Source organism: Nocardioides pantholopis (genome assembly GCF_003710085.1).
Classification (GTDB): domain Bacteria; phylum Actinomycetota; class Actinomycetes; order Propionibacteriales; family Nocardioidaceae; genus Nocardioides; species Nocardioides pantholopis.
In genome coordinates this window covers 3287218-3739890 of record NZ_CP033324.1, presented here as the reverse complement: position 1 = coordinate 3739890, position 452673 = coordinate 3287218, and the positions used below count along the sequence as shown (strand labels likewise).

Below are 452673 nucleotides of genomic sequence, written 5' to 3'. Positions count from 1 at the left end.
GCACGCTGACCCGGCAGCGCGGCCTGGTCGAGGCGATGATCTTCTGGTTCGACATGATGTGGAACCGGGCCGCACCGGTGCCGGCGCTGGACAGCGACGACGTCCGCTCCGACCTGCGCCGGTTCCTGCTCCAGCAGCTCGCCTCCGGCGCCCAGGACGAGCAGATCGCCCGCCGGCTCGGGGTGAGCCTGCGCACCGTGCGGCGGCGGGTCGCCGACATCATGGAGGAGCTCGCCGTGGACACCCGCTTCCAGGCCGGTGTGGAGGCCGTCCGCCGGGGCTGGCTCTAGGCCGGCCGCCGGCTGGGAGCAGCGGAGCAGGGGGTCAGCGGATCAGGGCAGCACCATGCGGTACGCCGCCGGCTCCAGCCGCCAGGTCCGGGACCGCTCCGGGCCGTAGATCTCCCCGTCGGCGGCGCAGTAGAACTGCTCGCCGCTGATCGAGACCTGCTTGCCGCGCAGGTCCAGCACGTCGGTGCGCTCGGTGTGCTTGCCGCGCAGCAGCTGCGCGACGTACCCGAACCGGGCCACCGGGCCGGTCGCCAGCGAGATCATCACGTCGAGCAGGCCGTCCTCGGCGTCGGCGTCGGGGACCAGCGGGGTGCCGCCGCCGACCCGGCTGCCGTTGCCGACGGCGACCATCAGCACCGGCTGGTCGTAGTCGCAGACCAGCTCGCCGTCGACCTCGATGCGCAGCCGGACGTACGGCGGCCGGAACGACGAGAGCGCCGCTCCGATCGGGTAGCCGAGCTTGCCGAGGTTGACCTTGCCCACCCCGACCTGGTGCAGCCGGCCCTTCCAGCGGGCGCCGCGGCGGCTGGCCTGGGCGCCGGCGCCGGCGTGCACGCTGTTGACGACGACCTCGCCGACCTCGTCCAGGATCAGGTCCAGCGGGCGGACGTCGCCGTCGAGGATCACCCGCGCGGCGTCCTCGAGGTCGAGCGGGATGCCGTTGCCGCGGGCGAAGTCGTTGCCGGTGCCGAGCGGCAGCAGGGCGAGGACCGCGCCGGCCAGGTCGTTGCGCCGGTGCAGGGCCGAGACCACCGCGTGCAGGCTGCCGTCGCCGCCGGCGACCACGATCCTGCGGGACCCGGCGCGGGTCAGGGCGCCGTCGAGCTCTCCGGGGTTCGCGGTCTCCTGCACCTCCACCGAGGTGTGCTCCCGCAGCAGCGACAGAGCGCGCCCGAGGGTCTCCTCGTCCGCCGTGCCGGCATCGGCGTTCTTGATCACCAGGAGCGGGTCCACGGCGAGACCCTAGCCTGCGCGGGGGCGTCCCGGGCCTTCGTCGAATCCGGCTCGCGCCGAGCATTTTGGTAACGTGGCGCCGCAAGAGCCCGGTGCGTGTCGACTCGGCCGGGTCCGCTGCATGTGCGGCACCTTGCATTCCTGCAACCAAAAGGACGAGGGGTACCTCATGCCTGCAGTGGTCGTGCTCGGAGCCCAGTGGGGCGACGAGGGCAAGGGCAAGGCGACCGACCAGCTCGCCACCACCGATCCCATCGACTACGTCGTGCGCACCTCCGGCGGTCACAACGCCGGTCACACGATCGTCGTCAACGGCGAGAAGTACGCCACCCACCTGCTGCCCAGCGGCATCCTCACCCCCGGCGCGACCTCGGTCATCGCCAACGGCGTCGTGGTCTCCCCCGAGGCCCTGTTCCGGGAGCTCGACGGGCTGCTCGAGCGCGGTGTCGAGATCGGCGGGCTCGTGGTGAGCGCCAACGCCCACGTGATCGCGTCCTACCACTCCACGATCGACAAGGTCACCGAGCGGTTCCTCGGCAAGAACCTGATCGGCACCACCGGCCGCGGGATCGGGCCGGCGTACTCCGACAAGGTCGGGCGGATCGGGATCCGGATCGCTGATCTCTTCGACGAGGGCATCCTGCGCCAGAAGGTCGACGCGGCCCTCGACGTGCGCAACCACCTGCTCACCAAGATCTACAACCGCCGCGCCATCGACGCCGACGCGGTGGTCGAGGAGCTGCTCTCCTACGCCGAGCGGCTCCAGCCGATGGTGGCCGACACCTCGCTGCTGCTGAACCAGGCGCTGGACCGCGGCGAGACGGTGCTCTTCGAGGGCGCGCAGGCCACGATGCTCGACGTCGACCACGGCACCTACCCGTTCGTGACCAGCAGCAACCCGGTCGCCGGCGGCGTGTGCGTCGGCTCGGGCGTCGGCCCGACCCGCATCGACCGGGTGATCGGCGTGATCAAGGCGTACACCACCCGGGTCGGCTCCGGCCCGTTCCCCACCGAGCTCTTCGACGACGACGGCCTGCGCCTGCAGCAGCTCGGCGGCGAGATCGGGGTCTCGACCGGCCGGACCCGCCGCTGCGGCTGGTACGACGCGGTCGTGGCCCGCTACGCCGGCCGGGTCAACGGCCTGACCGACCTGTTCCTCACCAAGCTCGACATCCTCGGCGCCTGGGACCGGATCCCGGTCTGCGTGGCCTACGAGGTCGACGGGCAGCGGGTCGAGGAGATGCCGATGACCCAGACCGAGTTCCACCATGCCAAGCCGGTCTACGAGTACTTCGACGGGTGGGGCACCGACATCTCGGGGTGCCGCTCGTTCGCGGACCTGCCGAAGAACGCCCAGACCTACGTCGAGGCGCTCGAGCAGCTCTCCGGCACCAAGATCTGGGGCGTCGGGGTGGGCCCGGGCCGCGAGCAGACCATCGTCGTCCACGACTGATCGGGCGGACCGTCCGCCGTGCTCCCCCCGATAGGCTCTCGGCACGTGACGAACTCCCTGTCCTGTCTCGTGATCGGGACGGGTGGCCGCGAGCACGCCCTCGCGCTGGCCCTGGCCCGCGACCCGGCCGTGCACGCGGTGCACGCCGCCCCGGGCAACCCCGGGATCGGGGCCGTCGCCACGCGGCACGACGTCGACCCGATGGACCCGGCCGCGGTCGCGGACCTGGCCCGTCGCCTGGGCGTCGACCTGGTGGTCGTCGGCCCGGAGGCGCCGCTGGTGGCCGGGGTCGCCGACGCCGTGGTCGCGGCGGGGATCGCCTGCTTCGGCCCGTCCCGGGCGGCCGCCCGCCTGGAGGGGTCCAAGGCCTTCTCCAAGGAGGTCATGGCGGCGGCCCAGGTGCCGACCGCCCGGTCCCGCACCTGCGAGGACGCCGAGCAGGTCGCGGCCGCGCTGGACGAGCTCGGCGCGCCGTACGTCGTCAAGGACGACGCGCTGGCGGCCGGCAAGGGGGTCGTGGTCACCACCGACCGGGACGCCGCGCTCGCGCACGCCGCCGGGTGCGGCCGGGTCGTGGTTGAGGAGTTCCTGGACGGACCCGAGGTCTCGCTGTTCGCGATCTGCGACGGCACCACCGCCCACCCGCTCCAGCCCGCGCAGGACTTCAAGCGGATCTTCGACGGCGGCCGGGGCCCGAACACCGGCGGCATGGGCTCCTACACGCCGCTGACCTGGGCGCCGGCCGACCTCGCCGAGGTGGTCATCGAGTCCGTCGTCCAGCCGACCCTCGACGAGATGGCGCGCCGCGGCGCGCCGTTCCGGGGCTGCCTGTACGTCGGGCTGGCGCTGACCGCCGCCGGGCCGCGGGTCATCGAGTTCAACGTCCGGTTCGGCGACCCCGACATCCAGCCCGTGCTCGCGGTGCTCGACTCCCCGCTCGGGGAGCTGCTGCTCGCCGCGGCCCAGGGCCGGCTCGACGAGGTGCCCGCCCCGCGCTTCCGCGACGAGGCCGCCGTCAGCGTGGTGCTGGCCTCCGCCGGCTACCCCGAGACCTCCTCGAGCGGCGACGTGATCACCGGCGCCGACGCCGCCGACGCGGAGCCGGGCGTCGACGTGATCCACGCCGGCACCGCGCTGGCCGGCGACGAGCTGGTCACCGCCGGCGGCCGGGTGCTCGCCGTCCGGGCCACCGGCCCCGACGTCGCCGCCGCCCGCGCCGCGGCGTACGCCGCCGCCGACCGGATCGCGTTCGAGGGCCTCCAGCGCCGCTCGGACATCGCCGCCGAACCCCTGGGCGTCGTCGAGGGCGCCGCCGTCGCCGCCGTCAAGGAGTCCTGATGACCGTCCCCAACGTGCTCGCCACCCGCTACGCCGGGGCCGATCTCGCCCAGATCTGGTCGCCCGAGCACAAGATCGTGCTCGAGCGGCAGCTGTGGGTCGCGGTGCTCCGCGCCCAGCGCGACCTCGGCATCGAGGTCCCCGACGGCGTCATCGAGGCCTACCAGGCCGTCGTCGACCGGGGCGAGCAGGGCGTCGACCTCGCCTCGATCGCGGCCCGGGAGCGGGTCACCCGCCACGACGTGAAGGCGCGCATCGAGGAGTTCTGCGCGCTCGCCGGGCACGAGCACATCCACAAGGGCATGACCTCGCGGGACCTGACCGAGAACGTCGAGCAGCTCCAGGTCCGCCAGTCCCTCGCGCTGGTCCGCGACCGGGCGGTCGCCGCGGCGGCGCGCCTGGGCCGGCTGGCCGCCGAGCACCGCGCCACGGTGATGGCCGGGCGCAGCCACAACGTCGCCGCGCAGGCGACCACGCTCGGCAAGCGGTTCGCGACCGTCGCCGACGAGCTGCTGATCGGGATCGAGCGGGTCGAGGACCTGCTCGGCCGCTACCCGCTGCGCGGCATCAAGGGCCCGATGGGCACCGCCCAGGACATGCTCGACCTGCTCGACGGGGACGCCGCCAAGCTGGCCGACCTCGAGCAGCGGGTCGCGGCGCACCTGGGCTTCGACCGAGTGCTGACCTCGGTCGGCCAGGTCTACCCGCGCTCGCTCGACTACGACGCGGTCACCGCGCTGGCCCAGCTCGTCGCCGCTCCGTCGAACCTGGCGACCACGATCCGGCTGATGGCCGGCAACGAGGTCGTCACCGAGGGGTTCAAGGAGGGCCAGGTCGGCTCCTCGGCGATGCCGCACAAGATGAACAGCCGCTCCTGCGAGCGGGTCAACGGGCTCGCGGTGGTGCTGCGCGGCTACGTCTCGATGGTCGGCGAGCTCGCCGGCGACCAGTGGAACGAGGGCGACGTCTCGGACTCCGTGGTCCGCCGGGTGGCGCTGCCGGACGCGTTCTTCGCCGCCGACGGGCTGTTCCAGACGTTCCTCACCGTGCTCGACGAGTTCGGCGCGTTCCCGGCCGTGATCCAGCGCGAGCTGGACCGCTACCTGCCGTTCCTGGCCACCACCAAGGTGCTGATGGCGGCGGTCCGCAACGGCGTGGGCCGCGAGGCCGCGCACGAGGCGATCAAGGAGGCAGCCGTCGGCACCGCGCTCGACATGCGCCGCGGCCAGGCCGAGAACGACGTCTTCGCCCGCCTCGCCGCCGACCCCCGCCTCGGCCTGACCGCCGACCAGCTCGCCTCGCTGGTGGCGGACCCGATCACGTTCACCGGCGCCGCCGTCGACCAGGTCGACGAGGTGGTGCGCCGGGTCGAGGCCCTCGCGGCCCGGCACCCGGACGCCGCGGCGTACGTCCCGGGCGAGATCCTCTGACCGGCTGGCCTGGACTGTCCGCGCTGAGCGAGCCCGACCCCCGCCGGTCCCGAGGTCACCGCCCCCAGGTGACGGCGTCGCGGACCTGCAGCGGTACGCCGGCGCGCAGTTCCGGGTCAGGCACCGCGCCCAGGGCGTCGTTGACGGTGGAGAACGCCGCGCGCAGCGCCACGAAGGTGGTGATCGCGAAGACCTGCCGGTCGGTCCAGCCGGCGGCCCGCAGCTCCTCGACGTCGGCGGCGGTGGTGGCGTTGGGGTCCCGGGCGACGGTGCGCGCCCAGGTCGCCATCGCGTGCTCGGCGGGGCTCAGCCCGTCGTCGGACCCGCGGAGCACGGCCGCGGCGAGGTCGGGGTCCGTGACGGTCGCGAGCTTCCCGCCCCAGGCCAGCGAGCAGTAGGAGTCGCCGACCGTGGCGGCGCCGGATACCACCAGGATCGCGCGCTGGCGCAGGGTCAGCCCGCCGGCCTCGACCAGCTCCTCGAGCAGCGCGAACAGCTGCTGATGCGCAGGCGGGTGGTGCGCCCAGAGGTGGGAGAGGTCCATGACGTACCCGTACGAGGACCGATCGTCGTCGTAGAGCGCCCGGGCGTCGGCGGTTTCCGGGGCGTCGCCGAGGAAGGCCATGAGTCACTCGACACCCGGCGGGCGGCGAGCGTCAAGAGCTCGCTCAGGCGCGCACGCGCGCGTCGCGGAGCGCCACCGCGAGGGCGAGGCCGAGCAGCACCAGCGAGCAGATCAGCGCGGCCCGGAGCGCGACGGCGGGGCCGTGGTCCAGGCCGATGCTGTAGGCAGTCATCAGGGCCGCGGCCCCGAACGCGGTGCCGATGCGCTGCCCGGTCTGGAGCGCCCCGCCGGCCGCGCCGCCCATCGCGGGCGGGACCCCCTCGAGGGTGAGTGTGAAGTTCGGCGAGATGACCCCGCCGCCGCCGAGCCCGGCCAGCAGCAGGGTCGGGACCAGCACGGCCACCAGCGCCGTGCCCTCGCGGCCCGGCGCGAGCAGCGTGACGAGCAGGGTGCCGGTGATCATCACCGACAGCGCCAGCACCGTGATCCGCCGGCCCAGGCGGGTCACCAGCCGTCCGGAGAGCGGTGCGGTGAACGCCGCGCCGACGGCGAACGGCGTGGTGAGGGCACCCGCGGCGAGCGGCGAGAGCCCGAGCTGCTCCTGCAGGTGCACCGAGAGCACCAGGAAGATCCCGGTGAACCCGGTGAAGTAGAGGGTGCCCACGACCAGGCCGCCGGCGTACCCGGAGACCCGGCGCAGCAGGCCGACGTCGAGCAGCGGAGGCCGGCCCTGGGCGCGCAGCCGGCGCTCCCAGGCCACGAAGGCCCAGCCCAGCGGCGGCGCGAGGACCAGCAGCAGCAACGGCAGCCGGGCCCCGCCCTCCGCGCTGACCAGCGGGTAGAGCACGCACAGCACCGCCCCGCCGAGGAGCACCGCGCCGGGGATGTCGATCCAGGGGCGCTCGTCGGCCCCCGGGGGCTTCCCGGGGGCCAGCCGCAGGATCGCGACCATCGCGACCAGCCCGATCGGGATGTTGACCAGGAACAGCCAGCGCCAGCCGTCCTGCTCCCCGGCCAGCGCGATGATCGCGCCACCGAGGATCGGCCCGCACGCGGAGGCCGTCGCCACCGTGAACCCGAACAGGCCGAAGGCGCGGCCCCGCTCGGGGCCGCGGAAGAGGTCCTGGATGAGTCCGGAGTTCTGCGGCGTGAGCAGCCCCGCGGAGGCGCCCTGGACCAGCCGGGCCGCCACGACCGTCTCGATGTTCGGCGCGAACCCGACAGCGGCGCTGGACGCCACGAAGCCGGCCAGCCCGATCGCCATCATCCGCTTGCGTCCGTAGGCGTCCCCGAGCCGGCCGCCGGCCACCAGGGTCAGCCCGAAGGCCAGCGCGTAGCCCGAGATCACCCACTGCACGGTGGCGGTGGAGGCCTCGAGCCCGGCCCGCAGGGACGGGATCGCGACGTTCACGATCGTCACGTCGAGCAGCGACATGAACCCGACCACGAGACTGACGCCGAGGATGCGCCAGCGGCGGGGGTCGGGCTCGAACCCGTCCTGGGGCGGCGCGGAGGCCGGCGTCTGCTTCGTCATCGTCGAGAACAGTGCCCCGTCGGCCCGCACGTCACGCTGTGTCGTCACGGGTCGTCACGGGTGGCCGCGGGTCGGACGCCCCGCCCTCAGACCAGCGCGCGCCCGTCGTGGGTGGCGAGCCGGGCGGCCACCGCCGCCAGGTCGGCCCTCCAGACGTCCTCCGGCCCGGGCGGGAGGACCTCGTCCCAGTCGACCGAGAAGCTGCCGCGCAGGCTGGTCAGCCGCTCGGTGCGTGCGTGGAACCAGGTGTGCAGGTGCTCGCACCCGTCGCCCCAGCGGCTGACGTGCACCCGGCCGACGTGCGGGAGCCGCTCCATGATCCGGGCCAGCCAGACGCTGATCCGGCCGTGCTCGCCGGCCATCGCGTCGTCGAGGTCGGGCAGGTCGAGATGCTCCAGCGGCTCCAGCACCAGCACCAGCGGCAGCCCGGAGCGCTGCGGCAGGTGCTTGACCCGCCAGTTGTCGTTCACCCAGATCGTGCCGGGCTGGTCGCCGCACAGCGGGCAGGACCGGCCGTCCTCGCCGGCCCGGGCCGGCTCGTCCTGCGGCCCCGCGAGGTGGCGTACGGCGAGCCGCCCGTCGACGACCGTCCACGGGAAGGTGGGCCACTCGGCGACGTCGGGGAGGGGCAGCGGCTCGGCGGCGGCGACGCGGCGGTGCACCTCTTCTGCGGACTCGGCCATGTCCGGACCCTGTCACGCGCGGGCGGCGAGGTGAAGCCCCCCTAGGCTGGCCCCGTGGTCGACCTGAACATCCCCGACGCCCCGACGATCCCGGGCGCCCGCCACCTCCACTCCGGGAAGGTGCGCGACCTCTACGAGATCGAGGGCGGCGAGCACGCCGGCCGGCTGCTGATGGTGGCCAGCGACCGGATCTCGGCCTACGACTTCGTGCTGTCCTCCACGATCCCGGACAAGGGCGAGATCCTGACCCGGATGTCGCTGTGGTGGTTCGACCGGCTCGACGACCTGGTGCCGCACCACGTGATCTCCACCGACGTCCCCGACGCGGTGCGCGGCCGGGCGGTGATCTGCGAGCGCCTGGAGATGTACGCCGTGGAGTGCGTGGCCCGCGGCTACCTCACCGGCTCCGGCCTCGCCGACTACCGCGCCACCGGCGAGGTCTGCGGCGTCCACCTGCCCGCGGGGCTGGAGGACGGCAGCCGGCTGCCGGAGCCGATCTTCACCCCGGCCAGCAAGGCCGCGGTCGGCGACCACGACGAGAACGTCTCCTACGCGGCCGTCGCGGCCAGCGTCGGCGAGGACACGGCGGCGGCGCTGCGCGAGCTCACGCTGGCTGTCTACGAGCGGGCCGAGGGCATCGCCCGCGAGCGCGGGATCGTGCTGGCCGACACCAAGCTCGAGTTCGGCGCCCGCCCCGACGGCGTGATGGTGCTCGCCGACGAGGTGCTCACCCCGGACTCCTCGCGCTTCTGGCCGGCCGACCAGTGGCGGCCGGGCCGCACCCAGCCCTCCTACGACAAGCAGATCGTGCGCAACTGGCTGACCTCCGCGGAGTCCGGCTGGGACCGCAGCTCGGGGGCGGCGCCGCCCCCGCTGCCCCCGAGGTCGTCGAGCGCACCCGGTCGCGCTACGTCGAGGCCTACGAGCTGCTCACCGGGGAACGGTTCTAGGGTGCTGCACCTGCCGGTCCCGCCGGAGGCGGCCTTCGACTACCTGGTCGAGCCGCGGAACCGGCCGGCCTGGCAGTCCAGCCTGGTCCGGGTGGCCGAGGTCGACGGCGGGCCGCGGGTCGGCCAGACCTGGGTGGACGTGACCGGCCTCGGCCTGCGACCGCGGATGCGGACCACGGTCCTGGACCGCCCGCACCGCTGGACCGAGCAGGGCACCTGGCGCCGGTTCCGTGCCGACCTCACCCTCGAGTTCGCCCCGGCTCCCGGAGGCTGCGTGGTGGAGGCCTCGATGACGGTCCGGGCCAGCGGGCCCGGACGGCTGGTGGCGCTCCTCCTCGCCCGGGTCGCGCCGTACGCCGTGCGGGCGGACCTGCGTCGTGCCGCCCGCCGGTTGGCGGGCTGAGCGAGTTGAGCGAGGTCGCCCCCGTCGGGACGGACGCAGCCAGACCAGTGACAGCACGACCAGGGCGGCGCCGGCGATCGCGTCGAGCAGGTAGTGGTTGGCGGTGACCACGACGGTCGCGGTCGTCAGCACCGGGTGCAGCAGCCAGACCCACCGCCACCGGCTGGAGCCGCGCACCACCAGGACGATGGCCAGCAGCAGCGCCCAGCCGACGTGCAGGCTCGGCATCGCGGCGTACTCGTTGGCCAGGCCGGAGAGCGGGGAGCCGTCGTACACGCTCGCCCCCGAGCGCTGACCGGTGTCGACCATGCCGGAGGCCGCGAGCAGCCGGGGCGGCGTCACCGGCAGCACGATGTGGACGACCATGGCGACCCCGGTGACCGCCACCAGCGCGTGCTTGGCCCAGCGGTAGCCGGTGCGGTCGTGGACGAAGAGCCAGACCAGCACGCCGATCGTCACCGGGAAGTGCAGCAGGTAGTAGCGGTCGGCCAGGCCGACGAGGTGGTGCACCTGGAGGGCCTGCGCCTGGAGGAATGCCTCGTTGGGCAGGGACAGGGCCGCCTGCAGGTCGAGCACGGCCCGGGCGTTGTCGTCGGCGGGGGCCACCCGGCCGGTCGCGACCAGCCGGCCGAGGTTGTAGGCGCCGAACAGGACGAGGACCGAGACCAGCTCCAGGAGGGCAGGCACCAGCCGCCGGGCCGTCGTCCGTGGTCCGGCGCCCGGGGAGCTGCAGCCGGCGGTCATGCTCATGGTGACAACCGTCGCTGGCGGACGTGGTCGGCCGCAACGGGAATGACCCCGGTCGGTCCCCGAGACGTTCCCCCGAGCCTGGCGGGAGGGCGGCTGCGCGACGTGGTGACCGACCAGTAGGTTGTGGCTCACACCCGTCGTGATGGAGGCCACGTTGAGCTACAACCTGTCGACCCTGCTCGAGGAGAGCGCCCAGAAGTACCCCGATCGCGAGGCGATCGTCATCAACGACACCCGGCTGACCTACGCCACCGTCGACACGTTCGCGAACATGTGCGCGAACCTGCTGGTGGCGCGCGGGATCAAGCCGGGCGACAAGGTGGCCCTGAGCTGCCCGAACCTGCCGTTCTTCACGGTCGTCTACTTCGGCATCCTCAAGGCCGGAGCCACCGTGGTGCCGCTCAACGTCCTGCTCAAGGGCCGCGAGATCGCCTACCACCTCCAGGACTCCGACGCGAAGGCCTACTTCTGCTTCGAGGGCACCGAGGACCTCCCGATGGGCGCCAACGGCCACGAGGGGTTCTCGGCCACCGACGGCTGCGAGCACTTCTTCGTCATCACCGCCGACCTCGCCGCCCCGTCGCCGATCGAGGGCGTGGAGACGATGGCCGGCGCGATGATGGCCCACCCCGGGGAGTTCGAGACCGTCGCGACCGACGAGGACGACACAGCTGTCATCCTCTACACCTCCGGCACCACCGGGCAGCCCAAGGGCGCCGAGCTGCGGCACCGCAACATGCGCGACAACGCGCTCAGCGGCGAGCAGCTCTTCGGTGCGAGCGCCGAGCGCCCCGACACCTCCCTGTGCGTGCTGCCGCTGTTCCACTCCTTCGGCCAGACCGTGTGCCAGAACGGCGTCTTCGCCTACGGCGGGACCGTCGTGATGCAGCCGCGCTTCGAGCCGCACGCCGCCCTGGAGCTGATGCTGAAGGAGAGGATCACCTCGTTCGCCGGCGTCCCGACGATGTACTGGGGCCTGCTCGGCGCGCTCGGGGCCGGGGTCGACGTCACGCCGATCGCCGAGAACCTCCGGGTCGCCGTGGCCGGCGGCTCCGCGCTGCCGGTCGAGGTGCACCGCGAGTTCCAGTCCAAGTTCGGGGTGACGATCCTCGAGGGCTACGGCCTCTCGGAGACCTCGCCGGTCGCCTCGTTCAGCAAGTACGGCGAGCCGGTGCGGCCGGGCTCGATCGGGGTCCCGATCCCCGGCGTCGAGATGAAGCTGATCGACCCGGAGTGGAACGAGATCACGGCCGGCACCGACGAGATCGGCGAGATCGCGATCAAGGGCCACAACGTGATGAAGGGCTACTACAACCGCCCCGAAGCCACCGCCGAGGCGATCCGCGACGACTGGTTCCGCACCGGCGACCTGGCCCGCAAGGACGAGGACGGCTGGTACTACATCGTCGACCGGGCCAAGGAGATGATCATCCGCGGTGGGTTCAACGTCTATCCCCGCGAGATCGAGGAGGTGCTCCTCACCCACCCCGAGGTGTCGCTGTGCGCGGTGATCGGGGTGCCGAACGAGAGCCACGGCGAGGAGATCAAGGCAGTCGTCATCCGGACCGAGGGCTCCTCGCTCACCGAGGACGAGCTGATCGGCTGGGCCAAGGAGCAGATGGCCAACTACAAGTACCCGCGCCTCGTGGAGTTCCGCGACAGCCTGCCGATGACCGCGACCGGGAAGATCCTCAAGCGCGAGCTGTCCTGACGGACCGCTCGCAGGACGGGAGGCCCGGACCCCTCGCTCAGGCGAACGGGTCCGGGCGCCCGCCCGGCAGCTGGCTGAGCAGCTCGCGGGCCTGGGCGGCCACCTTGTGCTCGACGAGCACCTCGTAGCGGGTCGCGACGACCTCGGTGACCGAGGAGAAGTCGCGCTGGCCGCGGGTCGCGGCGTACCCGACCAGGGCCCAGATGACGCCGAACAGTGCGCCGAAGAGCATCGTCGAGGCCACGATCACAATCGTGTTCTCGGCGGTGAACAGCGTGAAGATCACGCCGATGAACAGGCCGAACCACAGGCCCGAGAGCACCCCGCTGAGCGCGACCTTCCCGGTGGTGAGCCGGCCCGTGATCCGCTCGATCCGCTTCAGGTCGGTGCCGACGATCATGCACTGCTCCACCGGGAACTTGCGGTCGGAGAGGAAGTCGACAGCGCGCTGGGCCGCGGAGTACTCGTCGTAGACGGCGAGGGACTGGGGGAACTGCAGCCGCAGCGGCGAGGTGGCGCGGGCGCCGCCCGCTGCGGGGGTGGGCATGCTCATGGGGCCAGTGTGCCCGAGGCCGCAACCGCGCCCGGTGACCAGCGGCGCAGGTCACGTCCGGTTCCACGACGCGGTGACCTAGACTGGCCGCGCACCCCATCACTGCGCGAAGGAGCCCCTCCGTGGCCCGTGTCGTCGTCGACGTCATGCCCAAGCCCGAGATCCTCGACCCGCAGGGGAAGGCGGTGCTGGGCGCGCTGCCCCGCCTCGGCTTCGCCGGGGTCACGGACGTCCGTCAGGGCAAGCGCTTCGAGCTCGAGGTCGACGGCGAGGTGACCGACGAGGTCCTCGCCCGCGTCCACGAGATGGCCGAGACGCTGCTGTCGAACCCAGTCATCGAGAACTTCACGGTCCGCGTCGAGGACTCCTCCGGCGCCGAGGTGCTCGCGTGAAGGTCGGGGTCGTCACCTTCCCCGGCTCGCTGGACGACGCCGACGCCCAGCGGGCGGTCCGGATCGGCGGCCACGAGGCCGTCGCGCTGTGGCACGGCGACCACGACCTGCGCGGCGTGGACGCGATCGTGCTGCCTGGCGGCTTCTCCTACGGCGACTACCTGCGCTGCGGCGCGATCTCGCGGTTCTCCCCGGTGATGGCCGAGGTCGTGGCCGCCGCCGAGCGCGGCATGCCGGTCCTCGGGATCTGCAACGGCTTCCAGGTGCTCTGCGAGTCCCACCTGCTGCCGGGGGCGCTGATCCGCAATCAGCGCCAGAAGTTCCTCTGCCTCGACCAGCCGCTGCGCATCGAGAACAACAGCACCCCGTGGACCGCGGCGTACGCCGAGGGCCAGGAGGTCGTGATCGCGCTGAAGAACGGCGAGGGCTCGTTCGTCGCCGACGCCGAGACCCTGGACCGCCTCGAGGGCGAGGGCCAGGTCGTGGCCCGCTACCGGGGCGAGAACCCCAACGGGTCGCTGCGCGACATCGCGGGCATCTGCAACGAGCGCGGCAACGTCGTGGGCCTGATGCCGCACCCCGAGCACTCCGTCGAGGACCTCACCGGCACCGGCACCGACGGCCTCGGCTTCTTCACCTCACTCGCCTTGAACGTCCTGGAGGCGTCCGCATGAGTCCCACCCGTCTCTACCGCACCGTCGCCACCGCCGAGGCGATCACCTGGGCGGTGCTGCTGATCGGCATGTTCCTCAAGTACGTCACCGACACCACCGAGCTCGGCGTCCGCGTCGGCGGCATGGTCCACGGCGCGGTCTTCATCGCCTACTGCCTCACGACGGTCCTGGTCGCGATCGACCAGCGCTGGTCCGCCGGCAAGGTCGTCGCCGGCCTCGCCTCCGCGGTGCCGCCGTTCGTCACGATCCCGTTCGAGCGGTACGCCGAGCGGCGCGGGATGCTGGGCTCGTCCTGGCGGCTGGCGCAGGCCGCGCCCGCCGGGGTGCTGGAGAAGCTCGCGGCCTGGCTGATCCGCAAGCCGGCCCAGGGCGTCGCGACCGGCGTCGCCGCCGTCGCCGTGCTCTTCGCGGTGGCGCTGGTCGCCGGCCCGCCGGTCGGCTGAGGCCGCTTCCGCCGGCTGGCTAGAGCCAGCCGTTGTCCTCCGCGATCAGCACCGCCTCGGTGCGGTTGGCGGCGCCGGTCTTGCCGATGGCCGCGGAGAGGTGGTTGCGCACCGTGCCGCCCGACAGCGAGAGCCGCCGGGCCATCGTCGCGACCGAGGATCCGCCGCGCGCGGCCCGGAGCACCTCGGTCTCGCGCTCGCTGAGCGGGGACGCGCCGGTCACGATGCTGTCGGCGGCCAGCGTGGGGTCCACGACCCGCAGGCCGGCGTGCACCCGGCGTACGGCGTCGGCCAGCCGGGCCGCCGGGGTGTCCTTGACGACGAAGCCGGAGGCGCCGGCCCGCAGCGCCCGGTGCAGGTAGCCCGGCCGCCCGAAGGTCGTCACGACCAGCACCCGGGTCCCCGGGGCGGCGTCGCGGACCAGCGCGGTGGCGGCGATGCCGTCCAGGCCGGGCATCTCGACGTCGACCAGCGCGACGTCGGGCCGGTGTGCGAGCACGGCGGGCAGGACCGCGTCGCCGCTGCCCACCTCGGCCACCACCTCCAGGTCCGGCTCGAGGGAGAGCAGTGCCGCGAGCGCGCCGCGCACGAGGGCCTGGTCGTCGGCCAGCAGCAGCCGGATCACGCGCGGCTCACCTCCAGGGCGAACCCCGGGTCCAGCCGGCGGACGGTGACGGTAGCGCCGACCGCCGCGGCCCGCTCGCGCATGCCGGTGAGCCCGTGCCCCCGGCCGGGCTCGTCGCCGGCGCCGGTGCCGTCGTCGTGGACCGCGATCGAGGTCGGCCCGAGCCGGACGTCGCAGGTGCTCGCCCGGGAGTGCCGCACGACGTTCGTGACCCCCTCGCGCAGCGTCCACGCGAACAGCTCGCGCAGGTCGGCCGGCACCTCCTCGACCGAGCCCGGCAGCCGCGCCTGGATCCCGGCCGCCTCCAGCGCGGCGCGGGCCCGGACCAGCTCCCCGGGCAGCGTCAGGTCGCGGTAGCCGCCCACGGCGCGGCGTACGTCGCTGAGAGCGTCGCGGCTGAGCCACTCCAGATCGGCGAGCTCGGCGCGGGCGCGCTCGGGGTCGACGTCGAGCAGCCGGCCGGCGAGCTCAGCCTTCACCGTGATCACCGTGAGCGAGTGCCCGAGGATGTCGTGGAGGTCCCGGGCGAAGCGGGTGCGCTCGTTCTCCACCGCCAGCCGGGCGTTCTCCTGCTCGGCGCGCACCTGGGCGGCGTTGGCCCGCAGCACGGTGCGCAGCCCGAGGAGCGAGATCGACGCCGCCAGCACCGCGAAGACCAGGCCGGACTGGCTGCCCCAGCCCTCGGCGTCGGCCAGGCCGAGCGCCCCGGCGACCAGCACCGCGACCACCGGCGCCGCGGCCCGCAGCGGCAGCACCATCACGGCGCTGACCGCGATGAAGACGATGGTGCTCAGGGCCGGCTCGCCGAGGCAGGCGACGGCCACGACCGCGAGCCCGAGCAGGCCGCCGAGGTGCGCGACGGCCGTGCGCGGCGGCGGGTTGGTGATCAGCCGGGACCGGTCGGAGCGGATCTGCAGCCACAGCGTCAGGTAGGCGCCGGCGAAGACCAGCGTCGCCAGCAGGCCGACGACCCCAGCCGGCTCGTCGCGCCGGGCCCACCCCTCGAGCACGGAGTCGACCAGGAAGATCAGCCAGATCGAGGCGAACACCGGACCGAGCCGGTCCAGCCGCGTGGGCCGGTCCGGCTCGGTCTGAGGCATGGAGGCGAGGGTAGTCACGGCCGGCCTCACACCCGCCCGGTGTCTCGGCCCAGGCACCAGGCGGCGCCGGCGACGAAGACCACCAGCCAGGCGACGGCGTTGACGACCGCGCCGGTCCCGAGGTCGCCGGTCAACGGCCAGCGGCTGATCTCGGCCACCCCGAACATCGGGGTCCACTCGGCGACCCGGTGGATGGTCGAGCCGGTCTCCATCGGGATGAACACGTTGCCCAGGAAGCCGAGCAGCGCCAGCCCGGGGCCGAGCACCTGCATGGCGCTCTCGCCCGGGACCAGGTAGCCGACGAACACCCCGAGTGCCGCGAAGACCAGCGTGCAGGCCAGCGTCAGCAGCCCGCAGGCCAGCCACACGTCCAGCGGCATCTCCGGCTTGCCCTGGGCCAGGCCGACCAGGTTGACCACGGTGATCGCCACCGCCCCGAGCACCAGCGCCAGCACCGCCTTCGTCAGCACGTGGACCGCCGGGTGCAGCGGGGTCAGCCGCAGCTGGCGCGACCACCCGAGGGCCCGTTCGGCGGCGACCGAGGCACCACCGGACGCGGCGGTCAGCGCGGCGCCGTACAGGGCCATCGAGACCATGATGTAGGCGGCGACGTTGCCGTTGCCGACCGAGTCCTCGGCGTTCTCCTGGCCGCCGAAGGAGAGGAACAGGGCGGCGGGGAAGGCCATCGCGAACAGCAGCGTGCGTCGGTTGCGCAGCATCCGCCGCAGCTCGATGCGCAGCACCACGGTGCTGAAGCCGCCGAGCCGGGGAGCCCGTCGCGCGGTGGGGTCGAGGTCGGTGTCGACGTTGATGGTGCTCACTGGTCGCCTCCCGTCAGCGCCACGAACGCGTCCTCGAGGCCCTGGGCGGTGATCTCCAGGTCGCGGGCGTCGGTTCGGGTGAGCAGGTGCCGGGCCAGGCCGTCGCTGTCCGTGGCGCGCAGCAGCACGCTCTCGCCCTGGATCTCGACGTCCTCGACGCCCGGGAGGGCGGCGTACGCCGCGGCGTCCGGGTGGTGGGTGGCGAACCGCAGGGTCCGCCCGGTGGCGAGCGCCCGCACCTCGGCGCTGCTGCCGTCGGCCACCACGCGGCCGCGGCTGACCAGCACGATCCGGTCGGCGTACCGGTCGGCCTCCTCGAGGTAGTGGGTCGCGAAGACCACTGTGCGGCCCCGCGCGGCGTCGCGGCGCAGCGCGGACCAGAACCTCCGCCGACCCTCGACGTCCATGCCGGTGGTGGGCTCGTCGAGGAGCAGCAGCGCGGGGTCGGGCAGCAGCGCCAGCGCGAACCGCAGGCGCTGCTGCTCACCGCCGGAGCAGCTGCCGACCCGCCGGTTCGCCAGGTCGGTGATGCCGGCCGCGTCGAGCGCCTCGTCGACCGGCCGCGCCCGGGAGAACAGGCTCGCGGTGAAGGCGACGGTCTCGCGGACCGTGAGGTCGGGCAGCAGGCCGCCCGTCTGCATGACCGCCGAGACCAGACCCCGGACGACGGCCGCCCGGGGCTCCATCCCGAGCACCTCGACGGTGCCCGACGTGGCGCGGGTCAGGCCCAGGAGCATGTCGATCGTCGTGGTCTTGCCGGCGCCGTTGGGCCCCAGGAAGGCCACGACCTCACCGGGGGCGATCTCCAGGTCGAGGCCACGGACCGCCTGGACGGAGCCGAAGTGCCGGGTCACGCCGGCGAGACGGACGGCCGGGACGCCGGTGGCGGCGCGGCCGGGTGGGCTGAGGGTGTCATGAAGAGGCATGCCTCGAGCCTGGCGGTCCGCCGGCCCGCCCGCCTCGGCCGAGGATCACGAGTCCGCCATGACGGATGTCATGGCGCGCTGCCATGGCCCGCCGTCATGGCCCGCCGTCGGGGCCCGGCCGCTCAGCGCTTGCGGTAGCCCTGCTCCAGGAGCTTCCAGCTGCCGGCCGAGACGACGCCGGTGCGCGGCAGCCGCACCTTGGCCTGCCACGCCTTCAGCGCGGTGGTGGTGCTGGGTCCGAAGACGCCGTTCACGGGCAGCTTGGCCTTGCCGGCGGCGTTCAGGGCCCGCTGCACCCGGCGTACCTCGGGGCCGGCGGAGCCGACCTTGAGGACCTGGCGGGGGCCGGCCACCAGGAGCGCTGTCCAGTGCCGGCGGGAGAAGCCGTCGACGACCGGGAGGCCCTGCCGGGCCGACCAGCTGCGCACCGAGGCGAGCAGGCGCCGGTTGAAGACGCCGTTGATCCGCCCGGTGTAGCCGCCCTTCTCCTTCATCAGGCACTGCAGCGCCCGGACCCGCGTCGGGTCCGGCTTCGCTCCGGTCTTCGGCGGCTTCAGGGAGCCGTAGGAGGGGAAGTCGACACGCACCCCGCAGTGGCTCTCGGCGGGCGCCACAGAGCCGCGCCCGAGGTCGAGGTAGTTGCTGTCGATGTTGATGCGGACGCCGCCCCAGGTCTCGTCGTGGCCGCCGCGGTACTGCTTGACCCGACCGCCGGGCCGCCACCCGTCCTCGCGCAGGTAGGAGGACGAGGTGTTGGCCTTGCCGTCCCAGCGGGCGACCCAGATCATGTCCGGGACGGTGTACCGCGCGTCCTTGGTGGCCCGGATCGTGTCCAGCTGCTTGATCCCGGACCCGGCGCTGGAGTAGACGCCGGAGACGTAGCCGAGCGTGTGCAGCTGGTTGGTCCAGCCGGTCAGGAACGCCATCGCCGACTCACGGCAGTGCGTGTTGGCGTTGTCGTAGCCCTCGAGGTCGTACCAGAGCGTGCTGCCGGGGACGATGCCCAGCGCGGCAGCGGCCTCGACGGCCGACGTGGCCTCGTTGCGGCCCATGGTGCGCGCCTTGGTGTAGCGGCCGTTCGCGCCGGGAGCGGGGTTGATCCGGACGTCGTCCTGGTAGCGCGGGAACCGCGGTTGGCAGGAGGCCTGCGGGCCGAGCGTGATCGGCAGCAGCCGCCAGCCGCGCCGCAGCTGGGTGCTGATCCAGGCGGGGGTCAGGTTCGGCTGGTTGCGGCAGGCCCGGGACTTGCCCGAGATGTAGATGCCGACGGCGAGGAACGGCGAGTAGTTCAGCCAGCGGTTCATCGCCTTCTGCGAGGGGGCGAGGCACTGGTCGAAGCCGTAGCCGGTGAAGTTCCCCGGGGTCACCGGGTTGCCGCTGCGGCGGGCGCTCGCTGCCGACGCCGCGGCGGAGGCTGCCGCGGGCGCCGCGACGGGGGGCGCAGCGGGGGCTGCGGTCGCGGCGCCCGGGCCGGTGGTCAGCCCCAGCGTGGAGCCGACGAGGACCGCCGCGAGAAGGGTGGCGAGCAGGCCGCGAAGGTGCGGGGCCGGGCGGGGCATGGGGGGCTCCAGGAGGGACGGGGAAGGCCGGCTCGCGGTGGCGAGCCTGGCCACCCTAACCACAACAGTCACACTGGTAACACCCGTTCGAGCGAACTACAACGTCGTAGTTCTCCGGGACGTTTCCGCAGGTCGGGACGGGGCAGGGTGGCCACGGGCCGAGGTGCCGCATGGTCCCGACCGGGAGGCCACGGACCCGGCGGGGAGGGGACGCTCGGTGAGCGCGAGAACAGGGGCTGGTCCGACCGGAGCGGGAGCGTGCACGTCCTGCGGGGCTCCGCTGGCCGAGGGGATGCGGTTCTGCGGCGCCTGTGGCCGGCCCGTGGCGCCGTCCTCGCCGCCCCCGTCGAGCCTGCCCCCGTCGAGCCTGCCCCCGTCGAGCCTGCCCCCGTCGAGCCCGCCCCCGTTGAGCCCGCCGCCGGCTGCACCTCCCTCGAGCCCGCCGCCGGCTGGCCCGCCCACGAGCCCGCCCCCGGCTGGCCCGCCGCCTGCCCGGCCGCCGGCACCGCCCACCTGGGCGCCGGCCGGGCCGCCGCCCGCCGGCCCGCCCGCGCCGCCCCCGGCGTGGGTCCCGCCCGCGGGGACCGGCCCGACCGGTCCCGTCGAGCCGTCGGGGTCGCAGGGCACGCACCGACGCAGCAGGGGGCGGCTCGTCGTCGTCGGTGCGGTGGTGGCGGCGCTGATCCTGGTCGGGGGCGGCGTGGGCGGGTTCCTGCTGCTCCGCGACGACGACGCGGGCAGCAGCGCCGGCGGTGGCGAGAAGAGTGACGGCGGCGGCACGGACGAGGCCGGTGACGAGGCCGGTGACGAGAGTGGTGAGGAGGGCGGGGACGGCTCGCAGCTGCGCGCGGCTCCCGAGAGCGAGCCCAGCGAGCAGTGGACGTGGAGCTCGGAGGCCGAGCCCCGGTCGGTGCTGGTGCTGGACGCCCTCACGGTCGTCGGCACCGAGGACGAGGCCGTCGTGGCCTTGGACGAGGAGGGCGAGGAGCTGTGGCGCGCGGAGGGCGTCGGCGGCTATCCCGCCGGGCATCCCGGCGACCGCGACGACCTGCTGGTCGTCAGCAGGTACGCCGTGGAGGACGTCGAGGCGCTGACCACTGTCATCTCCGTCGAGGACGGCACCGAGGTGTGGTCCCGGCCCGGAGCGGTGCCGTGGGACATCGGGGCCTCCGACGGGCTCCTGCTCCACGACGAGAAGAGCTCGTCCTTCGTCCAGGTCGACGCCGGCACCGGTGAGGAGCGCTGGTCGACGGAGGGCGACTACGTCCAGCCCGACGAGGAGAGCCTCTACCTCCTCCGTGAGGGCGAGCTGGCGAAGCTGGACCGTGAGAACGGCACCGAGCTGTGGTCGGCCGACGCGCCGATCGTCGGGCCCGAGCTGTATCCGACCATGGCGATCACCGAGGCGATGGTCGTGATCGGGCTCCAGGACGCGACGGCGTACGACGTGGAGACCGGGGAGGAGCTGTGGGAGGCGCCCGGCGGTGCGGACGGCGTCCAGCTGGGCCGGTTCGACTCGGAGCGGATCTACCTCGGTCCGGTGGACTACGCAGTCGAGCCCGAGTCGGTCCCGCAGCTCGAGGTGCGCGGCGCCGACGGCGAGGCCCAGGAGCTGGTCATCGACGAGCCGGACCCCTTCTTCTACGGGCTCGTGGTGGAGGTGGACGGCGAGGAGCGGTTCCTCTCGATGACGTCGGGTCAGCTCCTCGACGCCGACCTGGCCGAGGTCGACCGCTTCGAGGACCCGCTCGGGATCGCCGACGGCGGCGTCTACACCGGCGCCGTGGACGAGCTGTCCTTCCACCGCTGGGGCGAGGAGGAGCCCGAGTGGACCGCCGCTGTGGAGGGCATGGACCCCGAGCGGACGACCGGAACCGGGAGCCTGCGGTTCGTCGACGGCGGCTTCGTGGTGATCGGCCGCGACCGGGACGTGACCCTGTACCGCTGAGAACCGCTGAGTGCCGCCGGAGGGCGGGCGGGGGGTCGCCGGTGGGCGGCCCCCTGCTCACGGGCAAGACTCGCTAGATTGTGCGCGTGCTGGACACCGTCGAGATCGCTGCCGAGGACCCCGCCCGCGAGCAGCCCTGGGCCGACCTGGGCCTGAAGGAGGACGAGTACGCCCGGATCCACGAGATCCTCGGGCGCCGTCCGACCAGCTCGGAGCTGGCGATGTACTCGGTGATGTGGAGCGAGCACTGCTCCTACAAGTCCTCCAAGGTCCACCTCAAGCAGTTCGGCGAGCTCTCCCAGGAGACCCGCGCCGGCAAGATGCTCGCCGGCATCGGCGAGAACGCCGGAGTCATCGACATCGGCCAGGGCTACGCGGTGACCTTCAAGGTCGAGAGCCACAACCACCCGTCCTACGTCGAGCCCTACCAGGGCGCGGCCACCGGCATCGGCGGCATCGTGCGCGACATCCTGGCGATGGGCGCCCGGCCGGTCGCGGTCATGGACCCGCTGCGCTTCGGTCCGCTCGACGCCCCCGACACGGCCCGGGTGCTGCCCGGGATCGTGGCCGGCGTCGGTGGCTACGGCAACTGCCTGGGTCTGCCGAACATCGGCGGCGAGGCCGTCTTCGACGCGAGCTACGCCGGCAACCCGCTGGTCAACGCGCTGTGCGTCGGCGTGCTCCGGCACGAGGACCTGCACCTGGCCAAGGCGTCCGGCGTCGGCAACCAGGTGATCCTGTACGGCGCCCGCACCGGCGGCGACGGGATCGGCGGCGTCTCGGTGCTGGCCAGCGAGACCTTCGACGCCGCAGCGGACGGCGCCTCCGGCGGGCCCGCCAAGCGGCCCAGCGTCCAGGTCGGCGACCCGTTCATGGAGAAGCTGCTCATCGAGTGCACGCTGGAGATCTTCGCCGCCGACCTGGTCGCCGGCATCCAGGACCTCGGCGGCGCCGGGCTCTCCTGCGCGACCTCCGAGCTGGCCAGTGCCGGCGACGGCGGCATGCACGTCGAGCTCGACCGGGTCCCGCTGCGCGACTCCACGCTCGCGCCGGAGGAGATCCTGATGAGCGAGTCCCAGGAGCGGATGATGGCGGTCGTCGAGCCCGACGACGTGGCCGCGTTCCTGGCGATCTGCGCCAAGTGGGACGTCGAGGCGGTCGTGGTCGGCGAGGTCACCGACACCGGCCGGCTCCAGATCGACTGGCACGGCGAGCGCGTCGTCGACGTGCCCCCGCGCTCGGTCGCCCACGACGGCCCGACGTACGAGCGTCCGTTCGCGCGCCCGGCCTCCCAGGACGTGCTCCAGGCCGACGGCGCCGAGGCGCTGCCCCGCCCGACCAGCGGCGCCGAGCTGCGCGAGACGCTGCTGCGCCTGGTCGCCTCGCCGAACCTGTGCGACAAGTCCTGGATCACCGACCAGTACGACCGCTACGTGCGCGGCAACACCGTGCTGGCCCAGCCCTCGGACAGCGGGATGATCCGGGTGGACGAGGAGACCAACCTCGGCGTCGCGGTCTCCACCGACTGCAACGGCCGCTTCGCGGCCCTCGACCCGTACGCCGGGGCGCAGCTGGCGCTGGCGGAGTCCTACCGCAACGTGGCCACCGGCGGCGCCACCCCGCTGGCGATCTCGGACTGCCTCAACTTCGGCAGCCCCGAGGACCCCGCCGTGATGTGGCAGTTCGCCGAGGCCTGCCGCGGCCTCAAGGACGGCTGCGCGGAGCTCGGGATCCCGGTCACCGGCGGCAACGTCAGCCTCTACAACCAGACCGGCGAGACCGCGATCCTGCCGACCCCGGTGGTCGCGGTCCTCGGCGTGATCGAGGACGTCACCACCCGCACCCCGTCCGCCTGGTCGGCGGCGGGGGAGAAGATCTTCCTGCTCGGCCGTACCCGTGAGGAGCTCTCCGGCTCCGAGTGGGCGCACGTCGTGCACGGCCACCTCGGCGGCCTCCCGCCGCAGGTCGACCTGGCCGCCGAGCGCGCGCTGGCCGAGCTGCTGAGCGAGGGCGTCGGGCTGCTGACCAGCGCCCACGACCTCGCCGACGGCGGTCTGGCCCAGGCGCTCGCCGAGGCGGCGATGCGGAACCTGGTGGGCGCCACCGTGACGCTCGCCGGCGACCCGTTCGTCGAGCTGTTCTCGGAGTCGGCAGCTCGGGTCCTGGTCACGGTCCCGGCCGGGGCCGAGCAGCGGCTGCTCGACCTCGCCGCGTCCCACGGCGTCCCGGTCACCGAGCTGGGCGAGACCGGCGGCGACGTACTCGAGGTCGTCGGCGAGTTCCGCGCCCCCCTGCTGGAGCTGCGCGCGGCCTGGTCGGCGACGCTGCCGGACGCGCTTGGCTGACGACCTGGTCGTCACCCGGTCGTGGGCGGTGCCCGCGGCCGAGCTGGCCGAACGGTTCTCCCGGTCCTCCGGCCCCGGCGGCCAGGGCGTGAACACCGCCGACAGCCGGGTCGAGCTCTCCTTCGACGTGGCTCGGGCCGCGTCGGTGCCCGAGCGCCTGCGGGCCCGGCTGCTGGACCGGCTCGCGGGCCGGCTGATCGACGGGGTGCTCACGGTCGCGGCCAGCGAGCACCGCACCCAGCTCGCCAACCGGCGAGCCGCCCGCGAGCGCCTCGCCCAGCTGCTGCGCGAGGCCGCGGCGCCGCCGCCCGCCGCGCGGCGCCCCACCCGGCCGACCCGCGGCTCCAAGGAGCGCCGGCTCAGCGCCAAGAAGCGCCGCGGCGACACCAAGCGGGGCCGACAGGGCCGCTACGACTGACGCGCCCGGCGTCCGGGCGAGCGCCCGGGGGGCAGGATGAGCCCATGCAGCGCATCGAGTACGGCCCGGACCCGAGCCAGTTCGGCGAGCTCACCTGGCCGCCCGGCGCACCGCGGGGGGTGGTGGTCGTGGTCCACGGCGGGTTCTGGAAGGCCGCCTACGACCTGGCCCTGGGCCGGCCCCTCGCCGCGGACCTGGCCGACCGCGACTGGGTCGTCTGGAACGTGGAGTACCGCCGGGTCGGCAACGGCGGCGGCGCCCCGCAGACCCTCCAGGACCTGACGGCGGCCCTGGAGCGGCTGCGGGACCCGGAGCTGGACCTCGACCTCTCCACGGTGGTCGGCCTCGGTCACTCCGCCGGCGGCCACCTCGCCACCTGGGCCGGGGGCGGCGGCGTGCTCACCCAGGTGATCTCCCAGGCCGGGGTCCTCGACCTGGAGTCCGCGCACCGGGACCGGCTGGGCGACGGGGCGGTCGAGGCCTTCCTGGGCCATCCGCCCGGCCCGGCCGACGCGGCGTACGACCCGATCGCGCTGGCGCCCCTGGACATCCCGGTCTGGTGCGTGCACGGCCGTGCGGACGACGTCGTGCCGCTGTCGCAGTCCGAGGAGTACGTCGACCGGGTGCAGGCGGCGGGCGGCCGGGCCGAACTGGTCGTGGTCGAGGGCGACCACGACGCGGTGATCGACACCGGCTCGGCGGCGTGGGACCGGACCGTCTCGATCCTCGACCTCGTCGGCTGAGGCCGGGGCGGCCTCAGCCGGCCCGGCGCATCGCGCGGACCCCGACGACCAGCCCGACGACGGCGACCACCGCGCTGGCGAGCAGGCCCGCCCCGATGGTGTCCGCCTCGTAGACCCCGGCGAACGTCTCCCGGGTCGCCGCGACGACGTACGTCAGCGGGTTCAGGTCCGAGAGCACCTGCAGCCAGCCCGGCGCCCCCTCGAGCGGGAGCAGCACCCCGGCGAGCAGCAGCAGCGGGAAGATCGCGGTCTGCTGCACGGTCCAGAACATCCAGTCCTGCTCCCTGCTCGCCAGCGCCAGCGCGAAGGACAGCGCGCCGATCCCGACGCTGAAGGCGGTGAGCACGGCGACCCCGATCAGCATCCCGCCCAGGTGCAGGTCGAAGGAGAACGGGGTGACCACGGCCAGGATGATCGCGGTCTGCATCAGCACCGGGACGACCTCTTTCAGCGACCGGCCGACGATCAGCGAGGAGCGCGACAGCGGCGAGACCAGCAGCCGCTCGTGGGCGCCGCTCTGGATCTCCGCCATCAGGTTCGACCCCGTGAACGACGCGCTCATCAGCGCTGTCATCGCGACGATGCCGGGGACGAACCACTGCAGCGCCGAGCCGGTCTCGACCTCGGGCAGCAGCGGCGCGAACAGGGCCAGGAAGACCAGCGGCTGGACCATCGCGAACAGCACCGAGGCCGGCTCGCGCAGCACCGGTCGGAGCTCGCGGACCATCACCAGCCAGGTGTCGGTCCAGAAGCCCGGGGCTCGGGTGGGCCGCGGCTGCGCCGGGACCGGGATGTCCAGGGTGGCGGGGGTGCCGGGGGTGCCGGGGGTGTCGTGGACGGTGCTCATGCTGCTGCTCCTTCGCCGGGCTGGGTGGTGGTGTCGGGGGAGGTCCGGGACTCGCGCAGGCTGCGCCCGGTGAGGTCGAGGAAGACGTCGTCGAGGGTCGGGCCGACCACCTCCAGCGAGGCGACCGGTGTGCCGGCCGCGGCCAGGTCGGTGACCAGCGAGGCGGCCAGCTCGCGGCCGTGGGCGACGCGCAGTCGCACCTGGTCGCCGTCGGTCTCGACGCTCGCCCCCGGGACGCGTGCGGCCCGCTCGGCGGCGGCCGCGGCCGCGGTCGCCGACTCGAGGCGGAGCGAGACCAGGTCGCCGAGGGCCGATTTGAGCCGGGTCGCGGTGTCGTCGGCGATCACCAGCCCGTGGTCGATCACGACCACCCGGTCGGCGATCGAGTCGGCCTCCTCGAGGTAGTGCGTGGTGAGCACGATCGTGGTGCCGTGCTCGCGCCGCAGCCGCAGCACCTGCTCCTGCAGGTTCGCCCGGTTCTGCGGGTCCAGCCCGGTCGACGGCTCGTCGAGGAACATCAGCCCCGGTGAGTGCACGAGGCCGATCGCGACGTCCAGGCGGCGGCGCTGGCCGCCGGAGAGGGTCGAGACCGGCCGCCCGGCGTGCTCGGCGAGGTCGAAGGCGTCGAGCAGCTGCTCGGCACGCTCGTGGGCGTCGCGGCGCGAGAGCCCGAAGGCCCGGCCCTGGCTGACCATCTCGTCGCGGCCGCGCTGGAGGTGCCCGGCGCCGTTGCCCTGGCCGACGTACCCGATCGAGCGGCGCACCTCGCGGTGCTGGCGGACCACGTCGTACCCGGCGACCTCGGCGGTGCCGGAGGTGGGCGCGAGCAGCGTGGTGAGCATCCGCAGGGTCGTGGACTTGCCGGCGCCGTTCGGCCCGAGGAACGCGACGAGCTCGCCCGGCTGGACCTCCAGGTCGAGGCCGCGCACGGCCTCGATCGTGTTCTTGCCGCGGGTGAAGTGGCGGGTCAGGCCGCGGGTCCTGATCACTGGTGTCTGGCTCATGGATCCAGCGTCCCGGTGCTTCCGGCCAGTTTCTGTCCGCTGGAGGAACTAGGTTCGGCACGTGTCCACCAGCGCCCGGATGCTCCGGCTCCTCTCCCTGCTCCAGACCCACCGGTTCTGGGCCGGCGGGGAGCTCGCCGGGCGCCTCGAGGTCAGCGAGCGCACGCTGCGCCGCGACATCGACCGGCTGCGCGGTCTCGGGTACGCCGTGGACTCGGTGCGCGGCGTCGCCGGGGGCTACCAGCTCCGCGCCGGAGGCTCGCTGCCCCCGCTGCTGCTCGAGGACGAGGAGGCGGTCGCGATCGCCGTCGGCCTGCGTCAGGCGACCCACGGGCCGGTGGCCGGGGTGGAGGAGTCGGCGGTCCAGGCCCTGACGAAGGTGATCGCGCTGATGCCGCCGCGGCTGCGCGGCCGGGTCCAGGCGCTGCGCTCGCAGACCGACGCCCCCGGGCCGTGGGCGGGCGGCCCGGTGGTCGAGCCCGGGGTGCTGACCACGCTGGCCCAGGCCTGCCGCGACGACGAGGCGCTGCACTTCACCTACACCGCGCCGGCGGCCGAGCCGGTCGAGCGCCGGGTCGAGCCGCACCGGCTGGTGGCGCTGGGGCGCCGCTGGTACCTCGTCGCGCACGACCGGGACCGGCAGGACTGGCGCTCGTTCCGGGTGGACCGGGTCTCCGCGCCGCGGGCGACCGGTCAGCGGTTCCGGCCCCGGGAGGTCCCCGGCGGCGACGCGCTGGCCTTCGTCCAGTCCGGGATCCGCCGGATGCCGCAGCGCTACGCCGTCCGGGTGCGGGTGGCGGCGCCGGCAGCGGTGCTCGCCGCCGCGGTAGGGCACTGGGGCGAGGTCGTCGCGGACGGCGAGGGGTGCCGGCTGGAGATGAACGTCGACGACCTGCGCTGGCCGGTCATGGTGCTGGCCCAGGTCGGTGCCGACTTCACAGTGGAGGAGCCGGCCGAGCTGGCCGAGGCGTGCGCCCGCACCGCCGAGCTGTTCGCCCGCGCCGCCGGCGAGGTCCCCGGCTGAGGGGCCGGCCGGGCTCGTCGGGCCGATCGGGGTTGGGAACCGCCGCAGGTGGGGAGGTTCACCCTGCCGCGCGCACCAAGGAGGGCTACGCATGGGCGATCTCGAGGTGGACATCGATGGGCTGGAGGGTCTCGTGACCTCTCTGGCCGGAGTTCGAGACGGACTGGACCAGACCAGGTCCGTCGTGAACGGCAGTGCTTCCGCGATGGGCTCCGAGGACGTCGCCGGCGCGCTCGACGACTTCGAGAACCACTGGGACGACGGCCGCGGGCGGGTCAAGGAGAACATCGAGGCGATCGTCGGCGCCGTCGAGGAGTCCGCCCAGGCCTACCGCCAGACCGACACCGACCTGCGGGAGGCCCTCCAGGAGGAGGAGACCTCGACCACCGCGGTGCAGGCCCGATGAGCGGGCCCGCCGTCGCCGGCCTCGAGGGCCGGCTGGGCTACGTGATCTCGGTGCCGCAGAGCTGGTACGAGCTCGAGCTGCGCCCGGGAGTCCGCGACCAGGCCATCCCCCGGCTCGTGGAGGAGCGGGTCCGCGGCAACGAGCAGCTGTGGGCCCAGCGGCGGGGGATCGAGAAGCTGCTGCTCGAGCACGCGGCCCGCGCCTGGGACTCCGGCGCGACGTACGCCGCCGGGTTCAGCCTGCCGACCGAGGAGGGCCCGGTGACGGGGTCGCTGACGGTCACCCTGGTCGAGGACCCGGCCGGCGAGGTGGTCCTCGCGCCGGAGGAGCGCTTCCGCCAGGTGCCCCGCACCGGCGACCTGTTGGCGCCGTACGCCCACACCAGCATGGTCGACATCCCGAGGATCGGGGCCTGCCCACGCAGCAGCGGCATCGACGACGCCCCGGCGCCCGACGGCGGCCTGATCCGCCACGTCTTCATGGTCACCGCCGTGCCGGTGCCCGAGCACCGCCGCACGTTCCTGATCTCGGCGAGCTCGCCGGTGCTGGCCTTGGCCGACGCCCTGCTCGACCTGTTCGACGCGGTCACCTCGACGTTCCGCGTCGTCCCCCTCGACGAACCCAGCCCCACGACTCCGCAGGAGGAGCTAGTCGATGTCCAGGCCGACTGACTGGTACGACGTCTTCGGCTTCGGGGACCCGACGCCCGGCGAGCCCTGGGAGATCCGCCAGGTCGCCCGCCGCTGGTCCGACGTCGCCGACGACGCGGAGTACGCCGAGACGACGCTGCGCGGGCTGCTCGGCGACGACGCGGCCGTGACCTGGATCGGCCAGGCCGGCGACAACTTCCGGACCCGGTCCAGCGACCTGCCCGACCAGCTGCGCAAGGTCAAGGACTCCTACCGGCTCGCCTCGGAGGCGATGTACTGGTGGGCCGGCCGGCTCGAGCACCACCAGTCCGGCGCCGACACCCAGCTCCAGCGCGGCCGTGAGGCGAAGTCCGACCTGGCCTCGGCCCAGTCGAAGCTGTCCAGCGCCGAGGGCCAGGTCGACGGCGCCCGCAACGACCCCGGTCTCACCGGCCTCACGCCCACCCCCGAGCAGGTCCAGGCCGCCCAGGACCGGATGCGGGCCGCCGACGCGGCGCGCTCGGCCGCGCAGGGCCTGGTCGACAACGCCCAGGCGCGCCTGGACGCGGCGAAGGCCCTGGCCGCGGACGCCGGCGAGGCGCGCCGCAGCGACGGCCGCGAGGCCGCCAGCCGGGTGCGTTCCGCCGCGGACGCGGGCCTGGCGCCCCGCTCGCGCTGGGAGCGCTTCAAGGACGGGCTCGCCGACGCCTGGTCGGTGCTGGTCACGATCGCGAAGGTCGTCGTGGCAGTGCTGGGCGTGATCGTGCTCTTCATCGGCGGACCGCTCGCCTGGGTGGTGCTGGCGGCCGCGCTGATCGTGCTCGCCGACACGCTGATGAAGTACGCCAACGGCGAGGGCAGCCTGTGGGACGTCGCGTTCGCCGCGCTGGACTGCATCCCCGGGTTCAAGGGCCTGACCACGCTCGCGGCGCTCTCCACGGCGTTCAAGAGCGGCGGCCTGCTGGCCGCCGGCGCCCACCTGGCCGGTGCTGTCAAGACCGCCGTCGTCGGGCTGGCGCAGACGGCGGCGATCCTGCGCCGGGGCTTCGTGCCCGGGGTCCAGGGCGCCGTGCGCATCCTCGGCAGCGAGGGCGCGCTTGCCCTTCCGCAGCTGCGGACCACGGTCATGGACATCGCCCACGGCTTCGTCTCGATCGACAACCAGATCTCGGGGGTGGCGGCCCGAGCCCGCGAGTGGCAGGGCTCGGGGGCCTTCCCCGGCATCGACGACTACCGCAACGTCACGCTCGAAACCGGTACCACGATCGAGGTCGGCTTCCCCGGCATCAGCAACTACGCCGCCCCAGGCGGCAACGCCGCGGCCCACGGCAACTCGGCTCCCGACGTGTGGGAGGGCCTCCAGGTCGGCCCGAACGTCCACGACTACCGCGGCTCGGTCGTCGAGATCCAGGTCAACAACCCGGTGCCGGCCGCGACCGGGGAGACCCTCGCGAACCCGCAGTACGGCGCGGGCGGCACCCAGCAGTACTTCCTCGACATCAAGGAGGGACTGAGCAGCGGCGACCTCTCGATCATCGACGCCAGCGGCAACCCGATCGACCTCACCGGCGTGCCGGCAGGTGAGATCAACAGCGAGCTGGCCAAGCTCGACGCCGCGGGAAACCTCGGGAAGATCAACCTCACCGACGCTGACAACCCGCGACCCGACATCACCTACCAGGACGAGGTCCGTCACAACCCGGACCGGTTCCGGGCGCCCGACCTCGGTCAGCTCAACATCGACGTCCAGCTCCAGCAGAGCCTCGGGTCCATCGCCCGGGTCTTCCAGGGCAGCGGGTACTACGGTGGTCCCCGATGAGCGAGCCGACGCCGACCTTCGCCAGCAAGTGGGCCTTCCTGCTCGGGCACGCCCTGATCGGCTTCGACCCCGCGCGCCAGCAGTTCTACTCCCTCCTGGGGGAGGACGGCCGGCCGCTGCTGGCGATGTGGACCGAGGCGGACACTGCGCGCGCCGCGCTGCCCGACGGCTTCCGGCTCCTCCAGACCGACGTGCGGTCGCGACTGGCCGAGCTGCCGGAGGGGGTCGGCGTGGCCGTCGACCCGGACACCCCGGCCGGCCTGGTGCTCGCGCCCGAGTACGCCGCGTCGCTGAAGCCGCTGACCGAGCCGTTCCCGGCGGGGACGCACTCGGCGTTCAAGCAGTGGCCACTGCTTCCGGACGCACTGCGCGAGGCGCTGGCCGCCGCGGCCGGGCGCTACGCGTTCGTCGACCGGGTCTGGGCACTGATCTACAACATCGACGACAGCCCGTGGATCGGGCTCCTCGTCTACCGCACCGACGGCGGTGAGGAGGCCCACGAGTCGATCGTGGACGCCCTCGACGGTGCCCTGAGCGCCACCGCGAGCCTCGAGGAGCTGGCGGTTCCGCTGGTGCGGATCGTCTCCCTCGGGGACCTCGACCCGGCAGTGGTCGCGGAGCTCGAGGCGCAGCCGCCGGTCTTCCGCCGGTGACGGCGCCGTGAGCGACGACCTGGCCGCACTGCGCCTGGTGGCGCCGGTCGTCGCCGCGGAGCGGGCCGCGGGGCGCGAGGTGCGGCTGACCGTCGAGGACCGGGAGCTGCGGGGCGACCCGGCCCACGCCCGGCTGACCGGGGGCCTGGGCCGCGGCGAGGTGGAGGCCGCGTGGGACGTCGGCCCACTGCTCGCCTGGTACGCCGAGCCCGGCGGCTGGCGGCTCGAGGACCGGGTCTCGCGGGTATGGGTCGACGGCGGCGCGCCCGACGACGACGCCCCGCGCCCGGCGTACGCCGAGCGGCGGCGGGTCGGCTGGCTCGCCGACCAGGGCCCGCTCGACTGGGGCGGCCTGGACCCCTCCTGCGACGCCGAGCTGGCGCGGCTGGGAGCCCCGGAGTGGCCGGCGCCGGGCGGCAGCGTCTTCCACCTCGGGCGCCGGCGCGCGCTCACCGCAGCGCCGGCCGGTGGGGTGCTCGACCGGCTCCGCGAGGTCCTGGGGGCGGCGCTGCCGGTGGCAGCGTCGGGCGCCGCGGTGGACGACATCGAGGCCGCCCTGCCGGGCTGGCTGCGGGAGCGCTGCGCACCGCACTGGTGGACTCCGCAGGCGGCCGCCGAGCGGGACGCCCTGCGTGACCTGCGCGGCCGACCCCGCCGAGCCGCGGGCTGGCGACTGCGCTGGACCGCCACGGAGGTCGCCCGCCACCTGCTCCCCGAGGAGCGGGCCTGGCGCTTCCTCGGTGCCCGGGTGGTCGACGAGCGCACGCTCGACCTGGCCTGGATCCAGCCCCGGGCCGGCGGCACCCTCGACGTCACCCGGTTCCTGCTCGACGCCTGCGGCGCCGAGGAGTGCGCCCGGGTCCCGGCGGGCGGATAGGTCGGCGGACCGGCCGACTAGGCTCCGGGCCGTGCCCGCCCGACTCCGCCCGGCCGATCCCGCCGCCGTCGCCGCCGCCCTGGACCGGGTCCGCTCCGGGGACCCGGACCGGGCCGACCTGCGGCTGCTGGTCAAGCACTTCATGGCAGTGCTCGAGGACCTGGCGCCGGGGAAGTCGGTGGAGGTCCGGGTGCCGCCGTACGCCGCGGTGCAGGTGATCCCGGGGGTGCGGCACACCCGGGGCACCCCGCCGGCGGTCGTCGAGACCGACGCCGCGACCTGGATCGCGCTGGCGACCGGCGAGCTCACCTGGACCGAGGCCGAGCAGGCCGGCCGGCTGCGGGCCAGCGGCGAGCGCGCCGACCTCACGCCGTACCTGCCGCTGCACGACCCGGGGCCGACCTCCTAGGTTGGGGGCATGAGCAACGACATCCGCGCCCAGGTCCAGCAGCTCCTCCCGGCCCTGCGCCGGGACCTCGAGGACCTGGTCCGCATCGAGTCGGTCAGCGCCGACCCCGCCCGGGCCGGCGAGGTGCAGCGCAGCGCCGAGGCGGTCGCCGAGCTGTTCCGCGCCGAGCGCTTCGACTCCGTCGAGATCGTCAGCGCCCGCGAGGACGGCGGCGCGCCGGCCGTGATCGCCCACAAGGCCGGCCCCGAGGGCGCCCCGACCGTGCTCCTCTACGCCCACCACGACGTGCAGCCCGAGAACGACCACGCCGACTGGGACAGTCCGCCGTTCGAGCCCACCGAGCGCGGCGAGCGCCTCTACGGCCGCGGTGCGGCCGACGACAAGGCCGGCATCGCCGCCCACCTCGGCGCGCTGCGGGTCTTCGGCGACGACCTGCCGGTGAGCGTCACGATGTTCATCGAGGGCGAGGAGGAGATGGGCTCCGAGAGCCTGCCGGACCTGCTCCGGGCCCACCGCGACCGGCTCTCCGCCGACGTCATCGTGATCGCCGACTCCGGCAACTGGGACATCGGCGAACCGGCCCTGACCACCAGCCTGCGCGGCCTGGTCCGCGCCGACGTGGAGGTCCGCACCCTCACCCACGCCGTGCACTCCGGCATGTGGGGCGGCCTGGTCCCCGACGCGCTGATGACGCTGAGCCGGCTGATCGCCAGCCTGCACGACGACGAGGGCAACGTCGCGGTCGCCGGCCTGCACGCCGGCCCCGCCGCCGACGTGGAGTACCCCGAGGCGCGGCTGCGCGCGGAGTCGGGCGTCAACCCGGGCGTGGAGTGGATCGGGAGCGGACCCGTCGTCGAGCGGCTGTGGACCAAGCCGGCGCTCAGCATCACCGGCCTGGACGCGCCCAAGGTGGCCGGCGCCAGCAACACCCTGATCCCCGCGGCCCGGGCCCGGATCTCGATGCGCATCGCCCCCGGCGACACGACCCAGAACGCCGTCGAGTGCCTGCGCCGCCACTGCGAGCAGCACGTCCCGTGGGGCGCGCAGCTGCAGTTCACGGTGGTGGACACCGGCGAGGCGACCGCGATCGACGCCACCGGCCCGGCGTACGACGCGGCGCGCGCGGCGTTCGCCGAGGCCTGGGACGGCACCGCTCCCGTCGACATGGGCGTGGGCGGCTCGATCCCGTTCATCGCCGAGTTCCTCGAGGCGTTCCCGCAGGCCAGCGTGCTGGTCACCGGCGTCGAGGACCCCGACACCCGCGCCCACGGGGCCAACGAGGGCCTGCACCTCGCGGAGTTCGAGCGGGTCGTCCTCGCCGAGGCGCTGCTGCTGCGCAACCTCGGCGCCTGACGCAGGGGCCGATCGAGGCGCGGCCGAGGGCCGGGCTCAGGCCGCGGGCAGGAAGACCCGGAAGCAGCTGCCGCGGCCGAGCTCGGACTCGACCTCGATCCGGCCGCCGTGGCGCTCCACGATGCGCCGCACGATGGCCAGGCCCAGCCCGGTGCCCGGGCGGGCGACGGCCTCGGGGTTGGTGGAGCGGAAGAACTCGCGGAACAGCCGCTGCTGGTCGTCGGCGGAGATGCCCAGGCCGTCGTCGGCGCAGGTCAGCACCACCTCGTCGCCCTGCCGGGCCAGCGTGATGCGGATCGACCCGCCCTCGGGGGTGTACTTCACCGCGTTGCTGACCAGGTTGGACACCACGCGGTCCAGCTCCACGGCGTCGCCCAGCGCGTGCAGGGGCTGCTCGGGCGGCGCCACCTCGACCTTCAGGCCGCCGCGGGCCGCCGAGACGGCGACCATGTCCACGACGTCGTCGACGATCGAGCGCATGTCGACGGCGCGCGCCAGGAGCGGGTTGCCCGGATCGCCCACCTTCGACAGCAGCAGCAGGTCGTCCACCACGCGGCCCAGGCGCCGGGCACCTCGCTCCATCGCGGACAGCGAGGTGCGCACCGGGCGCTCCAGCTCGACCGACTCCAGGATCTCCAGGTGCCCCAGGATCGAGGTGAGCGGGTTCTTCAGCTCGTGGGACACCGTCGCGATCAGCTGGCTCTTGTAGGTGTCGAGCTCCTGCAGCTGCTCCACCAGCCGGTGCTCGCGCTCGAACGCCCGGGCGTTGAGGATCGCGCTGCCGAGGTCGCGCCCGATGTCGAGCGCCGCCGACGCCTCGGTCTCGCTCCACACGGTCGCCTTCGGCGCCCGGGTGAGGACCAGGTTGCCGAGGCACTCGTCGCCGACGCCGATCGGCACGAAGAGCAGGGAGCCGATCTCGATGCTGTCGAGGAACGCGAAGATCTGCTCGCCCTCGGCCTCGGTGACGCCGTGGGCGAAGGAGCGCCCGCGGGTGACGATCTGGGGCGCCTGGGCGTGCCAGGCCGCCCGCGCGGCCCGCTCCGCGATCCTCACGATCTCGGCGGGGAGCTCGATCTCCGAGCCGTTGTTGGCGTGCACCTTGCCGTGCCCCAGGCCGTCCTCGTCGACCGTCTGGATCCACATCCCGGCCGCGCGGAACCCCTCGACCAGGGCGGGCTGGGCGACCTCCAGGATGCGAGGCAGCGAGCGCTGCACCGACGCCCGCCGGACCACCAGCCGGGCCGCCTCGGCGAGACGTACCTGGTCGGCGAGCTCCTCGCGCTCCAGGATCGTGAGCACCGCCCGCCCGGTCTGCGCGGCGTACCGGTTCAGCAGCCGGCGCTGCGCGGGGCTGGGCCGCCTGCCGTCCTCGGGCAGGTCGATGGTCAGGGTTCCGCGGAGCACGCCCTCGGTGTCGTAGAGCAGCGCGACGAGCAGGTCGAGCGGGTGCCAGGCGTCCGGCTCGTCGAGGGGCACGATGTCGGGGACCCAGCCCCACTGGCCGTCCTCGAGCTGCATGCGCTCGTGGGGCACGAACGTCAGCAGGCCCCAGTCGTCGCCCTTGGCGACCTCGTCCATCAGCTCGTCGATGGCGGTCCGGTGGCCCTTGAGCGTGCGTCGGGCGTCCTCGTTGCCGGCGACGGCGGTGACGTGCAGGTAGCCGTCGTCCCGGGCGACGCTGATCGCGGCGACACCGAAGCCGGCGGTCTCGGTGACTCCCTCGGCGATCAGCTGCAGGGAGTCCCGGGACAGGTCGATCCAGCGCGACGTGCCTGCGGGTGCGTGCCCCGGCTGCGTGGTGTCGGTCATGATCCTGGGGGGAGACGGAGGAAAGAGAGCGGGACAAGGGACCTTAACTTTGGTTGCCCCTTCAACGGAGCGGAACGCAGAAGGTCACTCCCCGGTTCTCGCGGGACGGCTCGGACCGGTCCAGCAGAGGTCGGCGGATCGGCACCAGCGCGCCGGGACCGTAGACTGACGGCCGTGCCCTTCCTCAGCAGCAGTGGCAGCGCGCGCGCCTCGGGCCGCCGCGGTGGCGACGGCAGACTCACCACGGCTTTGGACCCCCAGGACCAGGGACCTCAGGACGCCTGCGGGGTCTTCGGCGTCTGGGCGCCCGGCGAGGACATCGCGAAGCTGACCTACTTCGGCCTCTACGCCCTGCAGCACCGCGGTCAGGAGTCGGCCGGCATCGCTGTCAGCAACGGCCGCCAGATCCTGGTCTACAAGGACATGGGCCTGGTCTCGCAGGTCTTCGACGAGACCACGCTGGCCTCGCTCAAGGGTCACCTCGCGATCGGGCACTCGCGCTACTCCACGACCGGCGCGAGCACCTGGCAGAACGCCCAGCCGACGTTCCGCCCCACCGCGGACGGCTCCATCGCGCTGGGTCACAACGGCAACCTGATCAACACCCACGAGCTGCGCGAGATGGTCGCGGCGCTGCCGCTCCCGGAGGAGGAGCTGGACCTGCAGCGCCCCCAGGAGGCCTCGACCAACGACACCGGCCTGGTCACCGCGCTGCTGGCCCACCACCCCGACACCACGCTGGAGGAGCGGGCGCTCGAGGTGCTGCCGCAGCTGCGCGGCGCGTTCTGCTTCGTGTGGATGAACGAGAACACCCTGTACGCCGCCCGCGACCCGCAGGGGATCCGGCCGCTGGTCCTGGGCCGCCTCGAGCGCGGCTGGGTGGTCGCCTCCGAGGACGCCGCCCTGGCCACCATCGGCGCCAGCGTGGTCCGCGAGGTCGAGCCCGGCGAGATGATCGTCATCGACGAGAACGGCCTGCGCTCGCACCGGTTCGCCGAGCCGGACCGCAAGGGCTGCGTCTTCGAGTACGTCTACCTGGCCCGCCCCGACGCCACCATCAGCGGTCGCAGCGTCCACGAGTCCCGGGTCGAGATGGGCCGTCAGCTGGCGCGGGAGTACCCCGTCGAGGCCGACCTGGTCATCCCGGTGCCGGAGTCCGGGACCCCCGCCGCGGCCGGGTACGCCGAGGAGAGCGGCATCCCGTTCGGCCAGGGGTTCGTGAAGAACGCCTACGTCGGGCGCACGTTCATCCAGCCCAGCCAGACCCTGCGCCAGCTCGGCATCCGGCTGAAGTTGAACGCGCTGGACCACATGATCCGCGGCAAGCGGATCGTCGTGGTCGACGACTCGATCGTGCGCGGCAACACCCAGCGCGCCCAGGTGCGGATGCTGCGGGAGGCCGGCGCCCTCGAGGTGCACGTGCGGATCTCCAGCCCGCCGGTGAAGTGGCCGTGCTTCTACGGCATCGACTTCGCCACCCGGGCCGAGCTGATCGCCAACGGGCTCACCCCCGAGGAGATCGCCGCGAGCGTCGGCGCCGACAGCCTCGGCTACATCTCCCTGGAGGGGATGATCGAGGCCACCGACCAGCCCGCACAGCGGCTGTGCCAGGCCTGCTTCACCGGCGAGTACCCGGTGGCGCTGCCCGACGAGAGCCTGCTCGGCAAGCATCTGCTGGAGACCAGCCTCCAGTCGCCCACCGTGGGCAAGGCACTGCCCGTGCTGAACAACCCGTGAGGACCGTGCCCGTGACCGAACCATCCGCCGCGGTGCCGGGCGAGAACGCCTACGCCGCCGCCGGCGTGGACATCCACGCTGCCGACCGCGCCATCGACCTGATGAAGGGGTGGGTCGAGAAGGCCCGCCGTCCGGAGATGATCGGCGGGCTGGGCGGCTTCGCCGGCCTCTTCGACGCCTCGGCGCTGACGACGTACAAGCGACCGCTGCTCGCGACCTCCACCGACGGCGTCGGCACCAAGGTCGCGATCGCCCAGGCCATGGACGTCCACGACACGATCGGGTTCGACCTGGTCGGGATGGTCGTCGACGACCTGGTCGTGTGCGGCGCCGAGCCGCTGTTCATGACCGACTACATCGCGACCGGCCGGGTCGTCCCGGAGCGGATCGCGGCCATCGTCAAGGGCATCGCCGAGGCCTGCATCGAGGCCGGCTGCGCCCTGGTGGGCGGCGAGACCGCCGAGCACCCCGGGCTGCTGGGCCCCGACGAGTACGACGTGGCCGGGGCCACCACCGGTGTCGTCGAGGCCGACGACCTGCTCGGCCCCGCGCGGGTCCGGCCCGGCGACGTCGTGATCGCGATGGCCGCCAGCGGCCTGCACTCCAACGGCTACTCGCTGGTGCGCCACGTGCTGCTGGAGCAGGCCGGCTGGGCGCTGGACCGCAACGTCCCCGAGCTCGGCAAGGCGCTCGGCGAGGAGCTGCTGACCCCGACCCGGATCTACGCCAAGGCCTGCCTGGCGCTGGCCCGGGAGACCGACACCCACGCGATGTCGCACGTCACCGGCGGCGGCCTGGCCGCCAACCTGGAGCGGGTCCTGCCGGCCGAGGTGGTCGCCCGGATCGACCGCCGGACCTGGTCTCCGCAGCCGATCTTCGACCTGGTCCGCCAGGTCGGCGCGATCTCCCAGGCCGACCTGGAGATGACCCTGAACTGCGGCGTCGGGATGGTGGCGCTCACCCCGCCCGACGACGTCGACCGGGCGATCGCGTTGCTCGAGGAGCACGGCGTGCGCGCCTGGGTCGCCGGTGAGGTCGCGATGTCCGAGACCGACGGCGGCCGGGCCCTGCTCAGCGGCCAGCACCCCGGCTGGGACTGACCGGACGCGCTTCTCCGGGTGTCGGGCGACACCCGGGGCGAGGCGATGTGCGGGAACACCCCGGCAACAGGTAGCGTTGCGCCCACGAGATATTTTTTCTGAGGACAGCCCGGGTGCCAGTGTGCCCCGGCCGAGCGTGCGAGGGGGCTGACCCTATGGGGCGCGGCCGAGCAAAGGCCAAGCAGACGAAGGTCGCCCGCGACCTGAAGTACCGCACTCACGAGACGGACTTCGGGAAACTGGCCCAGGAGCTGCACGGCGATTCCGACAACGACCAGCCCCGCGAGGACCCCGACGAGTGGTCGGACTACGCCGAGCCTCGTCGTGACTGACCCGGGGTGCCGCCCGGCCTGACCGGCGGGCCTCCTCAGGGCACCCAGATCCCACGCAGTCGGCCGACGTCGCGCATCCGCGTCTCGGCGAGCCGGTCCGCGGCGGTCGCCGACGGGATCGCGTCGCGGGCCGCCACCTCGAGCACCTCGCGGGTCGTGGCGGCGATTCCCTCAGCGCGCTGCTGGGCGCGCTCGAAGGAGAAGCCGGCCGGATCGAGCTCGTCGGCGACCTGGATCAGGCCGCCGGCGTTGACGCAGTAGTCGGGCGCGTAGACGATCCCGCGGTCCGCCAGCGACTTCTCGATCCCCGGGTGGGCGAGCTGGTTGTTGGCAGCACCGCAGACCACGCGGGCGCTCAGGACCTCGAGCACGTCGTCATCGACCGCGCCGCCGAGCGCGCAGGGCGCGTAGACGTCCAGGGGCGCGGCGACCAGCTCCGCCGTCGAGGCGACCACGTCCACCTCCGGGTGCTCCGCACGGACCCGGGCCAGGGCCGCGTCGGACACGTCGGTCACCACGACCGAGGCGTCCTGCTCGACCAGGTGCCGCACCAGGTGCCGGCCGACCTTGCCCACGCCCGCCACGCCGACCCGGCGCCCGGCCAGGGACTCCTCGCCCCAGGCGAATTCCGCGGCGGCCTGCATCCCGCGGAACACGCCGTACGCCGTGAGCACCGAGCTGTCCCCGGCGCCCCCGTGCGCGACGGTGCGGCCGCTGACGAACCGGGTCTCCCGCGCGATCAGGTCCATGTCGGCCGAGCAGGTGCCGACGTCGCACGCGGTGCGGTAGCGGCCGCCGAGCGTCTCCACGAACCGGCCGTACGCGCGCAGCAGGGCCTCGGACCGGTCGGTCTCGGGGTTCCCCAGGATGACGGCCTTGCCGCCGCCGAGGTCGAGCCCGGCCAGCGCGGCCTTGTAGGACATGCCGCGGGCGAGGTCGAGGACGTCGCGCAGCGCGGCGCCGGTGCTGGGGTAGCTGTAGAACCGGGTGCCGCCGAGGGCTGGTCCGAGGGCGGTGGAGTGCACCGCGATGATCGCGCGGAGCCCTGTGGCGGGGTCGTTGGCGAAGACGACCTGCTCGTGCTGGGCGGCGAGCTCGAAGACGTCGTGGGGGTCGGTCATCGGTGCCGTCCGTTCTGGAGAGGCCACGGGGGTGGTGTGGCGTCGTCGCGATCCGCGGGGTGGTGCGGGTCACATCCACCCTAGGCCAGCGGCGGGCCCCCGGGGCCCTCGGCCCGCAGCACCACGACGTCGCCGTGGGTGCCGTAGCCGGGCAGCGGGCCGGCGGCGGGGGTGGCGTCGAAGCCCACCATCAGCCAGGCGCCGTCGACCTCGACCTCGACGAGCGTGGGCCACGGGATGTTGGTGAGGTACGGCGCGTCCAGCGTCCCCAGCGGCCGGAGGTCCAGGTCGTGCACGGGGTAGGCCCGCCGGCGCTTGTCGCTGGCCAGCACCCGCCAGCCGTCCGCGACCCGCAGCAGCGTGGTGCCCTCACACTCGCGGGGTGCGGCGTCGGCGGCGCGCAGCGAGAGGTCCGCGAGGGTGGGGCCGGCGGCGAGGGCGGGATGGAAGCGGAAGTAGCGCCGGGCGCTGACGTAGCCGACCAGCCAGCCGTCGTCGGTCCGGGCCAGGTGCGGGTCCCACACCGCGACCGAGCGCAGCCCGTCGGTCGGCAGCGGCAGCTCGCGGGTGTCCAGGACGTGCCGGCCGGTGGTCAGGTCGGCGCTCGACTCCGCCAGCGTGACCCGGACCGGCCGGCGGCGGTCGAAGTCGCCCCAGGTGCTGGTCGCGACCAGCCACCGGTCGCCGTCGCGCAGCAGGTGGGTGGCGTGGTCGCCGTACACACCAGGACGGTCGGGGCGCCGGAAGAACAGGTCGGCGCGGTGCGCCAGCGCGAGCGTGCCCGGGTCCAGCGACCAGACCGAGGTGTGCGCGGTGTCGAAGAACCCGGGGCCGGCGCTGGTGGCGGTGAGCAGCACCGGGCCGTCGGGGCCGTCGGGGCGGTACGCCGTGCCGTCGGCGTTGCTGACCACCCGCAGGTCGCGCAGGCCGAGCTGGCCGAACCCGCGCAGCGGGCCCCCGGCGGTGGCCGCCAGGCCCGCGAGCCAGGCCTCGTCGTGGGTGTCGACCCGGTCGCGCAGGTCGACCCGGCCGCGGGCGAGCCAGCGCTGCGAGCCGCCCTCCTCCTCGCGGGTCAGCAGCGTGAGGTGGGTGCCGGTCAGGGCCAGGGCGGCCGCGGTGACGCGGCCGGTGGTCCGTCCGTGCCGACGGCTGCGGTGCCGCGTCGTGCGCCCGCCCGCGGCGACGACCAGCCCGGTCGAGCCGGAGTCCCACCAGCCGCGCAGCTCGGTGCCGCCGCTGGCCAGGGCGAGCTCGACCCGGTCGCCGGCGACCGGCTGCTCCACGGCGACGTACGGGGCGAGCACGGGGCCGGGCAGGTCGCGGCCCACCTCGACGGGGCGACGGCGCGCCACGACCTCGAAGCGGCTGGCGATCGGGTCGCTCACGCGCGGACGTCCTCCACGCGGGCCATCATCCCGGACGGCTCGGGTACGTTCGGCGTCGAGCCGGTCCGCCGGCCGTCGATCCCACCCCGAGCCCGGAGGCCCCGCATGCCCGACTCCCGTGACCAGCGACGCGGCCGCCGCCGCGTCTCGGCCACCGTCGCCCGGGGCCGGGAGCGGATCGCCGACCTGGTCCAGCACCGCTATCCGACGGTCGCGGTGACCGGCATGACGGGCGTCGGCAAGTCCGAGCTGGTCGACCACCTGTGCGGGCGGGAGAGCGAGGACGGGGTCCCCGAGTCCGGGTCCGCGGTCCTGGAGCGCCGGGTGCGCCGGGGGCGGCGGCTGCGCGGGTTCCGCTTCCGGGTGGTGCCCGGTGAGAACGCCGCGACCCGGCTGGGCGCCCTCGACGAGGTCTTCCACGACGACCCGGTCGACGGGGTGCTGCACGTGGTGGCGAACGGCCTGGCCACGGGCCGCCGGCCGGCCGGCACGACCGGCGCCCTCCAGGTGGACCGCGAGGAGCAGCTCGCCCGGGAGCTGGAGGACTGGACGGTCACCGCGCACCGGATCGCGGCGATGGCGGTGCGCCGCAACCGCCCCACCTGGCTGGTGGTCGTGGTGACCAAGGCGGACCTGTTCGCGGACTCCGTGGAGGAGGTCGTGCGCTCCTACTCCCCGGGCAGCGGGACGCCGTTCGGGGACCGCCTCGACGAGCTCCGGGCGCTCGCGGGTGCCGCGAAGCTCTCCATCGACGTGCTGCCTGCGTGCAGCCACCTGGAGTCCGACGCCATCACCCCGGCGCAGCGCGACGCCTACCTGGCCGCCCTCGAGGCGCGGATGGGGCAGCTCGCCGGGCACGTCTGAGGCGGGCGGCTCCGACTCGTTTCGCGGGTCCCGGCGCGGGTACGTGACCCAGGACACAGCGGCGCCGACGCCGGGACGCCCCCGGCGGGGACCCGCCAGGGAGCCGGCATGACCACTACCCAGGACCCGCAGGCCGGGGGGCCGCGCCGTACCGACGTGGACCGGGCGTTCCTCGACAACGCCACCTATCGCAGCCTCGGCGAGCAGCACCTCTCACCGAGGGAGGAGCGCTTCGAGAAGACCCGCCGCACCGTCGGGCTGGTGCTCGCGCCGGTCGTCACGGTGGCCTTCCTGCTGGTGCCGACCACGCTGGAGGACACCCAGCACACGCTGGCGGCCGTCCTGCTCGGCGTGATCGTGCTGTGGATCACCGAGCCGGTGCCGATCCCCGTCGGCGGCTTCATCGGGGTGGCCGCGATCGTGGTGCTGGGCGTGGCGCCGGCCGACGAGGCGCTGGCCCCGTTCGGCTCCTCGACCGTGTTCACGTTCATCGGGGCGTTCATCCTGGCCCAGGCGATGCTCAAGCACGGGGTGGCCAAGCGGTTCGCGATGTTCGTCCTGGACCTGCCCGGGGTGGGGCGCTCGACGTTCCGCGTGGTCATCGCGTTCGGCGCGATCACCGCGCTGCTCTCGGCGTTCGTCTCGAACACCGCGACCGTCGCGATGCTGCTGCCGACGGCGATCGGCATCCTGTCGGTGGTCGCGAAGCTGATGCAGGCCAACGGCAACGTGGCCGAGGACTTCGACCCGCTGCGGCTGCGGATCGGGGCCGCGCTGATGCTGATGCTCGCCTACGGCGCCAGCGTCGGCGGCCTGCTCACCCCGGTCGGCTCGCCGCCGAACCTGATCGGCCGGGGCCTGATCGAGGAGGCCACCGGCGAGCGGATCTCGTTCCTGGACTGGATGATGATGGCGGCGCCGATCTGCGCGCTGATGTTCGTCGCGCTCGCGGTCGTGATCCTGTTGCTGAACCGCCCCGAGATCCGGCGCCTGGAGGGCGTGGAGGAGTACGTCGACGCGGAGCGCGCCAAGCTGGGGCGGATGACGCTCGCGGAGCGCAACACCCTGGTCGCGTTCGCGGTCACGGTCACGCTGTGGATCGCCCCCGGCGTCGTCGCGCTGGTCGCCGGCACCGAGTCCAGCGCCTACACGACCGTGAGCGACCGCCTCGACGAGGGGATCGTCGCGATCCTCGGCGCCTCGCTGCTGTTCCTGCTGCCGACCAAGTGGGCGGACCGCGAGTTCACGCTGCGGTGGAGCGACGCGGCCCGGATCGACTGGGGCACGGTGGTGCTCTTCGGCACCGGCATCATCTTCGGGTCGCTGCTGGAGTCCTCCGGCCTCGCCGAGACGATCGGCAACGGCGCCTCGGACCGGCTCGGCCTGACCAGCGTCTTCTGGATCACCGCGTTCGCCGTGGTGCTGGCGATCGTGGTCTCCGAGACGACGAGCAACACCGCCTCGGCCGCGGTCGTCGTCCCGATCATCATCCCGATCGCGATGGCGGCCGGCGTGAACCCGTTCGTCCCGGCCCTCGCGGCGACGTTCGCGGCGTCGTTCGGCTTCATGCTCCCGGTCTCCACGCCCCAGAACGCAGTCGTCTACGGCTCCGGGGCCGTGCCCATCACGAAGATGATCCGCACCGGCTCGGCGTTCGACGTGCTCGGCGCGGTGCTGATCGTGCTGATCCTGCCGCTGATGGTCGGCGCGCTGGGGCTGGGCGAGTAGCCCGCATCAACCCGCATCGACCCGTATCAACCAGCTGCGCAGGGGTACCGCCGCCGCCCGGCACCACCCCTGCGAGGAAAGGAGCACACCATGGCCACGGGAGAGACCGGCTTCGACGACGTCACCTTCGACCTCATCTCGCTGCAGTACCACTCGCTGAAGGCGGGCCACGACTACGGGCAGTACGTCCGCGACGCCGAGAACGCCGGCCAGCAGGAGATCGCGGCGTTCTTCCGCGACGTGATGGCCCAGGACTCCGAGCGTGCGCACCGTTGCCACCAGTTCCTGGCGCAGCTCGGCGGCACCGACAACACCTCGCCGCAGGGCGGCGCCGGCTGAGCTCCAGGCCGGCGTCCGCTGACCCAGGGGCGGTGCGGCGACCCCCCGAGCTGGTCGTGGTCGGAGCGATGAAGTGCGGGACCAGCGCGCTGCACGGCTACCTCGACGCGCACCCCGAGATCGCGATGGCCCCGGAGAAGGAGGTCAACTTCTTCTTCGGGCCCGCCGAGCGGCCCGACACGGACCCGGACACCTGGTGGGTGGACGGGCAGTGGCACCGCGGGACGGCCTGGTACGTCGGCCGGTTCGACCCGGCCGCGCCGCTGCGCGGGGAGGCGTCCCCGGGCTACACCGACCCCGCCCACCCGGAGGTCCCGGCCCGGATGGCCCGGGTCGCGCCGCACGCGCGGCTGGTCTACCTGGTCCGGGACCCGGTGGACCGGGCGGTGTCCCAGTGGCGCCACCACCAGCGTGACGGCACCGAGCCGCGCGCGCTCGCCACGGCGGTGCTGGACCCCGCCAGCCAGTACCTCGACCGCAGCCGCTACCACGCCCGGATCGCCGGGTTCCTGGCCCACTTCGAGCGCGACCAGCTGCTCGTGGTCGCGCAGGAGGACCTCCTCCGGGACCGGCGGGCCACGCTGCGGCGGGTCTTCGAGCACGTCGGGGCGGACCCGGCGTACTGGGACGCCCGGCTCCACGCGGGCCCCCGCGAGCCGCGGACCGGCCCGGTCCCCGACGCGCTGCGGGCCGCCGTGTGGGCCGAGGTCGGCGCTGACGCCGACCGCCTCGCCGAGCTGGTCGGCGCGGACCTGCTGCGTCGCTGAGTGTCGCTGAGTGTCGCTCAGTCGCCGCGGAGGACCCGGTCCAGGACCCGGTCCCACGCCGCCAGGAACCGGGGCAGGCCGTAGTGACGCAGCGCATGGGTCCGGGCCGCCGACCCGCACCCGCGCGCCAGGTCCGGGTCCGCGAGGAACCGCGCCACCGCCGCGGGCAGCTCCTCGCGGCGGGTCGTCAGCACCCCGGCGGACGGCGGCACCGCGGTGACCGCCTCGGTGGTGGCCAGGGCGACCACCGGCATGCCCAGGTGCATCGCCTCGATCAGCGAGAGGCCCAGCGAGGTCCAGCGGGTGGTGTGCACGTAGACCCGGCGCCGGGCCAGCTCCGCGTGCATCCGCTCCTGGGGCAGGTCCTCGTAGGTCCGCAGCCGCTCGGGGCCCAGTCCGAGCTCGGCGCCGAGCTTCTCGACGTTCATCCCGAACACGTCCACGCCGCCGGCGGCCGTCAGCCCGGGGACCAGGTCCGTGCCCACGAACCGGCCGCGGCGCACCGGGTCGTTCACGACGACAGCCGCGCGGGCCACCTCCCCGGTGTAGCGGTGCCCGGGGTCGACGACCCCGTGGTCGACCACCAGCGTCGGCGCACTCCCGCAGTCCCAGAAGAGGTCGTTGAACGCGGTGACGTGCACGACCGGGACGGCGTCCTGGCCGGCCATCGGGTGCCGGGTGAGCGGAACGTCGCCGACCGGCGTGTTGTGCTCGACGTACACCGCCGGGACGTCGCGCCCGGGCCGGCGCCCGGTCCACTCCTCGGCGAGCCGCTTCTCGTGCGGCCGCTGCAGCACGACGAGGTCGAGCGCGGTCTCGCGCAGCTGCTCGATCGGCACCTCGCGCACGCTGGCCGGCCAGTCCCAGGTGCGGGCCCGGCCCAGGCCGTCCGGGCCGCGGTCGGCGGTCACCGGCAGCAGGTACTCGTGGGGGCCCTGGACGAACGAGGTGGTCCAGGAGCCGTGCACGTGCCAGAGCAGAATTCGCATCAGCCCACCGCCGCCGGCCCCCGGCCCAGTGACCAACCCAGCGACCGGCCCAGCGCCCGGCCCAGCGACCGGCCCAGCGCCCGGTCGGCGTCGACCCCGATCACTGGGTGGCCCAGCGCGGCGAGGCAGGCGGCGTGGGCCGCGCCGAGGTAGCCGGTGCCCAGGACGGAGATCAGCACGGCGGCTGGTGACCGGGCGGCCCCTCTTCATGCATGCTGGCGAGATCGCAATGTGATGTTTGCCACACCAGGTACGGGACACCGGCGCGGCGCTGTCCCCCGTCCGCCCAGGAGGCTCGGTGAAGGTACTCGGCGTCAACGCGCTCTTCCACGACCCGGCCGCGGCGCTCGTCATCGACGGGACGGTCGTGGCCGCGGCCGAGGAGGAGCGGTTCAGCCGGCGCAAGCACGGCCACCGCCCGGTCCCGTTCGCCGCCTGGGAGCTCCCGGAGCAGGCGGCGCGGTGGTGCCTGGAGCACGCCGGCCTGGACGTCGGTGACCTCGACGCCGTCACCTACTCCTTCGACCCGGCGCTGGCGGAGCCGGCCGAGGGGCTGGGCCTCTTCGACCCCTGGGACCACCTGCGCCGTACCTACGCCCGCGAGGCGCCCGGCTTCCTCGCCACCGCGCTGCCCGGGCTGGATCCGGCCCAGGTGCGGTTCGTGCCGCACCACGTCGCGCACGCGGGCTCGGCCGCCCTGGCCGCGCCGTGCGCGGACGCCGACGTGCTGGTGCTGGACGGCCGCGGCGAGTGCGGCAGCTCCCTGGCCGGGACCTACGCGGGGGGCGAGCTGACGGTGCACGCCGCGCAGCGGCTCCCGCACTCGCTGGGGCTGCTCTACGAGGACCTCACCGACCACCTCGGGTTCCTGCGCTCCAGCGACGAGTTCAAGGTGATGGCCCTCGCCTCCTACGGCTCGCCGCGGTTCCTCGACGAGATCCGGCCGCTGGTCCGCCCGGACGGCCACGGCGGCTTCGTCACCGAGCGGGTCGACTGGCAGTCGCTGGCGAAGCGGCTGGCGCCGGGGGAGGAGTGGAGCCAGGACCACGCCGACCTCGCCGCGACCGTCCAGGTCCGCCTCGAGGAGGTGCTGCTGGAGCTGGCGCGCTGGCTGCGGGAGCGCTCCGGCGGGTCCCGGCTGACCCTCGCCGGCGGGGTGGCGCTCAACTGCGTGGCCAACACCCGGCTGCACGCCGAGAGCGGGTACGACGAGGTGTGGGTGCAGCCGGCGGCCGGGGACGCCGGCACCGCCCTGGGTGGGGCCCTGCACGTCGCGGCCGGCGTCGGCGACCGGATCGAGCCGATGCCCGGCGCCGACCTCGGACGCGGTTGGGACGACGAGGAGATCGGCGCCCGGCTGCGCACCGCCCAGGTCCCCCACGAGCGGGTCGACGACCCCGCCCGGCTGGCCGCCGAGACCGCCGCGTGCCTCGCCGCCGACGGCGTCGTCGCCTGGTTCCAAGGCCGCAGCGAGTTCGGCCCGCGGGCCCTCGGTCACCGCTCGCTGCTGGCGAACCCCGCGCACGCGGTGAACCTGGAGCGGCTCAACGACGTCAAGGGCCGCGAGCAGTTCCGCCCGGTCGCGCCGATGGTGCTGGCCGAGCGGGCCGCGGAGATCTTCTCCCGCGGCCCGCTGCCCTCGCCGTACATGCTCTTCGTCCACGACGTCGCGCCGGCGTGGCGCGACCGGATCCCGGCCGTCGTCCACGTCGACGGCACCGCGCGGGTGCAGACCGTGGACCGCGAGCAGGAGCCGCTGATGGCGCGGGTCCTGGAGGAGTTCGACCGCCGCACCGGGCTCCCGGTCGTCGTCAACACCAGCCTGAACACCGCGGGCCGGCCGATGGTCGACGACCCCCGCGACGCGCTGGAGTGCTTCGGGTCGGCGCCGGTCTCGATGCTGGTGATCGGCTCGTTCCTGGTCCGGAGACCGGGGTGGTGAGCACGACACTCGTCGTCCCCACCCTCGGCCGGCCCAGTCTGGAGGCGCTGCTGGACGCGCTCGCGGAGCAGGACCGATGGCTGGCGGCTCCGGTGCTGCTCGTCGACGACCGGCCGACCGGCCCGCCGCTGGACCTGCTCCGTCGCGGGCTCGACCTGCGGGTGCTGCGCTCCCACGGCCGCGGCCCGGCCCGGGCCCGCAACCTGGGCTGGCGCCACGCCCGCACCCCGTGGGTCTCGTTCCTCGACGACGACGTGCTGCCCGGACGGTCCTGGTACGCCGACCTCGACGCCGACCTCCAGCGCGCCGAGGCGGCCGCGGCGGTCGGCTCCACCGCCCGGGTCCAGGTGCCGCTGCCGCTCGGGCGCCGTCCCACCGATTGGGAGCGTGGGACCGCCGGCCTCGAGACCGCGCGCTGGATCACCGCGGACCTGAGCTACCGGCGCGACGCGCTGGCCCGGGTCGGGGGCTTCGACGAGCGGTTCCCACGGACGTTCCGGGAGGACGCCGACCTGGCCCTGCGGGTGCTGGCCACCCACGGTGAGGCCGCGATCGTCGACGGCGCCAGGTCAGTGGTCCACCCGGTCCGTCCCAGCGACGACTGGGCGAGCCTGCGTCAGCAGGCCGGCAACGCCGACGACGCGCTGATGCTGGCCCGCCACGGCAGCGGCTGGCACGCCCGGGCCGGCGCGCCCCGCGGCCGGCTGCGCCGGCACACCGCGGTGGTCGCGGCCGGGGCCGCCGCCCTGGCGGGCCTGGTCGCCCGGCGCCGACGCCTCACGGTGGCGGGCACCGTGGGCTGGCTGGTCGGGACCGGCGAGCTGGCGCTCGCACGGGTGCTGCCCGGGCCCCGCACCGCCGACGAGGTACGCCGGATGGTGCTGACCAGCGTGGCCATCCCGCCGGCGGCCGTCTACCACCGGCTGCGCGGGGAGCTGCGGCACCGCACCGCCGGGCCGTGGCGGGGAGCGCCGGACCTGGTGCTGCTCGACCGCGACGGGACCCTCGTGCAGGACGTCCCCTACAACGCCGACCCCGACGAGGTGCGCCCGATGGCCGGCGCGGCCGCGGCCCTGGCCCGGCTGCGCGCGGAGGGGATCCGCACCGGCGTGGTCACCAACCAGTCCGGGGTGGCCCGCGGGCTGATCGCGGCCGAGGAGCTGCAGGCCGTCAACGACCGCGTCGAGGAGCTCCTGGGCCCCTTCGACGGCTGGTACGTCTGCTGCCACGGCCCCGAGGAAGGCTGCGGCTGCCGCAAACCGGAGCCGGGGCTGGTCTCCCAGGCCTGCGCCGAGCACGGCGTCGACCCCGGGTGCTGCGTCGTGGTCGGGGACATCGGGTCCGACCTGGGCGCCGCCCGGGCCGCGGGCGCGTCCGGCGTCCTGGTGCCGACCCCCGCGACCCGGGCGGACGAGGTGGCCGCGGCGCCGCGCGTGGCGCCGACGCTCGGGGCGGCGGTCGACCTGGTGCTCGGAGGCCGCTGGTGACGCACACGCTCGCGGTGCGCCTCGACAGCCTCGGTGACGTGCTCGTCACCGGGCCGGCCCTCCGCGCCCTGGCGGCCACCTCCGAGCGGCTGACGCTGCTGTGCGGTCCCCGCGGCCGGCCCGCGGCCGAGCTGCTGCCCGGCGTCGACGAGGTGCTCGCCTGGGAGGCAGGGTGGATCGACCCGGAGCCGCAGCCGGTGCGGGCCGCCGACGTCCTGGGGCTGGCCGCCGACCTGGAGCGGCGCCGGATCGACCGGGCAGTGGTCTTCACCTCCTTCCACCAGTCGCCGCTCCCGACGGCCCTGGTGCTGCGGCTGGCGGCGGTGCCGTGGGTGGGCGCGATCAGCGAGGACTACCCGGGCTCGCTGCTGGACCTGCGCCACCGCGTCGACGACGACCTGCCCGAGCCGGAGCGGGCCCTCGCGCTGGCGAGCGCCGCCGGCGGCGCGCTGCTCCCGACCGACGACGGCCGGCTGGCGGTCCGGCCCGACGTCGTGGCCGCCGAGCCGCCGCTGCGACCCGGCTACGTGGTGCTGCACCCGGGCACGTCGGTGCCGGCGCGCGCCTGGCCGCCCGAGCACTTCCGCGAGCTGTGCGCCGCGCTGACCGGCCGCGGGACCCCGGTGGTCGTGACCGGGGCCCCCGACGAGGCCGCGCTCACGGCGTACGTGGCCAGTGGCTCCGTCGGCGTTGTTGATGGCGCCTCCGCCGGCGTGGTCGACCTCGGCGGGGCCACCGATCTGGCCGGGCTCGCGGCGGTGCTGGCCCGGGCCGCCGCCGTGGTGGTCGGCAACACCGGCCCGGCCCACCTGGCGGCGGCGGTCGGCGCCCCCGTGGTCTCGCTGTTCGCGCCGACCGTGCCCGCGCGGCGCTGGGCGCCGTACGGCGTGCGGCGGGTGCTCGGCGACCAGCGGGCGCCCTGCCGCGACACCCGGGCCACCCGGTGCCCCGTGCCGGGGCATCCCTGCCTGTCCGGCGTGGCGCCGCAGGACGTCCTGCGGGCGCTCGACGACCTCTGCGGACGCTCCGACCGGGAGCCTGCCGCGGGAAGGAGCATCCCTTGACGTCAGGCCTGAAGATCGCCCTGGTCTCCGAGCACGCCGATCCGCTGGCCGCGCTCGGGGGCGCCGACGCCGGCGGCCAGAACGTCCACGTCGCCGCCCTGGCGGCCGGCCTGGCCCGCCGCGGCCACGAGGTCGTCGTCCACACCCGGCGCACCGACCCGGACGCGCCCGCCACGGTGCGGGCCCCGGGCGGCTACCTCGTCGACCGGGTCACGGCGGGCCCGGCGGCCGAGCTGGCCAAGGACGAGCTGCTGCCGTACGTGCCGAGGCTGGGGGAGGGGCTCGCCGAGCGCTGGGCCGCGGACCCGGTGGACGTGGTCCATGCCCACTTCTGGATGAGCGGGTTGGCCGCGCTGCGCGGCGTCGCGGGGGCGGGCGTCCCGGTCGTGCAGACGTTCCACGCGCTGGGGTCGGTCAAGCGGCGCCACCAGGGCGAGGCCGACACCAGCCCGCCCGAGCGGATCGAGCAGGAGGCGCGGCTGTGCGCCGAGGTGGACCGGGTGATCGCGACCTGCACCGACGAGGTCGGCGAGCTGGAGCGGCTCGGGCTGGCGCCCGGGAGGGCCAGCGTGATCCCGTGCGGCGTCGACACCCGGCAGTTCCGGCCGGGCCCCGGCCGGGTCTCGCCGCAGGGCCGGCACCGGGTGCTGGTGATCGGCCGGATGGTGCCCCGCAAGGGCGTCGACACCGTCATCGAGGCCGTCGCGGACCTCCCGGAGGTGGAGCTGGTGATCGCCGGCGGCCCGCCCCCGGCCAGGCTCGCGGAGGACCCGCACCTGCGGGCGCTGTGCGCGCTGGCGCAGCGGGCGGGCGTGGCCCACCGGACCCGGTTCCTCGGCGGGGTGGCGCAGCGCGACGTCGCCGCGCTGATCCGGGGCTGCTCCGTGGTCGCCACGGTGCCCTGGTACGAGCCCTTCGGCATCACGCCCCTGGAGGCCATGGCCTGCGGCCGTCCGGTCGTGGGCTCGGCCGTCGGTGGGCTCCTGGACACCGTCGTCCCGGGCCGGACCGGCGAGCTGGTCCCGCCGCGCGACCCGGTCGCCCTCGCGGCCGCCCTGCGCGAGCTGCTCGCCGACCCCGCCCGCCGCGCGGCGTACGGCGAGGAGGGGCGCCGCCGCGCCGTGGCGCACTACGACTGGGACCAGGTCGTCCGCCGCACCGAGGAGGTCTACCGGGGCCTCGCCCGCCCCGTCCCCGCCCGCCAGGACCGCAGCAGCGAGGAGGTCGCCCGATGACCACGAGTCCGCACCCGCCAGCCCCGACCGACGCCACCCCCTGCGACCACGCCCACGTCGCCGAGCTGCGCGAGGCGCTCGACGCCTTCGACGGCTGTGTCGGCGTCGCCGACCTCTGGGGCCGCGACCTCGCCGCGGTGCTCGCCCGCGGAGGCCGGCTGCTCGCCGCCGGCAACGGCGGGAGCGCGGCCCAGGCCCAGCACCTGACCGCCGAGCTCGTGGGCCGCTACCGCAAGGACCGGGCCCCGTTCTCGGCCATCTGCCTGAGCTCGGAGACCTCCAGTCTCACCGCGATCTGCAACGACTATCCCGCCGAGGAGCTCTTCGCCCGCCAGGTCGAGGCGCACGGGCGGCCCGGGGACGTGCTGGTGCTGATGTCGACGAGCGGGCGCAGCCCGAACCTGGTCGCCGCGGCCGAGCGCGGCCGCCGCTCGGGCCTGCAGGTGTGGGCGCTGACCGGTCCGGCGCCGAACCCGCTGGCCGACGCGGCGACGCGGGCCTGCTCGGTGGACGCTCGCTACACCGCCACGGTCCAGGAGCTGCACCTGGTGGCGCTGCACCTGGTGTGCGCCTCCTTCGACCGCGAGCTGGAGGCCTGAGGTGGGCGCCCCCGTCGTCGTGGTCGGCGACGCGCTCCTGGACGCCGACCTCAGGGGCCGGGCCGGCCGGCTCGCCCCGGACGCGCCGGTGCCTGTCGTCGACCGGATCTCCGAGGTGCTCCGCCCCGGCGGGGCCGCCCTGGCCGCGGCGCTGGCCGCCGCCGACGGCCATGACGTGGTGCTGGTGAGCGCGGTCGTGGCCGACGAGGACGGCCAGCGGCTCGCGGACCTGGTCGCCGGCAGCGGCGTCCGGCTGGTCCCGGTGCCGCGGGTGGGCAGCACCCCGATCAAGCGCCGGGTGCTGGCGGGCGGGCAGCCGGTGGTGCGGCTCGACAGCGGCACCGACGGCCGGATCGGCGAGCTGCCCGACGAGGTCGGTCTCGCGCTCGCCGGCGCCGGCGCCGTGCTCGTCTCCGACTACGGCCGCGGGCTGGTCGAGGTGCCCGCGGTCCGGGCCGCGCTGGAGCGCGCCGCGATCCGGGCCCCGCTGGTCTGGGACCCCCACCCGTGCGGGCCGGCGCCGGTCGCCGGAGCCCGCGTGGTCACGCCGAACGCCGCCGAGGCCGCCGCGCTGGTCCCGGAGCCGACCGGCGAGAGCCTGGCAGCGGTGGCCGCCCGGGCGGCGGCGCTGGTGGCGCGCTGGCGCGCCCACGCCGTCGCGGTGACGCTCGGCAGCCGCGGCGCGCTGCTCTCCCAGGGCGGGTCCTCCCCGTCGGTGATCCCGGCCCCGCCGGTGCGGGCGGCTGATCCCTGCGGCGCCGGGGACCGCTTCGCCGCCGCGATCGCCGGCGCGCTGGCCTCCGGGGCGGTCACGCTCGAGGCCGTGCACGCGGCGGTGGCCGCCGCCTCGGCGTACGTCGCGGCGGGCGGGGCCGCGGGCCTGGCCCGCGAGGACCGCCCGGCCCCCGGAGAGCCGGCCGACCCGGTGGAGCGGGTCCGGGCCGCCGGGGGGACGGTCGTGGCCACCGGCGGCTGCTTCGACCTGATCCATGCCGGGCACGTCGCGACGCTGGAGGCGGCGCGCTCGCTCGGCGACTGCCTGGTGGTCTGCCTCAACTCCGACGACTCCGTGCGCCGCCTCAAGGGGCCGCAGCGCCCGCTCGTGCCCGCTGTCGACCGGGCCCGGGTGCTCGGCGCCCTCGCCCCGGTGGACGCGGTCGTGGTCTTCGAGGAGGACACCCCGGTGGAGGTGCTGCGCCGGATCCGTCCCGACATGTGGGCGAAGGGCGGCGACTACGCGGGAGCCGAGCTGCCGGAGGCGGCGCTGCTGCGCGAGTGGGGCGGGCAGTCGGTGGTGCTGCCCTACCTCGACGGGCGCTCCACGACCGGGCTGGTGTCGGCGGCCGCGGAGCGGAGCCCGCTCCGCCCGGCGCCGTGAGGCCGCGGGCGCTGGTCCTGCGGGCGCTGGGACTGGGTGACTTCCTCGCCGGCGTCCCGGCCCTGCGGGCGCTGCGCCGCGCGCTGGCCGACCACGAGACGGTGCTGGCCGCCCCCTCCGCGCTCGCCCCCCTGGTCACGCTGAGCGGTGCGGTGGACCGGCTGCTGCCGACCGGCGAGCTGGAGTCGGTGCCGTGGTCGGGTCCCCCGCCCCAGATCGCCGTCGACCTGCACGGCAACGGCCCGGCCAGCAAGGCGGTGCTGCAGGCCCTGCGACCGGGGCGGCTGGTCGCCTTCGGGGGCCCGGGCGCGGACGGGGCGTCCGTGCCCGGTCCGGCGTGGGATGTCGACGAGCACGAGCGGGACCGGTGGTGCCGGCTCGTCGCCGACGCCTTCGGGCGGAACGCCGACCCCGAGGACCTGCTGCTGCCGGTGCCGCTGGTGCCCGTCCCGGCGCGCGGCGCCGTCGTCGTGCACCCGGGGGCCGCGTCGGGTGCCCGCCGCTGGCCCGCTGCCCGGTACGCCGCGGTGGCGCAGTGGGCCCTCGCCGCCGGTGCCCGGGTCGTGGTCACCGGCGGCGACGCCGAGCGACCGCTGGCACTGCAGGTCTGCCGGCTCGCCGGCCTGCCGGAGACCGCCTGCCTGGCCGGGCGCACCAACCTGTGCGAGCTGGCCGCCCTGGTCGCCTCCGCCCGCCTGGTGGTGTGCGGCGACACCGGGATGGCCCACCTCGCCTCGGCCTACCGGACGCCGTCGGTCGTGCTGTTCGGCCCGACTCCGCCGCAGCGCTGGGGTCCGCCCGCGGACGGCCCGCACGACGCGGTCTGGCTCGGCACCGCGCCCGGGGACCCGCACGCCGGCCGGGTGGACCCGGCGCTGCTGCGGGTCACCGTGCCCGACGTCGTCCGCCGGGCCTCGCTCCGGTCGGGACTTCCGCTCGGGAGCTGAGCTCCCCGCGCATCCAGGCGACGGTGCGCGCGAGACCGTCCGCCACCGGCACTCGCGGCTCCCAGCCCAGCAGCTCCCGGCACCGGGTCAGGTCGGGCCGGCGGCGCCGCGGGTCGTCCTCGGGCAGGTCGACGAACCGGATCGCCGAGCCGGACCCGACCACCGCGCGGACGGCCTCGGCGAGGTCGAGCACGGTGACCTCGTCCTCGCTGCCGAGGTTCAGCGGGCCCGGCTGGCCGGAGGCGAACAGGCACACCAGGCCGTCGACGGTGTCGGAGACGTAGCACAGCGAGCGGGTCTGACTGCCGTCGCCGGCGACCGTGAGCGGGCGCCCGGCCAGCGCCTGGTCGACGAAGGTGGGCACCATCCGTCCGTCGTCGGTGCTCATCCGCGGCCCGTAGGTGTTGAAGATCCGGGCGATCGCGGTGTCGGTGCCGCGGGCGCGCCGGTAGGCGGCGGTGAGCGCCTCGGCGTACCGCTTCGCCTCGTCGTACACGCTGCGCGGGCCGACCGGGTTCACGTGCCCCCAGTAGTCCTCGCTCTGGGGGTGCTGCTCGGGGTCCCCGTAGACCTCCGAGGTCGAGGCGAGCAGGAACCGGGCGTCGTGCCGGTCGGCGAGCTCGAGGGCGTGTCGGGTGCCTTCGCTGCCGACCCGCAGCGTCTCCAGCGGGTGGCGCAGGTAGTGCGCGGGGGACGCCGGCGAGGCCAGGTGCAGGATCCCGTCGACCGGGCCCTCGACGGGCAGGCCGGCGCACAGGTCCGCGTGCACCAGCTCGAACCCGGGGTGGCCGCGCAGGCCCGCGACGTTCTCGGGGCGGCCGGTGACGAAGGAGTCCACGCAGACCACCGACGCGCCGTCGGCGACGAGCCGCTCGCAGAGCCAGGAGCCGACGAACCCGGCGCCGCCGGTCACCACGATCCGGCTGCCCGCCACGTCGGTCCGTCCGCTCACGGCGCGGGGTACCCCTCCGCTCCCGGCGTACGCCTCGAGGCCCGCCGGCCGGGCGCCGGGGCACGAATGGCGCGACCGGCGACGGGGAATCGGAAGGGATGGGCTCACGATTCCACGCCGGCGCAGCGGCCGACCGGACTGCCGGGAGCCCGGTGGCGCCGCTCGACGACGACGACCTGCTCGACCTGCGGGAGGAGGGTCCCGGCCGGCGGACGCCCCGCGAGCAGATCGCCAGGCTCCTGCACCAGCAGTCGCTCCAGCAGGTCCAGCACGAGCGCCTGCTCAGCCGGCTTCCGGTCCCGGTGCTGATCACCGACCGGTACGGCGCCGTCCGCGCCGTCAACGCGGCCGCGGCCGTGCTGGCCGGCCGGCACCCGGCCCAGCTGGAGGGCAGGGCGGTCTTCGCGTTCTTCTCCGCCGAGGACCGCACGGGGCTCCAGGAGCTGCTGGCCGGGGTCGGCGCGGAGCCGTCCGGCACCCGGCGGGCCGGGCGGCTCCTGACCCGGTCCGGGCATGCCGTCGCGGTGACCGTCTCGCTCACGCCGCTGGACGTCGCGGAGGGCACGGTGAGCTGGCTGCTGGTGACCTCCGACCACGCCAGCGGCGTCGACGAGGCGCAGCCGCTCTCGGAGGGGCTGCGGCGCCTGGCCGCGATCGAGGCCGAGGGCCGCACTGCGGCAGAGCTGGTCCAGGAGGCGGCCCTGGCCTGCGGTGACGTGCTCGGCCCGCTCGTGGACGTGACCATCCAGCTCGGCCCTCCCGAGCGGCCCGACCTGGTCGCGTCGACGTCGCAGGTGGCGCAGGCGATGGACGGTGCGCAGCTGCTGGCCGGGGAGGGGCCGGCGGCCACGGCCTTCCGCGAGGGCGAGCTGGTCTGGGTCGAGGACGTGCACCGCGACACCCGCTGGCCCGCGCTGGCCGACGCCGCTCCCGCTCCGGTCGGCGGCGTCGTCGCGGTGCCGATGGTGGGGGAGGACCGCGTGCGCGGGGTCCTGAGCGCCTACCGGCTCGAGGCCGGGGTGGACGGGCGCCTGCTGGAGCTGGCCGAGCTGCTCGCGATCACGGTGCGGGGCCTGCTGCAGGAGCTCGACCTGGAGGAGGAGCTGCGCCGCGCCGCCGACGACCTGCAGCGGGCGCTGACCTCGCGCTCGGACATCGACCAGGCGAAGGGCATCGTGATGGCTCAGCAGGGGTGTGGGCCCGAGGAGGCCTTCGACCACCTCGTCGCCCTGGCCAGCTCCGAGCACGTCAAGCTCCGCGAGGTCGCCCGGCTGATGGTCCGGCGGTTCGCCGGCGGCACCGCCTGAGCGTCGGTCAGCGGCGCCGCGGCGTCAGCCGACCGGCTCGTCGATCTGGCCCCGCAGCTCCAGCAGGATCCGCTTGAGCAGCCGGGACACCTGCATCTGCGTGACCCCGAGGTCCCGGCCGATCTCCTCCTGGGTGCGGTCCTCGAAGAAGCGCAGGTAGAGGATCCGGCGGTCGCGCTCGGAGAGGTTCCGGAGCACGGGCCGCAGCACCGTGCGCGCCTCGGCGGCGCCGACGGACTGGTCCTCGCCGAGGAGCTCGCCGATCGAGGTCGGCGAGCTGGTCGTGGCCGGCCGGTCCAGGGAGATCGGCTGGAAGCAGCCGAACGCGCCCGTGGCCTGGTCGTAGTCCTCGCGGGAGACGCCCAGGTCGGCCCGGACCTCGTCGTGGGTGGGATCGCGGCCGAGCTCCTGCGCGAGCCGCTCGATCGCATGGTTCACGCGGCCCTGGAGCTCCTGGACCCGCCGGGTCGGCCGGATCGCCCAGCCGTGGTCGCGGAAGTGCCGCTGGATCTCGCCCCGGATCGTCGGGACCGCATAGGTGAGCAGGTCCTCGGCGCGGTCGGCGTCGTAGCGGAACACGGCCCGGGTCAGGCCGAGGTAGGCCACCTGGTGGAGGTCGTCGAGCGAGACCCCGCGGTTGCGGTAGCGCGAGGCCACGGACTCCGCGACCCCGCGGTTGAGGACGATGACCTCGTCCAGCAGCTCGCGTCGTCGGACCTCGTCGGAGCAGCCGGCAACCTCCCGCAGCAGCGCCGCCGTCCGGGTGGAGCGCTCGGCGCGGCCGAGCGCGCGCTCGTTCTGGGGAGTGCGGGCGGTCTGGACGGCCGTCACCGCCGAACCACCGACTCGGTCGTCGGGGGCGGTGTCTGGATCAGGGGTGCGGCGCCGGGGACGGCGGCCGGAGGGAAGTGGCTGTCGGCGGAGGTGCCGGGAGCATCGTCGGTCACGAAGGGTCCTCGGGGGCCGGTCCGGCGCCGTGGCTCAGCACCGGACCTCGACTGTGTCACCGACTGGTCTAGCCCTCAACACCCCCAGGGGTGGGACCGGAAAAGCAGATCGCCCCCGCCGGGAACCGGTGGGGGCGATCACGCAGGCCAGGGACCTGCGGTGCTCGTGGGCAGGGGCGGGGTCGAACCGCCGACCTTCCACTTTTCAGGCGGACGCTCGTACCAACTGAGCTACCTGCCCGAGCGAGTCGAAACCATACAGGAGTCGATCGCGGCGGGCCGAATTCCGGGTCCCGGGCCGTGGGTGGCGGGTTGGGGAGCCGATCGGCCTGCCCCTATGCTGCTGCCCAGTCCGGCCCCCATCGTCTAGCGGCCCAGGACCCCGCCCTTTCACGGCGGTAGCACGGGTTCGAATCCCGTTGGGGGTACTGCGTGCTCCGGAGGGCTCAGCACTCGTCGAGGTGCCAGAACCCCTGCTCGCGCACCCACGGCTGGCGCCGGTGGGCCGGGGCGTTGCCGGTGAACCGGTAGGTCAGCGTGGCGCTCTCGCCGGCGACCTTGGCGTCGTAGCTCGAGATCGGCTGCGGGCTGCCGTACTTCTGGCCGGCCGCGATCGCCTCGTCGCCGAAGGCCACCATGTCGACGGTGTCCTTGCAGCGCTCGGAGAGCAGGTCGAAGGCGGCCGGGGCGTCGCCGGTGAGGAACGCGTCGGCGTACGCCTGGGCGGCGACGCGCAGCGCGGGGTCGGAGGCGGGAGTCTCGGCGGGAGCAGGGGGGCTGGGCGCCGGGGTGCCGCTGGGCGCAGTCGGCTCCGACGGGCCGGACGGTGTCGAGGACGTCGCCGGGGCCGGCGCCGAGGTGCTGGGCGTCGGGGCGGGGGGTGTGGTGGTGCTCGGGGTGGGGGTGCTCGAGACGGTGGGCGTCGGGTCCGCTGCGCTGTCGCCACCCGTGTCGCCGTCGCTGTCGCCGCCGCACGCGGTCAGGACGGTCGCCAGGACGAGGGCGGCCAGGGCGGGGGCGGCCAGGGCGGGGGTGGGGAGGGCCAGCAGGCGGGGACGGCGCATGGCGTCATCCTGCCAAGGAGGCCGGTCCGGGCGGTGCTGCCACACTGGCCGCGTGGACGGTCCTCTCGACGTGGTGCGCTCCCTGGCCCTGTTCGTCGCTGCCGCGGTCGCGGAGATCGGTGGCGCCTGGCTGATCTGGCAGGGCGTGCGCGAGCACCGGGGCTGGATCTGGATCGGCGCGGGCGTGGTCGCGCTCGGGGTCTACGGGTTCGTGGCCACCCTCCAGCCCGACGCCAGCTTCGGACGGATCCTGGCGGCGTACGGCGGAGTCTTCGTCGCCGGCTCGCTGGCCTGGGGGATGGCTCTGGACGGGTTCCGTCCGGACCGGTACGACGTCGCCGGGGCCCTGGTGTGCCTGGTCGGTGTCGCGGTGATCATGTACGCGCCGCGGTCCGCCTGACCTGGCCGCAAGCATGCTCCCGGGAGTCGCCGGGACCCTCGATTGGGACTGCGGGCCATCGGTAAGTTACTGTTCCATCGCTCGGCCGCACAGCGGTTCGTAGCACTGGCCCCGTAGCGCAGTTGGTTAGCGCGCCGCCCTGTCACGGCGGAGGCCGCGGGTTCGAGTCCCGTCGGGGTCGCAGCAGAGACGAAACGAGACGCCCCGGATCCTTTGATCCGGGGCGTTTCGTGCGTCCGGGCCGGGTGCGGGAGGATGGCCGGCGTGCCGATCGAGATGGACCCCGTGCGCTTCGACCGGCTCGTCGACGCCGCGCTCGACGAGATCCCCGACGAGCTGGCCCGCCTGGTCCGCAATGTCGTGGTGCTGGTCGAGGAGTCCCCGCCCCCGGGCGAGCCCGCCGACCTGCTCGGCCTCTACGAGGGGGTCGCGCTGACCGAGCGGGACAGCACGGTGCTGGGCGGGCTCCCGGACCGGATCTTCATCTTCCGGGGACCGCTGCTCGACCTGTGCTCCTCGGAGGAGGAGCTGGTCGAGGAGGTGCGGATCACCGTCGTGCACGAGGTCGCCCACCACTTCGGGATCGACGACGATCGGCTGCACGAGCTCGGCTACGGCTGACCGGCTCCGGCTGACGGGCTCCGGCTGACGGGGAGGCGCGGGTCAGGACACGCTGCTGTGACGGCCGGGCGCCGAGCCCGGAGGGGCCGACCGGGCGTCGTCCGGCTGGGCCGCGCCGTGGCCGGCCAGGCCGTCGTCCCCGTGACGCCCGGCCCGCTCGGCCTGGTCGGCCTGGCTGGGCGGCTCGCGGTGTTCGGGCGCGACGGCGCTCCACGGCCGCGGCGGCTCGCCGCGGCCCTGGCGCACGAACTCGCCGAGGTACCACTGTTGGAAGGTGCGCTGCTCCTCGGTCCGGGCCAGGGACAGCAGCCGCTGCTGGCGGCAGAACTCGTCGGCGAGGTCGATCATGTCGATGAAGCGCGCCATGGTGCGGGTGTCGTTGCGCGAGACCGTGACCTCCAGGCCGGCGCTCGCCTTCTCGCCGGCGGCCGGCTCGTCGAACCCGCCGAGGCCGACCCCGTCGCGCAGGTGCCGGTCGAGGGCGGAGAACAGCTCGGAGAGGTCCTGGGCCAGCGGGTAGTCGTTCTGGTGGGCCAGCGCCAGCAGCCGGACCTCGCGGCGCAGCTCGCGGAAGTGCCGCTGGAACCCGGCGTACAGGTCCAGCGGGATGTCGTGGACCACGACCGTGACCGGGTCCTCGGGGGGCTCGACCGGGGCCTGCTCGTCGCCGGTGATGACCCCTGGCACGCCGGCGTCCTCGGCGAAGGCGGCCGCCGGGGCGAACCAGACGGTCTTGCCGTCCTCCTCGATCTCCGCGCCCCAGGCGTCGGCGCAGCGGGCCACGATGCTCAGGCCGCGGCCGAAGGTGAGCAGGAAGTCGTCCTCGTCCTCGGGCTCCACCGGGAGCACCGGTCGGTCCCGGGAGCCGTCGCGGACCTCGACCCGGGGGTGCTCGGCGGTGCCTCGCACGCGCACCTGGATCGGCGGCGCACCGTGGAGGAGCGCGTTGGTGACCAGCTCGGAGACCCCGAGCTCGGCGCACTCGAGCAGGTCGTCGCGGCCGATGTCCTCGAAGGTGCGTACCACCCACCGGCGCGCGTCCTGAACCCCTCGGGGACCAGTGCCCAACAGCAGGGCAGGCCGGTTCAACGGCACGGGCAGGGCTCCTGGATCAGGGCGGGACGGGAACGTCCGACATTCTTGTGCCGTTTACCCTCGAAGTGCGGGAGACAAACACCGGTGTCGCGAAGTTTGTTCAGTGCGCTCCCGGGCCCGACCCGCGCGACGCGGTCCGGGGTGTGTGAGCCACCAGACGGGGCACTTGATTAGCGGTACCTGGGCGAGGAGCGAGACAATTGCCGCTCCGGGATCCGTCCTCGAACTCGATGTAGGAAGGCTCGTCATGGCAGCCAGCTCCCAGGCACGTGACCAGGACCAACGCCACCAGGTGGTGGTGATCGGCTCCGGGTTCGGTGGCCTGTTCGGGACCAAGGCGCTGCGCCGGTCCGACGTGGACGTCACAGTGGTCGCCAAGACGACCCACCACCTCTTCCAGCCGCTGCTCTACCAGGTCGCGACCGGGATCCTCTCCGAAGGTGAGATCGCGCCCCCGACCCGCGAGGTCATCTCCGGGCAGGAGAACGCCCAGGTGCTCCTGGGCGAGGTCACCGACATCGACCTGGAGAAGCGGCTGGTCACCTCGCACGTCCTGGGCCGGGAGACCGTCTCGCCGTACGACTCCCTGATCGTGGCGGCGGGCGCGGGCCAGTCGTACTTCGGCAACGACCAGTTCGCCGAGTTCGCCCCCGGCATGAAGAGCATCGACGACGCGCTGGAGCTGCGCGGGCGGATCTTCGGCGCCTTCGAGCTCGCGGAGCTGGCCGCCGGCCGCGGCGAGCCGGTCGACCACCTGCTGACGTTCGTGGTCGTCGGTGCCGGCCCGACCGGTGTGGAGATGGCCGGCCAGATCGCGGAGCTCGCGCACCGCACGCTCAAGCGCGACTTCCGCGCCATCAACACCCACCAGGCCCGGGTCGTCCTCGTCGACGCCGCCCCCCAGGTGCTTCCGCCGTTCGGCTCCAAGCTCGGCGCCAAGGCCAAGCGCGAGCTGGAGAAGCTCGGCGTCGAGGTGATCCTCGGCGCGATGGTCACCGACGTCGACGAGCGCGGCCTGCAGATGAAGTTCAAGGACGACCGGATCGAGCGCATCGAGTCGGTCACCAAGATCTGGGCGGCCGGAGTCCAGGCCAGCCCGCTGGGCCGGACCCTCGCCGAGCAGTCCGGTGCGCCGCTGGACCGCGCCGGGCGGATCGGCGTGAACCCCGACCTGACCCTCCCCGGCCACCCCGAGGTGTTCGTCGTCGGCGACATGATCGCCCTGGACAACCTCCCGGGCGTCGCGCAGGTCGCGATCCAGGGGGCGAAGTACGCCGCGCAGGAGATCGACAACCGGCTCGAGGGCAAGCCCTCCCAGGGTCCGTTCAAGTACTTCGACAAGGGCTCGATGGCGATCATCAGCCGGTTCCGCGCCGTCGCGATGGTCGGCAAGCTGCGGGTCAGCGGGGTGCTCGCCTGGCTGATGTGGCTGCTGGTCCACCTCGTCTACCTGACCGGCTTCAAGAACCGGGTGACCGCGGTGCTGCGCTGGGCGGTCTCGTTCATCGGCCGGGGCCGTTCGGAGCGGACCACCACCGAGCAGCAGATCTTCGCGCGCAGCGCGCTGGCCCGCCTCGAGGGCGGCACCTCCGACCTGGTCTCCGAGCCCGGCGCGTACGACAGCGCCCAGGCGGCCGCGGACCAGGAGCGGCGCGCGCAGCTGGAGGCCCAGGCCGCCGAGGAGGCCCGGCTCACCGACGCCGGCGAGCGCGGCACCCGGCCCCCCGAGCGGGTCTGACCCGGAGCGGCGGCTACTCGAAGTACTGCGGGGCGGGCTTCTCTGCCGGGCGCTCGCGGGCCCAGCGCGGCAGGATGAAGACACCCTCGCCCTCGACCGTCACCCCGTCGGGACCGATCAGGTGGCCGCGGGCCCAGGTCTTCACACCCTCGCTCCGGTCGATCCAGGCCTCGCCGCGCAGGTCGCCCAGCGGGGTCGGCTTCCGGTAGCGCACGGTGAGGGTGCCGGTCATGCCGGGCCGGCCGCCGGACCCGGCTGCCTGGCCGAGGAGCTGGTCGAGGATCAGCGCCGAGACCCCGCCGTGCACGAGCGTCGGCGGCCCCTCGTAGGCCGCGCCGAGCCGGAAGTCCGACCAGACCCGGCCGCGACCGTCGTGCTCGATGCGCAGCGGGGGAGCGACCGGGTTGCGCACCCCGATCACGGCGTTGCCCCACGCCCGGTTGTTGCCGTCGGGGCGCAGCCGGACGCCGTAGGAGCCGTCCAGCTGGCGGCGGCGCAGCCGGGCCGTGATCGCCTCGATCTCCGCCTGCGCCGCCCGGACCTCGGCCTCGTCGGCCTCGGTGCGGATCGTGGCGTCGACCAGCTCCCGGACGGCGTGGGTGAACGGGGCGTAGAGCCGTTCCTCGCGCTCGACCTCGGCGGCAGGGATGTCCTCGGGGAGGTAACCGTTCACGCGGCGATGGTAGGGCCGGGTCGCTGGGGGCCGCTGGGCACGTCGACGGAGGGTCGGCGCCGATATGGTGGTGAGTCCGCCCCGCACCTGCTTTGATGAGCGACGGTTGGTCTGGTACGCCGGAACCAGCGAGCCGCCGCCCCCAGCCCGGTCCAGGAGCCAGCCAGTTGTCCCACCAGTCAGTTCACCCTGCGTGGTCCCACACCCCGGCGTACGCGCCGGCGGACCTGACCAACTGCGACCGTGAGCCGATCCACGTGCCGGGCGCGATCCAGCCGCACGGCGTGCTGCTCGCCACCGACGCCGAGGGGCGCCGGGTGGCGATGGCCTCCGACAACGCGGCCGGCCTGCTGGGCGGGGACCTGGCGCAGATCCTCGGGGCCGACCTCGCCGACGTGCTCGGCGACCGGGTCGCGGCGGCGGTGCGCGCGGCGTTCGACGGGCCGGGCGGCGACACGCTGCGGCTGAGCCTGCCGGAGGCGCCGGGCGGGGCCGCGCCGCTGACCGGGTCGGTCGACGTCAACATCCACCGGTCCGGCGACCGGTGGATCGTCGAGCTCGAGCCCGGCCTGGACGTGGCCGTCGCGATGCCGTCGTACCGCCTGGCGCGCGGCGCCATGCAGCGGCTGGCGCGCACGGAGAGCGTGCTGGAGCTGACCGGGCGGCTCGCCGAGGAGATCGCCTCGCTGACCGGCTTCGACCGGGTGATGGTCTACCGCTTCGACGAGCAGTGGAACGGCGAGGTCGTGGCTGAGCGGCGCCGCCCGGACCTCAACGCGTTCCTCGGGCTGCACTACCCCGCGACCGACATCCCGGCGCAGGCCCGCCGGCTCTACACGGTGAACTGGACCCGGCTGATCGCGGACGTGGACTACCGGCCGGTCGCGCTGACCCCGGTCCTGGACCCGGCGACCGGCGCGCCGCTGGACCTGTCCCACTCGGTGCTGCGCAGCGTGTCCCCGATCCACCTCGAGTACCTCGGCAACATGGGCGTGACTGCGTCGATGTCGGTCTCGCTGGTCGTCGAGGGCGAGCTGTGGGGGCTCATCGCCTGTCACCACTACTCGGGGCCGCACCGCCCCGGGCACGACGTCCGGGCCGCGTCGGAGTTCCTGGGCCAGTCCGCCTCGCAGCTGATCGCCGAGCGCCAGCGCGCCGACGCACGGGCCGCGCGGGCGGTGACCGACCGCCGGTTGGCCGGGGTGATGGCGCGGACCACCGCCAGCGGGGTCGCGACCCTGCAGGGCCTGCTCGACGACCCCGAGCTGCTGGACCTGATGGACGCCGGCGGGGTGGCGCTCTGCTTCGACGACGTCGTGGTGACCCGCGGCGCCGTGCCCGACGACGAGGCGGTACGCCGGATCGCGGCGCTGCTGCGCCGGGGCGACAACCTGGCCAGCTCCAGCGACCACCTCGCCGACCTCGACCCCGGCCTCGCGGACGTCAGCGAGACCGCGGCCGGTGCGCTCGTGATGGGCTCCGCGCCGGACCGCTGGCTGGCCTGGCTGCGCCCGGAGCTGCGCCAGGTCGTCGACTGGGGCGGGGATCCCACCAACAAGCTGCTCGCCCAGACCGAGGACGAGGAGGTGCGGCTGAGCCCGCGGAAGTCCTTCGAGAAGTGGCAGCAGGTCGTCCAGGGCCGCAGCGCCCCGTGGGCGCTGTGGCACACCGAGGCGGCCGAGACCCTCTCGGCCCACCTCGCCAGCCTGCTCTACCTGCACTCGCGCGAGCAGATCGACATGGCCGAGTCGCTGCAGCGCAGCGTGATCCCGACCGACGCGCCGCAGGTGGCCGGGCTGGAGACGGTGGCGCGCTACCTCCCGGCGTCGACCTTCCAGCTCGGCGGGGACTGGTGGGACGCGTTCCCGCTGGACGCGGACCGCTACGCCTTCGTGGTCGGGGACGTGGCCGGTCACGGGGTGGCCGCGGCCACGACGATGACCCAGGTGCGCTCCGCGCTGCGCGCCCACCTCGTCGCCGGCGAGTCACCGGGCTCCGCCCTGGACCGCACCGACCGCTTCATGGACAGCCTGCACGAGCACCTGATCGCCACCGTGATCGTCGGCACCGTCGAGCCGGCGACGGGGCGCGTGGTGCTGGCCGCGGCCGGCCACCCACCGCCGTTCCTGTTCCTCGGGGCGCGGGCCGAGGAGCTGCGGGTCTCGACCCGTCCGCTGCTCGGTCTCGGGGTCGAGTCCGGGCGGGAGACCGAGCTGGTGCTCGAGCCCGGCGCCACGCTGATGCTCTACACCGACGGCCTGATCGAGCGGCGCGGCGAGAGCCTCACCGACTCCCTGGCCCGGCTCGGCCGGCTGAGCGCCCCCGGGCCCGGTCGCGAGGAGCTCGAGCGCTGGGCGGACCAGGTGCTGCGCGTCGCGCCCGGCCGCCGCGACGACGACACCACGTTGCTGGCCTTCCGGCTCGATCGGGACGGCTGAGCGCCGCGACGCCCCCCCTGCTGAGCCCCCGCAGAGCCCCCCGCCGAGCGCCCGCCGACCCCTCGCCGACCCCTCGCCGACCCCCGCAGAGCCCGGCAGGACGCCGTGAAAGAGTGACGCCATGAGCGCGCTGATCGGGTCCCGGACCGGGTGGTGGCGCGATCGGGGCGTGTGGGCCGGGCTGCTCGCGGTCGTCCTCGTCGTCGGTCTCGACGCCGTCTCGGACGTGCAGCTGACCGGCGGCTACACGATCGGCGCCTTCGTCGCCTCGATCCTGACCACCTCCCGGCGCACCGCCGGGGTGGCGGTGGTCGCGATCGTGACCGCGCTCACCACCCGGCTGTGGGTGCCGGAGTTCGACCTCACCGACTGGGCGGTGCGGGTGCTGGTCTGCCTGGTGCTGGGCGGGCTCGCCGTGACGTCCGCGGAGCTGCGCGACCGGCGGGAGGCCCGGCTGCGCCGGCTCACCGTGATCGCCGAGACCGCCCAGCGGGCAGTGCTCGGCGCCACGCCCTCGGCGGTCGGCTCCGTGGGGTTCGCGTCGCGCTACCTCTCCGCCTCCGCGGAGGCCTCGGTCGGCGGCGACCTCTACGAGATCGCCTCGACGCCCTTCGGCATCCGGGTCATCGTCGGCGACGTGCGCGGGAAGGGGCTGCCCGCCGTGCAGACGGCGGCGTCGGTGCTCGCGGCGTTCCGCCAGGCCGCCTTCACCGAGCCGGACCCGGCCGCGCTGGCGCGTGCCATCGACGCGGCCGTCTCGCGGCTGATCGACGAGGAGGAGTTCATCACCGCGATCATCGCGGAGTTCCGCGATGACACGCTGACCCTGGCCAACTGCGGTCACCACCCGCCGCTGCTGCTCGACCGCGGACAGGCCCGGCTGCTGGACACCGGGGAGCCGACGCCGCCGCTGGGACTCCAGCCCGAGCCGGAGCTGGTCCAGCACCCGTGGCCGACGCCGGCGCGGATCCTGCTCTACACCGACGGGCTGGTGGAGGCCCGGGACGCGAGTGGGAGGTTCTTCGACCTGGACACGATCACCCGGGTGCTGCGGGATCGCCCGCTCGCCGACGCTCTCGACGACGTCGTGGAGCGGCTGCGGGACTTCGCCGGCGGCGGGCTCAGCGACGACGTCGCGCTGGTGCTGGCCGAGAACCGGACCTGAGGGTCCGGTCCTCGGCCCGGCCGTGGCTCAGCGGCGCGTCTCGTCCGGGATGATCGCGACCGCGCAGCGGGCCCGCTCCAGCACCGACGGGGCGACAGAGCCGTAGAGGAACGACGTGACCGGGTCGGCGTCGTGCCAGCCCACCACGACCAGGTCCATCTCCTCGGCGCCGGTGGCGAGCGCCTCGTCCACGAGGCCCCGCGCGAGCTCGAGGTGCACCTCGACGTCGGGGTAGCGCTCCGACATCCCGGCCACCGACTGCGAGAGCAGCACTCGCAGGTCCTCGACGGTCCGGTCCTCGGCGACCACGTGGTGGGGGGAGGTCGCGGCGAGCACGTCCCAGAAGCAGTGCATGACGGTCAGCGGCAGCCCGCGCGTCGCGGCGTGGCGGTAGGCGAACTCCAGGGCCGGCAGCGAGCGCTCGGTGCCGTCCGCGCCGACCAGCACGCCGCGGCGTACCACCTCGGGGCGCTCGGGGCGCAGCACGACGACCGGGCAGACCGCGTGCTTGGCGACCGCGACGCTGACCGAGCCGAGCAGCAGGCTGCGCAGCGGTCCGCGGCCGCGGGATCCGACCACGAGCAGGCTGGCGCGGTGCGCGGCGGCCAGGAGCAGGTCGCGCGGGTCGCCCATCCGGACCACGTCGACGACCTCCAGGCCCGGGTGCAGGTCGGCGGCGGACGTCGCGGTCGTGGCTGCCTGGGCCCGGGCCTCGCGGAGCATCTGGGCCTCGAGGCCGCCCGGGTCGACGCCGCCCGCGAGCATCATCGTGCGCGTTGTCGGCGTCATCGGCTCGACCGCGTGGACCACGGCGAGCCGGCGCCCCTCCAGGACCGCCTGCCGGGCCGCCCAGGTCAAGGCCTCCTGGCCCTGCTCGGAGTCGTCCAGCCCGACCACGATGCTGCCGGGGTGGATCACGTCCAGGTTGATGTCAGTGGTGTCGGTGGTGGTCATGACCCCATTGTCGCGGGCCCGCGCGGAGCCCGCCACGGCCCGCCGTCCCCGAACCGGTGGGACCTTCGGCCCGGTGGCTACCGGGCCTCGGTGAGGAGGCCGGCCGGCTCGCCGAGGTCGACGTGCCGGTCCAGCAGGTCGAGCCCGACGCTGTCGTGGGTGATCCACACCAGGCTGCGGCGGCGCGGGCCGGTGAGCAGCTCGGTGGCGAGCTCGGTGGCGGTCGCGTGGTCGAGGTGGGCCGTCGGCTCGTCGAGCACCAGCACCGGGTGGTCGGCGAGCATGGAGCGGGCGATCGCGATCCGGGCCCGCTCGCCGCCCGAGACCTGGGCGTGGCCGTCGCCGAGCCAGGTGTCCAGCCCGGCGGGCAGCGCGTCCAGCCAGGCGCCCAGCCGGGCCCGGCGCAGGGCGTCCTCGACGTCGGCGTCGCTCGCGTCCGGCCGGGCGAGCCGGACGTTCTCCACGAGCGTGGTCGCGAACACGTGCGGGTCGTCGTCGACCAGCCCGACCACGCGGCGTACGTCGTCGGGGTCGAGCTCGACGCTGGCTGTGCCGCCGAGCCGGACCGTGCCCGAGACCGGGTCGAGGAACCGCAGCAGCAGGGCCGCCAGTGTGGACTTGCCGGACCCCGACGGCCCGACGACGCCCACCCGGTCGCCGGCGTCGACGCGCAGCGAGAGGTCCTGCAGGGCCGGGGGCGCGGCCGGGTCGGCCGACCAGCTCGCGCTGACGCCGGCGACGTCGAGGTCGCTCGCGGCGGGCAGCGGCCGGGCCACGGTGGTGCGGACGGCCGGCTCGGTGCGCTCCAGGGCGGTCAGGCGCTCGGAGGCGGCGCGGGTCCGGGCGGCGAGGACCCCGGCGTCGGCGACGGTGGTGAGCGTGTCGGCCAGCGCCAGCGGGAGCAGCACCAGCAGGGCCAGGACCGGGCCGGAGACGGCGCCGTCGGCGAGAGCGGGTGCGCCCAGCCGGGCCATCACCGCGACCCCGGCGCCGCAGACCAGCAGCACGACGGCCCGGGCAGCTCCGAGCCAGGCGCCGGCGCGGACCGAGTCGCGGCCGAGCCGGTCGCTGAGGGCCGCCACCCGAGACACCGCGGACTCCTCGGCCTGCCACATCACCAGCTCCGGGGCCACCTGGGCGACCTCGACCGCGGCTGCGGAGAGGTCCGCGCGGTGCGCCACCGCCGCCCGCTCCGCGGACCGTCCGCCGAGCCGGGCGAGGCCGAGGGCGAGGCCGCCGCCGAGCACGCAGGTCGCGGCCACGACCGCGCCGGCGACCGGCAGCAGCAGGGCCGCGGCCAGCGTCGCGAGCACGGCGACCAGGGCCGCGGAGCGCAGCGGGAGCCGCACCCGCAGCGCGTCGTCGACCACGCTGTCGACGTCGTCGACCACCGAGGCGAGCAGGTCGCCGCGACGGCGGCCCAGCCGGGCCGGTACCAGCGGGACGACGGCGTCGTACACCTCGACGCGGCGGCGGGCGAGCAGCCGCAGCGCGACGTCGTGGGAGCGCAGCCGCTCGACGTAGCGCAGCGCCGGACGGGCCAGCCCGAAGGTCCGGACGCCCACGATCGCGACCATCAGCGTGAGGACCGGCGGGTGGGTGGAGGACTGCACGATCAGCCAGCCGGCGGTCGCGGTCAGCGCCACCCCGGCCAGCGAGGCCAGCGCCCCGAGAACCGCGCTGATCCCGAGCCCGAGGCGGTCGGCGGGCGTGTCATCGGTCCGGCCGGCGTCCGCGGGGGAGCGGTGAGCTGGCCACGCTTTCGGGGCCTCGGACGGTGGCAGGCTCACCGCTGCCGGGGCCGGGGCCGGGGCGGGGGCCGCTGCCGCGGCCGGAGCGGCCAGCTCGATCACGGAGTCGGCCAGGGCGACCAGCGCGGGGCGGTGTGCGACGACGACGACCGCCCGGTCGCGGCCGAGCTCGACGACGGTGTCGGCGATGACCCGCTCGGTCAGCTCGTCGAGGTGCGCGGTCGGCTCGTCGAGCAGCACCCACGGCCGGTCGGCGAGCACGACCCGGGCCAGCGCCAGCCGGGCGCGCTCGCCGGCCGACAGGCCGGCGCCGTCCTCGCCCAGGGCGCTGTCCAGGCCGGCGGGCAGGTCCCGGACCCGCTCCTCGAGGGCGACCCGGCGCAGCGCGGACCAGAGCGCGTCGGCGGTGGCGTCCGGGGCGGCCAGGCGCAGGTTGTCGGCGATCGAGCCCGCGACGAACACCGGCCGCTGGGACACCCAGGCGACCTGCTCACGCCAGGCGGGGCCGGCGACCTCGGTGCCGTCGAGCAGGACCAGCCCGGCGGTGCGGGGCACCAGCCCCGCGACGGCGCCCAGCAATGTGGACTTGCCGCACCCCGACGGGCCGGTGACGACAGTGACGCCCCGAGCGGGCAGGACGGCGTCCACCCCGTCGAGCGCGGGGACGGTGCGGCCCGGGTGCACCACGGTGAGCCCGGCGAGGACCAGGCCGTCCCCGGTCCGGGGCGGGGCGACCGGCCGGTCGGCCGGCTCCTGCGGCGTACCGGTGACCAGCTCGTGGACCTGCTCGAACGTCGCGACGCCCTCGGCGGCGGCGTGGAACTCCGCGCCCACCCGGCGCAGCGGCCAGTACGCCTCGGGGGCGAGCAGCAGCACCAGCAGGGCGGTGTCCAGGTCCAGCCCGCCGCCGGCGAGCCGGATGCCGACGGTGACCGCGACCAGCGCGACCGAGAGGGTCGCCACCAGCTCCAGGACGGCGGAGGAGGCGAAGGCCAGCCGCAGGGTCTGCATGCTGGCCCGGCGGTAGCGGTCGGTGACCCGCGCGATCGTGTCCGACTGGGCCCGGGCCCGGCGGTAGGCGACCAGGGTGGGCAGCCCGCGGACCACGTCGAGGAAGTGCCCCGACAGCGACGCCATCGCCCGCCACTGCTCCTCGGCGCGATCGCGGGTCGCGAGGCCGACCAGGGCGCCGAAGACCGGCACCAGCGGCAGCGTCAGCAGCACGATCAGCGCGCTGAGCCAGTCCAGCCAGGCCATCGCGGCCAGCGTCAGCACCGGCAGCGCCCCGGCCAGCACCACGGCCGGCAGGTAGCGGGTCAGGTACGGCTCCGCGGCCGAGACCCCGCGGGTCAGCAGCACCGCGTCGGCCGAGCGGACCTCGCGGCGGCGCAGCACCGCCCGCACGACCTGGCGACGCAGGGACGTGCCGACCTGGGCGGCCGCCCGGGCGGCCAGCACGTCGCCGGCCCAGCCGGTGAGCGCCCGGGCCGCGAAGACGGCAGCGACCGCGACCGCCCACCCGCCCAGGTCCTCCCGGCGTACCGCTGCCACCACCAGGCCGGTCACCGCCCAGGCCTGGGCGATGATCAGCAGCGCGCCGAGCACCCCGGCCGCGAGCACGCTGGCCAGCGGGCGCCAGGCCGGCGCCAGCTGGGCCCGCAGCCGCGGGTCGGTGGGCCTCATCGGTCGCCGGCCAGGACCGGCTCGGGGATGTGGTGGACCGAGATCCGCTTGCGGAAGACCCAGTAGGTCCAGGCCTGGTAGGCCAGCACCAGCGGCGTGAAGATCGCGGCGACCCACGTCATGATTCCCAGCGTGTACGCCGTGGCGGCGGCGTTCGTGGTGGTCAGGCTCGTCCCGCCGGTCAGCGTCGAGGGCATCACGTCGGGGAACAGGGCCAGGAAGAGCCCGGCGATGCCGAGCCCGATCGCGACGAACGTGCCGAGGAAGGCCCAGCCCTCGCGGGCCGCCTGGGCGGCGCCGATGCCGGCGAGCAGTGCGACCGCGGCGACCGCGAAGGCCACGGCCGAGGCGGCCGAGCCGCTGCTGAGCTGGGTCCAGCCGAGGAACGCCACGGCCACGACCGCGGCGGCGGCGCCGAGCCGGATCGCGAGGTTCCGGGCGGCGTGCCGGATCGGGCCGTCGGTCTTGAGCGCGATGAACAGCGCGCCGTGGGTGAGGAAGAGCAGCAGCGTCATCGCGCCGCCGAGCAGCGCGTAGGGGTTGAGCAGGTTGAAGAAGCCGCCGACGTACTCCAGGTCGCTGTCGATCGGCACCCCGCGCACGATGTTCGCGAACGCGACGCCCCACAGGATCGAGGGGACCAGCGAGCCGACGAAGATCACCGCGTCCCAGCGGGCCTTCCAGGTCGCGTCCTCGCGCTTGTGGCGGTACTCGAAGGCCAGGCCGCGCACGATCAGCGCCACCAGGATCAGCAGCAGCGGCAGGTAGAAGCCGCTGAAGAGCGTGGCGTACCACTCCGGGAAGGCCGCGAACGTCGCGCCGCCGGCGACCAGCAGCCAGACCTCGTTGCCGTCCCAGACCGGGCCGATGGTGTTGATCAGGACGCGGCGCTCCCGCTCGGAGCGCCCCAGCACCGGCAGCAGCATGCCGACGCCGAAGTCGAAGCCCTCGAGGACGAAGTAGCCCATCCACAGGATCGCGATCAGCGCGAACCAGACGGTGGTGAGTTCCATGAGTCGGTGTCTCCTGTGCGGATCAGTAGGCGAAGGCGAACGGCTTGTCCGCGTCGTCGTCGGTGCGGACCCGGGGCAGCTCGTCCTCGGCGATCGGGTCGGCCCCATGGCGGATGGCGCTGAGCAGCAGCCGGACCTCGATCACCGCGAGCAGGCCGTAGACGGAGGTCAGCGTGATCAGCGAGATCAGCATCTCGGTGGCGCTGACGCCGGGGGAGACCGACCGGGCGGTGGTCATCAGCCCGAAGACCGCCCACGGCTGGCGGCCCATCTCGGTGAAGATCCAGCCCATCGAGTTCGCGAACAGCGGCATGAACGGCAGCAGCGTGACCGCTGTGAACAGCAGCCGGCCCTGCGGCGACCGGCTGCGGCGGGTGGCCCACAGCACCCACGCCGCGACGGCCATGGCCGCGAAGCCGAGCCCCATCATGAACCGGAAGGTCCAGTAGGTGATCGGGATGTTCGGGGTGTAGTCCCCGGCGGAGTAGTACGCCGCGCCCGGGTCCTCGCCGTAGGTCTCCTGGTACTGCTCGCGCAGCTGGTTGATGCCCTTGACCTCACCGTCGAAGGTGCCGGTCGCGAGGAACGAGAGCAGGTTCGGGATCGTGATCGCGAACTTCTCCTCCTTCCCGTCGGGCGTGCCGATCGTGAAGACCGAGAACGACGCGGGCTCCTCGGTCTCGTAGAGCGCCTCGGCCGCGGCCATCTTCATGGGCTGGACCTCGGTCATCACCTTGCCCTGGAAGTCGCCGACGATGACGACGCCGAGACCGGAGACCAGCGTCAGCGCCGCCCCGGTGCGCACCGCCTTGCGCCACATCGTGGCGTCCTCGCTGCCGGGCGGCTGGCGGCGCAGGTGCCAGAAGGCGATGCCGACGACGAAGGCGGCGGCGGTCATGTACGCCGCGAGCAGCACGTGGGGGAAGGTCACCAGCTGGACCTTGTTGAACATGATCGCCGCGAAGTCGGTCATCTCGGCGCGGCCGGTGTCGGGGTTGAACAGGAAGCCGACCGGGTTCTGCATCCAGGAGTTCGCGGCGAGGATGAAGTACGCCGAGAACAGCGTGCCGAGGTGCACCAGCCACATGCAGGTGACGTGCAGCTTCCCGGAGAGCCGGTCCCAGCCGAAGATCCACAGGCCCAGGAACGTCGACTCGAGGAAGAACGCCAGCAGCCCCTCGATGGCCAGCGGGGCGCCGAAGACGTCGCCGACGAAGCGGGAGTAGTCGCTCCAGTTCATGCCGAACTGGAACTCCTGGACGATGCCGGTCACGACCCCGATCGCGAAGTTGATCAGGAACAGCTTCCCGAAGAACTTCGTGAGCCGCAGGTACATCGGGTTGCGGGTGCGCAGCCACGCGGTCTCGTAGCCGGCGACCATCGCCGAGAGTCCGATGCTGATCGGGACGAACATGAAGTGGTAGACGGTCGTGATGGCGAACTGCCACCGTGCGATGTCCAGCGGGTCCACGAGGGCTCCTCGAGCGAGATCTGGGATGTTCCCCGATCCTGCGGCCCGGGCCACCCCCGCCGGCACGGTCTGGCGTCCCCACCTGCGGGGGACCTTCGTCCCGAGGGGCTGCTCAGCCGAGGAGTACGTCGGCCACCGGGCGCCGCCCGGTGGCGGGGAGGGTGCTGCGCGCGATCTCCTGCCAGCCGACCCGGACCAGCAGCAGCGGGCGCCCGCGGCCGGCCAGCACGTCGTGCTCCAGCGCGGAGCGGGTCCGCTCGACCTCGACGACCTGGCTGAGCGGCACCACCGCGAGTCCGTCGCGGACCGCGCGCAGCCACAGCGCGCTGAGCGCCTCGCCGGCCCGTAGCCAGGCGGGGGCGGCGTCGGTCTCGGCGGTCAGGACGAGCAGCCCGTCGGAGCCGCCGAGGCCACCGAGGCCATCAGTGCCGGTGCCAGCGCCGGCGTGCCGCTCGTCGGCGCCCTGCAGCTCCAACGCCTCGGCGACCAGCATGCCGACCCGGAACCGGTTCGCGGTGTCCAGGACCGGCACGCCGCGCATGCCCCAGGCGCCCGCGACCGCCGCCAGGTGCTCCAGCCGTCCGGCAGGGACCGGCCACGCGGTGAACCGTCGCCGGTCGGTGCGGCGCTCGCGGAGCGCCTGCAGGTCGGCGCCGGCCTCGGCCGACGGCGGGGCCGGGACCAGGTCGAGCCGGGCCAGCAGGTTCGGGTCGGCCGGGTCGGGCCGGCGGGTCACGGCCGGCGCCCAGCCCAGGCCGCGGGCGGCCACCTGGGCGTGGTGCAGCGCGGCGCCACAACTGAGGACGAGGTTGCGACCCACCGGGTCGGTGGGGTGCTGCCGGGTCCGGTCGGCGTACAGGTCCAGGGTGGGCGCGTCCGCAGTGCCGCCGACCCGCCACCGCCAGGGCTGGCTGTTGTGCACGCTGGGGGCGCGGCAGGCCAGCTCGACGACGTCGACCGGGGGGCGGCGGGCCCGGGAGCGGCCCGCGGGCGGGACGGCGGTGCTGGTCATCCGGGGCTCCTCTCGACCGTGCGTGCTGGGTTCCCCACCCTCGCCCGTAGGGACCCGGTGCGACAGGGGCGTAGGTCCCGGGATCCTGCGGGCCCGGGCCGACCCGGTGGCGCGGTCGAACCCTCCGGGCGGGGTAGGTTGCGGGCCATGGCAGAGCCCACCAGCCGCCCCGCGCCGCAGTCGGCGCCCGCGACCACGTCCGGGTCGGGACCGATCCGGGTCTACCTGCTCGACGACCACGAGGTGGTGCGCCGCGGGATCAAGGACCTCCTCGAGAGCGAGGGCGACATCGAGGTCGTCGGCGAGTCCGGGCTGGCCGCGGAGGCCACCGCCCGGATCCCGGCGCTGCGCCCGGACGTCGCGATCCTCGACGGCCGGCTCCCCGACGGCTCGGGCATCGACGTGTGCCGCGACGTGCGCTCGGTGGACCCTTCGATCGCGGCGCTGATCCTCACGTCGTACGACGACGACGAGGCGCTGTTCGCGGCGATCATGGCCGGCGCGGCCGGCTACCTGCTCAAGCAGGTGCGCGGCAACGACCTGATCGAGACCGTGCGCCGGGTGGCGGAGGGCCAGTCGATGCTGGACCCGGCGGTGACCGCCCAGGTGCTGGAGCGGCTGCGCAACGGGCCGCCGAAGGACGCGACCCTGGAGCGGCTGACCGGGCAGGAGCAGAAGATCCTCGACCTGATCGCGCAGGGGCTGACCAACCGCCAGATCGCCGAGCAGATGTTCCTGGCCGAGAAGACTGTCAAGAACTACGTCTCCTCGCTGCTGGCCAAGCTCGGGCTGGAGAGCCGCACCCAGGCCGCGATCTACGCCAACAAGCGCCGGCAGCACTGAGCCGCGGCGCCGGCAGCACTGAGCCGCGGCGCCGGCAGCACTGAGCCGCGGCGCCGGACGGCTCAGCGCGGCAGCAGCCGTCGCCCGGTGACCGCGGTGGGCCGGATCTGCACCCACACCGGGCGCAGCCCCTCGACCCACGGCTCCAGCTCGGGGAGGTCGCGGGCGGCCTCGCCGGGCCAGGTGAGGTGCGCGGTGCCCCGCACCAGCACGCTCCAACCGGCCCGGGTGACGTCGTCGATGTCGTCGACCTGGAAGGCCACCGGGCTCTCGTCGGCCTCGCGGGCCAGCGACGAGTACGCCGTGGTGCGCAGCCACACGGCGCCGTTCCCGACGGCGTGGTTGACCGGGTGGATGGTCTGACCCTCCGGCCCGCCCCAGCCGACCCGGCCGGTCTCGCGGCCGCCCATCAGCTCCCAGCACTCCTCGGTGTCGAGCTCGAGGATCCGGCCGCCACCCCAGGGCATCTCGGGTTTCATGGTGCCTCCGCCTGTCCGCTGGTCCGCTGGGTCCGTGCGCTCCATGGTGCCCCCGATCCGGTTGCCCGGCCACCGGCCCGACGTCCCGGCCGGCCGGGACCTCGGTCCCGGGTGTTGCTAGCGTGAGCCGCGCCCGGCCCGGAAGGAGCCTGCCGTGACCACGAACCCCTCCGGTCTCGGAGACGCCAGCTTCGACCAGTTGCTGCGCGAGGTGCTGAGCCGGGTCGACGGTGTCCTCGACGAGCAGGAGCGGCTGCGGCTGCTGCTGGACGCGGTGGTCACGATGGCCGCAGACCTGTCGGTGGACGGCGTGCTGGCGCGGATCGTCGAGGTGGCCTGCGACCTGGTCGGGGCGAAGTACGCCGCGCTCGGGGTGCTCGGCGGCGGGCCGGGCAAGCGGCTGCGCACGTTCATCCACCACGGCCTCTCGGGCGAGCAGGTCACCGAGATCGGCGACCTGCCGACCGGGCACGGCCTGCTGGGGATCATCATCGACCGGCCCGAGCCGCTGCGGCTGCACGACATCGCGGCGCACCCGGCGTCGTACGGCTTCCCGGCCCACCACCCGCCGATGAGCTCGTTCCTGGGCGTGCCGGTGCGGATCCGGGACCGGGTCTTCGGCAACCTCTACCTGACCGAGAAGGTCGGGGGCGTCGACTTCACCGAGCAGGACGAGGAGGTCGTGGTCGCGCTCGCGGCCGCGGCCGGCGTGGTGATCGAGAACGCGCGCCTCTACGAGGAGGCCTCGCGGCGGCAGCGCTGGCTGGAGGCGACAGCGGAGATCACGGCGCTGCTGGCGGGCCGGGCCCACGGCCTGGACGCGCTCCAGGCGGTCGCGGACCGGGCCCGCGAGGTGTCGGGCGCGGACGTCGCCTGGGTGGCGACCGGCGACGAGGACGACCTGGCCCTCCAGGTGGTCTCGGGGACGGACCCGTCCGACGTGCCGGCCCGCGAGCTGGCCGGCGTACACACCTGCGAGGCGGTGCGGACCGGGGCGGCGGTCTCGGTGCCCGGGCTCGGCGGCGGCGACCGGTTCGGGCCGGCGCTGATCGTGCCGCTGCGCAGCTCCGGCGGCGTGGAGGGCGCGCTGGGCCTGGCCTGGACCCCGGAGCGCGCGGACCTGCACCACGAGGTGGACGCCGCGCTGCCGGCGAGCTTCGCCGAGCAGGCGACGCTGGCGCTCCAGGTGGCCCGGGCCCGCGCCGACCAGGAGCGGCTGATGGTCTTCGAGGACCGGGACCGGATCGCCCGGGACCTGCACGACGTCGTCATCCAGCGGCTCTTCGCGGTCGGCCTGGGGCTGCAGACGTCGGCCCGCCAGGCCGGCAGCCCCGAGCTGGCCGGGCGGCTGGAGTCCTCGGTCGACGAGCTCGACGCGACGATCAAGGAGATCCGGCGCACGATCTTCGCGCTGGGCTCCCTGGAGACGGCCTCCGACATCCAGGCCGAGGTGAGCCGGATGGTGGACCGCGCGGCCGGGACCCTGAAGTTCCGACCCTCGCTGCGGTTCACCGGGCCGGTCCGGACCCTGGTGCCCGACGAGCTGGCGCCGCACCTGCTCGCGGTGCTCGGCGAGGCGCTCTCCAACACCAGCCGGCACGCGGAGGCCACGGCCGTGGAGGTCTCGCTCACCGCTGGCGAGGAGATCGTGCTCTGCGTCGCCGACGACGGCCGCGGCCTGCCCGCCGACCTGCACGAGAGCGGCCTGGGCAACATGCGCCGCCGCGCCGAGCAGCTCGGCGGCCGCTGCGAGATCGTCAGCGCTCCCGGCGCCGGCACCCGGCTGACCTGGGCGGTCCCGGTGCGGGGGTGAGGGGCGGGGCGAAGTCCCCGGTTAACCGGGGAAAACCGGAACTTCTCGGGGGAAATGTCGGCCCAGAAGTTCCAGTTCTGCCCCAGAAGTCCAGGGTTGCGCCGGAGCTCTCAGGTCGTCCGGCGGTACGCCGACGACACCGGACGGACGCCCACCACGATCGGGGGCGCCCAGCCGGTCCGCGCTGGCCCCGCTGTCGGTGGTCGAGGCGGCGCCCGGTTCAAGGTCGGGAAGTCGCACCTTCCCGCGCGCAGCCGCCACGCCGGAGCGGAAAGAGGCGGTAGGCCCCGTGGGACTCGAACCCACAACCAAGAGATTAAAAGTCTCCTGCTCTGCCAATTGAGCTAGGGGCCCCGGACATGCGGAGCTCCATCCGATCAATCCACGGGAGAGCATCCACCTCCAAGGTGCCTGAGCACCTTCTCATGAAGGCGGTGGCCCATGGGACGCGGGAGAACCGTCGGGACAGGAGGCCCCATGGGCACGCCACGCACACGTCACCGGTCGCCGAAGCGGCGGTTTGGGATCCGGCGCGCCGTGGCCCGCATCACCCGGGTGATCGAGTTCGCCGCCCCCTCGCGCTCACAGGTCCAGACCTCGTCTGACGATCGGACATCTCCTTAACGCTCGGGAAACGATCTGTGCCTACGGTCACCTGGGTCTCGGGACCCATCGATCCGACCGACTAAGGATGCAGATGACCTTGACCAGAACTGCCGGGCACTCCCGGTGGCGCAGGACCGCCGCTCGGGCCGTGCCGATCGTGCTGATGGCGAGCGGGCTCGGCGCGACGGCGGCGCCGTCGTACGCCGATCCCGTCGCCCCCGTCGACGGCCCGCAGACTGCCGGGGACGCCATTTTCCCGCACGTCGGCAACGGTGGGTACGACGCGCTGCACTACGACGTGGACATCGCCTGGAACGCCACCGGCGTCGTCGGCTCCATGATGACCGGCAACTTCGGGTCCGCCTCGACCACCATGGTCGCCGCGACGACCGGCGCGCCGCTACGCTCGTTCTCCCTGGACTTCGAGGGCCTGGAGATCGACTCGGTCACCGTCGACGGCCAGCCCGCGACGTTCGAGCGGGTCCAGGACAACGCCGCGATCAAGTTCAAGCTGATCATCACCCCTGCGACGCCGGTCGAGGGCGAGTTCACCACCGTCGTGAAGTACCACGGCAACCCGAAGGTCCACGTCGACCCCGACGACTCGTGGGAGGGCTGGGCCCCGACGACCGACGGCGCCATCTTCATGGGCCAGCCCGTCGGCTCGATGGCGGGCTACCCGAACAACAACACGCCCGGCGACAAGGCGACGTACACCTTCTCCCTCGACATCCCCTCGACGCTGACCAGCGCGACCGGCACCGGCCCCGCCGCCGCGGTCAGCAACGGCGAGCTGGTCTCGAGGACCCCCAGCGTCAACGGTCGGCGGACCACCTGGGAGTGGGTCCAGGAGAAGCAGATGGCCAGCGAGCTGGCCCTGATCTCCATCGGCAGGTACGACGTGATGGAGTCGCAGGTGACCCTGGCCAGCGGCAGGGTCATCCCCGAGTGGTCCTTCATGGACGCCGCGCTGTCGGACGCCAACAAGACGACCATCCGCAACCGCCGCACCCAGATCGGCCCGATCATCAACCGCCTGGAGTCGATCTTCGGCCCCTACCCGGGCAACAGCACCGGCGTCGTCATCGACACCGTGCCCTCGGGCATCAACTACGCGCTCGAGACCCAGGACCGCTCGTTCTTCCCGAGCGCCGGCTCGGTCAACGGCAACACGCTGATCCACGAGCTCGCCCACCAGTGGTACGGCGACAACGTCTCGCCCGGCCTGTGGACCGACATCTGGATCAACGAGGGCATGGGCACGTGGGCGCCCACCTGGCACAACAGCGTGCTCGCCCCGGCGACGCCCAACCCGGCCGCCGTCGAGACGACGTACTACAACAGCTGGAACGGCACGGCGCCGACCAGCGCCAACTGGCGGACGCCGCCCGGGGCGCAGACCGACCCGTCGGACCTCTACGGCTACCAGACCTACACGCGCGGCGCGCAGTTCTGGGAGGCGCTGCGCACGGTGCTGCGTGACCGCGACTTCTTCGCCGTCATGAAGGAGTGGCAGACGACGTACGCCGGGCAGAGCCCGCGCGGTGACCGGCTCAAGGACCTCGCCGAGGAGATCTCGGGCCACGACCTCGACGCGTTCTGGCAGGACTGGATCTACGACGCCGACAAGCCCGCCTGGCCGGCCAAGTACGACGTGTCCCTGACCTCCACGCCCGGCCAGGGCACCCAGGCCTCCGGCACCGCGATGACCTACACGCTCAGCGCCGCCAACACCGGCCGGGTCGCGCTCACCGACGGTGTCGTCACCGTCGACATCACCGCGCTCACCGACGACGCCACCCTCGGCACCCTGCCGGCAGGTGTCACCCGCAGCGGCAACACGCTGACCTGGACGGTGCCCACGACGGCCACCGGCACGACCGCCACCGTCGAGATCCCGGTGACGATCACCGGCAGCGCCACCTCGCCGCGTGAGACGATCTTCGCCACCGCAGATGCTGCCTCCCTCGGCGGCGCCTGCGCCGTCTGCGGAGCGCTCGAGACCGCGCCTCGGCCGGTCGTCGCCGGCACGCCCGCCGTCGGTGCGCCGCTCACCGCGGATACCACCGACTGGCCCGCGGGCACCACGGTCGCCGCCTACCAGTGGGCGGTCGGCGGCCTGCCCGTCGCCGGTGCCACCGAGGCGACGTACATCCCGACCGCGGCCGACGTGCGCAAGATCGTGACCGTCGCCGTGACCGGCACGGCCCCGGGCTTCGCCCCCACCCGCCGGATCAGCATCCCGACCGCGGGGGTCGTCCCCGGCACCCAGACCGGCACGCCCACGCCGTCGCTGAGCGCGACGCCGCAGGTCGGCGTCCAGGTCTCCGCGGTCACCGGTGACTGGGACGCGGGCACGACGCTGAGCTACCAGTGGAAGGTCGCGGGTGCCGACGTCGGCATGGAGTCGTCGTACACGCCCGTGGTCGCGGACGCCGGGCGCGCCCTCACCGTCGCCGTCACCGGCACCAGGGACGGCTACGCCCAGGTGACGCGCACCAGCGTCGCCGTCGACGTCGCCCCCGGCGCGCCGGTCCTGACGCCGGCCCCGGTGCTCGACGGGGCTCCCGTCGTCGGCGCCCCGGTCACGGTCGCGCCCGGGACGTGGGACGCGGGCACCACGCTCTCCTACCGGTGGGCGCTCGACGGCAACGGACTGGAGGGCGTCGGCGGGACCAGCTTCACCCCGCGGGCCGTCGACCTGGGCAAGACGCTGGTCGTGACGGTCACCGGCACCCGCACCGGCTACGCCACGGTGAGCCGCGCGAGCGAGCCGGTCGTCATCGCCGGCGGCACGCTCGAGACCGCGCCGATGCCGACCATCGACGGCACGCCCGCCGTCGGGACGGTCCTCACCGCCGTCCCCGGCCCCTGGGACGACGGCGTGACGCTGTCCTACCGCTGGCTCGTCGGTGACGTGGAGGTCGGTGTGGGGGCCACCTACACCCCGACCGCCGCCGACCTCGGCAAGCCGGTCGCCGTCGCCGTGACCGGCAGCAAGCCCGGGTACGACGCCGTCACCCTGATGGCCGAGACCCCCGGGGTCGCCGCCGGCACGCTCGCCGCCACTCCCGTGCCGACCGTGTCGGGCGCTGCCCGCTTCGGCAGCACGCTGGCCGCCGCGACCGGCCGCTGGGACGACGGCGTCACGCCGGCCTACCAGTGGCTGCGCAACGGCCGGCCGATCGCCGGCGCCACCGCGGCGTCGTACCGCCTCGGAATCAGCGACCTCGGCGCCCGGATCACCGTCGCGGTGACCGGCACCAAGGCGGGCTACACGGCCGTCACCCGGACCAGCGCCGCCACCGCCACCGTCGCCCGCGCGACCCTCGGGTCGGGCACGGTCAAGGTCTCCGGCAAGGCCCGGGTCGGGAAGGTCCTCAAGGCCCGCGCGACCGGCTTCGGCAACGGCGTGAAGGTCAACTACGCCTGGTACGCCGGGTCGAAGCGGATCGGCAGCAAGGCCACGGTCAAGCTCGGCCGGTCCACCGCGGGCAAGAAGGTGACAGTCAAGGTCACCGTCACCAAGGTCGGCCACGTCACCGCCACGGTGACGAGCAGGGCGACCGCGAAGGTGAAGCGGAAGTAGCAGCAAGGGACCGACGTCCCCGGGCCGGTCTGCCTCAGCAGGCCGTACGTCGCGGCTCGACCGCGACCAGCCCGGGGACGTCGGTCGTCTCCGCGGCCGGCACCTCCATCAGGTCGGAGTTCCGGGAGACGGCCGCGTTCTCGATCCTCCGTCGCCGTTCCCGATGGAGCGGGCCCGTCGGGCGCGCCAGGCTCAATTGAGTGACTCTCCCCATGTCCCAGGGGCCCGCGAGGTGGGGACTTCGATCCGATGAGCTCCCGTCCAGCGGCAGGCCGGCTCCCCGTCGTACGGGCAGGAGCGGTCCTCCCGCTGGGACCTCAGCGGGGCTTGACCGCCTTGGAGACCGCGCTCGGCGGGCTCCAGCCCGCGCCGCTCCTGGCCCGGACGGCCAGCTTGTACGTCCCGGCCTTCAGCTTCAGCTTCAGGGTCCGCTTGCTCGCCGGCACGCTCTTGCGAGCGGCGACGACCAGCTTGCCGCCCTTGACCCGGTAGACGGTCACCTCGTAGGTCGTGATCGCGCTCGACCCGGTCGCGGCGGGAGCTGACCACGACACCGACACGGTCTTCGGGCCGCGCTTGGGGCCGCGCTTGACCGAGGTCACCCGGGGGGCCGACGGCGCCTTGGCCACGGGGACCGGGGCGGGCCCGGGCGTCGGCGTCGGGGAGGGCGTGGGTGTGGGGGTGGGCGTCGGCGTGGGTGTGGGCGTGGGTGTGGGCGTGGGGTCCGGCGTGGGCGTGGGGTCCGGCGTCGGGGTCGGGTCCGGTGTCGGCGTGGGGTCGGGGGTCGGGGTGGGCTCGGGGGACCCCTCCACCACCGTCAGGTCGCAGACCGCGGGCGGCCCGGTCCGGCCGTTGCGCAGGTGGGCGGTGACCTCGATCTGCCACTGGCCGGGCGTGACCGACTGGCCGTCGACAGCGGTCTGGAAGTAGTGCTGCCACTCCGACCAGACGGTCCACGTCGACTCGGGGAGCTTGCGGGCCCGGACGCTCCAGGTGTTGACGTTCGTCTCCGGCCACTCCCACTGCCAGGTGAGCGGACCGGCGGCGACGGTGGACGTCGGGGGGCAGGTGATGGTGGTGGGGATGAAGTCCACCCGCGCCAGCCCGGTCAGGTACGACGGACCGCCGGGGTTGACCGCCGTCACGCTCACCCAGTGCGGCTCGATGGAGAGGCCGGTCAGGACGATGGAGGGCTGGTCGGCGTCCGCGGTCAGCGCGACGGTGGTCTGGTCCTGGCAGACGTTGGTCCCGCGGGTCGCCCCGTCGCCGAACCGAACGCCGCCCGGGAGGTAGCTGGAGCCGACCTGGTCCACGCAGACGTCGTACCACTGGATCGCGTCGTGGTCAGGGTCGTGGGCAGGGAGCTTCGGGACCACGGGGTCCCACGAGACGCGCAGCGAGCCCGCGCCGGGTGTCTTGTCGAGGACCGTCCACTGGATCCTGTTGCCGTCGACCCCTCCCGGGTCGGGGGAGATCGGCGGCATCTCGAAGGAGGTGTCGCTCGGCCTGGCGAAGACTGTCGAGTCGCTCCACTCGTTCATGGCCTCGATCAGCAGGTGCCGCGGGCCGGTCCGCACCCCGGTGAAGGTGTACGACGTGGCGCCCGGCCCCAGCACCACCTCCACGGGGTTCTCGATGCGTCCGTCGGTCAGGGCGAGTTCGACGCGCTGGATGGGCGCGCCCCCGTCGAAGGGCGTCTGCCAGTCGACGGTCACCGTCCGGGCGTCGCGATCGGTGGTCATGGTCGGCGTGATCCGCGACGGCGGGCCCGCCAGGAGCGCGTCGAACTCGAGGGGCGCACCGGCGCCCTTGTCGTTGACCGCGACGATCCGGTAGCTGACGAGTTCGCCGGCGACCGGGTTGAAGCAGGTCTCGACCGAGTCGCTGCCCCCGCTCGACGGGAAGTCGAACATCCGGTACCACTCTCCGGCGTTGGGGTCGAACGACCACAGCTCGTAGCGGAGCACCGGCGAGCCGCCGTTCGAGGCCGGCGCGGACCAGCTCACTCGGATGCCGCGCGGGCCGAAGCTGCAGCGGATGTTCTCGGTGTCGACCTGGACATCGGTCACCTGGCTGGGCGCGGTGGTGGGGTTCCACGTCGACGTGGCAGCGGGACCGGTGCCGTGGGTGTTGGTCGCCCGCACGCCGACGGTGACGTTGCGGTCGGCCGCGCCGACGAAGACGTACGACGTCGCCTCGGGGTTGACGTCGACCGGCTCCAGCCCGTTGAGGGTGAGCCGGTAGCCGGTGAGGGGCGAGCCGCCGTCGCTCACCGGCGCCGTCCAGGTGGCGACCAGGTCGGCGCCCGCGTCCGTGAGGGTGAGGCCGCTCGGCCGGGCCGGCGGGACCTGCGGGGTGCTGCAGCCCTCGACCTGAAGCCGGTAGGCGCCCAGGTTGCCGTACGGCGAGAAGTCGAAGTCGCTCTCCGCGCTGGTGAGGCCGAAGTCGGCGCCGACCCGCAGCAGCCACGGCCCGCCCTCGGGCAGGGCGACGGAGGCGTCGAGCCCGCCGGCGTCGGAGGCGAGGTGGGGGCCCTCGTCGTACCAGGCCCGGTCGTCGAGGGTGGGGACCTTCGTGATGAGGGGGTTGTCGGTCAGCATCACCGACCCGCCGAGGGCGGTGGGCCGGGCGAGCTTGAGCTGGAGGTCGAGGTTGGCCCCGACCTCCGCGTTGAGGGCCGCCACGCGGGCGCTGCTCGTGCAGTCGTCCACGAGGTAGACGTCGCCGTCACCCATGCCGTTGACGTAGCCGGTCTGACCGGTGACCTGCAGCGGGGCGTCCCAGCCGTCGCCGCCCTCGTCGGTGCGGTAGCCGGCAATGGCGCCGATCACCGCCAGGTCGTCCTGGGAGTTGGTCGCGCCGTCATAGCCGTCGGACCACTGGCTGATCGGGGCGCCATAGGCCGATCCCATGATCGGCGCCCAGGTGCCGTGGCCGGTGTAGTACTCGTCGGAGCCGTGGCTGTCGTGCCAGAGTCCGAAGGTGTGGCCGACCTCGTGGGAGGCGGCCTCGGCGATGGCCTTGGGCGACTGGGAGTTGAGCTCGGCGAAGACCCAGGCCGGCTCGACGACGGTGGAGGGCCGGTCGATCTCGCCCAACCATGCCACGCCGCCGCAGCCCTCGGGGCAGACGTACGCCGGCGCCTGGGTGCTGTCGGTGACCACCAGGCGGGTCCCGAACTCGGGGTCACCGGCGGCGTCGGTGTGCAGCGCGTCCTCGCCGGGGTCGGCGGTGGTCACGTCGACGTCGAAGGGGGCGTAGTCCTCGGCCACGCGCGCCCAGATCTCCTGGACGGCGGCCCGCTCGGGGGCGGAGAAGCCGGGGCCGTCGCCCATCGGGTCCCAGCCCTCGTAGATGCCGGCGGGCAGCGAGTCCTGCTGGGCCCACCGGCTCTCGGCGGGGACGTCGACGCCGTCGAAGTCGAGGTAGATCACGTGCCGCGAGCCCGGCATGCTGTGCAGCTCGAAGGTGTCGTCGAGCGGGGCGGCCGCGGGCGCGATCTCGGCGCGGGCGAACGACGGCCCGGGGTGCGCCTCCTCCTTGACGAAGAGCCGGCCGGACGGGTCCACCCACAGGGTCGGGTCGGTGCGCAGGGTGGTGCGCAGCTGACCTGGGCGCAGGTCGTGGGCGGCGGCGACGTCCGCCAGGTCCTCGCCGAGCTGGCGTACGGCGCTCGCGCCGTGGGCGGGCTCGGTCAGCGAGGTCTCCGGGAGGACGTCCATCTCGACGGGCTCGCGTGGCGTGGGGTCGTCGGAGTCGGTCGGGACCGGGCGCTCCTCCAGAGCCGGCGCGGCGGGCGCGGCGGCGGCCGCCGCCGGGGACGTGGACCGGGCCGCCTCCGCGGGCTCGCCGAGCGAGGGGGAGGTGGTCAGCAGCAGGAGCCCGGTCAGCCCGAGAGCGATCACGCGGAGGGGGAGCACTGCGCAAGGCTAGGTATCCGCGCACCCCAGCGCCGCCGAACGGCGAAACTGGGGTTGTGGGCCACGACCGATGGTGCTACACGGGGTCGTCGGGGGTTGCGTCTCCGTCAGCCGGCTGAGCGCCCGACCAGCACGGCGGCCTCCTCGACGGTGTCGACCAGGTGCACGTGCTCCTCGATGGCCCGGCCCCGCGCGAGTGCCTGCAGGAGGGGCCAGGCGGGCAGGGTGCGGGTCCAGTGCTCGACGCCGACCAGGATCATGGGCGCCACGGCCGACTCGTCGGCGTAGTAGTTCTCGCAGGCGTCCTGGAAGACCTCCTGGACCGTCCCGGCCGCGCCGGGGAGGAAGACGATCCCGCGGTCGCAGACCTCCAGCAGGATGGCCTCGCGCACCGCGTTGCGGAAGTACTTGGCCACCGCCGTGGCGAACAGGTTCGGCGGCTCGTGGCCGTAGTGCCAGGTCGGGATGCCGAGCGACTCGCGGCCTCCGCCGAACCGGTCGGCGACCGCGCGGGCGGCCTGCGCCCACGCCGTCACCGAGGGCCGGTACGACGCCACCGCGGCGAGCTCGTCCAGGGCGGCGGCCAGGTCGTCCGCGGGCCGGCCGGCCAGCCGCGCCCCCAGGTTGGCCGCCTCCATGGCGCCCGGGCCGCCGCCGGTCGCCACCACGTGGGTCGCGCCGAGCAGGTGGCCCAGCCGCGCGGCCTCGGCGTACTCCGGGTGGCCGCGGAGCGCGGCGTGCCCGCCCATCACCCCGACCAGGTGCCGGCCGGCGACCCAGGACTGCAGGGCCTGGTCGACGGCGTGGTCGTGGAGCGCCTTCGCGAGCTCGTCCTCGGCGTCGCCGGGCCGTTGCGCCCAGGCGTAGGCGCGGGCGTCCAGCGAGCCGTCGTACGTCCCGCCCGCCGCGAGGGTGTCGTAGAGCTCGCCGGGGGAGTAGAGGCGCCCGCGGTGCACGTCGACGGGGACGTCGGGGATGGCCGGAAGCACCAGCGCGCCGGCCCGGTCGAGCTCCTCGCCCGTGCCGGGGGCGAACGAGCAGCCGAGGAACGACGCCCCCTCGACGACGCACGCGCGCAACTGGTCGCCGCGCTCGGTGAGGTCGAGCCCCCGGACCCGCCAGCCGCTCAGATGGCGCGCGCCCGCGGCCAGCCTCCGGTCGAGCTCCTCGAGGGACTCGATGTGGACGATCCGGCCGCGGGTGCGCTTCACCGCAGCAGGCTAGAACGCGTGGGCCGCCACCCCCGCGACGAGGTCCTGCTCGGGAATGTCCCCGGGTCAGGTTCACGACTCAGGTCCATCGGCAGTGCTGATCTTCGCGGTGGCCTCCGCGATGTCGCGGCGCAAGGCCGCGCTGGTGGCCGGGTCGCCTGCAGTACACCGGCGAGGGGGCCTGCGGGAGCCCGAGGACGGCCTCCTGGCCACCGACCTCGGCTGAGGCCCGGGCCGCCCGCTGCGGCCAGGAGACGGCGTACTTCTGGGGCGAAACTGGAACTTCTGGGGCAACATTTCGGCCGAGAAGTTCCGGTTTCCCCGGTTAACCGGGGACTTCGCCCGGCGCCCCCACCCGGCGCCGAGCACGCCGGGACGCGCGGGGTCTGTCCGCCGGTGGCTCCGGATCGGCCTGACCCGGCTGCTGGGCTCGCTGGCTGCTGCGCAGCGGCTGAGCGGAGCCCCGCCAACCGCTCCCTGTGACTCGGGCCACAGTCGGGTCTTGACAGCCCTCGGGCGGCGGAGGAACGTGCGGCGAACCAACCAGGCCGTCCATCTCGCGCCAGCCGGGCTCCCGGTGCCTCGCTGACCTCGCGGCCCTGCAGCAGGGAGTCAGCCCGTGGCCACAGGAACGACCGTCAGCATCCTTCCGTGCGGCGCGATGACCGCCGACCTCACCTGGCTGCTGCTGGCGCCGGGGCGGGCGATCCGCACCCGCCAGAACAAGCACCTGCCGGCCGAGTGGACCGACGTCCCGAGCCACTGCGTGCTCGTCGACACCCCCGAGGGCAAGCTGCTGTGGGACACCAGCTGTCCGCGGGACTGGGAGGAGCGCTGGGAGCCGACCGGCCTCCAGGACTTCTTTCCCTACGACAAGGTCTCCGAGGACGAGTACCTCGACTCCCGGCTCGGGCAGCTCGGCCTGGCGCCGGGCGACATCGACGTCGTGGCCTTCTCCCACCTGCACTTCGACCACGCCGGCAACGCCCAGCTGTTCAAGGAGACCGACGCCCGGTTGGTCTGCAGCGACGTCGAGAAGGACTTCGCCTTCGGCTTCGAAGGCGCGTTCACCGGCGCGCACCTCAAGGCCGACTACGAGGACCTGGAGTTCGAGACCGTCTCCGGCGACGTGGAGTTCCTGCCCGGGGTGAGCTTCATCCAGACCCCGGGCCACACCCCCGGCAGCATGTCGATGCGCGTCGACCTCCCCGAGAGCGGGACGATGATCTTCACCGCGGACGCGATCTACATGGGCGACAGCTTCGGCCCACCGTCGGTCCCCGCGGCCATCGTCAACAACCTCGAGCAGTGGTACTCCTCGGTCGAGAAGCTGCGCGGGATCGCCGAGGAGTCCGACGCGACGCTGGTCTTCGGCCACGACCCGGCGCAGATCACCGAGCTGCGCGTGGCGCCGACCGGGAGCTACCGATGAGCGCGGACCAGATCGCGGAGCACAGCCAGGAGCTGGCCGAGGAGACGATCTTCACCTGGGGCGCGCCGCCGCTGAAGTTCGGCGCCGGGGCGGTCGACGAGATCGGCTTCGAGATGACCCAGTACGACGTACGCCGGGTCCTGATCATCACCGACGCCACCGTCAACGGCACCGGGATCCCCGCCCGGATCGCCGACTCCCTCTCCGCGCAGGGCATCGAGTCGGAGATCTTCGACGGCGTCCACGTGGAGCCGACCGACGACAGCATGGACAAGGCGGCCGGGTACGCCCGCGAGCAGGGGCCCTGGGACGGCTTCGTCGCCGTCGGCGGCGGTTCCGCGATCGACACCGCCAAGGCCGTCAACCTGATGACCACCGACGGTGGCGAGCTGATGGACTACCTCAACAAGCCGATCGGACGGGCGACCGCGCCGCGTGGCCAGCTCAAGCCGCTCATCGCGGTCCCGACCACGGCCGGGACCGGGTCCGAGAGCACCGCGATGTGCGTGCTCGACGTGCTGTCGATGAAGGTGAAGACCGGCATCAGCCACTGGCGCCTGCGCCCCACACTCGCGGTGATCGACCCGCTGGTGACCCTCTCCCTGCCGCCGGAGGTCACCGCGGCGGCCGGGATGGACATCGTCTGCCACGCGCTGGAGTCCTACACCGCCCGCTGGTACCAGACCTTCGACCGCAAGCGGCCCGAGGAGCGGGTGACCTACTGCGGGTCCAACCCGATCTCCGACCTGTGGTGCGAGCGCTCGATGACGCTGCTGGCGCAGTCGTTCCGGACCGCCGTCCGCGACGGGGACGACCTCGGGGCCCGCTCGAACATGATGATGGCGGCCACCTTCGCCGGCATGGGCTTCGGCAACTCCGGCGTGCACGTCCCGCACGCCAACGCCTACCCGATCGCCGGCATGGTCAAGGACTACCGCCCGGCCGGCTACCCCCAGGACGAGCCGATGGTGCCGCACGGCCAGTCGGTCTCCCTGACCGCTCCGGAGGCGTTCCGCTTCAGCTTCGAGAGCGCCCCCGACCGCCACCTGCGGGCCGCCTCGCTGCTGGACCCGGGGCACGACAAGCTCGACGACGCCACCGAGCAGCTGCCGGCAGTGATCACCAGCCTGATGCGCGACATCGGGATCCCCAACGGCATCGGCGGCGTCGGCTACACCGAGGACGACATCCCCGACCTGGTCCCGGGGACCATGAAGCAGCAGCGGCTGCTCGCCACCTGCCCGCGGCCGGTCACCGAGGACGACATCGCCGCGATCTTCGCCCGCTCGATCGAGAACTGGTAGCCCGCCCGTGCCGACCTACGACTACCGGTGCCCCGACGGCCATCGCTTCGAGCGGCTGGTCCCGATCACCGACCGGGACGCGCAGCGCTGCCCGGCGTGCGGCGCGGGCGGCACGAGGCTGCCCGCGGCGGCGGCGATCGGGGGAGTCGCCGACGCCGGGCCGTCGCGCGAGCAGATGCCGCAGACCTGGAAGGGCACCGGCGGCGCGAACCGCGAGTACGTCGGTCACCTGCGCCGGCAGTGGGACGGCCGGCAGAAGCTCGAGGAGAAGTACCCCGAGCTCGCCGGCGACCGGCGGCCGGTGGTGGCCCACGAGGGTCGCTACCACGACGCGCCGCTGCGGGCCGGCGACACCCCGCTCGGCGCTCCGACGCCGACGAGCGAGGACTGAACCCGTTATGAGGGGGACGTCGTGAGGGAGTCGGGCGCGGACCCGCGGCCCTGCCTGATCGACGGCGTGGCGGTGCCGACGCCGGACGCGATCGACGTGCTCGACCCGTCGACGGGCCGGCTGCTGGACCGGGTCGCCCGCGGCGGCGCGGCCGAGATCGACCAGGCGGTCACGGCGGCCCGGGCGGCGTACGCCGGCTGGCGGGGCCGCAGCGCGGAGTCCCGGGCGGGGGTGCTGCGGCGTACCGGCGAGCTGATCCGCCGCGACCTCGATGACCTGGCCGACCTGGAGAGCCACGACACCGGCAAGCCGCTGGCCCAGGCCCGCGCCGACACGGGCGTCGCGGCCCGCTACTTCGAGTACTACGCCTCGGTCGTGGAGGCGTTCTTCGGCCACACCCTGCCCGACCTGGACGGCTACCTGGCCTGGACCCGGCACGAGCCGTACGGCGTCACCGGCCACATCATCCCGTGGAACTACCCGCTCCAGATCGGCGCGCGCACGATGGCGCCGGCGCTCGCGGTCGGCAACTGCCTGGTGGTCAAGCCGGCCGAGGAGGCACCGCTCAGCGTGCTGCGGATCGGCGAGCTGGCCCTCGAGGCCGGTCTTCCGCCCGGCGTGCTGAACGTCGTCCCCGGGCTCGGCGCCGAGGCCGGTGCCGCGCTCGCGGCCCACCCCGGGATCGACCACCTCTCGTTCATCGGTTCGGTGCCGGTCGGCGAGGAGGTCGCCGCCGCGGCGGCCCGCAACATCGTGCCGGTCGCCCTCGAGCTCGGCGGCAAGTCCCCGCACGTCGTCCTCCCCGACGCCGACCTGGACCTGGTGGTGCCGACGGTGGTGCGGGCCCTGCTGCAGAACGCCGGGCAGACCTGCTCGGCCGGATCGCGGCTGCTGGTCCACGCCGAGGTGCACGAGGAGCTGATGGGCCGCCTGGAGGCCGCCCTCGCGGCGGTCCGGATCGGGCCGGGGCCCGCGGACCTCGACCTGGGACCACTGATCTCGGCGCGCCAGCTGGCCCGGGTGACCGGGATGGTCGAGGCCGCCGCCGGCACCGCCGGGCCGCGGATCGGTGGCCCCGGGCGGGTGCCCACCCCCGCGGAGGGCTTCTTCTTCCCCCCGACCGTCTTCGACCGGGTGGACCCCGCCGCGGAGATCGCCCGCGAGGAGGTGTTCGGACCGGTGCTGGCCACCTCGGTGTTCAAGGACGCCGACGAGGCGGTCGCGCTGGCCAACGGGACGGCGTACGGCCTGATCGCGGCGGTGTGGACCACCGACCTGGACACCGCCCACCACCTGGTCGCCGAGCTGCGCGCGGGCCAGGTCTACGTCAACGCGTACGGCGCTGGCGGTGGCGTGGAGCTGCCGTTCGGCGGGTTCGGGAAGTCCGGCTACGGCCGGGAGAAGGGCTTCGAGGCGCTCGCCGAGATGTGCCAGACCAAGACCGTCGTGATGCGGGTGCCGCCGCGGGGCGGGGGGCCGAGATGAGCGCCGCCGCCGAGCGGCCGTGGCTGGCGCTGTACCGGGAGGGCACCCCACCCGGGATCGTCCCCGACCACCCCACGATGCTCGACGCCTTCCGGGCCACGGTCGGACGGCACCCGGAGGCGGTCGCGATCCGCTACTTCGACGGCGCGCTGACCTTCGCCGAGCTGGACGCCCGCTCCGACGCCCTGGCCTCGGCCCTGGTCGAGCGGGGCTTCGAGACCGGGGACCGGCTCGCCGTCTACCTGCAGAACGACCCGGCGCTCGCGGTCGGCTACCTCGCGGCCTGGAAGGCGGGCGGCGCCGCGGTCGCGGTCAACCCGATGAACAAGCACGGCGAGCTGGCCTACCTGCTCGAGGACTCCGGTGCGACCGCGCTGCTCTGCCTCGAGGAGCTCCACGAGACGGTCGCGGCGCAGGTGCTGGAGGGGGACGCCCACCGGGTGCGCACGGTGATCACCTGCTCGCCGCGCGAGGACCAGACCCGCGACGACCCCCGGGTCCTCGCCGTCCCCGGGTCCCCTCGCCCCGCGGGGACGCTCGACCTCGGCGAGCTGCTCGCCGAGCACGCCGGGCGTACGCCGACGCGGCCCGCGCCGGCGCCCGCCGACGTCGCGGTGCTGACCTACACCTCCGGCACCACCGGGCGCCCCAAGGGGGCGATGAACACCCAGGCGAACCTGGCCTTCAACGCCCAGACCTACCGGGACTGGATCGACCTGGGCACCGACGACGTGGTGCTCGGGGTCGCGCCGCTGTTCCACATCACCGGGATGGTCGGGCACCTGTGCGTGGCGCTGTTGACCGGCTGCCCGCTGGTGCTGACCCACCGCTTCGAGCCGCAGGTGGTCCTGGACGCGATCCGCGAGCACCGGCCCACGTTCACGGTCGGCGCGATCACCGTGTTCATCGCGCTCGCCGGCGCCGAGGGATCCACCCGGGAGGACTGGTCCTCGCTGCGCGCGGTCTACTCGGGCGGGGCGCCGATCGCCCCCGCGGTGACCGACCGGTTCGAGGAGCAGACCGGGCTCTACATCCACAACATCTACGGGCTCACCGAGACCACCAGCCCCTCGCACGCAGTACCCCTGGGCCGGCGGGCGCCGGTCGACCCGACCTCCGGTGCGCTGTCGATCGGGGTGCCGATCTTCGACACGACGGTCCGGATCCTCGCCCCGGACGGCAGCGAGGCCCCGGTGGGGCAGACCGGGGAGATCGCCACCTCGGGGCCGGGCGTCGTCCCGGGCTACTGGAGGCGCCCCGATGCCACCGCCGAGTCGCTGCCGGGCGGTGAGCTGCGCACCGGCGACGTCGGGTTCATGGACGCCGATGGCTGGTTCTACCTGGTCGACCGGCTCAAGGACATGATCAACGCGGCCGGCTACAAGGTCTGGCCGCGCGAGGTCGAGGACGTGCTCTACGGCCATCCGGCGGTCCGCGAGGCGGCCGTCGTCGGGGTCCCCGACGAGTACCGCGGCGAGAGCGTCAAGGCGTACGTCGCGCTCCAGCCCGGCGCCACGCTGAGGGCCGAGGAGCTCGTGGACTGGGCCCGCGAGCGGCTGGCGGCCTACAAGTATCCGCGCTCGGTGGAGTTCCTCGAGGAGCTGCCGAAGACGACCACCGGCAAGATCCTGCGCCGCACCCTGCGCGACGGCGCCGGCTGAGCCGGCGGGCCGGCCGGGTGGTTCGATGCGGGGCGACCCGGCCACCGTGGAACCGGGGAGGGTCGAGCGGACAAGTAGGGGTGTGACCACCGACAGCGAGATCGTGCGGAACTCGATAGACGACCCACCAGCGTTCGCCACGATCTTCGACCGCCACGCACCGGCCATCCACCGTTTCGCCGCGCGCCGGACCAGCGAGTCGGTCGCCGACGACGTGGTGGCCCAGACCTTCCTCGTGGCCTTCGAGAGGCGCCGGCACTACGACCTCGGGCGCGACAGCGCCGCTCCGTGGCTCTACGGCATCGCGACGCGGGTGCTGCACCGGCACCGCCGGGACGAGGTCCGGATGCTGCGCGCGCTCTCGCAGCTGCCCGACGAGCGCCACGGGGCAGACCCGAGCGGCTCGGTGGAGGACCGGGTCGACGCCCAGCGGGCCGTCGCCGATCTCGCCCACGTCCTGCGCTCGCTCTCCACGCCCCAGCGCGACGCCCTGCTGCTCTTCGCCTGGGCCGACCTGACCTACGAGCAGATCGCCGACGCCCTGGAGGTCCCGATCGGGACGGTGCGCTCGCGCCTGAGCCGCGCCCGTGCCGCGTTCCGCACGACCAGCACCACCCACCCGCTGCACACCACCGCCACCCGGAGGCCCTGATGACCGACCTCGACCTGCTGCGACGCGTCCGCCAGGACGTCACCGAGCCGACCGCGGCGACGCTGGCACCCGCACGTGCCACGCTGCTCGCCCGGGCGACCGGCGGGCGGCCGCGCCCCCGGCGGACGAGGGCGGCGCTGGTCGCCGCGGCCGCGGTGGCTGCGGTGGCCGTCACGAGCCTGGTGGTGCTCACCAACCCGGTCACCACCCCGCCGGCGGCCGCCGCCCAGCTGCTGCACCGGGCCGCCGACCGGGCCGGCGACGGCCCCGCGCCCGGGCCGGGCCAGTACCTGGCCGTCGAGACCCGGGAGGACACGCTCGGCTACGTCCAGGACGACCGGGCCGACGACGGGAGCGTCATCGGCGCCTATCGCTCCGCGTCGGTGTCGACGACGTACGTGCCCCGGGATCGGGACGGCACCTGGGTGCGCCGCTACTGGGCCGAGGAGCCCACCGAGTTCTACGGCGCAGCGGCGGTCCGGCGCGCGGCCGCCCGGGACTTCGCGACCCAGGCCCAGGCCGAGGACCCCGGCCTGGAGCGCGCGGACGGCGGCCGGTTCGGCAACGGCGAGCTCGGCGGCGGCAGCGGGGGCCTCGAGGCCTCGGACATCGAGACGCTGCCGCGCGACCCCCGCCGGCTGCTGGCCCGGCTCCAGGACGCGGGTGGCGTCGGCGACAGCCCCCAGTGGGCGGCCATCCAGAGCGCCAGCACGCTCCTGCGGACCGGGCTGGTGCCGGTCGGCCTGCGCCGGGCGCTCTACCAGGCGCTGGCTCTCCTCCCCGAGGTGCAGATCCTCGACGACACGCTCACGATGAGCGGGCGTCGCGGCACCGCGGTCGGGGTTCAGGTCGACGGCTACACCTGGAGCATCGTCCTGGACCCCGACTCCGGGGACTTCCTCGGTGAGGTGCAGACCCAGCTCGAGGCGACGGGCGCGGTGCCCGCCGGGACCGTCGCCTACCGGACCGCGGTGTCGGTCTCCGTCGTGGAGGACATCCCCGAGCCCTGAGGCGTCATCGGGTGCCGTGCCTGCGCGACGGCGCCGGCTGACGTACCGCTGGCTACGCGGCTCCGGCGGGGGCGTCCGGGACCGCCGCCGTCCGGACCTCCGGAACGGCCGCGACGGCGGCGGCAGCCGCGGCGGCGGGGAGGGCCGAGCGCAGGCCCCACTCGAAGAGCACCAGCGCGAACGCGGCGACCACGACCATGTCGACGCCCGGGGGCAGCCACTCGCGGCCGCCTCCGAACCTCCCCGCGTAGGTCAGCACCAGCAGCCCGACGTAGTAGGGGCCGAGCCAGGCGAGCGAGCGCAGCGCCAGCGAGCGGGCCAGCTCCGGATCGCGCACCACGCGCCACCCCAGGATCACCACGCCGACGCCGATCGGGATGGTCAGCTTGATCATCGTGTCCCAGCCGGTCCAGTAGATGATCAGGCTGACGACGACGAAGGCGATCCGCGCCAGCGCTCCCACCGCGGGCAGCCGGAACGGACGCACCCGGTCCGGGACCTGGCGGCGCAGCGCGACGACGGTGACCGGGCCCAGGCACATCGACAGCACGATGGCGCCGGAGTTGAAGGAGAGCAGCTCCGACCAGCCGTCGCGGAAGGCGAGCAGCAGCACCAGCCCGACCCCGAGGTTCAGCACCATCGCCCGCAGCGGGACGCCGTGGCGCGAGAAGACCGCGACCGGGCGCGGGAACAGCCCGCTCTCGGCGACCGCCACCGCGAGCCTGCCGGTCGATGCCGTGGAGACCAGTCCCGCGCCGAACGGCCCGAGCACGGCGTCGGCCACGACCAGCTTGGCGAGCGTGGCCATCCCGAGACCCGCGAGCACGGCGGCGAGCGGGCCGTTCGCCCCGCCCGGGTCGAGCCCGGCCCAGCCCCGGTCGAGCTCCGCCGGGTCGACCGCCCCGATGAAGCCGAGCTGCAGGACTGTGAAGAGCGCGGCGCAGATGAGGATGCCCCCGACGAGTGCCACCGGGATGGTCCGCTGGGGTCGGCGTACCTCGCCGGCGAGGTCCAGTGCGTGCCGGAAGCCCAGGAACGCGAAGGTGACCCCGCCGGTGGTGATCGCGCTCAGCACCCCGGTGACCCCCTCCGGGGCGAATCCCTCCTCGCGGACCGGGGCTGCGGAGAAGCGGGTCAGCAGCGCGACCGCTATCGCCGCCAGGATGACGAGCTTCACCCAGGTCAGCGCGGTGTTGACCCGGGTGAAGAGCGCGACCCCGAACGCGTTGAACACCGTGAAGGCGACGAGCAAGATGGCGGCCGCCGCGACGCCGCCCACGCTCAGCGGGCTCTCCCCGTTCGCGGAGGTCCCGGCGACGAAGAGCCAGTCGAAGGCCGGCTCGGTGCTGGCGTACTCGAGCATGGCCTGGGTCTCGATGGGTGCGGCCGTCACGTAGCCCACCCAGGCCACCCAGCCGACCGCGATCCCGACCGCCGGCCCGTGGCTGAAGGCGGGCAGCCTTCCGAGACCTCCGACGACCGGCAGCATGGCGGCGACCTCGGCGAAGACCAGGGCGACGGTGACCAGCATCAGGCTCGCGATCGGCCACGCGAGGATCGCGGCGGGGCCGGCCTGGCGGGCCGCGAAGAGCGGGGCGAACAGCACGCCGGAGCCGACCACGCCACCGACCGCGACGAAGGTCAGCCCGAGCGTGCCCACCGAGCGATCGGGTGCCTGTGAACCGCCCATCACCAGTCCACGGTTCCGGCGCGGGGTCGTCGGTCTGCGCGGCGCGGCCGCCTAGCGGACCGCGGTCTTCCCGACGGCCTTGGCGACGACGACCTGGTACTTCGTGTAGTGGAAGCGGCCGTTGCCGTAGACGACCCGGCCGGTGCAGCTGATGAGGACCAGTCGGTGTGCTCCGGTCGTCGAGAAGAACCGCCGCGGCAGCCTCCGGGTCCGGTCGTACGTCGTCGTGCCCGTCACCCGGTACCGGAAGGTCTGGCCGCCGCTCGCGACGGCGACGGCCTGGCCTCGGGAGGCCCGGCGCAGGCCCCACAGGGCGCCGGGGCTGTCCCGGCGGTCGGACACGTGGCCGGCGATGACGGCGGTGCCGATCCGGTCGCCGTACCCGGCGGACCTGCGCAGCCAGCTGGTCACGTCGACGTCCGCGGGGAGCCCCATCCGGCCCCGCTTCACGGTGGCGGGGACGACCGTCGCGTTGAGTCCGATGCCGGGGGCACGGACGACGGTGGGCGCGGCCCGGCCGGACTCGCGGCCCGGCAGCGTGCCGGAGAACCCGCCGGCGATGACCGGGGGCCGGTAGCGGGGCTTCGCGACGGTCGTCGTCTCCGAGGCGAGGCCGCACCGGCTGGACGCGGCGCCGTTCGCCGCGGTCCGCTCCGTGGTCACCCGCCAGGTGTAGACGCCGGGCTCACCGACGCGCACGGCCGGGGTCCGGCTCCACCCGGCCGGGGCCCGCCAGGTGACGGTGCGCGCCAGGTTCGCCGGCCGGCAGCTGGCGGCCGCGCGGGACCGGAAGGGTCCGTAGAGGCGGGCGGTCGCCGGGACCGTCGTGCCCGGAGCGAGCCGGGTGACGCGGACCCGGTCGTGGAACCGCTCGCCGGGCCGGACGCGCTGGTCCGAGGTGCGGGTGCGCAGGCGCGGCTCGGTGCGAGCAGGTGGCTGCACGCCGACGACGGCGCCGTCGGGCTCGGAGGACGTCGGGGAGCGGGCGGGGTCGGTGCCGGTCGCGCGGGCGGTGTTGCGCAGCTGCGCTCCGGCCAGGTCGGCCGCGGTCACGGTGTAGACGCTCGTGCAGGTGACGCTGGCGCCGGGGGCCAGGCTGTCCGCCTCCGGTGGGCAGGTCGGCGCGGGCAGGCTGCCGGAGCCGGTGAAGGTCTCCTCGTCGATGGTGATCTCGCTGATAGGGACGTTGCCGGTGTTCGTGACGCGGAACAGGTAGGTCACCTGCTGGCCGGCGGCGGTCACCGTGCTCGGGCTCGCCGTCTTCACGAGCTCGAGCGCCGGCTCCTCACTGCTCTCCACGGACACGGAGTCGGTGTTGTTGGTCAGGTCGGGGTCGTACGGGAGGCCGTCCGACCGGTCGGAGGTGGCGGTGTTGGTGAGCGTGCCGATCTGGGTGGCCCGGGCGGTGATCCGCAGGACCGCCTGGTCGCCGGTGGCGGGGAGGTCGACGGGCGCGAGGTCGCCGATCTCCCAGACCCCGGTGTCGGGGTCGTAGGTCCCGACGGTCGTCGTGCTGCTGACGTAGGTGAGCCCGGGGGGCAGCAGGTCGTCGACCGTGACGTCCTCGGCGGTGTCCGGGCCGAGGTTGCGCACCCCGATGGCGAACTCGACGGTGTCGCCGAGCACCGGGGTGGGATCATCGACGGTCTTGTTGACGGCGATGTCCGCGGCGGGGACGAACAGCTCGGCGTTGTCGATGTTGTTGTCGGGGTTCGGGTCGTCGACCCGCGACTGCTGGATGACGACCAGGTTGCGGTTGTGCCCCGTCGCCTGGGTGCTGACGAGCACCGAGACGGTCAGCGTCGCCGTCTCGCCCGACTCCAGCCGCGGGATCGTCCAGGTGCGGGTCTCCTCGTCGAAGGTGCCGTTGTCGACGGTGTGTCCGGTGATGGTGGCCGGGACCAGGGCCGGGTCGTTGAGGATGGTGTCGTCGGTGGCGTTGGGGCCGTTGTTGGTGACGGCGACGGTGTAGGTCACCGTGTCACCGGGCTGGGCCGTCGGCGGGTCGACGCTCTTGCTCACCTCGAGGTCGGCGAGCTCGACGAAGGTCGCGTTCGCAGAGGCGGAGTTGTTCGTCTCGTCGATGTCGCGCTGGTCCAGGTTGAGCAGGCTGATCGTGTTGGTGCGCTGGCCGACGACGGTGCCGGTGGCCCGGATCGTGAGCGTGACAGTGCTCCCGACCGGGAGGGAGGCGACGGTCCAGGTGCCGGTGTCGGCGTCGAAGGTGCCGTCGCCGGTGGCGGAGACGAGCGTCAGCCCGTCCTCGAGGAGATCGGCGAAGACGAGGTTCGTGGCCGTGGTGGCCGGTTGTCCGGAGACCGCGTTGTTGGTGGCGGTGACGGTGAACACCGCGTCCTGGCCGAGCGGGATCTCCGAGGCGGACCCGCCACCGGCAGCCGCGACGGACTTGGTGACGCCGACGTCGACCGCCGGGGCCAGGGTGGTCACTGTCGCGGTGGACTCGTTGTCGGCCGGGGTCGGGTCGTCGAGGAGTGGCGCGTCCACCGTGACGAGGTTGACCTTGGTCCCGGCCGTGTCGAGCCGCGCGGTGACGGTGAGGGTGGCGGAGCCGCCCGAGGCCAGGGTGCCGACGTTCCATCGGGCCCCCGGGACGTCGACGGTGCCCTGGGAGGGCGTGCTCTCCAGGACGGTCACCCCCTCCGGGCCGGTGTCGGTGACGTAGACGCCGGTGACCGGGTCGGGGCCGCGGTTGAGGACCGTGACCGTGTAGGTGACCGTGTCCCCGACGACCGCCTCCTCCGGGGAGACGCCCTTGACGATGGCGAGGTCGGCGGCCGGGATCCGCACGTCGACGGTCGCCGACGCGGAGTCGTTCGCGCTGTTGATGTCGACGGGGGAGACGGTGGCGAGGCTGGCCACGTTGGTGAACGTCCCGGCGGCGGTGGTGTCGAGGACGAAGTCGTACGTGGCGGTCCCGTCGACGGCGAGCGAGCCGATGGTCCATGTGTCGGTGGCCGGGTCGTAGGTGCCGGTGCCACCGGAGTCCGCAGGACGGTAGTCCAGCCCCGGCGGCAGGGTGTCGGTCACGGTGATGCCGGTGCCGGGGAGCGGGCCGTTGTTGGTGACGGTGACCCGGAACGTGACGGTCTGCCCCGCCGCGACCTCCTGGAGGCCGATCACCTCCTTGGTCACGGCCAGGTCGAGGCTGGCGGGGTTGAGCGTCACCGTGGCGGTGTTGTTGGCCGCGTTGGTGTCGAGCTGGTCGAGCCTGGTCAGGCTGGCGGTGTTCGACACCACGCCGTTGGTGTCCACGCGGGCGGTCAGGGTCAGCGTCACGGCGTTCCCGACGGCCAGCGCCGGGATCGACCAGCGCCCGGAGGCGTCGGTGTAGGTGGACCCCTGCGGCCCGCCGGTGCTGGACGTCAGCAGGGTGAGCCGGCCGGCGGGAAGCAGGTCGGTGATGACGACGTCGGTGGCGGCCGCGGGCCCGTTGTTGGTCGCGGTGACGGTGAAGGTGACGGTGGCGCCGACGTCGGGGGTGGGGTCGTCGACGGTCTTGGTGACGGCGATGTCGGTGTTCACCGCGAGCGCGGCCTGGGCCTCGGGCGACTCGACCTCCTGGCCGGCCGGGGTCTCGCCCGTGGCGACGGCGGTGTTGACGATGCTGCCGGAGGCGTCGGCCTGGCTGGTGTCCACGGTGTAGGTGCCGGTGCAGGTGGTCGAGGCACCCGGGGCCAGCACGTTCTCCCCGCACAGCAGGTCCGCGGAGGAGACGCGGTCGTCGGTGACGGCGATGTTCGTCACCGTGGACCCGCCGATGTTCGTCACCGTGTAGAGGTACTCGACCTGCTGGCCGGCGGCGTACGGCGGGTCGGTCTCCACGGTCTTGGTCAGGTCGAGGCTGGAGACCAGCGGGACGGTGACCGTGGCCTCCGGGGAGGTCACCTGGTCGCCGTCGGGCCGCTGGGCGGTCGCCGTGGCGGTGTTGACGACCTCGCCGGCGGCGACGTCGTCCGCGGTGACGGTGTAGGTGCCCCGGCACACAGTGGTCGACCCGGGCGCCGGGGCTGGGGTCAGTGTGGTGGCGTCGCAGGTGATCGGACCGGTGATCGTGTCGTCGGCGATCGCCAGTGTCGACAACGTCTCCGTCCCGGCGTTGGTGACGGTGTACTGGTAGGGGATGACCGTGCCGGCGGTGATGACGGCGGGCAGGGTGCCGGCGCTGCGGTCGACCTGCTTCTCCAGCTGCAGCTCGGCGAGCGGGTTGACCGACCGGACCACTGCGTTGCGGATCAGGTGGACGTCGGTCACGCCGCCGGTGGAGCCCGAGAGCCCGAACTTGTAGGTGCTCGGCAGGTCCGGGGGAGCGGGAACGTCGAGCTCGGTGATCCACGGGTCGTTGGGGTTGCTGGGGTTGTACCGGACCTGGACGATCACGCGCGGGTCCGGGGCGGGGGTGACCGTGACGTTCACCTGGCGCCAGGACCCGGCGAGGGTCCGGGCCCGCAGCGTCCCGGTGCCGCCGTTGAGCGTGGTGCCCGGGTCGTTCGGGTCCGCGGGGTCAGCGGGCGTGGTCGAGGCGAGGTAGCAGTAGCCGGTGAGGCCCTCCCCGGGGCCGCGCAGCGTGATCACGTTGGGGGCCACCGCGCCCTCGGCGGTCGAGGACGAGCGCTCGTTCTCGGGGCAGCCCGTCCCGCGGCTCTCGCCGTCGTCGAAGTAGTTGCCGTAGGCGTCCAGCCCGACTCCGAGCACGCCCCCCTCGACGCCCGGCTCGGGGACGCCGCCCTCGGCGGTGCGCTGTGCGTACCCCAGGCTGCCGCCGGGCGCGCCGGTGCGGGTCAGGTCGGTGGAGCCGTCCACGAGGAAGAACCCGATGCCGTCGGCCCCGGTGCCGCCGTACTGGAACTGGTCGAAGGTGATGGTCACCCCGGCGGTGGCCGGGATCGGCCGGTTGTACAGCGCGCTGCCCGCGGTCTGGGTGCTGGCGTCGGTCAGCTGCAGATAGCCGGGGGTGGCGCCGAGCGCCGGCACCGGGCCGGTCCGGTGGGTGGCGCAGGTCGGGATCTGCGCCGCGCCCGCCGGCGGAGCCGTCCGGGCTCCGGTCAGGCAGGTGTCGCCCTGGACCGTCCAGGACGGATCCGCGACCGAGGTGCCGGTGAACGTCTCCGAGACGATCGTGGTCCCGCCCGTCGGCGGGTCGGCGTACGCCGCGGTGCGTGCCGCGTCGGGGACGACCGAGAGCGTGGCCGCCGTCAGGGCGCAGACGGTCGCGGCAACGATCTTGCGAAGAGTTGGCATGGCGTCTACCTCCCGAGCAGGGACACGCCTTCTACTGTCGGTCGCCGCCCGGCCGCCCGGCCTCCCCCGATTCGGGCCAGCGCCGGCCCGCGCCACTGTCCGGGCAGGCCGCCGGCGCTCCATCCACCTCTGGCCACCTCTGGCTAGGCTCGCGCTGGCACCGAGCAGGGGAGGACGTGGATGAGCCGGACGCCATCGGCGAAGGACGAGGCCCGCAGGCTGGCGGAGTACCGCTGGCTGAGCTTCGACGTCGTCGGCACCCTGATCGACTTCGAGCGCGGGATCCTGGACTGCCTCCAGGAGATCGCCCGGACCGAGGGCGTCGCCCTCAGCGACGAGCACGCCCTGGCGCGGTTCGCGGCCGCCGAGGACGAGCAGCAGCGGCTGACCCCGGAGCTGCCGTTCACCCAGATGCTGGAGCCGATCTACCAGCGCCTGGCCGGGGAGGTGGGCCTGCCCGCCACCGAGGAGTACGCCGCGGCGCTGCGCGACTCGATCCGCCGCTGGCCGGCGTTCCCCGACGCCCCCGCAGCGCTGGCGCGGCTCGGTCAGCACTACCGCCTGGTGGCGCTGACCAACGCCGACAACTGGGCGCTGGCGCAGTTGGCGGCCACGCTCGGCGACCCGTTCGACGACACGGTCACCGCCGAGGACGTCGGGGTCAACAAGCCCGATCCCCAGGTCTTCACCTACTGCGCCGACCGGCAGCGGGTCCAGGGCTACGGGCGTCAGGACTGGCTGCACGTGGCCCAGAGCCAGTACCACGACCTCACCACGGCCAGCTGGCTCGGCGTCGCGACCTGCTGGATCGAGCGCCGTGCCGGCCAGGACGGCTTCGGTGCGACCCCGGCCCCGCAGCAGGTCGTCACCCCCGACCACCGGTTCACGTCGCTGGCCGAGCTGGCCGAGGCCGTCGAGCGGTCCTGACAGCACCAGCCACCCGGCCCGGGGCTTACAGGACCGTCACCTGCCGGGGACGCACAGCAGCACGAACGCCGCGGCCGCGGCCACCGTGCGTACGTCGTGCCAGCGCACCCAGGCCGACTCGAACGCATCGCGGGACCCGCCCCGGGCCAGGGCCTCGTTGAGCGGGATGTTGACCGCGAACGTGATCACGAGCGCGACCACCGCGGCCACGGCCGCCGCGATCGTCACCGGGTCGCGACGCAGGGCGGCCAGCAGCACGGCGAGCGCCGGGGCGCCCAGGAACAGCGCCAGGAAGACCGGGTTGACGATGACGACGTTGATCCGGTTCATCACCCGCACGAAGGTCTCGTCGGACACACCCCGCAGGGACGGCATCACCGCCACCACGAAGGCCAGGTAGGTGCCGGCGAGCAGGCCGCTGAGGGCCCGCCCGCCGGCCAGCAGCACGCTGTCCATGCCGTCAGCCATGACTGTCATCGCACCTGTCAGCCACGGGCCGTCGGCACGAGCGCGTCCGCAGCGAACGCCGCGAAGTCCCGCGGGTCGCGGCCGAGGACGTCGCGGACACCGGGGTCCAGGTGGGCGTTGCGGCCGTCGAGCACCTCGTCGAACAGGGCGGCCAGCCCCGCGGCGTCGTCGGCCTCGAGGCCGGCGGCCACCAGCGCCGCGGCGTACTCCTCGGCCGGCAGCTCCCGGAAGTCGACCGGCCGTCCGGACGCGTCGGCGATCTCCGCAGCGATGTCGGCGAACCGGATCAGCCGCGGGCCGGTGAGCTCGTGGACCCGGCCCACGTGCGCCGGGTCCAGGAGCGCGGCCACCGCGACGTCAGCGACGTCCTCGACGTCCACGAAGGGCTCGGGCGCCGTGCTCTCCACCATCGTGAGCGAGCCCGTGTCGAGCTCCTCGGCCCAGAACGACTCGGTGAAGTTCTGGAAGAAGAACGACGAGCGCAGGATCGTCCAGTCCGGGCCCGCGCCCACGAGCGCTGCCTCCGAGCGCCGGGCGCCCTCCTCGCCCCGTCCGGAGAGGAGCACCAGTCGGGTGCACCCGAGGTCGACGGCGCGCCGGGCGAACGCGCCGACGATCTCGTCGGCACCGGGGAGGCCGAGGTCGGGCTGGAAGCAGACGTAGGCGGCGGTGCAGCCGTCGAGAGCGGCGTCCCAGGTCGTGGCGTCGTGCCAGTCGAACCTCGGCTCGCTGTGGCGGGACACGGCGCGGACGGGCCGGCCGAGCGTGGTCAGGCGGTGGGCGACGCGGCTACCGGTCTTGCCGGTGCCGCCAGTGATGAGAGTGGTCATGGCTCCACCGTGGCCGCCTCGGTGGACGATCAGAATGCTTGTGACGCGCACGATCATGTGCGAACGTCTCTTCATGGACGCCGTCAGTGCACTGTTCGACGGTCCGCGCGCTCAGCGGGCCTTCGCGCTGAAGGCGGTCTTCGAGGGCACCTGGTCGCTGACCGTCGAGGACCGGGCGCCGCTGACGGTGGTCGTGATGGCGCGTGGCCGAGCGACGTTCACCCGCGGGCGGGAGTCGACCGAGGTCGGCGTGGGGGACGTCGTGGTGGTCCGCGGCCCGGCGCCGTACACCGTCGCCGACTCCGCCTCGACCCCCGCCGACATCCGGATCCTCCCGGGCCAGGTCTGTGTCGACCCGCACGGCCGGCTGCTGGCCGAGGACCTCCGGCTGGGGGTGCGGACCTGGGGCAACAGTCGCACCGCCGACGCGACGGTGATGCTGATCGGCACCTACGAGCAGGAGACGTCGGTGGGGTCCCTGGTGCTGTCCCGGCTGCCCGAGCAGCTGGTCCTGCACGACCTGGACCCCCGGCTGGTCGAGCTCTTCGCCACCGAGCTCGTCGGCGACGAGCCCGGCCAGTCCGCCGTGCTCGACCGGCTGCTGGACCTGCTGGTGGTGCGCTGCGCCCGCGCGGCGCTCGCCGAGCCGTCCGGCACCGCGGCCGACCCCCTGGTCGGGCGGGTGCTGCGGGCCATGGAGGAGCACCCGGAGCGGCCCTGGACCGTGGCGTCCCTCGCCGACCACGTAGGCCTCTCGCGGGCGGCGCTGGCGCGCCGCTTCACGGCACGGATGGGGGAGCCGCCGTTGACCTACCTCACCCGGTGGCGCCTGGCCCTGGCCGCCGACCTGCTCGCCGGCACCGACCAGACGATCGCCGCCATCGCCGCCCGGGTCGGCTACGGCACGCCGTTCGCGCTCAGTGCCGCCTTCAAGCGGGTCCACGGGGAGTCCCCGCGCGACTACCGCCGCCGCCAGGCCGCCTGAGGGATGCCGGAATGACGGCGCCCGAGCGCCGATCCGGAACCGCTCAGGCCGCGCCCTGGCTGCGCCAGTAGGAGTTCAGGGCCCCGTTGGTCTTGACGAACCACACGATCGGGCCGACCAGGATGAACGAGCCCGGGAAGTACCACAGACCGGTGGTGCCGGAGACCGGCGCGGGCTGGTTGCGGCGGCGGTAGAGGTTGCCGACCTCGCCCGCGGTCACGTACGGCATCACGATGCTGACCAGGAGCGCCAGCAGCAGGGCGACGCCCCCGCCGAGGCCGGTGCCGGTGTGTTCCTTCATCTCCTGGTGGACCTTGTAGAACCAGACGATCGAGTAGATGCCCAGGGTGCAGATGGCCAGCGCGATGCAGGTGCCGGTGCTGCGGACCTGACCGATCGGGCCGGCACCGCCCTGATACGGCCCGGGTGCGTACGCCGGCGCGGCCTGCGCCGGTGCGTAGGCCGGCGCCGGCGCGTAGCCGGGGGGCGGTGACGTCGGCGGGCCGACCGGCGGCCCGACCGGCGGCCCGACCGGCGGGGCGGTGGGCGGGGCGGTGGGCGGCCTCTCGGCGCTGCCACCGGGCGGGGGCATGGTCTGATCGGTCATCGGCGTGCTTCCTGGTGGCGAGGGCGCGCACGCGGGTCCGCCTGCACGCGCTCGACCGCGGCGTCCACGGCGAGCCCGCCGACCGTACAAGCGGGATCCGGGTGTGGTACGGCTTTCGCCGACACCCGCTCCGCCGGTCTACAGCTGTCCGCCTAGAAGCGGAAGTCGTCGGGCGCGTCCTCGCCCACCCGGCCGTCGACCGCCTCGCGCAGCAGGTCCGCGTGGCCGACGTGGCGGGCGTACTCCTCGATCAGATCCAGGATCACGGCGCGGACCGTGGGGGTCTGGCCGTCCGGCCAGGTGAAGGACGCCGGCCCGTCGAGGCCGCGCTCCTCGATCACCGCGGTGACCACGCCGCGGGAGCGATCGACCGCGGCCTGCCACAGCCCGTGCACCGCCTGGGGGCCGTCCAGCGCGCCAGTGGTCCACTCCCAGTCCGGGTCGGCGTCGAAGTCGGCCGTCTCCCAGGGGTCGCCGTACTCGCCGCCGGCGAGCTTGACCGCCAGCCAGTCGGTCTCCACCAGGGCCAGGTGCTTGACCAGGCCGCCGAGCGTCATCGAGCTGGCGGCCGTGGTCGCCCGCAGGCCGGCCTCGTCGACCCCCGAGGTCTTCCAGGCGAACGTGCGCCGGTTGCGCTCGAGGACGGCGAGCAGGGACTCGGCCTCGGTGCGGGCCTGTGCCGGGGAGGGCGGTCCGGGGCTCTCGCTCATGGCAGCCACGGTAGTCACGTCCGTGCCACCCGGACAGGGCAGAATTCGGCCATGAGCGGGCTGGTGCTGCGGACGCTGAGGGCCGAGGACGAGACGGAGGCGGTGCGGGCCCACGAGGAGCTCGCCGCCGACCACTTCGAGTTCCTGAGCGGTTGGGAGCCGGGCCTGCCCTGGGCGGACCTGCTGGCGTCGTACGCCGCCGAGCGTCGCGGCGTGGACCTGCCGCCGGGCCGGGTGCCCGCGTCGTTCCTGGTCGCCGAGGTCGGCGGGGAGCTGGTCGGCCGGGTCTCGATCCGCCACGACCTCAACGACTGGCTGCTGCGGTACGGCGGCCACATCGGGTACGGCGTGCGTCCCGCGCACCGCCGCCGCGGGTACGCCACCGAGATCCTGTGCCAGTCCCTCGAGGTCGCTCGGGCCGTCGGGGTGGAGAAGGCGCTGCTGACCTGCGACGACGACAACCTCGCGTCCGCGGCGACCATCGAGCGCTGCGGTGGCGTGCTCGAGGACGTGGTCCCGGTCGAGGGTGGGAAGCCGAAGCGGCGCTACTGGATCGGCTGACCCGGGCCGCATGCCGGCGCCGCCGATCGGCTACCGCCCCTACGCACCAGATCCCCGACGAAGGAGTGCGTAGTGAAGGCCGTGACCTGGCAGGGCGTGCACGACATGCGCGTCATCGACGTTCCCGATCCCCGGATCGAGGAGCCGACCGACGCGATCATCAAGGTCACCTCGAGCGGACTGTGCGGCTCCGACCTGCACCTGTACGAGACCCTCGCGCCGTTCATGGAGCCCGGCGACGTCGTCGGCCACGAGCCGATGGGCATCGTCCAGGAGATCGGCAGCGAGGTCACCAACCTCAAGGTCGGCGACCGGGTGGTCGTCCCCTTCAACGTCTCGTGCGGCTCCTGCTGGATGTGCGAGCGCCAGCTGTTCAGCCAGTGCGAGACCACGCAGAACCACGAGCACGGCACCGGCGCCAGCTTCTTCGGCTACAGCAAGCTCTACGGCCAGGTGCCCGGCGGCCAGGCGGAGTACCTGCGGGTGCCGTTCGCGAACTTCCTGCCGGTCAAGGTGCCCGAGGGCCCCTCCGACGACCGGTTCCTGTTCCTCTCCGACGTACTGCCCACCGCCTGGCAGGCGCTGCAGTACGCCGACGTCCCCGACGGCGGCACCCTCCTGGTGATGGGCGCCGGCCCGATCGGCGACATGACCGCCCGGATGGCCATCCGTGCCGGCCACCGGGTGATCAGCGTGGACCGGGTCCCGGAGCGGCTGGCCCGGGTCGCGGCGTTCGGCGCCGAGGTCGTCAACCTGGACGAGGCCAACCAGGTCGGCGGGGTCGCGGAGGTGGTCCGCGAGGCCACCGGCGGTCGCGGCCCGGACTCGGTCGTCGACGCCGTCGGCATGGAGGCCCACGGCTCGCCGGCCGCGGGGCTCGTGCAGAAGATCACCGGGATGCTGCCCGACGCGATCTCCGAGCCGCTGATGAAGAATGCCGGCATCGACCGCCTCGCCGCGCTGCACACCGCCATCGAGGCCGTCCGCCGGGGCGGCACCATCTCGATCTCCGGCGTGTACGGCGGGGCCGCGGACCCGATGCCGATGATGCAGCTCTTCGACAAGCAGGTGCAGCTGCGGATGGGCCAGGCCAACGTGCGCCGCTGGACCGACGAGCTGCTCGGCATGGTCAGCCAGGACGAGGACATCTTCGGGGTGGAGTCGTTCGCGACCCATCACCTCCCGCTCTCCGAGGCGCCGCGGGCCTACGAGCACTTCCAGAAGAAGCAGGAAGGCATGGTCAAGGTCGTCTTCCAGCCCTGACGGGTGCCCGGGTTGGCTGGGCTCGGCCGGTCTGGCGGGTCTGGCGGCTCCGGCGGCTCCGCTGGGTTTGGCGGTGAGCTGGCCACGGTTTACCTGCCTGGTTCGGTTGATTGGTTCGGTGGCTGGCTCACCGCTGGCGGGGGCGGCTGGGTCTGGCGGTGAGCTGGCCACGGTTTACCTGCCCGATTCGGTGGCTGGCTCACCGCTGACCCCGCAGACACCAGCTCGCTGACACCAGCCCCGACACCAGCCCGCAGACACCAGTCACCAACCCGAGCCGGCCACGCAGACGCGGCCGACCCCGCCCGCGGGATCCGCTCAGGACACGGGAGCGGCCGCCCGCTCGGCCTCCGAGCGCAGGATGCAGAACTCGTTGCCCTCCGGGTCGGCGAGCACCACCCACCCGGTTCCCGGGCCGTACTTCCCGCGCAGGTCGGCGACCTCGGTGGCGCCCAGACCCAGCAGCTGCACCAACTGGTCGTCGCGGGTCCCGGACCGGGGGGCCAGGTCGAGGTGGAGGCGGTTCTTGCCGGACTTCTCGTCCGGGACCTCGATGAACAGCAGCCGGTGGCCGCTCTCGGGGTCCACGATCATGCACTCCTCGTGTCCCGGCAGGTTCGGGTCACCGGCGACGTCGACGTACCCGAGCACCTGCTTCCACCACTCGGAGAGCTCGTAGGCGTTGCGGCAGTCGATGGTCGTGTGGGAGACGAAGGCGGTCATCTCGGCAGCGTCCCACAGGGCTGCGGGTCCTGAGGACGGCCGACAGGGACCGGAAGTCGGGGACGCGAAGCATCGGTCTTCGCCTGCGGCGTGTCCAGCGCGACACGCCGGGTCGGGGGTGGCCCCGGTCACGAATTGGCGCCGAATCGGGGCATTCCCCTTCTGAGGTCACATGCGTCGCTCTAGTCTCATGCGACTCAGATCCCCCTGCCCTGGAGACCCCCGTGCACCTGCGAGCCCTGCTCGGGACGCTGCTCGTCCTCACGCTGCTGGCGCCCGGACCGGTCGCGGGCTTCGCCCTTCGGTCGGGCGACGGGAGCCAGGCCCGTGCCGCCTCGATCGAGGACGGGGCGCCGCTGCGAGTCACGTTCGTCGGGGACTCGATGACCCAGGGCCAGTCCGGCTCGACGACGTGGCGCTACTGGCTGTGGCGCGAGTTCTCCGACCAGCGGGTCGCCGCCACGTTCGTCGGCCCGCAGACCGGCCTGTCCAAGGGCGGCGGGGCCAACCTGTACAACCACACCGACCACGGCTTCCAGAAGTTCCACGCCGCCCAGGCCGGCACCCGGTTCGCCTACCACCTCGGCCGGGTGCGCGAGCTCGTCGAGAGCCAGGCCCCCGACGTGGTGGTGCTGCAGCTCGGCTTCAACGATGCAGCCGTCCACGACGCGGCCCGGATCGCCGCCGACACCGGCCTCTACCTGGAGCGGCTCTTCGAGGCCGACCCGGACGTGCGGGTCGTGCTCGGCGAGATTCCTCCGGGGGCCCGGCCGTTCGTGGCCCAGCCGCAGACCCGCAACGCCCGCACCGCGCTCGCCAACCGGATGGTCGCCGAGGAGTGGGGCGACGACGAGCGGGTCGCGATCGCCCACACCCGGACCACGACCTGGCAGCCGTGGAGCCCGGCCCGGCACACCTTCGACGGGGCCCACCCCAACGCCACCGGCGAGACGCTGATGGCGCACCGGATGGCCCTGGCCCTGGCCGAGCTCGGCGTCTTCGCGCGGCCGGTCGACGTCTACCGCCCGACCACGTGGACGCCGGCCGCGCGCCCGACCGTCACCGTGAAGCGCCGGGCCGCGACCGTCCGCGTCGGGGTCGTCCGTCGCGTGGTCAGCGCGACCAGCGCCCGCGTCGTGGTCGCGAACGCCGCCGGGCGTCGGGTGTGGCGCTCGGGCTGGACGAAGCGGGCCACCGTGCGCACCACGTTGCGCCCCGGCCGCTACCGGGTCTGGCTCGAGGTGCGCCGCCAGACGATGGCCGGCGCCACCTGGAGCACGCCGGTGCGGGTACGCCGCTGAGCGGTCGGGGGTGGTTGAGACCACCCCGACCAGTCGGAGCGACCCGCACACCGACCGGCGACCGGTGCGGCACCATGAGCGGCATGGATGGGTCGTCGACTGCAGGACGCGTCTCGGCGTGGGTCCTGCGCGCCCTCCACGACGGGGCCTGGGTGGTCGACGACGCCGGCGTGACGACCTGGGCCAACCAGACCTTCGCCGACCTGGTCGGCGTACCGCCCGACGAGCTGCCCGGCACCCCGGCGACCGACCTCTGCGACGCCACGAGCCGCCCCGCGCTGGCCGGCTACCTCGCCGGGCTGGCCGGTGGCGCCCCGGTCGCGGACGCCCCGGCGGCGGGGGACCCGGGGACGGCCGACCCCGAGGAGGAGGTCGAGGTCACGCTGGTGGTCCGCCGCGGTGACCCGGTGCTCGCGGTGCTGCGCCACGCGCCGCTCCTCGACGACGACGGCGTACGCCGGGGCTGGCTGCTGCGGGTCAACCTCCCGTCCCGGCGCCGGCTGCTCTACCGCCAGCTCCGTCAGCGCGAGGAACAGCTCGCCGAGGCCCAGCTGATCGGCCGGTTCGGCAGCTGGGAGTGGGGGCTGGGCGACGAGGTCGTGCAGTGCTCCGAGCTCGAGCACGTCTACGGCAGGCTCCCGGCCGACTTCGTGCCGACCCCCGACGCGTTCTTCGGGCTGATCCGCGAGGAGGACCGGGACGCCGCGGTCGCCGACTTCCGCCGGATGAGCAGGAGCGCCGGCGAGGCGATCGAGTTCGACGCCCGGATCGTCGCGAAGGTCGGCGAGCCGGAGCGCTGGATCCGGGTGCGCGGGCTGCCGGTGTTCGATGCGTCCGGCGGGCTGACCGGCCTGCGCGGCACCGTCCAGGACGTCACGGAGTCCAAGGAGCAGGAGCGTGGCCTGCTGTTCCTGGGGGCGATGGCCAGGACCGCGAACGAGGCCCGCACCCTCCAGGACGCCCTGCTCGCCTCCGCCGAGCACGTGCGTCCCTACGCCCGCTGGCCCGTGCTGGTCGTCGGCTCGCCGTCCCGGCTGGGCCGCGAGGACCTCGACTTCGTCGACGCCGCCTGGTACCCCGTCTCCGAGGAGGAGCGGGACGCCGCGCAGCGGGTCGGGGCGCAGGCGGCCCGCGAGCGCCGGATCGTCGAGGGCATCGGCCCGCGCGGCACCACGCTGGTCGCCGGCCCGGTCCTGGTGGGGGCCCTGGTCGCCTGTGTGGTGGTCTGCGACAGCCAGCGGGCCGGTGCTCCGGGCCGGGCCGACCGGGCGCTGTTCGAGCAGAGCCTGACCCTGCTCGCGCACGTCGCGGAGCGGGCCAGCACCGCCCGGCAGCTGGCCCGGGCGCGGGACGAGGCCCTGGCCGCGTCCCGGGCGAAGTCGGACTTCCTCGCGACGATGAGCCACGAGATCCGCACTCCGCTGAACGGCGTGATCGGGCTCAGCGAGCTGTTGGGCCGCACCCGTCTCGACCCGCACCAGCGGCGGCTGGCCCGCGGCGTCGACCAGGCCGGGCGCACGCTGCTGGCGCTGGTCAACGACGTCCTGGACCTCTCGAAGATCGAGGCCGGCCACCTCGACCTCGAGGAGGTCGACTTCGACCCCCGCACGATCGTCGAGCAGAGCGCGGCCCTGGTGGCCGACACCGCTGCCGAGAAGGGCCTGGAGCTCGTGGTCTCCTGCGCCGCCGACCTGCCCGCGCTGGTCCGGGGCGACCCGGTCCGCTTCGGCCAGGTCATCACGAACCTCGCGGCGAACGCTGTGAAGTTCACAGCGCAGGGCGAGGTGCACATCCGGGCCGCCGGTGCCGGGTCGCGGACCGGTCGCGGGTCCCGGGCGACCGTGCGCGTCGAGGTGCGAGACACCGGCGTCGGCGTCGCCCCGGAGGTCCAGGAGCACATCTTCAAGCCGTTCTCCCAGGCCGACAGCTCGACCACCCGCGAGTACGGCGGCACCGGGCTCGGACTGGCGATCAGTCGGCGCATCGTGCTGGCCATGGGTGGCGAGATCGGGCTCGAGAGCGCGCCCGGGAGTGGCGCGACGTTCTGGTTCACCGCTGCCTTCGGGGTTCCCGAGGTCGAGCCGTCCGCTCCGAGCGACCAGACGGACCCGCTCGCCGGGCTCCGCGTGCTGGTCGTCGACGACAACGCCACGAACCGCTTCATCCTGTCCGAGCAGCTCGAGGCCTGGGGCGTCGAGGTGCTGGCGGTGGACTCGGCGTACGACGCGCTGGTCGAGCTCGACGCGGCGGTCGCTCGCGAGGCGTCCTACCAGGTGGTGCTGCTCGACTACATGATGCCCGGCGCGGACGGCGAGCACCTGGCCCGCCTGGTGCGCAGCGAGGAGCGGCACGCCCAGCTCCGCCTGGTGCTGCTCACCTCGGCGATGCAGCCCGAGGAGGAGTGGCTGGCCGACGCCGGCATCGACGACTACCTCGGCAAGCCGGTGCTGCCCTCCCGGCTGCGCGACATGCTCGCCGCCCAGTCCGGGCGGCAGTCGCCGGCGAGCGACGCTGCGGGGACGGGCGGGGACACCGGCCAGGAGGCCGCGCGCGACCGCGACGGCGGTCAGGACCGCGACGGCGAGTGGGACGAGTGGGGTGACCCCGGGGAGCCGGCCGAGACGGGCGGCGGCCGGGTGCTCGTGGTGGAGGACAACCAGGTCAACCAGCTGGTCGCCGAGGGGGTGCTGCGCCGGCTCGGGTACGACGTGGTGCTGGCCGAGCACGGCGCCGCCGGCGTCGCGGCCGTGGCGGAGGACCCGAGGGGCTTCGACCTGGTGCTGATGGACTGCCAGATGCCGGTGATGGACGGCTACGACGCGACCCGCGCGATCCGGGCGATGCCGGGCCCGGCGAGCCGGATCCCGATCGTCGCGATGACCGCCGCCGCCGTCGCGGAGGAGCGGGACCGCTGCCTGGAGGCCGGGATGGACGGGTTCCTCGCGAAGCCGGTCGACCTGGCCCTGCTCTCCGCGATGCTGACCAAGTGGGTCGCCGGTCCCGGTCGAGGCGCCGCCGCCCGGGTGGCCGAGCTGCTGCGCGAGGGGCTCGACCCGGAGATGGTGCGGCGGATGGCCGGCCGGTTCTCCGGTGATGCAGCGAGCATCGCGGTCCGGATGCGAGACGCGCGCGACGCGGGACCGGACCAGGTGGCCCGGGTCGCCCACGGGCTGCGCGGCAGCGCGGCCAACCTGGGCCTGGACGACCTGGCCGCTCGGTGTGCCCAGGTCGAGGAGGCTGCCCGGGCGGGCCGGCTGCCCCGTGAGGACGATCTCGATGAACTGGCCGCGGTGGCCGCGGCGGCGGCCGACGACCTGGCCCGCACCCTTGCTGACCTGCCCGAACCGGTCCAGACGACTCCGCCCGTGGTCGCCTCCTAGCCGTGCCCCAGGGGTGCTCCCGCAGATCCGGTGGTCCCGAAAGGTTCCCTTTCTGCGATTGCTTGGTACTGTCTTGTCCAGCAACAGGTGCAAGTTCCAGCTGGTCTGACGCCCGCGGAGTTTGTGATCCAACGGCGTTTCTGCTTTGTGGTGTCAATCACGGGTCGGAGCGACGTGTCACCGCATCTGGTGCGGAGTCGTCGAAGTGATGGCTTCTCGTTCCGATTACAGGAGTACCGAGCACATGGCTCAAGGCACCGTGAAGTGGTTCAACGCCGAGAAGGGTTTCGGCTTCATTGCGCAGGAGGACGGCGGCGACGACGTCTTCGTGCACTACTCGGCGATTCAGACCCAGGGCTACAAGTCCCTGGACGAGAACCAGAAGGTCGAGTTCGACGTCACGCAGGGTCCCAAGGGCCCGCAGGCGGAGAACGTTCGCGCCATCTGATCGCGGAACAAACCACCTGTCCCTGACAGGCCGGTCGCAAGGCCCCACCCGTTTCGGGTGGGGCCTTGTGCGCGTTTCGGGGGCATGCTGGTAGGGGTCGCCGTCGGTGTGACCGAGGCGGCACCGGGCCGGGCTGCGCCACCGGTTTGGGCCTAGGCTGGAGGGGCATAAGGCCTGAAGACATGAGCCGGAGAAGAATGCGATCCGTCGGGAGGAGGTGGCCTTGATGCACGACCAGTTCGACGTGACGCTCGAGGACGCCGACCTGCTCGGCGAGGTCGAGCTGACGACCAACCTGATCATCGCCGCGAGCGAGGCCGAGGAGCACCTCTCCCCGGACCAGATCGACGAGATCCTCGGCGTCGCTGACGCCGAGTCCGCCTGACTGCGGCCGCGACCGCCCGACGACCCCCTCGATCCGAGGGGGTCGTCGGCATCTCCGCACCCCTGGTCGGTCCCTTGCCACAGGTACCCTAGGGGGGTACCGTATCCAGCATGGGCGAGCATGCTGGGCACGGCTACATCGAGCGCAAGGACGACTACCTCACGCGGCTGCGCCGCATCGAGGGGCAGGCGCGGGGGCTGCAACGTATGGTCGAGGAGGAGAAGTACTGCATCGACATCCTCACCCAGGTCTCCGCGATGACGAAGGCCCTGCACGCCGTCTCGATCGGCCTGCTGGAGGAGCACATGAACCACTGCGTCGTGAACGCCGCTCGCGCCGGCGACGACGCCGAGGCACGGACGAAGGTGACCGAGGCCGTCGACGCGATCGCGCGACTGGTCCGGTCCTGAGGAGGAGCAGACGATGAGCGAGACGACCACCTACACCGTCACCGGCATGACCTGTGGCCACTGCGAGATGTCGGTGCGCGAGGAGGTCGGCGAGATCCCCGGCGTCCAGGACGTCCAGGCCTCCCACGAGACCGGCGCGGTCGTCGTCACCAGCGACGGCCCCCTCGATCGGGCCGCCGTCGCGGCCGCGGTCGAGGAGGCCGGCTACGCGCTGGCCTGAGATCGTGAGCACGCCGCTGCGGGTCACCGCGTTCCTCGTCGGCCTGGCGCTGCTGCTCGGCGTCGGGTACGGCGTCGGAGCCGCTGCCGGTCCCATCGGCACCGAGGACCGGGCCGGCACCGCGGCGGACGGCCACGGTCACGGCCCCGACGCCACCGGCGCCGAGACCGACGGACCGAGTGCGCCCGCCGAGACGGGCGCTCCCGGGACCGGCCCGGCGACCTCGGCCGCCGTGGCGGGGCTCCAGGTGAGCCAGAGCGGCTACACGCTGGTGCTCGACCAACCGGTCACCGACGCCGGGCGCCGACCGCTGCGGTTCCGGGTGCTCGGCCCGGACGGCGAGCCGGTCATCGGCTACCAGCGGCAGCACGAGAAGGACCTGCACCTCATCGTCGTACGCCGTGACCTGACCGGCTTCCAGCACGTGCACCCCGAGCTCGGCGCCGACGGCACCTGGTCGGTGCCGGTCGACCTCACCGCGGGCGCCTGGCGGGTGCTGGCCGACTTCCAGCCCGCCGGCGCCGGTCCGCTGGTGCTCGGCGCCGACCTGCTGGTCGGCGGGCGGGACGACCCGCAGCCGCTCGGCGAGGACGTCACGACGACCACCGTCGACGGATACGCCGTGACCCTGACCGCCGGCACCGGCACCGGACCGGCAGCGGGCGCCGGCACCGCCGTCACCCTGGAGATCAGCAAGGGCGGGGAGCCGGTCACCGACCTGCAGCCCTACCTCGGCGCGCACGGCCACCTCGTGGTGCTGCGCGACGGCGACCTCGCCTACCTGCACGCGCACCCGGAGGGGGAGGGCGCCGGGCCGGAGGTGGGCTTCCACACGACGTTCCCCAGCGAGGGCCGCTACCGGCTCTTCCTGGACTTCAAGCACGACGGGGTGGTCCGCACGGCCGCGTTCACCCTCACCGTCGGTGACGGCCCCGCGGCCGGCGCCGGCACAGACACCGACGAGCACGGGGAGGAGCCGGGCCATGACCACTGAGACCCACCCCGAGCAGACCACCGACGTCGAGCTCGCGATCTCCGGGATGACCTGCGCGTCCTGCGCGAACCGGATCGAGCGCAAGCTCAACAAGCTCGACGGGGTCACCGCCTCGGTCAACTACGCGACCGAGAAGGCACGGGTCACCCACCCGGCCACCGTCAGCACCGACGACCTGCTGGCCACGGTCGAGGCCGCCGGCTACTCCGCGACCCTGCCGCAGCCCGCCGCCGCCGCGGGCGGGTCCGAGGCGGACGCCGAGGAGCCGGCCGAGCGCGAGCTGCGCACGCTGCGCGACCGGCTCGTGGTGTCGGCGGCGCTGACGGTGCCCGTCATCGCGATGGCGATGGTGCCGGCCCTGCAGTTCGAGTACTGGCAGTGGCTCTCGCTGACCCTGGCGGCGCCGGTCGCGGTCTGGGGCGCCTGGCCCTTCCACCGGGCCGCTTGGACCAACCTGCGCCACGGCGCCACCACGATGGACACGCTGGTCTCGATCGGGGTGCTCGCGGCCTTCGGCTGGTCGGTGGTCGCGCTGTTCTGGGGCACCGCCGGCGAGCCCGGGATGACCCACCCGTTCCGGTTCACGATCGAGCGCAGCGACGGGATGGGCAACATCTACCTCGAGGCCGCCACCGGGGTGACGACCTTCCTGCTGGCCGGCCGCTGGTTCGAGAAGCGCTCCAAGCGGCGGGCCGGGGCGGCGCTGCGCGCGCTGCTCGACCTGGGCGCCAAGGACGTGGCAGTGCTGCACGGCACGACCGAGGTGCGGGTGCCGGCCGACACCCTCGCGGTCGGGGACCGGTTCGTCGTACGCCCCGGGGAGAAGATCGCCACCGACGGGGTGGTGGAGTCCGGGACGTCGGCGGTCGACGCCTCGATGCTCACCGGTGAGCCGGTCCCGGTCGAGGTCGGGCCGGGCGCCGACGTGGTCGGCGGGTGCGTGAACGCCGGCGGCCGGCTGGTGGTGCGCGCGACCCGGGTCGGCGCCGAGACCCAGCTGGCGCAGATGGCGCAGCTGGTCGAGGAGGCGCAGAACGGCAAGGCCGCGGCGCAGCGGCTCGCGGACCGGGTCTCCGGGGTCTTCGTGCCGGTGGTGATCGCGCTCGCCGTCGCGACGCTGGGCTTCTGGCTGGGCGCCGACGCGCCGGCCTCCGCGGCGTTCACGGCAGCGGTCTCCGTGCTGATCATCGCCTGCCCGTGCGCGCTGGGCCTGGCCACGCCGACGGCGCTGATGGTCGGCACCGGCCGGGGCGCGCAGCTCGGCATCCTGATCCGCGGACCCGAGGTGCTGGAGTCGACCCGCCAGGTCGACACGGTCGTGCTGGACAAGACCGGGACCGTCACGACCGGGCAGATGGCGCTGGTCTCCGTGGTCGCCGACGGCGCCACCGAGGACGACGTACGCCGCCTCGCGGGCGCCCTGGAGTCCGGCTCGGAGCACCCGATCGCTCGCGCGATCGCGGGGGACGGGCCGCACCCGGCCGTCACGGACTTCGTCAACGAGGCCGGGCTGGGCGTGCGCGGCACGGTCGAGGGCCATGCAGTGGTCGTCGGCCGCCCGGCCCTGCTCGAGGCGCACGGGCTCGCGCTCCCCGCCGCGCTCGCCGCGGCGCTGGACGACGCGCAGGCGGCCGGCCGGACGCCGGTCCTGGCCGGCTGGGACGGGGCGGCCCGGGGCGTGCTGGTGGTGTCCGACACCGTGAAGCCGACCTCCGCCGAGGCGGTCGCCGAACTGCGCGCGCTGGGCCTGCGGCCGGTGCTGCTCACCGGCGACCACGAGCGAGCGGCCCGCACCGTCGCCGCCGAGGTCGGGATCGACGAGGTCATCGCCGACGTGCTGCCCGCCGACAAGGTCGACGTCGTGGCGCGGCTGCAGGGCGAGGGCCGGGTCGTCGCGATGGTCGGCGACGGCGTCAACGACGCCGCCGCGCTCGCCCAGGCCGACCTCGGCATCGCGATGGGCACCGGCACCGACGTGGCCATCGAGGCCAGCGACCTGACACTGGTCCGCGGCGACCTGCGGGTCGCGGCCGACGCCGTGCGCCTGGCCCGCCGTACCCTCGCGACGATCAAGGGCAACCTGGTCTGGGCGTTCGGCTACAACGTCGCCGCGCTGCCGCTGGCCGCCGCCGGCCTGCTCAACCCGATGATCGCCGGAGGCGCCATGGCGCTGTCGTCGGTGTTCGTGGTGTCGAACAGCCTGCGGCTGCGCGGCTTCCGGTAATTCCCGGCCTCAGCAGGTCGCGAACAGCACCGGCCCGGTGCTCAGGTCCGAGAGCACGAAGCTGCCCGGGACGGGGTCCAGGGCCATCGTCACCACGGTGGCGTCCGCGGTCACCTCGCCGAGCTCGAACCGGTCGGCGAAGTCCCCGCCCTGGCCGGGGGCGGCGCCGGCGGCCAGCACCGCGCGGGTGTCGGCGTTGGTCCGGGCGTCCTCGGCGTCCTCGAACGCCATCGCGACCCGGACCTCGCCGTCGGGCTGGGCCGCCATCGCGAACGACAGCACCGGGTCGGTCTCGCCCGCGTCGGCGACCAGCTGCTCGGCGGTCTCCCGGTCCCGGTCGTCGGCCTGCGCCATGGCGAGCTCCGAGCAGGTGTGGTCACCGGTGTAGACCGCCGCGGAGAGCGGGTCCCCGACCGCCTCGACGACCGCGTCCAGGTCGCCGGGGGCGTCGCCGACCTCGCCGGCGACGACCGAGCGCAGGTACGCCGCGCTGTCGGCCGTCCGGACCAGCCGCTCGTCCTCGTCGAGCGCGACGTACTGCAGCACCGGCGACCCGGTGCTGCCGACCTCGGCGGCGATCCTGGCCACCAGCTCCTCGCCGCCCAGCCAGACGCCGTCATCGGCGGCCGGCGGGGTGTAGCCGAGCGACTCCAGCCGGTCGCGGAGGTCGTCGAACGAGGTGTCCTCGGGCAGTCGGACCAGCGTCACGGCGCCCTCGGTCGACTGCGCGAACAGCTCCCAGGTCGCGGACAGCGGCGACCAGCCGTACGCGTCGTCGAGCAGCTGCGCGGACTCGACCAGGGCGGAGGCCGAGGTCAGGTCCCGGTCGAAGCCACGGTCGAGCAGGCCCGCGAGCTCGCCGGCGCGACCGGTTGGATCCTTGGCGGGATTCTTGGCGGGCAGCGCGCGGCGTACCTCCGCCCAGGCGGTGAACGAGTAGCGCTCGGCGGCGGGGGCGAGCTCCAACGCCCGCTGCAGGTCCGGTCGGCCCCGGTCCTGGAACCACCGGACGCCCAGGACGGCGATCCCGGCGAGCAGCACCACGACGAGCGCGCCGACCACCAGCAGGACCCGTCGCTTCCGCACGCGGCGACAGTAGCGGGAGACTGTGCGCCATGACGCAGGGGCGGGAGGTGGCCGCGGCCGGGGTGGTGGTCTTCCGACCCGGCCGCCAGGTGCTCCTCGTCCACCGTCCGCGGTACGACGACTGGTCGTTCCCCAAGGGCAAGCTCGACCCGGGCGAGCACCCGACGGCGGCCGCGGTCCGCGAGGTCGAGGAGGAGACCGGGCTGCGGGTCCGGCTGGGCCCCCCGCTCCCGCCGCAGCGCTACCCGGTGGCCGCCGGCCCCAAGGTCGTCCACTACTGGGTGGGGCGACCGGTCGGTGACGACGACGTCAGCGGCTACCGGCCCAACGACGAGATCGACCGGGTGCGGTGGGTCGACGCCGACCGGGCCTCGGCGCTGCTGACCTACCCGCGCGACCGGGCGACGTTCCAGGAGGCGCTCCGGCTCCGCCCCCGCAGCCGGCCGCTGCTGGTGCTGCGCCACGCCGAGGCCGTGGCGCGCAAGGACTGGTCGGGCGACGACCGGCGGCGCCCGCTGCTGCCGGAGGGGCTGCGGCAGTCCCGGCTGCTGGTCCCGGTGCTCGCCGCCCACGACGTACGCCGGGTGGTGACCTCGACCTCGACCCGCTGCGCGGACACCGTGGCGCCGTACGTCGCGGCGAGCGGCGCCGAGCTGGCCGCGACCGACGCGCTCAGCCAGGAGGACGCCACCGGCCGGGGGGTGGCCCGGGTCGTCGCGGACCTGCTCGCCGAGGTCGACCGGGCCGACGGGGGCGGTGTCGGGGGCGGTGGCGGCGGCGGGGGACTGCTGCTGTGCACGCACCGCCCGGTGCTGCCGCTGGTCTTCGACGCGCTCGGCGTCCCGGACCCCCACCTGGGCAAGGGCGAGCTGCTGGTCCTGCACCGGCGCCGCGGCGCGGTCCTGGCGACCCAGCGGCTGCCCTGAGCGGGGCACGCGCCCGAAATGGGGGATCGTGCGCCGCGGGCCGACCCTCGATGGGATCATGCCAACCATGGATCTGCAGGCGACCCGGCGCTGCGCGGTGGTCGTCGAGGACGACGCGGACATCGCGGCGCTCATCGAGATCGCGCTCAAGGGCCAGGGATTCGAGGTGACCGTCGTCGCCGATGGCGCCGCAGGGATCGAGGCGGTCGCCGCGATCGACCCGGACCTGGTCACGCTCGACGTGGGGCTGCCGGGCATCGACGGGGTCGAGGTCTGCCGCCGGATCCGGCCCACGACCGACGCCTACATCATCATGGTCACGGCGCTGAACGAGGAGATCGACCGCCTGATCGCACTGGAGACGGGCGCCGACGACTACCTCGCCAAGCCGATCAGCACCCGCGAGCTGAAGGTCCGCGTCAACGCGCTGTTCCGCCGCCCGCGCCGGATCGTGGCGTATGCCGAGGCGTCCCCGCCGGTGCCGCTGGAGACCACCGGGCGGCTGGCCGGCCGGCACGCCGCCGCGCCGGACCTGCCGCTCGAGCCGGCGCCCGCCCGGCACCAGGTGCTGCGCCACGGCGACCTGGTGCTCGACGTGGACGGCTACCGGGTCCACCGCGGCGATGACGAGGTCACGCTGACGCCCACCGAGTTCAGCCTCCTGGCCACGATGATGCGCGCTCCGCAGCGGGTCTGGACCCGCGAGGCGCTGCTGGCCGAGGTGTGGGGCGCCGGGTGGGAGGCCGAGACCCACCTCGCCGAGGTCCACGTCGGCAACCTGCGCCGCAAGCTCGGCGACCGCCGCGGCCGGCCGCGCTACCTGGAGACCGTCCGCGGCGTCGGCTACCGGATGCTCCAGGCCGACTGACCGCCTGACCGTCTGGCCGACTGGCCGGGCGGCAGCGCTCAGGCGCCGCGGTTGCTGGCCAGGTACGCCGCGAGGGCGCGGTCGGCGCGGCGTACGGCGTCGGTCAGGTCGGGGGTCATCGCCCGCGCCACCGCCACGTCGCGGCGCCGTACGTTCAGCTCGATCACCGAGGCGAGCTCGTGCAGCTCCCGGGCGCCGACGGTGCTCGAGGACACCTTGAGGCTCAGCGAGGCGTCCAGCGCGGAGTCGAGGTCGTTGCTGGCCAGCGCCGAGGTCAGGCGGACCAGACGCCGCGGCAGCAGCTCCTGGTAGCGGCTGGCGAAGGCGGCGGCGAACTCCGGGTCGTCGACGTCGCTGCCGAGCCGGCCCAGTGCCGCGCCGTCGAGCGCGGCGGCGCGCAGTGGGGTCGGGGCGGGGTCGGGCTCGCGGCGCTTCCAGATCCGGGCCAGGCCGATCAGCACCAGGCTGGCGAGCGCGCTCCAGAACAGGCCCTGCTGGAGGGCCGGGGCGCGCAGCACCCGCAGCACCTTGCCGGCGCTCGGGATGACCCGGACCGTCTCCCAGACCGTCTCGCCCTCGATCCGGGCGCGCCACGGGTCCGGGGCGGCGTTGGCGTCACCCTTGGTGCGGATCACGAGCTCGCCCTGCGCGGTCCGGCCGACCTTGACCACGCGGTGCGTCTCGACGGGCTTGCCCTCAACCGGCGCCCGGAAGGTGAGCACGTCGCCCACCTCGACCTGGTCGGCCGGCTTGGGCTTGGTGACGATCACGTCGCCGGGGTTGATCTCCGGCGCCATGCTGCCGGTGAGCATGGTGACCGTGCGGTAGCCGAACAGGTGCGGCCCGACGGCCAGCCCGAGGAACGCGACCAGCGCCGTGAGCAGGAGTGCGGTGAACGTCCAGGAGACCAGGCGGCCCAGGGCCCGCCGCACGAACGCGCCGGCCCGCTGCCGCGGCGTACGCCGCGGGGCGCGGCGCCGTGCGGCGAGGTCGACGACGTTGGTGCTCATGCGGGCTCCTGGGCGGTGGGTCAGCGGGCGACGGTGGTGGTGGGCACGACCTTGGCGGTGCCGGTGCGCTGCTCGCCGCGCAGCTCGTAGTGCAGTGCCGCGGCGTGGCCCTGGGCGTTGTGGCCGACGGCGGTGTCGGGCAGCTCGAGGCTGACGCGGAGGTGGACCTTGCCGCCGGTGTTGAGCGTGTTCACCCAGGAGCCGAGCGGACCCCAGTTGCGCGGCGAGGTGCCGATGACCGGGCTGCCGGCGACGACCGGCGAGCTCTTCGCGCCGCAGGTCATCGTGGTGGCGGTCGTCGTCCAGGGCTGGGAGCAGGCCTGCACGTCGAGCTTCAGCGCCTTGACGAGGGTGCTGTCGCCGGTGGCGGTCCCGACGGCCGTCAGGGCGCTCAGCTCGGCGGTGTCGCCGGGCCGCTCCAGGGTGAGCGCCACCAGCCGCGTGTCGCCGGGGATCAGGCCCTTGGCGTCGACCGTGAGGCCGTCGCCGGTGCCGTTCATCAGCACGTCGACGCGCTTGGCCGAGCTGACCTCGACGTCCGCGCTGGTGGTGTCGGTGAAGGCACCGAAGGTGCCGAGGCCTGCAACGCCGGCTGCTCCGGAGACGAGCACGACCGAGGCGAGGATCTTGGTGGCGTGGGTGCGGAGTGCGGTGCGGAGCATGGTCTGGTTCCTTCCAGGGGTCCTTCGTCATCCTGACGAGGACCACTCTGGTCGGCGTACCTCAAGCCTTCCCCGCGGCAGCCGGGCGAAGATTTGCAAGGAACCTGCAAGCGGACACCGAGCCCGCCGGCGTCGATCAGGGCAGCTGGAAGATGTACTTGCAGACCCAGTAGACGACCGCGGCGACAGCACCGGCGGCCGGGAAGGTGAGCACCCAGGCGGCGACGATCGAGCGGGCCACGCCCCAGCGGACCGCGGAGAACCGCTTGGTCGCGCCGGCGCCCATCACCGCGGAGGTGATGGTGTGGGTGGTGGAGATCGGGGCCTCGAAGGCGAATGCCGTGGTGTACAGCACGCCGGCGGCGATGGTCTCGGACGCGAAGCCCCGGGCCGGGTCCAGGTGGATGATCCGGCGACCCAGGGTCCGCATGATCCGCCAGCCGCCGGACCAGGTGCCGGCGGAGATCGCGGCGGCGGCCGCCAGGATCACCCAGACCGGCAGGTCGTCACCCTGGCTGGCGTATCCGCCGGTGACCAGGGCCAGGAAGATGACGCCCATCGTCTTCTGGGCGTCCTGGAGGCCGTGGCCCAGCGCCATCGCGGCGGCGGACACGGTCTGCGCGATCCGGAAGCCGCGCTGCACCCGGTGCGGGTTGCGGCGGCGGAAGATCCACATGATCGCGAGCATCAGCGCGAAGGCCGCCGCGAAGCCGAACAGCGGCGAGGCGATCATCGGGAGCAGCACCTTGTCGACGATCGCGCTCCACTTGACCAGGGAGCCGGACGCGAGCGCCGCTCCGACCAGGCCGCCGATGAGGGCGTGGGAGGAGGACGACGGCAGGCCGAAGTACCAGGTCAGCATGTTCCACGAGATCGCGCCCAGCAGGCCGGCCATCACGATGACCAGGCCGTGCGAGCCGTCGGTCACCTCGATGACGCCGGCGACCGTGTTGGCGATCTCCTGGCCGAGGAACGCGCCGATGAAGTTCATGACCGCCGCCATGCCGAGCGCCACCCGCGGGGTCAGCGCCCGGGTGGAGACGGAGGTGGCGATGGCGTTGGCGGCATCGTGGAAGCCGTTGGTGTAGTCGAAGCCGAGGGCAACGACGACCACCGCGATGACGATCGCGAGCTCCACCGGTCAGGACTCCTTGACGGCGATCTGCTCCACCGTGTTCGCGACCTTCTCGAACGCGTCGATGGCCTCCTCGAGGGCTTCGACGATGTCCTTGAGCTTGAGCACCTCGATGGTCTTGTACTCGCCGCTGAAGAGCTTCGCGAGGGTCCGGCGGTGGTTCTTGTCGCCGGTGTTCTCGAGGCGGTTGATCTCGATCCAGTACTCCTCGAGCGACTGCATCGACTGGAGCTTCGGCATCGCGGCCGCGGTGAGCTCCGCGCAGCGCTGGATGACCTCGACCTGGGTGGACAGCTCCGGGGGCAGCACGTGCACCTCGTAGAGCAGGATCAGGTCGACGACCTCGTCCATCATGTCCATGACGTCGTCGAGGCCGGAGGCGAGGCTGTAGATGTCCTCACGGTCGAACGGCGTGACGAAGGTGCTGTTCACGCGCCGGATCAGCGCGTGCGTCGTCTCGTCGGCGTCGTGCTCAGCGGCCCGCATTCGCTCGGCCACGGATTCGCGGTCGGCGTTCTCGGCCAGCATCTCCGCCAGCAGGCTTGCGCCCCGGACGAGGTGCTGCGCTGATTCGGTGAAGAGGTCGAAGAAGGTGCTGTCGACCGGGCGGAAGCGCAATCCCACGAGGTACTCCTGATGAGGCGGAGAAGAACGGCTTCATGCTAGGGGGTGGCTTGCCGAGGGTTGCAACTCGCGTCCCCGTGTTCGCCGTCTCACCCGGTGTGGATAAGGGGTGGACAAGGGGTGGACAGGGGGCGGGGCCGGGTCCGGTTCGGCCGCTCAGCCGGGGGTACGCCGCGCCCGGTGCGCGGCGATCAGCGCCTCCTGCAGGTGGGTGCGGCCGCCGTTGCGGGTCCAGGCCGCGTCCGGGCCCAGCACCCAGGCGTCGGTGTCGGGGGCGAAGGCGAGGTCGAGCAGCCGGCGGATCGACGCGATGCTCTCCGCACCGGGCAGCCGGACCAGCACCTCGACGCGGCGGTCGAGGTTGCGGTGCATCAGGTCGGCCGAGCCGATCCAGGCGACCGGCTCCCCGGCGTTCTCGAACCAGAACACCCGGCTGTGCTCGAGGAAGCGGCCGAGGACCGAGCGGACCTCGATGGTCTCGGACAGGCCGGGGACACCGGGGCGCAGGGCGCAGATCCCGCGGACCAGCATCTGCACGGGGACGCCGGCCTGGGAGGCGAGGTAGAGCGCGTCGATGATGCCCTCGTCGACGACGGAGTTGGCCTTGATCCGGATCCCGGCGGGCTCCCCGGCGGCGTGGTGGGCGATCTCCCGGTGGATCTGGTCGATCAGGCCGGAGCGCACCGAGTCGGGGGCGACCAGCAGCTCGTCGTACGCCGCGTTGCGCGACCACCCCGAGAGGTTGTTGAACAGGTGGGCGACATCCTCGCCGATCACCTCGTTGGTGGTGAGCAGGCCGAGGTCCTCGTACTGCCGGGACGTCTTGGGGTTGTAGTTGCCGGTGCCGATGTGGGTGTAGCGGCGGATGCCTTCGGGCTCGTCGCGCACCACCATCGAGAGCTTGCAGTGCGTCTTGAGCCCGACCAGCCCGTAGACCACGTGGCAGCCCGCCTGCTCGAGCTTGCGGGCCCAGCGGATGTTGGCCTGCTCGTCGAAGCGGGCCTTGATCTCGACGATCACCAGGACCTGCTTGCCGGCCTCGGCGGCATCGATGAGCGCGTCGATGATCGGGGAGTCCCCGGAGGTGCGGTAGAGGGTCTGCTTGATCGCCAGCACGTGCGGGTCGGCGGCCGCCTGCTCCAGGAAGCGCTGCACGGAGGTGGCGAAGGAGTCGTAGGGGTGGTGCAGCAGCACGTCGCCGCGGCGCAGCGCCTTGAACACGTCGACGGGGGAGGCGGACTCCTGCTCGGCCAGCCGCGGGTGGGTGGCGGGCAGGAACCCGGGGTACTTCAGCGCCTCGCGGCCGACGTCGGCGATGCCGTGCAGGCCGCGCAGGTCCAGCGGGCCCGGCAGCCGGAAGACCTCCTCCTCGGAGACTCCGAGCTCGGTGATCAGCAGCTCGAGCATCGCCTCGGAGATGGACTCCTCGACCTCCAGGCGCACCGGCGGGCCGAAGCGGCGGCGCAGCAGCTCCTTCTCCAGGGCGGCGAGCAGGTTCTCGGCGTCGTCCTCCTCGACCTCCAGGTCCTCGTTGCGGGTCACCCGGAACGTGTGCACCTCGAGGATCTCCATGCCGGGGAAGAGCCGCTTGAGATGCTCGCCGATGACGTCCTCGAGCGGGACGAAGCGCTGGTTGCCCAGCGGCACGAAGCGGGCGAAGATCGGCGGCACCTTGACCCGGGCGAAGTGCTTCTTGCCGGACTTGGGGTTGCGCAGGAGAACCGCCAGGTTCAGCGAGAGCCCCGAGATGTAGGGGAACGGGTGGGCGGGGTCGACGGCCAGCGGCGTGAGGACCGGGAAGACCCGCTCCTTGAACATCCGCTTGCACTGCTTCTGCTCCTCGCGGTCCAGGTCCTCCCAGCGGACCAGCTCGATGCCCTTCTGCGCCAGGCTCGGGACGAGCTCGTCGCGGAACAGTCGGGCCTGGCGCAGGGCGAGGTCGTGGCTGGTGCGCCAGATCGCCTCCAGGACCTCCCGCGGCATCAGGCCGGACGCCGCGCGGACGGCGAGCCCGGCCGCGATCCGGCGCTTGAGGCCGGCGACCCGGACCATGAAGAACTCGTCGAGGTTGCTGGTGAAGATCGCCAGGAACCGGACCCGCTCCAGCAGCGGCAGGGTGGGGTCCTCGGCCAGCTCGAGGACCCGCTGGTTGAAGTGCAGCCAGGAGAGCTCCCGGTCCAGGAACCGGTCGTCGAACTTCTCGACGGCGGCGAGCGCGTCGTGGTCGGGGACGTACGGGGGCTCGACGTCGAACGGCTCCTCCGGAGCGGCGTCGCGGACGGAGACGATCTCGGCGGACATGGATCGAGTGTGGCACCGGCAGGTGAACGGGGGGTGGCCCGAAACCGTTGATCCCGGCGTCGTTCCGGGGCGCCCGTCCGGGACGGCCGGTCGTCGCAGGTGCCGGCGCCGGGGACCGGGTACGTTGCCGGGCGTGAGCGCACGCACCGAGCGACCGACCGTCCCGACCGCCGTCCGCGAGCGCGTGCGGACCCAGCTGCCCCGCGTGGAGGCGGCCGGGCTGCGCGCCGCGATGGGCCTGCCCGAGCGGGTGCAGCGGCTGCTCGCCGGGAAGCCGGTGGTCCGCGAGGGGCAGACCCTGGCCACCGACCTGCAGCTGATGCTGCGGCTGCAGCGGGTGGCCCGCAAGGTCGCGGCGGAGACCCTGCCGGTCCCCGAGGGACGGCTCGCGCTGGCGGAGTCGACGGCGCTGATCGCCGGGCGCCAGCCGATCGGGTCGGTGCGCGACCTCCAGGTGGCCGGGCAGTGCGCCCGGCTCTACACGCCGTCCGGGGTCTCCGGAGACGCCGGGCCGCTGCTCGTGTTCTTCCACGGCGGCGGCTTCATCTACTGCGACCTGGAGACCCACGACGCGGGCTGCCGGTTCCTGGCCGAGCGGTCCGGGGTGCGGGTGCTGTCGGTGGAGTACCGGCTCGCGCCGGAGGCGCCGTTCCCCGCCGCCCACGACGACGCGGTCGCGGCGTACCGCTGGGTCCTGGAGAACCTCGACACGCTCGGCGCGGACCGCGACCGGCTCGCGGTGGGCGGCGACTCCGCCGGCGGCAACCTCGCCGCGTCGGTGGCGATCACCGCCGCGCAGGAGGGGCTGCCGCTGGCGTTCCAGCTGCTGGTCTACCCGATGACCGACGGCTCCGGGACGATGCCGAGCCGCACGGCGTACGGCAAGGGGTTCTTCTTGACCGCGGAGTTCATGGACCTCGCCAGCCGCTCCTTCGCCCCGACTCCGGAGCAGGGCGGTGACCCGCGGCTCTCGGTGCTGCACGCGGACCTGCCGCCCGGCCTCGCCCCGGCGTACGTCGCGACGGCGGGTTTCGATCCGCTGCGCGACGAGGGCGAGGCGTACGCCCGCAAGCTCGCCGACGCGGGCGTGGGCGTGGAGCTGCGCCGCTTCCGCGACCAGATCCACGGCTTCCTGAACATCGTCGGCGTCGGCCGCTCCTCGCGCGCCGCCAACGCCGAGATCGCCGCCCGGCTGCGGGCCGGCCTGGGCGCCGCTGCTCAGCGGTGAGCCTGCCACCGTTTCGGTGGGGGGTGGCTGGTCGGCGGTGAGCCTGCCACCGTTTCGGTGCCGGGTGGTTGGTCGGCGGTGAGCCTGCCACCGTTTGGTCCTGCAAATCGGTGGGCCACTCACCGCTCATCCGGCGTGGACCGGGTGGGCGGTGAGCCTGCCACGGTTTCGGTGTCGGGTGGCTGGTGGGCGGTGAGCCTGCCACTGTTTGGTCCTGCAAATCGGTGGGCCACTCACCGCTCATCCGGCGTGGACCGGCCCACCGCTCATCCCGCGCGGGCCGGCAGATCGGCGGCCGGAGCCGTCTGCCCACGTGCTGTGGTCGCTGTCGCGGCGGCGTACGCCGTGTGCAGCGTCGACAACCCCGCGTTACAGCCCGTGGGGCAGGGGCGGACCTAGCCGTCGCCCCGTGGGCGGGCCACCACCGCGAGCACGAGCAGCAGCACGGTGGCCACCGCGCCGGCGATGCCGAGCGGGGTGGTGATCTCGTCCTGGCTCGCGAGGTACGCCGTGCCGGCCGCGGCCGCCAGGCCGAGCGCCAGGAGCAGCACGCTGAGCAGCGGGTTGCCCCGGTCGCGCTCGCCGGTGGCGCTGCGCAGCAGCTCCTCCCGGGCGTCGGCGAGCTCCTGGGCCAGCTCGGCGGCGCGCTGCTCGGCGGCCAGCCGGTCCTCGAGCGCAGCCTGGGCCAGCTCGGCCTGGTAGCGCACCGAGGCCTCGACGGCCTGCCGGTCGACGGTCTTCTGCGCCGCGGACTCCTCGACCTCGGCCCGGATCCGGGCGTGCTCGGCCGCGTCGGCCTCCGCGCTCTGCCGGGCGGCCAGCGCGGCGGCGAGCTCGTCGGTCTGCTCGGCCAGGCGGGCCTCGGCGGCGCGCAGTGCGGCGTTCGCCTCCGCGGCGAGCTCGGCCTGGGCCCGGGCGTCCTCCTCGGCGGCGGTCCGGGCGGCGAGCGCGGCCTGGGCCGACTTCTCGGCCTCGACCCGGGCGGTTCCCGCGGTCTGGGCGACCCGGGCCTGGTCGGTCGCGGCGTCCTCGGCCGCCTGGCGGTCGGCGTGCGCCTGCGCGGCGTCGGTCGCCGCGGCGGCTGCTGCCTCGTGGGCGGCGAGCTCGGCGGCGGCGGCCTGGCCGGCCGCGGTGGCCTGGACGGCGGCCGCCTCCTCGGCGGTACGCCGCTCGGCGTGCGCCTGCGCGGCCTCGTCCGCTGCCGCGGCGGCAGTGGCCTCGGCAGCGGTCCTGGCCTCGTGGGCCTCCCGGGCGGTGGCGGCTGCCTCGGCAGCGCGGTCGTCGGCGGCGGCGCGGGCGGCGAGGGCCTCCTCGGCCTGGGTCTCGGCGGCGGCGCGGCCGGACTGGGCCTCGGCGGACTCGGTGGCAGCGGTCGCGGCGGCCTGCTCGGCGGCCTCCCGCTCGGCGTGGGCGCGGGCGGCGTTGAGGGCCGCGACCGTGGCGGCCTCGTGGGCGGCGAGCTCGGCGGCGGCGGCCTGACCGGCGGCGGCCGCCTGGACTCGGGCAGCCTCCTCGGCGGCCTGGCGGTCGTCCCGGGCGAGGGCGGCCCCGGCAGCGGCAGTGGCGGCGGCGTCCTCGGCCGCCCGCCGGTTGGCGTGTGCGGCGGCAGCGGCGTTCGCCGCCTCGGCGGCGCGTTCGTCGGCGTCGGCCCGGGCGGCGAGGGCCTCCTCGGCCTGGACCTCGGCGGCGGCGCGGCCGGACTGGGCCTCGGCCGAGGTGACGGCAGCCGCGGCGGCGGCCTGCTCGGCGGACTCCCGCTCGGCATGGGCGCGGGCGGCGTTGACGGCAGCGGCAGCGGCGTTCTCGTGGGCAGCGAGCTCGGCAGCGGCGGCCTGGCCGGCGAGGGCCGCCTGGGCGGCGGCCGCCTCCTCGGCGGTACGGCGCTCGTCGTGCGCCTGCATGGCGTCGTCGGCAGCGGCGGCTGCGGCGGCCTCGGCGGCGGTCCGGGCCTCCAAGGCTCGCGAGGCCGTCGCGGCTGCCTCGGCAGCGCGGTCGTCGGCGGCGGCGCGGGCGGCGAGTGCCTCCTCGGCCTGGGTCTCGGCGGCGGCGCGGCCGGACTGGGCCTCGGCGGCGGTGCGGGCCGCCGCGGCGGCGGCCTGCTCGGCGGCCTCGCGGTCCGCCTGGGCGCGCTCGGCGGTGTCGGCTGCGGCAGCGGCGTTCTCGTGGGCAGCGAGCTCGGCAGCGGCGGCCTGACCGGCGGCGGCCGCCTGGGCGGCGGCGGACTCCTCGGCGGCGCTGCGCTCGGCGTGGGCCCGGGCGGCGTCGTCGGCGGCCGCCGTGGCGGCGGCTTCGGCCGCGGTGCGGGCCTCGTGGGCCTCCCGGGCGGCGGCGACGGCCTCGGCGGCGTGCTGGTCGGCGGCGCTGCGGGCGGCGAGGGCCTGCTCGGCCTGGGTCTCGGCGGCGGCGCGGCCGGCCTGGGCCTCGGCCGCGACCGAGGCGGCAGCCGCTGCGGCCTGCTCGGCGGCCTCGCGGTCGGCGTGCGCGCGCTCGGCGGTGGAGGCGGCCGCCAGGGCGGCCTGGTGGGCGGCGTGCTCCGCGGCGGCGGCCCGTCCGGCTGCGGCCGCCTGGGCGGTCGCGGTCTCCTCGGCCGCGCGGCGGTCGGTCTGGGCCCGGGCGGCCTCGGTAGCGGCCGCGGCGGCGGTGGACTCGGCGGCCCGCCGCTCGTCGTGGGCGAGTGTCGCGGCGGCGGCGGCCTCGGCGGCGCGCTCGTCGGCCTCCCGGCGGGCCCGGGCCTGGGTGGCTGCGGCCTCCTCGGCGGCGGCGCGGGCCTGGGCCTGGCCGGCGGCAGCGGCCTCGGCGGCCTCCCGCGACGCGGTCGCAGCGCGGGTCAGGTCGGCGTGCTCGGCCGCCGCTGCCTCGGCGGCGTCGACGGCGTCCCGGAGGGCGGCCTCGGCCCGGGCGCGCGCGGCCTGCGCGGTCCCGGCGGCCTGGGTCTGCGCCTGCGCAGCCCGCTCGGCCTCCTCGCGCGCCACCTGCGCGGTCTGGACGGCGGCAGCGGCGGCGGTCGCCGCCTCCTCAGCGTCGACGCGGTCCCGATGGGCCGCCTCGGCCTCGGCCGCCGCGGCGGCGGCTGTCTGCTCGGCAGCCTCCCGGGCGGCCTGCGCGTCGGCGGCCGAGGACTCGGCGACCGCGCGCTCCTCGGCGAGCTCTCCGGCTCGCTCGGCCGCCTCGCGGGCGGACTGCTCGGCAGCCTCCCGGCGCCGCAGCGCCTCGGCGGCGGCCTCCTCGGCGGCCGCGATGGCCCGGGCGGCGTCCGCGGCGGCGTGCTCGGCCTGCGCGCGGGCGGCCTGCGCCTCCTCGACCGTGGCGGCGTGCTCGGCGATCCGACGCTCGGCCTCGGCGCGGGCGTCGATGGCGTCGCGGGCGACCTCCTCGGCGACCAGACGCTCGGCGTGCGCCTCCGACGCGGCGAGCTCGGCGGAGCGACGCAGCTGCTCGGCGCGGTCGGCGGCGGACTGCGCCTGCGCCAGCTGGGCGGCGAACTCCTCGGGCGCCAGCGGTACGGCGGGTTCGGCCTGGCCGCTCGTACGACGCCGCCAGCGACGCCCGCCGCCGTCCTCGGGCCCCGACGGGGTCTGACCACTCATGGCGGGTCAGCCTAGGGCACCCCGGGACCCCCCGACGCCCGCGCCCGGCGGGCGTGTGGGCGGGGTCTCGACGCGCTCGCTGCGCTCGCGGCTCGACCACCGGTCTCGGTGATCGAGCCGACCGAGCCCCTGGGCGAGGGCGCGTCGAGATCCCGGAGCCGACGAGGGGTCACTAGACCAGCGCCTGCGCGGCGACGCCGGCCGCGGCGACGGTGAGCGCCTGGTTGCTGCGCTCGGGGTCGTCACTGCCGCAGGCGACCTCGACGACGAGGGAGCGCGCCGGACCGGGACCCTAGACTGGTCGCATGCCGTTCGAGATCCCCCAGAACCTCCATCCCGACTGCGCCCCACTCGCGTGGCTCCTGGGGACCTGGCAGGGCAACGGCCACGGTGACTACCCCACGATCGAGAAGTTCCAGTTCGGCCAGGAGCTGATCTTCACCCACGACGGCCGCCCGTTCTTCCACTACTTCTCGCGCTCGTGGATCATCGACGAGAACGGCGAGAAGCTGCGCGACGCCGCCCTGGAGACCGGCTTCCTGCGGGCCCGGCCGGAGGGCAAGGTCGAGCTGGTGCTCGCGCACAACACCGGCATCAGCGAGATCTGGTACGGCCAGGCCGAGGGCGGGAAGCTCGAGATGCACACCGCCGGGGTGGCCTTCACGGAGAGCGCCAAGGAGGTCACCGCCGGCCACCGGCTCTACGGCAACGTCGAGGGCGACCTGCTCTACGCCTACGACATGGCAGCGGTGGGCCAGGAGCTCCAGCCGCACCTGTGGGCAAGGCTGAAGCGGGCCTGATGTCCGACGACCTGCGCGCCCGGCTCCGGGGGAAGGGCTACCGGCTCACCCCGCAGCGCGAGCTCGTCCTGCGCGCGGTCGAGAAGCTGCGCCACGCCACCCCCGACGAGGTGTACGCCGAGGTCCACGCGGACTCCTCGGCAGTCAACATCTCCACTGTCTACCGGACCCTCGAGGTGCTCGAGGAGCTCGGCCTGGTCAAGCACGCCCACCTCACCGACCGGGCCCCGACGTACCACGCGGTCGACGACCACGAGCACTTCCACCTGGTCTGCCGGAATTGTCACGGCATCACCTCGGTTGACCCGACTGTGATCGCCGCCGGCACCCAGCGGCTGCGCGACGAGTACGGGTTCGAGCCCGATCTCGGCCACCTGGCCGTCTTCGGGGAGTGCGCGCAGTGCCGCGCCGAACGTGAGGAGAACACCCAGTCATGACCAGCCCCCTGCTCGATCTCCCGGGAGCGGTGGCCGGCAACGGCCCGGACGCCCCGGTGGCCGCCCACTACGGCAGCCTGTACGGCGAGCAGCGGACGCTGGCGGCCGGCGAGGGCTTCGTCGACCTCTCCCACCGTGACGTGATCCGGGTCTCGGGCCCCGACCGGCTCACCTGGCTGCACTCGCTGACCACCCAGCACCTCCAGGCGTTGGCGCCGAAGACCTGGACCGGCGTGCTGATCCTCAGCCCCCAGGGCCACATCGAGCACAGCTTCGTCGGCCTCGACGACGGCGAGTCGTTCACCGCCCACACCGAGCCGGGCGCCGGGGCGGCGCTGATCGCGTTCCTGGACCGGATGCGCTTCATGATGCGCGTCGAGGTCACCGACGTGACCGCCGAGCTGGCCGTCACCTGGCGCCCCCGGGGCGCGGTCGAGGAGGCCGCCTCCTGGTACGACGCCTACGAGCTGGTCCCGCGCGACCAGCTGACGACGTACGCCGCCGCGGCGGGTCCCGCAGCCGGCAGCTGGGCCTTCGAGGCGCTGCGGATCGCCCGCGGCGAGCCCCGGGTCGGGCTGGACACCGACGCCCGCACGATCCCCAACGAGGTCGGCCTGGTCGGGCCCGCGGTGCACCTGGACAAGGGCTGCTACCGCGGCCAGGAGACCGTCGCCCGGGTGCACACCCTCGGCCGGCCGCCCCGCCGGCTGACGCTGCTGCACCTCGACGGCTCCGAGAACCAGCTCCCCGACGTCGGCTCCGACCTGGTCGCGCCCGACGGCAAGGTCGTGGGCCGCGTCGGCACCTCGGCGCGCCACCACGAGCTGGGCCCGATCGCGCTCGCGATCGTCAAGCGCTCGGTGCCGGTGGACGCGCAACTGACCGCCGGCGGGCTGGCGGCGGCCCAGGAGGTCGTCGTCGACCCGGAGGTCGGGCTGCACGTGCGCCCCCTGCGCTGACCCGGCTGACCCGGCAGCCGCTCAGTCCCCGGTCGTCCCGCGCCTGCGGGCGCGGATGGTGCCGAGCGCGTCCTCGAGGTCGTGCCGGGTGGGGATCCAGCCGCGGGCCAGCTCGTCGGCGAACAGCTCGGTGAGCTCGGCGCGCTCCTCGCTGGTCATCGGCACCCTGAGGTCGGCCGGCAGGCGGTCCGGGGCTGGCATCTGGCCTCCGAGGTATCTGGAGGCCCGCTGCCCCCTCCTCTGCGACCAGTGGACCGCCCGGCCGGACCGGTGTCGTCCCCCAAACCGGGTACGCCGCCGCGCCCGTCGCCTCGAACGGAGCCCCGATGCCCGATCTCTCGCCCACCCACACGATCCAGACGCTGGATCACTGCCTCCTCGACGCGGCGCAGCACGCCAGCCGGGCGCTGTGCCGCCTGGACGGGATGCGGAACTCCCCGGACCCCCAGGAGCGGCGGACCTACGCCGAGCTGCACTCGGTGCTCGGGGATCTCGGCGGTGCCCGGATCCTGCTGGTCTGCCTGGCCGGGGAGCTCGACGTCGGGCTCCCCGGGCTCGGCGACCGCGGGCTCTCCCCAGAACAGGGGATACCCGAGCCGACCTCCGCGCGCGGCGGCCCCGGCGCGGCGAGGCTGGGCGCATGAGGATCCGTCTGCGCCGTACCGGCAGGCGCCGCCGCAGCATCCGGCGCCTCCTGGCCGACGCCATCCACCTCGCCGGCAGCTGAGCCGGCCGGAGACAGCCCGCCGGGCTCAGGCCCGGCGGTACTGCACGTGCGTGTCGACGGCGTCGTGGCGGAACCCCAGCCGGGAGTAGACAGCCACGGCCGGGTCGTTGTCGGACTCCACGTAGAGCAGCACCTCGGTGGCGCCGCCGTCGCGGAGGTGGTGCAGCCCGGCCAGGGTGAGCGCCTTGCCGAGCCCGCCACCCTGCCCCGCGGGGTCGACCCCGACGACGTAGACCTCGCCGAGGGTGGGGGAGTGGCGTTTGGTCCAGTGGAAGCCGACGACCTCGCCGGCGCGCACCGCCAGCAGCAGCCCGGCGGGGTCGAACCAGTCCTGGGACATCCGCTCGGCCAGGTTCGCGGCGTCCATCGCGCCCTGCTCGGGGTGGGCGGCGAACGCGGCGGCGTTGACGCGGACGACCGCGGCGGCGTCGGCGGGGTCCGCCGGGTCGTAGTCGCGGATCGTCACGCCGTCGGGCACGACGAGCGCTGGCAGGTCGTCGTCCAGCGGCCGGCGCATCACCCACAGGTCGCGGACCCGCGCGAAGCCGTGCCCGGCGGCCAGCGCGGCGGCGGCCGGGTGGTTGCCGTGCGACCAGGCCAGCAGCTCCCGGTCCCCGAGATCGGCGAGCGCACGCTCCAGCAGGTCCCGGCCCCGGCCGCGCCCGCGGGCGTCGGGTCGTACGACGAGGCTCAGCTCGCTCCCGACGAGGAGCGCGAAGCCGTCCGCGTCGACCCAGGTCCGGACCCGCTCCGGGTGGCGCCGCAGCGCGATCCCGGTCGCCTCGTCGAGCGGCGCGGCGCCGTCGTACGCCTCGGCCTCCCGGGCGATCTGCTCGACCTCGGGCACACGCTGCTCAGGGGACTCGCTCGTGGGAGGCACGCCGGCCAGCCTACGGCCGCTCAGACGACCGGCTCGGTGGTGGTCTGGGGGCTGGCCTCGGGGCTGGCCTGGGTGCTGGACTCGGTGGCGCGAGCGTCGGCGGCCGCCTCCTTCTCCTTGGCAGGGAGCACGAAGCGGTAGCCGACGTTGCGGACGGTGCCGATCAGGGTCTCGTTCTCAGGGCCGAGCTTGGCGCGCAGCCGCCGGACGTGGACGTCGACGGTGCGGGTGCCGCCGAAGTAGTCGTAGCCCCACACCTCCTGGAGCAGCTGCTGGCGGGTGAAGACCCGGCCCGGGTGCTGGGCGAGGAACTTCAGCAGCTCGAACTCCTTGAAGGTCAGGTCGAGCGCGCGCCCGCCGACCTTCGCGGTGTAGGTGGCCTCGTCGACGAGGACCTCGCCGGAGCGGATCAGGTGGGCGTCGGGGTCGGCGGCCTCGCGCTGCGCGGCGAGCCGGCCGATCGCCAGCTTGATCCGGGCCCCGAGCTCGGCGGGCCCGCAGGTGTGCAGGACGACGTCGTCCATGCCCCAGTCCTGGTTGACGACCGCCAGGCCGCCCTCGGTGACGACGAGGAGGACCGGGACGTCGGTGCCGGTGGTGCGGATCAGCCGGCACAGGTCGCGGGCGTGGGCCAGGTCCTGGCGGCCGTCGACGAGCAGCAGGTCGGAGTCGGGCGCCTCGAGCAGCGCGCTGCCCTCGGCGGGCAGGATCTTGACCTGGTGGCCCAGCAGACCGAGGGCGGGCAGCACCTCGGTGGACGTCTGCAGGGCGCTGGTCAACAGCAAAAGGGCGCTCATGGCTGGTCTCCTCCCGCCAACGGGATGGGGACCGAAACGCGACGCTGGGCTCCGGCCTGGTGCTAGGGGAACAATAGGTAACGTGGCCGACACAGTGGAAGAGCCCCAGGTGAAAGAGACGGAGATCATCCGCGTCCGGTACTGGGCCGCGGCGAAGGCCGCGGCCGGGACGCCCGAGGATCTGGTCGAGGTCTCCGGCCCGGTGCCGCTGGGCGAGGTGATGCGCGAGGTGGTCGCCCGACACCCCGGCACCCGGCTCCCCGAGGTGATCGCCAGCTGCTCGGTGCTGCTCGGCGACCAGCCGGTCGGGCGCGAGGATCCCGAGTCGGTGCTGGTCCGGCCCGGCACCTCGGTGGAGTTCCTGCCGCCGTTCGCCGGCGGCTGAGGCCCGCAGCACGCGCCGAGGGCGGGAGGCCACCGGCCTCCCGCCCTCGACTGATGCTTGGTCAGCTGTTGATAGCGGTGTTCCCCTGCCCGGAGGAGGTCACCTCGATCTTGCGCGGCTTGGCGCGCTCGGCGACCGGGACGACCAGGCGCAGCACGCCCGCGTCGTACGACGCCTCGATGCGCTCGAGGTCGAGGTTGTCGCCGAGGACGAGCTGGCGGCTGAACGACCCGCGCGGGCGCTCGCTGGCGAGCATCTCGCCGTCCTCGCTGCGGCCGGGGCGCTCGGCGCCGACCGTGAGGACGTTGCGCTCGACGTCGAGGTCGATGCTCTCCGGGGAGACTCCGGGGAGGTCGAACTCGATGACGAAGCGGTCGCCCTCGCGCCAGGCGTCCATCGGCATGACCGTGGGACGGCTCGCGCTGCCGAGCAGCTGTTGGGTGAGCCGGTCGAAGTCACGGAACGGGTCAGTGGTGCGCAGCAACATGGAGGTCCTCCTTGGTCGGGTCAGGGCGACCGACCCACGTGGGTCGGACGCGGGGGTGTGAGGTCGGTCACGTTCGACTGTAGGTCCGGGGCCGAAACGCAGCCACGGGTCCGCGGGCCCAGCGGGGTTCCCTAGGTGGCGAGATCGCGGGCTCGGCCGCTGATCCGGTGCTCGTCGTGCCGGGCGGCCGCGAGCGAGCGGCCGATCGCGATGCCGAGCGGGACCGAGAGGGCGAGCCAGAGCGCGAGAGCGGCCAGGATGACGAGGAGCGTCATGGGATCTCCGGGCGATGGGTCGGTCGAACGGGTCCGTCAGTCCTATACCCGCGCCGCAGCGGCCCGAATCCTCGAGTTTCCCGCGTCAGGCTGGGGTCAGTCCCGCGCCAGCCCGGCGCAGGCCAGCATGCCGACCACCCAGCTGGCGAAGACCGGCAGGTCGCCGGCGTTGACGCCGCGGCCCGGGCTCAGCCGCCAGACGACCTCGCCCGCCCAGGGCCCGTGCCCGGCCACCAGGAGCACCATCAGCATCGTCATCACGGCGGCCGCGACGAGGGCGAGCAGGATCCGGAGCACCGCCCCACCCTAGGGATGGCCGGGGTCCGGAATGCCGGGGGCCGGCCGGTGGTTGGGACCGGCATGACGACGGGGCTGTGGATCGCGCTCGCTGCCGTGCTGGTGGCGTTGGCCTTCGGCGGCTACCGCGCCCGCACCGACGGGCGATTCCGGGCCCACGAGGCCGAGCCGAGCACCTGGGCCCGGGTGGCGCCCGCGACGAGCACGCCGCCGGGGGAGCGGGCCACGCTGGTGCAGTTCTCCACGGCGTTCTGCGCGCCGTGCCGCGTCACTCGCCGTACCCTCGCCGAGGTCGCCGATCTGGTCCCGGGCGTCGCCCACGTCGAGATCGACGCCGAGCAGCACCTCCAGCTGGTCCGCGACCTCGGCATCGTGCGGACGCCGACCACGCTGGTCCTCGACGGCGGCGGGCACGAGGTCTCCCGCGCCGCGGGCGCCCCGCGCCGCGAGCAGGTGATCGCGGCGCTCGGCGCCGCCGCGTCGTGACCGGCCAGCCCCTCGTCCACATCGCGGACACCGCGTCCGGAATGTGGGATCGAATAGGGGAGAACCCGGCCCCGCTGCCTACTGTTGCCCTCATGTCCTCGACCTGGCTGACCAAGCGACGCGCAGTGGACCACTGCCGCGTGCGCTCGTCGCTGTGTCGGATGTCCTGACAGGACCCGGTCGAATCTGCTCTTGATTGTCTAGCGAGTTACTGCAGTAATCTCGCGGGGAGCGCGCAGAGGCGCCGATCGGATCCTGTGCCCAGCGCCCGGGTTTCCCGTTCCCTGCAGGAGATGACATGCCGACCACCAGTACCGAGCCGCACACCGGGGTCCCCGGCGACGCCGGCGCCACCTCGATCGACGCCCGCGGCCCGCAGTTCACGGCCGCCGTCACCGCCGTCGTGCTCGTCGCCGTGCTGGCGACGCCGACCCCGGTCGCGACGATCCTGATCGCCGTCCAGGCGCTGCTCTTCGCGATCGGCGCCCTACGCGGGGTTCAGCACACCCCGACCGCGTGGGCGTTCCGCACCTGGGTGCGCCCCCGCCTGACGGGCGTGGCCGAGCTCGAGGACGCCCGCCCGCCCCGCTTCGCCCAGCTCGTCGGGCTGGCGTTCGCGCTGGTCGCCCTGGCCGGGTTCACGACCGGCCTGACGCTGCTCGGCCTGGTCGCCACCGGCTTCGCTCTGGTCGCCGCGCTCCTCAACGCGGTGTTCCGGTTCTGCCTCGGCTGCGAGATGTACCTGCTGCTCGACCGCGCCACCCGGGGCCGTGCCGGCTCGGTGCTGCGGGCCTGAGCCCGCCCTTCCGCTTCCACTGCCCCATCCCAGACCCCGCGCCGATCGGCGCAACAGAAAGGTAGACACCATGAGCCGCGAGAACAGCCTCGTCACCGTCCAGTGGGTCGAGGAGCACCTCGACGACCCGAAGGTCGTCCTCATCGAGGTCGACGAGGACACCACCGCCTACGACAAGGGCCACATCCGGGGCGCCATCAAGCTCGACTGGACGACCGACCTCCAGGACCAGGTCCTGCGCGACTTCGTCAACAAGCAGCAGTTCGAGGCGCTCCTGTCCGACCGCGGCGTGGCCAACGACGACACGGTCGTGCTCTACGGCGGCAACAACAACTGGTTCGCGGCGTACGCCTTCTGGTACTTCAAGCTCTACGGCCACACCGACGTCAAGCTGATGGACGGCGGCCGCAAGAAGTGGGAGCTGGACTCCCGCGAGCTGGTCACCGAGATCCCGACCCGCGAGAAGACGTCGTACGTCGCGCAGGACCAGGACCGCTCGATCCGTGCCTACCGCGACGAGGTCGTCGACGCCATCGGCGCCAAGAACCTCATCGACGTGCGCAGCCCCGACGAGTACGCCGGCCGGCTGATGGCCCCGGCGCACCTCCCGCAGGAGCAGGCCCAGCGCGCCGGCCACATCCCCACGTCGCTGAACGTGCCGTGGAGCAAGAACTGCAACGACGACGGCACCTTCAAGTCCGACGAGCAGCTCAAGGCGCTCTACGCGGAGGTCGGCATCGACGACTCCAAGGAGACCATCGCCCTGTGCCGCATCGGCGAGCGCTCCTCGATCGCGTGGTTCGTGCTCAAGGAGCTCCTCGGCCACCAGAGCGTGAAGAACTACGACGGCTCCTGGACCGAGTACGGCTCCCTCGTCGGCGTGCCGGTCACCCTCGGCGACGAGCCCGGGACCGTCTGATGTGCGGTGCGACCGAGGGTGGACTCTCGCTCGACGGCGTGAACGTCGCGAAGGAGGCCATCATCCAGGGCCAGGTGCTGCGCGGCGAGGAGCCGGTCGGCAACGCCTACGTGCGGCTGCTCGACCGCACCGGTGAGTTCACCGCCGAGGTCCCGACCTCGGCGAGCGGCCACTTCCGCTTCTTCGCCGGCGACGGCGAGTGGACCCTGCGCACCCTGGCCCCGAAGGCCGACCCCGTCGACCGTCTGGTGCACGCCTCCACCGGCAACATCGCCGAGGTCACCGTCTCGATCTGATCCACCGCCCGGCGGGTTGAGTCGGGACTTCCGGTGGTCGAGTCGGGACTTCCGGGGGTCGAGTCGGGACTTCCGGCGGTCGAGTCGGGACTTCCGTTGGTCAGCCGCGAGCGCAGCGAACGTGTCGAGATCCCGCCCCGGCGTACGTCGTCGGGTGCGGGGATCTCGACACGGCCTCGCCCAGGGGCTCGGCCGGCTCGATCACCGACCCTCAGGCGTCCTTGTGCTCCACGTCGACGAGCCGGCCGAAGGCGACCAGGCGGTGGTCGGTGTGGAACAGCTCCGCGCAGGTGGTCAGCGTGAGCAGGCGGGACCCGGCGCGCTGGTCCGGCTGCGGCCCGCCGTCGGGGTTGCGGGGCAGTGCCTCGAGCACCCAGCCGGTCGTGAACGGCACCGAGAGCGCGTCGCCGCCGGTGGTGAGCTCGTAGGTGTGCACGGCACGCGCGGTCTCGACCAGGATCTCGTCGCCGACCTCGAGGTCCGGCATGCCGCGCAGCGGCTCGCCGTGGGTCACCCGGTGGCCGGAGATCACGTAGTTCCCCCGGGCCCCCGGCTCGGCGGTGCCCTCGAGGTGGCCGAAGCCAGCTGCGAGCACGGTGTCCGAGCTGCCCTCGAGGACCGGCACCTCGTAGTCGTCACCGAAGCGCGGGATCCGGATCACCGCGCCGGCCACGCCCGCCGACGTCGCCCGCTCGCTGACGCCGTCCTTCCACGCGCCGCGCAGCTCGTCGGTGACCTGCTGATGCTTGCGCTCGGCGACCCAGTTCGTGCCGGCGTACTGCCAGCCGAGGTAGCCCAGGACGCCGATCCCGGCCAGCACCAGCGCGACTCCCAGCAGGCTGCGCCAGGAACGTCGTGCTCTGCCCATCCGGCCCTCCCAGCGCGCCATCGATGATCGATTCTGGCACGCCGCTCACCGGCGCGGGCTGAACCGCAAGGTTCCCTCAAGGGAGCCGGAAGGTTCTTCGAAAGCCCCGGCGGACCGGTCCAGCACCCCCAATTCTAGGTACGCCCCCCACTGTGAGCGGCGCTCGGTGCGTCGCGCAGACCCTCATCGCTCCCCGGGCTCGTGCCCGACGGCTCTCCGGTGCGCCCTCGGGTGGGCAGCACCAGGCCGGTGTGCGCCTGACCGGTGACGAAGGGACACGACATGAGGACCAGTACGCCGCGAGGCAGCCGGAGTCGGCCGCGGCTGGCGGGACTCCTCGCCGCGCTGCTGGGAACCGCGCTCCTGGTGGCCCTGCCCATCACTCCGGCCGTGGCGGCGCCCGCCCTGGGGCTGACCACGACGGCCGACGCCACCACGCTGGTGGGCGCCGCGTCGTCGGTGACGCTGACGGCCAGGAACACCGGTGCCGACCCGGCGTACAACCTGAGCCTCCGCGTCGTGCTGCCCGCCGGAGTGTCGTTCAAGGCGGGCCCGACCAGCCCGACCGAGGGCGGCGCGCCGCAGGTGATCGGGCAGACGCTGATCTGGGCGAACGTCAGCGACCTCCCCGCCGGGGCGGAGCAGGCGGTGCAGTTCGAGGTCCTGCCGAACGCCGCCACGCTGCGGGTCGGCGCGACGTTCACGGTCACCGGCCAGGCCTACGTGAACACGAACCCCCGCACGGTTCCCCGCTTCAACACGAACGGCACCTACCGCGACGGCGCGACCCAGCAGACCCCCGCCACGACGGCCACCACCGCGATCACCGCGATCAAGGTGGAGAAGTCCGAGCCGAGCCCCGAGCACGAGCTGCTCCGCGGTGTGCACGACCACGACACGACCTACCGGCTGAAGGTGACCAACAACCACGAGGCCGCGAGCAACGACGCGGTCCTGGTCGACCACCTCCCCGCCCAGCTGGAGCTCCTGGGCTGCGGCACCGTCGACAACACCTCCGCCGGCGCCGTGGAGTACGCCGGGGCGCCGCGCCTGGACGCCTCCACCGACGACGTCGCGGCGTGCCGGACCCCGGACTCGGTCCGGACCGTCACCGACCCCGCGGGCCTCCCCGCGGGCGTCTACACCCGCGTCGAGTGGCGACTGGGCAACCTGACCCTGGACCAGGTCGTCGAGGTGGTCTACGCCGCCGGGATCCCGCAGCGCGCGAATGCCGCCTCGTTCCCCGGCGTCACCCCGTCCCCGGCCTCGCTCGGGCAGAGTGCGAACCTCGACAACAACACCGGCCCCAGCACCCGGGAGACCGCTGCGGAGCAGGCCCTCACCAACCGGGCCGAGATCGCCGCGACCTACCAGGGCGCGGTGGCCGGCGGCACCAGCGCCGCCGTGCGCGACACCGACCAGCTGACCGTGACCGCGGAGGACCTTGCGGTCGACAAGTCGGTCGCGGCCGGCACCTTCGTTCACGGCGGGGTCGCGACGTACACGCTCCGCCTCCGGGCCGGCGAGTACGCCGACACGACCGGCATCGTCGTCACCAACGTGATCGCGAACGGCATGTGCCCGCTCGGCGCCGCCGGGACCAACTACGCCGCCAGCGCGCCGGCGGAGTGCGACGGCACTGCTGCGGGCGCGCCCAGCGTGCCGTTCGACAGCGTGCAGGAGAACGCCGACGGCACGTTCACCGTCGTCCTCGACCTGATCGACATCCCCGCCGGGCAGACGCGGACGATCACCTACCGGACCAAGATGCTGACCAGCTACCGCGGTGGCAGCACCGACCCGACGGTCGTCGGCGACGGCTACGAGAACAGGGTCAGCCTGACCGGCACCACCAGCACCCTGGCCGCGGTGGCGCCGCCCGGCGGACCGAGCGACGTCCAGGTCGCCGACGCCTCCGAGGCCGGCATCGCCAGCCAGTCGGTCAGCCTCGAGAAGCGGATCCAGCCGAACTCCGCCTCCCCGTACACGTGCGCCACCAACCCCGCGGCGTACCGCAACGGCACCGAGCTGACCCTCCCGCAGACGACGTTCACCGAGGGCTCCCGGGTCTGCTTCCTGCTGCGCGTGCAGTTCCCGAGCGGGAACGAGACCAAGAACCCGGTCCTGACCGACTTCCTGCCCGACCACCTCACCTACGAGGCGGGGACCGCCCAGCCGCTCACCGGCAACACCGTCCAGGACGTGGTCCTCGACCCGAGCACGCTGACGTTCACGCTCGGCCGGACCACCGGGTCGAACCGGTTCGTCGCGCCGGGGTCGGTGTTCCTCTACCGCCTGTCGGGGATCGTGGCCAAGCCCTCCTCCTCCCAGACGGCCGCCGACGTGACCGGGAACCTGGCGAAGCTGCGGTGGACCAACACCGCGGGCCAGGTCGGCTTCCTGCGCGACCGCGAGGACCTCGCAGTCCCGGCTCCGCCGCCGGTGGCGGTGACCAAGACCGCTGGGCGGGTTTCCGGGACCCCGGCCACCCTGGCGGAGAACGCCACCGTTCGCGGCGCCGACGTGGTCCGGTACACGGTCACGCTGCGCAACAACGGTGCCGCGGGCTCCCGCAACGACATCCCGGTCGTCGGCCCCGACGTCTGGGACCGGCTGCCGGCCGGAGTGGCCTGCGCTGACGTCTCCGCGATCGACGGCGGCGGCGTCTGCACCGACCCCGGGGACGCCGGGCACCCGACCTTCTCCGACCGGGCCGCCCGGTCCGCCATCCGGTGGAACCTGGCGGACACCACCAGGCTCGCGGCCGCCGCCACGCTGGCGCTGACCTACCGGGTCACCTACCCCGGCACGGTCGGCGCCGGACGGGTGGCCCACAAGAACGACGTGGACGTCGTGTCGTACGCCACCGAGACGAACCTCGGCACGCTGACCCAGCACTACCCGGCGACGAACGCGGACACGACCGTGACGACCGCGATGGTCGACGCCCCGCGGGCCCACGACGACCACACGCTCCAGACGCCGGCCTTCGCGGTGACGAAGACCAACGAGACCACGGTGGACGACGCCACCCAGGGCGCGAACCCCAGCGGCTTCAACTACGTGGCTGTCGGGGAGCGGGTCACCTACACCGTGATCGGGACCCTGCCGGCGAACACCACTGTCTACGGTGGCGTGCTCAGCGACCCGCTGCACACGAGCCTGGAGGCTGTGGGCACCGGGTACGAGTACCGGGCCAGGCCCTCGGACGCGTGGGGTCCGCTGCCCGCGGGCTCCAGCACTGCGGCCGCGACGAGCGCACCCAGCGTGACGCTCCCGGCCGTCCACGACGTCGGCCCCGAGGCGGACGCAGTGCGGATGACCGTGACGGCCAAGGTCCGCGACGTCCCTGAGGTCAAGCACGGCGACCCGATCCCGAACACCGCCATGCTGACGGCGAAGAGAGACAGCACCGGCGCCACCAACACCACCGTGGTGGCGGCGAGCTCGGCGGTCACCGCCGTCGAGCCCAGCCCCGCCCCGCTGAAGACCGTGGACATCCCTGCCCCGCGGGCGACCGACGTGGTCACGTTCACGATCACCGCGCGCAACCTCGACCCGGCAGCGCCCACCGTCATGCGCCCGACCCTGGACGACGCGACGGTCGTCGACTGCGTACCGGACGGGCTGGCCGTCGTGGCCGGGTCGCTCGTGCCGTCGACCGGGACCGCGAGCATCGAGCCCGAGGGCGCCCGGGGCTGCGGCGCGGACCTGACCCCGGTGGTCTGGCAGGTCGGTGACCTCGCCTGGCAGACCGATGCCTCGCTGTGGCCGACGCTGACCTACGGGGCCGTCATCGACCCCGCGGCCGCCGGTGGCGCGACGTACACCAACACGGCCACGCTCGCCGGCACCTCGATGGACGGCGCCGTGACCGGTGAGCGTTCCTCCAGCGCGACCGCGCACGCGGCCGTCACGGTCCCCGGGAGCGGGCTCGCCAAGACGGTCACCCCGTCGGCGGTCCCCGTCGGCGCCACGGCGACGTACACGCTGGAAGCGACGCTTCCGGCGAAGGTCAACTTCTACGACGCCACCATCGTCGACACGCTGCCAGCCGGCATCGGGCCCGCCAGCGTCGAGCTCGTGGACTCCGAGTGCGAGTTCACTGACACCGCGGCCGGGCCCTGCGCCGTCGGGGCGACCACCGGCTCCGCCCTGACCGTCGGCACCACCGGGCACGGCTGGTCCCTCGGCGACGTCGAGGCGAGCTCGCGTCCCCGGACCGTGACCGTCACCTACACCGCGGTCGTCGGCACCGGCGCCGCCAACAAGGCCGGCACGGTCCTGACCAGCTCGGCAGTGCTGTCCTGGAACCGGACCGACGACGGCCGCGCCCCGGCCGCCGGTGCTCCCTTCGACACGTCCACGTCGCCCGGCACGGCGACCGTCACCGTCACCGAGCCGAAGCTGACGGTCGCCAAGACGGTCGACCAGGCCGCGCCGAAGCCGGGTGGGTCCTTCACCTACACGGTCCGGCTCACGAACGCGACGGGCGCCCACGTCTCCGCGGCGCACGACGTCGACGTCACCGACCGGGTCCCCGCCGGCGTGGTGGTCGAGTCCGCGAGCATCAGCCACGGCGGCACCCTGACCGGCGGCGCCACGGGCGGCGGGACGATCACCTGGGCCGACCTGGCCGCGGTCCCCGCCGCGGGCACCCGGGACCTCACCTACCGGGCCCGCCTGGTCTCCCCGGCCCTGTCGGCGGCCCAGGTCAACACCGCGGACGTCTCCGACTACCGCTCCCTCGCGGGCGCCGGTCGGGCGTACGACGGCCCGCAGGACACCGCCTCCGTGACCGCTGCCCTTCCGAAGCTCGTGGTCGACAAGACAGTGCTCGACGGCCCGCCCGCCTACCTCGGCGAGCCGACCCGCTGGCAGGTCGAGGTGACCAACACCGGCCCGGCGATGGCGTACGACGTGGACGTGACCGACACGCTGCCGACCGGCTGGTCCTACGCGGCCGGGACCGCGACGGTCTCGGTCGCCGGCGGCGCGCCGGCGACGGTCGCGCCCGCCGTCACCGGCACCGGCCGGCAGACCCTCACCTGGGACGCCCTCGGCGACCTCGCCACCGGCCAGTCGCTCACCGTCGTCCTCGCGGCGGCGCCGGGCACCGCCCTGGTGCCGTCCTCGGTGGGTGCCTCGACCGCCCACGTCAACGAGGCCAGCGCCACCGCGCAGGACCTCGACGGCCCGGCCGGCAGCGTCGTGACCACCGACGTCGACGACGCCCGGTCCCGGATCGACTCCGCGGACCTCACGGTCGACAAGACCGTCGTCAAGGCCCCGCTCGCCGGCACCACGACCTCGTGGGAGCTGAGCGTCGCCAACACCGGCCCGGACGCCGCCCGGGGGCCGTTCACCGTGGCCGACGCGGTGCCCGCTCAGGTCACCGGGGTGAGCGCCAGCGGGACCGGCTGGTCCTGCAGCGTCACCGCGCCCGCCGGGGCTGGGGACCCGAGCGACCTGGCCTGCACCCGGACGTCGACGACCGACACGCTTGCGTCCGGCGCGGCGTTCCCGGCGATCACGGTCACCGGCACCGTGCCCGCCGCCACCGCGCCGGGGACGACGCTCGCCAACACCGCGACCGTCGCCGGACGCACGCACGACCCCGACGAGACCGACAACGCCGACACCACGACCGGGACGGTCGCCGTCCGGTCCGACCTGGGCGTGGCCAAGACCCTCACCGGCGCGCTCGTCCCGGGCGGCACCGCGACGTACCGGATCGCCGTCGCCAACGCGGGCCCCTCGGCCGCGCGCGGCCCGATCGTGGTCGTCGACACGCTGCCCGCCGGTCTCACCTACCAGTCCGTGACCGCCCCCGGGTGGGACCTGGAGCGGACCGGGCAGCGCCTGGAGCTGACCTGGACCGGCGCCACGCCGGTGCCGCTGGGCGCGATGGCGGCCATCGACGTCACCGTCGACGTCGCCAGCTCCGTGACCGGCGCGGTCGCCAACACCGCCACGGTCTCCGAGCCCACCGACCCGACGAGCGGCGCGGAGTCCGCGGACTCGAGCACTGTCAGCCGGACCGTGGCCCCCAGCGCCGACCTCGCCCTCGAGAAGACCGCGACCACGGCCCCCGAGGCGGGGGAGCAGGGCGTCTACGAGATCGAGGTCGTCAACGTCGGACCCTCCGACGCGGCGGGACCGGTCACGGTCACCGACACGCTGCCGCCGTCGCTGACGTACGCCGGGGTGCGCTCGGCCGACGACTGGACCTGCCGGGCCACCGGCCAGGACGTCACCTGCACGCTGGCCGACGGCCTGGACGCCGCCGCCACGACGACGCTGAACCTCGAGGTCGACGTCGACGAGGAGCTGACCGGCGCGGTCGAGAACACCGCCACCGTGTCGTCGCCGACGCCGGACCCCAACCCGGCCAACAACACCGAGGACGACGACAGCACCGTGGCGGTCCGCGCCGACCTGCGGATCGAGAAGTCGCTCCAGACCAGCCCGGTCGTCGCCGGCCAGACCGTCAGCTACCGGCTCGAGGTCCGCAACGCCGGCCCGGCGACGTCGCCCGGCCCGATCGTCGTCACCGACGCGCTGCCCGAGGGGATCTCCTTCGTCAGCGCGACCGGCGCCGGCTGGTCGTGCAGCGCCGCCGCCGACGGCGCTGAGGTCACCTGCACCCGTGCCGGCACGCTGGGTGCCGACACGGACACCGCGCCGATCACTGTCGTCGGGCGGGTCGCGTCCGGGACCGGTACGACGACGCTGGTCAACCACGCCTCGGTCGACGGGCCGGCCCAGGACCCCACGCCGGCCAACAACGCCGACACCGCCGACACCCCGGTCACCGAGCGGGCCGAGCTGGCTGTCATGAAGACGACCACCGGGCCCGACCCGGTCCGTGCCGGGACGAACGCGACGTTCACGCTCACGGTGAGCAACACCGGGCCCTCGGACGCCCGCGGCGTCACCGTGACCGACGTACTGCCCGCGGGCCTGAGCCTGGTCTCGGCCACCGGCACCGGCTGGACCTGCGGCGACGGGACCTGCACGCGGGACCGGGTCGCCGCGGGCACGTCCGCGCCGGCGGTGACCGTGGTCGCCGCGGTCGCCGCTGGCACTCCGGACGGGAGCACCCTGCGCAACGTCGCCCGGGTCTCGACGACCACGGCGGGGGACACCGCGGCCGGCAACGAGGCCGACGCCGACGTCGACGTGGTGGCCGAGGCCGACCTGGCCCTGACCAAGACCCACCCGACCGAGGAGGCGATCGCGGGGGAGCCGACCAGCTTCCTGCTCCAGGTGGCCAACGAGGGTCCCGCCGACAGCGTGGGCCCCACGACGGTCACCGACGTGCTGCCGGAGGGTCTGCGCTACCTCTCGGCGTCCGCGCCCTGGACCTGCGCGGTGGCCCCGGCCGACACGCAGGAGGTCACCTGCACGCTGGCGACCGGGCTGGTCGCGGGCAGTCGGGCGCCGCTGCTGAGCCTGCAGGTCATGGTGCTCGCCGATGCCGACGCGGGTCCGGTCCTCAACACCGGCACCGTCTCCTCGGCCACCACCGACCCGGTGCCCGGCAACGACACCGACACCGCCGAGGTGACGCTCGCGCAGCGCGCGGACGTCTCGGTCGTCAAGACCCACACCGGGCCGGTCCAGGTCGGGAAGCATGTCGCGTTCACGCTGACAGTCGCCAACGACGGCCCCTCGGCCGCCCGGGACGTCGTCGTCACCGACCGGCTGCCCGCCGGCCTGACGCTGGTCACCGCCGACGGACCCGGGTGGTCGTGCGCGGACGCCGGCGCCCTGGTCACGTGCACGCTCGGCCGGCCGCTCGCCCCGGCCGCCACGGCGGCCCCGGTCACGGTGGTCGCCGCGGTCACGCCCGCGGCGTACCCGGTGGTCGAGAACATCGCCACGGTCGCGACCTCGACCTACGACACGGACCCCGGCGACAACCGGTCGAGCGACACGGTCCCGGTGCCCGCGCTGGTCGACCTGGCCGTGACCAAGCGGCACGACGCCGACTTCGTCGTGGGGGAGCAGGGCCGCTACCGGCTGACGGTGACCAACCACGGCCCGACGCCGGCGCCGGGTCCGATCACGCTGACCGACGCGCTGCCGATCTCACTGCGGTACGTCGCGGCGACCGGGCCGGGCTGGTCCTGCGAGGAGAAGGCCGGCACGCTCACCTGCGAGCTCGCCGACGCTCTCGCGGTGGGCGCCTCGGCCGGCGTGGACCTGCTGGTCGACGTTCTCCCGGGGGCGTACCCGTCGGTGCTGAACTCTGCAGTCGTGACCAGCGGCTCCGTGGACGCCGACCCCGCCAACGACACCGACACCGACGTGGTGCCGGTGGAGCCGACGGTGGCACTGGCTCTGGAGAAGACCGCAATCGAGATGGTCGGCACCCGCGTGGTCTACGAGCTCGTGGTGACCAACAAGGGTCCGAGCGCCACGGTCGAGCCGATCCAGGTGGACGACCCGCTGCCGCCGGCGCTGAGCCTGGTCTCGGCGACGAACGGGCCGTGGTCGTGCGCCACCAGCGAGCGACGGGCGACGTGCTCGTACGCCGACAGCCTCGCGGTGGGTGAGACCGCCTCGTTCCAGCTCGTCACGACCCTCGCCGCCAAGCCGGAGGAGAAGGTGCTCAACGTCGCCCGGGTGACCGGCGGCGCCCGGGCGGTCGCCGGCCGTGAGGAGGCCGTCGAGGCCTCGTTCTCGGTGCAGGCCCCGCCGGCGGACCAGGTGGACGAGCCGGACGAGCCGGACGAGCCGGACGAGCCGGACCAGCACGGTACCGGCGGCAGGCCCGGCGAGGGCGAGGCCGACGCCGCCGGCGGCGTGCTGCCGGACACCGGCGGCCCCAGCCTGCTGCTGGCCCTGCTCGGGCTGGCGCTGGCGGCCGCGGGCGTCTGGATGCTGCGCCGCAACCGGGGGGCGAGGCACCGGGGCTAGGGAGTGGCGGGGCTGTCGAGGACCAGCGTGACCGGGCCGTCGTTGACCGACATCACCTGCATGTCGGCACCGAAGCGGCCCCGCTCGACCGTGGCGCCCAGCCGCTCGAGCTCCGCACAGACCGCCTCGTACGCCGGCTCGCTGACCGGCCCGGGAGCGGCGGCCTGCCAGGTGGGGCGGCGGCCCTTGCGGGCGTCGCCGTACAGCGTGAACTGGCTGACGACGAGGACGGGTGCGTCGACGTCGGAGGCCGACCGCTCCTCGCGCAGCAGCCGCAGGTCCCAGATCTTGCGGGCGGTCCACGCCACGTCGGCGTCGCCGTCGGTGTGGGTGACGCCGAGGTAGACCAGCAGCCCGGGTCGGTCGATCGCGCCGACGGTCTCGCCGTCGACGCGCACGCTGGCGCTCAGCACTCGCTGGATCACGGATCGCACGGTGGGATCCTGCCGCATCTGGCACGATGCCCAGATGTCCGACCTGCCCGCCGACGGCCTGCTGATCACGGTCGCCCCGACGGGGGCCGAGACGTCGAAGGAGGCCTGCCCGCAGCTGCCGACGACGCTGGAGGAGCTGGTCGTGACAGCTGTGGAGTGCGAGGCGGCGGGCGCCGGGATGGTCCACGTCCACGTGCGCGATGCGGAGCACCGGCCCACCCTTGACCCGGGCCGGCTGCGCGAGACCGTCGTGGCGCTGCGGGAGAGCACCGGCCTGGTGGTCCAGCTCTCCACGGGCGGGTCGGTGCAGGACCCGCTCGAGGACCGGCTGCGGGTGCTCGAGGCCGGGCCGGACTCGTGCAGCCTGACGATGGGCACCACGAACTTCGGCGACGACGTCTTCCTCAACCCGTGGCCGTTCGTCTGCGAGCTCTACCAGCAGACCCAGCAGCGCGAGGTGGTGCCGGAGTTCGAGCTCTTCGACCTCGGCCACGTCCACGCACTGCGCCGGCTGCTGGACCAGCACGGGCTGCCGTACGGCGGCCGGGTGCACTGCGACTTCGTGATGGGCGTCCCGGGCGGCATGCCGGGCACGGCGGCGGCGCTGGTGGCGGCGGTCGCGCTGCTCCCCGACGAGGTGACCAGCTGGTCGGCGACCGGGATCGGCCGCTCGACGCTGCCCGTGGCCCTGGCCGCGCTGTCGATGGGCGGGCACCTGCGCGTCGGCATGGAGGACGTGCTGACCCTGGCCCGCGGAGTCCCGGTCGAGCACAACGAGCAGCTCGTCGCGCGCGCTGTCGAGCTGGGCCGACTATCACAGCGGAAGCCGCTTTCGGGGCAACAGGCACGACAAATGCTGGCGACGCAGCAGAATTGATGTGACCTACCCCACAGAATGCCGCTAAGATCGCGGAATCGTCTGAGATGTTTTGCCATATCCGTGCGGTCGGGCGCTTCCCCGTGGTCTGCTTCTGCAGCCATCACATACTTCGCGGCAATCCAGCGCCGCAAGACGGGAAGTTCATCAATATGAAGAAGCTCATCGCCGGCGTTTTCGCCGCCACCCTGACCACCGCGGGCCTCGTTGCCGTGACCGGCACCGCCGCCACCGCGGCCCCCTACACCGGCACCGTGAAGACCGTCTCCTCGGTCACCACCCCGGCCCCGGTCAAGGCCGGCAAGCCCGCCATCGTCAAGGTCAAGGTCGGGGCGGGCAACGCCAAGGCCAAGGGCAAGGTCACGGTCGTCGTCAAGAACAAGGCCGGCAAGATCGTCTCCAAGAAGGTCGTCGACTACAAGGGCAAGACCATCAAGGTCAAGACCTCCAAGCTGAAGAAGGCCGGCGCCTACAAGGTCGTCGTTCGCTTCGCCCCGAAGCGCAACTCGGTCTTCAAGGCCTCGAAGAGCAAGACGAAGATCTCCGTCCGCAAGTGACGTTCTAGATCCTCGATCGAGGACCCCGGTGCCTCACGGCCCGGGGTCCTCATCTTTGAACGCCGCATTCCGGACTTTTAAACGGTCGGCCATTGAGTCGGCCAGCGATGTTAGGTGCAGACAATGCTTTCTCGGCGCGGTTGGCGTGTCGCCATCTTCGGGATTCTCGGCCTGGCCATCCTCGGAGCCGTCTGGGCTGGCTGGCAGGCCTGGCGGGTCAACGACGACCTGACCGCGGCCGTCGCCGACGCCGACTCCCTGCAGTCCGCCGCTCGGTCCGGCGACCAGGAGCAGCTCGACAGCTCCCTGGCCTCGCTGCGGCAGAACAGCAGGGCCGCCGCCGACCGCACCTCGGGGCTCACCTGGTCCGTGCTCAGCCACCTGCCGGTGTTCGGTGACGACGCCCGCGGCGTTCGGGTCGCGAGCGACGTGATCGCCGATCTCGGTGACCGGGGGCTGGAGCCGCTGGTGGCGGCTGCCGACGACTTCGACACGATGCTGCCCCGCAACGGAGGTGTCCCGGTCCAGGGGCTTCGGGACCTGCGGTCCCCGGTCGGTGAGGCCCTGGAGGCGCTGACCGCCGCCGAGGACCGGCTCGCCGAGGAGGACTCCTCGGGCTACATCACCCGACTGCGGGACAAGTACCGCGAGCTCGACGCCACGGTCGGCGAGGTCCGAGGCTTCCTGGCCTCCGCCGACACCGCCCTCGAGGTGATGCCGACGATGCTCGGGGACGGAGAGCCGCGGCAGTACCTCCTCGTGCTCCAGAACAACGCCGAGATCCGCGCGGCCGGCGGCCTGGCCGGATCGGTCTCGGTGGTCACCGCCCAGGACGGCAAGGTCGGACTGGTCCGACAGGTCCCGGTCTCCTCCCTTGGCGAGGCTCCGGCCCCGGTCCTGCCGCTGACCAAGGGGGAGCGCGACCTGTACGGCGAGGTGCTCGGCACCTACCCGCTCAACGCCACGATGACCCCCGACCCGGCCCGGGCCTCGGACCTGCTGCGCGCCCGGTGGAACGGCGAGTTCCCCGACGAGGCGGTGGACGGCGTCCTGTTCGTCGACACCGTGGCCCTGTCCTACGTGCTGGAGGCCGTCGGCGGCGTCACCGTGGACGGCATCGAGCTCACCGGGGAGAACCTGGTGGACGAGTTGCTGCACAACGTCTACCTCCGGCTGACCGATCCCGCCGAGCAGGACGTGTTCTTCGGCCGGGTCGCCGCCGCGGCTTTCCAGCGGTTCACCACCGGTCTCTCCGACGGCGCCGGGGTGATCCGGGCACTGAACCGGGCCGCCGGCGAGCGCCGGGTGCTGGTGCACTCCTACGAGGAGACCGAGCAGCGCGCGCTCGACGGCACCGCCGTGGCGGGCGGCCTGGCCCAGGACAGCGACAGGACCCCCCAGGTGATGGTGACGCTCGACGACACCACTGGCGCCAAGATGTCCTACTTCCTGCGCTACGACGTGGACGTCAAGGCGACTTGGTGCACCGACGGGGTCCAGGGCTACACCGGGAAGGCGAGCCTGTCGTCGGTCGCCCCCCGCGACGCCGCGTCGCTGCCGCCGTACGTGACCGGTGGCGGGCAGTTCGGCATCGACGCCGGTGAGCAGCTGGTGACCCTCCGGCTCTACGCCCCGGTTGGCGGTGCGATCGGGGAGCTGCGCTGGAACGGCGCGCCCATGGAGCTGGACAAGGTCGACCTGGACGGCCGCGAGGTCGGCATGACCTACGTGCAGCTCGCCCCCGGCGAGAAGGTCGACCTGTCCTGGACGATGCGCGGCGCCAAGGGGCAGACCGCTGACGGCGTGCTGGCCGTCACGCCCACGATCGACAAGACCGACAACGTCAAGGCGCTCCCCAGCGCCTGCCGATAGGAATTCGATGTCAACGCAGCTGAACAGGGACGTGAGTTAAGGCGATGGAGCTTCGGGACTACATCAGGATCCTGCGACGTCGGTGGGTATCCATCCTGCTGGTCGCGGTCGTCGGGACGGCGCTCGCCGCCGCCGCCACCGCCGCCCAGACACCGCAGTACGCCTCGAGCGCACGGCTCTTCGTCTCCACGTCTGAGGGGGACCAGTCCGCCGTCTTCCAGGGCGGCCAGTTCTCGGCGCAGCGGGTCAAGTCCTACGCGGACCTGATCACCAGCCGGGAGCTCGCGACCCGGGTGGTTGACGACCTCGATCTCGAGGCCGAGGCCGGGGAGCTCGTCGGCCAGGTCAGCGCGTCCGTCGTGGTGGACACCGTGAACCTCAGCCTCGAGGTCCGCGACTCGGACGCCGCTCGGGCGCAGCGGATCGCGCAGGCCTACGCCGAGCAACTCGTCGAGATGGTGCGGGAACTCGAGACGCCGCCTGGCGGCACCCAGGCGCCGGTCAAGGCGACGATCGTGGACGCGGCGTCGTTCTCCGACGCCCCCGTCTCGCCCAGCTGGCCGCGCAACCTCGGGCTCGGCCTGGTCCTGGGTCTGTTGCTCGGCGTCGGTCTTGCCGTGCTTCGGGACCTGCTCGACATGACGATCAAGGGCCCGGACGACACGGCGCAGGCCACCGACGCCGCCGTCCTCGGGGCCATCACGTACGACCCGGCCACGAAGTCGAAGCCCCTGGTGACCTCGCTAGCCCCGCATGCCCCGCGGGTCGAGGCTTTCCGGGTCCTCCGGACGAACATGCAGTTCGTCGACGTGGACGGTCAGGACAAGGTCTTCGTCATCACCTCGAGCCTGCCGGGGGAGGGGAAGACGACCACGTCGCTGAACCTTGCCCTGACGCTGGCCCAAGCCGGCAAGCGAACGCTGTTGATCGAGGCGGACCTGCGCCGTCCCAAGGCATCCGCTGAGCTCGGCCTCGACAACGCGGTGGGCGTCACCACGGTGCTGGTCGGCAAGGTGAGCCTCGACGAGGCGATCCAGAAGCATGCCGAGACCGACCTGCATCTTCTGGCTAGCGGAGCTGTGCCGCCGAACCCCGCCGAGCTGCTCCAGTCGAAAGCGATGGCGGACCTGCTCGTCGAAGTTCGGGAACGCTACGACATCGTCATCATCGACGCGCCACCGCTACTCCCGGTGACGGACGCCGCGCTCCTCGCGACGCACGCGGACGGTGCCTTGGTGATCGCACGCCACGGCAAGACGACCAAGGAGCAGTTCGCCCAGGCCATTCAGCGCCTGGAGCAGGTCGGCGCTCGCCCTGTCGGGGTAGTGCTCAACATGGTTCCGACTGGCCGCGGTGCCGGTGGCTACGGCTACGGCTACGGCTACGGCTACGCCCCCGACAACGCTTCGGCGTGATCGATCGCGCCAACACGATCGGGACAGGCTTGTTTGTCCTACCGGGCCGAAACAGAGGGGTTCTTGCCGGATGAACAGCGGACAATGCTGCCGATACCGGGCCAGACCTGCGGTCCAAGGAGCAGCTGAACCCCTCCGGGCGGCTCATCATCTCCCCCCCGCCTTGGTCTCGCGAGGCACCGGGACCGCCGATTTGCGCGATAGAGGCGTTGTCCAACTTGATACCCCCGCGCATAGGACGGTCGTACAGTGACGGTCAGCGTTGTCGGGTTTGCCATCCTGGCGGTGATCTGCGTCGGACTGGTCACCCGCCGTAACCTATTCCCATTTGCGCTCGGAGCATCAGCGGCGCTGCCGACGACCGCCGCAATCACAGTTGGCGAGACGACGACGGTCGCACCATTTTATGTCCTCGGCGTTATCGCCCTCGTCCTGGCTATTATAAAGCGGGGGCGGCAGGTTCCCCATCCAGTCTGGCCAGTGCTCGCCCTCTTCGTGGTGGTCGTGTTTGCCGTTACGGTTTGCGGACCGTCCCTCTTCGAGGGCGTGCGGATTCTGCTTCCGCGAGCTGGAATCGATGCGCAGATTATCGATCCCGCGCCACTCAAATACACTCCTTCTATGGTTGCCCAACTGGCGTACCTGGTTATTGGGGTGGGCGTCGCCGTCTACCTTGCTAAGGAGCGAGCGACTCTCGCGGTATTGCACGCCGCGTTTGGGGTGGGTATTGGCCTCGGCTTCCTCAGAATCATAGTTGAGTCGGCAGGACTAGTTTGGCCGAACGGTCAATTCCAAAACTCCGCCACCGCCTCCTACAATCCCTTCGAAACCCGATTCTTTGGGACGTTTGCAGAGCCTTCCAATCTCGCCGTCTTCGCGGTCGCGGCTGCGACGTTCTACGCATTTCGCCTTGTCGACTCCATGCGCTATCGATGGGTATCAGGCGTAATGCTCGCTCTCGCGCTCTGGCAGTTGCTGCTCGCGAGTTCCGGGACCGCCGCACTAGCAGCCGTCGTTATTGTCGTTAGTGTCCTGGCGGTACAATTTTGGCGTTTCGTTTTTGGCCGAGGCGGACTTCACCCCGGGTTGGTCGTAGGTATGGCGCCCTTGGTCGGAACCATATGGCTTGCTGGCTTTGCGGACGCCTTTCTGCTGGAGATCACGGAGAAGTTCGACACTGAATCAGCCGCGAACCGATTTGCATCGGATATATTCTCGCTGAAACTCGTGGGTGAGACATTGGGGATCGGTGTCGGTCTGGGAGCGAATCGTCCATCAAGCTTTGTGACAATGTTGCTGTCCTGCACCGGCGTCGTTGGAGCAACACTCTTCATTCTGGTGATGACCCGAACTTTGCGTGGGCGGTTCTCCTCGGCTTCGACTCGCGCCGCCGCGTGGGCTTGGCTAGCGCTCCTTATCGCGAAGAGCCTCGCTGAGCCCGCGCTCTCTACCCCGCTTATCTGGTTGACCATGGGCGTGCTGATTGCGGGAAGCTTGGACGCAACGCATTCCAACAGGCCCGTCGACTGCACGAGCGACGGGGCCGGCCAAAAGCTCATGGTGACCTCCGTGGACCACTCGGTGAGGCGGGGTTCCAGGCCTGGGTTCCGTGAACAGTCGGAGTCCGGGCCGGGCTTTGCGAGCGGGGTGGATACTTCCCTGTCGCCAGACGGTCCGATTCAGAACGCGGGGGCGCCTTTACGGCGTCGCGATCCGCGGCCCTGGGTCGGGACGCCCGCCCAATAGCGTGCAATCGCTCACGCGCCAACTAATGCCTCACCGGCATCGGCGAACCCCGGACGGTGACCGCGTCGATTTCGTGTCGGTCGGAAGTAGGACGTTGGGCCATATAAGTCGCTCGAACAGGCTGGTTGAACCCAACTGCTTACCACTAAGGGCGCGCTGGGCCGTATTATCAGCCGCGAGGTCGGCGAGAATGAACACGATCGATTCCTGCGCCTGACCGGACGCAGGTTACGCAACTGGAACGACCGCCAGGCACCATGGGTCACGTCGAAAGAGGCAGACATTGCGAGCGCTAGTAAACGGCTACGGGGCCTACGCGGGAGGCATAGTCCGGGTCCACAACTCGGTCACCCAAGAATTAGCAAAGTACTACGATGTCTACGTGGCCAATGCTCCCCGCTTGCATGAGGCCGACCACCGGACGACAGTCTTGTCTACCCAGACAGACTCCCGATTGGCGTCGTTCTTTAGAGATTTGCTCGCGGCGAGAACTATCTCTCGATATGACGTCCGGATAGACACGGCTCCAGGGTTGCGTTTCTTCACCCGGGCGCGAAAAAGATATGTCATCGTCCACGATCTCAATTTCCTCGACCCCAAGGTCCATGGAATCTCCTGGCGTCAGGTTGTCTACCGGCAGCTTCTCCACCGGTGGGCACTCCCTAGGTGCGATCACATTGTCGTGGTCAGCGAAGAAACGCGAAAGGAACTGGTCTCCCTAGTTCCGTCGGCCGAAACGAAAACGCTGGTTCTTCCCCTGCCTGTTGATCACCTCGCTCCGTACTTTCGTCCACGTCCGCGGACGAAGGATCCGAAGCGCACTGCTGTCCGGCTCATGAGTTTCGGGCACGCACAAAATAAGGGCGTAAGGTCACTCCTGCGAGCGATGGAGGCGGAACAGGGATGGACGCTAGATCTTGTTTGTCCCGGACAAGCGTGGGACCAATACTGGCGCGACGAAGCCGAACTTACTGGGACGATTGATCGAGTAACGGTCCATTCGCACATTGACGACATCCGTCTGGTTCAACTATACGAACAGGCGGACGTATTCTGCATGCTATCTAGTTACGAAGGGTACGGTCTCCCGGTCGCGGAGGCCCTTAGTTTAGGACTTCCTGTAATAACGTCGAACATCGCCACTTTGGCGGCTACGGGCAGGGGCTATGCGATAAGCGTCGACCCGGCGGACCCAAGCGCGGTGCGGGCCGCTGTCCGAACTGCACGGTCTATGTCCGGTGATCATTGGGAGCGCGCTCAGCGTGAATTTTCTGATTGGACCTGGGAACAATGGACCCTTCGACTACTGCAGGGAACTACACAGTGACGGGCACTCTGCGGGCAGCACTGGTCACAGTGACGTTCAATAGCCGTGAGGACTTGGCGACTCACTGGAAGAACGCAGCGCAGCTCGCCCTTCCTTGGCTGGTGGTCGACAATGCCTCGACGGACGGCTCGGCCGATCTGGCGCGCCAAATGGGGGCAGCAGACGTGGTGGAACTGGCGGCGAACATGGGGTTCTCGGCGGCAAATAACCTGGCAGCGGGGCTAGTGAATGCCGAATGTTACATCTTTGCCAATCCTGACGTGGAGGTCGATTCCGATTCCGCCTTGCGTCTTGCCAACTACGCCATCGAGCACGGAGTGATTGCAGCTCCGCAGCTGTTGAACCTTGACGGAAGTCCTCAAGAGAACGGGCGTACTGATCCCTACCTGTACAGGAAGGTGGTGCACTTCCTGGGAGGCAGGATTAGCCGAGCGTCTGGTTACGAGGTCAGGGCTGAGCCGTCGGAAGTGGTTAGCGTCGATTGGGCGATCGGCGCCGCCTTGGCAATTCCCCGACCCATTCTCGAGGCCCTCGGCGGGTGGGATTCCAAGTTCTTCATCTACTACGAAGACTCTGATATATGTCTACGTGCCCGCCAACTTGGATTTGAGACGCGACTCATCGGCGATGTGAGGTGGGTGCACGCTTGGGCCCGGTCCACGCGGAAGAAGATCTCTCTAAACTCTTGGAAGTTCGAGTTTCGATCTGCGACCCGTTTTTACGCTCGCTACCCGAGACTGCTCGGGCATCCACGACTATCGGATCTGCGAAGTCGCCTCTCGGCAGTGTTTGGCGCCGCATGAGTTCACCCGTACGGGCGCGCGTCGCCGTGGTGATCGTCGACTACCACGCGTTCTCCTTCATACAGGAATGTGTGTCGTCTTTGGTCTCCCCGTTGATCGATTCCATCACTATCGTGGACAACTCCTGTGCGCCTTCTGAAACCGAACTGCTTCACGGGCTTGAAAGGTCCGACGGCCGGATCAAGGTAGTGACAGCTCCATCTAACCTAGGATTCGCTCGAGGTTCGAACCTCGGGGTCGACCAGACGGTCTCCGACGGGTCGGACATTATTTGGGCTCTGAACCCCGACACGAGGGTCGCGGCAGGCGCGGTGGAGCAATTGGTTCGATGTCTGGACGCGGGAGTTACTGATATCATTTCTCCGCTGATAACCACCGGTGATGGGGCCACGATCTGGTTTGCCGGAGGAGAGTTTGACACCCGGCGTGGCGTTTCTTGGCACTGGCGCAAGGGAGAGTCGGTGGACGGGGTCCGAGATGGACTGCTTGCGTCGGATTTCATCACCGGAGCTGCCCCGATGATGTATCGGCGGACTTGGAGCGTGATTGGCGGTTTTCCTGACGATCTGTTCCTGTATTGGGAGGATGCACTGTTCAGTCGTCGCGCTCGCGAACTGGGTTTTCGGATGCATGTCACCCCGGAAGCGAGAGTTTGGCACGCGCAGGGCGGGTCAACCGGAGAGCCAGGCGGGGGGAACGGGCCTGGCTATTACTACTACAACCAGCGCAACAGGATTCTCACTTGCGGTCGACCTGGGAACCTGTTGCTCGGCGCAGGCGCTCGAGAGACCGCGAGGTTGTTGCTGGCTCCCCTGGTACGCGACTCCAAGCCTAGGGCACCCAAATTCTGGGCTTCGGTGCGAGGGATCGTTGACGGCGTCCGAGGACGTCATGGCCGCGGCCCCTACTAGCCGGTGGCGTGCTTCGCTGAAGGGCGCTTCGGTCTCCATGGCTGATCGTCGTGCCCGGTGGGCCTAAAGCCTGTTTGCCCGTGGCAGAGCGATCGGCTGCGTCGCCCGTCTTCCAGATCGTATTCAGGCGCGTGCCGACCAACGTTGTGAACGGAAACATGCACTACGGTCGTCGTTTGCTACGTGCGCGACCGGTTCCTCAACTAGCATAGGCACCCGTGATCGCACCGATTTTCGACAAGGCCCATCAACGGGTCCGTTTGGATTCGTTAACAAGTTTACGGTTCTTTGCCGCTCTGCTGGTCCTAGTCCACCACGCTGCGTTCCTGCTGATGCCCGGCACAGCGGTCGAGAAGGTCACGAGCGTCGGTTACATTGGTGTCGGCTTCTTCTTTGCACTCTCCGGATTTGTCCTCACATGGTCGCTCGGGCCGGCGATTGCCCGTAGGCACTTCTATGGACGACGCGCGGCGCGAATTTATCCGATGCACTTGGTCACCGCTCTAGTTGCTGCTGTCTTCCTGTTCCTTGTGGGCGGCGATGTTGGGCTGGGGTCGTCGTTGCTGAATCTACTCCTACTACAATCGTGGATCCCGAACGAGCGTTATGCTTCGTCACTCAACGGTGTTTCATGGTCGCTCTGCTGCGAGGCCTTTTTCTACGCACTGTTCCCCATTTTGGTTCGACGAATTCGCCCCGTCCGACGGTTGCGATGGCTGGCCGGGGGAGTCGCTGTCAGTCTTGTGGTCACCGCTATTGCTGTCGCTGCGGTTCTTCCTGCCGAATTGGCGCAGCAATTTCTCTATAAGTGCCCTCCGTATCGCGTTGGCGCCTTCTTGTTGGGGATTATCCTTGCTACGGCGTTCCAGCGTGGCTATCGGTCTCCTGTCACGGTGCCGGCCGCTCTCTTCGCCAACGCGGTGACCTACCTGCTCGCAATGAGCCTTATCAGCGTTCTGCCGCGAGTGGGTGTCGAACCTCTTCGTGTTTACGCCGACCTAGTGACACTGCCCGCGGCATTGCTGTTGATCGTCGCCGCGGCGAGTGCCGACCGCGCTGGTTGCCGATCCTGGCTCCGGACGCCCTGGCTGGTTCGCCTCGGGGAAGCTTCTTTCGCCCTATATATGGTTCACTACCTCCTTCTGTTGATGTGGGTCGAGTTGGTGGGAAGCTCATCCGACGCATGGAGGGGGCTTGCGGCGGTCTGCATGTCTTGCATCGTGTCGATAGGCGTGAGTGTGGCCGCCTATCGCTGGTTCGAGCGGCCTGCCGAGGCAGTTCTGAGGCGACGGATCGGCGGGCCGAGGTCCGCGCAACCGGTAAACCCAAAGCTGGCTAGCGCGTCTTGACTCCAGCGGCGCCTCGACCGTGCCCAACCGGCATGGTCGGCTTGGCCGATCTTCCTCTCCGGCCGTACGTTTCGGTCGCGGGCCTGGGCGGGGCTCGTGGGTCTCGCCGCTGCTTTCGCCGCCTACGCGCAGGGCTGCTGCTGGCTTGACCAAGATCCGGCAGTCCGAGCGGCTTCGTGTTCCCGGGACGGGCCATGGGCGACGGGCAGCGCGTTAGGACGTAGGGACAGAATCGAATGGCCCCGGGTTTGGCGGAGGCTCGGTCACTGGAATCGGTGCCAGCCCACGGTCATCCGGCTGAAGACGTCGAGGACGAGCGCGACGCAAGTCCAGCCGGGGTGCGTTCGTTCTGCGTCGGGCGGGCCGGCCACCGACAGCTGGTTCGGGCCGGTTGCTAGGACTTCCGCCTGACCAGATCCTCCGGACGTATGGTTCCCGGGCCGTCGCCGATGGTGGTTATACGGATCCTCTTCCGGGATTCCCCGCATGCCCTCGGCCCGCATCAGCCGCTCCACGGGCATCGAGCGACCCGTCCGCCTTTGCGGTTGAGGTCGGCGTGGATCCTTCGGGCGCCGTGCACACACCCAGGTTCGCCTTGTGGGCGACCCCCTGATTCATCTCTCAACTCGGCGTCGCGGATCGCGCGGGCCGGCGGCGACCGTGCCTTCGCGGCGTAGTAGCTGCTCGGGGCGATCTGCACGCCGCGTCCTTCAGCACCGCCCAGATCGGATCGACCCTGTACTCGCGCCCATCGACCACGGCATGGCGATGAGCGTGGAGATGGGGCACTACCTGCTGGTGGGGCGGTTGAGCTCCGCCGCGAAAACAGCCGCCGACGTCTTCAGGATGCGGTTGGCCCGCCGAAGTTAAAGGACTTCTTCCTGCTCGAGCTTGGCGCTCCGCTGCGCCTCGGCTGAGGTCGTGCCGGGGCGGACAGTACTCGATCTCGGCCTGCCGGACCCAATGCGCAGGGTCTCCGGGAACAGGCCGAGCTGCTCGGCCACACGAGTGATCGCGTCCTGCTTCGTGGCCGGCGGGTCCTGGCGAAGCTCTGCGGCCATCCGGGTGGCTCGCTCACGCGTTCGTCGGTAGTTCCTTGGTGCTGCCACGACTCTCATCTTCCATGGATTTCGAACATCCACCAGAGTCGGGGCAATTCAGGATCCAAGAGCCACTAGGAGCTGTTTCCGGGCAGGGGTGTTGCATGTCGTGCACAACCATGCGGTGATCCGCCTACCACTGAGACACATTCAAGTCCGCGAAATAGATCTTGCCCTGCATCTCGTCGCACGTCAGGGTCATTGCGAGATGTGTTGCGCCTGCAGGCGCCCGCCGAATCGGGGCGTCATTGTGGAATGCGGTCCATGGGATGTCAACGCCATCTGTTTTCAAGATCTGGCGAGCCAGTACTGGGGGCCCGAGTTGCGTGAATGCCGGGGGTGCCTTGAACTCGAGGTTGCAGACCCAAGAGGCGCTCAGGTATGCCCGCCCAGCGCCGCCCTTTGCTGAATACCAGAGGAGCCAGGTGACCGAACCGTCCGGCTCTACGGGGACGAGAAGTGCGACCCGCCCGATTGTGTGGGCGCCGGTCTTGTTGACTTCTACCGATCGCGTGCCGGAGCGATAGTGCTGGGCAGTGGTTGAGATTGAGATGTGGTCGCCTGCCAAGCGGCTGCTGATTTGGGGAGTGTCACCTTCGGCGACAGCTGATGCGATGACCCACCAGGGGTCGAGAACCTCGGTGGATCCCTCGGTACTCGCGCTTGACGACGGGAGGAGGGACCGCGAGCTCGACTGTACGTGGGGCATGCCAGGCGTCGTAAGGGGGGACTGAGTGTTCCGCACGCGAACTAGGCCCGGGCCCATGGCGAACACTCCGGATGCCACGGCCAGATTGTTCATAAATACGCCATCAAACAGGGCCTGGGATGAGCCGCTGACCTCGATGATGCACGGCATCATCCGGGACCTCACGGGAGTGTCCCCGTTAAGGATGAGGAGGCCTCCTGACATGCGGAACGTCGAGTATTCGCTGCCTCCAAGCTTGATGAAAGGCGCAACTTCCCAAGAGTGATTCTCGATGTGGCAGTCGGTCAAAAAGACGCGGCAATCTGCCGCGTCGATGGCAGTGGCGCTATAATCGAAGCTCACGTTAGTGAAGTGCAGACCCGTAGAGGACGAACGGCAGTATATGTCGAGTGCGTTATTGAAGAAAGTGCATCCGATGAATGCGAGGCGCTCCCCGTAATTGCTTCCCGCGTCGGCTGGTACGTGGATTGCGATGCGATTCTGGTAGGCCGTCAGGTTGAGCCACGTGATGTTGTAGGTGTTGTGCCCGTACGCGACGGCTCGGGCGAATCCAGTTATGTTGCAGTTGCGCGGAGCCAAGTGATGAACGGCGCCGTTTTCGGCCGAACCTTGGTGCTCGAACTTTACGCCCGTCACCGTTCCTTCGGATTGCCCGGGACCGACGATTTCCAGGGAGTCGAGCGGACACGTTCCCGACCTGTAAGGAGGGTACGGTTCGTTGGCGTCGATGGTGATTGCCACGTCCGTGCCTCGAAGTGCTGAAGCATCAATGATTGTGCGGGGCCCCCCGATGATTCGGTGACGTTGGGATTCAATGACCACGCCTTCTTGCAGAGGGTGCACTGCGCCCGGCTTGAGCATGATGTCCGCAGCGCCACCCAGGCCAGCAATCGCCGCGACAGCGGCATTGATGGTCTTCTTCGCGCTGCCCCATGTGTCACCGTTGCGCGAGTCACTGCCTTCTGCAGGATCCACGAATACCTGCCTCGGCCGAACAAGTGCGGCCGACAGGCTCGCATCGTCGAGATGGCGGGGCAGGTTTAAGAACGGGGTCGTTCCATCACCGATGCGGAGGGTGCCCGTGTCGGTTTCGACCCCCGGCTCGCCGAGTGCGAGGACGGATTGGGCAGTAGCCCACTCGGCGGCGGTGCCGCGACGGAGGCGGATGGTGGCCATGCTTGTTGCCCTTCGAATCGTTCAGGGTGCCCCGCCGTCGATCACTTCGTCCGGCTCGGCCTGTGCTGGTGCGGGGGTCGTGAGTGCAGCGCTAGTCGTGCCGCCGATAATGAACGCGAGCAGGCCCCGGCGACCCGCCGGTGGATCGCTGCTCATGGCCTACCGCCGTCGATGTCGCCAGACCCACCGTCCTGGGTCGGGGATCCGGGCGGGCCCGGCGTTCCGGCCGGGCCCGGCTCGCCGCGAGCACCCTGTGCACCCGCCTCACCGGGAGCTCCCTGCGGGCCTGCCTCGCCGGGAGGTCCCTGTGGGCCAGGATCACCGGGTGCACCCGGCTCGCCGCGAGCTCCGGCGGGTCCAACCGGTCCAGGACCCTGCGGACCTGCCGGGCCAGGCACTCCTCGGGGTCCCGGCATCCCCACTACCGAGAGCCTCGCGCCCTTGGGACACTTGTTCCTCTTGGTAGGGGCAACGATCAAGTTCTTCTTCGTGACGCATGCCTTGATGGCGGGGGCTGCTCGCTCAGCCGCGGGAGCGGAGACCAGCACGGCTGCCGAGGCGCCGCCGCCGAGTCCGACACCTAGACCTACGAGCAGTGCTAGTAGTCCTCGGGGGTGCATTCTGTGAATCATGGCATCGTCGGGGGTTCCCCGGCGCCGATTCGCCAAGTTTGGCGAGCGGCCGAGCGATTCGGAGCAGATCTTGTCCGTGCTGCGTACTGGCAATCGACGATGGGTTCTACCAGGGCAGACTAGGCTGCGAATCCTTTCGACGTTGCTTGCGTTGTGGTACACGCAAAGGGGCGTCGTCTCGACTCCGCACTAGGGGCAGCGGCCGAATCGCCATCGGAGTCGGTGCCGGTACCCGACACTACGGATGCGCTTGCCAGGGGCTAAGCCTAAGAGGTAGAAACGATGCATGAATGCAACGAATAATGCACATGGCCGGCTAGGTGACGATCCTGCTCCAAGTCCCCTGGACGTGACGTTGCATGCGTGCTCCCCGTCGCTCCCGTTGCGTACGGGTCTTTCACACGCATCGCATGAGGACTTGCCGTAGCCCTCGTCTCGGGTATCACATGGGCGGGGTGCACGGATTGTGGCCGAGCTGGCCCAAGACAAAGACCCGCTGGACCTCGTCTAGGAATCTGGCTTCTTCGCCCAGAATCCAGTCAACATACGGCCGCTGCGCCTTGTTCGCTTGCTGTAGATCTGAAAGGGTGGCTCGAACCACTCGAGCGACTTCGGCCGAATCTACGCCACCGACACCAACCTTTGCAGACCAAGGCAAAGGCATGTCATCATGGAATGCTGCTGCGCCAATCCTGCGAGTGACCACGGCGCAACCTGCTAGAGCTGCCTCGCGGGGGATTCGATCTTTGCCGGGATGAAACCCGAGATCTAGGTAGACATGGCAGCTCGCTAGCGCGTTAGCGACCTGGTCTGCTCGCATGCCCGTTAATGGCAGCCATTCAACCTCAGGCAGAAGGCTTCGAATTGCCGGAATATACTGGCCGCCCTTCATGGGGTTGTATGCGACCCGGTATGGGGCGCCGGGGGACCGTCCCTCACCAACTTCTGAGCCGGGCCCCTGGGCAGTGTATGTGTAGTCGGAGACGATGCTGGCGCTTATGTTGCGCGCTACGTATAGATACGCCCAAGCATAGTGCGATTGCGCGATGTGGATAGCGCGCCGCAGCGTTCTCCGGTTCTCGATGGTGTTAAGCTGGCCGATCCCTCTGCGCGCCCGGCCAAGGTATTCTCGCCAGAATAGAATGTTCCAAAGTTCGCCCCGGCGTTTGGCCATGCGAAACATCTCGGTCGTCGATTTATCGATGCTCAACCACCAAATCACAGGGGTCGCCTGCTTGAATTGTCGTGCGAGCGGCACGTAGGCCTCCGGCACAACAATTACCGAGGAGGGATCATCTGGCACGGGACCGACATGGATCGGTGCATCAAACGATTGGTACTCCTGTACATCTGGATTGGACTCCGTGCCAGGGAATGGGGCCAAGAAGGCGTTGAGGTCCAACCGGCGCAAAGCGTCGACGAGTTGGTGCAGGGCCACTGGCCCACCCGTCCGAGCGCCGCGTGGATAGTAGATGAAGTACTGCTTCGGTGCCCATTCGGTACTAACTAGACGATCGTCTGTTGCGGATTGAGCGGTTCGTAATCTCATTGGGGGGCGCTCCCTGCTCATCGGCCCCAGTCGGGACCTGAGTGTCAAAATTGAAGTGTTGTTCGTCTCGGCGAAGCCGCCATTGGCCGGCGAAGGCTGCGACAACCACCAATTCGCCGAGCGCGATCGCAAACGCGGCTCCGGGGGAGCCGAACCTACTGCTGAAGTACACAATCGCGGGTATTCCTGCGGCCGCCCCTAGGAGGGTTCCGCGGAGCACGGCTTGCGCCCCTCCCTGCGGCATTAACCGGTGGTGACCGAGGGAGGTTCCTACTGACACAGCGAAGAATGCGACGCCGTACCAAAACGTGGTGGCTGGGCCGGGCGCGAACCGGTCACCGAATAAATAGGAAGCCGCGTTTGATCCTAGAAATGCGTAAGCACTCCCGCCAGCTAAGCCGAGCAAGACGTGCATACGAAGGGCAATTTGACGCCGACGATGTGCGATCCTGCCGCTGGAGGCCATCACCCAGGGCTGCAATGCCGCGCCGGTGGACGCTACGGCAAAAAGTGCGATCCGGTAAAGACGATCTGCCGAGGCGGTGACGCCAGTTACTTGATCCGTGGAGGACAGTCCAACGATAAGGATCGCCCCGGCCGAGTACGCGCCAGCGGCGGCTACGGTGGTTGCTGGCACGAACAATCGCCGTAGGCTGGAGCCCAGCGGTGGCGCATCGTGTCGTTTAGGGCGCACAATGAAAAGCGCGAACAGTATTGGGCTGAGAGCGCAGGAGGCGATCAGTAGCGCGGGATATACATATATGCTGCCTCCGCTCACCACTACAACGGCAGCCGAGGCGCTCAGTATGAACTTCGGTGCGACCTCACATAGTAGGACCGCAAATGGTTTGTCGAGGCCGATTGCTAGCCAGGAGGGGGAGAGGCCGATTAGAGCATATGCGGCAGTGGTGAGGGCCGTTAGTGGGAGTTCTCCGCCCGGGGCGGCCAGCACCACGATAAGTGTGAGGGGTGGCGCCGCGAACAAGGCCGCGACCGCTTTAGTCCTGAGGCTGTCGAAGTATAGTCGGGAAGCGTTACCTGGACTCGCTGCGGCGCGAGGAGGTCCGACGAGCGGCCACCCGATCGCGATTACAAGCGCTCCCAGGGCTCCAATCGACTGACCCGTCGAAAGTGCTGCCCACCCAGAGATTGTCGTTCGACCAGCAATAACCGGGAGCACGAGCATGGGCGCGAGAAGTGCCAGGAATGGCGGCAAAGCGAAGGATCCCAAGCGCCGGATCATTGCGGCGGCGGGTTCCCGGTTCACCGCCTAAATGTAGATGATCATCGGGCACTCGGTGCCCATCATCCAGTATTTGGGGAACCTAAGGGTGACGCGCTTCTACTCCCCCTATGTGGCCACCGACCTTCGACTTCATTCAGCCGTTGATCATCCCGGCGCCCACGGTGATCCCCGTGGCCTCGTCGATGAGGATGAACGAGCCGGTGGTCCGGTTCTTCGAGTACGGGTCGACCAGCAGCGGCACCGTGGTGCGCAGTTGGATGCGGCCGATCTCGTTGACCCCGAGCTCCTTGGTCTCCTGGTCGCGGTGCAGGGTGTTGACGTCCAGGCGGTACTGGATGTCCTTCACCAGCGCGCGGGCCGTGCGGGTGGTGTGCTTGATGGCCAGCTTCTGCCGCGGCTTGAGCGGGGTGGTGGTCATCCAGCAGACCATCGCATCGATGTCCTGGGACGGCTGCGGGGCGTTGTTGACCCGGGCGATCATGTCGCCGCGGGAGACGTCGACGTCGTCCTCGAGCCGGATCGTCACGCTCATGGGCGGGAACGCCTCGGTGATCTCGCGGTCGAAGAGGTCGATACCGGCGATCTTGCTGGTCATCCCCGAGGGGAGGACGACGACCTCGTCGCCCGGCTTCAGGACGCCGCCGGCGACCATGCCGCCGTAGCCGCGGTAGTCGTGGTGCTCGTCCGACTTCGGGCGCACGACGTACTGCACCGGGAAGCGGGCGTCGATGAGGTCGCGGTCCGAGGCCACGTGCACGTTCTCGAGGTGGTGCATGAGGGTGGGGCCGGAGTACCAGGCCATGTGCTCGGAGCGGTTCACCACGTTGTCGCCGTTGAGCGCGGAGATCGGGATGACCTCGAGGTCGGGGATGTTGAGCTTGGTGGCGAACTGCGTGAACTCGGCGTGGATCTTGTCGTAGATCTCCTGCGAGTAGTCGACGAGGTCCATCTTGTTCACGGCCAGCACCAGGTGCGGGACCCGCAGCAGCGAGAGGATCACCGCGTGCCGACGAGACTGCTCGGTGAGGCCCTGGCGGGCGTCGACGAGCACCAGACCGAGGTCGGCGGTGGAGGCGCCGGTGACCATGTTGCGGGTGTACTGCACGTGGCCCGGGGTGTCCGCGATGATGAACTTGCGGTTCGGGGTCGCGAAGTAGCGGTACGCCACGTCGATCGTGATGCCCTGCTCGCGCTCGGAGCGCAGCCCGTCGGTCAGCAGCGCGAGGTCGGTGTAGTCGTAGCCCTTGGACAGGCTGGTGGCCTCGACGGCCTCCAGCTGGTCCTCGAAGATCGACTTGGAGTCGAGCAGCAGCCGCCCGATCAGGGTGGACTTGCCGTCGTCGACCGAGCCGGCCGTGGCGAACCGGAGCAGGTCCATCCGGTCGCTCTTGATCGAGCTCGCACGGCCCGCGTCCGCGGTGGGAGTGGGGGTGCTCATCAGAAGTAGCCTTCCTTCTTCCGGTCCTCCATGGCTGCCTCGGAGAACCGGTCGTCGCCACGGGTGGCGCCGCGCTCGGTGACCCGGGCCACGGCGACCTCTTCGATGATCTCGGGGATGGTGCTGGCGGTGGACTCCACGCAGCCGGTCAGCGTCAGGTCGCCGACGGTGCGGAACCGGACGGTCCGCTCCTCGGCCACCTCGCCGGGACGGCACGGGTTGAAGTCGGACTCCGTGAGCAGCATCCCGTCGCGCTCGAAGACCCGGCGCTGGTGGGAGAAGTAGATCGAGGGGATCTCGATGCCCTCGCGCCCGATGTAGTCCCAGATGTCCAGCTCGGTCCAGTTGGAGATCGGGAAGATCCGCATGTGCTCGCCGGCGTGGAGACGGCCGTTGTACAGGCTCCACAGCTCGGGGCGCTGCATCTTCGGGTCCCACTGGCCGAACTCGTCGCGGTGGGAGTAGACGCGCTCCTTGGCGCGGGCCTTCTCCTCGTCGCGGCGCCCGCCACCGAAGGCGGCGGTGAAGCCGTTCTCCTCGATCGCGTGCAGCAGGGTGCCGATCTGGAGCCGGTTGCGGCTGGTCTTGCCGTCGTCGACGACGACGCCGTTGGCGATCGCCTCCTCGACGCTGGCCACGATCAGCCGCACGCCCAGCCGGTTGACCCAGTGGTCGCGGGTCTCGAGGACCTCGGGGAAGTCGTAGCCGGTGTCGACCTGGAGCACCGGGAACGGGATCTTGGCCGGGTAGAAGGCCTTCTCGGCCAGCCGGAGCATCACGATGGAGTCCTTGCCGCCCGAGAACATCAGGACGGGCTTCTCGAACTCGGCGGCGACCTCACGGAAGATGTGGATCGACTCCGCCTCCAGCTGGTCCAGCTGGCTCAACCGGTAGTCGGCGTGCGTTTCGGTCATGAGTGAGTGGGGACCTCTCATCGGGGTAGCAGCCGTCATCGTAACGGGCCGGGACCACAACGCCGCACCGAGGACGAGGGCTGGCCGCCCAGGTCACACGGCCGGACGTGCCGGGACGCCTCAGACCAGGTCAGTCATCGGGCGGTGTGGGGCGTCCGCCGGGGGTAGGTAGGCCTGCGCGACCTCGCCGGTGCCGATCACGCGCAGCTCGCCGTCGGCCTCGTCGGCGTACGCCGCGTCGCCGCGCTTGAGCCACAGGCTCGCGCCCTGGCCGTTCACGACCGCCACCTCGCCGCCGGTGCACACCAGCAGCCGCTTCCCGGTCTCGGGCAGCACCGCGCCCAGCGGCTCTGCCTGGGATGCCTGGGCGATCGCCAGCGCGAACTCCCCGCTGGGGCTGAAGACGTCGGTGGAGAACCCGAACTGGTCGGGGGCCACCCGGGCCACCCGGGACATCCCGGCCTGGAGGGCGTCGACCAGGCCGTCGCGGTCGATGTGCTTGCCGGTCAGGCCGGCCCGCAGCACGTTGTCGCTGGCGACCATCACCTCCAGGCACATGCCGCTCAGGTGCGCGTGGATGATGCCCGCCCCCAGGTAGGCGGCCTCGCCCGGCTGGAGCGTGAGCCGGTTGAGCAGCAGCGACACGATCACGCCCGGGTCCTCGGGGTGGTGCTTCTCGATCTCCAGGGCGGTCGCGTAGGCCCGCTTCACGTCGATGCCGAGGTCGTGGGCGGCCTGGCACTCCGCGACGATCCCGGAGACGGCCTCCGCCACGCCGTCGTCGGAGAGGATCCGCCCGACCAGGCGCACGATGCCCGGGAAGCCCGGGTCGGAGCGCAGGTCCTCGGTGAGCGCCTTGGCGTAGGGGTGGTTCAGCGGCGCCAGCACCCGCAGGATCTCCGCGGTCGGGCGGAAGCCCACGAGGGTGTCGAAGGTGGTCAGCGCGTAGACCATCTCCGGCTTCGGGTGCGGGTCCTTGAAGACCCGCTCCGGGGCGTCCAGCGGGACACCCGCCGCCTCCTCCCGCGCGAAGCCGGCCTGGGCGCGGGCGCGGTCGGGGTGCACCTGCACCGAGAGCGGGCTGCTCGCGGCCAGGATCTTCAGCATGAACGGCAGTTCGCCGGCCACGTCGGTCAGCGGCCGGTCGCCCTCGTCGTGGCGGGCCACCGCGGTGCCGAGCGGGTGGGTGCCCATCCAGACCTCGGCCACGGGGCTGCCGTCGGCGTCCTGGCGCAGGAACGCCGGGATGTCGTTGGCAGATCCCCACTCGTAGCCGTGCGTGGGGCAGTCCAGTCGCAGCATGGTGCCCAGCCTAGATGCCGCGTCCGCGCCTTGAGATCAGGTGCGGCCCGAACCGTCGGTGCTGTCCATCAACGGGCGTGCTCCGTACTCGGGATCCTCGAGCTGGGCCACGGTGGGAGCGCCGAACGCCGGAAGCCCCTGCCCGCGGCGCAGCAGGCCCCAGATGAGCGGGACCAGCACCAGCATCGCGACGCCGACGCCGACGATCAGCATCGGGTGCGACTCGTCCTTGCCGAGCGGCGCCCACTCGGCCTTGTCCAGCAGGGCGACGCCCGACATGGTCAGCACCACGACGATGCCGCGCCGGATGTAGGACTGCGGCACGCGGGGGGCGATCTTGCTGCCGAGCAGGGTGCCCGGCACCGAGCCCAGGATCAGCGGGATGGTCAGGCCCAGGTCCAGCCCGTGCAGCGCGATGTTCGAGATCGCCGCGGCCAGCACCAGCGGCACCGCCTGCACCAGGTCGGTGCCGACCAGCTTCACCGCGGACAGGCCCGGGTAGAGCATCAGCAGCGCGACCATGATCACCGAGCCGGAGCCGACGCTGGTGATGCCGACCAGCAGGCCGCCCAGGGCGCCGACCAGCAGGGTCGGGATCGGGCGGATCGGCGGGTTCGGGTTGCCCTCCGCGCCGCCGGAGCGGACCCGGCGCAGGTTGATGTAGAGGCGCAGGGCGTACGTCGCCGCCGCGAGCAGCAGCGCGAAGCCGATGCACAGCTTGAGCACGTCGTCGATGTCGTCGGGGTCGGTGAACCACGAGACCAGGTGTGGGCCGAGCAGCGCTGTCGGCACCGACCCGATCACCAGCCACTTGGCGAGCTTGAGGTTCGGTGAGCCCTCCCGGGCGTGCACGACCGCCCCGCCGGTCTTGTAGACGGCGGCCGCAGTCAGGTCGGCGGTCACCACCGTGGCCGTGTCGCCGACGCCGAGGAAGATCAGGGCCGGGGTCATCAGCGCCCCGCCGCCCATCCCGGTGAGCCCGACGACGACGCCCACGACGAAGCCGGCGACCAGGATCGACAGCGCGGTCAGCGTGATCAGCTCGCTCATCGTGCGGCCTCCCTCGTCCCGGTCAGGGCCGGCACGACCGTGCGCAGCAGCCCTTCGATGCCGACGGCCGCGGTCTCCGCCGCCTCCGCGCCCCGGCGGTAGGGGTCCGCGACGTCGAGCGCGTGGTCGGCCGCGCCGCGGCGCTCGCCGAGCACGGCCAGCAGCTCGCGGCCGGACAGGTCGCCCTCGACCTGCTCCAGGGCGTGCGCGAACTGGCCGAGCGTGAAGACCTTGCGGAAGGCGCCCGGGTGGTCGTCGAGGATGAACGTGCGGTGCGCGGCCTCGGCGGTCAGCACCAGGTCGGCCTCGTCCAGCAGTCGCGGCGTGAGCGGGCGGCTGCGGAACCCGGGATCGGTCACGTCCCGGCTCGCGAGCGTGCCAGCCATCACCTCGTCCATCGGGTGCTCGCGGAACCCGTGGGTGCCGGCGCTGGCGAAGGTGACGTTCGCGTCCGGCCCCGCCAGCCGGCGGGCCATCAGCTCCATGAACGGGGAGCGGCAGATGTTGGCGGTGCAGACGAAGAGGACGTGGAGGGGGCGCTCGGGCTCGGGTGCAGGGGTCTCGACACGGTCGGCGCCGGGGGCGCCTCCCGGCTCGACCGCCGGGGTGGGCTCGACCACCGGGGTGGGCTCGGTGCGGAGGTCGAGGTAGCCGGCCTCGGCCAGCGCGTCGGTGACGTCGGCCAGGGCCTCGTCGATGGTGCGGCCGGTCGTGTCGACGACGACGTCGGCGTCCTGGGGCGCCTCGTAGGGCGACGAGATGCCGGTGAACTCCGGGATCTCGCCGCGGCGGGCCTTCGCGTAGAGGCCCTTGCGGTCGCGGCGCTCGCACTCCTCCAGCGGCGTGGCGACGTGGACGAGGAAGAACGCCCCGCCGGCCTCGTCCACCATCGCCCGCACCTGCTGGCGGGTCTCGTCGAACGGCGCGATCGGGCTGCAGACCGCGACCCCGCTGTGCCGGGAGATCTCGGCGGCGACCCAGCCGATCCGGCGGATGTTGGTCTCGCGATCGGCCTTGGAGAAGCTGAGTCCCGCCGACAGGTTCCGGCGTACGACGTCGCCGTCGAGGCTGGTGACGGTGCGGGTGCCCTGCTCGAGCAGTCGGTCCATGAGCGCCCGGGCGAGCGTGGACTTGCCGCTCCCGGACAGCCCGGTGAAGAACAGCACCAGGCCCTGCTCCTGCGGGCCGGGCTGGTCGCGCTCGACGATCTCGGCGACCGGGGCCGGCAGGGTGTCGTCCGGTCCGGCTTCGGGCAGGCCGACGACCGGGTCCGGGCCGGCGTAGTTGGCGACGACCTGGAGGCCCAGCTCGTGGTCGACGCCGGCGTCGCCGTGCGAGGCGAGCGGGACGGCCACGACCGCGGCGTCCTCGAGAAGGTCGGCGGCGGTCAGGGTGGCGCGCAGCAGCGCGACGGGAGACAGCTCCGGCGTGCCGGCGCCGACCAGGGCGAGCAGGACCAGCGGGCCGCGGCCGCGCAGGGACTCGACCTGGGCGGTGGTCAGCGCGTCGACGACCGGCACGACAGTGCGTCCGGCGTACCGCTCGCGGACCTGCGCGGGGGTCAGGTAGTGGCGCCGGAACGGGCCGAACTGCGGGTGGGCCAGCGGCTCGACCGCCCCGCCGGGCACGGTCACCCGGGCCAGCGGCAGCCCCTCCGGGTCGACCAGCTCGACAGCGCCGGCGGCCGAGGCGGCCGCGGCGACGTCGGGCGGCAGGCTCAGCGTGACCGGGCTGCCGGGTTCGTCGAACCGGGTCACCGGGGCCAGGGCCCCACCGACGAGCAGCTCGAGGTCGTCGAGCTCGCGGGGCGTGGGGCAGTGCTGTGGCGCAGGCGGGTTCGACACGGGGCTCATCCTGACACGCAGGCCCTGGCTAGCCTGCAGCCATGTCATCTCGAGAGCCTTCCGCAGGGCCAGTCGCAGGGCCGTCCGCCGAGGTCGTCGCCGAGGTCGTGCGCTCGGGTTTCGTGGAGGGTCGTCACCACGGCTCGGTGGTCGCGCTCGCGGCCGACGGGCAGGTCGACTGGGCGCGCGGCGACGCGGTCGGCCCGGTGCTGCCGCGCTCGTGCAACAAGCCGCTCCAGGCGCTCGCGATGGTCCGCGCCGGGCTGGACCTGCCCTCGGAGCTGCTGGCGCTGGCGTGCGCCTCGCACTCCGGCGAGGAGTTCCACGTCGACGGGGTACGCCGGATCCTGGCCGGCGCCGGGCTCGACGAGGAGGCCCTGCAGACCCCGGCCGACCTGCCGCTCGACCCGGTCGAGAAGGAGGCCCGGTTGCGCGCCGGGGGCGCGCCGACCCGGGTGCACATGAACTGCTCGGGCAAGCACGCAGCGATGCTCGCGACCTGTGTGGTCAACGGCTGGGACACCGACTCCTACCTGGACCCGGCGCACCCGCTCCAGCAGTCGATCCGGGAGACCTTCGCCGAGGTCACCGGCGAGCCCGTCGCCGTCGACGCCGTGGACGGCTGCGGCGCACCGCTGCTGTCCACCTCGCTGACCGGGCTGGCGCGGGCCTTCCGGGCGCTGGCGGTCGCCACCGACGGCCCCGAGCGGCGGATCGCCGACGCGATCCGCCGGCACCCGGCGTACGTCTCGGGGACGCGGCGCGACGAGCGGGTCCTGATCGGCGCCATCCCCGGCGCGATCACGAAGTTCGGGGCCGAGGCCTGCCAGGTCCTGGCGCTGCCGGACGGGCGGGCGTTCGCGCTCAAGATCGAGGATGGCGGCGACCGGGCGCGCCCGGTGGTGCTCGCCGCCGCGCTGGCCCGGGCGGGGATCGACCGCGAGCCCGGTGTCGACGGCGCGGCCGTGCGCGCCACGGGGGAGTCCGTGCTGCTCGGCGGTCCGCGGCCGGTGGGGGAGATCCGCGCCGTTCTGTGACGGCCGGGCCGCTTGCTGCTGCTAGCGGGCGGCGCGCCCCGAACCGCCCGGATAAACGCGGGTGATTAGCCCGATCTGGAATGTGATCCGCGTCGCATCGGGCCGTTCCTGCTTGCAATTGCTAGCAACAGCAAGCACGGTGGACCCGTGGCTATGGGCAAGGTTGGCAAGACCGTCGAGTCGCTGGGCGACTACCTGCGAGAGCAGCGCACCTCCGCGCAGCTCTCGCTGCGTCAGCTCGCCGAGCAGGCCGGCGTCTCCAACCCGTACCTGAGCCAGATCGAGCGCGGTCTCCGCAAGCCCTCGGCCGAGGTGCTCCAGCAGATCGCGAAGGCACTGCGGATCTCTGCCGAGCAGCTGTACATCCGGGCGGGGATCGTCAGTCCGACCGAGGGGACCGACAGCTCCGTGGAGCTGGCCATCCTCCGCGACGTCGGACTGACGGAGCGTCAGAAGCAGTCCCTGCTCGACGTCTACGCGTCGTTCCTCGCGCTCAACGCGGCTGCCGAGACGCAGCCCGACGACAGCTGAACCCCGCAGGCCCGGTCCGTCCGGGCCACGACCGCAAGGAGATCTCCATGGCCAAGACCAAGCTCGACCTCAAGACCGAGGCGACCCGCACGCTCTACGCCGGCGCCGGCGTGGCCGACCTCGCCGTCGCGACCGTCCGCGAGTACGTCGCCGACGTGCAGAAGCGCATCGCCGGCGTGCAGAAGACCGTCACCTCCATCGAGCTGGAGCCCAAGGCCCTGCGCGAGCAGGCCGCCACCGCCGTGGCCACCGTCGGCGGACGCGTCGACGCGCTCTCCGCGGACGCCAAGGCCGGCCGCGCCGCCATCGAGGCCCGGGTCGCCGAGCTCCAGGCCGAGGCCCGCTCGCTGCCGAGCCGGGTCCAGGGCCTCGTCGACGAGAACGTCACCACCGCCGCCACGACGTACGGCGAGCTGGCCAAGCGCGGCCAGGACCTGGTGGCGCGGATCAGCCGCCAGCAGTCCACGCAGGAGGCCGTGAGCTCCGCGAAGACCACCACGGCCAAGGCGAAGACCACGCGGACCCAGTCGACCAAGGCCGCGAAGTCGACCGCGAAGAAGACCACGTCGACCGCGAAGAAGACGGCCGCCACTGCCAAGAAGACCGCGGCGAAGAAGTCGACGGCCCCCAAGAGCAGCGCCAAGGCGACCGCCACCGCCGCGAAGAAGACCGCCTCCTCGGCCACCAAGGCCGTCGGCGACGCCGCCGCCAAGGTCGGCGACTGAACGGTCCGGTGATCGAGCCTCCCTCTGGTGATCGAGCCGCCCGAGCCCCTGGGCGAGGGCGTGTCGAGATCTCCGGGACGACGGCGGGTCTCGACACGGTCGGCGCTGGCGCGCCTCCCGGCTCGACCAGCGGTTCAACACGATCGCCCCGGTGCGGGCGGCGGTAGGGTGGTGGCATGAACGAGGTGTTCGCGATCGAGGGGCTCGTCGCCCTGCTGCTGCGGTTCGCGCTGATTGCCGTCGCGCTGTTCGCGTTCGTGACCAGCCTGACCTACCCGGCCGAGGCCTACAACGCCGCCGGGAAGTGGACCAAGCAGGGCTGGACCATCGTGCTCGGGCTCGCGGTGCTCTTCGCGTTCGTCCCGCTGCTGCCGTTCTTCATCAGCCTGGCGTTCGTGATCGCGTCGCTGGTGTTCCTCGCCGACGTGCGCCCCGCGCTCAGCGGCCTGCGCCGCCGCTGAGCCCGGGGTTCACCCAGGCCGGGGCTCAGCCGGCGCAGTAGCGCTTGAGGGCCACGAGCTGGTCGGTCGGCTCGAAGCCGGTCGACTCCAGCTTCGTCAGGTCCAGCACGCTGTGCAGCGGGCGCGGCGCCATCTCCTTGCCCGCGGCGTACTCCTCGGTGGTGACCGGGGTGACGTCGTCGGCCGAGCGGCCGGACAGCTCGAAGACCTGCTTCGCGATGGCCGCCCACGACGTGGGCTCACCGCCGTTGGTGACGTGGTAGGTGCCGTACGGCGCCGCGGTGTCCAGCAGGTGTCGGGTGGCGCGGACCAGCTCGTCGGTGAACGTCAGCCGGCCGACCTGGTCGTCGACCACGCTCGGCGCGACGCCCTTCTCGGCGAGCATCTGCATGGTGCGCACGAAGTTCTTGCCCTCGCCGATCACCCACGAGGTCCGCAGCAGGTAGTGCCGCGGCGCCGCCGCGACCGCCACCTCGCCGGCGGCCTTGGTCTGCGCGTAGACCCCGAGCGGGCTCAGCGGCTCGTCCTCGGCGTGCAGCTCGGCGGTGCCGTCGAAGACGTACTCGCTGGAGTAGTGCACGAGCGTGAAGCCGCGCTCCCGCGCCAGCCGGGCCAGGGTCGCCGGGGCCTGGGCGTTGGCCGCCCACGCCGTCCGCCGGCCCTCGGCCGTCTCCGCCGCGTCGACAGCGGTGTACGCCGCGGCGTTGAGCACCACTGCGTACTCGTGCCAGGGCCACGCGGCCAGCGCGTCGGCGTCGGTCAGGTCGAGCTCGTCGCGGCCCACGCCGTGGGCGTTCGGCAGCGCCTCGGTCAGCGCGCGGCCGAGCTGGCCGTGCGCGCCGAGGACCAGCGTCCGCTTCGGCGCCATCCGCTCCGCGTCGGCCAGCGCCGGGTTGGTGCGGTCCTTGTCGGAGATCTCCGCCTGGTCGAGCGGGATCGGCCACGGGATCGCGACGGTGGCGTCGGCGAGGTCCAGGGCGGGGTACGGCGTGGCCGGGCGCCAGTGCTCGTTGACGAGGTAGGAGTAGGTCACCCCGTCCTCGAGGGTCTGGTAGCTGTTGCCGACGCCCCGGGGCACGAACACCGCGGTGGCCGGGTCGAGCTCGACGGTGAAGACCGCGCCGAAGGAGTCGCCCTCGCGCATGTCGACCCAGGCGCCGAAGGCCCGACCGTTGGCCACCGAGACGAACTTGTCCCACGGCTCGGTGTGGATGCCGCGGGTGGTGCCGCGCTTGGCGTTGAACGACATGTTGTTCTGGACCGGCCCGAAGTCGGGCAGGCCCAGCGCGACCATCTTCTCGCGCTGCCAGTTCTCCTTGAACCAGCCGCGGGCGTCCTCGCGCAGGTCGAGCCGGAGCACGACCAGGCCGGGGATGGGGGTGGTCTCGATGGCAGGCAGGTCCGCCACCGCTGTCACTGGCCCTTCGCGGCGTAGGAGGCCTCGATGGCCTGCTTGTGCGGGCGCCACCAGTCAGCGTGCTCGACGTACCACTCGATGGTGTCGGCCAGGCCCTTCTCGAAGTTCGCGAAGGTCGGGCGCCAGCCCAGCTCGGTGCGCAGCTTGGTGGAGTCGATCGCGTAGCGCAGGTCGTGGCCGGCGCGGTCGGTGACGTGGTCGAAGTCGTCCTCGGGGCGCCCGAAGTGCGCCAGGATCATCTGCACGACCTCGAGGTTGTTCTTCTCCCCGTCGGCGCCGATCAGGTAGGTCTCGCCGATCCGGCCGTCGGTGAGGATCTTCAGCACCGCGGAGGAGTGGTCCTCGGCGTGGATCCAGTCGCGGACGTTCTGGCCGGCGCCGTACAGCTTCGGGCGGCCGCCGTCGATGACGTTGGTGATCTGGCGCGGGATGAACTTCTCGATGTGCTGCCAGGGGCCGTAGTTGTTCGAGCAGTTCGAGATCGTCGCCTGGACCCCGAAGCTGCGCACCCAGGCCCGCACCAGCAGGTCGGAGCCGGCCTTGGTGGAGGAGTACGGGCTCGAGGGGTTGTACGGCGTGGCCTCGGTGAACCGCTCCGGGTCGTCGAGCTCCAGGTCGCCGTACACCTCGTCGGTGGAGATGTGGTGGAACCGGACGCCGGCCTTGCGGACCGCCTCCAGCAGCGTGAACGTGCCGACCACGTTGGTCTGCACGAACGGCGCCGGGTCGCTCAGCGAGTTGTCGTTGTGGGACTCGGCGGCGAAGTGGACGACGGCGTCCTGCCCGGCCACCAGCGGCTCGACGGCGGCGGCGTCGGCGATGTCGCCCACGACCAGCTCGACCCGGTCGGTCGGCAGCGCCGCCAGCGACTCGCGGGTCGCGGCGTAGGTGAGCTTGTCGAGCACGGTGATGCGTGCGTCGGTGTGCTCGACGAGGTGGTGGACGAAGTTGGAGCCGATGAAGCCGGCCCCACCGGTCACGAGGATGCGGTCCATGGAGTTGATCCTAGGGAAGAGGGAGTCCCCGCGGGCGCGGGGCCGGGCGGTGGCGGGTGGGTCGGGCGGGCTGGTCAGTAGGCGCCGCGGCTGCTGAACACCGCGCCGATCGTCTTCGCCAGGATGGTCAGGTCCTGGACCATCGACCAGTTGTCGACGTAGTAGAGGTCGAGCCGGATCGCCTCCTGGGCGGTCAGGTCGTTGCGGCCCGAGACCTGCCACAGACCGGTCATGCCGGGGCGGACGTGGAGGCGGCGGCTCATCGCGCTGTCGTAGAGGGCGACCTCGCGGGCCACCTGCGGCCGCGGGCCGACCAGGCTCATGTCGCCCTTGAACACGTTGAACAGCTGCGGCAGCTCGTCCACCGAGAACCGGCGCAGCCAGGCGCCGGGCTTCGTGATCCGGGGGTCGTCCTTGACCTTGAACAGCAGCGCGCTCTGCCCGAGCTCGGCCTGCATGTCCGCGACCAGCTTCTCGGCGTCCACGACCATGGTCCGGAACTTGAAGCAGCCGAACTCGCGCCCGTCCCGGCCGATCCGGGTCTGGCGGAACAGCACCGGGCCGCGGTCGTAGAGCTTGACGCGGGCGGCGGCGAGGAGGAGGAGCGGGGAGAAGGCCAGGATCAGGCAGGCGGAGCCCACGAGGTCGAAGAGCCGCTTGCCCCACCGGGAGGCGTCGGTCCAGGTGGGCGGCTCCACGTGGATCAGCGGCAGGCCGCCGACCGGCCGGATCCGGACCCGGTCGCCGGAGATGTCGGTGACGCTCGGCGCCACCAGGATCTGCACGTCGTGGCGCTCCAGCTCCCAGATCGCGCGACGCATCTGGTTGGCCGAGGAGGTCGACCCGCCGGCGAAGAAGACCACGTCCACGCCGGAGGTGACAGCCATCGTGGCGGCGTCGTCGGTGTTGCCGAGCACCGGCACGCCGAGCGGGGTCTCCTCGGCGAGCGCGCGAGCAGGCGTGAGGCAGCCGACGACCTCGTAGCCCAGCCAGGGCTCGCGGCGCAGGACGCCGACGATCTCGTCGACGTGCTCGGGCGTGCCGGCGACGAGCACCCGGTGCCGCAGCGCGCCGCGGCGGCGCGCGCTGTGCAGGGACCGGCGCAGGGCGGCGCGGCCGAGCAGGAGCAGGGGCAGGCCGATCACGAACTCCAGGACGAAGAACCCGCGGCTCAGGTCGAACTTGAGCAGGTAGCAGACGACCCCGACCACGCCGGCCGTGAGCAGGCTCGCGTCGATCACGCGCCGGAACTCGTCGGTGCCGACGTCGAAGACCGCCCGCTGGTGGCCGTCCAGGAGGAAGATCGTCATCAGCCACACGAGCGCGATCAGCGGGCCGACCACGCTGATCGTGTCCGAGACGTCGGCGGGCCGCTCGAAGAAGTCGAACCGTTCCCGACCCAGGGTGGCCACCACCGTGGCGACCGCGATGCACGCCAGGTCGATCAGGGCCGCGATGAACGGCACCAGGCGCAGGGCACGGCTCGGCCGCCGGCCGATGAGCCGGGTCCGGGCGTCGGAGAGGATCGTCATGCGGTCTTCCGGGTTGTTCAGTGGCTGGAGCCGCGGAAGCGGCCTGCGGTGCCAATCCTTTACCGACCCGCAGGCATGGTGCAGGGAAACGGCTGAACGCCGAGCGTCCGTCAGTCGTCGGGAGAGCGGCGCCCGGGCCGCTCGCGCCCGTACGGCGCGGATCAGTGCCTCGGAACGGACCACCCGGAGGTGGTGTGATTTGTTCCACACGTGCCCGGATGGCGGTCGGATCCCCCTCGATACCGGCTTATTCGACCGACGCTCGGTAGTCGGGCGGCTCGAACGGACGCGGTTGGAACCCGAGGTCGAGGCCGGCGCGGGCGTTGTCGACGGTGAGGTCGCGGTCCGTCCGGTGCAGGGCGTCCGGGCTGGCCGACTGCCACCCGGGCATCCGGCCCAGGGCGCCCATCGCGCGCCGCCCGGGCCCCAGCGGCACCGGGACGAAGACCGGCCTGACGCCGTTCGCCGCACCGATCCGCGCGACCATCTCCCGCACGGTCAGCGCCTCGCCCCCGGCGACGTCGTACCGGTTGCCGGCGGTCGCGGGCGCCGACAGGGCGCGGACGGCGGCCGTGGCCACGTCGTCGGCGTGCACTGGCTGGCGCAGCCCGCGGCCGCCGCCGACCAGCGGGAAGAACCGCAGCCGCTGCAGCTGCTCGGCGATGCGCCCGACCTCGGTGTCGCCGCGGTCGCCGTAGACCAGTGTCGGTCTCAGGACGGTGGCCGCGAGCGCCAGCGCCAGCGTTCGATCCTCGGCGTCCAGCGACCGGTCGGCCAGCGCGCGCTCGGTCGGGTCCTCCGCGTGGGCGCCTGCGTGCGCGGACGAGACCGCCACCAGCCGCTCCAGGCCCTGGGCCTGCAGGCGGGGGGCGAGGTCGGCGGTGAGCTCGATCGGCAGTGTCGAGATCGCCTGGGAGCAGGCCGGCAGGGCCGCCACGTCGCCGGGGATCGTCGCGTCGGAGCGGATCCACCGCACCCCGGGCGGGGCGTTCGCGGGAACAGCCCGGCGCGACGCGGCGAGCACCGACCGGCCGTCCGCGACCAGCTGACGCACCACGCCCTGGCCCACCAGCCCGGTCGCGCCCAGCACCAGCACGTCCTCGGTCATCGGTGGCCTCCGATCTCCGCGCCGGGCCGGCACTGGACCGGCCTGGAGATCCACCGTAGCCAGCGCGTCGGGGGAGCTCATCACCGTTTCTCGCCGTGGCCCCGCCCCGGGCGGTGTGATCTACGTCCAATCGCCGGCGTACCGGGGGGTGGCCGAGCCCGCTTCGTTAGGGTCCCCACCATGCGCGGAATCATCCTGGCCGGCGGTACCGGCTCCCGGCTGCACCCGATCACCCTCGGCATGAGCAAGCAGCTGGTCCCGGTCTACGACAAGCCGATGATCTACTACCCGCTCTCCACGCTGATGCTGTCGGGCATCCGCGACATCCTCGTGATCACCACTCCCCACGAGGCGCCGCTGTTCGAGCGGCTGCTCGGCGACGGCAGCCAGTTCGGCATCAACCTCACCTACGCCCAGCAGCCCAGCCCCGACGGCCTGGCCCAGGCGTTCCTCATCGGCGAGGAGCACATCGGCTCCGACACCTCCGCGCTGGTCCTCGGCGACAACCTCTTCTACGGCGAGGGTCTCGGCACCCAGCTGAGCCGGTTCGAGTCGATCGAGGGGGCGGCGGTCTTCGGCTACCGCGTCTCCGACCCCACTGCGTACGGCGTCGTCGAGTTCGACGAGCAGTTCCGCGCCATCTCCCTGGAGGAGAAGCCGGCCGTCCCGAAGAGCAACTACGCAGTGCCCGGGCTGTACTTCTACGACAACCAGGTCGTCGGCATGGCCAAGGAGCTCAAGCCGTCGGCCCGCGGCGAGCTCGAGATCACCGACCTCAACCGGCGCTACCTCGAGGCCGGCCAGCTGCACGTCGAGGTGATGCCGCGCGGGTCCGCCTGGCTCGACACCGGGACGTTCGACGACCTCAACGAGGCCAGCAACTTCGTCCGCGCCCTCGAGCACCGGCAGGGCCTGAAGGTGGGCGCGCCCGAGGAGATCGCCTGGCGGCTCGGCTTCATCGACGACGCCGGCCTCGAGCAGCGCGCCTCGAAGCTGATGAAGAGCGGCTACGGCCGCTACCTGATGGAGCTCCTCCAGGAAGGGCCGATCCCGGGCTGAGCCCGGCTCAGCCCGCCCGCTCTGACGCCAGGTCGGCCTCGACCATCCGCCCGACCAGGTCGGCGAAGCCCACGGTCGGCCGCCACCCCAGCCGCTCCCGGGCCCGGGTCGCGTCGCCGACCAGCTCGGTGGCGTCCACGGGGCGCACCAGGGCCGGGTCGACCTCGACGTACCGCTCCCAGTCCTCGATGCCGACGTGCGCGAACGCCGCGGCCACGAAGTCGCGCACGGCGTGGCTCTCCCCGGTCGCGACCACGTAGTCGTCGGGCCGCTCGGCCCGGACCGCGCGCACCAGCGCGTCGACGTAGTCCGGCGCCCAGCCCCAGTCCCGGCGCGCGTCCAGGTTGCCGAGCACCAGCGGCTCGCGGCCGCCGCGGGCGATCGCGGCGACGGCGGCGGTGATCTTGCGAGTCACGAACGCCGGCGGCCGGCGCGGCGACTCGTGGTTGTAGAGGATCGCGCTGGTCGCGTGCAGCCCGCGGCCGCGGTAGACGCCGACCAGGTGGTGGGCGTACGCCTTGGCCGCGCCGTAGGGGTTCACCGGGCGGACCGGGGTGGTCTCGTCCTGCGGGGAGCGCTCGGGCTGGCCGAAGATCTCCGCGCTGGAGGCCTGCACGAACCGGACCTGCTCGCCGTACCGCTCCTGGACCTGCCAGGCGGACTCCAGCAGCGCCGCCGCGCCCGCCCCGTTGACCCGTGCGACCAGGTCGGGCTCGGACCAGGACCGGGCCACCGAGCTGACCGCCGCCAGGTTGAGCACCTGCTGCGGGGCCAGGTCCAGCAGCAGCGCCCGGGTGCCCGCGACGTCGGTCAGGTCGCCGACGTGGACGGTGACGCCCGGGGCGGCCGGCAGCGGCTCCTCGGCGTGCGCGAGCGCGTGCACGTCCTCGCCCTCGGCGACCAGGCGCTCGGCGAGGTAGCTGCCGTCCTGGCCGCTGAGCCCGGTGAGGAAGACGCGGGTCATCTCACCAGCCCTGCTGGGTCGCCTCGAGGTCGGCGTCGACCATCAGCGCCACCAGCTCGGGGAAGGAGACCCGCGGCTTCCAGCCGAGCACCTCCCGGGCCTTGCTGGCGTCCCCGACGAGCCGGTCCACCTCGGCCGGCCGCATGAACTGCGGGTCCTGGCGCACGTACGGCGTCCAGTCCGCGATCCCGACGTGCCCGAAGGCCAGGTCCAGGAAGTCGCGGATCGAGTGGGTCTGGCCGGTGGCGATCACGAAGTCGTCGCCCTGCGGCTGCTGCAGCATCAGCCACATCGCCTCGACGTAGTCGCCCGCGAACCCCCAGTCGCGCTCGGCGTCCAGGTTGCCCATCACCAGCTCGTCCTGCAGGCCCAGGCTGATCCGGGCCACCGCGCGGCTGATCTTGCGGGTCACGAACTCCGGGCCCCGCCGCGGCGACTCGTGGTTGAACAGGATCCCCGAGGAGGCGTGCATGCCGTAGGACTCGCGGTAGTTGATCGTCATGTAGTGGCCGAAGACCTTGCTCACGCCGTACGGCGAGCGCGGCCACAGCAGGGTCCGCTCGTGCTGCGGGGTCTCCTGCACCTTGCCGAACATCTCCGAGCTCGAGGCCTGGTAGAAGCGCACCCGGCCGGGGTCGTCGCCGGTGTGCAGCCGGACCGCCTCCAGCATCGTCAGCACGCCCTTGGCAGTGACGTCGGTGGTGAGGTGGGCGTTCTCCCAGGAGTACGCCACGAACGAGACCGCGCCGAGGTTGTAGACCTCGTCGGGGTCGGAGTCGCGCAGCGCGCGCAGCAGGCTGGACATGTCGGTCAGGTCGCCGTTGTGCAGGTGCACGTCCGGCAGCAGCCGCTCCACCAGCTCGCGCTTGGGGTTGTTCTGCCCGCGGATCACGCCGTGCACGGCGTACCCCTTCTCGAGGAGCAGCTCGGCGAGGTACAGGCCGTCCTGGCCGGTGATGCCGGTGATCAGCGCGGTGGGCATGGGTGGGGATTGTGCCACCTGCGCACCGGGTTCCCGGTGGCCCGGCCGGTCAGGACGGGTAGGCCTCGCCGGCGGCCTGCCGGGCCTCCCACGCGCTCGCGACCATCTGGCGCAGGTCGTGGCGCATCGCCCAGCCCAGGTCGCGGGCGGCCAGCTGACCGTCGGCCACGATCCGCGCCGGGTCACCGGGGCGCCGGTCGGCCTCGGTCGGGGTGAAGTCGATGCCGGTCACCTCGCGGATCGTGTCCATGATCTGGCGCACCGAGACGCCGTCGCCGCTGCCGAGGTTGTAGACCCGCTCCAGCGCGTCGCCGGCCTCCAACCGCCGGGCCGCGGTGACGTGGGCCAGGGCCAGGTCGGCGACGTGGACGTAGTCGCGCACGCAGGTGCCGTCCGGCGTGGGGTAGTCGGTGCCGTTGATGCGGGGCGTGTCCCCGCGCACCAGCGCGTCGAAGACCAGCGGGAACAGGTTGTGCGGGCTGGTGTCGTAGAGCTCCGGGGCGGCCGAGCCGACCACGTTGAAGTAGCGCAGCGAGGTGTGCCGCAGGCCGGAGGCCCGCTCGACGTCGGCGAGCAGCCACTCGCCGACCAGCTTCGTCTCGCCGTACGGCGACTCCGGGTGGGTGGGCGTGGTCTCGGTGACCAGGTCCACGTCGGGGGTGCCGTAGGTGGCCGCGCTGGAGGAGAACACGATCCGGTCCACGCCGGTCTCCTCCATCGCCCGCAGCAGGCTCAGGGTGCCGGAGACGTTCTGCTCCCAGGTGTGCAGCGGCCGCGAGACCGAGACCCCGGCGTACTTGAAGCCGGCCAGGTGCACGACGCCGCGGACGTCGTACTCGCGCAGGAACGCCGTGAGCGCGGCGGTGTCGAGGAGGTTGGCGCGCAGGAACGGCACGTCCTCGGGCACGAACGACTCGACCCCCGAGGACAGGTCGTCCACCACCACGGGCGCGATCCCGGCCTCGCGGAACGCCGCCACGACGTGCGAGCCGATGTAGCCCGCCCCTCCGGTCACCAACCAGGTCATCCGGCCACCCCTTCCGATCGGTCGCTCACCCTAGCCGAGCGGTGGGTCCGGAGGCCGGTTCCACGCCTCGGGTCGAATCGGGGGTTGTGACGGTCGAATCGGGGGTTGTGACGGTCGAATCGGGAGGTCCGACGTCAGAAGTCCCGACTCGACGCGCAGAGGTCCCGACTCAACCAGGCCGGAACGTCAGGCGGTGGCTAGGCTCGCCGGGTGAGCTGGTTCGAGCGCAACACCGGGCACTGGGACGACTGGCCCCTGGCCGCGCTCCTCGCCGCCAAGGGCGACCAGCGGGTCAGCCTGGTGGTCCCCGCCCGCAACGAGGCCGCGACCGTCGGCGACGTCGTCGGCCGGGTCCGCGAGGCCCTGGTCGACACGGTGGCGCTCGTCGACGAGATCGTCGTCATCGACTCCGACAGCACCGACGCGACGTACGACGTGGCGACCCGCGCCGGCGCCGTCGTCCACCGCTCCGCCGAGATCCGGCCCGACCTGGGCAGCACCCCCGGCAAGGGCGAGGCGATGTGGAAGTCGCTGTTCGTGACCAGCGGCGACCTCGTCGTGTTCATGGACGCCGACCTCACCGACTGGGACACCCACTTCGTGCCCGGGCTGCTCGGCCCGCTGCTGACCCGGCCCGAGGTCCAGCTGGTCAAGGGCTTCTACGAGCGCCCCGGCGCCGACGGGTCGCCGTTCGAGGGCGGCCGGGTCACCGAGCTCGTCGCCCGGCCGCTGCTCGCGCTGCTCTACCCGCCGCTGGCCGAGCTGGTGCAGCCGCTCGCCGGTGAGTGGGCGGTACGCCGCTCCTGGTTCGCCTCGCTCTCGGTGCCGACCGGGTACGCCGTGGAGCTGACAGCGCTCATCGACACCTGGCGGGTGCACGGCCTCGACGCGATCGCCCAGGTCGACCTCGGCCGGCGCGCGCACACCTCCCAGCCGCTGCTCGACCTCGGGGCGATGGCCACCCAGGTCCTCACCGCGGGCTGGGCCCGCTCCGCGCACAGCCACCACGCCGACACGATCGCGCTCACCCAGTTCGCCGAGGGCCTCACCCCCCGGGTGCGCCCGGTGCCGGTCACCGAGCGGCCCCCGGCCGTCTCGGTCCCCGCGTCCGCAGCCCCCTCGGCGGACGCCTCGTGAGCCTGCGGCTGGGGCGGCACGAGTTCGACGACGACGCCACGCTGATGATGGCGATCGTCAACCGCACCCCCGACTCCTTCTACGACCGCGGCGCCACCTGGGCCGAGGACAAGGCCTTCGAGCGGGTCGCCGCCGTCGTCGAGCAGGGCGCCGAGATCGTCGACATCGGCGGCATCAAGGCGGCCCCCGGAGCCGAGATCGGACCGGCCGAGGAGAAGGCGCGCGTCGTCGACTTCGTGGCGCGGGTGCGCGCGGCGTACCCCGGGCTGGTGATCTCGGTCGACACCTGGCGCGCCAGCGTCGGCGACGCGGTCTGCGCCGCCGGGGCCGACGTCCTCAACGACGCCTGGGGCGGCGCCGACCCCGAGCTGGTCGACGTCGCCGCCGCCCACGGCGCGGCGATCGTGTGCACCCACACCGGCGGCGCGACGCCGCGCACCCGCCCGTTCCGCGTCGAGTACGACGACGTGGTGCGCGCCGCGATCGACGACACCGTCGGGTACGCCGAGCGCGCCCTGGCCGCGGGGGTCGGCAAGGAGTCGATCGTCATCGACCCCGCGCACGACTTCGGGAAGAACACCTTCCACTCCCTGGAGGTGACCCGGCGGCTCGGCGAGATGGTCGCGACCGGGTGGCCGGTGCTGGTCTCGCTGTCGAACAAGGACTTCGTGGGGGAGTCGCTGGACCTGCCGGTCGGGTCCCGGCTCACCGGCACCCTCGCCGCCACGGCCGTGTGCGCGCTGGCGGGCGCCCGGATCTACCGGGTGCACGAGGTCGTCGAGACCCGCCAGACCGTCGACATGGTCAACACGATCGCCGGCCGGCGCCCGCCCGCCCGTGCGATCCGGGGGCTCGGGTGAGCGGCACCGTCCGGGTTGCCCTGGTCCCCGGGGTCCTCGCGCTGCTGCCGGAGTACGCCTCCGCCGTCGATCCGGTGCCCGAGGTGCGGGCGGCGTGCCTGGCAGCGGTGCGCTGGCTGGGCGAGGCGGGCCCGGTCACGGTGCGGGCCGATGCCCAGGGGGCCCGGGTGGCGCAGGCGCTGCTGGAGGGTGCGGGGGTCTCGACACGCTCGGCCCCGGGGGGCCTCGCGGCTCGACCAGCGGAGGGCTCGGGCGGCTCGTACCTCGTGGTCGGCAACGGCTCGGCCTGCCGCTCCGAGAAGGCGCCCGGACACCTCGTCGAGGGCTCCCGGGAGTTCGACGACGTGCTCGGAGCCGCGCTGCGGGCGGGGGACCTCGCCGCGGTCGACCTGTCCCCGGCCGAGCGGCTGTGGGCGAGGCTCGGCGGGATCCCCGCGCTGGCCGAGCTGCTCACCCGGCTCGACGCGGCACCGGCGCAGGTCGACTACGACGACGCCCCGTACGGCGTGCAGTACTGGGTAATGCGGTGGACCGGGACCGCGCGGTGAGGGTCCTGCTCGGGACCGGGGGATCCCTCGAGGAGCTCTACGCGCCGCCGCGCAGTCCCTGGTGGCGGGCCAGCATGGTCGCGACCGTCGACGGCGCCGCGGCCGGGGCCGACGGCCGCAGCGGCTCGATCAACAACGCCGTGGACCACCGGGTCTTCGCCACGCTGCGCCGGCTCGCCGACGTGGTCGTCGTCGGCGCCGGGACCGCCCGCGCCGAGGAGTACGGCGCCGCGGCGCGGCCGGTCGTCGTGGTGAGCCGGCGCGGGGAGGTGCCGCCGACGCTGCGCGGCCACGAGCCGGGGCGGGTGCTGCTCGCGACCACCGGGTCCGCCCCCGGCCTGGCCGCCGCCCGCGAGCTGCTCGGCGAGGACCAGGTACTGGTCTGCGGCTCCGAGGCCGTCGACCTGGCCGGGCTCCGCGACGCCCTGGCCGGGCGGGGGCTGCGCCAGGTGCTCTGCGAGGGCGGACCGCGCCTGCTCCGGGACGCGCTGGCGGCCGGCATCGTCGACGAGCTCGCCACGACGTACGTCCCCCGGCTGGTGGCCGGCGGCGCCCCCCGGATCACCGCCGGGGCGCCGCTCGACGTGCCGCTCGCGCTGCACACGCTGGTCGAGGAGGACGGCACGCTGCTGGCGCGCTGGCTCACCGCGCGGCAGGAAGGTCTTCCGCACCCCTAGGCTCGCGGGCCCGCCGGCCGTACCGTCGAAGGTGTGCTCGTCACCGACGTCGTGGTCCAGGTCCTCGCCGATCCTGCGGTAGAGCCTGCCGGCCTGCTCCCGGCCCGCCAGCAGATGGCGCTGTCGCTGGGGTGGCACATCATCCTGGCCTGCTTCGGCGTCGCGTTCCCCGCGATGCTCTTCACGATGCACCTGATCGGCATCCGCCGCGACGACCCGAACGCGCTGATGCTGGCGCGGAAGTGGGGCAAGGTCGCTGCCGTCCTCTTCGCGATCGGCGCGGTCTCCGGCACCGTGCTCAGCTTCGAGATGGGGCTGCTGTGGCCCGGCCTGATGGGCACCTACGGCGACGTGCTCGGCCTGCCGTTCGCCTTCGAGGGCCTGGCGTTCTTCCTCGAGGCGATCTTCCTGGGCATCTACCTCTACGGGTGGGACCGGATACCACCCAAGCGGCACGTGCTGATGGTGCTGCCGATGGCGGTCGCCGGGGTCTTCGGCACCTACTGCGTGATCGCGGTGAACGCCTGGATGAACGTCCCGGTCGGGTTCGAGGTCGTCGACGGCCAGGTGACCAACATCGACCCGTGGGCGGTCCTGTTCAGCTCGGCGGCGTTCTGGCAGTTCCTGCACATGTGGATCGCGGCGTACATGGTCGTCGGGTTCTCGGTCGCCGCGGTGTACGCCGTGGGGATGCTGCGCGGGCGCCGCGACCGCCGCCACCACCTCGGCTTCACGATCCCGTTCGCGTTCGCCAGCGTCGCGGCGGTGATCCAGCCGGTCGTCGGGCACCTGCTCGGCAACCGCCTCGCCGAGCGGCAGCCGGCCAAGCTCGCGGCGTTCGAGCTCGCCACCGAGACCGAGAGCCCCTCGCCGCTGCGGATCGGCGGCTTCCTGATCGACGGGACCGTGAGGTGGGCCATCGACATCCCGTACCTCGGCTCGATCGTCGCCCGCAACTCCTTCACCGCCCCCGTCGAGGGGCTCGACACCTTCCCGCCGGAGGACCGGCCGCCGGTCAACATCACGCACTGGGCCTTCCAGATCATGGTCGGCATCGGCCTGCTGCTGATGCTCTCGGTGATCGCCTACTGGGTCGCCCGCTGGCGCGGCCACGACCTGACCGACCGGCGCTGGTTCCTGCGGCTGGTCGCGGTCTCCGGGGTGCTCGCGATCATCGCGGTGGAGGCCGGCTGGGTGGCCACCGAGGTGGGCCGCCAGCCCTGGGTCGTCTACGGGTTCATGCGCACCTCGGAGGCGGCCGGCGACAACCCCGGCCTGTGGTGGGTGCTCGGCGTGACAGCCGTCGTCTACTCCGGGCTCACTGTCGGCGCGATCATCGTGCTCCGGTCGATGGCCCGGCGCTGGCGCGCCGGTGACGTCGAGCTGCCCAGCCCGTACGGCCCCGAGTCGGCGCTCGCCTCGAGCGAGGCCCGCGGAGGCGCCCACCGGGACACTCGCGGGGACACTCACGGGGACACTCGCGGGGACACAGGGGAGGAGCGACAATGACCCTGGCGGTCGCGGTCGCCGCCGCGCTCTTCGTCGGCGTGGTCGCCTACGCACTCTTCGGCGGCGCGGACTTCGGCTCCGGGTTCTACGACCTCACCGCCGGCGGCGCCGCCCGGGGCGCCGAGCTGCGCACGCTCGTCGACCACAGCATCGGCCCGGTCTGGGAGGCCAACCACGTCTGGCTGATCTACGTGCTGGTGGTGTGGTGGACCGGGTTCCCGGAGTCCTTCGCCGCGGCGATGTCGACGCTGTTCCTGCCGCTGATCCTGGCCCTCCTCGGCATCGTGCTGCGCGGCGCCAGCTTCGCGTTCCGCAAGTACGCCGCGACGCTGAGCCAGGCGCGGCTCTTCGGCGCGATCTTCGCCGGGTCGTCGCTGATCGCGCCGTTCTTCTTCGGCACCGTGGCCGGCGCGATCGCGTCGGGGCGGGTGCCGGCCACCGGCCGCGGCGACCGGATCGACTCCTGGGTGAACCCGACCTCGCTGTTCGGCGGCGTGATCGCGGTCGGGACCTGCGCCTTCCTGGCCGGGTGCTTCCTGTGTGCGGACGCCGTCCGCTCCGGCAACCCGCGGCTGGCCGACCGGCTGCGGCCACGGACCCTGGCGGTCGGGATCGTGACCGGCGCGGTCGTGTTCGCCGCCCTGGTGCCGATCCGGCGGGACGCGCCGACCCTCGCCGACGGCCTGGAGACCCAGGCCGCACCGCTGATCGTGATCTCGGGGCTGGCCGGCCTGGCCACGCTCGTCCTCGTCTACCGGCGGCGCTTCGCGCTGGCCCGGGTCACCGCGCTGGCCGCCGTCGCGGCGGTGATCTCCGGCTGGGGCGTGGGGCAGTACCCCTGGCTGCTCGTCGACGAGGTCACGATCGACGACGCCGCCGGGGCGGACGCGACCCTGCAGGGAATCCTGATCGCCGTGGGCCTCGCCGCGGTGCTGGTGGTGCCGGCGATGGCCTACCTGTTCCGGCTCACCCAGACCGAGGCCTGGTCCCGTCCCGAGCACTGAGCCGGCCGCCTCGCCCATTCGGGTGGTTCGCCAGTCCGTCGTACCTGTGGCGCATGCCACATCGGTGCAGGGCTACAGGCACGGACACCCATTTTCCCTCAGGAAGGGACACAGCATGATCAACGAGTCACAGGCACACAACGTCATCGGAGCCACGGCCTACGGCACCAACGGCGGCAAGATCGGCACGGTGGGCCAGCTCTTCCTGGACGACGCGACCGGTCGTCCGGAGTTCGTCACCGTCAACACCGGCCTGTTCGGCACCAAGGAGTCGTTCGTCCCGGTCGCCGACGCCGAGCTCGACGGTGCAGATCTGCGGCTGCCCTACGACAAGGACCTGATCAAGGGGGCCCCGAACGTCGACCTCGAGAGCGGGGGGCACCTCGCCGAGGGCGACGAGGACCGTCTCTACGCCCACTACGGGCTCAGCCTCGGGCAGAGCGGGACCGGGTACGCCGACCCCGGCCTGGCCGGCACCTCCGGCACCTCCGGCACCGGGACCGGCACCATGGGCACCGCCCCCGCTGGGCACGACACCTCGGGGCCGAGCACCGACGACGCGATGACGCGCTCCGAGGAGCGCCTCGACGTCGGCAAGACCTCCCAGGAGGCGGGCCGGGCCCGGCTGCGCAAGTACGTCACGACGGAGACCGAGACGCGCACCGTGCCGGTCACCAAGGAGCGAGCGGTCGTCGAGTCCGAGCCGATCACCGGCGGCAACGTCGACCAGGCGCTCGACGGACCCGCGATCTCCGAGGAGGAGCACGAGGTGGTCCTCGAGGAGGAGCGGCCCGTGGTCGGCAAGACCACCGAGGCGGTGGAGCGGGTCCGCCTGGGCAAGGAGAGCACTGTCGACGAGGAGACCGTGACCGAGGAGGTCCGCAAGGAGCACATCGAGGTCGAGGGCGACGTCGACGACCGGCGCCGCTGACCCGGACTCACCAGCGACCGTCCGCGCCTCGGGCGCGGACGGTCGCTGCACGTGGGCGGGGTCCGGTTGACCGAGCCCTTGTCCTGGCTCGGCCGGCTCTTGGCGCCCCGGCAGTTGGGCGTCCCGGCGAACAACGGGTGGGGTTGGGGCGATTTCGGAGCTGGATTCGGTCCCGACCCCACCTGTTGTTCGGATCGGCCGGGCCACCCCACCTGTTGTTCGGATCGGCCGGCCCACCCCACCAGTTCTTCGGGCCGGGATCGGCCGCACGCACACCCGGCTACGGCTCGCCCCGGTCGCGGCGGTCGTCGACCTCGACGGCGTCGTCCGCCTCCACCGAGACGTGCTCGCGGCGCAGCTCGGTCTCGACGGTCTCCTCCTCGAGGACCGTGTGCTTGCGCACGATGATCCGCTCGCGGACCACCAGCCTCTTGGTGACCACGAGCTCCTCCTCGAAGACCGGGATCGAGATCGACCCGTCCTCGAGGGTCTCGACCTCGCCGCTGTCGCCCTCGGTCGCGGGCACCCGCTCGGAGGCGTCGGCGTGCTCGACCTCGCGGGTGACGACCTCCTGGACCGGGACGCTCTCCACCTGCTTGCGCACCCGGACCCGGCCGGCCTCGCGGCGCTCGGTGCCGACCTCGGCGCGCTCCTCGCGCCGGACGGTCTCCACCGTGTCGGGATCCATCCGGGGATCCGTCGGACCCCCCGGTGCTGTCGCGCCGCTGTCGGTGTCGTTCATCCTCGCCCCCCGAGTCGTCGTGGCGGGGTACCCCCGATCGGTCCCGGCAAGCCCAACCCCGCCAAGCCCCGGCCCCAGCAAGCCCAGCACCGGGTCGCCCGGCCCAGGAGGTCCGGGCCGTACGCTCTGGCCCGTGAGTGATGAGCTGCTGGTCCGTCGCGAGGACGGCTTCGTCGAGGTGACCTTCAACCGGCCCGAGCGCCGCAACGCCTTCACCCGGGCGATGTACGCCGAGCTGCGCGACCTGTGCGCCGAGCTGGCCGAGGACACCACGACCCGGGCGCTGGTGCTGCGCGGGGCCGGCGGCAAGGCGTTCGCGGCCGGCAACGAGATCTCCGACTTCGTCGACACCGACGCCGTGGCCTACGAGAACTGGATCCGCGAGCTCCTCGAGGCCCTGTTCGCGCTGCCGCAGGTGACGATCGCGGCCGTCGACGGGGTCTGCGTCGGCGGCGGGCTCGCCGTCGCCACCCACTGCGACCTGCGCCTGGCGACCCCGGGCTCGCGCTTCGGCTACCCGATCGCGCGCACCCTCGGCAACGCCCTGAACGCCTCGGTCGTCTACCGCTGCGCCAGCGTCTTCGGGGAGTCGCTGACCCGGGAGATGCTGCTGACCTCGCGGCTGGTCGCCGCGGACCGCGCGTACGCCGTGGGCGCGCTGCTGGCGGTCACCGACGACCTGGACGGCGAGCTGGCCACCGTGCTGGACGGGCTGCGGGCGGCCTCCGGGGTCACCCTGCGCGCCACCAAGTCGCAGCTGCACGCCCGCGCCCGGGCCGCCGAGGCCGCGCCGCGCGACGACGAGGCGCTGCTGCGCGAGGTCTACACCGACCCGGACTTCACCGAGGGCGTCCGGGCGTTCCTCGCCAAGGAGAAGCCGGCGTTCCGATGAGCCGCGCACGGGTGGGTCTGACCGCGCTGGAGCGGCGCTGGGACGCGCTGCTGCACGTGCGCCGGCGACGTCGCCCGGTGCGGGACTTCCGGATCATCACCTACCTGGCCCACGGCTCCGCCGAGGGCACTGTCGTCGTCCGCGGCCGGGTCCTCGACGACCCGGAGCCGGCCGAGACGATCGCGGGCGAGAGCGCGTGGGCCGCGGTGCGGCGTACCGCCGCGGGCTTCGTGACCAACGAGCTGCCCGACGTGCCGCTGCGCGTCGAGGTCGGTGGCGCCGTCGCCGAGACCGCCTCGGACGTGGACGGGTACTTCCACGTCGAGCTCACCGGCGCCGCGCTGGAGGCCCCCTGGACCGACGGTGTGGTCGAGCTGGCCAGGCCCTACCGCGGCGTCGAGCACGCCAGCGCCGCGCTGCGGGTGCGGGTCAGTGACCCGGCCGCGCGGCTCGGGATCATCTCCGACGTCGACGACACGATCCTGCAGACCGGGGTGCAGCGCACCTGGTCGATGCTGAAGCAGACGTTGACCGGCTCCGCGCTGACCCGGACGCCGTTCGCCGGCGCCGCGGAGCTGTACCGGGCCCTCGAGGGGCACGGCGACCCCTTCTTCTACATCTCCTCCAGCCCGTGGAACCTCCACGACTTCCTGCTCGGCTTCCTCGAGCACCGCGGGTTCCCGCTCGGCCCGGTGCTGCTGCGCGACCTCGTCGTCGGCGGCCACAAGCGGGTCCGCATCGACGAGGTGCTGCGCCTGCACCCGCACCTGGACTTCGTGCTGATCGGGGACTCCGGGGAGCACGACCCGGAGATCTACGCCGACGTGGTCCGCCGCCACCCCGGCCGGATCCGCGCCGTCTACATCCGCGAGGTCCGGCTCGACCCCGGCGACGGCCGCGTCGAGCGGGTCACCGACGCTTGGGACGCCGACGTCCCCTTCGTGCTCGCCGCCGACTCCGCCGTCGTCGCCCGCCACGCCGCCGGCCTCGGGCTGCTCACCCCCGACGAGGTGCGGGCCGTCGAGGCGGCGGTGGGGTAGGGCTGGCTGGCCAGTGCGGCCCGGTCAGCGACCCAGCGACGCGTGCGCCTCCAGCAGCGAGGGGCCGTACCAGGTCAGCAGCCGGCCGCTGACCAGCTCGGTGGGCGTCGAGAACGCCGCGCGGTCGGCGTCGGTGAAAACGTACGGCTCGTCGGGGAGCAGCACCACGTCGGCGCCCGCGGCGTCGATCTCCTCCAGCGAGATATGCGGGTAGCGCTCGGCGGACCCGAAGACGTTCTCCAGCCCGAGCCGGCGGGCCAGGTCGCCGGTGAAGGTCCGGCCGCCGACGACCATCCACGGGTCGCGCCAGATCGGGATCGCCACCCGCCGGGACACCGGCGGCAGCGGGCCGCACCACAGCTCGCGGGCCGTGGCCAGCCAGGCCGGGCGCTCCCAGCCGAGGACGTCGTCGAAGAGCTCCTCGTACGCCGCGACCGCGTCCGGGACGGTCTCGATGTCGCCGACCCACACCTCGAGGCCGGCCGCGCGCAGGCGGCGTACGTCGAGCTCGCGGTTCTCCTCCTTGGTGGTCACCACCAGGTCGGGGGAGAGGGCGCGGATCGCGGCCAGGTCCGGGTTCTTGGTGCCCCGGACCCGGGTGACCTCCAGCCCCTCCGGGTGTGTGCACCAGTCGGTGGCGCCGACCAGTGCGTCGGGCCGGGCGGACGCCAGCGCCTCGGTGATCGAGGGGACCAGCGAGACCACCCGGCTCCGGCTCACCGCAGGGCCATGGACCCCGACAGCGTGGTCGGGAAGGACAGTGCCTCGTGCTCGGCGACGGCGGCGTCGATCTTCGCCGCGACGTCCTCGGGCCACGGGGAGGTGCGCCGGGTGGACATGTCCATGTGGAGGAAGATCTCCTCCATCACGTAGCTGATCTCCTGGTGGCCGTCGTCGAGCAGGTAGACCACGACGTGCGCGGCCCGCTCGGAGCGGCCGACCAGGCGCACCCGCACCGAGACCTTGTCGCCGGTGTGCAGCTCGGAGAGGTAGGTCAGGTGATGCTCGGCGGAGAAGATCGCGAAGCCGCGGTCCACCCAGTTCTGCGGGATCCCGACCTCGAGCAGGGCCTCGTCCAGCCCCTCGGACGCGATGCCGAGGTAGTGGCGCACGTTCAGGTGCCCGTTGATGTCCTCGAACGCCGTCGGCACCGACTGCTCGGCGTAGGCGGGAAGGGCGGCGATCTCGTCGTACGACGGCAGGGTGGTCACGGGGCTGAGGTTAACGGGTCGGTCCGCGGCCGGCGGGACGGGGCGTGTGCCTCACGGCATCATCTCCTCGTCGACCTCGATGTCGAAGCGGACGTCCTCGCCGTCGACCCGGGTGACCGTGACGGTCACGCCGAGCCGGTCGGTGCCCGCGGTGAGCACGCACCGCATCGTGGCGCCCTCCTCGGCCTCGAGGTCCCCGGGGCAGTCGATGTCGTCGGGGGCGGTGCCGATGGTGCGGGTCAGCTCCGTGGTGGCCCTGCGCTCCACCTGCTCCTCGCTGACCGCGGCCGGGGTCGTGCTCACCGAGGCGGAGCAGGCGCCCAGGCCGCCCAGGCCGAGCGGAGCGAGCAGGGCGAGTGGGACGCAGGCGGATCGGCGCACGCCCCGGTCCTACCCCGCCTCCGCGGGCTCACACGTTGCGCCGGTAGGCGCCTCCCACTTCGAAGAACGCCTCGGTGACCTGCCCGAGCGTGCACACCCGCGCGGCGTCCATGAGTACGGCGAAGACGTTCTCGCCGGACGTGGCGGCCGCCTTGAGCCGGGCCAGGGCGGCCTCGGACTCCGCAGCGTGGGCGGCCTGGAACTCGCGGACCCGGCGCAGCTGGGACTCCTTCTCCGCGGAGGTGGCGCGGGCCAGCTCGACGTGGTCGGGGGTGCCGTCCCCGGACTCGGGCCTGCGGAACGTGTTGACGCCGATGATCGGCAGCGACCCGTCGTGCTTGCGGTGCTCGTAGAGCATCGACTCGTCCTGGATCCGGCCACGCTGGTAGCCGGTCTCCATGGCGCCGAGCACCCCGCCGCGCTCGTTGATCCGGTCGAACTCCGCGAGCACTGCCTCCTCCACGAGGTCGGTGAGCTCGTCGATGATGAACGCGCCCTGGAGCGGGTTCTCGTTGATCGCCAGGCCCCACTCGCGGTTGATGATCATCTGGATCGCCAGGGCCCGGCGTACCGACTCCTCGCCCGGGGTCGTCACGGCCTCGTCGTAGGCGTTGGTGTGCAGGCTGTTGGCGTTGTCGTAGATCGCGACCAGCGCCTGCAGGGTCGTGCGGATGTCGTTGAAGTCCATCTCCTGCGCGTGCAGCGAGCGGCCCGAGGTCTGGACGTGGTACTTCAGCTTCTGCGAGCGCTCGGCGGCGCCGTACCGCTCCTTCATCGCGACCGCCCAGATCCGGCGCGCGACGCGGCCGATGACGGAGTACTCCGGGTCCATGCCGTTGGAGAAGAAGAACGACAGGTTCGGGGCGAAGTCGTCGATGTCCATGCCCCGGGCCAGGTAGGCCTCGACGTAGGTGAACCCGTTCGCGAGCGTGAACGCGAGCTGGCTGATCGGGTTCGCCCCGGCCTCGGCGATGTGGTAGCCGGAGATGCTGACCGAGTAGAAGTTGCGGACCTGCTGCTCGATGAACCACTCCTGGATGTCGGCCATCATCCGCAGCGAGAACTCGGTGGAGAACAGGCAGGTGTTCTGGCCCTGGTCCTCCTTGAGGATGTCGGCCTGCACGGTGCCGCGCACGGTCTGCAGCGCGGTCGCCGGGTCCACGCCGCGCTCGGCGGCCTGGTCCAGGACTGTGTTGAGGAAGAACGCCAGCACGGTGGGCGCCGGGCCGTTGATCGTCATCGAGACGCTGGTCGTCGGCGAGAGCAGGTCGAAGCCGTCGTAGAGGGTCCGCATGTCGTCCAGCGAGGCGACGCTGACCCCGGAGGTGCCGACCTTGCCGTAGATGTCGGGGCGCTCGTCGGGGTCGCGGCCGTAGAGCGTCACCGAGTCGAACGCGGTGGAGAGGCGGGTCGCCGGCTGGCCCTCGGAGAGCACCTTGAACCGCCGGTTGGTCCGGGCCGGGTCGCCCTCGCCGGCGAACATCCGGGCCGGGTCCTCGTTGTCGCGCTTGAACGCGAAGACGCCGGCCGTGTACGGGAACCGGCCGGGGAGGTTCTCCCGGCGCCAGAACCGGACCAGCTCGCCGTGGTCGGCGTACGCCGGGAGCGCGACGCGCGGCACCCGGGTGCCGCTGAGCGACTGCCGCGAGAGCGCGGTGACGATCTCCCGGTCCCGCACGGTCACGACCTGCTCGTCTCCGGCGTACGACGCGACCACGTCGGGCCAGCCCGCGAGCTGCGCCGCCACGTCCGGGTCGAGCCCGGCCCGGGCCTGCTCGAGCAGGGCGGGTACGCCGCCGGCGTCCAGCCCGGCGGCGCCGGCCAGCTCCGCGGCCACCGCGTCCAGCCGCTGGACCCGGCGGGCCTGCTCGACCAGCTCCTCGGTGCGGGCGTGGTAGCCGCGCACGGTCTCGGTGATCTCCGCGAGGTAGCGGACCCGCTCGGGCGGCACGACCGCGCCGATCGTGGTGGAGTGCCGAGTCCCGACGCGGGGCAGGGTGCCCTCGGCGACCGGCAGCCCGTGGCCGGCGAGCAGGTCGCGCAGCTGCTGGTAGAGCGCGGTGACGCCGTCGTCGTTGAAGGTGGCGGCCGAGGTGCCGAAGACCGGCATGTCCTCGGGCCGCTGCCCGAACGCCTCCCGGTTGCGGACCAGCTGGCGGCCGACGTCGCGCAGGGCGTCCTCGGCGCCGCGGCGCTCGAACTTGTTGATCGCGACGACGTCGGCGAAGTCGAGCATGTCGATCTTCTCCAGCTGCGAGGCGGCGCCGAACTCCGGCGTCATCACGTACAGGGAGGTGTCGACGAACGGGACGATGGCGGCGTCGCCCTGGCCGATGCCCGGGGTCTCCACGATCACCAGGTCGAACCCGGCCGCGCGCAGCACCAGCAGCACGTCGTCGAGGTGCTCGGGCAGCTCGTGCGCGCCGCGGGTGGCCAGCGAGCGGAAGAACGCGCGGTCGCCGTCGAGGGAGTTCATCCGGATCCGGTCGCCCAGCAGCGCGCCACCGCCCCTGCGGCGGGTGGGGTCGACGGCGAGGACGGCGACCCGCAGCTTGTCCTGCTGGTCGACGCGGAGCCGGCGTACCAGCTCGTCGGTCAGCGAGGACTTGCCGGAGCCCCCGGTGCCGGTGATGCCGAGGATCGGCGGCGTGTGCCCGGCGGCGCGCAGGCGGCCGAGTACGTCGTCCGGCAGCCGGCCCTGCTCGGCGGCGGTGATCGCCCGCGCCACCGCGGTCCGGTCGCCGGCGAGGACCGCGTCGGCGTCGACGGCGTGCTGCGCCACCAGGTCGGTGTCGCAGGCCCGCACGACTGTGTTGATCATTCCGGCCAGGCCGAGGCGCTGGCCGTCCTCGGGGGAGAAGATCGTGACGCCGCTGGCGCGCAGCCGCTCGATCTCGTCGTGCACGATCACGCCGCCGCCACCGCCGACGACCTGGACGTGGCCGGCGCCCTGGGCGCGCAGCGACTCCACCAGGTACTCGAAGTACTCCACGTGCCCGCCCTGGTAGGAGGACACGGCGACGCCCTGCACGTCCTCCTCGACCGCGGCGTCCACGATCTCCTGCACCGAGCGGTTGTGCCCGAGGTGGATGACCTCGCAGCCCTGGGACTGGAAGATCCGCCGCATGATGTTGATCGAGGCGTCGTGACCGTCGAAGAGGCTGCTCGCGGTCACGAGCCGGACCGGGTTGCGGGGCTGGTGGAGCTCGGACATGGAGACCCTCGTTCGCAGATGGTTGGACGTCCTACAAGTCGATGGTAGGACATCCAACCAATTACTTGGAAGTAACCGCGGGGCCGCGGGGGAACCCAGCCCTCAGTCCGAGCCGACCGGCTCGGCGACGTGGTCACCGGCGCTGGCGCGGAGCGCGCCGAGCAGCTCGGTGAGGCGGGCGACGTCGTCCGGGGGCAGGCCGGGGGACTCGAAGACCTCGGCGTTGAGGCCGCGGGTGGCCTCCTCGACGACGGCGCGGCCGGCGTCGGTGATCGAGGCGAGGATGACCCGGCGGTCGTCCTCGCGCCGCAGCCGCTCGACGTACCCCTGGCGGACCAGCCGCTCCACCGCGCTGGTGACGCTGGTGGGATGCACCTGCAGCAGCGAGCCCAGGCGGGTCATCGGCAGCGACCCGGACTGCACGAACGACAGCAGCCGCAGCACCTCGTAGCGCGCGAAGGTCAGGCCGAGCGGGCGCAGCACCGCATCGATGCGCTCCATCAGCAGCTGCTGCACGCGGACCACCGAGGTCACCATCGCCATCCCGGCCGCGGCGTCGTCCCAGCCGTGGCGGCGCCACTGCGCGTGCGCCTCGCGGATGGGGTCGCGGTCGGGGGTCACCCGGACAAGGCTACGGCCTGCAAGCGTGGACGTCCGAGCATCCCGCGCGCCTCCGCCGGAACAACCCGGCCCCGCCGCGGGTTGGGCCCATCATGCGCGCCGACGACTCCCGCCGTACGGCCCTGCTGCTCGGGCTGCTCTTCGGTCTCGCCGGCATGGGGTCCTCCTCGGCGGCGGTCGCGGTGCCGCTGCTGGGTGCCGACCTCGACGTGAGTGTCGGGCTGGCGACCTGGACGATCACCGTCTACGCGCTGATGCTCGCGGTGACGACAGCTGTCTACGGGCGGATCTCCGACCTCGTCGGCGTCCGGATCCCGCTCCTGGTCGGCGTCGGCCTGATGACCGCCGGCGCCCTGCTGGCCGCCGCCGCGCCGACCTTCGAGGTCCTGCTCGGCGCCCGGGTGCTCCAGGGCGCGGGGGCCGCCGCGGTGCCCACGCTCGGGGTCGCGGCGCTCAGCGCCCGCTACGACGGCGAGGTCCGCGGGCTGGCCCTCGGCCGGCTGGCGGGCATGGCCGGCGCGATCAGCTGCCTCGGGCCGCTGGCGGGCGGCATCGTGGAGCACGCCTTCGGGTGGCGGGCGGTGATGGCGCTGCCGGTCCTCGGCCTGGTCGTGCTGCCGTTCCTGTGGCGCGCGCTCGCCGGTGGCGGCAGCGGCGCCAGCCTCGACGTGCTCGGAGCCGTCCTCGTCGCCGCGACCGCGGCCGGCCTGGTGCTGCTGGTGCAGTCGCCCTCGACCGGCCTGCTGGTCGCCGTGGTGGGCGGCACGCTGCTGGTGCTGGGGGCGCCGGCGGTGGCGCTCCAGGTACGCCGCCGACCACACGGCTTCCTGCCGATCGCCGTCATCCGCAACGGCACGGTGGTCCGCAGCGCGGTCGCCGCGGCAGCGGTTCCCGCGGCGTGGTTCGCCCAGCTCGTCGGGATCCCGACCGTGCTCGTGCACGCCGGCTGGGAGGCCTGGCAGGTGGGTCTGCTGCTGGTCCCGAGCGCCGTGGTCGCGCTCCTGGTGCCGCGCTGGACCGGGCCGCTGCTGGCCCGGATCGGCCCGGCCAAGGCCCTCGCGATCTCGGGGGTCGTCGCCTCCGGTGCGCTGCTGCTCGGCGGGCTGGGCGCGGGCCTGGCCTCCGGCCTCCTGGTCGGCCTCGCGGTCGTCGCCGTCACGCTGGCCTTCAGCCTGGGCCAGCCCTCGCTGATGGCGGCCGTCGGCGACGCGGTGCACGCCGACGTCCGTGGCGTCGCGCTCGGCGTGGCGACGCTGCTGTTCCTGGTCGGCGGCTCGGTCGGCTCTGCAGTGGTCGGCGGGCTGGGCGGCGTGGTCGGCATCCCGTGGAGCTTCGTGGTCCTGGCGGCGCTGCCGGTCCTCGGCCTGGTGGCGCTGGTGCCCGAGCTGCGCCGGCCCCGGGTGGTCGTGGGCGAGCCGGCCTGAGCCGCCCCGTGCCGTCAGCCGACGGCGAGCGCCCCCGGCGTACGGCGGCCCAGCCACCAGCTCGCCAGGGCGGCGAGGACCCAGACGCCGGCGACGACGAGCAGGGCGCTGCGGAAGCCGGTCTCGCCGACCCCGCCGAACAGGTGCATCAGGGTCACCGAGGCCGCGCTGCCGACGGTGAAGCCCAGCGAGCGCAGCACCTGGTTGAGCGCGAGCGCGCTGCCGGTCTCGTGCGGCGGCAGGTGCGGCACCATGAGCGCGGCGAGCGAGGAGAACGTGAAGCCGCTGCCCAGCCCGCCCACGCCCATCGCCACCAGCACCTCGGCGAGCGAGTCGTGCCGCACGGCCAGCAGCAGGGTGGCGGCGAGGAAGAGCAGGCATCCGGTCGGCAGCAGCGCGGCGGTGCCGAACCGGCGCGCGACGGCGCGGGCGGCCTGGTTGCCCAGCACGCTCAGCACCGCGTACGGCACCAGCACCCAGCCGGCCACGGCCACCGAGCGGCCCAGCCCCCAGTCGGCTCCGCCGCTGTCGCCGGTCTGCACGACGACCACCACCAGGGTGAGCATGCTGTACATGCCGACGCCGGCGACGAACGCGACCAGGTTGGGCGCGGCCACGCCCGGCCGGATTCCCAGCCGCAGGTCGACCAGGGGATGCCGGACCGCGAGGGTGCGACGCACGAACGCCGCCATCAGGAGCAGGCCGAGGCCCGCGGACCCCAGCGTCGTCGGCGCCGCCCAGCCCCAGATCTCGCCCCGGCTGACCGCCAGCAGTACGCCGAGCAGCCCGAGCCCGCTGAGGCCGGCGCCGAGCCAGTCCACCGGCGCGGGCGGGGCGCCGGTGTCGCGCGGCAGCACCGCGAGGACCAGCAGCAGGGTCGCGGCGGTGAGCCCGGTGCCGAGCCAGAACGCGGCCGCGATGCCGCCCGCTCCGGCGACCGCGGAGGTCAGCGGATAGCCGAGCCCGGCGCCGGCCACCGTGGTCACCGACAGCGTGGCGACCACGCCGGGCAGCCGGTGCGCTGGGACGACGTCGCGCGCAACAGCAAGCGCCAGCGGCACCAGGGAGAGGCCGAGACCCTGCAGCGCCCGGCCCGCGACCAGCAGGCCGAGCCCGGGAGCAACGGCGGCCAGGACGGTGCCGAGGGTGACCAGCACCAGCCCGCCGACGACCACGGGGCGGCGCAGCCGTCCGGTGCCGAGCCGGCCGACCAGCGGCGTACTCACCACGCCGGCGAGCAGGGTCGCGGTCAGCGACCACTGCGCGTCCTCGAGCGGTACGCCGAGCTCCGTGGCGAGCGCCGGCACCAGCGGCGCGCCGAGGCTGCTGACCACCGCTGTCACGGTGGTCAGCAGCGCGAGCGTGGCCAGCAGCAGTCGCAGTCGCACCGGGCTGAGCGCCGGGCGGCCGGGCCGGCCGTCGGAGCTCAGCCCTTCTCCTCGGGGGAGATGCGGCCAGGTCGCTCGGTCACGGCCCGCAGCTCGGGGAGCAGCTCCTCGAGCGGGCGGGTGGTGCGCAGCACGACGACAGCCGTGTCCGCGCCGGTGCCACTTGGGCTGCCAAGGCCGCCAGGGCCGGGGTCGAGGACCGCGACGGCCTCGGCCATCGCCCGGTCGAAGTCCGCCTCGGCCTCCGCCGGTGACGTGGTCTCGCCCCGCAGCCAGCTGCGCAGCACGTGGTTGTGCGCGGTGACCACGACGTTCGCCATCAGCTCCGCCCGCAGCGCCGTGGCCGGCGTACCGCCCATCCAGGCGTGCAGGTAGGTGCGGAACGCGCGCTGGTACTGCAGCTGGCCGGCGATCTCGCGGGCCCGCAGCGCGGGGACGCTGCGGGTCAGCCGGTAGCGGGTGCGGGCTCGGGTGCCCTCGGCCAGGTAGTGCTGGAGCACGATCCGGGAGGCCTCGGTGACCGCGACCAGTGCGGTGCCGGCGGTGCCGGTCGCGAGCCGGTCGCTGACCGCGGCGAGCAGCCGGGCGTGGTCGGGGAAGATCACGTCCTCCTTGGACCCGAAGGCGCGGAAGAACGTCGTCCGGCCGACCCCGGCGCGCTCCGCGACGTCGTCGACGGTGGTCTCCTCGAAGCCGCGCTCCTCGAAGAGCGTGAACGCCGCCTCGACGATCCGGTCCCGCGTGCTGGCCATCGTGCTCCGTCCTGGGCGGGGTGGTCGTATCCTCTGGTACTGAGTACCGTAATCAAGGTATCCAGTATCAACGCGAGGAGACAACCAGTGCAGAACGTCGGCGTCGTCGGATGTGGGCTCATGGGTGCGGGCATCGCGGAGGTGAGCGCGCGGTCCGGCTCGGACGTGGTCGTCGTGGAGTCCAGCGACGCCGCCGCCGCCGCGGGTCGCGGCCGGCTGGAGAAGTCGCTGTCCCGGGCCGAGGCCAAGGGCAAGATCGACTCCGCCGCCGACGTGCTCGCCCGGATCCGGGTGGTGACCTCGCTGGAGGACCTCATCGACCGCGACCTGGTCATCGAGGCCATCGTCGAGGACGAGGACGCCAAGGTCTCGCTGTTCAAGGAGCTGGACCGGATCGTCGCCAGCCCCGACGCGATCCTCGCCTCGAACACCTCCTCGATCCCGATCATGAAGCTCGGCGTGGCCACCACCCGCCCGCAGAACGTCATCGGGATCCACTTCTTCAACCCGGTGCCGGTGCTGCCGCTCGTCGAGCTGGTGCCCTCGCTGCTGACCGCTCCCGAGGTCACCGCCCGCGCCCGCGCGTTCGTCGAGGGCCGCCTGGACAAGCAGGCCATCGACTGCCAGGACCGCGCCGGCTTCGTCGTCAACGCGCTGCTGATCCCGTTCGTGCTCTCCGCGATCCGGATGTTCGAGTCCGGCTACGCCACCGCCGAGGACATCGACCGCGGCCTGGTGATGGGTGCCGCGCACCCGCAGGGCCCCCTCGCGCTCGCCGACCTGATCGGCCTCGACACCACCAAGGCCGTCGCGGAGTCGCTCTACGAGGAGTTCAAGGAGCCGCTGTACGCCGCCCCGCCGCTGCTCAACCGGATGGTCGACGCCGGTCTGCTCGGCCGCAAGACCGGCCGCGGCTTCTACACCTACTGACCGACCCACTCGAGAAGGACCAGACGTGAGCAACCCCGACTTCGACCTGTACCGCCTCTCCGAGGACCACGAGGGTCTGCGCGAGGCCGTGCGGCAGGTCGCCGAGGCCAAGATCGCGCCGTACGCCGCCGCGGTGGACGCCGAGATGCGCTACCCCCAGGAGGCCCAGGACGCGCTGATCGCCTCGGACTTCCACGCCCCGCACGTCGCGGAGGAGTACGACGGCGTCGGCGCGGACGCGCTGGCCACCTGCATCGTCATCGAGGAGGTCGCCCGCGTCGACGCGTCGGCCTCGCTGATCCCGGCGGTCAACAAGCTCGGCTCGATGCCGCTGATCCTCGGCGGCGGCGAGGACCTCAAGAAGCGCTACCTCACCCCGCTCGCCCGCGGCGAGGGCGGCTTCTCCTACGGCCTCTCCGAGCGCGACGCCGGCTCCGACACCGCCGCGATGAAGACCCGGGCCCGCCGGGACGGCGACGACTGGATCCTCAACGGCCAGAAGTCCTGGATCACCAACGCCGGCGTCTCGGAGTACTACACGGTGCTCGCGGTCACCGACCCCGAGGGCGCCCGCGGCCGGAACGTCTCGGCGTTCATCGTGGAGAAGTCCGACGCCGGGTTCACCTTCGGCGAGAAGGAGCGCAAGCTCGGGATCAAGGGCTCGCCCACCCGCGAGCTGCTCTTCGACAACGTCCGGATCCCCGGCGACCGGATGATCGGCGAGCCCGGCACCGGCCTGAAGCTGGCGCTGCGCACGCTCGACCACACTCGGGTCACGATCGGCGCCCAGGCCGTCGGCATCGCCCAGGGTGCCCTGGACTTCGCAGTCGGCTACGTCAAGGAGCGCAAGCAGTTCGGCAAGCGGATCGCGGACTTCCAGGGCCTGCAGTTCATGCTCGCGGACATGGCGATGAAGGTCGAGACCGCTCGCCAGATGGTCTACGTCGCGGCTGCGAAGTCCGAGCGCGACGACGCGGACCTGGGCTTCTTCGGCGCCGCTGCCAAGTGCTTCGCCTCCGACGTGGCCATGGAGGTCACCACCGACGCCGTCCAGCTCCTCGGCGGCTACGGCTACACCCAGGACTTCCCGGTCGAGCGGATGATGCGCGACGCCAAGATCACCCAGATCTACGAGGGCACCAACCAGGTCCAGCGGATCGTGATGGCCCGCAGCCTGCTCAAGGGCTGACCCGGCACTTCTGGTCGGTCCACCCAGCGCGACCCGGCACTTCTGGTCATCTCAACCCGCGCGACCCGGCACTTCTGGTCGCGTACGGCGACCAGAGGTGCCGGGTCGGCGTCATTTCAGCGACCAGAACTGCCGGGTCGGCGTACGCGTGCGGGGTTCGCCTGCCGTTGTTCACGTTCCGTTCAGAGAACGCCGGTCTCGGCGTCACCGCGCACTCCTACCTTCCAGGTGTCGAAACAAGCAGACCTGCAGGCCGCAAGGGCGGCCACCGTCACCTGAGAGGCACGACGTGAACCTCACTCCACTGCGCCGGGCAGTCGTCCCCGGCGTCGCCGCGCTCGCCCTGGCCCTGTCCGCCTGCGGCGGCAACAGCGATGCCGGCGAGAACACCGGCGGCACCGTCGCCGTCGACGGCTCCTCCACCGTCTTCCCCATGAGCAACGCCGCCTACGAGCTCCTCACCGAGGAGAACCCCGACATCCGGGTCACCGTCGGGTCCTCCGGCACCGGCGGCGGGTTCGAGAAGTTCTGCGTCGGCGAGACCGACATCTCCGCCGCCTCGCGCCCGATCAAGGCCGACGAGGAGGTCCCGGTGTGCGAGGAGAACGGCGTGGAGTTCACCGAGCTCCAGGTCGCCACCGACGCGCTCACGGTCGTCGTCCACCCCGACCTCGCGGTCGACTGCCTGACCACCGAGCAGCTGGTCAAGCTCTGGGCGCCCGACTCGACGGTGACGAACTGGAAGGACCTCGACCCGAGCTTCCCCGACCAGAAGATCGCGCTGTTCGGGCCCGGCGCCGACTCGGGCACCTACGACTACCTGGCCGCCGACGTCATCGCCGACGAGTCCGAGACCACCCGCACCGACTACGAGGCCTCGGAGGACGACAACGTCCTGGTGCAGGGCGTCGCCGGTACCCCGGGCGGGACCGGCTACTTCGGCTACACCTACTTCGAGGAGAACGCCGAGAAGCTGAAGGCGCTCGCCATCGACGACGGCAACGGCTGCGTCGAGCCGTCGGCCGAGACCGCGCAGGCCGGCGAGTACACCCCGCTGGCTCGCCCGCTGTTCATCTACGTCAACAACGCGTCCTACCAGGACGACGCCGCGGTCCGGGAGTACACGGACTTCTACATCGAGAACCTCGACACGATCGCCGAGGCCGCGAAGTTCATCCCGCTGAGCGAGGAGCTGGACGCGAAGACCACGGCCGACCTCGAGTCGATCACCGGCTGAGGCGCCCCACCCCATGAGCACCGGCACCACCGGCAGCATCGGCGCCGGCCCGCCCCCCGTCGGGGCGGGCCGGCCCGCCCAACCCGTCAACCTCCGCGCCCGATCCCGCCCGGGCGAGACCGCCATCAAGGGCGTCCTGCTGCTCTCGGCGCTCGTCTCGGTGGCCATCACCGTCGGCATCCTCGGGGCCCTCATCCAGCCCGTGATCGGGTTCTTCGAAGAGGTCCCCCTCGGCGACTTCTTCACCACCGAGGGCAAGTACGCCGTGCTGCCGCTGGTCGGCGCGACGTTCATGGTGACCGCGATCGCCCTCGCGGTCGCCGTCCCGCTCGGTCTCGGCGCCGCGATGTACCTCTCGGAGTACGCCTCCCCGCGGATGCGTCGCTCGCTCAAGCCCGCGGTCGAGCTCCTCGCCGGCGTCCCGTCGGTCGTCTACGGGTTCTTCGCGATCTCGTTCGTGACCCCGACCCTGCTCCAGGGCCTGCTGAACATCGACGTCGGCTTCACCAACGCCCTCTCGGCCGGGCTGGTGCTCGGCGTGATGATCATCCCGACCATCGCCTCGCTCGCCGAGGACGCGCTGAGCGCGGTCCCGCAGGCGCTGCGGCACGGCTCGCTCGCGCTGGGCGCCAACCGGATGCAGACCACCCTGCGGGTGGTCCTGCCGGCCGCGCTCTCCGGCGTCGCGGCCGCGATCGTGCTCGGCATGTCCCGCGCGGTCGGGGAGACGATGATCGTCGCCCTCGCCGCCGGCGCCCAGCGCAACCTCTCCCTCGACCCGCGCGAGGGGATGCAGACGATGACGGGGTTCATCGCCCAGACCGCGCAGGGCGAGAACCCGGTCGGCTCCACGTCGTACAACACCCTCTTCGCGGTCGGGCTGCTGCTGTTCGTGATCACCCTGGTCATCAACGTCGTCAGCATCTCGATCGTCCGTCGCTTCAGGCAGGTCTACTGATGTCCATCGCCGCCGCCACCGCGCGGGAGGTCACCCGGAGCACCATCGCGACCGGGAGGAGCAAGGACCGCACACCCACCTCGATCCTCTTCCTCGGGGCGCTGTGGTTCTCGCTGTTCTTCGGCGTGATGGTCCTGATCGTCCTCATCGTCGACACCGCCATCCACGGGGCGCCCCGCTTCGACGCCAACCTGGTCACCCGCTACGACTCGGTGATCCGCCCGGCCGAGACCGGCTTCCGCGCCGGCATCCTCGGCACCGTCTGGCTGATGGTGACCACTGCCGTGCTCGCCGTACCGCTCGGCATCGCCGCGGCCCTGCACCTCGAGGAGTTCGCCGACGGCCGCCGGTGGTGGAACCGGTTCATCGAGGTCAATCTCCAGAACCTCGCCGCCGTGCCGTCGATCGTCTACGGCCTGCTCGCCGTCGCGGTGATGGCGCTGCTGGGGTACGAGCGCAAGGGCATCGTGCTGGGCGGCGCGATCGCGCTCGCGCTGCTGATCCTGCCGGTCATCATCATCACCACCCGCGAGGCCGTCCGGGCCGTGCCGCGGGAGATCCGCGAGGCGTCCCTGGCGCTCGGCGCGACCCGGTGGCAGACCACCTGGCGCCAGACGCTGCCCTCCGCGGTGCCCGGCATCGCGACCGGCACGATCCTCGGGCTGTCCCGGGCGATCGGCGAGGCCGCGCCGCTGCTGCTGCTCGGCATCGCGGGCGCGGTCCGCTTCGACCCCGACGGCCTGGGCAGCGCGGTGACCGCCCTGCCCATCCAGATCTTCTCGTTGAGCTCCAACTCCCAAGAGGAGTTCCAGCAGGCGGCCTCCGCGGCGATCGTCGTGCTGCTGGCGATGATCCTGCTCCTCAACGGGCTGGCCATCTTCATCCGCAACAAGTTCCAGCGAACCTGGTGAGGAGTCACCACATGACCACCCGTCCCGCCACCGCCACCGCCGGCGTCCGCACCGCGGCCGAGGTCGACAGCGCTCCCATCGTCCACCAGGAGACCGACCGGCAGCTGCCCCCGGCGCCGCCGGACCCGGTGATGGAGGCCTTCGGCCTCAACGTCCACTACGGCGACTTCCACGCCGTCCACGACGTGAACCTCTCCTTCGGCCGCCACGAGATCACCGCGCTGATCGGGCCGTCGGGGTGCGGCAAGTCGACGGTGCTGCGCTGCCTGAACCGGATGAACGACCTGGTCCCCGGGGCCCGGGTCGAGGGGGAGGTCACCTACCACGGGCAGAACATCTACGCCCGCGGCGTCGACCCGATCGCCGTACGCACCCACGTCGGCATGGTCTTCCAGAAGCCGAACCCGTTCCCGAAGTCGATCTACGACAACGTCGCCTACGGCCCCCGGGTGACCGGGATGAAGGTCGCCAGCATGGACGACCTGGTGGAGGAGGCCCTGCGCGGCGCCGCCCTCTGGGACGAGGTCAAGGACAAGCTCAAGCAGTCGGCGTACGGCCTCTCCGGCGGCCAGCAGCAGCGGCTGTGCATCGCCCGGACCATCGCCACGAAGCCGGACGTGATCTTGATGGACGAGCCCTGCTCGGCCCTGGACCCGATCGCCACCTCGCGCATCGAGGACCTGATGCTGCAGATGCGCGAGGACTACACGATCATCATCGTCACCCACAACATGCAGCAGGCGGCCCGGGTGTCGGACCGCACGGCGTTCTTCACCGCGCGGCCCGACGAGACGACCGGCAACCGCACCGGGCTCCTGGTCGAGTTCGACCGGACCGGCCAGATCTTCTCCAACCCCTACGACCAGCGCACCGAGGACTACATCTCGGGCCGGTTCGGCTGAGACCGCGGGGCAGCGGGCACTCGGGCCCGCTGCCCCGCGGCTACACCCCGAAGAGCAGGTACAGCCCGCTGAAGGTGTAGAGCACCATCGCCGCCAGCAGCGGCAGCTGACCGGTCACGTGGTGGCGCCGCGGCAGCACCGCGATCGCCTTGTCGTGGGCCGCCACGCATCCGAGGACGTGGCCGACCACGATCGCCAGCACCTTGATCGTCGCCAGCAGTGTGGGGTGGTAGGACAGCCAGTAGTTGACCTGCCAGTCCCCGGTCCCGAGCAGGTTCGACCCGTTGGAGAGCGGGTCGCTGGCCTGGATCAGGGTCTGCTGCCCGACCTCGACGAAGTAGGTCAGGTAGTGGGCGACCATGTAGCCGATGATGATCGGCACCAACGAGTGCGCGAACACCGCCGGCAGGCTCCGGCGCGGCGTCCGGTCGTCGGTCCCGGTGGCCATCGTCGCCAGCGCGAACGTCACGCCCACGATCAGCACCGTCGCCAGCAGGGCCAGGGTGCTCAGCGCCGTGACCTCGCCCCGCTCCAGGAACTGGGTCTTGCGCAGCCACCAGTTGGAGTCGCGGAAGCTGTCGTACGCCGTGGAGCCGAGCAGCACGGCGACCACCGCCACCAGGCCGGCCTCGGGCCGGATCCGGGTGAGGTTGCGCATCGGGTTCATCCAGACCAGCCGGCCGTCCTCGTCGCGCCCCCAGACCGAGAGGTGCCCGACCAGCGTGGAGTAGACCTCGAACGGGTCGGCCCGCTCCAGCCAGCGGCTGCCGAACAGCGCCCCGCCGACCAGCATGATCGCGAGGTACGCCGCGAACCAGAACCGCACCGAGGCCAGCTCGGTGGAGTAGGCGTAGACCAGCTCCATCCACACGAACGCGAACAGCCCGATCGCCGCCGGCCAGTAGCCCAGCCGGGCCGGGAACTCCAGGACCCCCTGGCGGGGGTCGACCCGCATCGCCTTCGCCAGCAGCAGGTGCAGGGTCCGGGCCGGGCTGATCGCCTTGAACGCCGGACCGAACAGCAGCGAGAACGGGACGATGCCGACCCAGATCCAGACGTAGAAGACGCCGAGGACCGGGTTGATGACCAGGTCCTGGCCGGCCAGCGCCGCCCAGCCGAAGTAGCCGAGCAGCACCAGCCCGAGCGCTCGCAGCACCACCGCGAAGGCGGTGCTCTCGACGATCGAGACCAGCCATCCCGGCACCGGGCGCCCGCGGGCGCTGGTGAAGCGGGGGTGGCGCCACGCGATCAGCAGGACCGCGAAGGACACCGTCAGCGCGGCGGTCCCTCCGGCGATCGCGAACTCCGCCGGGATCGGCAGGTCGCTGCCCCCGCCGAGCCCGTGGGCGGAGATCCCGTGCTCGAGAGGCATCGCGCCGCTCACTTCACCTGGAGCTGCGCGATCACGATGCCGCTGTCGTGCTCCTCGATCTCCGCGACGCCCGGGGTGTCGATGACCAGCTCGTGGGTGGAGGTGCCGGCGTCGAACTCGACGAACTGCTCGGGCTTGGCGTGCACGTGCAGCTCACCGGCCCGGTCGCTGTCGATGGTCAGGGTCAGCGGCTCGCCCTTGGCCAGGTCGATCAGCTCGCCGTTCGGGGTGATCTTGTCGCCGGTGACCTTGATCGCGAAGGTCGCGCCCTCGGGCTCGGCGGGCTCGGTGGACTCGGTCGGCTCCGAGGCCGGCGCGCTCGGCGCGCTGGAGGACTCCGTCGGGCTCGGCGTGGGGTCGGCGGACTCGGAGCCGGAGTCGTCTCCGCAGCCGGCCAGCAGGGCGGTGGCGACGGCGGCGGCGGCGAGGGCCCGGACGGTACGGCGGGCGGTGCGGCGGGTGGGCAGGATGGACGTGTTCATGGTGGTTCCTCTCGGGGTGCCCGGTCCGTTCGTGCGGACCTCGGGCGACGGATGTCGGCTCAGCTCAGGTTCAGCAGGCCGGCACCGGCGGGCCGCGCCGGCCCACCACCCGCGGCAGCACGTCGTGGTGCCACCGGGTCTCGCGACGGTCGTCGGCGTACGCCGTCGGGCGCGCGCCGAGGCGGGCGGCGACCCAGACGAGCAGGGCGGCCGGGGCCGCGCCCACCAGCGCTGCCGCGGCGCGCAGCCGCGCGGGGAAGGCGCGGGCCTCGGCGCCGGTCAGGCAGAGCAGGGTCCACAGCGCGTGCTCGCCGCGGGCCAGCCACCAGCCGAGGGCCGCGGCGGCCGCGAGGTGGGCCAGGGCCATCAGCGCGTTGGCGCCGGTGAGGTCCTCGACCAGGTGGGTCACCCAGTGCGGCAGGGCCGGCTGCTGGGTGGCGAGGTCGTCGGGGCGGGAGCCGATCGTGAGGTCGTAGAGGCTGCCGCGGCGTTCGCCGGCCCCGACCATCGGCGCCGGCTCCGGGCGGGGGAGCGGCGCGGCAGCCTGGGGGTGGTCCCCGCCGTGGCCGGCCAGAGCGGTCAGGACCAGGTGGCCGGCCATCTGGCCGCCGGCGACCAGCGCGACCACCCGCGTCGTGCTCGCCGGACGGCGCAGCGCGTGGGCGCAGACCGCCGCGATGGCGAGGAGAAGGGCCGCCAGCCAGGGCGCCGAGGGCAGCCCGCCCCCGGCGGAGACGTGCGCGACCAGGCCCGTGGCCAGCGCGACCGCAGCGACCACGCAGCCGCGCGACCAGCGCAGCCAGGTATCGACGCGGTCGGGACGCACGGCCCCATCATCCCGGTCGCCCCCGGCGGGCACGAATCGCCCCCCGCGGCTGGCCGGGGTCAGGCGCTCTCGCGGCGGACCAGCGCCGGCGGGAAGACCACCCGCATCGCGCGGCCGGTGCGGCCGCCCTCGATCTGCTCCAGCAGCAGCCGGGTGGCCTGCTCGGCCATCTCGCCGATGGGGTTGCGGACCGTGGTGAGCGGCGGGGTGGTGCGCTCGGCGACCCCCAGGTCGTCGTACCCGACGACCGCGACGTCGTCGGGCACCCGGCGCCCGCTCGCCGCGAGGACGCCCAGCGCCCCGGCGGCCATCAGGTCCGAGGCGACCACCAGCCCGTCCAGGTCGGGATGCCGCCCGAGCAGTGCGGTCGCCGCCAGCGCCCCGCCCTCCTCGGTGAAGTCCGCGTGCTCGACGGCCGCGTCGCTGAGTCCGGCCTGCCGCAGCGCGGCGTACCAGCCCTCGAGGCGGTCCACCCCCGCCGTCATGTCGGCGGGCCCGGCGATGGTGCCGATCCGGCGGCAGCCGCGCTCGATCAGCGCCTCGGTGGCCGCCCGGCCGCCCGCGACGTTGTCGGTGTCGACGTAGGCGACCTTGTCGGCGCTGGTCCACGGCCGGCCGACGAACGCGCACGGCAGGTCCAGCGCGGCCAGGTGGTCGGCGAGGCTGTCGCTGCGGTGGTGGGAGACCACGATGGCGCCGTCGATGTGCCGGTTGCGCAGGTAGCGCAGCATTCGCTGCTCCTCCTCGCCCGGGCGGGCCAGGAGCAGCACCAGCTGGAGGTCCCGCTCGGCGAGGACCCGGGTCACCCCGCGCAGGGTGCGCGCGAAGAACGGGTCGTTGAACAGCCGGTCGTCGGGCTCGGGGACGACCAGCGCGACGGAGTCGGTACGCCGGGTCACCAGGCTGCGGGCGGCCGGGTTCGGGGTGTAGCCGAGGCTGTGGACGGCGGCGTCCACAGCGGCCTGGGCGGTCGGGCTGACCCGGTTGCCGCCGTTGATCGCGCGCGACGCGGTGGCCCGCGAGACGCCGGCCAGTCGGGCGACCTCGTCGAGCGTGGGAGAGCCCCCGGGTCCGGGCCGCGTGCCGTTCACGGGCGTCAACCTATCCACCCCCGAGCCGCCCGGTCGCGGCGATATCGGCGTAGACCAGCGCGCTGGTCTTCGGGGTGCGCGCCTGGGTGTCGTAGTCGACGTGCACGAGCCCGAACCGCTGGCCGTAGCCCCACGCCCACTCGAAATTGTCCAGCAGCGACCACGCGAAGTAGCCCCGGACGTCGACGCCGGCCCGGATCGCCGCGTGCACCGAGCGCAGGTGGCTCTCCAGGTAGGCCACCCGGCCCGGGTCGTCGACCCGGCCGTCCGGGCCGACCACGTCGTCGTAGGCCGACCCGTTCTCGGTGATGTGGATCGGCGGGACGTCGTAGTCGGCGTCCAGGCGGCGCAGCAGCCGGGTCAGCCCCTCCGGCTGCACCTCCCAGCCCATGTCGGTGACCGGCAGTCCCCGGCTGGGGAAGGTCACGTCCTCGCAGCCCACGAACGGCGTGCTGGTCGGGCGGGTCGCGAGCCCGGCGTGCGGGGTGCCGGCGGCGGGGTCGGGGTGGGCCGAGACCGAGTCGCCCTTGTAGTAGTTCACGCCGAGCAGGTCCAGCGGCGTGCCGATCAGCCGCAGGTCGCCGTCGTGGACGACTGCCTGCCAGCCGCGTCCGTTCCAGGTGAGGTCCTCGGTGTCGCCGAGCAGGTCGGCGGGGTAGCGGCCGCTGAGCACCGGGTCGAGGAAGAGCCGGTTGTGCAGCGCGTCGATGCGCCGCGCGGCATCCCGGTCGCGGGGGTCCTCGGGGTCGTGCGGGTCCGCGACGGTGAGGTTGAGGGTGATCCCGAGGTCGGCGGTCGTGCCGCGGCGGCGCAGCTCGTCGACGACCAGGCCGTGGCCGAGCAGCAGGTGGTGGGCGGCCACCAGTCCGGCGGCCCCCTCCTGCCGGCCCGGCGCGTGCTGGCCGCCGGTGTAGCCGAGGAACGCCGAGCACCACGGCTCGTTGAGCGTGGTCCACACCGGCACCCGGTCGCCGAGCGCGTCGTACACGCTCAGGGCGTACTCGGCGAAGCGGTACGCGGTGTCCCGCGAGGTCCAGCCGCCGGCGTCCTCGAGACTCTGGGGGAGGTCCCAGTGGTAGAGCGTCAGCCACGGGCGGATGCCGGCGCCGAGCAGCTCGTCGACCAGCCGCCGGTAGAAGTCCAGCCCGGTCTGGTTGACCGGCCCGCCGTCCGGGCGGACCCGCGGCCAGGCCACCGAGAACCGGTAGCCGCCGAGGTTGAGCGACCGCATCAGCGCGACGTCCTCGGGCATCCGGTGGTAGTGGTCGCAGGCGACCTCGCCGCTGTCGCCGTTCACGACCGCGCCGGGGACCCGGGCGAAGGTGTCCCAGATCGAGGGGCTCCGGCCGTCCTCGGCCACCGCCCCCTCGATCTGGTACGCCGCGGTCGAGGCGCCCCAGAGGAAGTCGGGTGGGAAGACCGCGGCGGTGGTGGCCTGGGCGGGCGTGTCGAGGAAGGTCATCCCTTCACTGCTCCTTGCATGATGCCGGCGACCAGCTGTCGGCCGGTGAGGACGAACAGGACGAGCAGCGGGATCGTCGAGAGCACGGCGGCGGCCAGGACCAGGCTGTAGTCGACGTAGTAGCCGCTCTGGAGCTGCTGGAGGGCGATCTGGACCGTGGGGTTGGTGGCCGGCAGCGCGATCATCGGCCAGAAGAAGTCGGTCCACACGGTCATGAACGTGAACAGCCACAAGATGGCGGCAGCGGGCCGGGCGGCCGGCACCGCGACGTTCCAGAAGGTCCGGATCATCGAGCACCCGTCGACGCGGGCCGCCTCGATCAGCTCGTCGGGGATCGCGTCGACGAGGTACTGGCGCATGAAGAACACCCCGAACGCCGTGACCAGGGTGGGCACCATGACCGCCCACACGTGCCCGGTCCAGCCGAGCTCGGCCATCTGGATGAACAGCGGGATCACCCCGAGCTGGGTCGGCACCGCCATCGTGGCGACCACGAAGACCATCAGCCAGTTGCGGCCCCGGAAGCGGAGCTTGGCGAAGGCGTAGCCGGCCAGCGTGCAGAAGAAGACCACCGAGGTCGCGCACACGGTCGAGACCAGCAGGCTGTTGCCGAGCGCCTTCCAGAAGTCGACGGTCTCGAAGACGCGGCCCGCGTTGGCGAAGAAGTGCCCGCCGGGCAGCAGCGGGGGCACCCGCTCGTTGACGACCGACTTGGTGTGCGAGCCGATGATCAGCGACCAGTACAGCGGCCCGACCGAGCCGATCACGAACGCGGTGAGCAGGCCGTAGACGACGAATCCGGGGCGGCGGTTCACGGGGTGCCTCCTCGGGTACGCCCCAGGGTTCGCCCCGGAGTGCGAGTGCGACTGCCGGCCCCGATGCGCTGGGAGAGCACCAGGTTGACGATGGCGATGATCACGATGAGCAGGAACAGCAGCCAGGCGACCGCGGCGGCGGTGCCGAGGTTGCGCAGCCGCCAGCCCAGCTCCCACAGGTAGAGCGTGATCGTCTGCCACTGCCGGTCCGAGCCACCGAGGCCGACGTTGTCGAAGAGTCGGGGCTCGGTGAAGATCTGCAGTCCGCCGATCGTGGAGGTGATCACGACGAAGATGACGGTGGGGCGGATCATCGGCACCGTCACCGAGACGAACTGGCGGACCCGGCTGGCGCCGTCGATCTCCGCGGACTCGTAGAGGTCGCGGGGGACCGCCTGCATCGCGGCGAGCAGGATCAGCGCGTTGTAGCCGGTCCAGCGCCAGTTGACCATCGTCGCGATCGCGACGTGGCTGGCGAGGGTGTCGACGTGCCAGGCGATCGCGTCGATGCCGACGAGGTCGAGCGCGGCGTTGACCAGGCCGTACCGGTCACCGAAGAGGTTGCCGAAGATCAGGGTGACAGCGGCCGGGGCGACGACGAACGGGATCAGGATGCTCATCCGCCACCAGGTCCGCCCGCGCAGCGCGGTGTCCAGGAGCCCGGCGAGGGCCAGCGCGATGACCACCTGGGGGATCGAGGAGAGCACGAAGATGCTCAGCGTGTTGCGCAGCGCACCCCAGAAGTAGCGGTCCTCGAAGACCGAGCGGTAGTTGTCCAGCCCGACGAACTCGCCCTTCCCGCCGATCAGGCTCCACTCGTGCACCGAGACGTAGCCGGTGTAGACGAGCGGGAAGATCCCGACCAGCGCGAAGAGGACGAAGAACGGCGAGATGTAGAGGTACGGCGAGAGCCGGACGTCCCACCGCGCGAGGCGCTGGCGTGCGGTGAGCCGGGGGCGGCGGGGCCGGGTCTCGGCGGGAGGCCCCGCCGGGGACGTCGAGGCGGTGACGTCCCCGGCGGGGGCTGGAGGGGGATGGAGGGTCATGGTCTGGCCCGGGCGCCGTCAGCCGATCCGGGCGCCGTCAGCCGATCCGCTCGACGTCGGCCGAGAAGGACTCCCAGGCCTCGTCCGGGGTCTCCTGTCCCTCGTCGACGCGCAGGATCGCCGCCTGGAACGCCGTGATGATGTCGGCGTACTTCGGACCCTTGTAGGGCTGCATCGTCACCGCCTGGGCGCGGTCGGAGAGGATCTGGCCGGTCGGCGCGTTGTTGAAGAAGTCGTTGGTGGACTCCAGCAGGACCGGGTCCTCCAGGGCGGACTGCTGGCTCGGGAAGGTGCCCTTGGCGGTGAACGCCTTGATCTGCTGCTCCGGCGCCGTGAGCCAGGCCGCGAGCTTCTTGGCCTCCTCCGGGTGCTCGGACTGGGTGGGGACGGTGAGGAACGAGCCGCCCCAGTTGCCGGCGCCGCCGGGGAAGGCGTTCGCGATGTCCCAGCCCTGGACGCCCTCGGCGTTGCCCTCGATCACGCCGAGCATCCAGCCGGGGCAGGCCATCGTGGCGAACCCGTCCTTCTGGAAGGCGGCGACCCAGTCGTTGGACCACTGGTCGAGGTTGGTCGCCAGGCCCGCCCCCTGCATCTCGGTCACGGTGTCGAAGACCCGCTTGACCTCGGGGTTCTCCAGGGCGACGACGTTGTTGTCCTCGTCCTCGAAGGGGAACTCGAGCTGGTTGATCATGGCCTGGCTGGTGCCCTTGGAGGAGTCGTACCAGGCGGTGTCCGGCATCGCCTTGACGAACTCCTTGCCGGTCGCGAAGTAGCTGTCCCAGCTCTCGAAGAGCGAGGCGACCTGCTCGCGGTCGGTCGGCAGCCCGGCCTTCTCGAACAGGTCGGCGCGGTAGCAGATGCCCTCGGGTCCGATGTCGGTGCCGTAGCCGATCAGCTGGCCGTCGGCGTTGGTGCCGGCCTCGGTCTTCCAGTCCAGCCAGCGGTCCTCGAGCTCGGGGTCGCTGAGATCGGCGAAGGCGTCGGACTCCTCCAGGATCGCGGGCATCCCGTCGCCCTCGATCGCCTCGATGTCGGAGAGCCCGGAGCCGGCGGCGAGCTTGGTGTAGAGGTTGTCGCGGTGCTCCTCCCAGGTCCCGGTCTTCTTCTGCACGACCTTGATGTCGGGGTTGAGGTCCATGTACTCCTTGAGCAGGTCCTCATAGCCGAACTCGTTGAAGGTGGCCACGGTCAGCGTGACCTTGCCGTCGTCGGCCTCGGAGTCGCCTCCGCCGCACGCGGCGGTGAACCCGAGGAGAAGGGTGGCGACGCCGCCGATGGCCAGGCCCCGGCGCAGTCGCCGGGACAGGCTGCGGGGCCGCTGCTGCGGGGTGGTGGATGAGTTCTGCACGGGAACGCTCCTGCCGTGTGGACGGTCGTGCCGGGGGATCGGGCCGGGGGCGGCGATCGCGGGTCCGATAGTGGGAGCGCTTCCACCGCATTGAGGTCCACAACATGACATGCGTCACATCGGGTGTCAACGGTTCCGCTGTCGCATGGCGTAATGCGGCGGGTGTCGGGCATCGAATCTGTGGGAGCGCTTCCACTAGACGCGGTCGCAGGCGCGGCGTACGGTGGCGGCACTGTGACCCTCGCCACCGCCTGGTGGCCGCTCGAGAGGACTGCGATGGCCTCGGTGCGCTTCGACCACGCGGAACGGATCTACCCCGGTGCCGACCGTCCCGCGGTCGACGACCTGGACCTGCTCATCGAGGACGGTGAGCTGATGGTGCTGGTCGGCCCCTCGGGCTGCGGGAAGTCGACCTCGCTGCGGATGCTCGCCGGGCTCGAGGAGCTGACCAGCGGCTCGGTGCTCATCGGCGACGACGACGTCAGCGAGATGCCGCCCAAGGACCGCGACATCGCGATGGTCTTCCAGAACTACGCGCTCTACCCGCACATGAGCGTCGCCGACAACATGGGCTTCGCGCTCAAGATCGCCGGTGTCGGCAAGGAGGAGCGTCGCGCCCGGGTGCTGGAGGCGGCCCGGCTGCTGGACCTGGAGCCGTACCTGGAGCGCAAGCCGAAGGCGCTCTCGGGCGGCCAGCGTCAGCGGGTCGCGATGGGCCGGGCGATCGTGCGCCAGCCGCAGGTCTTCTGCATGGACGAGCCGCTGTCGAACCTCGACGCGAAGCTGCGGGTCTCCACCCGCACCCAGATCGCGTCCCTGCAGCAGCGGCTGGGCATCACGACCGTCTACGTCACCCACGACCAGGTCGAGGCGATGACGATGGGGGACCGGGTCGCGGTGATGAAGGACGGCGTCCTGCAGCAGGTCGACACCCCGCTGGCGCTCTACGACCGGCCGGTCAACCTGTTCGTCGCCGGGTTCGTCGGCTCACCGGCGATGAACCTGCTCGAGGCCAAGACGGCCGGCGACGGGATGGCCACTGTCGACGGCTACGAGCTGCCGATCGACCGGACCGCGGCGGCGAGCGCCTCCGGCGCGGTGACGCTCGGCGTACGCCCGGAGTCGTGGCGGATCGTGCCCGAGGGCGAGTCCGGCTATCCGGTCCGGGTCGCCGCCATCGAGGAGCTGGGCGCCGACGCTTACCTGTACGCCACCCCGGCCGTCGACGCCACCGACGACCTGCTGCGCCAGGTGGTGGTCCGGGTCGAGGGGCGCCTGGACCTGGCCCGCGGCACCACGGTGCGGATCACCACCACCCCGGACCGGGTGCACGTCTTCGACCCGGCCACCGGCGCCCGCCTGACCACCTGACCACCTGACCGCCTGTTCGACACCGCCACCGCCGCCGGGGAACGGGCCCGACCGCCGACCCGGCAGGTCTGGTCGCCCGAAACGCCTCGACCCGGCGGTTCTGGTCGCGGGGAGCGACCAGAACCGCCGGGTCGGCGGAGTTCAGGCGACCAGAAGTGCCGGGTCGCCGTCGGGGGCTACTACTTGTTGGCCTTGCGGGCGCGGCTGGCGATCTTGGCGCGCTCGTTCTGGTCGAGGATCACCTTGCGGATCCGGACGTTGGCGGGGGTGACCTCCACGCACTCGTCCTCGCGGCAGAACTCCAGGCACTGCTCCAGCGACAGCTTCTTCGGCGGGATCAGCTTCTCGAAGTTGTCGGAGGTGGCGGACCGGATGTTGGTCTGCTGCTTCTCCTTGGTGATGTTGACGTCCATGTCGTCGGCGCGGGAGTTCTCGCCGACGATCATGCCCTCGTAGACCTCGGTGGCCGGCTCCACGAACATCACGCCGCGCTCCTGCAGCGACGTCATGGCGTACGCAGTGGCCGCGCCCTTGCGGTCGGCGACCAGCGAGCCGTTGTTGCGCGAGCGGATCTCGCCGGCCCACTTCTCGTAGCCCTCGGAGATGTGGTGGGCGATGCCGGTGCCGCGGGTGTCGGTGAGGAACTCGGTGCGGAAGCCGATCAGGCCGCGGGCCGGGACGATGAACTCCATCCGCACCCAGCCGGTGCCGTGGTTGCTCATCTGCTCCATGCGGCCCTTGCGGGCGGCGAGCAGCTCGGTGATCGCGCCGAGGTACTCCTCGGGGGCGTCGATCGTGAGCCGCTCGATCGGCTCGTGGACCTTGCCGTCGATCTCCTTGGTGACCACCTGCGGCTTGCCGACGGTCAGCTCGAAGCCCTCGCGGCGCATCTGCTCGACCAGGATGGCCAGCGCCAGCTCGCCGCGGCCCTGGACCTCCCACGCGTCGGGACGCTCGGTGGGGAGCACGCGCAGCGACACGTTGCCGACCAGCTCGGCGTCCAGGCGGTCCTTGACCAGGCGCGCAGTCACCTTCGAGCCCTTCTCGCGGCCGACCAGCGGGCTGGTGTTGGTGCCGATGGTCATCGAGATCGCGGGCTCGTCGACGTGGATGAGCGGCAGCGCGACCGGGTTCTCGGGGTCGGCGAGGGTCTCGCCGATCATGATGTCCGGGATGCCGGCGATCGCGACGATGTCGCCGGGGCCGGCCTGCTCGCCGGGCTGGCGGTCCAGGCCCTTGGTGATCAGCAGCTCGGTGATCTTGACGTTCTTGACCGACCCGTCGCGGCGCATCCACGCGACGTTCTGGCCCTTGCGCAGGGTGCCCTCGTGGATCCGGACCAGCGCGAGCCGGCCGAGGAACGGCGAGGCGTCGAGGTTGGTGACGTGCGCCTGCAGCGGCGCGCCCTCGGTGTAGACCGGCGCGGGGATCGTGTCCATGATGGTGCGGAACAGCGGCTCGAGGTCCTTGCCCTCGGGCAGCGTGCCGTTCTCGGGCTGCTCGGTGCTGGCGATGCCGGCCTTGCCCGAGGCGTAGACGACCGGGAAGTCCAGGGCCTCCTGGCTGTGGCTGTCGTCGAGCAGGTCCATGAACAGCTCGTAGGTCTCGTCGACGACCTCGGCGATCCGGGCGTCGTTGCGGTCGACCTTGTTGACGACCAGCACGACCGGCATGTCGGCGTTCAGCGCCTTGCGCAGCACGAAGCGGGTCTGGGGCAGCGGGCCCTCGGAGGCGTCGACGAGCAGCACGATGCCGTCGACCATCGACAGGCCGCGCTCGACCTCACCGCCGAAGTCGGCGTGGCCGGGGGTGTCGATGATGTTGATCGTCATGCCCTCGGGCGCCGACGGTCCGTTGTAGTGGATGGCGGTGTTCTTCGCGAGGATCGTGATGCCCTTCTCGCGCTCGAGGTCACCGGAGTCCATCACCCGGTCGGCCACGCTCTCGGCCTCGTGCTCGGTGAACGCGCCGGCCTGGCGGAGCATGGCGTCGACCAGGGTGGTCTTGCCGTGGTCGACGTGTGCGACGATCGCGACGTTGCGCAGGTTCGCGGACTTGGTCTCAGACATGGGGCGAGGGAGTCACTTCCGGTGGAGTTCAGTGGGGCCCGACGGGGCCCCGACGATTCTAGGCGGCGGGCCGCCATCCGCCTGCATCGAGAGGCTCCTGCGGCCGGCTGACCTCGCGCGAGCGCCCCGTGGTGTCGGCCCGCGATGGCACAGTGGGGCCATGCCCCGCCCGAGCGCAGACGCCCGCCTCGCCCTCGCGGCGCGCGGCTGCCGGGGCTTCGTCCCGCCGTACCTCCTGCGGCACCTCGCCGAGGCCGCTCCGGAGCCGACCTGGTCCGGCACGCTCGCCGAGGACGCCCGGCTCCGCGGCGTACGCGCGGCCACTGCCCCGGCACCTCCGCCGCGGGCGCTCGTCGGGGTGGCGGCCTGGACCGTGCACGACGCCGCGGGCGGCACCGACCTGCCTGGTCGCCCGGTCCTGCGCCCGGGCGACCCGCCGACCGGCGACGAGGCCGTCGACGAGGCCGGCGCGGGAGTCACCGCGTCCCTGGCGCTGTTCTCGGAGGTCTACGGGCGCGACTCCTACGACGACCGCGGGGCCCCGGTGAGCCTCAGCGTCCACTACGGCCGCAACTACGCCAACGCGTTCTGGGACGGCACCCAGCTGGTCTTCGGTGACGGTGACGGTCGGGTCTTCGGCCGGATGACTCGGGCCGTCGACGTCCTCGGCCACGAGCTGTCCCACGCCGTCACCGAGCACTCCGCCGGGCTCGTCTACGAGGGCCAGTCCGGGGCGCTCAACGAGTCGGTCTCCGACGTCTTCGCCAGCTGCCTCAAGCAGCGGCTGCTCGGCCAGGAGGCCGCGGAGGGCGACTGGCTGGTGGGGGCCGGGCTGTTCCTGCCCGGGGTCGCCGCCCGCGGCCTGCGCGACCTCGCGGCCCCGGGCACGGCGTACGACGACCCGGCGCTGGGGCGCGACCCCCAGCCGGGGCACCTCGACGACTACGTCGAGACCGACGACGACAACGGCGGGGTGCACCTGAACTCCGGCATCCCCAACCGCGCCTTCCACCTGGCCGCGCTCGCGGTCGGCGGCACGTCGTGGGACGGCGCCGGCCGGATCTGGTACGCCGCGCTCACCGGGGGCCTGGTCGGCCCGCGCACCGACTTCGCCGGGTTCGCGGCGGCCACGGTCGCGGCGGCCGGCGAGCACGCCGATGCGGTGGCGGGCGCCTGGGCCGGCGTCGGCGTCCGCCCCGGCGCCGGGTCGGCGTCGGCCGGGCCCGAGCCGGCGGGCGCGACCTCCCGGGTGCGGGTGCGCCGCAGCGGCGGCTTCGCCGGGCTGACGGCCGCCGGCGAGCTCGACCTGGACTCCGACGACGAGCGCCGCGGCGAGGTGGCGGGGCTCGTGGACCGCATCGAGCTGGGCCGGCTCTCCGGTGGTCCGCCGCGCCCGGACATGTTCGTCTACGACTTCGACGTCCGCGGCCAGCACGCCCGGCTGCCCGAGCAGGACCTGACGCCCGACCTGCGCCGGCTCGCCGAGCTGCTGCTCGACCCTGGTGACCGCTAGGGCTCTCAGACGCGGTGCACCTTGTGCTGGGCGGCCTGCGCCCGGGGTCGGATCACGAGCTCGTCGATGTTGACGTGGGCCGGGCGGGTGGCCATCCAGGCGATCGCGTCGGCGACGTCCTCGGCGACCAGCGGCTCGGCGACTCCGGCGTACACCGCCTCGGCCTTGGACTCGTCACCCCCGAACCGGACCAGCGAGAACTCGTCGGTGCGAACCATGCCGGGCGCGATCTCCATGACCCGCACCGGCTGGTCGAACAGCTCCAGGCGCAGCGTCTCGGTGACGACCTGGGTGCCGTGCTTGGCGGCGGTGTAGCCGGCCCCGCCCTCGTAGGCGATCCGGCCGGCGGTCGAGCCGACGTTGACGATCGCCCCGGCCCCGCTGGCGAGCAGCGCCGGAAGCAGCGCCCGGGTCACCTGCATCAGCCCGATCACGTTGACCTCGTACATCCGGCGCCACGCGTCGGCGTCGGCCTCGGCGACCGGGGCGGAGCCGAACGCGCCGCCGGCGTTGTTGACCAGCAGGTCCAGCCGGTCGCCCACCCGGGCGGCCAGCCCGGAGACCGACTCCGGCGAGGTGACGTCGCAGGGCACCGCCGTACCCCCGATCTCCGCGGCCAGGGCCTCGATCCGCTCGACGCGCCGCGCGGCGCAGACCACGTGGTAGCCGGCGGCGGCGAGGGCCCGGGCCGTCGCGGCTCCGATGCCGCTGCTGGCTCCGGTGACGACGGCGGTGCGCGGGCGGTCGGCGGTCTCGGTCGCGGAGGTTGTCACGGTGGTCGTCACGGTGCTCATGGCCCCATTCTCGACCCGGGCCGGTCCGCGGTGGGCGCGCTCTCGCCCTGTGGCGCGGCGGCTGCGCCAGGATGGCCGGTCGCAGCGGGAATGGGGCCGCGCTCCGGCTGGTTGCGGTCTGGTGGAGCAGTAGCGATGAGAAGGGACGACGTGGACAGCGCGCACATCAGGCGGGTGGCGATGGTCAGCCTGCACACCTCGCCCCTGGACCAGCCCGGCACCGGGGACGCGGGCGGGATGAACGTCTACGTCCTCGAGCTCGCCCGGCGGCTGGCCCGCTGCGGGGTGGAGGTCGACATCTTCACCCGCGCGACCAGCTCGGCGCTCGACCCCGTGGTCAGCGCGGGTGACGGCGTCAGCGTCCGCCACGTCCACGCCGGCCCGTTCGAGGGGCTCACCAAGGCCGAGCTGCCCGCGCAGCTGTGCGTCTTCGCCCGGGAGGTGCTGCGCGCCGAGGCCGAGCAGCCGCTGGGGCACTACGACGTCGTGCACTCGCACTACTGGCTCTCCGGCCAGGTCGGCGCCCTGGCCCGAGACCGCTGGGGTGTGCCGCTGGTCCACTCGATGCACACGATGGCGAAGGTCAAGAACGACGCGCTCGCGGCCGGTGACGTGCCGGAGCCGGCGGCGCGGACCATCGGCGAGGAGCAGGTCGTCGCGGCCGCCGACCTCCTGATCGCCAACACCGACCTCGAGGCCAAGCAGCTGATCAACCTCTACGACGCGGATCCCGGCCGGGTGGAGGTCGTCCACCCCGGTGTCGACCTCACGGTCTTCCAGCCGCTGGACCGGGTCCGGACCCGGGCCGAGCTCGGACTGCCGGCCGACGCCTACGTGCTGCTCTTCGCCGGCCGGATCCAGCCGCTCAAGGCGCCCGACGTGCTGCTGCGGGCGGTGGCCGTGCTCCTGGCCCGCGCGCCCCAGCTGCGCTCCCGGCTGGTGGTGCCGATCGTCGGCGGACCGTCCGGAACCGGGCTGGACCGGCCCGAGTCGCTGCACGCGCTGGCCGCCGAGCTCGGGCTCCTGGACGTCGTCCGCTTCGTCCCGCCGGTGACCCAGGCCGAGCTCGCCCGCTGGTACGCCGCGGCGACGGCCGTCGCGGTCCCCTCCTACAACGAGTCCTTCGGCCTGGTCGCCGCGGAGGCGCAGGCGACCGGCACCCCGGTGGTTGCCGCCGCGGTCGGCGGGCTGACCACCGTGGTCCGCGACCGGCACAGCGGCCTCCTGGTCGACGGCCACGACCCGGCCGCCTGGGCCGACGCCCTGGCCTGCGTCCTCGACGACGAGGTCCGGCTGCGCCTGGAGACCGGCGCGCTGGAGCAGGCGCGCCAGTTCTCCTGGGAGGCGACCGCCGAGCGGACTCTCGCGGGCTACGAGCGGGCCCGCACGATGATGGGGGAGCCGGTCCGATGAGCGCCGTCCAGGTCGTGCGCGACCACCTCGCCGCCAACGACCTCGAGTTCACCGAGCAGCCCGAGGGGTTCTTCTCGTTCTCGCTGCCGGGGGAGAAGAAGCTCCAGACGGCTGTCCGTCTCGACGTCGGCGAGCACGCCCTGGGCCTGCACGCCTTCGTGTGTCGCCGCCCCGACGAGAACCACGAGCGGGTCTACCGCTGGCTGCTCGAGCGCAACCTGCGGATGTACGCCGTCGCGTTCGCCCTCGACCGGCACGGCGACATCTACCTCGACGCCCGGCTGCCGCTGGCGGCGGTCAGCCCCGAGGAGCTCGACCGGCTGCTCGGGGCGGTGCTGACCTACTCCGACGACTCCTTCAACACGATCCTCGAGCTCGGCTTCGCGTCCTCGATCCGCAAGGAGTGGGAGTGGCGCAAGCTGCGCGGCGAGCCCACCCACAACCTCGAGGCCTTCCGCGGCTGGCTGGAGTCCGGCGAGGAGCCGGCCGAGCCGGGTCGGTAGGCGCGGGTCCCTCAGGGCGCGACGACGGTGGTGCCGCGAGCGCAGCGAGCGCGACCGGCCCCGGTGGTCGAGCCGTGAGGAGCGCAGCGACGAGCGTGTCGAGACCCCGGTCAGGCGGTGGCTGGCCTGCGGCTGGGGCTGTGGTTGCGTGCGGGGGTCTCGACACTCTCAGGCGCCAGGGCGCCTTCGCGGCTCGACCACCGGGAGGGCCAGGCGCCGGGGCGCCTTCGCGGCTCGACCACGTCTGGTGGTCGAGCCGCGAGCGCAGCGAGCGTGTCGAGGCCACGATCGGAGCGCAGGGGGTCTCGACACCCTCAGGCGCCAGGGCGCCTTCGCGGCTCGACCACGTCTGGTGGTCGAGCCGCGAGCGCAGCGAGCGTGTCGAGACCCCGGTCAGGCGGGAACGATGGTGGTGCCGGTGTGGTCGCGGCGCAGGTGGATGCCGTTCGGGGATCGCCACAGGTAGGTGGTCTCGTCGAGCTTGGTGTAGGTCCAGGCGGTGTGGGTCTTGGCCCGGTGGTGGGTCCGGCACAGGGGTGCGAGGTTGGGGTCGGTGGTCTCGCCGTACTCGCCGTCGCCCGGTGGTCCTTCACGTTCGTGGCGGTGCCGGACGACGTGATCGTTGTCCGCGCGGCGGGCCGAGCGGCCGCACCAGGGGAAGACGCAGGTCGGGTTGTTGAGTTGGACCCGCTCCGCGATCCGATCCGGGACCTCGTAGGCGTCGGTGTGGTCGACGTCGGCCAGGTCGATGACCGGCTTCACGATGACCTGGGCGTCGGGGCTGGCGCACCAGGTCTTGACCTGGTCGGCGGCGACGAAGGAGCGGGTCTTCTCGACCCTTGCCAGGTGCATCCCATCCGCCCCGCTGAGGGCGGCCTCGGTGAGGTGGACGTGGACGACGACCTGGCGGGGTCGGCAGCGCTTGGACAGGCCCTCGATCTGGGTCGGGGTGGTGTCCAGGTCGAGGGCGAGCTGGCGGCGGGCGATCTCGCCGACGGCCAGGGAGCGGCGTACGTCGAGGGACTCCGCGCAGCCGAGCTCGCCGAGGACCCGGGCCCCGCGGGCGACCGCGCCGTCGAGGTCGAGGGCGTCGGCGAGGTCGAGCTCGCCGTCGACGGTCACGGTGCCTGCGAAGGAGACGCGTCCGGTGTCCAGGTCGAAGTGCCGCCGGTCCGCCGCGGCGCGGCGCTTGTCCTCGGCGCCGGCGGGGTCGAACCGGACCCGGGCCTCCTCGATGAGCCGGTCCAGGGCGGCGTACCCGATCTTTCCGGCCACCGCGTGGACGTGGGTGTCGACGTAGGCCGCGCCGTCGGCGGGCAACGAGAGGGTGTTCGCCGCGACCTTCCGGCCCCGCCAGGCCGGCACCTCTCCGGCCCGGACTGCGGCCCAGGTGCGCGGGAGCCGGTGGGCGAGCTCGACGGCTTCACCGAGCATCGCCCGAGCGGCATCCGAGGACATGCCGAGCGCGGCGCCGAGCTCCAGTGGCGCGAACTCGGTGACCAGTGGCGCGCCGGGGCCCGCGATCGCGATCTCGCCCTCGGCACCCGGGAGGCAGGCAGCGTCGTCCAGGCAGTCGACCGAGTGCATCGACGCCCACGCGACCGCAGCCTCGAGCAAGGCGACCTCGGCACGGTCAGCCACAGCACGCTGGGACCGCGCGAACGCCAGCACCGCCGCTGGGCTGTCGCACTCGCCCAGCGGGGCGGGGTTCGGGTCGATGGCCATAGCACATTCTACTCGAACACACGTTCGAAGCACCAGGGTCGAGACGCGGAATGTGGAAAGAAATCCTGATGCCTGTAGGCGGGACCGTCAGCCCAGGCAACGGCAACGCGAGAGCCCCGAGGACCAAGACCCTCGACCCCAGCGGCGCGCAACCACCGTGTCCGGTGAAACGAGGTCTCGACACGCTCGTCGCTAGCGCTCCTCACGGCTCGACCAGCGGGATCGGCTCGACCAGCGGGATCGTCTCGACCACGGGGGCGGCGCGACCAGCTACGCCGGGGCACACTCCTGGGCGACCGTGCGTGGCTTGCGGCGGGCGACGGCGACCCCGAGCAGCGCGAGCGCGCCGCCGACGTACGCCATCCCCGGCGGGGTCTCGTCGAGGAGGACCAGGCCCATCAGGATCGTGATCGGCGGCACCAGGTAGGTGGTGACGCCCAGGCCGCTGGCGCTCATGTGGCGCAGCGCGTAGGCGTAGGTGGTGAACGCGATCGCGGTGGGGAAGATCCCGAGGTAGGCCACCCACAGGATCGAGGACGCCGGCGCGCGGCCGGTCTCCTCGATCAGCTCGCCGAGGAACGGCAGGCAGGCGACGGCGCCGACGGTGCAGGCCAGCCAGGTGACCTGCAGGGCGGGGAGCCGTGCGACGAGCGGCTTCTGGAGGATCAGGCTGACCGAGTAGACGGCGGCGGAGACCAGGCAGAGGGCGACCCCGAGCAGGTCGCGGTCGCCGTCCCCGGGTCCGGACAGGCCGATGACCGCGACGCCGCTGAAGGCCAGAGCGAGGCCGAGGCCGAGGTAGAGCGTGAACCGCTCGCCGAGGAACGCCGCGGCCAGGAACGCGATCAGCACCGGGGAGATCTGGATCAGCATCGCGGCGGTGCCGGCGTCGACGCGGTGCTCGCCCTCGTTGAGCGCGACGTTGTAGACCCCGAACCACAGCACGCCGATCGTCACGATCGAGATCCACTGCCGCCCGGTGGGCCGGACGAACCCGCGCGGCAGCGCGACCGCCGCCAGGCACACGGCGCCGACCAGCAGCCGCCCCAGCGAGAGCGCGCCGGGGGAGAAGTCGTCCGCGAGGTGCCGGATCGCCACGAACGCCGAGGCCCAGAAGAACAGGGTCACGCCGACGGCCGCCACCGGCAGCCAGGCCGGCGGGGTGCGGACTGGGCCGGGGGGTGCGGCGGTCGTCGTCGTGCTCGTCACCGGCCCAGCGTAGGGACGCCGGCCGCCCCGCGGCACGCGGATTTCGGTCGTCGTACGTCGAGATCCGGACACGCGTGCGGGGCCGGGTCCGGGGAGGTCACAGGTCGAGCTTGTAGCCCAGCCCGCGCACGGTGACGAGGTACCGCGGCTCGCCCGGCTCGGGCTCGATCTTCGCGCGCAGCCGCTTGACGTGGACGTCGAGGGTCTTGGTGTCCCCGACGTAGTCGGCACCCCAGACCCGGTCGATCAGCTGGCCGCGGGTGAGCACCCGCCCCGGGTTGCGCAGGAACATCTCCAGCAGCTCGAACTCCTTGAGTGGCAGGCGCTGCTCGGCCCCGTCGACCGTGACCACGTGACGCTCCACGTCCATCCGCACCGGCCCGGCCTCGAGCGCGCTCGAGGCGGCCTCCGGCTCCTGGCCGCGCCGCAGCACGGCGCGGATCCGGGCCACCAGCTCGCGGGGGAGTAGGGCTTGGTGACGTAGTCGTCGGCGCCGAGCTCGAGCCCGACGACCTTGTCGACCTCGTCGTCCTTGGCGCTGACCATGATCACCGGGACGCTGGAGGTCTGCCGGATCCGGCGGCACACCTCGGTCCCCGGAAGGCCAGGCAGCATCAGGTCGAGCAGCACGATGTCGGCGCCGTTGCGCTCGAACTCGGCGAGCGCGTCGTTGCCGTCGGTGGCCACGGCGACCTCGAAGCCCTCCTTGCGCAGCATGTAGGAGAGCGCGTCGATATAGCTCTCCTCGTCCTCCACCACGAGCACCCGACTCACTGGCTCTCCTCCTGTCTGCTCTCGGCCCCGAAGTAGCGGGGCAGGGTCAGCGTGAACGTCGACCCCTGCCCCTCGACGGACCACACTCGGACCTCGCCGCCGTGGGTGGCCGCGACGTGCTTGACGATGGACAGTCCCAGCCCGGTGCCGCCGGTGGACCGGTGCCGGGCCGGGTCGACGCGGTAGAACCGCTCGAAGATCCGGTCGATCTCCTCGGCGGGGATCCCGATGCCCTGGTCGACGACCGAGATCTCCACGGAGTCCGCGGTGGTCCTGGTCGTCACCGACACCGTGGCGTCCGGCTCGGAGTACGTGACGGCGTTCGCGACCAGGTTCGCCACCGCGGCGGTGACCTGCTCGGTGTTGCCGAGCACCTGCAGCCCGCTCGGCCCCTCGATGTGGATGTCGATGTGGCGCGACTCCGCGTCGATGGCGCTGGTGTCGACGGCGACCGCGAGCACCTCGTCGAGGTCCACCGGGCCCGGGGTCTCCAACGGGTCGTCGGCCTGCAACCGGGAGAGCTCGATGATCTGCTGGACCAGCTGGGCGAGCCGGTCGCTCTCGGTGATCAGCCGGGAGGCGAACCGCTTGACCGCCTCGGGGTCGTCGGCGGCCTCGGTGATCGCCTCGGAGAGCAGGTGCACCGCGCCCACCGGGGTCTTGAGCTCGTGGCTGACGTTGGCCACGAAGTCGCGGCGCACGGCCTCGACCCGGCGTTCGCGGGTCCGGTCCTCGACCAGTGCCAGCACCAGCCGCGAGCTCAGCGGGGCGACCCGGGCCGTGACGTGCCGGACCGGTGCTCCGGGGCGGGTCATCACCAGCTCGGTCTCCCGGATCTGACCGTCGCGGCGGACCTGCTGGACCAGCGTCGCGAGCTCCTCGGAGACCAGCCGGGTGCCCCGCACCAGCCCCAGCGCGTACGCCGGGGCCGACGCCTTGAGCACGGTGTCGGCCCGGTCGACGACCACCGCGCTGCTGCGCAGCACCGAGAGCACGGTGCCGACCGCCGGCGGCACGACCGGCTCCTCGGTGATCACCCGGTGCTGCTGCTCGCGGTCGCTGAAGTGCCAGGCGAGCACCGCGCCGCCGGCGACGACGGCCCCGATGATCGCGGCCAGGAACGCCTGCGTCGTCGGGTCCACAGCAGCAGCGTACGGGGCCCGGCGCCCGCGGCTGAGCCGGTCCGGCCCGGGGTCGGTGATGTTCACCTTGCGTTCACCGCAGTCCCCCCGTAGCCCCCCTGCCGGTCACCTGGCGCGCCTACCGTCACCGCCATGCGCGACGCTTTCCGTGACCAGCTCGACGGCATGTTCGAGGACCTCGCCAGCATCTGCGCCGACGTGGAGGCGTCGGTCCGAGGGGCGACAGCGGCCCTGCTGACCGGCGACGCCACCACGGCGGAGCGGGTGATCAGCGCCGACGCCGACATCGACCGCGCCCGGGAGCGGGTCGAGGACACCGCGTTCACGCTGCTCTCCCTGCAGCAGCCGGTGGCCGGCGACCTGCGCGTGATCGTCTCCGCGCTGCGGATGGTTAGCGAGCTGGAGCGGATGGGCGACCTGTCGGTGCACGTCGCCAAGATCGCCCGGCTGCGCACCCCGCGCACCGCGGTCCCCGACCAGGTGCGCCCCACCGTGGTCCGGATGGCGGAGGTCGCCGAGCGGATGGTCGGCGACGTCGGCCGGATCATCAGCACCCGCGACGTCGAGGCGGCCCTCGAGCTCGGCCGGGTGGACGAGGAGATGGACCGGCTGCGCCGCCGCTCGTTCACCGAGCTGCTCTCCGAGGACTGGAGCCACGGCGTCGAGGCCGCGGTGGACGTCGCGCTGCTGGGCCGCTACTACGAGCGGATCGCCGACCACGCGGTGTCGGTCGCCAACCGGGTGGTCTTCGTCGTCACCGGCCAGCACCGGCGCGAGGTCGATGCGTGAGCCGACGCGGCCCGCTCATGCCTGACCGGATCTCGACGCGCCCGTCGCGAGCTCGTTCCTCGCCCGCGGGGCTTGCTCGATCTCGCTGAGCCCACGCAGCGGGCTCGTGCCTCGCCCGCTGCTGCTCAGCGACCCTGGTTCGCGACCGCGGCCGCGGCCACAGCCGCTGCCTCGGGGTCCAGGTAGGTGCCGCCGGAGACCCGCGGGCGCAGGTCGTCGTCGAGGTCGTAGTGCAGCGGCATGCCGGTGGGGATGTTCAGCCCGGCGATGTCCTCGTCGCTGATCTGGTCCAGGTGCTTGACCAGGGCCCGCAGGCTGTTGCCGTGCGCGGCCACCAGCACCGTGCGGCCGGCGCGCAGGTCCGGGACGATCTCGGCGTCCCAGTACGGCAGGAAGCGCGCGATGACGTCCTTGAGGCACTCGGTGCGGGGCAGCTCCTCGCCGAGGTCGGCGTACTGCGGCAGGCCCACGGGGGAGTACTGGTCGTCGTCGGCCAGCGGCGGCGGCGGGACGTCGAAGGACCGGCGCCAGAGCATGAACTGCTCCTCGCCGTACTGGTCCTTGACCTGCGTCTTGTTCTTGCCCTGCAGGGCGCCGTAGTGGCGCTCGTTGAGGCGCCAGGAGCGCTTGACCGGGATCCAGTGCCGGTCGGCGGTGTCGAGGGCGATCCCGGCAGTGGTGATGGCCCGGCGCTGCAGCGAGGTGTGCACGACGTCGGGGAGCAGGCCGGCGTCCTTCATCAGGACCCCGCCGCGCTCGGCCTCGGCGCGACCCTTGTCGGTCAGCGGGACGTCGACCCAGCCGGTGAAGAGGTTCTTGGCGTTCCACTCGCTCTCGCCGTGGCGGAGCAGGATCAGGGTGGACATCAGTGCCCGCCCCCGGCGTGCTCGACCTCGCAGGAGTAGGTGATGACCTCGTCGGAGCCGTCGGTGTCCCCGGCAGCCCCGCCGCCCGCCTCGACGGAGGTGTCCAGGCCCTCGAACTCGTCGCAGTTGGTGACGGTCGGGACGTCGATCTCGACGGTGTCGCCGTTGTCGAACTTCAGCGTCATCGGGATCACCAGGCCGGCCTCGACGTCTCCGGTGACGTAGATGTCCTCGTCCTCCAGGTTCACGAACCCGTTGTCCGCGGGGACCTCGATGGGCTCGAAGCCCTCGATCTCGACGCCCGGGGCGGAGATCGAGCGCAGCGTCACCGGCTCGGCGGAGGCGTTCGAGAGCGCCGTGACGAACGTGCCGGAGCCGGGCTGGCCGGTGACCACGACGGCGTTGAGGATGTCGACGTCGTAGTCGCGGGCGTTGGTGCCGGCCGCCGGGGTGTACATCCGGTCGGTGGCGACGTCGAAGCCGCAGGCGCCCAGGGGAGCCGTCAGGAGGAGGGTGCCCGAGACGAGGGCGAACGTGCGACGAAGTTGCATTCTGGTTGCCTTCGGGTCGAGCGGGCGCGAAACGTGGGGCCCAGCCTAGCGGCGCTCAGGCCCGCAGCCCCACCCAGGTGCCCGCGAGGGCCAGCCCGGTCAGCACCAGGCACAGGTAGACGGCGGTCACGAGGAGCAGCCGGGAGGTGCCGAGGCGCAGGCCGGCCTTGAGGGGGAGGTAGGTCCAGCCGTCCTCGTGGTCGGGGACCAGGCCCCACAGGGCCCGCAGCACGTGCACCCCGACGCCCAGCAGCGCGAACAGCACGACGACGACCGGCTCGGGAGCGTCCCCGACGGCCGCGCCGCCCCAGCCGCCGTACGAGAGGTAGCAGGGGTAGAGGGCGAAGGACACCGCCCACGGCAGCCAGGACAGGGCGCCGGTGCGCAGCACGACGTTCCCGAGCATGCCCACCGCCACCGAGAGCAGGTAGAAGCAGCCGGCCGTGACTCCGGTCGAGACCGCCAGCGGGACCAGCAGCAGGACCGCGCAGAGCAGGGCGAACCAGGTGTTGCCCGGGTCCAGGACGCCCTGCGCGACCGGCTTGCCGGGCAGGTCGTGGCGCCGGTCCCGCTCCCGGTCGACCAGGTCGTTGTGCCAGCCGAGCACCGCCTGGCCGACCAGGACCGTGGCGAAGACGAGCCCGACCTCGCGGGCCGGCCGGTCGCTCAGTGCCGCCGCCAGGGCGAGGCCGGCCGCCGTGAGCACCGCCTGGCGGGGGTGGGCGGCGCGCAGCAGCGGGAGCGGGCCCCGGTGCTGCAGGGGCCGCCGTGGCCCGGACGCCGGCCCGGGCTGTGGATCGGGCTGTGGATCGGGCTCCGGGCCGGTCTCGGGAGCGGTGCTGCGGGGCCGCCACGGCCTGGTTCTCGCCATGCCCGGCAGTATCGACCAACGGCTGGGCGTTGGTCGCGATTGCCGCGCTCACCTGCGGTTTTCGTCGTCTCGCGGGAGCTCCGGTCCCGGCGGCCATCACAGGTGGTGGATCGCTGTCAATACCCCAATGTGGCTCTGACCTGCGGAAACGTTCCGGAGGCCGGTCCGGGGCCGTGCTAGACTCGGTCCCCTAGGAAGGGGTACCTGACACATGACTTTCACCGTAGGCGAAACGGTTGTTTACCCGAACCACGGGGCCGCAGTCATCGAGGACATCGAGATGCGGACCATCAAGGGGGAGGACCGGCAGTACCTCGTCCTTCGGATCGTTGCCCAGCAGGACCTGGTCGTGCGCGTCCCGGCCTGCAACCTCGACCTCGTCGGCGTGCGCGACGTCGTCGACAAGGAAGGCCTCGACCGCGTCTTCGACGTGCTGCGTGCCGCGCAGGTGGAGGAGCCGACCAACTGGTCGCGTCGCTACAAGGCCAACCTGGAGAAGCTGCACAGCGGCGACGTCATGAAGGTCGCCGAGGTCGTGCGCGACCTGTGGCGCCGCGAGCGTGACCGCGGGCTGTCCGCCGGCGAGAAGCGGATGCTCGCCAAGGCCCGGCAGATCCTGGTCTCGGAGCTCGCCCTGGCCGAGCGCACCAACGAGGACAAGGCCGAGGCGATCCTCGACGAGGTCCTCGCCTCCTGAACCACAGCTTGTCGACCGCGGCTCCCGGGCAACCGGGGGCCGCGGTCGTTCCATGTCTGATCCCCATGTCTGACCCCATGTCCGATCCGCTAAGTCCGACCTGCCTGGTCCGGCCCGCCTGCGAGGAGAAGCTCCATGACCGAGTTGCCTGAGCCGGCCGAGGCGCCGCCCGCCCTCGGCGTCGTCCTGGACGCGGACCGCGGCTCGCTGCCGTACGCACTGGTCCACGGCGAGGCGCTGGTCGCGTGCGCCGCCTGGGCGCTCGGCGAGGCGGGGGTGCTGCCGCTCGACCTCGGTACGCCCTGGTCGGTGGTGCAGGAGGCCGAGGAGCCACTCGTCCTCCACGACGCGCTCTGCCCGATGACGCCGCCCGGGTACCTCGCCGAGTGCGTGGCGCGGGCGGTCGCCGGGGACACCGTGGTGGTCGGCGTCCGTCCGGTGACCGACACCGTCAAGCACGTCGAGGGCGAGCAGGTCGGCGCCACCGTGGACCGGGCCGGGCTGCTGGCGCTGGCCTCCCCGGTCGTGCTGCCCGCCTCCGTGGTGGCCGCGCTGCCCGGGTGGCCCGGCACCGACCTGGTCGCGGTGGTCGGCGAGCTGGCGACGCGGTTCCCCGTCGCCTCCGTCGAGGCCCCGGCCTCGGCCCGCCGGGTGGCCGACCTCGACGACCTCGCCGTCCTCGAGGCCCTCACCTCACCGGGCGGCTGACTCCGGCGCGGGTCCGAGGAGCGCGGGGCCCAGGAGTGCGGTGGCCACCGGGAGGTCCTCGGCGAAGGTGACCTTGAGGTTGCGGGCGCTGCTCGGGACGGCGGCGATCCGCACGTCGGTGTAGCGGGCCAGGCAGCCGGCGGTGTCGGTCGCCTCGAAGCCCTCCGCCGCGGCCGCGGTGTACGCCGCGAGCAGCCACCGCGCCGTGAAGGCCTGCGGCGTCTGGACGCCGGCCAGGTCACCCGGCGCCGGTGCCAGGTCCGTGGTCACCAGCCCGGGCAGCCGCACGACCGGGAGCGCGCCGCCGTGCTCGACGGCCGCCGCCAGGACCGCGGCGAACAGCGCGGGGTCGGCCAGCGGGCGCGCCCCGTCGTGCACGGCGACCACGTCCACCTCTCCGGCCTCGATCTCCGGCGCCAGTGCGCGCACGGCGTTCCACTCCGAGGCGTGCCGCGACCCGCCGCCCTCGACCAGCAGCACCTCGGCGTCGCCCAGGTGGCCGGCGAGCGCGGCGGAGACGGCCTCGGCCTCGCCGGGGCGGACCACGACGACGACCCGGCGCACCCCGGGGACCGCGAGCGCGGTGGTGACCGACCAGGCCAGCACCGGGCGGTCGCCGAGCGGCAGCAGGACCTTGTTGAGCTCGGCGCCGACCCGGCTCCCGGAGCCCGCGCCGAGGATCACGATGGCGGAGGAGGGGGCGGCAGGGGAGGGGTCGGGCACCCGGCGAGGCTACCGGCCCCCGCCGGGGCCCGGGCGAGGGTTTTCCTGACCGTTACATGCCGGGAACATCGCGGCGAGCGCGCCGGACCTACGGTCGGGGCCATGCAGCGGCGGAGGAGGCCACATGTCGCAGCCCATCTCGGTCGTGGCGCGGTGAGCCCGGGTTCGTCGAGCGGTGAGGAGTGGCAGCCGGTCTGCCCGGTCGCCGACCTGGAGGTCGATCGCGGGGCGACGGCGCTGGTGCACGGCCAGGCCGTCGCGATCTTCCGCACCGCCGACGGTGCGATCTACGCCCTGGGCAACCACGACCCGCTCGCGCGGCACTCGGTGCTGGCGCGGGGCATCGTCGGGCGGCGCGGCGAGGTGCCGTTCGTGGCGTCCCCCGCCCACCGGCAGGCCTTCGACCTGCGCACCGGCCGCTGCCTGGAGGACAGCCACGTCTCCGTGCCCGCCTACGGGGTCCGGGTGGTCGAGGGGGTCGTGCTGATCGGCCAGCGCAAGGACGACGTGGCCTGAGGGCGCCGCCGCCCTCCGGATCAGGCGGGGGCGAGCACCAGGGCGGTCGCCATCGCCGCGACGCCCTCGCCGCGACCGGTGAGGCCGAGCCCGTCGGTCGTGGTCGCCGACACGGTCACCGGCGCCCCGACGGCGGCCGACAGGGCCGCCTCCGCCTCGGCCCGCCGCGGGCCCAGGCGCGGCCGGTTGCCGATCACCTGCACGGCGACGTGGCCGACGGTGAAGCCGGCCTGCCGGACCCGCCGCGCGGTCTCGGCCAGCAGCGCCGCGCCGGCCGCGCCCGCCCACGCCGGGTCGGCGGTGCCGAAGTTGCTGCCGAGGTCGCCCAGGCCGGCCGCGGAGAGCAGCGCGTCGCACGCCGCGTGGGCGGCGACGTCCGCGTCGGAATGGCCCTCGAGGCCCTGTGGCTCGTCGGGCCAGGCCAGCCCGGCCAGGTGCATCGGCACGCCGTCGACGAGCCGGTGCACGTCGGTGCCGATCCCGGTGCGCAACCGGGCGAAGGGGTCCAGGGGCGGCTGCGGGGCGGTCGGCACGGGTCCGATTCTGCCGTGCGAGACAATCGGGCCCGTGACGACGTCCCGATCGTGGTGGCTCGCCGGCCTGGTGGCCGGCCTGGCCGGCCTGCTCACGAGCTACGCGGCGGCGATGGCCCTGACCATCCGCGAGTCGCCGGTCGTGGCGGTCGCCGAGCTGGTGATCCGCTGGACCCCGGGCCCGGTGGCCGAGCGGGCGGTCGAGCTGCTCGGGTTCGCCGACAAGGCGGTGCTCCTGGTCCTGATCGTGGTCCTGGTCGGCCTGGTCTTCGCCTGGACCGGCGCGCTCGCGCGGCGGCGCTGGTGGGCCCCGGTGCTGGTCTACGTCGTGCTCACGACCGTCGGGGCGTACGCAGTGCTCGTGCAGCGCGAGGCGCAGACCGTCGACCTGGTGCCGGTGGCGGTCGGGTTCGCCACCTGGCTGGTCTGCCTCTCACTGCTGACCGAGCCGCTGCGCCGCCACGAGCGGGCCGCCGTGGCGGCGACCGGGGAGGACCCCGCGGCCGGCGCCGACCGGCGGGGCTTCCTGGTGCGGATGGTGCTGGTCGCGGGGGTCGCCGCCGGGCTCGGGATCGTCGGGCGGGCGGTCGGTCGCGGCCGGCGCCACGTCGAGCAGACCCGTCGGCTGCTGAAGATCGTGGGGGTCACCAAGCCGGACCCGTCACCGGCGGTGCGGGTCGGCGTCGAGGGCGTGACGCCGTGGGTGACGCCGGTGGAGGACTTCTACCTGATCCACACCGCGATCGTGGTGCCGACCATCGAGCCGGTCGACTGGCGGCTGCGGATCCACGGGCTGGTCGACCGGGTGATCGAGCTGGACTACCGCGACCTGATCTCCCGGCAGATCACCGAGTCCTGGATCACGCTGAACTGCGTGTCCAACGAGGTCGGCGGCTCGCTGGTCGGCAACGCCTGGTGGAGCGGCGTCCGCCTCGCCGACCTGCTGGCCGAGGCCGGCGTGCGGGCCGGGGCCGACGCCGTGCTGCAGACCTCCGAGGACGGCTGGACCTGCGCCACCCCGCTCGCGGCGCTGACCGACGAGCGCAACGCGATGCTGGCGGTGGCCATGAACGGCAAGCCGCTGCCGATCGACCACGGGTTCCCCGTGCGCACGATCGTCCCGGGCCTGTACGGCTACGTCTCGGCGACCAAGTGGGTCGTCGACCTCGAGGTCACCCGGTTCGAGGACGTCGAGGCGTTCTGGACCCAGCGCGGCTGGTCCGAGCAGGGGCCGGTGAAGATCGCCTCCCGCATCGACGTCCCGGGCTCCGACGACGACCTGGTCGCCGGCGACGTGCGGGTCGCCGGGATGGCGTGGGCGCAGCACACCGGCATCGAGCGGGTGGAGGTCGCCGTCGACGGCGGGCCCTGGCAGCAGGCCGAGCTCGCCGCGACGCCCAACGTCGACACCTGGGTGCAGTGGGCGCTGACCGTGCCCCTCGAGGCCGGCGACCACGTGCTGCGGGTCCGCGCCACCGACCGGGCCGGGCTGGTGCAGACCGGCGTCGAGGCGCAGCCGATCCCCGAGGGCGCCACCGGGTGGCACCAGGTCGAGGTCTCGGTCGGCGAGGCCTGAGCCTCCCGGTTCACCAGCTGCCGGAGCTCACCAGCTGCCGGAGCTCGGCGGCAGCGGGTGCTCGGCGTCGTGGATGACGTAGGCCAGGCCGCCGGAGGTGGGCAGCCAGACGTTCTCGAACTGGCCGCGGTCGTAGGTGCGGCGGACGCCGGCGCGGGTCCGCGCGGCCGGGTCGTTCACGACCACGTCGCCGTCGGCGGTGAAGCCGACGATCACCAGCAGGTGGCCGGCGGTCGAGGAGATCGGGGCGCCGGTGAGCTGGCCCGCGCGGAAGGAGACCGAGGCGACCACGGGGATCCCGGCGGCGATGAGCTGCTCGGCCTCGCGCAGCGACGTCAGGCGGGTCACGAACGCGTTGCCGGCCCGCGGGGCGGCGTACGCCGTGTTGAAGGCCCAGTTGCCCGTGCCGCGGTAGCGGTGGTCGTAGGTGCGCCGCGCGGCGTGGTCGACGACCGGGTCCGGGTGGCCGGCGGGCACCCAGGAGTAGGCCTTGCGGCGCGGCAGCGCGCCGTAGTGACCGAGCACCATCGAGGTCGAGGTGGGCGAGCACCAGGCCTGCCCGCCGCCGCCCCAGCGCGGGTAGTGCCCGGCGTGGGTCATCTGGGAGAAGCGCGGCACGTCGAGCACGGTGCCGCGGGCCACGCCGGGGGCGGACGTGGCGACGGTGCCGCCCTTCGGGACCCGGGAGGTCATCACGTGCACCGCGTCCACGCTCGGGACCGCCCGGGTGCGGGTCTGGCGCAGCAGCGCGACCCGGACCTGGTAGCTGCGCAGGCCGGCCGGCGCCGCGGCGCTCCAGGTGTCCACGTCCACCCGCGCCAGGTCGTCGGCCTGGGCGCCGAGGCTGGTGCTGCGCACGTGCTGGTCGTTCTCGGCCCAGCGGCCCAGCACGTCCCAGCTGGAGCGCTTGCCGGCCGCGTCACGACCCCGGACCTTGATCTCGACCAGGGAGTTCCCGGGCGTGCGGGCCTCCCAGGAGGCGATCAGCTGGGTGAAGTCGAGCCCCGGCGCGGTCCACCGGGAGGTCCAGCTCGCGACGTCGTACGTCGTACCGCCCAGGCGGCGGGCTCCGCCCCGGGCGGCGAAGGCGACCTTGCCGCGCTTGACCTTGGCTCCGCGCACCGCGCCGGTGGCCAGCTGCCGGGTGCTGTCCCAGCGGGCCAGGTCGACCCGGCTCTCGCCGGCGCGGGCCGCGGCGGCCGGAGCCGCGGGAGCGGCCGCGGCCGGAAGGGCGGCGAGCACGCTCGTGGCCAGGGCGAGGCCGAGGCCGGCGGCGAGCGATGCCGGACGGGGACGGCCTTGGGAACGGTGCTGGGAACGGTGCGGGGGACGGCGGCGGGCGGCGGTGGGGGGAAGCACCCGACCACGGTACGACAGGTCGCCACTCCTGTCCCGCCTGTCACACGGCCGGGTGCTTCGGCCGCCCCGAGCCCGCGGATGCGGGCGCAGGTGTCGCCGCTCCCTAGAATGGCGGGGTGACATTCCGGCTCTACGACACCGCGACCCGCTCGGTCCGTGACTTCGTGCCCCTGCGCGACGGGGCGGTCGGCCTGTACCTGTGCGGCCTGACCGTGCAGTCCGAGCCGCACGTCGGACACGTCCGCTCGGGGGTCAACTTCGACGTCCTGCAGCGCTGGCTGCGCCACCGCGGCTTCGCTGTCACGTTCATCCGCAACGTCACCGACATCGACGACAAGATCCTCGCCAAGTCCGCCGAGCAGGGCCTGCACTGGTACGAGCTGGCCGCCCGGATGAAGCGCGAGCTGGACCGCGCGTACGCCGCGCTCAACGTCGCTCCGCCCACCTACGAGCCGCTCGCGACCGGTCACGTCCCGGAGATGATCGAGCTGATCGGCGAGCTGGTCGAGCGCGGCCACGCCTACGCCGCGGCCGACGGCTCCGGCGACGTGTACTTCGACGTCCGCTCCTTCCCCGAGTACGGCGCGCTGACCCGCCAGGGCATCGACGAGATGGAGGCCGCCGAGGACGTCGACCCCGAGCTCGTGGCCCGCAAGCGCGACCCGCGCGACTTCGCGCTGTGGAAGGGCCACAAGGACACCGAGCCGGCGACCGCGTCCTGGCCGAGCCCCTGGGGCCGCGGCCGGCCGGGCTGGCACATCGAGTGCTCGGCGATGGCCGGCAAGTACCTCGGGACCGCGTTCGACATCCACGGCGGCGGCGTGGACCTGCGCTTCCCGCACCACGAGAACGAGCTGGCGCAGTCCCGCGCCGCCGGCCACGACTTCGCGACGTACTGGATGCACAACGCCTGGATCACCACCGCCGGCGAGAAGATGAGCAAGTCGCTGGGCAACTCGCTGGCGATCCCGTCGGTGCTCCAGCGCTTCCGCGGCATCGAGCTGCGCTACTACCTCGTCTCGGCGCACTACCGCAGCCACGTGGAGTTCAGCTTCGAGGCGCTGGAGGAGGCGGCGGTCGGCCTGCGCCGCATCGAGAGCTTCCTGGAGCGGGCCACGCCCGCGTCGTCGGCCGAGCTGCCGGCGGCGTTCGCGGCGGCCATGGACGACGACCTCGGCACCCCCGCAGCGGTCGCGGTGATCCACGACGCGGTCCGCGAGGGCAACCGACTCGGGCCCGGCCCGGAGCAGGACGCGCTCGCCGGCTCGGTGCTCGCCATGCTCGACGTGCTCGGCCTGCACCCGCAGGACCCGGCCTGGGGCGCCCCGGCCAGCAGCGACGAGCAGCTCAGCGCCGCGGTCGACGTGCTGGTGGCCGGCCTGCTCGAGCAGCGGGCCGCCGCCCGCGCGGCCAAGGACTTCGCGACCGCCGACGAGATCCGCGACCGGATCAAGGCCGCCGGCCTCGACGTCACCGACACCCCCGACGGACCCAGATGGAGCATCGCCTGATGCCAGGTAACTCGAGCCGCAAGGGCGCGATCCGCAAGACCAGCAAGAAGCCGACGGCCGGCTCCGGCGGGCGGGTGAAGCGCGGCCTGGAGGGCAAGGGCCCCACGCCCAAGGCCTTCGAGCGCCCCAACCACAAGGCCTACAAGCAGGCCAACAAGGTCGACCGGTCCGCCGCCGCCCGACCCAAGCAGCGTCGCAGCGCCAGCAGCGACGCCGAGTGGGTCGCGGGCCGCAACTCGGTCGTCGAGGCGCTGCGCGAGGGCGTCCCCGCCAACGGCCTCTACGTCGCCGAGGGCGCCGAGCGCGACGGACGCCTGCGCGAGGCGTTCAAGCTCGCCGCCGAGAACGGCATCACGCTGCTCGAGGTCAGCCGCAACGAGCTGGACCGGCTCACCGGCGGTGCGGTCCACCAGGGCCTGGCCGCCCGCATCCCGGCCTTCGAGTACGCCCACCCCGACGACCTGCTCGACGCCGCGGCGGCCAACGTGGAGCCGCCGCTGATCGTGGCGCTGGACCACGTCACCGACCCGCGCAACCTCGGCGCGGTGATCCGCTCGGCGGCCGGCTTCGGAGCGCACGGCGTGGTCATCCCCGAGCGGCGCGCCGCCGGCATGACCGCCTCGGCCTGGAAGGCCAGCGCCGGCGCCGCGGCGCGGCTGCCGGTCGCGCAGACCGTCAACCTGGTCCGCCAGCTCAAGGAGTACCAGGAGGCAGGCTGCATGGTCGTCGGCCTGGCCGCGGACGGCGACCTGACGCTGCCCGAGCTGGTCGCGCCCGACGGTCTCGCCGAGGGCCCGCTGGTCCTCGTGGTCGGCGCCGAGGGCGACGGCCTGTCCCGCCTGGTCGGGGAGACCTGCGACCAGTTGGTCTCGATCCCGATGGCCAACTCGCTGGAGTCGCTCAACGCCGGCGTGGCCGCGAGCGTCGCCCTCTACGCGATCGCCCGCGCCCGCGGCGCCTGAGTCGCTGGTGAGCGACCCGGAGCAGACCGAGCCCGCCAGCGCCCCGGAGCCGGCCAGCGGTCAAGCCGGCCGCGCCCTGGTCGTGCTCGGCTACCTCCTGGCGTGGGCCGTGCTGGCCGGCGTGCTCGGCACCGCCCTGTTCCTGAACACCGACCGCGCGGTGACCGTGGCCAGCCACGACGCGGTGATCACGCCGACGCTCTCCTCCGAGGTCGTCGTGAACACCGGCCCGGTGCTGCCGGACCTGCGGCTGGACTCCGGCAGCCGGCTCGGCGTGGAGGTCCAGCTCGGCAAGACCGACGCGGAGTCCACCGAGGCCCTGGTGGCCCGGTACGGCTACCTCGCCAGCCAGCCCGACGGCGTGGAGTCCCGGATCCGCTCCAGCCTCGAGGACATGGCCCTGGAAGCCGCCGTGCGCGGCGCGCTGCTCGCCGCGGTGCCGGTGCTGGTCTGGCTGCTGATCGGCCGGACCCGTCGCCGTGAGCTGCTGGCGCAGCTGCCGACCTGGCGCGGGCTGCTCGCGGTGGTCGTCGCCGCTGCCATCGTGGCCGGCGTCGTCGTGCCCTGGGGGAGCACCGAGCAGGACGAGGACGATCCCAGCCGGGAGTGGACCACGCTCGCGGACTTCCTGGGCCCTGAGGTCCCACTGCCGGACGAGGCGGCCCGGCTGGAGGTCCGCGGCGACGTGACCACGAGCCAGACCCGGCGCCTGATCGAGAGCGCCGTGGACACCTACGAGAAGTCCAAGACGTTCTACGCCACCGCGGCGGAGGCCGCGGCCGACCTGGACCTGCGCACGCCCGCCGAGGACGAGACCGTCGCGGTGCTGGTCTCCGACCGCCACGACAACATCGGCATGGACAAGGTCGCGCGCGCCATCGGCGACGCCGCCGGGGCCAGCGCGGTCTTCGACGCCGGGGACGACACCTCCACGGGCCGGACCTGGGAGGCGTTCTCGCTGGACTCGATCACGGCGGCCTTCGACGACGGCCCCTACCAGGACCAGCGGTGGGCGGTCGCCGGCAACCACGACCACGGCTCGTTCGTCAGCCGCTACCTGGCCGACCTGGGCTGGACGATGCTCGACGGCGAGGTGGTCGAGGGGCCCGACGGGTCCACGCTCCTCGGCGTCGACGACCCCCGCTCCAGCGGGCTGGGCAGCTGGCGCGACGAGACCGGGCTGAGCTTCGAGGAGGTCGGGGACCGGCTCGCCGACGCTGCCTGCGCCGCCGCCGAGGACGAGGGGCAGCGGGTCGGCACCGTGCTGGTCCACGACGCCAACCTGGGCCGCGAGGCGCTGCGGCGCGGCTGCGTCGACCTGGTGGTCGGCGGCCACCTGCACGTGCAGAGCGGGCCGGACCCGATCGTCGCCGAGGGCGGCGACTCCGGGAACGAGGGGTCCGGCGGGGTCGGGTGGACCTACACGACCGGCACCACGGGCGGGGCGGCGTACGCCATCGCGGTCGGTAGCAAGATCCGGCGTGCCGCCCAGGTGAGCCTGCTGACCTACCGCGACGGCCGGCCGGTCGGGATCCAGGCCGTGGACCTGCAGACCAACGGCCGCTTCGAGGTGGGCGACTACGTCGCCCTCCAGCTCGACGAGACCTCCGAGGCGGCAGCGGTCCGCTGAGCGCCGGGCTCGCCCGGGGCGCCGCGCTCAGCCGGACGAGGCCTCGGGGGCGAGGTCCGTGGCGACGGCCTCCTCCGGCCGCGCGGGCAGCACGTGGGCGACGTAGTCGGCGGCGGTCTCGAAGATGCTGACCTCCCGGCCGGCCCGCTCGGAGAGGTACCACCGGTGCACGAGGACCTCGTGGAAGAACTCGGCCGGCTCCAGCTTGCCGCGGTGCGCGGGCGGGATCATCGCCACCAGCGGCTCCCAGACCTGGGTCAGCCACCGGTTCGCGACCAGGCTGCGGTCCTCGCGGCCCAGGTCGTTGGTCGCGGTGAAGGCCGCGATGTCGTTGAGCAGCCGACGCGCCTGGGCGTCCTCGACGTTCAGGCCGGTGAGGGCCTGCAGCTCGCGGCAGTGGTGGCCCAGCTCGACGACCTTGGGCTGGATCCGGACCCGGTCGCCGTCGAAGTCGGTGACGATGTCGAGCTCGTCGACGTCGAAGCCCAGGTCGTTGAGTCGCTCGATGCGCTGCTCGATGCGCCACATCTCGGCGGGGGAGAACTCCTCGACGTCGGTCAGCTCGGTCCACAGCTCGTCGTAGCGCGCCCGGATGGAGAGGGCGATCTCCGCGGCCGCCGCGGAGGCGTCGAGCGATCCGCTGGCCTGCAGGTCCAGCAGCTCGGCGAAGACGTTCTCGGTGGCGACGGTGAGGTCGTACTCGCGCATCCGGCGCGAGAGCGAGGACTTCAGCTCGCCGGTCTCGGCGTCGACCAGGTACGCCGCGAAGCCGCCGGCGTTGCGGCGGAACAGCACGTTCGACAGCGACACGTCGCCCCAGTAGAAGTCCGCCAGGTGCAGCCGCACCAGCAGCACGACCAGCGCGTCGATGAGCGAGGGGACGTTGTCGGCGCCCAGCCCGTGGGCGAACAGGCTGCGGTAGGGCAGCGAGAACCGCAGGTGCTCGGTCAGCAGCGCGGCCGGCAGCTCCTCGCCCTCGGCGTCGGTCCGGCCGGTGACCACGCCCAGCGGGGTCACCGCCGGCAGCCCCAGCCGCTGCAGGTCGCGCAGCAGCCGGTACTCGCGGAACGCGATCGGCTCGACGGTCTCCTTGACCGCGTAGGTCCGCTGGCCCAGGCGCACGATCCGGACCACGTGGCGGGAGAGCCCGCGGGGGAGCGGGACGACGTGCTGGTCGGTCCACTCCTCCAGTGGCACCGACCAGGGCAGCCCGAGGATCGCCGGGTCCGGGCGGCTGGCGACGATTCGCAGCCCCATTCGGCCCACCCTAGGTGCCGGACCGGCCGGTGTCATGGGGCTGGTGTCATGGGGCTGGGGGCGGCTCGAGGAGCACGGCTCCGCTCCCGTGCTCGGCGGCGACGTCGCCCGGGTTGCTCAGGGCGCAGCTCCTCAGGCTCAGGCAGCCGCAGCCGATGCAGCCGTCCAGCCGGTCGCGCAGCAGCTCGATGCGCCGGATCTGCTCGTCCAGGCGCGGGCGCCAGGACCTGCTCAGCCGGTGCCAGTCGGACTTGGTCGGGGTCCGCCCGTCCGGGAGCGTGGCCAGGGCCGCGGCGATCTCCTCCAGGCTCAGGCCGACCCGCTGGGCGCTCCGGATGAACCCCAGGCGGCGCAGCACCTCCTGCTCGTAGCGACGCTGGTTGCCGGTGGTCCGGACCGAGGAGATCAGCCCGCGGGCCTCGTAGAACCGGATCGCCGAGGGCGCCACGCCGGCGCGCTCGGCGACCGCTCCGATGCTGAGCAGGGACATGCCGCCAGCCTGGCCGTTGCTCAAGTCCGCTTCAAGTCTGTTCCCCGGCGCGTCCCGGCTGGCGGCCTCCGGTGTGGTCTCCCGCGCAGCGGCCGCTCGCGGCCAACTACCATGTGCGCGGCCCTTCGGGGCCGTGCCGGTGTAGCTCAGTTGGTAGAGCGCCTCTCTTGTAAAGAGGATGTCGCGGGTTCGACTCCTGTCACCGGCTCCCTGCGCTCCATCGCGGGTCCGCCTCAGCGGACCCGGCGTACCTCGAACTCCTCGGCCGGGGAGGCGATGGCGTCCTGGGCGGCGATGATCTGCAGCTCCCGCTCGCCGCTGTCCAGGGTGGTGCGCAGCACCGAGAAGACCGACGAGGCCGTGCGCGCGAGCGCGACGGCGGGGTCGCCGGTGCTGTGCAGGTGGGCGGTGAACAGTGCGGAGGTGACGTCGCCGGAGCCGTTGGCCTTCATCGGGAGGTACGGCGTCTGGACCAGCCAGGCGCCCTCGCCGGTGACCGCCATCATCTCGATGGTGCCCTCGGGCCGGTCCGCGCGCTCGACGCTGGTGACCAGGATCGTGCCCGGGCCCATCGCGCGGGCGGCGTCGGCGGAGGCGAGGATCTCCTCGAGCGTGTGCGGGTCGGTGTCGGTGAGGTAGCCCAGCTCGAACTGGTTCGGGGTGATGATGTCGGCGACCGGGACCACCCGCTCGCGCAGCAGCACCGGGATGGCCGGGTTCACGAAGCAGCCCGACCGGGCGTTGCCCATCACCGGGTCGCAGGTGTACGTCGCGCGCGGGTTGGCAGCCTTCACGCGGGCCACGGCGTCGATGATCACCTCGCCGATGTCCTCCCCGCCCTGGTAGCCGGAGAGCACCGCGTCGACCGACGGCAGCACGCCGCGCTCCTCGACGCCGGTGATCACGTCGCGCACGTCGGCGGCGGGCAGCAGCGGCCCGCGCCAGGCGCCGTACCCGGTGTGGTTGGAGAAGTGCACGGTGTTGACCGCCCAGACCTCGTGGCCCAGGCGCTGGAGCGGGAAGACTGCGGCGGAGTTGCCGACGTGACCGTAGGCGACCGAGGACTGGATGGAGAGGATCTGCACGGGCTGATCCTCCCGCTCGCGACCTCCGTCGGCAACCGAGTGTCGCGGCTCGGGACCAGGAGCCGCTCGAGCCTTCCGGGCTCAGGCCACCTGGAGGCTGCGCTTGGACAGGCCCATCCAGAACCCGTCGACGACCTGGAGCCCCGGCTGGTCGGCGCTGGTGGCCGCGCCGAGCGTGACGAACAGCGGCGAGTAGTGCTCGACGGTCGGGTGGGCGTAGGGCATGCCGGGGGCCCGGTCGCGGTAGGCCACGAGCTCGTCGACGTCCCCGCGGGCCATCGCCTCCCCGGCCCAGGCGTCGAACTCCCGCGACCAGCCGGGGGCGGCCGCGTCGATGCGGAACTCGGTGAGGAACGGCAGGCCGTGGGTGAGGAAGCCCGAGCCCACGATCAGCACGCCCTCGTCGCGCAGCGGGCGCAGCCGCCGACCGAGCTCGAGCAGCTTCTCGGGGTCGTGGGTCGGCAGTGACATCTGCAGGACCGGGATATCGCCGGCGGGGAACATCAGCTTCAGCGGCACCCAGGCGCCATGGTCGAGACCGCGGCGGGTGTGCTGGTGGACCGGCTCGGTGTCCGGCATCATCGCCGCGATCCGCTGGGCGAGCGCTGTCGAGTCCGGGGTCTCGTAGGTCATCCGGTAGTACCTCGGGTCGAAGCCGCCGAAGTCGTAGACCAGCGGCGCCCGGTTGGCGCTCAGGCTCAACGGCGCCGACTCCCAGTGCGCACTGACGATCAGGATGGCCGTCGGGCGCGGCAGGTCCGCCGCCCACGCGGCCAGCTGCCCGGACCACACCGGGTCGTCGAGCAGCGGCGGCGCACCGTGCCCGACGTACAGGGCGGGCATCGGGTCCGCGGGGGAGGTCATGCACCCAGAGTAGTTGATCATTCAACTTGACCGGCGGTCGGCACCGCGGCCCACACTGCGGCGACGCCCCACCTCACCCCGGCAGCGACCAGTCCACCGGCTCCCCACCCTGCTCGACCAGCAGCTGGTTGACCCGGCTGAACGGGCGGGAGCCGAAGAACCCGCGGGACGCGGAGAGCGGGGAGGGGTGAGCGGAGGCGACGTACGGCGTGCTGCCGAGCATCGGCACCAGCCCCTGGGCGTCGCGGCCCCACAGGATCGCGGCCAGCGGCCCGCCCCGGGCGGCGAGCGCGCGGATCGCGTGCTCGGTGATCTGCTCCCAGCCCTGACGCCGGTGCGAGGCGGACTCGCCGGGCCGGACGGTGAGCACCCGGTTGAGCAGCATCACCCCGCGCCCGGTCCAGGCCGACAGGTCGCCGTGCGCGGGCATGGTCAGGCCCAGGTCGGTGCCGAGCTCGCGGTAGATGTTGGCCAGGCTGCGCGGGACCGGCCGCACGTCCGGGTCGACGGCGAAGCTCAGCCCGATCGGGTGCCCGGGGGTGGGATAGGGGTCCTGGCCCACGATCAGCACCCGGACGTCGGCCAGCGGCGCGCGGAACGCCCGGAACACGTGCTCGCCGCTCGGCAGGTACGGCCGTCCGGCGGCGAGCTCGGCGCGCAGGAAGTCGCCCATGGCCACCACCCGGTCGTCGACCGGCGCCAGCGCCGCCGCCCAGTCCGGCGCCATCAGGCCGCGGTCCACCAGCCCGGCCAGCCCGGCCAGCCCGCCAGGGGTCGTCACGGGATCCGGGGTCACCGCGGCGCGGAGGGGTACGCCGGCCGCGAGAGCCGGTCCAGGAAGGTCACCATCAGCGCCTCGCGCAGGTCCGGCGCCGCGACCTCGAGCAGCGCGTTGACCTCCGCCATCCGGCGCGGCAGGGCGAGCGCGCCGCCGTCCCCGGACGAGCCCAGCCCCGCCGCCGCGAGCAGGCCGTCGAAGTCGGCGGCGCTCAGCGTGGCCGGGTCGAGCGCGCGCAGGAAGTCCGCGATGCCGCTGTCGACGCGCACCGGACCGGCCGCGACGGCGGCGGCCACGGACTCGGCGAGCGCGGCCAGGAGCTCCTCGACCGAGGCCAGGGTGGCGGCGCTGACCGAGAGGTGCACGGTGCTCGGGCCGCCGGCGTAGGCCATCTGCGGCTGGACGTACCAGCCGCGCTCGAGCATCTCGTCGCAGATCGTGAACACGTCGCAGGCGTCGTCGGTGGTCACCGCGACCAGCGTGGAGTCCGGGACGGCCGCGAGCCCGAGGTGCTCGATCCCGGCGACGCCCTCGACGATCCGGTCGACGGCGGCGAAGACGTCAGCGGCGAGCTTCTCGTAGCCCGCGTCGCCGAGCGTCTGCACCACCGCCCAGGCGCCGGCCAGCGGGCCGCCCGACTTCGTGGACTGCATGGTGGCGTTGAGCATCGTGTAGCCGGGCCAGGCCGCCGAGGCGAAGAACTGGGGCCGCCGCAGCTCCGGCGTGCGGTGCAGCAGCAGCGAGGTGCCCTTCGGGGCGTAGCCGTACTTGTGCAGGTCCACCGAGATCGAGGTGACACCCGGCACCGCGAAGGTCCAGGGCCGGACGGCGCGCCCGAGCCGCGCGGCGTACGGCAGCACCCAGCCGCCGATGCAGGCGTCCACGTGGCAGCGGATCCCGCGCGCGGCCGCGAGGGCCGCCAGTTCCTCGACCGGGTCGACGACCCCGTGGGCGTACGACGGGGCGCTGGCCACGACCAGGACCGTGCTGTCGTCGAGCGCGGCGGCGGTCGCGGCGGGGTCGGCGCGGAAGTCGGCGCCGACCGGGACGACGCGCGCCTCGACGCCGAAGTAGTGCGCGGCCTTGTGGAACGCCGCGTGCGCGGTCGCCGGCATGACGACGTTCGGGCGCGCCAGGTCCGGCCGGCTGTCGCGGGCGGTCTGGACGGCGAGCAGCACCGACTCGGTGCCGCCGCTGGTCACCGTGCCGACGACCGTGTCCGGGGCCGTGCCGGACGGGGTGAGCAGCCCGGCCGCGAAGCCGACCAGCTCGTTCTCCATCTGCAGCAGGCTCGGGAACGCCGTGGGGTCCAGGCCGTTGGACCCGGCGTACGCCGCGACCGCCTCGCGGCCGATCCGGTCCACCTCGGCGAGCCCGGAGTCGTAGACGTAGGCCAGCGTGCGCCCGCCGTGCACCGGCAGGTCGGCGGCCTGCAGGTCCCGGAGCCGGGCCAGCACGTCCGGGGCGTCGGGGTCGCTCATGGCTCGACCCTAGACGCGTCCAGGGAGTAGCGGCCCAGCCAGACCAGGCTGGCCGCGACCAGCACCGCAGGCAGCAGCGAGAAGCCCAGGACGATCGCGGTGAGCGCCGAGTCCGGCTGGGCCACGCCGCTGCCGGAGCGGTAGCCGCCGAGCTGGAGGACCAGCGCGAAGACGGCCGGGCCGAGGGCCAGCCCGAAGGTCTCCCCGGCGGTCCAGACACCGGTGTAGACCCCGACCCGGTTGCTGCCGGTACGCCGCGCGTCGACCGCCGCCGCGTCCGGCATCATCGCCAGCGGGAAGACCTGCGCCCCGGCGTACCCGATCCCGCTGAGCGCGACGGCGGCGAAGAGCACCCCGGCGGGCGCGCGGTCGGCCAGCACGCACAGCAGCGAGCCCGCGACCAGGAACAGCGAGGCCGCGACGTATCCGCGCTTCTTGCCGACCCGCTGCCCGACCGCCGACCAGACCGGCGTGAGCAGCAGTGCCGGGGCGACGAAGCAGGCGAAGAGGACCGGGACCGCGCCGGTGCTGTCGAGGACGTCCTCGGCGAGGTAGTCCACGCCCGCGAGGATGCAGCCCACGGCGAGGGCCTGCACCACGAAGGCGGTCAGCAGCAGCCGGAAGTCCCGCGCCCCGGCCACGATCCGCAGCTGGTCGCGCAGGGTCCCGGCGCCCGGCTGCACGGCCCCGATCGGCGCGTGCCGGGTGCCGCGGTAGGCCGCCACCACGCCCACCGCGATGAGCAGCGCCATCGCGACCCCCATCAGCCGGTAGCCGTCGCGGCCGCCGACGGCGTCCCGGATCGCCGGGGCGGTGGCCCCGGCGAGCAGGATGGTCAGCGCCAGGATCGCGACCCGCCAGGTCATCAGCCGGGTGCGCTCGTCGTAGGACGGCGTCATCTCGGCCGGCATCGAGACGTAGGGGACCTGGAAGAACGCGTACGCCGAGGCGCAGGCCAGGAACAGCACCAGCACCCAGGCGGCGGCGAGGCCGGTGGGCAGGTCGGGGGCGGCGAACAGCAGCGCGAACGCCACCGCCAGGGCCAGCCCGGCCCGCAGCAGCCAGGGGCGCCGGGGACCGCGCGGGTCGGTGGTGCGGTCGCTGATCCGGCCCGCGATCGGGTTCAGCACCACGTCCCAGGCCTTGGGCAGGAAGACGATGACGCCGGCCACGATCGCCGCCAGCCCGATCTCGTCGGTGAGGTAGGGCAGCAGCATCAGGCCGGGGACGGTGCCGAACGCCCCGGTGGCGACCGAGCCCGATCCGTAGCCGAGGCGGACCGAGCGGGGCAGCACCTGCCCCGGAGGTGGACCGCCGGGGTGCTCGGTGGTCGTCGGCATGGCCGCAGGGTAGCGGCCGGGGTCAGGTCCGCGGGGCGCGTTTCCTCGGGGCCGAGGCGGGCTCCGGAGCGGTCTGGAACCACTCCTCCAGGACCGGCCAGGTGCCGTCCCGGGCGCCGCGGCCGGTGAGCATCCCGAGGTGGCCGCCGGGCACGATCTCCAGCCGGGCCTCGGGGGAGCCGGTCAGGTGCGGCAGCACGGCCCGGACCGCCGCGACGGGAGCGATGCCGTCCTCGGCGCCGGCGAGGACCAGCACCGGCACCCGGACCTTGGCCAGCGCGACCCGGCGCCGGCCGACCTTGAGGGTGCCGCTGGCCAGGGCGTTGCCGGGCAGGAACCGGTGGTGCAGCTGCCCCCAGGCGCGCCCGCGGTACGACGCGGCCTGCTCGCCGAGGCGGGCGACGGCCTCGACCTGGGCGAGGTACTCGCGGTCGTCGAGGTGGGTCGCGACCGACAGCGGGCCGGCCAGCAGCCCGCCCAGCGGCAGCAGGTCGGTGGTCCGGCGCAGCAGCGGGTGCAGCGGCAGCGGCCGTAGCGGGGCCACCATCGGGACCTCGGCGGTGTCGGTGGGGGTGGCCAGCAGGCTCAGCGAGGCCAGCGGCAGGTCCGGCCCGGAGGCGGCGGCCAGCAGCGCGAGGGTGCCGCCCAGGCTCCAGCCGACCAGGTGCACGGGCCGGCCGCCGGCGTCGTCGGCGACGGTGCGGACCGCCGCGACGGTCGCGGCCAGCCACGGCGCCAGGTCGAGGTCCCGCTCGCGGAAGGAGACCTCCGGCAGGTCCACGGCGTACGTCGGGCGGCCGGTGTCGACCAGCCGCTCGACCAGCGAGCAGCCGCGGCGCAGGTCGTAGCAGGTCCACGGCAGCGCCACCGGCGGGACCAGCAGCACCGGGTCGCCCGGGCCGGGCGCGGGCACGCCGTCCTCAGGCCGGAACCGCAGCACCCGGTGCCCGTCGCCGGAGCCGATCACGTCGTGCGAGGCCGGGCGCAGGTCGGCCAGGCCCTGGTTGAGCAGCAGCGAGGCGACGTTCCCGGCCGCGGCGACGACCTGGACTGGCGAGGGCAGCAGGTCCATGCCTGGAAACGTACCCCGCGTTCGGGGTACCACGGGGAATGAAGCTGACCCGAGCTGCCGCCAGCGGGGCCGCCGCCCTCGGTGCGGTCACCGTGTACGACCTCCTCCAGCGCAAGCACGCGATCCTGCGCAACTACCCGCTGGTCGGCCACCTGCGCTTCCAGCTGGAGCGCTTCGGCCCGGAGCTGCGCCAGTACATCGTGACCTCCAACGACGAGGAGCGGCCGTTCAGCCGCGACCAGCGGCGCTGGGTCTACGCCTCCTCCAAGCTCGAGAACTCCTACTTCGGCTTCGGCACCGACAACGACATCGAGAACGCGGCCGGCTACCCGGTGCTCAAGCACCGGACGTTCACCGGTCCGGGCGCCGCGACGCACCGGCACACCGAGGAGGCCGTGCAGGTGCCCGCCGCGAAGGTGCTGGGCGCGGCCCGCGGCCGGCGCAAGGCGTTCCGGCCCGGCTCGGTCGTCAACATCTCCGCGATGAGCTTCGGCTCGCTCTCGCACACCGCGATCGAGGCGCTCAACCGCGGCGCGGCGATCGCCGGCTGCCTGCAGAACACCGGCGAGGGCGGGCTCTCGCCGTACCACCGCCACGGCGGAGAGCTGATCTTCCAGATCGGGACTGCATACTTCGGCTGCCGCGACGAGCAGGGTCGCTTCGACGTGGAGCGGCTCAAGGGGCTGATCGCCACCGCCCCGGTCCGGGCCCTGGAGATCAAGCTCTCCCAGGGCGCGAAGCCCGGCCTGGGCGGGATGCTGCCGGGCGCGAAGGTGAGCGCGGAGATCGCCGAGATCCGCGGGATCACGGCGGGGGAGGACTGCGCCTCACCGAGCCGGCACCAGGCCTTCCACGACGTGGACTCGCTGCTCGACTTCGCCGAGATGCTCGCCGACGAGACCGGCCTGCCGGTCGGGATCAAGTCCGCGGTCGGCAACTTCGACTTCTGGGACGAGCTGGTCGAGCACATGGCCACCGGCGAGCGCGGGGTGGACTTCGTCAACATCGACGGCGGCGAGGGCGGCACCGGCGCCGCTCCGCTGGTCTTCGCCGACTCGGTCGCCTATCCGTTCCGGATCGGCTTCAGCGAGGTCTACAAGCGGTTCGCCGAGGCCGGGCTCGCCGACGACGTGATGTTCATCGGCGCCGGCAAGCTGGGTCTTCCCGAGAACGCCCTGGTCGCGTTCGCCCTCGGCGTGGACATGGTCAACGTGGGCCGGGAGGCGATGCTGTCGGTGGGCTGCATCCAGGCGCAGAAGTGCCACACCGACCGCTGCCCCACCGGCGTGGCGACCCAGGACCGGCGGCTGGCGCGCGGGCTGGACCCGGAGCTGAAGTCGGTGCGGGCCGCGAACTACCTCACCTCGCTGCGCCGCGACCTGCTCAAGGTCTCCGAGGCCCTCGGGGTCGCGCACCCGTCACTGATCACCCCCGACGACGTCGACATCCTCGACGGCACCTGTCGCCGGACCCCGCTGCGGGAGATGTACGGGTACGCCGAGGGCTGGGGGCAGCCGGGCCCGCTCCTGCGCGCGCAGGTCGCGGCGCTGATGGCCGACGAGCTGCCCGGCAGCGAGGACGCCCCGCACACCTCCAGCGGCCCCGCCTGAGGCGGTCTCGACACGGTCGCTGCGCTCCCGGCTCGACCACCGCCCCGGTGATCGAGCCGGCCGAGCCGCTGGGCGAGGCCGTGTCGAGATCCCGGCCCGGGGCGGCGCCGCCTAGGAGCGCTTGGCGGGGCGGACGGCCTTGCCGTGGGAGGAGCGGACGTCGGCCAGCTCGGTCATGAAGCTGTCCGCCCAGGCGGCGACGTCGTTCTGGGTGACGGTGCGCCGCATCGCCTTCATCCGGCGCGTCGTCTCCTTGGGCTCGGCCCGGTAGGCCTCGAGGAGCGCTGACTTCATGCCGTTGATGTCGTAGGGGTTGACCAGCCAGGCCTGGCGCAGCTCCTCCGCGGCGCCGGCGAACTCCGAGAGCACCAGGGCCCCGGTGTTGTCGGTGCGGCAGGCGACGTACTCCTTGGCGACCAGGTTCATGCCGTCGCGGTAGGGCGTGACGACCATGATGTCGGCGCTGCGGTAGAGCGCTGCCATCTCCTCGCGCGGGTAGGAGGAGTGCAGGTAGCTGATCGCGGGCCGGCCGATCCGGCCCAGGTCGCCGTTGATCCGGCCGACCAGCCGGTCGATGTCGTCACGCAGGATCCGGTACTGCTCGACCTGCTCGCGCGAGGGCACCGCGACCTGGACGAACACCGCGTCCTCGACGTCGAGGTGGCCGTCGGCGATCAGCTCGCTGAACGCGCGCAGCCGGGCGTAGATGCCCTTGGTGTAGTCGAGCCGGTCGATGCCCAGGAACACCTTGGTGGGGCTCCCGAGCGCCTCGCGGATCTCCTTGGCCCGCGCCGCGACCGGCTCGGAGGTGGCGAGGTCCTCGAAGCCCTGGGAGTCGATGGAGATCGGGAACGCCGCGGCGCGCACGGTGCGCCCGTCGGGCAGGTAGACCAGGTCCTTGTGCGTCTTGTGGCCGACCCGCTGGCGGACCAGGCGCACGAAGTTGCCGGCCGCGCCGTGGCCCTGGAAGCCGACCAGGTCCGCGCCGAGCAGCCCCTCGAGCAGCTGGCGTCGCCACGGGAGCTGCTGGAACAGCTCGCCGGGCGGGAACGGGATGTGCAGGTAGAAGCCGATGCGCAGGTCGGGGCGGATCTCGCGCAGCATCTGCGGCACCAGCTGCAGCTGGTAGTCGTGGACCCAGACCGTCGCGCCCTCGGCGGCGTTGTCGGCGGCCTTCTCGGCGAAGCGCCGGTTGACCGAGACGTAGGCGTCCCACCACTCCCGGTGGAACTCCGGCTTGGCGACGAGGTCGTGGTAAAGCGGCCACAGGGTCCCGTTGCTGAACCCCTCGTAGAAGAGCTCGATGTCGGTCTGGCTCATCGACATCGGGACCAGGCTCATGCCGTCGTGCTCGAACGGCTCCAGGTCCTGGTCGGTCCCGCCGGGCCAGCCCAGCCAGACCCCGTCGTTGGCGCGCATGACCGGCTCGATGGCGGTCACGAGACCACCGGGCGAGAGTCGCCAGCCCGGGGTGCCGTCCGCCTGCTCGACCCGGTCGACCGGGAGCCGGTTGGCGACGATCACGAGGTTGTTCGGCACGCCTCAACCCTAGGGGCTGGGGCCTAGCCGCGTGCGGCAGCCCGGGTGCTGAGCAGGGGAGTGTCGGGCTGGCCCCACCCCGGACCCGGGTGCTGGCAGGATCGTGCCCGGCCTGCCGCGCGAGAAGCATGGTGGCCATGGACGAGACGACCACGCTGACCCCGGGGATGAGCCCTGTGACGACCCCGCCGCCGACCCCGCCCCCGACACCGCCCCCGGCCGGACCCTGGTCCGGCCCCCGGTCCGGCACCGCCGAGCCGCCCCGCGGCGTACGCCGGGTGCTGCTGGAGTCCGGCTACGCGATCTCGGCGTTCGTGCTGGCGCTGCCCGCCTTCGTGCTGACGGTGGTCAACCTGGCCCTGGGGGTCGGGCTCTCGGTCCTGGTCGGCGGGGTGCTGCTGCTGGCGCTGGCCACCCAGGTGGCGCGCGGGTTCGCCCGCCTCGAGCGGCACCGGCAGCGCACGATGCTGGGCCGGGCGGCCGCCACCCCGCGCTACCTCTGCGCGCCGCGCGGCTCGGGGATCTGGCGGCACGGGCTGACCTCGCTGCGCGACCCGCAGTCCTGGCTCGACGTCGGGTGGTGCCTGGTGGGGCTGGTGACCGGCACGCTGGCGTTCCTGGTGACGCTGGTCTGGTGGGCGGTGAGCCTGGCCGGCCTGACCTACTGGACCTGGCAGGGCTTCCTGCCCGACGGCGAGTACGGCGGCCTGGCCGAGCTGCTCGGGCTCGGGGAGGGGCGACTGACCGAGAGCCTGCTCAACCTGGCCGCCGGCACCCTGGCCCTGCTGACCCTGCCGTACGCCGTCCGGACCGTGACGCTGCTGAACGCCGGGACCGCCCGGGTGCTGCTGTCCAGCCGGGCCGACCTCCAGGCGGAGGTACACCGGGTGGCGACCGGCCGCGACGCGGCCCGGGACGCCGAGGCGTCCTCGCTGCGGCGCCTGGAGCGCGACATCCACGACGGCCCGCAGCAGCGGCTGGTCCGGCTGAGCATGGACCTGGGCCGGGCCCGCCGCCAGCTGGACCGCAACCCCGAGCAGGTCGGCGAGACCCTGGACGCCGCGCTGGTGCAGGCCCGCGAGACCGTCGAGGAGCTGCGCTCGCTCTCGCGCGGGATCGCACCGCCGATGCTGGTCGACCGGGGGCTGCGGGTCGCGCTGGAGGAGCTGCTCACCCGCTGCCCGGTGCCGGTCGAGGCCCGCATCGACGTCCCCGACGGGCTGCCCCCGCACGTGGAGACCGCTGCGTACTTCGTGGTCAGCGAGGCGCTGACCAACGTCGCCAAGCACAGCGGCGCGACCCGGGTGCTGGTCGACGTCGGCGTCACCGAGGGCGACCTCGGCATCCGGGTGGAGGACGACGGGATCGGCGGCGCGCACCCCGGCAAGGGCCTCGGCCTGGCCGGCCTCCAGCAGCGGCTGGTCGGGGTCGACGGGGTGCTGGCCGTGGAGTCCCCGGCCGGCGGGCCGACGGTGCTGCGCGCGCTGCTGCCGCTGGAGGCGGGATGATCGCCGGATGAGGATCGTGGTCGCCGACGACTCCTTCCTGCTGCGCGAGGGCCTGCAGCTGCTGCTCGCCGAGGCCGGCCACGACGTGGTCGCCTCGGTGGCCGACGGGCCGGCCTTCGTGGCGGCGATGCGCGAGCACCGGCCCGACGTCGGGATCGTCGACGTGCGGATGCCGCCCAGCCACACCGACGAGGGCCTGCGGGCCGCGGTCGACGTACGCCGGGAGTGGCCGGCGGCGCGGCTGATGGTGCTCTCGCAGTACGTCGAGGTCTCCTACGCCGAGGAGCTGCTGGCCGCCGGCGAGGGCGGGGTCGGCTACCTGCTCAAGGACCGCGTCAGCGACCTCGACGACTTCCTCGCCGGTCTGAGCGCCGTCGCCCAGGGCGGCACGGCGCTCGACCCGTTGGTGGTGCGCCAGCTGATGGCGCGCCGTCCCGACCCGCTCGCCGGGCTCACCCCGCGCGAGCGGGAGGTGCTCGCGCTGATGGCCGAGGGCCGCTCCAACACCGCGATCGCCGCCGCGATGGTGGTCACCCCCGGCGCGGTCGAGAAGCACACCCAGCGGATCTTCGCCAAGCTCGGGCTGCTCGCCGGCGACGATGCAGCCCACCGGCGGGTGCTGGCCGTGGTGCGGTACCTGCGGGCGGCGGGCGGGTGACCGCTCAGGCGGGGTCTCCGGCGTACACGACCCCGACCTGGCGCCGCAGGTCGTCGAGCTGGCGCAGGATCGTCAGCGTCTGCTCGTGGGGGACCAGCGGGCTCTCCCGCAGCCCGGCCCGCACGCAGCGGTCGACCTCGGCGATCTCGTTGCCGTAGCCGCGTCCCAGCACCGGCTCGCGGCCGGTGACGACGACCTCCGCTCCGGGCGCCGCGGTGTCGTTGGTGCCGGAGCCGTACGGCAGGAACACCGCCCGGTCGGGGTGGTGGAACTGGTCGGAGATCACGATCCGGCCCTCGTCGGTGGCGATGGCGGCCGCCCGTGAGGACCACGACGACATCGAGGCGTTCATCGTCGCCAGCGCCCCACCCGGGTAGGCGCCGGCGATCACCACGTCCAGGTCGATCCCGGACGGCGCCAGCGTGGCGATCGCGCGCAGCGACTCGGCCTCGCCGAGCATCAGGTGGGCGAAGGTCAGCGGATAGATCCCCATGTCCAGCAGGGCACCGCCGCCGAGGTCGGGGTTCATCAGCCGGTCCTCCGGGGGCGCGTCCACCCGGAAGCCCAGCTCGGCCTGCAGCTGGCGCGGGGTGCCGAAGCGCCCGGCGTGCAGGTCCTCGGCGAGCTGGCGGACGACCGGGTGGCAGGCGGTCCACATCGCCTCCATCAGGAACCGGTCGTGGCGCCGCGCCAGCGCGACCATCTCCTCGGCGGCCGCGGCCGAGAGCGTCAGCGGCTTCTCGCACAGCACGTGCTTGCCGGCCTCGAACGCCATCCGGGCGTTCTCCAGGTGCAGGGCGTGCGGCGTCGCGACGTACACGACCTCGACCGCGGGATCGGCCACCAGCTCCTCGTAGGAGGCGTACGCCGTGGCCGTGCCCGTGCCAGTGGTGGTGGAGGTGGCGTCGGGGTGCTCGGCGACGAACGCGCGTGCGGACTCCAGGCTGCGCGAGCCGACCGCGACCAGCTCGGCGCCCGGCACCAGCGCCAGGTCCGCGACGAAGGTGTGGGCGATCTTGCCGGTGGCCAGGACACCCCAGCGGACGGGATCGGTCATGGCCCCACCCTAGGGAGCCCCGGGCCCCGGGCCCACCGACACGGCATCGGCCGTGTCGAATGACATCGTTGTGGTTCGGCCACTACAGTGGGCAGCCGTAGACCGCGAGATCACTCGCCGCCGCCCTTCCTGGGAGACATCGCATGGACACCGCGAAACCCCTCCACGACGCCGAGGAGCCCGTCGCCTCGGGCCTCAGCGAGCGCGACAGCGACATCCTGGAGTTCGAGCGCCAGTGGTGGAAGTACGCCGGCGCCAAGGAGACAGCGGTCCGCGAGAAGTTCGACATGAGCTCGACCCGGTACTACCAGGTCCTCAACGCGCTCATCGACCGGCCCGAGGCCCTCGAGGCCGACCCGCTGCTGGTCCGCCGACTGCGCCGCCTGCGGGCCGCGCGGCAGCGCCAGCGCTCCGCTCGCCGGCTCGGCTTCGAGGTCTGAGTCGTGGCGGGCAACCGGACCAACCGACGCGGCACGGTCTTCCCGTCGCCCGTGGTGATGCTGAGCATCATCGCGGTCGCGATGGCCGCCATCACGTTCGTCGCCACCCGGGGCGGTGAGCCGACCGAGCGCGATGTCACGCCGGTCGCGCAGCCGTCGACCGCGCCGCCGAGCCCCACCGCCACGGCGGCTCCCCAGGCCCCGAAGCCGAAGCCGAAGCCCAAGCCCCAGGTGCGCCGCGCCAAGGTCTACGTCGAGGTCTACAACAACTCCAACATCCGCGGCCTCGCCGGCCGGGTGGCCGGCCGCGCCGCCGACGTCGGCTGGCAGGTCGTCGGCTCCGACAACTGGTACGGCACGGTCCCGACCACCACCGTCTACCACCCGCCGCGGCTCACCGCCGCCGCCAAGATGCTCGCCCGCGACCTCGGCATCCAGCGGGTGCACCCGGCCGAGGGCGCCATGAAGCTCGACCGGCTCACGATCGTGCTCACCGGCGAGCTCGGCTGACCCCCAGCGCGGGCGGGTCCTGCGACCGCGTGGCAGGCTGAGGGCATGGAGTTCACCTCCCCCGCCGGGGAGCAGAAGTACGCCGAGTTCGTGCGGGCCGCGCCTCGCGCGGTCGTCGCCTGCGACTTCGACGGCACTCTCTCCCCGATCGTGGACGACCCCGAGCAGGCACACATCCACCCCGACGCCGCCGAGGTGCTCGTGGACCTGGCCGGCCAGGTGGCCGCGATCGCGGTGATCACCGGCCGCCCCGCACGCCAGGCCCTGGACCTGGGCGGGCTGGAGGAGGTCGGCAACGCGATCGGCGACGCCGGCAAGGAGCTGTACCTCTTCGGGCAGTACGGCAACGAGCGGTGGCGCTCGACGAGCCGCCGGATCGTCGCCCCCCGGCCCCCGCACGGCCTCGCCACGTTCCTGGCCGACCTGCCCCGGGCGCTGCGCTCGGCGGACGCGGCCGACGCCTACGTCGAGGACAAGGGGCTCGCCCACGCCGTGCACACGCGCCGGCTGCCCGACCCCGAGGACGTCTTCCGCCGGCTGCTCCAGCCACTGCGCGATCTCGCCGCCCGGCACGGGCTGGCGCTCGAGCCGGGCCGGCACGTGATCGAGGTGCGCGCCCCGGGCATGGACAAGGGCCAGGCGGTCGCGACGCTCGCCGCGGAGGTCGACGCGGGCGCGTTCCTGTTCGCCGGCGACGACCTCGGCGACCTCGACGCTTTCGAGGCCGTCGAGGCGCTGGCCAAGCAGGGCCTGCCGACGCTGCTGGTCTGCTCGGCCTCGGACGAGGAGAGCGCGCTGATCGAGCGCGCCGACATCGTCGTGCACGGGCCCGAGGGCGTGCTCGAGCTGCTGCGCAAGCTCGCCGACGACGCCCGCGCCGCCGCGTCCTGAGCTCCCCCCGGCGAGCGGGCGGCGCCCGTCCACATCGCGGACCCGGTGTGCAGATGCTGAGACGCGCGCCGTACTGTCGTGCCCAGCTCATCAAGAGGGACTGAGGGAACGGCCCAGTGAAGTCCCGGCAACCGCCACGAGCCTCCGCCTCCCGGACAGACCGGGAACGGATCGTGGAAACGGTGCCAAATCCGTCCGGACGCGAAAGTCGCCCCGGAGAAGATGAGGAGGAGGACTTCATGAGCGCTGTCGTCGCCGAGCAGGCATCCACCCCGGGCACCCCGGGCACCACCGACTCGACCTCGGGCACCCCCAGGCTCCGCGAGGGCGCCTTCGGGAACGCCACCTCACTGGCCTGTCGCGAGTGCGGCCACGAGGTCGCCCTGGGTCCGCACTACGCGTGTCCGGAGTGCTTCGGCCCCCTGGAGATCGCCTACGACTTCCCGGCCGTGACCCGCGAGGAGATCGAGGCCGGCCCCGCGAACATCTGGCGCTACAAGGCGCTGCTGCCGGTCCCGACCGACATCGAGACCAGCCCGAACATGGAGCCCGGCTTCACCCGGCTGCTCAAGGCCGACAACCTCGGCCGGACCCTCGGCATCGACAACCTGTGGGTCAAGGACGACAGCACCAACCCCACGAACTCCTTCAAGGACCGGGTCGTCGCCTGCGCGCTGAGCGCGGCCCGGGAGTTCGGCAGCAAGGTCTTCGCCTGCCCCTCGACCGGCAACCTCGCGAACGCCGTGGCCGCCGCCGGCGCCCGCGCCGGGATCAAGACGGTGGTCTTCATCCCCAGCAACCTCGAGCAGCCCAAGCAGGTCAACTCGGCTGTCTACACCGACTCGCTGGTCGCCGTGAACGGCAACTACGACGACGTCAACAAGCTCGCCAGCGAGATCGCGGGCGAGGAGGACGGCTGGGCGTTCGTGAACGTCAACGTCCGCCCGTACTACGCCGAGGGCTCCAAGACCCTCGGCTACGAGATCGCCGAGCAGCTCGGCTGGCGGCTGCCCGACCAGGTCGTCATCCCGGTCGCGTCCGGCTCCCAGCTGACCAAGGTGCACAAGGCCTTCCAGGAGCTGATCAAGCTCGGCCTGGTCGAGGAGAAGCCCTACAAGGTGTACGGCGCGCAGGCCACCGGCTGCTCCCCGGTCTCGGTCGCCTACAAGGACGGCGTCGACGCGATCCGCCCGGTCAAGCCGGACACGATCGCCAAGAGCCTCGCGATCGGCAACCCCGCGGACGGCATCTACGTGCTCGACATCTGCCGGGAGACCGGCGGCGCCATCGAGGACATCAGCGACGACGAGGTCCGCGAGGCGATCGTGCTGCTGGCCCGCACCGAGGGGATCTTCACCGAGACCGCCGGCGGCACCACGGTCGGCGTCCTGAAGAAGCTCGTCGAGACCGGCCAGCTCGACACGTCGCTGGAGACCGTGGTCATCAACACCGGCCACGGCCTGAAGACCCTCGACGCCGTCAGCGGCTCGGTCGGCCCGGTGGCCACCATCGACCCGTCGTACGCCGCGTTCGTCGCCACCGGCCTGGCCTGACCCCCGGCCGGCCCGGTGGTCGAGCCGCGAGCGCAGCGAGCGTGTCGAGACCCCCGGCCGATGACTGAGCAACCCCTCGGTGGTCTCGCCTCTCGTGACCCCCGCACCGTGAGAAGGAACTGATCATGAGCGTCTCCGTCCGGATCCCGACCATCCTGCGCACCTACACCGGTGGCGAGTCCGAGGTCACCGCCTCGGGCGCCACGCTCGCCGACGTGATCGACGACCTGGAGTCGAACCACGCCGGGATCAAGGCGCGCGTCCTCGACGACAACGGCCGGCTGCGCCGCTTCGTCAACGTCTACGTCGGCAACGAGGACGTCCGCTTCCTCGACGACCTGGCCACCCCCACCCCGGACGGCACCCAGGTCTCGGTCATCCCCGCCGTCGCGGGCGGCTGCTGACCCGTCCCGCCTGGTCGATCGCCGGCCCCGCTGGTCGAGCCCGGAGCGCAGCGACTGTGTCGAGACCGCCGTACGACGCACTCCCGCGGTGCTGTCGACGCTGCCGCGGCCATCTGCGGCGTGTCCAGCGGCAATAATCCCGCGTTACAGCCGGTCGAGGAACCCGACCGCTACCAGCCCCACGAGGCCGAGCACGGCGACGGCGAGCGCCACCCGCCGGAGCAGCCGGGCGGTGCGGTGGACGGACCGGGCGAGGTCGAGGGCGGCGGCGACCGAGGCGATGTCGAGCTCGTCGAGGACCACGGCGCCCGGGTCGGGGCCGGCATCGGTGAGCCGCAGGTCGGCACCGCAGTCGGGGCCGGCGACGGCGACCACCCGGCTCTCGGCCCGCAGTCCGGAGACCAGGGCGGACAGGCCGTCGGGTCCGGGGAGGTGGACGCAGCGCGCCGCGCCGACCTCGCCGGCGAGCCGCTCCAGGTCCGCGGCGGGCCCGCTCGAGACCAGCACCGGCTCGATCCCGCGCCCGGCCAGGGCCGTGAGGGTGGCGCCGGCATCGGGGCGGGGCTCGGCGGCGAGCGTGATCCGGCCGAGCAGCCGGCCGTCGACCTCGACGGCGACGGTGCTGCCGGTCCCGCCAGGATCGGCGTCACCGAGCCAGGCCGGCTGGCCGACCCGCACGGGGTGCCGGTCCACCGAGCCGCACAGGCCGAGGCCGTCGTGCCGGCTCACCTCGCTGAGGTGACCGCGCGGCGAGCTGCGGGCCAGCGCCCGCGAGACCGGGTCCTCGGCGCCGTGCCCCAGCGCGCCGGCGAACCAGCGCAGGTTCCGCTCGTCCCCGGCGCGCGCCGGCGCGACGTCGACCACCCGGAGCCGCCCGGTGGTGACCGCCGCGGCGTCGACGACCAGCACGTCGACGTGCGGTGCCGCGGCCAGAGCGGCCCGCGCGGGCAGCGAGACGCCGGAAGCCCGACCCCGGCGCCGAGCCAGGGCGTGCGCGAGCGCCGGCGCCGCGACGTACGCCGCGAGGGCGACGGCCAGCGCCAGGGTCAGCACGGCGACCAGCGCCGGGGCCAGCTGTGCGGTCATCGGCGTCGGGTCGCCCGGAAGCGCTCGAAGTCGGACTGGTCCCCGGCCTTCCACAGCGGCACGCTGGCCTTGAGCAGCATCGTGACCTGGACGACGAACTCCGGGTCGTGCAGCGATTCCCCGAACAGCTCGTTGATCCGCTTCCAGCGGTACCGCACGGTCTGGGGGTGTACGTCGAGCCGGGCGGCGATGGCGGGGGCGCTGTCGCGCGACTCCAGCCAGGCCAGCAGGGTCTCGGAGAGGATCTCCCGGGAGTTCGGGGTCTCGGCGAGCAGCGGCTGCAGCAGGTCCTGGCACAGGGCCCGCCGCACCTCCGGCTCGGCGTGCAGCCACAGCTGGGTGGCGTGGTCGCGGCAGCTGACCACCGGGTCGGGGGCGATCACGCCGCGGTCGACGAGCTCGAGCGCCCGGATGCTCCAGCGGTGGGCGGCCGCCGCCTCGTCGACCGGCACCGGCCAGCTCAGCGCGACCCGCAGTCCGGGTGCGCTGGCGTGCAGCCGCCGGGCGACACCGTCGGCCTCGGCGGCGTCGCAGACCACGGCGGCCGGGCTCTCCTCGTCGCGGACCAGGACGCCGTCCGGCAGGTCGACCGGAGGCAGCTCGCGGTGGAAGCTCACGCTCATCACCACCAGCTCGGCGGGCACCGGCCAGTCGGCTGCGTCCGCGGCGGCGGTGACCTCGGCGGCGCCCGCACCGGCCAGCAGCTGGTCCAGCAGCCGCGCCCGGGCCTGGCCGACGTCGTGGCCCAGCGTCCGCTCGGCGCGGGCGTAGCCGGCGGCCACCTGCTGCCCGAGGTGGTCGACGTAGTCGAAGAGCAGGTCGCCGAGCTGGCCGAGGTCCGCGGCGGACAGGCTCTCGCGGCTCGTGAGCCGACGCATCTCCGCCCAGCACTCGCGGGTCGCGACGCGCAGCGCGGACCGGAGCGGGGCGAGGTCGCGGCCCTCGGACGCCTGTCCGTAGCCCATCCGCCGGAACAGGTCGTCGACCGGCTGGCCGGAGGGCGACTGGCCCTGGGCGAGCTTGAGGAAGTGGTGGATCGCCGCAGAGACCGCCATCGAGATCAGGCGGTGCCGGCGGCCGGTCGCGGGCCCGGAGTAGTCGGGCACGTCGTGCTGGACCCGCTCGGTGACGCGGGTGGCGAGGTCCGGGATGGCGGGACGGAACCGGTCGACGAGGGCAGCCGGCAGCCGGACGGCCGGCTGGTCGTCGCGCAGCTCGGTCATCGGGTTCGGGTCGGGCCCGGGACGGTGCTGTTCGCCATCGCCCCTCCCGCGTCCTGGCGTGCTCCGCGTCACAGGCTAGAGGCCTCGAGTCGGGTCGGGCGGGAAATCCAGAAGATCGGGGTGGGCCCGCGGGACGGCCGGGGGCCGTCCCGCGAGCCGCGGAGGTGAGGCGACTCAGGGGGTGGGGGTGAGACGTCCGTTCGAGACGTTGAGCTCGATGGTGTTGCCGTCGCCCGGGATGATCGAGTTGATCAGCAGGGTGTTGAGCCCGCAGTGCTGGAACTTGCCGATCGAGTACTCCCCGACCAGCCGGCCGCCCTTGACGATGTCGAAGGCCTCGCCGGCCGGGGTGTCGGCCTGGATCACGACCGGCTCCCTGGTGCGGCAGAACGGCCCGGCGAACAGCGGCAGGCCGGCGGCCTTGATGTTGCTGAGCCGGACGTAGTAGCTCGAGGTCGAGGTGGCCACCTGGGTGCGGCCCACTCGGGAGAGCTGGCCGGCGGTCTCGCCGACCGCCTCGAAGGCGACGTTGGCGGTGACCGGGATGAATCCGGCGAGCTTGAACTGCGTACGGGTGCCGGGCAGGTCCAGGTCGGCGGCGAAGGCGCCGTCGGCCTCCACTCGGGTGGCGAGCACCGCGGGCCCGAGCGCGATGGTCGAGCCGGTCGAGGCGATGGTGGTGCTGCCGGTGACGTCGTAGTCGACGTCGATGGTCGCCGCGTGGGCGGCGGGGCTGCCGGCGAACACCAGGGCCAGGGCGGCGGTGGTGGCGGCGAGCGAGCCGCGGAACGCGGTACGGCGGCGGGTCAGGGTCGTCATCGAAGGGCCTTTCGTCGGGATCGGGCGGGCTAGGCTCCCGCGAGCGGGCCGAGCGCGTTGGCTGCGCTCGGCCCGCCCCGGGTGGTGCGGTGCTGCGTTCTTCGGTGGTGCGGTCAGTAGTTGATCGAGCCGGCGCCGCCGGTGCTGACCGCGAAGGTGCCGGCCATCTGGGCCCGGTCACCGGTGAAGATCTGGCCCCCGCAGGTGACTCCGCCGGCGGCGGTGAGGTCGAGCGGGAACGCGCCGGCCGCGGAAGCGATCGAGAGCCGCTGAGTGGTCGGGTCGAACGACCCGGGCACGCTGCTCCCGGCAGCGGTCGCCGCCGCCAGGTCGCAGACGTACGGCGCGCTGCCGGTGGAGCGCATCTGAGCCGAGACGTTGGTGATCTCCAGGTCGGCGGTGGCTCCGGAGGCGGGTGTGCCGTCGACGATCAGGTCCCAGTCCACCGAGCCGGTCTTGGTGATCGTCACCGGGTAGTTGAGCCCGGTCGCGGTGCAGCCGCTGAAGGTGAGCGACTGGATCTCGCCGATCTTGGCGTTGTCGACCACCGCGGTGCCGGGGTAGATCTCCCCGCCGACGGTGGCCGTGGTGCAGGTGGCCGGGACGTCGTAGTCGGTGGCGAACGTGAAGCTGCCGACGTTGCTGGCGGTGATGGCGACGACGCTGGGGGTGGTCGCGCCGCCGACGGTGAGGGGGCCGGCCGCCATGGCCGCCGGGGCGGCGACCATCAGGGCGGTCGAGGCGAGCGCCCCGACCATCGTGGTCCTGCGGAACTTGTTCTTCATGGGGGAGTTCCTTCCTGGTTCACCGGCCGCTCCGATGCGGCCGGAGAGGGCTGCCACCCACGTCAGAGCCGGTCGGGGGATCGGGGGCTGTCGCGCAGCGGCGTGCCGGCAGTGTTACGTGACCGGAGTCACTGGCGACGCCCTGCGGCGGGGCCGGTGCTGGATTTCGGGACGGCCGTCCCAAATCGCCCGGCGCGGGGTCTCGACACGCTCGCTGCGCTCGCGGCTCGACCACCGGGGGCCCGTCGCTGCGCTCGCGGCTCGACCACCGGTTCCGGTGATCGAGCCGGCCGAGCCGCTGGGCGAGGCCGTGTCGAGATCCCCGCCCGAACGCCACGGTCACCGGCGCGGTGCGGCCTCCGGGTCGCCGGGGCGGCCCGGCAGGGGCATCGGGTCGAGTGGCACGCAGGAGTGGTCGCGCCAGCACCTGGCGGCGTCGTCGTTCGCGCTGCCCGAGAGCGCCTCGGACCGAAGCCGGACGGTGTTGCTGGGACCAGAGACCGTGGCGGTCAGGAGCGCCGACAGGTCCTCGCCGGTCGCCGTGACGCAGTCGGCAAACGGGGGGATCGTCAGCTCGCCGGTGAGCAGGCCGCCGTAGGTGAACAGGAAGTAGGGCGTCGTGTGGAGGTTCCCCTCGACCTGGGGGTTCTCTTCCGGCCGGACGCCGGGGTCGGCGGCGTAGAAGTCCGGCGCGGTCAGGGTCAGTTCGGTGAAGGTGGTGCGGCAGGTCGGGCGCAGGTCGAGATCGACGCCGTCCACCGCCAGCGCGGTGACCTCGACCTGGACCTCGCCGGAGACGTGGGTGTCGGCGACATGGTTCTCCGTCTGTCCCGGGCCGGCGAAGGGGCCCCGGCCGGGGCAGAACGTCCGCGCCTCCTGACGGGCCTCCAGCGGGACCGGCAGGTTCTCGGCGTCCCGGGGCTGGCGCAGCCGGATCTCCGCCTGGACCGGGATCGCACCGAAGGCCACGGTGCGGACCGGAAAGGGCCCGTGGGACCCGTACGGCTCCGGGGCGCCGCGGGGCGAGACCATGACGATCGCCGCCGAGTACTTCTCGACTGACTGATACGGGTCGAGCCGGCGACAGCTGAGATCCACCAGCCTGGTCGCGAACCGGCTGAACGCGATCGCCTGGATGTCGGGCACCCGTGCCCACTGCCGAGCAGCCGCGGCGTACGTCGAGCCGGTCGCCTGCGGGACGATCCACTGGCCGGTGCCCAGGGTGGGGAGCCCGGGGTAGTCCGGGTCCTCGGCGGCGCTGGAGCTGAGGGTGGCGACGCCCAGGAGGAGGGCGGTCACGAGCCCCAGCCGGACCAGCGATCCGGGACGCGGGCGCCGACGGGTGGCGGGCATGGGCTCACTCTGCCCCGGGGGCCGCCGAGAGGCCGGGGAACCGAGGTCGGCGCGCGCACTTTCGGATGTCCGTCCCGACTCGCACCGGTCCCGGCCGATCCGGCCGCGCCGGCGCCCGGCGCCTGCCTACGGTGCGACGACGCCGGACCCGACCGGCGCGGTCGTTCCTGGCCGGCCCCACATTCTCTTGGAGGAACGCATGACCTCAACGCGGAGGAAGACCGCGGCCGGTGCCGTGGTCGTCGGACTGATCGCCGGGGCGCTGGGCGCCTCGCCGGCCTCGGCGGTGCCGGGGCTGAGCGACGCCGGAGCGATCCAGGTCTGGGGCCAGACCCCGGCGTCGTACCCGGTCACGACGGCCAACGGCCCGTGGCGGACGGCCGTCTCGCAGGCGGCCGGGGGGAACATCTTCGCGATCCGTGGCGACGGGACGCTTCAGCGCGTGGCCGGATCTGCGACTGACGTGAACATCCCGGCTGCCGTCGCGGGCCAGCAGGTGGTCTCGGTCGACCAGTACGGCAACTCCGCCGCGGGCGTCGTGCTGGCCAGCGGCTCGCTCTACCTGTGGGGCGCTCGTGGGTTCCCCACCGGGGAGACCAGCGTCGCCACGCTCGGGGCCCCGGCCGTCCAGGTCGCGACCGGCAGCAACCTGGCCTTCGCCCGACTCAGCGACGGTCGGCTCGGGATGCGGTCGGCCTTCGGCACCGGTTACGAGCTCGTGGGGGACCCAGTCACCGGCGCGCCGCTCACCGGCGTGGTCGACGTCGAGGCAGCGGCCACCGCCGGCTACGCCCTGCTCGCCGACGGCCGGGTCGTCCACATCAACACCAGCGGGGTGACCACGGTCGCCCCGGCGGACGCGGACCCGATCATCGACATCGACATGGGCGTCGGCGTGACCCGGGCGGGGGTCGTCAAGCGGTTCACCCAGGTGGCGGACTCGGCGGTCGTGGACCCGAACACCCCTGACGAGCTCGCCGGCGCACCGGTCGAGCAGATCGCGAACGTGTCTCTCGGGACCAGCATCACCGCGGTCCGCACCGACACCGGTCAGGTCGTCGTCTGGCAGGGGGAGGGCGCGGTCGCGGAGGCCTGGCAGGTGCCGGCCGGCATCCAGGGCAAGGTGGTCGACCTGACCGGAGGCAGCAACTTCCAGGCGATCGTGGGCGAGCCGCTGCCGCCGGTCACGGTGACCACCCCGGCCTCGATCACCGGCACCCCGGAGGTCGGGCAGACCCTCACCGGCACCCCGGCGACGTTCGCCGGCGAGCCGGGGACCGTCGTGAACCAGTGGCTCGCCGACGGCGCCGAGATCGCGGGCGCGACCGGCAACACCCTGGCGCTGACCGAGGCGCACCTGGGCAAGACGATCACGCTCCGCTCCACCGCCACCCGCGGCTCCGACACGCCCGTCGTCTCCGTCTCCGCGCCGGTCGGCCCGGTCACGACGGCCTCGACGCCGGTGAAGGTGGCCTCGACCACCACCGTCGCGATCGCCCCGGCCTCCGCGGCGTACGGCACGGCGCGGACGCTGACCGTGTCCGTCACCAAGGCGGGCGGGACCCCGACCGGCACCGTTGCGGTCACGGTGGGCGGCGCCAGCTCGAGCCTGCCGCTCAACGCCGGCAGTGCGTCCCTCACCGTGCCCGCCACCCTGGCGGTCGGCACCCACGCGGTGAGCGCCTCCTACGCCGGTGACGCGACGACGAACCCCTCGGCCGGCAGCGCCTCGGTCGCGGTCACCAAGGCCGCGTCGCGGAGCAAGGTGACAGCGGTCAAGGTCAAGAAGAAGGGCAAGAAGGTCACCGTGCAGATGAAGGTGACCGCTCCCGCCGGGGTGCGGCCGTCGGGCAAGATCGCGGTCGTGATCAAGCGCGGCGCGAAGAAGGTCGCGAAGAAGTCCGTGAGCGTCAACGCCAAGGGCGTCGCCAGCTTCACCGCCAAGAAGCTCACCAAGAAGGGCAAGTACAAGGTCACCGCGAGCTACGGCGGGTCGGCGACCCTCGCAGCCAGCAAGGCCACCAAGGCCTTCAAGGTCTGACCCGCAGACGCACCGGCCGGCGCCCCTCCCTCCCAGGGGCGCCGGCCGTTGTGCTGCCCGGGGCCGTCCCCGGTGGTCGAGCCGTCCGAGCCGCTAGGCGAGGGCGTGTCGAGACCTCGTTGCGGTGGTGGTCTCGACACGCTCGCTGCGCTCGCGGCTCGACCACCGACTCAGGTGGTCGAGCCGTCCGAGCCGCCAGGCGAGGGCGTGTCGAGACCACCTTCCCGACGTCGGCGCCGGGCGTGCCTCTCGGCCAGTGCGGGCAGCGCGTCGTACCGCTGCTCGATCAGCGCCAACCGCTTCGCCCGGCTCCAGTTCTGGATCCGCTTCTCCCGCGCGAAGGCCTCGTCGATGCGGGCGTACTCCTCACACCACACGAGGCGGACCGGTCGCCGGCGACGGGTGTACGCCGCACCGAGCCCTTCCTGGTGCTCCCAGACCCGACGCTCGAGGTCGCGCGTGCTGCCGACGTAGAACGAGCCGTCCGCGCACTCGAGCATGTAGGTGTGGGGCATCGCCCCAGCGTCGGCGCCGGAGCAGACCGCCGCAACGGGCCGGGGTGGCGCCTGTGGAGAGGTCTCGACACGCTCGCTGCGCTCGCGGCTCGACCACCGACGGCTCGACCACCGATGTCTCCGGGAGGTCGGTCAGAGGGCCTCGCGGCGCCAGCGGGGGAGGGTGGCCTGGAGGGCGACGATCAGCTCCAGGCGCTGGGTGGGGTCGTCGAGGGCGTCGCCGAAGAGACCGCGGAGGTGCTTGAGCCGGCTGTGCGCGGTCTGCGGCGGTACGTCGAGGGAACGGGCGACCTGGTTGAGCGGCTGGCCGAGCTCCAGCCAGCGCAGCAGCAGCTCGCCCTCGGCGACCCGGCGCTTGCTGCTCAGCTGCTCCATCGACGTCAGGTGCTTGGCGGCCAGCAGGTCGCTCAGCCCTGGCAGCCCGTCGGTGACCAGCACCGAGAGCAGGTCCTCGCACGGGACGACCGCGCGCTCGTCGTACGCCCGGCCCTCGCCGAGCAGCTGGGCGCCCCGGCGCACCGGGTCAGCGGTCCTGCCGACGGAGCGCAGCGGGGCCACCGGGCCGATCACGACCTGCCGCGGGGCGTGGCGTCCCAGGTCGGGGACGACCGCGCCGGCCGGCAGCAGGATCTCGCGGCGGGTCACCCCGCCCAGCACCGCAGGGTCGTCGAAGACCGCGTCCGGGATCTCCCCGGCCGCCGAGACCACCAGCACGTACTCGGCGTCGGGGTCCAGGCCGCGGCGACGGAGCAGGCGGCCGGTCGGCGTCCGGGACCCGGCGCGGAGCAGGGTCGTGCCCAGGAGCTCGCGACGGTCGGTGTCGCCGTGCAGCAGCGTGTGTCCGCGCTCCCACGCGCCGCTCGCCTGCCGGTGGAGCAGCTGGACGAAAGCGGTCAGGTCCTCGCGCAGGGCCTGGTCGCCGGTCCCCGGCAGCTTCACCACGAACTGGAACCCGCGCTGGGCCGCCGCCCGGGCATGCGCGAACCCGCTGTCGAGGGTGTCGCTCGGCAGACCGCGGGCCACGTGGCGCTCCCCGAGCTCCCACAGCAGCGGCGCGACCCGCCCGGCGGCACGACGCGGCGAGCCCGGCTCGGCGAAGAACGCCGTGATGGCCTCGGCGACGATCCGCTCGACGAGCTCGTCCCGGCCGCCCACGAGCGCGGCGATGTTGCGGTTGATGAGGGTCGCCACGGCGTCGAAGCCGCCGTCGCGCGGGGCTGCGCCGTGGTTCGCTCCGGGCCTTCCTTCAGGCCGACGCTCGTCCGCGATGAGTGTCATGCTCCCTACTTCCTCCTGCACTCCTCCGTCGGACGTGGCCGACAGGGGACTGACAGCCTGGATCTAGACATGCCGCCTCGGCCGCGGCAACCGGCGCGGGAGGCGCCGTCGTACGCCGGCCAGGAACTTGTTAGGTCGGTCACAAGAAATCCGATCCGGCCCGCGGTCGTGGATGGCTGGCGGTGAGCTGGCCACGGTTCTTGGGCGGGCCGGATGGCTTGCGGTGAGCCTGCCACCGTTCGGACGTCGGGAACGGTGGCCAGCTCACCGCTGACCCGGGCCGATGGGGGCCAGCTCACCGCTGACCTGGGCCGGCCGACGTACGCCGGGTGCGACCGGGTCTCGACGCGCTCAGGCGCTGCGCGCCTTCGCGGCTCGACCAGCTGGCGTGGCTTGACGAGTCGAGCAATGACCCGGGCTGCGGTGAGCCTGCCACCGTTCTTCGGCGGGCCGGATGGCTGGCGGTGAGCCTGCCACCGTTCGGACGTCGGGAACGGTGGCCAGCTCACCGCTGGCCCGGGCGGAACGGTGGCCAGCTCACCGCTGGGGCCGGCTCGACCGCCGGGTCGGGCCATTTCTTGTCAGCCCCGTCACAAGATCCGGGGCGGATCGCGGGCGGCGGGAGACCGGGGCCGGCGGAGTGCTCGCGGGTGAGGGCGGTCACACCTAGCGTCTGGCCCGGCTCGGGATGGCCCCGTTGCCGTGATGCGGAGGGCACGCCATGGGCGGGACTGTCGAGGTCCAGGGGCTGACCAAGAGCTTCGGGCGCCAGAACATCTGGCACGACGTCACGCTGACCCTGCCGCCCGGCGAGATCACCGCGCTCCTCGGCCCGTCCGGCACCGGCAAGTCGGTGTTCCTGAAGTCGCTCATCGGGCTGCTCGAGCCCGAGGCCGGCACGATCCTCATCGACGGCGTCGACATGGTCACCGCCAAGGAGTCGCGCCGCCTGGACCTGCGCAAGCGGTTCGGCGTGCTCTTCCAGGACGGCGCGCTCTTCGGGTCGCTGAGCGTGTACGACAACGTCGCGTTCCCGCTGCGCGAGCACACCAAGCTGCGTGAGCCCGAGATCCGCAGCACCGTGCTGGAGAAGCTCGAGATGGTCGGGCTGGTCGGCCAGGAGCACAAGGTGCCCGGCGAGATCTCCGGCGGCATGAAGAAGCGGGCCGGCCTGGCCCGCGCGCTGGTCACCGACCCCTCGATCATCCTCATCGACGAGCCCGACTCCGGCCTCGACCCGGTCCGCACCTCCAACCTCGCCCAGCTGCTGATGGAGGTCAACGCCGCGACCGACGCGACGATGATGATCGTCACCCACAACATCGAGCTGGCCCGGACCCTGCCGGACAACCTCGGGATGCTCTACCGCCGCGAGCTGGTGATGTTCGGGCCGCGCGAGGACTTCCTGCTCACCGACCACCCGGTGGTCTCGCAGTTCATGAGCGGCGACCCCGAGGGGCCGATCGGGATGAGCGAGGAGACCGACCACCGCCGCACCGACCAGCTCGGCTACGACAGCCTCCCCGGCCCGGACGGCGCGACCGCGCTGATGACCCGGCACGCCGGCGCCCGGTCCATCGAGGTGCTGCCCCGCCAGCTCGTGCCCCGCTCCGGCACCGTCCGGGCCAGCGGCGTACGCCACCGCGAGCGGGTCACCACCGGGGCGGCGCAGCTCTACGTCGCCGACGACGAGGAGCGCGACCGAGCGCGCCCCGTCCCCACCCGCAGCGCCCCGGTCCGCGCCCTGGACGCGACCGGCGACCTGTTCGCGCTCAGCCTGGACACCGCGGCGGCGACCCTGCGCCGGCCGTTCGCGCTGCGCGAGGCCATCGAGCAGTTCTGGTTCGTGGTCCGGGTCTCCTGGATCCCGGCGATGCTGGTCTCGATCCCGTTCGGCGCGGTGATCGCGCTCCAGCTCGGCACCCTCACCGTCCAGATCGGCGCCCAGTCCTTCACCGGCGCGGCCAGCGTGCTCGCCGTCGTCCAGCAGGCCGCGCCGATCGTCACCACCCTGGTCATCGCCGGCGCGGGCGGGGCGGCGATCTGCGCCGAGCTCGGCGCGCGCCGGATCCGCGACGAGATCGACGCGATGCGGGTGCTGGGGATCTCCCCGGTGCAGCGGCTCGTCGTACCCCGGGTCCTGGCCTGCATGGGCGCCGCGGTGCTGCTCAACGGCCTGGTCTCGGTCGTCGGCGTGCTCGGCGGCTACTTCTTCAACGTCATCGTCCAGGGCGGTACGCCGGGGGCGTACCTCGCCAGCTTCACCGCGCTCGCTCAGATCGAGGATCTCTGGGTCGGCGAGCTGAAGGCGATCGTCTTCGGCTTCCTCGCCGGCGTCATCGCCTGCCACCGCGGCCTCAACACCGCGCCCGGTCCCAAAGGCGTCGGCGACGCGGTCAACCAGTCGGTCGTCGTGACGTTCCTGCTGCTCTTCTTCGTCAACTTCGTGATCACGACGCTCTACCTCCAGCTCGTCCCCGGGAAGGCCGCCTGAGATGGCGCACGACTCGACCGGGACGGCCCGCTGGTGGGAGCGGCCGCTGCTGCCGCTGGCCGCCGCCGGCCAGGACGTCCGCTTCCACGCCCGGGTGCTGGCCAAGATCCCCGGCACCACCCGGCGCTACCCGCGCGAGATCATCCGGCTGCTCTCCGAGGTCAGCTTCGGCTCCGGCGCGCTGGCGGTCATCGGCGGCACCATCGGCGTGATGGTCGGCATGACCATGTTCGTCGGCACCGTCGTCGGCATGCAGGGGTACGCCGCCCTCGACCAGCTCGGCACCGCCACGCTCAACGGCTTCATCTCGGCGTACTTCAACACCCGCGAGATCGCCCCGCTGGTCGCCGCGCTCGCGCTCTCCGCGACGGTCGGGGCCGGGTTCACCGCCCAGCTCGGTGCGATGCAGATCAACGAGGAGGTCGACGCGCTCACCGCGATGGCGGTGCCGAGCGTGCCCTACCTGGTCACCACCCGGGTGATCGCCGGATTCCTCGCGATCATCCCGCTCTACATGATCGGGCTGCTGACCTCCTACGCCGGCTCCCGGATCGTCACCGTCTACTTCTACGGCCAGTCGGCGGGCACCTACGACCACTACTTCCACCTGTTCCTGCCGCCGATCGACATCGCGCTGTCGTTCGCCAAGGTGCTGCTGTTCTCGGTCGTGATCATCCTGATCCACTGCCGCCTCGGGTTCACCGCGCACGGCGGGCCGGCCGGCGTCGGCATCGCGGTCGGCACCGCGGTGCGCCGCAGCATCGTCACGGTCGCGGTCCTGGACCTGGTCCTGTCGATGGCGATGTGGGGCACCACGACGACGGTGCGGATCGCCGGATGAGCCGCGCGTACAAGATCTCCGACCTGCTGCTGGGGCTGGGCTACCTGGTCGTCACCGGTGCCCTGGTCCTCGGCGCGCTGCTGGTCTACGACCGCACCTTCGTCGACAGCGTCGAGGTCACGCTCGCCGTCGACGACCTCGGCAACGCCCTCCAGGAGGGCTCCGACGTCAAGCTGAACGGCGTCCCGGTGGGCCGGGTCGAGGGCGTGCGCGCCACCGGGTCCGGCGCCGACGTCGCGCTCGCGCTGGAGCCCGACGCCGCGGAGTCGCTGGCGCCGGGCACCGTCGCCCGGCTGCTGCCCAAGACCCTCTTCGGGGAGCGGTACGTCGCGCTGCTCCCGCCCGAGAACGGCTCCGGCGGCCTGAGCGAGGGTGACACGATCCAGCAGGACGCCTCCTCCGAGGCGGTGGCCCTGGACGCCGTCCTCGACGAGCTGCTGCCGCTGCTGGAGTCCATCCAGCCCGAGAAGCTCGCGGCCACGCTCGGCGAGTTCAGCACCCTCCTGCGCGGTCGCGGCGAGGAGATCGGCGACACCCTGGTCGCCTGGTCGGACTACCTGGAGCGGCTGAACCCGCACGTGCCGCAGATGACCGAGGACCTGGCCCGGCTCGCTGAGGTCGCCGAGACCTACGACGCGGCCGCCCCCGAGCTGCTGTCGGCCCTGGACTCCCTCACGGTCACCTCCGCGACCGTGGTCGAGGAGCGCTCCGCGCTCGCCGACGCCTACGCCCGGGTGATCACCGCTGCCGACGCCAGCACCGGCTGGGTCCGCCGCAACCGGCAGACCATCGAGGTGCTCGCCGACGAGAGCCGGGAGGCCCTGGAGTCGGTGCGGCCCTACGCCCGCCAGTTCCCGTGCCTGCTCCGGGCCGCGCGCGACTTCATCCCGGTGATGGACGAGACCCTCGGGGCGGGCACCGACGAGCCGGGGATGCACGTGCGGCTCAACGTCGTCGAGGGCCGCGGGAAGTACCGACCCGGCGTCGACGCGCCCAGCTACGTCTCCGGCGCGAAGCCGCGCTGCCCCTACGCGACCGGCAGCCGGTCGTCCCGACCGGCGACGCCGGCGGACCCGGCCGGCGCGGTGACGGACGAGCCGGCCCCGATCCCCGCGCCGCCCACCGAGGTGACGGCCCCGGCGGCCGACGACCTGGGCGAGGCCAACTCGCCAGCGGAGAACCAGCTGATCGCCGAGCTGCTGGCCCCCACCCGGGGCGTCGCGCCCGCGGCGTACCCGCGCTGGGCCAGCCTGCTGGTCGGCCCGGTGCTGCGCGGCACGGAGGTGAGCCTGCGATGAAGGGGATGACCGGGACCCTGATCAAGAGCCTGGTGTTCACGCTGGTCACGGTGCTCGCCACCGCCGCGCTCGCCGCCACGATCCGCAACGACGGCGGCGGCCCGGGCCGGGAGTACTCCGCTGTGTTCTCGGACGTGACCAGCCTCAACGAGGGCGACGACGTGCGGATGTCGGGCGTGAAGGTGGGCACCGTGGCCGGGATCGAGCTCGTCGACGACCGGGTCGCCGAGGTGTCCTTCTCGGTGTCCGAGGACATCGAGCTGACCACCGAGGCCACCGCGGAGCTGCGGTTCCGCAACCTGGTCGGGCAGCGCTACATCGCGCTCGAGCCGGGCGCCCCCACGGCCCCGGCCGCCGACGCGGGGCACCGCTTCCCGGCCGAGCAAACCCAGCCGGCGCTGGACCTGACAGTGCTGTTCAACGGCTTCCAGCCGCTGTTCCGGCTGCTCGACCCGAAGGACGTGAACACCCTCAGCGCGCAGGTGATCGCGGTCTTCCAGGGCGAGGGCGCGACCGTGGAGAGCCTGCTGGCCAGCACCGCCAGCCTGACCTCGACGCTGGCGGAGAAGGACCAGGTGATCGGCGAGCTGATCACCCACCTCGAGTCCGTGCTGAGCACCGTCAATGACCGGTCCGGCCAGCTCGACACCACGATCGTCACCCTGCAGCGCCTGGTCAGCGGCCTGGCCGAGGACAGCGCCGTGATCGGGCAGACGCTCGAGGGCCTCGGTGACCTGACCGGCAGCGTCGCGGACCTCGCCGAGGAGGGCCGCGCCCCGCTCAAGGGGTCGATCACCGCCCTCGGCGAGCTCTCGGAGAACCTCGCCGCCGACGACGACGTCGTCGAGGACTTCCTCCAGACGCTGCCGACCAAGCTGGACCGGATCGGCCGGCTCGGCAGCTACGGGTCCTGGCTCAACACCTACGTCTGCTCGATCGAGGGCCGGATCCCGCTGCCCGAGGGTTATCTGGGCGACCTCGGCGCCCAGCCGGTCGCCGGGAGGTGTTCGTGATGACGAGGTATCGCACCGCGTTCGCGGAGCGCAACAAGGTGGTGCTCGCGCTGGTGGGCCTCACCGCGATGGGCCTGATCTTCGCGGCCGCCTTCAACGCCGCGGCGCTGCCGGTCATCGGCGGCGGCGAGACCCACACCGCCAGGTTCGCCGAGGCCGGTGGCCTGCGGTCCGGCAACGAGGTCCGGATCGCCGGGGTCAAGGTCGGGGAGGTCGAGGATGTGTCCCTGGAGCGGGGCGTGGTCGAGGTGCGCTTCCGGGTCGAGGACGTCGAGCTCGGCGACCAGACCCGGGCCGCGGTCAAGGTCAAGACCATGCTCGGGCGCAAGTACCTCGCCCTGGAGCCCGGCGGCCGCGGGGAGCTCGACGGTCCGATCCCGCTGGAGAACACCACCACGCCGTACGACGTGAACGCGGCGTTCTCCGACCTCTCCGAGACCGTCACGGAGATCGACACCGACCAGCTCGCCGAGAGCTTCACGGCGCTCTCGGAGGCGTTCGAGGACACCCCGGAGTCGGTGCGCGGCATGGTCAGCGGGCTGACCGCGCTCTCGCGCACGATCTCCAGCCGCGACACCGAGCTCGCCGCGCTGCTCGACTCCACCACCGAGGTCACCGGCACCCTCCAGGAGCGCAACGAGGAGTTCGCGAAGATCATCACCGACGGCAGCACCCTGCTCGCCGAGCTGGAGCGCCGGCGCGATGCGGTCGGCCAGATGCTGGACGGGACCGCCCGGCTCGGCACCCAGCTCACCGGCCTGGTGCGGGACAACGAGAAGCAGCTCGCGCCCGCCCTGGCGCGGCTGGACCGGGTCACGGCGATCCTGCAGCGCAACCAGGACCACCTCGAGGACGCGCTGCGGCAGCTGGGCCCGTACTACCGGGTCCTGGCCTCGGCCACCGGCAGCGGCCGCTGGGTCGACACCTACGTGTGCGGCCTCTTCGACGCCGCCGGGGCGCCCGTTCTCGACAACGACGTGGCCCGGGACTGCCAGCCGGCCGCACCGAGCAGCGGAGGCAAGCCATGAGCCGGCAGTCGCGACGGCGTACCGGGATCGTGGTCGGCGTGGCCGCCGTGCTGCTCGCGGCCGGCGGGGTCGTCGGCGCGCGGGCGCTGATGGCCGAGGAGAGCGTCGAGGTCGAGGCGGTCTTCGCCAGCACGGTCGGGCTCTACCCCGGCTCCGACGTCCAGGTGCTCGGCGTGCCGGTCGGCTCGGTCACCGCCGTCGAGCCCGGCAGCGACGGGGTCCGGGTCTCGATGCGGCTCGACGACGACCAGGTCGCCGCCGACACCCGGGCGGTCATCGTCGCGCCGACCCTGGTCAGCGACCGCTACGTCCAGCTCACCGAGCCGCTCATCGAGGGCCCCGCGCTGCGCTCGGGCACCGTGATCGGCCTGGAGGACACCGACGTCCCCGTCGAGATCGACGAGCTGTACGCCAGCCTCGAGGACGCCGGGCGCGCACTCGGGCCGAAGGGCGCCAACCGGGACGGGGCGCTCTCGGACCTGCTCGAGACGGCCGCGGCCAACCTCGACGGGCAGGGCTCCTCGATCAACACGATGATCAGCGAGTTCGCCAAGGCCAGCGGCACCCTCGCCGACTCCGACGAGGCGTTCTTCGCGACCCTGGGCAACCTCGAGCAGCTCAACACGATGCTGGTGGAGAACGACGAGGCCGTCGCCGACGTGAACCGGCAGTTCGCCTCGGTGACCGACTACCTCGCCGAGGACCGCGGCGACCTGGCCCGGGCCGTGCAGAACCTCGGCGGGGCGCTGGCCGTGGTCGACGACTTCATCCGGGAGAACCGCGGCAACCTGCGCACCAGCGTCGACAACCTCACCGGCCCCACGAAGGTGCTGGCCCGGCAGCGCGCCGGGCTGGAGGAGTCGGTGCGGATGATGCCGCTGGTGCTGCAGAACTTCCTGCGCGCCTACGACGTGCGGACCGACACCCTGCACGGCCGGGTCAACCTCAACGAGCTCACCACCTGGTCGCGCAACGGCCTGGACGCCCAGACCTCCGAGGACGCCCCGCCCACCCTGCTCCCCGGCACGGGGGCGGACCGATGAGCCCGGTGCGGGCCCGCGCCGCCGCGGTCCTGTGCTGCCTGGGCGTGCTGCTGCTCAGCGGCTGCGGGGTCTTCAGCCGCGGCGTCTACGAGATGCCGCTGCCCGGCGGTGCCGACGTCGGGGACCACCCGATGACGATCACCGCGGAGTTCGACGACGTCCTCGACCTGGTGCCCCAGTCCAGCGTCAAGGTCGACAACGTCGCGGTGGGCCGGGTCTCCGACATCCGGGTCCAGGACAACGGCCGCAGCGCCCGCGTCGAGCTCACCATCCGCGGCGACGTCGAGCTGCCCGCCGGCACCACCGCCCGGCTGAAGCAGACCTCCCTGCTGGGGGAGAAGTACGTCGCGCTGGTGCGGCCGAGCGCGCCAGCGGCGAACACCGCGCCGCTGGCCTCCGGGGCCAGCCTCGGCCTCGCCGAGACCTCGCAGGCCGCCGAGGTCGAGCAGGTGCTCGGCGCGCTCTCGCTGGTCCTCAACGGCGGCGGCATCGGCCAGTTCCAGGAGATCTCCCGCGAGCTGCAGCAGGTCTCGGCCGGCCGGCCGCAGGAGATCAAAGCGTTCCTGACCCAGCTGGAGACGTTCGTCGCCGGCGTCGACAGCCGCAGCGAGGCGATCACCGCCGCCCTCGACGGCCTCGCCGACCTCTCCCGGACCCTGGACGCCGACAAGGACAAGATCGTGCGCGCGCTGGACGGGCTCAGCCCCGGCATGCAGGTGCTGGTCGACCAGCGCCAGCAGCTGGTCGCGATGCTGCGGGCCCTGGACCGGCTCTCCACGGTCACGGTCGCCACCCTGAAGGAGTCCCAGAAGGACATCGTCGCGGACCTGGAGGCGCTCGAGCCGATCCTGGCCCAGCTCGCCAAGTCGGGCTCCGACCTGCCGCGCTCGCTGCAGATCCTGCTGACCTACCCGTTCCCGGACTCGGTGCTGGGCGCCATCGAGGGCGACTACCTCAACATCTTCGTGACCACGAACTTCCGCACGGTGCCCGCCGACTGCGCCGCGATCGCCTGTGCCTGGCCGCAGGTGGCGGGGGCGCTCGAGGGCGGGCCGCCGGTGCCTGTCGCGCAGGACGAGACCACCTCGCCCGCCCAGCCCGCCCAGCCCGCCCAGCCGGGGCAGCCGGGCGCGAGGAGCACCGACGGCCCCGCCCCCACGCTGCTGCCGCCCACCAGCTCGGCCACCCCGGGCCTGCCCTCGGCGACCGTGCCGGTCCCGACCGGCGAGCCCAGTACGGCGCCGGCGGACCCGGGCGGCCCGCCCACCGACGCGGCGCCGGGCGCGCCGGCCACCGAGGGAGACGGCTCGTGATCACCCGACGGATCCGCCTGCAGGTGCTGATCTTCGTGCTCGTCGCCCTGGCGGCCGGCACCTGGCTCGGCGTCCGGTACGTCGGCCTGGACCCGTTCGGCTCCGGCTACCGGGTCACCGCGGTGCTGCCGGAGTCCGGCGGCATCTTCACCAACGGCGAGGTCACCTACCGCGGCGTGCCGGTCGGCCGGATCGAGGAGCTGCGGCACACCGAGGACGGCGTCGAGGCCGTGCTCGACATCGACGGGACGGCCCCCGACATCCCCGCCGACGTGGCGATCCGGGTCGCGAACCGCTCGGTGATCGGCGAGCAGTACGTCGACCTCCAGCCGCGCGACACCCCGGCCGCGGCGGGATCGACGTCGGCGGCCGCGACTGTGCGGTCGGACGACGACGAGGTGCCCCTGCTCGCGGACGGCGACGTCCTGGAGGGGGACGCGGAGTCCCTGCCGCCCGCTGTCGACCAGCTGCTGGAGACCGGGCGCGACTTCGTGGCCTCGGTGCCGCAGGACGCGCTGACCACCGTGATCGACGAGACCTACGACCTCTCCCGGGGCGCCGGCGCCGACCTGGCCCTGCTGGTGGAGACCTCGCAGGACTTCGCCGAGACCGCCGACAGCAACTTCCTGGTCACCGCCGCGCTGATCGAGAGCTCCGCGACCGTGCTGGAGACCCAGCAGGAGGCGGCCGGGTCGATCCGGGGCTTCAGCCGCGACCTGGACCTGATCGCGACCACCCTGCGCGGCTCCGACGGCGACCTGCGCCGGCTGATCGAGAACGCCCCCACCGCGGCGGTCGAGCTGCACCGCCTCTTCGACCAGGTCGGCACCCCGCTGGGGGTGCTGATGGGCAACCTGGTCTCCACCGCCCAGGTCTTCGGCGTGAACGCGGCCGGCGTCGAGGACGCGCTGGTGCGGGCGCCCGAGGCGATCAGCGTCGGCTGGTCGGTCACCGGGTCGTGGGGCATCGACCTCGGCATGGCGCAGACCTACTTCGACCCGCTGCCGTGCCCGAGCGGGTACGCCGGCACGCCGGTCCGGCCGGGCTCGGCGACCGGGCCGGGCAAGCCGTTCAACACCAAGGCCGGCTGCACGGCGCCGCCGTCCAGCGGCGTCAACGTCCGGGGCCCCGAGTCGGTCCCGAAGCGGTCCGGCGCCGCCGCCCGGGTGCGTGTTGCTGACGACCTCGCCGACCTGCTGGGGGGATCATGACCGTCGACCACAGCCCGGTGGAGGAGAGCGGAATGCCGGTGACGCAGGACGACGCGGGACCCGAGCCGACCGAGCCGGAGCCCACCGACGCGACCGAGCCGGAGCCCACCGAGCCGGCGGGCAATCGCCGGCGGTGGCTGCCCGCGCTCGCGCTGGTGCTCGCCGGCGCGGTCTGCGTCTCCGGCGTGCTCGCCTGGTGGCGCAGCGACCACGACGAGTCCGCCGACGTCGCCCGGTGGCGCGACAGCGCGCTGATCGAGGCCCGCCAGCACGTCGAGACCATGAACTCCCTGGACTACCGCGAGGTCGAGGCCGGGCTGGCGTCCTGGGCCGAGGTCACCACCGGCACCCTGCACGACCAGCTCACCGAGGTCGGCGCGGAGGACCGGGCCCTGCTGGAGGAGCAGCGCAAGATCTCCACCGGGCGGGTGGTCGACGCCGCCGTGGTCGACGTCGACGCGGACTCCGCGACCGTCATCGTGGCCCTGGAGATCACCGTGCAGGACGACGCGGACCCGACGGCGGAGCCGGTGGTCAAGCGCAACCGGTTCAGCGTGGACCTGGCCCGGGTGGGCGGCGACTGGCTGGTCGAGGACCTCCAGCAGGTGGCGGTGAACCTGTCGTGAAGGTCCTCCTGCGCCGCTTCGGCGTCCCGGCCCTGGCCGCCGTGCTGGTCGCGGTCGGCCTGGTCGGCTGGTGGGCGGCGTACGACGCCCGCACCGCGCCGGCCGTCCAGAACCTCGCCGTCCACGACACCACCGCCACCGCCGAGGTCCGCGAGGAGGTCTCCCGCGCGCTGGTCTCGGTGCTCAGCTACGACCACGCCGACCCGGCAGCCGCCACGGCGGCCGCCGACCGGGTGCTCAGCGGCGCCGCGCGCGAGGAGTACGACGAGCTGGTGGCGACCCTGCACGAGAAGGCCCCCGGCCAGCAGCTGGTGCTCACCGCGGAGGTCCAGGCGGTCGGTGTCAAGGAGCTCAGCGAGGACTCCGCGGAGCTCCTGGTCCTCCTCGACCAGTCCAGCCGGCGCGTGGACGACCAGGAGGCCAGCATCTCCGCCGCCCAGCTCGCCGTGCAGGCCAGCCGCAGCGACGGGCGGTGGCGGATCACCGGCCTCACCCCCCTCTGAACGCGCCGGCCCGGCGCTCGGCCAGGTGGGCCGCCTCGGCCTCGTTGCGGCACAGCGCGAGCGCCGTGTCGAACGCCGTGCGCGCCTCCGCGTGCCGGCCGAGGCGAGCCAGCAGCTCGGCGCGGGCGGCGGGCAGCCGGTGCCCGGGCAGGGCGACGCCGTCGAGGGCGTCGAGCCCCGCCGCGGGGCCGCGCGCCTCGGCCAGCGCGACGGCGCGGTTGAGCCGGACCACCGGGGAGTCGCCGAGCGCGAGCAGCTCGTCGTACCGCTCCACGATGCGCGTCCAGCAGGTCTCCTCCGGCGACTGCGCGATCGCATGCTCGGCGGCCACCAGCGCCTGGAGCAGGTACGGCGCGGGCGGCGCGTGCACGAGCGGGCGGAGCAGCTCCAGCGCCTCGAGCGCCTCGTCGTGGTGCCAGCGCCTGCGGTCCTGGTCGGGGAGGAGCACCAGCCGGCCCGCGGCCACCCGGGCGTCCCGCCGGGAGTGCTGGAGCAGGACGAGGGCGAGCAGCGCGTCGACCTCCGGGACCGGCTCCGGCAGCACCGCGCGCAGCACCCGCACCAGCCGGACCGCCTCGCCGGCGACGTCCGCGCGCAGCACGTCGGCGCCGGCGCCGGGCGCGTAGCCGGCGGTGAAGGCGAGGTACGCGACGTCGGCCACGACCCCGACCCGCTCGTCCAGGTCCGCCCCGCGCGGCACCTGCGGACGGACGTCGGCCAGGCGCTTGCGGGCGCGGGTGAGCCGGGCGGCCATCGTCGCGGTGCTCACCAGGAACAGCCGCGCGACGTCCTCGGTGGGCACGCCGACCACCAGGCGCAGGCTCAGCGCGGCGGCGGCCTCCGGGGAGAGCCGCGGGTGTGCGCAGAGCAGCACCAGCCGCAGCCGCTCGTCCTCGAGCAGTCCGCCGGGATCGGCCATCGTGCGCGCGGTGTCGGCGCTCAGGGCGGCCTCGACCTCGAGCAGTGCCCGGTGCCGGCCGGCGACCGCCTCGCTACGCAGCCGGTCGACGACCCGCCGCCGGGCGGCGGTCAGCAGCCAGGCGCTCGGGTTGTCGGGGACGCCGGAGCCCGACCAGGTCCGGGCCGCCGCCTCGACCGCGTCCGCGAGGGCGTCCTCGGCCAGGTCGAGCCGCCCGGTCCGGGCGACGAGCAGGGCCAGCAGCCGGCCCCACTCGGCGCGCAGAACCTCCTCGAGCGGGGTCAGAGCTCGACCTCCACGACCGGCCGGACCTCCACGGCGTACTCGCGCGGCAGCAGCGCGGCCAGCTGGACCGCGTCCTCCATCGACGGCACGTCGATCAGGTAGAGGCCGCCGAGCTGCTCGACCGCCTCGGCGTACGGGCCGTCGGTGACCGGCCGGTCCGCGCCGGGCCGCACCGTGCGGGCCGCCCCTGGGTGGTCGAGCGCCTCGCCGGCGAGTACCGACCCCCGCTCGGCGACCGCCGCGTCGAAGGCAGTGAAGTCGGCGACGACGCGCTCGCGCAGGGCCGCGTCGGCCCGGTCCCACTTGGCGAAGTGGTCCTCCTCGGCCATCAGCACCAGGAACTTCATGCCGGGTCCCCCTCCGGGTCGACGGTCGCGCGTACCTCGACGCCGCCGTCGCCGTCGGCCAGCAGCGTGCAGATCTCCAGCAGGTCCTCGGGGTCGTCGCTGCGGACGAGGTAGAAGCCGCTCAGCTGCTCGACCGACTCGGCGTACGGGCCGTCGGTGACCAGCGGCCCGTCGGCGCCGGAGCGCACGGTCCTGGCGGTGCGGGAGTGGGCGAGCTCGGCGCCGCCGACGACCTGGTGCCCGCGCTCGGCGAGCAGCCGGGAGAACTCGCCGTGCCGGGCATAGGTCGCCGCACGCTGCTCGGCGGTGGCGCGCTCCCAGGCGCCCTCGTCGCCCGGCAGCAGCACGGCGTACGTCGTGGTCGTGGGGGTGGTGGGTTCCATCGGATCCTCCTGGTCGGTCGAGTCTGTCACTGCGATGACGGGCGCGGGGGAACGAAATCGACACGGTTCGCCGGACGGTCCTAGGGTCGCCGCGTGAGTGACGTCCTCCTGGTGACCTGCGCCCTGCTGCCCGACGGCGAGGCCGGCGGCGACCTGCTGGTGGCGCAGCTCGCCGAGCGCGGCCACACGGCGCGGTGGGCGGTCTGGGACGACCCGGCCGTCGACTGGGCGGCCGCGGACCTGGTCGCGGTCCGCTCGGCCTGGGACTACCAGCGGCGCTGCCCGGAGTTCCTGGCCTGGGCGCGCTCCACGGCCGCCGTCACGCCGGTGCTGAACGGCCCGGACGTGTTCGCTTGGAACGCCGACAAGCGCTACCTGCTCGACCTCGCGGCGCTGGTGCCGGTCGTGCCGACCGCCCTGCTCGACGAGGCGGGCCTGGTCCCCGGGCTGACCGCGGCCCTCGAGCGCTGGGGGACCGTCGTGATCAAGCCGCGCACCGGCGCCGGCGGGGTCGGGGTCGTGGTCGCCGACAGCCTCACCGACCTGCGCCTGGAGGGGCTGGTCGTGGCGCCGTGGGTGGTGCAGCCGCTGGTCGAGTCGGTGCGCACGAGCGGCGAGAGCTCGGTCTACGTGCTCGGCGGCGGCGCGGTCGCGCAGGTCGACAAGGCGGCGACGGGGGAGGAGATCCGGGTGCACGAGCTGTACGGCGGGAGCTCGCGGCCGGTGCCGCTGGACGCCGACGCCGCGGTGCTCGCCGAGGACGCCGTCCGGGCCGCCGCCGGCCTCCTGGACGCCGATCTCCCCTACGCCCGGGTCGACCTGATGCGCGGTGCCGGCGGCTGGGTGGTCAGCGAGCTGGAGCTGATCGAGCCGGGCCTCTACCTCGACGTGCAGCCCGCGCTGGCGGGCCGCTTCGCAGACCTCGTCGCGCGCTACGCCTGACCCCGCACCCGCTTGCACTCGACAGGGGCGAGTGCTAAACATGACGCTGGCACTCGTAGCATGAGAGTGACAACACGGATCGGTGTCAGTTGAGGCCACCGCGCCGGCGAGAAAGGGTTCGCCGGTCAGCGTGGCCGTCCGTCGCGGGCGACCCACCGAGCCGCCAAACTCCCAATCGTTAAGGATCGCAGGAGTTATGCCGAAGCTGATTGCATTCGATGAGGAGGCCCGGCGCGGCCTCGAGCGTGGCATGAACACGCTCGCCGACGCCGTGAAGGTCACCCTCGGCCCCAAGGGCCGCAACGTCGTGCTCGAGAAGAAGTGGGGCGCGCCCACCATCACCAACGATGGTGTGAGCATCGCCAAGGAGATCGAGCTCGAGGACCCGTACGAGAAGATCGGTGCCGAGCTCGTCAAGGAGGTCGCCAAGAAGACCGACGACGTCGCGGGCGACGGCACCACCACCGCCACCGTGCTCGCCCAGGCCATGGTCCGCGAGGGGCTGCGCAACGTCGCGGCCGGCGCGAACCCGATGAGCCTCAAGCGCGGCATCGAGGCCGCCGTGGCCGCCGTGTCCGAGCAGCTGCTCGCCGTGGCCAAGGACATCGAGACCAAGGAGGAGATCGCCTCCACCGCCTCGATCTCCGCCGCTGACACCACCGTCGGCGAGATCATCGCCGAGGCGATGGACAAGGTCGGCAAGGAAGGCGTCATCACCGTCGAGGAGTCGAACACCTTCGGGCTCGACCTCGAGCTCACCGAGGGCATGCGCTTCGACAAGGGCTACATCTCGGCGTACTTCGTCACCGACACCGAGCGGATGGAGACGGTCCTGGAGGACCCCTACATCCTGATCGCGAACCAGAAGGTCTCGAACGTCAAGGACCTGCTGCCGCTGCTCGAGAAGGTCATGCAGTCCGGCAAGCCGCTGGTGATCATCGCCGAGGACGTCGACGGCGAGGCTCTCTCCACGCTGGTCGTCAACAAGATCCGCGGCACCTTCAAGTCCGTCGCCGTCAAGGCCCCGGGCTTCGGTGACCGCCGCAAGGCCATGCTCCAGGACATCGCGATCCTGACCGGTGGCCAGGTCATCTCCGAGGAGGTCGGCCTCAAGCTCGAGACCACCGACGTCGCGCTCCTCGGCCAGGCCCGCAAGGTCGTCATCACGAAGGACGAGACCACGATCGTCGAAGGCGCCGGCGACGCCGCCCAGATCGAGGGCCGGGTCAACCAGATCCGCGCCGAGATCGAGAACTCCGACTCCGACTACGACCGCGAGAAGCTGCAGGAGCGCCTGGCCAAGCTGGCCGGCGGCGTTGCGGTCATCAAGGTCGGCGCGGCCACCGAGGTCGAGCTCAAGGAGCGCAAGCACCGCATCGAGGACGCCGTTCGCAACGCGAAGGCGGCCGTCGAGGAGGGCATCGTCGCCGGCGGCGGCGTCGCCCTGGTGCAGGCTGCGGCCGTGGCGTTCGACAAGCTGGACCTGGTCGGCGAGGAGGCGACGGGCGCGAACATCGTGCGCGTGGCCACCGAGGCGCCGCTGAAGCAGATCGCGATCAACGCCGGCCTCGAGGGCGGCGTCGTGGCGGAGAAGGTGCGCAACCTGACCCCGGGTCACGGCCTCAACGCGGCCACCGGCGAGTACGTCGACATGCTCGCTGCGGGCATCATCGACCCCGCCAAGGTCACCCGCTCGGCGCTGCAGAACGCCGCGTCGATCGCCGCGCTGTTCCTCACCACCGAGGCGGTCATCGCCGACAAGCCCGAGAAGACCCCGGCCATGCCGGACCCCTCGGGCGGCATGGGCGGCATGGACTTCTGAGCAAGTCCTGACGCCTCCGCGTCGTACCCGGCAGGGCCCCCGCTTCGGCGGGGGCCCTGCTGCGTTTCCCGCCGGATCTCCCGCCAGGGTTGGAATTGCGCCCTCGGGGCACCCGTGACCTTCGCCCGCTTCTCTGTCATGGTGAAAACCCACAACGTGTGACTCGGAACACATGTGAGGCGCGATGAGCGAGCAGTCCACGCACGGCCGAGTGGGCAACCCCTGGGTGATGCTCGCGATGGCGACCCTCGGCTTCGCGCTGAACTTCTGGGCCTGGGCGCTGCTCAGCCCGCTGGGTCCGCTCTTCCGCAAGGAGGGGACGCTCGGCGACATCAGCGAGTCCGACGTGTCGCTGATGGTGGCGGTGCCGGTGGTCGTCGGCTCGCTCGGCCGGATCTGGATCGGCGCCCTCACCGACCGCTACGGCGGCCGGATCATGTTCCCCCTGGTCTCCGCGGCGACGATCGTGCCGATCCTCTTCCTGGCGTTCGTCGCCATCGACTCCTACGCGCTGATCCTCGTGGGCGGGTTCTTCCTCGGCATCGGCGGCACCGCCTTCGCCGTCGGCGTGCCGTTCGTGAACGCCTGGTTCCCCCCGCAGCGGCGCGGCCTGGCGACCGGCATCTTCGGCATGGGCATGGGCGGCACCGCCATCAGCGCGCTGACCACCGTGAAGATCTACGAGAACATCGACGAGACCGCGCCGTTCCTGATCACCGCGGCCGTCCTGGCGGTCTACGCGGTCGTGTCGTGGCTGGTGCTGCGCGACGCCCCCGACCGGCAGGTGCCGACCACGAGCCTGGCCCAGCGGTTGCGCTCCAACGCGGTGCTGCCGATCACCTGGCAGGCCTCGATCCTGTACGCCGTGGCGTTCGGCGGGTACGTCGCGTTCTCGGTCTACCTCCCGGCCTACCTCCAGACCGCCCACGACCTGAGCGCCGCCGACGCCTCGAACCGGATGGCCGGCTTCGTCGTGGTCGCCGTGCTGATGCGCCCGGTCGGCGGCTGGCTGTGCGACCGGGTCGACCCGGTGCTGGTCCTGGCCGCGACCTACGCCGTGGTGGCCGTGGGTGCCGCGATCACCGCGGGCAACCCGCCGCTGGACGGGATCGGAACCGTCGCGTTCCTGGTGATGGCGGCCGCGCTCGGGATGGGCAGCGGTGCCACCTTCGGGCTGATCGCGCAGGCCGCCGAGCCGGCGCGGGTGGGCGGCGTGACCGGGATCGTGGGCGCGGCCGGTGGCCTGGGCGGCTTCGTGCCGCCGCTGCTCATGGGCTACATCTACGGCCGCACCGACTCCTACGCGATCGGGCTGTGGCTGCTGGCGATCACCGCGGCGCTGACCCTGCTCCTCACCGTCACCGTCGTCCGTCGTACGAAGGAGTTGGCGCACGCATGACCACGCACCCCGACCGCACCCGCTCCACCGGGTCCGAGCCCGACGCGAAGGCCGGGCTGGACAGCTCGCTGACCGAGGCCCTGGTCGGCACCCGCCGCTACTTCACCAAGGGCCGGGTCTCCGCGGACCGCCGGACCCTGACCAAGGAGGGCGGCCGCAGCGCCGACGACTTCTACCGGGACCGCTGGAGCCACGACAAGGTCGTGCGCTCCACCCACGGGGTCAACTGCACCGGGTCGTGCTCGTGGAAGGTCTACGTCAAGGACGGGATCATCACCTGGGAGACCCAGCAGACCGACTACCCCTCCGCGGGCCCGGACCGTCCGGAGTACGAGCCCCGCGGCTGCCCGCGCGGCGCGGCGTTCTCCTGGTACACCTACTCGCCCACCCGGGTGCGCTACCCCTACGTGCGCGGGGTGCTGCTGGAGATGTACCGCGAGGCCAAGGAACGGCACGGCGGCGACCCGGTGCGGGCCTGGGCCGACGTGGTCGGCGACCCGGAGCGGGCCCGGACCTACAAGGCGGCGCGCGGCAAGGGCGGGCTGGTCCGCGCGACCTGGGAGGAGGCCGTCGAGCTGGTCGCCGCCGCCCACGTGCACACGATCGCGGCCTGGGGGCCGGACCGGATCGCGGGGTTCTCCCCGATCCCGGCGATGTCGATGGCCTCGCACTGCTCGGGGTCCCGCTTCATGCACCTGCTCGGCGGCTCGATGCTGAGCTTCTACGACTGGTACGCCGACCTTCCGGTCGCCTCCCCGCAGGTCTTCGGCGATCAGACCGACGTGCCGGAGTCCGGGGACTGGTGGGACGCCGGCTACCTGATCATGTGGGGCTCCAACGTCCCGGTCACCCGCACCCCCGACGCGCACTGGATGACCGAGGCCCGCTACCGCGGCCAGAAGGTCGTCGTCGTCGCGCCCGACTACGCCGACAACGTGAAGTTCGCCGACGAGTGGCTCGCAGCCAACCCCGGCACCGACGGTGCGCTGGCCACGGCGATGGGCCACGTGATCCTGCGGGAGTTCTTCGTCGACGCCGAGACGCCGTACTTCCGCGGCTACACCAAGCGCTACACCGACCTGCCGTTCCTGGTCCGCGTCGACCTCGTGACCGACCCCGACACCGGTGCGCAGTCCTACCGGCCCGGCAAGTTCCTCACCGCCGAGGACCTGGCCGCCCACCGCAGCGAGGAGAACGCGGCGTTCAAGACCGTGCTCATCGACGCCCTCACCGACGAGCCGGTGGTCCCCCCTGGCAGCCTCGGGCACCGCTTCGGCGCGTCGGGCGCCGGCCGGTGGAACCTCGACCTGGGGGGCGTCGACCCGCGGCTCACGCTGGCGGACGGCGCGAGCGAGTCCGTCGTCGTCGAGCTGCCGCGCTTCGACAACCCCGACGGAGTCGCCGGCACCCTGCGCCGGGGGGTGCCGGTCCGCACCGTCGACGGCCACCTGGTCACCACGGTCTTCGACCTGATGCTCGCCCAGTACGGCGTGGGCCGTCCCGGCCTGCCTGGCGAGTGGCCCACCGGCTACGACGACGCCGACGCGCCGGGAACCCCCGCGTGGCAGGAGCGGTTCACCGGCGTGCCCGGCGAGGCCGCGGCCCGGATCGGACGCGAGTTCGCCCGCAACGCCGCCGAGTCCCGGGGCCGGTCGATGATCCTGATGGGGGCCGGGACCAACCACTGGTTCCACTCCGACACGATCTACCGCGCGATGCTGGCGCTCACCACGCTGACCGGCTGCCAGGGCGTGAACGGCGGTGGCTGGGCGCACTACGTGGGCCAGGAGAAGGTCCGCCCGATCACCGGCTTCAACCACGTGACGAACGCGATGGACTGGAGCCGGCCGCCGCGCAACATGATCCAGACGGCGTACTGGTACCTCAACACCGACCAGTTCCGCTACGACCACTTCGGCGCCGACACCCTCGCCGCCCGGACCGGCAAGGGCCAGCTCGCCGGCAAGAGCACCGCCGACGTGATCGCCCAGAGCGCACGGATGGGCTGGTCGCCGTCGTACCCGACCTTCAACCGGAACCCGCTGGAGCTCGCCGACGAGGCCGCCGCCGTGGGGCGCAGCACCGTCGAGCACGTCGTCGCTGGCCTCCGGGACCGCTCGCTGCGCTTCGCCAACGAGGACCCCGACGCCCCGGAGAACTTCCCGCGGATCCTCTCGATCTGGCGGGCCAACCTGCTCGGCTCGTCCTCGAAGGGCAACGAGTACTTCCTCAAGCACCTGCTCGGCGCCGGCTCCTCGCTGCGGGCCACCGAGACCCCCGAGGAGCTGCGCCCGCGCGACGTGGTCTGGCGCGAGCAGGCCCCCGAGGGGAAGCTCGACCTGCTGCTGACCCTGGACTTCCGCCAGACCAGCAGCACGCTGTTCTCCGACGTCGTGCTGCCGGCGGCCACCTGGTACGAGAAGCACGACCTCAGCACCACCGACATGCACCCGTTCGTGCACTCGTTCAACCCCGCGATCGCCCCGCCCTGGCAGAGCCGCACGGACTGGGACGCCTGGAAGGCCATCGCGGAGAAGTTCAGCGAGCTGGCCGGGCCGCGGCTCGGCACCCGCCGCGACCTGGTGGCGGTCCCGCTGATGCACGACACCCCCGACGCGATGGCGAACCCGCACGGGGTGGTGCGGGACTGGAAGGCGGGGGAGTGCGAGCCGGTGCCGGGCGTGACGATGCCCAAGCTGGTCGAGGTCGAGCGGGACTACGGCGCGGTGCTGGCGAAGATGACGGCCCTCGGCCCGCTGCTGGACAAGCTCGGCGCCACCACCAAGGGCGTGACCTTCGACCTGGCCCGCGAGATCGACTACCTGCGCGCCAAGAACGGCGCCGTGCGCGGGGGGCCCGCGGACGGCCGGCCGGTGCTGTCCCGCGACGTGCACGTGTGCGAGGCGATCCTCAGCCTCTCCGGCACCACCAACGGCCACCTGGCCGTGCAGGGGTTCAAGCAGCTCGAGCAGCGCACCGGCTTCGAGCTACACGACCTGGCGGCCGAGCACGAGGGCAAGCAGATCACCTTCGCCGACACCCAGGCCGCGCCGGTCCCGGTGATCACGTCCCCGGAGTGGTCGGGCTCGGAGAGCGGCGGGCGGCGCTACTCGCCGTTCACGATCAACGTCGAGCGGCTCAAGCCGTGGCACACGCTCTCGGGGCGCCAGCACTTCTACCTCGACCACGACTGGATGAGCGAGCTCGGCGAGGGACTGCCGATCTTCCGGCCGCCGCTGAACATGGCGGCGCTGTTCGCCGAGCCCCCGATCGGCGACGTGGCCGGACCGAACGGCTCGGGGTCCGGCAGCCCGGCGGTCGAGGGGGTGACCGTGCGCTACCTGACCCCGCACAACAAGTGGTCGATCCACTCGGAGTTCCAGGACAACCTGTTCATGCTCGCGCTCTCCCGCGGCGGCCAGATGATCTGGATGAGCGACCGGGACGCCGCCAAGGTCGGCGTGGCCGACAACGACTGGATCGAGGCGGTCAACCGCAACGGCGTGGTCGTGGCCCGGGCGATCGTCTCGCACCGGATGCCCGAGGGCACCGTCTACATGCACCACGCCCAGGACCGGCTCGTCGACGTGCCCCTGGCGGAGGCCTCCGGCAAGCGCGGCGGCATCCACAACTCGCTGACCCGGCTGCTGGTCAAGCCCAGCCACCTCATCGGCGGATACGCCCAGCTGGCCTGGGCCTTCAACTATCTCGGCCCGACCGGCAACCAGCGCGACGAGGTCACGGTCATCCGCAAGCGGAGCCAGGAGGTGCAGTACTGATGCGTGTGATGGCCCAGATGGCGATGGTGATGAACCTCGACAAGTGCATCGGGTGCCACACCTGCTCGGTGACCTGCAAGCAGGCGTGGACCAACCGGACCGGCACCGAGTACGTCTGGTTCAACAACGTCGAGACCCGGCCCGGCCAGGGCTACCCCCGGCGCTACGAGGACCAGGAGGAGTGGCAGGGCGGCTGGGAGCTGAACAAGCGCGGCCGGCTCGCGCTCAAGGCCGGTGGCCGGTGGAAGAAGCTGGCCACGATCTTCTCCAACCCCAAGATGCCCTCGATCCAGGACTACTACGAGCCGTGGACCTACGACTACTCCACGCTCACCGACGCCCCGGCCCAGGAGCACACCCCGGTCGCCCGCCCGACCTCGCTGCTCTCCGGCAAGGACATGAAGGTCGAGTGGTCCTCGAACTGGGACGACAACCTGGGCGGCTCGGCCGCCACCGCCGAGCACGACCCGATGCTGAAGAACATCGCCGACAAGGTGAAGTTCGAGTTCGAGCAGACGTTCATGTTCTACCTGCCCCGCATCTGCGAGCACTGCCTGAACCCCTCGTGCGCGGCCTCGTGCCCCAGCGGCGCGATCTACAAGCGCACCGAGGACGGCATCGTGCTGGTCGACCAGGACCGCTGCCGCGGCTGGCGGATGTGCGTGTCCGGGTGCCCGTACAAGAAGGTCTACTTCAACCACCGCACCGGCAAGGCCGAGAAGTGCACGTTCTGCTTCCCCCGCATCGAGGTCGGCCTCCCGACCGTCTGCGCGGAGACCTGCGTCGGCCGGCTGCGCTACATCGGGCTGGTGCTCTACGACGCCGACGCGGTCCTCGAGGCGGCCTCGGTGCCCGACGACCACGACCTCTACGAGGCGCAGCGCTCGGTGCTGCTGGACCCGAACGACCCCGAGGTGGCCCGGGCGGCCGAGCGGGACGGGATCCCGCACGACTGGGTCGAGGCGGCGCAGCGCTCGCCGATCCACGCGCTGATCAACGTCTTCCGGGTGGCCCTGCCGCTGCATCCGGAGTACCGCACGATGCCGATGGTCTGGTACATCCCGCCGCTCTCGCCGGTCGTCGACGTGGTCCGGGACACCGGCTACGACGCGGAGGACCGCGGGAACCTGTTCGCGGCGATCGACGCGCTGCGGATCCCGGTGGAGTACCTCGCCGAGCTGTTCACCGCCGGCGACGTGGCCCCGGTGGACCGGGTGCTCAGGAAGCTCGCCGCGATGCGCTCCTACATGCGCGACATCAACCTGGGCCGGGAGCCGGACGGCTCGATCCCGGCCGCGGTCGGGATGGGCGAGGAGGAGATGTACGACATGTACCGCCTCCTGGCGATCGCGAAGTACGACGAGCGCTACGTCGTCCCGCCCGCGCACGCCGAGCAGGCCCACTCCCTGGAGGAGCTCGGCACCGAGTGCGCGGTCTCGGAGTACGGGGGCGGTCAGCGCGGGCTGTTCGGGGAGGGCTCGGGCACGGCCCAGCCGATCGCGGTGGAGAACTTCCAGATGCTCCAGGACCGGCAGACCTCCGACTCCCTCGCGGCCCGCTCCGACAAGCCGTCGCGGGTGAACCTGCTGAACTGGGACGGCAAGGGCGCCCCGGAAGGCCTGTTCCCACCGGCCTCCTCCGGGCCCGGGCCGGTCACCGACACCGGCCCGCCCGACACCAGCGCGGACGGGGCGACCGGCCCCGGCGGCACCGGCGGTCTGACCGGCGGGGCGGACCACCGATGAGACGCCCCGGCCTGCCGTCGCGCCGCCGGCGTACCGGCGGGCTCAGCGCCGACGAGCTGACCTGGGCCTGGCAGTCGGCCTCGCTGCTGCTCGGCTACCCCGACGAGGAGTCGCTGGCCCGGCTGCCGCTGGTGCGGCGCGCGGCGCAGGCGCTGCCCGGCCCGGTGGGGGAGCGGCTGCTCGGCACCCTCGAGCACCTCGCGGGGACCCCGCCGGCGCAGCTGCAGGCGGAGTACGTCGAGACCTTCGACAACCGACGCCGGCACAACCTGTTCCTCACCTACTTCGCCCACGGCGACACCCGCAAGCGGGGGTTGGCGCTGCTGCGGTTCAAGCAGGTCTACCTGGCGGCGGGCTTCGCCCCCGCGGAGGACGAGCTGCCCGACCACCTGTGCGTGGTGCTGGAGTTCGCCGCCACCGTCGACCCCGACGCCGGCCGGGGGCTGGTCCTCGACCACCGGGCCGGGCTGGAGCTGCTGCGGGTCTCGCTGACCGAGACCGGGTCGCCGTGGGCGGGCGCGGTCGCCGCGGTCACCGCGACGCTGCCGCCGCTCGGGGACGACGAGCGCGGCGCCATCCAGCGGCTCGCCGCCGAGGGCCCGCCGGCGGAGGAGGTCGGGCTCACGCCGTACGGCACGCCGGGCTTCGACGCCGGGCCCGCCGCGGGGCCGAGCGCAGGACCGGGCGTCGCCGGACCCACCCCGCTGCCGATGCCGACCTTCCCCGGAGCGCGCTGATGGACACCTTCTTGTGGATCGTCGTCCCCTACATGTGCCTGACGGTGTTCGTGGTGGGGCACGTCTGGCGCTACCGCTACGACAAGTTCGGCTGGACCACCCGGTCCTCCCAGCTCTACGAGGACCGGCTGCTGCGGCTGGGCTCGCCGCTGTTCCACTTCGGCATGCTCGGGGTCGTCGGCGGCCACATCATCGGGCTGCTGATCCCGCGTGGCTGGACCGAGGCGATCGGGATCGGCGACCACCTCTACCACTACATCGCGGTGGTCGGCGGCCTGATCGCCGGCGTCGCGGCGACTGTCGGCATGGTGATCCTGATCTACCGCCGCCGCACCGTCGGCCCGGTCTTCTCCGCGACCACGCCCATGGACAAGGTCATGTACCTGTTCCTCGGCCTGGCGATCCTGCTGGGGATGTGGAACACGATCGCGGGCTCGATCTTCACGATCGGCGGTGACTACAACTACCGCGAGGGGGTCTCGGTCTGGTACCGCTCGTTCCTGGCCTTCGACCCCGACGCCTCGCTGATGGCCGAGGCGCCGCTCGGCTTCCAGCTGCACGCGCTGGTCGCGTTCGCGCTGTTCGCGCTGTGGCCCTTCACCCGGCTCGTGCACGTGTTCAGCGCCCCGGTCGGCTACCTGACCCGGCCCTACATCGTCTACCGCAGCCGCGACGCCCGGCTCGGCAGCCACGCTCCCCGTCCCGGTTGGGAGCCGGCCGACCGCTGACCCGGCCGGCGTCCTCTACCGTGGCGCTCGACCCGGACCCTGCGAGGAGCGAGCCATGTACTTCGACACCAAGCCCTGCGACGTCTGCGGGGGAGAGGTCCGGCTGCGGGCCCACCGGCCGCCGACCGACGAGGAGCAGCCCGGCCCGGTCGGGCCCTCGGACGGCGTGGTCGGAGACGCCGACTCCACGGTCGACGAGCGGGTGTGCACCAACCCGGACTGCCCGACGAACCAGGCCGGCGGCCCGGGGCCCGGGTGAGGGAGCGGGACCCGGGTACTGACCTGAGCGTGGAAGACCGACGCGCCCGCTTCGAGGAGCTCGCCCCGGGGCTGGTGGACCCGCTGCGGCGGTTCCTGGCCCGGCGCACCGACCCCGCGACCGCCGAGGACGTCCTCGCCGACACGCTCCTGGTCTGCTGGCGACGGCTGGACCAGGTGCCCGCCGAGCCGCTGCCCTGGGCGTACGCCGTGGCGCGGCACTGCCTGGCGAACGCCGAGCGCAGCGCCCGGCGCCAGCGCCGGGTCGCCGCCAAGGTGGCCACGATGGATCCGCCGGCCACTGCGACTCCCGGCCCGAGCGGCGACGGCGCGGGCGGCGACGGGGCGCTCGACGCCGCGCTCGCGGCGCTACGCCCCGCCGACGCCGAGCTGCTGCGGCTGTGGGCCTGGGAGCGGCTGGAGGCGGCGCAGATCGCGCAGGTGCTCGGCGTGACCCCGAACGCCGCGGCGATCCGGCTGCACCGCGCCCGACAGCGACTCGCGGCGGAGCTGCGAAAGAGCGCGCCGGTGTCCGGACATGAGGAGTCGAGAGAGGGGAGGAGTCGATGAACGAGCACCACACCGGCCCGGGCGAGGACCGCCTGCGGGACCGGCTGCGCGCCGCCGACCCGGCGTCCTCCCTCCCGCCGGCCGGTCCCGAGCGGACGGCCCGACTCCTGGAGGCCACGATGACCGACGACGTCGACCGGCTCGCCCGATCCCGCGCGGCGGCGCCGACCGAGGGCGCCCGTGGCCGGGGTCCCCTGACCTGGCTGGTCGCCGGAGCCGCGGTCGTCGTCATCGCGGGAGCCGCGGTGTTCACGGTCACCGCCGCCGACGACGACGAGCCCGAGCTGCCGAGCGCCCAGGAGACCCTCCGCGCGCCGTCGGGCCGGGCGGACGTGACCGAGCTGAGCGCCGCCGCCGCGCCGGGACGCTGCGCGGTGCCGACCCCCGCGGCGCTCGCCCGCCAGGAGCTCGCGTTCGAAGGGACCGTCCAGGGGGTCGACGAGGACGTGGTGGTGCTGGCCCCCACCACCTTCTTCGCCGGCCCCGAGACCGACCTGGTCGAGGTCCAGGCCCCCGCTGCGCAGCTCGACCTGCTGCTCGACACCGTGCCGTTCCAGGTCGGGCGCAGCTACCTGGTGGCCGCGTCCGGCGGCCGGGTCTCGCTGTGCGGGCTCACCGGCCCGGCCACCCCGGACCTGGAACGCCTCTACGACGACGCGTTCGCCCGATGACCGTCGCCGTCCACGGCCTGCTGCTCGCGGCGGGTGCCGGCACCCGGATGGGGATGCCGAAGGCGCTCGTGGAGGACCAGGACGGGTCGTGGCTGCGCCGCTCACTTCAGGTGCTGGCCGACGGCGGGTGCAGCGGGGTCACCGTCGTGCTCGGGGCCGCGCTCGAGGAAGCGCTGCCGCTGCTCGACGGCGTCGCCGGAGCCGCGGGGACCACGGTCCAGGTCGTGGTCGCCCACGAGTGGGCCCAGGGCATGTCCGAGTCGCTGCGGGCCGGGCTGGAGGCGCTGGCCCCGACCGCGGTCCCGGCCGCGCTCGTCACGCTCGTGGACCTGCCCGACGTCACCCCCGAGGTCGTACGCCGGGTCGCGGCGGCCGCGGACGGCCCCGCGGCCCTGGCGCGCGCGACGTACGACGGACGGCCGGGGCACCCGGTGCTGCTCGGGCGCGACCACTGGGCCGCGATCTGCGCGAGCGTCGACGGCGACAGCGGCGCCCGGGACTACCTCGCCGAGCACGACGCCCGCGCGGTCGAGTGCGGTGACCTGGCCACCGGCCGGGACGTCGACAGCCGCTGACCGGAGCAACCGCCGAGGATTGCCAGCCTTCCGGCGCGCCGACTGGAGAACTCTGCCCACCACCGGGGCCAGTGGGCGACGTAGCCTGGGGCCCATGGAGCCGACGTCCGCCGCCGAGGTCGCCCAGCGTCTCGGGGCCACCGGCTACCTCTGTGACGACGAGCTGGCCACCGTGGTCTTCCTGGCCCTGCGGATGCAGCGCCCGCTGCTCCTCGAGGGCGAGCCGGGCACCGGCAAGACCGCGCTGGCCGAGGCCGTCGCGCAGAGCCTCGGGCTGCCGCTGGTGCGGCTGCAGTGCTACGAGGGGATCGACGCCACCCAGGCGCTCTACGACTGGGACTTCCCCCGCCAGATCCTGCACCTGCGGGCCCTGGAGGCCGTCGCCGGCGCGGCCGGCGGCGTGGAGGAGGCCGAGAAGAGCCTCTACGACGAGCGCTTCCTGCTGGCCCGCCCGGTCCTGGCCGCGCTGCAGCAGGCCCCGGCGGTGCTGCTGGTCGACGAGATCGACCGGGCCGACGACGAGTTCGAGGCGTTCCTGCTCGAGGTGCTCTCGACCTACCAGGTGACGATCCCCGAGCTCGGCACCGTCCGGGCGACGACGCCCCCGATCGTGGTGCTGACCTCCAACCGCACCCGCGAGCTGCACGACGCGCTCAAGCGCCGCTGCCTCTACCACTGGATCGACCACCCCGGCCTGGAGCGCGAGGTGGCCGTGCTCCGCTCCCGGGCCCCCGAGGTGCCGGCGGTGCTCGCCGCCCAGGTGGTCGCGATCACCCAGCAGCTGCGCGCCGAGGGCGGGCTGCAGAAGCCGCCGGGCGTCGCCGAGACCCTGGACTGGGCCCGGGCGCTGCACCACCTCGGCTCCACCGAGCTCGACCTCGCCGGCACGGCGGCCACGCTCGGCGCGCTGGTGAAGTACCGCGAGGACGGCGACCGGGTCCGCCAGGCGCTCGGCCGGATGCTGAAGGCGTGAGCACCGTGCACGGGGCCGACGAGGTGCTGCTCGGGTTCGCCCGCGCGCTCCGGGCGGCCGGGGTGCCGGTCACCTCGGACCGGTCCCGGGCCTACCTGGACGCGGTGGCGCTGGTCGGTCTCGGCGACCGGGGCGCCACCCGGGCCGCCGGGCGGGCGACGCTGTGCGGGTCCCCCGACGACGTGACCCGCCACGACCAGGTCTTCAGCGCGTGGTTCGGCTCGCCCGAGGACCTGCCCCGGTCCCGCCCGGCGCCGGCGACGCGACCGGCGTACACCGACCTGCCGGCGACCGACGCCGACGGGGAGGGGGAGGACGCCGAGGCCGACGAGATCGTCCGCGCCGCGGCCAGCGACCAGGAGGTGCTGCGCCACCGCGACGTCGCCACCCTCGACCCCGCCGAGCGGCAGCGCCTCGCCGCGATGTTCGCCGGCCTCCAGGTCCGGGTGCCGCGGCGGCGTACGGCGCGCCACGTCGCGGCCTCCCGCGGCCGGGTCGACGCCTCCCGCACGCTGCGGGCCAGCCTGCGCCGGATGGGGGAGCCGGCCGAGATCCGCTGGCGTCGCCGCGGCGCACGCCCGCGGCGGGTCGTGCTGCTGGTCGACGTGTCCGGCTCGATGAGCGCGTACGCCGACCCGCTGCTGCGGCTGGCGCACCGGATGACGCAGGCCGCGCCCGGGGTGGAGACGTTCACGATCGGCACCCGGCTCACCCACCTGACCCGGGCGCTGCGGGTCGCCGACCCCGAGCGGGCGCTGCTCGCCGCCGCCGAGACCGTCCCGGACTGGTCCGGGGGGACCCGGCTGGGCGAGACCCTGCAGGTCTTCCTGGACCGGTGGGGCCAGCGCGGCACCGCCCGCGGCGCGGTCGTCGTGGTCTTCAGCGACGGCTGGGAGCGCGGCGACCCCGCCCTGCTCGCCGCCCAGGTGGCCCGGCTGCGCCGGGTCGCGCACCGGGTGGTGTGGGTCAACCCGCACCGCGGGAAGGCCGGCTACGAGCCGGTCCAGCAGGGGGTCCTGGCGGTGCTGCCGCACGTCGACGACTTCGTGGCCGGCCACTCGCTGGCCACCTACGCCCGGCTGATGGAGGTGGTCGCCGGTGCGTGAGGTGCTGCCCGAGCTGCTGGCCTGGTGGGAGGCCGGCGAGACCGTCGGCGTCGGCACGGTCGTGGCGACCTTCCAGTCCGCGCCCCGCCCGCCCGGCGCCTCGATGCTGGTCGGGCCGGACGGCACCGCCGTCGGCTCGGTCTCCGGGGGCTGCGTCGAGGGCGCGGTCTACGAGCTCGCCCAGGAGGTGGTGGACTCCGGCGCGGCCGTCCTGGAGCGCTACGGCGTCTCCGACGACGACGCGTTCGCGGTGGGCCTGACCTGCGGCGGCATCCTCGACGTGTACGTCGAGAAGGTCTCCCGCGAGACCTTCCCCGAGCTCGGCGAGATCGCTGCCGACATCGAGGCCGGCCGCCCGGTCGCGCTGGCCACTGTCGTCGAGCACCCGGACCCGGCCTGGGTCGGGCGCCGGGTCGTGGTGCGCCCGGACGTCCCGCTGGCCGGCAGCCTCGGCTCCCCGCGCGCCGACGCCGCGGTCCACGACGACGCGCTCGGGCTGCTCGCGGCCGGGCACAGCGCGACGCTGGGTTACGGCCCGGACGGCGAGCGGCGCGGCGAGGGGATGCGGGTCTTCGTCTGGGCGTTCGCCCCCAAGCCGCGGATGCTGGTCTTCGGGGCCATCGACTTCGCCGCGGCGGTCGCACGGGTCGGCAGCTTCCTCGGCTACCACGTCACGGTCTGCGACGCCCGGCCCGTCTTCGCCACCGCGACCCGGTTCCCCGAGGCCGACGAGGTGGTCGTCGACTGGCCGCACCGCTACCTGGAGGCGGAGGTCGCGGCCGGACGGATCGACGCGCGCACGGTGATCGCGGTGCTGACCCACGACCCGAAGTTCGACGTGCCGCTGCTCGAGGTGGCGCTGCGGCTGCCGAACCTGGCCTACGTCGGCGCGATGGGCTCCCGGCGTACCCACGAGGACCGGCTGGACCGGCTGCGCGAGGCCGGCCTGGGCGCGGCCGAGCTGGGCCGGCTGCACAGCCCGATCGGGCTCGACCTGGGCGCCCGCACGCCCGAGGAGACAGCGATCAGCATCGCCGCGGAGATCATCGCCGGGCGCTGGGGCGGCTCGGGGGAGCGGTTGGGTACCACCCAGGGGCGGATCCACGCGCACGACACCCCCGTCCCCTGACAGTTCCGGAGGAACCATGACCGCCACGTCCCTGACCGCCCTCGCCGAGAGCCAGCTCACCGCGGCACGGGAGGCCTCGGCCGGCCGCGCCGCCGTGACCGTGTACGGCGGTCAGGAGCACGACCTGCGCCAGACGCTGATCGCGCTGGCCGACGGTCGGGCGCTCGGGGAGCACGAGTCGCCGGGCGAGGCCACCCTGCAGGTGCTGCGCGGCCGGGTCCGCCTCCAGGCCGGCGAGGACGCCTGGGAGGCCGCGGCCGGGGAGCTGCTGGTCGTCCCGGACGCCCGCCATGACCTGGCCGCCCTCGAGGACGCCGTCGTGCTGCTCACCGTCGCCACCAGCGCCATCCCGGCCCACTAGCCGATGCGCCGGGCGGGAGCAGCAGCGGTCGCGCTGCTGCTCCTCGCCCTGATGGCGGGATGCACCGAGGACGCGGACCCCGATCCCGGCCCGGGCCCCGAGGCCCGCTCCGGCAGCCCCGCGCCGCAGCCGCCGGCACCGCCGTCCGAGGCCCCCGAGCCGGGGGCCACGCTGCCGCCGCTCACCTCCCGGACCTCGCTGCCGGCACTGATGCGCGAGGAGGTGCGCGGCGGGCGGATCCGGCGTACCGAGCGGCTGGCCGGGACCGAGAGCTGGACCAGCTGGGCGGTGACCTACCGCGTCGACGGGGCGACGGTCTCCGGCGAGCTGCTGGTGCCCACCGGCCGCGGGCCGTTCCCGGCGCTGGTGCTCAACCACGGCTACATCGACCCCGCGATCTACACGCTGGGCCGCGGCATGTCGCGCGAGCAGGAGTGGCTCGCGGCGGCCGGGTTCGTCGTGCTGCACACCGACTACCGCGGCCACGCCGGCTCCGACCCGGTCGGGGACCTGGACCGGGAGTCGCGGCTGGCCTACACCCGCGACGCCATCGGGGCGGTCCGCGCGCTGGAGCGCGAGGCGTACGTCGACTCCGAGCGGCTGGGCATGGTGGGCCGCTCGATGGGCGGCGCGGTCACCTACAACGCGCTCGTCACCCACCCCGACCTCGTCGACGCGGCGGTGGTCTTCGCGCCGGTGAGCTCGGACTTCATCGACAACCTGCGCCGCTGGACGGTCCCCGAGCGCCCCGACCAGGCCGAGCGGCTCTACGCCCGGCTCGGCGGCAGCCCGGCCGAGAACCCGCGCTCCTACCGCGAGCTGTCCGCCCGCACCTACTTCGACCGGGTCGAGGTGCCGGTCCTGATCCACCACGGGACCGCCGACGACAGCTGCCCGGTCGCGTGGTCGCGCACGACGCACCAGCTGCTGACCCGGGCCGGCGTGGACAGCACGCTGCAGATCTACCCGGGGGAGGGGCACGCGTTCGGCCCCCGGTTCGCGGACTCGATGCGACGCACCGTGCGCTTCCTGCGCCGCGAGCTGTAACCGGCCGCTGCTCGCCCTGTGATCCGGGTCACCCCGGTGCTAGCGTGCCGCCATGGTGGCCACGGCGGGCTCCGACCTCGCGGCCCGCCGGCACCTGGCGGTGCAGGCGTGGACGGCGTTCCTGGAGTGCTCCGACGAGGTCGGGGCCGGGCCCGGCGTACGTCCTGAGATCCTCTCCAGCTGGTCGCGCTCCCGCGCCGCGGTGGCCCCCGACGTGGAGGAGGCGCCGCTGGCCGACGAGGACGAGACCGCGGCGCTGTGGCGCGGCTCCCCGCTCCAGGTGGCGGTGCAGGAGGTGCAGGCCGAGCTGCGGCGTACCGCCGAGGACGGCGACCTGGTCGTGGCGGTCACCGACCCCGAGACCCGGATCCTGTGGACCTACGGCGGCCGGGTGATGCGCCGCCGGGCCGAGCGGGTCAACTTCGTGCCGGGCGGCCGCTGGGACGACCGCTCGGTCGGCACCAACGCCCTGGACCTGGCGAACCGGACGGCCGCCCCGGCGGTGGTGTTCAGCGCCGAGCACTACGCCCCGATCGTGCACAACTGGGTCTGCTGGGCCGCGCCGCTGCGCGACCCGGTCACCGGCACCCAGCTCGGGGTCCTCGACCTCTCCACCACCTGGGACCGCACCCACCCCATCGGGCTGGCGACCGCGCGGGTGCTGGCGCGGCTCATCGAGTCCGCGATGCCGGCGACCGCGGCGTACGCCGACGCTCCGGGGACGCCCGAGGTCGGGCTGGTGCTGACGCTCCTCGGCACGGCCGAGGCCTGGCTGGACGGCCGGCGACTGGCGCTCAACCGTCGCCAGAGCGAGATCCTGGCCCTGCTCGCACTGCACCCCGAGGGGCTCTCGCTCGAGCAGCTGCATGCGCTCCTCTACGGCGACCAGGCGGTCACGTTCTCCACCCTCAAGGCCGAGGTCTCGCACCTGCGCGCCGCGCTGGGCGGACGGCTCTCCTCACGCCCCTACCGGCTGCTGATGCCGGTCACGACCGACGTCGACCGGGTGCTCAGCCTGCTGCGCCGCGGCCGGGTGCGGGCCGCCGTCGAGGCCTACGGCGGCGGCCTGCTGCCCGGCACCGACTCCCCGGCGCTCGGCGAGCTCGCCGAGTATGTAGCGGTCGCGCTGCGCGAGGCGCTGCTCGCCGACCCCGACCCCGACGCCGTGGTCCGCTACAGCGAGCACGCGCCGTACGACGCGGAGGTGCTGGAGGTCTGCCTGGCCGTCCTCGCGGGCCGCCCGCACCCCGCCGCCCCGCTGCTCAAGGGACGCCTGGCCGTCGCCCGGGGGTAGCCCGTCCCAGGCCTCCGGTGATCCAGCCTTCCGGTGGTCGAGCCGTGAGGCGCCCCGGTGCATCGGTGGTCGAGCCGTGAGGCGCCCCGCCTGGCCCTGGTGGTCGAGCCGTGAGGCGCCCTGGCGCCGAGCGTGTCGAGACCCGCACTGCCGCCGTCTCGACGCGCGCCACGCCCTCGCAGGCTCGGCCGTGCCGCTTGCTCGACCGGGACGGCCGCGCCCCCGCGCTCGTGCCTCGCGCGTGGACGGTCCGCCCCCAACCATCGACCAACCATCGGGACCTACCGTGTGACCGCCATCACAGCCTGGGCACTGCGCAAGGGGGACCCATGACCCGGATCAGCCTCACCGTCGACGGCTCGAAGGTGAGCGACGACGTCGAACCCCGGATGCTGCTCGTGCACTACCTGCGCGAGCGGCTCGGCAAGACCGGCACCGTCGTCGGCTGCGACACCAGCAACTGCGGGGCCTGCACGGTGCACCTGGACGGCACCAGCGTGAAGTCCTGCAACGTGCTGGCGGTCCAGGCCGACGGGGCCAGCGTCACCACGATCGAGGGGCTGGCCACCGACGGGGTCCTGCACCCGGTGCAGGAGGCGTTCCGGGAGTGCCACGGTCTCCAGTGCGGCTACTGCACGCCGGGGATGATCATGCAGAGCGTCGCGCTGCTCGAGGAGAACCCGCACCCGAGCGAGGAGGAGATCCGGCTCGGGCTCGAGGGCAACCTGTGCCGCTGCACCGGCTACCACAACATCGTGCGGGCCGTGCAGCACGCGGCCGGACCGGCCTCCGAGGGATCGGGGGCCTCGGCATGACCGCGACCGAGGCCCGTCCCGAGACCCAGCCGGAGATCGGCCGGGACCGGCGCCGCAAGGAGGACCAGCGGCTGATCACCGGCCGCACCCGCTGGACCGACAACATCACGCTGCCCGGGATGGTGCACGTCGCGCTGGTGCGCAGCCCGTTCGCGCACGCCCGGATCACCGCCATCGACACGACCGCGGCCAAGGCGGCCACCAACGTCGTCGACGTGTTCACCGGCCAGGACCTCGCCGAGACCCAGGGTGTGCTGATCAACGCCTGGCCGATCACGCCGGACCAGAAGACCCCGACCCACCTGCCGGTCGCGATCGACCGGGTCGCGTTCGCCGGGGAGGTGGTCGCGGTGGTCGTCGCCCGTACCCCGGCGGAGGCCCGCGACGCCGCCGAGCTCGTCGACGTCGACTACGACGTGCTCCCGGCCGCCGTGGACCTCAAGGAGGCAGCCGCGGACCGGGTCCTGGCCCACCCCGACCTCGGCACGAACCGGTCGGCCCACTGGGTCTTCGACTCCGGGGAGGCCGGCACCGGCGGCGACGTCGCGGAGGCGATCGCCCGGGCCCGCACCGACGGCATCGTGATCGAGCGGGAGTACCGCCAGCAGCGGCTGATCCCGGCGTTCATGGAGCCCCGCTCCACCGTGTGCGACCCGACCGGGGAGCAGCTGACCGTCTGGTCGGCGACCCAGATCCCGCACATCCTGCGCTACGCGCTGGCCGCCACGACCGGCATCCCCGAGTCGAAGCTGCGGGTGATCGCGCCGGACGTCGGCGGCGGCTTCGGCGGCAAGCTGCAGACCACCCCGGAGGAGTGGCTGACCGTCGCGGTCGCCCGGCGGCTGGGCCGGCCGGTCAAGTACACCGAGACCCGCAGCGAGTCGCTGATGGCCGGCCACCACGGCCGCGACCAGTGGCAGCGCCTGACCCTCGCCGCCGACCGCGACGGCCGGGTCACCGGCCTGCACGTCGACCTGCTCGCCGACCTCGGCGCCTACGTCTCGCTGGTGGGCGGCGGCGTGCCGGTCCTCGGCGCGTTCATGTACAACGCGATCTACAAGTTCCCCGCCTACCGCTTCGAGGCCCAGACGGTCCTGACGAACAAGACCTGGACCGACGCCTACCGCGGCGCCGGGCGCCCGGAGGCGACGTACGCCATCGAGCGGCTGATGGACGAGCTGGCCGCCGCGGTCGGCGTCGACCCGCTGGAGATCCGGGAGCGGAACTGGATCCGGCACGAGGAGTTCCCGTTCACCACCGTCGCGGGCCTGGAGTACGACTCGGGCAACTACGAGGCCGCGACGGCGCGGGCCACCGAGATGTTCGGCTACGACGAGCTGCGCGCCGAGCAGCGCCGGCGCCGCGAGGCCGGCGACCCGGTCCAGCTCGGCATCGGGGTCTCGACCTTCACCGAGATGTGCGGCCTCGCGCCGTCGCGGGTGCTCGGCTCGCTCGACTACGGCGCCGGCGGCTGGGAGCACGCGAGCGTGCGGATGCTGCCGACGGGCACCGTCGAGGTCGTCACCGGCGCGAGCGCGCACGGCCAGGGGCACGAGACCGCGTTCAGCCAGATCGTCGCGGACCGGCTCGGAGTGCCGTTCGAGAACGTCGAGGTCCTGCACGGCGACACCCAGGTCGCGCACAAGGGCCTGGACACCTACGGGTCCCGGTCGCTCGTCGTGGGTGGGGAGGCGCTGGTCCGGGCCGCCGACAAGGTGATCGAGCGGGCCCGACCGATCGCCGCGCACCTGCTCGAGGCGGAGCCCGGCGACCTGGAGTTCCGCGGCGGCCGGTTCGCCGTGCGCGGCACCGACCAGGGGATGGCGATCACCGACATCGCCGCCGCGGTGTTCGCCGCCCACGACCTGCCCGACGGCGTCGAGCCGAGCCTCGACTCCGAGGCCACCTTCGACCCGGTGAACTTCAACTACCCGCACGGCACCCACCTGTGCGCGATGGAGGTCGACACCGAGACCGGCCAGGTGCGGATGCGCTCCTACGTCTGCTGCGACGACGTCGGCAACGTCATCAACCCGCTCATCGTCTCCGGGCAGGTGCACGGCGGGCTGGTCCAGGGCATCTCCCAGGCCCTGTGGGAGGAAGCGGTGCACGACGAGTCCGGGACGCTGGTGTCCGGCTCGTTCGTGGACTACCTGCTGCCGACGGCAGCGGACACGATCAGCTTCGCTGTCGACCACACCACGACCCCGGCGCTGACCAACACGCTCGGCACCAAGGGCGTCGGGGAGGCCGGCACCATCGCGTCGACCCCCGCCGTCGTCAACGCCGTGGTGGATGCCGTGCGCCATCTCGGGGTGCACGACGTCGCGATGCCGTGCACGCCCGAGCGGGTCTGGCGGGCGATCCACGAGGGCGGAGCGGGCGGCGACACCGAAGGCGCCGCGGCCCCGCACTTCGACGCGTCGACGGGCCAGGAGGGCACCGTGGACCGCACGTCCGGAGGAGGACACCCATGATCCCGGCCCCGTTCGACTACCTGGCCCCGACCACTGTCGAGGAGGCCCTCGCGGCACTCACCGAGCACGGTGACGAGGCCAAGATCATGGCCGGCGGGCAGAGCCTGCTGCCGGTGCTGCGGATGCGGCTCAACGCCCCGGAGCTGGTGATCGACCTGCGCCGGATCGAGGGGCTGCGCGGCGTCCGCGACGACGGCGACTCGATCGTCGTCGGCGCGATGACCCCGCACTCCGTCGTCGGCTCGCACCCGCTCGTGGCCCAGTACGCCGGGCTCGTCACCAAGGCCGTCGAGCACCTGGCCGACGCCCAGATCCGGCACCGGGGCACCTTCGGCGGCGCGCTGGCCCACGCCGACCCGGCCGGCGACCTCGGCGCCCCGACCCTGGCGCTCGGAGCCGAGTTCGTGGTGGCCGGTCCCGGTGGCACCCGGACCGTGCAGGCGGAGGACTTCTTCCTCGGCCTGTTCGAGACCGCGATCGGCGAGGACGAGATCCTCACCGAGGTCCGGCTGCCGAAGCATCCCGGCTGGGGCGCCCGCTACGAGAAGTTCGTCCGGGTCGCGCACCAGTGGCCGATCGTCGCGGTCGCCGCGACCGTGCGGCTCGAGGGCGGCGTCATCGCCGAGGCGCGGGTCGGGCTGACCAACATGGGGTCGACCCCTTTGCGGGCCCGCGCCGTCGAGGATGCCCTGGCCGGGCAGCCGCCCACCGAGGACGCCGTACGCGTGGCGGCGCAGCTGGCGGCGGAGGGCACGGACCCGCCCTCGGACCTCAACGGCGAGGCGGACTACCGCCGGCACCTGGCGGGCGTGCTCACCCGTCGGGCGGTGCTGGCCGCCGCGGGGGCCTGATGGACCTCCAGCACCGCTTCTCGGTCCCGACGCCGCCCGCGGTGACCTGGGCGCACTTCAACGACATCGCCGCGGTCGCCGAGTGCTTCCCGGGTGCCACGGTCACCTCGGTGGAGGACGACACGTTCACCGGCTCGGTGAAGGTCAAGCTGGGCCCGATCGCGCTCGTCTACACCGGCTCCGGCACGTTCGTGGAGAAGGACGAGGTCCAGCACCGGTTCGTGGTCGAGGCCCGCGGCAAGGACAAGCGCGGCAACGGCACCGCCGGTGCCACCGTCACGCTCACCATGACACCGGGCGGCAAGGGCACCGACGTCGAGGTGGTCACCGACCTGGCCGTGACCGGGAAGCCCGCCCAGTTCGGGCGGGGCGTCATGCAGGACGTCTCGGACAAGCTGCTGGGCCAGTTCGTGGCCTGCCTGGAGCAGCGGCTCTCCGGCGGGGTGCCGGCGGCGGCGGTGCAGCCGGCCGTCGAGCCGCCGCCCGGCAACCTGGGGCCGCCGGCCCCGCCACCCGTTCCGCCTGTCGCGGAGGAGGCAGCCCCCGCCTCGCACCGGCGCGAGAGCGACACCCTGGACCTGGGGGCCGCCGCGGCACCTGCCCTGGCCCGGGCGTACGGCGCCCGGGCGGCGGCGGTCCTCGGTGGCGTGCTCCTGGCCGGATGGCTCCTGCGCCGCCGACGCCGCGAGCACCGCGGGCGCCGGCGGGGTGCGCAGAGCCGCCGCCGGGGCCGTTAGGGCGGCCGCTCGCGGGGCACCGGGGTGTCCCACCGGATCCAGGAGGACCCATGAGCCAGCAGCCCGGCGAGAACCCCGACGGCACCCACGACCAGGACGCCGAGCCGGCCTCGCAGCCCGACGGCGCCGCGGCGGAGGAGGCCCCTGCCGAGGACGAGGACCAGGACGCGGGACCGGCCTCTCAGCCGGACGTCTGAGTCGGGTCTCAGCTCCGGTTGCGGCGGACCCGGCGGCGCAGCTGCAGGATCCGCAGCGACGCCGCGATGATCGCCAGCACCATGCCGGCGACCGCCGCGACGAGCAGCGACACCGAGAGCGGCGCCTCGCCGTCCCAGCCGAAGTAGGAGACCCGGACCGACTGGGTGTTCTGCACGATGAAGATCACCAACAGGATGAGCACGATCGCGGCGATGATGACGCCGAACCAGACGCCGCTGGTGCGGGAGCCGCGCAGCGGGTCGTCCTCGCGGCGGGCCCGGCGTGAGGCCCGGTCCGCGGGTGCGGGAGCCGGCGCGGTCGTCGGCTCGGTGGGTTCCGTCGTCGGGTCCGGGCTGGCCGGACCGGGCGTCGTGGGGGTGGGCTCACTCATGGCTCCCGGTGCCCGACGGGAGGTCCCGGCACACCCGAGCGCCCGCGGGGCCGGGCCTCAGAACACGTTCAACGGTCGGAACTGCACCGAGATCCGCGGTCCGGCGGAGGCGACCTTCGGCACGGCGTGCTCCCAGGTGCGCTGGCAGGAGCCGCCCATGACCACGAGGTCGCCGTGGCCCATCTCGATCGAGATCGACTCGCCATCGCCGGCTCGGGGCCGCAGCTGGAGGCGCCGCGGATCGCCGAAGGAGACGATCGCGACCATGGTGTCCTCGCTGCGCCCGCGGCCGATCGTGTCGCCGTGCCAGGCGACGCTGTCCCGGCCGTCGCGGTAGTAGCAGCATCCGGCGGTGCGGAACGGCTCACCGAGCTCGGGCAGGTAGTGCTCGCTGAGCGCGTCGCGCGCCTCCTCGAGCACGACGTGCGGCAGCGCCTCGCCCAGGCCGTAGGTGTGCAGCAGCCGCGGCACGTCGACGACCCGGTCGTACATCTCCCGCCGCTCGGCGCGCCACGGCACGTCGCGCACGAGGGTCGCGAAGACGTCGTCGGCCTGCGGCACCCAGCTGCGCAGCACGTCGACCCAGGCGCCGCGGGTCAGCACGCGACGCTCGATCCCGGCGAAGGTGCGCAGCCCCGAGGCCGGCGCCTCGAAGAGCATCCCCTGGAAGTCCATGGAGCCACGGTAGCACCGTATCGAACATCTGTTCGACCCCTCGTTCGGGTGAGGCCCGCCGGTTCGCGGTGGCGCCGCGGGTCCCGACGCGCCATCGTGTCCACGTGAGCCAGATTGCGGCGCGGGTGCGCTCCCTGACCAAGACCTACGGGACCGGTGACGCGATGGTGCGCGCCCTCGACGACGTGTCGCTCGACATCGGAGCCCGCGAGTTCACGGCGGTCATGGGGCCCAGCGGGTCGGGCAAGTCCACGCTGATGCACTGCTGCGCGGCGCTGGACACCGCGGACTCGGGGCAGGTCCTGATCGGGGACCAGGACCTGAGCACGCTCAAGGACAAGGCGCTGACCCGGCTGCGCCGCGACGAGATCGGCTTCGTCTTCCAGTCCTTCAACCTGGTGCCCACGCTGACCGCCCGGGAGAACATCCTCCTGCCCCTGTCGATCGCCGGCCGCCGGCCCGACCCGGAGTGGTACGACGCCGTCATCGAGACGGTCGCTCTCGGCGACCGGCTCGACCACAAGCCCAACCAGCTCTCCGGGGGCCAGCAGCAGCGGGTCGCGGTCGCCCGGGCGCTGGTGAGCCGGCCGCGGATCGTCTTCGCCGACGAGCCCACCGGCAACCTCGACTCCCGCTCGGGCGCCGAGGTGCTCGAGCTGCTGCGGCGCAGCGCCGACAACGGGCAGACCATCGTGATGGTCACCCACGATCCGATCGCGGCGGCGTACACCGACCGGGTGGTCTTCCTCGCCGACGGCCGGATCGTCGACGAGGTCCGCGACCCGACCCGCGAGCAGGTGCTGGAGATCCTGGCCCGGATGAGCGACCCGGGTGCCGCGTGATCCGCGCCGCGCTCAAGAGCCTGCTCGGGCGCAAGCTGCGCCTGCTGATGAGCACGTTCGCGATCGTGCTCGGGGTGGCGTTCGTGGCGGGGTCGCTAATGTTCTCCGACACCCTGAACCGCAGCCTCACCGCGCTGTTCGACGCGACAGTGGGGGACGTCGTGGTCCGCCCCACCGGCGGCCAGACCGTGGACGGCTTCATCTCCACCCAGACCGTGCCGGCCGACCTCGTCGACGAGCTCGCCGCGCTCCCGGACGCGGCGCGGGCCGACGGCAACGTGAACGCCGACGGCGTGTACGTCGTGGATCGCGACGGCAAGCTGGTCGGCGGCCTGGGCCCGCCCGCGCTGGGCAGCAACTGGACCGGGGCCCCGGCCGCCGGCGGGCTGCTGGGCCTGGCGATCGTCGAGGGCGCGGCGCCGCGGACCGGCGACGAGGTCGTGCTCGACGAGAGCACCGCCGAGCGGGCCGGCTACGAGATCGGCGACGAGGTCCCGATCACGACCGGCACCGAGCAGAGCGACCTGGCCGCGACCCTGGTCGGCCTGGCGGGCTTCCCCGAGGGCGGCTCGCTCAACGGGGCGACGCTGGCCCTCTTCGACACCCGCACCGCCCAGGAGCTGTTCCTCGACGGGCAGGACGCCTTCACCGACGTGTGGGTGACGGCGGAGCCCGGCGTCAGCCAGTCGGAGCTCGCCGCCCAGGCCCGGGAGGTGCTGCCCGACGAGATCGAGGCGGTCACCGGCGAGAAGGCCGCCGACGAGTCGGCCAGCGACCTGCTCGAGGCGGTCTCGTTCCTGACCACGTTCCTGCTGATCTTCGCCGGGATCGCGCTGGTCGTGGGCTCGTTCCTGATCGTCAACACGTTCTCGATCCTGGTCGCCCAGCGCGGCCGCGAGCTGGCCCTGTTCCGGGCCCTGGGCGCCTCCCGGCGCCAGGTCACCTGGTCGGTGCTCCTCGAGGCCGTCGTGCTCGGCCTGGTCGGCGCCACCCTGGGGCTGGGGCTGGGGGTGCTGCTGGCCATCGGCATCACCGCGGTCGTCGGCTCCTTCGGCCTCGACCTGTCCGGGCAGCCGCTGGTGCTCGCCCCCCGCACCGTCCTGGCGTCGTACGCCGTCGGGATCGTCGTGACGACGGCGGCCGCGTGGCTCCCGGCCCGGCGCACCGGCCGGATCGCCCCGGTGCAGGCGCTGCGCGACGACGTGGCGCTGCCCGAGACCTCGCTGCGCCGGCGGTTCGTGCTCGGCTGCGCCCTGGCGGCGGCCGGCCTGGCGGTGCTGGCGCTCGGGCTCTTCGTCGACGTGCCCCGCGCCGGCTGGTGGATCGGGGCGGGGGTGCTGGCGGTGCTGCTGGGCGTGAGCGCGGCCAGCCCGGTGCTGAGCAGGCCGCTGCTGGTCGCGGTCCGTGCGGTCTTCGCCCGGGTGGCCGGTGCGGTCGGCAACCTCGCCGGCCAGAACTCCCTGCGCAACCCGCGACGCACCACCGCCACCGCGTCGGCCCTGATGATCGGGCTCACGCTCGCCTGCACGATGGCGATCATCGGGGCCTCGGCGAAGGCGAGCGTGGACGCCGCGATCGAGGAGAGCTTCGTCGGCGACTTCGTGGTCAGCAGCGCCCTCGGGGCGCCGTTCTCGCCGGCCGTTGCGGAGCGGATGGCCGAGGTGCCGGGCGTGCAGCGGGTGGTCCGGGAGCGGTTCGGCGCCGGCCTGCTCGACGGCGAGCGGCAGTCCGTCGCGGGCACCGACCCCGACGAGGTCGGCACGCTCGAGCTGGACCTGGTCAGCGGCACGCCTGACGACCTGGCCGACGACACCGTGTTCCTCCAGCGGTCCTGGGCCGAGGAGCAGGGGCTCGAGGTCGGCGACACCGTCGAGCTGGAGCTGCCGACCGGCGACCGCAGCTGGGAGGTCGCCGGGATCTTCGAGGACAACCCGGTCGTGCTCGCCCCGATCCTCACCACCATCGACACCCTGGTCGCGGCCGGCTTCCAGGACCGCGACAACGCGCTGATCCTCGATGTCGGCGGGGTCGCCGGCGACGCGGCCGTCGTTCAGGACCGGCTCGACGAGGTCGTCGCGGACCAGCCGGCGGTGACCGTCAAGAACCAGCAGGAGTTCGCCGCGGAGCAGCGCGAGCCGATCGACAACCTGGTGCTGACGATCTTCGCGCTGCTGGGCCTGGCGCTGGTGATCGCGGTGCTCGGCATCGTGAACACGCTGGCGCTCTCGATCATCGAGCGCACCCGCGAGATCGGCCTGCTGCGGGCCATCGGGCTCTCCCGCCAGCAGCTGCGCCGGATGATCACGATGGAGTCGGTCGTGATCGCGCTCCTCGGCGCGGTGCTCGGCCTGATCCTCGGCACCGGCTTCGGCGTGGCGCTGATGTACGCGCTGCGCGACGAGGGGCTGGAGGTGATCAGCATCCCGGTCGGCCAGCTCGCGATCTTCCTGGGGCTCTCGATCGTGGTCGGGGTCCTCGCGGCGGTGCTGCCGGCCCGCCGGGCGGCCCGGCTGGACGTGCTGCGGGCGATCGCCACCGAGTAACACACACCGAATGCAAAGAAAATATACGAAACTGGTGACGTTGGGTGTCTAGTCCATCTAGTGTCGGCGCGTGCCCGAAACCCTCGTCAATCCCGGCCGGACCCTCAAGCACGTCCAGGTCCGGGAGTACGTCCGATCCCTCGTGGCGGGCAGTGCGCCCGGCTCGGCGACCCCGTCGGAGCGCGAGCTCGTGCAGCGCTTCGGGGTCGCGCGGATGACGGTCCGCCAGGCGATGGACGCCCTGGTGGGGGAGGGGCTGCTCGAGCGGATCCCCGGGCGCGGCACGTTCGTGGCACGTCCCCGGCGGGCCGCCAGCCCGATCATCGGCTACACCGAGGAGATGGCTCGCCGCGGCCTGCTCGCGGAGTCGCAGACCCTGCTCGCGCGCCGGGAGCAGGCCGGCCCCGGGGTCGCCCGGGCGCTGAACCTCACCGAGGGCGACGCCGTCGTGCACTGGCGGCGCCTGCGCCGCGCGGACGGCCTCCCGATGTGCATCGAGGACGCCTACCTCAACGAGGTGCTGCTGCCCGGCTTCCTCCAGTCCGGCATGCCCACCAGCCTGTACGAGGCGCTCCACGCCCGCGGCCTGCGACCGTCCTGGGCCGAGGACTCGATCAACGCCGACGTCGCCAACGCCGACGAGGCCTCGCTCCTCGAGGTCGCACCCGGCAGCGCGGTGCTGCGCCACTCGCGCCGCGCGCTCAGCGAGGAGAAGGTCGTCGAGGTCTCGCGCACCGTCTACCGCGGCGACCGCTTCACGATGTGGGTCCAGCTCGGCCAGGGCGACTGACCCGGTCCGGTCTCAGGCCAGCCGGCCCAGGGCCGCCACCGGCTCCCCGGTCTCCTCGCAGACCCATACCGGGTCGGGGCCGCCGAGGTCCGGCTGGATGTAGAGCGCGTGCTGCGGAGCGTCCGGACAGCTCAGGCAGATCGGCCACCGTCCCGAGCGCTCCAGCAGGGCGTCCTGGACGTCCTGGGCGACCAGCCCCGCGACGTACGCCGCCCCCTCGGGCCACTGCTCGGCCCACCACTTGCGGGCCGAGACGGCGTCCTCCAGGGCGCTGACCGCCTCCGGCGTCGCCTGCTGACGAGCCGTCAGGTCGGCCAGCACGCGGGCTCTGGCATCGAACAGAAGGGTGTCGTCCACAGCCCCCATTGTGCTCGGAGATCAAGAGCGTCGCGCGAACCCCCCGGCCGGACGTTCCCAGGACTGTGCTCCCGGCCGGCCGCGACGCGCGTACGACGCGCGTGCGGCGCGCTCCCGGCGCGGGGCCGCGCACGCGCCTAGGCTGCCCTCATGGCTGGCGAGACGACCGGCGTGCAGGCGGAGGTCCTCCTCGAGGTCACCGTGCTGCACGAGCGGGACGTGCCCGGGGCGCTGGAGGGCGGCGCCGACCGGCTGCACCTGGTCCGCACCGGGCCCGAGGGCTCCCAGTCCCCGTCGCCGGAGCTGGTCTCCGCGGTCTGCCGCCACAGCGACGTGCCGGTCTTCGTGCTGCTGCGGCTGGGTGACTCCTGGACCACGACCGGGGGCGAGCTGGCCCGCCTGGTGGGGCTGGCCCACGACTACCTCGGCTCCGGCGCGTCCGGGGTCTCCTTCGGGTTCCTCGACGCCGACCTGGGCGTCGACAGCGCCGTGTGCACGCACCTGGCCGAGCGGCTCGACGGGGTGCCGTGGACCTTCCACCGCGCCTTCGACGCCGCCCTCGAGCCCGACCGCGCGTGGCGCCGGGCGCTCGAGCTGCCCGGGCTGGTGGCCGTGCGCACCGCCGGGTCGCCCCGCGGGCTGGAGGTCGGGTTCGACGACCTGCTGGCCACCCTCAAGTCCGACCCGCGGATCGCGGCCCTCGCGATGCCGGGCGGCGGGCTGGTGGCCGAGCACGTGCCGTGGCTGCTGCGGGCCGGGGTGCGGCAGGTCCACCTCGGCGTCCAGGTGCGTCCGGGCGCGACGTACCGCTCCTACGTCGACGCCGGGCACGTCCGCTCCTGGCGGCTGCTGCTCGACGACGCCGGAGCGCGGTTGCGGTGAGGCGCGCGTGATCCTCGTCGACCCGCCCAACGCCGCGGGGCACGGCCGGCTCTGGTCGCACGTCGCCAGCGACTCCTCCTTCGCCGAGCTGCACGCGTTCGCCCGCACCCTGGGGCTGCCGGAGCGGGGCTTCGACCGGGACCACTACGACGTGCCCGCGGAGTGGTACGACGACGTGGTCGCCGCGGGTGCCACCCCGGTCTCGTCCCGGGAGCTGGTGGCCCGGCTGCTGGCCGCCGGGCTGCGGCGGCGCAAGACCCGCTGACGCCTGCGACGGCGGGGACCGCTCAGGCGCCGAGCGCGACGAGCTCGCGCTCCACGTTCGCGCGCGCCGGGCCCTCCCACTGGTCGCGGGCGTAGCCGGTGTGGAACAGGCGCGGCTTGGTGGCCAGGCCCTGGAGCACCTGCGCCCGGCCGCGGCGGAACGTCGCGTCGTCGAGGTGGGCGTACTCGGTGCGGACCGCGTCGGTGTAGGCGGCGTACGCGCCGCCGGGGGCGGCCAGGATCGAGAGATCGGCGTCGGAGAGCGCGCAGCCGTTGACGTCGTCGTCGGCGGGCTCGTGGGTCTCGGTGAGCCGGACCAGCCGGGCCACCTCGGCCACGACGGCGTCGCTCACCAGCCCGCGCAGGGCGTCCTCGGCCCAGGCCGCGGAGCGCTCCTCGGCGTCCCGCTCCCCGTCGTAGACAGCGTCGTGGAACCACGCTGCGAGCAGCACCGGGAGCCGGTCGAAGGCCACGCCCGCGCGCTCCAGCTCCGCGAGCCGTTCCAGGACCGTGGCCAGGTGGGCGGTGTCGTGGTAGCCGCGCGCCGGGTCGGCGTAGGCGGAGGCGACCTGGTCGCGCAGCTCGGGGGCGTCGGGCAGGGGCCAATGGTCGGCGAGGTCGTCCACGTCCTCATTCAACCAAGCCCAGGGCCGTCCGCCCACCGATCTGACCAGTCCGTGGCGGCCGGTGGGTCAGGGCTGCATCGCCCAGCGCACGGTGCCGGTGGCGACCGAGCCGAGGGCCCGCCCGACCGTGCGCTCCGAGACCGGCAGCCACGGCAGTCGCAGCGGCCAGCGGGTCCACGCGGGCATCAGCCCGACGGCAGCGGTCGCCAGCGCGGCGTACCCCGGTCGCGCGGCCAAGGGCAGCGGTGGTCGCAGCAGCAGGAAGCCGACCGCCTCGCGGGCCTCCGGCGTGCCGCGCAGCTCGGGCCGGTACGCCGCGAGCGTGGCGCGCAGCTCGGCCTCGGTCGTCGGCGGTTCGGCCACCCCGAGCCGTCGGGCCACCTCGCCCAGCTGGGCGACGTACTCGTCACGCTCGGGGCCCACGAGAGGCCGCTCGCCGTAGACGTCGTGGGCGCGCAGGAAGCTCTCGGCCTCGGCCACGTGCACCCACTCCAGCAGGTGCGGGTCCGACGCGGCGTACGGCGTGCCGTCGGGCATCGTGCCGCGCACCCGCTCGTGGATGCGGCGGACCGTCGCGATCGCGGTCTCGGCGTCCTCGACGTGCCCGAAGGTCGTGGTCGCCAGGAACGTGCTGGTGCGCTGCAGGCGACCCCACATGTCGCCGCGGTAGCCGGAGTGCTCGGCGACGCCGCGCATCGCGGCCGGGTGCAGGGTCTGGAGCAGCACCGCGCGGATGCCGCCGACGAACATCGAGGCGTCGCCGTGGACCCGGGTGATCGGGCTGCCGGGCTCGAAGAGCCGCGGCCCGGGGCGGCCGTGGATCCGGTCGCGGTGGCGCTCGCCCTGGGGGCCGGCCACTCGCTCGAAGATCGCCCGGCCGAGCCGGTCGCGCACCACCTGCATGTTCCCGAGGCTACGTCGGCGCTGCGCGCCGGGTCCGCCCGCGGGACCGCGGCACCGGGCTCAGGACCAGGCGCGGGCCCACAGGCAGTTGGGCGAGGCACGCAGCCGGTCCAGGGTGACCTGGGAGACGGCCTGGTTGACGTCGGTCACGACGTACCCCAGCTCGCCGTGCGTGGACAGGGTCTGGCCGGCGACGTTCTCGCCCTCCTCGGCGAGCAGGTCGTTGAGCCTGGCCAGCACGCCGGGCACGTTGCGGTGCAGGAACCCGACCCGGTGGCCGCCGGTCAGCGGCGGGGGAGCGACGGCCGGCAGGTTCACCGACAGGCCGGTGCTGCCCTCGCCGATGAACGCGATCAGCTTCCCGGAGACGAACCGGCCGATCTCCTCCTGCGCCTCCTGGGTGGAGCCGCCGACGTGCGGGGTCAGGATGACGTTGTCGAGGCCGCGCAGCACCGACTCGAAGGAGTCGCCCTGGGCCTTCGGCTCGACCGGGAAGACGTCGAGCGCGGCGCCGGCGAGGTGCCCGGAGACGAGGTGGTCGCGCAGCGCGACGTCGTCGACGACCATGCCGCGCGAGGCGTTGATGAAGAACGCGCGGGGCTTCATCCGCGCGAACTGCTCGGCGCCGAAGAGGCCGGCGTTGCCGGGGCGGCCGTCGATGTGCAGGCTGACCACGTCGGCGACCGCGAGCAGGTCGTCGAGGCTGTTCATCCGGCGAGCGTTGCCGTGGGCGGGCCGGTCGGCGGTGTCGTAGAAGACCACGCCCATGCCGAGCGCCTCGGCGACGGTGGAGAGCTGGGTGCCGATGTTGCCGTACCCGACGATGCCCAGGGTGCGGCCGCGGACCTCGTGGCTGCCCTTCGCGGACTTGTCCCAGACCCCGGCGTGCATCCGCTCGATCTTCTCGGGCAGCCGGCGGGCCAGCGCGATGATCTCGCCGATCACGAGCTCCACGACGCTGCGGGTGTTGGAGTACGGCGCGTTGAAGACCGCGATGCCCCGCTCGGTGGCGGCCGCCAGGTCGACCTGGTTGGTGCCGATGCAGAAGCAGCCCACCGCCATCAGGTCCGGCGCGTTCTCCAGCACCTTGCGGGTCAGGTGGGTGTTGGACCGGATGCCGATCATGCTGACGCCGGGCAGCTGCTCGAGCAGCTCGTCCTCGCTGAGCGAGCGGGTCAGCAACTCGACCTCGAAGCCCGCGGCTTCGAGGCGCTCGACGGCGACGGGGTGGATGTTCTCCAGCAGCAGGACCTTCACGGTCACTCACTGTAGGTCCGCGCCCGTGTCCGGGGCGGACCGGGCCGTTCCTCGGACGGGCCGGCTCAACCGTCCGAGCTCGGCGTACGACGCAGCAGGTGCAGGACCGACCGGTAGTGCTCGGTGACCTGGCCGCCGAGCTCGTCCACCGCGCGGGCCGCCTCCTCGGCCTCGGCCGGGGTCCAGTCGCTGAAGGAGCGGAAGAGGCTGCGGACCTGGTCGGTGTCGAGGTCGATCGTCCACCGCCACCGCTCGGTGTGGACCGGCTCGAACCACCCGCCGGCGGCGAGCTCCTCCATCGTGGGTCGCTCCGGAGGGCGGGGCGCCCCCGCCCCGGCCGGGTCCCGGCGGGCCACGATCTCGCCGACGCGGACCCGGAAGTCGGTCACCACGTCCTCAGGGCCGAAACTCGTCCGCCACACGCCGAGCCAGCCGCCGGGGCGCAGCGCCGCGTGCAGCGCGGGCAGGCCGACAGTGAGGTCCACCCAGTGCAGCGACGTGGCGGCCACCGCCGAGTCGAAGGAATGCTCGGGCAGGTCGGCGTCCTCGAGGCGCTGCTCGATCACCGTCGCGTCGGGCACCGACCTCCGAGCGAGGGAGGCGAGCTCCGGGCCCGGCTCCAGCGCGACCACCTCGCAGCCGCGGCGGGCCAGTTCCCTGGTCGCGAGCCCGGCGCCCGCACCCACCTCCAGGACGCGCCGTCCGGGACCGATCACGCCCGCCTCGCTCAGCGCCTCGTAGAGCGGCGGCGGGTACGGCGGGCGCGCCCGGGCGTACTCCGCGGCCATCCGCTCGAAGTGCATCCCGGACATGGCTCCACCGTAGGAGTTCCGGTCATGCTCCCGGCGTCACCGGGTTCGGAGCGTCTGCCGCAGGTCCGCGACCTCCCGAGCCAGCGCCTGCCGCCGCTCGGCGGTGAACCGGCCGACCTGCAGGTCGAGCACGACCTCGGCGGGTGTTCCGGCCGGTAGTCCCAGCAGGACCCGCAGTCGCTCCGCGGCGTCCGCACGGTCCCGCGACTCCCATACCGTCTCCACGACCTCAGCTCGACGGTCCAGGGCCGCCAGCACGACCTCCAGGAGTGAGAGCCGGAGTTTGGCCTGCTCGCGCTCGTCCTCCTCGCTCATGACGAGCATCCTGCCCGGACTCATCGGCGGCATGGGCGGCTTCGTTCCGATCGGCCCGGCTACCTGATCGTCGGCGACCAGGTGGTCGGCTGCCCGGAACAGAAAACTGGTGGGGTGGCAGGGGTCGGTCCGAAGAACTGCCGAGGACGGGACGATTTCCGGCCCCGATTTGGCCCCGTCCCCATCAGTCTTCGCCCGGGCAGGGGAAGACCCCACCAGTTTCGCCCGGACCGGGAAGACGCCACCAGTTTTTCGAACCCTGGAGGTACGTCGCGCCGGGCACCGACCACCCGGACCACTACGACGTGGCCCTCGACCTGCAGACCGGGGTGGTGGTCCGCTGCCTGCCGGTCGGGGGCGATCCCGACAGCCCGTGGCTGGAGAACGACATCCTCGAGGTCGACACCGACCTCGACGCGCTGTTCCAGCGGTGACCGCACCGGCACCGGCTCAGGTCTAGGCAGCTCCCGACCCTCGGTTCGCCCGATCGCCGCCGGGGGTAGGGCTGAGGCATCGGCAGCCGGGCTGTGTCGGCGAGGCATCGGAGAGAGGGGAACGACATGGAGGACTGGTGGCGCCTGAACCAGGGCTACTTCGTGGTGGCGGCGTTCCTCGCCCTCACGGTTCTCCTGTGGCTCGCGCGACGCTGGGGGCGGCGGTTCACCGCCCGGGCGGCGGAGAGATCCGCGAGCGGCGCGACCTGGGACAACCAGGGCAACCCGTTCGTGGAGAAGCTGCTCGTCTCGCTCGCGACCGAGGTGCACCTCGACACCGACCTCCCGGGTGCCGAGCAGGTCCTCGCCGGCACGAAGCTGCCCCGCTGGTGGAAGCCGGCCGGGGAGCGCGCGTGGGTGGTCCAGGAGGGAGATATCGCCACCACCGCGGACCTGGTGCCGGCCGAGGGCGGCGGCACCCGCCTGGTGCTGCGCGAAGCGGTCCATCAGAACGGGATGCCGACGTCCGAGACGGACTGGCGCAAGCTGCGCCGGGCGGTGCTCACCGCTGCGTCCGCGGCCGGCGTCGGGGCGCGCGAGGAGACCGGGCCACGGCTGCTGCGCGAGCCGCGGCAGTGGGTCCGGGGTCCGGTCGGGGCGGGATAGGGGCCGGCCTCAGGCCGGCAGGTCCTCCGCGTCCACGCGTCCCCGGTTCCTCCCGAAGCTCGGCTCAGTTTTGAGCGAGCTGGAGCGCCACGAGGACGCCGAGGAGGACGATGATCAGCGTGAAGATCAGGCCGAACGCCACCGTCAGGAGCACGCCGCCGGTGGTGCCCGGGCGGCGCTGCCGACCCAACCCGAGGCTGCCGCGGGCGAACTGGTGGTACGGCTGCGCGTAGTACACCGGCACCGTCTCGCCCTCGCGCACGCTCAGGTCGAGCGTGGCCTGCCCGTAGGTGCGCAGCCACCGGCTCTCCACGTCCACCCGCCACGGGCCCGGCACCACCGGGTACAGGTTCTCGCCGTAGCTCGCGGGCACCGGCTGGCCGTTGAGTCGCACGGTCGGCGTGATGATGCTTCCCGTGAACGGGCTGCCCTGAAGCGTGATGCGGAGCCAGCCCGTCCGCTGAGGAGCGCCGGGCGGGGGCATGGTCGGCCCGCTCGATTGCTGAGTCATGCGCACAGGATGCACCGCGTGCTCCCCGGCCAAACCGGGCGTGGCCGAGCCGACGCCATCAGGCAAGCAGGTCCTCCGCGTCCACGATCCGGTAGGCGTACCCCTGCTCGGCCAGAAATCGCTGGCGGTTCTGGGCGAAGTCGGCGTCGACGGTGTCGCGGGAGACGATCGTGTAGAAGTGCGCGGTCTTCCCCTCGGACTTCGGCCGCAGCAGCCGGCCGAGGCGCTGGGCCTCCTCCTGCCGGGAGCCGAAGGAGCCGGAGACCTGGATCGCGACCTCCGCCGAGGGCAGGTCGATGGAGAAGTTCGCGACCTTGCTGACCACCAGCAGCCCGAGCTCGCCGGAGCGGAACGCGTCGAAGAGCCGCTGGCGCTCCTTGACGGTCGTCTCGCCCTTGATGACCGGGGCGTCCAGGGCGGCGGCGAGCTCGTCGAGCTGGTCGATGTACTGCCCGATCACCAGGGTCGGCTGTCCGGGGTGGGCGGCCACGATGTCGCGCACCACCCGGGTCTTCTCCGCGGTGCAGGACGCGAGCCGGTAGCGCTCCTCGGGCTCCGCGGTCGCGTACACCAGCCGCTCGTCGGTCGGCAGCGTCACCCGCACCTCGACGCAGTCGGCCGGCGCGATCCAGCCCTGCGCCTCGATGTCCTTCCAGGGCGCGTCGTAGCGCTTGGGGCCGATCAGCGAGAACACGTCGCCCTCGCGGCCGTCCTCGCGCACCAGCGTCGCGGTCAGCCCGATCCGGCGGCGCGCCTGCAGGTTGGCGGTCATCCGGAAGATCGGCGCCGGCAGCAGGTGCACCTCGTCGTACACGATGAGGCCCCAGTCGCGGGCGTCCAGCAGGTCCAGGTGCGGGTAGGCGCCCTTCCGCTTCATGGTCAGGACCTGGTAGGTCGCGATCGTGACCGGCCGGACCTCCTTGACGGCACCGGAGTACTCGCCGATCTCGTCCTCGGTCAGCGACGTACGCCGGACCAGCTCGTCCTTCCACTGGCGGGCGCTGACGGTGTTGGTGACCAGGATCAGCGTGGTCGCCTGGGCCAGCGACATCGCGGCCGCGCCGACCAGGGTCTTGCCGGCCCCGCAGGGCAGCACCACGACCCCCGACCCGCCGTGCCAGAACGACTCGGCCGCGTCGCGCTGGTAGTCGCGCAGGTGCCACTCGGTCTCGTCGAGCTCGATCGCGTGCGCCTCGCCGTCGACGTAGCCGGCGAAGTCCTCGGCCGGCCAGCCCAGCTTCAGCAGCGCCTGCTTGAGGTTGCCGCGCTCGCTGGGGTGGACCGCGACCGAGTCGTCGTCGAGGCGGTCGCCGAGCATGCCCTTGATCTTCTTGGCGCGCAGCACCTCCTCGAGCACGGGCCGGTCGGTGGAGGAGAGCACCAGGCCGTGGGTGGGGTGCTTCTCCAGGCGCAGCCGGCCGTAGCGGGCCATCGTCTCGGCGACGTCGACCAGCAGCGCGTGCGGCACGGCGTACCGGCTGAACTCCAGGAGCGTGTCGACGACCTGCTCGGCGTCGTGCCCGGCGGCCCGGGCGTTCCAGAGGCCGAGCGGGGTGAGGCGGTAGGTGTGCACGTGCTCGGGGGAGCGCTCCAGCTCCGCGAACGGCGCGATCGCCTTGCGGCACTCCGCCGCGCGCTCGTGGTCGATCTCGAGCAGGAGGGTCTTGTCCGACTGGACGATCAGGGGGCCGTCGTTCACCCCGGAAGTCTACGGACGCCCGGGTGCGGGACCCGGGCGGCGGCCTAGGCGTCCGGGTCGACCGGCTTGACCACCGAGATCCGGTGCACCGCGAAGGTGCGGACGTCGTCGGCGCGGTGGTCGCGGGCCGTGAGCTGGCCGCCCTCGACCGAGATCGGGTCGACCAGCCGCTCGGTGGTGGTGCCGTGGTTGTCGACGTAGCCGATGAGCACGGTCGCGCGGGTCTCGACCGCCTCGCGCAGCGCGGCCAGCGACCCGCTCGGGGAGAGCGAACCGGCGGACCCGGCCGGGCGCGACGAGGCCGCCCGGTCCCCGGCCCGGATCGCGGTCACGACCGCGGCGACCTTGGCGATCTCGCGGGCCGCCGCCCCGGCCGTGCGCCGGTGCTCGCGGGGGGTGCGGGCGCGCAGCAGGTCCGGGCGCGAGACCCGGACGCTGCCGTCGGGTGCCTCCAGGACCGGTGCGGCGCCGAGCTCGCGCAGCCGGGGGAGCAGCACGTCGAGCGGGGTGTCGCTGATGACGACTGTCGGCGCCAGCCGGCGCAGCCCGAGGGCGGCCGCGCCCGGGAGGTGCAGCAGCTCGGTCAGCGCGGACTCGTCGTCGGCGCGCAGGAACGCCTCGGCGTGCCCGACCCGGATCGTCCCGAAGGTCCGGGCGGTGTCGTCGACGAGGTAGCTCAGCGGCTGCGGCACCGGCGTGCGCGAGACCGAGCCGAGGAACTCGTGCACCTCGCGGGCGGTCCAGCCGGTGTCCAGGGCCCGGCGCACCGAGTTCGGCGTGAAGCGGTACGTCGTGGCGCCGCCGCGGGACTCCACGTCCGCGACCAGTGCCAGGCGCCGGGCCAGTGCCGACTCCAGCGGCCCGGGGGCGACCGCTGTCAGGTCGGCCTGGAGCAGCACGTGGTCCACGGGCTCCGGGAGCAGCGGCACGAGCGCCGGCGCGGGGTCGTCGTCGTCGAGCAGCAGCCGGGCGTACGACGCGATGCCGCCGAGCCCGGTCACGCCGAGGACCGCCGCCTCGGTCAGCGCCCAGACGACCTGCTCGGCGCGGGTCCGGGGCCGGCGGGGCCGCCGCCAGGAGACCCGGGCGACCACCGACGGGGCGCCGGTCCCGGTGGCGAGGACGTGTCCGGGCGGCAGGTCGGCGAGGGCCTCCAGCGTCATCCGCCGGCTCTCCACCTGGTGCGCGCCGCTCATCTCGGGCGCCAGCGCGTTCCAGGTCTTGCCCGCGGGGTCCCGCGAGCCCACCAGGGCCGGCTGCCGGGGCGAGGCCAGCCAGGCGCGCACCAGCGTGGTCCACCGCTCGGCGGGCGGCTGGGCGGTCCACACGTCGTAGGCGTCGGTGGGGATCCAGGCCGGGTTGCCGGCGGCGTCGGCACTGGTGGAGAGCAGCCCGGCGGCGTACGCGACCTCGACGACCAGCGCCGCGGTCGGCTCGTCGACGTACAGGTGGGCGGCGGCCGCCCGCAGGTCGCGGACCCCGAGGCCGCCGCTGCGCAGGGCGCCGGGCGGGTGCGTGCTCCAGTGGTCCAGCAGCAGCTCCACGCGGCGGACCAGCTCGAAGGCGGCGCCGGCGGCGGCGCGGTCGACCGGCCCGGGAGCGCGCTCGCTGGTGGCAATCTCGGGGACGGCGTCCACGGGGTGGGTGGTCGTCGTGCCGCCGCGCAGCACCAGACCCACCTCGCCCGGGAGCACCACCGACCCGCCGCTGCGGGGGAGCAGCAGGCGGCGCGCGAGCAGCTCCTCGGCGGGCGTCGCCGCCTCCGCGGGCGTGACGTGGACCCGGGAGGTCCCGGTGGTCGCCTCGCCGCCCGAGGTCGCGACGTGCTCGAGCAGGGCCCGCGCCGGGGCCGAGAGCTCGCCGAGGCGCCGCTCGATCTCCGCCGCCGGCAGCGGCTGGGCCGAGACCGGCTGGAGGCCGCTGGCCCCCGGCCCGCCGGCGAGGCTCTCCGCGACGCCGCTCAGCGCCCGCAGCCCGGAGGAGCTCTCCCAGGCCAGCGCGAGGTCCAGGAGTCGCTGCACCGCTGCCTCGACCGCGGGCTTGCGGGCCCGGACCAGGCGGACCAGGTCGGGGCGGGTGGTTTGGCCGGCCACCACGAGGGCATCTAGGACCGAGAGCTCGAGCAGGTTCAGCTGGTCGAGCGCGCGCAGCAACGAGGACCGGATGGCAGCCCTGGAGGCCAGCTGGCCGGAATCATGAGGGGCGGGAGTGGCCAGATCGGGACGGGCCTGCAGCAACCGGGTCAGGCGGTCGTCCGACCAGCCACGCAGCTGGTCGGCCAGGGAGCGGGAGCCGCTCGCGCGCGCAGTCGGACCGGACATCCCTCGTACGCTACCGAGTCCCCAGGAGTGGCGGTGAAGGCCGTGGAGCTTCACCACGGATCGGCCACCGACGTGGGGCTGGTCCGCGAGGTCAACGAGGACGCGTTCCTGTGTGCCCCGCCGGTGTTCGTGGTCGCCGACGGCATGGGCGGCCACGACGGCGGCGACGTCGCCAGCGCGATCGTGATCGAGGAGTTCGCGCGGCTGGCCGGGGCGGGCTACGACCCCGATCGGGGGCCCGAGGTCGTCGCCGAGACCCTCGAGGCCTGCCAGCGCCGGATCGAGGCGTACGCCGCGCAGCAGCGCGCCGCGGGGCTACCGGACTTCCAGTCCGGCACGACAGCGGTGGTGGCGCTGCTGGTGGAGGCCGAGGGCGAGCCGCGCTGGCTGCTGGCCAACGTCGGCGACTCCCGCGCGTACCGATTCGCGCACGGCCGTCTGGAGCAGGTCAGCGTCGACCACAGCGTCGTGCAGGAGCTGATCGACGCCGGGACCATCACCGCGCAGGACGCCGCCAGCCACCCCGCCCGGCACATCGTCACCCGGGCCCTGGGCGGGCAGGAGCGGCCGGTCGCCGACTACTTCCTGCTGCCCCTGGGCGCCGCCGAGCGGCTGGTGCTCTGCTCGGACGGTGTCACCGGCATGATCGACGACGAGGAGCTGGGCCGGATCGCGGCCGCCGCCGCGGACCCGCGCGACGCCGCGGACCAGATGGTCGCCGCCGCGGTCGCGGCGGGCGGCCAGGACAACGCGACAGCCGTGGTCGTCGATGTGGTGGGATTGGTCCACGATCCCGTGTACGACTCGGCGCGTCAGCGCGCGAGCCTGGAACAGAAGCTGGGAGCACTCCCATGAACGAGCAGCAGCCGGAGCTGCGGTCCTACCGCCCCGGGGACTGGTACGCCGTCCTCGGCGCCGACGTCGCCGTCCTCCTGCCGCCGGCGGAGCGATCGCGCGTGGCGGCGCTGTGGGAGCTCGTCGACGGTGGCGCCGACTTCGACGACGTCCTCGACGCACTGGTCGCCTCCGGCCTGCGCGGGTTGTCGGCCTTCGCCCTGATCGGCGACGCCGACGGCGCCGCCCGGATCATGCTGCGCGGCCCTGCCCGCGCGCTGGTCGCGGCCGGAGACGACAGCGCCGAGCTCGTCGGGTCCGACGCGAACAGCTGGCTCGACCGCACCTTCACCGGCGTCACCGCGATCGCGGTGGTCGCCGACGCTCCGGCGGACCAGCCCGACGGCCCCGACGGCCCCGACCTGCCGGCGGGTCCCGGCCTGGTCCGCGCCGGTCGGCTGGACCAGCCCGCGGTCGGGCCGGTCGGCACCGCTCCGGAGCCGGCCCCGGTTCCCGAGCTCGTCCCCGAGCCCGAGCCCGAGCCGGGCCTCGCTCCCGCGACCGAGCCCGAGGTCGAGCCCGAGCCGGGCCTCGCTCCCGCGACCGATCCCGATGTCCTCGCCGAGCCGGAGCCGGAGCCGGTCTTCGCGCCCGCAGACGACCACCCGACCGACGTGGTCCCGCTGCCGCCCGCCGACCTGCCGCCGCCGGGACCGCCCGCTCCGATCGGCCCGCCGCCGGCGTGGACACCGGACGCCGGCGCCGACCCCGACCACGACGGGCACACCCACCAGCCGGGCTACGACCCCGACGGGTCGGCCCGCCAGCAGCCCGGCATCCCCGGCCAGCCGCCGGCACCGAGCATCACCCGGCCGGTGGCGAGGCTGAACGTCTCCAACGGCGAGGTGATCGAGGTCGACCGCGTGGTGCTGCTGGGTCGCGCGCCCGAGGCGCGCCGGTTCTCCCCGACCGAGCAGCCGCGCCTGATCACGCTGCCCAGCCCGCACCAGGAGATCTCCTCCACGCACCTGGAGATCCGCCCCGGGTCGGGGGCCGACCACGGCAGCGCGGTCGTCACCGACCTCGGCTCGACCAACGGCACGGTGCTGGTCCAGCCCGGGCTGCCGCCGGAGTCGCTGCAGCCGGGCATCCCGGTCCAGCTGCTCCCCGGCGCGGTCGTGGACCTCGGTGACGGGGTGACCATCCAGGTCACCAACCCCTGACCCAGCGATGGCCCACGCGAGCACCGGGACGCTGCCCGACCGCCGCCCGGAGGCCGGCCGGCAGGTCCTGCCCGCGGCCGAGCTGGACCGGCGCTTCTACGCGTTCGTGCTCGACCGGCTGGTCGGCTGGGGCCTCGCCGCCGCCGGCACCTGGGCGGCGTACCGGCTGCTGATCGAGCCCGGCCACCCCGCGGCCGGGGTGGCCCTCGCCGTGGCACTGGTGCTGCTGATCGGGCTCGGCTCCGCCCTGCTCCTGGGCCTGGGCGGCACCTCGCCGGGCAAGGCCGCGCTGGGGCTGCGGGTCGTGCAGGCCGGCACGGCCGAGCCCGTGGGCGTCGGGCCGGCGCTGCTGCGCACGTTCGTGCTCGGCCTCGCGGCCCTGCCCACCCTCGGGCTGGGCGTGGCGACGCTCGCCTGGACCGCGGTGATGGACCGCACCGGCCAGCGGCGCGGCTGGCACGACCACCTCGCCGGCTCCGCCGTGGTCGACGTGCGCCCGGTCCCCGTCGAGGAGGCCGCACCCGAGCCGGCCCCGCGCACGATCGTCAACCTCACCGCGATGCGGCTGGTTCCGCCGCCCGCGCCGGGCACCACGACGCCGGTGCGGCCTCCGGCGCCGCTCGCGCCGGCGGCAGCCCCGCGCCCCGGCCCCCCGCCTGCCGCTCCCCGACCGGTGGGACCGCCCCCGGCCGCGCCGCCTGCGGGCGCGCGGTGGCGGGTCGCCTTCGACTCCGGGGAGGCGTTCCTCGTCGAGGGTCTGGCCCTGGTCGGTCGCGGCCCGGAGCCGCGGCCCGGCGAGCAGGCCCGGCACCTGGTCCCGCTGCGCTCCAGCGACATGTCGCTGTCGAAGACCCACGCCCAGTTCCAGGTGGTCCCCGATGGAGCCCTCGTGGTGATGGACCGGGGCTCGACCAACGGCTCGGTGCTGGTCCGCCGCGGGGTGCCGCGGGACCTGGGGCCGGGACGGCCGACGACGCTGCTCGACGGCGACCTGGTCCGCTTCGGCGACCGGAGCATGAGCGTGACCCGGGAGGCCTGACCGGGTCTCAGCGGGTCAGCAGCACCGGCACCCGGGTGCTGGTCCCGTTGGCGCCCCGCCAGGTGATGGTGCCGTCGTCGGTGGGCCGGCGTCCGGCGGGGCCCGTCGCCCGGACCGTGTAGGTCGCGGACTCCCCGGGGTCGAGCCGGACGGCCGCCGGCGTCACCGTGACGTCGTACGTCGTGAAGCCGGAGGCGGAGGAGGAGAAGTACAGGGTCCGGCGCCCGGTGTTCGTGATCGTGCGTCGGGCGCGCTCGGCGCCGTCGTGCAGCAGGATCGAGGGCGTGTTCAGCTCCCCGCGCAGCCGGCCCTCCAGCCAGCGGCGGTAGTCCGCGGGGTCGACCTCGTGGGCCAGGGCCGGGCGCAGCGCGGTCTCGGGGTCGACCCGGCCGGCGCCGGTGCGCAGCGCCGGGCCGCGGACCGGCTCGGTGCTGGTCGCGAGGGCCGAGCGGACGGTCGCGGCGGGCCACCGGTGCCGGTCGAGCAGCAGGGCGGCGGCGCCGCTGGTGTACGCCGTGGCGGCGGAGGTGCCCTGGACGTAGTCCCAGGCGGCCGAGGTCGTGCCTCGAGGCCCGGGGACGGCGGCCAGCATCCCGGCGCCGGGGGCGACGACGTCCGGCTTGAGGACCGGTGCGGCGGGGTCGCCGGCGCTGGACCAGGGCAGCACCACGCGGGGGCTGCGGGTGCGGCCGTCGGGGGACAGAGTCACCCTCGTCTGCGGGTGGCGGCGGACCCAGCGCTGCAGGGTGCGGCCCGCGGCCGCGTCCAGGTGGACGGTCGGGACGCTGTGCAGGTCCGCGGCGACCGGCTGGCGGCGGGTGTTGAGCAGCACCATGCCGACACCGTCGGCCTGCTCGACGGCGGCGGACTTGTCCACGCGGCCGACCCGACCGCGCTCGCACACGACGATCCGGCCGGCGACCCGCCCGGCGTCCAGGCTGCCCGGGGCGCAGACCCGGGCCTGCCGGGCGCCCGCCCCGGCGGCGGGGACGGTGGACGCCAGCACCACCCGGGCGGCCGGGACCCGGCGGGCCGAGGCCATCGCGCCGTCGAGCCGGGGCCCGCCGCGCACCACGACCCGGCCCTGCCGGACCACGCCCTGCGCGGCCCCGACCGTCGTGACCCACGGCACCGGGTGGCCGGCCTGGCCCCGGACGCCGTCGTTGCCGGCCGCGGCCACCACCACGACGTCCGCCTCGGCGGCACCGAGCAGGGCCAGCTGGAGCGTGTCGTGACCGGTCGCGGTGGCGACGGCGAGGTTGAGGACGTCCACGCCGTCAGCGACCGCCCGGTCCACGGCGGTCACCAGGTCGGCGACCGCGCAGCCGTCGTCCTCGGGATCGGGGGCGGACCAGCAGGCCTTGTAGATCGCGAGCCGGGCCTGTGGGGCCACCCCCGCGAAGCTGCCGAGGTCCTCGCGGCCGGCGCGCGCGCTCACCCGGGCGTTGCCGGCGGCCAGCGAGGCGAGCGCCGTGCCGTGCCCGCTGTCGTCGCGCGCGGACAGCGACGCCGAGCTGCGGACCCGCTCGGAGCCGAACCCCTCGACGAACCAGCGTGCGCCGACCACCTTCTCGCCGCAGTCCGAGGACTCCCAGTCCTCCCCGACCGCGCAGGTGCCGCGGAACCCCCGCGGCGCCGGCCCGAGCTCGGGGACCGAGGCGAAGACCGGGCCCTCCGGCGCGAGCCCCGAGTCGACCATGCCGATCGTGACGCCGGCGCCGCCGTCGGTGCGCACGGTCTCGGCGGCCGTGACCGGGCTCGGCGCCGGCGCGCCGGCCAGGCGCAGCACCCGGTCGGGCTCGACCAGGTCGACGTCCGGATCGGTGCGCAGGTCCCGGGCCTGCTCATCGGTGAGCTCCACGGCGGCACCGTCCAGGGCGGTGTGCCAGCGGTAGACCGGGTCCGGGGCCCCGACGGCGTCCAGCGCGCGCTGCTGGCGGGCGACGGAGAGGAGGCGCCGGCGGGCCGTCACGAGTGCTGTCTGGTCGCCCTCGGCGCCGGCGCCGGGTCCGAACGTGACCAGGTGGAGCTCGGCCGGCGCGTCCTCCGCGGCGCGCGCGGCCGAGGTGCCCGGAACGAGCACGGCAGCGAACCCTGCTAGCCCGGTCGCCGCCGCGAGCGCGCAGGCGCCAGCGCGGCGCCGGACGCCGTGCGTCCTCCCGCGACGAGCTCGCATCACGCACCTCACTGGTCCCGCTGTTCCCACACCGTGGCGTTCCAGCCTGACAGGCCCGCCCTGCGCTGCCAAGCGCTCGTCCACCGGCGGGCTGGACCTCGACCGGCGCCGCCGGCCCCCGAACTAGGCTGCGGCCATGCCAGACGAGTCCCTGCCCGGCCCGCTCGTGGTCGGGTTCGACCTCGACCTGACCCTCATCGACACCGCCCCCGGCTTCGGGGCGGTGCTGCGCGCCCTGGGCGCCGAGCTCGGTGTCGACTTCCCGGTGGCCGACATGACCGCCCGGCTCGGCCCCCCGCTGGAGACGCTGCTCGCGCCGTACCTGGATCCGGAGGTCGTCCCCGCCGCAGGCGACCGGTTCCGCGCCCTCTATCCCGATCACGCCATCGCCGGGGTCCCGGTGCTCCCCGGGGCCCACGAGGCCCTCGCCGCCGTACGCCGCCACGGCGGGCGGACCGTCGTGGTGACCGGGAAGTTCCCCGAGAACGCGCGGCTGCACCTGGACCACCTGGACCTGGACGTGGATGTCCTCGAGGGCTGGGTGTGGGGCGTCGGCAAGGCGGACGCGCTGGTGCGCGAGGGGGCGAGCGTCTACGTCGGCGACCACGTCCACGACGTCGAGGGCGCCCTGGCGGCCGGCGCCACCAGCGTCTCGGTGCTCAGTGGCGGCTGCACCCGCGAGGAGCTCCTCGCCGCCGGCACCCACGTCGTCCTCGACGACCTCGGCCAGTTTCCGGACTGGCTCGCGGAGCACCTGCTCACGACGCGGCTCGCGGCGCTGGAGGCCGACCTGCGCCGGCGTGGGTCGGTCCTGGTCGCCTACAGCGGCGGCGCGGACAGCGCGCTGCTGCTCGCGGCCGCGGTGCGGGCGCTGGGGCCGGGCAACGTCGCCGCCGCGACCGGCTACTCCCACTCCCTGCCGCAGTCCGAGCGCGGCCCGGCCCTGGACTTCGCGCGGTCGCTGGGCGTGCAGGTGCTCACGCCGCAGACCCGGGAGATGGAGCGCGAGGGCTACCGCGCCAACTCCGGCGAGCGCTGCTTCTTCTGCAAGGCCGAGCTGCTCGACGTGCTCACGCCGCTGGCCGCCGAGCGCGGCCTGGCCCACGTCGCCACCGGCACCAACGCCGACGACGCCGTCGCCGGCTTCCGCCCCGGCATCCGCGCCGCCGCCGAGCGCGGCGCGATCACCCCGCTGCTCGACGCCGGGCTGACCAAGGAGCAGGTCCGGGCGGCGTCGCGCCGCTGGGGGCTGCCCACCTGGGACAAGCCGGCCGCGGCATGCCTGTCGTCCCGGATCGCGTACGGCGTCCAGGTGACCCCGCACGCGCTGGCCCGCGTCGAGCGGGCCGAGGAGGCCGTGCGGGACCTGCTCGCGGACGCGGCCCTGCGCGACCTGCGGGTGCGCGACCTCGGCGACCGGGCCTCGGTCGAGGTCGACGTGGCCCTGCTGCCGCTGCCGCCCGACGTCGAGGCCGAGGTGCTGGCCGCCGTCCGGGTCGCCGGGTTCGGCGCGGCCGCCGTCGACCCGCGGGGCTTCCGGTCCGGATCGCTCAACGAGCGGCTGGGGCAGCCGTGAGCCGGGACGCCGACCAGAACGCGTTGGCCGCGCCCCGCCCGGGCACCTAGGCTGTGCGATCGCCCGCGGCGTACTGTCCGGCGCGACGCCCAGAGCCGCAACCGAGCAAGAAGAGGTCGAGACCGTGCCCACTGGCAAGGTGAAGTGGTACGACGCCGAGAAGGGCTTCGGGTTCCTGTCACAGGCCGAGGGCCCGGACGTCTACGTGCGCGCCGACGCGTTGCCGGAGGGGACCGCCGCGCTGAAGCCCGGCACCCGTGTCGAGTTCGGGATCGCCCAGGGGCGCCGCGGCGACCAGGCCCTGCAGGTGCGGGTGCTCGAGGCGCCCGCCTCGGTGGCCCGCAACCAGCGCCAGGTGCGCCGCAAGAACCCCGACGAGATGGCCACGATCGTCGAGGACCTGATCCGGCTGCTCGACGGCGTGGGGGAGGCCTACCGGCACGGTCGGCACCCCGAGCCGAAGACCGCGCGGCCGGTCGCCAAGCTGCTGCGCGCGCTCGCCGACGAGCTCGACGCCTGACGCCTGACGCCTGACGCCTGCGCCGGACCCGGATCCGGGCCTCGCCGTCAGGACGACGCCGCGACGGGGTCCCGGGTCTCGCGGTCGGCGCCGGAGGACCGCGTGAGCAGCACGAACACCGACCAGGCGGCGAGTACGCCGAACGCGATGCCGAGGCCGAGGCGGGGCGGGTCGAGCGGCAGCACGATGCCGACGAACCCGCCGAGCACCCAGGCCAGCTGCAGCGTGGTGTCGCTGCGCGCGAAGGCGCTGGCCTGCACCCGCACCGGGATGTCGCGCTGGATGGTGGAGTCCAGGCAGAACTTGGCCAGGGACTGGGAGAGTCCGGCCACCAGGCCGAGCAGCGCGATGGTCAGCACCCCGTAGAACAGCGTCGCGGCCAGGGCGGCCGCGGCATCGACCAGCAGCGCCAGGACCACTGTCACCGACGGGTTGATCCGCTTCAGCAGGGCCGCGGCGGCCACGCCGAGGGCGTTTCCGGCGCCGGCCGCGCCGACCACCAGCCCGATCAGCAGCTCCTCGCCGAGACCGCTCTCGGGCGGGTTCTCGCGCAGCAGGAAGGCCATGAACATGATCAGGAAGCCGCTGAGCCAGCGCGGCCCGCAGTTGGCCTTCAGTGCGAACGCGACGGCCGCGGGGATCGGCATCCGCGGCCGCAGTCCGGGCCGCCGGGCGGCCGGCTCCTCGCCCTCGCCCTCGCCCTTACGCAGCGACATCGTCTCCTCGCCGGCGCTGGAGTCCACCTGCTGCGGGAGCCGGATCGCGCAGATCGTGGCCACCACGAACAGCGCGAACGCGTAGCGCAGCGACCACTCCGAGCCGACCCAGGAGGCCAGCCCGGCGATCGGCGCGGAGACCGTGGTGCCGATGATCCCGGCCAGCGAGACCCGGCCGTTGGCCTTGACCAGCGTGAAGCCGCGGGGGAGCAGCCGGGGGACCGCGGCCGCGCGCGTCACGCCGTACGCCTTGGAGGAGACCAGGACGCCGAGGGCGGCCGCGAACAGCCACGCGGAGTCGCCGTCCATCGCCCCGGCGAGCCCCCAGCACAGGAACGCCCGGATCGCCATCGTCGCGCCGATGGCCCAGCGCCGACCGTGGCTGAAACGGTCCAGGAACGGCCCGATCAACGGCGCGACCACGGCGAAGGGCAGCATCGTCAGGCCCAGGAACAGCGCCACCTGGCCGCGGGCCTCGCCCGAGGGCACCTGGAAGAACAGCGACCCCGCCAGCGAGATCGCCACCGCGGCGTCGCCGGCGGTGTTGAAGAAGTGCAGGTACATGAGCCGGTTGAGCCCGGACTCGCCGGCGCCCTGGGCGTCGGCCGCGCGGCGGGCCTGCCGGCCGACGTACCGGCCGGCCCGGCCCGTCACCCGGCCGGCCGCGGCCACGCCGCGGCCCGCCGCCCGGGCGCCGGTGCCGAGCCCGTGGGCCACCGCCCGGGCCCGCTCCGCCGCCCCGACCGGGGCGGGACCGTCGGGGCGCGGATCCGGGCGCTCGTCCTCGGCGCCGGGCGGCTGGGCGGTCATGGGCCCATCCTGCCCGGTCCGGGCGTCCGGCGCGGCACCGGACACGGGGGCCGACCTGACATCGGGCACCGTGATGAGACATGATGCGCGACGTGACCACGACCGTCCGCACCAAGCCCGACGCCACCGCCCTGGCGGCGGTGGAGCTGGCCCGCGCCGCCGTGCTCGACGACGCCGAGGCCGGTGACATCGGCGAGCACCTCGACTCCGTCGCCGAGGGCGAGCGGGTCGTCACCCACCTGTTCGCCTGCACCCGGACCGGCTACCGCGGCTGGCGCTGGTCGGTGACCGTGGCGCGCGCGCCCCGGCAGAAGCACGTCACGGTCGACGAGGTCGTGCTGGTCCCGGGCGAGGACGCCATCGTCGCGCCGCCGTGGGTGCCCTACCGCGAGCGGATCGAGCCCGGCGACCTCTCGCCGGGCGACCTGCTGCCGGTCGCCGACGACGACCCGCGGCTGGTGCCGACGTACTCCTTCGGCGACGACCCGCTCGACGCCGACGACAAGGCCCAGATCCGCCAGGTCGCCCAGGACCTCGGCCTGGGCCGGACCCGCACCCTCTCCCTGGAGGGTCGCGACCTGGCTGCGCAGCGCTGGTACGACGGCGACCGTGGCCCCTCCGCGCCGATCGCGCAGGCTGCGCCGGACTCCTGCACCACCTGTGGCTTCTTGATGCGCATCGCCGGGCCGCTCTCGGAGATGTTCGGCGTGTGCGCCAACGGCGACGCCAACGACGACGGCCGGATCGTCTCCTTCGACCACGGCTGCGGTGCCCACTCCGAGGTCCGGCTGGCCAAGAAGCACGAGCCGGTGCCGCTGCCGGAGCCGGCGTTCGACACCCTCACGCCGGGCGACGTCGAGCGGTTCTGACCCGGGCCTCAGGCCTGATCGCGCGGGGCCAGGGGGTCGTCCTCGGTCCGCTGGACCTGGACCCACTTCCAGCGCCCGAGTCCTAGCCACATCGGGACGCGGGCGATCCAGCCGGCCACCCAGAAGCCGACGACGCCGGCGCCGCACAGGGCGACACCTGTCTGGAAGAGGGCGTCGCGCTCGGTGACCTGGCCGACGATGCCCAGCCACAGCCCGGCGCTCAGGCCGAGGGCCGGGATCCAGCCGCGCGGGTGGACGGCGAGACCGCCCATGAACGCTGCGATCGCGATCGGCAGCACGAACGGGGTCGTGACCAGCAGCGCGGTGGCGGAGTCGCTGAGCATCTCGCCGTCCCGGGTGAGCCAGGCACCCACCGCGACCGAGATCCCCGTGAGCACCGCCATCAGCCCGAGCAGGATGCCGGTGGTGGCGTTCTGGTGGGCGAGGGCCCAGGCGAGGACGGCCGGGTGGCGACGGGCCGCGCCGCGGCGACCGGCGCTCACCCGGCGGACCGGGCGCGGCGGCCGCCGGGAGCCGCCTCGGCGCGGGCGTCGCGCCGGCGGCGGCAGTACTCGTAGCCGCACAGGCCGAGCCCGAAGCCCGCCAGGCAGGTCCACAGCCACCAGGTGCGTCCGGAGTCCGCGAGCTCGCCGTAGAAGGGCAGCAGCGCGAGGAACCCGATCAGCCAGACGGCGGTGCCGACCGCGACCGTCCGGACCCCGTCGACGTCGAGCGGCTCGACGTCGGCGACGACGTAGACCCGGCTCCCGATCTCGTGCCGTCGGGGCTGCTCGTCACGGCTGTCCACGTGTCCAAATCTAGTGTCGGCGTCAATGCGTCGCGCGGGCGGCTGTCATGCTGAGGTCCCGTGAGGACCCGAGTGGACAACTTCTTCAAGATCAGCGAGCGCGGCTCCACCGTCGGGCGGGAGGTGCGCGGCGGCATCGTCACCTTCTTGACGATGGCCTACATCATCGTGCTGAACCCGATCATCCTCAGCGGCGGCGTCGACATCGACGGCGAGCCGCTCGGCAGCTTCCAGATGATCGCGGCGGCCACCGCCCTGGTCGCGGGCCTGCTGACGATCCTGATGGGCCTGGTGGCGAACTTCCCGCTGGCCCTCGCGGCCGGCCTGGGCCTGAACGCCTTCATCACCTACTCGGTGGCCAACCAGATGACCTGGGCCGACGCGATGGGCCTGGTGGTCATCGAGGGCCTGGTGATCCTGGTCCTGGTCCTCACCGGCTTCCGGGAGGCCGTCTTCCACGCTGTGCCGGCGCAGCTGAAGATCGCGATCTCGGTCGGCATCGGCCTGTTCATCACGCTGGTCGGCCTGGTCGACGCCGGCTTCGTGCGCGGCGGTGGCGGCACCCCGCTGTCGCTGGGCCTCGGCGGGCAGCTGCAGGGCTGGCCGGTGCTGATCTTCTGCATCGGCCTGGTGCTGGTCATCGGGCTGTACGTCGCCCAGGTGCGGGGCGCGATCCTGATCTCGATCGTCGTGAGCAGCGTTCTGGCGATCATCGTGGAGTCGATCGTCGAGGTCGGCTCGAGCGCCGACAACCCGAAGGGCTGGAACCTCAACGTCCCCGCCTGGCCGGACAAGATCGTCGAGAAGCCCGACTTCGGGCTGATCGGCAACTACAACCTGCTCGGGTCCTGGGAGAACGTCGGCGTCGTCACGGTCTTCCTGCTGATCTTCACGCTGCTGCTCACCGACTTCTTCGACACCATGGGCACGATGACCGCGATCGGCGCCGAGGCCGGGCTCAACGACGAGGAGGGCATCCCGCCGAAGTCGCGCCAGATCCTGGTCGTCGACTCGCTGGCCGCGGTCGCCGGTGGCGCCGCGTCGGTGTCCAGCAACACCGCCTACATCGAGTCCACCTCCGGCGTCGCCGAGGGCGCGCGCACCGGCCTCTCCGCCGTGGTCACCGGCCTGCTGTTCCTGCTCGCGACGTTCCTCTCGCCGCTGGTCGCGGTGATCCCGAACGAGGCGGCCGTCCCGGCCCTGGTCCTGGTCGGCTTCCTGATGATGCAGCAGGTGCGCGGCATCGACTGGGACGACATCGAGATCGCGCTGCCGGCGTTCCTCACGATCGTGCTGATGCCGTTCGCGTACTCGATCTCGGCCGGCATCGGCGCGGGCTTCCTGGCCTTCGTCCTGATCAAGGTCGTGCGCGGCAAGGTCGCGCAGATCCACCCGCTGATGTGGGTGGTCGCCGGGCTGTTCGTCGTCTACTTCGCGATCAGCCCGATCAGCTCCTGGGTCTCCTGACCCGACCGCACGACCTCCCGGCCAGGCCGGGAGCGGACCGACAGGCCCGGCCCGTGGCGACCGTCACGGCCCGGGCCTGTCGCATTCGGAATAGTTAGCGTAGGTAATGACTTATGCTAACGATATGCCCAGCACTGAGAAGGCCCCTCACTCCCGCGCCGGCCTGGCGTCGGAGCTCCGCCTGGCCGTGATGCGCCTGCGGCGCCGACTGGCGGCCGAGCGAGACCCCGGCAACGACCTGGGCATGAACGCCATGGCCGTGCTCGCCGCCCTGCAGCCCGGCGGCCTCGGCGTCGGCGAGCTGGCCTCGATCGAGCGGGTCAAGGCTCCGACGATGACCCGCACGATCAACCACCTCGCCGAGGGCGGCTACGTCACCCGGCGAGCCCACGCCACCGACGGGCGCCAGGTGCTCGTCGAGATCACCGACCTCGGCCGGGAGACGCTCCGGGCCGACCGGGCGCGCCGCGACGAGTGGCTCTCCTCGCGGCTGCGCGCCCTGAGCGCCGACGAGCGCGCCGTGCTCCGCCAGGCCGCCCCGATCCTGCACCGACTTGCCCAGGAGGACTGACCAGACTTGAGCCCCACGTTCCGTTCCCTCGCCAATCCGAACTACCGGCGCTACGTCGCCGGCAGTGCGGTGTCGAACACCGGCACCTGGATGCAGCGGGTGGCCCAGGACTGGATGGTCCTGAGCCTCCCCGGCGGGAGCGGCACGGCCCTCGGCATCACCACCGGGCTGCAGTTCCTCCCCGTGCTGCTGCTCTCGCCGTACGCCGGGGTCATCGCCGACCGCTTCCCCAAGCGCCGCCTGCTCCAGCTGACCCAGCTGACGATGGCGCTCGCGTCGCTGGCGCTGGGCATCATCGCCGTCACCGGGTCGGCGCAGATCTGGCACGTCTACGTGCTCGCCTTCGTGCTCGGCATCGGCTCGGCCTTCGACGGGCCCGCCCGCCAGTCCTTCGTCTCGGAGATGGTCGGCACCGAGGACCTGACCAACGCGGTGGGTCTGAACTCGGCGACCTTCAACGCGGCCCGGCTCTTCGGCCCGGCCATCGCCGGCCTCCTGATCGGCGCGCTGGGTGGCAGTGCCGAGGCCAGCGGCTGGGTGATCCTGATCAACGCGGTCTCCTATGCGGCGGTGATCTGGCAGCTGCAGCGCATGGACGTGCGGCTGCTGCACACCCCTGAACCCACCGGACGCGTGCCCGGCGCGCTGCGCGCCGGGGTGCGCTACGTGCGCAGCCAGCCCAGGATGGTGATGGTGCTGATCCTGGTGTTCTTCGCCGGCACCTTCGGCATGAACTTCCAGGTGACCTCCGCGCTGATGGCCACCGACGTCTTCGGCAAGGGCGCCAGCGAGTTCGGGGTGCTCGGGTCCGCCCTGGCCATCGGCTCGCTGACCGGGGCGCTGCTGGCGGCCCGCCGGGTCCAGGTCCGGCTGCGGCTGCTGGTCGTCGCCGCGGTCGGGTTCGGCGTGGCCGAGATCGTCGCCGGGCTGATGCCGACGTACCTCACCTTCGCGCTCTTCGCCCCGGTCATCGGCTTCTTCACACTGACCCTGCTCAACTCGGCCAACGCGACGATGCAGCTGGAGTCGGCTCCGCTGATGCGCGGCCGGGTCGTCGCGCTCTACATGACCATCGTCATGGGCGGCACCCCGATCGGCGCGCCGGTCGTCGGCTGGGTGGGGGAGACCTACGGTGCGCGCTGGACCTTCGTCTTCGGCGGCGTGCTGACGATCCTCGGCGCCCTGATCGCGGTACTGGTCTTCACCCGGATGTCGCGCCGGGCGGCGGAGCGCTCCGGTGAGCCGGCCGAGGAGCTGGGGGACCGGCCCGCGGCGGAGCGGGCCGGCGAGGGCGCCCCGGAGGTGGGGTCCGACCCGGCGCGGCAACCGGCCGACGTTTTGACCACGGTGTAGGCGCCCGGTAATCTCGTACTTCGTGTCTGGGACAACCAGGCTGTTGTGCGTGCTCGCAGGCGCCGGCGACCGAATGCCGGACCGGGAGGACCACAGTCCCCACCATCACCGCCCGGTCGCAAGACCGGCTCCGGCGATGCTCTGGGCCGGGCGACACGCCCGACCTCGGGGGCGAGGACGACGGGCTGGTTCCGCACCATCCCAGACACCGCAGATCGATCGTGCGAGGCACCGTGCCACGTACTGAGAGTGACAAAGAAGGGGAACCACCAGGTGCCCACCATTCAGCAGTTGGTCCGCAAGGGCCGTCAGGACAAGGTGTCGAAGAACAAGACGCCTGCCCTCAAGGGTTCGCCCCAGCGGCGCGGCGTGTGCACGCGCGTCTACACCACCACCCCGAAGAAGCCGAACTCCGCCCTCCGCAAGGTCGCCCGTGTGCGCCTGAGCAGCGGCGTCGAGGTCACGGCGTACATCCCGGGCGTCGGTCACAACCTTCAGGAGCACTCGATCGTGCTCGTTCGCGGCGGCCGGGTGAAGGACCTGCCCGGTGTCCGCTACAAGATCATCCGCGGCACGCTCGACACCCAGGGCGTCAAGAACCGTAAGCAGGCTCGCAGCCGCTACGGCGCCAAGAAGGAGAAGAGCTGATATGCCGCGCAAGGGTCCCGCTCCCAAGCGCCCGATCGACGTCGACCCGGTCTACGGGTCCCAGCTGGTCACCCAGCTCGTCAGCAAGGTGCTCCAGGACGGCAAGAAGCAGGTCGCGCAGCGCATCGTCTACTCGGCGCTCGAGGGCTGCCGCGAGAAGACCGGCACCGACCCGGTGGTCACGCTCAAGCGTGCCCTGGACAACGTGAAGCCGGCCCTCGAGGTCAAGTCCCGCCGCGTCGGTGGTGCGACCTACCAGGTCCCGATCGAGGTCAAGGGCAACCGCGGCACCACGCTCGCGCTGCGCTGGCTCGTCGGCTACGCCGCGGACCGTCGTGAGAAGACGATGTCCGAGCGCCTGATGAACGAGATCCTCGACGCCTCCAACGGCCTCGGTGCCGCTGTGAAGAAGCGCGAGGACACCCACAAGATGGCCGAGTCCAACAAGGCCTTCGCGCACTACCGCTGGTGATCGTGAGCGGGGCGGCTCACGCCGTCCCGCTCCACCGGCACCTTCCTACTTTCTAAGGAACGCACAGACAGTGGCTGTCGACATCACCACGGACCTCAACAAGGTCCGCAACATCGGCATCATGGCGCACATCGACGCCGGCAAGACCACCACCACCGAGCGCATCCTGTTCTACACCGGTATCACGTACAAGATCGGTGAGGTGCACGACGGTGGCGCCACGATGGACTGGATGGAGCAGGAGCAGGAGCGCGGCATCACGATCACGTCCGCCGCGACGACCTGCTGGTGGAAGAACCACCAGATCAACATCATCGACACCCCCGGGCACGTGGACTTCACCGCCGAGGTCGAGCGCTCGCTGCGCGTCCTCGACGGCGCGGTCGCGGTCTTCGACGGTGTCGCCGGTGTCGAGCCCCAGACGATGACGGTGTGGCGGCAGGCCAACAAGTACTCCGTCCCGCGGATGTGCTTCGTCAACAAGCTCGACCGCACCGGCGCGGACTTCTTCCGCTGCGTCGACATGATGGTCGAGCGTCTCAACTCCACCCCGCTGGTCCTCCAGCTGCCGATCGGCGCCGAGTCCGACTTCCTGGGCGTCGTCGACCTGGTCGGCATGCGCGCGCTCACCTGGCGCGGCGAGACCAAGATGGGCGAGGACTACGAGGTCGAGGAGATCCCCGCGGAGCTGGCCGAGCAGGCTGCCGAGTACCGCGAGAAGCTCCTGGAGACCCTCTCCGAGGCCGACGACGACGTCATGGAGAAGTACCTCGAGGGCGAGGACTTCACCGTGGAGGAGCTCGAGGCCGCGATCCGTCGCGCCACCCTGGCCGACAAGCTCAACCCGGTCCTGTGCGGCACGGCGTTCAAGAACAAGGGCGTGCAGCCCCTGCTCGACGCGGTCGTGAAGTACCTCCCCTCGCCGCTGGACATCGACGCGATCGTCGGTCACGACCCCCGCGACGAGGAGAAGGAGGTCGTCCGCAAGCCCAGCGACGACGCGCCGTTCTCCGGCCTGGCCTACAAGATCGCCAGCGACCCGCACCTCGGCAAGCTGATCTACGTCCGGGTCTACTCCGGCAAGCTCGAGGCCGGCTCGTCCGTGGTGAACTCGGTCAACGGCCGCAAGGAGCGGATCGGCAAGGTCTACCAGATGCACGCGAACAAGCGTGAGGAGATCGCGTCGGTCGGCGCCGGCCAGATCGTGGCCGTCATGGGCCTGAAGGACACCAAGACCGGTCACACCCTGTGCGACCCGGCCAACCAGGTCGTCCTGGAGTCGATGACGTTCCCGGCCCCGGTCATCGAGGTCGCGATCGAGCCCAAGACCAAGAGCGACCAGGAGAAGCTGGGCACCGCGATCCAGCGCCTCTCCGACGAGGACCCGACCTTCACGGTCAAGTCCGACGAGGAGACCGGCCAGACGATCATCGCCGGCATGGGCGAGCTCCACCTCGAGATCCTCGTCGACCGGATGAAGCGCGAGTTCCGCGTCGAGGCCACCGTCGGCAAGCCGCAGGTGGCCTACCGCGAGACGGTCCGTCGCGAGGTCAAGAACCACAGCTACACCCACAAGAAGCAGACCGGTGGTTCGGGCCAGTTCGCGAAGGTCGTCGTCTCCCTCGGGCCGAACATCGACCCCGAGACCGGCACCGGCGCGGGCTACGAGTTCGTCAACAACGTCTCCGGTGGCCGCGTGCCGCGGGAGTACATCCCTTCGGTCGACCAGGGTGGCCAGGACGCCATGGAGTTCGGCATCCTCGCCGGCTTCCCGATGGTCGACGTGAAGTTCACGCTCGAGGACGGCGCCTACCACGACGTCGACTCCTCCGAGCTCGCGTTCAAGATCGCCGGCAACCAGGCCTTCAAGGAGGCCGCCCGCCAGGCGAAGCCGGTCCTGCTCGAGCCGATGTTCGCTGTCGAGGTGACCACCCCGGAGACCTTCCTGGGCACGGTCATCGGCGACATCAACAGCCGGCGCGGCCAGATCCAGGCGCAGGAGGAGCGGCACGGTGACATGGTCATCAACGCCCTCGTGCCGCTGTCCGAGATGTTCGGGTACGTTGGCGACCTGAGGTCCAAGACCTCTGGCCAGGCTTCGTACTCGATGGAGTTCGACTCGTACGCCGAGGTTCCCACGAACATCGCCGACGAGATCATCAAGAAGGTCCGTGGCGAGTGACCCTCTAGGGTTGCGCAGTCCCGGATCCTCGGCACCACCAGCAAGTACGAGTCAGGTAACAACCACACCAGGAGGAGCCCCCAGTGGCTAAGGCGAAGTTCGAGCGGACCAAGCCGCACGTCAACATCGGCACCATCGGTCACATCGACCACGGCAAGACGACTCTTACCGCGGCGATCACCAAGGTGCTGCACGACAAGCACCCGGACCTCAACGCTGCTTCGGCGTTCGAGGACATCGACAAGGCTCCTGAGGAGCGGCAGCGCGGTATCACGATCTCGATCGCGCACGTCGAGTACCAGACCGAGTCGCGCCACTACGCGCACGTCGACTGCCCGGGTCACGCGGACTACATCAAGAACATGATCACCGGTGCTGCTCAGATGGATGGCGCGATCCTCGTGGTCGCCGCCACCGACGGCCCCATGCCGCAGACCCGCGAGCACGTGCTGCTCGCCCGCCAGGTCGGCGTCCCCGCCCTGGTCGTCGCGCTCAACAAGTGCGACATGGTCGACGACGAGGAGCTCATCGAGCTCGTCGAGATGGAGGTGCGCGAGCTCCTCTCGGAGTACGAGTTCCCGGGCGACGACGTTCCGGTCGTGCGCGTGGCGGCCTTCCCGGCGCTGCAGGGCGACGCGAAGTGGGGCGACTCGATCGCCGAGCTCATGCAGGCCGTGGACGACTACATCCCGACCCCCGAGCGTGAGACCGACAAGCCGTTCCTCATGCCCGTCGAGGACGTCTTCACGATCACCGGTCGCGGCACGGTCATCACCGGCCGCATCGAGCGGGGCATCGTGAAGGTCAACGAGGAGGTCGAGATCGTCGGCATCCGCGAGGGCTCGATGAAGTCGACCGTCACCGGCGTCGAGATGTTCCGCAAGCTGCTCGACGAGGGCCAGGCCGGTGAGAACGTCGGTCTGCTGCTTCGTGGCACCAAGCGCGAGGACGTCGAGCGCGGCATGGTCGTCATCAAGCCGGGCACCACGACCCCGCACACCAACTTCGAGGCCTCGGTCTACATCCTCTCGAAGGAGGAGGGCGGCCGCCACACGCCGTTCTTCAACAACTACCGTCCGCAGTTCTACTTCCGGACCACGGACGTGACCGGTGTCGTGACCCTGCCCGAGGGCACCGAGATGGTCATGCCCGGCGACAACACCGAGATGGCCGTGGAGCTCATCCAGCCCATCGCGATGGACGAGGGCCTGCGCTTCGCGATCCGCGAGGGTGGCCGCACCGTCGGCGCCGGCCGGGTCACCAAGATCACCAAGTGATCCCCGCCGGTCGCTGACCGGTTGATCCACCAGAACGGCCCCGGACCTCGGTCCGGGGCCGTTCTGCACGTCTGAGAGAGGAAGCCGATGAACGAACCGGTCCGCCCGGCCCGACCGCACCACAAGCTCACCGACGACGGTCGCCGGATGCGCGAGGTGCTCAGCTACTCGCGCCGGGGCAACCGGTTCACCCCCAACCAGGCCGCCGCGTGGGCGGCCCACCAGGCGCGGTGGGTGATCCCGGACGCCGCCGTGGACGCCCCGGACTTCAGCTGGTCTCACTGGTTCGGCCGCGAGGCGCCGCTGATCGTCGAGATCGGCTCCGGGGTGGGGGAGGCCACCGCAGCGCTCGCCGCCGCGCGTCCGGCGTACGACGTGCTGGCGTTCGAGGTCTGGCGTCCCGGCATCGCCGACACCCTGTGGCGTGTCGCCGAGGCCGGGGCCGAGAACGTCCGGCTGTGCGGCGTCGACGCGGTGTGGTCGATGGAGCACCTGATCGCCCCCCGCAGCCTGCACGAGCTCTGGACGTTCTTCCCCGACCCGTGGCACAAGGCGCGGCACCGCAAGCGGCGCCTGGTGGACCCGGCGTTCGCCCGCCTGGCGGCCGAGCGGCTGCGCGCCGGGGGAGTGTGGCGGCTCGCGACGGACTGGGCGGACTACGCCGAGCAGATGGTGGAGGTCCTCGACGCCGAGCCCGGCCTCGAGGGCGGCGTCGTGGAGCGATGGGCCGACCGCCCCGTCACGAAGTTCGAGCGCAAGGGTCTGGCCGCCGGTCGCACCATCACCGACCTGGCCTATCGCGCGACGGGGGAGTGAGGGCCGGCCGAGTTGGTGGCAGGCGTCCCCAAATGGGACCCTGGCACCTGAGGACGGACCGGGGCCTGTGCCCCGCCCGACCTCGCCCGGACCACCTGCGCGGGATTTGGCTCGACGCCTGATCTCTGCCAAGATGGTCCGGTTGCTCCGGTGGGTTGCCGGGGTGCGACACATCTTGACTACTGAATCGCGTCTCCCCGCTCCTCGGAGCGAGAGTTCGGTGGTCGGCATGCGTCCGCACCGAACCAGGAGACCCGATCAGCTCGACGAACCGTCGGGCGCCACCGAACAAGACGAAGCGGGACCCAGCGGTCTCGTGTTGCGCCCAGGCTGCGCGACACGCCCGACCGCGGGGGTCGGCGGGGTGGTGAGCACCAGGGCGGGACAGACCCAAACCGGGGGACGTCTCGGACAAGCACGCGGCAGCTGAGAAGTAAGGACGAGAGAGACCTATGGCGGGACAGAAGATCCGCATCAGGCTCAAGGCCTATGACCACGAGGTGATCGACACCTCGGCGCGCAAGATCGTGGACACGGTGACCCGCACGGGCGCCAAGGTCGCCGGCCCGGTGCCGCTGCCGACCGAGAAGAACGTGTACTGCGTCATCCGCTCGCCCCACAAGTACAAGGACTCCCGCGAGCACTTTGAGATGCGCACCCACAAGCGCCTCATCGACATCATCGACCCCACGCCGAAGACCGTCGACTCGCTGATGCGTCTCGACCTGCCGGCCGGTGTCGACATCGAGATCAAGCTCTGAGGTTCGAGGACATGACTTTCGAACGCAACGTCAAGGGACTGCTGGGCACCAAGCTCGGCATGACCCAGCTCTGGGACGACAACAACCGGATCGTTCCGGTCACCGTCGTCTCCGTGACCACCAACGTGGTGACCCAGGTGCGCACTCCCGAGGCCGACGGCTACAACGCCGTGCAGATCGGCTACGGCGAGATCGACGGCCGCAAGGTCACGAAGCCCCGCGCCGGGCACTTCGAGAAGGCCGGCACCACGCCGCGTCGCCACCTCGCCGAGATTCGCACTGCTGCCGCCGGTGACTACACCGTCGGTCAGGAGCTGGCCATCGACACCTTCGCCGCTGGCGAGGAGATCGACGTGACCGGCACCAGCAAGGGCAAGGGCTTCGCCGGTGTCATGAAGCGTCACGGCTTCGCCGGCGTCTCCGCCTCCCACGGTGCGCACCGCAACCACCGCAAGCCGGGCTCGATCGGCGCCTGCGCCACCCCCGGCCGCGTGTTCAAGGGCGTCCGCATGGCCGGCCGGATGGGTCACGACACCGTCACGACCCAGAACGTCACCGTGCACGCCGTCGACGTCGAGAAGGGCCTGATCCTCCTCAAGGGTGCCGTTCCCGGCCCCAAGGGTGGTCTCGTGGTCCTCCGCTCGGCCGCCAAGAAGACGCAGGAGGCCTGAGCATGGCTAGCAACGCCAAGACCGTGAAGGTCGACCTGCCCGCCGAGATCTTCGGCGTGGAGGTCAACGTCCCGCTGATCCACCAGGTCGTCGTCGCCCAGCAGGCCGCGGCTCGCCAGGGCACGCACTCCACCAAGACCCGCGGCGAGGTTCGCGGCGGTGGACGCAAGCCCTACAAGCAGAAGGGCACCGGTCGCGCCCGTCAGGGCTCGACCCGCGCGCCGCAGTTCGCCGGCGGTGGCACCGTCCACGGCCCGCAGCCGCGCAAGTACGACCAGCGCACGCCCAAGAAGATGAAGGCCGCCGCCCTGCGCGGTGCCCTCTCGGACCGGGCTGGCAACGACCGGATCCACGTGGTCGACGGCCTCGTCTCGGGCGACAAGCCCTCGACCCGCGCCGCGATCGCCGCCCTCGCCGGCATCAGCGACCGCCGCCGGTTCCTCGTCGTGCTCGAGCGCACCGACACCCTGACCTGGCTGTCCCTGCGCAACGCGCCGCAGGTGCACATCGTCGCGGTCGACCAGCTCAACACCTACGACGTGCTCGCGTCCGACGACGTGGTCTTCACCCGTGGCGCGTACGACGCGTTCGTGAGCGGCAACGCCAAGGAGGCCTCCCAGTGAGCACCCTGCACAAGGACCACCGCGACATCCTGCTCGCGCCGGTCGTGTCGGAGAAGAGCTACGGCCTGCTCGACGCGAACAAGTACACCTTCATCGTCCGGCCGGACGCCAACAAGACCGAGATCAAGATCGCGGTCGAGAAGGTCTTCAACGTCAAGGTCACGTCGGTCAACACGATCAACCGGCCGGGCAAGACCCGTCGTACCCGCGCCGGGCTCGGCAAGCGCAAGGACACCAAGCGTGCGATCGTCTCGCTCGCCGAGGGCCACCGCATCGACATCTTCGGAGGTCCGGTCTCCTGACCGGGCTCCTGGATACGAGGAACTGACACATGGCTATCCGCAAGTACAAGCCGACCACCCCGGGCCGTCGTGGCTCGTCGGTCGCTGACTTCGTCGAGATCACCCGGACCACCCCGGAGAAGTCGCTGACGCGTCCGCTGCCCAAGAAGGGCGGCCGCAACAACCAGGGCCGGATCACCACCCGGCACCAGGGTGGCGGTCACAAGCGCGCCTACCGCGTCATCGACTTCCGTCGCTACGACAAGGACGGGGTGCCGGCCAAGGTCGCGCACATCGAGTACGACCCGAACCGCACCGCGCGCATCGCGCTGCTGCACTACGCCGACGGCGAGAAGCGCTACATCATCGCGCCGAAGGGCCTCGTGCAGGGCACCGCTGTCGAGTCGGGCCCGAACGCCGACATCAAGCCCGGCAACAACCTGCCGCTGCGCAACATCCCGGTCGGCTCGACCATCCACTGCGTGGAGCTGCGTCCCGGCGGCGGTGCGAAGATGGCCCGCTCCGCGGGCATCAGCGCCCAGCTGGTCGCCCGTGAGGGCAGCCGCGCCACGCTGCGGCTGCCGTCCGGCGAGATGCGCTTCGTCGACGTGCGCTGCCGCGCCACGGTCGGCGAGGTCGGCAACGCCGAGCAGTCGAACATCAACTGGGGCAAGGCCGGCCGGATGCGCTGGAAGGGCAAGCGCCCGACCGTCCGCGGTGTCGTCATGAACCCGGTGGACCACCCGCACGGTGGTGGCGAGGGCAAGACGTCCGGTGGACGTCACCCCGTGTCGCCGTGGGGCAAGCCCGAGGGCCGTACGCGCAAGCGCAAGGCCAGCGACTCCCAGATCATCCGTCGCCGCAAGTCCGGCAAGGGTAGGAAGTAACTGAGATGCCTCGTAGCCTGAAGAAGGGCCCGTTCGTCGACGACCACCTCATCAAGAAGGTGGACGCGGAGAACGACAAGGGCTCCCACAACGTCATCAAGACGTGGTCGCGCCGCTCGATGATCATCCCCTCGATGATCGGGCACACCATCGCCGTCCACGACGGCCGCAAGCACGTCCCGGTGTTCGTGACCGACTCGATGGTCGGCCACAAGCTGGGCGAGTTCGCGCCCACCCGCACCTACCGCGGGCACGTGAAGGAAGACCGGAAGGGACGGCGCCGATGAGCACCACCGAGCGCAGCCGCACCAGCGCGCGTCGCGAGTCGCTGCTCGGCGACCAGCCGGGTGCCTTCGCGAGTGCCCGCTTCGTGCGGATCACCCCGCTGAAGGCGCGCCGGGTCGTGGACCTGGTCCGCGGCATGGCCGTCGACGACGCCCTGTCCCTGCTCCAGTTCGCGCCGCAGGCCGCTTCCGAGACCGTCTACAAGGTCCTCGAGAGCGCCGTCGCCAACGCCGAGACCACCGAGGGCCTCGACCGGGGCGACCTGGTCGTCTCCGTGGCGCGCGTCGACGAGGGTCCGACGATGAAGCGCTGGCGCCCGCGGGCCCAGGGCCGAGCGACGCGGATCAACAAGCGCACCAGCCACATCACGCTGGCGGTCCAGCCGGCCGGTGTTGTGGCCGAGAAGAAGGGACGGAAGGCCTGATGGGCCAGAAAATCAACCCGAACGGCTTCCGCCTCGGTATCTCGACGGACCACAAGTCCCGTTGGTACGCCGACAAGCTGTACAAGTCGTACGTCGGCGAGGACGTCGCCATCCGCAAGCTGCTCTCCAAGGGCATGGAGCGGGCCGGCATCGCCAAGGTCGAGATCGAGCGCACCCGGGAGCGCGTGCGGGTGGACATCCACACCGCTCGCCCGGGCATCGTGATCGGTCGCCGCGGCGCCGAGGCCGACCGCATCCGCACCGAGCTGGAGAAGCTCACCGGCAAGCAGGTGCAGCTCAACATCCTCGAGGTCAAGGCCCCCGAGCTCGACGGCCAGCTCGTCGCGCAGGGTGTTGCCGAGCAGCTCGCCGGCCGCGTGCAGTTCCGCCGCGCGATGCGCAAGGCGATGCAGACCACGATGCGCTCGGGTGCCAAGGGCATCCGGATCCAGTGCTCGGGTCGGCTCAACGGCGCCGAGATGTCGCGCACCGAGTTCTACCGCGAGGGTCGCGTGCCGCTGCACACTCTGCGTGCGGACATCGACTACGGCTTCTACGAGGCCAAGACCACCTTCGGTCGTATCGGCGTCAAGGTCTGGATCTACAAGGGCGAGGTCGCGGGTTCGCGTGCCGAGCGTCAGGCCCAGGCCGCTGCCCGCGCCGGTGTCCCCGGCCGCGGTGGCCGTCCGGCCCGCGCCGGTGACCGCCCGAACCGCGGCTCGCGCGGCGACCGTCCCACCCGCGCCGACCGCGGCAGCGACGCTCCCGCCGTGACCGAGGCCCCGGCCGGTGGCGACACCGCTGCCGCGACCAAGTCGGCCGAGACCCCGCAGGAGGGCTGAGCAATGTTGATGCCCCGTCGTGTCAAGCACCGCAAGCAGCACCACCCCAAGCGGACCGGTGCGGCCAAGGGCGGTACGAAGCTCGCGTTCGGCGACTTCGGCATCCAGGCGGTCGAGGGTCACTACGTGACCAACCGCCAGATCGAGTCGGCGCGTATCGCGATGACCCGCCACATCAAGCGCGGCGGCAAGGTGTGGATCAACATCTACCCCGACCGCCCGCTGACCAAGAAGCCTGCCGAGACCCGCATGGGTTCCGGTAAGGGCTCCCCCGAGTGGTGGGTGGCGAACGTCAAGCCCGGCCGCGTCATGTTCGAACTTTCCGGTGTGGACGAGGGAACCGCACGCGAGGCCATGCGCCGCGCGATGCACAAGCTCCCGATGAAGTGCCGGTTCATCTCGCGAGAGGCGGGTGAATTCTGATGGCCAACGCCAACGGTACGAAGGCCCACGAGCTCGACGAGCTCAACGACGTCGACCTCGAGGGCAAGCTGCGCGAGGCCAAGGAGGAGCTGTTCAACCTCCGGTTCCAGGCGGCCACGGGTCAGCTCGAGAGCCACGGTCGGCTCCGCACGGTCAAGAAGGACATCGCCCGGATCTACACCGTGGTGCGTGAGCGCGAGCTCGGCATCCGGACCGCCCCGGGTTCCAGTGATGAGGATGGTGCCGCATGAGCGAGCAGACCCCGACCGCGGCGCGCAACGCCCGCAAGGTCCGCGAGGGCCTGGTCGTCAGCGACAAGATGGACAAGACCGTGGTCGTGTCCGTCGAGGACCGTGTCAAGCACGCGCTGTACGGCAAGGTCATGCGCAAGACGAGCAAGCTCAAGGCTCACGACGAGACCAACCAGTGCGGCATCGGCGACCGGGTCCTCCTGATGGAGACCCGCCCGCTCTCGGCCACGAAGCGCTGGCGCGTCATCGAGGTCCTCGAGAAGGCCAAGTAACCGTCGGACCGCCGCGCGAGCCCTCCATGGCTCCGCGCGACGACCACACAGTCCCGGCGCAGCCGGACAATTCATAGGTTCCCCAAGGCTCACCCGCGGGTGAGAACCAGGGCGACAAGGAGAAGGAAATGATCCAGCAGGAGTCGCGACTCAAGGTCGCCGACAACACCGGTGCGAAGGAGATCCTCTGCATCCGTGTTCTCGGCGGCTCGGGTCGACGCTACGCCGGCATCGGCGACGTCATCGTCGCGACGGTCAAGGACGCGATCCCGGGCGGCAACGTCAAGAAGGGCGACGTCGTCAAGGCAGTGATCGTGCGCACCGTCAAGGAGCGCCGCCGCCAGGACGGTTCGTACATCCGCTTCGACGAGAACGCCGCCGTGATCCTCAAGACCGACGGTGAGCCCCGCGGCACCCGCATCTTCGGCCCGGTGGGCCGCGAGCTGCGCGAGAAGAAGTTCATGAAGATCATCTCGCTCGCCCCGGAGGTGCTGTGATGACCGCGAACAAGAAGAAGCCGAGCATCAACATCAAGAAGGGCGACACCGTCAAGGTGATCGCTGGCAAGGACAAGGGTGCCGAGGGCAAGGTCATCTCGGTGCTCCGCGAGGAGCAGCGGGTGATCGTCGAGGGTGTCAACCGCATCAAGCGGCACACCAAGGTCGTCAACCAGGGCGGCCGCGACGGCAACACCGGCGGCATCATCACCGCCGAGGCCCCCATCCACGTGTCGAACGTGATGCTCATCGAGGACGACGTCGTGACCCGGATCGGCTTCCGCCGCGACGAGGTCACCAAGCGCCGCCCGGACGGCTCGACGTACAAGGCGGAGCGCAGCGTCCGCATCTCGCGCAAGACCGGCAAGGAAATCTGATGACCGAGACCCAGACGACGCGGCCCGTGCCCCGTCTCAAGACGAAGTACCGCGAGGAGATCCTCCCGGCACTGCAGTCGGACTTCGAGATCCAGAACGTCATGCAGGTGCCCGGCCTGGTCAAGATCGTGGTCAACATGGGTGTGGGCGAGGCTGCTCGCGACTCCAAGCTGATCGAGGGCGCCGTGCGCGACCTCACCGCGATCACCGGCCAGAAGCCGCTGGTCACCAAGGCCCGCAAGTCCATCGCGCAGTTCAAGCTGCGCGAGGGCATGCCGATCGGCGCGCACACCACGCTGCGCGGCGACCGGATGTGGGAGTTCCTCGACCGGCTCCTCTCGCTCGCCCTGCCGCGAATCCGCGACTTCCGCGGGCTCAACCCCGGCCAGTTCGACGGGCGTGGCAACTACACCTTCGGTCTGACCGAGCAGGTCATGTTCCACGAGATCAACCAGGACAAGGTCGACCGCACCCGCGGCATGGACATCACGGTCGTCACGACCGCGACCAACGACGACGAGGGTCGGGCCCTGCTGAAGAAGCTCGGCTTCCCGTTCAAGGAGAACTGACATGGCGAAGACCGCACTGAGGGTCAAGGCCGCTCGCAAGCCGAAGTTCGCGGTGCGTGGCTACACCCGTTGCCAGCGCTGCGGCCGCCCGAAGGCCGTGTTCCGCAAGTTCGGCCTGTGCCGAATCTGCCTGCGGGAGATGGCGCACCGGGGCGAGCTGCCCGGCGTGACCAAGTCCTCCTGGTGACCGACCCACATCCGTTCTACACACGATCGCTGCAGGTCGTCCCTGAGATGCAGGGACGAAACCGCGGTGGAGAAAGGGCCTCACGGCCATGACGATGACTGACCCGATCGCAGACATGCTCACGCGTCTGCGCAACGCCAACCAGGCGTTCCACGACTCGGTGTCCATGCCCTACAGCAAGCTGAAGCAGGGCGTTGCGGACATCCTCAAGCAGGAGGGCTACATCACGTCGTACGACGTGGCGGAGCCCGCCGAGGGTGAGGTCGGCAAGACGCTGACCATTACCTTGAAGTACGGCCGGAACCGCGAGCGTTCGATCGCCGGTGTTCGCCGCATCAGCAAGCCCGGTCTCCGGGTCTACGCCAAGCACACGGGTCTCCCGAAGGTGCTCGGCGGGCTGGGCGTCGCGATCATCTCGACGAGCCAGGGCCTGCTGACCGACCGCCAGGCCAACCAGAAGGGCGTGGGTGGGGAAGTCCTCGCCTACGTCTGGTGACGACGAGACCGCGAAGGAGTTAGAAAAGCATGTCGCGTATTGGCAAGCTCCCCGTCCCGGTCCCGTCCGGCGTCGACGTGGCCATTGATGGCCCCGTCGTGACCGTCAAGGGCCCCAAGGGCACCCTGTCGCACTCGGTGGCGGCACCCATCACCGTCGAGAAGGGCGAGGGCGTCCTGGACGTCAACCGCCCCGACGACCACCGGATCAGCAAGTCCCTGCACGGCCTGAGCCGCACCCTGATCAACAACATGGTCGTGGGTGTGACCGAGGGCTACGAGAAGAAGCTCGAGATCGTGGGCGTGGGTTACCGCGTCCTCTCCAAGGGCCCGACCCAGCTGGAGTTCCAGCTCGGCTACTCCCACCCGATCATCTTCGACGCGCCCGAGGGCATCACCTTCACCGTCGACGGTCCGACCCGGCTCGGTGTCCAGGGCATCGACAAGCAGCTGGTCGGCGAGGTCGCCGCGAACATCCGCAAGCTCCGCAAGCCCGAGCCGTACAAGGGCAAGGGTGTCCGGTACTCCGGCGAGCAGGTCCGCCGCAAGGTCGGAAAGGCTGGTAAGTAACCATGGGCATTCGGCTCTCCAACAACAAGCACACGGCGGCGCGCGTCAAGTCGCGCCTGCGCCGTCAGGCCCGTGGCCGCAAGAAGGTCTCCGGCACCGCCGAGCGTCCGCGCCTGGTCGTGACCCGGTCCACGAAGCACATCACCGTGCAGGTCGTCGACGACCTGGTCGGCAAGACGCTCGCGTACGCGTCGACCATGGAGTCCGACCTCCGCACCTTCGACGGTGACAAGACCGCGAAGGCGAAGAAGGTCGGCGAGCTCGTCGCCGAGCGCGCCAAGTCGGCCGGCATCGACGGTGTGGTCTTCGACCGCGCCGGCAACAAGTACCACGGTCGCGTCGCGGCCCTGGCCGAAGGCGCCCGCGAGGGCGGCCTGACCTTCTGATCGCACGGACAAGCAAGAGAGAGAAGAGGAAAGTCTCATGAGCGGAGCCCAGCGCGGACAGCGCGGTGGCGAGCGCCGAGGCAACCGTGACGATCGTCGCGGCGGCCAGGGCGCGGACAAGACCGCCTACATCGAGCGTGTCGTTGCGATCAACCGCGTCGCCAAGGTCGTGAAGGGTGGTCGTCGCTTCAGCTTCACCGCCCTCGTGGTCGTGGGCGACGGCGACGGTCTGGTCGGCGTCGGCTACGGCAAGGCCAAGGAAGTTCCGGCCGCGATCGCCAAGGGTGTGGAGGAGGCGAAGAAGAACTTCTTCCGCGTCCCCCGGATCCAGGGCACCATCCCGCACCCCGTCCAGGGTGAGAAGGCCGCCGGCGTGGTCATGCTGCGCCCGGCCGCTCCCGGTACCGGTGTGATCGCCGGTGGCCCGGTGCGTGCGGTGCTGGAGTGCGCCGGCATCCACGACATCCTGAGCAAGTCGCTCGGGTCGTCGAACCAGATCAACATCGTGCACGCGACCGTCGAGGCGCTGCGGATGCTGGAGCAGCCGGAGGCCGTCGCGGCTCGCCGCGGTCTGCCCGTCGAGGCGGTCGCCCCGGCGGCGCTGCTGCGGGCTCGTGCCGAGGCCGCTCCGGCGGCTGGGGGTGTCTCCTGATGGCCCAGCTCAAGGTCCAGCAGAACCGCGGCCTGGTCGGTCTGAAGAAGAACCAGCGCGAGACCCTGCGCACGCTCGGTCTCAAGCGGATCGGCGACGTGGTCGTCAAGGAGGACCGCCCGGAGATTCGGGGCATGGTCAACACGGTCCGTCACCTGGTGACGGTCGAGGAGGTCGACTGACATGACGCTCAAGCTGCACCACCTGCGTCCCGCCCCCGGCGCCAAGACCGCGAAGACCCGTGTGGGTCGCGGTGAGGCCTCGAAGGGTAAGACCTCCGGCCGCGGTACCAAGGGCACCAAGGCTCGCTACCAGGTTCCGGTCGCCTTCGAGGGTGGCCAGATGCCGATCCACATGCGGCTTCCGAAGCTCAAGGGCTTCAAGAACCCGTTCAAGGTGGAGTTCCAGGTCGTGAACCTCGACCGGATCACCGAGCTCTTCCCCGAGGGTGGCTCCGTCACCGTCGAGGAGCTGGTGGCCCGAGGCGCGGTCCGCAAGGGCCAGCCGGTCAAGGTCCTCGGTCAGGGCGACCTCGGCGTCAAGGTCGACGTGAGCGCCCAGGCGTTCTCGTCCTCCGCCAAGGAGAAGATCGAGGCCGCGGGCGGAACCACCACCCTGGTCTGAACCGTTGTCAGGAGAGGGCGCGGCGGGGCTGCACTCAGCAGCCACGCCGCGCCCTTTCTGCACCCACGGGTGCGCCCGGATGTCGTTCCTGCCGGGTGAGCCCATCTCGACGTCGTCGCCCTGTTAGGCTCTCCGGGGTTTCTTGCCGGAGGGCTGCAGGGACCCTGATGTTCTCCCGAGAAAGAGGATCGTCTTGTGCTAGGCGCGTTCGCCAACGCTTTCCGGACACCGGACCTGCGGCGCAAGCTGCTGTTCGTCCTCCTGGTCATCGTCATCTTCCGGGCCGGCTCGCAGATCCCTGCCCCCGGAGTGCACGTCTCGAACGTCCAGGGGTGCATCAGCGACCTCGAGGGCTCGAGCCTCTACAGCCTGATCAACATGTTCTCCGGCGGCGCGCTGCTCCAGCTGACGATCTTCGCGCTGGGGATCATGCCGTACATCACCGCCAGCATCATCCTGCAGCTGCTCGTCGTGGTGATCCCACGGCTCGAAGCGCTGAAGAAGGAGGGCCAGGCGGGCCAGAGCAAGATCACGCAGTACACCCGCTACCTCACGCTCGGACTCGCGCTGCTGCAGGCCACCGGCATCGTGGCCCTCGCCCGGTCCGGGAACCTGCTCCAGGGCTGCGCCGACCCGCTGCTGCACAGCAACTCGACGTCGACGTTCCTGGTCCTCGTCATCACGATGACCGCCGGCACCGCCGTCATCATGTGGCTCGGTGAGATGATTACCGACCGCGGCATCGGCAACGGCATGTCGATCCTGATCTTCACCCAGGTGGTCGCCACCTTCCCGGCCTCGCTGTGGCAGGTCCAGAAGTCGCAGGGCTGGTGGGTCTTCGGCATCACGCTGGTGATCGGCCTGGTCATCGTCGCGGCGGTCATCTTCATCGAGCAGGCGCAGCGCCGGATCCCGGTGCAGTACGCCCGCCGGATGGTCGGCCGCAAGATGTTCGGCGGCAGCTCGACCTACATCCCGCTGAAGGTGAACCAGGCCGGCATCATCCCGGTCATCTTCGCCTCCTCGCTGCTCTACCTCCCGGCGATGGCCGTGCAGTTCAACCAGAACAGCGGCGCTGCCTGGGTGGGCTGGGTCAACGACTACTTCGTCACCGGTGGACACCCGCTGTATATGGCGACGTTCTTCCTCCTGATCGTCTTCTTCACCTACTTCTACGTGTCGATCACCTTCAACCCGCACGAGGTGGCCGACAACATGAAGAAGTACGGCGGCTTCATCCCCGGGATCCGGGCCGGGAAGCCGACCGAGGACTACCTGTCCTACGTCCTGTCCCGCATCACCCTGCCGGGCGCGCTCTACCTCGGTCTCATCTCCCTGATTCCGCTGATCGCCCTGGTTCTCATCGACGCGAACCAGAACTTCCCCTTCGGTGGCACGTCCATCCTCATCATGGTGGGTGTCGCCCTCGACACGGTGAAGCAGATCGAGAGCCAGCTCCAGCAGCGCAACTACGAAGGATTCCTGCGCTGATATGCGTCTGATCATCATGGGCCCGCCCGGTGCCGGTAAGGGCACGCAGGCGAAGTTCATCGCCGAGCACTTCGGTATCCCCGCCATCTCGACCGGCGACATCTTCCGCCGCAACGTCTCCGAGGGCACGCCCCTCGGCGTCGAGGCCAAGCGGTTCATGGACGCGGGGGAGTACGTGCCCGACGAGGTCACGAACAAGATGGTGCGCAACCGCATCGAGGAGGACGACGCCGGTCCCGGCTTCCTGCTCGACGGCTACCCGCGCACGCTGGCCCAGGTCGAGGAGCTGGACGGGATGATCCGGGGCACCGGCCACCAGCTCGACGCGGTGGTGGTGCTGACCGTCGACCAGGACGAGATCGTCAACCGGCTGCTCCAGCGCGCCCAGGTCGAGGGCCGGACCGACGACACCGAGGACGTCATCCGTCGGCGCCAGGAGCTCTACACCGAGCAGACCGAGCCGCTGATCGGCGTCTACCGCGACCGCGGGCTGCTCGTCGAGATCGACGGCATGGGCGAGGTCGACGAGGTCACCCGGCGCGTCTTCAAGGCCCTCGACGTCGTTCCCGAGAGCTAGGCGCCGGTCGGCCGATGGGATTTCTCGACCGCGGGCTGGAGATCAAGACGCCCGAGCAGGTCGGCGCGATGCGTCGCGCCGGTCTGGTGGTCGGCACCACCCTCGAGGTGCTGCGGGCCGCCGTTCGGCCCGGCATCTCCACCCGGGAGCTCGACGCCGTCGCCGAGGACAGCATCCGCAGCGCCGGCGCTACCCCGTCGTTCCTGGGCTACCACGGCTTCCCGGCGTCGATCTGCGTCTCGGTCAACGACGAGGTCGTGCACGGGATCCCGGGGGACCGGGTCCTGGCCGACGGTGACGTCGTCTCGATCGACTGCGGCGCCGTCCTGGACGGCTGGCACGGCGACGCCGCGATCACCGTGGCGGTCGGCGAGGTGCCTGCGGAGGTCTCCGAGCTGATGCGGGTCACCGAGGAGGCCCTCTGGCGGGGCATCGCCGCGGCCCGTCTCGGCGGCCGGGTCAGCGACATCTCCCACGCGGTCGAGACCTTCGTGCGGAGTGCGGGGACCTACGGCATCGTCGAGGACTACGTCGGCCACGGGATCGGCACCCAGATGCACCTGCCGCCCAACGTCCCGAACGTCGGCCGGCCGGGTCGTGGGCCCAAGCTGGTGAGGGGCCTCGCGCTGGCGGTCGAGCCGATGATTACCCTAGGGACCTGCGAGACCGATGTGCTCGACGACGACTGGACGGTCGTCAGCTCCGACGGCAGCCGGGCTGCCCACCACGAGCACACCTTCACCCTGACCGATCGCGGCGCCTGGGTGCTCACCGCGATCGACGGCGGCGAGTCCTGGCTCACCGCGCTCGGTGTCCCCTTCGGGGGACTCGACTAGCACTTCAAGCCCGGAAGGCAACACACCTCCATGGACGTCCCCCTCTGGCTGTGGTGGACCACAGTCGTGCTCACCACCGGCCTGCTCCTGGTCGACGTGCTGGTGATCGGCCGCCGACCGCACGAGCCCACGACCCGCGAGGTGTCGACCCACCTGGCCGGCTTCGTCGGGCTCGCGGTGGTCTTCGGCCTCGGCGTCTGGTTCTTCGCCGGCGGCCAGTACGGCGGCGAGTTCTTCGCCGGCTGGCTGACCGAGTACTCGCTCTCGGTCGACAACCTGTTCATCTTCATCATCATCATGACGAAGTTGGGGGTGCCCCGGCCGTACCAGCAGACCGCCCTGCTCATCGGGATCCTGATCGCCCTGGTCCTGCGCGGGCTGTTCATCGCCGTCGGCGCGGCCGCGATCAACAACTTCAGCTGGGTCTTCTACCTGTTCGGGTTCTTCCTGATCTACACAGCTGTGAAGCTCGCCGGCGAGGGCGGCGACGGCGACGACCACTACGAGGAGCCGAAGATCGTGACCTGGGCCCGGCGCCGGATGCCGGTCTCGGAGAACTGGAACGGCGTCAAGCTGACGGTGGTCGAGGGCGGCCGGCGGCTCGCCACCCCGATGCTCATCGTGGTGTTCTCGCTCGGGCTGACCGACCTGCTGTTCGCGCTGGACTCGATCCCGGCCATCTTCGGACTGACCTCCGAGCCCTTCCTGGTCTTCACCGCGAACGTCTTCGCGCTGATGGGCCTGCGGCAGCTGTACTTCCTGATCGGCGACCTGCTCAAGCGCCTGGTCTACCTGTCCTACGGCCTCTCGTTCCTGCTGCTGTTCATCGGCGTCAAGCTGGTCCTGCACGCGATGCACGAGAACGAGCTGCCGTTCATCAACGGCGGGCACCACGTCTCCTGGGCTCCGGAGGTCCCGATCTGGCTCTCGCTGGCGGTCATCGTCGGGACCCTGACGGTCACCGCGCTGGCCAGCCTCGCGAAGGACCGCTCGGACCGGCGGCTGGCGGCCGCGTCGGAATAGCGGCCCCCCGGGTCGTGGTTGTGTCGGGGTGAGTAGCCGTCTTCCCGCCCTGTCCGTGCTCGACCTGGTTCCGGTCCGCAGCGACCAGACCACCGGCGATGCGATCGCCGCGACCCTGGCCCTGGCCCGGACCGCCGACGAGCTGGGACTCGAGCGGTACTGGGTCGCCGAGCACCACAACATGCCGGCGGTCGCCGCGACCAACCCGCCCGTCCTGATCGCGATGATCGCCGCGGCGACCAGCCGGCTGCGGGTCGGCTCTGGCGGGGTGATGCTGCCCAACCACGCCCCGCTCGTGGTGGCCGAGCAGTTCGCGCTCCTCGAGGCGGCCTACCCGGGCCGGATCGACCTGGGCATCGGGCGCGCCCCCGGCTCGGACCCGGTCACGAGCTGGGCGCTGCGCCACGGCGCCGGCGGAGTCAGCGACGAGGCCGTCACCCGCTTCCCGGAGTACGTCGACAACGTGCTGGCGATGATGGACACCGAGGGGGTCGGGCTCTCCGTGCAGGGACGCACCCACCTGCTGCGCGCGACACCCTCGGCCCGCTCGGTCCCGACCGCGTGGCTGCTCGGGTCCTCGGACTACTCCGCGCGCCTGGCCGCCGCCAAGGGCCTGCCCTACGTCTTCGCGCACCACTTCTCCGGGCAGGGCACCCGCGAGGCGCTCGCGCTGTACCGGTCCACCTTCCGCCCGTCGCCGGAGCTGGCCGAGCCGCGGACCTTCCTCACCGTGAACGCCGCGGTCGCGGAGACCGCGGAGGAGGCCTACCGGCGCGCGCTGCCGCAGCTGCACTCGATGCTGGCGCTGCGCACCGGCGCCCCGCTGGCCCCCCAGCTGCTGGTCGAGGAGGCCGAGAAGGTGGAGCTGGCCCCGGCCCACCAGGAGGTCGTCAACGCGATGGCCGAGCGCTGGGTGATCGGAGCCCCCGACGAGGCCCGGGCGCGGATCGCGGCCCTGGCCGAGGAGCACGACGTCGACGAGGTGATGGTCCACCCGGTCGCCGGCGCCCATCTCGGGGCCGACCCCGCGAGCAGCCTGACCCGTGAGGACACCCTGCGGCTGCTGGCCGGCTGAGCCTGGGATTGGTCTTTCGTCAGGGGCTGAGACTAGACTGGTGTGTCGGCCCAACGTGGGTCTGTTTCGCGGTGCCTCGCGGCTGCCCGGGACCGTGGTTCCAGCCCTCCTCGGAGGGCCTCGCCACGTCCGGGATGGGGCGTCCGGAACGGCTGCACGAGGTCCACCCGTCGGTTCTGACCGGCGGGAGGTTCCCGGGCCAACTGGGTCCGGTCCGTGCCGGCCCCGGTGCAGGAAACGGTAGACACTGGATCGACAGATTGTGGAGGACATGCCGAAGAAAGAAGGCGTGATCGAGCTCGAGGGCACCATTACGGAGGCCCTGCCGAATGCCATGTTCCGCGTCGAGCTGAGCAATGGCCACAAGGTTCTCGCCCACATCAGCGGCAAGATGCGCCAGCACTACATCCGGATCCTCCCCGAGGACCGGGTCGTGGTGGAGCTCTCGCCGTACGACCTCACCCGGGGTCGGATCGTCTACCGCTACAAGTGAGCGGTCCCGCGGGCCTGCCCGCGGCCGCTGAGCAGCCATCTCGAAAGGACCTGCAGTGAAGGTCAAGCCCAGCGTCAAGGCGATCTGCGACAAGTGCAAGGTGATTCGTCGCCACGGCCGCGTCATGGTGATCTGCGAGAACCCGCGCCACAAGCAGCGCCAGGGCTGAGGATCCCGCCGGCTCCGGCCGGCGGCCCGCAGCACGACAACTGAACACACTTTTCAACGTGAACGCTTAGGTCTCACGGGACCGACCTCCGGGTCGGCGACGAGGGCCCGAACCACCTCCGGTGCAGAGGCCGGAGCCCACCTGACGAGGGATGGGGCGCGTCACGACCAGAGACCTCTGTGCAAACCGAAGGGACACCGCCAGACATGGCACGCCTCGTTGGTGTTGACCTCCCGCGCGACAAGCGCATCGAGATCGCACTCACCTACATCTACGGCATTGGCCGTACCCGCGCCCAGCAGCTCCTGGAGACGACCGGGGTCAGCCCCGACCTCCGCGTCCACCAGCTGGGGGACGAGGAGCTGGTCAAGCTCCGCGACGCGATCGAGTCCAACTTCAAGATCGAGGGCGACCTCCGTCGTGAGGTCCAGGCCGACATCCGCCGCAAGATCGAGATCGGCAGCTACCAGGGTCGCCGCCACCGCATGGGCCTTCCGGTCCGCGGTCAGCGCACCAAGACCAACGCGCGTACCCGCAAGGGCCCCAAGCGCACGGTTGCCGGCAAGAAGAAGGCGAAGTGATCCAGCGCTGACGCGCTGATCCTTCCCACCCCGAGCTTTTCGACCAGAACCCCAGGAGAAACTGCATGCCTCCCAAGAGCCGCAACGCGGCCGGCGCCAAGAAGGTGCGTCGCAAGGAGAAGAAGAACGTCGCCCAGGGCGAGGCTCACATCAAGAGCACGTTCAACAACACCATCGTCACCATCACCGACCCCACCGGTGCGGTGATCGCGTGGGCCTCGGCCGGCACTGTCGGCTTCAAGGGCTCCCGCAAGTCCACCCCGTTCGCCGCGCAGATGGCAGCCGAGGCTGCTGGTCGCCGGGCGATGGAGCACGGGATGAAGAAGATCGACGTCTTCGTGAAGGGCCCGGGCTCGGGCCGCGAGACGGCGATCCGTTCGCTGGGTGCTATCGGCCTCGAGGTCGGCACCATCCAGGACGTCACCCCCACGCCCCACAACGGATGCCGGCCGCCCAAGCGGCGCCGCGTCTGAGTCCCGGCACCCCACGACCAGCACAGACTTAAGGAGTCATTGAGTTATGGCCCGCTACACCGGCCCCATGACCAGGAAGTCGCGCCGTCTCGGTGTCGACCTCGTTGGTGGCGACGCGGCGTTCGAGCGCCGTCCCTACGCACCCGGCCAGCACGGCCGCGCGCGCATCAAGGAGAGCGAGTACCGCTCGCAGCTGCAGGAGAAGCAGAAGGCCCGCTTCACCTACGGCGTGATGGAGAAGCAGTTCCACAACTACTACGTCGAGGCTTCGCGGCGCGCCGGCAAGACCGGTGACAACCTGCTGCAGCTGCTCGAGTGCCGCCTCGACAACGTGGTGTACCGCGCCGGGTTCGCCCGGACCCGCCGCCACGCCCGCCAGCTGGTGACCCACGGTCACTTCCTGGTCAACGGCAAGAAGGTCGACATCCCGTCCTACCAGGTCGCCCAGTACGACGTCATCGACGTGCGGGAGAAGTCCCTGGAGATGACCCCGTTCATCGTGGCTCGCGAGACCCACGGCGAGCGGGTCGTGCCGGCCTGGCTCGAGGCGATCCCGACCCGGATGCGCATCCTCGTGCACCAGCTTCCGGTCCGGGCGCAGATCGACCTCCCGGTCCAGGAGCAGCTCATCGTCGAGTTCTACTCGAAGAAGTAACCGCACGGGGGCCCGTCCCCCGTGGCCCCCGCCGGGGGCTCCGCCCAGACCTCCGGGTCGCCGGGCGGGCCCCCCGGCCGGGATCTCCTTCCGTCACCACTGCAGTTCGGGCCCGTCAAATAGCGGGGGGGCCCGGAAAGGACACCACCAGTGCTTATCGCACAGCGCCCCACCCTGTCGGAAGAGTCCGTCGACGAGTTCCGCTCGCGGTTCGTGATCGAGCCCCTGGAGCCCGGCTTCGGCTACACCCTCGGCAACTCCCTGCGGCGCACCCTCCTGTCCTCGATCCCCGGTGCCTCCGTCACCAGCATCAAGGTCGACGGGGTGCTCCACGAGTTCTCCACCGTCGACGGTGTCAAGGAGGACGTCACCGAGATCATCCTCAACCTGAAGTCGCTGGTCGTCTCCTCCGAGCACGACGAGCCCGTCACCATGTACCTGCGCAAGTCCGGCGCCGGTGACGTGACCGCCGCCGACATCACGCCCCCGGCGGGTGTCGAGGTGCACAACCCCGACCTGAAGATCGCCACGCTGTCCGACAAGGGCAAGCTGGAGATGGAGCTGGTCGTGGAGCGTGGCCGCGGCTACGTCTCCGCGGTCCAGAACAAGGGTGCCGACAACGAGATCGGCCGGATGCCGGTCGACTCGATCTACAGCCCGGTCCTCAAGGTGACCTACAAGGTCGAGGCCACCCGTGTCGAGCAGCGCACCGACTTCGACAAGCTCGTCATCGACGTCGAGACCAAGCCGTCGATCCGTCCCCGCGACGCGATCGCCTCGGCCGGCAAGACGCTGGTCGAGCTCTTCGGCCTGGCGCGCGAGCTCAACGTCGAGGCCGAGGGCATCGACATCGGCCCGTCGCCGGTCGACGAGCAGCTGGCCGCCGACCTGGCCCTCCCGGTCGAGGACCTGCAGCTGACGGTCCGGTCCTACAACTGCCTCAAGCGCGAGGGCATCCACACCGTGGGTGAGCTCATCAGCCGCTCGGAGCAGGACCTGCTCGACATCCGCAACTTCGGGGCCAAGTCGATCGACGAGGTCAAGGCGAAGCTGGTCGAGATGGGCCTCTCGCTCAAGGACAGCGCCCCGGGCTTCGACCCGCAGGCCGCCCTCGCGGCGTACGGCGACGAGGACGACGACGCGTTCGTCGAGGACGAGCAGTACTGATCCCCTGACCGGCGGCGCCCGCCGCCGGCCCACTACCCCGGTACCTCGTACGGCCGGGGAGGAATGAGAGAACGATGCCGAAGCCCACGAAGGGTCCCCGCCTCGGCGGCAGCCCCGCGCACCAGCGCCTGATCCTGGCGAACCTGGCCACCCAGCTCTTCGAGCACGGCCGGATCACCACGACCGAGGCGAAGGCGCGCGCGCTGCGTCCGCACGCGGAGAAGCTCATCACCAAGGCACGCAAGGGCGACCTGCACAACCGGCGCGAGGTCCTCAAGACCATCCGCGACAAGTCGGTCGTGCACCACCTCTTCACCGAGATCGCGGAGACCTTCGCGGACCGTCCGGGTGGCTACACCCGGATCACCAAGCTCGGCCCCCGCAAGGGCGACAACGCGCCCATGGCGGTCATCGAGCTGGTGACCGAGGCCTACACCCCCTCGGCCCCCAAGGCGACCAAGACCGCGGCCGCTCCGGCTGCCGCTCCCGTCGAGGAGACCCCGGCCGAGGAGACCGCCGTCGAGGACGCTCCCACCGAGATGACCGACGAGGCCTCCCCGGAGGTCAGCGTGGTCGCCGAGGAGGAGCCCACCGAGGGCACCGAGGCGGAGCCGACCGAGGGCGACGCCAAGGCCTGATCCGGCCCGCAACACCCGCAGGACCGTTCGAGACGGCCCGGCACCCGCGAGGGGGTCGGGCCGTCTCGGCGTCTCGGGGTCAGCCGTCCAGGGCCCGGCGGCCGCCCACCCGGCGGGCGCCGAGGTCGGCGCGCTGACCGGCGTGCCAGCCGTCCGCGGCGCCGGACCCGGACAGCGAGCGCGGGCGGGCCGGTCGGGCCTGCGGATAGGCGGCCGCCACGGCGCCGCGGACCAGCTCGCTGCGGTCGGCGAGGACCAGGCTGGCGGTGGGCCCGGCGGAGCCAGCGGCGGCACCGGATCGGGCGCGGGCGTCGGCGTCCTGGCGGGCGCCGTCCTCGGCCTCCCGCAGCCGCCTGCCCACGGCGTGGCGGAACCCCGCCAGCCAGGAGCGCCGGAACGCCGCGACGTGCTCGCCGGGCGGGACCGGAGCGCGCAGCAGCCCGGTGGCGGACTGCAGGAGCAGGCTGGTCCAGATGATCTCGGCGCGCTCCAGGTCGCTGCGGTGGCCGAAGACGTGCAGCGAGATCTCCTTGCCCCGGCCGAGACGGGCGGTGCGCACGATCACCTGGCAGCGCAGCGCCAGGGCCACGGTGGAGAGCAGGTCCGCCTTGTCGCTGGCGTACGGCGCCTCGACCTCGACCACGAGGTCGCCGACCGGGTCGGAGCCCGGGTCCTCGCGGGAGAGCAGCGCCCGGTCCACGCCGTAGTCCGCGATCAGCCGGGCGGCCTTCGCGGTGTAGGTCTCGGCCTCGTGCTCGGTCGCAGCCGGGTCCTCGGCCTTGGCCAGCAGCTTGCGGACCTTGGCCAGGATCGGGTGGTCCTCGTGCAGCATCGCGGCTCCTCCGGGTCGGTGCGCCCACCCTGCCAGCCGCCGGGGACAGTCCCGCGGCTGGCGTTCGGCAGCCTCACCAGGCGCGGTCCAGCAGCCGCTGGGCGTCCTCGCGGGTCAGCCCCAGGCGCCGCGCCGCGGCGGCGTACTCCCGGGCGGCGGCCTCGGCGGCCGGCGTACCGGCGCCGGAGGAGGAGGCCACGAAGGTGCCCCGGCGGCCCTCGGTGACCACGACGCCGTCGGCCTCGAGCTCCTTGTAGGCCCGCGCCACGGTGTTGGCCGCCAGGCCGAGCTCGGTGGCGAGCCCGCGCACCGTGGGCAGCTTGGTGCCGGCGGGCAGGTCGCCCGAGGCGGCCCGGGAGGCGATCTGCGCGCGCAGCTGCTCGAAGGGCGGGGTGGCGTCGTCCGGGTCGGGCGGGGAGACCTGCATGGCGCGAGGCTAGCCCGGTGCGACAGGCTGGCGTCATGAGCGGGACCGAGCGGGACGTGCTGGTGGTGGGGGAGTCGCTGGTCGACGTGGTCGACCGGGGCGGCGAGGTGGTCGAGCACGCCGGGGGGAGCGCGGCGAACACGGCGGTCGCGCTGGCCAGGCTGGGCCGGCCGGTGCGGCTGGCGACCGCGCTGGCCGACGACCGGTACGGCGGCCTGGTGGCGCGCTACCTGGGCCGCGACGCCGTGGCCCTGGCCTGCGACCCCGAGGTCGTCGAGCGCACAGCGGTGGCGCGGGCGACGATCGGCGCGGACGGCGCGGCGTCCTACGAGTTCGACCTGGAGTGGCGGGTGGGTCCGGTGCCGGACGAGCCGCTGCCGCTGGCCGTGCACGCCTGCTCGATCGGCGCCGTGCTGCCCCCCGGGGCCGACGAGGTCGTGGCTCTGCTGGCCCGGCTGCGCGGGCGCGCCACGGTCAGCTACGACATCAACGCCCGCCCGGCCGTCACCGGTGAGGGGGAGCGGCTGCGCGCGGCGGTCGAGCGGGTCGTCGCCCAGGCCGACCTGGTGAAGGCCAGCGACGAGGACCTCGCGGTGGTGCGGCCGGGCCTCGACGTCGGCGCCGCGGCCCGCTCGCTGCTGGCGCTGGGGCCCGCGGTGGTGGTCGTGACCCGCGGCGCCGAGGGCGCCACCTGGTACGACGCGCACGGCGAGGTCACCGTCGCGGCGGCGCCGGTGCAGGTGGTCGACACGATCGCCGCCGGCGACACCTTCAGCGCCGCGCTGCTCGACGGCCTCTGGGAGCGCGGGCTGCTCGGCGGCGCGGGCCGGGTCCGGCTGCGCGACCTCGGCGAGCCGGACCGCACAGCGCTGCTGGCGCATGCAGGCGCCGCGGCCGCGCTCGCGGTCACCCGGCCGGGCGCGGACCCGCCGTACCGGGCGGAGCTGGAGCGGTCCGCCTGAGAGAATGGCCCGGTGCGCATCCGGATCGACCTCGCCTATGACGGCACCGACTTCCACGGGTGGGCCGCCCAGCCCGGGCTGCGGACCGTCCAGGGCGTCCTGAGCGACGCGCTGGAGACCTCGCTGCGGACCGAGGCGCCGCAGGTCGTGTGCGCGGGCCGCACCGACACCGGCGTACACGCGCGCGGGCAGGTGGCGCACACCGACGTCGCGGCCGACGTGCTGGCGGCCTCGGCCGGCCGGTCGACCGACCCGCCGCTGGAGGCCCTGCTGCGCCGGCTCAACGGGATCCTGCCGCCCGACGTGCGGGTGCGCCGGATCGCCGAGGTCTCGGGCGCCTTCGACGCCCGCTTCTCGGCGCTCTCGCGGCGCTACGCCTACCGGGTGGCCGACGCCCCCGCCGCTGTCGACCCGCTGCACCGCTCGCACGTGCTGGTCTGGCCCCGGCCGCTCGACGAGGGCGTCCTCGACGCCGCGTCGGCGCCGCTGGTGGGCCATCACGACTTCGCCTCGTTCTGCAAGCAGCGGGAGGGCGCGACCACGGTGCGGGTGCTGGAGGAGCTCTCCTGGGTACGGCGGGCCGACGGGGTCCTCGAGGCGACGGTCCGCGCGGACGCGTTCTGCCACAGCCAGGTGCGGGCGATGGTCGGCTGCGTGCTCGCCGTCGGTGAGGGGCGCCGCCCGGTCGAGTGGGCCGGCGAGGTGCTGCACGCCCGTCGGCGCGACCCGAGGGTCGCGGTCGCCCCGGCGCGCGGGCTGACCCTGGAGGAGGTCGTCTACCCGGTCGACGACGAGCTCGCCGCCCGGGCCGAGCTGACCCGGGCCCGGCGCCCGGCCGTGGACGTGACGCCGTGAGCACCGAGGACGAGCACTACTTCAGCGCCGACCCGTCGGTGGCGTTCACGCGCAAGCCGGTCGAGGCGGAGGTGTGGGGGCACCGGCTGTCGCTGGTCAGCGGCTCGGGCGTCTTCGCCCAGGGCCGCGTCGACGTCGGCACCGCCGTGCTGTTCCGGGAGACCCGGCCGCCGGCCGGCGGGCGGGTCCTCGACCTCGGCTGCGGGTACGGCGTGATCGGGCTGGCGGTGGCCGTCGCCGCCGAGACGGCGGTGGTGACCGGCGTGGACGTCAACGAGCGCGCCCTACTCCTGGCCAACGAGAACGCCGCGTCCCTCGGCGTCGCCGACCGCTACACCGCGCTCACGCCGGACGCGGTCGCCCCCGACGCGGTCTTCGACGAGATCTGGTCGAACCCGCCGATCCGGATCGGCAAGCCTGCGCTGCACGAGCTGCTGCTCACCTGGCTGCCCCGGCTCGCGCCCGGCGGTCGCGCGGTGATGGTCGTCGGCAAGAACCTCGGCGCCGACTCCCTCCAGCGCTGGCTCGGTGAGCAGGGCCACCCGACCACCCGCCTCGCCTCGGCCAAGGGCTTCCGGATCCTGGAGACCCGCGCCTGAGGCGCGACCCGGCAGGAGCTCCTGCCGGGTCGCGCCTCTGGTCGAGCGGGGCTACTCGGGGACGCCGCTCTCCGGGGGCGCGTCCTCGGCCTGGCCGGAGGTGTCCTCGGTGATCTCGGCGTCGCCGATGTCGCTGACCAGGACCGGCGTCAGCGCCTCGCCGACGCCGCCCTTGAGCTCGACCACCTGCATGCCGGAGATGCCCATGTGGCTGTCCTCGGTGAACCGGAACGGCGCCAGCTGGGGACCCTCGAGGTCCTGGCTGCCGCTCTCGAGCGCCTCGACCAGCCCCTCGCGGGTCAGGTCCTCACCGGCCTCCTGGAGCGCCTGGACGAACGCGTAGGCGTGGGACATGCCGTAGACCCGGTAGTTGGTGAGCTCGCCCTTCTCGCCGTGCTCGTCCCAGACCTTCTGCCACAGCTGGACCCACGGGTCGTCCGGGGCGTCGACGCCCGGGATGTACTCCGTGGTGAGTACGCCGTCCAGCGCGGCCGCGCCGCCGGCCACGGCCCCCTCGGAGATCTCCGAGAGCAGCGCCCCCACCAGTCCCGGGTCGGAGCCGACGTTGGAGTAGAACCACTCCGGCTCGTAGCCGAGCTTGAGGGCGACCAGCTGGCTCAGTGCGGTGTACGACGGGGTGTTGAACGACAGCACCAGGTCGGCCTTCGCCGCCTGGAGCCCCGCGATCTGCGGGCCGACGTCGGTGCTGCCGGAGGTGTAGCGCTGCACGTCGACGATCTGGTCGTCGAGGTAGCGGCGCACGCCCTGCTCGGCGTCCTCGCCGAAGTCGTCGTCCTGGAGGAAGAGCCCGACCTTGGCGTCGGGCATGTTCTCCGCGACGTACTGGCCGATGATCTTGCCCTCGATCTCGTAGTCGGGCTGCCAGCCGAACGTCATCGGCCGGCTCTCCACGTCGTCGCCCCACATCAGGGAGCCCGAGGACACGAACAGGTCGGGGACGCCCTCGTCGTTGAGGAAGTCCACCACCGCGCTGTGGGTCGGCGTGCCGAGCCCGCCGACCATCGCGAAGATCTCCTCCTGGAGCACCAGCTCGTTGGTGACCTTGCTGGTGTTCGTCGGGTTGTAGCCGTCGTCCTTGACGACGTACTCGATCTTGCGCCCGTGCACGCCGCCGTTGGCGTTGACGTAGTCGAAGTAGGCCTGCACCCCCGTGGGGATCTCGCTGTAGCCCGGCGCCGCGACGCCGGTGAGCGGGAAGTGCGCCCCGATCGTGATGGTGTCCGCGGTGACGCCGGTGTCGGATGCCCCGCCGCCCTCGCCGTCACCGTCGTCGTCGTCCCGGCCGCCCGCGCCGCAACCGGCCAGGAGGAGCGCCGTGGAGAGGAGGCCGGCGACCGCCGCCTTCCCGCTGAGGGGGACCCGGGTCCCTGTCCTGCGTTTCATCTGGCTGTTCCCTTCGAGGTGGTGGAGAGCGCCCCGCGCGTGCGGCGGCGTACGGCGAGCAGGCGCAGGCTGCCGGCGAGGCCGGCGGGTGCCACGAGCACCACCCCGACCATCACCAGCCCGTAGACCAGCGGGGCCAGCTCTGCGGCCTGGATGTCGCTCAGGCCAGCGTCGGTGCCGAGGCCGGTGGCGACCTGCGGCAGGAAGGTCAGCAGCGCGGCACCGAGCAGCGCTCCGGTGAGGCTGCCGAGGCCGCCGAGGACCACCGCGGCGAGGAGGGTGAGGCTGAGGGTCAGCGTGAAGCTGCTGGGGGCCGCGAGCCGCACGCTGAGCGCGAGCACCGCGCCGGCGACCCCGGCCGCGGCGGCACTGACCACGAACGCGGAGACCCGGGCCCGTCCCAGGTCGATCCCGGCCAGCTGCGCGGCGACCTCGTCGTCGCGCACGGCCCGCCAGCGCCGGCCGACCCGGCTGCGCGAGAGGTTCGCGAGGAGCACATAGGTGACGATGAGCACCAGCCAGCCGACGAGCGCGACGTAGCCGCTGGTGGTGAGGTCCTGCCCGGTGACGAAGTACGCCGCGTCGAGCACCCACGTGGGGGGCTCGGGCAGCACCACGCGCAGCCCCTGCTCGCCGCCCAGGGTGTCCTTGAAGTACAGCGCGATGCCGGGGACGGCGACCGCGAGGGCGAGGGTGGCGCCGGCGAGGTAGGGGCCGTGCAGCCGGGCGGCGGCGACGCCGACGATCGCGCCCACCGCCAGGGCGACAGCGGCGGCGGCGAGCAGCACCAGCGGGAGCGGGACGGAGGCGTCGCGGTCGGGGAGCAGCAGCGCGGCCGTGTAGGCGCCGACGGCCATCAGCGCGCCGTGGCCCAGCGAGACCTGGCCGTTGAGGCCGGTGAGCACGGTCAGGCCGCCGGCCGCGATGCCGAGGTAGGCCATCTCGGCGAGCTGGAAGCGGCGGAAGTCGCTGACCCCCTGGAGCACCAGCAGCACCGCGACCAGCCCGAGCACTGCCAGCAGGAGGTGCCGGGCGAGGGTGGAGTCGGGCCAGGCCCGGGTGAGCGTGCGCATCAGACCCGCCTCGCCGTCGTCGTGGAGAAGAGCCCGCCGGGCCGCACCAGCAGCACCAGCACCAGGATCAGCAGGGCCGCCAGCGCGACCAGCTGCGACCCGACGTACCCGCTGACGAAGCTGAGCGAGAGGCCGAGCACCAGGCCGCCCACGACGGCGCCGACCGGGCTGTCGAGGCCGCCCAGCACGGCGGCGACGAACCCGTAGACCACGACGCTGTCCATGAAGCCGGGGTGCACCAGGCTGCCGCTCGCGATCAGGACGCCGGCCAGGGACCCCACCAGCGAGGCGAGCGCCCAGCCCAGGGTCAGCATCCGGCCGACCCGGACGCCCAGCAGCCGGGCCACCTCCTGGTTGAACGCCGAGGCGCGCATCCGCAGCCCCAGGTCGGTGAGCCGGAACAGGGCCACGAGCAGGGCCATCGTGACGAGCACGGCGAGGATCGTGAAGACCCCGGTGGCCGTGAGCGCGATCGTGCGGTCGCCGATCTCGAGCCCGCGGATCCCGAACGGCGCCGGGAAGGACCGGTAGCGGTTGCCGAAGACCACCGCGGCCAGGGCGTGCAGCACGATGAACAGCCCCAGGGTGAGGATCACGGCATTGATCTCGGCGCCACCCTGCACCGGCCGCACCACCGCGCGCTCCAGGACCGCGCCGAGCACCAGCCCGGAGAGCAGGGCCGCGGCCAGGCCGACCCACCAGGACGCTCCGTCCTCGATCACGACGAGGGCCACGAACGTGGTCACCATCGCCATCGGCGCCTGGGCGAAGTTCACCACGCGGGTCGAGCGCCAGACCAGGACCAGCGCCAGCGCGAACGCGGCGTAGACCATCCCGAGCGTCAGGCCCACGAGGGCGGTGTTGAGGAGCTGTTGCAACGTGGTCTCCAGGTCGCGGGGTGGCTAGAACCCGAGGTAGGCGTGGCGGAGCTGGTCGTCGCCGGCCAGCACGTGGGCGTCCTCGTCGGCCACGACCCGCCCGAGGTCGAGGACGACCCCCCGGTCGGCGACCGAGAGGGCGCTGCGGGCGTTCTGCTCGACCAGCAGCACGCTGAGCCCCTCGTCGCGGACCAGGTCGCGCACCAGCGCGAAGATCTGGGCGACGATGCGGGGCGCCAGCCCGAGCGAGGGCTCGTCGAGCAGCAGCAGCGCGGGGCGCGCCATCAGGGCCCGGGCCAGGACGAGCATCTGCCGCTCGCCGCCGGACAGCGTGCCGGCGGTCGCCGCTCGGCGGTCGGCCAGCACCGGGAACAGCTCGTAGGCGCGGTCCAGGTCGCCGGCCCGGACCCGGCCGCCGCGCCCCAGGGCACCCAGGCGCAGGTTCTCCTCGACGCTGAGCTCGGTGATCACCCCGCGCCCCTCGGGGACGTGGGCCATGCCGAGCCCGGCCATCGCCTCGGCCGGCACTGTCGAGACCGGCCGGCCGTGCAGCTCGACGCTCCCGGACCGGGCCCGGTGCAGGCCGGACAGGGTGCGCAGCAGCGTGGTCTTCCCGGCGCCGTTCGCCCCGAGGACGGCGGTGATCCGCCCGCGGGCGGCCGTGAACGAGACGTCGTGCAGGGCGGTGATCGGCCCGTAGCCCGCTGTCAGTCCCCGGACCGCCAGGGCCGGGGCTGCCGGGGCTGCCGGGGCGCTCACACCGTCTCCCCGAGGTACGCCGCGAGCACGGCCGGGTCCTCGCGGACCTGCTCGGGCCGGCCCCGGGCGATCACCCGGCCGAAGTCGAGCACGGTGATCTGGTCGCAGACCCGCATGACCAGGTCCATGTGGTGCTCGACCAGCAGCACCGACATCCGGTCGGTCAGCCCGCGCACCAGCGTGCCGAGCTCGTCTATCTCGCCCGCCGAGAGCCCGCTGGCCGGCTCGTCGAGGAGCAGCAGCTCGGGCTCGGCGACCAGGGCCCGGGCGAGCGCGACCCGCTTGCGCACCGGGTAGGGGAGGCTGGGCGGGTAGAGCCCGGCGACGTGGGCGACGCCGAGCTCGTCGAGGGTCGCCAGCGCCCGCTCGCGCAGCGCCCGCTCCTCGCGGTGGGAGCCGGGCAGTGCCAGCAGCCCGCCGAGGAAGCCGGTCCGGGCGTGCCGGTCGGCGCCGACCATCACGTTCTCCAGGACCGTGACCCGGTCGAAGAGGCCCAGGCCCTGCAGGGTGCGGGCCACGCCGAGCGGCGCCAGGTCGGTGGGCCGCAGCCGCTCGGCCGGCGTACCGCGGTGGCAGATCGTGCCGCTGTCGGGGCGCACGAAGCCGCACGCGACGTTGAACAGCGTGGTCTTCCCGGCGCCGTTCGGTCCGATCACGCCGTGCACCTGCTGCGGGGCCACCGCGAGCCCGACTCCGTCGAGGGCCGTGAGCCCGCCGAAGGTCACTGTCACGTCGCGCATCTCGAGGACGCTCACGGTGGAGGTGACGGAGGCGGTGGCGGGGGCCGGGCCGGGCACGGGACCTCCAGCGGATGTTGGGCGATGTGACCTGCACCACCTTGGTGTGGCTGCACAGTCTGGTCATGAGGCGCGCTGCACAGAACTCCTTGGTTCGCGGAACCCGAATCGGGGTGCCTACTGGTCAGGCTTGTGCGCAGAGTGCGAACGTGGCGGCATGCGTGCGGAACCCGTCGACGAGGACATCGCCCTGCGCGAGGCGTGGTCGCTGCTCGTGGACTCCGCCGACGCGATCGCCGACAGCATCACGCTCACGCTCTTCGAGCGCGACGCCGAGACCTACGAGCGGATCGGGCCCGAGTTCCGCGCCGACGTCCGGGCGAGCACCCGCCAGCACATCCGCCGCGGGGTGCGGATCCTGGCCGGCCGCCGGGAGGCCGGGGACGCCGAGGGCGAGTCGGCCGTCGAGCTGTGGCGCGACACCGGCCGTCGGCGGGCTCGGCAGGGGGTGCCGCTGGAGCTGGTGCTCAACGCCTACACGCTCGGCGCCCGGATCCTGTGGGAGGCCCTGGTCACCCGGGTCCGCTCCGAGGCGGCCGCCGGGATCGACGACGGCGTGCTGCTGGCCGCGGCGCGGACCGTGTGGGCCAACCTCGACGTCCAGAACGGCGTGCTGATCGACGCCTACCGGCGTGAGAGCGCCCGGATGCAGCGCCAGGACCTGCAACGCCAGCAGAGTGTGCTGGACGCGCTGCTGGAGGGCCGCGGGGCAGACCCGGAGTTCGCCGAGGAGGCCCGCTCGGCGCTCGACGTCGGCCCCGACGACGCGGTGGCGTGCGTCGTGGTGCTCTTCGACGGGACCGACGGCGTCGACGCGCTGGCGCCGGCCGAGGACCGTCTGGACCGGCTCCGGATCCCGGCGCGCTGGCACGTCCGCTCCGGGGTCTCCTACGGGCTGCTGTCCGGCGACCTCCCCGACGAGCCGGGGATCGTCGAGCTCTTCGCGGCCAGCGCCCCCGGCCGTACCGGCGTCGCGGCCAGCCAGGACGGCATCGCCGGCTTCGCGACCGCCTTCCAGCTGGCGCACCGGGCCGCCGAGACGCTGCCCCGCGGGACGCGCGGGGTGGTGGCCGTCTCGGAGCGGCTCCCGGAGGTGCTGCTCGCCGGCAGCCCGCAGGTCGCGCCGCTGCTGGTCGGCCAGACCCTCGGGCCGGTGCTGGCGCTGCCCGGCGGGCAGTCCCGCACGCTGCTGGACACCCTCGCCGCGCTGCTGCGCCACGACGGCTCGCCGACCCACGCCGCGGCCGAGCTGTTCTGCCACCGCAACACGGTCATCTACCGCCTCAAGCAGCTCGAGCAGCTCACCGGCCGCAGCCTCGCGGACCCGCGGGACAAGATGCTCCTCGCCCTCGCGTTGATGGCGCGGGGACGCGGCTGAGGGCGGCGCGACCAGAACTGCCGGGTCGGCGTGATCCCCGCGACCAGAACTGCCGGGTCGGCGTGATCCCCGCGACCAGAACTGCCGGGTCGGCGTGATCAGGGGTGGAGGAGGTCGTGGAAGAGCCGGCAGGTCCGGTTGACGGCGTCGTCGGCGGCGCGGCAGAAGCGGCCCATGTCCACGAAGCCGTGGATCAGGCCGTCGTAGGACGCGAGCCGGACCGGCACGCCCGCGGCCCGCAGCGCCTCGGCGTACGCCGTGCCCTCATCGCGCAGCGGGTCGAACTGCGCGACCGCGACGACGGCGGGGGCGAGGCCGGCCAGGTCCCCGCGCAGCGGGGAGAGCCGAGGGTCGGCGAGCCGGTCCGGCGGCAGGTGGCCGACGTACTGGGCGGCGAACCACAGCATTGTGTCGCGGTCCAGGAAGTACCCCTCGGCGTTCTCGACGCGCGAGGCCGTCTCGCCGACCAGGTCGGTGGCGGGGTAGACCAGCAGCTGGCCCGCGACCGGGACGCCCTCGTCGCGCAGCACCTGGGCCGCGACCGCGGCGAGGTTGCCGCCGGCGCTGTCGCCGGCCAGGCCCAGCCGCTCGTCGCCGCCGAGGTCGGCGAGGTGGGCGGCCGCCCACCTGGCCGCGGCCAGGGCGTCGTCGACCGCGGCGGGGAACGGGTGCTCGGGGGCGAGGCGGTAGTCCACGCTGACCACGACCGCCTCGCAGATCGTGGCGATGGTGCGCGCCATCAGGTCGTGGGTGTCCAGGTCGCCGATCACCCAGCCGCCCCCGTGGAAGAGCACGACGGTGGGCAGCGCGCCGGGCCCTGGCCGGTACACGCGCGCAGGCCGGTCGCCGTCGCCGCCCGGCACCGTGATGTCGGTGACCTCCTCGACCTCCGGCAGCACGCTCGGGTCGCGCAGGTCGACGGTGAGCGCGCGGAAGGAGGCCCGGGCCTGCTCGGCGGTCCCGGCATGCATCGGCGGGCTGCCGGTGGAGTCCAGGAACGCCAGCAGCGCGGCGATCTCGGGGTCGAGACGGGGATCGAGCGAGGTCACGGTGCGTCCTCTCGGATGGGGCGGTCAGTCGAACGCCGGGTCACACGAATGTGGGTCACACAAACGCGGGTCACACAAACGCGGGTCACACAAAAGCGGTGATGCCCGTCTCCGCGCGCCCGATCAGCAGCTTCTGGATCTGGCTGGTGCCCTCGTAGAGGGTCATCACCCGCGCGTCGCGCAGGTACTTCTCGACCGGGTAGTCGTCGACGTACCCGGAGCCGCCGTGCACCTGCAGGGCGTTGTTGGCCGCGCGCACGGCCGCCTCGGAGGCGAACAGCTTCGCCTTCGACGCCGCCAGGCCGACCGGCTCGCCGCGGTCCAGGAGGTCCGCGCAGCGCCACACCAGGAGCCGGGCGGCGTCGGCGTCCAGGGAGATGTCCGCGATCAGGTCCTGCACCAGCTGGAAGGAGGCGATCGGCTTGCCGAACTGGGTGCGGGTCGTGGCGTAGGCGACCGCCGCCTCCAGGCAGCCCTGCACGATCCCGACGCAGCCGGCGGCCACCGAGACCCGGCCCTTGTCCAGGGCGGTCATCGCGATCCGGAAGCCCTGGCCCTCCTCGCCCAGCAGCGCGGAGGCGGGGAGGCGTACGCCGTCCAGGTGCAGTGAGGCGGTGGCCTGGCCGCGCAGCCCCAGCTTGCCGGTGATCTCGCGGGCCTCGAAGCCGGGGGTGTCGGTGGGAACCAGGAACGCGGAGACCCCCTTCGGGCCCGGTCCGCCGGTGCGGGCGAAGACCAGTGCGACGTCGGCCCAGGTCCCGTTCGTGATGAACAGCTTCTCGCCGTCGAGGACGTAGTCCGAGCCGTCGCGCCGCGCGCGGGTGGTGAGGCTCCCGGCGTCCGAGCCGGTGCCGGGCTCGGTGAGCCCGAAGCAGCCCAGGGCCGTGCCGGCCGCGATCCGGGGCAGCCACTCCCGGCGCTGCTCCTCGGTGCCGTGTCGCAGCACCGACCCGCCGAACAGGCCGCTGGAGACCGAGACGATCCCGCGCAGCGCGGAGTCGGCGCGGCCCAGCTCCTCCATCGCGAGCACCGAGGTGAGGTGGTCGCCGCCGAGCCCGCCGTACTCCTCGGGGAAGGTGATGGCGAAGAAGCCGAGCTCGGCCATCCGGGGGACGATCGCGGTGTCCACGGCCTCGCGCCGGTCCCACTCGGTGCGGTGCGGGACCGCCTCGCGCTCCAGGAACTCCCGGGCCACGGCCCGGAACGCCTCCTGCTCTTCGCTCAGCGAGAGGTCCACCGGCTCAGGCCCCGGCGACCGCGTGGCGGGCCAGCTCGGCCTTGGCCAGGGAGTTCTTGTGCACCTCGTCGGGCCCGTCGGCGAAGCGGAGCGTGCGGATGCCGGCGAAGCTCGCGGCCAGCGGGAAGTCCTGGGAGAGCCCGCCCGCGCCGTGCGCCTGGATCGCGCGGTCGAGGATCTCCTGGACCACCTTCGGGGTGGCGATCTTGATCGCCTGGATCTCGGTGTGGGCGCCCTTGTTGCCGACGGTGTCCATCAGCCAGGCCGTCTTCAGCACCAGCAGCCGCAGCTGCTCGACCGCCACCCGCGCCTCGGCGATCCACTCCCGGATCACGCCCTGACGGGAGAGCGGCCGGCCGAACGCCACCCGGGCCTCGACCCGCTGGCACATCAGCTCGATGGCCCGCTCGGCGACGCCGATCGAGCGCATGCAGTGGTGGATCCGGCCCGGGCCGAGCCGGGCCTGGGCGATCGCGAACCCGGCGCCCTGCTCGCCGACCAGGTTGGCGGCCGGCACCCGGACGTCCTCGAAGAGCAGCTCGGCGTGGCCGCCGTGCTCGTGGTCGTCGTAGCCCAGCACCTGCATCGGGCGGACGACGCGCAGGCCGGGGGTGTCGCGGGGGACCAGCAGCATCGACTGCTGCCGGTGCCGGGGGGCGTCGGGGTCGGTGCGGCCCATCACGATGAAGATCTCGCAGGCGGGCGCCATCGCGCCGGTGATCCACCACTTGCGGCCGTTGACGACGTACTCGTCGCCGTCGCGCACGATCGAGGTGCCGATGTTCGTGGCGTCCGAGGAGGCGACGTCGGGCTCGGTCATCGCGAACGCCGAGCGGATCCGGCCGTCCAGCAGTGGCTCCAGCCAGCGCTCCTGCTGCTCGGGGGTGCCGAACATGTGCAGCACCTCCATGTTGCCGGTGTCCGGCGCCGCGCAGTTCATCGCGGCGGGCGCCAGGTTGCCGCTGCGCCCGCTGATCTCGGCGAGCGGGGCGTACTGGAGGTTGGTCAGGCCGGCGCCGTGGCCGCCGCTGTCGCCGGGCAGGAACAGGTTCCACAGGCCCCGCGAGCGGGCCTCGGCCTGGAGCTCGCGCAGCACCGGCGCGCTCGTCCAGTCGAACGGGTCCGCCAGCGCGTCCAGCTGCGCGGCGAAGACCGGCTCGGCGGGGAGCACGGAGGTCTCCATCAGGTCGTGCAGCTCGCGCTGGAGCTCGCGGGTGCGGGCGTCGAACTCGAAGTCCATCTCAGTCCCTTCCTCGGACGGCGGCCAGGCCGGCCGCCAGCAGCGGCTCGACGACGGCGCCGACGGTGTCGAAGCCCTCGCCGACCGTCTGGCCGGCCAGGTGGCGGTGGTGGATCCCCTCGAGGATCACGGCGAGCTTCAGGTGGGCCAGGCCGAGGTGGAAGCCCATCTCGCCCAGGTCCCGCCCGCTCGCCACGGCGTACCGCTCGAGCTGCTCCTCGGGCCCGGGGTAGCCGGGCGCGGTGCTGGCGTCGGCGACCGAGCCGCCGCCGGCGAGCTCGCCCAGTGCGTCGTAGACCAGCAGCAGGGCGACGTCGGTGAGCGGGTCGCCGAGGGTCGCCATCTCCCAGTCCACGACGGCCCGGATCGGCTGCGGGTCCTCGGCGACCACGAGCAGGTTGTCCAGCCGGTAGTCGCCGTGCACGATCCCCGCCGCGCCGTCCTCGGCCGGCACGGAGGCGGCGAGGTGGGCCAGCAGCGCGTCGGCGTCGGGCAGGTCCCGGGTCCGAGACCCCTCGAGCTGGCGGCCCCAGCGGCGGACCTGCCGCTCCAGGAAGCCGGTCGGCCGGCCGAGGTCGTCGAGCCCGACCTCGGCGGGGTCGACGCGGTGCAGGCGGCCGAGCACGTCGATCATCGCGGCGGCCAGGGCCGCGGTCCGCTGTGGGCCGATCTCGGCCAGCTGCGCCGCGGTGCGGTACGGCGTCCCCGCGACCCGCTCCATCACGTAGAACGGCGCGCCCAGCACGGCGTCGTCGGCGCAGACGGCGTAGGTCTGCGGGACCGGCACGTCGGTGTCGGCCAGCGCTGTCATCACCGTGTGCTCGCGGGCCATGTCGTGCGCGGTCGCCTGCACGTGGCCCAGCGGCGGGCGACGCACGATCCACCAGGACCGGCCGTCGGTGACCTCGTAGGTGAGGTTGGACTTGCCGCCCGCGATCAGCGCGCCGGTCAGGTCGCCGGCGACCTCGCCGGGTCGCTGCGCGTCGTACCAGCGCCTCCAGGCGGCCAGGTCCAGGCCGGGAAGCTCGGTGCTCATGCGCCCGCTCCTGTGTCGGCCCCTGCATCAACCCCTGCATCGATCTTGGCCTGGAGCCGGCGCATCCCGGCCAGCCAGCGGTCGGTGTCGGTGGCCCGGGCCGCGTAGTAGCCAGCGACCTCGGGGTGGGGGAGGACCAGGAACCGGTCGTCGGCCAGCGAGTCCACCCAGGCCTGGGCGACGGCCTCCGGGGTCAGCGCGGAGTCGCGGGAGAGCAGCTGCGCGAGGTCGCCGGACTGCTCCAGCATCCGGGTCTGCACGCCCTGGGGGCAGATCGCCTGGACCGTGACGCCGCGGGCGCCGTAGGTCACCGAGAGCCACTCGGCGAACCCGACCGCCGCGTGCTTGGTCACCGAGTACGGCGCGCTGCCGATCATCGTCAGCAGCCCGGCCGCCGAGGCGGTGACCACGAACCGGCCGCCGCGGCCGTCCTCGAGCCACCGCGGGACCAGCTCCCGGGCCGCGCGGACGTGCGCGAGCACGTTGACCCCGAGCATCCGGTCCCACACCTCGTCGGGCGCCTGGAGGGTGTCCGGGCCGGACTCGGGGCCGGCGTCGATGCCGGCGTTGGCGCAGAACACGTCGACGCGGCCCAGCGCCGCGGTGGCCTGCTCGACCAGGTCCCGGGCGCCGGCGGCGGTGGCGCAGTCGCCCGGCGCGGCGGTCCCGCCGACCTCGGCGGCGACCGCCTCGGCGGCCGCGGCGTCGAGGTCGTTGACCACGACCCGGGCGCCCTCGGCGGCGAGCCGGCGGGCCAGGGCCCGGCCGATCCCGTGGCCCGCGCCGGTGACGACCGCCCCGGCGTCAGTGAGGGCCGTCGCCATCACACGCCGCCGGTGAGCGTGAGGCCGCCGTCGACCACGAGCGTCTGCCCGGTCAGCCAGCCGGCGTCCGCGGAGAGCAAGAAGGCCACGACGCTGCCGATGTCCTCGGGCACGCCCAGGCGCCGCAGCGGGTACGCCGCGGCGACCTCCTCCTCGCGGCCCTCGTAGAGGGCGCTCGCGAACCGGGTCTTCACCACCGCGGGCGCGACCGCGTTGACCCGGACGTCCGGCCCGAGCTCGACCGCGAGGCTCTCGGTGATGCTGATCAGCATCGCCTTGCTCGCGCCGTACATCGCGATCCCGGGGGCCGGCTTCACCCCGCCGACGGATGCCACGTTGACGATCGCGCCGCCGTGCTCGGCCATCCAGGCGCGGTGCACCTCCTGCACCCAGGCGAGCGCGGCGACCACGTTGGTGTCGACGATCTTGCGGGCGGCGTCGAGGTCGATGTCGACCAGCGGGCCGTAGACGGGGTTGATCCCGGTGTTGTTGACCAGCAGGTCCACGCTGCCGAACGTCTCGATCGTGCGGGCGACGGCCTCCGCCCGGTGCCCGGGGTCGGCGGCGTTGCCCGCGACCGCGATCGCGTGCTCGGGCCCGCCGAGCGCGTCGACGGCCTCGGCCAGGGCCTCGGGCTTGCGGGCGGTGACGCAGACCCGGGCCCCCTCCTCGACCAGCCGCTGGGCGATCCCGAGACCGATCCCGCGGCTGGCGCCGGTGACGATCGCGACCTTGCTCTGCAGACCCTGCATGCGTCCTCCGTTGGCAGCTGACTAAGCGCTCGCTTACTATCGCGGTCGTGCCCGACCACGTCAACGCCCACCCCGGCGGTACGCCGTCCGGGACCCAGCGCGGCGACGCCCGCGACCGGCTGCTCCAGGCGGCCGTGGCCGCGTTCGCCGCGAAGGGCTTCCACGGCACCACCACCCGCGACATCGCCGCGGCGGCGGGGATGAGCCCGGCCGCGCTCTACGTGCACCACCGCTCCAAGGAGGAGCTCCTGCACCAGATCTCGCTCGCCGGCCACGAGCGCACTCTCGCGCTGTGCCGGGCCGCGGTCGAGGGCAGCGACGACCCCGTCGAGCAGCTGGGTCGGCTCGTGACCGACTACGTGCGCTACCACGCGGTCCACCACACGACCGCGCGGATCCTCAACTACGAACTGGCTGCGCTCTCGCCCGAGCACCAGGCCGAGATCGGCGCGATCCGGTCGCGCATCGACGTGCTGCTGCGGGAGCTGCTCGAGCGCGGCCGGCGCTCCGGGGCGCTGCGGGTGCCGCACCCGACGGTCACCGCCGCGGCAATCCTGTCCCTGGGCATCGATCTGGCGCGCTGGTGGCGCGAGGACGGGGGCTGGACCCCCGACCAGGTCGCGGCGTACTACCGGGAGCTGGTGCTCGCGATGGTCGGGATCGCCTCCTGAGCGACGCCGGCGCACCTGGTCCTGGCGACGCGCTGCGCGGCCCGGCGTGGGGCCGCGCAGCACGTCACGGGTGCCGCGGTCAGCGCCCGCCGACCCGGATCCGGACCTGGGCCCGGGTCGCGGTGTCCCGCAGGGTGTTGCTGACGACCGTGCCGGCGTAGTCGACGCGGAGCCTCCCGCTCCGCGTCGGGCGCCAGGTGAGCACGGCCTGCCTCGTGGTCGCGGTCCTCGAGCGCAGCCGCAGCGTCCTCACGACGCGCGCCTTGCCGCGGGCCGGGAGGAACGTGACCTTCACCTGGCGGGCGGACCCGCCGCGGGCGCCGGTCAGCCGCACCTTCCACTGCGCCTTGCGGCCGGCTGCCACCCGGGTGCTCGCGGGCGTGACCCGGAGCGCCGAGGTCACCGTCGTGGTCCCCGGCCCCGGAGCGACAGGACCGGGGGGCGCGGCCGGGGCCTGCGGGCGGCGCTTCCAGATCGCGACCGTGTCGCGGTCGAAGGAGCTGAAGACCAGCTCCGCAGTCCCGTCGCCGTTCAGGTCGGCCACCGCGCCGCCGCCGGACTGCCCGAACTGCTCGCCCGGGCTGGTCAGCGTGTGCAGCCGGGTGGCGCCGCCGGCGAGCTGCTCGATCCAGAACAGCCGGCGGTCCCCGTCGCCGGAGACGGCCAGGTCGATGTCGCCGTCCCCGTCGACGTCGCCGTACCCGAAGACGCCGGGGGCGCCCTGGCCGTTGGTGGGCCGGGAGGTGATCTCGTCGCCCGGGAAGATCGGCACGGTGCCGTCGGTGTAGTCAGCGGGGCAGGCAGGTGCCGGCGTGGCCGGGTTCGACAGGGTCGTCACCGCCCAGGGCTGGCGCGGGTCGGCCGGCGGGACGAACTCCATGACCCGCTCTGCCGGGAGGTACGGCTGCAGGCACCGGTTCGTGTGGTTGGTGCCGATCCAGGACACGGTGCCGGGGCCGCGGAAGCCCGGGACCGGGCGGATCTGGAAGCCCATGCCGGTCTGGGCGAGCGTCGCGATGGTCCGCGGGGTGAAGTCGCCGGCGCTCAGCCCGGGGGTGCCGTCGGGGACCTGCTCGAGCCACAGGAACGCGGCCTTGCCGGCGGCCTGCTGTCCGGGGAAGTCGAAGTACTGAGCGGTGACGATGTCGCGGTCGCCGTCGGCGTCCACGTCGTGCACGACCGGCAGGCTGCCGCCGACGTCGGCCAGGACGACGGGCGCGGCGAAGCCGGTGCCCCCGGTGCCGCGGAAGAAGTGGGTCTCGACCTGGTCGTCCGTCTGGTCGCTCGGGTTGAGGCCCTGCTCGCCGACGCTGACCAGGTCCTTGATCCCGTCGCCGTCCAGGTCGACGTGCTGGACGCCGTGGTAGGACCACGGCTGCCCGGTGACCACGTCGTGCCGGACGAACGGGTTCGGGGTGCCGTTGGCGGCCAGACCGGTGTTCTCCCACCAGGTCAGGGCGCCGCGGGAGTTCCCGGCCGGGGCGGGCGGCGGGGCGAAGGAGTCGAAGAAGTTGCCGGACGGCACGATCACGTCGGTGTCGCCGTCGCCGTCGACATCGCTCAGCGTGGGCTGGTTGGGGAAGATGATGTTCGCCGTCGCGTCGAAGACGCTCACCTTCTGCCAGTCGGCCAGGTTGGCTCGGGGCCGGTAGATCTGCAGACTGCCCCCTCCGCTCGGCGCTCCGCGGGGGCCCAGGGCGCCGAAGCCGCTGGTGACGATGTTCTGCTCGCCGGCGAAGACCTCGCCGACCACTGTGAAGCTGGCGCCGCGGACGGCGGTGTCGACGTTGATCCGGTCGAACGACGCAGCAGTCGCGTCCGGGGCGACGGCCCCGGAGGGCGCGGCGAGCAGCGCCGCGGGCAGGGCGAGGGCGAGTACGCCGGCGTACCGGCGCGGTCGTCGGAGCAGGGACACGGGAGCCGTCCTTCGGGTCGGGGCGCGATGCCGCCCACCCTGGCAGCCGTTTCGGGCAACCCCGCGTGATTGCGCGAAACGTGCCCGGAACCTACGAGGTGGTCTCGACCGCCGCCCGGCGCCGCTCCCAGGCCGCCGCGGCCACCATCACGAGCCCGGCGAGCACCGCCCCGGCCACGATGTCGATCACGTAGTGCTCGGCGAAGTAGACCAGCGCGAACGACATCGCCAGCGGATAGAGCACCACCAGCCAGCGCCAGGGGGTCCTCAGCCGGGCCACGGCGTACATCGCGATCAGGTACGCGATGCCGGCGTGCAGGGACGGCATCGCGGCGACCGGGTTGCCGACGCCCTGGAGGATCAGGTCGATGCGGTCCAGCCCGATGTCGGACCAGCCGCGGCTGGTGATCCGGGTGACCTCGCCCATGTAGCCCTCCTCGGAGGCCATCCACGGCGGCGCCATCGGGTAGAGGATGTAGACGACGAGCGCGCCGAAGTTGATGCCGAGGTAGCGGCGCATCCACATCAGCCACTCGGTGCGGCTGCGCACCCACAGCACCGCGGCGATGGTCAGCCCGGCCAGGAAGTGCGAGGCGTAGACGGTGGTCAGGAGCAGGTCGTAGAACCGCGGCTCGCTGTCCTTGACGCACGGGTCGCCGCACAGCGCGTCCTGGAGCCGCTCGGTCGGCGTGACGCCGCCGCCGAGCCACTCGTCGACGGTGATCGGCATCTGGATGTGCACCGGCAGGCCGAGCTCGTCGGTGAGGCCGCGGCTGTAGAAGTAGACGACCAGCCCGAGGACCGGCAGCCACCAGTCCCGCAGGAAGCGCAGGTGGGAGCGGGCCGGGGCCTCGATGTTCCAGGCGATCGTGCCGACCCACAGCCACAGGAAGACCTGGAGGGTGTCGTTGGGGATCCCGAGCAGCTCGATCCACACCAGCAGCAGCGCGGCGTACGCCGTCATCGCGACGGCGCGGACGCGGTGCCGGGTACGGCGCGGTGCCGGAGGCTCGACCCGGGGACCGACGTGGTCGGTCTCTACCTGCTGCACCATGCGGAGGATTCTAGGGAAGGTGCGGGTGCCGCCGCCGGCTACCTCGCCAGCGGGTCCAGCGCCCCGTGTCCGTCGACGGCCGCGGCGAGGCCGCGCAGGTGGTGGTGGCCGTCGCCGAGGAGGTGGTCGAGCGCGGTGAGGTGGGCGGTCAGGTTGCCGACGAGGTACTCCGCGGTCATCGCGATGCCACCGTGCAGCTGGACGGCCTCCTGGCCGACGTGCCGCCCCGACCGGCTGACCTGGAGCGCGGCCCGGGACACCGCCTCGGTCGCCGCGGCGGGACCCCGCTCCGCGAGCACCATCGTCGCCCACGAGGCGATGCTGGTGGCGAGCTCCAGCGAGACGTACATGTCGGCGGCCCGGAAGGTCAGCGACTGGAAGGTGCTGAGCGGGACCCCGAACTGCTTGCGGCTCTTCAGGTAGGCAGTGGTCGCGGCGAGCGCGACCGACATCGCGCCGAGCGCCTCGTGGCAGGCCGCCACCCGCCCGGTGTCCAGTGCCGCCGCGAGCGCCGCGGACTGGTCCGCGCCCGGCTCGCCCAGCGGCACCGCGGCGGTGCCGTCGAGCACCACCCGGGCCGCGCGGGCGCCGTCGTAGGTGCGGTAGCCGGTGCGGGCGGCGGCGTCGCCCTGGACCAGGAACAGCCCGGACCCGGCGCCGGGCAGTGCGGCGCTGACCACCAGCAGGTCCGCGCGGGCGCCGTGCAGGACCGGCTCCTTGGTGCCGCTCAGCGTCCAGGCGCCGGCCTGCTCGCTCGCGGTGACCGGCGTGGCGCCGTCGGCGTACGCCAGGGCGAGGACGCGCTCGCCGGCGGCGAGGGGGCCGAGCACCTCGGCCCGCTGCTGCGGCGTACCGGCCTCGGCGACGGCGGTGCCGGCGAGCACCACCGAGGCCAGGAACGGCTCGGGGGCGAGCACCCGGCCCAGCTCGTGGGCCACGATGCCGACCTCGGCGGGACCGGCGCCGACGCCGCCGTCCTCCTCGGCGAACGGCAGGCCGAGGATGCCCATCTCGGCCAGCCGGGCCCAGACCTCCTCGCTCCAGCCGGGCTCCTCGGCCACGGTGCGGCGGCGCTGCTCGAAGTCGGAGTAGGCCTTGCCGACCAGTCCGCGCACGGCCTCGCGGAGGGCGACCTGCTCGTCGTCGTAGGTGAAGTCCACGTGCGGTCTCCTTCAGAGTCCGAGGATCGTCCGGGCGATGATCTGGCGCTGGATCTCGTTGGACCCGCCGTAGATCGAGGCCTTGCGGAGGTTGAGGTACGTCGGGGCGCTGCGGCGGGCCCAGGCCGGCAGGTCTGAGCCGTCGGGGCCGTCGGGGGCGCCGGAGGCCAGGGACGCCGGGCCCGCGAGGTCGAGGACCAGCTCGCTGACCGCCTGCTGCAGCTCGGTGCCCTTGAGCTTCAGCACGGAGCTGGCCGGGTGCGGCTCCGCGCCGGCGGAGTGCGCCGCGACCCGGATCGCGGTGAGCTCGAGGGCGAGCAGCTCGTTCTCGAGCTCCGCCACCCGGGCCCGGACCAGCGGGTCCTCCAGCTGCGGCCCGGCGAGCTCCTTGGCGCGGGCCAGCACCCGCTTGACGGTGCCGACCGGAGCGACCCCGACCCGCTCGTTGCCGAGCAGGAACTTCGCCATCGTCCAGCCCTGGTTGAGCTCGCCGACGAGGTTCTCGCCCGGGACCCGGACGTCGGTGAACCAGACCTCGTTGACCTCGTGGCCGCCGTCGATGAGCTCGATCGGGCGCACCTCGAGCCCCGGCGAGGTCATGTCGATGAGCAGCATCGAGATGCCGGCCTGCTTCTTGGCCTGCGGGTCGGTGCGCACCAGCGTGAAGATCCAGTCGCCGTACTGCCCCAGCGTGGTCCAGGTCTTCTGCCCGTTCACGACCCAGCCGTCGCCGTCGCGGACGGCGGTGGTGCGCAGGCTGGCCAGGTCGGAGCCGGCGTCGGGCTCGGAGAACCCCTGGCTCCACCAGATGTCGAGGTTGGCAGTCGTCGGGAGGAAGCGCTCCTTCATCTCCTGGCTGGCGAACTGGGCGAGGACGGGGCCGATCATGTTGGCGTTGAACGCCAGCGGCGCCGGCACCCCGGCCCGCTGCAGCTCCTCGAGCCAGATGTGGCGACGCAGCTCGCTCCAGCCCCGGCCGCCCCACTCCTCGGGCCAGTGCGGGACCGCCAGCCCCGCGGCGTTGAGGATCTGCTGGCTCTGCACGAACTCGGCGCGGCCCAGCTCGCGGCCCTCGATCACGGCGTCGCGCAGCTCCTGCGGCACCTCGGTGGTGAAGAACGTCCGCATCTCCTCGCGGAACGCCTGGTCCTCCGCGGTCAGCTCCAGCCGCATGCCGGCCCCTCCCTGGTCGTGGGCGCCCATCATGGCGCGGACCTGGTCGGGACGACATGGGCGCAGCGCCCAAGGGTGCCCGTGTGCACTGCGCCCGGATCGGATTCTCGGCGCCCCCGCGCCAAACGATTCGCCGAGGATGCGCCGGGGGGCGGAGAATCACCCGACGTGGGTCACGTGGATGTCGCCGGGGTGCGCTACGAGCTGCCGGACGGGCGGGTGCTGCTCGACGACGTCTCGTTCCGGGTGGGCGAGGGGGCCAAGGTCGCGCTGGTGGGCGCCAACGGAGCCGGCAAGACCACCCTGCTGCGCATCGTCACCGGCGAGCTGACCCCGCACGCGGGTGCGGTGACCCGCTCCGGAGGCCTCGGCGTGATGCGCCAGCACGTGGCGGCGTCGAGCACCACCGTCGCCGAGCTGCTGCTCTCGGTCGCGCCGGAGCGGGTCCGGGCGGCGGCCGCCGCGGTCGACCGGCTCGAGCTGGCGCTGATGGAGACCGACGACGAGGCGACCCAGATGCGCTACGCCGAGGCGCTCGCGGAGTACGCCGACGCCGGCGGCTACGACCTCGAGGTGCTCTGGGACGTCTGCACCACCGCCGCGCTGGGGGTGCCCTACGACCGCGCGAAGTACCGCGAGCTGACCACGCTCTCCGGCGGGGAGCAGAAGCGGCTGGTCCTGGAGTTCCTGCTCCGCGGGCCGGACCAGGTGCTGCTGCTCGACGAGCCGGACAACTACCTCGACGTGCCGGGCAAGATCTGGCTGGAGCAGCGCATCCGCGAGTCCGAGAAGACCGTCCTGATGGTCAGCCACGACCGGGAGCTGCTCGACAACACAGCGACCCGCGTCGTCACCGTCGAGCTCGCCGGCGGCGGGCACGGGGCCGGCAACACGGTGTGGACCCACCCGGGCGGCTTCGCGTCGTACCACGAGGCGCGCCGCGACCGGTTCGCCCGCTTCGAGGAGCTGCGCCGGCGCTGGGACGAGGAGCACGCGAAGATCAAGGCGCTGGTGCTGCGGCTGAAGACGAAGTCGGAGTTCAACGACGGGATGTCCAGCCAGTACCGCGCCGCCCAGACCCGGCTGCGCAAGTTCGAGGAGGCCGGCCCGCCGACCGAGCAGCCCCGCGAGCAGCAGGTCACGATGCGGCTGCGCGGCGGGCGCACCGGCAAGCGCGCGGTCGTCTGCGAGGACCTGGAGCTGACCGGGCTGATGCGGCCCTTCGACCTCGAGGTCTGGTACGGCGAGCGGGTGGCGGTCCTGGGCTCGAACGGGTCGGGCAAGTCGCACTTCCTGCGGCTGCTGGCCGCCGGCGGCACCGATCCGGACGTGGAGCACCGCCCGGTGGGGGAGGTGCCGATCGCGCCGGTGCCCCACACCGGCCGGGCCCGGCTGGGGGCCCGGGTGCGCCCGGGCTGGTTCGTCCAGACCCACGCCCATCCCGAGCTCGTCGGCCGGACCCTGCTGGAGGTGCTGCACCGCGGCGACGGGCACCCCGACGGGCGGCACGGCCTGGGCCGGGAGCAGGCGGCGCGGGTGCTGGACCGCTACGAGCTGGCCGCCTCCGGGGAGCAGACCTTCGACTCGCTCTCGGGTGGCCAGCAGGCGCGCTTCCAGATCCTGCTGCTGGAGCTCTCCGGCGCCACGCTGCTGCTGCTCGACGAGCCCACCGACAACCTCGACGTGCAGTCGGCCGAGGCACTGGAGGAGGGGCTGGCCGCCTTCGAGGGCACGGTGCTGGCGGTGACCCACGACCGCTGGTTCGCCCGCGGGTTCGACCGGTTCCTGGTCTACGGCGCCGACGGCGTCGTCTACGAGTCCGACGGCCCGGTCTGGGACGAGGGACGGGTGGTGCGCTCCCGATGAGCGCTCCGCGCCTGGTGATCACCGAGGTCGACCCGCGCGACGCGGGGTTCGACGTGGCGTTCCAGGCGTGGCACGCGGTGTACGCCGCCGCGGAGCGCCACGGCCGCGAGGACACCGCGACGCCCTGGCAGCGTGACGAGCTGCGGGTCCAGCTCCAGGAGCCGTCGATCCGGCGCCGGTCCACCGTCTTCGCCGGTCGCCTGAACGGGGAGCTGGTCGCGACCGGCCTGATCGAGACCCCGCTGCTGGACAACCTCGAGCGCTGCGAGCTGTCCGTGCACGTGCTGCCCGGGCACCGGCGCCGGGGGCTCGGCACCGCGATGCTGGCCCACCTCGAGCGGGTGGCAGGCGAGCGGGGCCGCCGGGTGCTCGGGGGCGAGACGTCCTACGCCTACGAGGCCGGCCCCGAGGGGGTGGGGGAGAGCGGACCGGAGTTCGCCCGGGCCCGCGGCTACGACCTCGCGATCGGCGACGTGCAGCGGGTGCTGCGGCTCCCGGTCGAGGAGCGGCTGCTGGACCGGCTGGACGCCGAGGCGGCCCCGCACCACACGGCGTACCGGCTGCGCTCCTGGGTCGGCCCGGTCCCCGAGGAGCTCCTCGGGGGCTGGGCCGCGCTGACCGCGACCCTGAACACCGAGGCGCCGACCGGGGGCCTGGACCTGGAGCCGGAGTCAGCGGAGCCGGCGGCGGTCCGCGAGGGCGAGGCGCTGGCCGCCAAGCAGGGCCGCACGATGTACAACACCGTCGCGCTGGCCCCCGATGGGGCGCTCGTCGCCTACACCGACCTGGTCACCACCGGGCACGAGCCGGGCCGCGCCTACCAGTGGGGGACGCTGGTCCGTCGGGACCATCGCGGCCACCGCCTGGGCGTGGCGGTCAAGGTTTCGAACTTGCGCCTGCTGCAGGCCGAGCGTCCCGACATCGACCACCTCGTCACCTGGAACGCCGAGGGGAACGGCCCGATGGTCGCGGTGAACGAGCTGCTCGGCTTCGAGCCGGTGGCGCGGCTGGCGGAGTTCCAGAAGCGCCTGGGCTGAGCCGCGGCGCGATCAGCAGGTCAGCTGTCCCCGTCGGAGTCCAGCGTCAGGTCGGTGCTCTCCTCCTCCCCGCCGCGCTCGTAGACGACGGTGACGGTGTCGCCGGGCCGGTAGGACCGGATCGTGGCGACCAGCGAGTCCGCTCCGGTGACCGGGTGGTCGTCGATGCGGGTGATCACGTCGCCCGCCTCGAGGCCCGCCTGGCCGGCCGCCGACTGCGGCGAGACCTCGCGGATCAGGGCGCCCTCCGACGGGCTGGCGCTCGCGTTGCCGCCCTGCACGCCGGAGGCGTCGGAGACGGTGATCCCCAAGATGGCGTGGGTCGGCTCCTCGCCGGCGACGATCTGCTCGACGATCGGCAGCGCCGCGTCGATGGGGATCGCGAAGCCCAGGCCGATCGAGCCGGCCTCGCCGCTGCTCGAGGAGTTGCTCAGGATCGAGGAGTTCATCCCGACGACGTTGCCGTCCATGTCCACCAGCGGACCACCGGAGTTGCCGGGGTTGATCGCGGCGTCGGTCTGGATGGCCGGATAGGCGGTGGTGTTCCCCTCGGTGTTCTGGCCGACGTTCACGGGCCGGTTCAAGGCGCTGATGATGCCGCTGGTGACCGTCGCGTCGAGCCCGTACGGCGAGCCCACCGCGACGACCTCCTCGCCGATGGCGAGGTCGTCGGAGTTGCCGAGCGAGGCCGGTGTCAGGTCGTCGACGTCCTGGGCCTGGATGACGGCGACGTCGGTCAGGGGATCGGTGCCCACCACCTCGGCGTCCGCCCGGGAGCCGTCGCTGAACGAGACCGAGATCGTGCCGCCCTGTCCGGCCCCGGAGACGACGTGGTCGTTGGTGAGGATCCGGCCGTCGGCGGTGAGGACGATGCCGGAACCCGACCCGGCGCCCTGCTGGCTGGTCACGTCGATCTTCACCACCGAGGGCAGCACCTTCGCGGCCACCGCCTCGACCGAGTCGGTCGAGGCGCCGCTGCCCACCTGGCTGTTCTGGTCCTGCGAGGACGACGTCGAGGACGAGGACGTGCTGGCCTCGTCGTCGTCGTCGAACGCGTCCCAGGCGGCAGCACCGCCGAATCCCGCGAGCGCCCCCACCACGAGGGAGCCCGCGACCACGGCAGCAGCGAGCCCGCCGCGGCCCTTCGACCCCGACGACGGCCCCGACGAGCCCGCGGGCGCGGCGCCCTGCGGCGGCACCGGGCCGCCGGGACTGCTCGGATTCGCCGGGTTCCCGGGGTTGCCCGGGTTGCCCGGGTTCCCGGGACTGCCCGGGGGTGCTGAGCCTGCCGGCGACCCCGGACGGGCGGGGGAGGGTCCGTCAGGAGCCGGCGGTTCGGAGCGGGGAGACGGCGGCTGATCGGTCATTCCACAACGGTGCCCACCATCCCTGTGACCATGCTGAGACCGCGCTGGCCGCCGCCCAAGAACCCGACCCCCCGGAACCGTTGTCACCGGGTGTGTGCTGGATCACAATCGGCGCAACCGACCGGAGGTACCGACCATGGACGTCACGACCGAGCCCGAGACCAGTAGTGGTGCCAGCAGTGCCCCCGCCCCCGCCTTCGTCGACGATCGGCTGGCGCACTGGGCGCTGGCCACGCCCGACGCCGAGGCGATGACCTACGGCGACCGGACCTGGACCTGGGCCGCGTGGAACGACCGGGTCCGGCGGGCGGCGGGCGGGCTGCAGGCCCTCGGCATCGGCCGTGGTGACGTGGTCGCGGTCCTCGACAAGAACCACCCCGCGTGCGTCGAGATCTCGCTGGCCGCCGGGTCGCTGGGCGCTGCCAACGCGATCGTGAACTGGCGGCTGGCCGGCGACGAGATCGACTACGCAGTCAACGACTCCGGCGCCCGGGTGCTGGTGGTCGGCACCGAGCTGCGGCCGGCGGTCGACGCGATCCGGGACCGGCTGCGCCACGTCGAGCGGATCATCGAGGTGACTCCGGACGGCGCGGACGGGGACGAGTACGAGGCCTGGCTGGCCGCCGCCTCGCCGGTGTCCCGCCCGGCCGAGGTCTCACCCGACGACGTGTGCCTGGTGATGTACTCCTCGGGCACCACCGGGCATCCGAAGGGCGTGCTGCTGACCCACGCCAACCTGGTCGAGCACACCCTCAACGCCCACGACGGGTGGGCATTCGAGCCCGGCGACAAGTCGATGGTCGCGATGCCGCTGTTCCACGTGGGTGGCTCCTCCTACGTCCTGTTCGGCATCCACGACGGCATCCCCAGCGTGATGACCCGCGACCCCGACGGTGCGTCGCTGGCCGGTGCCATCCTGGCCGGCGCCAACCGGACCTTCCTGGTCCCGGCGGTGCTGGCCCAGGTCCTGCAGGCGGGCCCGGACGCCGTCCGGCTCTTCGGGGCGCTGCGGACCTTCACCTACGGCGCGGCGCCGATGCCCCTGCCGCTGCTCCGGGCGGCGATGGAGTCCTGGCCGGAGACCGACTTCATCCAGGTCTACGGCCTGACCGAGGTGGCGGGCGTCGCCACCCACCTGATGCCGGAGGACCACCGGGCCGCCGTCGCGGGGGAGCACCCGGAGCGGCTGGTCTCCGCGGGTGTCCCGATCCCGGGCATGGAGGTCCGCATCGTCGACCCGGCGACGCTGGCCGACGTGCCGACCGGCGAGCACGGCGAGATCTGGCTGCGCAGCCAGCAGGTGATGCAGGGTTTCCTGGGTCGGCCCGAGGAGACCGCGAAGGTGCTTGTCGACGGCGGCTGGTTCCGCACCGGCGACCTCGGCAAGGTCGACGACGGCGGCTACGTCTTCGTCGAGGACCGGATCAAGGACATGATCATCAGCGGCGGGGAGAACGTCTACAGCCCCGAGGTGGAGCGGGTGCTCTCCGAGCACCCGGCGGTGCTGGAGGTCGCGGTCATCGGCGTCCCCGACGCCACCTGGGGGGAGACGGTCAAGGCAGTGGTGGCGCTCGCGCCCGAGACCCGGGCCAGCGAGGAGGAGCTGCTCGCGTGGTGCCGCGACCGGCTGGCGCACTTCAAGTGCCCGCGCTCGGTCGACGTGGTCGACGCGCTGCCGCGCAACCCGACCGGCAAGATCCTCAAGCGCGACCTGCGCGCGCCGTACTGGGCCGACCGGGACCGGGCGGTGAACTGACCCGGCCCCCGCTCACACCGGCAGGCCGAGGTCACGCAGCGCCGCCCGGAGCCGCGCGGCGTCGCGGAAGAGGAGCGCGTGCAGGCCGGCGGCCGAGGCCGCCGCGACGTTGTCGTCGCGGTCGTCGACGAAGACCAGCTCCTCGAGGGGCCGGCCGGTGCGGGCGCGCAGCACCGCGAAGATCCGCGGGTCGGGCTTGGCCACGCCCTCGACGCCGGAGACGACCACGTCCTCGAGCAGTGCGAGCACGTCGAAGGTCGCCGGCGCGTGGTGGTAGAGCTCGGCCGACCAGTTGGTCAGCCCCCACTGCGGGACGCCGGCGGCGTGCAGCTCGCGGATGATCGCCGCCGTGCCCGGGACCTCGCCGACCAGTGAGGCGGGGAAGTGGTCGTGGTAGGCCCGGGCGTGCTCGGCCCAGTGCGGGGAGGTCCGCGCCACCTCGGCCAGCCCGTCGGCCCAGGTGCCGCCGGCGTCGTGCAGGTGGTTCCAGGCGCGGAAGTCGAAGTCGCTCGCCGCGAGGAACCGGGCCGCCTCGGCGGGGCCGACCCCCGCCGCGACGGCCGCGTGCGGGTCCCAGTCGATCACCACGTTGCCGAGGTCCCACACCACCCCGGCGGGCCGGGACGGCGAGACCCCCGACGGCGGGCCGTCGGGGGTCTCGTCCATCACTGGTCGATCGGGGCTGGGCTCAGGCCCAGCGCTCGGATGCGGGCACGAAGTCCAGCGTGCGCGCGCCGGTGTAGATCTGCTTGGGCCGGGCGATCTTCTGCTCCTTGTCCTGCACCAGCTCGCTCCACTGGGCCAGCCAGCCCGGGGTGCGGCCGATCGCGAACAGGACCGTGAACATCTCCGGCGGGAACTGCAGCGCCTCGTAGATCAGGCCGGAGTAGAAGTCGACGTTCGGGTAGAGCTTGCGCTTGACGAAGTACTCGTCCTCAAGCGCGATCTTCTCCAGCTCCTGGGCGATCTCGAGCAGCGGGTTGACCCCGGTGACCTCGAAGACGTCGTCGCAGGCCTTCTTGATGATCTTGGCCCGCGGGTCGTAGTTCTTGTAGACCCGGTGACCGAAGCCCATCAGCTTCTCGTCGCCGTTCTTCACGCCCTCGATGAAGGCGGGGATGTTCTCCTTGGTGCCGATGCGCTTGAGCATCCGCAGCACGGCCTCGTTGGCGCCGCCGTGCAGCGGGCCGTAGAGGGCGCCGATGCCGGCGGCCACGGCGGAGTACGGGTCGACCTGCGAGGAGCCGACCGAGCGGACCGCGTTGGTGGAGCAGTTCTGCTCGTGGTCGGCGTGCAGGATCAGCAGCACGTCGAGGGCCTTGACCAGGCGCTCGTCGGCCTCGTACTTCGACTCGCTCATCTTGAACAGCATCGAGAGGAAGTTGGCGGTGTAGGACAGCTCGTTGTCGGGGTAGACGTACGGCTTGCCCTGCGCGTGCCGGAAGGACCAGGCGCCCAGCGTCGGCATCTTCGCGATCATGCGGACCATCTGGATGTGCCGGTTGTCGGCGTCACCGATGTTGGCGGCGTCGGGGTAGAACGTGGAGAGGGCTCCCGTCGACGCCATCAGCATCCCCATGGGGTGCGCGTCGTAGCGGAAGCCCTGCATGAACGACTTGACGTTCTCGTGCACGAAGGTGTGGTAGGTGATCTCGTGCACCCACGCCTCGTACTCGGCCTTGGTGGGCAGGGAGCCCTTGATCAGGAGGTAGGCGACCTCCAGGAAGGTCGACTTCTCCGCCAGCTGCTCGATGGGATATCCGCGGTACTCGAGGATGCCCTTCTCGCCGTCGATGAAGGTGACGGAGCTTCGACAGGAGGCGGTGTTGACGAAACCGGGGTCGTAGACGGCAAGGCCCGGACTGTCGTCCGATGCCTTGATCTTCCCGAGGTCGGCGGCCTTGATGGCGCCGTCGGCGATCGGGACGTCGTACTCCTGTCCGGTGCGGTTGTCGCGGACGGTGAGGGAATCGGTCACGCCGCTCAACCTAGCCGTGCTTCCCAGGGTCCCGGTAGGCGGTGTCCGCCCCGCGGTCCTCGGGCGGGGTCGCGGGCGGTCCAGTGAGGGGCCCGGCGAGCGGGCGGAGCCGCTTCCGAGCGGCCGCGCAGCGGCGGGGGGCGGTGGCCCAGTCCACCTCGTCCGTGGCCGGTTCGTGCTGCCGGTGCGAGGCGGTGCCTTCCGCGCGTTTTGACCCCGGCCCCGGGCGCCCGTATCTTGGTTGGTCGCGCCCCCTGCCGCGCCCTGACCTCGCACGTCAGGGTGCAGCCCCGGACTCCAGCCTCGCTGGGAACGCCCGGGCAGTTGTTCGTCAGAGGGCGTGGCAGCACCACCCGCCAGGGACCGCCTGGCCGGGACCAACGAACGAGTAAGGCTCCGTCGTGCGTACGTACAGCCCCAAGCCCGGCGACATCCAGCGTGACTGGCTCGTCATCGACGCCACCGACATCGTCCTGGGTCGTCTCGCCGTGACCACCGCGAACCTGCTTCGCGGCAAGCACAAGGCGATCTTCGCGCCCCACGTCGACACCGGTGACTTCGTCATCATCGTCAACGCCGAGAAGGTCGCCCTCTCCGGCACCAAGAAGACCACCAAGATGGCCTACCGCCACTCCGGCTACCCGGGCGGCCTCTCGGCCACCCCGATCGGTGAGCTGCTGGAGAAGGACGCCCGCAAGGCCATCGAGAAGGCCGTGTGGGGCATGCTCCCGAAGAACAAGCTCGGCCGCCAGCTGCTGAAGAAGCTGAAGGTCTACTCCGGCCCGACGCACCCGCACCAGGCCCAGAAGGCCGTCCCGTTCGAGATCACCCAGATCTCCCAGTAATCGAACCGCTTTCTAACAAAGTCTGAGTGAGGAACACAGTGGCTGACACCACCGAGGTCGAGGAGACCTACGAGGCCGACGAGCAGGGCGTTGCCTACAGCTCCGAGAGCGCCCCGTCCGCAGACGCGCCGGAGCACCCGGCCACCATCGCCCCCGGCGCGGCCACCGGCCGTCGCAAGGAGGCCGTGGCGCGGGTCCGGATCGTTCCGGGCACCGGCAAGTGGACCATCAACGGTCGCGACCTGGACTCCTACTTCCCGAACAAGCTCCACCAGCAGGTCGTCAACGAGCCGTTCGCTGCGCTGCAGCTCGACGGCCGCTTCGACGTCATCGCCCGCATCCACGGCGGCGGCATCACCGGCCAGGCCGGTGCGCTGCGCCTGGGCGTGGCGCGGTCGCTGAACGCGATCGACATCGACGCCAACCGCGCGACCCTGAAGAAGGCCGGCCTGCTCACTCGTGACGCCCGCGTCATCGAGCGCAAGAAGGCCGGTCTGAAGAAGGCCCGCAAGGCGCCTCAGTTCAGCAAGCGCTGATCGGGGCCACACCACACGTGGCTCGCATCTTCGGCACGGACGGGGTCCGGGGCGAGGCGAACGGTGTTCTCACCGCTCCTCTCGCCCTGGACCTTTCCGTTGCAGCCGCCCGCGTCCTCGCCGACCGCGGTGAGTTCGCGGGCCACCGCCCCCTCGCCGTCGTCGGGCGCGACACCCGCATCTCCGGGCAGTTCCTCGAGAACGCCGTGGTCGCGGGCCTCGCCTCGGCGGGCGTCGACGTCCTCCTCCTGGGCGTGCTGCCCACCCCGGGCGTCGCGTTCCTGACCGACTCGCTCGGCGCCGACCTCGGCGTGGTCATCAGCGCCTCCCACAACGCGATGCCGGACAACGGCATCAAGTTCCTCGCCCGCGGCGGCGTCAAGCTCGATGACGCCGCCGAGCAGGTCATCGAGGCCCGGCTCGGCGAGGAGTGGCAGCCCCCGACGGGCGCCGACGTCGGCCGCGTCACGCCGTACGCCACGGCCGTGCCCGAGTACGTCGACCACCTCGTCTCCACGACCAAGCCGCTGACCGGGCTGCGGGTCGTGCTCGACTGCGCCAACGGCGCCGCGTCGCAGGCCGGCCCGCTGGCGCTGACCGCCGCCGGGGCCACGGTCATCGCGACCCACGACCAACCCGACGGCCTGAACATCAACGACGGCTGCGGCTCCACCCACCTCGGTCCGCTGCAGGCAGCGGTCCTCGAGCACGGCGCCGACGCCGGCTTCGCCCTCGACGGCGACGCCGACCGGTGCCTGGCCGTGGACGCGGCCGGCGACGTCGTCGACGGCGACCAGATCCTCGCGGTCCTCGCCCTGGGCCTGCGCGACGCCGGCCGGCTCGCGCAGGACACGGTCGTGGCCACCGTGATGAGCAACCTGGGCTTCGTCCGGGCGATGCGGGAGGCCGGCATCGAGCCGCGCCAGACCAAGGTCGGCGACCGCTACGTGCTCGAGGAGATGAACGCCTCCGGCTACTCGCTGGGCGGCGAGCAGTCCGGGCACGTCATCATGAGCGACTACGCCACCACCGGGGACGGCATCCTCACCGCGCTGCACGTCCTGGAGCGGATGGTCGTCACCGGGCGCACGCTCAGCGACCTCGCCTCGGTCGTCACCCGCTTCCCCCAGGTGCTCCTCAACGTCCCCGGCGTCGACAAGAGCCGGGCCAGCACCGACGAGGTGCTGCTGGCGTCCGTGGCCGAGGAGGAGGCTCGCCTCGGCGACACCGGACGGGTGCTGCTGCGTCCCTCCGGCACCGAGCCGCTGGTGCGGGTCATGGTCGAGGCGGCCACCGAGCGCGACGCGCAGGAGACCGCCGAGCGGCTCGCCGCCGTGGTCCGGGACCGGCTGAGCCTGGCCTGAGCGGCGCCCGGCCCGAGAATCGCCTGGCAGGCGTCCCCCGGGGCTGCCTACTGTCGGCGGGATGAGCACGGTGCTGGTCGAGCGGGTCGATCCGGGCGACGAGGACGTCCTGCGCGCCTGGTGGGAGGTCGGTGCGCAGAGCGTCGCGCACGACCGGCCCTTCCCGGCCTGGCCGGCCTGGGAGGTGGCCCGCAGCCTCTACCCGCGACCGCGCTCCGACGTGGCCCGGACCCTGCTGGTCGCCCGCCGCGACGGCGTCGTCGTCGGGTCCGGGTTCCTGGTGCTGTTCCTGCTCGACAACACCCACCTCGCCGAGCCCGACGTGCACGTGCTCCCCGCGCACCGGCGGCACGGGGTCGGCCGCGCCGTGCTGGCGCAGCTGGAACGTCTCGCGGTCGCCGAGGGGCGTACGGCGCTGGTCGGCACCGCCTGCGCGCCGGTGGACGCCGAGAGCCCGTCGACGCTGTTCGCCGCGGCCTGCGGCTACCCGGTAGCGAACCGGGAGGAGACCAAGCTCCTCGACCTGCGCACCGCGCCGGCCCGGTGGCCGGCCCTGGACGCGAAGGTCGCGGCCGGGCTGGACGGCTACCGGGTCGAGGTCTTCGACACCCGGGTGCCCGACCGGTGGGTGGCCGAGTACTGCCGGCTGGTGGGCCGGTTCCGAGAGCTGGTCCCCAGCGGCGACCTCGAGCTCACCGGCGGCGACTGGACTCCGCAGCGGCTGCACGAGAGCGAGGAGCGGCACCGGGCGGTCGGCCGGGACTGGGGCGGCGTGCTCGCGGTGTCCCCGGGCGGCCGGCTGGTCGGCTGCCACGACCTGCTCGTGCCGGTCGCCGACCCCCGGGTCGCCTCCGTCGGCGGGACGATGGTGCTCCCCGAGCACCGGGGGCACCGGCTGGGTCTGGCGATGAAGCTCGCCGGCCACCGGCACCTGCTGGACCGGCATCCCGCCTGCACGGCGGTGGTCACCGGCAACGCGGGCGTCAACGCGCCGATGAACGCCGTGAACCAGGCCCTCGGTTACCGGGTCGTCGAGCGCTCGCTGGACGTGCAGAAGCTGGTGGGGGCGCCGGCGGGCTAGAGCTTGCGGAGCCGGACGTAGCGCACCGAGTGGTCGCGGTCCTTGCGCATCACCAGCGTGGCCCGGGACCGGGTCGGCAGGATGTTCTGCACCAGGTTGGGGCCGTTGATCGTGTCCCAGATCCGCTCGGCCTCGGCGGCGGCCTCCTCCTGGCTGAGCGCGGCGTACTTGGCGAAGTAGGACTCGGGGTCGCGGAAGGCGGTCTCGCGCAGCCGGAGGAAGCGCGAGACGTACCAGTCGCGGATCTTGTCGCGCCCGGCGTCGACGTACACGCTGAAGTCGAAGAAGTCGGAGAGGCCCAGGCCGGTGCGCCCGTCCTCGCGCGCCCGGGCCGGCTGGAGGACGTTGAGGCCCTCGATGATGACGATGTCGGGGCGCTTGATGACGATCTTCTCGTCGGGCACCACGTCGTAGACCAGGTGCGAGTACGTCGGCGCGAGCACCTCGTCCTTGCCGGACTTGATGTCGACGACGAAGCGCAGCAGCGCGCGCCGGTCGTAGGACTCCGGGAAGCCCTTGCGGTGCATCAGCCCGCGGCGCTCCAGCTCGGCGTTGGGGTAGAGGAAGCCGTCGGTGGTCACCAGCGCCACGTTCGGGTGCTCGGGCCAGTGCGCGAGCATCTGCTGCAGGACCCGCGCGGTCGTCGACTTGCCGACGGCCACCGACCCGGCCAGGCCGATCACGAACGGGGTGCGCGGCGGGTTGCGCCGGTGCAGGAACTCCTCCTGGTCGCGGTGCAGCCGGCCCGCCGCCCCGACGTACAGGCTGAGCAGGCGGCTCAGCGGGAGGTAGACCTCCTCCACCTCGCGCAGGTCCAGCGACTCGCCGAACCCGCGCAGGCGGCGGATCTCCTCGATGCTGAGCGGGTTCTCGGTCTCCGCCGCGAGGGCGGCCCAGGCCGCACGATCGAGCTCGATGTAGGGAGAGGCCTCCCGCGGGGTTTCGGGGGAGGTCGCGGGCACCTGGCCCGGGACGCCGCCGTGGGGGCCACCGGAGGACATGCGGGCGATTGTTGCAGCCGCGGGTCCTGGCGCGGGTGTGGCGTCCACCTCAACCCACCTGACTGCGGGTCGCAGGATTCGTGGGAGGCCGGTGGGGGCGCTCTAGCATGGGCCCCATGTGCGGCATCGTGGGCTACGTCGGTCACCAACAGGCTCAGGGAGTGGTGGTCGAGGGACTGCGACGGCTGGAGTACCGCGGCTACGACTCGGCGGGGATCGCGCTGGTCGACGGCGGCTCGATCGCCAGCGACAAGCGCGCCGGGAAGCTGGCCAACCTGGAGAAGGCCATCGCCGAGGCTCCGCTCCCGGCCTCCACCACCGGCATCGGTCACACCCGGTGGGCGACCCACGGGGCGCCGAACAACGCCAACGCGCACCCGCACCTGGGCGCCGTACGCCGCGTGGCGCTGGTGCACAACGGCATCATCGAGAACTTCGACGAGCTGCGCGCGCGCCTGGAGAACGCCGGGCACGTGCTGCTCTCCGAGACCGACACCGAGGTGGCCGCCCACCTGCTGGAGCTGGAGCTGGAGGCGGGGGTCGACCTGACCGTCGCCATGCAGCGGGCCTGCCAGCAGCTGGAGGGCGCGTTCACGCTGGTGGCCATCGACGCGCAGGACCCCGACCGGGTCGTCGCCGCCCGGCGCAGCTCACCGCTGGTGGTCGGGCTCGGCGAGGGGGAGAACTTCCTGGGCTCCGACGTCGCCGCCTTCATCGAGCACACCCGCGAGGCCCTGGAGCTGGGTCAGGACCAGGTCGTCACGATCACCGCCGACGCCGTCGAGGTCACCGGCTTCGACGGCAGCCCGGCCCGCGGCGAGCGCTACCACGTCGACTGGGACCTCTCGGCAGCCGAGAAGGACGGCCACGACTGGTTCATGCGCAAGGAGATCTTCGAGCAGCCGCGCGCGGTCGCCGACTCGCTGCTCGGCCGGCACAGCCGCGGCGGCCAGCTCCAGCTCGACGAGATGCGCCTCTCGGACCAGGAGCTGCGCGACATCGACAAGATCATCATCATCGCCTGCGGCACGTCGTTCTACGCCGGGATGGTCGCCAAGTACGCCATCGAGCACTGGTGCCGGATCCCGGTCGAGGTCGAGCTGGCCTCGGAGTTCCGCTACCGCGACCCGATCCTCGACTACTCCACGCTCGTGGTCGCGATCAGCCAGTCCGGCGAGACCGCCGACACCCTCCAGGCGATCCGGCACGCCCGGACCCAGCGCTCCAAGGTGCTGGCGATCTGCAACACCAACGGCTCCACGATCCCGCGCGAGTCCGACGCGGTGATCTACACCCACGCCGGCCCCGAGATCGGCGTCGCCTCCACCAAGGGCTTCCTGACCCAGCTGGTGGGCTGCTACCTGCTCGCGCTCTACCTGGCCCAGGTCAAGGGCACCCGCTTCGGCGACGAGATCGAGCAGGTCATGGACCAGCTCCAGGCGATCCCGGAGCAGGTGCAGAGCGTCCTGGACGACGCGGAGAGCATCTACGAGCTGGCGCGCGCCCACGTCGGCACCCGCTCGGTGCTGTTCCTGGGCCGGCACGCCGGATACCCGGTCGCCCTCGAGGGGGCCCTGAAGCTCAAGGAGCTGGCCTACCTGCATGCCGAGGGCTTCGCGGCGGGCGAGCTCAAGCACGGCCCGATCGCGCTCGTGGAGGAGGGCACCCCGGTGCTCTGCATCGTGCCCCCGCGCGGGCGCGACCAGCTGCGCGACAAGATGATCAGCGGCATCCAGGAGGTCCGGGCCCGTGGTGCCCGCACCATCTGCCTGGCCGAGGAGGGGGACGAGGCGATCGCGGCGTACGCCGACCACGTGGTGCGGCTGCCGAACGTCCCCGTCCTGCTCCAGCCCCTGGTCTCGGTCGTGCCGCTGCAGCTGTTCGCCTGCGAGCTGGCCACGGTGATGGGCCACGACGTCGACCAGCCGCGCAACCTCGCCAAGTCGGTCACGGTCGAGTGACCGCCTGATGGCGATCGTCGGGGTCGGGGTCGACGTGTGCGACATCGACCGGTTCAGCCACTCGCTGACCCGCACCCCGGGCCTGCTCGACCGGCTGTTCACGCCCGCCGAACGGTCCCGGCCGGTCGCCTCGCTGGCGGCCCGGTTCGCGGCCAAGGAGGCGCTGGCGAAGGCGCTCGGTGCCCCGACCGGGATGGCCTGGCACGACTGCGAGGTCGTCAACGAGTCCTCGGGCCGCCCGGTCCTGGAGCTGCGCGGCACCGTCGCCGCCGCGGTCGCCGCGGCGGGCGCCGCCCACGTGCACGTCTCGCTCTCCCACGACGCCGGGATCGCCTCGGCGATGGTGGTCCTGGAGTCCTGACGGAGCCCGGCCGGATGGCGCCCGGCTAGGTTGGCGGGCATGAGGCGGGCGCACACCGTGGACCAGGTCCGGACGGCCGAGGCCGCGGTGCTGGCGGTGCTGCCGGACGGCGCGCTCATGCAGCGCGCCGCGCACGGGCTGGCCTACGCCGTGCTGGACCTGCTCGGGTCGGCGTACGGGCGCCGGGTGCTGCTGCTGGTCGGGGCCGGCGACAACGGCGGCGACGCCCTGTACGCCGGGGCGGTGCTGGCCCGCCGGGGCGCCCGGGTGGAGGCCCTGCTGCTCAGCGAGCACGCGCACCCGGGCGGGCTCGCCGCGCTGCGGGCGGCCGGCGGGCGCGTCGTGGCCGCGGTCGGCACCCCGCCCGAGGTCGTCGTCGACGGGATCGTGGGCATCGGTGGGAGGCCCGGGCTGCGGCCGGAGGCCGTGGCCGCCCTCGCCGCGGTCGCGGACGTCCCGGTGGTCGCGGTGGACCTGCCGTCCGGTGTCGACGTCGACACCGGCGAGCTGGCCGGGCCGCACGTGCGGGCCGCGGTCACCGTCACCTTCGGCACGCTCAAGGTCGCCCACCTCGTCGACCCGGCGGCCTCGGCCTGCGGCGCGGTCCACCTCGTCGACCTCGACCTCCCGCTGCCGGCCGCCCCGGTCGAGGCGCTGCAGGCGCCGGACGTCGCGCGGCTGCTGCCGCGCCCCGCGAGCGACGCGCAGAAGTACACCCGCGGCGTGGTCGGCGTCCGCGCCGGCTCGCCGCGCTACCCGGGGGCGGCCCTGCTCAGCGTCGCCGGGGCCTCGAGCGGGCTGTGCGGCATGGTGCGGTACGCCGGGGACCCGGGCGTCGGCGACCGGGTCCGGGCGGCCCATCCGGAGGTGGTCGGTCCCGGCCGGGTGCAGGCCTGGGTGGTCGGGTCGGGCACCGACGACCGCGCCGCCGGCGAGCTGGCGGCGGCACTGGCCGACGGGGTCCCGCTGGTCGTCGACGCCGACGCGCTCGCGCACGTCGCCCGCCCGCTGCCGCCGACGACCGTGCTGACCCCGCACGCCGGGGAGCTGTCCGCGATGCTCGGCGCCGAGCGGGCAGCCGTCGAGGCGGCACCGCTCGCGCACGCCCGGCAGGCCGCCGACTCCTACGGCTGCGTGGTCCTGCTCAAGGGCCGGCACACGCTCGTCGCCGAGCCCGCGGGCCGGGTCCGGGTCACCACGACCGGGGTGCCGTGGCTGGCGACCGCGGGGGCCGGGGACGTGCTCGGCGGGCTGATCGGGGCGCTGCTCGCCGCGGGGCTGGACGCCTTCGACGCGGCCTCGGTGGGGTCCTGGCTGCACGGGGCCGCGGCGACGCTGGCGTCGGCCGGTGGGCCGCTGGTCGCCGGGCAGGTGGCCGCGGCGATCCCGGACGCCGTGCGGGCCCTTCCCCTGGGCTGAGCGTCCGGCGGATGTCGCCGGGTGGGAGAATGGGGGCCATGAGCCACCTCGCCCGCGCCGAGATCGTCGTCGATCTGGCCGCGCTGCGGCACAACGTGCGAGTGCTCTCCCGCCTGGTCGGGGAGGACGTCGCGATGATGACAGTGGTCAAGGCGGACGCCTACGGCCACGGCATGGTCGCCGCGGCCGGGGCCGCCCGGGAGGCCGGCTCGCAGTGGCTGGGCGTCGCCACGCTCGAGGAGGCGCTGGCGCTGCGGGCGGCCGGCGACAGCGGACGGGTGCTGTGCTGGCTGGCCGTGCCCGGCGAGGACTACGCCGCCGGCGTGGCCGCGGACGTGGACCTCTCGGCGTACTCCGTGGCGGAGCTGGACGAGATCGCCGCGGGCGTCGAGGCCGTGGGCCGGCCGGCCCGCGTGCAGCTGAAGGTCGACACCGGGCTCTCCCGGGGCGGCGCCGCCCGCGCGGACTGGCCGGCGGTCTTCGCCCGGGCCCGCGCCGGCGAGGAGGCCGGCACCTGGCGGGTCACCGGGATCTGGTCGCACTTCTCCTCCAGCGACGAGCCCGAGGACCCCGCGAACGACCGGCAGGAGCGGGTCTTCCGCGACGCGCTGGCGCTGGCCGACGAGGTCGGCCTGGACCCGGAGGTGCGGCACCTGGCGAACTCCGCCGCGGCCGTGCTGCGACCCAGCGCCCGCTTCGACCTGGTGCGCTGCGGGATCGCGTCGTACGGCCTGGAGCCGGCCCCCGGCCTGATGCCCGACCTCGGCCTGGTCCCGGTGATGACCGCCCGGGCCGCCCTCGCGATGGTCAAGCACGTGGCCCCTGGCGACGCGGTCTCCTACGGCCGGGCCTGGATCGCGGAGAGCGAGACCACGCTCGGGCTGGTCCCGGCGGGGTACGGCGACGGGGTGCTGCGCTCGGCGAGCAACGCCGCGGAGGTGCTGGTCGGCGGCAAGCGCCGGCCGGTGCGGGGGCGGATCTGCATGGACCAGTTCGTGGTGGACCTCGGCGGCGACGAGCCGGACCCGGGGGAGGAGGTCGTGCTGTTCGGCACCGGCCTCGACGGCGGACCCACGGCGACCGACTGGGCGCAGGCGAGCGGCACGATCAACTACGAGATCGTCACCAGGATCGGCGGCCGGATGACGCGGCGCCACGTGGACTCCGGGCTCGATTCCGGGATGGGTGCCGGGGTGGGCGCACCGTGAGGCCCAGCCGCGCGGTCGCAGGCGCCCTCGCGAGCGCGGCCGGGCTGGCCGCCGCCGGCGCCGCTGTGGGGGTGGCCCACCAGCGACGCTCCGCGACGCGCCGTCCCGACGACCAGGTCCCGTTCGGCAGCCTGCGCTCGGCGCCGCTGACCGTGATCGCCGACGACGGCGTCCCGCTCCACGTCGAGGTCGACGAGCCCCATGAGGCCCCCGAGTCCCCGGTCACGGTCGTGCTCGTGCACGGCTACGCGCTGACCCTCGACTGCTGGCACTTCCAGCGCGCCGCGCTGCGCGGGCGGGTGCGCACGGTCCTCTACGACCAGCGCTCGCACGGCCGGTCCGGCCGCTCCTCGCTGGAGAACGCCACGATCGAGCAGCTCGGCGAGGACCTGCGCCGGGTCCTGGAGGAGGTCGTGCCCGAGGGGCCGGTGCTGCTGGTCGGGCACTCGATGGGCGGGATGAGCGTGATCGCGTTCGCCGAGCAGCACCCGCACCTGTTCGGGGAGCGCGTGGTCGCGGTCGGGCTGATCTCGACGACGGCCGGCGGGCTCGACATCGGCCGGCTGCTGCTCCCGGTGGTGCCGGCGAAGCTCGGCCTGCCGCTCGCCCGGCGCACCGTCGCGGCGCTGGCCCGGCGCCACCGGGTGGTCGACGGGGTCCGCCGGGTCGGCCGCTCGGTCGCCCTGGCCGCGACCGACGTGTTCGCCTTCGGCGACCCGGTGCCCCACTCCTACGTCGACTTCGTCGACTCGATGCTCTCCGCGACGCCGTTCGAGGTGCTGGCCGAGTTCTTCCCCAGCTTCGGGGCGCTGGACAAGTTCCACGCCGTCGACGTGCTCTCCGACGTGCCCACGCTGATCGCCTGCGGCACCGCGGACCGGCTCACCTCGATCGGGCACAGCCGCAAGCTGCACGAGCGGATCCGGGACTCCCGGCTCGTCGAGTACGCCGGCGCCGGCCACATGGTCGTCCTCGAGCGCCACGAGCAGATCAACGCGGAGCTGGACCGGCTGCTGACGGCCGCGGCCGGGGAGCTCCCGCGCAGGACGGGCACCCGGTGAGCGAGGTCGTCGTCCGCCGCGTCGGGCCGGAGGCGGCTGCCGACGTGCTCGCGGTGGTCCAGGAGGCGTTCGCCGCCCGCCCCCCGCTCGACCCGCCCGCCGACGCACTCTCGGAGACCGTCGAGTCGATGGCGCGGCTGCTCGGCAAGCACGGCGGCCTGCTGGCCTGCCTGGACGGTCGCCCGGTGGGCGCCCTGGTCCTGGACCCGGTGGGCAGCACCATGTACCTGCGCCGCTTCGGCGTACGCCCCGACGCGCAGGGGCACGGCATCGCGCGCCGGCTCATCGACGCGGTCGTGGACGCCGCGGAGGGCTTCGACGACGCGACGGTCGTGGCGCGCGAGGAGCTGCCGGCGACTGTCCGGTTCTGGGAGCGGCAGGGCTTCCGCGAGATCGCCCGGGACTCGCCGCTGGTCGAGATGCGCCGGCCGCTGCGCACCTGCGTCTTCGAGGCGCCCGACGCCTCCGCGATGCGGTCCCTGGGCCGGTCGCTGGCCGGCCAGCTCGCGCCCGGCGACCTGATCGTGCTCTCCGGCGGCCTCGGCGCCGGGAAGACCACGCTCACCCAGGGCCTGGGCGCCGGGCTGCACGTGCGCGGCGACGTCACCTCGCCGACCTTCGTCATCGCCCGGGTGCACCCCTCGCTGGTCGGCGGCCCGGCGCTGGTCCACGTCGACGCCTACCGGCTCGGCGGGATCGAGGAGCTCGACGACCTCGACCTCGACACCGACCTGGACGAGGCAGTCACGGTCGTGGAGTGGGGCGAGGGGCTGGCCGAGGGGCTGACCGAGTCCCGCCTGGAGATCCGGATCGTGCGCAGCACCGAGGCCGGCCCCGAGGACGAGGTCGACCCGCGCCGGGTCGAGATCACCCCGGTCGGGCCGCGCTGGCACGCGCTGTCGTTCCGCGGCCTCGGCTGACGCCGTACCGGGTCAGGGACGGGTCAGGTGCCGGTCAGGCCTTCTCGCAGGCGATGCCGTCCTTGTCGCGGTCGCTCTTGGTGTTGGCGGCGTAGACCTTGCCGTTGCGCTTGAACGTCGTGACCGGCTTGCCGGAGGTCTGGTCGCGGGCGCCCGGCCTGCCGACCCCGTGGGGGTAGACCTTGTTGAGCGCCGTGCAGTTCTTGAACGTCCGGGGCTTGGCCGCCTCGGCGGGGGACGCGATCAGGGTGGCCGGCACGGCGGCGAGGACGAGACCGAGGACGGTCGCGGCGGCGGGGATGGAGCGGGGCATCTGTTCCTCCTGGAGTCGGCGCACAGTCTGCTGGGTCGCCGGCCCGGGCGTCCGGGGTTCGGGGGAATCGGCAGCGTCGGCCAGCGCACAGCGCTCGGCCGGCGCCGGATAACCTCGACGCGTGCTCCTCGCCCTCGACACCGCGACCCCCCTGGTCACCGTGGCCCTCCACGACGGCTCCGACGTCGTCGTCGAGCTGGTCTCCGAGCGGCCCATGAAGCACGGCGAGCAGCTCGCCCCGCTCATCGAGCAGGCGCTCGCGCAGGCCGGGGTGGTCCGCCAGGACCTCACCGCGATCGCGGCGGGCGTCGGCCCCGGCCCGTTCACGGGGCTGCGGGTGGGCCTGGTGACCGCCCGCACGCTCGGATTCGTCCTCGAGGTGCCGGTCTACGGCGTGTGCAGCCTCGACGTGCTGGCGGTGGAGGCGGCACGGCAGCTGGACCGGCCCTTCCTCGTCGCCACCGACGCGCGGCGCAAGGAGGTCTACCTCGCCTCGTACGACGAGACGGGGGACCGGCTCGAGGGCCCGGTCGTCGCGAAGCCGGCTGCCGTGGCGAGCGAGCTGCCGGTGGTGGGCGAGGGCGCCCACCTCTACCCCGACGACTTCCCCCAGGCCGTGGGTCCCCGGCGGCCCAGCGCCGGCTGGCTGGCCCGGGCGGTCACCGAGGAGCTCGCGGAGCTCGTCGACCCGGAGCCGATGTACCTGCGGCGCCCGGACGCGGAGGCTCCCCGGCCGCCGAAGAAGGTCTCGTGATCCGCGGGGCGACCCTCGCCGACGCAGACGCCGTGGTCGCCCTGGAGACCGAGAACCTCGGCGCGGACGCCTGGCCCCCCGGCCTGGTCCGCGAGGGCCTCGCCGGCACCCTCCCGACCGTGAGCTACCTGGTCGCCGAGGTCGACGGCGAGCTCGTCGGCCACGCGGTCGCGAGCGTGGTCGGGGACATCGCGGAACTGCAGCGGATCGCGGTGCGCCCCGAGCACCGCCGCAGCGGCGTGGCCAGCGAGCTGCTCGCCGAGGTGGTCGCTGCCGCGGTCGCCGGGGGCGCCGAGCGGCTGCTGCTGGAGGTCCGCGAGGACAACGTGGGTGCGGCGCGGTTCTACGCGGCCCGGGGCTTCATCGAGATCGCCCGGCGCCAGCGCTACTACCGGGACGGGGCTACCGCACTCGTGCTCGCCCGGGACCTGCCCGCCGCCTGACCGTCCTCACGGGTGCATCCGCGCGCCCTTGAGGATCCGGTCGACGGCGTTGCGCGGGCCGTGCACCGCCAGCCCCACCAGGTCGAGCTTGGCGCGGGGGACCGCCGCCACCGCTGCCCGGTTGTCCTCGTCGTTGCCGGTCCGGAACAGGTCGGAGGTGAAGACCGCCACCGGCAGCTCGCGCCGCAGCGCCCGCTCGTGCGCGGTGACCAGGGCCGGGCCTTCGCCCTCCAGGACCAGCACCGGCTGGCCGAGCATCGGCAGGTACGCCGTGCCGTCGGCGTCGGCGTACGGCTCGCCGACCAGCTGCGGCCAGCGGGCGGTCACCCCGCTGATCAGGAAGGCGGTGGCGTTCAGGCGCTGCCAGCCGGGCAGGTCGTCACGGAGCAGGACGGCGATCTTGGTGTCGAACCTGATGTCGGAGCGGGTCATGTCCCTCAGCGTGCTGGGCCGGAACGCCGCCGGTCTTGTACGTTCCTGACATGGTGCCGACGCCCACCGTGCGGGCCTGGCGGCCGCCGGTCGCGGGCGTCGTGGAGGTGCTGCACGCCTACTTCCCGGACCACGCCTATCCCCGCCACACCCACGACACCTGGACCGTGCTGCTGGTCGACGCCGGCACGGTGGCCTACGACCTGGAACGCCGCTCGCACGGCACCGTGCCGCGTCAGGTGACGGTGCTGCCTCCGCACGTCGCCCACGACGGTCGCGCCGCGTCCGCGGCCGGGTTCCGCAAGCGGGTGGTCTACCTCGAGGAGCCGCTGCTCGGCACCGACCGGGTCGGCGCCGCCGTCGACCGTCCGGGCTGGGCCGACCCCGTGCTGGCCGCCGCGGTCGACGGGCTGCACGGCGCGCTGGTGCACCCGGGGGACGGGTTCGAGGCCGAGTCCCGGCTCGCGCTCGTCGCCGACCGCCTCGCCCGGCACCTGGCCGGCCGCGACGTCGATGCGCCCGCCGTCGCCGACCGACCGCTGGCGTGGGCCGTCCGCGAGCTGCTGGACGGCCGGGTCGTCGAGGGGGTCGGCCTCGCCGACGTGGCGCGCGCGACGTACGCCTCGCCGACGCACGTCGTGCGCGCCTTCACCGCCGAGTTCGGCCTGCCGCCGCACCGCTACCTGACCGGCCGGCGCCTGGACCTCGCCCGGCGGCGGCTGCTGGCAGGGGAGCGGCCCGCCGACGTCGCCGTCGCCGTCGGGTTCCACGACCAGGCCCACCTGGGGCGCCACTTCCGGCGGCTGCTGGGCGTGGCACCGGGCGCGTACGCCCGGTCGGCACGCTGAGGGCACAATGAACGGGTGAGCGAGAGCAGCAGCGCCCCCCTGGTCCTCGGCATCGAGACCTCCTGCGACGAGACCGGCGTCGGCATCGTGCGGGGTCACACGCTGCTGGCCGACGCGGTCGCGAGCAGCGTCGAGGAGCACGCCCGGTTCGGCGGCGTCGTCCCCGAGGTGGCCAGCCGGGCGCACCTGGAGGCGATGGTCCCGACCATCGAGCGGGCCTGCGAGACCGCGGGGATCTCGTTGCACGACGTCGACGCGATCGCGGTGACCAGCGGCCCCGGCCTCGCCGGCGCGCTGCTCGTCGGCGTGGCCTCCGCGAAGGCGCTCGCCCTGGGCCTGGGCAAGCCGCTGTACGGCGTGAACCACCTCGCCTCCCACGTCGCCGTCGACCAGCTCGAGCACGGTCCGCTGCCCGAGCCGTGCCTGGCGATGCTGGTCAGCGGCGGGCACTCCAGCCTGCTGCGGGTCGAGGACGTCACCAGCGGCGTGCAGCCGATGGGCGCGACCATCGACGACGCCGCGGGGGAGGCGTTCGACAAGGTGGCCCGGCTGCTCGGGCTGCCGTTCCCCGGCGGGCCGCACATCGACCGGGTGGCACGCGAGGGCAGCAGCGTCTCCATCGACTTCCCCCGCGGCCTGACCTCGCGCCGCGACCTGGAGCGGCACCGCTTCGACTTCTCGTTCTCCGGGCTCAAGACAGCTGTCGCCCGCTGGGTGGAGGCCCGGGAGCGCTCCGGCGAGCCGGTGCCGGTCGCCGACGTCGCGGCGTCCTTCCAGGAGGCGGTGTGCGACGTGCTGGTTCGCAAGGCGCTGGACGCGGCGAGCAGCGAGGGCATCGAGGACCTGCTGATCGGCGGCGGCGTCGCGGCCAACTCCCGGCTCCGGGTGCTGGCCGAGGAACGGGCCGCGAGGCTGGGCATCCGGGTGCGGGTGCCCCGACCCGGCCTGTGCACCGACAACGGCGCGATGGTCGCGGCCCTCGGCGCCGAGATGGTCGCCCGCGGGCGCACCCCCTCCAACCTCGACCTGCCCGCCGACTCCAGCCTGCCGGTGACCGAGGTCCTGGCCTCCTGACCTCCTCGGTCAGCCGTCGCGGCCGACCCGGGCGTCCGGCCCGACCTCGGCCTCCGGGCCACCGCTGCGGTCGAGGCCCGGCTCGGAGGCTGCCCCGCCGCCGGCCCGGTCCTCGGACCGGGCCTCGTCGCCGTGCCCGGGCCACCAGGCGCGGTGGCCGATCAGGGCGGTGAGGGCCGGGGTGAAGAACATCGACATCACGAACGCGGCGACGATGATGCCGAAGGACAGCGCGAAGCCCATCGAGACCATCAGCGTGTTGCCGCTGAGCATCAGCGAGGCGAAGGTGCCGGCGAGGATCACCCCGGCCGCCGCGATCGTCGGCCCGGCGTGCTTGACCGCCTCCGCGGCCGCGCGCCGCGGGTCCTTGCCGGCCCGGGACTCCTCACGCAGCCGGGCGATCATCAAGATGTTGTAGTCGGTGCCGAGCGCGGTGACGAACAGGTAGATGTAGATCGGCAGCATGAAGATCAGGCCGCTCTCGCCGAGCACGTACTGGAACAGGATGACCGTGGCGCCCAGGGTCGCGGCGAACCCGAGGGCGACCGCCCCCATCAGGTACCACGGCGCCACCAGGCTGCGCAGCAGCAGCGCGAGGATCAGCATGATGATCAGCGCGGCCACCGGGAACACGACCGAGTAGTCGCGTTCCATCGCCTCCTGCAGGTCGGCGAAGACCGACGGCGTACCGCCGACGAACGCCTCGGTGCCCTCCGGGGCCGCGTCGTGCGCGGCGTCGCGGATCGGCCCCTTGACGTCCTGGAGAGCGGCGTCGGAGGCCGGGTCCTGGTCGAGCACCAGGCTGAACTGCGCGACGGTGCCGTCCGAGGAGGTCTGGGCGGGGAAGGCCTGCGCCACTCCGTCGGCGGCCTCGAGCTCGTCGCGGTACGCCGTGAGCGTGCCCGCGTCGAGCGGTCCGTCCCCGGAGCGCAGGAGCACCGGGACCGGCTCGCTCGCGCCGGCGGCGAAGTGGTCCTGGAAGGTCTCCAGGGCCTGGGTGGACTCCACGTCGTCGGGCAGGCTGGCGCTGAAGTCGAAGGAGGGGTTGAAGCCGAGCGCGAAGACCGCCAGCGCCGCCATCACCAGCCCCGAGACCGACGCGTAGACGCCGGGCCTGCGGCCGAGGCCGTCGCCCATCCGACCGAACCGGGCGCCCTCGGGCTCCCGGCGCCACGAGCGCGAGGGCCAGAACAGCCCGCGGCCGAGCACGGTGACGACGGCCGGCACCAGCGTGAGGGCGGCCAGCAGGGTGACGGCCACCGCGATCGCCAGCGCGGGTCCGATCGCCTGGAAGATGCTGAGCGTGCTCAGCAGCAGCGCCAGGAACGCGACGATCACCGCACCGCCTGCGGAGGCGATGGCCTCGCCCGCCCGCTCGAGCGCGTGCACGACCGAGGCCCGGGTGTCGGCCCCTGGCGCAGCCGCTCGCGGTAGCGGAACAGGAAGAACAGGATGTAGTCGGTGCCGATGCCGTACAGGACGACGACGAGGATGGTCTCGATCGAGGAGTCCGCCTGGAGGTCGAAGACCTCGTTGGCCCAGCCGATCAGCCCGGTCGCGATGATCGAGACCAGCGTGACCACGACCACCGGCATCAGGCAGATGATCACGCTGCGGAAGATCAGCGCCAGCAGCACCACGATCAGCACCACTGTCGCGATGCCGACGATGGCCAGCGACCGCTCCCCGGACTCCTGGGAGTCCAGGCCCTGGAGGACCGACCCGGTGGTCCGGACCCGTAGCCCCGAGCCCTCGGCCAGGTCGTCCAGGTCCTCGCGCAGCGCCTCGGCGTCCTCGAAGGCCCCGGGGTCGAAGCCGGTGGCGTCCTCGGCGAGGCCGACGATGCCCAGCTGGACCAGGCCGTCCTCGGAGACGTTGGGCCGCCCCTCGGGGTCGACGGTCACGACCTCCTGGACGAAGGTGTCCGCGCCCAGCTCGGGTCCGAGGCCCTCGGAGATCCGCCCGACCTCGGCCCGGTCCTCCTCGGTGAGCGCGCCGCCGTCCTCCCGCTCGAAGACCAGGATGGCGGCCGGGGTGGTCGCCCCGGGGAAGTTCTGCTCCTGCAGCTCGGCCGCTCGGATCGACTCGTAGTGGTCGGGCAGGAACTCCGACTCCTCCGAGGTGGTCTGGAGGGCCGGGGCGAGGGAGACCACCGCGACGGCCAGCACCACCCACGCGGCGATGACGAACCAGGGACGACGGGAGACCAGACGGCCGAGGGCTGCGAACACGATCCGGGACGCTAGCGAAACGGCGGCCCGGGCGCCTCTCGATTATCAGCCCGGCCCGGTCCCGAGCTGGACCCCCCGGGGCCGAGGGTGGGCGACCCACGGCGACTACCGTGGGACGACCGGACGACGAGGTCCGGGCCGACGTCGAGAGGAAGTCAGATGCAGCAGGTGCAGGCGGTCGTCGCCAAGGCCGAGGGGGCGCCCGTCGAGGTCGTCACGATCAACGTCCCGGACCCCGGGCCGGGGGAGGCCGTGGTCAAGGTGCAGGCCTGCGGGGTCTGCCACACGGACCTGCACTACCGCGAGGGTGGCATCAACGACCAGTTCCCGTTCCTGCTGGGCCACGAGGCCGCCGGAGTGGTCGAGGCCGTCGGGCCGGACGTGACCGACGTGGCGCCGGGCGACTTCGTCGTCCTCAACTGGCGCGCCGTGTGCGGGGAGTGCCGGGCCTGCAAGCGCGGGGAGCTGCAGTACTGCTTCAACACCCACAACGCGACGCAGCGGATGACGCTGGCCGACGGCCCCGACGCGGGCACGGAGCTGACGCCCGCGCTCGGGATCGGCGCCTTCGCGGAGAAGACCCTGGTCGCCGCCGGCCAGTGCACGAAGGTCGACCCGGACGCGCGCCCCGCGGCCGTCGGCCTGCTCGGGTGCGGCGTGATGGCCGGCATCGGCGCGGCGATCAACACCGGTGCCCTGACCCGGGGCCGCTCCGCGGCCGTGATCGGGTGCGGCGGCGTCGGCGTCGCCGCGATCGCCGGCGCGGCGCTGGCCGGCGCCTCGCCGATCATCGCCGTCGACATCGACGCGAAGAAGCTCGAGCAGGCCACGGCGATGGGCGCGACCCACACCATCGACTCCTCCCAGGTCGACCCGGTCGAGGAGATCAAGCGGATCTGCGCCGAGACCTACGAGGGCGCCGAGGGCGCGGACGTGGTCATCGAGGCCGTCGGCCGCCCGGAGACCTGGAAGCAGGCGTTCTACGCCCGCGACCTCGCCGGAGTGCTGGTCCTGGTGGGCGTGCCGACCCCGGACATGAAGGTCCCCGAGCTCCCGCTCGGCGACGTCTTCGGGCGCGGCGGGGCCCTGAAGTCCAGCTGGTACGGCGACTGCCTGCCGAGCCGCGACTTCCCGATGCTCGTCGACCTCTACCGCCAGGGCCGTCTCGACCTCGACGCGTTCGTCACCGAGGAGATCGGCATCGGCGACATCGAGGCCGCGTTCGAGAAGATGCACCACGGCGACGTGCTGCGCAGCGTGGTGGTCCTCCCGTGACCGCCCGGGTCGACCACGCGGTCTCCAGCGGCACCTTCAGCCTCGACGGCGAGACACACCAGGTCGACAACAACATCTGGGTGATCGGCGACGACCAGGAGTGCGTGGTCATCGACGCGCCGCACTCGGTCGACGACATCCTGGCCGTCGTGGGGGACCGCAAGGTCAAGGCGATCGTGTGCACCCACGCCCACGACGACCACGTCCGGGTCGCGCCCGCGCTGCGGGAGCGGGTCGTCGCGCCGATCATGCTGCACCCCGACGACCTCCCGGTCTGGACGCTGACGCACCCCGACCAGCTCTGGGACCTCGACCTCGCCGACGAGCTGATCCTCGAGGTCGCCGGCACCACCCTGAGGGTGCTGCACACGCCGGGGCACGCCCCCGGAGCGGTGTGCCTGTACGCCGAGGAGCTGGGCTGCGTCTTCACCGGCGACACGCTGTTCCAGGGCGGTCCCGGCGCGACCGGCCGGTCCTTCAGCGACCGGCCCACGATCGAGGCGTCGATCCGCGCGAAGCTGTTCGCGCTGCCCGACGACACGGTGGTCCACACGGGCCACGGCGACGACACCACGATCGGCGCCGAGCGGGCGCTGCTCGGGGACTGACGAGCGACGCACCGGGTCGGGCCGGTCGGCATGGAACCGGCCCGATCCGGGTAGGAGACGCACGCGATGAACACGGCGGACGAGTACTGGCAAGCGCTCGAGCGCGGCGACCGTCCGGCAGCGCTGGAGGCGGTCAAGCGCCTGCAGGCCGAGGGGCAGGCCCCGCTGGAGATCATGGAGTCGCTGGTCCTCCCGGCCCAGGGTCGCGCCGGCGAGCTCTGGCTGGAGGGCAGCTGGTCCTTCGAGCAGGAGCTGGCCGCCACCGCGATCAACGAGGGGCTGGTGCACTGGCTGTGCTCGTTCAGCGACGCCCCCCGCCCCGGCGCCGCGCTGGTGCTCGTGGCCTGCCTGCGCGGTGAGCGCCACGAGCTGCCGGCCCTCGTCGTCGCCGAGCACCTGACCGCCGCGGGCTTCCGCGGCGAGGTCGTCGAGGAGCCCGAGCTGGTGGCGCAGGTCCGGTCCCGGCGGCCGCGCGCGGTGCTGCTCAGCGGCACGCTCACGTCCTCGCTGGGCGACCAGTTGGCGCTGGTGGCCGAGCTGCGCGCAACCGGGGTCCCGGTGGTCATGGGTGGCGCCGCGTTCGGCGGCGACGAGCGCCGCGCGCTCGCCCTGGGCGCCACGGCGTACGCCGCGACGATCCCCGACGCGGTGCGGCTGGTGCACGAGCTTCCGGCGCGCGTCGAGCCGCTGCCCGCCGCCGAGCCCACGCCGGCCGAGATCGAGGCCGAGTGGATCCTCGGCTATCGCGAGGAGATCACGCCGTACGTCGCGGGCGCGCTGGTCGCGCGGCACCCCGAGCTGCGCCCCGTGGACCGGCACGCCGAGCTCGCGGCGACCGTGGACCACGTCATCGGCTGCCTGGCGGCGAGCCTGGTCACCGGCGACGAGACGATCATGGCCGAGGTGCGCGACTGGGTGGTGCGGGTGCTCGACCGGCGCGGCGCCGCGGGTGACCTCGCCGAGGAGCTGTTCGGGCTGCTGGCCGAGCCGCTGCGCGGCCATCCGGTCGCGGGGGCGCTGCTCGCCGGCGCCAGGTCGATCGACGCGCCGCCGGAGCGGGTGCCGCCCGCGGAGTGCCGTCCCGGCGCCTGAGCGGGGCCGACGGCTCAGGCGATCGGGCGCACCAGCAGGGCCGTGCCGCTCCCGGCGACCCGGGTGAGCACGATCGTCGCCTCCTCGGGGCCGGCGAGGTCGAGGCGGCGACGCAGCTGCTCGGGGACGACGTCGACGCCGCGCTTCTTGATCGTGAGCCGGCCGACGCCACGCTCGCGCAGGGCGGCGCGCAGCGCCTTCTCCCGGTAGGGCAGCTGCTCGAGGACCTCGTAGGTCCGGGCGAACGGCGTCGGGGTGCCGCGGTCCGCGGTGACGTAGGCGATGTGCTCGTCGACCAGCGTCCCGCCGGCGGCGGCGGCCACGGCGGTGACCAGCCCGGCCCGGATCACGGCGCCGTCGGGCTCGAGCAGGAACCGGCGCACCGGGCCGACGCCGACCGCCGCGGCGCCCGGGTCGTCCTCGTCGGTGAGCGTGGCGAGCCCGCCGTTCCCGATGACTGTCGCCCGGCGGTCGGTCGTGGCCAGGAGGCCCGACCACAGGGCGGCCTCCTTCACCTCGCCGTGGTCGCTGACCCACTCCGCCTCGACGCCGTCCGGGACCAGCGCGTGGGGGAGGCCGGGCGCGACCTTCACGCACGAGTCCCGGGCCAGCAGCATCTCCACGAACGACCACGGCGGCGTCCAGTCGTCGACGTCGAAGCTGCGCCCGCGTCCGGTGCGCCGGGCCGGGTCCGCGAACGCGACGTCGAACGGGGTCGGGTCGACGGTGGTGGCGTCGGCGACCATCACGGCGCCGGGGAGGTCGAGCGCCGCGAGGTTCGCCTCCGCGACCGCGACCCGGACCGGGTCCAGGTCGACCCCGGCGCAGGTGATCCCGGCGCGGGCCGCCGCGACCAGGTCGCCGCCGATGCCGCAGCCGAGGTCGACCAGGGTGCCGGTGCGGAACGCGGCCAGCCGGGCGGCGCGGTGGCTGGCCACGCTGGTGCGCGTCGCCTGCTCGAGGCCGTCGGGGGTGAAGTACATCCGGGCGGCGTCCGCCCCGAACTTCGGCACCGCGCGGCGCCGCAGGGTGGCCTGGGTCAGCGCCGCCGCGACGTGCTCGGCCGGCGCGGTGCGCCGCAGCCGGGCCTGGGCGCGCAGCGGGTCGTCGTCCGCGACCTCCTCGGCCGCGGCCAGCAGTCGCTGCCCCTCGTCGGTCAGCAGCCACCGGAAGGCGTCGAGGTCCACGCCGCTCATCCTGCCAGCGCCGGGGTGTGCCACCGCGCCCCGGACCCGGGGGGTCGCTGGCACTCCGCGCGGGTGAGTGCTAGTTTCTGACTGGCACTCTCCCTGTGAGTGTGCCAGCGTCTGCCCCCGGTGCGGCTCCCGCGACGGCGTACCAGGACCCAGCAGGCACCTACGTGCTAACACCCACCGCTACACCGAGTGCTGAGAAAGTGGAGGTCGACATCGTGTCGGTCAACATCAAGCCCCTCGAAGACCGGATCGTCGTGAAGCCCCTCGAGGCCGAGCAGACCACGGCCTCCGGCCTGGTCATCCCGGACACCGCCAAGGAGAAGCCCCAGGAGGGCGAGGTCGTGGCCGTGGGCCCCGGCCGCTTCAACGAGGACGGTGACGAGCGCATCCCGATGGACCTCTCCGTCGGCGACAAGGTCATCTACAGCAAGTACGGCGGCACCGAGGTGAAGTACGGCGGCGAGGAGTTCCTCATCCTCTCCGCGCGTGACGTCCTCGCCGTCGTTTCCTGATTCTCCTGTTCCACCAGATAGTCCGGCACGCTCCGGTCGTCCGTACCTCGTGCTGACCGACCTGCGTGCCGGACTATCGCCTTTCCGCCTCTGAAGGAGTGCAATGCCCAAGATTCTGGACTTCGACGAGTCCGCTCGTCGCGCGCTCGAGCGCGGCGTCGACGCGCTCGCCAACGCCGTCAAGGTGACGCTCGGCCCCAAGGGCCGCTACGTCGTCCTCGACAAGAAGTGGGGCGCTCCGACCATCACGAACGACGGCGTCACCGTCGCCCGTGAGGTCGAGCTCGACGACCCGTTCGAGAACCTTGGCGCACAGCTCGCCAAGGAGGTCGCCACCAAGACCAACGACATCGCCGGTGACGGCACCACCACCGCCACCGTGCTGGCCCAGGCGATGGTCCACGAGGGCCTGCGCGCCGTGGCCGCCGGCATCAACCCGATGGGCCTCAAGCGGGGCATGGACGCTGCGGCCGAGGCCGTCGGCGACGCCCTGCGCGACGCGGCCCGCGAGGTCGACTCCAAGGAGGACATGGCCTCGGTCGCCACGATCTCCAGCCGCGACAGCGTGATCGGCGACCTGCTCGCCGAGGCGTTCGACAAGGTCGGCAAGGACGGCGTGATCACGGTCGAGGAGTCCAACACCATGGGCACCGACCTGGAGTTCACCGAGGGCATGCAGTTCGACAAGGGCTACCTGTCGGCGTACTTCGTCACCGACCAGGAGCGTATGGAGGCCGTCCTCGACGACCCCTACATCCTCCTGCACCAGGGGAAGATCTCGGCGATCGCCGAGCTGCTGCCGCTGCTGGAGAAGGTCATCCAGTCCGGCAAGCCGCTGTTCATCCTCGCCGAGGACGTCGAGGGCGAGGCGCTCTCGACCCTGGTCGTCAACAAGATCCGCGGCACGTTCAACGCCGTGGCCGTGAAGGCCCCGGCCTTCGGCGACCGCCGCAAGGCGATGATGCAGGACATCGCGACCCTGACCGGCGGTCAGGTCATCGCGCCCGAGGTCGGGCTCAAGCTCGACCAGGTCGGTCTCGAGGTGCTGGGCCAGGCCCGTCGCGTCGTGATCACCAAGGACAACACCACGATCGTCGACGGCGCGGGCGACTCCGCCGAGGTCGAGGCCCGGGTCAGCCAGATCAAGGCCGAGATCGACAACACCGACTCCGACTGGGACCGCGAGAAGCTCCAGGAGCGGCTCGCCAAGCTGGCCGGCGGGGTGTGCGTGATCAAGGTCGGCGCCGCCACCGAGGTCGAGCTCAAGGAGAAGAAGCACCGCATCGAGGACGCCGTCTCCGCGACGCGCGCCGCGATCGAGGAGGGCATCGTCGCCGGTGGCGGCTCCGCCCTCATCCACGCGGTCTCGGTCCTCGACAAGGACCTCGGCCTCACCGGTGACGAGGCGGTCGGCGTCCGCGTGGTCCGCAAGGCGGCCGACGAGCCGCTGCGCTGGATCGCCGAGAACGGCGGCGAGAACGGCTACGTCGTGACCACCAAGGTCCGCGAGGGATTCAAGGAGAACGGCTTCGGCTTCGGTTTCAATGCCGCCACCGGCGAGTACGGCGACCTGGTCGCCCAGGGCGTCCTGGACCCGGTCAAGGTGACCCGCTCGGCGCTGGTCAACGCGACCTCGATCGCCGGCATGCTGCTGACGACCGAGACGCTGATCGTCGAGAAGCCCGAGGAGGACGACGACGCCCCGGCGGCCGGCGGCCACGGGCACGGCCACGGCCACTGATCGACCCCTGCACCACCCGAACGGCGCCGGTCCCCTCGAGGGGCCGGCGCCGTTCGGCATCTCGCGGGCTCAGTCGAGCCAGGTTGCCAGGTGCTGCTCGGCCCCGTGGCGGCGGTTCAGCGGCGTGTGCCACATCAGGAGCTCCGACCCGGCCGGGACCGCGCCGCCGAGGCCGAAGTTGGAGATCCTGTCGCTGAGCCGCACCAGCTCCCCGGTGCCGGGGTCCCAGGCGTAGGCCCCGCCCTCGTCGCGGTCGTAGCTCTCCACCAGGACGACCGAACCAGCGGTCCAGCCTGCCTCGAGGCCGTCGCCCTGGACGGTGACCACCGGGTCGCCGCGGTCGGTGACCACCTGGACGCGGTCGTCGCGGACGTCGTCGCGGGTGCCGCAGTACTGCGAGAGCACGAGCAGGTCGTCGATCCGCTGGAGCCCGAGCTGGTTGCAGCGGTCACCCGACAACGGGTCGAAGTCCCACTCCTCCCCGCTCGCCAGGTCGCGCACGTGGACCCGGTCGTTGGGTTCGTTGTGGGTGGCGGTGAAGGTCAGCAGGTCACCGGTGATGTCGAAGTCGCCGACGACTGTCTGCTCGTTGCGGACGTCCCCTGGGTCGCTCAGGGAGACCGACCACAGGTCGAACTGCCTGATCTCGCCGCCGGTGTCGAGGGCGAGGTAGAGCCGGTCGCCCCTGGCGTCGACGGCCTGGACCTCCGCGCGGGGGAGCCCCTCCCACCGCAGCCTCGTCCAGGTCCCCTCGCTCCGGTCGAAGACCAGCACCGGGGCGCCGGACGAACGAGCCCCCTGCCCGTAGAAGACCAGCCGCTCCTCGGTGAGCGCGATGGGTGCCGAGACCTGCTGCGGCCCGCCGGGGAGCCAGGCGGGCTCATCCGCGGCCGGGTCGAGCAGCCCGATCCGGGTCTCGTTGCGCATCGTGCGGGGGCCGTCGGTGACCAGCACCAGGCCGTCGTCGGTGACGCCGGAGAGGTAGCGGCCGTTGGCCTGGTCGAGGTTCTCGTTGGTCAGGGACGTCAGCACCCGGAAGTCCTCGCCCGGCACCCCGGCCCGCGCGTCCGCCAGGGTCAGCACCCGCCCGACCGGCTCGAGCTCGCGCTCGGCGGCGTCCGGCCCGCCGGATCCTCCGGCGACGACTGTCAGCAGCGAGCCGGCCACCAGGGCGGTGGCGACGAGCGCTGCGGTGCCTCCGGCGGCGGCGGCGCGCCGGCGACGTACCCGTCGACGGCCCGCCGTGAGGACGGCGCCGACGTCTACCTGGTCGGAGGGACCGTCTCCGGCGCTCCTCCGCATCAGCTCTGCGAGCTCGTTTCCCATCACTGGCTCCTCATCACGTCGAAGACGAGCTCGTCGCGTGACGCGCTCTCGAAGGTCGCCCGCAGGGACGACAGGGCCCGCGAGGTCTGGCTCTTGACGGTCCCCTCGCTGCAGCCCAGGGCGGTCGCGGTCTCGCGGACGTCGAGCTCCTCGAAGTACCGCAGGACCACGCAGGCGCGCTGCCGGGCCGGCAGCGCGGCGAGCGCCGCCATCAGGGCGGCTCGATCGGTCACCGCGGCCGCGACGTCCTCGGGGGACGCCATCGCCAGATCGGGGTCGGTGGGCAGCTCTCGGCTGGAACGGCGCCGGCTCTCGTCGATGACCACGCTCGCCACGGCGCGCCGGGCGTAGGCCAGCTCGCCCCCGCGCCGCTGGAGCTTGGGCCAGCGCACGTAGACCCGCACCAGCGCCTCCTGGACGTGGTCGCGGGCCCGGTCCCAGTCACCGCACATCAGGTACGCCGTGCGCCGCAACCGCCCGCGGGAGGCCACGGCGAACTCCGCGAAGGCCTGCTCTGCTGCCGGGGTCATCCGGGTGCCTCTCGTCGTCTCATGACCTTCCAACGAGGTGAGGGGCCGATCGGTTGCCTGGCCGCCCAGGCTCAGGCGCAGTCGGGCTCCAGCGGCGGGCGCTCCACGCCGCGCAGCAGCCAGACCCGGCGGCCGTCGCAGCCGGTGCCGTGCAGGACGTAGCGGTCCTCGACGAGGTCGCGCAGCCGCTCCCCGCCGTCGCGGTCCCAGGTGGTGAAGTCGACCCACTCCACCAGCCAGGTGGGGGCGTCCGGGCCGGCCACGACGTCGGTGAGCTCGTCGAGGTCCCGGTCGAGGGTGCGCATCGGCAGGCTCCACAGGTGCCGGTACGGCGAGTCCAGCCCGCTCTCGAGCTGGACGTCGGCGCGACCGCCGAAGACGACCAGGGTGTCCGCAGGCTCGGCCGCCGCCGCGATCGCCACCCCGGTGTCGTGCTCGTCGAACTCCTGCATCCCGGCGGCGTTCCACAGCACCCAGCCGACCAGGCAGGCGGCCGACGAGAGCGCGGCGCCGACCACGATGGTGCGGGTGGCCAGGCCGCGCCGGGAGGCCCGGCGCACCAGCAGCGCCGCGGCCAGCGCGGTCGCCGGCACCAGCGGGAACAGGTAGTCGCGCCAGTAGCTGCCGCCCGCGACCAGCGCTGTCACGTCGAAGACGAGCAGCGCGAGGGTGGCCGCGGTGACGGCCCGGTCCTCGGCCCACTCGCTGCGCACGTGCACGACGAACCCGCCCAGGATCAGCAGCATCCCGGCGCCCAGGGCGAGCGTGAGCAGCAGCAGGGCGCGCATCGTCGGCGCCTGGGTGTTGCCGTCGGCCAGGACCAGTGCGGCGTCGGAGCGGAAGCCGAACACGGCGTACCAGAGCGTCTCCAGCCGCACCCCGGCCGCGAGGCTCCACGCGATCGTGGCCCCGACCGGGACCGCGGCGCCCGCCAGGCCCGCCGCGGCGAGCCGGGCGAAGTCCCGCCCGCCGACCCGGCGCGTGGCCACGGCGACGAGCAGCAGGACGCCGGCGAAGACCAGGCCGCCGGCCAGGTTCTGCTTGAAGCCCGGGGCGATGCCGGCACACAGCCCGGCGAGCAGCGCCAGCGGGGCGGAGCGCCGCTGCAGGGCGGCCAGGGAGAGCCAGCAGGCGGCCATCACGAACGGCAGCCCCAGCAGCTCGCCCTTGACCGCGACCGCGTCGATGAGCGTGTTGGTGGTCATCGCGGCCACGCACACGGCGGTCCAGCGCGCCGAGCGGTCCCCGGCCAGCGAGCGGGCGGTCCCGGCGGCGAGCACGACGAGCAGGGCGCAGGCCAGCGCTCCGAGGACCCGGATCGTGAGCGGCCCGGCCAGGGCGTCGGCGCCCCGGAACACCGCGATCAGCAGCGGTGGCCGGTCCACGAAGAAGTGCCCGTACAGGCTGTCGGGCTGCGGGTCCCAGGAGCGGGCCACGAGCAGGAAGCCGGCCTCGTCGGCGCGCACCGGGCGGGTCAGGCCGGGCATCCGGAGCAGGAACGCGGCCAGCGCCGCCAGCGGCACCGTCCACCGCGAGTCGACCCACGACGCGATCCGGCGGCCGGTCTGCTGCAGCACCCGCCCCCCGGTCACGGGGCACAGGATCGCAGGTCGGCGGGCGCGGACCACGCGAGGGTCGTAGCCGGCCGGAAACACCGCCGACGCGTAGCCGGCCAGAAAACACCGCCGACGCGTAGCCGGCCAGAAACACCGCCGACGCCGACGGGCAACGTGGGCGGGCCACGGTGGGGCCATGTTGTGGAGAGTGCGTACCAGGCTGCCCGACCGTCCCGGCGCGCTGGCGGCGCTGGCGAGGAGCTGCGGGGACGCAGGGGTGAACATCCTCGGCCTGCAGATCTTCCCCGACCTCGACAGCGTCACCGACGAGCTGGTGCTGCGCACCCCGGCCGGCTGGGCGGAGGACGAGGTGACAGCGCTGGTCGTCGCCTCGGGCGGGTACGCCGTGCGCGCGGCGCCGTGCACCGAGGCGGCCCTGGCCGACCAGCCCACCCGCTACGTGCTGGCGGCCCGGAGCATCCTGGCCCGGCCCACCTCGTTCCCCGAGGTCGTCGCGACGCTCTTCGACGCCGAGGCGGACCCGGTCGACCCGGCCGGCCCGGTCCAGGACGCCATGGAGCTCAGCGTCGGCGACGTGCAGGTGCAGGTGCGCCGCACCGCGCCGTTCACCGGGACCGAGCACGCCCGGGCGGCCGCGCTGGCCGACCTGGTCAGCGACGTCCTCCAGCGCAGCAGGGAGTCGGCCGCGCTCGGCGCGGCCGCCGCCGGCCGGCGGCTGGGGGAGGGGACCACCCCCGAGCTGGTCCGGACGGCGGACTCGGTCTCCGCGGTCGTCGGCGGCCTCGCCGTGGGGCTCGCGACGGTCCAGGAGCCGGCACCCGACGACCCGCGAGCCCGCCCGGTCGTGCTCCGGGTCGACCCCGGCTGGCAGCGGCGCGGCATCGGGACCCGACTGCTCGTGGAGGCCGCCCGCACCGCGCACGCCCTGGGTGCCGCCGAGATCGTGCTGACCACCCGCTCGGACAACCAGGCGGTGCTGCCGATGGTGCTCGCCGCCGGGATGCGGGGCCGGATCCGGCTGGCGGCCGACGTGCTCACGGTGCGGGTGCCGGTCCGCGACCTCCGGCCGTCGCCCTGAGCGGCACGCCCGTAGACTGGAGGCGTGGAGCTACCCGAGAAGTTCGCCGCCCTGGGCCTGACCTACGACGATGTCCTGCTGCTCCCCGGTCACTCCGACCTGGCGCCAGCGGACATCGACACCAGCTCCCGGCTGACCCGCGAGCTGACGCTGCGCGTGCCGCTGGTGAGCGCGGCCATGGACACCGTCACCGAGTCCCGGATGGCGATCGCCATGGCCCGGCAGGGCGGGCTCGGCGTGCTGCACCGCAACCTCTCGATCGAGGACCAGGCCTACCAGGTCGACCTCGTCAAGCGCACCCAGACCGGGATCATCCCCAACCCCGTGACGATCGGTCCCGACGCGACGCTGGAGCAGCTGGACCACCTGGCCGGCGAGTACCGCATCTCGGGCTTCCCCGTCGTGGACGTCGACGGCCGCCTGATCGGCATCATCACCAACCGCGACCTGCGGTTCACCCCCGTGGCGGAGTGGGCGACCACCAAGGTCGAGGAGGTGATGACGCCGATGCCGCTGGTCACCGGGCCGGTCGGCATCTCCCGTGAGGACGCGACCCTGCTGCTGCGCCAGCACAAGCGCGAGCGGCTCCCGCTGGTCGACGACCAGGGCCGCCTCGCCGGCCTGATCACCGTCAAGGACTTCGTGAAGTCCGAGCAGTTCCCGAACGCCTCGAACGACGGCCAGGGTCGGCTGATGGTCGGCGCCGCGATCGGCTACTTCGGCGACGCCTGGGAGCGGGCGACCACGCTGATCGAGGCCGGCGTCGACGTGCTGGTGGCCGACACCGCGCACGGCAACGTGCGGCTGCTGCTCGACATGGTCCAGCGGCTCAAGTCCGACCCCGCCACCCGGCACGTCCAGGTGATCGGCGGCAACGTCGCGACCCGGGAGGGCGCCCAGGCGTTCGTCGACGCGGGCGCCGACGCGGTCAAGGTCGGCGTGGGCCCGGGCTCGATCTGCACCACCCGCGTGGTCACCGGCGTCGGCGTACCCCAGGTCTCCGCTGTCTACGAGGCGTCCCTGGCCTGCAAGCCCGCCGGCGTCCCCGTGATCGCCGACGGCGGCATGAAGTACTCCGGCGAGATCGCCAAGGCGCTGGTCGCCGGGGCCGACACCGTGATGCTCGGCTCGCTGCTCGCCGGCTGCGAGGAGTCTCCGGGCGAGCTGGTCTTCGTCAACGGCAAGCAGTTCAAGAGCTACCGCGGGATGGGCTCGATGGGCGCGATGTCGAGCCGCGGGAAGAAGTCCTACTCCAAGGACCGCTACTTCCAGGCGGAGATCGCCAGCGACGACATGATCGTGCCCGAGGGCATCGAGGGGCAGGTCGCCTACCGCGGGCCGCTGGCCGCGGTCGCCCACCAGCTCATCGGCGGCCTGACCCAGTCGATGTTCTACGTTGGTGCCCGCACCGTCCCGGAGCTTCAGGAGAAGGGCCGGTTCGTCCGGATCACCCAGGCCTCCCTCAGCGAGAGTCACCCGCACGGCGTTCAGATGACCGTCGAGGCCCCCAACTACACAGGACGCTGATGACCGACATCGAGATCGGCCGCGCCAAGCGCGGCCGCCGCGCCTACGCCTTCGACGACATCGCGATCGTGCCCTCCCGGCGCACCCGCGACCCCGAGGAGGTCAGCACCGCCTGGCAGATCGACGCCTACCGGTTCGACATCCCGGTCCTGGCCGCCCCGATGGACTCGGTGATGTCGCCGGCGACCGCCATCGCGTTCGGGCAGCACGGCGGCCTCGGGGTGCTCAACCTCGAGGGCCTGTGGACCCGCTACGACGACCCCGAGCCGCTGCTCGCCGAGGTCGCCGGGCTCCGCGGCGCCGACGCCACCCGTCGGATGCAGGAGATCTACGCGGCGCCGGTCCGGGCCGAGCTGATCACCGAGCGGCTCCGCCAGGTGCGGGAGGCCGGCGTCACCGTCGCCGGGTCGCTCTCCCCGCAGCGCACCAAGGAGTTCGCCAAGACCGTCGTGGACGCCGGCGTGGACATGTTCGTGATCCGCGGAACCACTGTCAGCGCCGAGCACGTCTCCGGGCAGGCCGAGCCGCTGAACCTCAAGGAGTTCATCTACGAGCTCGACGTCCCGGTGATCGTCGGCGGCTGCGCGACCTACCAGGCGGGCCTGCACCTGATGCGGACCGGCGCGGCGGGCGTGCTGGTCGGCTTCGGCGGCGGGGCGGCGCACACGACCCGCACCGTCCTGGGCGTCGCCGTGCCGATGGCCTCGGCCCTCGCGGACGTGGCGGCCGCGCGCCGCGACTACCTCGACGAGTCCGGCGGGCGCTACGTCCACGTGATCGCGGACGGCTCGATCGGCAAGTCCGGCGACCTGGCGAAGGCGATCGCCTGCGGCGCCGACGCGGTCATGGTCGGCTCGCCGTTCGCCCGGGCCACCGACGCACCGGGCCACGGGTTCCACTGGGGCGCCGAGGCGCACCACGCCGAGCTGCCCCGCGGCGAGCGGGTGGAGTTCGAGACCGTCGGCACGATGGAGCAGATCCTGTTCGGCCCGTCGCACGTCGCGGACGGCACGATGAACCTGATCGGCGCGCTGCGGCGCTCGATGGCGACCACCGGCTACACCGACGTCAAGGAGTTCCAGCGCATCGAGGTAGTCGTTGGCTGAGGGCCGTCCGGTCCTCGCCGCCGGCCAGGCGGTCGCCGTCGCCGGCGACCCGGCCGGCAACGTCGCCACGGCCGCCCGGCTGACCCGCCGGGCGGGGGACCGTGGCGCCGACGTGCTGGTGCTGCCCGAGGCGTTCCTGACCGGGTACGACGCGCCGGTGTTCGCCGGCGCCCTGCCGGACGTCGCCGACCACCAGGGGCCGCTCCTGGACCCGCTGCGCGACGCGGCCCGGGCCGCCGGGACCACGGTGGTGGTCGGCACGGCCGTGGACCGCGGCGAGCGGCGCACCCTGTCGACAGCGCTGGTCCGTCCCGACGGGACGGTCTCGCTGCCCTACGACAAGCAGCACCTCGACGGCCTCGAGCGCACCCACTTCCAGCCGGGCGACCACGGCACCTCGGTCGCGGTCGCGGGCGTCGAGCTGGGGCTCTCGATCTGCTACGACGGGTGCTTCCCCGAGCACGCCAGGTCCGCGGCGGCGGACGGCGCCCTGGGCTACCTCGCCTCCGCGGCGTACTTCCCGGGCGGCGCGCACCGGCGCGACCTGTACTACGCCGCCCGCGCCCTCGACAACGGGTTCTACGTTGTCCTCTCCGGACTGACCGGGCCGTGCGGCATCAGCCGGTTCATCGGCGGCTCGGCGATCTACGACCCCGAGGGCCGGCCGCTCGCGCGGCTCGACGAGGAGGAGGGCGTGGTCGTCGCCGAGCTCGACCCCGAGCTGGTCGCCGCCACCCGCGCCCGGCACACGATGCACGAGGACCACCGGCCCGGCCTCGGGCAGCGCGTGCGGGTCTGAGCGCGGCTCAGTCCGCGGGCTCCTCGGCCGCGGGGAAGGCCAGCAGGCCCAGGTCGTTGAGCTCACCGAGCGGCTTGATCTCCTCCTCGCCCTCGAGCAGCGCCACGTCGCCCTCGATGCTCCGGTTGCGGGCGAGCACGAGATCGGCGCCGTGCACCACCGCCATGGGCGCCGTCACCAGGCCGGCGAGCATCGCGTCGTCCATCGCCCAGCGGCCGACCAGCTCGCCCGTCTCGAGGTCGAGCGCGAGCAGGTCGCCCACGGCTGCGGAGGAGTGGAACGCGAGCGCGACCGAGCCGTCGGGAAGGACCGGGCCGAGGGTCAGGCGGTCGAAGTACCTGTCCTCGCCGGTGGTCTGCAGCGGCTCGCGGTCGAAGGTCCACTCGTACTCGCCGGTGGCCGGGTCCAGCCGGCTGATGTTCCCGCCGTCCTCGATCACGATGTCCTTCTCGACGGAGAGCACCGTCTCCCGCGGCACCCGGTACAGGTCCCGGCTGGCGAGCATCGGGTTGTGGTACGTCCCGTCCTCGGCCCGCTCGGCCGGGAGCCGGTGCTGGGCGAGGGTGCGGCCGGTGGCCGGGTCGATCAGCCACAGGTACTTGACGCCCACCAGCTCCCCGTCGGCGCCGGTCGCGGAGGACTCGCGGAGGATCAGGCGCCCGTCCGCGGGGCTGGGGTCGGCGTCGGTGTCGGGCGGCTCGTCCGTGGGGAACTCGGCGTTGCGCCGCCGCCAGAGGATCTCCCCGCTGGTGGTGTCGACCCCGACCACGAAGTCGGTGCCGAACTGGGCGCGGTACAGGGAGAGCACCAGCACGTCGGCGCCGCGGACCGGTGCGATGCCGGAGACCGTCATCTCCTTGCCGAGGCTGCGCTGCGGCGTGAGCACCGCGACCGTGCCGTCCTCCTGCACCTGCTCGAGACCGCGGTCGGTCACCACGAAGGTCTCGTCGGCGTGGCTTCGGATCTCCTCGACGCCGCCGAAGCTGCCCAGGCGCAGGTTCGCGACGACGTCGCCGGTGCGGACGTCGAGGGTGACGAGCCGGGTGCCGCGCTCGTCCAGGTCGGCGCTCGCGGTCTCGGGGTAGGCGAAGGTCCACAGGTGCTCGTGGTGCGGTGCGGAGCCGGCGTACTCGACGACCTCGCCGCCGAGGTCGACCGGGCTGCGCCACAGCTCCGCGCCGTCCTCGAGGGACACCCCGAGCACTGTGTCGAGAGCGAAGTAGACGACGACGTCGTCGACCACGAACATGCCCTGCTGGTTCACGTCGTGCTCGGTCGACTCCGCGGTGCCGGTGCTGCGCACCAGCCACCGCGGCTCCACGACAGGGTCGGTGACCTCGCCCGAGGAGGGGAAGTCCGTCTCCGCCGGCAGCGCGGGGCCGGCCGGCGTCTCCGGCTCCGCAGGCGGTGGCGCGGCGTCCCGGTCGGGGTCGTCGCTGCAGCCGGCGAGCAGCGTGCCGGCCAGGAGCAACGGCAGGGCAGCGCCCAGGACCGTGCGGCCGGACCTGGTCACCACGACTGCACCCAGCTCTGGACCTCGGCCAGCAGGGCGTCGTGGGACTTCCAGCCGGCGGTCCGGACCGCCTCCTCGGTCGGCTTGCGGTAGCAGGCCCGGCCGAAGTCGAGCGCCCCGTCGCGGCCGCGGCGGTCCTCCATGAACGCGAACACCGCGGCGGCGCAGCCGTAGTTGGTCGACACGTGCGGCTCGGCCTGGAAGACCCCGCCGTCGATGACGTTCCTGCCGCGCATCCGCTCGCGGAATCCGGCGAACCCGGACCGGACCAGGCCGCCGTACTCGGCCCGGACCCCGGCGCCGGAGCCGACCTCGCCCCAGGTCGCCAGGCCCTCGGCCGGCCACGGGTCGCTGTCGCCCCACTGGTAGGCCAGGCCGTGGACCGCCTCGTGCATCGCGACTGCCGTCGCGCGGGCCGGGGAGTCGAACGCGCCCGGGCGCAGCATCAGCCGGCTGCCGGCGTACGCCGCGCGCGGACCGGCGCTCTTGCCGGTCCGCGCGACCTCGGCGGGGTCGACGTACCCGGCGCGGATGGCGAAGCCGTCGCGCTCGGGCCGGTAGTCGCCGTTGCCGAAGAGCGGGTCGCCGACCTCGGCGACCGCGAAGAACAGCTTGCTGACCCCGTCCGGCGGCGCGATCAGCTCCATGGCCCGCGCGGCGCCGGCGTCGACGCTCGCGATGTTCGCCCGGACCCGGTCGACCATCGCGGTCCGGACCGCCACCCAGGAGTGCCGGCCCTCGACCATCTCCCAGCCCCGGAGGTCCCACGGGGCGGGACTGATGGGGTCGCGGGGCCCGTCCAGCCCCAGGATCTCCAGCGGGGAGTCCGGGGTCGCCTTGCGCATCGTCGCGTGGTAGGTCTGGACCACCGGGCGCGAGTCGACGTCGCTGATCCGGTGGGTCAGCGCGACGTCGGCCTCGATCTCCACCGGCCCGCCGGCGGCGTTCACCATCCGGTCGAGGGTCTCGTCGAGGACGAATCCCACGTCGGAGGTCGGGAACCGGCGCAGGTTCTCCAGCCGGCGCTGCCACTCGCCGACCTTCAGGTCCGGGACGACGGTGCGCATCGTCTCGACGTCGGCGTGCCGCAGGGCCTCGCCGAGCCGCCCGACGAGCGCCTCGATGTCCTCGGTGGTGATGACGTTCCCGGCGTCCTGGGTGTGGATGATCGGGCCGTCCGGGGTGGCGCTGGTGCTCTTCCCCGGTCCGGGCGCCGAGGCCTTCGAACCGCCGTCGCTGCATCCCGCCAGCAGCACACCGGCCACCCCGGCGACCACCGCCCGACGTCCGAGGGGCGCGGCTGGCGACCAGGGCAGTCCCCGCGGAGCGGGTGGGTGCGGCGCGCCGAGGGGCGGGCGGGGTGCCGGAGGCGTCACGGGTTCTCCTCGGTCGGTCCCGGCGGACTGCCGGATCCCGCACAGGCTCCCCGTCGGATCTCGGCCGAAACGCTGGTGTAGGCCGGTTTGCGACCATGGAGACATGAGCCGCGACCCGAGCGCCCTGACCCCCGCCGCCCGCGAGGCCGCGCTGAGCGCGCTGGCGGGCGCGAGCACCGGCGGGGGAGCGGCGGCCGAGCTCGACGTGCTGGTGGTCGGGGGCGGGGTGGTCGGCACCGGGGTGGCGCTCGACGCCGTCACCCGTGGCCTGAGCACCGGCCTGGTCGAGCAGCGCGACCTGGCCAGCGGCACCAGCAGCCGCAGCAGCAAGCTGGTCCACGGCGGACTGCGCTACCTGGAGATGCTCGACCTGGCCCTGGTCCGCGAGGCGCTGCACGAGCGCGGGCTGCTGCTGACCCGCCTCGCCCCGCACCTGGTCCGCCCGGTGCCGTTCCTCTACCCGCTCACGCACCGCGGCTGGGAGCGCGCCTACATCGGCGCCGGCCTGGCGCTGTACGACGCGATGGCGAGCGTCGGCACCCAGGACCGCGGGGTGCCGCGGCACCGGCACCTGACCCGCGGCCAGGTCCGCCGGATCGCCCCCGACCTGCGCACCGACACGATCACCGGGGCGATCCGCTACCACGACGCCCAGGTCGACGACGCCCGCCTGGTCCTCACGCTCGCCCGCACCGCCGCCGGCCACGGCGCGCAGGTCGCGACCCGGACCGCCGTGACCGGGTTCCTGCGCGAGGGCGAGCGGGTCGTCGGGGTGCGCGCCACGGACCTCGAGACCGGCCGCGAGCTGGAGATCCGGGCCCGCGTCGTCGTCAACGCCGCGGGCGTGTGGACCGACGAGATCCAGGAGATGGTCGGCGGCCGCGGGGCGCTGGACGTGCAGGCCTCCAAGGGCATCCACCTGGTCGTGCCGCGGGACCGGATCCGCTCCGAGGCCGGCCTGATCGCGCGCACCGAGACCTCGGTGCTGTTCGTGATCCCCTGGGGGCGGCACTGGATCATCGGCACCACCGACACCGCCTGGGACCTCGACAAGGCGCACCCGGCGGCCAGCCGCGCCGACATCGACTACCTCCTCGAGCACGTCAACGAGTTCCTGCGCGAGCCGCTGGACCACGACGACGTCGAGGGCGTGTACGCCGGGCTGCGCCCGCTGCTGCGCGGGGAGTCCGAGCCGACCTCGAAGATCTCCCGCGAGCACACGGTCGTCACGCCGGTGCCGGGCCTGGTGATGATCGCCGGCGGCAAGCTCACGACGTACCGCGTGATGGCCCGCGACGCCGTCGACGCGGCCGCCCACTCGCTGCGGACCACCCTCGGCGCCACGGTCCGGGACTCGATCACCGACCGGGTGCCGCTGCTCGGCGCGGACGGGTTCGCGGCCCGCACCAACCAGCGGGTGCTGCTGGCCCACCGCACCGGCCTGCACGTGGCCCGGATCGACCACCTGCTGGGCCGGTTCGGCGGTCTGGTCGACGACCTCCTCGCGCTGATCGACGAGCGGCCCGACCTCGTCGCGGAGCTCGCGGGCGCCGAGGACTACCTCGCCGCCGAGGTCGTGTACGCCGTGACCCACGAGGGCGCCCGCCACCTCGACGACGTGCTGACCCGGCGGACCCGGATCTCCATCGAGTCCTTCGACCGCGGGGTGCGGGCCGCCCCCGAGGTCGCGCGGCTGATGGCCGCCGAGCTGGGCTGGGACGAGGTGCGCACCGCCGACGAGGTCGACCACTACCTGCGCCGGGTCGAGGCGGAGCGGCTCAGCCAGCTCCAGCTCACCGACCGGGAGGCCGACGAGGCGCGGGTGCGGGCCCCCGACATCGTCTGAGCGGGCCCGGGAGGCGGCGGTGTCCGGAATTGCTACCGGAGGGTAGTTTTCCGCGACGCCCGTCACATACTCTCGGTACATGAACGCCTCGAACCCGACCTCTGCCGGTGGCCCGACCGTGGCGGGGCCCCCCGACCCCGAGCACGACCCGGCCGCGTCCTACGCGCTGGAGCCGGCGTACGTCGAGGCGCTGACCCGGCGGGTGGCGGCGACCACCGGACGCTCGGTCCAGGTCCACTCCCCGCTCAACGGAGCCCCGCTGGCCCACGTGCCGCAGTCGGGGCCGGCCGACGTCGACGCCGCCTTCGCCCGGGCCCGGCGCGCCCAGGTCGCGTGGTCGCGGACGCCGATCGCGGAGCGCTCGGCGCTGCTGCTGCGCCTGCACGACATCCTCCTGGACCGCCAGGAGGAGATCATCGACCTGATCGTCTGGGAGTCCGGCAAGGCCCGCAAGCACGCGTTCGACGAGCCGCTCCACGTCGCGCTGACCGCGCGCTACTACGGCCGGATGGCCGAGCGGCACCTGGGCACCCGGCGCGGGATGGGCGTGGTGCCCGGCCTGACCCGGGTGGACCTGAACCGGGTCCCCAAGGGCGTGGTCGGGATCATCGCGCCCTGGAACTACCCCTTCGACCTGGCGCTCGTGGACGCGCTGCCCGCGCTGGCCGCCGGCAACGCAGTGGTCATCAAGCCGGACTCGCAGACGACGCTCTCGGCGCTGCTCGCCGCCCGGCTGCTCGAGGAGGCCGGGCTGCCCGAGGACCTCTACACGGTGCTCGCCGGTCCCGGCTCCGAGATCGGCCCCGCGCTCATCGAGCGCGCCGACTACGTCTGCTTCACCGGCTCGACCGCCACCGGCCGCGGGGTCGCCAAGGCGTGCGCGGAGCGGCTGATCGGCTGCTCGCTGGAGCTCGGCGGCAAGAACCCGCTCCTGGTGCTGCGCGACGCCGACCTGGAGAAGGCGGCCGAGGGCACCCTGCGTGCGTCGTTCGCGAACGCCGGGCAGCTGTGCGTCTCGACCGAGCGGGTCTTCGTGGCCGACCAGGTCTACGACCGGTTCGTCGAGCGGCTGGTGGCCCGCACCGAGGCGATGACGCTGGGCGCCACGCTGGAGTGGGGCAACGACATGGGCACGCTGATCTCGCAGGCCCAGCTGGACACCGTGACCGCCCACGTCGAGGACGCGGTCGCCCAGGGGGCGCGGGTCCTGGTCGGCGGCCGGGCCCGCCCCGACCTGGGGCCGTACTTCTTCGAGCCGACCGTGCTGGAGGGCGTCACCCCGGAGATGACCTGCTTCGGCACCGAGACCTTCGGCCCGGTGATCTCGCTGTACCGCTTCCACGACGAGGCCGACGCGCTGGCGCGCGCCAACGACGGCCACTACGGGCTCAACGCCTCGATCTACAGCCGGGACGGCGACCGGGCCCGGCGGCTCGCCGCCCAGGTGCGCTGCGGCAGCGTCAACGTCAACGAGGCCTTCGCGGCCTCCTTCGCCAGCATCGACGCCCCGATGGGCGGCATGCGCGAGTCCGGCCTGGGCCGGCGCCAGGGCGCGGAGGGCATCCACCGCTACACCGACGCCCAGACCGTGGCCAGCCAGCGGCTGATCCGGTTCGCGCCGATGCTGGGGATGAGCGATGAGACCTACGGTCGCGTGATGACCGCGAACCTGCGGATCCTCAAGCGGCTGGGGCGCGCGTGAGCGCGGCGTACGACTTCGACGTCCTGGTCGTCGGATCCGGCTTCGGCGGCTCGGTGACCGCGCTGCGGCTGACCGAGAAGGGCTACCGGGTCGGCGTGGTGGAGGCGGGCGCCCGCTTCGACGACGCCGACTTCTCCTCCGGCACCCTGGACCTCGGCAAGTACCTGTGGGTGCCGCCGCTGGGCATGTACGGCATCCAGCGCATCGACGCCCTGCGCGACACGATGATCGTCGCCGGAGCCGGGGTGGGCGGCGGGTCGCTGGTCTACGCGAACACCCTCTACGAGCCGCTGCCGGCGTTCTACAACGACGCCCAGTGGGCGCACATCACCGACTGGAAGTCCGAGCTGGCGCCGTACTACGACCAGGCGAAGCGGATGCTGGGCGTGGTCGAGAACCCGGTCCGCACCGCCTCCGACGACGTCATGGAGAAGGTCGCCACCGAGATGGGCGCGGCCGACACCTTCCACGCCACCCCGGTGGGCGTCTTCTTCGGCGGCCCCGGCCAGCAGCCGGGGGAGCGGGTCGAGGACCCGTTCTTCGGAGGTGCGGGCCCGGCCCGCAACACCTGCCTCAACTGCGGCGAGTGCATGTCCGGCTGCCGGCACAACGCCAAGAACACACTGGTCAAGAACTACCTCTACCTCGCGGAGCAGAACGGCGCGGCGGTGCTGCCGCTGACCACTGTCACCCGCCTGGAGCCCCGCGCCGAGGGCGGGTACGACGTGACGGTGCGCTACACCAAGGCGCGGCGCGCGACCCCGCGCACCACCCGGGTGCTGACCGCGCAGCACGTGGTCCTGGCGGCGGCGTCGCTCGGGACCCAGAAGCTGCTGCACCGGATGAAGGACGAGGGCCACCTGCCGCGCCTCTCGTCCCGGCTGGGCGAGCTCTCGCGCACCAACTCCGAGTCGATCCTCGGCGCGATCGCGCCGAAGAGCGACCCGACCGACTACTCCCACGGCGTCGCGATCACCTCCAGCTGGCACCCCGACGAGGACACCCACATCGAGCCGGTGCGCTACGGCAAGGGCTTCAACGTGATGGCGATGCTGCAGACCGTGCTCACCGATGGGGACGGCGACGTCCCGCGCTGGCGGGCCTGGCTGCGCGAGCTGTGGAGGCAGCGCTCGCGGGTCCTGGACCTCTACGACTTCCGGCACTGGTCGGAGCGCACCGTGATCGCGCTGGTGATGCAGAGCCTGGACAACTCGATCACCACCTACGGCAAGCGCAGCCGGCTCACCGGGCGCTGGCGGATGACCTCGCGGCAGGGCCACGGCGCCCCGAACCCGACCTGGATCCCGGCGGCCAACGACGCCGCGCGGCGGATCGCCGACCAGCTCGGCGGCACCCCGGGCGGGAACATCGGGGAGCCGTTCGGCATGCCGCTGACCGCGCACTTCATCGGCGGCTGCGCGATCGGGGAGTCCTCCGAGACCGGGGTCGTGGACCCCTACCAGCGCGTCTTCGGCCATCCCGGCCTGCACGTCGCCGACGGCTCGGCGATCACCGCGAACCTCGGCGTGAACCCGTCGCTGACGATCACGGCGCAGGCCGAGCGGGCGATGGCGTTCTGGCCGAACAAGGGCGAGGCCGACCCCCGGCCCCCGCTCGGGGCGCCGTACCAGCGGCTGGACCCGGTGCCGCCGCGGGCGCCGGTCGTCCCGCCGCACGCCCCGGCGGCCCTGCGGCTGCCGGTGGTCGGCGTCAGCTGAGCCCCGGTCGAGCCCCGTAACCCGGGTTCGTCGTCCTCGTTGAGGAGGCGTACCCGGCACCTGCTCCCTCTCGACCCGCCGGGTCCGCTCGGTCCGTGGCGTCGTTCGCGGCGCGTGGACAGTCAGGGCCCGGCCTCGGGGTGGCCGGGCCCTGGTGGGTTTTCTGGGGCCCCGGATCGCTAGGCTCTGCTCATGGCCTCTCCCGCTCAGGACCACGACCTCGTCCTGGTGGTCGACTTCGGTGCCCAGTACGCCCAGCTGATCGCGCGCCGGGTCCGCGAGGCCCGCGTCTACTCCGAGATCGTGCCCCACCACGTGCCCGTCGAGGAGCTCCTCGCCCGCAACCCGAAGGCGATCATCCTCTCCGGCGGACCGTCCTCGGTGTACGCCGAGGGGGCGCCCGCCATCGACCCGGCGCTCTTCACGGCCGGCACCCCGGTCTTCGGCATGTGCTACGGCTTCCAGCTGATGGCCCGCGGCCTCGGCGGGGAGGTCTCGCACACCGGTGCCCGCGAGTACGGCCGCACGGAGGTGAGCGTCAGCGACGGCGGCACGCTCCTCGCCGACGTCCCGGACGCGCACACCGTCTGGATGTCGCACGGCGACTCGGTCACGGCGGCGCCCGAGGGATTCCGGGTGCTGGCCTCGACGGCCTCCACGCCGGTGGCGGCCTTCGAGGACGTCGACCGCGGCCTCGCCGGCGTGCAGTGGCACCCCGAGGTGCTGCACACCGAGCACGGCCAGCGGGTCCTCGAGCACTTCCTGCTCGACATCGCCGGCTGCCGGCCCACCTGGACGATGGTCAACATCGTCGAGGAGCAGATCGAGACCATCCGCCGCCAGATCGGCGAGCGCGGCCGGGCCATCTGCGGCCTCTCCGGCGGTGTCGACTCTGCAGTGGCCGCGGCGATCGTGCAGCGCGCGATCGGCGACCGGCTCACCTGCGTGTACGTCGACCACGGGCTGATGCGCCAGGGCGAGACCGAGCAGGTCGAGCGGGACTTCGTCGCCGCGACCGGCGTGGACCTCAAGGTCGTCGACGCCGCCGACCAGTTCCTGGACGCGCTCGCCGGGGTCTCGGACCCCGAGGAGAAGCGCAAGATCATCGGCCGGGAGTTCATCCGGACCTTCGAGGCCGCCGAGGCCGAGGTCCTCGCGGCCACCGCCGAGAGCGGCGAGAAGGTCGCGTTCCTGGTGCAGGGCACGCTCTACCCGGACGTCGTGGAGTCCGGCGGCGGCGCCGGCACCTCCAACATCAAGTCGCACCACAACGTGGGCGGGCTGCCCGAGGACCTCGAGTTCGAGCTGGTCGAGCCGCTGCGCACGCTGTTCAAGGACGAGGTGCGCCTGGTCGGCGAGCAGCTCGGGCTGCCGGCCGAGATCGTGTGGCGCCAGCCGTTCCCGGGCCCCGGCCTCGGGATCCGCATCGTCGGCGAGGTCACCCGCGATCGCCTGGAGATCCTCCGCCAGGCCGACGCGATCGCCCGCGAGGAGCTCACCCGCGCCGGCCTGGACCGCGACATCTGGCAGATGCCGGTGGTGCTGCTGGCCGACGTCCGCTCGGTGGGCGTCCAGGGTGACGGGCGCACCTACGGCCACCCGGTCGTGATCCGCCCGGTCACCTCCGAGGACGCGATGACCGCCGACTGGGCGCGGCTGCCGTACGACGTCCTGGAGCGGATCTCCACCCGGATCACCAACGAGGTGGCCGAGGTGAACCGGGTGGCGCTGGACGTGACGTCCAAGCCCCCGGGGACCATCGAGTGGGAGTGACCGGAGCTGAGTGGGAGTGGCCGCAGCGAGGCACGAGCGGAGGCCGGCTCCCACTCCAAGGAAGGGCACGAGCGGAGGTCAGCTCCCACTCCAGACAGTGCCGAGTGGGAGTGACCGGAGCCGAGTGGGAGTGGGGCCCGGCTCAGTAGGAGAACCGACTGACCTCGCGCCGCAGCAGGGTGGCCATGCCGGCCAGCTCGCCGATGGCGGTGCTGGTCTGGTCGACGGCCTCGGTCGTGACGGCGCTGCTCTCGGCGACGCCGCTGATGCTCTGGGCGATGTCGCTGGAGCTGCCGGCGGCCTGCGCGACCAGCCGGCTCATCTCGCCGGTGGTGGCGGTCTGCTCCTCCACGGCCGCGGCGATCGTCGTCTGGTAGTCGCTGATCGAGCTGACGATCTCGCCGATGCTGCCGATGGCCTCCCGACAGGCCGACGCGTCGGCCTGGATGGTGCCGATCTGGGCGGTGATGCTCTCGGTGGCGCGGGCGGTCTCCTGGGCGAGCTCCTTGACCTCGCCGGCGACCACGGCGAACCCCTTGCCGGCCTCTCCGGCGCGGGCGGCCTCGATGGTGGCGTTGAGGGCGAGCAGGTTCGTCTGCTCGGCGATCGAGGTGATCACCTTGACGATCTTGCCGATCTCCTCGCTGGACGTGCCGAGCTTGCGCACGGTGTCGTTGGTGAGGGCGGCGTGGCCGACCGCCTCGCCGGCCACGGACGCGGCGCGCTGCGCGTTCTGGGCGATCTCCTGGATGGAGCTGCCCATCTCCTCGGTGCCGGCGGCGACCGCCGCGACGCTGCGCGACACCTCGTCGGCGGCGCCGGCCACGCGGCTGGACCGGGTCGAGGTCTCGGCGGCCGAGTGCTCGATCGAGCGGGAGGTCGCGGTGAGCTCCTCGGCGGCGGAGGCGACGGTGGTCGCGGACTCCGCCACGGATCCCACGAGCGAGCGCAGCGAGGTCAGCGCGGTCGACAGGGACCCGGCCATCTGGCCGACCTCGTCGCGGGAGTCGACGTCGAGCTCGACGGTGAGGTCACCGGCCGCGACCTTCTCCAGCCCGGCGCTGACCCGCCGCAGCGGGCGCACGATCGAGGCCGCGAGGAGGGCCGCCAGCACGCCGCCGAGCAGCACGACCAGGACGGTCGCGACGAGCGAGGCCAGCCGGGTGCTGTCCTGCGCGGCGGCCGCGTCGGCCCGGACCTCCTCGACGTGCTCGCCCACGGTGCCGGTCAGCGCGTCGAGCGCCTCGGTGATCGTGAAGTAGATCTCCCACTTGGGGCCTTCCGAGACCGCGTCGCCCTGGTCGAGCCGGCCCTTCGCCCACAGGGCGTGGATCTGGTCGTTGTACTGCACCAGCTCGGCCCAGCTGCTCTCGATCGTGGCCAGGTCGGCTGCCGCCGCGTCGCTGAGGTCGCCCCGGTCGAGGTCGAAGAGCCTCTCGAAGCCCTTGACGCCGTCCCGGTAGCTCGCGAGGTTCTCCCCGCCGGGCGCTGCGGCGTCCCGGCCCTCCGAGCGGGACTTCCAGGCGGTGATGTTCTGCCAGTTCGAGGCCCACAGCAGGTCGTAGCGGGCCCGCTCGACGGTGTCCTGGACGGCGACCGCGGCGGAGACGTCGTCGTGGAGGTCCTCGACCGTGCCGGCGCCGGCGATGCCGACCACCGCGACCACGAGGGTGCCGGTCCCCATGAGTGCCGCGAGGGCGAAGAGACGGGCGCGCAGGCCCACGTCGGAGATCCGGCGCCGGCGGGCCGGGGGAGTGGGGGAGGACATGGGGCTCGCTCTCGTGGCCGGGTCCCTCGCGCGCCCGGTGCGCACAAGGCCTGGATCCGGTCTGGAGTAGAGATCGGCCCGGGCCGGCGCGTGCTGAGCCACGGATCACGCCACGCGTGAACGGTCGTCCTGGCAAGATCTGCCAACGGCTCGGAAGCCCGGCGCCGCAGCGCCCGCAGGCCCCCGGTGCTGCGGTCCTCGCCCCCTAGGATGCCGGGATGGAGCGTGCGCTGCACCACCTGGACCTGTGGGTCTCCGACCCCGAGCTGGCCGCCGACGAATGGGGCTGGCTGCTGGGGGAGCTCGGTTGGGAGGTCGACTCCCAGGCTCGGTCGTGGGCGCACCCCGACGGCACCTACCTGTTCCTGGAGCGCTCCGCGGACCAGGCCGACGTCCCGCACGACCGGCTGCGGCCGGGCGTGAACCACCTGGCGCTGCGGATGCCGGAGGACGCCGACCGGGACGCGCTGGACCGGCTGCGGGCGGAGTCCTCGGGGCACGGGTGGCGCGAGCTGTTCGCCGACCACTACCCGCACGCCGGGGGCGAGCAGCACACGGCGCTGTACGTCGAGAGCTCGGAGGGCTTCGAGGTGGAGGTCGTCCTCGGCGACTGAGGACGCCGGCCGGCCCGCACTCGGGCCAGCCGGAGGGCCGCTAGGAGTACCGGTGGCTCTTCGCCGCGTGCCCCTGCTCGCGGGTGCAGGTGCGCCCGCTCATGTTGCGGTGCCCGCACAGCGCCTCGACGGTCTCGCCGTCCGGCTTCGCCACCTTCGAGGCGGCCTTGGGCGCGGCCTTCGAGGTGGTCTTGGCCGCCGTCTTCGCGGGCGCCGGGGCCTTGGTGGCTGATCGGGTCACGGGCTTGGCGCCCGGATCGGCGGCCCGGGCCCGGGACTGCTCGTAGCGGGCCTCGCGCATCGCTCGGAGGGCGTCCATCTTGCTCATCGTCGACTCACCCGACCGATGGTAGGCCCGGGCGCCGACAACTCCCGCCCGGGGCCATGGCGAGAACCGGCCGGTCCCGCTCCACCGGCTCCCCGGACGTTTGAGGAGCGCCGGCCCGCGGGATGTTCCCAGGCGACCGCGCGAGACCCGAGGAGTAGACCCGATGGCTGACCTCTTCATCGACTTCGCAGCCCTCAGCCGCGTCCGGCACGACATGGACGGCATCTCCGACCTGCTCAGTCGTCCCGTCGACGCGATGCGGACCCGCGCCGCCGGGGCCACCGGGCACGACGGGCTGCGCCAGCGGCTGCAGGAGTTCGGGGACGACTGGGACTACGGGATCAAGCAGCTCGGCAAGTACTCCGCGGGCTGTTCGGAGGCCCTCGAGAACATCCGCACGCAGTTCGAGAAGCTCGACCAGGAGCTCGCCAGCGCCTTCGAGGACCAGGCGTGAGCAGCATGACTGGCTACCCGACGCTGGGCTTCGACCCGGTGGAGAACGACCCCGGCGCTAGTGCGGAGATCGCCGCTGAGCTCCGCACCGCGACCCAGCGCCTCGGGGAGGTCGACCAGGTGCTGCGCGGCGCCGGCGACCAGGCGTGGCAGGGACAGACCGCCGAGGCCTTCCGCGACTCGGTGTCCTCCGAGCTGACGCCCCGCGTGAGCGAGGCGTACCAGGCGTTCTGCGACGCGAGCCGCGCCTTCGATGCCTGGGTCGACATCCTCCCCACCTACTGCAGTCGGGCCGATGCGCTCGAGGATGCGGCGGTGGCGGCGGCTGCGCAGGTGGACTCGGCGCTGGGCGAGACCCGCTCGCTCTCCGAGCCGGCTCCGGACGCCGACGCGTCCGCGCTGGCCGACCACGCGACCCAGCGCCAGCAGCTGTCGGACTCGCTGGACGCAGCGCGGGGCGAGCTCGACCGGATCCGGGGCGAGGCCGAGGCCCTGCGCACCGAGGTCCGGGAGCGGGCCGGGATCGTGGCGGCCGCGTTCACGACCGCGGCGGACAGCGCTCCGGACGAGCCCGGGTTCTGGGAGCGGGCCGGCGACTTCCTCGCGGACGCCCGCGACATGCTGGGCGAGGCCTTCGACTGGTTCATGGAGAACCTGGCGCCGCTGCTGCAGCAGCTCGCCAGGATCGTCGGCGCGGTCGCGACGATCCTCTCGATCGTCTGCTTCGTCGTGGGCTTCGTCTTCCCGCCGGCGTTCGCGCTCGCCGGCACCCTCGGCACCGTCGCCAAGGTCGCCAGCTTCGTCGATCTCGGCATCCAGGGGCTGCGCGTCCTCCACGGCGAGGACGGGGCGCTCCAGGGCCTGCTCCTCCAGGCGGGCGGCATGGCCGCGGGCTTCGGGCTCGCGCGCGCGATCGGTCCGATCGCGGTGAACACCGAGTCGATCCTCAAGGGCGGCCTGTACACGCCGGTGCTCGCCGGCGTCTCGGTCGGCACGGGTGGCGCGGGCGCCACGGCGACCGCGGCCCTGACCGTCAACCCGGACGCCATCCACGCCCTCACCTACTGGGGCATCACCCGCTTCCGGGACCTCAACGACGCGTTCGGCACCCTGGAGCGGGAGGGCCGGTGAGCCTGCCCGTGGAGTCGCTGACCTTCGCGACGGGCCTGCCGCCCGGGTGGCTCGAGATCGGCGCCCACGAGGACGAGGAGGCGTTGCGCGGCTTCCTCGCCGCCCAGATCGCCGCCGACGCCGGCGCGTACACGGCCGAGCAGGAGCAGGCACTGGTGGACGCCTGCGTGCGGGCCCGCGAGCTGATGGCGGACCGGGCCTGGCTGCACCTGGGCTGCGTGGTCACCCAGGTCCCGCGGGACGAGACCTGGGTGAGCACCGTGTGGTCCGTCGGGATCGGGGTGCTCCGCGTGCCCGACTTCGGTGATGTCGACCCGATGGCGGTCGCGCAGCGCGGCGTCGCCCACCTCGGTGCTGTCGACTCGGTGCGCGAGTTCGCCCTCGCCGACGGGCGCGAGGGGATGCTCTTCGGGATGCGGGGAACCGCCGGCCCGGCCCTGAGCGAGGTGCCGCCGGACCAGCGACTTCCCCAGCTCGACCCCGACGCCCTGGGCATGTACGTCGTCCTGCTTCCGGTGGCGGGGGTCCCGGGGCTGGTCGGCATCACGGTCGGCGTCGCACCGAACGTGGAGGAGCGTGGCCCGATGTCGGTGCTGGCCGGCGAGATGGCAGCCAGCCTGCACGTCGTCGACGACCCCGCCTCGACGCCCCGCGACGCCGTCCTCATCGACACGACCAGGACCGTGCTGCCGCACGGGTTCCTGGAATGATGCGACGACCATGACCCTGATCAGCGACGAGAGCAGACGACTCCTCGACCCGGTCGGCACCCAGGCCACCTCGACCGCCGAGCTCGACCTGCTGCGTCGCGAGGTCAGCTCCCCGCGGCGGCTGCTGGCCGGCACGGGTGCCGTCGTCCTGGGCCTGATCGGCGTTCTCCCGGCCGGCTTCACCGCCTCCGAGGCGGCCGAGGGGCGCTGGTCGGGTGCCGCCCTGGCCGCGCTGCTCACGCTGGTCGTGGTGGTCCCCGCCGCGTGGCTGGGGTTCCGGGTCGTGGCCGCCGGGCGCCGCGTCGTCGACGGCTACGTCGCCCGCTCGCGGCACGCGGCGTACGCCCGGCCCGGCGGCCTGGTCGCGCTGACGCTGAGCGGACCGATGATCCTCCGGTCGGCGCTCGCCGCCGCCGGGATCATCGGCGCCTGCCTCGCCGGGTCGCTGCTCTACCTCGGGCTGAGCGACCCGGACACCGGGGCCGAGGGTGCGGTGATGGGGCTCGTGCTGCTCGTCGTCAGCGCGGTGCCGACGTGGTGCCTGGTCTCCGGTGAGGTCCGGGTCGTCCGCGCGCAGGGGCAGCGGACCCGTCCCTGACCGCGTCGCACGCTGGAAGGATGGCTCCGTGCGCACGATCTCCGATGACGAGCGCCGGGCCCGCCTGGCCGTCCGGCACGGGCTCGCCGCAGGCCTGCCCACGGTCGAGGACGCCACCGCGGCGATGACCGCCCTGCACGCGACCGAGGCGGCCACCGTCCACCTCGCGCTGTGGGCGCGGGTCCCCGGCGTCACGGTGGCCGACATCGACGCCGCGCTGTACGACCGGCGCACCGTGGTGAAGCAGCTGGCCATGCGCCGCACCCTGTTCGCCTTCCCGCGCGACCTGCTGCCCGCGGCCTGGGGCAGCGCCGCCGCCCGGGTCGCCGCACAGCTGCGGGCCCGGCTGGTCAAGGACGTCGTGGCCGGCGGCCTGGCGACGGACCCCGAGCGCTGGCTCGCCGCCGCCGCCGACGCGGTCCTGGAGCGGCTCGCCGACGGCTCCGCGCCCACCACCGCGCAGCTGCGCGAGGAGCTGCCGGCCCTCCAGGGCCGGGTGTCGCGGGGCACCCCGGGGAAGGCCTGGGCCGCCGAGGTCCCCATCGCCCCGAGCGTGCTGTGGCTGCTCGGAGCCGAGGCCCGGGTGCTGCGCGGGATCAACGCCGGGCACTGGCGGCTGAACAAGCCGACCTGGGTCCGGACCGACCACTGGCTGGGTGCGGTACCCGAGCCGTGGCCGGAGGCCGAGGGGTACGCCGAGCTGGTCGGTCGCTGGTTGCACACCTTCGGGCCCGGCACGGAGGCCGACCTGGTGTGGTGGCTGGGCGCGACCAAGACGGCTGTCCGGCGGGCGCTGGCCGCGACCGGTGCCGTGCAGGTCGGTCTGGAGGACGGGGGGACCGGCTGGGTCCTGCCCGACGACCTCGAGCCGGTCGCCCCGGTCCGGCCGTGGGCGGCGCTGCTGCCGACGCTCGACCCCACGGTGATGGGCTGGCAGGAGCGCGGCTTCTACCTCGACGCCGCTGACCGCCCCCGTCTCTTCGACACCAACGGGAACGCGGGGAACACCGCTTGGTGGGACGGACGGATCGTCGGCAGCTGGCTGCAGGACGACGCCGGTGTCGTCCGGGTGCTGCCCTGCCGCGAGGTCGGCGCCGCCGGGCGGACCGCGCTCGAGGCGGAGGCGAAGCGGCTGACGGCGTGGCTGGACGGGGTGCGGATCACGAACGTCTACGCGTCACCGCAGATGCGGGGTGCGGCGCTGCCCTGAGCCGGTCGGCCGGGAGCCGCCGGTCAGAGGCGGACCGGCCTCTCCGACTCGCGCAGGTCAGCGGTCGCGCCGGCGAGGAAGAGCGTCCACACGCCGAGCCCGACGTGGCACCAGGAGCTGCGGACCAGCGAGATCCCGAGCTCGTCCTCGGGCAGCCAGCCGGTCCCGAGGGCTGTCAGTCCGAGCGCGAGCAGCCAGACCAGGGCCAGCACCCGGAACAGCAGCGGACGCAGTCGCGCGTCGCCGGCGGCATCGCTGTCGGCGGCCGCGCTGAGCAGCACGTACGCCAGAGCGCCCAGGGTGAGCACCAGCACGGTCAGGCCGATCCGGACCATCCAGAGCCCTCCCTCGAGGGAGTAGGGGTGCAGCTCGAGGCTGCCCAGGTCCTCGGCCTCCAGCCGCCAGGCCCAGCTCATCGAGGCGAGCAGGCCGCGCCGCTCGACCGGCTCGGGCTCGTCGAGGGAGTGCTCGCCGGGAACGAACTCGAGGGTGGTCGGCACCGCGACGGTGACCACCACCAAGGTCGCGAGCAGCAGGTGGAGCAGGTGGAGGAAGCGGTCGCGGAGCGCGGTGTCGAGCATGTCGCGACCATGCCCGGTCGTCGGCGTCGCCAACCTGCCCAGCGGACCTGCCCAGCGGACCTGCCCAGCGGACCTGCCCAGCGGACCTGCCCAGCGGACCTGCACAGAACGGCCCCGCGGCCGGTCTATGCCAGCAGCGGGGCCGTGCCCGGGAAGCGTCCCGTCAGAGCTGGTCCTCGTCGATGACGTGGACCGCGGCCTCCTCGGCGGAGGCGGCCGCACCGTCGATGCCGACGTCCTCGCCGACCAGGTCCTTCTCGGTGTCCGCGGTCAGGCCCTGGTCGGGAGCGACCAGACGGCCGGCGCGCTCGGCACCGGCCTGGCCGCCCTCGACCTCGTCGGGGGAGGGCTCGAGCTCGGCCTGGACGTACGGGTCGGGCTCGGGGATCTCCTGACGCTCGCGCTGGTCGATGGTCTCGCGGTGCGCCTCCTCCCAGGGGGTGTTCCCGTAGCCCTGGGCGGGGGAGTACTTCTCCGGCGGGGAGTAGCCCCGGTCGGCCTCGTCGGCCACGTCGCGGTCGAGCAGGAGGTCCTCGGCGGCCGGCTGGTCCTCGTCGTCGACGCTGTAGTCGCCGTAGACCTCGCGGTCGCTCGGGTCCGGGGTGGAGTTGGTCTCGCTCATGGTCTGGCTGTACCCGTCGACCGAGGCGGCATGCCCGGCCGCGCGACCGGAGCCTTGACTTTAGTTCGAGGGTCGCACTTAATGGTGACGTGGCTCACATCCTCGGTGTCGACTCCTCCACGCAGTCGACCAAGGCGGTCCTGGTCGACGCCGACGACGGCCGGGTCGTCGCCGAGCGCGCCGCCCCGCACCCGCCCGGCACCGAGGTCGACCCCCGGGTCTGGCTGGACGCCTTCGACACCGCGACCGCCGGCCTCCTGGAGCGCGCCGACGCGCTGGCGGTCGGCGGGCAGCAGCACGGCATGGTCGCCTTGGACGGGACCGGGACGCCGGTCCGGGACGCGCTGCTGTGGCACGACACCCGCTCGGCGTCCGCCGCGCGCGCCCTGATCGAGGAGATGGGGGGCCCGCAGGCCTGCGCCGACGCGGTCGGCAGCGTGCTGGTGGCGTCGTTCACGGTGAGCAAGCTGCGCTGGCTGCGCGACCACGAGCCGGCGGCCGCTGCCCGGGTCGAGGCGGTGCTGCTGCCGCACGACTACGTCTCGCAGCACGCCTGCGCGCCGGGCACCACCGCCTTCACCGACCGCGGCGACGCCTCCGGCACCGGCTACTTCAGTTCCAGGACCGGGCAGTGGCGGCCCGACCTCGCCGCCGCTGCCCTCGGCCACGAGCCGCGTCTGCCGGTCGTGGTCGCCTCCGGTGCCGTGGCGGGCCAGGGGCGGGCCGGGCAGGTCGTCGCGGCCGGCACCGGCGACAACATGGCCGCCGCCCTCGGCCTGGACCTCGGCCCCGGCGACGTGCTGCTCTCGGTCGGCACCTCGGGGGTCGCCTCCGCGGTCAGCACTGCCCCGGTCGCCGACGGCACCGGCACCGTCACCGGCTTCGCCGACGCACGTGGCGGCCACCTCCCGATGGTGGTCACGATGAACGCCGCCGGGATCCTCGACCTCCAGGCCAGGCTGCTCGGGGTCGACCACGCCGGCCTGGCCGGGCTCGCCCTCGAAGCGCCACCGGGAGCGAACGGCGTCACGCTCTCGCCGTACTACGGCGGCGAGCGCACCCCGAACCGTCCGGGTGCCGTCGGGACCTGGACCGGCCTCACCCCGGCCACGACCCGCGCGGACCTGGCCCGGGCGGCGTTCGAGGCGCTGCTGTGCTCGCTGGCGGACGCCGTGGAGCGGCTGGTCGAGGAGACCGGCGAGCAGCCGCGCCGGCTGCTGATGGTCGGCGGGGCCACGCGGAGCCCGGCGCTGCGGGCCCTGGCGCCCGCCGTCCTCGGCCGCCCGGTCCAGCTGCCGCCGCCGGGGGAGTACGTCGCGCGCGGCGCCGCCCGGCAGGCCGCCTGGACCCTGGCCGGCACCGACGACCCGCCGGACTGGCCGCTGCCCGGCACCGTGACCCTCGAGGCCGACCCCACCCCGCACGTCCGGGAGACCTACGCGCTGCTCAGCGAGCGCACCGCCGCCTGGTCCTGATCCATCACCCGCACCCAGCACCCGGAGAGGTCCCACCCATGAGCCCGTCCAGCCCAACCAGCCCAGCGATCCCCGAGCCCACGCCGGCCGACAAGTTCTCCTTCGGTCTGTGGACCGTCGGCTACCCCGGCCGCGACCCGTTCGGCGAGCCGACCCGGCCACCGATGGACCCGGTCCACGCCCTGGAGCGGCTGGCCGGGCTCGGCGCGTACGGCGTGAACTTCCACGACGACGACCTGATCCCGTTCGGCAGCTCCGACGCCGAGCGCGAGGCGATCATCGGCCGGTTCACGAAGGGCCTGGCCGAGACCGGGATGGTGGTCACCACGGCCACGACCAACCTGTTCACGCACCCGGTGTTCAAGGACGGCGCCTTCACCGCCAACGTGCGCGACGTGCGCCGCTTCGCGATCCGCAAGGTGATGCGCAACATCGACCTGGCCGCCGAGCTCGGCGCCCGCGTCTACGTCGCCTGGGGCGGGCGGGAGGGTGCCGAGTCGGGTGCCTCGAAGGACGTCGCCGCGGCCCTGGACCGCTACCAGGAGGCGTTCAACCTGCTCGGCGAGTACATCGTGGACCAGGGCTACGACCTGCGGATCGCGATCGAGCCCAAGCCGAACGAGCCGCGCGGGGACATCCTGCTGCCGACCGTCGGCCACGCGCTGGCGTTCATCGAGACCCTGGACCGGCCCGAGCTGGTCGGGGTGAACCCCGAGATCGGCCACGAGGAGATGGCCGGCCTCAACGCCGCCGCCGGCTACGCCCAGGCGATGTGGCAGGGCAAGCTCTTCCACATCGACCTCAACGGCCAGCACGGCCCGCGCTACGACCAGGACCTGCGCTTCGGGGCCGGCAACGTGCGCGGGGCGTTCTGGGTGGTCGACACCCTGCTCGCCGGCGGGTACGACGGGCCGGTGCACTTCGACTTCAAGCCGCCGCGCACCGAGGACGAGGAGGGCGTCTGGGTCTCCGCGCGCGCCTGCATGACCAACTACCTGGTGCTGCGCGAGAAGGCGCGGGCGTTCCGGGCCGACCCCGAGGTGCAGGCCGCGCTGGAGGCGGCGCGGCTCCCCGAGCTGGCCCGGCCCACCCTGGACGCCGGGGAGGGCTGGCAGCAGCTGGCCGAGTGGCCGCTGCCGGACGTCGAGGCGCTCGCCGTGCGCGGTGCCGGGCTGGAGCTGCTCGACCAGCTGGCGCTCGAGCACCTCTACGGCGTGCGCGGCTGAGCGGCCGGGTGGCCGACCTGCGGGCGGGGGCCGTGCCGGCCACCGCCGAGGGCCTGCGTCGTCAGAACACCGCACTGGTCCTCGGTGCGCTGCGCCGCCACGGCCCGGCCACCCGCGCCGAGCTGGCCGGGCTGACCGGTCTGGCCAAGGCCACCGTCGGGGTCATCGTCCCCGCCCTCGCCCAGGCCGGGGCGGTCGTGGAGGAGGAGACCCGCGGTGGCAGCCGCGGCCGGCCGGGCCGGCCGGTCGCGCTCGCCGGCGAGCGGTTCGTCGGCCTGGGGCTGGAGCTGAACGTCGACTACGTCGCCGCTGTCGTGCTGGACCTGGCCGGCGCCACCCGGTGGAGCGTCAGCCGGCCGGCGACCCCCGACACGGCCGCGGACCTGCTGGTCGACCTGGCCAGGGAGGCGGCCGAGGCCTTCGCCGGCCCGCGCTGGCTGCTCGCCGGTGCCACCGTCGCGGTCCCCGGCCTGGTCCGCGGCGACGACCGGACGGTGGCCTGGGCGCCGAACGTCGCGGTCGCCGGCCCGGTGCTGGCCGACCGGGTCGCGGCCGTGCTCGGGGACGGCGCGGTGCCGGTGGGTGTCAGCAACGACGCCAACTGCGCGGCGTACGCCGAGGCGCACCACGGGGCGGCCGTCGGCGTCGCGCACGCGCTCTACCTGACCGGCACCGTCGGCATCGGGGCCGGGATCGTCGACCGGGGCGAGCTGGTGCGCGGGGCGACGGGGTTCGCCGGCGAGGTCGGACACATGCCGGTCGGGGACCCGGCGGCGCGCTGCGGATGCGGACGGCGGGGCTGCTGGGAGGCCTCGATCGGGCTGCGGGCGGTGCTCGACCAGCTGGGGATGGTTGAGCTCGGCAGCCCGCTGCGCACCGCCGAGGCGGTCGCGGCGCGGTCCGGCGAGCCGGCGGTGCGCGCGGTGCTCGGCCGGGTCGGCCACGACCTCGGGCTCGGCATCGCGATGCTGGCCGGGGTCCTCGACCCGGCCGTGGTGGTGCTCGGGGGCTACTTCGTCCCGCTGGGCGACCTGGTGCTCGAGCCGGCCCGCCGGACCCTGGACGAGCGGCTCGCCTCCGCCGCCCAGCACCGGCCCGAGCTGCGGCCCAGCGTGCTCGGCATCCAGGCCGCCGCGCTGGGCGCCGCGGAACTGTCGCTCGGCGCGGTCTTCGCCGCCGCCGAGGTCGGTCCGGTCGCGCCGGCGGACGCCTTCCCGTCGCCCTAACCGCCCTAACCTCTGCTCTTTGTGGCGGGCGAACCCGGCGAAGGCGAACTCCGTGGCCGGTTCCTGCCGTTTTGAGACTTTAATCATCAGAGGTATTGCCAAGCAGTCCCGCCTGCACCACGATGTCTGGACCAGTCGAGGACCAGTCGAGCGGGAAGAACGGACACGAATGAAGCGAATCGGAGTAGACGTCGGGGGCACGTTCACCGACCTCGTCCTGTGGGACGACGACGGCACGGTGACCGTCCACAAGACGCCGTCGACCAACCACGACCCCTCGATCGGGACGATGGACGGCATCGGCGTCCTCGCCGAGCGCGCCGGCATCGATCCCAGCGAGATCGAGATGTTCTTCCACGGCACGACCGTGGCGACCAACATCGTCCTGGAGCACAACGGCAGCGACGTCGGCATGATCACGACCGACGGCTTCCGCGACCTGCTCCACATCGCTCGCAAGAAGCGCCCGCTCAACTACTCCAACTACCAGGAGCTGCCCTGGCAGAAGTGGCAGCTGGTGCCCCGGCGGAACCGCCGCACGGTGCCCGAGCGCATCGACGCCTCCGGGACGGTGCTGACCCCGCTCGACGAGGACGCCGTACGCCGTGAGGTGGCTCTGCTGCGCGAGCGCGGCGTCGCCGCGATCGCGGTGGCGTTCCTGCACGCCTACCGCAACCCGACCCACGAGCGGCGGGTCAAGGAGATCATCCTCGAGGAGTACCCGGGCGTCTTCATCTCGCTCTCCAGCGAGGTCGCCTCGCAGTACCGCGAGTACGAGCGGTTCTCCACCACGGCGCTGAACGCGTTCATCGGCCCGAAGACCTCCTCCTACATCGCCAACCTGGCCGGCAAGGCCAAGGCGGCCGAGGTCGGCGAGGACGTGCACCTGATGACCTCCGCGGGTGGTCTGGTCACGTCGCGCAGCGCCAGCGAGATCCCGGTCTCGCTGCTGACCAGCGGCGTGGTGGCCGGGCTGCTCGGCGGCTGCGCCATCGGCGCGGCGTCGGGCTTCCCCAGCGTGATCACGCTCGACGTCGGCGGCACCTCCGCGGACATCGGCGTCGCGCCGGACGGCCGGCTGCGGATGAAGCACCTGCTCGACACCCGGGTCGGCGACTACCACGCGATGGTCCCGATGGCCGAGGTCGACACGATCGGCGCCGGCGGCGGCTCGGTCGCGATGGTCGACGAGGGCGGCATGTTCCGGGTCGGCCCGCGCAGCGCCGGGGCGTACCCCGGTCCCGCGTGCTACAACCGCGGGGGCACCGAGCCGACGTCGACCGACGCCATGGTCGTGATGGGCTGGCTGCGCGAGGACAGCTTCCTGTCCGGCACCATGGACGTCGTGCCGGCGCTCGCCGAGGACGCGATCCGTGGCCAGGTGGCCGAGCGCCTCGGCACCAGCCTGGAGAAGGCGGCCATGGGCATCTTCACGATCCTGGCCCACTCGATGACCGAGGCGATCAGCCTGCACTCGGTCCGCAAGGGCTACGACCCGCGGGACTTCTCGCTGGTCGCCGAGGGCGGCGCCGGGCCGCTGTTCGCCTGGCAGATCGCCGAGCAGCTGGGCATCCCCCGGGTGATCGTGCCCGGGCACCCGGGCATCACCTCGGCGGTCGGCCTGCTCACCACCGACATCCGCTACGAGGTGCCGACCACTGTCTGGACCTCCTCGGCGGAGCCGGACCTGGCGCTGCTGCGCGAGCAGATGGACCGGCTGGCCGACCAGGCCACCGCCCAGCTGCGCGCGGACGGCATCGCGGCGGAGGACATCACCCTGGAGCGCAGCGTGGACTGCCGCTACGTCGGCCAGGGCTACGAGCTGCGGGTCGCCGCCCCGGCCGGTGAGATCGACGAGGCGTGGGTCCAGCAGACCGCCGAGGCGTTCCACGAGGCGCACGGGCGCACCTACTCCCAGCGCTTCGACGACAAGCCGGTGCAGCTGGTCAACATCCGCGTGACCGGCGTCGGCGCCGTCCCGCACGTGCGGATCGCCGAGATCGAGCGCGGCGGCGAGGACGCCGCCCACGCGATCAAGACCACCACCAAGGCGCTGTTCTGGGAGCGCGACAGCGCCGAGCCGGAGTGGATGGAGACCCCCGTCTACCGGCGCGAGCTGCTGCTGGCCGGCAACACCTTCACCGGGCCGGCCATCGTCGAGCAGTTCGACTCCACCACCATCGTCGGCATCGGCCAGCGGGCCACCGTCGACGCCGTCGGGCACATCATCATCGAAAGGGCGTCCGCATGAGCAAGACCGCCATGCCCACCACCGGGGTCTCCCTGGCCGGTGAGGCGACCCGCACCTGGAACGACGTCGAGGTCGACCCGATCACCCTGCGGGTGATCGGGGGCGCCCTGGACTCGATGGCCAAGGAGATGGCGCAGGTCCTCTACCGGATGGCGTACTCCAGCCTGATCCGCGAGTCCGAGGACCTGGGCGCCGGCATCTTCGACGTCAACGGCCGCGAGCTGTGCGAGTCCGACTCCACCCCGATGCACTGCGGCTCGATCCCGGCGTACATCCGCGGCATCAACCGCCGCCTGGCCGGCACCTACGCGCCCGGCGACGTGGTGCTGCACAACCACCCGTACCACGGTGCGGCGCACTCGCCGGACTACGGCGTCGTGATCCCGATCTTCTGGGAGGGCGCGCACGTCGGCTTCGCCGGCTGCACCGGCCACGTCTCCGACATCGGCGGCAACTTCCCGGGCCTGTGCATGGACGTCGTCGACGTCTGGGCCGAGGGCAAGCTGATGGACTCGATGAAGATCTACGACGCCGGCGTGCGCAACGAGATGCTGATCCAGCACATCCTGGACAACGTCCGCACGCCGGAGCAGAACCGCGGTGACCTCGAGGCGCTGATCGCGTGCGCCCGGATCGGCGAGAAGCGGTTCGTCGAGCTGCTGGAGAAGTACGGCCTGGACACGGTCATGAGCGCCAGCGAGCGCTGGATGGACTACTCCGAGGAGATGCTCCGGGCCCGGATCCGGGCGATCCCGGACGGCAGCTACGAGGCGCCGGTGGGCTACCTCGACGACGACGGCAAGAACCGGGGCGTGCCGCTGAAGGTCGCGGTCCGCGTGCAGGTCGAGGGCGACGACGTGCTCGTCGACCTCACCGGGTCCAACGACCAGGTGCCGACGGCGTTCAACGTGCCGTTCGAGGGCTCGGTGCTGCCGGTCGCGGTCAGCGCGATCCGCACGATCCTGCTCGACGAGGACGTCACCGAGGAGTACGTGCCGCAGAACGACGGCTGCTTCCGGCCGGTCAAGGCGTACGCCCCCGAGGGGACGATCTTCAACCCGGACTTCCCGGCGTCCTGCTTCGCCCGGTTCTCCCAGGTCAACCGGATCTTCGACTCGATCAAC

423 protein-coding genes, 5 tRNA genes, 5 pseudogenes and 1 riboswitch (2 of these 434 cut by a window edge) are annotated in these 452673 nt (G+C 73.1%); of the genes and pseudogenes, 265 read left to right on the top strand and 168 right to left on the bottom strand.

All coding sequences use genetic code 11. The features are described from left to right. Window positions 1-290, top strand: partial view of a helix-turn-helix domain-containing protein gene (locus EBO35_RS17850; protein WP_122818921.1) — the final stretch only. The gene continues 703 nt to the left of window position 1, outside the view; 290 of the gene's 993 nt are visible here — the last part of the coding sequence; the start codon falls outside the window, past its left edge; the stop codon is at window positions 288-290. A gap of 42 nt (window positions 291-332) precedes the next feature. On the opposite strand, the gene EBO35_RS17845 is transcribed toward EBO35_RS17850, so the two are convergent. After that, entirely contained in the window at window positions 333-1244 is a 912-nt protein-coding gene (locus EBO35_RS17845; protein WP_241153762.1) for a diacylglycerol/lipid kinase family protein, read from the bottom strand. A gap of 169 nt (window positions 1245-1413) precedes the next feature. Here EBO35_RS17845 and EBO35_RS17840 point away from each other — a divergent pair, with 169 nt between their 5' ends. Genes EBO35_RS17840 through purB form a run of 3 tightly spaced genes read left to right on the top strand, consistent with a single transcriptional unit; the run spans window position 1414 to window position 5465 of the window. After that, window positions 1414-2697, top strand: coding sequence for an adenylosuccinate synthase (locus EBO35_RS17840; RefSeq protein WP_122818920.1), 1284 nt, complete (start codon window positions 1414-1416; stop codon window positions 2695-2697). 57 nt (window positions 2698-2754) lie between these two features. Then, complete coding sequence (gene purD / locus EBO35_RS17835) at window positions 2755-4035, top strand: phosphoribosylamine--glycine ligase (RefSeq protein ID WP_122819929.1); 1281 nt, start codon at window positions 2755-2757, stop codon at window positions 4033-4035. After that, window positions 4035-5465, top strand: coding sequence for an adenylosuccinate lyase (gene purB, locus EBO35_RS17830; protein ID WP_122818919.1), 1431 nt, complete (start codon window positions 4035-4037; stop codon window positions 5463-5465). Before purD ends, purB begins: the two co-directional genes overlap by 1 nt. A 55-nt stretch (window positions 5466-5520) precedes the next feature. On the opposite strand, the gene EBO35_RS17825 is transcribed toward purB, so the two are convergent. The 3 genes from EBO35_RS17825 to EBO35_RS17815 all read right to left on the bottom strand — a co-directional run bounded on the left by EBO35_RS17825 (window position 5521) and on the right by EBO35_RS17815 (window position 8247). Further along, window positions 5521-6090, bottom strand: coding sequence for a carboxymuconolactone decarboxylase family protein (locus EBO35_RS17825; RefSeq protein ID WP_122818918.1), 570 nt, complete (start codon window positions 6088-6090; stop codon window positions 5521-5523). A 43-nt stretch (window positions 6091-6133) separates the two neighbouring features. After that, the gene (locus tag EBO35_RS17820) at window positions 6134-7564 is read right to left on the bottom strand and encodes an MFS transporter (protein WP_122819927.1); all 1431 of its coding nucleotides are present in this window, start codon (window positions 7562-7564) and stop codon (window positions 6134-6136) included. 86 nt (window positions 7565-7650) lie between these two features. Then, a complete protein-coding gene (locus EBO35_RS17815; protein ID WP_122818917.1) occupies window positions 7651-8247 on the bottom strand; it encodes a hypothetical protein in 597 nt (198 codons plus the stop codon). 54 nt (window positions 8248-8301) lie between these two features. Here EBO35_RS17815 and EBO35_RS17810 point away from each other — a divergent pair. After that, window positions 8302-9197 (top strand): annotated as a pseudogene (locus EBO35_RS17810) (phosphoribosylaminoimidazolesuccinocarboxamide synthase). A gap of 1 nt (window position 9198) precedes the next feature. Then, window positions 9199-9600 (top strand): SRPBCC family protein, encoded by a 402-nt coding sequence (locus tag EBO35_RS19620; RefSeq protein WP_164478077.1) that lies wholly within the window; start codon window positions 9199-9201, stop codon window positions 9598-9600. Between the two features lie 102 nt (window positions 9601-9702). Here the strand turns inward: EBO35_RS19620 and EBO35_RS20400 are convergent. Then, a pseudogene (locus EBO35_RS20400) lies at window positions 9703-10344 on the bottom strand (phosphatase PAP2 family protein); the annotation flags it as partial. Window positions 10345-10492: 148 nt separating this feature from the next. Here EBO35_RS20400 and EBO35_RS17800 point away from each other — a divergent pair. Beyond that, entirely contained in the window at window positions 10493-12061 is a 1569-nt protein-coding gene (locus EBO35_RS17800) for a long-chain-fatty-acid--CoA ligase (protein WP_122818915.1), read from the top strand. A 37-nt stretch (window positions 12062-12098) separates the two neighbouring features. Here the strand turns inward: EBO35_RS17800 and EBO35_RS17795 are convergent, their stop codons facing one another. Beyond that, entirely contained in the window at window positions 12099-12614 is a 516-nt protein-coding gene (locus EBO35_RS17795) for a general stress protein (protein ID WP_122818914.1), read from the bottom strand. Between the two features lie 122 nt (window positions 12615-12736). Between EBO35_RS17795 and purS the strand changes: the two genes are divergently transcribed. Genes purS through EBO35_RS17780 form a run of 3 tightly spaced genes read left to right on the top strand, consistent with a single transcriptional unit; the run spans window position 12737 to window position 14123 of the window. Then, a complete protein-coding gene (purS, locus tag EBO35_RS17790) occupies window positions 12737-13006 on the top strand; it encodes a phosphoribosylformylglycinamidine synthase subunit PurS (protein WP_122818913.1) in 270 nt (89 codons plus the stop codon). Next, window positions 13003-13680, top strand: coding sequence for a phosphoribosylformylglycinamidine synthase subunit PurQ (purQ, locus tag EBO35_RS17785; RefSeq protein ID WP_122818912.1), 678 nt, complete (start codon window positions 13003-13005; stop codon window positions 13678-13680). Before purS ends, purQ begins: the two co-directional genes overlap by 4 nt. Then, window positions 13677-14123 (top strand): DUF3817 domain-containing protein, encoded by a 447-nt coding sequence (locus EBO35_RS17780; protein WP_122818911.1) that lies wholly within the window; start codon window positions 13677-13679, stop codon window positions 14121-14123. The genes purQ and EBO35_RS17780 overlap by 4 nt, the downstream gene beginning before the upstream one ends. A 19-nt stretch (window positions 14124-14142) precedes the next feature. Here EBO35_RS17780 and EBO35_RS17775 read toward each other — a convergent pair whose 3' ends face one another. The 5 genes from EBO35_RS17775 to EBO35_RS17755 form a co-directional block, all read right to left on the bottom strand. Continuing rightward, window positions 14143-14748, bottom strand: a complete 606-nt coding sequence (locus EBO35_RS17775; RefSeq protein WP_122818910.1) for a response regulator transcription factor — start codon at window positions 14746-14748, stop codon at window positions 14143-14145. Further along, window positions 14745-15848 carry a sensor histidine kinase gene (locus tag EBO35_RS17770; RefSeq protein WP_122818909.1) on the bottom strand — a complete coding sequence of 368 codons (1104 nt, stop codon included), beginning with the start codon at window positions 15846-15848 and terminating at the stop codon, window positions 14745-14747. Before EBO35_RS17770 ends, EBO35_RS17775 begins: the two co-directional genes overlap by 4 nt. Before the next feature lie 26 nt (window positions 15849-15874). Further along, window positions 15875-16669 carry an ABC transporter permease gene (locus EBO35_RS17765; RefSeq protein ID WP_122818908.1) on the bottom strand — a complete coding sequence of 265 codons (795 nt, stop codon included), beginning with the start codon at window positions 16667-16669 and terminating at the stop codon, window positions 15875-15877. Then, window positions 16666-17595, bottom strand: a complete 930-nt coding sequence (locus tag EBO35_RS17760) for an ABC transporter ATP-binding protein (protein ID WP_122818907.1) — start codon at window positions 17593-17595, stop codon at window positions 16666-16668. The genes EBO35_RS17765 and EBO35_RS17760 overlap by 4 nt, the downstream gene beginning before the upstream one ends. Window positions 17596-17717: 122 nt before the next feature. Beyond that, window positions 17718-19154 (bottom strand): glycoside hydrolase domain-containing protein, encoded by a 1437-nt coding sequence (locus EBO35_RS17755; protein ID WP_122818906.1) that lies wholly within the window; start codon window positions 19152-19154, stop codon window positions 17718-17720. Here EBO35_RS17755 and EBO35_RS20395 point away from each other — a divergent pair. From EBO35_RS20395 to EBO35_RS17735, 5 genes and pseudogenes are all read left to right on the top strand, one after another. After that, window positions 19153-19473: pseudogene (locus tag EBO35_RS20395) on the top strand (zinc ribbon domain-containing protein); the annotation flags it as partial. The gene EBO35_RS17755 and the pseudogene EBO35_RS20395 sit on opposite strands and share 2 nt — an antisense overlap. Before the next feature lie 351 nt (window positions 19474-19824). Then, window positions 19825-21102 (top strand): outer membrane protein assembly factor BamB family protein, encoded by a 1278-nt coding sequence (locus tag EBO35_RS17750; RefSeq protein WP_164478031.1) that lies wholly within the window; start codon window positions 19825-19827, stop codon window positions 21100-21102. A gap of 86 nt (window positions 21103-21188) precedes the next feature. After that, window positions 21189-23447: a phosphoribosylformylglycinamidine synthase subunit PurL gene (purL, locus tag EBO35_RS17745; protein ID WP_122818904.1), complete on the top strand. Its 2259-nt coding sequence runs from the start codon at window positions 21189-21191 to the stop codon at window positions 23445-23447. Continuing rightward, complete coding sequence (gene arfB, locus EBO35_RS17740) at window positions 23440-23865, top strand: alternative ribosome rescue aminoacyl-tRNA hydrolase ArfB (RefSeq protein ID WP_122818903.1); 426 nt, start codon at window positions 23440-23442, stop codon at window positions 23863-23865. The genes purL and arfB overlap by 8 nt, the downstream gene beginning before the upstream one ends. Window positions 23866-23909: 44 nt before the next feature. Continuing rightward, on the top strand, window positions 23910-24608 hold the full coding sequence (locus tag EBO35_RS17735) for an alpha/beta hydrolase family protein (RefSeq protein ID WP_122818902.1): 699 nt from the start codon (window positions 23910-23912) through the stop codon (window positions 24606-24608). A gap of 13 nt (window positions 24609-24621) precedes the next feature. Here EBO35_RS17735 and EBO35_RS17730 read toward each other — a convergent pair whose 3' ends face one another. Together EBO35_RS17730 and EBO35_RS17725 are read right to left on the bottom strand one after the other, a co-directional pair. Further along, a complete protein-coding gene (locus tag EBO35_RS17730; protein WP_122818901.1) occupies window positions 24622-25455 on the bottom strand; it encodes an ABC transporter permease in 834 nt (277 codons plus the stop codon). Beyond that, complete coding sequence (locus tag EBO35_RS17725; RefSeq protein WP_122818900.1) at window positions 25452-26459, bottom strand: ATP-binding cassette domain-containing protein; 1008 nt, start codon at window positions 26457-26459, stop codon at window positions 25452-25454. The genes EBO35_RS17730 and EBO35_RS17725 overlap by 4 nt, the downstream gene beginning before the upstream one ends. Before the next feature lie 61 nt (window positions 26460-26520). Here EBO35_RS17725 and EBO35_RS17720 point away from each other — a divergent pair, with 61 nt between their 5' ends. The 8 genes from EBO35_RS17720 to EBO35_RS17685 all read left to right on the top strand — a co-directional run bounded on the left by EBO35_RS17720 (window position 26521) and on the right by EBO35_RS17685 (window position 33629). Beyond that, window positions 26521-27483 (top strand): helix-turn-helix transcriptional regulator, encoded by a 963-nt coding sequence (locus EBO35_RS17720; protein ID WP_241153761.1) that lies wholly within the window; start codon window positions 26521-26523, stop codon window positions 27481-27483. 184 nt (window positions 27484-27667) lie between these two features. Continuing rightward, window positions 27668-27889 carry a hypothetical protein gene (locus EBO35_RS17715; protein WP_164478030.1) on the top strand — a complete coding sequence of 74 codons (222 nt, stop codon included), beginning with the start codon at window positions 27668-27670 and terminating at the stop codon, window positions 27887-27889. Continuing rightward, window positions 27886-28560: a hypothetical protein gene (locus EBO35_RS17710; RefSeq protein WP_122818898.1), complete on the top strand. Its 675-nt coding sequence runs from the start codon at window positions 27886-27888 to the stop codon at window positions 28558-28560. The genes EBO35_RS17715 and EBO35_RS17710 overlap by 4 nt, the downstream gene beginning before the upstream one ends. Next, the gene (locus tag EBO35_RS17705; protein WP_122818897.1) at window positions 28544-30337 is read left to right on the top strand and encodes a hypothetical protein; all 1794 of its coding nucleotides are present in this window, start codon (window positions 28544-28546) and stop codon (window positions 30335-30337) included. Before EBO35_RS17710 ends, EBO35_RS17705 begins: the two co-directional genes overlap by 17 nt. Continuing rightward, window positions 30334-30990, top strand: coding sequence for a hypothetical protein (locus EBO35_RS17700; RefSeq protein WP_122818896.1), 657 nt, complete (start codon window positions 30334-30336; stop codon window positions 30988-30990). Before EBO35_RS17705 ends, EBO35_RS17700 begins: the two co-directional genes overlap by 4 nt. Before the next feature lie 7 nt (window positions 30991-30997). Then, window positions 30998-31867 carry a hypothetical protein gene (locus EBO35_RS17695; RefSeq protein ID WP_122818895.1) on the top strand — a complete coding sequence of 290 codons (870 nt, stop codon included), beginning with the start codon at window positions 30998-31000 and terminating at the stop codon, window positions 31865-31867. Between the two features lie 31 nt (window positions 31868-31898). Continuing rightward, the gene (locus EBO35_RS17690; protein WP_122818894.1) at window positions 31899-32276 is read left to right on the top strand and encodes a sterol carrier family protein; all 378 of its coding nucleotides are present in this window, start codon (window positions 31899-31901) and stop codon (window positions 32274-32276) included. 9 nt (window positions 32277-32285) lie between these two features. Then, window positions 32286-33629, top strand: coding sequence for a dipeptidase (locus EBO35_RS17685; RefSeq protein ID WP_122818893.1), 1344 nt, complete (start codon window positions 32286-32288; stop codon window positions 33627-33629). A gap of 36 nt (window positions 33630-33665) precedes the next feature. On the opposite strand, the gene EBO35_RS17680 is transcribed toward EBO35_RS17685, so the two are convergent. Next, window positions 33666-35441: a sensor histidine kinase gene (locus tag EBO35_RS17680; protein WP_122818892.1), complete on the bottom strand. Its 1776-nt coding sequence runs from the start codon at window positions 35439-35441 to the stop codon at window positions 33666-33668. Window positions 35442-35615: 174 nt separating this feature from the next. Between EBO35_RS17680 and purF the strand changes: the two genes are divergently transcribed. From purF to EBO35_RS17665, 3 genes are all read left to right on the top strand, one after another. Beyond that, a complete protein-coding gene (gene purF / locus EBO35_RS17675; RefSeq protein WP_122818891.1) occupies window positions 35616-37178 on the top strand; it encodes an amidophosphoribosyltransferase in 1563 nt (520 codons plus the stop codon). Window positions 37179-37189: 11 nt separating this feature from the next. Further along, the gene (purM, locus tag EBO35_RS17670; protein ID WP_122818890.1) at window positions 37190-38278 is read left to right on the top strand and encodes a phosphoribosylformylglycinamidine cyclo-ligase; all 1089 of its coding nucleotides are present in this window, start codon (window positions 37190-37192) and stop codon (window positions 38276-38278) included. A gap of 155 nt (window positions 38279-38433) precedes the next feature. Beyond that, window positions 38434-38610 (top strand): DUF3073 domain-containing protein, encoded by a 177-nt coding sequence (locus EBO35_RS17665; RefSeq protein ID WP_122818889.1) that lies wholly within the window; start codon window positions 38434-38436, stop codon window positions 38608-38610. Between the two features lie 35 nt (window positions 38611-38645). On the opposite strand, the gene EBO35_RS17660 is transcribed toward EBO35_RS17665, so the two are convergent. Together EBO35_RS17660 and EBO35_RS17655 are read right to left on the bottom strand one after the other, a co-directional pair. Continuing rightward, the gene (locus EBO35_RS17660) at window positions 38646-39731 is read right to left on the bottom strand and encodes a Glu/Leu/Phe/Val family dehydrogenase (RefSeq protein ID WP_122818888.1); all 1086 of its coding nucleotides are present in this window, start codon (window positions 39729-39731) and stop codon (window positions 38646-38648) included. Window positions 39732-39811: 80 nt separating this feature from the next. Next, a complete protein-coding gene (locus EBO35_RS17655) occupies window positions 39812-41116 on the bottom strand; it encodes a hypothetical protein (RefSeq protein ID WP_206422602.1) in 1305 nt (434 codons plus the stop codon). Between the two features lie 105 nt (window positions 41117-41221). Here EBO35_RS17655 and EBO35_RS17650 point away from each other — a divergent pair, with 105 nt between their 5' ends. The 4 genes from EBO35_RS17650 (at window position 41222) to EBO35_RS17635 (ending at window position 44814) form a co-directional block, all read left to right on the top strand. Further along, entirely contained in the window at window positions 41222-41980 is a 759-nt protein-coding gene (locus EBO35_RS17650; protein ID WP_206422601.1) for a GTPase domain-containing protein, read from the top strand. A gap of 108 nt (window positions 41981-42088) precedes the next feature. After that, window positions 42089-43708 (top strand): SLC13 family permease, encoded by a 1620-nt coding sequence (locus EBO35_RS17645; protein WP_122818887.1) that lies wholly within the window; start codon window positions 42089-42091, stop codon window positions 43706-43708. 90 nt (window positions 43709-43798) lie between these two features. Continuing rightward, a complete protein-coding gene (locus EBO35_RS17640) occupies window positions 43799-44047 on the top strand; it encodes an acyl carrier protein (protein ID WP_122818886.1) in 249 nt (82 codons plus the stop codon). A 32-nt stretch (window positions 44048-44079) separates the two neighbouring features. Continuing rightward, window positions 44080-44814 (top strand): sulfotransferase family protein, encoded by a 735-nt coding sequence (locus tag EBO35_RS17635; RefSeq protein ID WP_122818885.1) that lies wholly within the window; start codon window positions 44080-44082, stop codon window positions 44812-44814. 17 nt (window positions 44815-44831) lie between these two features. Here the strand turns inward: EBO35_RS17635 and EBO35_RS17630 are convergent, their stop codons facing one another. Together EBO35_RS17630 and EBO35_RS17625 are read right to left on the bottom strand one after the other, a co-directional pair. Beyond that, the gene (locus EBO35_RS17630) at window positions 44832-45803 is read right to left on the bottom strand and encodes a glycosyltransferase (RefSeq protein ID WP_122818884.1); all 972 of its coding nucleotides are present in this window, start codon (window positions 45801-45803) and stop codon (window positions 44832-44834) included. Continuing rightward, entirely contained in the window at window positions 45803-45982 is a 180-nt protein-coding gene (locus EBO35_RS17625; protein WP_122818883.1) for a hypothetical protein, read from the bottom strand. Before EBO35_RS17625 ends, EBO35_RS17630 begins: the two co-directional genes overlap by 1 nt. Window positions 45983-46101: 119 nt before the next feature. Here EBO35_RS17625 and EBO35_RS17620 point away from each other — a divergent pair, with 119 nt between their 5' ends. From EBO35_RS17620 to EBO35_RS17590, 7 genes are read left to right on the top strand one after another with little or no spacing between them, the layout of a single operon-like run. Next, the gene (locus EBO35_RS17620; protein ID WP_122818882.1) at window positions 46102-47745 is read left to right on the top strand and encodes a carbamoyltransferase family protein; all 1644 of its coding nucleotides are present in this window, start codon (window positions 46102-46104) and stop codon (window positions 47743-47745) included. Next, window positions 47742-49232 (top strand): HAD-IIIA family hydrolase, encoded by a 1491-nt coding sequence (locus EBO35_RS17615; protein WP_122818881.1) that lies wholly within the window; start codon window positions 47742-47744, stop codon window positions 49230-49232. The genes EBO35_RS17620 and EBO35_RS17615 overlap by 4 nt, the downstream gene beginning before the upstream one ends. Then, window positions 49229-50296: a glycosyltransferase family 9 protein gene (locus EBO35_RS17610; protein WP_122818880.1), complete on the top strand. Its 1068-nt coding sequence runs from the start codon at window positions 49229-49231 to the stop codon at window positions 50294-50296. Before EBO35_RS17615 ends, EBO35_RS17610 begins: the two co-directional genes overlap by 4 nt. After that, a complete protein-coding gene (locus tag EBO35_RS17605) occupies window positions 50293-51531 on the top strand; it encodes a glycosyltransferase (protein WP_241153760.1) in 1239 nt (412 codons plus the stop codon). The genes EBO35_RS17610 and EBO35_RS17605 overlap by 4 nt, the downstream gene beginning before the upstream one ends. Further along, window positions 51528-52130: a D-sedoheptulose-7-phosphate isomerase gene (locus EBO35_RS17600; protein ID WP_122818879.1), complete on the top strand. Its 603-nt coding sequence runs from the start codon at window positions 51528-51530 to the stop codon at window positions 52128-52130. The genes EBO35_RS17605 and EBO35_RS17600 overlap by 4 nt, the downstream gene beginning before the upstream one ends. A gap of 1 nt (window position 52131) precedes the next feature. Further along, window positions 52132-53508 carry a PfkB family carbohydrate kinase gene (locus tag EBO35_RS17595; RefSeq protein ID WP_122818878.1) on the top strand — a complete coding sequence of 459 codons (1377 nt, stop codon included), beginning with the start codon at window positions 52132-52134 and terminating at the stop codon, window positions 53506-53508. Continuing rightward, window positions 53505-54455 (top strand): glycosyltransferase family 9 protein, encoded by a 951-nt coding sequence (locus EBO35_RS17590; protein WP_122818877.1) that lies wholly within the window; start codon window positions 53505-53507, stop codon window positions 54453-54455. Before EBO35_RS17595 ends, EBO35_RS17590 begins: the two co-directional genes overlap by 4 nt. Here the strand turns inward: EBO35_RS17590 and EBO35_RS17585 are convergent. Beyond that, the gene (locus tag EBO35_RS17585; protein WP_241153759.1) at window positions 54394-55407 is read right to left on the bottom strand and encodes a UDP-glucuronic acid decarboxylase family protein; all 1014 of its coding nucleotides are present in this window, start codon (window positions 55405-55407) and stop codon (window positions 54394-54396) included. The genes EBO35_RS17590 and EBO35_RS17585 overlap by 62 nt on opposite strands. A 98-nt stretch (window positions 55408-55505) precedes the next feature. On the opposite strand from EBO35_RS17585, the gene EBO35_RS17580 reads away from it, so the two are divergent. Next, window positions 55506-56714 (top strand): GAF and ANTAR domain-containing protein, encoded by a 1209-nt coding sequence (locus EBO35_RS17580; protein WP_122818876.1) that lies wholly within the window; start codon window positions 55506-55508, stop codon window positions 56712-56714. A 24-nt stretch (window positions 56715-56738) separates the two neighbouring features. Here EBO35_RS17580 and EBO35_RS17575 read toward each other — a convergent pair whose 3' ends face one another. Next, window positions 56739-57545, bottom strand: a complete 807-nt coding sequence (locus EBO35_RS17575) for a sigma-70 family RNA polymerase sigma factor (protein ID WP_122818875.1) — start codon at window positions 57543-57545, stop codon at window positions 56739-56741. A 283-nt stretch (window positions 57546-57828) separates the two neighbouring features. Then, window positions 57829-57902: transfer RNA gene (locus EBO35_RS17570), tRNA-Phe, on the bottom strand. Between the two features lie 114 nt (window positions 57903-58016). Here EBO35_RS17570 and EBO35_RS17565 point away from each other — a divergent pair. Then, window positions 58017-58089, top strand: a tRNA-Glu gene (locus EBO35_RS17565). Between the two features lie 18 nt (window positions 58090-58107). Here EBO35_RS17565 and EBO35_RS17560 read toward each other — a convergent pair. Then, on the bottom strand, window positions 58108-58725 hold the full coding sequence (locus EBO35_RS17560; RefSeq protein ID WP_122818874.1) for a hypothetical protein: 618 nt from the start codon (window positions 58723-58725) through the stop codon (window positions 58108-58110). Between the two features lie 52 nt (window positions 58726-58777). Between EBO35_RS17560 and EBO35_RS17555 the strand changes: the two genes are divergently transcribed. The 3 genes from EBO35_RS17555 to EBO35_RS17545 all read left to right on the top strand — a co-directional run bounded on the left by EBO35_RS17555 (window position 58778) and on the right by EBO35_RS17545 (window position 59746). Beyond that, window positions 58778-59125 (top strand): YnfA family protein, encoded by a 348-nt coding sequence (locus EBO35_RS17555; RefSeq protein ID WP_241153758.1) that lies wholly within the window; start codon window positions 58778-58780, stop codon window positions 59123-59125. A 107-nt stretch (window positions 59126-59232) separates the two neighbouring features. Beyond that, window positions 59233-59306, top strand: a tRNA-Asp gene (locus EBO35_RS17550). Between the two features lie 74 nt (window positions 59307-59380). Next, complete coding sequence (locus EBO35_RS17545) at window positions 59381-59746, top strand: metallopeptidase family protein (RefSeq protein WP_206422599.1); 366 nt, start codon at window positions 59381-59383, stop codon at window positions 59744-59746. Window positions 59747-59788: 42 nt separating this feature from the next. On the opposite strand, the gene EBO35_RS17540 is transcribed toward EBO35_RS17545, so the two are convergent. Beyond that, a complete protein-coding gene (locus EBO35_RS17540) occupies window positions 59789-60841 on the bottom strand; it encodes an ATP-binding protein (RefSeq protein ID WP_122818871.1) in 1053 nt (350 codons plus the stop codon). A gap of 247 nt (window positions 60842-61088) precedes the next feature. On the opposite strand from EBO35_RS17540, the gene EBO35_RS17535 reads away from it, so the two are divergent. Beyond that, window positions 61089-62579: an NAD(P)/FAD-dependent oxidoreductase gene (locus EBO35_RS17535; protein WP_122818870.1), complete on the top strand. Its 1491-nt coding sequence runs from the start codon at window positions 61089-61091 to the stop codon at window positions 62577-62579. 13 nt (window positions 62580-62592) lie between these two features. Here the strand turns inward: EBO35_RS17535 and EBO35_RS17530 are convergent, their stop codons facing one another. Then, a complete protein-coding gene (locus tag EBO35_RS17530) occupies window positions 62593-63252 on the bottom strand; it encodes a PaaI family thioesterase (RefSeq protein ID WP_122818869.1) in 660 nt (219 codons plus the stop codon). Window positions 63253-63419: 167 nt separating this feature from the next. Between EBO35_RS17530 and EBO35_RS17525 the strand changes: the two genes are divergently transcribed. Continuing rightward, window positions 63420-65690 (top strand): SpoIIE family protein phosphatase, encoded by a 2271-nt coding sequence (locus EBO35_RS17525; protein ID WP_164478029.1) that lies wholly within the window; start codon window positions 63420-63422, stop codon window positions 65688-65690. Between the two features lie 121 nt (window positions 65691-65811). Then, entirely contained in the window at window positions 65812-66855 is a 1044-nt protein-coding gene (locus EBO35_RS17520; protein WP_122818867.1) for a PP2C family protein-serine/threonine phosphatase, read from the top strand. Window positions 66856-66882: 27 nt separating this feature from the next. On the opposite strand, the gene EBO35_RS17515 is transcribed toward EBO35_RS17520, so the two are convergent. The 5 genes from EBO35_RS17515 to EBO35_RS17495 form a co-directional block, all read right to left on the bottom strand. Next, window positions 66883-67809, bottom strand: coding sequence for a universal stress protein (locus EBO35_RS17515; RefSeq protein WP_122818866.1), 927 nt, complete (start codon window positions 67807-67809; stop codon window positions 66883-66885). A gap of 77 nt (window positions 67810-67886) precedes the next feature. Next, window positions 67887-71243: a thiol reductant ABC exporter subunit CydD gene (gene cydD, locus EBO35_RS17510; protein ID WP_122818865.1), complete on the bottom strand. Its 3357-nt coding sequence runs from the start codon at window positions 71241-71243 to the stop codon at window positions 67887-67889. Beyond that, a complete protein-coding gene (cydB, locus tag EBO35_RS17505; protein ID WP_122818864.1) occupies window positions 71240-72256 on the bottom strand; it encodes a cytochrome d ubiquinol oxidase subunit II in 1017 nt (338 codons plus the stop codon). The genes cydD and cydB overlap by 4 nt, the downstream gene beginning before the upstream one ends. A 22-nt stretch (window positions 72257-72278) precedes the next feature. Next, the gene (locus EBO35_RS17500) at window positions 72279-73727 is read right to left on the bottom strand and encodes a cytochrome ubiquinol oxidase subunit I (protein WP_122818863.1); all 1449 of its coding nucleotides are present in this window, start codon (window positions 73725-73727) and stop codon (window positions 72279-72281) included. A gap of 112 nt (window positions 73728-73839) precedes the next feature. Beyond that, the gene (locus EBO35_RS17495) at window positions 73840-74739 is read right to left on the bottom strand and encodes a nitroreductase family protein (RefSeq protein WP_122818862.1); all 900 of its coding nucleotides are present in this window, start codon (window positions 74737-74739) and stop codon (window positions 73840-73842) included. A 147-nt stretch (window positions 74740-74886) separates the two neighbouring features. Here EBO35_RS17495 and EBO35_RS17490 point away from each other — a divergent pair, with 147 nt between their 5' ends. Then, window positions 74887-75582, top strand: coding sequence for a response regulator (locus EBO35_RS17490; RefSeq protein WP_122818861.1), 696 nt, complete (start codon window positions 74887-74889; stop codon window positions 75580-75582). 62 nt (window positions 75583-75644) lie between these two features. Here the strand turns inward: EBO35_RS17490 and EBO35_RS17485 are convergent, their stop codons facing one another. Next, window positions 75645-76061, bottom strand: coding sequence for a pyridoxamine 5'-phosphate oxidase family protein (locus EBO35_RS17485; RefSeq protein ID WP_164478028.1), 417 nt, complete (start codon window positions 76059-76061; stop codon window positions 75645-75647). Window positions 76062-76215: 154 nt separating this feature from the next. On the opposite strand from EBO35_RS17485, the gene EBO35_RS17480 reads away from it, so the two are divergent. Further along, a complete protein-coding gene (locus EBO35_RS17480) occupies window positions 76216-77874 on the top strand; it encodes a sensor histidine kinase (protein ID WP_206422598.1) in 1659 nt (552 codons plus the stop codon). A gap of 281 nt (window positions 77875-78155) precedes the next feature. Here EBO35_RS17480 and EBO35_RS17475 read toward each other — a convergent pair. Then, window positions 78156-78228: transfer RNA gene (locus tag EBO35_RS17475), tRNA-Lys, on the bottom strand. Window positions 78229-78571: 343 nt separating this feature from the next. Between EBO35_RS17475 and EBO35_RS20310 the strand changes: the two genes are divergently transcribed. Next, window positions 78572-82069, top strand: coding sequence for a M1 family aminopeptidase (locus EBO35_RS20310; RefSeq protein ID WP_164478027.1), 3498 nt, complete (start codon window positions 78572-78574; stop codon window positions 82067-82069). A gap of 317 nt (window positions 82070-82386) precedes the next feature. Here EBO35_RS20310 and EBO35_RS17465 read toward each other — a convergent pair whose 3' ends face one another. Beyond that, window positions 82387-85989, bottom strand: a complete 3603-nt coding sequence (locus tag EBO35_RS17465) for a fibronectin type III domain-containing protein (RefSeq protein ID WP_122818858.1) — start codon at window positions 85987-85989, stop codon at window positions 82387-82389. A 107-nt stretch (window positions 85990-86096) separates the two neighbouring features. Beyond that, window positions 86097-87200, bottom strand: coding sequence for an LOG family protein (locus EBO35_RS17460; RefSeq protein WP_122818857.1), 1104 nt, complete (start codon window positions 87198-87200; stop codon window positions 86097-86099). Window positions 87201-87294: 94 nt separating this feature from the next. Between EBO35_RS17460 and EBO35_RS20270 the strand changes: the two genes are divergently transcribed. From EBO35_RS20270 to EBO35_RS17425, 8 genes are all read left to right on the top strand, one after another. Then, window positions 87295-87426, top strand: coding sequence for a hypothetical protein (locus EBO35_RS20270; protein ID WP_263457639.1), 132 nt, complete (start codon window positions 87295-87297; stop codon window positions 87424-87426). A 393-nt stretch (window positions 87427-87819) separates the two neighbouring features. Next, window positions 87820-88632 carry an N-acyl homoserine lactonase family protein gene (locus EBO35_RS17455; RefSeq protein ID WP_206422597.1) on the top strand — a complete coding sequence of 271 codons (813 nt, stop codon included), beginning with the start codon at window positions 87820-87822 and terminating at the stop codon, window positions 88630-88632. Further along, window positions 88629-89936, top strand: coding sequence for a hydroxyacid-oxoacid transhydrogenase (locus EBO35_RS17450; protein ID WP_122818855.1), 1308 nt, complete (start codon window positions 88629-88631; stop codon window positions 89934-89936). The genes EBO35_RS17455 and EBO35_RS17450 overlap by 4 nt, the downstream gene beginning before the upstream one ends. A 7-nt stretch (window positions 89937-89943) precedes the next feature. Then, window positions 89944-90327, top strand: coding sequence for an FmdB family zinc ribbon protein (locus EBO35_RS17445; protein WP_122818854.1), 384 nt, complete (start codon window positions 89944-89946; stop codon window positions 90325-90327). A 21-nt stretch (window positions 90328-90348) separates the two neighbouring features. Continuing rightward, entirely contained in the window at window positions 90349-91812 is a 1464-nt protein-coding gene (locus EBO35_RS17440) for an aldehyde dehydrogenase family protein (protein ID WP_206422596.1), read from the top strand. Further along, complete coding sequence (locus tag EBO35_RS17435; RefSeq protein WP_122818853.1) at window positions 91809-93473, top strand: class I adenylate-forming enzyme family protein; 1665 nt, start codon at window positions 91809-91811, stop codon at window positions 93471-93473. The genes EBO35_RS17440 and EBO35_RS17435 overlap by 4 nt, the downstream gene beginning before the upstream one ends. 82 nt (window positions 93474-93555) lie before the next feature. After that, window positions 93556-94125, top strand: a complete 570-nt coding sequence (locus EBO35_RS17430) for an RNA polymerase sigma factor (RefSeq protein WP_164478026.1) — start codon at window positions 93556-93558, stop codon at window positions 94123-94125. Then, window positions 94125-95135, top strand: coding sequence for a CU044_5270 family protein (locus tag EBO35_RS17425; protein ID WP_122818851.1), 1011 nt, complete (start codon window positions 94125-94127; stop codon window positions 95133-95135). The genes EBO35_RS17430 and EBO35_RS17425 overlap by 1 nt, the downstream gene beginning before the upstream one ends. Before the next feature lie 52 nt (window positions 95136-95187). Here EBO35_RS17425 and EBO35_RS17420 read toward each other — a convergent pair whose 3' ends face one another. Next, window positions 95188-96795: an APC family permease gene (locus EBO35_RS17420; protein WP_164478025.1), complete on the bottom strand. Its 1608-nt coding sequence runs from the start codon at window positions 96793-96795 to the stop codon at window positions 95188-95190. A gap of 81 nt (window positions 96796-96876) precedes the next feature. Then, window positions 96877-102084 (bottom strand): DUF7507 domain-containing protein, encoded by a 5208-nt coding sequence (locus EBO35_RS17415; RefSeq protein ID WP_122818849.1) that lies wholly within the window; start codon window positions 102082-102084, stop codon window positions 96877-96879. Window positions 102085-102264: 180 nt separating this feature from the next. On the opposite strand from EBO35_RS17415, the gene EBO35_RS17410 reads away from it, so the two are divergent. Continuing rightward, window positions 102265-103011 (top strand): HAD-IA family hydrolase, encoded by a 747-nt coding sequence (locus EBO35_RS17410; protein WP_122818848.1) that lies wholly within the window; start codon window positions 102265-102267, stop codon window positions 103009-103011. Window positions 103012-103047: 36 nt separating this feature from the next. Here the strand turns inward: EBO35_RS17410 and EBO35_RS17405 are convergent, their stop codons facing one another. Together EBO35_RS17405 and EBO35_RS17400 are read right to left on the bottom strand one after the other, a co-directional pair. After that, window positions 103048-103479 carry an anthrone oxygenase family protein gene (locus EBO35_RS17405; protein ID WP_164478024.1) on the bottom strand — a complete coding sequence of 144 codons (432 nt, stop codon included), beginning with the start codon at window positions 103477-103479 and terminating at the stop codon, window positions 103048-103050. Window positions 103480-103496: 17 nt separating this feature from the next. Continuing rightward, window positions 103497-104309, bottom strand: a complete 813-nt coding sequence (locus tag EBO35_RS17400) for an SDR family oxidoreductase (RefSeq protein WP_122818846.1) — start codon at window positions 104307-104309, stop codon at window positions 103497-103499. 55 nt (window positions 104310-104364) lie between these two features. On the opposite strand from EBO35_RS17400, the gene EBO35_RS17395 reads away from it, so the two are divergent. Continuing rightward, window positions 104365-105294, top strand: coding sequence for a cupin domain-containing protein (locus EBO35_RS17395; RefSeq protein WP_241153756.1), 930 nt, complete (start codon window positions 104365-104367; stop codon window positions 105292-105294). A 43-nt stretch (window positions 105295-105337) separates the two neighbouring features. Here the strand turns inward: EBO35_RS17395 and EBO35_RS17390 are convergent, their stop codons facing one another. Further along, window positions 105338-105901: a DUF4234 domain-containing protein gene (locus tag EBO35_RS17390; protein WP_206422595.1), complete on the bottom strand. Its 564-nt coding sequence runs from the start codon at window positions 105899-105901 to the stop codon at window positions 105338-105340. Between the two features lie 152 nt (window positions 105902-106053). Next, complete coding sequence (locus EBO35_RS17385) at window positions 106054-106611, bottom strand: DinB family protein (RefSeq protein WP_122818844.1); 558 nt, start codon at window positions 106609-106611, stop codon at window positions 106054-106056. 51 nt (window positions 106612-106662) lie between these two features. Here EBO35_RS17385 and EBO35_RS17380 point away from each other — a divergent pair, with 51 nt between their 5' ends. Both EBO35_RS17380 and EBO35_RS17375 read left to right on the top strand, forming a co-directional pair. Continuing rightward, window positions 106663-107172: a GNAT family N-acetyltransferase gene (locus EBO35_RS17380; protein ID WP_122818843.1), complete on the top strand. Its 510-nt coding sequence runs from the start codon at window positions 106663-106665 to the stop codon at window positions 107170-107172. Between the two features lie 72 nt (window positions 107173-107244). Beyond that, a complete protein-coding gene (locus tag EBO35_RS17375; protein ID WP_122818842.1) occupies window positions 107245-108435 on the top strand; it encodes a zinc-dependent alcohol dehydrogenase in 1191 nt (396 codons plus the stop codon). Between the two features lie 318 nt (window positions 108436-108753). Here EBO35_RS17375 and EBO35_RS17370 read toward each other — a convergent pair whose 3' ends face one another. Next, entirely contained in the window at window positions 108754-109158 is a 405-nt protein-coding gene (locus tag EBO35_RS17370) for a VOC family protein (protein WP_122818841.1), read from the bottom strand. 224 nt (window positions 109159-109382) lie between these two features. On the opposite strand from EBO35_RS17370, the gene EBO35_RS17365 reads away from it, so the two are divergent. From EBO35_RS17365 to EBO35_RS17335, 8 genes are all read left to right on the top strand, one after another. Beyond that, window positions 109383-110459 (top strand): SGNH/GDSL hydrolase family protein, encoded by a 1077-nt coding sequence (locus EBO35_RS17365; protein WP_122818840.1) that lies wholly within the window; start codon window positions 109383-109385, stop codon window positions 110457-110459. Between the two features lie 83 nt (window positions 110460-110542). After that, the gene (locus tag EBO35_RS17360; protein WP_164478023.1) at window positions 110543-113839 is read left to right on the top strand and encodes a response regulator; all 3297 of its coding nucleotides are present in this window, start codon (window positions 110543-110545) and stop codon (window positions 113837-113839) included. 244 nt (window positions 113840-114083) lie between these two features. Continuing rightward, window positions 114084-114287, top strand: a complete 204-nt coding sequence (locus EBO35_RS17355; RefSeq protein WP_122818838.1) for a cold-shock protein — start codon at window positions 114084-114086, stop codon at window positions 114285-114287. Window positions 114288-114513: 226 nt separating this feature from the next. Continuing rightward, a complete protein-coding gene (locus EBO35_RS19610; RefSeq protein WP_164478022.1) occupies window positions 114514-114672 on the top strand; it encodes a hypothetical protein in 159 nt (52 codons plus the stop codon). A gap of 110 nt (window positions 114673-114782) precedes the next feature. Next, window positions 114783-115082, top strand: a complete 300-nt coding sequence (locus EBO35_RS17350; RefSeq protein WP_122818837.1) for a metal-sensitive transcriptional regulator — start codon at window positions 114783-114785, stop codon at window positions 115080-115082. A gap of 13 nt (window positions 115083-115095) precedes the next feature. Next, window positions 115096-115302, top strand: a complete 207-nt coding sequence (locus EBO35_RS17345; protein ID WP_122818836.1) for a heavy-metal-associated domain-containing protein — start codon at window positions 115096-115098, stop codon at window positions 115300-115302. Window positions 115303-115306: 4 nt separating this feature from the next. Beyond that, window positions 115307-116296, top strand: coding sequence for a hypothetical protein (locus EBO35_RS17340; RefSeq protein WP_122818835.1), 990 nt, complete (start codon window positions 115307-115309; stop codon window positions 116294-116296). Next, window positions 116286-118520 carry a heavy metal translocating P-type ATPase gene (locus tag EBO35_RS17335; RefSeq protein ID WP_122818834.1) on the top strand — a complete coding sequence of 745 codons (2235 nt, stop codon included), beginning with the start codon at window positions 116286-116288 and terminating at the stop codon, window positions 118518-118520. Before EBO35_RS17340 ends, EBO35_RS17335 begins: the two co-directional genes overlap by 11 nt. A gap of 9 nt (window positions 118521-118529) precedes the next feature. On the opposite strand, the gene EBO35_RS17330 is transcribed toward EBO35_RS17335, so the two are convergent. Beyond that, on the bottom strand, window positions 118530-119606 hold the full coding sequence (locus EBO35_RS17330) for a hypothetical protein (protein ID WP_122818833.1): 1077 nt from the start codon (window positions 119604-119606) through the stop codon (window positions 118530-118532). Between the two features lie 29 nt (window positions 119607-119635). On the opposite strand from EBO35_RS17330, the gene EBO35_RS17325 reads away from it, so the two are divergent. After that, window positions 119636-120532: an NUDIX hydrolase gene (locus EBO35_RS17325; protein WP_122818832.1), complete on the top strand. Its 897-nt coding sequence runs from the start codon at window positions 119636-119638 to the stop codon at window positions 120530-120532. 67 nt (window positions 120533-120599) lie between these two features. After that, entirely contained in the window at window positions 120600-121400 is an 801-nt protein-coding gene (locus EBO35_RS17320) for a response regulator transcription factor (protein ID WP_122818831.1), read from the top strand. A 38-nt stretch (window positions 121401-121438) separates the two neighbouring features. On the opposite strand, the gene EBO35_RS19605 is transcribed toward EBO35_RS17320, so the two are convergent. The 5 genes from EBO35_RS19605 to EBO35_RS17300 all read right to left on the bottom strand — a co-directional run bounded on the left by EBO35_RS19605 (window position 121439) and on the right by EBO35_RS17300 (window position 127132). Further along, a complete protein-coding gene (locus EBO35_RS19605; RefSeq protein WP_164478021.1) occupies window positions 121439-122410 on the bottom strand; it encodes a signal peptidase I in 972 nt (323 codons plus the stop codon). 20 nt (window positions 122411-122430) lie between these two features. Then, window positions 122431-123072: a hypothetical protein gene (locus EBO35_RS19600; RefSeq protein WP_164478020.1), complete on the bottom strand. Its 642-nt coding sequence runs from the start codon at window positions 123070-123072 to the stop codon at window positions 122431-122433. A 136-nt stretch (window positions 123073-123208) separates the two neighbouring features. Next, window positions 123209-124210, bottom strand: a complete 1002-nt coding sequence (locus tag EBO35_RS17310) for an inorganic phosphate transporter (RefSeq protein ID WP_122818830.1) — start codon at window positions 124208-124210, stop codon at window positions 123209-123211. 3 nt (window positions 124211-124213) lie between these two features. Further along, window positions 124214-124831, bottom strand: coding sequence for a DUF47 domain-containing protein (locus EBO35_RS17305; RefSeq protein WP_122818829.1), 618 nt, complete (start codon window positions 124829-124831; stop codon window positions 124214-124216). Window positions 124832-124987: 156 nt separating this feature from the next. Then, a complete protein-coding gene (locus EBO35_RS17300) occupies window positions 124988-127132 on the bottom strand; it encodes an RNA degradosome polyphosphate kinase (RefSeq protein ID WP_122818828.1) in 2145 nt (714 codons plus the stop codon). Between the two features lie 133 nt (window positions 127133-127265). Between EBO35_RS17300 and EBO35_RS17295 the strand changes: the two genes are divergently transcribed. Further along, window positions 127266-128360 carry an alpha/beta hydrolase gene (locus EBO35_RS17295; protein WP_241153755.1) on the top strand — a complete coding sequence of 365 codons (1095 nt, stop codon included), beginning with the start codon at window positions 127266-127268 and terminating at the stop codon, window positions 128358-128360. 395 nt (window positions 128361-128755) lie between these two features. Here the strand turns inward: EBO35_RS17295 and EBO35_RS17290 are convergent, their stop codons facing one another. Next, window positions 128756-131947: a hypothetical protein gene (locus EBO35_RS17290; protein ID WP_122818827.1), complete on the bottom strand. Its 3192-nt coding sequence runs from the start codon at window positions 131945-131947 to the stop codon at window positions 128756-128758. A 305-nt stretch (window positions 131948-132252) separates the two neighbouring features. On the opposite strand from EBO35_RS17290, the gene EBO35_RS17285 reads away from it, so the two are divergent. Genes EBO35_RS17285 through ygfZ form a run of 3 tightly spaced genes read left to right on the top strand, consistent with a single transcriptional unit; the run spans window position 132253 to window position 134143 of the window. After that, window positions 132253-132747, top strand: coding sequence for an FABP family protein (locus EBO35_RS17285; protein ID WP_122818826.1), 495 nt, complete (start codon window positions 132253-132255; stop codon window positions 132745-132747). Further along, on the top strand, window positions 132747-133184 hold the full coding sequence (locus EBO35_RS17280) for a Fur family transcriptional regulator (RefSeq protein ID WP_127479624.1): 438 nt from the start codon (window positions 132747-132749) through the stop codon (window positions 133182-133184). Before EBO35_RS17285 ends, EBO35_RS17280 begins: the two co-directional genes overlap by 1 nt. Next, on the top strand, window positions 133181-134143 hold the full coding sequence (ygfZ, locus tag EBO35_RS17275) for a CAF17-like 4Fe-4S cluster assembly/insertion protein YgfZ (protein ID WP_122818825.1): 963 nt from the start codon (window positions 133181-133183) through the stop codon (window positions 134141-134143). The genes EBO35_RS17280 and ygfZ overlap by 4 nt, the downstream gene beginning before the upstream one ends. A gap of 21 nt (window positions 134144-134164) precedes the next feature. Here ygfZ and EBO35_RS17270 read toward each other — a convergent pair whose 3' ends face one another. Then, a complete protein-coding gene (locus tag EBO35_RS17270) occupies window positions 134165-134344 on the bottom strand; it encodes a hypothetical protein (RefSeq protein WP_122818824.1) in 180 nt (59 codons plus the stop codon). Window positions 134345-134469: 125 nt separating this feature from the next. Here EBO35_RS17270 and EBO35_RS17265 point away from each other — a divergent pair, with 125 nt between their 5' ends. Beyond that, on the top strand, window positions 134470-134787 hold the full coding sequence (locus tag EBO35_RS17265; protein WP_122818823.1) for a hypothetical protein: 318 nt from the start codon (window positions 134470-134472) through the stop codon (window positions 134785-134787). 108 nt (window positions 134788-134895) lie between these two features. On the opposite strand, the gene mshD is transcribed toward EBO35_RS17265, so the two are convergent. Beyond that, on the bottom strand, window positions 134896-135750 hold the full coding sequence (gene mshD / locus EBO35_RS17260; protein ID WP_241153754.1) for a mycothiol synthase: 855 nt from the start codon (window positions 135748-135750) through the stop codon (window positions 134896-134898). A gap of 20 nt (window positions 135751-135770) precedes the next feature. Then, window positions 135771-136547 (bottom strand): winged helix-turn-helix transcriptional regulator, encoded by a 777-nt coding sequence (locus EBO35_RS17255; protein WP_122818821.1) that lies wholly within the window; start codon window positions 136545-136547, stop codon window positions 135771-135773. A gap of 109 nt (window positions 136548-136656) precedes the next feature. On the opposite strand from EBO35_RS17255, the gene EBO35_RS17250 reads away from it, so the two are divergent. Beyond that, on the top strand, window positions 136657-136932 hold the full coding sequence (locus tag EBO35_RS17250; RefSeq protein ID WP_241153753.1) for a MoaD/ThiS family protein: 276 nt from the start codon (window positions 136657-136659) through the stop codon (window positions 136930-136932). A 61-nt stretch (window positions 136933-136993) separates the two neighbouring features. Here the strand turns inward: EBO35_RS17250 and EBO35_RS17245 are convergent, their stop codons facing one another. The 3 genes from EBO35_RS17245 to EBO35_RS17240 all read right to left on the bottom strand — a co-directional run bounded on the left by EBO35_RS17245 (window position 136994) and on the right by EBO35_RS17240 (window position 137991). Further along, window positions 136994-137419, bottom strand: coding sequence for an Hsp20/alpha crystallin family protein (locus EBO35_RS17245; protein ID WP_122818819.1), 426 nt, complete (start codon window positions 137417-137419; stop codon window positions 136994-136996). A 131-nt stretch (window positions 137420-137550) separates the two neighbouring features. After that, window positions 137551-137694 (bottom strand): hypothetical protein, encoded by a 144-nt coding sequence (locus EBO35_RS19595; protein WP_164478019.1) that lies wholly within the window; start codon window positions 137692-137694, stop codon window positions 137551-137553. 96 nt (window positions 137695-137790) lie between these two features. After that, complete coding sequence (locus EBO35_RS17240) at window positions 137791-137991, bottom strand: hypothetical protein (RefSeq protein ID WP_122818818.1); 201 nt, start codon at window positions 137989-137991, stop codon at window positions 137791-137793. Between the two features lie 63 nt (window positions 137992-138054). Here EBO35_RS17240 and EBO35_RS17235 point away from each other — a divergent pair, with 63 nt between their 5' ends. The 4 genes from EBO35_RS17235 (at window position 138055) to EBO35_RS17220 (ending at window position 140488) form a co-directional block, all read left to right on the top strand. Then, complete coding sequence (locus tag EBO35_RS17235) at window positions 138055-138477, top strand: TlpA family protein disulfide reductase (RefSeq protein ID WP_122818817.1); 423 nt, start codon at window positions 138055-138057, stop codon at window positions 138475-138477. Between the two features lie 298 nt (window positions 138478-138775). Continuing rightward, window positions 138776-139273, top strand: coding sequence for a DUF4395 domain-containing protein (locus tag EBO35_RS17230; protein WP_122818816.1), 498 nt, complete (start codon window positions 138776-138778; stop codon window positions 139271-139273). 70 nt (window positions 139274-139343) lie between these two features. Beyond that, entirely contained in the window at window positions 139344-140192 is an 849-nt protein-coding gene (locus EBO35_RS17225; protein WP_122818815.1) for a sulfurtransferase, read from the top strand. Continuing rightward, window positions 140192-140488: a DUF1416 domain-containing protein gene (locus EBO35_RS17220; RefSeq protein ID WP_122818814.1), complete on the top strand. Its 297-nt coding sequence runs from the start codon at window positions 140192-140194 to the stop codon at window positions 140486-140488. The genes EBO35_RS17225 and EBO35_RS17220 overlap by 1 nt, the downstream gene beginning before the upstream one ends. A 211-nt stretch (window positions 140489-140699) precedes the next feature. Here the strand turns inward: EBO35_RS17220 and EBO35_RS17215 are convergent, their stop codons facing one another. Next, window positions 140700-141356, bottom strand: a complete 657-nt coding sequence (locus tag EBO35_RS17215; protein WP_241153752.1) for a class E sortase — start codon at window positions 141354-141356, stop codon at window positions 140700-140702. A gap of 282 nt (window positions 141357-141638) precedes the next feature. On the opposite strand from EBO35_RS17215, the gene EBO35_RS17210 reads away from it, so the two are divergent. Further along, a complete protein-coding gene (locus EBO35_RS17210) occupies window positions 141639-150281 on the top strand; it encodes an LPXTG cell wall anchor domain-containing protein (RefSeq protein ID WP_122818812.1) in 8643 nt (2880 codons plus the stop codon). Here the strand turns inward: EBO35_RS17210 and dtd are convergent. Beyond that, window positions 150278-150715: a D-aminoacyl-tRNA deacylase gene (dtd, locus tag EBO35_RS17205; RefSeq protein ID WP_122818811.1), complete on the bottom strand. Its 438-nt coding sequence runs from the start codon at window positions 150713-150715 to the stop codon at window positions 150278-150280. The genes EBO35_RS17210 and dtd overlap by 4 nt on opposite strands. A 34-nt stretch (window positions 150716-150749) precedes the next feature. Between dtd and EBO35_RS17200 the strand changes: the two genes are divergently transcribed. From EBO35_RS17200 to EBO35_RS17165, 9 genes are all read left to right on the top strand, one after another. After that, a complete protein-coding gene (locus EBO35_RS17200; RefSeq protein WP_122818810.1) occupies window positions 150750-151592 on the top strand; it encodes a BKACE family enzyme in 843 nt (280 codons plus the stop codon). 152 nt (window positions 151593-151744) lie between these two features. Then, on the top strand, window positions 151745-152149 hold the full coding sequence (locus EBO35_RS17195; RefSeq protein ID WP_122818809.1) for a hypothetical protein: 405 nt from the start codon (window positions 151745-151747) through the stop codon (window positions 152147-152149). Between the two features lie 123 nt (window positions 152150-152272). Beyond that, a complete protein-coding gene (locus tag EBO35_RS17190; protein WP_122818808.1) occupies window positions 152273-154021 on the top strand; it encodes a DUF4012 domain-containing protein in 1749 nt (582 codons plus the stop codon). Between the two features lie 44 nt (window positions 154022-154065). Further along, entirely contained in the window at window positions 154066-155436 is a 1371-nt protein-coding gene (locus EBO35_RS17185) for a polysaccharide biosynthesis tyrosine autokinase (RefSeq protein ID WP_122818807.1), read from the top strand. A gap of 249 nt (window positions 155437-155685) precedes the next feature. After that, the gene (locus tag EBO35_RS19590; protein ID WP_164478018.1) at window positions 155686-157182 is read left to right on the top strand and encodes a hypothetical protein; all 1497 of its coding nucleotides are present in this window, start codon (window positions 155686-155688) and stop codon (window positions 157180-157182) included. A 283-nt stretch (window positions 157183-157465) separates the two neighbouring features. Further along, window positions 157466-158509 carry a glycosyltransferase gene (locus EBO35_RS20390; RefSeq protein WP_122818806.1) on the top strand — a complete coding sequence of 348 codons (1044 nt, stop codon included), beginning with the start codon at window positions 157466-157468 and terminating at the stop codon, window positions 158507-158509. Beyond that, window positions 158506-159312, top strand: a complete 807-nt coding sequence (locus tag EBO35_RS17175) for a glycosyltransferase family 2 protein (RefSeq protein ID WP_164478017.1) — start codon at window positions 158506-158508, stop codon at window positions 159310-159312. Before EBO35_RS20390 ends, EBO35_RS17175 begins: the two co-directional genes overlap by 4 nt. Then, window positions 159309-160223, top strand: coding sequence for a glycosyltransferase family 2 protein (locus tag EBO35_RS20385; RefSeq protein WP_122818804.1), 915 nt, complete (start codon window positions 159309-159311; stop codon window positions 160221-160223). Before EBO35_RS17175 ends, EBO35_RS20385 begins: the two co-directional genes overlap by 4 nt. A 218-nt stretch (window positions 160224-160441) precedes the next feature. Continuing rightward, a complete protein-coding gene (locus EBO35_RS17165; protein WP_122818803.1) occupies window positions 160442-161572 on the top strand; it encodes an acyltransferase family protein in 1131 nt (376 codons plus the stop codon). A gap of 1233 nt (window positions 161573-162805) precedes the next feature. Here the strand turns inward: EBO35_RS17165 and EBO35_RS19585 are convergent. The 7 genes from EBO35_RS19585 to cysC form a co-directional block, all read right to left on the bottom strand. Further along, window positions 162806-164557, bottom strand: a complete 1752-nt coding sequence (locus EBO35_RS19585; RefSeq protein ID WP_164478016.1) for a hyaluronate lyase N-terminal domain-containing protein — start codon at window positions 164555-164557, stop codon at window positions 162806-162808. Between the two features lie 1074 nt (window positions 164558-165631). Continuing rightward, the gene (locus EBO35_RS19580; RefSeq protein ID WP_164478015.1) at window positions 165632-166627 is read right to left on the bottom strand and encodes a hypothetical protein; all 996 of its coding nucleotides are present in this window, start codon (window positions 166625-166627) and stop codon (window positions 165632-165634) included. A 1490-nt stretch (window positions 166628-168117) separates the two neighbouring features. After that, window positions 168118-169362, bottom strand: a complete 1245-nt coding sequence (locus EBO35_RS17150; RefSeq protein WP_206422833.1) for a sulfate adenylyltransferase subunit 1 — start codon at window positions 169360-169362, stop codon at window positions 168118-168120. Window positions 169363-169421: 59 nt separating this feature from the next. Then, window positions 169422-170336 (bottom strand): sulfate adenylyltransferase subunit CysD, encoded by a 915-nt coding sequence (gene cysD / locus EBO35_RS17145; RefSeq protein ID WP_122818799.1) that lies wholly within the window; start codon window positions 170334-170336, stop codon window positions 169422-169424. Between the two features lie 120 nt (window positions 170337-170456). Then, window positions 170457-171638, bottom strand: coding sequence for a mannose-6-phosphate isomerase, class I (manA, locus tag EBO35_RS17140; protein ID WP_122818798.1), 1182 nt, complete (start codon window positions 171636-171638; stop codon window positions 170457-170459). A gap of 36 nt (window positions 171639-171674) precedes the next feature. After that, window positions 171675-172688 carry a sulfite exporter TauE/SafE family protein gene (locus tag EBO35_RS17135; protein ID WP_122818797.1) on the bottom strand — a complete coding sequence of 338 codons (1014 nt, stop codon included), beginning with the start codon at window positions 172686-172688 and terminating at the stop codon, window positions 171675-171677. Further along, window positions 172685-174532 (bottom strand): adenylyl-sulfate kinase, encoded by a 1848-nt coding sequence (cysC, locus tag EBO35_RS17130; protein ID WP_241153751.1) that lies wholly within the window; start codon window positions 174530-174532, stop codon window positions 172685-172687. The genes EBO35_RS17135 and cysC overlap by 4 nt, the downstream gene beginning before the upstream one ends. Before the next feature lie 41 nt (window positions 174533-174573). On the opposite strand from cysC, the gene EBO35_RS17125 reads away from it, so the two are divergent. The 4 genes from EBO35_RS17125 to EBO35_RS17110 all read left to right on the top strand — a co-directional run bounded on the left by EBO35_RS17125 (window position 174574) and on the right by EBO35_RS17110 (window position 177286). Further along, window positions 174574-175569, top strand: a complete 996-nt coding sequence (locus tag EBO35_RS17125; RefSeq protein ID WP_122818795.1) for an asparaginase — start codon at window positions 174574-174576, stop codon at window positions 175567-175569. Window positions 175570-175722: 153 nt separating this feature from the next. After that, entirely contained in the window at window positions 175723-176100 is a 378-nt protein-coding gene (locus EBO35_RS17120; protein WP_122818794.1) for a helix-turn-helix domain-containing protein, read from the top strand. 47 nt (window positions 176101-176147) lie between these two features. Continuing rightward, on the top strand, window positions 176148-176825 hold the full coding sequence (locus EBO35_RS19575; protein WP_164478014.1) for a hypothetical protein: 678 nt from the start codon (window positions 176148-176150) through the stop codon (window positions 176823-176825). A gap of 176 nt (window positions 176826-177001) precedes the next feature. After that, window positions 177002-177286 carry a DUF2516 family protein gene (locus EBO35_RS17110; RefSeq protein WP_122818792.1) on the top strand — a complete coding sequence of 95 codons (285 nt, stop codon included), beginning with the start codon at window positions 177002-177004 and terminating at the stop codon, window positions 177284-177286. Window positions 177287-177311: 25 nt separating this feature from the next. On the opposite strand, the gene EBO35_RS17105 is transcribed toward EBO35_RS17110, so the two are convergent. The 4 genes from EBO35_RS17105 to EBO35_RS17090 form a co-directional block, all read right to left on the bottom strand. Further along, entirely contained in the window at window positions 177312-178694 is a 1383-nt protein-coding gene (locus EBO35_RS17105) for a sugar nucleotide-binding protein (protein WP_122819904.1), read from the bottom strand. Window positions 178695-178699: 5 nt separating this feature from the next. Next, window positions 178700-179698: a dTDP-glucose 4,6-dehydratase gene (gene rfbB, locus EBO35_RS17100; RefSeq protein WP_122818791.1), complete on the bottom strand. Its 999-nt coding sequence runs from the start codon at window positions 179696-179698 to the stop codon at window positions 178700-178702. Between the two features lie 74 nt (window positions 179699-179772). After that, window positions 179773-181230 carry a sugar transferase gene (locus tag EBO35_RS17095; RefSeq protein ID WP_122818790.1) on the bottom strand — a complete coding sequence of 486 codons (1458 nt, stop codon included), beginning with the start codon at window positions 181228-181230 and terminating at the stop codon, window positions 179773-179775. Window positions 181231-181477: 247 nt separating this feature from the next. After that, window positions 181478-182338 (bottom strand): SDR family oxidoreductase, encoded by an 861-nt coding sequence (locus EBO35_RS17090; RefSeq protein WP_164478013.1) that lies wholly within the window; start codon window positions 182336-182338, stop codon window positions 181478-181480. 180 nt (window positions 182339-182518) lie between these two features. Between EBO35_RS17090 and rfbA the strand changes: the two genes are divergently transcribed. Continuing rightward, window positions 182519-183397: a glucose-1-phosphate thymidylyltransferase RfbA gene (rfbA, locus tag EBO35_RS17085; protein WP_122818788.1), complete on the top strand. Its 879-nt coding sequence runs from the start codon at window positions 182519-182521 to the stop codon at window positions 183395-183397. Window positions 183398-183404: 7 nt separating this feature from the next. Here the strand turns inward: rfbA and EBO35_RS17080 are convergent, their stop codons facing one another. The 3 genes from EBO35_RS17080 to galE are packed head-to-tail and all read right to left on the bottom strand — an operon-like array spanning window position 183405 to window position 186370. Next, complete coding sequence (locus EBO35_RS17080; RefSeq protein ID WP_122818787.1) at window positions 183405-184361, bottom strand: GDP-mannose 4,6-dehydratase; 957 nt, start codon at window positions 184359-184361, stop codon at window positions 183405-183407. A 1-nt stretch (window position 184362) separates the two neighbouring features. Beyond that, the gene (gmd, locus tag EBO35_RS17075) at window positions 184363-185343 is read right to left on the bottom strand and encodes a GDP-mannose 4,6-dehydratase (protein ID WP_122818786.1); all 981 of its coding nucleotides are present in this window, start codon (window positions 185341-185343) and stop codon (window positions 184363-184365) included. A 49-nt stretch (window positions 185344-185392) separates the two neighbouring features. Continuing rightward, a complete protein-coding gene (gene galE / locus EBO35_RS17070; protein ID WP_122818785.1) occupies window positions 185393-186370 on the bottom strand; it encodes a UDP-glucose 4-epimerase GalE in 978 nt (325 codons plus the stop codon). Window positions 186371-186580: 210 nt separating this feature from the next. On the opposite strand from galE, the gene EBO35_RS17065 reads away from it, so the two are divergent. From EBO35_RS17065 to EBO35_RS17035, 7 genes are all read left to right on the top strand, one after another. Then, on the top strand, window positions 186581-187507 hold the full coding sequence (locus EBO35_RS17065) for a glucosyl-3-phosphoglycerate synthase (protein WP_122818784.1): 927 nt from the start codon (window positions 186581-186583) through the stop codon (window positions 187505-187507). Then, window positions 187504-188367, top strand: coding sequence for a dihydropteroate synthase (gene folP / locus EBO35_RS17060; protein WP_241153750.1), 864 nt, complete (start codon window positions 187504-187506; stop codon window positions 188365-188367). The genes EBO35_RS17065 and folP overlap by 4 nt, the downstream gene beginning before the upstream one ends. Next, a complete protein-coding gene (locus tag EBO35_RS20265) occupies window positions 188364-188915 on the top strand; it encodes a class III extradiol ring-cleavage dioxygenase family protein (RefSeq protein WP_122818783.1) in 552 nt (183 codons plus the stop codon). Before folP ends, EBO35_RS20265 begins: the two co-directional genes overlap by 4 nt. Continuing rightward, complete coding sequence (locus EBO35_RS17050) at window positions 188912-189592, top strand: dihydrofolate reductase family protein (RefSeq protein WP_206422592.1); 681 nt, start codon at window positions 188912-188914, stop codon at window positions 189590-189592. Before EBO35_RS20265 ends, EBO35_RS17050 begins: the two co-directional genes overlap by 4 nt. Before the next feature lie 33 nt (window positions 189593-189625). Next, entirely contained in the window at window positions 189626-191101 is a 1476-nt protein-coding gene (locus EBO35_RS17045; protein WP_241153749.1) for a cytochrome ubiquinol oxidase subunit I, read from the top strand. Beyond that, window positions 191098-192105, top strand: a complete 1008-nt coding sequence (locus tag EBO35_RS17040; protein WP_122818782.1) for a cytochrome d ubiquinol oxidase subunit II — start codon at window positions 191098-191100, stop codon at window positions 192103-192105. Before EBO35_RS17045 ends, EBO35_RS17040 begins: the two co-directional genes overlap by 4 nt. A 115-nt stretch (window positions 192106-192220) precedes the next feature. After that, window positions 192221-193036, top strand: coding sequence for a DUF2382 domain-containing protein (locus EBO35_RS17035; protein WP_122818781.1), 816 nt, complete (start codon window positions 192221-192223; stop codon window positions 193034-193036). A 280-nt stretch (window positions 193037-193316) separates the two neighbouring features. On the opposite strand, the gene EBO35_RS17030 is transcribed toward EBO35_RS17035, so the two are convergent. Next, window positions 193317-193724: a YsnF/AvaK domain-containing protein gene (locus tag EBO35_RS17030; protein ID WP_164478012.1), complete on the bottom strand. Its 408-nt coding sequence runs from the start codon at window positions 193722-193724 to the stop codon at window positions 193317-193319. Between the two features lie 187 nt (window positions 193725-193911). On the opposite strand from EBO35_RS17030, the gene EBO35_RS17025 reads away from it, so the two are divergent. Beyond that, on the top strand, window positions 193912-194670 hold the full coding sequence (locus EBO35_RS17025) for an enoyl-CoA hydratase-related protein (protein WP_122818779.1): 759 nt from the start codon (window positions 193912-193914) through the stop codon (window positions 194668-194670). Next, entirely contained in the window at window positions 194667-195710 is a 1044-nt protein-coding gene (locus EBO35_RS17020; RefSeq protein ID WP_164478011.1) for an App1 family protein, read from the top strand. The genes EBO35_RS17025 and EBO35_RS17020 overlap by 4 nt, the downstream gene beginning before the upstream one ends. A 24-nt stretch (window positions 195711-195734) precedes the next feature. Here EBO35_RS17020 and EBO35_RS17015 read toward each other — a convergent pair whose 3' ends face one another. From EBO35_RS17015 to EBO35_RS16995, 5 genes are all read right to left on the bottom strand, one after another. Further along, window positions 195735-196430, bottom strand: a complete 696-nt coding sequence (locus tag EBO35_RS17015; RefSeq protein ID WP_122818777.1) for a helical backbone metal receptor — start codon at window positions 196428-196430, stop codon at window positions 195735-195737. Next, window positions 196427-196921: a thioesterase family protein gene (locus tag EBO35_RS17010; protein WP_122818776.1), complete on the bottom strand. Its 495-nt coding sequence runs from the start codon at window positions 196919-196921 to the stop codon at window positions 196427-196429. The genes EBO35_RS17015 and EBO35_RS17010 overlap by 4 nt, the downstream gene beginning before the upstream one ends. A 51-nt stretch (window positions 196922-196972) precedes the next feature. Beyond that, a complete protein-coding gene (locus EBO35_RS17005) occupies window positions 196973-197302 on the bottom strand; it encodes a DUF4333 domain-containing protein (protein ID WP_206422591.1) in 330 nt (109 codons plus the stop codon). Between the two features lie 28 nt (window positions 197303-197330). Next, entirely contained in the window at window positions 197331-200516 is a 3186-nt protein-coding gene (gene icmF, locus EBO35_RS17000; RefSeq protein WP_122818775.1) for a fused isobutyryl-CoA mutase/GTPase IcmF, read from the bottom strand. Between the two features lie 102 nt (window positions 200517-200618). Then, the gene (locus EBO35_RS16995; RefSeq protein ID WP_241153748.1) at window positions 200619-201137 is read right to left on the bottom strand and encodes a MarR family winged helix-turn-helix transcriptional regulator; all 519 of its coding nucleotides are present in this window, start codon (window positions 201135-201137) and stop codon (window positions 200619-200621) included. Between the two features lie 92 nt (window positions 201138-201229). Between EBO35_RS16995 and EBO35_RS16990 the strand changes: the two genes are divergently transcribed. Next, window positions 201230-202561 (top strand): MFS transporter, encoded by a 1332-nt coding sequence (locus EBO35_RS16990; RefSeq protein WP_122818774.1) that lies wholly within the window; start codon window positions 201230-201232, stop codon window positions 202559-202561. Window positions 202562-202575: 14 nt separating this feature from the next. On the opposite strand, the gene EBO35_RS16985 is transcribed toward EBO35_RS16990, so the two are convergent. Then, on the bottom strand, window positions 202576-203949 hold the full coding sequence (locus EBO35_RS16985; RefSeq protein WP_122818773.1) for an MFS transporter: 1374 nt from the start codon (window positions 203947-203949) through the stop codon (window positions 202576-202578). A gap of 38 nt (window positions 203950-203987) precedes the next feature. Further along, window positions 203988-204701 (bottom strand): TetR family transcriptional regulator, encoded by a 714-nt coding sequence (locus EBO35_RS16980; RefSeq protein ID WP_122818772.1) that lies wholly within the window; start codon window positions 204699-204701, stop codon window positions 203988-203990. 87 nt (window positions 204702-204788) lie between these two features. Between EBO35_RS16980 and EBO35_RS16975 the strand changes: the two genes are divergently transcribed. From EBO35_RS16975 to pstB, 6 genes are all read left to right on the top strand, one after another. Then, window positions 204789-205631, top strand: coding sequence for a 3-hydroxybutyryl-CoA dehydrogenase (locus EBO35_RS16975; RefSeq protein ID WP_122818771.1), 843 nt, complete (start codon window positions 204789-204791; stop codon window positions 205629-205631). 25 nt (window positions 205632-205656) lie between these two features. Next, window positions 205657-206820 (top strand): acyl-CoA dehydrogenase family protein, encoded by a 1164-nt coding sequence (locus tag EBO35_RS16970; RefSeq protein ID WP_122818770.1) that lies wholly within the window; start codon window positions 205657-205659, stop codon window positions 206818-206820. Window positions 206821-207109: 289 nt separating this feature from the next. After that, window positions 207110-208057, top strand: a complete 948-nt coding sequence (locus EBO35_RS16965; protein WP_122818769.1) for a PstS family phosphate ABC transporter substrate-binding protein — start codon at window positions 207110-207112, stop codon at window positions 208055-208057. Between the two features lie 13 nt (window positions 208058-208070). Continuing rightward, window positions 208071-209015, top strand: a complete 945-nt coding sequence (gene pstC, locus EBO35_RS16960) for a phosphate ABC transporter permease subunit PstC (protein ID WP_122818768.1) — start codon at window positions 208071-208073, stop codon at window positions 209013-209015. Then, window positions 209015-209926, top strand: coding sequence for a phosphate ABC transporter permease PstA (gene pstA, locus EBO35_RS16955; RefSeq protein ID WP_122818767.1), 912 nt, complete (start codon window positions 209015-209017; stop codon window positions 209924-209926). The genes pstC and pstA overlap by 1 nt, the downstream gene beginning before the upstream one ends. A gap of 131 nt (window positions 209927-210057) precedes the next feature. Further along, window positions 210058-210828 (top strand): phosphate ABC transporter ATP-binding protein PstB, encoded by a 771-nt coding sequence (gene pstB, locus EBO35_RS16950; RefSeq protein ID WP_206422832.1) that lies wholly within the window; start codon window positions 210058-210060, stop codon window positions 210826-210828. A 40-nt stretch (window positions 210829-210868) separates the two neighbouring features. On the opposite strand, the gene EBO35_RS16945 is transcribed toward pstB, so the two are convergent. The 8 genes from EBO35_RS16945 to EBO35_RS16910 form a co-directional block, all read right to left on the bottom strand. Continuing rightward, a complete protein-coding gene (locus EBO35_RS16945; RefSeq protein WP_122819893.1) occupies window positions 210869-212200 on the bottom strand; it encodes a hypothetical protein in 1332 nt (443 codons plus the stop codon). Between the two features lie 8 nt (window positions 212201-212208). Continuing rightward, on the bottom strand, window positions 212209-212682 hold the full coding sequence (locus tag EBO35_RS16940; protein ID WP_122818765.1) for a hypothetical protein: 474 nt from the start codon (window positions 212680-212682) through the stop codon (window positions 212209-212211). Window positions 212683-212752: 70 nt separating this feature from the next. Beyond that, window positions 212753-213508 carry a hypothetical protein gene (locus tag EBO35_RS16935; RefSeq protein ID WP_122818764.1) on the bottom strand — a complete coding sequence of 252 codons (756 nt, stop codon included), beginning with the start codon at window positions 213506-213508 and terminating at the stop codon, window positions 212753-212755. A gap of 59 nt (window positions 213509-213567) precedes the next feature. Continuing rightward, window positions 213568-214599 carry a LacI family DNA-binding transcriptional regulator gene (locus EBO35_RS16930; protein WP_206422590.1) on the bottom strand — a complete coding sequence of 344 codons (1032 nt, stop codon included), beginning with the start codon at window positions 214597-214599 and terminating at the stop codon, window positions 213568-213570. 10 nt (window positions 214600-214609) lie between these two features. Beyond that, window positions 214610-216061 (bottom strand): GH1 family beta-glucosidase, encoded by a 1452-nt coding sequence (locus EBO35_RS16925; protein WP_122818762.1) that lies wholly within the window; start codon window positions 216059-216061, stop codon window positions 214610-214612. Further along, on the bottom strand, window positions 216058-216876 hold the full coding sequence (locus EBO35_RS16920; RefSeq protein ID WP_122818761.1) for a carbohydrate ABC transporter permease: 819 nt from the start codon (window positions 216874-216876) through the stop codon (window positions 216058-216060). Before EBO35_RS16920 ends, EBO35_RS16925 begins: the two co-directional genes overlap by 4 nt. Further along, on the bottom strand, window positions 216873-217922 hold the full coding sequence (locus EBO35_RS16915; protein ID WP_122818760.1) for a carbohydrate ABC transporter permease: 1050 nt from the start codon (window positions 217920-217922) through the stop codon (window positions 216873-216875). Before EBO35_RS16915 ends, EBO35_RS16920 begins: the two co-directional genes overlap by 4 nt. Window positions 217923-217959: 37 nt before the next feature. Then, window positions 217960-219270 (bottom strand): ABC transporter substrate-binding protein, encoded by a 1311-nt coding sequence (locus tag EBO35_RS16910; protein WP_241153746.1) that lies wholly within the window; start codon window positions 219268-219270, stop codon window positions 217960-217962. 276 nt (window positions 219271-219546) lie between these two features. On the opposite strand from EBO35_RS16910, the gene EBO35_RS16905 reads away from it, so the two are divergent. Next, on the top strand, window positions 219547-220641 hold the full coding sequence (locus EBO35_RS16905) for an ABC transporter ATP-binding protein (protein WP_122819891.1): 1095 nt from the start codon (window positions 219547-219549) through the stop codon (window positions 220639-220641). A gap of 179 nt (window positions 220642-220820) precedes the next feature. Here the strand turns inward: EBO35_RS16905 and typA are convergent, their stop codons facing one another. Next, on the bottom strand, window positions 220821-222710 hold the full coding sequence (gene typA, locus EBO35_RS16900; RefSeq protein WP_122818758.1) for a translational GTPase TypA: 1890 nt from the start codon (window positions 222708-222710) through the stop codon (window positions 220821-220823). Between the two features lie 160 nt (window positions 222711-222870). On the opposite strand from typA, the gene EBO35_RS16895 reads away from it, so the two are divergent. After that, entirely contained in the window at window positions 222871-224223 is a 1353-nt protein-coding gene (locus tag EBO35_RS16895) for a protealysin inhibitor emfourin (RefSeq protein WP_122818757.1), read from the top strand. A gap of 5 nt (window positions 224224-224228) precedes the next feature. Here the strand turns inward: EBO35_RS16895 and EBO35_RS16890 are convergent, their stop codons facing one another. Beyond that, the gene (locus EBO35_RS16890; RefSeq protein WP_122818756.1) at window positions 224229-225017 is read right to left on the bottom strand and encodes an SDR family NAD(P)-dependent oxidoreductase; all 789 of its coding nucleotides are present in this window, start codon (window positions 225015-225017) and stop codon (window positions 224229-224231) included. Window positions 225018-225167: 150 nt separating this feature from the next. Between EBO35_RS16890 and mshA the strand changes: the two genes are divergently transcribed. Both mshA and EBO35_RS16880 read left to right on the top strand, forming a co-directional pair. After that, complete coding sequence (gene mshA / locus EBO35_RS16885; RefSeq protein WP_455429448.1) at window positions 225168-226430, top strand: D-inositol-3-phosphate glycosyltransferase; 1263 nt, start codon at window positions 225168-225170, stop codon at window positions 226428-226430. Further along, on the top strand, window positions 226427-226933 hold the full coding sequence (locus EBO35_RS16880; protein WP_122818754.1) for a type III secretion system chaperone family protein: 507 nt from the start codon (window positions 226427-226429) through the stop codon (window positions 226931-226933). The genes mshA and EBO35_RS16880 overlap by 4 nt, the downstream gene beginning before the upstream one ends. Window positions 226934-227326: 393 nt before the next feature. On the opposite strand, the gene EBO35_RS16875 is transcribed toward EBO35_RS16880, so the two are convergent. From EBO35_RS16875 to EBO35_RS16860, 4 genes and pseudogenes are all read right to left on the bottom strand, one after another. Beyond that, entirely contained in the window at window positions 227327-228658 is a 1332-nt protein-coding gene (locus EBO35_RS16875; protein WP_122818753.1) for an HNH endonuclease, read from the bottom strand. A gap of 270 nt (window positions 228659-228928) precedes the next feature. Further along, on the bottom strand, window positions 228929-229867 hold the full coding sequence (locus EBO35_RS16870; protein ID WP_241153745.1) for a DMT family transporter: 939 nt from the start codon (window positions 229865-229867) through the stop codon (window positions 228929-228931). A gap of 97 nt (window positions 229868-229964) precedes the next feature. Beyond that, a pseudogene (locus EBO35_RS16865) lies at window positions 229965-230641 on the bottom strand (response regulator). Then, window positions 230638-231783, bottom strand: coding sequence for a sensor histidine kinase (locus tag EBO35_RS16860; RefSeq protein WP_122818752.1), 1146 nt, complete (start codon window positions 231781-231783; stop codon window positions 230638-230640). Before EBO35_RS16860 ends, EBO35_RS16865 begins: the two are co-directional and overlap by 4 nt. Before the next feature lie 132 nt (window positions 231784-231915). Here EBO35_RS16860 and phoU point away from each other — a divergent pair, with 132 nt between their 5' ends. After that, window positions 231916-232572: a phosphate signaling complex protein PhoU gene (gene phoU / locus EBO35_RS16855; protein ID WP_122818751.1), complete on the top strand. Its 657-nt coding sequence runs from the start codon at window positions 231916-231918 to the stop codon at window positions 232570-232572. Window positions 232573-232697: 125 nt separating this feature from the next. Here the strand turns inward: phoU and EBO35_RS16850 are convergent, their stop codons facing one another. Genes EBO35_RS16850 through EBO35_RS16840 form a run of 3 tightly spaced genes read right to left on the bottom strand, consistent with a single transcriptional unit; the run spans window position 232698 to window position 234860 of the window. Next, a complete protein-coding gene (locus EBO35_RS16850; protein ID WP_241154001.1) occupies window positions 232698-233441 on the bottom strand; it encodes a phosphoglyceromutase in 744 nt (247 codons plus the stop codon). Then, window positions 233438-233989: a copper chaperone PCu(A)C gene (locus tag EBO35_RS16845; RefSeq protein WP_122818750.1), complete on the bottom strand. Its 552-nt coding sequence runs from the start codon at window positions 233987-233989 to the stop codon at window positions 233438-233440. The genes EBO35_RS16850 and EBO35_RS16845 overlap by 4 nt, the downstream gene beginning before the upstream one ends. A 55-nt stretch (window positions 233990-234044) precedes the next feature. Beyond that, window positions 234045-234860, bottom strand: a complete 816-nt coding sequence (locus EBO35_RS16840) for a UbiA family prenyltransferase (RefSeq protein WP_122818749.1) — start codon at window positions 234858-234860, stop codon at window positions 234045-234047. A gap of 211 nt (window positions 234861-235071) precedes the next feature. On the opposite strand from EBO35_RS16840, the gene EBO35_RS16835 reads away from it, so the two are divergent. Both EBO35_RS16835 and EBO35_RS16830 read left to right on the top strand, forming a co-directional pair. Beyond that, window positions 235072-235557, top strand: a complete 486-nt coding sequence (locus EBO35_RS16835; RefSeq protein WP_122818748.1) for a CarD family transcriptional regulator — start codon at window positions 235072-235074, stop codon at window positions 235555-235557. Window positions 235558-235692: 135 nt separating this feature from the next. After that, on the top strand, window positions 235693-236265 hold the full coding sequence (locus EBO35_RS16830) for a 2-C-methyl-D-erythritol 4-phosphate cytidylyltransferase (protein WP_122818747.1): 573 nt from the start codon (window positions 235693-235695) through the stop codon (window positions 236263-236265). Here the strand turns inward: EBO35_RS16830 and EBO35_RS16825 are convergent. Then, on the bottom strand, window positions 236251-236988 hold the full coding sequence (locus EBO35_RS16825; protein WP_206422588.1) for an IspD/TarI family cytidylyltransferase: 738 nt from the start codon (window positions 236986-236988) through the stop codon (window positions 236251-236253). The genes EBO35_RS16830 and EBO35_RS16825 overlap by 15 nt on opposite strands. Window positions 236989-237141: 153 nt before the next feature. Here EBO35_RS16825 and nirD point away from each other — a divergent pair, with 153 nt between their 5' ends. Next, a complete protein-coding gene (nirD, locus tag EBO35_RS16820) occupies window positions 237142-237504 on the top strand; it encodes a nitrite reductase small subunit NirD (RefSeq protein WP_241153744.1) in 363 nt (120 codons plus the stop codon). 20 nt (window positions 237505-237524) lie between these two features. Here the strand turns inward: nirD and ispF are convergent, their stop codons facing one another. Next, window positions 237525-238037 (bottom strand): 2-C-methyl-D-erythritol 2,4-cyclodiphosphate synthase, encoded by a 513-nt coding sequence (gene ispF / locus EBO35_RS16815; protein WP_396954359.1) that lies wholly within the window; start codon window positions 238035-238037, stop codon window positions 237525-237527. Between the two features lie 34 nt (window positions 238038-238071). On the opposite strand from ispF, the gene EBO35_RS16810 reads away from it, so the two are divergent. Further along, window positions 238072-239613, top strand: a complete 1542-nt coding sequence (locus tag EBO35_RS16810; protein ID WP_122818745.1) for a molybdopterin-dependent oxidoreductase — start codon at window positions 238072-238074, stop codon at window positions 239611-239613. Between the two features lie 27 nt (window positions 239614-239640). Here EBO35_RS16810 and EBO35_RS16805 read toward each other — a convergent pair whose 3' ends face one another. Beyond that, window positions 239641-240972, bottom strand: a complete 1332-nt coding sequence (locus tag EBO35_RS16805) for a peptidase C39 family protein (protein WP_164478009.1) — start codon at window positions 240970-240972, stop codon at window positions 239641-239643. Window positions 240973-241088: 116 nt separating this feature from the next. Here EBO35_RS16805 and cysS point away from each other — a divergent pair, with 116 nt between their 5' ends. Genes cysS through EBO35_RS16790 form a run of 3 tightly spaced genes read left to right on the top strand, consistent with a single transcriptional unit; the run spans window position 241089 to window position 245075 of the window. Beyond that, the gene (gene cysS / locus EBO35_RS16800; RefSeq protein ID WP_122818743.1) at window positions 241089-242483 is read left to right on the top strand and encodes a cysteine--tRNA ligase; all 1395 of its coding nucleotides are present in this window, start codon (window positions 241089-241091) and stop codon (window positions 242481-242483) included. After that, the gene (gene rlmB / locus EBO35_RS16795; protein WP_122818742.1) at window positions 242483-243445 is read left to right on the top strand and encodes a 23S rRNA (guanosine(2251)-2'-O)-methyltransferase RlmB; all 963 of its coding nucleotides are present in this window, start codon (window positions 242483-242485) and stop codon (window positions 243443-243445) included. Before cysS ends, rlmB begins: the two co-directional genes overlap by 1 nt. Before the next feature lie 7 nt (window positions 243446-243452). After that, the gene (locus EBO35_RS16790) at window positions 243453-245075 is read left to right on the top strand and encodes a metallophosphoesterase (RefSeq protein ID WP_206422587.1); all 1623 of its coding nucleotides are present in this window, start codon (window positions 243453-243455) and stop codon (window positions 245073-245075) included. Window positions 245076-245102: 27 nt separating this feature from the next. On the opposite strand, the gene EBO35_RS16785 is transcribed toward EBO35_RS16790, so the two are convergent. Beyond that, window positions 245103-246332 carry a DUF4032 domain-containing protein gene (locus EBO35_RS16785; RefSeq protein WP_122818741.1) on the bottom strand — a complete coding sequence of 410 codons (1230 nt, stop codon included), beginning with the start codon at window positions 246330-246332 and terminating at the stop codon, window positions 245103-245105. Window positions 246333-246378: 46 nt separating this feature from the next. Then, window positions 246379-246822, bottom strand: coding sequence for a redox-sensitive transcriptional activator SoxR (gene soxR, locus EBO35_RS16780; protein ID WP_122818740.1), 444 nt, complete (start codon window positions 246820-246822; stop codon window positions 246379-246381). A gap of 135 nt (window positions 246823-246957) precedes the next feature. Here soxR and EBO35_RS16775 point away from each other — a divergent pair. Next, window positions 246958-247030, top strand: a tRNA-Thr gene (locus tag EBO35_RS16775). A 25-nt stretch (window positions 247031-247055) separates the two neighbouring features. Here EBO35_RS16775 and pdxY read toward each other — a convergent pair. The 6 genes from pdxY to EBO35_RS16745 all read right to left on the bottom strand — a co-directional run bounded on the left by pdxY (window position 247056) and on the right by EBO35_RS16745 (window position 253442). Continuing rightward, the gene (gene pdxY / locus EBO35_RS16770; RefSeq protein WP_122818739.1) at window positions 247056-247907 is read right to left on the bottom strand and encodes a pyridoxal kinase PdxY; all 852 of its coding nucleotides are present in this window, start codon (window positions 247905-247907) and stop codon (window positions 247056-247058) included. Window positions 247908-247988: 81 nt separating this feature from the next. Continuing rightward, a complete protein-coding gene (locus EBO35_RS16765) occupies window positions 247989-248771 on the bottom strand; it encodes a dioxygenase family protein (protein ID WP_241153743.1) in 783 nt (260 codons plus the stop codon). Window positions 248772-248844: 73 nt separating this feature from the next. Then, window positions 248845-249498 (bottom strand): uracil-DNA glycosylase, encoded by a 654-nt coding sequence (locus tag EBO35_RS16760; protein WP_122819879.1) that lies wholly within the window; start codon window positions 249496-249498, stop codon window positions 248845-248847. Between the two features lie 65 nt (window positions 249499-249563). Next, window positions 249564-251030 (bottom strand): pyridoxal phosphate-dependent decarboxylase family protein, encoded by a 1467-nt coding sequence (locus tag EBO35_RS16755; RefSeq protein WP_122818738.1) that lies wholly within the window; start codon window positions 251028-251030, stop codon window positions 249564-249566. Continuing rightward, entirely contained in the window at window positions 251027-252370 is a 1344-nt protein-coding gene (locus EBO35_RS16750) for an MFS transporter (protein ID WP_122818737.1), read from the bottom strand. Before EBO35_RS16750 ends, EBO35_RS16755 begins: the two co-directional genes overlap by 4 nt. 22 nt (window positions 252371-252392) lie before the next feature. Further along, a complete protein-coding gene (locus EBO35_RS16745; RefSeq protein ID WP_122818736.1) occupies window positions 252393-253442 on the bottom strand; it encodes an alpha/beta fold hydrolase in 1050 nt (349 codons plus the stop codon). 38 nt (window positions 253443-253480) lie between these two features. On the opposite strand from EBO35_RS16745, the gene EBO35_RS16740 reads away from it, so the two are divergent. After that, window positions 253481-255052 carry an FMN-binding glutamate synthase family protein gene (locus EBO35_RS16740; protein ID WP_122818735.1) on the top strand — a complete coding sequence of 524 codons (1572 nt, stop codon included), beginning with the start codon at window positions 253481-253483 and terminating at the stop codon, window positions 255050-255052. A 111-nt stretch (window positions 255053-255163) separates the two neighbouring features. Here EBO35_RS16740 and EBO35_RS16735 read toward each other — a convergent pair whose 3' ends face one another. After that, window positions 255164-256591: an alpha,alpha-trehalose-phosphate synthase (UDP-forming) gene (locus tag EBO35_RS16735; protein ID WP_122818734.1), complete on the bottom strand. Its 1428-nt coding sequence runs from the start codon at window positions 256589-256591 to the stop codon at window positions 255164-255166. Window positions 256592-256728: 137 nt separating this feature from the next. On the opposite strand from EBO35_RS16735, the gene EBO35_RS16730 reads away from it, so the two are divergent. Next, window positions 256729-258099 carry a sensor histidine kinase gene (locus EBO35_RS16730; protein ID WP_127479691.1) on the top strand — a complete coding sequence of 457 codons (1371 nt, stop codon included), beginning with the start codon at window positions 256729-256731 and terminating at the stop codon, window positions 258097-258099. Window positions 258100-258106: 7 nt separating this feature from the next. Beyond that, on the top strand, window positions 258107-258757 hold the full coding sequence (locus tag EBO35_RS16725; protein ID WP_122818732.1) for a response regulator: 651 nt from the start codon (window positions 258107-258109) through the stop codon (window positions 258755-258757). 4 nt (window positions 258758-258761) lie between these two features. Here EBO35_RS16725 and EBO35_RS16720 read toward each other — a convergent pair whose 3' ends face one another. Then, window positions 258762-259814, bottom strand: a complete 1053-nt coding sequence (locus EBO35_RS16720) for a Gfo/Idh/MocA family protein (protein ID WP_122818731.1) — start codon at window positions 259812-259814, stop codon at window positions 258762-258764. A 143-nt stretch (window positions 259815-259957) separates the two neighbouring features. Between EBO35_RS16720 and EBO35_RS16715 the strand changes: the two genes are divergently transcribed. From EBO35_RS16715 to EBO35_RS16695, 5 genes are all read left to right on the top strand, one after another. Further along, on the top strand, window positions 259958-260254 hold the full coding sequence (locus EBO35_RS16715; protein ID WP_122818730.1) for a DUF3263 domain-containing protein: 297 nt from the start codon (window positions 259958-259960) through the stop codon (window positions 260252-260254). Between the two features lie 3 nt (window positions 260255-260257). Next, window positions 260258-260764 (top strand): LytR C-terminal domain-containing protein, encoded by a 507-nt coding sequence (locus EBO35_RS16710; RefSeq protein ID WP_241153742.1) that lies wholly within the window; start codon window positions 260258-260260, stop codon window positions 260762-260764. Window positions 260765-260809: 45 nt separating this feature from the next. Next, window positions 260810-261655: a trehalose-phosphatase gene (gene otsB / locus EBO35_RS16705; protein ID WP_122818729.1), complete on the top strand. Its 846-nt coding sequence runs from the start codon at window positions 260810-260812 to the stop codon at window positions 261653-261655. Between the two features lie 84 nt (window positions 261656-261739). Further along, window positions 261740-261884, top strand: a riboswitch (SAM riboswitch). A gap of 10 nt (window positions 261885-261894) precedes the next feature. Continuing rightward, window positions 261895-263208 carry a threonine synthase gene (gene thrC, locus EBO35_RS16700; RefSeq protein ID WP_122818728.1) on the top strand — a complete coding sequence of 438 codons (1314 nt, stop codon included), beginning with the start codon at window positions 261895-261897 and terminating at the stop codon, window positions 263206-263208. 125 nt (window positions 263209-263333) lie between these two features. Next, window positions 263334-263612, top strand: coding sequence for a MoaD/ThiS family protein (locus EBO35_RS16695; protein WP_122818727.1), 279 nt, complete (start codon window positions 263334-263336; stop codon window positions 263610-263612). A gap of 144 nt (window positions 263613-263756) precedes the next feature. Here the strand turns inward: EBO35_RS16695 and EBO35_RS16690 are convergent, their stop codons facing one another. From EBO35_RS16690 to EBO35_RS16670, 5 genes are all read right to left on the bottom strand, one after another. Continuing rightward, the gene (locus tag EBO35_RS16690; protein ID WP_122818726.1) at window positions 263757-264698 is read right to left on the bottom strand and encodes an HAD family hydrolase; all 942 of its coding nucleotides are present in this window, start codon (window positions 264696-264698) and stop codon (window positions 263757-263759) included. Further along, window positions 264695-265921, bottom strand: a complete 1227-nt coding sequence (locus tag EBO35_RS16685) for a helix-turn-helix domain-containing protein (RefSeq protein ID WP_122818725.1) — start codon at window positions 265919-265921, stop codon at window positions 264695-264697. The genes EBO35_RS16690 and EBO35_RS16685 overlap by 4 nt, the downstream gene beginning before the upstream one ends. 174 nt (window positions 265922-266095) lie before the next feature. Further along, a complete protein-coding gene (locus EBO35_RS16680; RefSeq protein ID WP_122818724.1) occupies window positions 266096-266740 on the bottom strand; it encodes a hypothetical protein in 645 nt (214 codons plus the stop codon). 113 nt (window positions 266741-266853) lie between these two features. Continuing rightward, window positions 266854-267525, bottom strand: a complete 672-nt coding sequence (locus tag EBO35_RS16675) for a hypothetical protein (protein WP_122818723.1) — start codon at window positions 267523-267525, stop codon at window positions 266854-266856. Between the two features lie 339 nt (window positions 267526-267864). After that, the gene (locus EBO35_RS16670; protein ID WP_122818722.1) at window positions 267865-268878 is read right to left on the bottom strand and encodes a hypothetical protein; all 1014 of its coding nucleotides are present in this window, start codon (window positions 268876-268878) and stop codon (window positions 267865-267867) included. 199 nt (window positions 268879-269077) lie between these two features. On the opposite strand from EBO35_RS16670, the gene EBO35_RS16665 reads away from it, so the two are divergent. Beyond that, window positions 269078-270919 (top strand): Ig-like domain repeat protein, encoded by a 1842-nt coding sequence (locus EBO35_RS16665; protein ID WP_164478008.1) that lies wholly within the window; start codon window positions 269078-269080, stop codon window positions 270917-270919. Window positions 270920-271089: 170 nt separating this feature from the next. Here EBO35_RS16665 and EBO35_RS16660 read toward each other — a convergent pair whose 3' ends face one another. Then, entirely contained in the window at window positions 271090-271434 is a 345-nt protein-coding gene (locus tag EBO35_RS16660) for a GIY-YIG nuclease family protein (protein ID WP_122818720.1), read from the bottom strand. Window positions 271435-271566: 132 nt separating this feature from the next. Beyond that, the gene (locus tag EBO35_RS16655; protein WP_164478007.1) at window positions 271567-272712 is read right to left on the bottom strand and encodes a helix-turn-helix domain-containing protein; all 1146 of its coding nucleotides are present in this window, start codon (window positions 272710-272712) and stop codon (window positions 271567-271569) included. Between the two features lie 721 nt (window positions 272713-273433). On the opposite strand from EBO35_RS16655, the gene EBO35_RS20430 reads away from it, so the two are divergent. Genes EBO35_RS20430 through EBO35_RS16605 form a run of 10 tightly spaced genes read left to right on the top strand, consistent with a single transcriptional unit; the run spans window position 273434 to window position 284082 of the window. Further along, entirely contained in the window at window positions 273434-275206 is a 1773-nt protein-coding gene (locus EBO35_RS20430) for an ABC transporter permease (protein WP_455429447.1), read from the top strand. 1 nt (window position 275207) lies between these two features. Further along, on the top strand, window positions 275208-276047 hold the full coding sequence (locus tag EBO35_RS16645; protein WP_122818718.1) for an MlaE family ABC transporter permease: 840 nt from the start codon (window positions 275208-275210) through the stop codon (window positions 276045-276047). After that, a complete protein-coding gene (locus tag EBO35_RS16640; protein ID WP_164478006.1) occupies window positions 276044-277345 on the top strand; it encodes an MCE family protein in 1302 nt (433 codons plus the stop codon). Before EBO35_RS16645 ends, EBO35_RS16640 begins: the two co-directional genes overlap by 4 nt. A gap of 5 nt (window positions 277346-277350) precedes the next feature. Continuing rightward, a complete protein-coding gene (locus EBO35_RS16635) occupies window positions 277351-278358 on the top strand; it encodes an MCE family protein (RefSeq protein ID WP_164478005.1) in 1008 nt (335 codons plus the stop codon). After that, the gene (locus EBO35_RS16630; RefSeq protein ID WP_122818715.1) at window positions 278358-279386 is read left to right on the top strand and encodes an MCE family protein; all 1029 of its coding nucleotides are present in this window, start codon (window positions 278358-278360) and stop codon (window positions 279384-279386) included. The genes EBO35_RS16635 and EBO35_RS16630 overlap by 1 nt, the downstream gene beginning before the upstream one ends. Beyond that, window positions 279383-280429 carry an MCE family protein gene (locus tag EBO35_RS16625; RefSeq protein WP_122818714.1) on the top strand — a complete coding sequence of 349 codons (1047 nt, stop codon included), beginning with the start codon at window positions 279383-279385 and terminating at the stop codon, window positions 280427-280429. Before EBO35_RS16630 ends, EBO35_RS16625 begins: the two co-directional genes overlap by 4 nt. After that, on the top strand, window positions 280426-281742 hold the full coding sequence (locus tag EBO35_RS16620; RefSeq protein WP_122818713.1) for an MCE family protein: 1317 nt from the start codon (window positions 280426-280428) through the stop codon (window positions 281740-281742). The genes EBO35_RS16625 and EBO35_RS16620 overlap by 4 nt, the downstream gene beginning before the upstream one ends. After that, the gene (locus EBO35_RS16615) at window positions 281739-282953 is read left to right on the top strand and encodes an MlaD family protein (protein WP_122818712.1); all 1215 of its coding nucleotides are present in this window, start codon (window positions 281739-281741) and stop codon (window positions 282951-282953) included. Before EBO35_RS16620 ends, EBO35_RS16615 begins: the two co-directional genes overlap by 4 nt. A gap of 32 nt (window positions 282954-282985) precedes the next feature. Next, entirely contained in the window at window positions 282986-283579 is a 594-nt protein-coding gene (locus EBO35_RS16610; protein WP_164478004.1) for a hypothetical protein, read from the top strand. After that, window positions 283576-284082 carry a hypothetical protein gene (locus tag EBO35_RS16605; protein WP_122818710.1) on the top strand — a complete coding sequence of 169 codons (507 nt, stop codon included), beginning with the start codon at window positions 283576-283578 and terminating at the stop codon, window positions 284080-284082. Before EBO35_RS16610 ends, EBO35_RS16605 begins: the two co-directional genes overlap by 4 nt. Here the strand turns inward: EBO35_RS16605 and EBO35_RS16600 are convergent. From EBO35_RS16600 to EBO35_RS16590, 4 genes and pseudogenes are all read right to left on the bottom strand, one after another. Further along, window positions 284069-285001, bottom strand: a complete 933-nt coding sequence (locus EBO35_RS16600) for an RNA polymerase sigma factor (protein WP_241153998.1) — start codon at window positions 284999-285001, stop codon at window positions 284069-284071. The genes EBO35_RS16605 and EBO35_RS16600 overlap by 14 nt on opposite strands. Window positions 285002-285082: 81 nt before the next feature. After that, window positions 285083-285235: pseudogene (locus EBO35_RS20380) on the bottom strand (RNA polymerase subunit sigma-24); the annotation flags it as partial. Between the two features lie 47 nt (window positions 285236-285282). After that, window positions 285283-285633, bottom strand: a complete 351-nt coding sequence (locus EBO35_RS16595; RefSeq protein ID WP_122818709.1) for a YciI family protein — start codon at window positions 285631-285633, stop codon at window positions 285283-285285. Then, the gene (locus EBO35_RS16590; protein ID WP_122818708.1) at window positions 285630-286016 is read right to left on the bottom strand and encodes a YciI family protein; all 387 of its coding nucleotides are present in this window, start codon (window positions 286014-286016) and stop codon (window positions 285630-285632) included. The genes EBO35_RS16595 and EBO35_RS16590 overlap by 4 nt, the downstream gene beginning before the upstream one ends. Before the next feature lie 93 nt (window positions 286017-286109). On the opposite strand from EBO35_RS16590, the gene EBO35_RS16585 reads away from it, so the two are divergent. The 22 genes from EBO35_RS16585 to EBO35_RS19565 all read left to right on the top strand — a co-directional run bounded on the left by EBO35_RS16585 (window position 286110) and on the right by EBO35_RS19565 (window position 310229). Beyond that, window positions 286110-286958, top strand: a complete 849-nt coding sequence (locus EBO35_RS16585; protein WP_122818707.1) for an ATP-grasp domain-containing protein — start codon at window positions 286110-286112, stop codon at window positions 286956-286958. A 196-nt stretch (window positions 286959-287154) separates the two neighbouring features. Further along, complete coding sequence (gene groL, locus EBO35_RS16580; protein WP_122818706.1) at window positions 287155-288780, top strand: chaperonin GroEL; 1626 nt, start codon at window positions 287155-287157, stop codon at window positions 288778-288780. Between the two features lie 184 nt (window positions 288781-288964). Next, window positions 288965-290179: a nitrate/nitrite transporter gene (locus EBO35_RS16575; RefSeq protein WP_206422585.1), complete on the top strand. Its 1215-nt coding sequence runs from the start codon at window positions 288965-288967 to the stop codon at window positions 290177-290179. Next, complete coding sequence (locus EBO35_RS16570; protein WP_122818705.1) at window positions 290176-293958, top strand: nitrate reductase subunit alpha; 3783 nt, start codon at window positions 290176-290178, stop codon at window positions 293956-293958. Before EBO35_RS16575 ends, EBO35_RS16570 begins: the two co-directional genes overlap by 4 nt. After that, a complete protein-coding gene (gene narH, locus EBO35_RS16565; protein WP_122818704.1) occupies window positions 293958-295703 on the top strand; it encodes a nitrate reductase subunit beta in 1746 nt (581 codons plus the stop codon). The genes EBO35_RS16570 and narH overlap by 1 nt, the downstream gene beginning before the upstream one ends. Continuing rightward, window positions 295700-296440 (top strand): nitrate reductase molybdenum cofactor assembly chaperone, encoded by a 741-nt coding sequence (gene narJ / locus EBO35_RS16560; protein ID WP_122818703.1) that lies wholly within the window; start codon window positions 295700-295702, stop codon window positions 296438-296440. Before narH ends, narJ begins: the two co-directional genes overlap by 4 nt. Further along, a complete protein-coding gene (gene narI / locus EBO35_RS16555; protein WP_122818702.1) occupies window positions 296440-297168 on the top strand; it encodes a respiratory nitrate reductase subunit gamma in 729 nt (242 codons plus the stop codon). Before narJ ends, narI begins: the two co-directional genes overlap by 1 nt. Window positions 297169-297223: 55 nt before the next feature. Continuing rightward, a complete protein-coding gene (locus EBO35_RS16550) occupies window positions 297224-297427 on the top strand; it encodes a hypothetical protein (protein WP_122818701.1) in 204 nt (67 codons plus the stop codon). A gap of 29 nt (window positions 297428-297456) precedes the next feature. Continuing rightward, a complete protein-coding gene (locus EBO35_RS16545; protein WP_122818700.1) occupies window positions 297457-297996 on the top strand; it encodes an RNA polymerase sigma factor in 540 nt (179 codons plus the stop codon). Continuing rightward, window positions 297993-298667: a hypothetical protein gene (locus tag EBO35_RS16540; protein WP_122818699.1), complete on the top strand. Its 675-nt coding sequence runs from the start codon at window positions 297993-297995 to the stop codon at window positions 298665-298667. Before EBO35_RS16545 ends, EBO35_RS16540 begins: the two co-directional genes overlap by 4 nt. Then, window positions 298664-299242, top strand: coding sequence for a nucleotidyltransferase family protein (locus tag EBO35_RS16535; protein WP_122818698.1), 579 nt, complete (start codon window positions 298664-298666; stop codon window positions 299240-299242). The genes EBO35_RS16540 and EBO35_RS16535 overlap by 4 nt, the downstream gene beginning before the upstream one ends. Window positions 299243-299336: 94 nt before the next feature. Beyond that, window positions 299337-300215 (top strand): AAA family ATPase, encoded by an 879-nt coding sequence (locus EBO35_RS16530; protein ID WP_122818697.1) that lies wholly within the window; start codon window positions 299337-299339, stop codon window positions 300213-300215. After that, window positions 300212-301321: a vWA domain-containing protein gene (locus EBO35_RS16525; protein WP_164478003.1), complete on the top strand. Its 1110-nt coding sequence runs from the start codon at window positions 300212-300214 to the stop codon at window positions 301319-301321. The genes EBO35_RS16530 and EBO35_RS16525 overlap by 4 nt, the downstream gene beginning before the upstream one ends. Continuing rightward, the gene (locus EBO35_RS16520) at window positions 301314-302450 is read left to right on the top strand and encodes an XdhC family protein (RefSeq protein WP_122818696.1); all 1137 of its coding nucleotides are present in this window, start codon (window positions 301314-301316) and stop codon (window positions 302448-302450) included. The genes EBO35_RS16525 and EBO35_RS16520 overlap by 8 nt, the downstream gene beginning before the upstream one ends. A 16-nt stretch (window positions 302451-302466) precedes the next feature. Then, window positions 302467-302811, top strand: coding sequence for a cupin domain-containing protein (locus EBO35_RS16515; RefSeq protein ID WP_122818695.1), 345 nt, complete (start codon window positions 302467-302469; stop codon window positions 302809-302811). Window positions 302812-302814: 3 nt separating this feature from the next. After that, window positions 302815-303858: an alpha/beta hydrolase family protein gene (locus EBO35_RS16510; protein WP_122818694.1), complete on the top strand. Its 1044-nt coding sequence runs from the start codon at window positions 302815-302817 to the stop codon at window positions 303856-303858. 52 nt (window positions 303859-303910) lie between these two features. After that, window positions 303911-305152: a sigma-54-dependent transcriptional regulator family protein gene (locus EBO35_RS16505; protein WP_122818693.1), complete on the top strand. Its 1242-nt coding sequence runs from the start codon at window positions 303911-303913 to the stop codon at window positions 305150-305152. A gap of 329 nt (window positions 305153-305481) precedes the next feature. Continuing rightward, window positions 305482-305967: a (2Fe-2S)-binding protein gene (locus EBO35_RS16500; protein WP_122818692.1), complete on the top strand. Its 486-nt coding sequence runs from the start codon at window positions 305482-305484 to the stop codon at window positions 305965-305967. Continuing rightward, on the top strand, window positions 305964-308444 hold the full coding sequence (locus EBO35_RS16495; protein WP_122818691.1) for a xanthine dehydrogenase family protein molybdopterin-binding subunit: 2481 nt from the start codon (window positions 305964-305966) through the stop codon (window positions 308442-308444). The genes EBO35_RS16500 and EBO35_RS16495 overlap by 4 nt, the downstream gene beginning before the upstream one ends. After that, window positions 308441-309295, top strand: coding sequence for an FAD binding domain-containing protein (locus EBO35_RS16490; RefSeq protein ID WP_122818690.1), 855 nt, complete (start codon window positions 308441-308443; stop codon window positions 309293-309295). Before EBO35_RS16495 ends, EBO35_RS16490 begins: the two co-directional genes overlap by 4 nt. Further along, window positions 309295-310032: an SRPBCC family protein gene (locus tag EBO35_RS16485; protein ID WP_122818689.1), complete on the top strand. Its 738-nt coding sequence runs from the start codon at window positions 309295-309297 to the stop codon at window positions 310030-310032. Before EBO35_RS16490 ends, EBO35_RS16485 begins: the two co-directional genes overlap by 1 nt. 50 nt (window positions 310033-310082) lie before the next feature. Continuing rightward, on the top strand, window positions 310083-310229 hold the full coding sequence (locus EBO35_RS19565) for a hypothetical protein (protein WP_164478002.1): 147 nt from the start codon (window positions 310083-310085) through the stop codon (window positions 310227-310229). Between the two features lie 8 nt (window positions 310230-310237). On the opposite strand, the gene EBO35_RS16480 is transcribed toward EBO35_RS19565, so the two are convergent. Together EBO35_RS16480 and EBO35_RS16475 are read right to left on the bottom strand one after the other, a co-directional pair. Next, complete coding sequence (locus EBO35_RS16480) at window positions 310238-310621, bottom strand: LapA family protein (protein WP_122818688.1); 384 nt, start codon at window positions 310619-310621, stop codon at window positions 310238-310240. 57 nt (window positions 310622-310678) lie between these two features. Beyond that, entirely contained in the window at window positions 310679-311296 is a 618-nt protein-coding gene (locus EBO35_RS16475; RefSeq protein ID WP_122818687.1) for an alpha-ketoglutarate-dependent dioxygenase AlkB, read from the bottom strand. Between the two features lie 104 nt (window positions 311297-311400). Between EBO35_RS16475 and EBO35_RS16470 the strand changes: the two genes are divergently transcribed. The 3 genes from EBO35_RS16470 to EBO35_RS16460 all read left to right on the top strand — a co-directional run bounded on the left by EBO35_RS16470 (window position 311401) and on the right by EBO35_RS16460 (window position 315471). After that, a complete protein-coding gene (locus EBO35_RS16470; RefSeq protein WP_396954355.1) occupies window positions 311401-312138 on the top strand; it encodes an ABC transporter ATP-binding protein in 738 nt (245 codons plus the stop codon). Continuing rightward, a complete protein-coding gene (locus tag EBO35_RS16465; RefSeq protein WP_122818686.1) occupies window positions 312135-314681 on the top strand; it encodes an ABC transporter permease in 2547 nt (848 codons plus the stop codon). Before EBO35_RS16470 ends, EBO35_RS16465 begins: the two co-directional genes overlap by 4 nt. A gap of 70 nt (window positions 314682-314751) precedes the next feature. Continuing rightward, window positions 314752-315471, top strand: coding sequence for a GntR family transcriptional regulator (locus EBO35_RS16460; RefSeq protein ID WP_122818685.1), 720 nt, complete (start codon window positions 314752-314754; stop codon window positions 315469-315471). A 12-nt stretch (window positions 315472-315483) separates the two neighbouring features. Here the strand turns inward: EBO35_RS16460 and EBO35_RS16455 are convergent, their stop codons facing one another. Beyond that, window positions 315484-315837, bottom strand: coding sequence for a hypothetical protein (locus EBO35_RS16455; protein WP_122818684.1), 354 nt, complete (start codon window positions 315835-315837; stop codon window positions 315484-315486). A 141-nt stretch (window positions 315838-315978) separates the two neighbouring features. Between EBO35_RS16455 and EBO35_RS16450 the strand changes: the two genes are divergently transcribed. Together EBO35_RS16450 and EBO35_RS16445 are read left to right on the top strand one after the other, a co-directional pair. Then, window positions 315979-316710, top strand: a complete 732-nt coding sequence (locus tag EBO35_RS16450; RefSeq protein WP_122818683.1) for a copper homeostasis protein CutC — start codon at window positions 315979-315981, stop codon at window positions 316708-316710. A gap of 7 nt (window positions 316711-316717) precedes the next feature. Next, window positions 316718-316975, top strand: coding sequence for a DUF4031 domain-containing protein (locus EBO35_RS16445; RefSeq protein ID WP_122818682.1), 258 nt, complete (start codon window positions 316718-316720; stop codon window positions 316973-316975). A gap of 22 nt (window positions 316976-316997) precedes the next feature. Here the strand turns inward: EBO35_RS16445 and EBO35_RS16440 are convergent, their stop codons facing one another. The 5 genes from EBO35_RS16440 to EBO35_RS16420 form a co-directional block, all read right to left on the bottom strand. Then, a complete protein-coding gene (locus EBO35_RS16440) occupies window positions 316998-317600 on the bottom strand; it encodes an HD domain-containing protein (RefSeq protein ID WP_122818681.1) in 603 nt (200 codons plus the stop codon). A 66-nt stretch (window positions 317601-317666) separates the two neighbouring features. Next, window positions 317667-318503, bottom strand: a complete 837-nt coding sequence (locus EBO35_RS16435; RefSeq protein WP_122818680.1) for an oxygenase MpaB family protein — start codon at window positions 318501-318503, stop codon at window positions 317667-317669. A gap of 60 nt (window positions 318504-318563) precedes the next feature. After that, window positions 318564-319760 carry a phosphoglycerate dehydrogenase gene (serA, locus tag EBO35_RS16430; protein ID WP_122819865.1) on the bottom strand — a complete coding sequence of 399 codons (1197 nt, stop codon included), beginning with the start codon at window positions 319758-319760 and terminating at the stop codon, window positions 318564-318566. Between the two features lie 65 nt (window positions 319761-319825). Then, entirely contained in the window at window positions 319826-320572 is a 747-nt protein-coding gene (locus EBO35_RS16425; RefSeq protein WP_122818679.1) for a class I SAM-dependent methyltransferase, read from the bottom strand. Window positions 320573-320608: 36 nt separating this feature from the next. Further along, on the bottom strand, window positions 320609-320887 hold the full coding sequence (locus EBO35_RS16420) for a hypothetical protein (RefSeq protein WP_164478001.1): 279 nt from the start codon (window positions 320885-320887) through the stop codon (window positions 320609-320611). A gap of 305 nt (window positions 320888-321192) precedes the next feature. Between EBO35_RS16420 and EBO35_RS20255 the strand changes: the two genes are divergently transcribed. Then, window positions 321193-321321, top strand: coding sequence for a hypothetical protein (locus tag EBO35_RS20255; RefSeq protein ID WP_263457638.1), 129 nt, complete (start codon window positions 321193-321195; stop codon window positions 321319-321321). A 126-nt stretch (window positions 321322-321447) separates the two neighbouring features. Further along, the gene (locus EBO35_RS16415; RefSeq protein WP_122818677.1) at window positions 321448-321987 is read left to right on the top strand and encodes a hypothetical protein; all 540 of its coding nucleotides are present in this window, start codon (window positions 321448-321450) and stop codon (window positions 321985-321987) included. A gap of 64 nt (window positions 321988-322051) precedes the next feature. Here EBO35_RS16415 and EBO35_RS16410 read toward each other — a convergent pair whose 3' ends face one another. Genes EBO35_RS16410 through EBO35_RS16400 form a run of 3 tightly spaced genes read right to left on the bottom strand, consistent with a single transcriptional unit; the run spans window position 322052 to window position 326518 of the window. Then, window positions 322052-322498, bottom strand: a complete 447-nt coding sequence (locus EBO35_RS16410) for a hypothetical protein (RefSeq protein WP_164478000.1) — start codon at window positions 322496-322498, stop codon at window positions 322052-322054. A gap of 58 nt (window positions 322499-322556) precedes the next feature. Further along, window positions 322557-324197: a DNA repair helicase XPB gene (locus EBO35_RS16405; RefSeq protein WP_122818675.1), complete on the bottom strand. Its 1641-nt coding sequence runs from the start codon at window positions 324195-324197 to the stop codon at window positions 322557-322559. Window positions 324198-324241: 44 nt separating this feature from the next. Continuing rightward, window positions 324242-326518 (bottom strand): helicase C-terminal domain-containing protein, encoded by a 2277-nt coding sequence (locus tag EBO35_RS16400; protein WP_122819863.1) that lies wholly within the window; start codon window positions 326516-326518, stop codon window positions 324242-324244. Window positions 326519-326551: 33 nt separating this feature from the next. On the opposite strand from EBO35_RS16400, the gene EBO35_RS16395 reads away from it, so the two are divergent. The 3 genes from EBO35_RS16395 to EBO35_RS16385 are packed head-to-tail and all read left to right on the top strand — an operon-like array spanning window position 326552 to window position 329614. Further along, window positions 326552-327373 (top strand): PP2C family protein-serine/threonine phosphatase, encoded by an 822-nt coding sequence (locus EBO35_RS16395; protein ID WP_206422845.1) that lies wholly within the window; start codon window positions 326552-326554, stop codon window positions 327371-327373. After that, window positions 327370-328575, top strand: a complete 1206-nt coding sequence (locus EBO35_RS16390) for an FHA domain-containing protein (protein WP_122818673.1) — start codon at window positions 327370-327372, stop codon at window positions 328573-328575. The genes EBO35_RS16395 and EBO35_RS16390 overlap by 4 nt, the downstream gene beginning before the upstream one ends. Before the next feature lie 7 nt (window positions 328576-328582). Further along, the gene (locus EBO35_RS16385) at window positions 328583-329614 is read left to right on the top strand and encodes an RDD family protein (protein WP_122818672.1); all 1032 of its coding nucleotides are present in this window, start codon (window positions 328583-328585) and stop codon (window positions 329612-329614) included. Between the two features lie 7 nt (window positions 329615-329621). Here the strand turns inward: EBO35_RS16385 and EBO35_RS16380 are convergent, their stop codons facing one another. Then, window positions 329622-331697 carry a S8 family serine peptidase gene (locus tag EBO35_RS16380; protein WP_164477999.1) on the bottom strand — a complete coding sequence of 692 codons (2076 nt, stop codon included), beginning with the start codon at window positions 331695-331697 and terminating at the stop codon, window positions 329622-329624. Between the two features lie 229 nt (window positions 331698-331926). Between EBO35_RS16380 and EBO35_RS16375 the strand changes: the two genes are divergently transcribed. Further along, window positions 331927-333366, top strand: coding sequence for a haloacid dehalogenase-like hydrolase (locus EBO35_RS16375; protein ID WP_122818670.1), 1440 nt, complete (start codon window positions 331927-331929; stop codon window positions 333364-333366). A 124-nt stretch (window positions 333367-333490) separates the two neighbouring features. Then, the gene (locus EBO35_RS16370) at window positions 333491-333886 is read left to right on the top strand and encodes a cold-shock protein (RefSeq protein ID WP_122818669.1); all 396 of its coding nucleotides are present in this window, start codon (window positions 333491-333493) and stop codon (window positions 333884-333886) included. A 47-nt stretch (window positions 333887-333933) separates the two neighbouring features. Here EBO35_RS16370 and EBO35_RS16365 read toward each other — a convergent pair whose 3' ends face one another. Continuing rightward, window positions 333934-335412 carry an MFS transporter gene (locus EBO35_RS16365; protein ID WP_122818668.1) on the bottom strand — a complete coding sequence of 493 codons (1479 nt, stop codon included), beginning with the start codon at window positions 335410-335412 and terminating at the stop codon, window positions 333934-333936. An 83-nt stretch (window positions 335413-335495) separates the two neighbouring features. Between EBO35_RS16365 and EBO35_RS16360 the strand changes: the two genes are divergently transcribed. Continuing rightward, the gene (locus EBO35_RS16360) at window positions 335496-336281 is read left to right on the top strand and encodes a DUF3027 domain-containing protein (protein ID WP_206422829.1); all 786 of its coding nucleotides are present in this window, start codon (window positions 335496-335498) and stop codon (window positions 336279-336281) included. A gap of 8 nt (window positions 336282-336289) precedes the next feature. Here EBO35_RS16360 and EBO35_RS16355 read toward each other — a convergent pair whose 3' ends face one another. Further along, window positions 336290-336784, bottom strand: coding sequence for a hypothetical protein (locus EBO35_RS16355; RefSeq protein ID WP_122818666.1), 495 nt, complete (start codon window positions 336782-336784; stop codon window positions 336290-336292). Continuing rightward, window positions 336781-337089, bottom strand: a complete 309-nt coding sequence (locus tag EBO35_RS16350; protein ID WP_241153741.1) for a DUF2530 domain-containing protein — start codon at window positions 337087-337089, stop codon at window positions 336781-336783. The genes EBO35_RS16355 and EBO35_RS16350 overlap by 4 nt, the downstream gene beginning before the upstream one ends. A gap of 60 nt (window positions 337090-337149) precedes the next feature. Between EBO35_RS16350 and EBO35_RS16345 the strand changes: the two genes are divergently transcribed. The 41 genes from EBO35_RS16345 to rplQ all read left to right on the top strand — a co-directional run bounded on the left by EBO35_RS16345 (window position 337150) and on the right by rplQ (window position 365130). Beyond that, window positions 337150-338556, top strand: a complete 1407-nt coding sequence (locus EBO35_RS16345; protein WP_122818665.1) for an NCS2 family permease — start codon at window positions 337150-337152, stop codon at window positions 338554-338556. Between the two features lie 124 nt (window positions 338557-338680). After that, window positions 338681-339127, top strand: coding sequence for a MarR family transcriptional regulator (locus EBO35_RS16340; protein WP_241153740.1), 447 nt, complete (start codon window positions 338681-338683; stop codon window positions 339125-339127). Window positions 339128-339133: 6 nt separating this feature from the next. Then, on the top strand, window positions 339134-340480 hold the full coding sequence (locus EBO35_RS16335) for an MFS transporter (RefSeq protein WP_122818663.1): 1347 nt from the start codon (window positions 339134-339136) through the stop codon (window positions 340478-340480). A 273-nt stretch (window positions 340481-340753) separates the two neighbouring features. Then, the gene (gene rpsL / locus EBO35_RS16330; RefSeq protein WP_011757353.1) at window positions 340754-341128 is read left to right on the top strand and encodes a 30S ribosomal protein S12; all 375 of its coding nucleotides are present in this window, start codon (window positions 340754-340756) and stop codon (window positions 341126-341128) included. A gap of 1 nt (window position 341129) precedes the next feature. Then, a complete protein-coding gene (gene rpsG / locus EBO35_RS16325) occupies window positions 341130-341600 on the top strand; it encodes a 30S ribosomal protein S7 (protein WP_122818662.1) in 471 nt (156 codons plus the stop codon). A gap of 70 nt (window positions 341601-341670) precedes the next feature. Continuing rightward, window positions 341671-343782 carry an elongation factor G gene (gene fusA / locus EBO35_RS16320; protein ID WP_122818661.1) on the top strand — a complete coding sequence of 704 codons (2112 nt, stop codon included), beginning with the start codon at window positions 341671-341673 and terminating at the stop codon, window positions 343780-343782. Window positions 343783-343865: 83 nt separating this feature from the next. Next, a complete protein-coding gene (gene tuf / locus EBO35_RS16315; RefSeq protein ID WP_122818660.1) occupies window positions 343866-345059 on the top strand; it encodes an elongation factor Tu in 1194 nt (397 codons plus the stop codon). 87 nt (window positions 345060-345146) lie between these two features. Beyond that, window positions 345147-345875 carry a tRNA (guanosine(46)-N7)-methyltransferase TrmB gene (trmB, locus tag EBO35_RS16310; RefSeq protein WP_122818659.1) on the top strand — a complete coding sequence of 243 codons (729 nt, stop codon included), beginning with the start codon at window positions 345147-345149 and terminating at the stop codon, window positions 345873-345875. 452 nt (window positions 345876-346327) lie between these two features. Next, complete coding sequence (gene rpsJ / locus EBO35_RS16305; RefSeq protein WP_008360994.1) at window positions 346328-346636, top strand: 30S ribosomal protein S10; 309 nt, start codon at window positions 346328-346330, stop codon at window positions 346634-346636. An 11-nt stretch (window positions 346637-346647) separates the two neighbouring features. Then, complete coding sequence (gene rplC, locus EBO35_RS16300; protein ID WP_122818658.1) at window positions 346648-347307, top strand: 50S ribosomal protein L3; 660 nt, start codon at window positions 346648-346650, stop codon at window positions 347305-347307. Between the two features lie 2 nt (window positions 347308-347309). Then, window positions 347310-347930, top strand: coding sequence for a 50S ribosomal protein L4 (gene rplD / locus EBO35_RS16295; protein WP_122818657.1), 621 nt, complete (start codon window positions 347310-347312; stop codon window positions 347928-347930). Continuing rightward, entirely contained in the window at window positions 347927-348232 is a 306-nt protein-coding gene (rplW, locus tag EBO35_RS16290) for a 50S ribosomal protein L23 (protein ID WP_122818656.1), read from the top strand. Before rplD ends, rplW begins: the two co-directional genes overlap by 4 nt. Before the next feature lie 29 nt (window positions 348233-348261). Further along, window positions 348262-349098, top strand: a complete 837-nt coding sequence (rplB, locus tag EBO35_RS16285) for a 50S ribosomal protein L2 (RefSeq protein ID WP_122818655.1) — start codon at window positions 348262-348264, stop codon at window positions 349096-349098. Window positions 349099-349103: 5 nt separating this feature from the next. Next, on the top strand, window positions 349104-349385 hold the full coding sequence (rpsS, locus tag EBO35_RS16280; protein ID WP_122818654.1) for a 30S ribosomal protein S19: 282 nt from the start codon (window positions 349104-349106) through the stop codon (window positions 349383-349385). Then, window positions 349382-349807 carry a 50S ribosomal protein L22 gene (gene rplV / locus EBO35_RS16275; protein WP_122818653.1) on the top strand — a complete coding sequence of 142 codons (426 nt, stop codon included), beginning with the start codon at window positions 349382-349384 and terminating at the stop codon, window positions 349805-349807. Before rpsS ends, rplV begins: the two co-directional genes overlap by 4 nt. Beyond that, window positions 349807-350649, top strand: coding sequence for a 30S ribosomal protein S3 (gene rpsC, locus EBO35_RS16270; RefSeq protein WP_122818652.1), 843 nt, complete (start codon window positions 349807-349809; stop codon window positions 350647-350649). Before rplV ends, rpsC begins: the two co-directional genes overlap by 1 nt. 3 nt (window positions 350650-350652) lie before the next feature. After that, entirely contained in the window at window positions 350653-351072 is a 420-nt protein-coding gene (gene rplP, locus EBO35_RS16265; protein ID WP_122818651.1) for a 50S ribosomal protein L16, read from the top strand. Further along, the gene (gene rpmC, locus EBO35_RS16260; RefSeq protein WP_122818650.1) at window positions 351072-351323 is read left to right on the top strand and encodes a 50S ribosomal protein L29; all 252 of its coding nucleotides are present in this window, start codon (window positions 351072-351074) and stop codon (window positions 351321-351323) included. The genes rplP and rpmC overlap by 1 nt, the downstream gene beginning before the upstream one ends. Further along, on the top strand, window positions 351320-351595 hold the full coding sequence (rpsQ, locus tag EBO35_RS16255; protein WP_122818649.1) for a 30S ribosomal protein S17: 276 nt from the start codon (window positions 351320-351322) through the stop codon (window positions 351593-351595). Before rpmC ends, rpsQ begins: the two co-directional genes overlap by 4 nt. 128 nt (window positions 351596-351723) lie before the next feature. After that, window positions 351724-352092, top strand: coding sequence for a 50S ribosomal protein L14 (gene rplN / locus EBO35_RS16250; protein ID WP_122818648.1), 369 nt, complete (start codon window positions 351724-351726; stop codon window positions 352090-352092). Next, entirely contained in the window at window positions 352092-352469 is a 378-nt protein-coding gene (gene rplX, locus EBO35_RS16245; protein ID WP_241153739.1) for a 50S ribosomal protein L24, read from the top strand. The genes rplN and rplX overlap by 1 nt, the downstream gene beginning before the upstream one ends. Then, window positions 352469-353038, top strand: a complete 570-nt coding sequence (rplE, locus tag EBO35_RS16240; RefSeq protein ID WP_122818647.1) for a 50S ribosomal protein L5 — start codon at window positions 352469-352471, stop codon at window positions 353036-353038. Before rplX ends, rplE begins: the two co-directional genes overlap by 1 nt. Before the next feature lies 1 nt (window position 353039). After that, window positions 353040-353225, top strand: coding sequence for a type Z 30S ribosomal protein S14 (locus EBO35_RS16235; protein WP_122818646.1), 186 nt, complete (start codon window positions 353040-353042; stop codon window positions 353223-353225). 88 nt (window positions 353226-353313) lie between these two features. Beyond that, entirely contained in the window at window positions 353314-353721 is a 408-nt protein-coding gene (rpsH, locus tag EBO35_RS16230) for a 30S ribosomal protein S8 (protein WP_122818645.1), read from the top strand. Window positions 353722-353750: 29 nt separating this feature from the next. Continuing rightward, window positions 353751-354290: a 50S ribosomal protein L6 gene (gene rplF, locus EBO35_RS16225; protein WP_122818644.1), complete on the top strand. Its 540-nt coding sequence runs from the start codon at window positions 353751-353753 to the stop codon at window positions 354288-354290. A gap of 2 nt (window positions 354291-354292) precedes the next feature. Beyond that, window positions 354293-354676, top strand: a complete 384-nt coding sequence (gene rplR, locus EBO35_RS16220; RefSeq protein ID WP_122818643.1) for a 50S ribosomal protein L18 — start codon at window positions 354293-354295, stop codon at window positions 354674-354676. A gap of 37 nt (window positions 354677-354713) precedes the next feature. After that, window positions 354714-355328 (top strand): 30S ribosomal protein S5, encoded by a 615-nt coding sequence (rpsE, locus tag EBO35_RS16215; protein ID WP_122818642.1) that lies wholly within the window; start codon window positions 354714-354716, stop codon window positions 355326-355328. Then, the gene (gene rpmD, locus EBO35_RS16210) at window positions 355328-355510 is read left to right on the top strand and encodes a 50S ribosomal protein L30 (RefSeq protein ID WP_122818641.1); all 183 of its coding nucleotides are present in this window, start codon (window positions 355328-355330) and stop codon (window positions 355508-355510) included. The genes rpsE and rpmD overlap by 1 nt, the downstream gene beginning before the upstream one ends. A 1-nt stretch (window position 355511) precedes the next feature. Then, the gene (gene rplO / locus EBO35_RS16205; RefSeq protein WP_122818640.1) at window positions 355512-355952 is read left to right on the top strand and encodes a 50S ribosomal protein L15; all 441 of its coding nucleotides are present in this window, start codon (window positions 355512-355514) and stop codon (window positions 355950-355952) included. A gap of 195 nt (window positions 355953-356147) precedes the next feature. Next, window positions 356148-357443, top strand: coding sequence for a preprotein translocase subunit SecY (gene secY / locus EBO35_RS16200; RefSeq protein WP_122818639.1), 1296 nt, complete (start codon window positions 356148-356150; stop codon window positions 357441-357443). Window position 357444: 1 nt separating this feature from the next. Beyond that, window positions 357445-358020 carry an adenylate kinase gene (locus EBO35_RS16195; protein WP_122818638.1) on the top strand — a complete coding sequence of 192 codons (576 nt, stop codon included), beginning with the start codon at window positions 357445-357447 and terminating at the stop codon, window positions 358018-358020. A gap of 14 nt (window positions 358021-358034) precedes the next feature. Next, window positions 358035-358856, top strand: a complete 822-nt coding sequence (map, locus tag EBO35_RS16190; RefSeq protein WP_122818637.1) for a type I methionyl aminopeptidase — start codon at window positions 358035-358037, stop codon at window positions 358854-358856. Between the two features lie 30 nt (window positions 358857-358886). Further along, window positions 358887-359879, top strand: coding sequence for a TerC family protein (locus EBO35_RS16185; protein ID WP_122818636.1), 993 nt, complete (start codon window positions 358887-358889; stop codon window positions 359877-359879). 28 nt (window positions 359880-359907) lie between these two features. Then, window positions 359908-360954: an MsnO8 family LLM class oxidoreductase gene (locus EBO35_RS16180; protein WP_122818635.1), complete on the top strand. Its 1047-nt coding sequence runs from the start codon at window positions 359908-359910 to the stop codon at window positions 360952-360954. Between the two features lie 271 nt (window positions 360955-361225). Further along, complete coding sequence (gene infA, locus EBO35_RS16175; protein ID WP_026145687.1) at window positions 361226-361447, top strand: translation initiation factor IF-1; 222 nt, start codon at window positions 361226-361228, stop codon at window positions 361445-361447. 55 nt (window positions 361448-361502) lie between these two features. Then, window positions 361503-361616 carry a 50S ribosomal protein L36 gene (gene rpmJ / locus EBO35_RS16170; protein WP_028644817.1) on the top strand — a complete coding sequence of 38 codons (114 nt, stop codon included), beginning with the start codon at window positions 361503-361505 and terminating at the stop codon, window positions 361614-361616. A 206-nt stretch (window positions 361617-361822) separates the two neighbouring features. Beyond that, complete coding sequence (gene rpsM / locus EBO35_RS16165; protein WP_122818634.1) at window positions 361823-362197, top strand: 30S ribosomal protein S13; 375 nt, start codon at window positions 361823-361825, stop codon at window positions 362195-362197. Between the two features lie 65 nt (window positions 362198-362262). Next, entirely contained in the window at window positions 362263-362670 is a 408-nt protein-coding gene (gene rpsK / locus EBO35_RS16160; RefSeq protein ID WP_122818633.1) for a 30S ribosomal protein S11, read from the top strand. A gap of 46 nt (window positions 362671-362716) precedes the next feature. Beyond that, window positions 362717-363325 carry a 30S ribosomal protein S4 gene (gene rpsD / locus EBO35_RS16155; protein ID WP_122818632.1) on the top strand — a complete coding sequence of 203 codons (609 nt, stop codon included), beginning with the start codon at window positions 362717-362719 and terminating at the stop codon, window positions 363323-363325. Window positions 363326-363475: 150 nt separating this feature from the next. Beyond that, complete coding sequence (locus tag EBO35_RS16150; RefSeq protein ID WP_122818631.1) at window positions 363476-364492, top strand: DNA-directed RNA polymerase subunit alpha; 1017 nt, start codon at window positions 363476-363478, stop codon at window positions 364490-364492. Window positions 364493-364566: 74 nt separating this feature from the next. Beyond that, window positions 364567-365130, top strand: coding sequence for a 50S ribosomal protein L17 (rplQ, locus tag EBO35_RS16145; protein ID WP_122818630.1), 564 nt, complete (start codon window positions 364567-364569; stop codon window positions 365128-365130). 79 nt (window positions 365131-365209) lie between these two features. On the opposite strand, the gene EBO35_RS16140 is transcribed toward rplQ, so the two are convergent. Continuing rightward, entirely contained in the window at window positions 365210-365962 is a 753-nt protein-coding gene (locus EBO35_RS16140; protein WP_122818629.1) for a DUF2786 domain-containing protein, read from the bottom strand. Between the two features lie 73 nt (window positions 365963-366035). After that, a complete protein-coding gene (locus EBO35_RS16135) occupies window positions 366036-366389 on the bottom strand; it encodes a GntR family transcriptional regulator (RefSeq protein WP_122818628.1) in 354 nt (117 codons plus the stop codon). A 35-nt stretch (window positions 366390-366424) separates the two neighbouring features. On the opposite strand from EBO35_RS16135, the gene EBO35_RS16130 reads away from it, so the two are divergent. From EBO35_RS16130 to EBO35_RS16120, 3 genes are read left to right on the top strand one after another with little or no spacing between them, the layout of a single operon-like run. Continuing rightward, on the top strand, window positions 366425-367351 hold the full coding sequence (locus tag EBO35_RS16130) for a PfkB family carbohydrate kinase (protein ID WP_122818627.1): 927 nt from the start codon (window positions 366425-366427) through the stop codon (window positions 367349-367351). Window positions 367352-367363: 12 nt separating this feature from the next. Then, entirely contained in the window at window positions 367364-368206 is an 843-nt protein-coding gene (truA, locus tag EBO35_RS16125) for a tRNA pseudouridine(38-40) synthase TruA (protein WP_122818626.1), read from the top strand. Beyond that, on the top strand, window positions 368203-368805 hold the full coding sequence (locus EBO35_RS16120; protein ID WP_122818625.1) for a class I SAM-dependent methyltransferase: 603 nt from the start codon (window positions 368203-368205) through the stop codon (window positions 368803-368805). Before truA ends, EBO35_RS16120 begins: the two co-directional genes overlap by 4 nt. A gap of 51 nt (window positions 368806-368856) precedes the next feature. Here the strand turns inward: EBO35_RS16120 and EBO35_RS16115 are convergent, their stop codons facing one another. The 5 genes from EBO35_RS16115 to EBO35_RS19775 are packed head-to-tail and all read right to left on the bottom strand — an operon-like array spanning window position 368857 to window position 373674. Further along, window positions 368857-370209, bottom strand: a complete 1353-nt coding sequence (locus EBO35_RS16115; protein ID WP_122818624.1) for an ABC transporter substrate-binding protein — start codon at window positions 370207-370209, stop codon at window positions 368857-368859. After that, window positions 370206-371282, bottom strand: coding sequence for a branched-chain amino acid ABC transporter permease (locus EBO35_RS16110; RefSeq protein ID WP_122818623.1), 1077 nt, complete (start codon window positions 371280-371282; stop codon window positions 370206-370208). Before EBO35_RS16110 ends, EBO35_RS16115 begins: the two co-directional genes overlap by 4 nt. Beyond that, entirely contained in the window at window positions 371282-372160 is an 879-nt protein-coding gene (locus EBO35_RS16105) for a branched-chain amino acid ABC transporter permease (protein ID WP_122818622.1), read from the bottom strand. Before EBO35_RS16105 ends, EBO35_RS16110 begins: the two co-directional genes overlap by 1 nt. A 24-nt stretch (window positions 372161-372184) precedes the next feature. Continuing rightward, window positions 372185-372919 (bottom strand): ABC transporter ATP-binding protein, encoded by a 735-nt coding sequence (locus tag EBO35_RS19780; protein ID WP_241153738.1) that lies wholly within the window; start codon window positions 372917-372919, stop codon window positions 372185-372187. Next, on the bottom strand, window positions 372916-373674 hold the full coding sequence (locus EBO35_RS19775; protein WP_241153737.1) for an ABC transporter ATP-binding protein: 759 nt from the start codon (window positions 373672-373674) through the stop codon (window positions 372916-372918). Before EBO35_RS19775 ends, EBO35_RS19780 begins: the two co-directional genes overlap by 4 nt. A gap of 199 nt (window positions 373675-373873) precedes the next feature. On the opposite strand from EBO35_RS19775, the gene EBO35_RS20305 reads away from it, so the two are divergent. Beyond that, window positions 373874-375094 carry a PucR family transcriptional regulator gene (locus EBO35_RS20305; RefSeq protein ID WP_122818621.1) on the top strand — a complete coding sequence of 407 codons (1221 nt, stop codon included), beginning with the start codon at window positions 373874-373876 and terminating at the stop codon, window positions 375092-375094. A 98-nt stretch (window positions 375095-375192) separates the two neighbouring features. Here EBO35_RS20305 and EBO35_RS16090 read toward each other — a convergent pair whose 3' ends face one another. The 6 genes from EBO35_RS16090 to EBO35_RS16065 all read right to left on the bottom strand — a co-directional run bounded on the left by EBO35_RS16090 (window position 375193) and on the right by EBO35_RS16065 (window position 381232). Beyond that, window positions 375193-376143 (bottom strand): alpha/beta hydrolase, encoded by a 951-nt coding sequence (locus EBO35_RS16090; RefSeq protein WP_241153736.1) that lies wholly within the window; start codon window positions 376141-376143, stop codon window positions 375193-375195. 85 nt (window positions 376144-376228) lie between these two features. After that, window positions 376229-377380: an acyl-CoA dehydrogenase family protein gene (locus EBO35_RS16085; RefSeq protein WP_122818620.1), complete on the bottom strand. Its 1152-nt coding sequence runs from the start codon at window positions 377378-377380 to the stop codon at window positions 376229-376231. Between the two features lie 4 nt (window positions 377381-377384). After that, the gene (locus tag EBO35_RS16080; protein WP_122818619.1) at window positions 377385-378620 is read right to left on the bottom strand and encodes an acyl-CoA dehydrogenase family protein; all 1236 of its coding nucleotides are present in this window, start codon (window positions 378618-378620) and stop codon (window positions 377385-377387) included. A 1-nt stretch (window position 378621) separates the two neighbouring features. Continuing rightward, window positions 378622-379656 carry a phosphotransferase family protein gene (locus tag EBO35_RS16075; RefSeq protein ID WP_122818618.1) on the bottom strand — a complete coding sequence of 345 codons (1035 nt, stop codon included), beginning with the start codon at window positions 379654-379656 and terminating at the stop codon, window positions 378622-378624. After that, window positions 379653-380480, bottom strand: coding sequence for an SDR family oxidoreductase (locus tag EBO35_RS16070; protein ID WP_122818617.1), 828 nt, complete (start codon window positions 380478-380480; stop codon window positions 379653-379655). The genes EBO35_RS16075 and EBO35_RS16070 overlap by 4 nt, the downstream gene beginning before the upstream one ends. After that, a complete protein-coding gene (locus EBO35_RS16065) occupies window positions 380480-381232 on the bottom strand; it encodes an SDR family oxidoreductase (RefSeq protein ID WP_122818616.1) in 753 nt (250 codons plus the stop codon). Before EBO35_RS16065 ends, EBO35_RS16070 begins: the two co-directional genes overlap by 1 nt. A gap of 47 nt (window positions 381233-381279) precedes the next feature. Here EBO35_RS16065 and EBO35_RS16060 point away from each other — a divergent pair, with 47 nt between their 5' ends. After that, entirely contained in the window at window positions 381280-381903 is a 624-nt protein-coding gene (locus EBO35_RS16060) for a TetR family transcriptional regulator (protein ID WP_122818615.1), read from the top strand. Window positions 381904-381982: 79 nt separating this feature from the next. On the opposite strand, the gene EBO35_RS16055 is transcribed toward EBO35_RS16060, so the two are convergent. The 4 genes from EBO35_RS16055 to EBO35_RS16040 form a co-directional block, all read right to left on the bottom strand. Further along, a complete protein-coding gene (locus EBO35_RS16055; RefSeq protein WP_122818614.1) occupies window positions 381983-383818 on the bottom strand; it encodes an FG-GAP repeat domain-containing protein in 1836 nt (611 codons plus the stop codon). Between the two features lie 91 nt (window positions 383819-383909). Next, window positions 383910-384872 carry a phosphatase PAP2 family protein gene (locus tag EBO35_RS16050; protein WP_122818613.1) on the bottom strand — a complete coding sequence of 321 codons (963 nt, stop codon included), beginning with the start codon at window positions 384870-384872 and terminating at the stop codon, window positions 383910-383912. 38 nt (window positions 384873-384910) lie between these two features. Next, a complete protein-coding gene (locus EBO35_RS16045) occupies window positions 384911-386032 on the bottom strand; it encodes an acyl-CoA dehydrogenase family protein (RefSeq protein WP_122818612.1) in 1122 nt (373 codons plus the stop codon). Window positions 386033-386044: 12 nt separating this feature from the next. After that, a complete protein-coding gene (locus tag EBO35_RS16040; RefSeq protein WP_122819854.1) occupies window positions 386045-387205 on the bottom strand; it encodes an acyl-CoA dehydrogenase family protein in 1161 nt (386 codons plus the stop codon). A gap of 168 nt (window positions 387206-387373) precedes the next feature. On the opposite strand from EBO35_RS16040, the gene EBO35_RS16035 reads away from it, so the two are divergent. Continuing rightward, on the top strand, window positions 387374-389071 hold the full coding sequence (locus tag EBO35_RS16035) for an ABC-F family ATP-binding cassette domain-containing protein (protein WP_122818611.1): 1698 nt from the start codon (window positions 387374-387376) through the stop codon (window positions 389069-389071). Further along, window positions 389068-390108, top strand: coding sequence for a GNAT family N-acetyltransferase (locus EBO35_RS16030; RefSeq protein WP_122818610.1), 1041 nt, complete (start codon window positions 389068-389070; stop codon window positions 390106-390108). Before EBO35_RS16035 ends, EBO35_RS16030 begins: the two co-directional genes overlap by 4 nt. 20 nt (window positions 390109-390128) lie before the next feature. On the opposite strand, the gene EBO35_RS16025 is transcribed toward EBO35_RS16030, so the two are convergent. Continuing rightward, a complete protein-coding gene (locus EBO35_RS16025) occupies window positions 390129-391226 on the bottom strand; it encodes a S1C family serine protease (RefSeq protein ID WP_241153735.1) in 1098 nt (365 codons plus the stop codon). A 385-nt stretch (window positions 391227-391611) separates the two neighbouring features. Between EBO35_RS16025 and EBO35_RS16020 the strand changes: the two genes are divergently transcribed. Then, window positions 391612-393231, top strand: a complete 1620-nt coding sequence (locus tag EBO35_RS16020) for a long-chain-fatty-acid--CoA ligase (RefSeq protein WP_122818608.1) — start codon at window positions 391612-391614, stop codon at window positions 393229-393231. A 12-nt stretch (window positions 393232-393243) separates the two neighbouring features. Here the strand turns inward: EBO35_RS16020 and EBO35_RS16015 are convergent, their stop codons facing one another. Both EBO35_RS16015 and EBO35_RS16010 read right to left on the bottom strand, forming a co-directional pair. Continuing rightward, window positions 393244-393897: an HAD family hydrolase gene (locus EBO35_RS16015; protein WP_122818607.1), complete on the bottom strand. Its 654-nt coding sequence runs from the start codon at window positions 393895-393897 to the stop codon at window positions 393244-393246. Window positions 393898-393919: 22 nt separating this feature from the next. Continuing rightward, window positions 393920-395209, bottom strand: coding sequence for a citrate synthase (locus EBO35_RS16010; RefSeq protein ID WP_122818606.1), 1290 nt, complete (start codon window positions 395207-395209; stop codon window positions 393920-393922). A gap of 401 nt (window positions 395210-395610) precedes the next feature. Between EBO35_RS16010 and rplM the strand changes: the two genes are divergently transcribed. From rplM to EBO35_RS15990, 4 genes are all read left to right on the top strand, one after another. After that, window positions 395611-396054, top strand: a complete 444-nt coding sequence (rplM, locus tag EBO35_RS16005; protein ID WP_122818605.1) for a 50S ribosomal protein L13 — start codon at window positions 395611-395613, stop codon at window positions 396052-396054. Window positions 396055-396092: 38 nt separating this feature from the next. Beyond that, a complete protein-coding gene (rpsI, locus tag EBO35_RS16000) occupies window positions 396093-396590 on the top strand; it encodes a 30S ribosomal protein S9 (RefSeq protein WP_122818604.1) in 498 nt (165 codons plus the stop codon). A gap of 17 nt (window positions 396591-396607) precedes the next feature. Beyond that, the gene (gene glmM / locus EBO35_RS15995) at window positions 396608-397954 is read left to right on the top strand and encodes a phosphoglucosamine mutase (RefSeq protein WP_122818603.1); all 1347 of its coding nucleotides are present in this window, start codon (window positions 396608-396610) and stop codon (window positions 397952-397954) included. A 61-nt stretch (window positions 397955-398015) separates the two neighbouring features. Next, window positions 398016-399035 carry a GNAT family N-acetyltransferase gene (locus tag EBO35_RS15990; protein WP_122818602.1) on the top strand — a complete coding sequence of 340 codons (1020 nt, stop codon included), beginning with the start codon at window positions 398016-398018 and terminating at the stop codon, window positions 399033-399035. On the opposite strand, the gene coaA is transcribed toward EBO35_RS15990, so the two are convergent. After that, window positions 399032-400036 (bottom strand): type I pantothenate kinase, encoded by a 1005-nt coding sequence (gene coaA / locus EBO35_RS15985; protein WP_122818601.1) that lies wholly within the window; start codon window positions 400034-400036, stop codon window positions 399032-399034. The genes EBO35_RS15990 and coaA overlap by 4 nt on opposite strands. Before the next feature lie 116 nt (window positions 400037-400152). On the opposite strand from coaA, the gene glmS reads away from it, so the two are divergent. Genes glmS through tsaE form a run of 6 tightly spaced genes read left to right on the top strand, consistent with a single transcriptional unit; the run spans window position 400153 to window position 406966 of the window. After that, the gene (glmS, locus tag EBO35_RS15980; RefSeq protein ID WP_122818600.1) at window positions 400153-401997 is read left to right on the top strand and encodes a glutamine--fructose-6-phosphate transaminase (isomerizing); all 1845 of its coding nucleotides are present in this window, start codon (window positions 400153-400155) and stop codon (window positions 401995-401997) included. 7 nt (window positions 401998-402004) lie between these two features. Next, on the top strand, window positions 402005-402358 hold the full coding sequence (locus EBO35_RS15975; protein ID WP_122818599.1) for a holo-ACP synthase: 354 nt from the start codon (window positions 402005-402007) through the stop codon (window positions 402356-402358). Between the two features lie 39 nt (window positions 402359-402397). Continuing rightward, the gene (locus tag EBO35_RS15970) at window positions 402398-403777 is read left to right on the top strand and encodes a bifunctional ADP-dependent NAD(P)H-hydrate dehydratase/NAD(P)H-hydrate epimerase (protein ID WP_122818598.1); all 1380 of its coding nucleotides are present in this window, start codon (window positions 402398-402400) and stop codon (window positions 403775-403777) included. A 38-nt stretch (window positions 403778-403815) separates the two neighbouring features. Next, the gene (gene alr / locus EBO35_RS15965; RefSeq protein WP_122818597.1) at window positions 403816-404985 is read left to right on the top strand and encodes an alanine racemase; all 1170 of its coding nucleotides are present in this window, start codon (window positions 403816-403818) and stop codon (window positions 404983-404985) included. Further along, window positions 404982-406046, top strand: coding sequence for an alpha/beta fold hydrolase (locus tag EBO35_RS15960; protein ID WP_122818596.1), 1065 nt, complete (start codon window positions 404982-404984; stop codon window positions 406044-406046). Before alr ends, EBO35_RS15960 begins: the two co-directional genes overlap by 4 nt. After that, entirely contained in the window at window positions 406043-406966 is a 924-nt protein-coding gene (gene tsaE, locus EBO35_RS15955; RefSeq protein ID WP_122818595.1) for a tRNA (adenosine(37)-N6)-threonylcarbamoyltransferase complex ATPase subunit type 1 TsaE, read from the top strand. The genes EBO35_RS15960 and tsaE overlap by 4 nt, the downstream gene beginning before the upstream one ends. Window positions 406967-407000: 34 nt before the next feature. On the opposite strand, the gene EBO35_RS15950 is transcribed toward tsaE, so the two are convergent. Then, window positions 407001-407279 carry an excalibur calcium-binding domain-containing protein gene (locus EBO35_RS15950; RefSeq protein ID WP_122818594.1) on the bottom strand — a complete coding sequence of 93 codons (279 nt, stop codon included), beginning with the start codon at window positions 407277-407279 and terminating at the stop codon, window positions 407001-407003. A 121-nt stretch (window positions 407280-407400) separates the two neighbouring features. Between EBO35_RS15950 and tsaB the strand changes: the two genes are divergently transcribed. Then, window positions 407401-408033, top strand: a complete 633-nt coding sequence (tsaB, locus tag EBO35_RS15945) for a tRNA (adenosine(37)-N6)-threonylcarbamoyltransferase complex dimerization subunit type 1 TsaB (RefSeq protein WP_122818593.1) — start codon at window positions 407401-407403, stop codon at window positions 408031-408033. Then, complete coding sequence (rimI, locus tag EBO35_RS15940) at window positions 408030-408476, top strand: ribosomal protein S18-alanine N-acetyltransferase (protein ID WP_122818592.1); 447 nt, start codon at window positions 408030-408032, stop codon at window positions 408474-408476. Before tsaB ends, rimI begins: the two co-directional genes overlap by 4 nt. Before the next feature lie 6 nt (window positions 408477-408482). Here rimI and EBO35_RS15935 read toward each other — a convergent pair whose 3' ends face one another. After that, window positions 408483-408908, bottom strand: coding sequence for a DUF2000 domain-containing protein (locus tag EBO35_RS15935; RefSeq protein WP_122818591.1), 426 nt, complete (start codon window positions 408906-408908; stop codon window positions 408483-408485). 50 nt (window positions 408909-408958) lie between these two features. Between EBO35_RS15935 and EBO35_RS15930 the strand changes: the two genes are divergently transcribed. Further along, the gene (locus EBO35_RS15930; RefSeq protein ID WP_122818590.1) at window positions 408959-409756 is read left to right on the top strand and encodes an AraC family transcriptional regulator; all 798 of its coding nucleotides are present in this window, start codon (window positions 408959-408961) and stop codon (window positions 409754-409756) included. Window positions 409757-409771: 15 nt separating this feature from the next. Continuing rightward, a complete protein-coding gene (gene tsaD, locus EBO35_RS15925; RefSeq protein WP_122818589.1) occupies window positions 409772-410830 on the top strand; it encodes a tRNA (adenosine(37)-N6)-threonylcarbamoyltransferase complex transferase subunit TsaD in 1059 nt (352 codons plus the stop codon). A 9-nt stretch (window positions 410831-410839) separates the two neighbouring features. Here the strand turns inward: tsaD and EBO35_RS20080 are convergent, their stop codons facing one another. Both EBO35_RS20080 and EBO35_RS20075 read right to left on the bottom strand, forming a co-directional pair. Continuing rightward, on the bottom strand, window positions 410840-412219 hold the full coding sequence (locus EBO35_RS20080; protein ID WP_241153734.1) for an MMPL family transporter: 1380 nt from the start codon (window positions 412217-412219) through the stop codon (window positions 410840-410842). After that, the gene (locus tag EBO35_RS20075; RefSeq protein WP_241153733.1) at window positions 412165-413061 is read right to left on the bottom strand and encodes an MMPL family transporter; all 897 of its coding nucleotides are present in this window, start codon (window positions 413059-413061) and stop codon (window positions 412165-412167) included. The genes EBO35_RS20080 and EBO35_RS20075 overlap by 55 nt, the downstream gene beginning before the upstream one ends. Window positions 413062-413220: 159 nt before the next feature. Between EBO35_RS20075 and EBO35_RS15915 the strand changes: the two genes are divergently transcribed. From EBO35_RS15915 to EBO35_RS15905, 3 genes are all read left to right on the top strand, one after another. Then, the gene (locus tag EBO35_RS15915) at window positions 413221-414336 is read left to right on the top strand and encodes an S-(hydroxymethyl)mycothiol dehydrogenase (protein WP_122818588.1); all 1116 of its coding nucleotides are present in this window, start codon (window positions 413221-413223) and stop codon (window positions 414334-414336) included. Beyond that, window positions 414333-414944 carry an MBL fold metallo-hydrolase gene (locus EBO35_RS15910; protein ID WP_122818587.1) on the top strand — a complete coding sequence of 204 codons (612 nt, stop codon included), beginning with the start codon at window positions 414333-414335 and terminating at the stop codon, window positions 414942-414944. The genes EBO35_RS15915 and EBO35_RS15910 overlap by 4 nt, the downstream gene beginning before the upstream one ends. Before the next feature lie 66 nt (window positions 414945-415010). Beyond that, window positions 415011-416036, top strand: a complete 1026-nt coding sequence (locus EBO35_RS15905) for a cobalamin B12-binding domain-containing protein (protein WP_122818586.1) — start codon at window positions 415011-415013, stop codon at window positions 416034-416036. 14 nt (window positions 416037-416050) lie between these two features. On the opposite strand, the gene EBO35_RS15900 is transcribed toward EBO35_RS15905, so the two are convergent. Further along, window positions 416051-417223 carry a class I SAM-dependent methyltransferase gene (locus tag EBO35_RS15900; RefSeq protein ID WP_122818585.1) on the bottom strand — a complete coding sequence of 391 codons (1173 nt, stop codon included), beginning with the start codon at window positions 417221-417223 and terminating at the stop codon, window positions 416051-416053. A gap of 224 nt (window positions 417224-417447) precedes the next feature. Here EBO35_RS15900 and groES point away from each other — a divergent pair, with 224 nt between their 5' ends. Together groES and groL (EBO35_RS15890) are read left to right on the top strand one after the other, a co-directional pair. After that, window positions 417448-417744, top strand: a complete 297-nt coding sequence (gene groES, locus EBO35_RS15895) for a co-chaperone GroES (RefSeq protein WP_122819852.1) — start codon at window positions 417448-417450, stop codon at window positions 417742-417744. A gap of 103 nt (window positions 417745-417847) precedes the next feature. Further along, on the top strand, window positions 417848-419485 hold the full coding sequence (gene groL / locus EBO35_RS15890; RefSeq protein ID WP_122818584.1) for a chaperonin GroEL: 1638 nt from the start codon (window positions 417848-417850) through the stop codon (window positions 419483-419485). 69 nt (window positions 419486-419554) lie between these two features. On the opposite strand, the gene EBO35_RS15885 is transcribed toward groL (EBO35_RS15890), so the two are convergent. From EBO35_RS15885 to EBO35_RS15875, 3 genes are all read right to left on the bottom strand, one after another. Continuing rightward, entirely contained in the window at window positions 419555-420811 is a 1257-nt protein-coding gene (locus EBO35_RS15885; protein ID WP_122818583.1) for a hypothetical protein, read from the bottom strand. Then, window positions 420811-421341: a SigE family RNA polymerase sigma factor gene (locus EBO35_RS15880; protein ID WP_122818582.1), complete on the bottom strand. Its 531-nt coding sequence runs from the start codon at window positions 421339-421341 to the stop codon at window positions 420811-420813. The genes EBO35_RS15885 and EBO35_RS15880 overlap by 1 nt, the downstream gene beginning before the upstream one ends. A 71-nt stretch (window positions 421342-421412) precedes the next feature. Continuing rightward, complete coding sequence (locus EBO35_RS15875) at window positions 421413-422933, bottom strand: ArnT family glycosyltransferase (RefSeq protein ID WP_164477998.1); 1521 nt, start codon at window positions 422931-422933, stop codon at window positions 421413-421415. A 172-nt stretch (window positions 422934-423105) separates the two neighbouring features. Here EBO35_RS15875 and EBO35_RS15870 point away from each other — a divergent pair, with 172 nt between their 5' ends. Genes EBO35_RS15870 through EBO35_RS15855 form a run of 4 tightly spaced genes read left to right on the top strand, consistent with a single transcriptional unit; the run spans window position 423106 to window position 427428 of the window. Beyond that, complete coding sequence (locus tag EBO35_RS15870) at window positions 423106-423996, top strand: GNAT family N-acetyltransferase (protein ID WP_241153732.1); 891 nt, start codon at window positions 423106-423108, stop codon at window positions 423994-423996. 24 nt (window positions 423997-424020) lie between these two features. Next, complete coding sequence (gene guaB, locus EBO35_RS15865) at window positions 424021-425523, top strand: IMP dehydrogenase (RefSeq protein ID WP_122818580.1); 1503 nt, start codon at window positions 424021-424023, stop codon at window positions 425521-425523. Next, on the top strand, window positions 425523-426629 hold the full coding sequence (locus EBO35_RS15860) for a GuaB3 family IMP dehydrogenase-related protein (RefSeq protein WP_122818579.1): 1107 nt from the start codon (window positions 425523-425525) through the stop codon (window positions 426627-426629). Before guaB ends, EBO35_RS15860 begins: the two co-directional genes overlap by 1 nt. Continuing rightward, on the top strand, window positions 426622-427428 hold the full coding sequence (locus EBO35_RS15855; protein WP_122818578.1) for a carbon-nitrogen hydrolase family protein: 807 nt from the start codon (window positions 426622-426624) through the stop codon (window positions 427426-427428). Before EBO35_RS15860 ends, EBO35_RS15855 begins: the two co-directional genes overlap by 8 nt. 7 nt (window positions 427429-427435) lie before the next feature. Here EBO35_RS15855 and EBO35_RS15850 read toward each other — a convergent pair whose 3' ends face one another. Further along, window positions 427436-428944, bottom strand: a complete 1509-nt coding sequence (locus tag EBO35_RS15850; protein ID WP_122818577.1) for an outer membrane protein assembly factor BamB family protein — start codon at window positions 428942-428944, stop codon at window positions 427436-427438. Continuing rightward, window positions 428938-430206, bottom strand: coding sequence for a hypothetical protein (locus EBO35_RS15845; protein ID WP_164477997.1), 1269 nt, complete (start codon window positions 430204-430206; stop codon window positions 428938-428940). The genes EBO35_RS15850 and EBO35_RS15845 overlap by 7 nt, the downstream gene beginning before the upstream one ends. Before the next feature lie 214 nt (window positions 430207-430420). On the opposite strand from EBO35_RS15845, the gene EBO35_RS15840 reads away from it, so the two are divergent. From EBO35_RS15840 to guaA, 4 genes are all read left to right on the top strand, one after another. Beyond that, complete coding sequence (locus EBO35_RS15840) at window positions 430421-432163, top strand: glycerol-3-phosphate dehydrogenase/oxidase (RefSeq protein WP_122818575.1); 1743 nt, start codon at window positions 430421-430423, stop codon at window positions 432161-432163. A gap of 79 nt (window positions 432164-432242) precedes the next feature. Beyond that, window positions 432243-433865 (top strand): succinic semialdehyde dehydrogenase, encoded by a 1623-nt coding sequence (locus tag EBO35_RS15835; RefSeq protein WP_122818574.1) that lies wholly within the window; start codon window positions 432243-432245, stop codon window positions 433863-433865. Beyond that, on the top strand, window positions 433862-435583 hold the full coding sequence (locus EBO35_RS15830; RefSeq protein ID WP_122818573.1) for a GMC oxidoreductase: 1722 nt from the start codon (window positions 433862-433864) through the stop codon (window positions 435581-435583). The genes EBO35_RS15835 and EBO35_RS15830 overlap by 4 nt, the downstream gene beginning before the upstream one ends. A gap of 192 nt (window positions 435584-435775) precedes the next feature. Continuing rightward, window positions 435776-437356 (top strand): glutamine-hydrolyzing GMP synthase, encoded by a 1581-nt coding sequence (guaA, locus tag EBO35_RS15825; RefSeq protein WP_122818572.1) that lies wholly within the window; start codon window positions 435776-435778, stop codon window positions 437354-437356. A 142-nt stretch (window positions 437357-437498) separates the two neighbouring features. On the opposite strand, the gene EBO35_RS15820 is transcribed toward guaA, so the two are convergent. Then, entirely contained in the window at window positions 437499-439124 is a 1626-nt protein-coding gene (locus EBO35_RS15820) for a methyl-accepting chemotaxis protein (RefSeq protein ID WP_206422584.1), read from the bottom strand. A gap of 218 nt (window positions 439125-439342) precedes the next feature. Here EBO35_RS15820 and EBO35_RS15815 point away from each other — a divergent pair, with 218 nt between their 5' ends. Beyond that, window positions 439343-439738: a VOC family protein gene (locus tag EBO35_RS15815; RefSeq protein WP_122818571.1), complete on the top strand. Its 396-nt coding sequence runs from the start codon at window positions 439343-439345 to the stop codon at window positions 439736-439738. 40 nt (window positions 439739-439778) lie between these two features. Here EBO35_RS15815 and EBO35_RS19555 read toward each other — a convergent pair whose 3' ends face one another. Beyond that, the gene (locus tag EBO35_RS19555; protein WP_164477996.1) at window positions 439779-440057 is read right to left on the bottom strand and encodes a hypothetical protein; all 279 of its coding nucleotides are present in this window, start codon (window positions 440055-440057) and stop codon (window positions 439779-439781) included. Window positions 440058-440229: 172 nt separating this feature from the next. Here EBO35_RS19555 and EBO35_RS15805 point away from each other — a divergent pair, with 172 nt between their 5' ends. Genes EBO35_RS15805 through EBO35_RS15785 form a run of 5 tightly spaced genes read left to right on the top strand, consistent with a single transcriptional unit; the run spans window position 440230 to window position 444168 of the window. Next, entirely contained in the window at window positions 440230-440520 is a 291-nt protein-coding gene (locus EBO35_RS15805; protein ID WP_122818570.1) for a hypothetical protein, read from the top strand. Next, a complete protein-coding gene (locus EBO35_RS15800) occupies window positions 440517-441650 on the top strand; it encodes a hypothetical protein (protein WP_122818569.1) in 1134 nt (377 codons plus the stop codon). Before EBO35_RS15805 ends, EBO35_RS15800 begins: the two co-directional genes overlap by 4 nt. Continuing rightward, window positions 441647-442360: a hypothetical protein gene (locus EBO35_RS15795; protein WP_122818568.1), complete on the top strand. Its 714-nt coding sequence runs from the start codon at window positions 441647-441649 to the stop codon at window positions 442358-442360. Before EBO35_RS15800 ends, EBO35_RS15795 begins: the two co-directional genes overlap by 4 nt. A 10-nt stretch (window positions 442361-442370) precedes the next feature. Then, on the top strand, window positions 442371-442958 hold the full coding sequence (locus EBO35_RS15790; RefSeq protein ID WP_122818567.1) for a hypothetical protein: 588 nt from the start codon (window positions 442371-442373) through the stop codon (window positions 442956-442958). Between the two features lie 28 nt (window positions 442959-442986). After that, window positions 442987-444168 carry a winged helix DNA-binding domain-containing protein gene (locus EBO35_RS15785; RefSeq protein WP_122818566.1) on the top strand — a complete coding sequence of 394 codons (1182 nt, stop codon included), beginning with the start codon at window positions 442987-442989 and terminating at the stop codon, window positions 444166-444168. Window positions 444169-444191: 23 nt separating this feature from the next. Here the strand turns inward: EBO35_RS15785 and EBO35_RS15780 are convergent, their stop codons facing one another. After that, window positions 444192-444749 (bottom strand): hypothetical protein, encoded by a 558-nt coding sequence (locus EBO35_RS15780; protein WP_122818565.1) that lies wholly within the window; start codon window positions 444747-444749, stop codon window positions 444192-444194. Between the two features lie 163 nt (window positions 444750-444912). After that, window positions 444913-445371: a DUF5709 domain-containing protein gene (locus tag EBO35_RS15775; protein ID WP_122818564.1), complete on the bottom strand. Its 459-nt coding sequence runs from the start codon at window positions 445369-445371 to the stop codon at window positions 444913-444915. A gap of 89 nt (window positions 445372-445460) precedes the next feature. Between EBO35_RS15775 and EBO35_RS15770 the strand changes: the two genes are divergently transcribed. The 5 genes from EBO35_RS15770 to EBO35_RS15750 form a co-directional block, all read left to right on the top strand. Next, on the top strand, window positions 445461-446846 hold the full coding sequence (locus EBO35_RS15770) for an FGGY family carbohydrate kinase (protein WP_122818563.1): 1386 nt from the start codon (window positions 445461-445463) through the stop codon (window positions 446844-446846). Window positions 446847-446884: 38 nt separating this feature from the next. Then, window positions 446885-448072, top strand: coding sequence for a xylose isomerase (gene xylA, locus EBO35_RS15765; protein WP_122818562.1), 1188 nt, complete (start codon window positions 446885-446887; stop codon window positions 448070-448072). Window positions 448073-448080: 8 nt separating this feature from the next. After that, window positions 448081-449298, top strand: coding sequence for an ROK family protein (locus tag EBO35_RS15760; protein ID WP_164477995.1), 1218 nt, complete (start codon window positions 448081-448083; stop codon window positions 449296-449298). Between the two features lie 169 nt (window positions 449299-449467). Then, entirely contained in the window at window positions 449468-451549 is a 2082-nt protein-coding gene (locus tag EBO35_RS15755) for a hydantoinase/oxoprolinase family protein (protein WP_122818560.1), read from the top strand. Next, window positions 451546-452673: the 5' portion of a hydantoinase B/oxoprolinase family protein gene (locus EBO35_RS15750; protein WP_122818559.1), read on the top strand. It continues 693 nt past the right edge of the window; only the first 1128 of its 1821 coding nucleotides appear in the window; it begins with the start codon at window positions 451546-451548; the stop codon falls past the right edge of the window. The genes EBO35_RS15755 and EBO35_RS15750 overlap by 4 nt, the downstream gene beginning before the upstream one ends.

What these genes read in the sequence shown, in the direction of transcription:
- EBO35_RS17840 (WP_122818920.1), top strand. Translation starts at nt 1,414, where the DNA reads ATGCCTGCAGTGGTCGTGCTCGGAGCCCAGTGGGGCGACGAGGGCAAG.
- purB (WP_122818919.1), top strand. Translation starts at nt 4,035, where the DNA reads ATGACCGTCCCCAACGTGCTCGCCACCCGCTACGCCGGGGCCGATCTC.
- EBO35_RS17825 (WP_122818918.1), bottom strand. Translation starts at nt 6,090, where the DNA reads ATGGCCTTCCTCGGCGACGCCCCGGAAACCGCCGACGCCCGGGCGCTC.
- EBO35_RS17820 (WP_122819927.1), bottom strand. Translation starts at nt 7,564, where the DNA reads ATGACGAAGCAGACGCCGGCCTCCGCGCCGCCCCAGGACGGGTTCGAG.
- EBO35_RS17815 (WP_122818917.1), bottom strand. Translation starts at nt 8,247, where the DNA reads ATGGCCGAGTCCGCAGAAGAGGTGCACCGCCGCGTCGCCGCCGCCGAG.
- EBO35_RS17800 (WP_122818915.1), top strand. Translation starts at nt 10,493, where the DNA reads ATGGAGGCCACGTTGAGCTACAACCTGTCGACCCTGCTCGAGGAGAGC.
- EBO35_RS17795 (WP_122818914.1), bottom strand. Translation starts at nt 12,614, where the DNA reads ATGAGCATGCCCACCCCCGCAGCGGGCGGCGCCCGCGCCACCTCGCCG.
- EBO35_RS17780 (WP_122818911.1), top strand. Translation starts at nt 13,677, where the DNA reads ATGAGTCCCACCCGTCTCTACCGCACCGTCGCCACCGCCGAGGCGATC.
- EBO35_RS17770 (WP_122818909.1), bottom strand. Translation starts at nt 15,848, where the DNA reads ATGCCTCAGACCGAGCCGGACCGGCCCACGCGGCTGGACCGGCTCGGT.
- EBO35_RS17760 (WP_122818907.1), bottom strand. Translation starts at nt 17,595, where the DNA reads ATGCCTCTTCATGACACCCTCAGCCCACCCGGCCGCGCCGCCACCGGC.
- EBO35_RS17755 (WP_122818906.1), bottom strand. Translation starts at nt 19,154, where the DNA reads ATGCCCCGCCCGGCCCCGCACCTTCGCGGCCTGCTCGCCACCCTTCTC.
- EBO35_RS17735 (WP_122818902.1), top strand. Translation starts at nt 23,910, where the DNA reads ATGCAGCGCATCGAGTACGGCCCGGACCCGAGCCAGTTCGGCGAGCTC.
- EBO35_RS17730 (WP_122818901.1), bottom strand. Translation starts at nt 25,455, where the DNA reads ATGAGCACCGTCCACGACACCCCCGGCACCCCCGGCACCCCCGCCACC.
- EBO35_RS17725 (WP_122818900.1), bottom strand. Translation starts at nt 26,459, where the DNA reads ATGAGCCAGACACCAGTGATCAGGACCCGCGGCCTGACCCGCCACTTC.
- EBO35_RS17710 (WP_122818898.1), top strand. Translation starts at nt 27,886, where the DNA reads ATGAGCGGGCCCGCCGTCGCCGGCCTCGAGGGCCGGCTGGGCTACGTG.
- EBO35_RS17705 (WP_122818897.1), top strand. Translation starts at nt 28,544, where the DNA reads ATGTCCAGGCCGACTGACTGGTACGACGTCTTCGGCTTCGGGGACCCG.
- EBO35_RS17700 (WP_122818896.1), top strand. Translation starts at nt 30,334, where the DNA reads ATGAGCGAGCCGACGCCGACCTTCGCCAGCAAGTGGGCCTTCCTGCTC.
- EBO35_RS17685 (WP_122818893.1), top strand. Translation starts at nt 32,286, where the DNA reads ATGAGCAACGACATCCGCGCCCAGGTCCAGCAGCTCCTCCCGGCCCTG.
- EBO35_RS17680 (WP_122818892.1), bottom strand. Translation starts at nt 35,441, where the DNA reads ATGACCGACACCACGCAGCCGGGGCACGCACCCGCAGGCACGTCGCGC.
- EBO35_RS17665 (WP_122818889.1), top strand. Translation starts at nt 38,434, where the DNA reads ATGGGGCGCGGCCGAGCAAAGGCCAAGCAGACGAAGGTCGCCCGCGAC.
- EBO35_RS17660 (WP_122818888.1), bottom strand. Translation starts at nt 39,731, where the DNA reads ATGACCGACCCCCACGACGTCTTCGAGCTCGCCGCCCAGCACGAGCAG.
- EBO35_RS17650 (WP_206422601.1), top strand. Translation starts at nt 41,222, where the DNA reads ATGCCCGACTCCCGTGACCAGCGACGCGGCCGCCGCCGCGTCTCGGCC.
- EBO35_RS17645 (WP_122818887.1), top strand. Translation starts at nt 42,089, where the DNA reads ATGACCACTACCCAGGACCCGCAGGCCGGGGGGCCGCGCCGTACCGAC.
- EBO35_RS17640 (WP_122818886.1), top strand. Translation starts at nt 43,799, where the DNA reads ATGGCCACGGGAGAGACCGGCTTCGACGACGTCACCTTCGACCTCATC.
- EBO35_RS17630 (WP_122818884.1), bottom strand. Translation starts at nt 45,803, where the DNA reads ATGCGAATTCTGCTCTGGCACGTGCACGGCTCCTGGACCACCTCGTTC.
- EBO35_RS17600 (WP_122818879.1), top strand. Translation starts at nt 51,528, where the DNA reads ATGACCACGAGTCCGCACCCGCCAGCCCCGACCGACGCCACCCCCTGC.
- EBO35_RS17580 (WP_122818876.1), top strand. Translation starts at nt 55,506, where the DNA reads ATGGGCTCACGATTCCACGCCGGCGCAGCGGCCGACCGGACTGCCGGG.
- EBO35_RS17560 (WP_122818874.1), bottom strand. Translation starts at nt 58,725, where the DNA reads ATGCGCCGTCCCCGCCTGCTGGCCCTCCCCACCCCCGCCCTGGCCGCC.
- EBO35_RS17545 (WP_206422599.1), top strand. Translation starts at nt 59,381, where the DNA reads ATGGCCGGCGTGCCGATCGAGATGGACCCCGTGCGCTTCGACCGGCTC.
- EBO35_RS17535 (WP_122818870.1), top strand. Translation starts at nt 61,089, where the DNA reads ATGGCAGCCAGCTCCCAGGCACGTGACCAGGACCAACGCCACCAGGTG.
- EBO35_RS17520 (WP_122818867.1), top strand. Translation starts at nt 65,812, where the DNA reads ATGAGCGCGCTGATCGGGTCCCGGACCGGGTGGTGGCGCGATCGGGGC.
- EBO35_RS17515 (WP_122818866.1), bottom strand. Translation starts at nt 67,809, where the DNA reads ATGACCACCACCGACACCACTGACATCAACCTGGACGTGATCCACCCC.
- cydD (WP_122818865.1), bottom strand. Translation starts at nt 71,243, where the DNA reads ATGAGGCCCACCGACCCGCGGCTGCGGGCCCAGCTGGCGCCGGCCTGG.
- cydB (WP_122818864.1), bottom strand. Translation starts at nt 72,256, where the DNA reads ATGGAACTCACCACCGTCTGGTTCGCGCTGATCGCGATCCTGTGGATG.
- EBO35_RS17495 (WP_122818862.1), bottom strand. Translation starts at nt 74,739, where the DNA reads ATGACCAGCACCGCCGTCCCGCCCGCGGGCCGCTCCCGGGCCCGCCGC.
- EBO35_RS17490 (WP_122818861.1), top strand. Translation starts at nt 74,887, where the DNA reads ATGGCAGAGCCCACCAGCCGCCCCGCGCCGCAGTCGGCGCCCGCGACC.
- EBO35_RS17485 (WP_164478028.1), bottom strand. Translation starts at nt 76,061, where the DNA reads ATGAAACCCGAGATGCCCTGGGGTGGCGGCCGGATCCTCGAGCTCGAC.
- EBO35_RS20310 (WP_164478027.1), top strand. Translation starts at nt 78,572, where the DNA reads ATGACCTTGACCAGAACTGCCGGGCACTCCCGGTGGCGCAGGACCGCC.
- EBO35_RS17450 (WP_122818855.1), top strand. Translation starts at nt 88,629, where the DNA reads ATGAGCGCGGACCAGATCGCGGAGCACAGCCAGGAGCTGGCCGAGGAG.
- EBO35_RS17435 (WP_122818853.1), top strand. Translation starts at nt 91,809, where the DNA reads ATGAGCGCCGCCGCCGAGCGGCCGTGGCTGGCGCTGTACCGGGAGGGC.
- EBO35_RS17425 (WP_122818851.1), top strand. Translation starts at nt 94,125, where the DNA reads ATGACCGACCTCGACCTGCTGCGACGCGTCCGCCAGGACGTCACCGAG.
- EBO35_RS17415 (WP_122818849.1), bottom strand. Translation starts at nt 102,084, where the DNA reads ATGCCAACTCTTCGCAAGATCGTTGCCGCGACCGTCTGCGCCCTGACG.
- EBO35_RS17410 (WP_122818848.1), top strand. Translation starts at nt 102,265, where the DNA reads ATGAGCCGGACGCCATCGGCGAAGGACGAGGCCCGCAGGCTGGCGGAG.
- EBO35_RS17405 (WP_164478024.1), bottom strand. Translation starts at nt 103,479, where the DNA reads ATGGCTGACGGCATGGACAGCGTGCTGCTGGCCGGCGGGCGGGCCCTC.
- EBO35_RS17400 (WP_122818846.1), bottom strand. Translation starts at nt 104,309, where the DNA reads ATGACCACTCTCATCACTGGCGGCACCGGCAAGACCGGTAGCCGCGTC.
- EBO35_RS17395 (WP_241153756.1), top strand. Translation starts at nt 104,365, where the DNA reads ATGTGCGAACGTCTCTTCATGGACGCCGTCAGTGCACTGTTCGACGGT.
- EBO35_RS17390 (WP_206422595.1), bottom strand. Translation starts at nt 105,901, where the DNA reads ATGACCGATCAGACCATGCCCCCGCCCGGTGGCAGCGCCGAGAGGCCG.
- EBO35_RS17385 (WP_122818844.1), bottom strand. Translation starts at nt 106,611, where the DNA reads ATGAGCGAGAGCCCCGGACCGCCCTCCCCGGCACAGGCCCGCACCGAG.
- EBO35_RS17380 (WP_122818843.1), top strand. Translation starts at nt 106,663, where the DNA reads ATGAGCGGGCTGGTGCTGCGGACGCTGAGGGCCGAGGACGAGACGGAG.
- EBO35_RS17370 (WP_122818841.1), bottom strand. Translation starts at nt 109,158, where the DNA reads ATGACCGCCTTCGTCTCCCACACGACCATCGACTGCCGCAACGCCTAC.
- EBO35_RS17360 (WP_164478023.1), top strand. Translation starts at nt 110,543, where the DNA reads ATGGATGGGTCGTCGACTGCAGGACGCGTCTCGGCGTGGGTCCTGCGC.
- EBO35_RS17355 (WP_122818838.1), top strand. Translation starts at nt 114,084, where the DNA reads ATGGCTCAAGGCACCGTGAAGTGGTTCAACGCCGAGAAGGGTTTCGGC.
- EBO35_RS19610 (WP_164478022.1), top strand. Translation starts at nt 114,514, where the DNA reads ATGCACGACCAGTTCGACGTGACGCTCGAGGACGCCGACCTGCTCGGC.
- EBO35_RS17350 (WP_122818837.1), top strand. Translation starts at nt 114,783, where the DNA reads ATGGGCGAGCATGCTGGGCACGGCTACATCGAGCGCAAGGACGACTAC.
- EBO35_RS17345 (WP_122818836.1), top strand. Translation starts at nt 115,096, where the DNA reads ATGAGCGAGACGACCACCTACACCGTCACCGGCATGACCTGTGGCCAC.
- EBO35_RS17335 (WP_122818834.1), top strand. Translation starts at nt 116,286, where the DNA reads ATGACCACTGAGACCCACCCCGAGCAGACCACCGACGTCGAGCTCGCG.
- EBO35_RS17325 (WP_122818832.1), top strand. Translation starts at nt 119,636, where the DNA reads ATGACGCAGGGGCGGGAGGTGGCCGCGGCCGGGGTGGTGGTCTTCCGA.
- EBO35_RS17320 (WP_122818831.1), top strand. Translation starts at nt 120,600, where the DNA reads ATGGATCTGCAGGCGACCCGGCGCTGCGCGGTGGTCGTCGAGGACGAC.
- EBO35_RS19605 (WP_164478021.1), bottom strand. Translation starts at nt 122,410, where the DNA reads ATGAGCACCAACGTCGTCGACCTCGCCGCACGGCGCCGCGCCCCGCGG.
- EBO35_RS19600 (WP_164478020.1), bottom strand. Translation starts at nt 123,072, where the DNA reads ATGCTCCGCACCGCACTCCGCACCCACGCCACCAAGATCCTCGCCTCG.
- EBO35_RS17300 (WP_122818828.1), bottom strand. Translation starts at nt 127,132, where the DNA reads ATGTCCGCCGAGATCGTCTCCGTCCGCGACGCCGCTCCGGAGGAGCCG.
- EBO35_RS17290 (WP_122818827.1), bottom strand. Translation starts at nt 131,947, where the DNA reads ATGAGTGGTCAGACCCCGTCGGGGCCCGAGGACGGCGGCGGGCGTCGC.
- EBO35_RS17285 (WP_122818826.1), top strand. Translation starts at nt 132,253, where the DNA reads ATGCCGTTCGAGATCCCCCAGAACCTCCATCCCGACTGCGCCCCACTC.
- EBO35_RS17280 (WP_127479624.1), top strand. Translation starts at nt 132,747, where the DNA reads ATGTCCGACGACCTGCGCGCCCGGCTCCGGGGGAAGGGCTACCGGCTC.
- ygfZ (WP_122818825.1), top strand. Translation starts at nt 133,181, where the DNA reads ATGACCAGCCCCCTGCTCGATCTCCCGGGAGCGGTGGCCGGCAACGGC.
- EBO35_RS17270 (WP_122818824.1), bottom strand. Translation starts at nt 134,344, where the DNA reads ATGCCAGCCCCGGACCGCCTGCCGGCCGACCTCAGGGTGCCGATGACC.
- EBO35_RS17265 (WP_122818823.1), top strand. Translation starts at nt 134,470, where the DNA reads ATGCCCGATCTCTCGCCCACCCACACGATCCAGACGCTGGATCACTGC.
- EBO35_RS17255 (WP_122818821.1), bottom strand. Translation starts at nt 136,547, where the DNA reads ATGAGCGCCCTTTTGCTGTTGACCAGCGCCCTGCAGACGTCCACCGAG.
- EBO35_RS17245 (WP_122818819.1), bottom strand. Translation starts at nt 137,419, where the DNA reads ATGTTGCTGCGCACCACTGACCCGTTCCGTGACTTCGACCGGCTCACC.
- EBO35_RS19595 (WP_164478019.1), bottom strand. Translation starts at nt 137,694, where the DNA reads ATGACGCTCCTCGTCATCCTGGCCGCTCTCGCGCTCTGGCTCGCCCTC.
- EBO35_RS17235 (WP_122818817.1), top strand. Translation starts at nt 138,055, where the DNA reads ATGACGACGGGGCTGTGGATCGCGCTCGCTGCCGTGCTGGTGGCGTTG.
- EBO35_RS17230 (WP_122818816.1), top strand. Translation starts at nt 138,776, where the DNA reads ATGCCGACCACCAGTACCGAGCCGCACACCGGGGTCCCCGGCGACGCC.
- EBO35_RS17225 (WP_122818815.1), top strand. Translation starts at nt 139,344, where the DNA reads ATGAGCCGCGAGAACAGCCTCGTCACCGTCCAGTGGGTCGAGGAGCAC.
- EBO35_RS17220 (WP_122818814.1), top strand. Translation starts at nt 140,192, where the DNA reads ATGTGCGGTGCGACCGAGGGTGGACTCTCGCTCGACGGCGTGAACGTC.
- EBO35_RS17215 (WP_241153752.1), bottom strand. Translation starts at nt 141,356, where the DNA reads ATGGGCAGAGCACGACGTTCCTGGCGCAGCCTGCTGGGAGTCGCGCTG.
- EBO35_RS17210 (WP_122818812.1), top strand. Translation starts at nt 141,639, where the DNA reads ATGAGGACCAGTACGCCGCGAGGCAGCCGGAGTCGGCCGCGGCTGGCG.
- EBO35_RS17200 (WP_122818810.1), top strand. Translation starts at nt 150,750, where the DNA reads ATGTCCGACCTGCCCGCCGACGGCCTGCTGATCACGGTCGCCCCGACG.
- EBO35_RS17195 (WP_122818809.1), top strand. Translation starts at nt 151,745, where the DNA reads ATGAAGAAGCTCATCGCCGGCGTTTTCGCCGCCACCCTGACCACCGCG.
- EBO35_RS17190 (WP_122818808.1), top strand. Translation starts at nt 152,273, where the DNA reads ATGCTTTCTCGGCGCGGTTGGCGTGTCGCCATCTTCGGGATTCTCGGC.
- EBO35_RS17185 (WP_122818807.1), top strand. Translation starts at nt 154,066, where the DNA reads ATGGAGCTTCGGGACTACATCAGGATCCTGCGACGTCGGTGGGTATCC.
- EBO35_RS20385 (WP_122818804.1), top strand. Translation starts at nt 159,309, where the DNA reads ATGAGTTCACCCGTACGGGCGCGCGTCGCCGTGGTGATCGTCGACTAC.
- EBO35_RS19585 (WP_164478016.1), bottom strand. Translation starts at nt 164,557, where the DNA reads ATGGCCACCATCCGCCTCCGTCGCGGCACCGCCGCCGAGTGGGCTACT.
- EBO35_RS17150 (WP_206422833.1), bottom strand. Translation starts at nt 169,362, where the DNA reads ATGGACCTGCTCCGGTTCGCCACGGCCGGCTCGGTCGACGACGGCAAG.
- cysD (WP_122818799.1), bottom strand. Translation starts at nt 170,336, where the DNA reads ATGACCGAAACGCACGCCGACTACCGGTTGAGCCAGCTGGACCAGCTG.
- manA (WP_122818798.1), bottom strand. Translation starts at nt 171,638, where the DNA reads ATGCTGCGACTGGACTGCCCCACGCACGGCTACGAGTGGGGATCTGCC.
- EBO35_RS17135 (WP_122818797.1), bottom strand. Translation starts at nt 172,688, where the DNA reads ATGAGCGAGCTGATCACGCTGACCGCGCTGTCGATCCTGGTCGCCGGC.
- EBO35_RS17125 (WP_122818795.1), top strand. Translation starts at nt 174,574, where the DNA reads ATGTCATCTCGAGAGCCTTCCGCAGGGCCAGTCGCAGGGCCGTCCGCC.
- EBO35_RS17120 (WP_122818794.1), top strand. Translation starts at nt 175,723, where the DNA reads ATGGGCAAGGTTGGCAAGACCGTCGAGTCGCTGGGCGACTACCTGCGA.
- EBO35_RS19575 (WP_164478014.1), top strand. Translation starts at nt 176,148, where the DNA reads ATGGCCAAGACCAAGCTCGACCTCAAGACCGAGGCGACCCGCACGCTC.
- EBO35_RS17110 (WP_122818792.1), top strand. Translation starts at nt 177,002, where the DNA reads ATGAACGAGGTGTTCGCGATCGAGGGGCTCGTCGCCCTGCTGCTGCGG.
- rfbB (WP_122818791.1), bottom strand. Translation starts at nt 179,698, where the DNA reads ATGGACCGCATCCTCGTGACCGGTGGGGCCGGCTTCATCGGCTCCAAC.
- EBO35_RS17095 (WP_122818790.1), bottom strand. Translation starts at nt 181,230, where the DNA reads ATGACGATCCTCTCCGACGCCCGGACCCGGCTCATCGGCCGGCGGCCG.
- EBO35_RS17090 (WP_164478013.1), bottom strand. Translation starts at nt 182,338, where the DNA reads ATGACCGAGGACGTGCTGGTGCTGGGCGCGACCGGGCTGGTGGGCCAG.
- rfbA (WP_122818788.1), top strand. Translation starts at nt 182,519, where the DNA reads ATGCGCGGAATCATCCTGGCCGGCGGTACCGGCTCCCGGCTGCACCCG.
- EBO35_RS17080 (WP_122818787.1), bottom strand. Translation starts at nt 184,361, where the DNA reads ATGACCCGCGTCTTCCTCACCGGGCTCAGCGGCCAGGACGGCAGCTAC.
- gmd (WP_122818786.1), bottom strand. Translation starts at nt 185,343, where the DNA reads ATGCCCACCGCGCTGATCACCGGCATCACCGGCCAGGACGGCCTGTAC.
- galE (WP_122818785.1), bottom strand. Translation starts at nt 186,370, where the DNA reads ATGACCTGGTTGGTGACCGGAGGGGCGGGCTACATCGGCTCGCACGTC.
- EBO35_RS17040 (WP_122818782.1), top strand. Translation starts at nt 191,098, where the DNA reads ATGACCCTGGCGGTCGCGGTCGCCGCCGCGCTCTTCGTCGGCGTGGTC.
- EBO35_RS17035 (WP_122818781.1), top strand. Translation starts at nt 192,221, where the DNA reads ATGATCAACGAGTCACAGGCACACAACGTCATCGGAGCCACGGCCTAC.
- EBO35_RS17030 (WP_164478012.1), bottom strand. Translation starts at nt 193,724, where the DNA reads ATGGATCCCGACACGGTGGAGACCGTCCGGCGCGAGGAGCGCGCCGAG.
- EBO35_RS17020 (WP_164478011.1), top strand. Translation starts at nt 194,667, where the DNA reads ATGAGCCGCGCACGGGTGGGTCTGACCGCGCTGGAGCGGCGCTGGGAC.
- icmF (WP_122818775.1), bottom strand. Translation starts at nt 200,516, where the DNA reads ATGTCCGAGCTCCACCAGCCCCGCAACCCGGTCCGGCTCGTGACCGCG.
- EBO35_RS16990 (WP_122818774.1), top strand. Translation starts at nt 201,230, where the DNA reads ATGCGCGCCGACGACTCCCGCCGTACGGCCCTGCTGCTCGGGCTGCTC.
- EBO35_RS16980 (WP_122818772.1), bottom strand. Translation starts at nt 204,701, where the DNA reads ATGGCCAGCACGCGGGACCGGATCGTCGAGGCGGCGTTCACGCTCTTC.
- pstC (WP_122818768.1), top strand. Translation starts at nt 208,071, where the DNA reads ATGAGCACCGGCACCACCGGCAGCATCGGCGCCGGCCCGCCCCCCGTC.
- pstA (WP_122818767.1), top strand. Translation starts at nt 209,015, where the DNA reads ATGTCCATCGCCGCCGCCACCGCGCGGGAGGTCACCCGGAGCACCATC.
- pstB (WP_206422832.1), top strand. Translation starts at nt 210,058, where the DNA reads ATGGAGGCCTTCGGCCTCAACGTCCACTACGGCGACTTCCACGCCGTC.
- EBO35_RS16945 (WP_122819893.1), bottom strand. Translation starts at nt 212,200, where the DNA reads ATGCCTCTCGAGCACGGGATCTCCGCCCACGGGCTCGGCGGGGGCAGC.
- EBO35_RS16940 (WP_122818765.1), bottom strand. Translation starts at nt 212,682, where the DNA reads ATGAACACGTCCATCCTGCCCACCCGCCGCACCGCCCGCCGTACCGTC.
- EBO35_RS16925 (WP_122818762.1), bottom strand. Translation starts at nt 216,061, where the DNA reads ATGACCTTCCTCGACACGCCCGCCCAGGCCACCACCGCCGCGGTCTTC.
- EBO35_RS16915 (WP_122818760.1), bottom strand. Translation starts at nt 217,922, where the DNA reads ATGACCCTCCATCCCCCTCCAGCCCCCGCCGGGGACGTCACCGCCTCG.
- EBO35_RS16905 (WP_122819891.1), top strand. Translation starts at nt 219,547, where the DNA reads ATGGCCTCGGTGCGCTTCGACCACGCGGAACGGATCTACCCCGGTGCC.
- typA (WP_122818758.1), bottom strand. Translation starts at nt 222,710, where the DNA reads ATGTCTGAGACCAAGTCCGCGAACCTGCGCAACGTCGCGATCGTCGCA.
- EBO35_RS16895 (WP_122818757.1), top strand. Translation starts at nt 222,871, where the DNA reads ATGCCCCGCCCGAGCGCAGACGCCCGCCTCGCCCTCGCGGCGCGCGGC.
- EBO35_RS16890 (WP_122818756.1), bottom strand. Translation starts at nt 225,017, where the DNA reads ATGAGCACCGTGACGACCACCGTGACAACCTCCGCGACCGAGACCGCC.
- EBO35_RS16880 (WP_122818754.1), top strand. Translation starts at nt 226,427, where the DNA reads ATGAGCGCCGTCCAGGTCGTGCGCGACCACCTCGCCGCCAACGACCTC.
- EBO35_RS16875 (WP_122818753.1), bottom strand. Translation starts at nt 228,658, where the DNA reads ATGGCCATCGACCCGAACCCCGCCCCGCTGGGCGAGTGCGACAGCCCA.
- phoU (WP_122818751.1), top strand. Translation starts at nt 231,916, where the DNA reads ATGCGCGACGCTTTCCGTGACCAGCTCGACGGCATGTTCGAGGACCTC.
- EBO35_RS16845 (WP_122818750.1), bottom strand. Translation starts at nt 233,989, where the DNA reads ATGCAACTTCGTCGCACGTTCGCCCTCGTCTCGGGCACCCTCCTCCTG.
- EBO35_RS16840 (WP_122818749.1), bottom strand. Translation starts at nt 234,860, where the DNA reads ATGGCGAGAACCAGGCCGTGGCGGCCCCGCAGCACCGCTCCCGAGACC.
- EBO35_RS16835 (WP_122818748.1), top strand. Translation starts at nt 235,072, where the DNA reads ATGACTTTCACCGTAGGCGAAACGGTTGTTTACCCGAACCACGGGGCC.
- EBO35_RS16830 (WP_122818747.1), top strand. Translation starts at nt 235,693, where the DNA reads ATGACCGAGTTGCCTGAGCCGGCCGAGGCGCCGCCCGCCCTCGGCGTC.
- rlmB (WP_122818742.1), top strand. Translation starts at nt 242,483, where the DNA reads ATGCCAGGTAACTCGAGCCGCAAGGGCGCGATCCGCAAGACCAGCAAG.
- EBO35_RS16785 (WP_122818741.1), bottom strand. Translation starts at nt 246,332, where the DNA reads ATGGGGCTGCGAATCGTCGCCAGCCGCCCGGACCCGGCGATCCTCGGG.
- soxR (WP_122818740.1), bottom strand. Translation starts at nt 246,822, where the DNA reads ATGTCCCTGCTCAGCATCGGAGCGGTCGCCGAGCGCGCCGGCGTGGCG.
- EBO35_RS16765 (WP_241153743.1), bottom strand. Translation starts at nt 248,771, where the DNA reads ATGACCTCCCCCGCGGACCCGATGCCCGCCCTGTACGTCGGGCACGGT.
- EBO35_RS16760 (WP_122819879.1), bottom strand. Translation starts at nt 249,498, where the DNA reads ATGGCGCCGGACTGGGCGGCGGCGCTGGCGCCGGTCGACGACCGGGTG.
- EBO35_RS16755 (WP_122818738.1), bottom strand. Translation starts at nt 251,030, where the DNA reads ATGAGCGACCCCGACGCCCCGGACGTGCTGGCCCGGCTCCGGGACCTG.
- EBO35_RS16750 (WP_122818737.1), bottom strand. Translation starts at nt 252,370, where the DNA reads ATGCCGACGACCACCGAGCACCCCGGCGGTCCACCTCCGGGGCAGGTG.
- EBO35_RS16745 (WP_122818736.1), bottom strand. Translation starts at nt 253,442, where the DNA reads ATGGACCTGCTGCCCTCGCCAGTCCAGGTCGTCGCCGCGGCCGGGAAC.
- EBO35_RS16740 (WP_122818735.1), top strand. Translation starts at nt 253,481, where the DNA reads ATGAAGCTGACCCGAGCTGCCGCCAGCGGGGCCGCCGCCCTCGGTGCG.
- EBO35_RS16730 (WP_127479691.1), top strand. Translation starts at nt 256,729, where the DNA reads ATGGACGAGACGACCACGCTGACCCCGGGGATGAGCCCTGTGACGACC.
- EBO35_RS16725 (WP_122818732.1), top strand. Translation starts at nt 258,107, where the DNA reads ATGAGGATCGTGGTCGCCGACGACTCCTTCCTGCTGCGCGAGGGCCTG.
- EBO35_RS16720 (WP_122818731.1), bottom strand. Translation starts at nt 259,814, where the DNA reads ATGACCGATCCCGTCCGCTGGGGTGTCCTGGCCACCGGCAAGATCGCC.
- EBO35_RS16715 (WP_122818730.1), top strand. Translation starts at nt 259,958, where the DNA reads ATGGACACCGCGAAACCCCTCCACGACGCCGAGGAGCCCGTCGCCTCG.
- otsB (WP_122818729.1), top strand. Translation starts at nt 260,810, where the DNA reads ATGGAGTTCACCTCCCCCGCCGGGGAGCAGAAGTACGCCGAGTTCGTG.
- thrC (WP_122818728.1), top strand. Translation starts at nt 261,895, where the DNA reads ATGAGCGCTGTCGTCGCCGAGCAGGCATCCACCCCGGGCACCCCGGGC.
- EBO35_RS16695 (WP_122818727.1), top strand. Translation starts at nt 263,334, where the DNA reads ATGAGCGTCTCCGTCCGGATCCCGACCATCCTGCGCACCTACACCGGT.
- EBO35_RS16690 (WP_122818726.1), bottom strand. Translation starts at nt 264,698, where the DNA reads ATGACCGCACAGCTGGCCCCGGCGCTGGTCGCCGTGCTGACCCTGGCG.
- EBO35_RS16685 (WP_122818725.1), bottom strand. Translation starts at nt 265,921, where the DNA reads ATGACCGAGCTGCGCGACGACCAGCCGGCCGTCCGGCTGCCGGCTGCC.
- EBO35_RS16680 (WP_122818724.1), bottom strand. Translation starts at nt 266,740, where the DNA reads ATGACGACCCTGACCCGCCGCCGTACCGCGTTCCGCGGCTCGCTCGCC.
- EBO35_RS16675 (WP_122818723.1), bottom strand. Translation starts at nt 267,525, where the DNA reads ATGAAGAACAAGTTCCGCAGGACCACGATGGTCGGGGCGCTCGCCTCG.
- EBO35_RS16670 (WP_122818722.1), bottom strand. Translation starts at nt 268,878, where the DNA reads ATGCCCGCCACCCGTCGGCGCCCGCGTCCCGGATCGCTGGTCCGGCTG.
- EBO35_RS16665 (WP_164478008.1), top strand. Translation starts at nt 269,078, where the DNA reads ATGACCTCAACGCGGAGGAAGACCGCGGCCGGTGCCGTGGTCGTCGGA.
- EBO35_RS16660 (WP_122818720.1), bottom strand. Translation starts at nt 271,434, where the DNA reads ATGCCCCACACCTACATGCTCGAGTGCGCGGACGGCTCGTTCTACGTC.
- EBO35_RS16655 (WP_164478007.1), bottom strand. Translation starts at nt 272,712, where the DNA reads ATGACACTCATCGCGGACGAGCGTCGGCCTGAAGGAAGGCCCGGAGCG.
- EBO35_RS20430 (WP_455429447.1), top strand. Translation starts at nt 273,434, where the DNA reads ATGGGCGGGACTGTCGAGGTCCAGGGGCTGACCAAGAGCTTCGGGCGC.
- EBO35_RS16645 (WP_122818718.1), top strand. Translation starts at nt 275,208, where the DNA reads ATGGCGCACGACTCGACCGGGACGGCCCGCTGGTGGGAGCGGCCGCTG.
- EBO35_RS16640 (WP_164478006.1), top strand. Translation starts at nt 276,044, where the DNA reads ATGAGCCGCGCGTACAAGATCTCCGACCTGCTGCTGGGGCTGGGCTAC.
- EBO35_RS16635 (WP_164478005.1), top strand. Translation starts at nt 277,351, where the DNA reads ATGACCGGGACCCTGATCAAGAGCCTGGTGTTCACGCTGGTCACGGTG.
- EBO35_RS16630 (WP_122818715.1), top strand. Translation starts at nt 278,358, where the DNA reads ATGACGAGGTATCGCACCGCGTTCGCGGAGCGCAACAAGGTGGTGCTC.
- EBO35_RS16625 (WP_122818714.1), top strand. Translation starts at nt 279,383, where the DNA reads ATGAGCCGGCAGTCGCGACGGCGTACCGGGATCGTGGTCGGCGTGGCC.
- EBO35_RS16620 (WP_122818713.1), top strand. Translation starts at nt 280,426, where the DNA reads ATGAGCCCGGTGCGGGCCCGCGCCGCCGCGGTCCTGTGCTGCCTGGGC.
- EBO35_RS16610 (WP_164478004.1), top strand. Translation starts at nt 282,986, where the DNA reads ATGCCGGTGACGCAGGACGACGCGGGACCCGAGCCGACCGAGCCGGAG.
- EBO35_RS16600 (WP_241153998.1), bottom strand. Translation starts at nt 285,001, where the DNA reads ATGGCCGATCCCGGCGGACTGCTCGAGGACGAGCGGCTGCGGCTGGTG.
- EBO35_RS16595 (WP_122818709.1), bottom strand. Translation starts at nt 285,633, where the DNA reads ATGAAGTTCCTGGTGCTGATGGCCGAGGAGGACCACTTCGCCAAGTGG.
- EBO35_RS16590 (WP_122818708.1), bottom strand. Translation starts at nt 286,016, where the DNA reads ATGGAACCCACCACCCCCACGACCACGACGTACGCCGTGCTGCTGCCG.
- groL (WP_122818706.1), top strand. Translation starts at nt 287,155, where the DNA reads ATGCCGAAGCTGATTGCATTCGATGAGGAGGCCCGGCGCGGCCTCGAG.
- EBO35_RS16575 (WP_206422585.1), top strand. Translation starts at nt 288,965, where the DNA reads ATGAGCGAGCAGTCCACGCACGGCCGAGTGGGCAACCCCTGGGTGATG.
- EBO35_RS16570 (WP_122818705.1), top strand. Translation starts at nt 290,176, where the DNA reads ATGACCACGCACCCCGACCGCACCCGCTCCACCGGGTCCGAGCCCGAC.
- narH (WP_122818704.1), top strand. Translation starts at nt 293,958, where the DNA reads ATGCGTGTGATGGCCCAGATGGCGATGGTGATGAACCTCGACAAGTGC.
- narJ (WP_122818703.1), top strand. Translation starts at nt 295,700, where the DNA reads ATGAGACGCCCCGGCCTGCCGTCGCGCCGCCGGCGTACCGGCGGGCTC.
- narI (WP_122818702.1), top strand. Translation starts at nt 296,440, where the DNA reads ATGGACACCTTCTTGTGGATCGTCGTCCCCTACATGTGCCTGACGGTG.
- EBO35_RS16550 (WP_122818701.1), top strand. Translation starts at nt 297,224, where the DNA reads ATGTACTTCGACACCAAGCCCTGCGACGTCTGCGGGGGAGAGGTCCGG.
- EBO35_RS16540 (WP_122818699.1), top strand. Translation starts at nt 297,993, where the DNA reads ATGAACGAGCACCACACCGGCCCGGGCGAGGACCGCCTGCGGGACCGG.
- EBO35_RS16535 (WP_122818698.1), top strand. Translation starts at nt 298,664, where the DNA reads ATGACCGTCGCCGTCCACGGCCTGCTGCTCGCGGCGGGTGCCGGCACC.
- EBO35_RS16530 (WP_122818697.1), top strand. Translation starts at nt 299,337, where the DNA reads ATGGAGCCGACGTCCGCCGCCGAGGTCGCCCAGCGTCTCGGGGCCACC.
- EBO35_RS16515 (WP_122818695.1), top strand. Translation starts at nt 302,467, where the DNA reads ATGACCGCCACGTCCCTGACCGCCCTCGCCGAGAGCCAGCTCACCGCG.
- EBO35_RS16510 (WP_122818694.1), top strand. Translation starts at nt 302,815, where the DNA reads ATGCGCCGGGCGGGAGCAGCAGCGGTCGCGCTGCTGCTCCTCGCCCTG.
- EBO35_RS16505 (WP_122818693.1), top strand. Translation starts at nt 303,911, where the DNA reads ATGGTGGCCACGGCGGGCTCCGACCTCGCGGCCCGCCGGCACCTGGCG.
- EBO35_RS16500 (WP_122818692.1), top strand. Translation starts at nt 305,482, where the DNA reads ATGACCCGGATCAGCCTCACCGTCGACGGCTCGAAGGTGAGCGACGAC.
- EBO35_RS16495 (WP_122818691.1), top strand. Translation starts at nt 305,964, where the DNA reads ATGACCGCGACCGAGGCCCGTCCCGAGACCCAGCCGGAGATCGGCCGG.
- EBO35_RS16490 (WP_122818690.1), top strand. Translation starts at nt 308,441, where the DNA reads ATGATCCCGGCCCCGTTCGACTACCTGGCCCCGACCACTGTCGAGGAG.
- EBO35_RS16485 (WP_122818689.1), top strand. Translation starts at nt 309,295, where the DNA reads ATGGACCTCCAGCACCGCTTCTCGGTCCCGACGCCGCCCGCGGTGACC.
- EBO35_RS19565 (WP_164478002.1), top strand. Translation starts at nt 310,083, where the DNA reads ATGAGCCAGCAGCCCGGCGAGAACCCCGACGGCACCCACGACCAGGAC.
- EBO35_RS16480 (WP_122818688.1), bottom strand. Translation starts at nt 310,621, where the DNA reads ATGAGTGAGCCCACCCCCACGACGCCCGGTCCGGCCAGCCCGGACCCG.
- EBO35_RS16475 (WP_122818687.1), bottom strand. Translation starts at nt 311,296, where the DNA reads ATGGACTTCCAGGGGATGCTCTTCGAGGCGCCGGCCTCGGGGCTGCGC.
- EBO35_RS16455 (WP_122818684.1), bottom strand. Translation starts at nt 315,837, where the DNA reads ATGGGGGCTGTGGACGACACCCTTCTGTTCGATGCCAGAGCCCGCGTG.
- EBO35_RS16450 (WP_122818683.1), top strand. Translation starts at nt 315,979, where the DNA reads ATGGCTGGCGAGACGACCGGCGTGCAGGCGGAGGTCCTCCTCGAGGTC.
- EBO35_RS16435 (WP_122818680.1), bottom strand. Translation starts at nt 318,503, where the DNA reads ATGCAGGTGGTGCGCGACCGGCTCGGCCGGGCGATCTTCGAGCGAGTG.
- EBO35_RS16425 (WP_122818679.1), bottom strand. Translation starts at nt 320,572, where the DNA reads ATGTCCGGGATGCACTTCGAGCGGATGGCCGCGGAGTACGCCCGGGCG.
- EBO35_RS16420 (WP_164478001.1), bottom strand. Translation starts at nt 320,887, where the DNA reads ATGAGCGAGGAGGACGAGCGCGAGCAGGCCAAACTCCGGCTCTCACTC.
- EBO35_RS16415 (WP_122818677.1), top strand. Translation starts at nt 321,448, where the DNA reads ATGGAGGACTGGTGGCGCCTGAACCAGGGCTACTTCGTGGTGGCGGCG.
- EBO35_RS16410 (WP_164478000.1), bottom strand. Translation starts at nt 322,498, where the DNA reads ATGACTCAGCAATCGAGCGGGCCGACCATGCCCCCGCCCGGCGCTCCT.
- EBO35_RS16400 (WP_122819863.1), bottom strand. Translation starts at nt 326,518, where the DNA reads ATGTCCGGTCCGACTGCGCGCGCGAGCGGCTCCCGCTCCCTGGCCGAC.
- EBO35_RS16390 (WP_122818673.1), top strand. Translation starts at nt 327,370, where the DNA reads ATGAACGAGCAGCAGCCGGAGCTGCGGTCCTACCGCCCCGGGGACTGG.
- EBO35_RS16385 (WP_122818672.1), top strand. Translation starts at nt 328,583, where the DNA reads ATGGCCCACGCGAGCACCGGGACGCTGCCCGACCGCCGCCCGGAGGCC.
- EBO35_RS16375 (WP_122818670.1), top strand. Translation starts at nt 331,927, where the DNA reads ATGCCAGACGAGTCCCTGCCCGGCCCGCTCGTGGTCGGGTTCGACCTC.
- EBO35_RS16365 (WP_122818668.1), bottom strand. Translation starts at nt 335,412, where the DNA reads ATGACCGCCCAGCCGCCCGGCGCCGAGGACGAGCGCCCGGATCCGCGC.
- EBO35_RS16360 (WP_206422829.1), top strand. Translation starts at nt 335,496, where the DNA reads ATGCGCGACGTGACCACGACCGTCCGCACCAAGCCCGACGCCACCGCC.
- EBO35_RS16340 (WP_241153740.1), top strand. Translation starts at nt 338,681, where the DNA reads ATGCCCAGCACTGAGAAGGCCCCTCACTCCCGCGCCGGCCTGGCGTCG.
- rpsG (WP_122818662.1), top strand. Translation starts at nt 341,130, where the DNA reads ATGCCGCGCAAGGGTCCCGCTCCCAAGCGCCCGATCGACGTCGACCCG.
- trmB (WP_122818659.1), top strand. Translation starts at nt 345,147, where the DNA reads ATGAACGAACCGGTCCGCCCGGCCCGACCGCACCACAAGCTCACCGAC.
- rpsJ (WP_008360994.1), top strand. Translation starts at nt 346,328, where the DNA reads ATGGCGGGACAGAAGATCCGCATCAGGCTCAAGGCCTATGACCACGAG.
- rplC (WP_122818658.1), top strand. Translation starts at nt 346,648, where the DNA reads ATGACTTTCGAACGCAACGTCAAGGGACTGCTGGGCACCAAGCTCGGC.
- rplD (WP_122818657.1), top strand. Translation starts at nt 347,310, where the DNA reads ATGGCTAGCAACGCCAAGACCGTGAAGGTCGACCTGCCCGCCGAGATC.
- rplB (WP_122818655.1), top strand. Translation starts at nt 348,262, where the DNA reads ATGGCTATCCGCAAGTACAAGCCGACCACCCCGGGCCGTCGTGGCTCG.
- rpsS (WP_122818654.1), top strand. Translation starts at nt 349,104, where the DNA reads ATGCCTCGTAGCCTGAAGAAGGGCCCGTTCGTCGACGACCACCTCATC.
- rplV (WP_122818653.1), top strand. Translation starts at nt 349,382, where the DNA reads ATGAGCACCACCGAGCGCAGCCGCACCAGCGCGCGTCGCGAGTCGCTG.
- rpsC (WP_122818652.1), top strand. Translation starts at nt 349,807, where the DNA reads ATGGGCCAGAAAATCAACCCGAACGGCTTCCGCCTCGGTATCTCGACG.
- rplP (WP_122818651.1), top strand. Translation starts at nt 350,653, where the DNA reads ATGTTGATGCCCCGTCGTGTCAAGCACCGCAAGCAGCACCACCCCAAG.
- rpmC (WP_122818650.1), top strand. Translation starts at nt 351,072, where the DNA reads ATGGCCAACGCCAACGGTACGAAGGCCCACGAGCTCGACGAGCTCAAC.
- rpsQ (WP_122818649.1), top strand. Translation starts at nt 351,320, where the DNA reads ATGAGCGAGCAGACCCCGACCGCGGCGCGCAACGCCCGCAAGGTCCGC.
- rplN (WP_122818648.1), top strand. Translation starts at nt 351,724, where the DNA reads ATGATCCAGCAGGAGTCGCGACTCAAGGTCGCCGACAACACCGGTGCG.
- rplX (WP_241153739.1), top strand. Translation starts at nt 352,092, where the DNA reads ATGACCGCGAACAAGAAGAAGCCGAGCATCAACATCAAGAAGGGCGAC.
- rplE (WP_122818647.1), top strand. Translation starts at nt 352,469, where the DNA reads ATGACCGAGACCCAGACGACGCGGCCCGTGCCCCGTCTCAAGACGAAG.
- EBO35_RS16235 (WP_122818646.1), top strand. Translation starts at nt 353,040, where the DNA reads ATGGCGAAGACCGCACTGAGGGTCAAGGCCGCTCGCAAGCCGAAGTTC.
- rpsH (WP_122818645.1), top strand. Translation starts at nt 353,314, where the DNA reads ATGACGATGACTGACCCGATCGCAGACATGCTCACGCGTCTGCGCAAC.
- rplF (WP_122818644.1), top strand. Translation starts at nt 353,751, where the DNA reads ATGTCGCGTATTGGCAAGCTCCCCGTCCCGGTCCCGTCCGGCGTCGAC.
- rplR (WP_122818643.1), top strand. Translation starts at nt 354,293, where the DNA reads ATGGGCATTCGGCTCTCCAACAACAAGCACACGGCGGCGCGCGTCAAG.
- rpsE (WP_122818642.1), top strand. Translation starts at nt 354,714, where the DNA reads ATGAGCGGAGCCCAGCGCGGACAGCGCGGTGGCGAGCGCCGAGGCAAC.
- rpmD (WP_122818641.1), top strand. Translation starts at nt 355,328, where the DNA reads ATGGCCCAGCTCAAGGTCCAGCAGAACCGCGGCCTGGTCGGTCTGAAG.
- rplO (WP_122818640.1), top strand. Translation starts at nt 355,512, where the DNA reads ATGACGCTCAAGCTGCACCACCTGCGTCCCGCCCCCGGCGCCAAGACC.
- EBO35_RS16195 (WP_122818638.1), top strand. Translation starts at nt 357,445, where the DNA reads ATGCGTCTGATCATCATGGGCCCGCCCGGTGCCGGTAAGGGCACGCAG.
- map (WP_122818637.1), top strand. Translation starts at nt 358,035, where the DNA reads ATGGGATTTCTCGACCGCGGGCTGGAGATCAAGACGCCCGAGCAGGTC.
- EBO35_RS16185 (WP_122818636.1), top strand. Translation starts at nt 358,887, where the DNA reads ATGGACGTCCCCCTCTGGCTGTGGTGGACCACAGTCGTGCTCACCACC.
- infA (WP_026145687.1), top strand. Translation starts at nt 361,226, where the DNA reads ATGCCGAAGAAAGAAGGCGTGATCGAGCTCGAGGGCACCATTACGGAG.
- rpsM (WP_122818634.1), top strand. Translation starts at nt 361,823, where the DNA reads ATGGCACGCCTCGTTGGTGTTGACCTCCCGCGCGACAAGCGCATCGAG.
- rpsK (WP_122818633.1), top strand. Translation starts at nt 362,263, where the DNA reads ATGCCTCCCAAGAGCCGCAACGCGGCCGGCGCCAAGAAGGTGCGTCGC.
- rpsD (WP_122818632.1), top strand. Translation starts at nt 362,717, where the DNA reads ATGGCCCGCTACACCGGCCCCATGACCAGGAAGTCGCGCCGTCTCGGT.
- rplQ (WP_122818630.1), top strand. Translation starts at nt 364,567, where the DNA reads ATGCCGAAGCCCACGAAGGGTCCCCGCCTCGGCGGCAGCCCCGCGCAC.
- EBO35_RS16140 (WP_122818629.1), bottom strand. Translation starts at nt 365,962, where the DNA reads ATGCTGCACGAGGACCACCCGATCCTGGCCAAGGTCCGCAAGCTGCTG.
- EBO35_RS16135 (WP_122818628.1), bottom strand. Translation starts at nt 366,389, where the DNA reads ATGCAGGTCTCCCCGCCCGACCCGGACGACGCCACCCCGCCCTTCGAG.
- EBO35_RS16130 (WP_122818627.1), top strand. Translation starts at nt 366,425, where the DNA reads ATGAGCGGGACCGAGCGGGACGTGCTGGTGGTGGGGGAGTCGCTGGTC.
- EBO35_RS16115 (WP_122818624.1), bottom strand. Translation starts at nt 370,209, where the DNA reads ATGAAACGCAGGACAGGGACCCGGGTCCCCCTCAGCGGGAAGGCGGCG.
- EBO35_RS16110 (WP_122818623.1), bottom strand. Translation starts at nt 371,282, where the DNA reads ATGCGCACGCTCACCCGGGCCTGGCCCGACTCCACCCTCGCCCGGCAC.
- EBO35_RS20305 (WP_122818621.1), top strand. Translation starts at nt 373,874, where the DNA reads ATGCGTGCGGAACCCGTCGACGAGGACATCGCCCTGCGCGAGGCGTGG.
- EBO35_RS16080 (WP_122818619.1), bottom strand. Translation starts at nt 378,620, where the DNA reads ATGGACTTCGAGTTCGACGCCCGCACCCGCGAGCTCCAGCGCGAGCTG.
- EBO35_RS16075 (WP_122818618.1), bottom strand. Translation starts at nt 379,656, where the DNA reads ATGAGCACCGAGCTTCCCGGCCTGGACCTGGCCGCCTGGAGGCGCTGG.
- EBO35_RS16070 (WP_122818617.1), bottom strand. Translation starts at nt 380,480, where the DNA reads ATGGCGACGGCCCTCACTGACGCCGGGGCGGTCGTCACCGGCGCGGGC.
- EBO35_RS16065 (WP_122818616.1), bottom strand. Translation starts at nt 381,232, where the DNA reads ATGCAGGGTCTGCAGAGCAAGGTCGCGATCGTCACCGGCGCCAGCCGC.
- EBO35_RS16050 (WP_122818613.1), bottom strand. Translation starts at nt 384,872, where the DNA reads ATGGTGCAGCAGGTAGAGACCGACCACGTCGGTCCCCGGGTCGAGCCT.
- EBO35_RS16040 (WP_122819854.1), bottom strand. Translation starts at nt 387,205, where the DNA reads ATGCGGCTGGAGCTGACCGCGGAGGACCAGGCGTTCCGCGAGGAGATG.
- EBO35_RS16030 (WP_122818610.1), top strand. Translation starts at nt 389,068, where the DNA reads ATGAGCGCTCCGCGCCTGGTGATCACCGAGGTCGACCCGCGCGACGCG.
- EBO35_RS16020 (WP_122818608.1), top strand. Translation starts at nt 391,612, where the DNA reads ATGGACGTCACGACCGAGCCCGAGACCAGTAGTGGTGCCAGCAGTGCC.
- EBO35_RS16015 (WP_122818607.1), bottom strand. Translation starts at nt 393,897, where the DNA reads ATGGACGAGACCCCCGACGGCCCGCCGTCGGGGGTCTCGCCGTCCCGG.
- EBO35_RS15990 (WP_122818602.1), top strand. Translation starts at nt 398,016, where the DNA reads ATGAGCACGGTGCTGGTCGAGCGGGTCGATCCGGGCGACGAGGACGTC.
- coaA (WP_122818601.1), bottom strand. Translation starts at nt 400,036, where the DNA reads ATGTCCTCCGGTGGCCCCCACGGCGGCGTCCCGGGCCAGGTGCCCGCG.
- glmS (WP_122818600.1), top strand. Translation starts at nt 400,153, where the DNA reads ATGTGCGGCATCGTGGGCTACGTCGGTCACCAACAGGCTCAGGGAGTG.
- EBO35_RS15975 (WP_122818599.1), top strand. Translation starts at nt 402,005, where the DNA reads ATGGCGATCGTCGGGGTCGGGGTCGACGTGTGCGACATCGACCGGTTC.
- EBO35_RS15970 (WP_122818598.1), top strand. Translation starts at nt 402,398, where the DNA reads ATGAGGCGGGCGCACACCGTGGACCAGGTCCGGACGGCCGAGGCCGCG.
- alr (WP_122818597.1), top strand. Translation starts at nt 403,816, where the DNA reads ATGAGCCACCTCGCCCGCGCCGAGATCGTCGTCGATCTGGCCGCGCTG.
- EBO35_RS15950 (WP_122818594.1), bottom strand. Translation starts at nt 407,279, where the DNA reads ATGCCCCGCTCCATCCCCGCCGCCGCGACCGTCCTCGGTCTCGTCCTC.
- EBO35_RS15935 (WP_122818591.1), bottom strand. Translation starts at nt 408,908, where the DNA reads ATGACCCGCTCCGACATCAGGTTCGACACCAAGATCGCCGTCCTGCTC.
- EBO35_RS15930 (WP_122818590.1), top strand. Translation starts at nt 408,959, where the DNA reads ATGGTGCCGACGCCCACCGTGCGGGCCTGGCGGCCGCCGGTCGCGGGC.
- EBO35_RS15915 (WP_122818588.1), top strand. Translation starts at nt 413,221, where the DNA reads ATGCAGCAGGTGCAGGCGGTCGTCGCCAAGGCCGAGGGGGCGCCCGTC.
- EBO35_RS15905 (WP_122818586.1), top strand. Translation starts at nt 415,011, where the DNA reads ATGAACACGGCGGACGAGTACTGGCAAGCGCTCGAGCGCGGCGACCGT.
- groL (WP_122818584.1), top strand. Translation starts at nt 417,848, where the DNA reads ATGCCCAAGATTCTGGACTTCGACGAGTCCGCTCGTCGCGCGCTCGAG.
- EBO35_RS15885 (WP_122818583.1), bottom strand. Translation starts at nt 420,811, where the DNA reads ATGGGAAACGAGCTCGCAGAGCTGATGCGGAGGAGCGCCGGAGACGGT.
- EBO35_RS15880 (WP_122818582.1), bottom strand. Translation starts at nt 421,341, where the DNA reads ATGACCCCGGCAGCAGAGCAGGCCTTCGCGGAGTTCGCCGTGGCCTCC.
- EBO35_RS15860 (WP_122818579.1), top strand. Translation starts at nt 425,523, where the DNA reads ATGACCGACATCGAGATCGGCCGCGCCAAGCGCGGCCGCCGCGCCTAC.
- EBO35_RS15840 (WP_122818575.1), top strand. Translation starts at nt 430,421, where the DNA reads ATGAGCCGCGACCCGAGCGCCCTGACCCCCGCCGCCCGCGAGGCCGCG.
- EBO35_RS15835 (WP_122818574.1), top strand. Translation starts at nt 432,243, where the DNA reads ATGAACGCCTCGAACCCGACCTCTGCCGGTGGCCCGACCGTGGCGGGG.
- guaA (WP_122818572.1), top strand. Translation starts at nt 435,776, where the DNA reads ATGGCCTCTCCCGCTCAGGACCACGACCTCGTCCTGGTGGTCGACTTC.
- EBO35_RS15820 (WP_206422584.1), bottom strand. Translation starts at nt 439,124, where the DNA reads ATGTCCTCCCCCACTCCCCCGGCCCGCCGGCGCCGGATCTCCGACGTG.
- EBO35_RS15815 (WP_122818571.1), top strand. Translation starts at nt 439,343, where the DNA reads ATGGAGCGTGCGCTGCACCACCTGGACCTGTGGGTCTCCGACCCCGAG.
- EBO35_RS19555 (WP_164477996.1), bottom strand. Translation starts at nt 440,057, where the DNA reads ATGGACGCCCTCCGAGCGATGCGCGAGGCCCGCTACGAGCAGTCCCGG.
- EBO35_RS15805 (WP_122818570.1), top strand. Translation starts at nt 440,230, where the DNA reads ATGGCTGACCTCTTCATCGACTTCGCAGCCCTCAGCCGCGTCCGGCAC.
- EBO35_RS15790 (WP_122818567.1), top strand. Translation starts at nt 442,371, where the DNA reads ATGACCCTGATCAGCGACGAGAGCAGACGACTCCTCGACCCGGTCGGC.
- EBO35_RS15780 (WP_122818565.1), bottom strand. Translation starts at nt 444,749, where the DNA reads ATGCTCGACACCGCGCTCCGCGACCGCTTCCTCCACCTGCTCCACCTG.
- EBO35_RS15775 (WP_122818564.1), bottom strand. Translation starts at nt 445,371, where the DNA reads ATGAGCGAGACCAACTCCACCCCGGACCCGAGCGACCGCGAGGTCTAC.
- xylA (WP_122818562.1), top strand. Translation starts at nt 446,885, where the DNA reads ATGAGCCCGTCCAGCCCAACCAGCCCAGCGATCCCCGAGCCCACGCCG.
- EBO35_RS15755 (WP_122818560.1), top strand. Translation starts at nt 449,468, where the DNA reads ATGAAGCGAATCGGAGTAGACGTCGGGGGCACGTTCACCGACCTCGTC.